This window comes from Rossellomorea aquimaris (genome assembly GCF_020171925.1).
Taxonomy (GTDB): domain Bacteria; phylum Bacillota; class Bacilli; order Bacillales; family Bacillaceae_B; genus Rossellomorea; species Rossellomorea aquimaris_F.
This window is the reverse complement of the sequence record NZ_JAIVAR010000003.1, coordinates 1-461373: the sequence shown is the minus strand read 5'-3', so window position 1 is coordinate 461373 and position 461373 is coordinate 1. Positions and strand designations below refer to the sequence as shown.

The following is a 461373-nucleotide window of genomic DNA, read 5'->3' as shown; positions in this document are numbered from 1 at the left end:
AAAATCATGTCGGTCAATCCAGAAGCCGAATCTTTATTGGAAGCTACTCAGCAAGAGCTGGAAGCCATTGAATTGGGGAGATTCCTGGACGAGGAAGATGTGAAGGGTGTTACGGATCATTTCATGCAAACCCTATCTGGAAAAGGGTCTATGTTTGAAACCAATATCCGCACCAGGGATAATAAAATCAAAATCCTGCGCTGCTCCTTCATTCCCATCATTGTAAGCGGGGAAGTGACAGGCGTATTCGTCATCGGCAGGGATATCACCCAGTTCCGGAAGAATGAAGAGATGATGATCGCATCCGAGAAGATGTCCGTGATCGGGCAACTGGCTGCAGCCGTTGCCCATGAAATAAGGAATCCGCTGACATCACTCAAAGGCTTCCTGCAATTGATGAAAACGACTGGGACCGTAAACGACGAGCATCTGGACATCATGCAATCAGAAGTGGATCGAATCGACTTGATTTCAGGTGAGATGCTTATCCTTGGTAAACAACAGGATGAGCATTATCAGACAGAAGATGTTGATCTCATCCTCCAGCAAGTGATCGTATTGATGGAGGCGCAAGCGAATATTGACAATATTTCAATCGAATATACTCCTAAAGCTATTGAACCGTTGTATGTTAAAGCGGAAGTCAATCAATTGAAGCAAGTCTTCATTAATATTATTAAAAATGCGGTCGAAGCGATACCTTTTGACCGCAAAGGAAAGATAGCCATCTCGGTTGATAAGAAAGACGGCGAGGCCCTTGTGATTGTTTCTGACAACGGGGTCGGGATGGAACCGGAAAGAATCGAGACGATCGGAGAGCCTTTTTATTCTACAAAGGAAAAAGGAACCGGATTGGGACTGGCCATATGCAAAAAAATCATTGAAAAGCATAAAGGGAAGATCGTCTTTCAAAGTGAAAAACAGATAGGTACCGTCGTGAAAATATGCCTGCCATTATGGGAGGGATAAGCCCCGAACGGTTGCCGGAAACGGAAAGGGAATAAATCAAATGAATTCAAATTCTACAATGATAAGCGCACCATTTCTACAAAAAAACTGGGAAGAATCCAATTTCGAATCATTGACTCCTGTGCAGGAGCGTGTGCTTCCGCTCATATTAGACGGAAAGGATGTTGTATGTGAATCGCCGACAGGAACGGGTAAAACACTTGCCTACCTACTGCCGATCATCCAGGCTGTGGATCCGAGTCGCAAGCAGGCACAAGCAGTCATCCTTGCACCATCCCGTGAACTGGTCATGCAAATTCATCAAGAGATCCAGAAATGGGCAAAAGGAAGCGATGTAACAAGTGCTGCCTTCATCGGTGGAGCAAATATCAAAAAGCAAGTCGAGAAGTTAAAAAAGAAGCCTCATATCGTCGTGGGCACGACTGGACGCTTGCTGGAGCTGATGAAGCTGAAAAAATTGAAGATGCATGAAGTCAAAACGATTGTCGTCGATGAGTTTGACTTGATGGTCGGACCTGAGCATATCCGTGAAGTAAAGGATATCATCAACTCGACCCTTAAAGAGCGTCAAGTATTATTCTTCTCTGCAACGCTATCCGACCGGACGGAAGAAGTTGCATCGGAACTCCTTCAGAATCATGAGGTCATCAAGATGGAGGCGAATCTCGATAATCCGAAAGTCGACCATCTGTTTATCTACACGGAGCTCCGTGATAAAATCGAGGCGTTGAGGAGCATCGCTCATTTTAATGGAGTCAAAGCGCTTGTATTCTTCAATCAGCTTGAAAAATTATCCGAGGCAGAAGAAAAGCTGAGATATAGGGGAGTGGAGCTTGAAGTCCTTGCGGGCGAGTCGGATAAGATGGAAAGGAAGCAAGCACTGGACCGTTTCCGCGCGGGCAAGGTATCGTTGCTTCTGACAACAGACGTTGCGGCACGCGGACTCGATATCACCGACGTTACCCACGTCATCCACTTTGACTTCCCGACAGATACGAAGCAATACATCCATCGTTCCGGAAGAACCGGTCGGATGGGTGCAGAGGGCACCGTCATTTCACTCGTTTCAAGACGAGAACAGAGCTTCATGGAAAAACTGAGCAAAGAACTGAACCTCCCATTCCACGAAAAAGTCATCCACGGCGGAGGCCTAAAGGATCCTAAGTAATAAATTGAAGGTACGTCCCTCATCGCTTTAAAGCGATGAGGGACGTACCTTCTTTTGATGCATGGATGAATTTAACGGTGGACGATTTCACCATCCATGATGGTCATGATGGTTTTGGCTTCCAGGATTTCCTCTGGCTCCACTGCGAATAGATTACGATCGAGCACGACGAGGTCCGCTTTTTTACCAACTTCGATCGTACCCAGTTCGTTCTCACGGAAATTGCCGTAGGCTGGACTCTTCGTATAGTGAATCAGCGCTTTACCCAATGAAATCCTCTCTTCGGGATTCCAGCCGCCTTGTGGTGAACCATCTTCGTGCTGGCGGGTGACGGCCCTGTAAATACCAAGCATCGGATTCAGATCCACGATTGGAAAATCCGTGCCGAACGCAACCGGGGCACCGTGATTTTCCAGTGTACCGATCGGCCAAGTGAAACGGGAGCGATCCTGTCCCAACCGGTCCAGGTAAGCGTGGGTGTCCATCGACCCTGCAGCCAGATGTTCAGGCTGGATGGAGGCGATGACTCCTAGCTCATGAAAACGGTGAAAGTCATTTGGATGACATACTTCGATATGCTCGATTGTATGGCGGGAGTCACGGGCACCGTTCTCACGTGCAGCATGCTCGAAGAGATCCAGTCCCAACCGGACAGCACCGTCACCGCACGCATGGAGCCTTACTCGAAAGCCTTCCTTATCGGCCGCATCGATCCACTCCCTGTACTGATCATACTCATAAATCGTCCCACCCCGTTCTTGGGGCCGGTCTGAATAAGGTTCAAGCAGCAACCCGGTATACGTAAGGGGCACTCCGTCCAGGAATTGCTTCAACCCTGAGAACTGCACCCGTCCAGATTGATACTCATCCCGTAATGAACGGCTCCGTTCCAGGTTTCCATCCATCACATCAAGAAAGTGGATCCTCGTTGTCAGCTGCCCCTTTTCTTCAAATCGACGGTATAACGACGGGGCTCCGAGTGTATAACCGGGAAGGGGGAGCATATCCGACACTGATGTGATTCCGAGGGACGCCGTTTTCTTCAGCATGTTTTCCATCAGCTTGTTCTTCACGTCATCATTGAATTGGAATGCCCTTGTCACATATGTAACCGCGGTCTCGTATAAAAAGCCTGTCGGATCGCCGTTTTCATCCTTTTCTATTTTGCCGAAAGGGGGCTCGGGTGAATAGCGGTCGATCCCCAGTTTCTCGAGTGCGGCTGTATTCAGCCAGGCGCTGTGCGCTTCCTCATTCAACAAGATCGCGGGCCGGTCCGGAAGATATCGATCCAGTGAATGTCGGGTAGGAAGCTTCTGACCGGGCCAGCGCACATGATGCCATCCGAATCCTAAAATCCATTCATCGTCGGGGTGTTGTGAGGCGTAATCCCTTATCATCCTTGCCGTTTCGTCCTCCGTCAGGCCATCTGTCAGTTTACAGAAGCTTTCAAACATCGCACCGAGGAAGAAGTGGAGATGAAAGTCATGGAAACCGGCCATGACCAATCCGTTCCCCATGTCATGAACAGTGGTGGAAGCATCCACATAACGATCCAATTCGGAGAGGGGCCCTGTCCCGATGAACAGATCCTCTTTTATGGCAACAAATCCCGGGAACGGAAGAAGGGATGTGCCTGTAAAAACCGCCTCGCTTTTGATGATTTTATCTGCTTTCATTCGTCTCATCCTTTTTTTGGTTGTTATTGATATTATACAGAATGCCACACGTTGAAAAAACACCATATTTTTCAAAAAAAGAGGTTTTATCAATCTTACTATTGAATAGTGTGGATAGACTATTCAAAGGAGTTTTATAGATGAACGAAACACGTAACTTCCCGATTTTAACAACAGATCGATATGTTCTGAGGCAAATGGAAGAGGGGGATGCACAGAATGTATTCTCCTACTTCTCTAAAGATGAAGTAACGAGATATTATGATCTGGATACATTCACTGAAAAAAGCGAAGCAGAGGATCTCATCCGGAAGTGGAATGAGAAATTTGATAGAAGTGAAGGCATCAGATGGGGGATTGCCGACAAGCAAACGGGTGGAATCATCGGAAGCTGCGGGTTCCACTGTTGGGAGAAGGAGCATTATAAAGCGGAAATCGGATTTGAAGTGCATCCAGATCATTGGAGGCAGGGGGTCATGACGGAAGTGTTGAAAGAGGTCATTCCGTATGGATTCCAGCACATGTCGCTCAATCGAATAGAAGCATTCTATGACCCTGACAATACTGCATCGAAGGAATGTCTCATGAAGGCGGGATTTGTGTTTGAGGGTGTACTGAGAAAAGCGGCATTTGAAAAAGGGGTTTTCTGCGATGCGGCGGTTTGCTCGATTTTAAAGGAAGAGTATCTGTAAACAGTTTGAGACGCTGTCTATGTAACCATCACATAAACAGCGTCTCAGTTTAAGTAAACCTTATTCAATTACACGTTCTATCCTTTCTTACTAATAGACATACTAAACATTCAATTAATTTACATTAATGGTGTTGCATGTTCGTTAGTTTATTTTTTTCTTGCTCCTGCATCCCCACATGCCCACATGGTGCGAAGATAGTTTTCACGGGCTACCTTCCGTTGCATCATGATCCTAGCATGCTTCGCTTACACTCTTCATTGGAATCATCTCCCGAAGTAAGATTTGCGCGTCCCCGCATATCCACACATCTTGAAATCAGTTTTCACCGGCCGACTTCAGTTGCCAGATGTGATGTTGACATGCTTTGCTTTCGCTACGTCATTGGAATCACGCCTTTCTTAAAGATTGTGTTAATCTTTTGTTAAATACATCGTATCAAATTTCTTTTTTTATTTAAATGTTCAGAAAAGTCCGTTTATTCCGATATTGGGCAGAAATCTTAGAGGGAAAGCCTATTATCTTTGTTTTTCGCAGTCTATCTCACTATTTTGATTTGACCGTCACATTACCGTCTGCTTACATAAGCATGTTCAAATCCAAGTTCCCGGTTCACCAGCAGCTCCATCTCTTCCAAGTGATTTGTTTCAACAACTGGATCAAGGGGTGACCAGTGAACTTGATAAACAAAATAGAAGGTTCGTATTTTCCTAAGGATCACGAGTGAATGAGGGAAGAGGTCGAATTCAGCTTTGATCGAATTGCGGCGGGTAAATCCCCATTTTTTTAGATTCACGTTTATCACCTAATGTTCCATTACCTTTTTTAGCTATTTTTTAATCGTGAAACAGAGAGTTCTAGCGAAGAAATTTTTGTTTTCATACCCCTAACCTCCGTGTGAAGAACGTAGAAAAGCGTCGCCTTCCAGGGGGATGGGCAGCGTGAACGCATCTTCGTTTTTAAACAAACGTTTGATTAACAGGAAAAAACCTTTTTACATCAAGCTTTAACGAGTTAAACAGTTGTTTAACTACAACCGCGCCATCTCAATCTTTTAAGGATTATTTTTAAACAAACGTTTGATTAACTCCCCGAACCCCTATGATACCGGGAGTTTGATGGTTTAAACAGTTGTTTAATTGAATTGGAAGAAATTGATTATTCGTAGAAACCTCCAGAATCGATTGCGGGATGAGAGAAGCACTTGTTATGATAGAAAAGTTATCTGTTACGGAAGTTTACTTTTGCACGTAAGCAAGGAGAATGTGTGTTGAAAACAGTACTGACGAATTACTCGATCTATCCATTTGAAGCAGAGAAGAAGGAAATCCCTTCTGCCTCATTACATAAAGGGCAAACCTCGAAGGATCTCGTATCTCCAGATGATGAGGATGCCTTCTTTTTTCGGAAAATAGAAGAAGCGGGCATTTTATTGAATGAAGCGCAGATTGCAGCTGTCCGACATGGGATGGGGGCTTGTCTTACCCTAGCCGGGGCAGGTACAGGGAAGACGACGGTCCTTGTATGCCGTGCCGGCTATTTGATGGACGTGAAGAATATCATGCCGCAGAACATCCTACTTGTCACTTTTACGAAAAAAGCGGCGGATGAGATGAAGCAGCGAATCAATGCCTTGCCAGGTATAGAAGGTAGGGGTCAGGGTGTACAGGCGAGTACCTTCCATGCATTATTCCTGTATTTGCTTCGATCTAGGCACTATACACAGGAGATTATCGGGAATGAGCGATACAAGCAGATCATCTTGAAGCAACTGCAGCGTGAAATGAATATCCATGACCCGTATGACGCGGAAACCCTTCTTGCCAAGCTTTCGCACTATAAATTGAACAAGCTCAACATCAGTGAAATGCCGGACTCTTCAAAGTCTGAAAAAGAAATCAAGAACATCTTGATCCGTTACGAAGAATGGAAGCGCAGGAATCATAAAATGGATTTCGACGATATTCTGACAGAGGCTTATGAGTTACTCGATCGTAACCCCAATCTGTTGAAAAGCCTCCAGCATCGCTTTCAATACGTGATGGTGGACGAGTTCCAGGATACGAATCTCATTCAATATGAATTAATTAAAATGATTGCGGCCCACGGGAACCTGTTCGTTGTAGGGGATGACGACCAGACCATCTACTCATTCAATGGGGCCCGAAATGAGTTCATCCTTGATTTCGATCAGGAATTCCCGGATGCGAGGATTGTGACACTCAATGAAAATTATCGTTCCGATGCTTACATCATAGGACTAGGCAATGAGGTCATCGATCGTAATGAGCACAGGCGGCATAAGCGGCTGATTGCAACAAAGAAAGAAGAGAAGCAGCCGTTATACGCAAGGCCAGCCACGGCAGACGAAGAAGCCGTCTGGGTCGTGAAGGAGATCGAACAATTGGTGGAAGAAGGTTACTCCTACAAGGATATGACAATCCTTCACAGGACGATGAGCAGCGGACGGGCCGTATTTGAGCAGCTGCTGATGAAGGAAATCCCTTTTCACCCTTACAGCCAGAAAGATTCACTTTTCTATGAGAACTGGACGGTGAAGCCCGTCATCGATTATTTAAGACTGTGCATCGTTCCGCGGAACTTTGATGCAATCGGGAATATCCTGCCTACCATGTTCATCCGAAGGGAAAAGGGGATGGAACATATCCTGCAGGAGGATGCAAAGGTCCGAAAGAAGTATCCGCTCATCCACCTGACAACCATGAACGGCTTGAAGCCTTTTCAGGTGAAAAACATCAAAACACGGATGAAATTCATCAAATCCCTTCAGGAGGTATCGCCCGAAACGGCAATCAAGAAAATCCGGAAAGAATTCTATCATCAATATATCGATGCCCAGGAATCCCATGTGGTGACGGAACAAAAAGAACTGATCAAAGAAATGCTGACGGAACTGGAAGGGTCGGCGAAAAGATTCGATACGATCTCAAGCTTCATCAATTTCATAGATGAAATGAAAGCGAAATATGAAGATGTGTATCAAAATAAGAGTCATGACAGCAATAGTGTTTCCCTCATGACGATCCACCGTTCAAAAGGACTCGAGTTTCCAGTCGTCTTCCTTATCGGAGCGATCGAAGGGAACCTTCCGCACAGCTCAGCTTTGAATGCAGGGAAGTTGGAGGATAAAGTCTACAAGGATGCCGCCCATAAAGAACGGGGTGCACTCGAGGAAGAACGAAGGCTTGCTTATGTAGCGATTACAAGGGCCAAAGAAAGGCTCTTCATTTCTTCTCCTTCTTATTATCAAGGGGAGACGAGAAAATGCTCGCGATTCATCAGTGACTTATTCTCAGAGGAACCTCATCAGGATCTCCCGAAAAGTGGTGGATCCAGGGAGAAGAGGACCGGAAAGCTGATTGTAGTAGAGGCCTGGTCATGTACAAGCAAGCATTGCATTGCCTGGCAAAGGCGGGAGGCCGGTGAAACGGCTTCCGATGAGAAGAAATGCCCGATGTGTTCGAGCTCGATGGAACTTGGTGAGAAAGAAGTGTATGGATGAAAAAATCCCCGCATGGCGGGGATTTTTCTCTGTTATGAAGGGCATAAAAAACGTCTTCACCGGAAAGAATCCCCTCCCAATGAAAACGCCGTCCCTTATTGCGAAAAATGGTCATGATCCTTATGCGAATCGATCCGCTTCGAATCATTCGTATCCAAAGCTTGTCTTAAGAAATAGATGAGTACCCCTAAAATCATTCCCAAAAACACAATGAACCCAATCGTTGTCAAGATTCCCATTCAACTTCCTCCTTCCACTTTACTAGTTATGGTGATTTTTTCATTGTTTTAAACCTTTATACGTTCAGTCTATGAACATTTTTTGAAATTTATATCTGTTTTGTGGGGAGTGAAGAGTGGGGGGGTGCCGATGGGTGGTGTGTGGATGGTTTTTTGGAGTGGGTGTACCAGGTACATGGAGCGGGATTTGTACCAGGTACATGGGTGGCCGAGCCAGGCTCAAAGGGATTGTTTTGAGCCAGGCTCAAAGTGATTGTTTTTGAGTCAGGCCCCGTTTCGCCAAAAGGTGCCAGGCACAAAACAGTAGAATTGTGCCTGGCACCCACCCAAAACCCAAAAAACAAAAAAGAAGCAGCCACTAGCTGCTTCCAATTAAACCAATCATGCTCTCCGGTCAATCAATACCGCTCGTACAGGGGAGCCGTCTGCGTCCTTAAGGGCGAGCGGCATGGCGAATAGTTCGTAATAGCCGGGCTCAACATCGTTCAACACGATCCCCTCCAGGATCAGGATGTCATGTTCGGTAAGGGCGTGATGAGCGTGGAGCTCCTTACTGTCCAGAGGGTCGACGGATGGGAGATCGACCCCGATGAGGTGGATTCCTTTTTCCTTTAAGAAAGGAGCAAGTTCCGGCTGGATCGGGGGGATGGATTCAGGGAATGCCTGCAGATCCTTCCATGCGTTCGTTTTGAAAAGTACTTTTTGTACCGAATCAAAGTCGATGCCTTCTAGGTGTTCGGGCCCGATGCTTTCAGCTTGTTCAACCGAAACCACGACCGCCTTACCGATGTAACGTTCCAGCGGGAGATCCAGAATTCGTTTTCCATCATTCTTAAAATGAAAAGGGGCATCCACGTGGGTTCCCGTATGGGTGCTCATGTTCAGCTGCCCGACATTGACAGAGCTTGATTCCTCCATCGACCAATTGAGTGAAAAAGAAAAGGGGGTATCCCCAGGCCAAACCGGTGTTCCGTTAGTGAGGGGCTGCGATATATCGATGATCTTCATTATATTCCTCCTTTATGCTACAACATTTCGTGTGTTTTCGAATTTCTTATACTCTTCATTTTCCATGATGCCCTTTAATATCCGAATGGTGTCCCATACGTCGACGTAGGAAGAGTATAGGGCGACAGGAGCGAGGCGGATGACGTTCGGGGCACGGAAATCCGGTGTCACCCCTTGTTCCTTCAGTGCTTTACAAATCCTTGCCGCTTCATCATGCTTCAAGCTGATATGCCCTCCTCGGCGTTCGTCTTCGAGAGGATTGCAAATCGTGAACCCAGCTTCAGGAAGCTCTTGATTCAGTAATTCCATCATGAATCGTGTCAGAGAGAGGGACTTCCTTCTCAGCTCATGGATCCCAGCTTCTTCAAACAGTTCCAGCGAACCCATCAAAGGCGCACTGCTCAGGATATGGGGGGTGCCGATCTGGAAAGCACCAGCGGATTCTGCCGCGGTGAGTACATGCTCCATATCGAATTGCTTGTCCTTTCTAGAACCGAACCATCCCGCCAACCCGGGCTTTTTCCCGAAATGTCGTTCGTGGACGTACAGTCCCCCGACTCCACCGGGGCCGCTATTTAAATATTTATAGTTGCACCATACGGCAAAATCCACCCCATGATCATGAAGTTGATGAGGCAGGGCACCGATGGAATGAGCCAAATCGAATCCGATGATGATCCCGCGTTTGTGGGCTTCTTCTGTCAGTCGTTTCATATCAAGCAGTTGCCCGCTCCGGTATAACACAGAAGGCAGGAGGATCAGTGCGATATCCTCTTTCATTGCTTCGATGATATCTTCTTCCATCAACGTATAACCGTCCCGGCTCTTCACCTGAACGAGGTGCTCTTCATGGACATACCCCTTTAGCTCCAACTGACTTTGAATCGCATAGATATCGGAAGGGAACGTCAATTCATCTGCGAGGATCTTGGTCCGTTTTCCCTCGGGCTGATAGAATGTCGAGATCAGCTGGTGCAGGTTCGTGGTGATGGACCCTGTAACGATGACTTCCTCCTTCTTCGCGCCGACTAGTGGTGCGGTCCTTGCCCCAAGTTTCTCAGAATAGTAGAACCACGGCTCAACGCCATCCATCCAGCCGTCGATTCCATGCTCCTTCCAATCTTCCAAAGATGTTTGAAGCGCTTTCTCTGCCCGCTTGGATAAAAGGCCGAGGGAATTACCGTCCATATAGTAGCGGTCTTCCTTTATGTAGAATTCATCTTTGAACTTGGCTAGCGTATCTTCATTGTCCAGCTTTATAGCATCTTTCTTGGTAATCGTCATCAAAATCCCGCCTTTGTTCGTCTATTTTCTCTCTACCAAAATGATAATTCAAATGATCTGAATAGTAAAACATTTCAAGGGAGGTGATTTGATTGTTTGATGGAAAGGGGAGATGCTGTTTTTCGGGTTGGTGGAATAACTGAGGTTTGTGACGGAATAGTTGAAGAAGTTGGTGGAATAACTGAGTTTTGTGACGGAATAGTTGAAGAAGTTGGTGGAATAATTGAGGTTTGTGACGGAATAAATGAACTAGTTGGTGGAATGACTGAGTTTTGTGATCGAATAAATGAACTAGTTGGCTGAATGAACTAGTTTAGTAACGGAATGACTGAAACTTTTGTTAAAAAAAGAGTTTTGTTCTTGAATGACTTAGTGTTTAAGCAAATTAAGGAATGTCTGTGATTGAATGAATAACTTGTTTGCTTGAATTGAAAGAGTGGTGCTTTACAACCACAGGGGTAGTGAGTCACATTCAAAAATGGTCGGCTAAACTCGAAGATTCCACACCTAAAAGCTCAATGAAAGAAATTCTCCTAAAAACCATTGAAAAAAGCGCGGACCATAATCGGCCACGCGCCATTACTAACATCCTCAAAATAAGACTACTTAAATCCGCTTCAAAGAAATTGCACTCCGAATCTTCTTCAATGCATCCTGCCCCGTTGCTTCCCGTTTCATCATGATGTTCACATACAGCGTATCGATCAGGGTCAGCTGGGCAATGCGGGAGGATAGGGCTTCCGAGCGATAGTCCGTTTCTTCCGACACCGTATACAAGGGGATGTCGACTCCCTGGCTTAATGGGGATTTTGCGAAGTTCGTTATGCAAATCGTCTTGGCCCCGGTTTCCTTTACAATCTTCAATACTTGAAGGAGGTCCTTTGTTGATCCACTATGTGAAATGAAGACAGCGCAATCTTTTTCCGTCATTTGTGAAGCGGTCATGAGCTGGATGTGGCTGTCTGACGTCGCCCGCACCCGGAGTCCCGTTCGGATCAGTTTATGATAGGCGTCAAGCGCGATCACTCCTGAACCACCGCTTCCGAAGAATTCAATTGAATCAGCCCCCACCAATGCTTCTACAGCTTCCTGCAGCTTCTTCTCATCAACGACCATCAGCGTATCTTCAATGGTCTTGATGTTGGAACGGAAGACTTTCGATGCGATGGTCTGTGGAGTATCCCCCTCGTCAACGCGCTCATGAATGTCTTTGAGTCCCGTTACGATCTCGGAGGCAAGCGCGATTTTCATCGCTTGATAGCCTTTGAATCCGATGCGTTTGCAGAATCGAAAGACCGTTGAATCGGCAACGCCAAGATCTTCAGCCAGTCCATTGATGGTGGAATGGATGATGTGAGTGGGGTTTTCCAATATATAATCGGCAATTTTCCGTTCTGTTTCACTGAATTGTGGATAGTGGGAACGGATGCTTGCCAGACAATGCTGATGTTCGTTCATAATCGGCAACACTCCTGTAAGGGGTTTCATGATTTTATTATACTAAAATAGCAGGAGAAGGTAACTGCCATTGCATCTGGTGCTCCAGTGATCTAACATGAAAATAACATTGGCTTCTTGAAGGGCACGTTAGAACCACCAACGTCCACAGAATGTGATGTTTGCGATTCACGGTCCGTATTCATCTCAGGTATTTTTATCGCCTAACAGTTTCATACTAAATGAAGGAAAAGGAAGAAAGGAGTTGATTCTTCTTTTTCGTAGTTTGCTATTATTACGGGTGCTCTTTACCAATCCCTGATTTAATTTTTCAAAGCATTGCTTGTAGGAGGTAAGAACATGTCTCACATGATAGGCGTAGATATTGGAACAACGAGCACGAAAGCAGTGCTTTTTAACGAAAAAGGGGAAGCCCTTTGCCGGCACGGAGTGGAATATCCGTTACATACACCTGAGCCAGGAACGGCGGAGCAGGATCCTGAGGAAATCTTCCGGGCAGTCGTTAAGGCGATTAAGGAAGTGACACTTCAGACAGAGGAAAAAATCTCATTTGTATCATTCAGTTCTGCCATGCACAGCTTGATCCTTGTCGATGGGAATGGTCAGCCGCTCACGGGATCGATTACTTGGGCTGACAACCGCAGTGCCGACTGGGCTGTCAAAATAAAGAAAGAACAAAATGGACTGGAGATCTACAGAAGGACCGGGACACCGATCCATCCAATGTCCCCGCTCGTGAAATTGGCGTGGCTTCATGAGGAACACGCTGAATTATGTTCAAAAGCCGAGAAGTTCATCTCGATCAAGGAATTTGTGTTCCACCGTCTATTCGGTCGATACGTGATCGATTATTCCATCGCTTCTGCAACAGGGCTGTTCAATCTTGAAAACCTGGATTGGGATGAAGAGGCGTTGAACGTGGCCGGAGTGACCTCCGATCAGTTATCGACTCCGGTCTCAACGACTGAGAGCTTGACCGGTTTGAAGGAAGAATATACAGACATGCTCGGATTGCCGGCAGATACGCCATTTGTCGTCGGCGCAAGCGATGGGGTTCTGTCAAATCTCGGCGTGAACGCAATCGAACCCGGCGTGGTGGCTGTGACAATCGGAACGAGTGGAGCGATCCGCGCCGTGACGGACCGCCCCGTTACCGATCCGAAGGGCAGGATTTTCTGCTATGCCCTCACGGATGAACATTGGATCATCGGTGGCCCGGTGAACAATGGGGGGATGATCTTCAGATGGGTCCGGGATGAACTGGCTTCTGCAGAAGCCGAAGTCGCAAAGCGATTAGGAAAGGATCCATATGAAGTACTGACCGATATTGCTTCAAAAATCGAACCAGGATCAGAAGGACTTATTTTCCATCCATACATGGCTGGGGAGAGGGCTCCACTTTGGAATGCGAAAGCACGAGGTTCATTCTTCGGACTCGGCATGCATCACAAAAAAGAGCATATGATCCGCGCCGTGCTTGAAGGGATCGTCATGAACCTCTACAGCGTCTTATTGGCACTTGAAGAGTTGATCGGATCCCCGACACGCGTCCAGGCAACGGGTGGATTCGCGAGGTCCGAGCTGTGGCGCCAGATGCTTGCCGACATTTTCGATCAGGAAGTCGAGGTGCCGGAAAGCTTCGAAAGCTCCTGTCTTGGAGCCGTCGTCCTCGGTATGTACGGACAAGGGACGTTGAGCTCACTTGAAGAAGTCAAGACGATGGTGGGTGCCGTCCACTCCCATCAGCCAAATGAAAAAGCGACCGATGCTTATCGCAAATTGATGCCGATCTTCATCCGCCTGCCAAGGCACTTGGAAAGCGAATATGATGAAATCAGTGCATATCAGGAAGGAAACCGGCCATAGGGTGGCCGGTTTTGTTTTGGGCTCCTCCCTCCGAGAACGAATTCGAACACATAGCCAAGTCACAAACTTTTCATGTATAATGGAAGGGACAAACAACATGTACCAGTGTTTAATTTTATAGACTGAAAGAGAGTGAAACAAAATGGGACGTAAGTGGAACAATATTAAAGAAAAGAAAGCGTCTAAGGATGCGAATACTAGTCGTATCTATGCAAAGTTCGGGCGTGAAATTTATGTGGCGGCGAAATCCGGGGAACCAGATCCGGACCTGAACCAGAATTTGAAATTCACGTTGGAACGTGCAAAGACTTATAACGTACCGAAACATATCATCGACCGTGCGATTGAAAAGGCAAAGGGCGGTTCGGAAGAGAATTATGATGAGCTTCGTTATGAAGGCTTCGGTCCGAATGGTTCCATGGTCATCGTCGATGCTCTTACGAATAACGTGAATCGTACAGCATCTGAAGTTCGTGCCGCTTTTGGTAAAAATGGCGGGAACATGGGCGTGAGTGGATCGGTTGCCTATATGTTCGATGCAACGGCTGTCATCGGGGTGGAAGACAAGTCGGAAGAAGAAGTGCTTGAAATCCTGATGGAAGCAGATGTTGATGCGCGCGACATCATTGAAGAAGATGGAGCGGTCATCATTTATGCCGAACCGGATCAATTCCATGCGGTACAGGAAGCGTTCAAATCCGCAGGAGTAGAAGAATTCACGGTTGCCGAATTGACGATGCTTGCACAAAATGATGTGGAGCTACCTGAAGATGCACAAGCACAATTCGAAAAAATGATTGATGCCATTGAAGACCTGGAAGATGTTCAACAGGTTTATCACAATGTTGACTTAGGTGAATAATCGATAAAGCGATCAAGCGCATCCCATACTTAATATGGGATGCGCTTGTTTTATTTGGCACCGGCAAAGACTGGAACTACCTCCTGAATGAATTACAAAAGACAAGTCATACTAAATAATGGAGGTGGTACACGTGGATCAAAAGAAAAACCCAGAACTTAACGTCAACACCGCGCTGAACCCGGATATCTCGATACAAAATGTGAAAGACAATCAGCTATATACTTCGGTTGAAATGAACGAGAATTCACAAGGAGAGTCCGTTGGTGAACTTCGGGCAGTGGAAGAAGGAAATGAATATTTTGCCGCAAAGGAAATCGGGCAGCAAATTGAAAATGGATAAGGAGAGTCAGCGTGGATACTAACGAATACGGAGTCGCCCAATTATCGGAAGAAACCCTTGGCAAGCTTAAGCATATTGAAAACGAGCTTCGTCAGGAGACGCATGAAGAGATCGTCCTGATCGCATACAAAAAAGACGAAGAAACCCAATAGAGGGGAGGATGATATCGTGAACGAAAAAGGCAAAAAGGAACTTCCGGACTTTAAACAGCTTGATGACCGGATCATTGCAGAACCGCCTCAAGGTCCTTTTTTCGAAATGAAAACGAATCTGGACACGCCGGAATCCAATGACAACCCTTATATTTCATCGGAGACGAGTAATGAGGAAATAGAGAAGATCAAGCGCTTTTTTGATGAAGAGTAGAAAGAGGCCGATTCAGCTGAGTCGGCCTTTTTACTTCTTTTCACCACCTGCCTAGCAAATGTTTCGGTATTCTCTTAGAATAAAATAAAAAGACATAGAAAGAAGGAACTAGGATGGAAAAGGAAAGGGTCGCGGTACTGGCAGGGGCGACGGGTTTGGTGGGATCCCATCTACTGCAGCTTTTATTAAAAAGTTCCCACTACAAAAGGATCATTTCCTTCGTGAGGAAAAGCTCTGGGATTCACCACGAAAAGCTGGATGAACGCGTCATCTCATTCGACGCCATGAAGCTCCTTCCCCATGAAGAGGTGGATGACGTATTCTGCTGTCTTGGAACCACGATCAAAAAAGCAGGCACTAAGGAAAAGTTTAAAAGAGTGGATTTCGATTATCCAATTGAGCTGGCCAAGCTGTGCAAGGAACATGGTGCTAAACAATATCTGGTCATATCCGCACTCGGGGCCAGTGCAGACTCGCGCATTTTTTATAGTAGAGTAAAAGGGGAATTGGAAACCGAACTAGAAAAACTTCATTATCCAAATCTGCACATCTTTCGTCCGTCGCTTCTTGTCGGTGATCGGAAAGAATTCCGTCTCGGCGAAAAAACAGGCGAAATTTTCTCAGGGCTGGTCCGTCCCGTCATGGTAGGGAAGTGGAGGAAATACCGCAGTATTTCAGCCGAACAAGTAGCTTATGGAATGCTTAAAGCAGCACTTAGTGTGCCGCCTGAGCGTGTGAACATGTACGAGTCTGATGAAATACAGCGATTATAAGGAGAGGCATGCCGGATGAAGAAAATACTACGTGGGCATCATCTGCTGTGCACACATGGTTTCAAGGGGATGGGCTATAGCCCGGACTTTGTGGATGTGATGACAGGGATTGTAGCGGATATGCGGAACGAAGAAACGGACTTTCCCATCCAGGTTGTACAAGGGTTTGATGATGCCTGTCAGGCTTGTCCTCACAAGGGGAGCACACAATGTAGTAAGAGTGAGGATTCAAATGGACATGTCCTTTCAATGGATGGAAAAGTGATCAGCCATTTAGGGTTGAGTGCAGGAGGGGTCTATATGAAATCCGAGCTGCTGCAAAGAACCGCTGAACGTGTAAGGCCGGGTGACCTGGATTACTTATGCGAGGGGTGCTCTTGGCTTGAATTTGGTGTGTGTAAGGAAGGAATCGGGAACTTGAGGGAAAAGCAACGTGTTTAATGCACCAAAAAGCGAGTATGACGGGTTCATACTCGTTTTTTGGTGCTATATGTTATAGTATTCCCGGACTTTCTCAGCCAAGGAGGTAAGAGATGGGTCTCCTTCTAAGTTGACCAGCATCCCTTTTATGACGATACTTCGTGTCTCTTCTTTTTCGATTTCCTCTTTTATGACCTCAAGTGAAATCCTGATATTTTCATCTTCCGTTTCTTGAAGATATTCCTCGATCATCGCCACCAGTGTTCCTTCGTTTAACGAAGCGGTTTCCATCGACTTCAGGAGCGGCTCCAATTTTCCAGGGGTAAGGACAGGTTCATCCCCACTCTTTAAGAGGCCGTGAACTACGTCATCAAGTCGCTTGAGGATGAACTGAGATAAATAATGAAAATCCATCTCGACTTTATCGAGCATGACCACTTCCAGATAAGATTTTAGGATCCCTTGGATGATCAATGACAGGTCCCAGAAGTATGGTTCGATCTCTTTGCCATAGATGGCAGTCAATCTGCGCCTGTAATATTGATAGGTGTGGACCTTCATCTCATGGAGGAGGGCATGGATGTCTTCATTGAATGGCATTGCGTTTTCCCTGATCTGCATAATGATGAATTCTTTATGCTTCCATACCTCAACAAGCTGGAACTCGAGTTGTTTACGGAATTTCTCATACGGAGGCAAGTCCTCCTCCTCGATGATGTCGACCTTCTCTTTGATCAACTCGAAATAATATCTCATGATGGCGAGAAGCAGTGCTTCTTTTGATTTGAAGTATAAATAAAATGCCCCTTTGGAAATGTCGCACTCGTTGACGATTTCCTGTACGGAGGTGGCATTGAATCCTTTACTGGCAAATAATTTTATCGATGTTTGGATGATTAATTTCTCTTTTTCTTTCATGATTTCTCTCCTCGGTAAACTCCTTATCTTTATTATGACCGATTGGTCAGTAAAAATAAACCTTTATTTTATAGTAAGTATTGACTAGTGACTGTACGGTCAGTTATATTAGGTTATGTTATGACTAGTCAGTCAGAGAAGGGATGAATAGAGAGTGAACAGTATCATCAATTTTGTGCTAAAGAATAAGTTTGCCGTTTGGCTGATGACGATCATCGTCATTGTGGCGGGCTTATATTCAGGCTTTAACATGAAGCTTGAAACACTTCCCAATATCAATACTCCCATCGTCAGTGTGACGACGGTTTATCCAGGAGCGACTCCTGAAGACGTGGCAGACAAGGTGTCAGAACCGATTGAAAAGCGTCTGCAGAACTTGAACGGTGTGAACGTCATTAGTTCGACTTCTTATCAAAATGCATCAGCTGTCCAGATTGAATACAAATTTTCAAAGGATATGGATGAGGCGAAGACTGAAGTTGAAGAAGCATTATCGGAAGTATCATTCCCTGAAGGGGTGAATGAGCCTGAGGTTTCGCGCCTTAGCTTCAATGCCTTCCCTGTCATTGCCTTGAGTGTGGCAAATGAAGATCAAACGCTTGCTCAATTGACGAACACAGTGGAAGAAACGATCGTCCCAGGGCTCGAAGGTCTCGATGGCGTCGCTTCTGTCCAAGTATCAGGACAGGAAATCCAAGAAGCAAAGCTTGTGTTCGATGAAGAGAAGCTTGCTCAATACGGTCTAAGCGAAGACACGGTTAAAAACATGATTAAGGGCTCCGATGTGACGGCCCCACTTGGGTTGTATACATTCGGGGATACTGAAAAGTCCGTGCTGATCGATGGGAACATCTCAAGCATCGAAGACTTGAAAGAAATGAAGATTCCGGTCACTCCAACAGGAGGGGAAGGAATGAACCCAGCTGGAGCTGGCCAAGGGGCACCTGCTTCTCAAGCTCCACAGGCAGCACAACCAGGCATGAAGATCCCGACTGTTGAATTAGGCGAGATTGCCACGGTTGAATTGACTGGTAAAGCCGAATCGATTTCCAGAACGAACGGAAACGAATCGATCGGTATCCAAATCGTGAAAGCTGCAGATGCCAATACAGTCGATGTTGTCAATGCAGTGAAAGATGAAGTGAAAAAGTTTGAACGTGATCTAGATAACATTGAAATCATTTCGACATTCGACCAGGGTGAACCGATTGAACAATCAGTCAGCACGATGCTGAATAAAGCATTGTTCGGCGCAGTATTTGCGGTCATTATCATTCTCCTGTTCTTGCGTGATATCAAATCGACCATCATTTCGGTCATTTCGATTCCGTTATCACTGCTTATCGCCATTTTATTATTGAATCAAATGGATATTACGTTGAACATCATGACACTCGGAGCCATGACGGTTGCAATCGGACGTGTCATCGATGACTCCATCGTGGTCGTTGAGAACATCTATCGAAGGATGTCCCTGAAGGACGAAGCGCTGAAAGGGAAGGAATTGATCCGTGAAGCAACGAAGGAAATGTTCGTGCCAATCATGTCCTCGACGATCGTCACGATTGCCGTTTTCCTTCCGTTAGGATTGGTAGAAGGAATGATCGGGGAATTATTCCTACCATTCGCCCTTACCATCGTATTTGCCCTCCTGGCATCACTACTCGTGGCAGTCACAATTGTACCGATGCTTGCTCACTCAATGTTCAAAAAGGGTGTCGGCAAGAAGGTGCATAGTGAAAAGCCAGGTGGACTCGCGAAATGGTATAGGGGTGTCCTGAACTGGACCTTGAATCATAAAATCATCACATCGATCCTTGCTGTGGGTATGCTCGTAGGAAGCTTGTTCCTTGTGCCGTTCATCGGTGTTAGCTTCATTCCATCCGATGAAGAGAAGATGATCATGGCGACATTCAAGCCGGCGCCCGGTCAGACAAAGGAAGAAGTACTTGGAATTGCGGAAGATGCTCAGGACTATTTCGAAGGGCGAAAAGGAGCGGACACCATTCAATACTCTGTCGGTGGTGAAAATCCGATGAGCCCGGGAAGCACGAACGATGCCATGTTCTTCGTCCAGTACAAAGATGACACCGAGAATTTCTCGAAGGAAAAAGAAACGGTCATCAATGACCTGCAAGCACGCACGGACAACGGGGAATGGGCATCCCAAGATTTCTCGGCAAGTGCAGGAAGCAATGAAATCGTCGTTTTCGTTTACGGGGAGACACTTGATGAAATCAAGCCTGTCGTAAGCGATGTTCAAGACAAAATGAAGGACATCAAGGATATCAAGAAAGTCGACTCCAGCATTTCAGAAGCGTATGATGAATATTCGCTTGTAGCCGAACAGGAAAAGCTGAGTCAATACGGCTTGACTGCTGGCCAGATTGCAATGGAACTTGGTCAGACCCGTCAGCGTCCAGTCCTGACGACGATCGAAAAAGACGGGGAAGACGTCAACGTTTATCTTGATGTTGAAAAAGAAACATACGATAGCATCGAAGACTTAACCGGTAAAACCATTCAATCACCACTCGGCATGGAAGTGCCGATCAAAGATGTCGTCAAGGTTGTAGAAGGTGAAACATCGGATACCGTCTCAAGACGTGACGGCAAGGTGTTCGCCAAGGTCAGCGGTGAATTGAAATCAAATGATGTTTCAAAAGCATCCGCTGCCATCCAAAAAGATATTGAAGAACTCGACCTGCCGTCCGGCATAGACGTGAACATGGGCGGTGTGACAGAGGACATCCAGGAATCGTTCACCCAATTGGGTCTTGCGATGCTTGCCGCGATCGCAATCGTATACCTGATCCTTGTCATTACATTCGGAGGCGGCCTTGCACCATTCGCCATCCTGTTCTCGCTTCCATTCACGATCACCGGTGCGCTCGTCGCATTATTGATCGCCGATGAAACCATCAGTATTTCCTCCATGATCGGAGCGTTGATGCTGATCGGTATCGTCGTCACGAATGCCATCGTATTGATCGACCGTGTCATCCATAAAGAGAATGAAGGATTGTCCACACGCGAAGCCCTGCTTGAAGCAGGAGCCACACGTCTCCGTCCGATCCTGATGACTGCCATCGCAACCATCGGGGCCTTGTTCCCATTGGCACTTGGGCTCGAAGGCGGCGGCCTGATCTCAAGGGGTCTCGGTGTTACCGTAATCGGTGGATTGACAAGTTCCACTTTATTGACACTCGTAGTCGTACCGATTGTGTATGAAGTATTAATGAAAATCAAACGAAAACTGACCCGTCGCAAAGATGTGACAGAAGAGGTTTGATTGAGAGGCAGCCCCTGTGGATGGGGCTGCTTTTCTTATGGGTTTTTGTGAGGGGGTAGTGGTAGTGGGGGGGGATTGTGGAATGGTTTGAGCCAGGCTCGGAGTGGAGGGTTTGAGCCAGGCTCAGAGTGGAGGGTTTGAGCCAGGCTCGGAGTGGAGGGTTTGAGCCAGGCTCGGAGTGGAGGGTTTGAGCCAGGCTCGGAGTGGAGGGTTTGAGCCAGGCTCGGAATGGAGGGTTTGAGCCAGGCTCGGAGTGGAGGGTTTGAGCCAGGCTCAATTCACTTCAAATGAGCCAGGCACCGCAACCTAAAAGTGTACCTGGTACAAATAAGCGTCTTTGTACCAGGTACAATCCTGCCCTGTTGTACCAGGTACAATCCCCTCACCAATCCCCTCACCAATCCCACCAACCACACCATCCCCGCAACGAATCCCCCCCTAAACATAATCCCGGGACAACCATCATAGAATAAAGCATCTCATTTGAAGGTGGTACGACTATTATGAGCTTGTTTTTGAGAGGGACACTGGTGCTAGTGATTACGGCATTCTTTGGTGAAATGGTCGAGTTCATGGTGAATATGATTTTGGCACGGGAGCTTGGGGAGGCGGGCCTCGGTACATATATGTCAATACTTCCTACGGTTTTTTTAGTGGTGATTCTTTCGAGCATGGAGCTGCCGATCAGTTTATCCAAGTTCATTGCGGAAAAGGAAGAATCCTATCATAAGGGGATGCTTCATTATGTGTTCAGGTTTGCGGTCCTGACGACGATCATCCTTTTGGTGGTGATGATTCTTGTTTATATGTGGACGCCCTTGTTCAGTGGGGTTCATCCGGGGATAAGGTGGCTGATTCTGGCGGTGATCCCGATTGTGGCGTTTACATCGATCACCCGTGGATATTTCATGGGGATCCAGCAGATGCGGAAGATAGCGGTGGCCAATTTCATGAGGAAAGGGGTTCAGCTGATATTGCTGGTTTCCATCTATCAGTTTCTTTCCTTCAGTAGTGATACGTCGATCTTTATCGCTCTTTGTACACTTGTAGCGAGTGAGGCAGTTGTTTTTATTTATTTGATACAGGCTTATCTTCTTAATAGAAGGGGTAATAAGAAGAAAAGGATGGATCATGTTTCGATGTCAAAGCAGGAGATGAGGAGATCGATTTTATCCGTTTCCGTGCCAACGACGGTGCTGCGTATTTTTCATGCTTTTACCCATGCCGTCCAGCCTTTCCTGATCAAGCTCGCACTCGTCCATTCGGGAATGGGGGCTTTCGAGGCGAATGAACATTTCGGCATGATGGCCGGAATCGCATTGACGATCGGTTTCTTTCCTTCGTTCATTGCTTTTTCACTGCTGATCGTACTGATTCCGACCATTTCCGAGAAGGCATCATCAAATGATACTAGTGGAATTCTCCAGCATCTTAAGCAGGTGATGGTCATTACGTTTGGTTATGGTATTCCGGCGGTGATGATTTATTATTTGCTGGGTGATTATATCACTTCGACGTTCTTTCATTCCGTCACATCGGCCTATTATCTGAAGCTTCTATGGCCCTATTTTTTCTTCCACTTCCTCCTGTTGCCCCTTCAGGCGTTTCTGATCGGCCTCGGATTCGTGAAGGACGCCCTGCTGCATACGATATGGGCGAGCGTATTCTCATTCAGCTTGATCTACATATTGGGTTCTGATCCAGGGTTCGGGATGGAAGGGGTCATCATCGGGATGAATGCAGGGGCTGTACTGAGTGCGCTGCTTCATTATTTTACGATTTGCAGGGAATTGGAAACGACTATTTGGTTAAAACCGCTGGTAAAAATGTAAACTAACACGTAAGCCGTCATATTCATATCTTTTGCAAATAGACGTGCATTCCGATTATCATGTTCCTTAAACGGAAATCAACGTCACAGCAGAAAAATGCTGTTCATCATACATCACATCAAAGGAGAACTCCCTATGATTGACTCGATTTTATTTACTTTAATGCTCATCGGCGTCCTCGGTATCGGTTCGCAATGGGCCGCTTGGAGATTCAGGATGCCTGCAATCGTGGTCATGTCGATTGCCGGATTGCTTGTAGGACCGATTTTTGGTTTGATTGATCCCAAAGCCGATTTTGGTGAAATGTTCAAGCCCATCGTTTCCCTGGCCGTTGCCATCATTTTATTCGAAGGAAGCTTGAATCTTGACTTCCGTGAAGTCAAGGGCCTTGGGAAACCTGTTTTCAGGATCGTTACGATCGGTGCCTTCCTGGCATGGATACTCGGTTCCTTGGCTGCACACTTTGTAGCCGGGCTATCGTGGGCGGTGGCCTTTGTGATCGGAGGCTTGTTCATCGTCACGGGTCCCACGGTCATCCTGCCGCTTCTGAGACAGGCGAAGCTGAAACCCCGTCCTGCCGCGATCTTGAAATGGGAGGGAATCGTGGTTGATCCATTTGGTGCCTTGCTCGCCGTCTTTGCTTTTGAAATCATCAATTTTATTATGAGCGATAGTGTCACGGCAGTTTCGTTGCTCCTGTTCTTTGCCGCTTCCCTGTTTGCGGTACTATTCGGATGGCTGTTGGGTAGATTCACCGCATTCATCTTCGAAAAAGGACATGTGCCGGAATTCTTGAAATCACCTGTCGTATTCGTGTTGGTACTTGCAAGCTTTGCGATCTCGGATCAGATCATGCACGAAACGGGTCTGCTTGCCGTCACCGTCATGGGAATGACACTAGCGAACCTGCATATCTCATCGATTGATGATATGCGTCATTTCAAAGAAAATATCTCGGTTCTTTTGATTTCAACCATCTTCGTCATGCTGACCGCCTCGTTGTCGGTAGACACATTATTCAAGATCTTTAATTGGAATATCATTGCGTTTGTCCTGCTGATGCTGTTCATCGTCAGACCGTTGTCGATCTGGTTATCGACGATCGGAACCGACCTCTCGAATAAAGAGAAGCTCTTGATTGGGTGGATTGCCCCGAGGGGGATCGTTGCGCTGACCGTCTCCAGTTATTTTGCATCCGTGCTGTTGGATAAGGGATTCGAAGACGCGGCCATTCTAACTTCACTGACATTCGCCCTTGTATTCTCTACCGTGGTGGCACACGGATTCTCGATCAAATGGCTGGCGAAAAAACTCGATCTTGCCATCGATGAGCGTCCTGGAGTTGTCATTGTGGGTGGAAGCAGCTTCAGCACAGAACTAGCGAAAACATTTCAGGAGCTGAAGGTGACTGTGTTGATCGCCGATTCATCATGGCAGCGCCTGGTGCCTGTGAGGAAAGCGGGTGTTCCTTTTTACAAAGGGGAGATCCTATCGGAGCAGACGGAGTACTACTTGGACTTGACGCCGTATGAATACATGATCGCGGCCACGGAGCTCGATTCCTACAATGCCCTTGTCTGTACGACATTCGTTCCTGAAATCGGAAGGAATAATTTATTCCAGCTGAGCCTCAGAAACCAAGGCGAAGTCGATCTTGAGGACATGGTCCACACCATTGGTGGCCGGATCCTCTTCCAGGACCATGTGACGTGGGAAGAACTGAACAAGCGTGTGGAGAGAGGGGATGTTTTCAGGAAAACGAATATCACTGAAAAATACACCTTTAAATCCTATCTGGCAGAACGGGATGAACATACGCTGTTGTTATTTGCCCTGAAGCCTACCGGAAGGATTGAGTTCTTCACGGAAGGATCTTCACCGAAAGTGGAGCAGGGAGACGTGGTCGTCAGTCTTACCCAACGCTGTAAGGAAATGAAGAAAATCAATGAAAAGCTTGCGGTACAGCGTGAAAAGAAAGAAGATGTGGACAAAGGCTGATCCTTCATAATAGATTAAAAAGCGCGGCCGTATCTTGCGGCCGCGCTTTCACGATCTTCATTTTTTACTGGAATACCGCTGTCCGAGAAGTTCTTTTACCTGATTATACGTCAACCCGGACGTTTGGTTCAGCTTCTTGACCTCAGCAATATCGGTACCAGCGATCGTCTTTTCCTTTTCGTCCATTTGTTTATTGTTCACTAAAAACACCCCCTCCTGATTAATGTCAGTCAGAGGGGGTGTTTCTATTCCAATCTGATAAGGCACCATTATCGCTTTCGGTAGAATAGGGTGACCAACAGGATCAAGAGCGCCAGCGCATATGCTGTATAAGCGTATCCGGCATGTTCACCCGCATTCTTGACCCCGATGCCGATGAATGCCCACACAAAGACAAGGGGATAGAGCCAATCTCTTTGTGTCACCCTTACCCATATGGCAAGTATGGTTGCGATCAGTAATCCTGCAAGTGACCAGTAAAGTCCTGCACTTCCTTCCCCAATCAATCCGATGTCTGTAAAGTAATACAGAATATTGACAAGCATGGCAATCGAGATCCAGCCCAGATAAACGGAAAATGGTGCACGATCCAACAAAGAGGGATCGGTCTCTTTGACGGCACGATACAAGGCTGCCAATGTTAAGAAAAGTCCGATCATCACAAATACGGAAATGAGAAAATAATTATAATGCCATACCAAGATCCAGCCGGAATTCAGAAGGCAGCTCAGTATGAATAGGCCGCTTGTATGTTGATATAGTGGGAGATCACGCCGTCTCTTCGGGAACTGTCTGATGATCCAGATACCAAGCAGCAAATAAATCAAGCTCCAGATCGAGAAGACATACCCTGCGGGAGTAAGAAGGATGTCCAGCCGATCGCTGATTTCGGAGGTTGATTGATTATTCAGTGGAAGCGTGACGGCAAGGGTGTTCATCACAATGACTAACAGATAAGCCAAGATGTTCAAAATAAGTTTCTTCAATGAAGTTCCTCCTGACATTAAGAAATGGATGAAAAGGCCGCAGGTGACAGAGACAGGTCAGCCTCTTTTATCAATGTATGCGGGCAAGCGGGCGGTAGTAGTGCTAAAAGTAGTGTCTTTTTCGATTGTTTGATCAAAGAAATGTATACCGGTTATGCATAGGAAAGGTGCAGCGGGTTCCGGGGGGCACCATCACCGGGAGGCCATGTAAATACTATTCCACGAATATCGGGAAGGTAATCTTTTTTAGAGAGTCGAAAGAACTGTTAAATTGTTGAAGGATTCCGCGGTTGAATCGAGAATTGTATTAGATGGGAATACAGATAAATACTAGGGGGCAATTATGAACACTACATATAAAGATGTTTGGGATTTGGATGTATTTTTTGAAGGCGGAAGCGAATCAGAGGAATTCCGTCAGCATCTGGAGACATTGAAACAAAAGAAAACACATTTTGAAGAGAATGCGTATGCGTTTCACCCGCCGCAGTCGGGGAGCGATGCGGAGCTTGTGTGGAAGCTGATCGAAGAAGCGACGGAAGTGATGCTGTATCTTCGTCAGGCGGGAGCATTTGTGAGCTGTCTTGAGGCGCAGAACATGCACGACCGCAAGGCAAATGAACTCAGGGGGGAGATCACGAGCATCAGCGCGGATTTCACTTCGGTGTTCACAAAGTTCCAGCAGCAGCTTTCCGATAGTTCTGAAGGAGTCTGGTCAGAACTCCTTGAACACGAGAAATTAAATGAAATCGGCTTTGTGATGGATGAGTGGAGAAACAAGGCGAAAGATAAGCTTTCCAGCACGGAAGAGGCCTTGATCGGTGCTCTTTCGGTCGATGGATACCACGGCTGGGGGCAGATGTACGACACGATCGTCGGTTCAATGGAGATTTCACATGAGGGCAAGAAGCTGTCCGTCGGGCAAGCGAACAATTTATTATCAAGCCCTGATCAGAAAACCCGAAAGGACATTTTCGATAAGCTGGAGGATGCCTGGGAGCAGAACGAAGAATTATTCGCAAAAACCCTGAACCATTTAGGTGGTTTCCGACTTTCCGTTTATAAAAAACGCGGCTGGGAAGACATCATGAAAGAGCCTCTAGAGTACAACCGGATGAAACAGGAGACGCTCGATGCCATGTGGGGGGCAATTTCAAAAAACAAAGCACCATTCGTCAAATACTTGAACCGAAAAGCGGAATTGCTGGGGAAAGAGAAGCTTGATTGGTTTGATCAGGATGCACCGGTAGCTGAATCTAACAGCACAATGAGTTACGATGAAGGAGCACAATTCATCCTGAAGCAATTCGCGCGATTCGGTGATGAGATGGCGAGTTTCGCAAAAGGGGCATTCGAGGACAGATGGATCGAAGCGGAAGACCGTGCCGGGAAACGTCCTGGTGGCTTCTGTACATCGTTCCCGATGAGTGATCAATCCCGCATCTTCATGACGTACTCTGGCAGCATGTCCAATGTATCGACGCTTGCACACGAATTGGGGCATGCATTCCATTCTTATGCACTTCGTCCGATGCATACGCTTAACCGCAATTATGCCATGAACGTCGCTGAAACGGCGTCAACGTTCGCCGAAATGATCGTAGCGGATGCAGCGGTGAAGGAAGCAAGCACGAAGGAAGAAAAAATTGCGCTTGTAGAAGACAAGCTGCAGCGCAGCGTGGCATTCTTCATGAATATCCATGCCCGATTCCTATTTGAGACGCGCTTCTATGAAGAGCGGAAAAAAGGGATCGTATCCGCAGAGAAGTTGAATGAATTGATGGCTGAAGCCCAGAAGGAAGCTTTCTCGGATTCGCTTGGTGAAGTTCACCCTCGATTCTGGGCTTCCAAACTGCATTTCTACATCACGGGTGTGCCGTTCTATAACTTCCCGTACACCTTCGGATACCTGTTCTCCTTAAGTATCTACGCAAAAGCGCTGGAATCCGGTGAGAATTATGAAGAGAAGTACATGGCCCTCCTTCGTGACACAGCCATCATGAACGTCGAAGAGCTTGCCATGAAACACCTTGGCGAAGACATCACACAAGAAGCGTTCTGGGAAAAAGGCATCAAGCTCTGCATAGCAGATGTAGACGAATTCCTCGAACTGACAAACTAAACAAAACCAAACTGAAGGTACGTCCCTCACCGCTTTAAAGCGATGAGGGACGTACCTTCTTTGTGTATAGTCCCATTCCCTATAAGCCTCAGGTCTTAGATGAAAATCAAGCTGGGGCTCGTTATGGGAAAGCGGAAATGTAGGTAGGATAAAGACATGAAGAAGAAAGGAGGCAACACCATATGAAAAAATTCGGTTTGCTCGTAGCAGGAGGGATTGCGGCGATTGTGCTGCTTGCCAATTTAGGACCAATCGTGGGGCTCGCGATTACACTGATCGTGATGTACTACAGTGTCAAGGGATTCATTAAAACAGACTCGACGTTCAAGAAGGTCATTTGGGCACTGATCGGGCTTGCGGCATTCAGCGCAACGGTTTCCAACTTCCCGGCCATCATCGGCTTAGCTGCGCTATACATCCTCTATGTCATTTATAAAAACTGGAAAAAGGAAGAAAGCATCATTGAGGAGACATCAAACGACCCATTCACTAATTTTGAAAGGGAATGGTCACAGTTGAAAAATTAAGCGATTTACCATTCTGAACAACAAGCGTGAACGGTTAGAACAGTTTCCTGAAATGAACTGCTTAGCGAGCGGAAATCAACAGCGGTGTGTTCAACAGCTTTTACCAATATAAATGAACAATCAAAAGGAGAGAACCAACATGCCAAACCTATTCCAAAGAATGAAAAACACAGTCATGTCCGACCTGCACGAAGCATTGGATAAGAAAGAAAGTAAAAACCCGATCGCAGTCCTCAACCACTACCTGAGACAATGCGAACACGAAGTGGAAAAAGTGAGGAAGCTGGTCGAAAGGCAGTACCTTCTCAAACAAGAATTCACGAAAGAATACCAGCTTGCAGAAAGCCATGCCGAAAAAAGAAAGCATCAGGCCGAAGTGGCATCACAGGCAAATGAAGCCGAACTTTATGAATTTGCCTTAACCGAACAAAAATACTATGAAGAGCGAATGGAACGCATCGCGGACCTCAAGTCGAAGGCTGAGAAAGATCTTCACGAGCTCGAGAGTAAATATGGAGAAATGAAGCATAAACTTAAGGATATGTATATCAAGCGAATGGAGCTGATGGGCCGTGAAAATATTGCCCGCGCCCACCATAAGATGAATAGTGTACTGGAATCTTCATCAGGTTTGGGCACTGCATCCTTCTCTAAATTCGACGAGATCGAAACGTATTTAGATCAGCTCGAACATGGTGTGAATTCTTCGTACTATCGCAATACAATCGACGCCAAGATCGCGAAAATGGAAAAAGAGATGAAAAAAGAGGAAACGGAAGCCATTCCTTCGTAAACATGGTATTCTATTAACAGTAAAAGGGGGAGCCCGGTCCCGGGTTCACCCTGTTTCAATCTGTCAGGGGACGAACATACATAATACAAGAAAGGAGGAATCCCCTTGCTCAATCGACTGCGCTCAGACGGAATCAGCTGGATCATCCTGATCGGTACACTACTCATCCTATTGGAAGTTTCCTTCTACGACGGGGGGGTTCTGATCTTTCTTTCCATTGCAGCTTTCGCCCTTTATTTCGGTCGAAAGAAGTTCCATAAGAAGTCAGGAAAGCTCTTGTTTTGGTTCGGTGTCATCAGTTTAGGGATCAACATTTTTAACACAGTAGCTTTTAAGTTTCTGCTTTTCGCCATCTTACTTTTCGTAATCGTACGCTTTGCCGATTCGAAGAAGCACCCTAAATATATCGCTCCTTCCATCAAAGAGACGTTCAACCAAGCACAGGAACCGATCATCATGAAGAAAGCGGCGCTCCAGAATGAATGGTTTGGGACAAAGCGGACACCGGAAGATGTATTCGAATGGAATGATATCAACATTCAAGGAATCATCGGTGACTCGGTCATCGATATTGGCAATACAGTGCTTCCGAAGGGGACCTCGGTCGTATCGATCCGGAATATTCTCGGCAATGTGGAGATCCTTGTGCCATATGAGATGGAAGTGAGCATCCACCATTCCGTGCTGGCCGGATCCATAGGAATCTTTGACAGCGTGGAACCGAAAGCGATCAACCAATCGCTTTATTATCAAACACCGGGCTATGAGACAGCCGTCCAGAAAGTGAAAATCGTGACCTCCCTCTGGATCGGGGATCTAGAGGTGAAGAGAATATGAGTACAATCGGTAAACAGCTTGCGACGTCACTGGCGTTCTCTTTCAGCATCCTGATTGTGTTGTCTCTTTCATTTTTCTATCTATATCCCCTAGAGGATTGGTCATTGTTATGGAAAGTGGAAGTAATGGACATTCCGGGATTTGCGTTTATCGTGATGGTCAGTCTATTGGTGGGTCTCGTATTCGGATTGCGGTCAGGGTGGCTTCACAAGAAGCAGCTCCATGAAATCGAGCATTCCCTCATCCAACTTGAACAGGGAAAGGCGTTCACACCCCCGGAAGCCGCGGTTACGGAACTTCGCCAAGTATGGAAGAAGGTAGATTCCTTAGGGAAGCACCTTGCAGAGCAGGCACGTTATTCCCAGAAGCTTGCCAATGAAAAAGCCGAAGAACAGGAAAAACGGATCCAGGAAATCGTTTCCCAGGAGCGGAATCGCTTAGCAAGGGAACTGCACGATTCCGTCAGTCAGCAACTATTTGCGGCTTCCATGCTCATGTCCGCCATCACCGAGACGCCATCTTCCACGCGGACTCCTCAGGAAAACAAACAGCTCCAGATGGTGGAGCAGATGATTCATCAGTCTCAGCTTGAAATGAGGGCCCTCCTCCTTCATCTGCGCCCGGTTGCCTTGAAAGGAAAGAACCTGCAGGAAGGAATGAAGGAGCTACTGGTCGAATTATCACAGAAAGTCCCTTTGGAGATTCAATGGAAAATTGAAGATATGAAGCTCGATAAAGGCATCGAAGACCACCTGTTCAGGATCCTGCAGGAATCGGTTTCCAACACACTCAGGCATTCCAAAGCCTCGTCCCTTGAAGTTCTTCTGATCAAAAGGGAGTCCATCATCATCCTGCGGGTAGTGGATGATGGTAAGGGCTTTGATGTGAATGAGTCGAAGGCAACGAGCTCATACGGACTTCAGAATATGCGTGAAAGGGCCATCGAAATCGGGGGCACCTGTAAAATTATCAGTATTCCGAATAAAGGCACCCGCCTTGAGGTGAAGGTGCCGGTTGTGGAGAATGAAGGTGAAGAAAGTTGATTAAAGTCGTATTTGTAGATGACCATGAAATGGTCAGGATCGGAGTCTCCTCTTATCTTTCCGCACAGTCCGATATCGAGGTGATCGGTGAGGCATCCGATGGGAAGGAGGGGGTCAAGCTTGCTCTTGAACTCCGTCCGGATATCATCCTGATGGACCTGGTGATGAAAGAGATGGATGGGATACAAGCAACGAAGGAAATCATCGGACAGTGGCCTGAAGCGAAGATCATCATCGTCACGAGCTTCCTGGATGATGATAAGGTGTATCCGGCACTTGAAGCCGGGGCTGTGAGCTATATGCTCAAGACTTCCAAGGCAAGCGAAATTGCCGATGCAGTCCGCAAAACCCACCATGGACAATCGATCCTCGAGCCGGAAGTGACAGGGAAGATGATGACGCGCATGAGGCAGCGGACAATATCGGAACCACATGAAGAACTGACGAACCGTGAACTGGAAATCCTCCTGCTCATGACGCAGGGGAAGACAAATCAGGAAATCGCCGATGAATTGTTTATCGCCTTGAAGACTGTTAAGACCCATGTAAGCAATATCCTTTCTAAGCTCGGTGTACAGGACCGCACGCAGGCAGTGATTTACGCGTTTAAACATGATCTGGTGAAATAGATGGCCCGGAAGCGTTTTGCTTCCGGGTTTTTTTGAGTGGAAAAAAGGAAGTGGAAGCCGGACCGAGATTCCCAACGTGCCACTAACAAAGAATCAAAAGAACAAATATTGGGGCTTTTGACCTAAAAAAGATCAAGTACCGGTGTAGGAGGCTTAAGAAAAAAGATCTATGAAAAATCAGGAAATAGTCTGATCGGATAGTCATGTGAATTTACAAACTCAATACTGTTTTTACAAAACAATTAGAATAATGACACCCTTCGCCCTATTACTCTACAAAATAAGACAAAATATACTTGTATTGTAATCTATTTATCAATCTTGTAATGACGTTTGAAAGGGGCAGGGAAATGAACATGAAAAAGATTTCGTGGACGGTAGTCAGTACAGCGGTATTACTGGCAGGCAGTCTCGTTCCACAAGCAGGCATAAAAGAAAAGGAAGTCACGGCTGCGTCCAATGAGGCAGTTATCAATGAAGTGGCATGGATGGGAACGACGACTTCATATAATGATGAGTGGGTCGAGTTATACAATGCATCTTACTCTAGTTTAAACTTTGATGGGTGGGTGCTCGAGGCGCAGGATGGTTCGCCAAGCATTCCGTTAAGCGGTACGGTTGCGGCAAATGATTATTTCCTTTTGGAACGGACGAGTGATGACAGCGTACCGGGCATTGCGGCGGATCAAGTCTATACCGGTGTACTCGGAAACTCGAATGAAGTGCTTTACTTGAAAGATGCGTCTGGTACGGTTGTGGACGAGGTCGACAGCTGGTACGCGGGTGACAATACAACAAAAGCGACGATGGAGAGAATGGACGCTTCCGCTGCGGGCACAAGTGCCAGCAGTTGGTCTACGGCTACAGCTGCTTATGTGGGCGGCTACGGAACCCCTAAAGCGGCCAATTCAGGGTCCACACCTCCTTCTGGGGGTGGCAGCGAATCACTTACGAATGTCAGTGAGGACCTTGGTGCGATCAACGTCTTTTTCAATAAAAGTGCCGATACTCAGTATGCGTCCGCAGGGAATGAAGCGAATTATAATGTGAATCTTGAAGATCAATTGATTGAGCGCTTGAACACAGCAACGACGTCAATCGATTTGGCGACTTATGAGATCAACCTTCCACGTGTGATTGACACACTGATGGAAAAGGCGGCTCAAGGGGTCGACGTGCGTATCCTTGCAGATGCAAAAGACGCGACAGATCCTCATTATACAGAACGCTACGAAACCATGAGGCTATACTTGGAGAAACTTGTACGCGGTAAAGATGCCGTTGTCGGAACAGCGGATGATGCCCATATCCTATCTGACTCCCCGATGTTCGTAGTGGAAGATGCGGCAAAGCGTTCCGGATATAATCTCCCTGCAAGCTTTACTGATTTTGAGCAGCGCACCGTGATGGTCGGAAGCACGGAGATGACAGGTCACCTCTTTGTAGAAGGGGAGGAAAAGTCAGCAGACAGTTACTACTCACCGGGCAATCAGATGCATAATAAATTTGCGGTCGTTGACGATCAGTGGGTATTCACGGGAAGCTGGAACTTTACGGTTACGGGTCTATACGGAACAGAAGAGAATATGAATCAGGGGATACTGGACGGTAATCAACAGCATGTTGTTGAAATCCATTCTCCTGAACTGGCATCGATTTATGAGACTGAATTTGAAGAGATGTGGGGAAGCTCGACCACGACACCGGATAACACCGTTTCAAACTTCAGCACACGCAAGATCGACAACACGCCTCATTCAGTAACGATTGGCGGCCGGGAAGTTGAAGTCTATTTTTCATCTGGTGATGATGCGGTAGGACGCATGACAGACCTTGTCAGAACGGAAGCGGATGAAAGTGCGTACTTCACGATTTTTGCCTGGAGCGATCAAGCATTGGTCGATGAATTGAAGAATAAATGGGAAGGAAGCTATACAGATAACCAGGGGACACTGACTGGCTTCGACGTAAAAGGACTATTCGATCCGAGCTTCTGGAATCAGTGGTGGTCGGCAAGCATCGAAATGACAGGTAGAACGGCCTCCCAGACGAGTACGAATAACCCGAATACACGTTGGGCGAATCCGGCACCTGTGTATCAGGCGAATGAAAGCAGGAAGCTTCATGCGAAGACGATGATCATCGATGCGGATACATCAAGTGATCCGACCGTCATTGTCGGTTCGACGAACTGGAGTGAAAACGGGAATAATGTGAACGATGAAAATATGCTTATCATACATGATGCGGCAGTGACGAATCAATTTTTGCAGGAATTCAATGCGCGTTATGTGAATGCCGGCGGAGTCGTTCAATAATACGATCAGCAGTCCAACCCTGAGGCGGTATGCCTCCAGGGTTGGGCTGTTTTTTGTGCAATAAAAGGAATTGTCATCGTTACGTTGAACTATATGTAGTATGTGTGGCAACTGAAAGATGACGGGGGAGTATATCATGAAAGTGGAGAGATTAACGGAGGAAACGAGAGCTGAATTTATAGCCTACTGTCGAAAGCACAGGCAGGAAGTGGATGATTCCTATTTATATGACGATCAGCTTGATGGCCTAGAAGTCGATGATGAAGTGAACCCGACTTATCTCCTGATGGACGAAGGAAGGGTTGTAGGTGCAGCTTCCTTGTACCGGAGTGACTATTTCCTAAAAGGGAGCAAGGCGCGCTTCAGGATTTTTCATAGCGCCGTCCCATCATTAAAGGCCTATCAAGTACTGTGGGAGAAGGTAAGGAGTCATGCTGGTGACTTAGCAAAAGTCTTCTTATTCATCGATGAAAGCAATGTGGTTGTACGAGGGATCTTTGAGGAGGTCGGCTTTGATGTTGAACGGATTTCCTACTTGCTGGAACGAAAGGCATCCCCAGTGCCGCTCGTGGGATTCCCACAGGGATACACGCTGGGTGACTTCGTCTTCGAACGGGACGAATCCGTTTGGTGTGAAGTCAGGAATGCTGCATTCGCTCACCTAGCGGGTTCAGAGACACCGATCACAGCCGGACAAGTCAGGGAGATGCGGGACCATCAAGGACATCTGGCTGGTGGAATGAAAGTGTTATATTGCGGTGATCAACCGGCCGGGATCCTGAATGTCGAGAAAGAATGGGACGAAGGAGAATGGAAAACGTTCATCGGTCTCTTGGCGGTCAAACCAGAGTACCAGGGAAAGGGTCTCGGTAGACGGTTGCTAAGGGAGGGCCTTCATTATGGAAGGGAAGCAGGCATGGGGAAAGCCTTGATTTCTGTAAATGGAGAGAATGAAAAAGCAGTCAAGCTCTATTTGAAAGAGGGATTCGAGAAGAAAGTGGTCATGATGTGTTATAAATACGATTCGTTGAGATAAGGGAAAAGAGTCTGGGACAAAAGTGTTTCAGGCAAAGTTAAACCCGAACTAATTTGTCTATTTGAAGGCAAATTAGTTCGGGTTTTTAACTATTTGTATACCTGGACAATTAGATTTTACCTCTGTCTAGCGGTTGATTGGAGTGCAAGGAAGACTCCTGCGGGAAGAATGGCTTATAAGAAAAGCGGAAGGGCTTTGTATTAAGGTGTGTGGCATAAGACGAATCGGCCACGAAGGCGTTCTTTGCCTTCTTGGTCGGTTTGGCTTATGACATTTGCCTCTAAGCCCTGCAGCTAGACATGTGAGGCCCCGCTGGCCTGCCGAGGAGGCTCACGGGCTACCCGCGGAAAGCGAAGTCTTGCACGGAACTCATAAGCGGTATTAAAAGCTGGAACCGATATTATTCGTCTTTACATTTAGAATTCCTAGTTATGTCCCAACCTCTTTTTTCCAGTGGTTATTCATGATGATACCAGTCTCATTCCATCCCCGGTGCCTTCTGGATTTCAAAGATAAGGACAATGGCAGTAATCGCGTGGGCAATCAGGCGGATGATCGGGAAGAAATTAAGGAATGATGCGATGATTCCAAGCGCACTCCCGAGAATCGGTTGATCTTCAGACCTTGATACAAAAAGTACACAAGCATGCCAGATTGCAACTAAACAAAGGAGAAAGGGGATTGCGTCACCCGCAATGTTTCCGAAGACAGGGACGGCAAGAAATAATTCAATTGAAAAGGACAACCATTTTATACGTGAAAGCACGGCACACACCTCCTATTTACATTCTATGCATGGAGATGAGGGCAGTGCTTGTAAGAATGAGGTGGGGGAAAAAAAAGAAAATGGACTGCACATGGTACAGTCCAGGAAATTTAGATCATGCTAGGAGTTTCTCGATCACTTTATGCTCATTTTCATTTAATAAGTTTTTCTGAATCGTTTCATGAACTTCTTTATTCATATTTTCGGAGAGTATATCCGCTTCTTCTTTATCCCCGACTAAGATGATTTTTTCCCATTTTTCATCCGCAGCTTTTTTATCCAATACACTTCCGAGACTCTTCCACCAGCGCTGCTGGTTGGCTTTGAGCCGTTCGTCATACTCATCCTGTTGATTCGCCTTGCCTCCGGAACTACCCATACTGACGTCTGCATGATGGGGACCTTCACTTTTTCGCCAATCCTCCGTATCAAGGTCGAACTCCATGAACTCGCTCGTTTGAAGCTGCCCCAAAGCGGAGGTGAGGATTTTGATCTGATTTTGCTGGAGCAGGATAAGGCCAGTGTTAGGGTACTGGGTGTGCAGTGATTTCAATTGTTCGAGGTTCGGCTTTTCTTCCCAATGGAAGCTCGTTTCCACAGGCACCTGAGGCTCGAAGGTTTCCCAAATGCCACTGTCTGCAGAGGCGAAGATGATAAAGCTTCGGGGCAGTTTCCTTTCCTGACTCAGGATATAGTCCTCCACTTTAGGACGGATCGCTTGGAGTCTTTCTTTTTCTTCAGGAGCACTCTCGAGATATTCCTCCAACCGATTGAATCCGTTCTTCAAGGCAATCTTCCATTCGCCGCCTTGCTGGTCGGGGTCGCTTCGGTCCGTATTCAAGTAGACAGTCAAAAGCTTATCCGGTTTCTGAAGGGTCAGGTTTTCAAGCTTGTTCAACGTTTTTTGGTGTAACATGCTATTCCTCCTTGGAAAGTATCTTACTTATTCTATAAACGAGTTTCCACCATGTTAAACGTGAATTTATTTTAATTGGAAAAAAAGGTAAACTGTAAGAGTGAGAGGAAAGGGAGATGAAGTGATGAAAATCAAACAGCAATGGGTCCAGGAAGACAGTGATTACATAAGACAGAAGTTGATTGAATACAATATGAGCGCGATTGATGACGATGTGAAGACGCCGCTCGAGAAGGTCAGCTTCGTCATTCGCGATGACCAGGATGAGATCGTCGGAGGGGTGGTCGGAGAGACGTTCTGGCATCACCTTCATATCGATTTTCTCTGGGTGTCCGAGGAGTACCGCAAGGAAGGTTACGGTGTACAATTGGTTGAGAGAATGGAAGAGTTCGCGAAGGAGAAGGGCTGCTACCTGGTGATCCTGGATACATTCAGCTTTCAGGCGCCAGGCTTTTATAAGAAACTGGGGTATGAGGAATTCGGTGTGCTGGAGGACTTCCCGAAAGGATCGCGTCAGCATTACATGGAAAAACGCCTGCGTTAATGAAGAAACACCCAGCCTGACCTGTAGGTCATGGCTGGGTGTTTCTTATGCGATCCTGCTACATTTCATCAGGCTTTGCGTGGGTAACATAGGTACCCGCGATGAAATCATGGATTGAGCGTTTGTCTTCACGTAATCCCACCATGAATGCACTGACAATGAGACCGATCCCCAATGTAAGGACATAGGCGAGTCCCCCTACGATGTTCCTCATCAGCATGTTCCCTATATGGACGTTCCTTCCATCTTTCCTCACAATCCTGATGCCGGCGATGCGTTTGCCGACAACATAGCCTTTCCAAAGGACTGGAGTGATGAGGACGTATATGAACGTAATGGTTGAAACAATGGAATTTTCGTCTGAAAACTCCCCTGTAATCAGTCCGATTATGAGGATCAGTGGCAGGTTGATGACGAGCCAATCCAATATGCCTGCACCTAACCTGATCCAGAATCCTGCTGGTTTTATCATGCTTGCTCCCCCTTATCTGTCTAACTTGTAAAAATTGTAACATAGTGACTACTACTATATGAATACGTTTCTGAATATAAGACCAACTCCCTAAAAAAATGTGATGAAAGACGGATTTTTCATAAATTATCAGATTAAAAATGTTTTACAAATATCATGCCGGGTATATATGTACTAAATCAAACTTGACGGGAGAGAAGTTATCGTGAGCTACATTAATCGAGGAAGAGAACGTATTCAATTTGACCGAAAAGGCAACGAACAAGATCTACATATCTTGGAATGCAGCCACTGCGAGAATGAATTCCGGACTCCGATGAATGTACAGAAAATAAAGTGTTCCCATTGCTCAGCAACCACTAATGCCAAAATTGACCTATCAGAATTTAAACTTATCGGCTTCATCGAAAATAATCAAGGGAGTGAACTGGCATGCTAAAACATGATAAACTAACCGATATGAAAATGGATTTCAGTGACATCCTGTGGATGAGTTCCGGTGTCGTCATCATCCTTCTCTTGATCGCCATGGCCAATTTCTTTATCATTTCATAAATGATTGTGAACGGGTGGAAGGTCCTGTCTGATGACAGGGCTTTTTTTCTGTAATCAAATTAAAAGGTACGTCCCTCATCGCTTTAAAGCGATGAGGGACGTACCTTAAAGTTTATTTGTAGTCTTCGTTGTATTCGAGATATACGACGTGGGTTTCGAGGTATTCGTTCAGTCCGTGCTTGCCATCGGCTCCGCCGATTCCTGATTGTCCGCGGCCGGCATGGAATCCGTTGATGCTTTCGAAGTTTTCACGGTTGACGAAGGTTTCGCCGTATCGCAATTCATTGGCTGCTCTCATGATTTCGTGCACGTTATCACTGAAGATGGAAGATGAGAGTCCGTACTCTGTATCATTGGCAAGCTCGATGACTTCATCGAAGTCGCTGTATGTCATGATCGGAAGGACAGGACCGAAGATTTCCTCTTGTATGATGTCCATATCCTGTTTGACGTCAACAAGGATCGTTGGTTCGTAGTAGAATCCTTTCTCGACTTGGAGCGGCTTGCCTCCGGTCAGCACCTTGGCGCCATTCTCAACCGCGGTGTCGACCATCTCGGTCACTGAGTCCAATCGTTCTTTATTGACGAGCGGGCCGATTTCATTGTCTTGATCGGTCGGATCGCCTACCGCGGTTTTCGCAAAGGCTTCGGTGATCTTGCCGATGAATTCATCTGCCACACTTTCATGGACGTACACTCTTTCAGCATTCGTGCATGCCTGCCCGGAATTTGTGATCCTTGACGTCTTGATCTTTTCTACTGCCAGGTCGATGTTTGCATGTTTGGTCACGATGGCAGGAGCCTTCCCACCAAGCTCCAGGTTCACCTTGGTGATGGATTTTGATGCAGCTTCCATCACTTTTGAGCCTGCCGGGTAGCTACCTGTCATGGATACCATCCGTACCTTTGGGTGACTGGATAATGGATTCCCGATATCGGAGCCCTTTCCCGTCACGAGGTTGAAAACCCCTTTTGGAAGCTCGACTTCTTCAATGATCTTTGCAAATTCACATGCTGTATTCGGCGTGTATTGACTTGGCTTCAGGACAATCGTACAGCCTGTGACGATGGCAGGTGCGAGTTTCCTTGCCAAGATGAACATCGGGAAATTCCATGGGACGATCCCCGCTACAACCCCGATGGGTTTCTTATAGACCAAAATATTTTCGTTGGAACGTTCACTTTCCAGGATTTCACCTTCATAACGGAGAGCCCAGCCCGCCATGTATCGGAAGTACTCGATGGCGAGATCGATCTCTGCTTCTGATGCGGAAAGTGTCTTCCCGTTTTCCTCGGTCAGCAACTGAATGAAGGATTCTCTCCGTTCCTCCAGCTTATCGGCAATCTTATATAAGTAAGAAGCCCTCTCTTTGGAAGGGACTTTCTCCCAAGAGATAAAGGCTGCATGAGCGGCTTCGATCGCCCTGTTCACATCTTCCTCCGATCCTTTTTGGATCTTGGAAATGACTTCTTCCGTTGCGGGATTGATCACATCCATGGTGTCACCTGTCGAACCGCTACAGAATTCCCCATTTATATATAACTGATAAGTATTCAAGTCCATTCCTCCCTGTTGGTTACTTATCTACTCCTTTCCCCGAGAGACAGGAGTAGAAACATAGGAATGCTCCATGAAAAAAGACAGCCCATTATCGGACTGTCCTGCATTCAACTTATTTTGTCGGCTCAGCTACTTTGACCAGCTGCTTACCGAGGTTTTTACCTTCGAAGAGTCCGAGGAAGGCGTCAGTGACATTGTCGATTCCTTCTGTGATCGTCTCTTCATATTGCAACTTCCCTTCTGAAAGCCACTGTCCGAGCTGAGTGGCACCTTCCTTGAAGCGGTCGTTATAATCATTCACGACGAAGCCCTTCATGAGCGAGCTTGTTTTGATCAGTTTAGACTGAACGCGGGGACCGAGGTCCATTTCGGTTTTATTGTATGAAGAGATGGCTCCGCAAACCGGTACGCGCCCGTGCTTGTTCAGCAGGCTGATCGCAGCATCACCGATCTCTCCTCCGACGTTTTCGAAGTAAACGTCGATCCCGTTTGGACAAGCTTCTTTCAGTGCTGCTTGCATATCGTTCGTTTCCTTATAATTAATGGCTTCATCGAAACCGAGTGTATCTTTCAGGTAGTGTACCTTTTCTTCGGAGCCTGCAATCCCGACGACGCGCGCGCCTTTGATTTTGGCAATTTGACCGACGATCGATCCAACAGCCCCTGCGGCACCGGATACGACAACCGTTTCACCTTCTTTGGGTTGACCGATATCCAGAAGGCCAAAGTATGCAGTCAATCCCGTCAAGCCGAGCACGCTCAGATGGGCGGACAGCAGTGAAGGGTCAGGACTGATCGAACGGATTTCCTTTTCAGAAGCAATTGAATATTCCTGCCAAGGCAGCATTCCGACGATAAAGTCGCCTTTCTTGAAATGCTCCGATTGAGATTGGGCGACTTCACCTACTACGCCTCCTGCCAAAGGCTCGTTCAAGGCGAAGGGTTCCACATACGACTTTGCATCAGACATTCTTCCGCGCATATAGGGATCGACGGAAAGGTAGAGCGTCTTGACCAAGATTTCCCCTTTGGAAGGTTGAGGTACTTCGATTTCTTTGTAAAGGAAATCATCGTCTTTGGGCATTCCGACCGGGCGTGAAACTAATTGGATTTGTTTCTGTTTGCTTGGGATCATCTTAATTCCTCCTCGAATAACAATGAAATGTTTAATTGAAAGGTATCATAAAGTGGGGCCGCTGCACAAAGGATTGAATTTGAGCCATGATGGATCCACAGAATCATCCTTATCGGGGCCTAACAGGTGTTGTTGAAATGAACACTAAAAAGGAAAAGCCGATGATGATCATCGACCCTCATCAGCTTTTCCAATTTCATATTCATTTAACATTCTTTTTGATGTATTTCACGATTTTAAGTAGTTCATCGGCATGGGGGCGTCCGAATGGGCTTGTTTGCCGCTGTTGATACATCAGTTCCCCTTTAGGGTTCACAAGGAAATAAGCAGGCTCCCCGTGTTCGCCATGATCGTCATAGGGGGCATCCTCTCCATGATAAAACACACCGTACGCTTTGATGGCATCGAGATCCTTGTCTGACAGGATAGGATACTTGATGTTCTCTTCATTTGCATACTCCTGTAAATTTTCGAGATCATCGCTCGAAATGGCGAGTGTGTGGACATCCTGTTCCTCGAACTTTTCTTGGTTGGCCTGAAGTTCCCTGAGTTCTTCCTGACAAACAGGACACCAGGATCCCCTGAAGAAGACGATGAGATGCCAGCTGTCATGTTCCTTTAGGTGCTCTTCTAAGGAAAATTTCTCACCTGCGACTGAAGGGAGTGTGAAATCGGGTACGGTATCTTTTAATTGAAAGTTTGGCATAATCAATTCCTCCTTGACAAGATGTGTGCTAATGTGGATAAACCTTCCGTGGTAGACATGCATATAATGTAGTCAAGCATTCTTATTTCTTACATTGAGTGTATTTCCCTTAATGTGAGAAATGAAACGTCATGACTTTATTACGGAAAGGGAGGAGGGGTGAGATGGGAGAAAGGGGAAGGCCGAAGTTTTGTATTTTTCCAGAATATAAATGGTGTGGTCCTGGATGCAGCGGACCGGGTGAACCAATCAATGAGGTGGACGCTGCCTGCATGAAACACGATCTTTGTTATGAAAGATATGGACCATCATGTCATTGTGATCATCAATTTCTATCAGAAATAAAACCACATGTGAACCTTGCCAATAAAGAAGGAAGAGATGCGCTCTTGTTCTATCATTATATGAAACTCCAGACCGGCATCAAATGCGGGCATGACCGAAGAAACATTCGCAAACCGAGATCATCTGGCATCAGGTGGATCTAGGAGAAGTAGAAGGTACGTCCCTCACCGCTTTAAAGCGGTGAGGGACGTACCTTCAAGTATTATGGAAGGGGCAGGGTGTAGTGGTAGACATCGTCTTCGCGTACATACCCGTTATTTTCGTAAACATGTTGAGCGTGTAGATTGTCCGCGTCGGTTTCGAGGATCACATTCTTTGCTTCTGTCAGCAAGGCATGTTCCTTTGCTGCGTCGAGGAGCTTTTGCCCGACGCCTTGGTTTCTGGCATGCTCTGCGATATATAAATCATTCAGCTTCCAGATGGGTTTCAAGTGGACGGACGAAAAGGAGGGATACAGCTGGGTGAACCCAAGGTACTCACCGTCCCGGACAGCGATGAAAATGACGGATTGGTCCTTGGATAATCGTTCTTCAAGGTACACCTTCGCACCTTCCAGATCAGAAGACTGCCGGTAAAAAATTCGGTAATCGTTGAATAGTGCAGCGACCCCATCCAGATCATGAAGTCTTGCACGAAGAATCTTCATGTCCTTTCCTCCCTTTTATGAAAAGTTTCTACATTGTTCATATTTATGGGGAATTGCAAGGTAACATTCCTGAACCGGGGAAAAGTGCTCTTCGCTTAAACTCTGTATACATACCTGAACATATATGTCGCGACGAATCAGTGTTATAATGGAGAAGTATCCGGAGGGAAACAAAATGCCTCTCGGCCAACGTGCATCGGGTGTAGGAAAGAAGCATCCATGATACAATCTATACACGAAAACTGATTCCGGGTCCACGGACACAGCTTACAATAAAGGATGTCTTATCATTGAAATTCATCAACACACTACTTTCGAAAAAAAAGAAAGTCACAGTCGAATTTTGCGAGAAGAACCTTGACCGATTCCTGCAAGAGGATGACATGTCTCATTACCAACAATTTTTTGAACAGAAGAACGTCACGTATAAAGAATATGAGTGTCAGAGCAGATGCAAGGAATGTAAGAAATCCCCTTATGCATTAGTCAATGGTGATTTCACTGACGCGGAGGATTCGCGGGCGCTATTGGAGAAAATGAAAAAGCTGGCTGATGGAAAGTAAAAAAACCGCACAACAATGTGCGGTTTTACTTTTACCAGAGTTAAAACGGTTTAATGGACATTAATATAATAAGAATGATAGCAGCACTATGGATTATGATATTGTAAGGTCTTAACTCTGAATTGATCTTACCGTAAGCAGTAGGGATATCGTCCCCTTCATGTGATTGGATGATCTCGGCCATTTGCTTGATTTTCTTTGGCATGATACCGGCAACGATGAATTGAACACCGATATAGATGGCAATCGAGGCAATATACCAGAACGTTTTAAACAGGTACGGGTTCATGAATCCCATGACGAGACCGGTGATCAGAAGTACAATACTCCCGACTTTGGCGAAGGTTTCAATCTTCTTCCCGAGGTCCAATGAAAACCTGGCCTGCTGTGCAGTTTCAGGCGTTTTCATGATGACGGGCATGGCAAAGCTTGCGCCGAGTCCGGCTACTGCCGCCACCACATGGATCATGACGATGATACCGTAGATTGACATGTAAAACACCTCCTTTAAAGGAAATTTTGTGCAGGTATCATTCTATAGTAAAATGGTCGTGTTTTCCATGGTTTTTTTAAGAAAAAATGGATGAATTCATCTTGAGGAGGAATTTGGATGAGAACAAAGGATGAGATCCGTCACAAAGTATGGAACGCTTTGACGGAAAAGAAATTGGGGCGATTCCCTTTTCCGCTGACGAACAGAATCCCCAATTTCAAGGGAGCGGAAGCCGCAGCGAAGCATGTGCAGGAGATGGACTTCTATAAAGAAGCAAGCGTTGTAAAGGTGAATCCGGACGCCCCACAGCTTCCGCTTAGAACGTCCATACTGAAGGATGGGAAGACCCTGCTCATTCCAACCCCGAGATTGAAGGACGGCTTCGTCATGATCAAGCCTGAATGGGTTCCGCAGGGAGAAGAGAGAAAAGCTGCGAGTATCAAACACATGAATACATATGGAAAGGTGATCCCGTTGGGTGAGATCCCAGAAATCGACTTGATCGTGGTTGGGTCAGTGGCCATCCATGCCGACGGGAGAAGGCTCGGAAAAGGGGAAGGGTATGCCGACAGGGAGTATGCCATCCTAAGGGAAATCGGTAATAAGCCGGTTCCGGTCATCACTACGATCAACAGTGAACAGCTGGTTGAAGATGACATTCCAAGGGATTCCTATGATCTTGCGGTGGATTGGATCTTCACGGAGAGTGGAGGTGTGGAGACGCATACTCCTTATGAGAAGCCGGAAGGTATTGAATGGCAGCATGTCAGTGAAGAGGATATGGAGAATATGCCGATCCTGAGGGAATTGAAGGAATTTTGATGGAGACAGGACGGTTGCACCAGGAAGTATATAAAAAGGACATCCCTTATATTAAAGGGATGTCCTTTACAATTACGCTTCGTAACCTTCCACAACCAAGTCGAGTTTTCCTGTTTCAGGAGAGATGACGAGGCCGTGAACCGGAATGTTCTTGTCCATAAGCGGGTGATTCTTGATCATGTTCACACTATGGGAAACACTTTCTTGGACAGAGCTGAAGCCTTTCAGCCAATCATGAAGATCGATTCCTGAATAGTTCAAGGTATCAAACGTATCTTCATCAATTCCACGGTCCTTCATTTTGCCGATGATTTGTTCACTGTTGATTGCGCTCATCCCGCAATCGTGATGGCCGATCACCAGGACTTCATCCGCTTGAAGTTCATAAACTGCGACCAATAGGCTGCGCATGATGCTTCCGTATGGATGGGCCACGACGGCTCCGGCATTCTTGACAACTTTCACGTCACCGTTTTTCATATTCATGGATTTAGGAAGAAGTTCAACCAACCGGGTATCCATGCACGTCAAGATAACGAGGCGCTTGTCCGGGAACTTGGTCGTTTTGTATTCCTCATATGCTTTTTCTTCAACAAATTTCTGATTGTACTCTAGTAAATTTCCAAGTAAAGTCATATTCGATTCTCCCCACTCTTTAATGATGTTCCCTCTTATTGTACATTTTTCATGAGAAGGATTTCAATTTCTTTCACTCTATCCATTACTTCATTCCTATTCCATTCCCTTGTATTGGAAAGTTTCATATAGAGGGAAGAAACACTTGCCAGTACTTCTCGATGATTTGTATCCTTCCTGATGATGTTCGACTCACCAAGTCGGTTGAATAATCCATTGAGCTGGGTTGAGACTTTTTCATATTCGTTGGCCTTAGAAATGACTGCCATGTAAAAACGCTGCTGGACATCTGAGAATTGGTAGAAGAGATCCACTAACTCAAAGGACGCGGCTTTCTTTACATTCACTTCCATTTTGCCTGAGCGTTCTTTATGAATCACCCGAGCGAACTTCGGAGCGCTTTCCTCTTCCAGGATGGTTAAGAAGCTATCCCCACGGTGAACTAATGCATACCCTGATTCAGAAGCATCCAATACAGTCAAGTTTCGATCGAGTATCAGATAGGGAATCGGGCAGAAATCGAGATTTTCCACAGTATCCCTCCTAGTGGAAGGTTAACGGACACGAATTGCCTTTACATCCCTAGAATGATTGAGGAGTCAGGGTAATTGTGAGAGAAACCTTAGTTTGATATTTTTTCCTCCAGAAGTGCGAGAAATTGTTCCGAATGCTCTTCTAAATAATCATGAAGCTCGATTAAGTCATGGAAGGTGTTGATGGACTCTTTCTTCAGGAATTCCAAATTGTAATGGGAAATGAGTCTGCCACCGACAAGGATCTTTACATCAGGCTGAATGTCTTCTATTTGTTCCAGACATTCCCTGAGCGATGGGATGGCGGTAGTCATTCCGATTGAGATCACGACAGCCTGGGGTTCCCAGGCTTTGACGAAGGTCACGGCATCCTTGACGGGTACGTTCGCCCCTAAGTAACGGGTGTTCCACTGAAGCTCTTTGAAGATTTCATTCGCAAATTCCAAACCGAGGGTATGCTGCTCACCCTCGATGCAGAATAACAGGCCTTTCGGTCGGCGCTCCGATACTTCGTATGGAGTGTACATGCTCGATAGTAAATATTTGAGGGTAGCAGTCGCCAAATGTTCTTCTGCCACCGTGATTTGATTTTTCTCCCAGAGATCACCAATTCGATACATGGACGGCTTCACGACTGATTCGAAAAAGGTCAATTGATTCACTTTCGACTCAATTTCATTCGTGTAGAGTTCCGTTGCAAATTGCACATCACCCTTTAATAAAGCCTTGGTAAAAGCGGGGACAAGCTGTTTCATCTGAAAACCCCCTATGAAAAATGAACAAAAAGACAATTAATCGATCTATATATTCCACATATAGGATGAAAATCCTCTTGGTTGTGAATGGAAAAACAATAGACAATACCATTCCCTCCACCTGGGGATTTTTAGGAGTATATTGACTTTCTTTTCGTTCTTATTTAAGATAACCTTTGTACAATTATATCATGCTCACATCCATTGAGAGAGGTTCATAGCATTAACCCTCTTTAAAAAACTATGTTTCCAAGAAGCGGATGGTTGCTAGCATTCTAGCAAACCATGATCCTTTAAGCGTAACAGTCCACTGCAAGAATTGCAAAATTGGAGATTGTTACCGTCCACCATAGGCTAATGCTATGTCCTCCTTTAATTTCTGTGTACTAGTAAAGGGAGGGTTTTTATATGTCAGGAAGAAAAGACGAAGAATTAACAGATATCACACTTTTGGGAAATCAGGGTACGAATTATCTGTTCGAGTATGCTCCGGAAGTTCTTGAGGCGTTCGATAACAAGCATCCGAACAGGGATTATTTCGTGAAGTTCAATTGCCCGGAATTCACAAGCTTATGCCCGAAAACAGGTCAACCCGACTTTGCAACGATCTATATCAGCTACATCCCCGATGTGAAAATGGTCGAGAGTAAATCACTTAAACTCTACCTGTTCAGCTTCCGTAATCACGGTGATTTTCATGAAGACTGCATGAATATCATCATGAATGATCTGATCGAGTTGATGGATCCCCGCTACATCGAGGTTTGGGGCAAATTCACCCCGCGTGGTGGAATCTCCATCGACCCTTATTGCAACTACGGAAAACCGGGTACCAAATACGAAACAATGGCGGACCACCGCCTCATGAACCACGACCTCTACCCTGAAAAAATCGACAACCGCTAACTCTTTTGAAGGTACGTCCCTCACTGCTTTAAAGCAGTGAGGGACGTACCTTCTTTTTTTCTAAGGCTTGGGTCTTAGAGGAATATCGTGCTTCCGTGCGTATGGGGAACCGATGTTTTCCTATAAGATTAATGGTAAACATCGAGGAAAACGTGCTCCTTGCAAGAAAGGAAGAAGCAAATTGACCATACCCTCTGAAAACAGGGGACTGCTCGTTCCCTTTCATCTACTACTTGCGGCAGCTTGTGTCTGTTCGCTCCAATTTCTCATGCCTACATTGAATCCGATTGTCAGGCAATCGATGATCGTTCTGACCGCCAGTGCCATGATTGTGAACGGCTTTTTCACCTTTACAAAGAACGAGGGCATCCGTAAAGGGTCGCGCCTGGTCTTATATACTATCCTATTGATGGGAATGACGGTCACCCTCATCTATTACATTTCCATGCTTAACGTTGCGATTGAAACGTCGGGTTTTGAAACTTTCTTGAGGAACCATGAAGCAAGTGCGAAAATCATTTATCTCCTGATCTGCTTTTTTCAGCCAATCCTGCTTCCGATCCCTGAGGCCGTCACTGTACCTGCCGGGAGCGCGGTGTTTGGGGTCCAATCAACGATTTATTTAAGTTTTCTCGGCACAACGGCAGGAATCATCGTCATGTTCCTGATCGCGAGGACAGGCGGTCAGAAGCTAGCATTGAAGCTTGTTAAAGAGAAACTCTTGATGAACTATCAAGCATACACAAAGAAAAATGAAAGCATCACCCTGTTTCTGCTCTTTATCCTGCCGATCCTTCCTGATGAGATCATTTGTGCCGGTGCAGGAATAGGCAGGGTTTCAGTAAAAAAATTCCTTCTTATCTCGTCCCTTTCTAAAATGGCGACGTCCACCTTACTGGCTTATTCAATCCCGGCTGCAGAGGCTTTATCCCTCTCCAGTAGTCAATTCGTCCTGGCCGTAAGCCTACTTCTCGCTCTGATTCTTGGAGTATCGACCATAGGAAAGAAGCGATGGATCAAAGGGAAAAGTCGTCTTGAATAGGGTCCCAATACACAATAGGGTCGAAATTCGCGCCATGGCAGAATTACGCCGAAATTTCTATTGCCGAAATAAACGCTGGGGTATTATACTTGCTTGAGGTATAGAGGATAGGAGGGGGCAGGATGAAACCAATCAACGCGTCTCTATGTGTATTGATCGGTGCCGCCAGCTACGGCATTCATGCTTCGGTTGTGAAGCTTGGTTTCGCAGAAGGTTATACAGTGACGGAGGTAACGGGGATTCAGTATTTATTTGGATTACTCATGCTCTTGGCAGCGTTTCTTTTTACTAAAAAAGTGAAAATGTCCATGGGGCAGATTCTTTCCCTGCTTGGACTGGGGGTCCTGCTATCACTGACTGGAATCTTTTACGGACTGAGTCTGAGCAACGTTTCGGCAACGATCGCCGTTGTCATGCTGTTTCAATTCACTTGGATCGGGCTTTTGATCGAAGCTCTTTATAAAAGGAAATGGCCAACCAACAAAAAGCTCGTGTCGGTTGTGTTCCTTTGGGTGGGGACACTTCTTGCTGGAGGATTGGCTTCGTCAGCTGGCTTCAGCTGGTCTGATAATGCCCTTGGGGTGATCTATGGGGTTTCAGCAGCTTTCACATTCGCTCTCTTCCTTTTCCTGAGCGGGAAAGCAGCAAAAGGGGTGCCGACCATCCAGAGAAGCCTGATGATCACGTTTGGTGGCTTGATGGTTGTGCTCCTGGCCTTTCAGCCTTCTTTTCTAAAAGAGCCTTCTCGGATGATGGAAATGAGCCAGTTTGGTCTACTCGTCGGTATCTTCGGAACGATCTTTCCGGTCGTGTTCCTGGCCATCGGTTCTCCCCACCTTGATTCTGGCATCACGACGATTCTCGGTGCAGCGGAATTGCCGGCTGCCATCGTTTCAGCCATGCTGATCCTTCATGAGCATGTCACGATCATGCAGATGACTGGGATGATCCTCATCTTGATAGGGATTGTGATTCCACAAGTACAGGTGAAAACCATCCATACAAGTAAACAATATAGTTAGGCTCTCCTTTTGAGGAGAGTCTTTTTTATTGTGGATGATCGTTGAAGGTTCAGGATGGAGGAGGCGGTTGAAAAAGTCACGCCTTATCAGAGAGGGGTTTGCAAACCCTTGCAATTGTCACAATAATTAAACCTTATTTATTTAACCGTATTCCCTTTACAAAGGGAGTTCATGGGCTTTATAATCCCGTTGTTCAATCATTTACGGAATACCCAACAATATTAAAAAATAAAGGAGGTTGCGGTGATGCGACAAAGAATTTTTTCCTTCTTAATGATGAATCTCGGTGCATTCCTCGTTTCGATCAATGTGCACTTTTTCTTATCGCCAAATAATTTAGCGACAGGGGGAGTCAGTGGATTGTCGATCATCATGAACGACTTGTTTCCAGGAATGTCACTCGGGCTGTTCATGATCATCATTAATATTCTATTGTTTATAGTCGGAATCATTTTCCTCGGATTCAGCTTCGGGGCAAAAACAATTTACGCAAGCTTTGCGCTTTCATTCTATGTATGGCTGCTTGAAATAGTGGCACCGATGAGCCAGCCGCTCAGCGATGATATCCTGATTCAATTGATCATCGGCCAATGCATCGCCGCAACCGGCATGGCGATCGTGTTCCATCAGCAGGCGTCAACAGGCGGAACCGATATCCTGGCCATGATCTTTAACAAATATTTCAATATAGAAGTAGGCAGGGGCGTCCTCTTGGCTGACTTGTCGATTGCCCTATCCTCTGCCATCCTGTTCGGACCGCAGGTAGGTATGTACGCGTTCTTCGGGGTCATCCTGAACGGACTCGTGATCGACTATACCCTGCAACAGTTCAATACAAACAAGGAAATCGTCATCATCAGCAAGTACAGCGATGAAATCAAATCCTATATCGTTCACGAACTTGGGAAAGGCGCAACCATCCACACGGCAAAAGGAGCGTTCACTTCCGATGAGAAAGAAGTCATCACGACAATTCTCGGACGAAAGGATTTCTCTAAATTAAGAGGATTTATTACGCAGATTGATAATCGTGCCTTTATTACGGTTCATACGATGAATGAAATATTAGGACAGAATTTCAAGCGCTTGGCTTGAGGTTGTGGTAACCCGCCCTGGATTGGGGCGGGTTTTTTGTGTGTTGGGGGTGTTGTGGTGTTGTGGTGTTGGTCGGGACGAGGGGGGGAGTGGGGACGGTTTTGGTTCGGACGGGGATGGTGCGGTTCGGACGGGGATGGTGCGGTTCAGACGGGTATGGTGCGGTTCGGTGCGAGCAGGGCGCGGGTATTTGAGAGTAAAGTGGTGTCGGGTTTTGTCGGTTAATCGACAGTTCGCGCATAAAATTCGGATTTCGCGCATAAAAAGAAAATTCCGCGCATATATTTCGATTTTCGCGCATAAAGTCAGCGGTTTCGCTCATAGTTGACCCGGCACACTGGTGGGGGTATATCGCTGTGCTGACTCGTGCTTTGATCGGATCTGAACCCAGCTAGTTGAGTACTGCGAGCAGGGCGCGGGTATCCGAGAGCATAGTGGTGTCGGATTTTGTCGGTTAATCGACAGTTCGCGCATAAAATTCGGATTTCGCGCATAAAAAGAAAATTCCGCGCATAAATTTCGATTTTCGCGCATAAAGTCAGCGGTTTCGCTCATAGTTGACCCGGCACACTGGTGGGGTATATCGCTGTGCAGCCTCGTGCTTTGATCGGATCTGAACCCAGCTAGTTGAGTACTGCGAGCAGGGCGCGGGTATTTGAAAGTGTAGTGGTGTCGGGTTTTGTCGGTTAATCGACAGTTCGCGCATAAAATTCGGATTTCGCGCATTAAAAGAAAATTCCGCGCATATATTTCGATTTTCGCGCATAAAGTCAGCGAATTCGCGCATAAGTCACCCAGAATACAAACGGGGGTATCCCGGCAGACCGACCGGCTCCACCCTACCAGAACCCACCAGCCCGCCCCTACCAAAAGCCCACCCATCACCAGAACCCCCAACCCCATACAACTACACCACCATAGCCCCCTCACCCCAACAAACCTCAACACTCCCTACACACTCCACCACCCCAAAAACAAACTCGAAAATTATCTAAAAAAGAAAGGAAATATCTGACGTTGTACTGTATAAATAACAGTAAGGAGGTGGGATTATGGAAAGGGAAGAGTTGGAGCGACTTGAAAGGCGGATTGATTCCTTGGAGAAGGAACTGAACTCCGTGAAGATCCAGCTGATGAAGGCGAAACATTCGTCACTAGACACACTGAACCCGAATCAGAACGACATGATTCATACGAAACAACAACAATCCGTTCCTCAAGAGGAGCCGGAAGAGGTCAAATCTCCAAAACCGGCCTTCGATTTTTCGGTGGAACGCTGGCTCCCCAAGGTGTTTTTATTTGTCCTATTGATCGGTAGTGTGTGGGGATTCATGGCCGCATCACAGAATGGCTGGCTGGCGCCGGGATTTAGGGTGCTGATTGGTGCCGTTGTCAGTATTGTCATGTATTTCCTTGGTGAACGTTATATCAGGGATCAGCGAAGGCTCGGCCTCACGCTGCTGTCGGGAAGTATTGTCCTTGCCATCATTACCCTTTTTTCAGCGAATATTTTGTACGGATTCATCCCGGGCGTGGTGACCAATGTATTATTGCTGTTGATCATCTCGGCGGGGCTATGGGTGTCCCATAAGCATGGTTCCCAGCTGATTCTTTGTTTGATCGGGGTCGGTGCGTATTTGTTCCCGTTCATTTTCGCAGGGGATGCGAGGAGTGAGTGGTTATTTTATGGGTATCAGCTGCTCATGTTCTTTGTGCTGGTGACGTTCAGTACGTGGAAAAGGTACCGGGTTGCATGGAATATCCATTATTATTTGTTGTATTTTACGCTGTTTTTCTTTGCGGCATTTGGTGTCGGACAGATCACGTTGACGATCTTGATTCCGTTTGCGATCCAGCATGCGTATATCTTGCTGCTGATTGCCCTGAATCGTGATGAGCGGGTCAGTGCAGAGATGATTCCTGCCGTCGTATCGGGTAGCTTCATCCTGCTGGGGCTGTTGAGCAGTGTGTACGTAGGGATCCCCTTATTCTATTACATCATCTTTGCAGTCGTGTATATCGGGATTTCGTTCCTGGAGCCTGCGGAGAAGAAACATACAAAAGATGTGCTTCTTGTGCTCGGATTCCTTTATGTCCTTTTATTCATTTTCTCGTGGATCGATTACGATTGGGCAGCGATCATTGTGGCGCTGCAGGCAACGGCATTACTCTGGTTGGCAGGGAGACGAAGGAGCAAGATCGGATTGGCTGGGTCTTTCATTCTCATTCTGTATTCCTTGCTAGGTGCCGGGCTCGGGCCGTCCTATGATTTTCTGACGGTGGAGTTACCTGTATTCTTGATCGCTTTCTGTTATTTGTATCTGCTCGGTCACATCAGGATAACGGGCAAAGTGTTTACCCGCATTCCCTCAATCTTAATAAAATCGGTTCTGACCGCTGTCATGTTTTCTTTTGTGATGAGGGCGACCGACTATATTGTGATTGGATGGGATTACACACCTAGTACGACGGCATTCACCGTTGCGATTGCGGTACTTTCAATTGGGTATCTCGTATACGGGGAAAGCAGGAAGGATGCTTTTTACCGCTGGGTGGGGATTGGATTCCTGGCGCTTGCGCTGGTGAAATTCTTCTTTTCGGATCTGGTCTTCCTCGATTTCACGATACGTGCGATGATCCTCATCCCGATCGGTGTCATCGGTCTGGTGCTTTCGCGGATCTTGTACAAAAAAAGGTGAAACAAGTTGCAAAAGCTTTCTGAATAATTATATAATGATCATATACGAATCTGTGAGATGTAAAGGAGGTGGAATCTGAGATGAATCGTTCTGTAGGGTTGCGTGGTAAGTATCTGGACTTTATTTATATCTGCCGTGCAATTTTTCATGCATTTGCATTCAAGGGGACACGTATGCCCTTTTTTAGCAAATGAATATGAAGACTATTGAACGGTAAGAGGTCTCAGGTTCCAGCGACTTTTATAAGAGCATCGGAAACGGAGGGCGTCAACGCTCTCTTTTTTTTATGCCTATTTTAAGCCCCGGGAGACGCTTGTCTTACTTGGGGTTTTTTTATTATATATGGCCTCTTGCCGAGAACAAAGAGATGAAAGGAAGAGGAAAATGATGATTTGCAGTGCGCAGGAATTAAGCAAAATGTACGGGGGGCATCTCATATTTGAGAAGCTGTCGTTTGAAATCACGGAAGGAGCCCGGATCGGATTGGTCGGGAGGAACGGGACGGGAAAGACTACGATCTTCAAGTTATTGTCCGGCGCGGAAACGCCCGATACTGGACTCGTCCATCTGAAAAAAGGGGCAAAAGTCGGGTATCTTGCACAAATCCCGCAGTATCCTGAAGGGACGAAAGGATACGATGTGTTAAGGGGCGCATTCGCGGATCTCGTCAAGGTCGGTGAGCGCTTAAAGGAATTGGAAGAGAAAATGGGGAGTGGGGAAAATCCTGATGGGCTGAATCGGTTGCTGGAGGAGTATGGGAAGCTTCAGGATTCATTCACCCTTTCCGGAGGGTATGAAATGGAAGCGAATATCGCGAAAATCGCCAACGGCCTGGAAATCAATGAGCTGCTTGAGAAGGATTTCACTCAGTGCAGCGGCGGCGAGCAGACGAAGCTTTGCCTCGGGTTGATTTTACTGCAGAAGCCTGATTTATTGCTCCTTGACGAACCGACGAACCATCTCGATATCGGTGCGGTCGAATGGCTGGAGGATTTTCTGAAAGAGTATGACGGGACGGTCTTGTGCATTTCCCATGACCGTTATTTCCTTGATAGTGTCATTAACAAGGTATATGACCTGGAGGATGGTGAAATGACGGTCTACCATACCAATTACTCTGGCTTTGTAAAAGAGAAAGAAGAGCGGCTGTTGCTCGAATTCCAGGCTTACCAGGAGCAGCAGAAGAAGATAAAGAAAATGAAGGAAGCGATCAAAAGGCTGAAGGAGTGGGCAAATCAGGCGAATCCTCCGAACGAGGCGCTGCATAAACGTGCCCGTAACATGGAACGGGCACTCGAACGGATGGAGAAGATCAAACGTCCGGTCCTTGACCGTAAGAAGATGGGCTTGGAGTTTGAAGAGACGGACCGGAGTGGAAAAGTCGTTTACTCGATGAAGGAGGTATCGAAGTCGTTCAGTGGGAAGATGCTCTTCAACGGAGCAAACATGCTGGTTCATTACAAGGATCGTACAGCGATCGTAGGAAAGAATGGAACGGGCAAGTCCACGATCATCAAGATGCTGCTCGGCGACCAGGATTGGGATTCCGGTGAAGTGAAGATTGGCAGCAACGTGAAGCTTGGGTATTTGTCGCAGCATTTTACAGTGGCAGACCCGTCCGTAAGACTGATCGACGCTTTCCGTGAAGAGGTGGCGGTGACGGAGGGTGACGCCAGGCATATCCTTGCCAAATTCCTATTCTATGGGCCGAATGTGTTCAGGAAGGTCGGAAGCTTGAGCGGTGGGGAGAAGATGCGTCTCCGGCTGGCGCAGCTGATGCATCAGGACATTAATTTCCTCGTGCTTGATGAGCCGACGAATCACCTTGATATCGATTCGAGAGAAGTGCTGGAAGAAGCGTTGGAGGATTTCAAGGGTACCATTCTTGCCGTTTCGCATGACCGTTATTTTTTAAATAAATTGTTTCATAAAACGTATTGGATCCATGAAGGGAAACTTCACTCGTTTGAAGGTCCTTACAGCTGGGCGAAGAAGAAGCTTGCTGAAATCATCCCTGACAAGCAGGAGAAACCGGCTGTGAAAAGGCAGGAGGTCCCCGTTCGGAGAAAGGAGTCTATTCAAGAACCGACCCTCTCTTTTGAAAAGGTGGAGAAAGAACTTGAAGAGCTTGAAGAAAAAATCGGATTGATTGATGAGAAGCTGCTATCATCAACCGACCTTGAAGTGCTTCAAGAGCTATATGGTGAAAAAGAGAAGCTCGAAAAAGAGAGAGATGAAAAATACGAGAAGTTAGAGGAATGTTTGTAAGTAAGAAAGTCGTCCTTCAATGGGGCGGCTTTCTTTTTTTACATTGGGATAATTAAAAAACTCAATAGTCAGAATTCTTCTTAAGTATTATAATAGGTAATAAATGGATTTAAAATGGGATAAAGGGTGGTTCAATGTATAAATCTCTAGAGTATCAGCCGAAAAGAAGGTCCGCGCTCCGGGTGATGGCCGGGACTTGTTATTACCGGATGAAAAGGTATATTCAGTGGATGACGACGGATGAAACGTTTGCCAAAAAGAGGGAAGAGGATCTCAAGCAGCATGTGATTCATTCGCACCGTACCCCGCTATATAGGAAGTTAAAAGATGTTGATCTATGGTATCAGGAGAATAAAGTGAAGAATCTGCGGATTGCTGTCCGGGAGCTGGACAAGATCGTCATCAAGCCTGGTGAAACCTTTTCTTATTGGAGGCTCCTTGGGAACACGACCAAGCGTAAAGGCTATGTCAATGGGATGGTCCTTTACTATGGATCCTTCAAGCCCGGGATTGGGGGAGGGCTTTGTCAGTTATCGAATCTGATTTATTGGATGACGCTCCATACGCCTTTGACGGTCACCGAGCGCCACCGCCACAGCTATGACGTATTCCCGGATAGTAACCGTCGGCTGCCATTCGGGAGCGGTGCGACATGTGCGTATAATTATCTGGATCTGAAAATCAAAAATAATACGAAAGAGACGTATCAGCTTCATTTGTATTTAACGGATGAAGCGTTGGTGGGGGAGTGGAGGTCCACTTCACCGGGGATGACCCACTATGAAGTGTATGAGAAAGAACATAGTATCTCGCATGAATATTGGGGCGGTTACTTGAGGCACAATCAAATTTTCAGAAAGGTGTTCAATAAGGCAGGCGTAGAGATCGATGATGAATTCATCACCGAGAATCACGCCCTCATGATGTATGAGCCGCTGCTTGAACAAAGGACCGGAAGCGATTCGTGATTCGCGGAATAACGGGACCTTCTTCAACAAACACTAGAAAATAAGAAAATAATCGAGAATATGGGGAAGGTCAATATGACAATGAGCGCGACTTCGCTACAATTAGGTAAAGCTGAAAGTGAGCAGTTGGATGAGATTACAGCTGTGTACCTCAGGAGCAAGAAAGATCTGGATGACAACGGATTGCTCCAATGGGATGAGAAATATCCAAGCAGGGATTATTTCAGACAGCAAATTCAGTACGGTGACTTGTACTGCTTGATCTCAGATGGAAAGATCCTTGGATCGGTCACGTTGAATACGTGGCAGTCCCCGGAATGGGGGGCGATCCCCTGGCAGTATGATGAAGAGCTTGTGGTACATGCGTTGTTCCTGGATCCTCTGCAGCAAGGGAAGGGGCTTGGCACCCGCTTCCTGGAGAAGTGTGAGGAACACGCATCGGATAGCGGTTACCGGAGCATCCGCTTGGATGCCTATGCCCGGAATGAGGCAGCTAATTCTCTGTATGAGAAGATGGGGTATATGTACAGGGGGTCGGTCCATTTTACATCAAAGCCTGAGGGTCATCAGGAATACCGCTGTTACGAAAAGGCCTTGACATAGTCGATCGGACGGATGACAGACGTCCATGCGTTCATTTTTTGTACAAATGTATGGGGTTAATAGGGAATCCGGCATGATATACTTGGGGTACAGATTATGATACAAGGAAGCGGTAGGATTGAATGATTTATATAACGAGGCAAAAGCCTTTATCGAACAGTATTATGTAGAGAACGAGAAAGACGGTGTTGAAGAGCGTCTGTCCGGAGTCAAGGAAGAAATAAATGCTCACGGCACTTATACACACACATATGACGAGCTTGTATTCGGGGCGAAATTGGCATGGAGGAACAGTAATCGCTGTATCGGACGATTGTTCTGGAACTCCCTCCATGTATTTGATGAACGGGAAGCTTCGACAGAAGAAGACGTGTTCAATGCGTTAGAACGTCACTTGGAATTTGCATCAAATGAAGGGCGGATCAGACCGACGATCACGGTGTTCAGACCATCGAAGCCAGGAGAGCCTGACATCCGGCTCTGGAATCATCAATTGCTTAGATATGCGGGATACAAGGAAGACGGTGGGTATATCGGGGATCCGCACTCGATTGATTTTACGAAAAAGTGTGAGGAGCTCGGCTGGTCGGGCAAAAAGACTGATTTCGACCTTCTCCCGTTTGTAGTCGGGATCGGGGATAATGAGCCGAAATGGAAGTCGATCAAGGAAGAGCTTGTCCTTGAAGTCGAGTTAAGACATCCTGATTTCCCATGGTTCGGTGATCTTGGTCTCAAGTGGTACGGGGTTCCGATCATTTCCGATATGGAATTGAAGATCGGGGGGATTTCCTATAAGGCTGCACCGTTCAACGGCTGGTATATGGAAACGGAAATGGGCGCAAGGAATCTGGCGGATGTGGAGAGGTACAACCTTCTCCCGAAAGTGGCAAGTTGCATGGGGCTGGATACGTCAAGAGCCAGCACGCTTTGGAAGGACAAGGCACTCATCGAGTTGAATATCGCCGTTCTTCATTCGTTTAAAGAAGATGGAGTGAGCGTCGTCGATCACCATACCGCAGCCCAGCAGTTCCGGTTATTCGAGGACAATGAAGAGCGTGCTGGTCGGGAAGTCACCGGTGATTGGACCTGGCTCATCCCACCCGTCTCTCCAGCCACGACGCATATCTTTCATAAGGCGTATGATAATACGTGGAAATCGACGAATTATTTTTACCAAGATAAACCGTATTAAGAAGAAAAGCTGTTCCCGGGACGTCTCTGGGAACAGCTTTTTAGTTATGTAACGCTTTTAACTGTAGGGGGAGTGCCCGCCCATCCCCTTCTTTGATACCTCGTAATAACGGAACCAAAAACGGAATTCATCGAATAGGATTGAACGGTCGAGTGTGAAATGATCAAAGAAATCTTCCAGATGTTCCGCCTCGCTTTCATCAAGCAAGCCGGTTACATAAAGAGGCGTCTTGAATCGTTTGTAAAGATCTTCGTGGCCATAAAAGTGGAATAGATCTTCTACTTGTTGTTCAGTCATCGTTTGCTCACTCCTTTATTCTAGGATTGTCAGTTTCAAGTGAATTATCCATGAAGAAGAAAAGGGTTCATCTGAAAAATTCAACTCTTAAACTCCTTCACGTTTGGACACCTTAAGAGAAAGGAGTGATAAGGGATGAGAAGCTTATTCATTTGTTTGACTGTATTGTTAGTGTCCCAAAGTACGGCGGCGGCCAGAAATATCATGCCGCTTCCTGCACATCATAAGGAGCTTGCGATCGTGATTGACGACTTGGGGAACCGGATGAAGGGGACGGACGAGATCCTCCATCTGCCTGTAGTGTTGACGCTTGCGATCATGCCGTTCCTGCCTACAACGAAAGAGGATGCGGAAAACGCACATGAATTGGGGCATGAAGTGATCCTGCACCTCCCGATGGAGCCGGTATCGGGAAAGGCGAGTTGGCTAGGGCCAGGAGCAATCACGACGTCACTCTCGAATGACGAAATCAGGAGTAGGGTGGAAAAAGCGATCGATGATGTCCCGTACGCAGTTGGCGTTAATCATCATATGGGATCGAAGGCGACAGCCGATGAAAGGGTCATGAGGATTGTACTGGAGGTATGTAAGGAGAGAGGGCTTTTCTACCTTGACAGTAAGACGACAGGTAAGAGTGTCATACCGAAGCTTGCCAAAGAAATCGGTGTGCCGTATCTTGAGAATGAATTATTCTTCGATGATGTATACACGATACAGCATATCGGGAAGCAGGCGAAACGATTATCCCATGAATTGGATGAAGGGGAGAGTACGATTGCCATCGGGCATGTTGGCGTGACAGGATTGAAGATTGCGACCATGCTGGATGAGTTCATCCCTCTTTATGAGAAGAAAGCGTCGATCGTCCCGCTTTCCGACTTGATACCGGAATATCATTTGATTGATGAGAGCATGCCTTGATGGGCGTGCTTTTTTTAGTGGGATAGCACCTTTAATCTCTCGAAGTATCGGTGGGACAGGGGACCTGTCCCGATGTCCCAAAGGGAGCAGTCTCCGTATCCTGCCGACTTTCCGTGAAGGATTTTCAGCCGCTTTATGGAATACCTTAGTGAAGAAAGGAGAGTTGGTATGGATATTAACAAACAGATTGTGGAGTGGTTCCGATATTTCCATGCTCATCCTGAAGTGAGCTGGAAAGAGTACGGGACGACAAATAAGATTGCTGAAATCCTAGATGAACTGGGGGTGGGGTACAGGCGCTTTCCGGATGTGACCGGTCTGATTGCCGAAATTGGGGAAGGAGAAGTGGTGACGGCTGTCAGGGCTGATATCGATGCTCTTTGGCAGGAAGTCGATGACGTGATGCAGGCGAATCATTCCTGCGGTCATGACGCCAATATTTCGATGGTGCTCGGCGCACTTCTTCACCTTCTGGAGGATCCACCGAAAGATAAAAAGATCCGATTCATCTTCCAACCAGCTGAGGAAAAGGGGAATGGATCGCTTGCCATGATCGAGAAAGGGGCCCTTGATGGTGTCGGGTTTCTGTTCGGTGTCCATCTTAGACCGAAGGAAGAACTGCGCGATGGGTATTTTGCGCCTTCGATCCATCATGGTGCGGGCATTTACATGGAAGGGAAGATAAAGGGGATGGATGCGCACGGAGCGAGGCCACACCAGGGAAAGAACAGCATCGACGTCCTGATGGCCATTCATTCGTATATTAGATCCATCTATTTGTCCCCGTTTGAATCGTATTCAGCCAAACTGACAAAGCTTATTGCCGGAGGGGAAAATTTAAACATCATCCCGGGGAATGCCGAGTTTGCGATCGATGTGCGTGCCCAGAAGAATGAGGTGCTTGAAGAAATCCAGAAGAGGCTCGGAGAAGGAATCGAGGGGATCGAGAAGGTATATGGCGTCAAGATCGATTATGCATGGACTGATCATACCCCGGGAGCGGTAGTATCGGCAGAAGCGGAAGACATCATTCGGAAAGCGATTGGTTCGATTGCGGGTGAAAGGGTATTGGCGCAACCGGTCATCACATCAGGGAGTGATGATTTCCATTTTTACACGATCAAACATCCTGAAGTGAAGGCGGCGATGATGGGGGTCGGCGCGGATTTGTCCCCGGGTCTTCATCACCCGCGGATGACGTTCAACATCTCTGCACTCAGTCAAGCCGCAAAAATTCTGGCAGAAACACTGAGAAGGGCATGAATGCAATGAAAACGGTACCAAAATCTGATTGACTACTTCGTTCCCTCCCCTTATGATACTGATATAGCGACTATATAGCGACAATTTAAAATAGTCAAAAAAAGGGGATTTATAAGGGGGAAATGAGGATGAAGAAAGAAATGCCGTTTTGGCTGGCGGTCATACCGCTTCTTGTCATGATCACGGTCATGGCCATTACCATTGTAGTATTGGAACAGGGGCCGCATATCCCGCTGATCATCGGGACGACGACGGCTGCCATTGTAGCTTGGTTCGCGGGTTTCAAATGGAAGGATATCGAGGAAGCGATGTATAAGGGCATCCGCCTCGCGCTGCCGGCGGTCGTGATCATCATGCTTGTCGGTCTCACGATTGGTGCTTGGATCGGTGGCGGGATTGTGGCGACGATGATTTATTACGGTTTGAAAATGATCACGCCGTCTCTATTCCTTTTATCCATTGCCGTGATTTGTGCGGTCGTTTCTCTTGCCATCGGAAGCTCCTGGTCGACGATGGGGACGATCGGTGTAGCCGGGATGGGAATCGGGATGAGCATGGGGATCCCTGCTCCGATGATTGCAGGTGCCATTATCTCGGGTGCTTATTTCGGGGATAAGATGTCTCCACTGTCTGATACAACGAATCTGGCATCGGGGCTCACCAATACGGACCTATTTGTACATATCCGTCACATGCTGTACACGACGATTCCCGGATTTGTGATTGCCTTGGCTGTTTATGCTTACTTAGGTAGGAATTTTGGGAAGAGTGGGGTCGACACGGCCGATATCGAGAAGACGATCGGCGTACTGCAGGACAGCTTTGTTGTTTCCCCATTCCTTCTGATCGTTCCGCTACTGGTCATCGTTCTGGTGGCAAGGAAGGTTCCTGCCATTCCTGCACTGATCGTGGGGATTGTCCTTGGATTCTGTGCACAGGTGTTCATTCAGCATGATTCGTTTGCGGATGCTGTTTCTGCGCTTCAGAGCGGGTACGTGATCGAGACCGGGAACACGATGGTCGATGATTTGTTTTCACGTGGTGGTTTGGATTCAATGATGTACACCGTGTCGATGACGATTGTAGCGATGACCTTTGGGGGGGTTTTGGAGCATACGGGCATGCTTGCAGCGATCGTCAACCAGATCCTGAAGGTGACGAAGACAGCAAAGGGCTTGGTTGCTTCGACCGTCGTCTCCTGTTTTGCCACGAATGCCTCTTGTTCGGAACAATATATTTCCGTTGTGGTGCCTTCGAGGATGTACGCAAATGCTTATAAAGAAAAGGGGCTTCATTCGAAGAACCTTTCCCGTGCACTTGAGGATGGGGGAACGCTGACATCGGTCTTCATCCCATGGAATACATGCGGGGTCTTTATTCTGGGCACGCTCGGTGTCCATGCGTTTGAGTATGCGCCTTATGCTGTTTTGAATTTCATTGTACCTGTCATCTCCATCATCTATGCCTTCACCGGATTCACCATCGAGAAACTGAGTGAGGCTGAATTGAAAGCGATGGAGCAGGAGGAAGCACGTCTTTCCTCCTGAGCCCATCAATAGATTGGGAAGGTCAGTTCATAGACGGCGCGGGGTCTTCCCTGCGCGTAGGTCATCTCTTTCCCGGTGATTTTAGCCGCACCGTTATCGACAAGTTTTTTCAACAACCTTTCCGTCGACCTCCTTGTGATCGCGAGGTAGTCGGACAGCTCGGGAGCGGTAAATTCACGGGATGGTCGGGACTTAGAGAAAGTGATGAGCTTGGAGATATTCGCCGGGCTCAGCTTCAACTGCTTTGCAAGTTTGTAAAAGTCAGGGTCCGTATTCTTCAACTGCATCTTCATGTTGATTGACGGATAGGGACCTGAAAGCTCCTTCTCTTCATTTAAAACAAAAGCAACGTTGCCTGAGCCTTCATTTTTTGCAAATGAGAGGGCCGTTTCCGCATTCTCCACTGCCTGTGCAGCCGTTTCACCATAACCGAAACCGGCGAGGAAAAGGTCGCTGTCCTGAAAGAAAGAAGCGAAATCGGGATGAGCCAAGAAGGACTCGATGCTTCCCCTGTTGCTGTAGATCGTATAAGGGTGAGTGTCTCCTGTTTCTTGCAGGGTCCCTCCGATTAAATGCGACAGCTTGTGTAGATTATGCAAGGCACCTTCATCTTTTTCATCAATGATCAATTTGGCAGCTGCAACCGTGGCTGCTTTTCTTTTATAATGGTTGGCTCGTAGTCGGGCTTCCTCGATGGTACGCAGAAGCGTCGCTACCGGATCGATCATCCTCATAGAGGGGATGTTCATGGCTGTAAGCTGATCATATACGGCATGAATGCTCGTCAAGGCGAGTTCGGTTTGACCCTCTTCGTACAAACGTGAATGAAAGACTGTAAATTCTTCAATGGTGAAATCGTGGGGAAGGCGGCCTTTATAGTCCTTCACATGGTTAGGTGGGTTCTCTAGGTGTAGGTCAGACGAGATGTGGTCGACAAAGGAAGTATCCATCAAATCGATGGAGATCCGGTGGGGCTGGATCCTGTGGTGATGCAGTATAGAAAGCAATGATGTCACGAGTGCCGCTTCATCCTGTTCAAGGTAGAGGATCGGGACTGCCATGGAACTGCATGCTTCTTTCGCAAAAAAGTAAGGGAGCGCTCCCGAGAAGAGAATCGCATCGCAAGGTAGAATGGCTGATATCAGCTGCCCTGCTTCCCTTGGTTCGGTGTAGACATAGGGAACGAGTTCAATTTCGTTCAGGTAAGGAACGATGGTATCCTGCACATGGTCTTGGAATTCTTTTGATCCGATCAGTGCTACTTTCGTTTTCATGGGTATCTCCTTTCTTAAAAAACGACTATATAACGACATTATAGCAAGTGGACATGAAATTTGTTAGTTTAAAAGGAGTGTATTTAAATGATCATCAAAAAAATCAATCTATATGCCATACGGCTTCCACTCAAGCAACCGTTTATCATCAGCTATCATACGTACCGTGACATGCCGTCCATCATTGTTGAAATGGAGACGGATGAAGGGGTTACGGGGTATGGTGAAGCAGTCGCGGATGAACATGTGACGGGCGAAACATGGGAAAGTACATTTCAAGTGCTGAAGCATACACTCGCTCCGAAATTGATCGGAATGGATCCCTTTCAAATTGAACGGATCCATGAGCGTATGGATGAAGCGATCTACCAAGCGCCGACTGCAAAGGCAGCCATTGATATCGCTTGTTACGATGCAATGGGAAAAAAGCTCGGGCAACCGGTCTATCAGCTTCTTGGGGGACGTTATCATGAAGAGTTTCAGCTGACCCATGTGTTGAGCATTGCCGAACCTGAACAGATGGCAGGGGAAGCAGCCGGAATGCTCGAATCGGGTTACCGTTCGTTCAAGATGAAGGTCGGTACGGATATCGAAATGGATATTGAAAGAATTAGAAGGGTCCGGGAGCGAGTGGGGATGGCCGTGCCGATCCGTATTGATGTGAATCAAGGGTGGAAGAGTAGCAGCCATACACTCCAGGCGGTCCGGCACCTCGAGGGGCTGAATATCGATTGGCTGGAACAGCCTGTCAAGGCAGATGATTTGAACGGGATGGCGAGGGTGAAGGCCATGACCGATATTCCGCTGATGATCGATGAAGGATTGAAAGGGATGCGCGAAATGTTTGACGTCATCCACAAGCAGGCAGCCGATAAAATCAATATCAAACTGATGAAGTGCGGCGGGATCTATCCGGCTGTTAAGCTTGCCCATATTGCTGAAATGGCAGGGCTTGATTGCCAGGTTGGATCGATGGTGGAATCATCGATCGCTTCGGCAGCGGGCTTCCATGTTGCCTTCTCTAAAAAGGGTATCACAAGCGTGGAATTGACGGGTCCGATCAAATTCTCAAGGGACATCGGTGACCTTCGATATGATGTCCCATACATCCGCCTGACGGATAAGGAAGGTCTCGGGGTGAACGTGGACAGGGGAGTCCTAGAAGAACTGACTGAGTTTAAGAGTGTCATAGAATAAGGAGAAGTGAATCATGCTATTCGAAGGAAAACTGGAGAAGAATAATAGAGACTATCTAGTACGGTTGCTGAATCTCGATGATATGGGAAAGATAACGGAGCTGCAGGCGGACGTCGTGGAAGACCTGAAGGAGAAGGGCAATCTGCAGCCGCTGACACACGGGGAATACACCTATATCCTGAAGGGGAACGGTCTGATGATCGGCGCTTTTTCAGGAACGGAACTGATCGCTTTTCGGGCATTATTGATACCGCCCCTTGATGATGAGCACCTTGGACATGATATCGGGCTTCAAGCATCGGAGCTTCCACGGGTGATCTATCAGGAAATTTCAATTGTACATCCTTATTACAGGGGGAATCGCCTCCAACAGACCCTGGCCCATCTCATCATGGAAGAGCTTAGGACTCTTGGACAGTCCTTTATGTATGTTGCGTGTACAGTCGCCCCTTTTAATATTCCCAGTTTAAAAGATAAGTTCAAGCAGGGGATGGAGGTGGCTGCGCTTAAGATGAAGTATGGGAATCAATTGCGGTACATCTTCGTCAAGCGGATGGAGAGTGAGGACGCAGGAGGTGAGATTTCCAACATTGCGAAAGTTCCCATGGGTGATATCGAAGGGCAGCAAGCGTTATTGAAATGCGGTTGGCGCGGTATTTCGCTTGAGGAAGAGGACGGAGACTACAGGATATTGTATGTGAAACGGTAAAGTGGAAAAGGAGCGTGGGGACGGGCGCTCCTTTTCTTAATATAATGTCCAAGGCGAATGAATCGCGTGATACTTAAGGTGATGATTTCCATGAACATGCAGTCGCCCACGAACCCGCTTTATTAAAGGAACACGATTGTTGACGACTTTCGTAAACTTTACAATTAAGAGGCTTTTCCAGGTTGAGTTGACAATCTTACAAGCCGAGCCTTTAACAGAAGTTTTAAGCCCGATTTATTATTTTTTTAGTGTAATTTCAAGTCCCTGCTGATCAAGTGCGTATTTAATCCCATGCTGCAGGATCGTGAAGCAGGGAATGTTGGCAATTCGCTGCCCGGACTGGGTGATCTTTATACTGAGCTCTGGTGAAATCCCCACCAGGAGGCATTTCGTTCCGAGCAGTCCTGCAGAACCGACAAACTTTTGGATAAAGTCGAGTGTGTAGTCATCATATCCGGTCAGGCTCGTCAGGTCGATGACGAGATATTCCGCTTTATAGTGCGGAAGGTTTAAAAGGGTTCGGTTCAGAAGTTCTTCCGCTCTTAATTCATCGTAAGGTCCGACTAATGGAACGACGAGAATCGAGTCGATCACTGGTATGATCGGGGATGAGATTTCCTTGATGATATCGGAAAGGACCTTCGTGCGTTGCTCGGTCAATGCCTCCAATTCGGTTCGTGCCTTATTTGTTTGCTCGTCAAGCAGAGTTTGAATATGAAGTGTAGGTGTGATGTCCGATGCGAAGAATTCATATTGACTGAAGTCATCTCCCTGTATTTGACTTTTTACGATACGGTACCATACACTTGACCCAAATAACCCTGAAAGGACACCTGCCCAATGTCCGGGAAGGAATTTCCCTTCATCCGTCTTCCCCTGGGCAATGTTGACTTTATGTTCCCATCCGTTTTTGACGGTGATCACTGCTTTCCTGTCTTCGACTGAATAGGAGAGGACCTCTGTGATTCCCCACCCTGCAGACACATATGTATTAGGTAGTTTCTTCAATATTTCATCAGTGTCGCCGATCGTGGCCATATAGAATTGACTGACAATCTCACCTGTCCTGTAACCGGCTGTCTCAAGGACGAGCTTCGATTCTTTTTCACCTGCAATTTCCTCGATGGAGTCAAACAGCGTTTTAAAAGCCGTCTTCACCCAAAATAAAACGACTTCATCATTCTCGAAATAGACGTCCCCCGTTTCAAGATTCCAATCAAATAAAGAACCATTCACACTCACATCATACGTTGTTTTCATGAACCATTTCCTCCATACACAATAATAGTTGATAGTACCCTTTACCCAAGATGAGGCGGCGATATCGCAAAATCCCTCTAAAGTTTGTAATTTTTTTAAAGTCTTCCATTTGAGGGGGAGGCATGGGGGAGTAGGAAAAGGGGGAACCAAATAAAAAAACCCGTCCGTGGCGGGTTTTGGGGGTTAAGCTTTTAGTTCAGTGTAAATGACAAGCCGTTTACTATAATTTCTGGATGTATGATCAAAATCCCCTGTACAAGTGATCAGGTTCAAAGAACTTCTGTGGGTATACCCGAAGATCGATTTCAAAGGGGCATCATCCCATGGATACTCTTTCTTCTCCTTTACAACAAAGGTTCTTGTCTCACCGTCTATGCTGGAAACGATGATTTCATCTCCCTTTGATAGTTTTTTCAAGTGATAAAAGACGGCTGGTCCGTTCCTGCTGTCGACGTGTCCGCCGATTACGGCTCTTCCTGGTTCCCCGGGTCTGTACCCTTTTTCATACCATCCGGTTGTTTCAAAGCCCTCGGTTACGGCCATTTCCCCGTTTTCCTTCAATCCGACCGATTCAACTTCCGCTTTCAAGTCAATTGCGGGGATTTCAAGGGTTGCTGGAATGATTCCTGTCCTATCATCCTTGATGATGGAATCTGCATAAGGGGATGGGGAAGTGGTTGTACTGGCCATTTGCCGTGATTCCTTTTCCTGTTTCTGTTCCACTTTACTGTCCATGCTTTTATCATCCATGCCCATTTCGACAGAACATGCAGAAATGGGCAGTAGTACAAGCATAAGGTAGATGATCTTCATAGAATGTATCATGTGAAGCCACTCCTTTCATCTTCACAATAGAGGGGGGCGGACCTTGCTGGGGTCCGTCCCTTTTTCCATTTTATTTATTATCAGCATATTTTTTGAGTGCAAGCACAGAGCCACCTGCAATCACCATCAGGGCGGCCAACAAGTATTCTAGAGGAAATTCTTCTGCATCAGCGGTTCCGCCCATACCGGTGTTCGGCATCTGTGAAGGCATAGCTTCTGCGAACTTATCCGGGAACTGATCGACGAATGCGGATGATAGTCCTTTGGCAGGATTCAGCATATGTTCATAAGCCATGCGGATGTCTTCGAAAGATTTTTCATAATCTCCAGCCACGTAGCTGTCAAACGCACCGATGAGTTGATCGACGTGCATTTGAAGTCCATCAGCAAGGGCATCGGATTTCAGGCGGCCATCTGTTGCCGTCTCAAGGAACTCCGAGAAATCTGCACGATAGTTATCCAGGTTTTGAAGGGCTTCTTTCTTGGCCGCTTCATCCTCGGCACCGGTCGCTTTTACATAGTCAACGAAGAATCCGATATGGTTTGACCACATTTCTTTAAACTGATTTCCGGCTTCTTCACCATACACGGATGTGATGGCGGCAGACAGGGCTTCCGTGTTTTCATTCAGGGCTTTGACGGAAGCATCGAAGTCCTCTGAGCCGTCGATCCCGTTTTGCATCGCCATCGTGGCAAGTGCTGCATGTTCAGTTAGCAGGTGATTCAACGTGGCTCTTAAATCTGATGCAGGGGTGACGGCCATGGTGTTTTCAAATTTATCCGGATATTGGTCGGTGATGGCACTCGATAAGCCTTTAGCCACCATATGCATATGATTGATCGCTTCCCGCTCATATTCATAAGCTTTCTCATAGTCGCCTGCTACATAACTGTCAAACGCACCGATCAACTGGTTCACGTGCATTTGAAGTCCCTCCGCAAGACTATCGGACTCAAGTCTTTTCCCTGTTGCCGTTTCGAGGAATTTGGAGAATTCAGTACGATAGCCATCCAGGTTCATAAGGGCCTCGTCTTTCGCTGCTTGATCGTTTGCACCGGTGGCCTTCACATAATCAACGAAGAACCCGATGTGCCTCGTCCACATTTCATTGAATTGATTACCTGCTTCCTCACCGTATACGGATGTGATGGCTGCAGACAAATCTTCCGTGTTTGCATTCAATGCATTTGCTGCGGCTTCGAAGTCTTCGGATCCCTCTGCGCCTCTTCTCATGGCTTCGACGGCTAAGTAGGCATGCTCACTTAAGTAATGTTGAAGGGTCGTCCGTAGATCGGATGCCGGCGTCACCGCCATCGGTGAATGATCTTCGCCATTGTGGGCTGAAACGGTACCGGCCGCAGGGATGATGAGTGACATACTTAGTGGGATTGCTAGATAACTTTTTTTGATTTTCATAAGGGAATCTCTCCTTTTAATTTATATTTCATAGAGTTAACGACACAAGTTTTCGTTTGGATCACTTTTTTTTAAAAAAACTTTTTTGACTTTGAAAATTAGTAGAGTAGGGGAGTCGATTATTTAGGATTAATAATGACGATTGATGGAGACTCCTTTCGTGTAAGTTAGATTCCCTATGACCATTTACCTGAACGAAGGTGAGCACATTCGATAAATGCACAACAAAAAGAGCCTTGGACATAACTAAAAACTCTATAACTAAAAACGAACAATATCAGTTTTTAATTCCGCTAATGATTTCCGTGCAAGACTTCGCTTTCCGCGGGTGACCCGTGAGCCTCCTCGGCTTCGCCTGCGGGAAGAGATGCGCAAGTGGTCGTTTTGTTCCCTTTGAAAAATGTTCTTCGTCTTTAGAGGCGTTTTTTGCCTCAAAAGTCGAAGGTTAATTTTCAAACGGGAGCAGACCACTGGAGCTAGACAAGTCTCACATTGGCCACTTCTCCCGCAGGAGTCTTCGTCTTGCACTCCAATCAACCGCTAGACAGTGGTAAAATCTAATCGTACTGATATAAAATAAATTAAAAACCCGAACTAATTTGCCTTCCAATAGCCAAATTAGTTCGGGTTTTACTTTGTCTGAAACACTTTTGTCTCAGGCTCTCAAATATTTCCATGATCAAATTTCAGATGCAAGTATAATGTCGCCCTGTGGAAGCTGACTGCTGGCGTCTGGCTCCAAGGTGATGGCGACCGTATCCCAATCCTGCTTCGTGAATTCATCGTTCAACTTAAATACAACGGATCCTTTTCCATCCGGGCTCGGGACGAAGGTACCCGCACGCTCCGGCTTTTCATCCTTGATCAGCCAGACCTGATAGACTTCTTCCTGTGACAAGTCTTGAAGCCGTGAAGCCTGAACGACAAGGCTTGATTGTTCACCCTGCTTGATGATGCTCGCCGTCCCTGTTGCATTTCCGTTGACGGCGGCGAGTTCGACAAATTGTGTGACCTGATCGATCGTTGCCTGCTCGACGATCTCTTCTTCCTGCTGGACCTGTGTGAACAAATAGGCATTGCCGAGCAAGGAAATAGCAAGTGCAGCTGCAACGGAAGGGAATAACCAGCGCCTGCCGCGTTTTTCTTTCCCCAGTGGAGAAACGCTGTTTCCGGATTGTTCTATTCTGGAAAATACCCGGTCTTCCATTCCTGCTGGAGGAGTGATTGGTTCAGCCGCATAGGGGAGGTATTCACTCAGCTCCATTAGTTCGGTCAGCGCTTCGCGGCATTCAGGGCAGGTCGTTAAATGCTTCTCGAATGCCGTTTTTTCATCGTCATTCAAATGGTGATTGAAATAATCCAGTATGTGTTCACAGGGTTGCTGATTCATTCCGTATTCCCTCCTTTCCCTTTAAGGCAGCCGTGAAGATGTTTTAAAGCAAGCCTGATTCTTCCCTTCACCGTGCCGAGCGGTGTGTCTGTACTCTTAGATATGGACTGCTGCGTAAGCCCTTTGAAATAGAATAGATGGACGATTCGCTGCTGATCTTCTTTCAATGAACGGATGCAGTCCTGGATTGCCTTCCCTTTTTCCTTCCATTCCACAATATCGGCCGGTGTTTCTGACGTCACCTGCATGGAATCCTTTTCGATATATTCCACCGTCTCGTGTCTTTTGCGTTTGCGAAGTGCATCGAGGCACGCATTCCGTGTCATTGTCAGAAGCCAGGAAGAAAATTTCCCTTTCGATTGATTGTAAGGGGCATGTTCTTTCCATAGCTTGAGAAATACTTCCTGAATCACTTCTTCTGCAATCTCCGTATTCCCCGTCATTTTAAAAGAAAAAGAGTAAACGAGCTTTTCATATTTTCGATAAAGCTGCCGCAAAGCAGCCGAATCTCTTTCATTAATCACTTTCAGATACAGATCGATATCCTTAACTTCCTGTGACATAATTTGCTCCTTCAATCTGACATTATAAAATTAAGGATACTAAACAACACCTTTTATCTCAATTTTAAAAAGCTAACGAAAAAAAAGTGGATTTGGATCAGTTTGAGGTTTAATTAATTTGGAGGAGGGTAAAAGACCTGTTTCGGTAGCTTGTTGAAGGAACGTCCCTCGATGCTTTAAAGTGTAAAAGAACCCCGACCTGAAATCCGGTCGGGGTTCTTTCGTATTTCATTTGGATTGTTATTTTACTTTTTGCAGTTTGTGGATGACGGATAGGGAACGTCCTGTACCAATCGCCACTGATTCTAGTGGGTTTGGCGCCAAGTGGACAGGGACGACGATTTCTTGGCTCAGCCAGTCTTGAAGTCCATTCAATAGTGCTCCTCCACCAGTCAAGATCACGCCTCGATCGACGATGTCACCACTCAGTTCCGGAGGACAGTTCTCAAGTGTCGAGCGGATTGTTTCAAGGATGTGAAGAAGTGATTCCTTGAGTGCGCTTTGGATTTCAGTGGATGTCAGCGTGATGGTCTTCGGTAACCCGGTAACCAGGTCACGGCCGCGGATTTCCATGGAACGCTCGTCATGGTCGATCAACGCATGTCCGACTTCAATCTTGATATTTTCAGCCGTTCTTTCACCAATCAACAGGTTGTAACGTTTACGAACGTGCTGGATGATATCCTCATCCATTTGGTCTCCGCCGATACGGATGGTGTTACATGAAACAACGCCTCCGTAAGAGATGATTGCGACTTCCGTTGTCCCTCCACCGATGTCAACGATCACGTTGGCAACAGGCTCGTCGACCGGAAGATCTGCCCCGATGGCTGCAGCAACAGGCTCTTCAATCAGCGTAACGGTCTTTGCACCGCTTCCACGGACAGCATCCTGGATCGCTCTGCGTTCAACGCTTGTTGCGCCGGATGGTGTACATACGACAACGTTAGGCTTACGGATGGAGAATCCGAGCTTTTTGCCTGCCTTTCTCATGACTTGCTTGAGCATCTCAGTCGTCACGTCAAAGTCAGCAATTACGCCGTCCTTTAGTGGACGCACTGCGACAATCTTACCTGGGGTCTTTCCGATCATGCTCTTGGCTTCTACACCGACTGCTAATACGTTTTTATTTTCTGTGTCGATTGCGACGACAGAAGGTTCATTTAAGATGATTCCTTTATTTTTACTATATACTAGAATATTCGCGGTTCCTAAATCGATCCCGATTTCAGAGTTTGATAACATCAAGATTCCTCCAACTATAAGAATTCTACACAATATAACCTTCTATATAGTATAGGAGATTTTTGACGGTTTTGAAGGTGGAGATATTTACCACCGACATAATGTTACAAACTATGACAACGATTGCTTTTAGCGGAATGTCATTGTTGCGGGCTTTTACGTACCCTTAAGGGTATAAAATATCCTTTGTACGATTTACGCTCGTCAAAAAAATTTAAACGTTCTGTAATAATGAAGGACGGTGCAAATTCGACTAGTAGGATTGATAGACAAGATGCACATCGGAAAATTTATGTGAAAATGGGTGGGGGGGAGTATAATAGGGGAAGTTGAAAGGAAAGGGGCGGAAAGAGTTGAAAAAGGGAGTGATGATCCTATCCTGGTTGATCATTGTAGTGCTGATCTTGGCAGGCACATACTACTTGATGAACGCGAGGGAGATTCAGCTATTTGGCGGGATCACAAGTCATGTTGATACGGATGAGAAAGTCGTGGCCTTGACGTTTGATGATGGTCCGACTGATAAAACAGGGGAAATCCTTGAATTGTTGGATACATATGATGCGACAGCGACTTTTTTTCTGATAGGGAAAGAGATGGAGGAGCATCCTGAAGAGGTTGCTCAAATAATCGAAGCTGGTCACGGAATTGGAAATCACAGCTATTCCCATAAACGGATGATTTTCAAATCACCGTCTTTTATAGAAAAAGAGATTAGGAGGACCGATGCACTGATCAGGAAGGCAGGCTATGATGGGGAAATCGATTTTCGCCCGCCAAATGGAAAGAAATTGGTTATGCTTCCTTATTATCTCTATAAGCATGACAAGGATACGATTATGTGGAATCTGGAGCCTGACAGTGAATTTACATCGGTTGAAGATAAAGTAAGGTATGTAGCGGATCATGTTGAGGGTGGTTCGATTATCTTGATGCATCCTATGTATGATGGAAGTGGGAAAGAAATGAAGGCTGTGGAAGGAATCTTGAAGGAACTCTCCAGCAAAGGGTATACATTTGTGACAGTGAAAGAGTTGAAGGAGTACGAACAAGACTGATAACGAGAAAGAGATCGGACGATGTGTCCGATCTCTTTCCGGTTTACAAGGTGAATTTCTCCAGTTCTTTTTTCATTTCAGCCGCCATGTTATTCAGCTCTGATACTTGTGCGGTCATCTGCTCGAAGTAGCGCATCTGTTCTTCTGTTGAAGAATAGATTTCTTCCGTTCCGGCAGCTGTTTCTTCCGTGATGGCAGAGATGTTTTCGACCGCAGCGATCACGTTATTTGTCCGTTCGTTTGAAGCTGTCATGCCTTGTTCGAGGTCGGACAATGTTTTATAAATGACAGATACATTCCCGGCAATTTCTTCGAATGCCTGCTCCGTCAAGTTCATGGATTCCATTTGGCGAATGGATAGTGTGCTCCCTTTTTGCGAGGCATCCACGATGGAGTGGATACCTTCTTTGATGCTTCCGACCATTTTCGCAATCTTTTCGGTTGCCACCGAGGAATCTTCTGCAAGCTTGCGGACTTCCTGTGCAACGACCGCAAAACCTTTTCCGGCATCACCTGCACGTGCTGCTTCGATGGCTGCGTTCAATGCAAGCAGGTTCGTCTGTTCCGCAATGTCCCTAACGGACTGGGCCGCCAGTTCAATCTCTCCCGTATAGCGGGCAAATGCACGGACCGACTCCTCGATCGATGTGGATGAATCGGTAATGGATTCGGCAAATTCTTTCTGGTTGTTCAACGAGGTTCTCCCATGTTCCACTGATTGCAAAGTGACCTTGCTGCTTGCCGAAGCTTCCTGGCTTCCGCGTACATTCCGCGCATATTCCTCGCCCATCACGGCCATCATTGTAGCAGTGGACTGCACATCCTCTGAGATCGATTGACTTCCTTTAGCCAACTCCTCCGTAGAGACGGCAACTTGACTGCTGCTTTCCGAGAGGCTCGCCATCTGGGCATTGACATCGCCGGTGAATCTTTCCACCTTCATGCCGATGTCATTCACGGACTGGACCGTATGCCTCAGATTCGTAACCATATGCCCGAATGCGGACTGAAGCTTATGCACTTCAAATTTACTGTCCGTATGCCCTTTGACATTGAAGGAAATCGTCAGGTCCCCGTCCGCAATCCTTTCTGCATTATCCACCATTTCATTCAACGGCCTGACGATCCGATTGGAAAGGAACCGTGATGCTGTCAGCGACAGTACGACCATTGTCGCGAAACCGATGATCGCCGCCCAGACGATAAAGGAGATTTCCTGCTCCCTTTTCTTCAATAAACTTTCATACCAGTTATTCGTCTGCAGATTCAATACGTACATATCATTCAGAACACCTGAGATCCTGATCGATTGACGTTTGATCTCCGCTTTGTTGCTGGCTTTCAAGGCGTCTTCCGATACCGACTTCAACTCTGAAAACTTCGTTTTGATGACCGACAATGTTTTCTTTTGTTCTTGATCTGATAAGATGGCGCCAAGTCCATCGATTTGTGAAGATGTGTCCATTAACATCGTATCCGCAAGCTGTTTATTCTCTGCCGTCGCGTTGGCTGAATAACTGGATAGCGCCTGTTTGGTGACGATGAGGTCACCACGGAGCCGTTCCGTTTCCAACAGGACGTTCACATCTTCATTCGCCGAGCTTTGAAGGGAAATCAGTTGAGAAACGATGTAGCCTATGATGATGGTTGATAAAATGAGGGGGATGAACCCCAGTATCAGTAAACGTTTTTTCAGTGCCATGAAACCAAACTCCTTCAATGGGATTATTGAACCCTAATCTTCACTTCACCCGAAACGATCTTGTCTTTCGCTTCCTTGATTTTTTGCTTTTCCCCGTCGGTCAATTCCGTCACCCGGATCGGGGCGAGTCCGACGCCGTCTTCTTTTAGACCTAGCTCAAAGGATGAAGCCGATATCTCGCCTTCATTGACCAACTCTTCGGTAAGGTTGAAGACGGCATTGTCAATTTTTTTCAGCATGGATGTGACGACTGAGTTCTCTGCGATGAAAAATTGGTCGGAATCGACCCCACCGGAATAGACCTCGGCCTTTTCCGCTGCCTGGATGGCTCCGACACCGGTGAATCCGGCAGCCGGATAGATGAAGTCTGCACCGGCCTTGATTTGCTTTTCGGCGATGCTTCTACCAAGAGCAGAGTCACCGAAATTGTTGGCGGTTTCTTTCAGGATCTTGATGGAGGGATTTACGTACTTAGCACCTTGTTCAAACCCTTGTTCAAAACGTTGGATGACCGGAACATCCGCACCGCCGATGAATCCGAGCGTATTGGTCTTTGTCTTCATCGCGGCAACCATCCCGACTAGGAAGCTACCCTCATGTTCCTTGAAGGTGATCGACGTGATGTTATCAAGCTCCGAAAAGCCATCAATCATTAAAAACTCCTGATCGGGATGCTTTTCTGCCACACTTTCAAGAGCATCTTGAACAGAGAAGCCAAGGCCGATCACCAGATCATGATCCTGTGCGACAAGTTCCTCGAGTGCTTCCTCGAAGTTCCCATCCGGCGCTTCTCGGTAATCAAATAGAATCCCGAGTTCATCGCGGGCCCGTTCCAGTCCGCGGAAAGCAGAATCATTGAAGGACCCGTCACCAAGTCCCGTGTCTGACAAGAGGATTCCGATTGTATGTAATTGATTGTCACTGCTGCTATTGGAAGATGAAGATGAGCAGCCAGCTGCAAGCATCATCACCAGCAATATCATGATCGTTTTTTTCAAAATAAGACCTCCAAATAGATGTGAATAGGACGGCTACTTGTCCGTACCTTTGTATTATCGGAGGAGGGTGGGGAATTGTAATAGGGTTTAAAAATGTGGGAGTATTTCGAAAATAATCTGCTGGGTGTGGGGTGGTGGAGATGAGAGGGGGGAGGGGGATGTCGGAATTTGTTGATAAATCGGTGGTTCGCGCATATATTTCGAATTTCGCGCATAAAACGAAGATTCCGCGCATATATTTCGAATTTCGCGCATAAAACGAAAATTCCGCGCATATGTCTCTGATTCCGCGCATATATGGAGTTTCGATCATAGCCATTGAATTTACTCATCTATCAGGTAAGTCGATCGGTCATAAAGGATTTCGTGCATCCCTGTGTTCATGCGGAAGCCGGCATTATTATGATGGTACATCGAAGGTTCCGAAAACAACATAAAAAGAGATGCTCAAAACGAGCATCCCCCTAAAAAACTAATAGGCATTCCTGAAAAACTCAGCCAGCTCCTGACTGTGCTTTTTACGGGCTTTCCTGTGTTCTGCCCGGTTCTTCGCCGTTTCATTCAACCATTTTTCTTCTTCTGTTTCCGGTATGACCTCCGGGATCACGACCGGTTTTCCGTTTTCAAGAGCCACAAATGTCAAAAAGGAGATGGCTGCGACGGTCGTTTCTCCTGTCAGAAGTACTTCCGACGTGACTTTGACACCGACTTCCATCGAGCTTTTTCCGGTGTATGTGACGATTGCTTCCAATGTCACGGCGTCGCCTACTTTGATGGGCTGAAGAAAGTCAACGGAATCGGTCGATGCCGTAACGACGGGTTTTCGAGCGTGACGCGTGGCCGCAATGGAAGCGACATCGTCTATATAGGCCATCAGCTTCCCACCGAACAACGTACCGTGGTGGTTGGTGTCCGGCGGAAGCACATGGGTCGTTTTGCTTGTTTTCGTTTCTTTCATGAATTTTTTCTCTCTCAATTCGTTCACCTTCCGTCCAACGTAATAACGTACACTACCTTTTACTATTCACCAAAGACCGGAAATAGAAACATGAAAGAAAATTATTACTGTTCAGTAAGATTGATCCTATAAAAAGACGCTGACGATGATGGCCGTGATGAAGCTGGCGAGAGTACCACCCGCAATGGCTTTCAAGCTTAGTTTAGATACCGTTGGACGCTGGGTGGGCTCCAAAGAACCTAGCCCGACGATCAACTGACCGATCGAAGACAGGTTCGCGAAATTACATAGCGCAACAGATAAGATCGCAACCGTCTTCGGTGAAAGTTCATCGATCATACCAGATAGCTGATCGTATGCGACGAATTCATTCACCGATAATTTAGTACCGATGATGGAGGCCGCACGGAACGCTTCGTCTGCCGGGACACCAACCAATAAGGCAATAGGATAGAAAACGTAACCGAATATCGTGGAGAGATCTGTATGGACAAGTCCCAGTACTCCATTCACAAGGGCAAGTACACCGATGAACGCAATCAGCAGACCACCGATGTTGATCGCCAGTTGCACACCGCTTAGCGCACCTTCCGAAATTGCTTCAAAGATGTTGGTGTGTCCTGTTTTTCCTAATGAAATATCACCGTTTGTCTGAGACTCTTCCGTTTCAGGCTCCATGATCTTTGACATGATAAGCGAAACGAGCGGCACGCTGAACACGGATAAAAGCAGATACTTCATATCGATCCCCATCAGTGAATACCCGATCAAAATGGCTCCGCTCGCGGAAGCAGTTCCGCCGACCATGACAGCGAAAAGCTCGGAACGAGTCAGCTTCGCCAGGTACGGCTTGACGAGTAGGGGGGCCTCGACTAAACCAAGGAATGAGTTCCCGATTGCGTTAAACGATTCAACCTTGGTCGTTCCAAGGATCTTCCCGAGTACAATCCCGATATATTTAACAAAGACCGGAATGATGCGTAAATAATAAAGGGCAGAAATCACGGCTGAAATAAAGATGATTGCGCCAAGCACGTTGATCGCGAAAACAAATGTAATATTGCTGCCTTTTTCAAAGAAACCACCGAAGACAAACATGATTCCTTCATTGCTATAGTCAATGACTTTCTGGACGCCAAGTGCCGTTTTCTTCAATAGTGTCTGGCCGAATGGCACTTTAAGGACAAAAAGGACAAGAAGCACCTCAAGGGCGATTCCGACTCCGACCGTTTTCCATTTGATGGCGGAACGATTGCTGCTCCAAAGCCAGCCGAGGAAGAGAACGCCTGCAAGTGATAATAATGCGAATAAGATATCCATACTATACCCTCCAAAGAAATTTCACGATACGAATTCTTATAAACATATGACATCGGATGTCAGACCTTTAAACAGTGGCTTTGTTAAAGAAAATTGTTAATTTAAAGCCGGTGTAGAACAGGTAAAATAAAAATGCATGTAAACTTTCTCTAATAAATAAAGAAAGTCTGCATGCATTTAAATAGATAAATGAAAAGACTTTCCTTATAGTCCAGCAATTTACGGGTGCCGGGTAGAGACTTATGGTCCATATCACCATAGTTATATAAGGAATTCGTATGAGATTATTTTGAATATGTTTTTTACTCTAACATAGCGGTAAACCCTGTAACAATGGTTTATTTTCATGTAACGGCTTCCAACATAAATGTCTTTCTTTTTGACTAATTTAGAAAATTCCCTTTTTATGTTGTGAGTCAATCGGATGAGTGGCATGAAGGGGGATGAAAAAAGGTCCCATTCCACTATGGAATAGGACCTTTGTAATCGATCTATTATTTCGTACGTTCTAAAAGATTTGCCAGAACGTGCTTTTTGTAAGATTCAACTTTGCGTTCCTCGTAGCGGCGTACGCCTGCTTTTTTCAATTCTTCCACGTACCAGCCTTTGCTTCCTCTATGCATCATAAAACATCCTTTCTGCGTAGTATTGATTGGAATCTCCGACTAACTCGGGTAGAGAGTCATACCCTTAAGATTGCTTACGGTTGTACATTGTAACATCTGAGTTTTTACGTTTAAAGGGGGGGATGGGGAATTTTTCGGATTCAGGCTTTTCTGAATTTTCAAGGGGGGATGTCACCGATTATATTCTTAGTGTCAGGCACAAAAGAGGTGAAATGTGCCAGGCACAATTAGGAAGGATTGTGCCTGACACCAATAAAAAAAGGAATGACCGATGTCATTCCTTTTGCAAAAAGTCGTTCTCTTATTGAACAGCCTTTTTAAATGCTAATTCTTCTTTTTCAAATCGCTCGAACATGACAAAATACAGAGCTGCACTGAGTAGGGCAAGGAAAGCGAGGATCATGAACGTCCAGTTATAGCCCAGATAGAGTGATAGAGTGATCGACAGTGGAGCGATCGTCCGGGCAATCGTAAACCGTAGGCTTGCCGCCGCAAAGTATTGTCCCCTCATATGTTCAGGTGCAAGCTTCGAAACAAAACTCTGTTGGATCCCTGCCGTCATGAGCTCGGCGAACGTAAACACAGCCATCGCTATGATAAAGAACCAAACCGAGCTTGACTGGCCGAACATAACGATGGAAACTGCGTAGATCAGCGATGACAAGATGAACACATTCCGCTCGCGGAACTTGGTGATCCAGCGCGTGATGACAACCGTCAATAGGGCGACAAGGAAGCCGTTTTCTGAAAGGATCAACCCGAAGATCTGCTCACTCACCAGGGTCAGTGACCAGTCGCCAAAGCTGAACAGGGTGGCCTGATCCATGACATCCTTAATATAGACAGGGATCAGCAGGTCAAGCTGCATGAAGGTCTGTCCGACCAGGACCCCAGCCAGAATGAAAAGTAGGAACGTTTTGTCTTTGAAGATGACGCCGTAATCCTTGAATTGATCGGTCAGGGCGCTGTGCCACGCCTTCTTCTCTCCCTCTGTCACCAGAAGTTTGCTCTGGTCGGCAGGAGCGGTTTCCCTCGTCATTTTATATAAAAGTAGAGCAAGTCCCATACATATGGCGGCTGCAGCGAGCAGCAGCTGGAATCTGTAATGCACGTAAAAAATCCCGCCCAGGATCGGGCCGACGACAACGGCAATATTGATGGATGTGTAAAAGACTGCGAACACGTGGCTTCGATCTTTCTCATCGACTACATCGGCTACCATCGCCTGACTTGCAGGCCAATAAAACGACCCGAATACCCCCACTAAACTGAAACAAATGAATCCGATAAGTGCTGAATCAAGCCATGGCGAGCTTGCCAATCCGAAAATCAAAAACGCAAATCCCTGACCGAATGCGGAAATGACCATCATTCTCTTCCTGCCGAATCGGTCTGCGCAATAGCCGCCCATCAAGTTGGCGATAACCGCAAATACTTGAGAAAGGACCAGCAATAATCCTGCAGTCTGTTTACCGAATGATTCCGTAAAATAAATCGTAAGGAACGGAAAGAACATCCAGAATGTGATGTTGATCGCTGCTTCCCCAAACAGCCTGACTTTCAGGTTGCGGTCCCAGTCGCGAATTCTCATTTATTTCTCCTCCCCTTTCGCAAATCATAGATGAACTAGATAATCATAGCTTGATAGTTCAGAATAAACAAGCTGATTTAACTGGAATTTACAATTGATATTAGGCTGATCCCTGAGACGCGAAGATCATGAAGGGTGAATATACTGTTCTATCTTGCTAAGAGGGGGGAATGGAGGTGACAGGTGAAGAAATTCTTCTGACGGGGGTTTGGACACAGGTGGTCGGAACAGTGATTGCGGCCATAGGAGAGACGATTGTTGTGAAAAATGACGGGGCAGGATCTCCTGGCTACAGATTGGTTTCAATCGGAAACGGCTTTGAAGGGGCTGGGAACTCTCTTCAAGGTGTGGGGGCTATCCAATTATTTGATGGGACGGAACCGGAGTTATTAAGGATCATGGGTGACTGGATTCAGGCATCTGGAAATGCAACCAATACCGTCGCCGCAGAGTTGCAATTTTCTGGTGAAGAGACAGAAGGTCTGAAGCTTGATGTCATCGGGGATTCGTTTCAGGCGATTGGACTCGGTCTTGAAGCATACGGGGCAAGTAACAGTAAAGCAAGATTCAAGGATTTGTTAGCTGCTGGCAATACCATTCAATTAGTAGGAGCTGTCATCGAGGGAGTGGGGGAGAATTTTATCTTGAGAGGGAAAAGTGAATTAGGTTTGCAAATCACGGCATTTGGAAGCTATGCACAGGTTGCGGGGGCTTCGATGGCGGCTGTTGCATTGACAATGGAGGCTAGCGTCGGGATTAATCCGGAATGATGAAGGGTGTTAAGGTTGGTGGGCTTGTTCGTTAAACATATTCCAGAGTTCCGGTAGCTGATCAGAAAGGACAACGTCCAATGATTTATAATCAAAACGAAATGATTGGATCTTGAAGCTCCGTTAATCTACATATATATAGAAGGTGTCATTAACACCGAATCGGGCAGTGTTTGACACGGTAAAACAATAAAAAAGCCGGAAAGGTCGTAAGGGCCCTTCCAGCTTTTTAATCTGAATAAACTTAGAACGCCCAACCGCCGTCACGGAATACAGGCTCACTTGTACCATCTTCCTTGATTCCATCAATGTTCATCTTATCTGAACCGATCATGAAATCAACATGCGTGATGCTGTTATTCAAGCCGTTCTTATCAAGTTCTTCCTGACTCATTTTCTTGCCGCCTTCAATACAGAATGCATAGGCATTACCGATAGCAAGGTGATTTGACGCGTTTTCATCAAATAATGTGTTATAGAAAAGAACGTTTGATTGAGAGATTGGAGACTTGTGAGGGACCAGGGCGATTTCACCAAGATAGTGGGAGCCTTCATCTGTCTCAACAAGGCGCTTCAGGATTTCTTCGCCTTCTTCAGCCTTCACGTCGACGATACGACCATTTTCAAATGTAATGGTAAAGTTATCGATCACGTTACCGCCATAGCTTAATGGCTTCGTGCTTGAAACTTTCCCGTTTACACCTGTCTTAAGTGGAACGGTGAACACTTCTTCCGTCGGCATGTTCGCCATGAATTCGACACCTTGTTCATTGACACTGCCTGCGCCGACCCACAGATGTCCTTTAGGAAGTTCGATTGTAAGGTCGGTTCCAGGTGCAGTGTAATGAAGCTTTTGATAGTTTTTGTCGTTCAGGTATTCCACTTTCTCATGCAGGTTTGCATCATGGTCCTTCCAAGCCTGGACAGGATCTGCCTGATCGGCACGTACCGCTTTGAAAATCGCATCCCATAAAAGGTCTACTTGCTCTTCTTCAGATGCATCAGGGAACACTTTTGCAGCCCAGTCCTTCGAAGGTGCTGCCAGCACACACCAGCTGACCTTGTCGGATTGGATGAACTGACGATATTTGGACATCGCTTGACCGGCTACCTTCTGGAAATTTGAAATGCGATCCGGATCGACGCCTTTCAAAAGGTCGGGACTTGAAGACACGATGCTCATGAATGCGGCGCCGCCTTCTGCAAGCTCTTCCACTTCGCGTGCTTTCCATTGCGGGAACTCCTGGAATGCTTCATCCGGTGCAAGATCGTATTTTGTGCGGTTTACAACATCATCGTTCCAATTTACGTAAACATGCTTCGCTCCTACTTCATAAGCCTTTTTTACGACTAAACGAACAAATTCAGCAGCATCGATGGATGTATTGATCACCAATGTTTGTCCTTTTTGGACATTGACGCCTACTTGAACGGCAAGGTTTGCGTACTTTTCAAGATTTTGTTGAAAGTTGTTTGACATATGTATTCTCCTTTTTGTCAGAATGTTCTATTACAATTTAATTGTATCAGTGCTACCAATGTTTGCAAGTGTTTTCAACCGACATGAATAGACGGTGCACGCAAGATTCCAAGGGGATGTTTATGAACGTTCTCTTACAATCATCGGATTTTGTCGACAGGTGCGAATGCTTCCCGATATAATATTTCATAGTTTTATAGTGAAAAAGAAGGAGGGAATCCCTTTTGGCAAGGAATGTATTACTATTGAGGATGTCGGCTGTTTATGCTTTGATCGGTGCCTTCATGGGCTCTCATATGGCAGGGGCTGGGTCTTACGCGTTCAAGCCGATCCACGCTCATATTCTCGTGGTGGGATGGCTCAGTTTGTTTGCCTTTTCATCTTATTATCGTTCATACGCGGTACCTGAATCATCTAAGCTTGCTAGTTTTCACGTCTGGACGGCGATCATCGGAACGTTCGGGTTGACCTCCGGGATGTGGCTCTATAATATGAATCCGATCGATTTACCGGGAACGTTTACGATGGTCTTTTATATCGTCGGCGGAACCACGCTGCTCGTAAGTTTCTTTTTGTTTTTGGTACTGACGTTCAAGTACAGCAAGAGCAGATCGTGATCGAAAAGCCTGTTTCCTTTTTTGGAACGGGCTTTTTTAGTTGAATGAATACAATAGAAGGGGAGTGGTGAATCGCGAGTGTTCTTCTAGTACAGTACTCAAAAAACCCCCGCTTGTCGGCTGGGGGTTAATGATCGGTGTCGGGTCGGAGCTGTTCCTGAAAGAGCATGCGGTATTCCATCGGATTTGTGACGATATCGGCTAGCGTATAGCCGTCAAGTACGGCAAGGTAGGCATTCAAGGCTTTTGCCAATGCGTTCTTGAGCCCACACACCGGTGTGATGACGCAACTGTTATGTTTACCGAAGCACTCGACCAGTTCAAAGTCTTCTTCAGTCCTGCGCACAAGTTTGCCAATATTGATTTCGGAAGGATCTTTGGCAAGTTTGATGCCACCATAACGTCCGCGGATGGTTTCAATCATCCCCATTTTCCCCAGCTCGTATGTCACTTTCATCAGATGATTTTTTGAAATCTTATAAGAATCTGCAATTTCCTTTATCGTAGAGAGTTCTTCCTTAGGTTTGGAAGCCAGGTAAATCAGCACTCTCAAAGAATAATCTGTGTATAATGTCAACTTCATATCGCTTCACCTTTTCCTTCCTCCCCTTATTATACTGTTCCGTTCATCTTGTGTCTAAATAATGTATGTATTTGTGTCAGATCTGTTAAAGCTATATTTAAAATATTGCTTTAGCAACACGCTGGGTGTAATTTAAAGATGTATTTAAAATATATCTTTAGAGGTGAATAAGTGATGCTCTCCCAAAAAACAATTGAAGTCGTGAAATCCACTGCACCCGTATTGAAAGTGAAAGGCAAGGAGATTACATCAGTATTTTATAAAAATATGTTTGCGAGTCATCCCGAATTATTGAACATCTTCAATCATGCCAACCAGGAAAAGGGGAGGCAGCAGGCGGCCTTAGCGAATACGGTCTATGCGGCGGCTGAGAACATCGATCGACTGGAAGCGTTATTACCGGCTGTAAGGCAGATCGCACATAAACATCGAAGTTTAGGGGTCAAAGCGGAGCAATATCCGGTTGTGGGGGAACACCTGCTTCAAGCAATTAAAGAAGTACTTGGCGATGCTGCAACGGATGAAATCATTGATGCATGGGCCGATGCTTACGGTGTGATTGCCGGGGTGTTCATTAGCGTCGAAGAAGAGATGTATGTGGCAGCCGAGAATAAAGAAGCCGGCTTCCGAGGTTTTAAACCATTCACAGTAGCGAAGAAGGTGAAGGAAAGTGACGTGATCACATCCTTCTACTTGAAACCTCAAGATGGCGGGAAGGTTCCTGATTATAGACCTGGCCAATATATTTCAGTAAGGGTGAGCCCACCGGGTCAGACGAATGCGCATATCCGTCAATACAGCCTATCAAGTGCCTATAAAGAAGAGTTCTTCCGCATCTCAGTGAAGAAGGAAGATGAATGTGAGCCGAACGGAATCGTTTCGACCTTCCTGCATGATGGGGTAGAGGAAGGGAGTGACGTTGAAGTGAGCTCTCCTGCTGGGGATTTCTTCTTGAGCGGAGACGGCACGGAAGGAAAGATCGCCCTTATCTCAGGTGGCGTAGGAATCACGCCGATGATGAGCATGCTTGAAACAATTTCTATAACAACACCGAATCGTCCGACCGCATTCATTCATGCGAGTAAAAATGAAACTGTGCAGGCATTCAGAGATCGTGTCGATGAACTGATGGGCGAGCTCCAAAATGGGGAGAGCTGCTACATCTTAGAGAATCCCGACAACGAGACCACATGCAACTTTTCTGGATATATAAACAGAGAAATCCTCTCGAATTATGTTGACGGAGGAACAGAATGTTACGTCTGTGGACCCGTACCGTTCATGAAGGCCGTTGTCACAATGCTGAAAGAATTGGGTCATCAGGAAGAAAAGATCAAGTATGAATTTTTTGGTCCTGCCATGGATTTATCCACTGTGGATGAAAAAGAAAAAGTAAAAGTGTGAAAATGAAAAAACAAGCATCAGGAAGGATCCTGGTGCTTGTCCTTTATTTAAAATCGATGTTCGTCGTGATCCACTCTATTTTTAAAAGCCTCCTGCGTGACAATCAATTCTTCGTCCCCAGGCGGTTTTTCGGTATGTCGCTCAGTTGTACTGTTTTGAGGGAAGTTACCAGGATGTCCTTTTTTCTTCGCTTCAAATGATTTTCCGCGTGCCATATGAAACACTCCTTTCGTTCTGTCATAAACGTAGTTTTTCCCTGAAGGATGAAATTATGTGAGGGTGGGCGGTTGGTAATGAGTGGCGGGTCACTTTGTAGACTGAGCGCTCAATCGACAGTTGTTGTCAGATCGTCAAATTTGAGCCTGATCCCTATCCATTATTTATATACACTAGTAGTAACAGGTGGCCAGCCAAACGCCAATGATATTCAGCCAGTCCCACTGAACGAATACAGGAGGGGTTACAATGGATTTTTCAATGATCATATCTGAACAAAGAATCAAAAAGGCTCAGGAAGACGGAGAGTTTGACAATCTACCGGGCTACGGTAAACCTCAGAACCTGGACGATGACTTATCGATTCCGCCTGCCCTCAGGATGGCGCACAGAATCATGAAGAATGCTGGATACTCCAATGAGGAAATGGATTTGAAAAAGGAAATGATGAGGATCGAGGATCTCATCCGAGTATGCGAAGATGATTTGGAAAAAGAAGAGCTGCAGCGGAGCCTCAATGAAAAAATGGTACGATACAATTCGATGCTGTCAAAGAGAAGGGTGAAGACGAATAGCTCGATCTTTAAGAATTATGAAGAGAAAATTGAAAAGAAGCTGCTTTAATAAGTGAACCCCCCGTTCAGTGGAACGGGGGGTTTCGTAATCATTTGATCGGTTTAGGCTTCGTTTGGAACATCGTTTCTTCCAAGCCCCAGGCGATGTCATTTCCGTTCGGATCCGTTATGCTCACGATTGGAGCAACGCGGGTAATCACTGTAACAGTATCTCCGTTATAGCTTATTTTCGTCATTCCCATCACAATGGCCAAATTTTCACCGGTAATTCCATAAATCTCCTGAAACTTCTTGGGTTGGAGTTTAGGGTTGAACATTACTTCCAATAGATAGCGTTTTGAAGGATCGTTCCTAGGAAGAGTGATGGAATAGTTCCCGTCCTTATCGACTGTTCCAGTTCCTTCTGCGGCGACTTCAGCACTTGCTTCCGCCTGCCAACGTATGATGGTGCCGTATTTGCTGGAAAGATCGCCGTATTCCTTGATGCTCGCATAAATCACGGTATCTTTAGGGAGGTTACTCGTTCCTTCTATAATAAGTTCAGTGGATTTCAGGTTTACCTTCCCGTCCAGCTTGACAACCTTCCCCGTATTCTGTTTTGATTTGAGCTCTGGCTCGGCATTCCAGTCGACCCTGCAGCCTGAGAGGAAAAGGACACTGGTTATAAAGAGTATACAGACCAGTCTAAAATGTCTCATGATGCCCATCCTTTCTCCGCCCTGTAAGAGTGAACAACTTTTCGTTTGGCACAGGTGAAGTTTTCTGCATGACCATGTTTTTTCTCGGTTTTTTAAGTGATTCACCTTCAAGGAATACTTCCTTTAATACAGTAGTGATTTCATTTACGCAAAAGATGGAAATGGCAAAGAAAACAAGTGGAGATAGAAGAAGCCATGGATAGAGATGAATCTGATAAATATTGATGCTCATGGTGGCTGCCCAATCATCAATGAATGAAAAATACTCTGGTCGATGCTCCATGATGCCGAACTCAGCTATTTTGAGACCTCCGAGACAGATATGCAGAATCCCTAGCTGTATGAGTAGATAGAGTGTCTGTGACAGTTGCTCGGAAAACATCACGATGGCATGGCGGCTGAATTGTGGGCGCAGGTGCCTTTTAATGATGAAGAACCTGTCCGCACCAATCTGCTTTGAAACCGTGATGAAATCATGTTTAAGGAACTGTCTCATTTCTTCCCCGATATACATTCCAAGTGACGGGATGACAATGATTGAAATAACGATGATTTGTATAAACAGAAACTTCATGGAGTAAAGTGATCCCGCTTCGAATGCTTTTTGCAAAGGAGTCAATAGCACAAAGGCGATGATGGCGAGCGGGATGAAATTGAATGTGTCAGAGAGCCCCTTGAATACCTGACGGACCCAACCGGGAAGATACGTGTATATCAAGCCGAAAAGGAAGCCGCCAGACATTCGGAGCAAAGCAATCGCAACGGCTGAAAGAAGGGTGAATTTGGCACCTGCAATCAGCACGTAGAAAACGTTCCTTCCTAACTTATCACTCCCCATTGGCTCCATTTCAGAAGGTGTATAAGGAGGAGCTGCAATCAATTTACCGGTCTCTTCATCCTTCAGGTAAGAAGGACCTTGTTCAAAGAGATGCGGATGAGTTGAAGGTAGGATGAAACTCCCGACAATCAGGATCAGAAGGAAACTGACTGGAATCCAGAGTCGTAAATGACGGATGATCATGCAGATTGCACCTCCTGCGGCAGCCATTTCTTCAATAAAAGTCCTCCAAGGCTGAACACAATGAAAAATGGAATATAAATCATCAGCATGCCAATGAAGAACGCACTCGGGTTACGCTGTGAGACGTCCAGGAGGACATTCATGAAACCGTTGATGTTAAATAAGATCTCAATGATCAACAGATTGGATAGCATCAAAAGGAATATGGGCTTTATGTGGAAATAGAAATGGATCCACACATTCCTGAACAAGTGAACCCAAATTGTGTATGCTCTAGAAAAACCTTTTGAAAATGAATATTCTACATAAGGCTTTTCCTCTTCTTCCCTGAGCTGAAAAAGAAATTGCTTGGTCAGAAAAGCAATCGGCATGATCGCTAAGCATATGATGGGCAGTAAATAAATCTTTTCATCCCCTAATGTGTAAATATTAAATAATAGGATATCCGTCTTCTTAAAAAACCAGATGATAAACAGCTGAATGAAGACGATGATCAGAACATCAGGCAATGAATCAAAGAGGTCCATGATCTTTACACACAGCTTGAATATCTTTCTTGGCAGGAACATGAACAGATAACTGAGAAGCGTTGAAATGGCAGCGGCAACTAGGAAAGCCAGGAATAAAAGAAGGAAAGAGTAGCCGAAAAGCTGAAAGAAAAGTGGATAGATAGGATATTTCTTTGGATCCGGATCTCTTCCCACTTCGATGATGATGGAAGCTGGGTCCATAAGTTGCTTTATTGTTTCAACTAGCGTGTGAACATACTTCCCCATCATAATGACCAATTCATTGTCATAAGAGAGGAGGACACCCGCACCGCTGAATAAAAACAATCCCGCGCATGTGAGTAAAAACTGAGCCGGTATCGATATGTGACGAAAAAGTTTCATCTTGTAGCCCCCTGGAATTATAAATCTATAGCTAGATTATAATTTTATATGTCAAAAATTACAAAATATTTATAAAATTATTACAATATGAAAACTAAAAGACCCCCGCTTTTCCAAGCGGGGGCCTTGCCATTTATTGATCCTCTTGCTCCCCTTCAGGTTTGAAAAGGAAGAAGGAGATGACTCCTGATACCAATGTGCCGCCAAGGGCAATCCATGTTCTGGTGGAGGAGGGAATCTCCTTGAAGGACTCTCCAAGATACGAATTTGCCACCAGGAACACCACGAGCATGATGGGAATCATGAAGATGATTCTCTTTTTCAAAACGCCACATCCTTTAATTCTGCTATTACTATCACCAGTTTATCATAATTATTCAATGAAAAATCTACAATCCGATGACAAAAAGAAAGGACGCCGTGTTGAAGGCGTCCTTGATTCGTTAGCTATTGATGCTTCGCTCGATTCGTTCAGCACTTTGTGCCGTGTCCTGGATGTAGGTGGCGATCATTTCGTTATCCTTGTTCAGTGTTTCGATCGTTGCGCTGATTTCTTCAAGTCCGGCACTTGACTGTTCGATTACAGCGGCAAGTTCCTTCGTGGATAGTTCGACTTCCCCTGTCTGACCTTTAACAGTCGAGGCAGTTGTAGATAATCGCTTGAATTCTTGTGAGATGGCATCCAATTTTTCACGTAGAATAGAGAAGTTTTCCGTGACTTCACTCGTTGCCGACATATTTTCATGAAGCTTCGTGGAGCTGAGGTCCATGATTTCGAGGGCAGTCGAGTTGACTTCATTAACAGCTGAAAGGTTATCGTTGATCCTTGTCGCTGTATTTCTCGTGATGTCTGCCAGCTTACGGATTTCATCGGCCACGATGGAGAATCCTCTTCCAGCTTCACCGGCACGCGCGGCTTCGATTGAAGCATTTAGTGCAAGCAGATTCGTTTGATCGGTGATATCCTGGATGCTACCGATGAACGTGTTTGTTTCTTCGATTTTCTTGGTCAGTTCCTTGAAGGTATTGCTCAACCCTTCGATGATGTTCTTCAATTCATTCATGTTGTCATGAAGGTAGGTGACACGATCGTTCCCCTTGAGGGCAAGACGATTGGCGTCTTCTGAGTGAATGGCCAGGTCATTGGAGAGATGACTGACTTCCTCCATCTGCCCCATCGTCATTTCAGCCGCAGATGCGATAGTGTTAATTTGATCGCTCTGCGTCTGACTGCCTGCCGATATTTCATTCACGGCGGTCTTCATTTCGTTTTGAGATACAAGATGTATTTGGATTTGCTCATTGATCTGGTTGATGCTCGTTGAAATCGTCGCCAGTTCGTTTGCGAAGAGGTTTCGTTGTTCATCTTTTCTTATATTTTCTTCTTCTGTTTTTTGCAGGTAAGCCTGAAGTTGGTTCCGTTGCTTTTTATTCAGGTTGATCACCACACCAAGGACAATACCCACAAGCAGATAGGTCATAAGCGCCGGCGTGAATAGCTCATTGAATAATGCATCCCCCGCAGGTGCGAAGGCTTTGTTCATGATCAGGATGATGAGCCCGGAAATATATCCGATCACAAAGATGATGGTTCTGAAATGGATGGCGGAAAGGACTGCCATAAGTGTCAGGATCACCATTGTCTTAGCGTTAGAGCCATCTGTCAGCAGCCAGATCAACATAATGATGTAAATCGTCGGTATGCTGAAATGTACATATAGTTCAGGTTTCTTCATGACTAATTGCAATACGATAAAATAAATCAAAAGAAGTAATAACTGAGAAGCAAATACAGAAATAGGTATGATGCCGGATTGATTCATGATCGAATAACCCAATCCTGCAATCAGGCTTACTGAATACGTGATCAGTAATAAAAGATTCTTCCGCTTCGTATCGGTAATCTTCATTTCCTCAGGTGTCACGGTGTTTCTCCCCTTTAATATGTAAAATAGTTTCCCTTTCCCCTATATATCGGTTTCAAATACCCAACTTTTATACTATAGATGGAAAATATTTTAAATGGAAGGTACGTCCCTCATCGCTTTAAAGCGATGAGGGACGTACCTTCCAAAAAAGTTAAAGGAATGGATGTTTTGTCCGATAGTAAAAGTAGACTACTACAAAGAGTAAGGTGGACAAAACGATGGATAAAACGTCAGTAATTGGAGTCATTTTAGGATTGGTGGCTGTTGGTGTGGGGATGTTCTTCAAGGGTGTGAGCCCAGTGGCGCTCGTAAATCCCGCAGCGATCCTGATCATCCTGCTTGGTACGGCGGCAGCCGTCACCATCGCATTCCCGACACATGAAATCAAGAAAGTACCGAAACTATTCGGCATGCTCTTTAAAGAACAAACGGTCCAGGACCCAAAAGACATCATCAGGTATTTCTCTGAAATCGCAGACATTGCACGTAAGGAAGGACTTCTTGCATTGGAATCGAAATCCCAGGAAGTAGAGGACCAGTTCCTAAAGAACGGACTTACCCTTGCCATTGATGGGCAAAGTGCTGACTACATTCGTGACGTGCTTCATGAAGAAATTGACGCGATGGAGGAACGCCACAGTGCCGGTGCCTCGATTTTTTCTCAAGCAGGCACATATGCCCCGACACTCGGCGTGCTGGGGGCTGTCATAGGATTGATCGCCGCACTCGGCAATATGGAAAATACCGAGGAAATGGGGCATGCGATCGCAGGCGCGTTCATCGCAACATTGCTCGGGATCTTTACCGGATACGTTTTATGGCATCCTTTTGCGAATAAGCTGAAGCGGAAATCGAAGCGCGAAGTACAGCTTAAGATGATGATGGTGGAAGGTATCCTCTCCATTATAGAAGGAGAGAGTCCTAGAGTCATCGAGCAAAAGCTTGCCTCTTATTTACCGGCAAGTGAGCGCCAGCTCCTGATGGAGGGTGAAGCGAATGAAACGGCGTAAAAAGAAACACGATGATGAACATATGGATGAATCCTGGCTGATTCCCTACGCCGATCTCCTTACCCTGTTACTGGCTCTGTTCATCGTCTTGTATGCATCCAGTTCGGTCGATGCCGAGAAGTTCAATGAGCTTTCAAAGGCGTTCAACCAAGTGTTTACAGGCGGAACGGGAATCATGGAATATCAAAGTCCAGTCGATCCTCCCGAACAAAGTGAGGAAGTAGCAAAGGCTGGGGCAGTGAAGAACCAGGAAGATCAAGATGGAATGAGTAAGGAAGAGATCGATCGCCAGGCATTTCTTAAGGATCAAGAAGAACTGAAAGAAATACAGAAGAAAGTCAATGAATATATAAAGACCAATCATCTCGAGCTCCAATTCGTAACCAAATTGACCGACGAAGGATTACTGCTGACCATCCGGGATAATGTGCTTTTTGATTCGGGATCTGCCGACGTGCATAGCACCGACTTGGATGTGGCACGAGAACTGTCCGACCTATTGGTCATGAATCCGCCTAGGAATATCATCATTTCCGGTCATACCGACAATGTCCCGATCAGGAATGCACAGTTTGACTCCAATTGGGAGCTAAGCGTAATGCGAGCCGTGAACTTCATGAAGCTGATCCTTGAGAATAAGGATCTGAATCCGAGGTGGTTCAGTGCAAAAGGATTCGGTGAATATGAACCGATTGGCGACAATGCAACCGCGGCAGGCCGGGCTTTGAACAGGCGCGTGGAAGTGTTGATCTTACCACGTGTGACGGAATGAAGTTGAATACGCAAAAAGGACCCCAGGCTGCTTGGAAGAGCAGCCTGGGGTCCTTTTTTGATTTAACCAAGGGTGTTGCTTTACGAGGCTGAAATTAGTCGGGATTTCCCTGCAAATGCCCCAAATTCAAAGCACCGACCTGAAACAAACATAATCAGATGTTTTGCCTAACCAATTTCAGGGAATGGAGGAAAAGAACGAGTGTCTAAATTTTCGGAATCTATGTCAATCAGGAACACTTGAGCTCATACATACGGTGAGGACATAGGAGAATGGACGATTAGACATTGAATTAAGAAGGAGGAATTACATTGGAGTCTTTTTTCGACTTGATCGGTAAGATATCGGCATGGCTTTGGGGTCCGCCTTTAATCATCGTACTCGCAGGAACAGGGTTATATTTGACGTTTTTGCTGAAATTCATACAGTTCCGGCATCCACTCTACATATTCAAACAAACAATCGGGAGTGTCTTCAGCAAGCAGACCCCAAAAGGTGAAGGGACAGTCACGCCATTGCAGGCTTTGACATCCGCTCTCTCTTCCACAATCGGTGCTGCGAATATCGTGGGGGTACCCGCCGCGATTATGTTCGGGGGACCGGGCGCCGTCTTCTGGATGTGGTTCATCGCCTTGATCGGGATGGCGCTCAAGTTTTCAGAAAGTGTACTGGCGGTCCACTATCGTGAAAAGAATGAAAAAGGAGAGTTCGTGGGCGGACCGATGTACTACATGCGCAATGGACTGAATATGAAATGGCTTGGGGTATGGTTTGCATTCGCCTTGATGATCGAGTTGATCCCAAGCGTGATGGTGCAGGGAAACTCCGTCGCTGCTACGGTTGAAGAATCATTTAACGTGAACGGTTGGATCACGGGAGTGGTCATGGCATTGATCGTCATCCTGATCGTATTCGGGGGAATCAAGCGGATCGGTAAAGTAACGGAGCTGTTTGTGCCGTTCATGGCAATCATATATGTCGGGGCAGCCGTGATCATCATGTTTATGAATCTGGATGCCCTGCCTGAGTTCTTCAGTTTGATCCTTGGGAATGCATTTCAGCCAATGTCCGCGATGGGCGGATTTGCAGGGGCTGCAATTGCCGAAACGATCAGATGGGGTTTTGCGCGTGGATTATATTCGAATGAAGCGGGACTGGGTACGGCCCCGATCGCCCACGCGGCAGCAAAGACCGATCATCCGGTACGGCAGGGATTATGGGCGATTGTCGGAATTGTCATCGACACCCTGATCGTCTGTACCGCGACAGCATTTGTCGTCCTGTCCTCTGGTGTATGGACGGCAGAAGGCGCCCTGGATGATCCATCAGCCCTTACGACTGAGGCATTCACTCAATATTTCGGGTCGTTCGGTGGGATACTCGTTACGATTTCCTTAATTTTTTTCGTCCTATCCACCATCATCGTCATCGTATTTTACGGAGCGAAGCAAGCGGAGTTCTTGTTTGGGTGGAAGGCGGCTCAGGCCATCAAGGTTGTTTACGTTGCAGCGATCGTTCTTGGAGCGGTAGGCGCTGCCAGGACGATTTGGCAATTCCTTGACCTTGCACTTGCCGCAATTCTGATCCCGAACATCATCGCCGTCCTTCTCTTGAGTAAAGAGGTAAAAAGTCTGACGAACGAATTTTTCACATCAGATCAGTATTACTTAAAGGATATCGGCAAGGCGAAGAGCGATAAGAAGATAAGTTGATGACCATCAACATCCTGTCGGGCGGCTGCCTGTCAGGATGTTTTAATTTTTCTACTTTCCGATTCAATCTTGTACTTGTCCGGAATATCACAAAAGTTTAGAATATTAACAAAAGTTATTTTTTTCATGGGAGTGGGAGACAGTGAATGAGAAGGAAAAGCTCTTGTTGTCTTTGATTGAAGGAAATCCGTTCATGAGTCAGCAGGAGCTGTCTGAGATGAGCGGGTTGTCACGCTCGGCCGTTGCCGGTTACATATCCAACCTGGTCAAGGAAGGGAAGATCCTTGGCAGGGCCTATGTACTTCCAGGAAAAAAGGGGGTCACATGTATTGGGGGGGCAAATATCGATCGTAAGCTTCAGCTTCAGGGGGAAATGCTCCTCGAAACATCCAACCCGGCACAGACGAGTCAAGCGAGCGGCGGTGTCGCCCGGAATATTGCGGAAAATCTCGGTAGGCTGGGTCTGAATTCCTGTCTGCTAACAGTAGTGGGGGATGACGTTGAAGGGAACTGGATCATGGATCAGACTAAGAATCATGTCGACGTGTCCGCCTCCATCAGTTTGTACCAAAAGACGACCGGAACATATTCCGCCGTTCTGAACAATCAAGGTGACTTGATGTTTGCGATCGCTGATATGGAATTATATGAAAGCGTTGACATTGGCTTCATCGAGAAAAAATGGGGGTCCATCGCTTCTTCTGAAATGGTGGTCCTGGACACAAATTTCTCTGAAGAAGTGTTAGCCTACATCATCAGGCGCTGTCAATCGGAAGGAATTCCGCTTACCATCGTCCCGGTGTCCGCTCCAAAAATAAAGAAACTGCCATCATCCTTGGAAGGTGTGACTTGGTTCATATGCAACAAAGGGGAGGCGGAGGCCTACCTTGATATAAAGATCGACACCGAGGGGGACTTCTTTAAAGCCGCAAAATTAATTACGCAGAAAGGTGCGGAACGAGTCGTCATCACAAGAGGGGACCAGGGATTGGTCTACTATACGATATTCAAAGAAGCCAGTGCCATCGTTCCACCGAAAGTGAAGGTGGTCGATGTGACGGGTGCAGGTGACGCGCTTGTGTCAGGCATCATTTATGGATATATAAAGGGTTCCGATACTGACGGAGCGTGCAGGATCGGTGTCACATGTTCATCTCTGACGCTGCAGTCCGCACATACCGTAAGTCCATCCCTGACAAAGTGCAGGCTGCAACAGCAATTCAGTCGTTATTATTAGTCTAAGGGAAGAAATAGCTTGAAAAGGGGGAGAAGGAATGATGGATCTTTCAAGATATATGGAGTACTCAGAAGAAGTCCGACAGGCGAAGGAGAACGGCCAAGCAATCGTTGCTCTTGAGTCAACGATCATTTCTCACGGCATGCCCTATCCGCAAAATGTGCAGACTGCACGGGAAGTGGAAGATATCATCCGTGACGGGGGAGCGGTACCCGCAACGATCGCCATCCTGAATGGGAAGATAAAGATTGGCTTATCCCAAGAAGAGCTGGAATATCTGGGGCAGACAGGCGAAGTGATCAAGGCGAGCAGGCGCGATATCCCTTACATTCTGTCTTCACGAAAGGACGGGGCGACAACTGTCGCGGCAACGATGATCCTGTCTGAGATTGCAGGGATCGAGGTGTTCGTGACAGGGGGGATCGGTGGTGTTCACAGGGGAGCGGAAAAGACGATGGATATCTCGGCCGATCTTGAAGAACTTTCTCGTACGAATGTCGCGGTCGTCTGTGCCGGTGCAAAGTCGATATTGGATATCGGCCTGACCCTTGAATACCTTGAAACGAAGGGGGTACCTGTCCTAGGCTATCAAACAGAGACTCTTCCAGCCTTTTACACTAGAAGCAGTCCATATCATGTGAATGCCCGGATTGAGTCCTGTGAAGAGTTGGCATCACTTTTAAGGGCAAAATGGGATCTTGGTCTGGACGGAGGTGTGGTCATCGCCAATCCGATTCAAGAAAAGGATGCGATGGATGAACGCGAAATGACAAGGATCATAGAGTCGGCTCTTCGTGAAGCGGAAGAAAAGAATATCACCGGTAAGGAAGTGACCCCATTTTTACTGGGAAAAGTGAAAGAATTGACAAATGGAAAGAGTCTGACAGCCAATATTGCTCTTGTAAAGAATAACGCAGTGGTAGGAGCAGCGCTGGCATCCTGTTATCAATCGCTGAAACGGACGCACGTATAGACGATGAACCTGGGCCATGGCGGCTCAGTTTTTTTTGCGTTGAGACTGGATTTGAGGCTTGCGGACCGCTATAAGTGGGGTCTTCCCATATGAAGCACGAAGACTGGCATTTATATGAAGGGGAAGGTAGGGTAAAATGGTAGTAAATCATGTTATGAAAAGGGAGATACCATGGCTGAAATAAGACCAATGAATGCAATCAGCATTCATTCTATTCCTGTGCCTGCCGCATTATGGGATGTTGAAAATAGCAGAGTATCCGAAGCGAATACCGATTGGGAGGAAATGTCCGTTAAGGACTGCTTCAATATTAAGAGGCTGCTGGATACAGATGGGGACCAGTTTGTTTTTGAGAATCGTGGATATTCGCTCAGAAGGAATATCGTTGAGGATGGCATGGAACTCTTGATGCTTCTTCCAGGTGAAGTAGGGCAGATTGAGAAGGAAACCGACCGGAAAGAAAGCTCCTTCTCTGAAATTTATCAATCACTGATCCGTAATACCCCGACATGTGTGTGCGTCATTAATAAAAATGGTGTGCTGACGGAAATGAATGATTCATTCAAGAAGCTGTTCGAGCTTACCGATGATTCCATTGGAGAATCACTTTGCCAGCAATCGACCTTTAAGAACCCCGAATTCGTTAACCTTGTCATTAAAGGGATCAAGGGGGAAAATGCCAAAAATGAAGAAGTCACATTTACAACGGGAAGTGGGATGTGCACCTGCAACATCACCATTTCGCCAGTGGATTATTCGCAACGTGGGACTGTCGACCATGTCGGTATCATCCTGCATGATATCTCGGAAAAAAAGGATTACGAGAACAGTCTGATCTCGTTGAAGGTTGAACTTGAAAATACATTGAGGCTTCAGAAGACGATCACCTATACAATCAAAAAGGAAAACAATGATTTTGTGATTGAAATGGCCGCAGGGGAACTGCTCAACAAATTGGAAATATCACCTTCAAAGGTAATCGGCAAAACGATTCAGGAAGTTTTCGACTCGTATCATCTCGGAAAGATTCAGCCAAAACTTCAACAGATATGGGAAACAGGCCAGGAACTGACGTATGAAGATGAATACAAAGGGTTGGAATACATCTCTTCAATCGTACCTGTGATGAAACAAGGAAAAGTGACCAAAATCATTTGTTCAATCGCCGATATATCAATGATCAAAGATATCCAGCGGAAATTGGAGGAGACTCAGCAAAAATATAGATCGATTGTCGAATACAGCCCGGATAATATTTATATGCTGGACACAGAAGGGATCATCCAAGAAGTGAACCCGGCTGCAGAGGGACAGTGGACGGTCCGATCACCGGAATTGATCGGGAGACACTACAGTGAGTTCATTTCTGAGGATAAGAAGGGAGAAACATCCAAGCATTTCAATACTGCCTTACAGGGGGAAGCGACCAGATATCTCTCTACACTCATAAATAAGGAAGGAAAGAAAAGCCATATAAGCGTGACGAATATCCCGATCCGGGTCAAGGATAAGGTCATCGGAATATATGGAATCGGCCAGGATATCACCGAAAGAATCAAGATGGAAGATGAATTGAAGGAAGCGAAGGAGCTTCTCGAAGCCTACTTCGAACATGCCGGGGATGGGATTGCCCTTCTCGACCCTGTCGGCAATATCCTCAAAGTCAATCAGCATTTCGAGTTGATGTTTGGATGGAAGGAAATCGAGATAGCCGGGAAAGCGATCACGATTCTTCATAAAGAAGAACAAGTATCTCAATTCAAGCAAAACCTAAAGGACGTCAAAGAGGGAAAAAGGATCAAAGACTTTGAAACCGTCCGATACCGGAAGGATGGTTCGCCGATTGAAATTGTGTTCAACCTCAATCCAATCTTGAATGATTCGGGTGAGTTGATTGGGATTTCAGCCATCATCCGCGACCTTTCCGAAAAGAAACGGAATGAAGATCTGCTGGAGAAATCTGAACAGCTTGCGATGATTGGACAGCTTGCTGCAGGAGTAGCGCATGAAATCCGGAATCCACTGACAACAATCAAAGGGTTCCTGCAGCTAATGAAGGAAAGTACGGAAGATGATTTCTACTTGAAGGTCATCCAGGGTGAACTCGATCGCATCGAAATCATCACCAATGAATTCCTTGCTCTCGCAAAACCACGTGCCGTGCAATTTTCATTAACATCCCTAACCAGCCTCCTCACGAGCTCAGTCGAGTTCATCAAGATGGAATGCTTGAAGCAGGGGGTCGATGTACGCTTTTCGGTTGAGGAAGCAGAAATTCATTGCGATTCCCATCAAATCAAACAGGTTGTGCTCAATGTAATGAAGAACGCACTGGAAGCGATGCCTGATGGGGGACTCATGAACGTGCAGCTCCAAAAGGAACAAGACTATGCAAAAATATCAATCCAGGATAACGGAGCCGGGATCCCGCCCGAACGATTGAAACACTTGGGAGAACCATTTTACAGCACAAAGGAAAGAGGGACAGGACTGGGTCTGATGATTTGCCAGAAGATCATCAAAGAACATAATGGATCGATTTCCATTCAAAGCAATGTGAATGAGGGAACAACGGTCGCTATCCTGCTACCGATTGCAGGGAATGAGGAATGATCATCAATTAGCTTCAAAGCAGTGTGTTATCACCGCTTTGAAGCTTTTTTGTGCTTATAAACTGAGTGTACGCTTCGATCTGAAACGACATGACGGGTAATGACCTTGACGATTATTGCGGAGGGGAATACCGACAAATCCTGCATGGGAAATGCCATGAGTGTTATATTTTCCGGGAAATAGAGTCTTCTACAAATTTCATCGATATGTAGTGATTTGTCTGATTTTCGCCTGTATTCCTTGCACATCAGCAAGTTTCAACATCCTTTATTGAGGATAAATAAAGGGAAAGAGGTGAATCGACATGAAGACATGCGTATTTATCAGTGGAGGGGGAATAGGGGGACTGACGCTTGGTTTGAAATTGGCTCGATGCGGAATCGATGTGACCATTGCTGAAAGGCTTACTGGCCCGAGCCCTGTATACAAGGGCGAATTGCTTCAGCCGAAAAGCCTTGAGATCCTGGATTCACTTGGGGTGATTGGCCCCGTCATGGAAGAAGGCCATAAAATCACAGACCTGGAGCTTACGGAATTAAAGAATCTGAAGGCCAAACCGGAACATTCAACCATGAGCTATTCCATCCTTCCTAGCGATTACCCTTTTTCACTGATGATCCACCACGAAACCCTTAAAGGGATCTTGTTAAATGAAGCACAAAGTTATTCTACCTTTCATTATCATTCCCAAACAATGTGCAAAGGCATAAAGGGGAAGACCGTGATCCTTCAAGACAGGAAAACGAAAGAGATGAACGAACTGCTATGCGATTTCATTATCGGTGCGGAAGGGAGGAGCTCGGTCACCCGTGACCATATGGGCGTTTCGGTCAAGGAAAAGAAGTATAACCATCACTTCCTCACTGTCACATTCCCCCGACCGGATCAACTGGTGAAGGGGAAGATCATTTCTACATATCAATCGTTCCTGGGATTGTTCCCATTGAAGAATGAAGAGGTACGATCCGTTTATCTCATTCCGGCAGGGGAATATCAATCACTCAGGAAGAAACCGATTTCCGAATTCCATCAATTGTATATCACGATGTGTCCTGAACTGGAAGGATACGTGAACCAATTGAAGGATTGGAAACAGATTCAGCTGATGGTGCCGGTTAAATACCACAGTGAAACATATGTGAAAGATCACCTCGCCCTGATCGGGGATGCTGCACATACGGTACACCCGATGGCGGGGGAAGGGATGAACATGGCCATCCAGGATGGTGATGTGCTCGGTGAACTGCTATGCGATATGTACAAATGGGATAAGCTTCATCCGTCCAACCTTGAATGGTATCCGAAGGTGCGGAGGAAGAGAGTATCCCACCAAATGCACCTAAGCCATTTATCCGCACTTGCCTATTCGTATCCATACAGGCCGATCGGGTGGCTCAGGAAGAAGAGCTTGCAGAGGATGGAGAGGGACATGGTCTCCCATTACAAGCAGATGCTGAATATATCGGGTCTCGGTTTATGGAGGGAGAACCTCCATGACCGGATGATCCAGGGAGGGCTCCTCCCGATCCGTAAGGGGACCATCACAAGTGAAGAGAAAGACGTCTCAACATTTACAAGAATGCAAGATTATCCTTGGAAGGAAACGGAGGCACTACGATGATTGCAGAAATGGCAAAGGTATGGAGGGCAAGGACCTGGATGAAGAAGAATGTCCCTTTTTTATATAGCTGGCATGCCTATGTCGGATATGAGCTTGAGCTCTTCGAAAGCTTCAAGAAACCGGCGTCAATACAGGAAGTTGCGTTGTCAAGGAACATCGAGATGGATCTACTCGAGCAGTGGGTGGAGGTCGGTATTACGCTAAAGCACTTGAAACGGGCTTCAAAGGATCGGATCAGGGTGAAAAACGGCTGGAAGCTTCCATCTTCAAAAACTGAAGCATTCTCATCTGGTGTGCTACTGAAGGAAATGATGGAGCTCCACATCCCGGCGTTGCTTTCGTATCCATCCTTATTGAGAAATCACACAAAGCAGAGCTTCAATTCCGAGCTACATGGTTCAACCGTAGCGAAAACGTCGATTTTACTTGAGCGTTTCGCCTTTCCAAAGCTTCAAAAGGTCATGAAAAAATACAAGGTCGATTCTGTCTTGGATCTCGGATGCGGTGAAGGGGGCTATCTAAGGAGGCTGGCCGATCGATATCCCAAAAAGAGGATGGTGGGAATCGAAATCCATGAAGCGGTCGCAAAGGAAGCGCAGGAAGCGTTGAAACCTTATGACAATATTGAAATCAAAAATCGTGATCTCCACGGATACGACCCTGAGTTCACATTCCATTTGATCATGGCAAACAACCTTTTCCACTATATCGATCCATCAGAACGACTGGCTTTCTTTAAAAAGGCATCACAGTGGCTGGGGGATAAAGGGGTATTCTTCGTCCTGACACCCATGCAGAAATCAAAGCACGGTAAGCAGTTTTCCAGCGCATTCAACAGTTTCTTCATGACCTTCGAGAACCTTTATCCAATCCCATCACAAAAGGAAATGGAGACATTGGCGAAGAAGACAGGCTTTAAAGTCGTATCCATCGATCCGATCGTCAAAGAAGGCGGTTGGTATGCACTTTGCTTCAAGAAGAAATAAGAAGTGGGGCTGATTCTTGTCAGTTTCATTTGAGAGTTACCTATTGCCGTCCGTTCACTGAGGCAATGGGTACTTTTAGTTGTATGGTTTATGAAAAATTTGGGACAGGTCAACGTGTTGGTTGATGTGGAAACGAAGGCTCAGCTTGGAGATGCCAAAATGTTTCTGTGAGCATTACCCATTGCCTGCGGAAAGTGGAGAATCGCACCGATTCCAGCAGCGATGTTGAACAAACCTAGCTTTTTAAAATAGTTTCCCAAAAACAAGGTAAACCTAATGACAGACATCCTGTGAATGGAGGTAAGACTGTTGAAGAATGAAGGAATGTACGACTGTATCGGAATTGGGATTGGTCCATATAATTTGAGCCTGGCTGCGCTAATGGATGAAAGGACGGACTTGAAGGTCAGGTTCTTCGATAAGACTCCTGAGTTTCAGTGGCATCCAGGCATGCTCATCGATTTGACCGACCTGCAGGTACCATTCATCGCCGACCTGGTCACGTTTGCCAATCCGCAAAGCAGGTACAGTTATTTAAATTACTTACATAATCATAATCGGCTATATAAGTTTTTCTTTTTCCACAAATTCGAAATGCCGAGGCAGGAGTACAATGATTACGCCCGATGGGTCGTGAAACAGCTTCCACACTGTCAATTCCACAGTGAAGTGGTCGGGGTGAAGGACAATGGTGATCATTATGAAGTCGAGGTCTATAACCGGAGGACTGATGAACGGGAAGTATATCAAGCGAAGCATGTGGTGATGGGGACGGGAAGCAAGCCGCTCATCCCGGATGACATGGGTGGCCATCCGTCAGAAGACGTCCATCATACGAGCCGCTATCTGTTTCATAAGGAAACGACGATGGACAGTCCATCGATTACGATTATCGGGTCTGGTCAGAGTGCCGCTGAAGTCTTCTATGATCTATTGAAAGAACAGAAGGAACATCCGTACAAGCTATCTTGGCTCACGAGGTCGGAAGGGATCCTTCAGCTCGAGTCATCAAAGCTCGGGCAGGAATTCTTCGCCCCGGATTATGTGGACTACTTTCACAGCCTTTCGTTTGAAAAGAGACTGAAGGCGTTGGATACGCTGGATCAGCTCAGGAACGGGATCGATATGGACACGCTGAATAATATTTATAACATCCTCTATAACCACTCCGTCAGCGAGAGTGCCCCTGACATTGTGATCCAGCCTTTGACAGAGGTCAATCAGATTTCCAAGCAAGGAGACCACTATGCCCTGAGCTGTCACCAGTGGCAGGAGGAGAAGGACTTCACGTATACGTCGGGTAAGATCATTTTGGCGACGGGGTATGTACCGAATATCCCCCCGTGGTTCCATGATGCGTTCGGAGACCGGATTGTGTGGGAGGACGAGAAGAGGTTCAAGGTGACACGTGATTATAAGCTTGTGTTCAAAGATGAAGAAGACCGTGACCACCATTTCTACACGGTGACGAACCTCGAACACTCCCACGGTGCAGGGGCGACGAATCTTGGGCTCGCGGTCGATCGCAATATCGCGATCATCAATGATATTTGCGGCGAGGAAGTATACAAGGTTCAGCGTCATACAATATTCTCCCAATTTTCCATGGATGAATATCCATCATGACGTTTTATTTCTTCGTGATGGGGTACATTGAATATGTGTGAAAAATCATAATCCAACGTTTAGGAGTGTTTACGTTTATGGCTAAAGTAGCATGCTTATTGACAGACATGTTTGAAGATGTTGAATTTACGGATCCAGAGAAAGCATTGAAGGAAGCCGGACACGAGGTCATCACCATTGAAAAGGAAAAAGGGAAATCAGTCAAAGGGAAGCAGGGCGACGCAACGGTTTCAATCGATGAAAGCATCGATAGCGTGAAGCCTGAAGAATTCGATGCCCTACTGCTGCCTGGAGGATTCTCCCCCGACCAACTCCGTGTGGATGACCGTTTCGTGAAGTTCACGAAACACTTCATGGATGAAAAGAAACCGGTCTTCGCCATCTGCCACGGCCCTCAGCTCCTGATCACGGCAAAGGCACTCGAAGGCAGACATGCAACAGGCTTCAAGTCCATCAAGGTGGATATGGAATATGCAGGCGCAACATATGAAGACAAGGAAGTCGTCGTATGCGGAAACCAGCTCGTAACAAGCAGGACACCCGATGACATCCCGGCGTTCAATCGTGAATCACTGGCACTGCTTTCTAAATAATGATTTGAACAAGGACATCCCTTATTGGGGTGTCTTTTTTACTGTGCTTTTCGGATAGGGGAAGTGGCTGCTTTGTGTACTGGACGGTCGGGTGGTATGGAGTCGGTTTAGTGTGTGGCTGTTAGTGAGGGGAGTTGATGAGTTTTGATCGTAAATGATTCAATTTGGGGACCATTTTTAATCGTGATAATATCAACTGGGGAAAAGATTCTGGAATATGTTCAATTGTTGTGAGGATTTTTGATACGTGATTTCTGGAGATGAGGGATATGCTCCAGTTTATGGATTTGTGCGCCGATTTTGGAAAACACGCGCCGTTTTGTGGATTAATGCGCCAATTTCGGAAAATACGCGCCGTTTTGTGGATTAATGCGCCAATTTCGGAAAATACGCGCCATTTTGTGGATTAATGCGCCAACTTCGGAAAACACGCGCCGTTTTGTGGGTTTGTGCGCCAATTTCGGAAAACACGCGCCATTTTGTGGGTTTGTGCGCCAATTTCGGAAAATACGTGCCGTTTTGTGGATTAATGCGCCAATTTCGTGAAATACGCGCCATTTTGTGGATTAATGCGCCAATTTCGGAAAACACGTGCCGTTTTGTGGATTAATGCGCCAATTTCGTGAAATACGCGCCATTTTGTGGATTAATGCGCCAACTTCGGAAAACACGCGTCGTTTTGTGGATTTGTGCGCCAATTTCGGAAAATACGTGCCGTTTTGTGGATTAATGCGCCAATTTCGTGAAATACGCGCCATTTCGTGGATTCATGTTCCATTCTCGAAAAATATGCTCCTTCAAACATGATCCTCATCAACTGCAACATACTCAACATCTAAAGCAAAACACTAAACCAAACAAGAAAACTCCCCGGGAAACGAACCCGGGGAGTCACAAACATTATTTACGTAAAGCACCCAGCTCTTCAATGATCGCCGTCATTTCACTCGGGCTGAAGCGTTCTTTTTTCTCAACCATGAGATAGAGATCGTGAAGGTCTTCGTACATTTCTTCGTTGAAATGTTCAGGTTTGATGGCGCCAGCGTTGACGACCTTCAGTTTATCCTTGATTGCGGTGATCATGTATTCAATATTTTCTACCGTGTTTTGTGTTAAGTCCATTCTTGTTCTTCCCTTCTCGCCGAGTTTGATTTGTATTCATCTTTCCATGATTCGCTTCTGCTGTCAACATGGAGGCTGATTTTCAGGGTGCCGGAAGAAGGATTTTTTCCTTATAATGTTTTACACTATAAGGAAATGGGGAATTGATAGATATCTAATAGAAAGTCAGGGGAAGCTAGAATGATTAATGTGTTATTTGTTTGTTTGGGGAACATTTGTCGGTCGCCGATGGCGGAGGCAATCTTTAAGGAAAAGGTCAGGGGTGAAGGGCTAGAGGCGAAGTTCCTCGTCGATTCAGCCGGCACAGGTGGTTGGCATGTCGGTAAGCCGCCTCATGAAGGAACTTTGGACATCCTTAGAGAAAACAATATAAAGGGCGATGGGTTGACTGCCCGTCAGTTCAGCCCGGATGACAATCGTTTCGATTACATAGTGGCAATGGACCGTTCCAATGCATCTGACATCAAGGAGGTCTTGCGGGAAGAGTTCCATGGGAATGTGTTCAGGCTCCTTGACCTTGTGGATGAAAGCACGTTATCGGATGTGCCGGATCCCTATTATACCGGTAACTTCCAGGAAGTGTATGATCTGATCGAGCAGGGATGCAGCCAATTATTATCAAAAATAAAAAAAGAACATCGACTATAGGAGGGAAATGACATGGGAAAAAGTAAATTTTTTAAAGGGGTACTGTATGGAGCCGTCGCAGGGGGATTGCTGACGCTTTTGGACAAATCGACACGTGATGAAGTGGGCACCACATTAAAGAACAGTGGGGATACGATCACGAAGTATTCAAAAAACCCGAAGCTCCTCGCTGACACGTCTAAAGACGTTTATGAGAAGCTGAGAACGACGGCGGACCAGGTCAGCAAGGATATCCAATTCATTACGGAAAAGGTAAATATAATCAAGGGCATGACGCCACAAGTCAAGGAGATGATCGAGGAGACGAAGGAGACGTTCGAAGACTCTTCTGAGGCCTATAAGGAGACATTCACCGAGCATCCGCCGAATGAACTGACGACTGGTGAGGAGGACAGCCAGCCTGTCGCTTCATCATTTAAAGGGTACTGAACACCGTATACCGCACATAAGTATGTCTAAAAAAGGGGTGAGGGGATGTCTGACGGAATGACCCGTAAAGGGTGGAAGAAAAAGTCGAAGAATCTATTTGCCAAGATCAGCACGAATGATATTACGGGTCTTGCCGCGCAAATTGCTTATTACTTCTTGTTATCATTATTTCCATTACTCATTTTTATCGTGACGCTACTTCCTTATCTTCCGGTTGAGCAAGGGGATCTCCTGGGTGTCATCAGGGATTTTGCACCCGGTGAGACGATGACCATGATTGAAGAGACGTTGAACGATGTCATGTCGGATCGTAATTCCGGGCTGTTGTCCATTTCGATCATTGCTACCATCTGGTCGGCATCTAACGGGATGAACGCAATCGTGAAAAGCTTGAACCGCGCTTATGAAGTCGAAGAAACGAGGTCGTTCATCATCACCCGTCTCATGTCGATCGTCCTGACCCTCGGGATGATTGTTGTATTCGTGGTGGCTCTCCTGTTACCCGTATTCGGAAAACAGATCGGCCTGTTCCTCTTTTCACAATTCGGTTTCTCCGAGCAATTCCTGACAGTCTGGAACGGAATACGCTGGGCGATTTCGCCACTGATCCTGTTCATCGTTTTCGTCGGTTTATATTACACGGCACCGAGTAAGAAAATTACGTGTTTGAGTGCCATTCCAGGAGCCATCTTTGCAACGGTCGGGTGGGTGCTGGTTTCGCTGGCCTTCTCATTTTATGTCGGCAATTTCGGTAATTATTCCGCTACCTATGGAAGCATCGGAGGTATTATCGTGTTGATGATCTGGTTCTATCTGACCGGCATCATCATCATGGTCGGAGGAGAAATCAATGCAATGAAGACAGAGAAGGATCATAAAGCATGCTGATAGAATTGGAAGGAAGATTCCTTATTGGGGGATCTTTCTTTTTTTGGAGTAAAGGACTGGGTTAAGTATAATAAGTAATGATTCTATTTCATGAGAGAACGGATCCATCTTATATAAGAAACAGACAAGGAGGTGTGCCTATGCTCATAGCCGCTATGGTGGAACGGCTAGGGATCATCGTGACGGTGGCGTTTGTGATGACGAGGATCGGCTTTTTCCGGAAGTTGATCGAGCAGCGTAGTCATGTGAAAAGGTCACAGACGTTATTCATCATTTTATTATTCGGCTTTTTTGGCATCATTGGTTCTTATACGGGTCTGGTTGTGAATGCGGTGGGGGATGAATATGCCAAATGGCATTTGACGCTCGAAGGCAATGAAGCGATTGCCAACTCAAGGGTAATCGGAATTGTGGCTGCTGGTTTATTGGGAGGCCCGTGGATTGGACTTGGTGCAGGTCTGGTAGCCGGGGGCCACCGGTATTTCCTTGGTGGATTCACTGCCTTTGCCTGTGGGGTATCGACCGTACTTGCAGGGATTCTTGCCGGTTATGTCGGGAAGCGTGAGAAGAAGAATCGCCTCGTTTCACCTACAAAAGCATTTTTCGTTGGTTTTCTTGCAGAAGCGATGCAAATGGGGATCATCCTACTTTTTGCAAAGCCATATCCAGTCGCCTTAGAACTGGTATCCGACATTGGATGGCCGATGATCATTGCAAATGGGATTGGTACCGGGATTTTTATCTTGATTATCAAGAGTGTGTTCCAGGAAGAGGAGAAAATGGGTGCCGTACAATCACAGAAAGCGCTCAGGCTTGCCGATCGCACGGTGAAATATATGCGAAAAGGCTTGAATTCCACTTCTGCTTTTGCCACATGCCAAATCCTGATGAAGGAAGTGGATGCCATTGCGGTTTCCATCACGAACAAGACGCATATCCTTGCTCACGTTGGGGTCGCTTCCGATCATCATCAAAAGGATAGGCCAATTCAAACCGAAGCGACAAAACGAGTGATCGAAACAGGGGAAATCCTGAAAGTGGGAAAGAAGGAGATCCATTGCGATCGTGACAACTGTCCACTGGGTGCAGCCGTCATGGCCCCGCTTGTCAAAGGGGACGAAATCGTGGGAGCATTGAAATTTTATTTTCATTCGGAGAAAAGCATTTCCCCTATCATGATGGAACTGACCAAAGGGGTCGCGACACTATTGAGCAATCAACTTGAACTGGCGGAGATCGATACCCATAAAGAACTGGCGAGGGAATCAGAGGTAAAGGCTTTGCAAGCACAGATCAGCCCACACTTTCTGTTCAATGCCATCAATGTCATCGTGTCACTGATCAGGATTCAGCCTGATAAAGCACGCACGTTGTTGATCTCCCTCTCTCAATTCATCAGGCAAAACGTAAATGGGAGTGCAAGATCTACTTCGACGTTGAGAGAAGAGTGTCAGCACGTAAAGGCTTATCTCGCCATAGAGGAAGCGAGGTTCTATGACCGACTGCAAGTGAAGTATGAAGTGGACGAAGAGGCTCTTCAAGCGGTTGTCCCCTCCATCACCCTTCAGCCCCTGGTCGAAAATGCGATCAAGCATGGAATGAAGAACCAGCTTGAGGGATTTATTTTAACCATATCGATTGTTCTTAAGGGCGGTACGGTCCATGTGAAAATAGAAGATAATGGGGAAGGAATTGAAGCAACGAGGCTTCAGTCCCTGTTGAAAGAACCGGTGAACTCAGCAACGGGCACTGGAATTGCCCTGTATAATGTGAATAAAAGACTTGTCATGATGATGGGTGACGAATCGGGTCTCTCAATCTCATCTGTACAAGGAAAAGGGACGATCGTTGCGTTTACATTGAGTGAAGAAAGGGGGAGATTGGATGAAAGTCGCAATCATTGATGATGAGCCATATAGCCGAGAGGAAATGAAGCATCTCCTTGGTCAATATGATTGGGTGGAGGTAGTCGGTGAAGCGAACTCTGCCGAAAAGGCGATGGAACTCATCTTGACGCGTGACCTGGATGTTTTATTTCTTGATATTGAGATGCCGGGAATGAGCGGGGTCGAACTTGCAGAGACCCTGCAGAAGATGAAGCGGAAGCCGGAAATCGTCTTCGCCACGGCTTACCCGGATTATGCGCTGAAAGCATTCAGGGTCGAAGCAGTGGATTATTTGCTTAAGCCATTTGACGAAGAACAGCTCGCCGGGACGATGGAAAGGTTGAAAAAGCTGATCCACCCGCAGGAAGAAACGGATGACAAACCAACAAAGACTATGGGCAAACTCTCTGTTCAAGATGAGGATAAAATCATCTTCATCGATCCCAGTGACATTCTTTACATATCAAGGGAAGAGCGGGAAACGTATATCTGCACCGAGAAAAAACGGTATACATGCAGGCTTCCGATCAAAGATCTGGAGGAGAAGCTCGCCACCTACCCATTTTTCAGGGTACATAAAAGCTATCTGGTACAGCTTCCATACGTTGAAGAACTCATTCCATGGGGGAATGGGGTGTTCCAGCTGAAAATGCGCGGTTCCCAAGAAAAGCTGCCGGTGAGCCGGAACTATGTGAAAGAGCTGAGGGAACGACTGGAGTTGTAGTTCAGCTTGAAAAGAGAACTAAATAGAAAAAGATGCGGGGAAATCCGCATCTTTTTTCTATTCGTTAGTTCATTTTCAATTCTTTCAATGCATCCTCCAACACATCCGGGTAATTCGTGAACATCCCGGTAACTCCCCATTCGAGAAGGCGTTTCATATCTTCTTTGTCGTTCACGGTATATGGGTGGATCAGAAGATCGTGCTCCCTGACTTTTTGCACATACTCTTCATCGATTTTCTTGTAGCTCATGCCGATTCCAGCAGCATATTCGTGATAGTGGTCAAGTTCTTCATCGGTGATTGTTGCCTGTGTTCTATAATCAATCAGTTGGACCAACGGGATATCGCCGTTCAGATCATGGACCTTTTGCAAGCTTTCTTCACTGAATGATTGGATGATCACTCGGCTTGATGGGCCATTTTGTCTGATCAGATTATATTCTTCAAGGATTTTAAGCAGTTCTTCTTCCATACCAGGGTATACTTCTGGTGATTTTGTTTCGATGTAATAGTTTTTATTTTTACCAAAGTGTTCGATCACTTCTTCAAGGGTCTGAACCTTCAGTCCTTTGAACCCTTCATTGGCCATTTCTGGGTGAGCTTCGTTGAACCATGAGCCCGCATCCAATTGTTTGATTTCTTCGAGGGTATGATCCTTCACAAGTCCGCTTCCATCCGTTGTACGATCAAGTGTTTCATCGTGCATGGCAATGAGCTCGCCATCTTTCGTCATTTGTAAGTCGAGTTCGATGTAATCCCCACCCATTTGATCGCCAAGCTCGTAGGAAGGCAATGTGTGTTCCGGCGCATAGCCTGAAGCCCCACGATGTGAAATATTCAAGATTTTGTTGTCGTTCAGCTCGGGACTTGTACCTGATTGAGCTGCTGCAGGACTGACAGCACCTGCCCCCATGCCGATCACGGCCGCCGATAAACAAAGATTTCTCATAAACTTATTCATATTCCCTCTCCTCTCAAATGTTGTCTTCGATTTCATGATAAGAAAGGAACATGAAGGAGGTATGACGGTTTTGAAAAGGTTGAATCAAGGTTTCTTTACGGAAATGTGACAAGTGGGAGGAAACGTATGTGAAATTAGTCGTGTTTTTATATGCGGAAGCCCTTACATGTTAATCGTCATCCTATGCATGTTAACCCGAATTTTAGACATGATAGACAGAAATGTGACGAATATGTGAAGGGTGGTGGTATGATGAAAGCGTATTCATTATGAACGGAAGGGGATCTGTATCATGATCACATTTCTTGTAGCAATTGCACTTTTAATCGTGGGTTACTTCACATATGGAAAGTTTATAGAGAAGCTTTTTGGTGTCAACGAATCCCGCACGACACCAGCTTATAGCAAAGGGGACGGAGTCGATTATGTCCCGATGAACACAAAGAAGAATTCAATGATCCAGCTTTTGAATATCGCGGGTGTTGGCCCTATCTTCGGACCGATCATGGGGGCACTTTACGGACCGGTCGCATTTTTATGGATCGTCCTTGGTGCGATTTTTGCCGGAGCGGTACATGATTATTTAACGGGTATGATATCCATCCGTAACGGGGGAGCCCATCTGCCGGCACTTGCAGGAAAGTTCTTAGGAAAAACAATGAAGCATGTTGTAAATGGATTTTCAATTTTACTCTTAGTGTTGGTTGGTACAGTATTCGTGACGGCACCTGCCGCACTGATTGCAAACCTGACACCAGGTTGGATCACATTGGGAGTCATCATCGCAGCCATCTTCGTATACTACATTGTTGCAACTCTCTTGCCGATCGATAAAATCATCGGACGCGTATATCCATTGTTCGGAGCACTGCTTTTGGTCAGTGCAGTCGGAGTGGGTGCAGGACTTGTCATCACAGGAGCGGATATCCCAGAAATCACATTAACCAATATGCATCCTGATTCTGTGGCCATCTTCCCATTATTATTCTTGACGATTTCTTGTGGGGCACTGTCAGGATTCCATGCGACACAATCACCGATCATTTCTAGAACGACACAAAATGAAAAGAACGGCCGCAAGATTTTTTACGGAATGATGATTCTAGAAGCAATCATCGCCATGATCTGGGCAGCGGCAGCGATGAGCTTGTTCGAGCCAGGTGAACTGAGCGCGATCCTTAAAGAGGGCGGACCTGCTGCCATCGTCAGCGAAGTATCCGTATTGATGCTTGGATCAATCGGCGGAACACTTGCCATCCTTGGCGTCATCGTCCTACCGATCACATCCGGTGATACGTCATTCAGAAGTGCACGTATGATCATTGCCGATTATATCAACGTGAAGCAAATCAAGATGTCAAGCCGCTTATGGATTGCCATCCCACTGTTCGCGATCTCGATTGCATTGACACAAATCGATTTCAACCTGCTATGGAGATACTTCTCCTGGGCGAATCAGTCAACGGCCATGATTGCCCTTTGGGTCGGAGCCATGTACCTTGGGCTTCAGAGAAAACCTCACTGGGTCGCATCGATTCCGGCCGTGTTCATGACAATGGTGACGTTCACGTATATCTTGAACGCGCCAATCGGCTTCGGGCTATCCGTTGGAGCATCCTATACAGGAGCAACCATCGGGACGATCGCAGTCATCATCGCCTTCATCTTCAGCCTTAGAAAACGACTGAACGCAGGCGGCGTCATCGAAGTGGACGAGGAATTGCCTCAACCAGCAGCATAAAAAAGAAAGAGCTTTCCGTTTATTACCGGGAAGCTCTTTTCTTTTTTCGTGCAAAATAAGAATGGTTCATAACCAACTGTTTTCTTCGTGATCACAGGGCGCTCAGATGCCCTACTATTGATGCGCGAATATGCCGATGAACCTGGAGCGGAAGCTGATCGGGCTTGGGTCACGGTCAGCGCTTGCATAGAAAGTAGCCGAGCGGCCAGTATAGGCACGCGGTGAGTTTCTTCGCCGACTTTGGACCGGGCGTGGACCGGGGGGACAGGTCCCTTGGTCCAAAGTCGGTTTCATCAGTGGGACGTAGGGACAGGTCCCTTGTCCCATTGTTAATCGTTTCCACTATTCAGAACAGGGAGTGATTCAGCATGACAAAGAAGACGAAAAAAGACGGCGGAACAAAGCAAAATCAAAACCACAAGCCTAAGCAGAAGACATCCGGATCTGCAAACGGGCAGAATGGGTATCACTAGGATGTTCATGAGGGCCAATCTCTTTTGGGATTGGTCCTTTTTTTGCGTGGGATGGGGTTGGTAGAGGAGAAGCGTGGCGAGAGGCGGATCGGGTAGTGATTTTTCGACTAGTTGTCGGAGATTTTGGGGAAGTGGCACGTATTTGTGGAAGGGTGGAGTGAAAATGGGGAAAGAGGTATGTATTTTTGAGAAATCGTATATAAATGGAAAAAGTGAAGTATTATTCTGGAATGTGGCACGAAAAGAACAGAATCCCCCTATCTTTTGAAGTAAAAGCCTCTCAAATGTCGAGATGACTTTGGAAAATACAAGCTGTTTATTCTGTTGAGATGGTTTATAATGAGTGAATAACACTATTTCGCCTTGAAAGGATGTCTCGTCATGACTGAAAAGAAGAAAATCAGCCTGCAAGAAGCGATGAAGCAGCAGCTGGCAAAGAAAAAGGAAGCCCAGGCAGGTGGCAAGCAATCAGTGAACGGCTTGGCGGCGAATCAACGCATGCAGAGTCAACAAACCAAGAAGCCAAGTAATACCCGCCGTAAAATGGGTAGTTAATAGGTTGGAGAAGAGCGCTTGTTTTATATGGGAGCTCTTTTTTTATTGGCTTTTTTGGGACGGGGATGGGTGAAGTCCAGGGAGAAGGACATCGTTTTTTATACAGGAGAATGGCTATTTTTGATTTGTGCGCAGAAATCCGAATTTGTGCGCCAAAATAATAATTTATGCGCGAAAATATAAAAATATGCGCGATTTTTTCATTTTATGCGCGAAAATTCGTAAATATGCGCATTTTAACATAATATGGAAACTTAGCGACCGACCAACTAACCAACCTCCAACCCATCTCCACAAATAAACCAAACCATTACATATCGTGTGTCGTCAAAGATGTAGAAAGCTGAGGTGGGGCGTGTTGAGTGCGGAATGGCTGCAAGATGATAAATCAAACAAAGATGAGCTGCTTGAAAGAGCCATGGAGGAGTATGGCAGGGCGGTCTTATATATGGCGTATTCATACGTGAAGGATCATGGACTTGCCGAGGATATTGCGCAGGAAGCATTTGTGAAATGTTACAGCAAGATGGATTCGTTCAGGGGGGAGTCAAGCCTGAAGACCTGGTTGATGAGGATCACCATCAATCAGTGCAAGGATCACCTGAAGCGCTGGGATACACGTAAGATTCTGTTTACGAATAAGGTGAGTGAAATCCTTCAGGAGCATGGTAATCCTGAATCGAAGACGATCCATGGAGAGAAGCGGAGTGAGCTTCATTCCAAGCTACTCAAGCTGCCGGTCAAGTATCGCGAGGTCTTATTTCTACATTATTATCAAGAGTTAAAGGTGAACGAGGTGGCTGAGGTTCTGGAGTTGAACCCGAGTACGGTCAAGACGAGGCTGAAGACTGGAAGGGAGAGGCTCCATCGGATGTATGGAGAAGGGAGGCGGTCTGATGGATAGGGAGTTGGAACGGAAGATAAAAAGAATGACGGATGAAGGACTGAAGGATCTTGAATTTAATACTGACCTGAAAAAGAAGGTCAGGGAAAAGGTGAAGACGGTAAAGCCATATCGCCGACGTTGGTATGCGCCGGTGATCAGCTTTCTGATTGTGCTCCTTCTTGTATTCTTTTTCGCCGTGGTGAAGGGAGAGAAGCTTGGGTTCATTGGAAGTGAGAGGCTGAGCGGTTTCTTCGAGAACAGCTCGAATTTTGATATCGAGATCATCGCTTCCCACGGGCCGGCGATCAGTACATTCGATGGGACGATCACGCGTGGGGATGAGGTGAAGCCCATCTCGTTTACAAAAGAAGAGCGGGATGAGATATACGAGAAGATTGAGAGCATCGGTTTCAAGAAGGGGCTGAACCTGCCGGACGGTGAGAACTGCAATTATCAGGCTTACGGTGGATATGAGCTGAAACTCCGGATGAATGATGATCTTTACGAGTACCATTATTCGGGCTGTTACACGACGAAGGATAGCCGTGCTGTGGATGAGCTATATGAAATGGTGATCGATATGATCAAGGAGAGGCCGGGATATGAGGAGATGGTGGAACCTTACTTGATGATGTTAGAATTTGGTTTACAAACCATATAATAGATGATAGGATTGAAAAAATTAACAAAAGCGATGATGAGAAGAGTAGCCGGTAGAATTCTTCGAAAGAGAGCCCCGGGAGCTGAAAAGGGGAAGGAAGGCTGTCGGTGAACCAAGACTCTGAGCTGCACATCGGAACTCGATAAGAGGGATGGTGTGACAGGGGCTCCTGTTACAGAGCTAGGGTATATTTAAGAAGGCCGTACCCGAAAAGGTTGATATGGCAACGTATCGACGAACTGGGGTGGCACCGCGAACGAAATCTCGCCCCCAAGACCAAAACGTCTTGGGGGTGGGATTTTTTTAGTTTGAAGGTACGTCCCTCAATGCTTTAAAGCGATGAGGGACGTACCTTGACGATTTCGCGGGGAGGAATGATTGATGAGGTGGAAGAAGCCGTTATTGTTGTTGTTGGGAATTGGTTTATCGAATGTGGGTGCATGGATTTTCTTGATTGCGCTCAACTTGATTGTTCTGGATGAAACAGGTTCGGCACTAGCGGTCGGGATCCTATATGTGTTGAAGCCGTTGGCTGCGCTCTTTACGAATGGATGGGCTGGGAGCGTGATCGACAGATTGAATAAACGGGGATTGATGGTGTTTCTGGATGTAACCAGGGCGGGGCTGGTGGCCGCACTGCCATTCTGCCCATCCATTACGCTGATGTATGCGGTCGTGTTTGTCATCAATATGGGGAGCGCTGTTTTTTATCCCACCTCGATGACATATATGACGAAGCTTATTCCGAGTGAGAACAGGCAACGGTTCAATGCGCTCCGGAGCTTGATCGGGTCGGGCGCATTTCTCATCGGGCCAGCCGTAGCAGGACTGCTTTTTATCATGGGTACTCCAACGATGGCGCTTTATCTGAACGCTATAGCTTTGTTCCTTTCTGGAATGATCACACTGCTGCTCCCTGATCTCGAGGGTGACTCAATGACAGGTTCGAAGAAGTTCTCGTTCGAAGTGATCAAGAAAGACTTGGGATTGGTCAGGGACTTTAGCCGCCGATTCACGTATGTGATGGTTGTGTATCTCTTGTTCAGCTGCATGCTGGTCATGACCGCAGCGATTGATTCACTGGAAGCCGCTTTTTCAAAAGAAGTGCTCGGGCTTTCGAACAGCACGTATGGATATCTGGTTAGCATTGCAGGTGGTGGATTCCTTGTCGGTGCTCTCGTGAACATTGCGATTGCAGACCGGGTTCGCGCTCTCCACCTGATCGCCTTCGGTTCGATCATGGTTTCGGCGGGGTATGTGGTCTATTCATTTTCAGATAGCTTCATCACTGCCGCAATAGGCTTTTCATTGCTCTCATTTTCACTTGCGTTTGCGCAGACAGGGTTTGAAACATTTATTCAGGAGCGCATTCCGGTGGAAGTGATGGGTCGTGTCAGCAGTATCTATGGGTGGCTGGAGGGACTTCTTGTCATTGTCGCAACCGTCGTGCTCGCTGTGGGTGCAGAGCTCTTATCGATCCGGACAGTGGTGACAATAGGCGCAGTTGTGATGCTGCTGGTGACCGTTTCCCTCTGTGTCTATTCATTGAGCAGGGTGAGGGTCAAGGCGCTTGCATCACGGTGAAAAATAAAATTGACACGACATGGAAAACTCTATATAATCATTTCAAATATATGAAATCATCGATGAGGATCAGTAAAGTGAACCTGTCTTTTCAGAGAGGGGGCCAGAGTGGTGTGAGGCTCCTATTGACAATCATTTGAACCTGCCTCGGAGTCTGAATATTCAGCGGTTGAATACCGTTATCATGTGAGAGTGTAAAGCTTTGCTTTGAATCAGGGTGGTACCGCCAGCAATGGTCCCTGATGATGAGCAGGGCTTTTTTTATTTATCAAAAAGGTGTGGGGACACACCTCTATTTTAAAAAAGAGGGTGCATGGCATGGCTAAGGAATTTGTGAAAGACGTAACCGGGATGGATGAGGATTTCGCCCAGTGGTATACGGATGTAGTGAAAAAGGCGGAGCTTGTCGATTATTCGAGTGTAAGGGGTTCGATGATCATCCGTCCTTACGGATATGCGATCTGGGAGAATATCAAGGAAGCGCTTGATGCGAAAATCAAGGAAACAGGTCATGAGAATGTGTATATGCCGCTATTCATTCCGGAAAGTCTCCTGCAGCGCGAGAAGGATCATATCGAGGGATTTGCACCTGAAGTCGCGTGGGTGACGCACGGCGGGGAAGAGGAACTTGCGGAAAGACTATGCGTCCGTCCGACTTCCGAGGTGTTGTTCGGTGAGCATTATAAAAACATTATCCATTCCTACCGAGACCTGCCTAAATTGTATAATCAGTGGGCGAATGTGGTTCGCTGGGAGAAGACGACGAGACCATTCCTGCGGACGCTTGAATTCTTGTGGCAGGAAGGTCATACGTGCCATGAGACCGATGAGGATGCTCATGAAGAAACGGTGAGGATGCTTGAAGTATACGCAGAGCTATGTGAAGAGCTGCTGGCGATCCCGGTGGTGAAGGGGCAGAAGACAGAGAAAGAAAAGTTTGCCGGTGCGAAGTATACGTACACGATCGAGAGCTTGATGCATGACGGGAAGGCACTGCAGTCCGGAACGTCCCACCATTTGGGTGACGGATTTGCGAAGGCGTTCGGCATCCAATTCACCGACCGCGAAGGCAAGCTTCAACATGTCCAGCAAACATCCTGGGGACTGACGACCCGTATCATCGGAGCGATGATCATGGTACACGGGGATGACCGTGGACTGGTCGTGCCTCCACGCATGGCGCCGACCCAACTGATGATTGTTCCGATCGCTCAGCATAAGGAAGGTGTGCTTGATTTTGCTTATGATTTAAAAGAGAAGCTATCGGCCGTGGCGCGTGTCGGAATCGATGCGAGCGACAAGAAGCCGGGCTGGAAGTTCAACGAGTACGAGATGAAGGGGATTCCGTTGCGCCTTGAGGTCGGGCCTCGTGATATCGAGAACGGCCAGGTGATCTTGGCACGTCGTGATACCGGGGAGAAGGTGACGGTGCCTGTTAGTGAACTGGAAGCGAAAGTACCAATCATGCTTGAAGAGATTCAGAAGAACCTTCTGGAAAAAGCAAGGGCGCATCGTGAGGAAATGACGAGTGTCGCGCCAACGTTTGATGAGTTTAAAAGCGTCATGTCCGAAAAAGGCGGTTTCGTAAAAGCGATGTGGTGCGGCGAGCTCGCCTGTGAAGATAAGATCAAGGAAGAAACCGGCGCGACTTCCCGTTGCATGCCATTCGAGCAGGAGCAACTGGCAGACACATGTGTGTGCTGCGGGAAAGCTGCAGAGAAAATGGTTTATTGGGCAAAGGCTTATTAAGAAGTAGTGGTTTTGTGTACCAGGTACAGGTTGTTGATGTTGTACCTGGTACGTTTTAAGGGAAGTGTACCAGGTACCGATCAGTAGGATTGTACCTGGTACATTTTTTTGTTTTGGAGGGGTGCCAGGCACAAACTAGGGGAGTTGAGCCTGGCACCATTTGAGTAATTTGAGCCAGGCTCAGAAGGTGGAATTTGAGCCAGGTTCAAAAGTCGGAAAACGAGCCAGGCTCAGAGGGCAGGAAATGAGTCAGGTTCAAAAAGCGCAAAACGAGCCAGGCTCAGAGGGCAGGAATTGAAAGCCAGGCTCAAAAGTCGGAAAACGAGCCAGGCTCAGCCTCCCGTCAATCCCGACATCTACACCCAAAAAGCCCACCGATACCCGCCAACCTTCCCATACCCTAAAATAATTCTTCTGTCCCTACTTTCCTTACCCTCGTCTATTTAAGGTTTTTTCCTAATATAAATAGGTAAGGAGGGGATTGAATATGTTTATGGAATTCATTGTTATTCTTATTATTTCGTTCGTGGTGATCAGTCTTTGGATGATTAATGTTAAACTCAACCGCCTCGCCAACCATTTTGATATTAGTGATGGCCACACCCTTTCTGATGAAGAAATCGAGAAAGAGCTCGAAGAAGAGTGGGAGAAGTGGTCTCAAAAATAATGTTGATCAGAAGCGTTCCCTTGATGAAGGGAGCGCTTCTTTTCTCAGGTGGTCTCCTGCGTGGGGATGTATCATTTTCTATCTTGCAGCATACCATTTTTCATTTATAGGACCCCATGCCACCAGTGGCTTAGTCGGAACTTTATCATTGAGCAGTGGATTCAGGGCAATCCCTTTTACAGACGGATTGGCATAGTATAGCTGTGAGGTGAAAATCCATGAAAGCATACATCAAGTGGATGAGTGGGGCTTTAGCCGTGCTGCTTGCGTTCTTGGTGGTTTATTTAAAGCTCAATCCACCGCTGGTAAGCGAAGGGCAGGGCTATATAGTGAAGGACCCCGGAGTGGTGACGGTGGAGCTTCAAAATGAGGGGATCCATAAGGTGAATTTGACGGGAATCGTGGTCAATGACGGGAACCGGCCAGAAATGGTGCGCATGGGGGTGAGCAGGACCAGTGCGCTGATCGGAATTTTTGCGGTGGAAGAGGAAATGGAAGGAGTCAGCTTTCATTCAATAGATGCATATGCGATTGAACCGGTGCTGAGCAGGGAAGAAGTGATTCAGCTCGAGGACGTAAATGATAGAAGCACAATCCGTCATTACGGAGTAGTGGTGAGACATGATGAGCGCATCGATTCAGTTCGTGTGAAGTATACGTATTTCGGGATTCCTTTTGTAAAAGAGATAAAGATTGAAAGATTGGAGTAACGCACGGTGAGAAACTGATATAATAAGAGAAATGGGGAAGGACGGAATCCCGGAAGAGAGGTGCCTCGGTGAAAACGAAGAGCTTGGGAATTGAAACACCGCGCTTGATTGTGCGGCCGTTCATGAAGGATGATTATCATAACTGGTTGCAGCAGAATATGAACAAGCTGCCGGCTCAGCATAAATATGACCAAGGGTTGCAGGACATGAGTGAGTGTACGGAATTTTGGTTCCATGACATGATTGAGCAGCAGGATAAAATGATGGACAATGATGAAGTGTATATATTTGGTATTTTCCTTAAACAGAATGGTGCTTATATTGGTAACATCGATTTTTCAACCCTTATGAGGCATAATTTTCACTGGGGGCGGATCGGTTACACATTGAACAATACGCATTGGAGGCAAGGTTTCGGGAAAGAAGCAGTAAGGGGTGCGCTGAAGATGGCATTTGAAAAAATTAATTATCATAGAATCGAGGCCCATATCAATCTCGATAATGCCCCTTCCATCAAACTTGCTGAAGCGGTGGGTATGAGATACGAGTGTACGAGGAAAGGGTTCATTCATGAAAATGGAAAATGGACGGATAACCTTGTATATTATTTGAATGCAGAGGATTATTATTGAGTCACTCTTCAGAAGATGAGTTATCTGTAGATTGAGGCGGAAATTAACATGTTGAATAGCCCTCTTGAAAAAACGTCCAGATCAAGGTACCGACCCCCGAAAGTTAGAGTGAAAAAACTAACTTTCGGGGGTCGGTACCCAAATCTGGGCGTTTTTCTTAGTAAGTACCTGTTGGATCTGCTGTTGGTGGTGGAGATCATGTTCCACTAGCGCATCCAGGTAGTCTGACAAGGTCAAATCCTGCCCCGCCAATTTAAATGAGTGGGTCCATTTCTCCTCGGGGATGGCCAATAGGCTCTGGAGCAATCTTTCTCGGGCGTTGATGAATGTGGTGATGACGTGCGATTGCTCTTTCGACCGGGCATCCACTGCTTGGCGATTGAGGATATCGGGGTCTGGTGCTTCGGGAAGTGGCTGAGAAGTGCCGAGATGGGGCAGTCTCTTTGTGACGACAAAATCATCCCATGGGGCAAAATGACTGATGATTTCAGCGGTACTCCACTTGTCATCAGCTATTGGGCGAAGCCAATCCTCTGCGGATAGTGCATTTAATGATCTCACCCATTGGAGCATATTTTGATGATGTTGAATGATCTTTGCTCTTCTTTCTTCCACAATCATCCCTTCTTTCAGATCAATCTATTCAATATTTTACCATAATTCCAGGGTGTAAGAGTATTTTCTCCTGTTAAAAATCGGCTCCTATTTGAAGGTACGTCCCGCATTGCATTAACGTGTTAAAGGTACGTCCCTCAGTGCTTTAAAGGAGGAACGTACCTTGTGGTTAGGAATGCATGGGCAATTCTGTTTCGGGTTTAATGGGGTGGAGCTGGCCGTCTTTGTCGCGGTAGACGATGTGCTCCCTTGATAGTTTGGTAGGGCAGTCGACACCGGCGGCGGCAGAGAGATTATAGAGTCCCTCCCGGAGTGAAAGCATGTAATTGCAGACCCGGAACGATTTTTCTTCGACAATCAATGCTTTTTGAAGCTTCTCATCCGTCGTGGCGACGCCTACCGGGCAGTTGTTCGTATGACATACCTGAGCCTGGATGCATCCGATGGAAAACATCAGTCCTCTGGCGATATTCACAAAGTCGGCGCCAAGGCCGAGCGCTAAGGCGATTTTATCAGGGGTAAGGAGCTTTCCTGATGCAAATAGTTTCACTTTATCTCTGACACCGTAGCGGACGAGTGTATCATGGACAAAGGGGAGGGCAGATTTAATCGGGATGCCTGTGGATGACGCCAGTTCATGGTAGGAGGCACCCGTACCGCCTTCACCTCCGTCAACCGTGATGAAATCAGGATGCTTTCCGGAGGAGGCCATATAAGAAGCGAGCCTTTCAACATCGTCCGTGTTCCCCACAACAAGCTTGATGCCCACAGGTTTTCCGCCGACCTCTCGAAGCTGATCGATGAAGTCCAGCATTTCCTCGTTGGTCCCAAACTCCTTGAACCGGTTCGGACTGTCGATGGACTGATAAGGCTCCACATTTCGGATATTCGCAATCTCGGGTGTCACCTTGCTTCCGTCTACGTGACCGCCGCGTGTTTTTGCCCCTTGTGCGAGTTTCAATTCAAATGCTTTCACCTGCTCGAGATCACTCTTCTTCTTGAACTCTTCCCAAGAAAATTCGCCGTCCTTTGTTCGGACACCGAAAAGGCCGGGGCCGATCTGGCAGATGATATCGACACCCCCTTTTAGATGGTGCTTCGATAATCCACCTTCACCTGTATTCATCCACGTACCCTTCGCGAGCGCGAGACCGGTTGAGAGGGCGGTAATCGCTTTTTCACCGAGAGATCCATAGCTCATCGCTGATTGGCCGATCAAGCTCCTCACTTTGAAAGGATATCTGCAAGTATCTTTCCCGATGATGGGTGAATCTTCTTCTTTTAAAAGAAAGGGATCGACTTCTTCCTGTTCACGGTGCTCTTTTCGCCTGAACAGATTATCCTTGTCGATTTTATAGATCATGGAAGTGATTTTTTCGCTTTGGTCAACGCGTAGTTCATCACGCTGTATCGGGAATAGTGTATTACGGATATAATAGCCTTCACGTTCAAAGTCACGCTCGGACCCGAATCCGAGCATACGGGATTTGTACTTTCCGGATATGACGGTCTGTTGATATTCATTTCTCGAAAAAGGCTTGCCCTCAAGGTCATTCGAGAATAAGTACTGACGCATTTCCGGTCCGATTTTCTCCAGGATGTATCTCATCTTCCCAAGGATGGGAAAGTTCCTTAATACCGCATGTTCTTCCTGTCGCTCATCAGAGATCATGAGATAGAGAATCATGCCTGCCGGGACAAGCAGGACAACCCCGATGAGGGAAATCAGGATCCATGTAATGATCGTCATGGCATCCACATGTCATTCCTCCTGTGTTCGAGAATAGTAGATAGGCAGGGGGGAGGCTGCCCCCCTGAAATGTAGTAATAGACACAGCCTCAATTAAAATAAACGTTTCAATGCTTTCCGCAATGGAGGCATTTCAACTTCATGCTCCTTAAAGAATTTTTTCATTAAATGTTTAGAGTAGCCGGTCGCCTGGTCAAATGTGATTTTTCCAGGGAGTGGTGGCTCGTCCTCGATCTGAACGTCCAGGATGACAGGTTTATTGGATTTGGAGGCCATTTCAAAAGCAGGTTGAAGGTCTTCATGTTTGATGATTCGGTAGCCTTCCCCACCACATGCTTTGGCAAACTGGGCAAAGTCGATGTCCTGGAGATCTGTTTCGTATTCCAGATGGCCGATTTCTTCCTGTTCGTATTTAATCATCCCTATTTTTCGATTGTTGAGAACAACGACGATGATCGGAAGCTTGTATTTGACCGCTGTTACAAAGTCATGCATCACCATGGTGAATCCACCGTCCCCGCAGACCGCAATTGCCTGTCGGTCCGGATAAGCGATGCTGCTTGCAATCGCCCCCGGTAGTCCGCATCCCATCGTCGCCATCCAACTGGAAATGATGAACTTTTGGTGGGTGATGCGGAAGTGGCGTGCCGTCCAGACCGTGACATTTCCAACATCGACTGAGAGCGTAGCGTCATCACGGGCGATCTTCTGGATCATGGGGATGACCTGGGGCGGTTTGATCGGTGCGGTTGCTTCAATTTCATCCTTCTGCACATGATTCCACCAGTTCCTCATATTCTTCTGGCACTCTTCTAAAAAAAGTCTGTCATCCCTTCGTGACAGGCTCTTGTTCATTTCATGCAGAACAAGCGATGAATCCCCTGCGATACCGACCGAAACGGGGTATCTCTTCCCTATTTGAGCCGAATCTGCATCGATTTGAATCGCTTTCGCATCATCCGGGAGGAATTCCCTGTACGGAAACGACGTTCCGATCATGATGAGAAGGTCCGTTTCATCCATCGCTTCATAGGCGGGCTTTGTGCCAATCTGACCGAGCTGTCCGAGATTGAATGGATGCTCATCAGGCAAAATGCCCTTCGCTGGAAGGGTAAAGATGATCGGGGCTGCCAGTTTATCAGCGAATTCCTCTAATTCTTCCCTTGCCCCTTTTGCCCCCGTACCTGCCAGGATCACCGGCCGTTTCGCGTTATTTAAATAGTGAAGGCCCGTATTGATATCATCAAGTAAGGGTGCAGGTTTGGCGGTGGAAGAGACGCTTGAGGTGTTCCGAACATGTTGCTTGATTTTTTGTCCAGGCATATCATCAGGGATGACGAGTACCGAAACACCTTTCCTTGCATAAGCGGTCCGGATGGCCTGATTTAAAAGATCCGGGAAGGAATCCGGTGACGAAACACGTGCATTGAACACCGAAACATCTTGAAACAAACGTTCCAAATGGACCTCCTGGAACGAATCCTCCCCGAGCTTGGAACTTTCCACCTGACCGGCGAGAACAAGAACCGGTGCCCCGTCCGCCTTCGCATCGTATAACCCATTCAGCAAGTGGATGGCACCCGGACCACCGATCGATAAGCAGACCCCGATCTTGCCTGTCAGCTTCGCATAAGAAGACGCTGCGAGTGCCGCGACCTCTTCATGTCGGACCTGAATGAACTCAATCTGCTCCTGTTCGCTCCTCAAATTGTCCACCAGATGATTGATGGAATCCCCCGGTAGCCCGAACAGATGCCGGATTCCCCATTCCTCCATCACCTCTGCAGCTGCATGTCCCGCTAAAACCTCTCTCATAACCTTATCCCTCCAACACTCATTTACTATTCCGTTACCACTAAAACTGGAAAACTAAACAAACCAAACTTGAAGGTACGTCCCTCGATGCGATAACGTACTAAAGGACCGGCATACGTTGCTTTAACGTGGTGAGGGACGTACCTTTGATGGAGGAGGATGGGGTGATTGGAGTGAGTGTACCAGTTACAGGGGGAGAGGTTTGTACCAGGTACACGGAACCCGGTTTGTACCAGGTACATGGAACCCGGTTTGTACCAGGTACAAGGACCACGAATTGTACCAGGTACACGGAACCCGATTTGTACCAGGTACACGGATCACGATTTGTACCAGGTACACGGACCACGGTTTGTACCAGGTACACGGATCACGATTTCTACCAGGTACACGGAACCCGATTTGTACCAGGTACACGGACCACGAATTGTACCAGGTACACGGACCACGAATTGTACCAGGTACACGGACCACGGTTTGTACCAGGTACAAGGACCACGGTTTGTACCAGGTACACGGAACCCGATTTGTACCAGGTACACGGACCACGATTTGTACCAGGTACAAGGAATCCGATTTGTACCAGGTACAAGGACCACAATTTGTACCAGGTACAAGAATCAAGGTACAAGAATCACCAACCCGGTGCCAGGCACAGAAACACGGTTTTGTGCCTGGCATCACGCCTCCACACACGAATCCAACCAAATCTCAACCACTTCCCAGCCTCTACACGTCCTCAAACTCCGCCTTCAATCACCACCGAGCTTCTACCACGCCCCCGAATCCCCCGAACCCCAAAACCCAAAAAAAGATCGAAACCCCAACCCGGGTTTCGATCTTTCGCATCATTCCAAGCCTTCGATCTTCAGTTCCTTCACCGGCAGGAAGCTTTCACCGGTGTCCATGAACGTGACTTGGACCTTATCATTTTCTTTCAAGTAAATCGCCAATGGGCTGATTTCGGATGATACTAGATAGTTCTTTCCATTATCCAGTAGGAAGGAGACGACGGTGTAGTCGCCGTTTTTCTCTTTGTAGACGCGGACGACTGAGCCGGATGTTTGTTTTTCTTCGGCTTTTGAACTGCCGTCCACTGTGCCGCCGCCTTTTTGCAGGGCGGTCTTGTATTTTTTTAGTGCCTGGTTCGGCGTATCGGCGTAGGCAGAGATTTCAGGGTTCGCTGCGGATACGATGAAATAGTTCTGCAGGAAGCCGTTGGCGTCGAGAACAGGTGTGAGCCAGCTTGCTTCACCGAAGAAGTTGTAGAGGACTGGCATTTCTCCGTCCCATTTCTTTTCGATGAATTTCTTTTGGATGATTTGCAGGGCACCCTGGGAGTCCATGTATGATTCTTCCAGATTTCCTGTGTAGAATGTCGCTTCACCTGTGCGTGAATTTGTCAGGGAGTAGCCGAGCATGGAGTCGACTCCCTCTTTTGGCGATGTGAAATCCGTGAAATAGTACATGTCGCCGTCTTTATTGAAAATTGGGCTGACGTTCGCTTCGGTTCCTTCATCGGAAGGCAGTTTTACGTCCGATTTACCGAAGATGCTGTTCCAGAAGCCTTGCACATAATTACCGAAGTAGCTGTTTTGCAGGCTGACGGTTTCAGGTGAGACGGCACCGTCGATGAAAGAAGGGACGTCCTTCAGTTTATATGACTTCGTTTCTCCGTTCTGAGGGTCGACCATGACGATCCCTTTTACATCGAAGCCGTTACGGGCGGAAATGAATTCTCCGTACGTGCGGATATAGAACGGCTTGCCTTCGTCATTGATTTCAAGCTGCGGATCTCCGTTGAAAATGTATTTCGGGTAGTTCATGCGGATGTGGCGCTCGATATTTTTGTTAAAGAAAGAAGAAGGGGTGTAGACCATTTCTTCTTTGATGAATTTCGGGTTCGCTGTGGAATCCGTTGCACTCAAGGTGAAGTAACCGGGCGTTTCATCTCCTTTGATCCATTTGAACAGTCCCGAGAATTCGACGGGTGCGATGTACACATACTTACCATCCACCTTTTGGATCTGGAGGTTGCCAAGCTCATAATAACTCGTATTCGGGACCTGGCCGAATGCTTTTTTCATTTTGTTGCGTGCGAACTGCGGTGGGACGCTTGCAGGTGTTTTTTCCTCATCGAACGCTTGAATTTCAGTTTCGACGCTCATTTTCGCTGACTCATATTTTTCGTCGGCATTGAAGACGAAAGCGGTGAGGAAGTAGACTCCCATACCTAGGCCGGCAAGGAACAGCATGCCTTTGATGATCCGTTCCTTCCCGGTTGAGAAAACTGCACCGGCACCAGCCGCCACGATGAACAGGATCCACATAGAAGTGAAGTTGCGGTCAAGGTTCGTCATGTAATAGAAGAGAAATGAACCGATGACAGTGATGAACATCGTCGCAGCAATCATTCCGACAACGGATGGGTTTGCCTTTCCTTCTTTCTTTTTTGAAAAAGTGACCGGGACCAGGAGCAGTGCCATGATCAGACCGACAATCACTGAAAATAATAAAATGTTACTCAATTGAAGTTCCCCTTTCCAGGATCTATTTCTGTATATGGTACATATACGGATGAAGAGGGTAGAAGGTTTCACCATCTTTTCTTGAAGAAAAAGGGACTTTATCCCCTGTTTTTCAAGAAAATGGATGTATTTCCTCCTATATATGTCCAAGCCATGGGATCTTGTTTTCATATAATGAAGTATTCCGAGAAAAAAGGAGGTGAGATGAATGGGTCTTACTTGTCCTTGTAAGTACCGGTTGGGGATTGAAGCGACCGAAGCCACTGCAACTGTAGTCGTTGATGGAGAAGAATCAATGTTGACTGAATCGATTAATTTTTCAGCGGTGCAATGTTTCACCGGAGGGCCAAACTGTAACCCTGCCGTGAATAACTTCACAATCAACTTTGGAGGCAGACCAGGAAGCACAATCAACTTCACGATGGGGAGACGCGGTATGATTTCGTGTACAGGCAATACGGTTGCCACGATGACGAATGGTACTGCTCGAGCTGCTGGGAATGTATTGCCAATGGGGGATTATACGGTCAACTTCAGCTACACCATCTCAGGTGATACAGCAACCGTTGTTATTTCAGCTTTCAATGAAGACGGAGATTCTTTTGATACAACATTTGAAGCAGATGTAACGCCACAGACGTTTATTGGAGCTTGTGACGAAACGGTTGGTGGATAAGCCACTGGTCAGTGACCATAAGAAAAAGCCGGAGAAAGTTTCCGGCTTTTTTCTTTCTATTATCTGGCTCCAATAGGTAAAGGATCTACATATTAAAATCAGAAGTTAATAAAAAAACCCGTCTATCAAATAGACGAGTCTTCAACCGTAACCTCAACCCCATAATGATCCGACACGACAGGTTTATTCTTTCCATTAAAAATAACCTTGGAAGAAAGCACGTCAAATCGTTCATTGGCCAAAATGAGGTCGATGCGGAGGTCCACCTTATTCTCATCCCAGCCGGCGATCTTGCCTTCGACCGTGACGCCTTCATCACAATCACGGGCAAGGTCGTACGTATCAACAATTCCCTTGGATAGAAGGTAATCATAGCCTTCACCGCGGATGTGGGCGTTGTTGTTGAAGTCCCCCATGAGAAAATAGGGTGATTCCGATGTGACCTGTTCGAGCAGAGAATCTGCCTGAAAGCTGAACGGTTCTTCTTCGTCCTGCCACCAGCCGAGGTGACAGGAGTAGAAGGTGAGGGGGCGGCCATTGTAGGAAATGGTGGCCCCTACGATTTTACGGGTCTTCCAGTAAGATTGATCATGACTCTTTGAAATGAAGAATGAGTGTTCTTCCACAACATCATGCCTGGTCAGGAGGGCAACGCCTTCTTCGTAGACATCGTAACCGATGTGGGCGAAATCCCATACGAGCCGGTAGTCTGTCACGCCAAGCCCCTCAAGCTCTGCAAGCAGGGCAAGGGCGAAGTTGTCCTGTTTCACAATGCCTGAAACAGTTTCACTCTCGATGAGCTGACTGACTTCCTGAAGCGCGATGACATCGTATGATTTTTCCGCGATGCTATGAGCAAGTATTGAGAGCTTCTCTCGTTGATTGTCTTCCTGCCAGGAGTGGCAGTTCAATGTCAATAATTTCATGGATTACGCTCCAAGCAGGTCCTGGATATCGGATTTGATGACGTCTGCTTTTGGACCATAAATCGCTTGGACGCCTTTGTCTTTCAGAATCAATCCGAGTGCGCCGTTTTGTTTCCATTCTGCTTCTGTGCCGACGAGGCTTGTATCTTTGACGGTTACACGAAGTCGCGTCATGCACGCATCGACATCCACGATGTTTTCTTTTCCACCAAGTAGGGCAACCACTTTAGGTGCGAGGGAATCTTTTTTCACAGAAGATGAGCCGCCTGTAGCCGCATCGTCTTCGATATAGTTCCCGTTACGTCCCGGAGTCGGGAAGTTGAACTTCTTGATCAAGAAGTTTGCAACCGTAAAGTTCAGGAAGAAGAAGACAAGACATGCCATCACAAAGTTCACCAGGTCCATCCACAGACCGGCTTTGACAATCATCGGCACACGGGTCAATAGCTCGATCGATCCGAATGAGTGGACGCGGATGTTGATGATATCAACGATGGCAAATGCCAACCCTGTCATGATGGCGTACACGACATATAGAAGTGGCGCAGCGAACATGAACATGAATTCAATCGGCTCTGTTACACCTGTTAGGAAGACAGCCAGACCAGCTGATAAGAACATGGACTTATACTTTTTCTTTTTGTCTTGATCGACGTTTCTATACATTGCAAAAGCGATCCCGATCAGTGCAGCAGATGAAAGAATCATCTGACCTACTTTGAAGCGGGCAGGTGTGACATCATTCAATAATTGTTTGTAGCTTTCGGTATCCCCAGCCTGAAGGAAGTTGTTCAAGTCGGCGATCCATGCAAGCCAAAGTGGGTCTTGACCGGCTACCGTCGAACCAGCTCCTGAACCAGTAAGGATTTTGTAAGTTCCGCCTAGCTCTGTGTAGTTGATCGGAACCGTCAGCATATGGTGCAGTCCGAATGGCAGTAACAGACGCTCCATGGCACCGAAGACAAACGGTGCGATGATTGGTGCAGAGTTGCGTGATGTAGCGATCCATTGACCGAAATCATTCAGTGCACCCTGGATGAAAGGCCAGACGATACTCATGACGACAGCGGTTACAACCGAGCCGACAATGACGACGAATGGGACGAAGCGCTTTCCGTTAAAGAAGGAAAGGGCGTCCGGTAATTTATCATAGTTATAATATTTGTTGAAAAGGTTCGCTCCGAGGAACCCTGAGATGATTCCGACGAATACACCCATGTTCAGTGCAGGTGCACCAAGAACGGATGTGAAGTAATCAGATACAATCAATGTTTGTCCGAATAGGGACGAGACGGTTGCTTCGGGGTCTGCAAGCATATCGCCGTTCACTCCGAAAATCGCTCCGGTGATGCGGTTGATCAAGATGAAAGCGATAAGTGCAGCGAATGCACCGCCTGCACGTTCCTTCGCCCACGATCCCCCGATGGCGACAGCGAAGAGGATATGTAGATTAGTGATGATCCCCCATCCGATATCTTCCATCACTCTTGCAATCGTTTGCACTAAAGCGATGTCCCCACCGGTCATTCCGATCAATTTACCGATCGAAATCATGATCCCGGCAGCAGGCATGACTGCGACAACGACCAAGAGTGCCTTTCCGAACTTCTGCCAGAAATCAAATGACAATAAATTCTTCATAAACCTGTTTCCTCCTTTAATATCAATATCTTACGTGTATTCGTTTTCATAAAATTTTGTGTGCGTTTTCATTTTTCATGATAAAAATGAAGAGATGGTCAGCGTCTTATCGGGTGGCTATTCCTGTTAAAAAGAACCGTGAAAAGAGATGCAACCGTTTGCACGTTTCATTCGATAAATCTCATTATAAAAAAACCCTTCCCATAAATCAATAGAAAATTATTATTTCAAGAAAATATCGATTCACCGCGGTGCCGCACCGAGGGACGTACCTTCGAGAAGGGGGAAGTTCATCGATAAGGGTATATTTGTAAAATGCTTGCTTGATACTAAAAGAAAATTTATAGACTAAGGAATTTCTTATGATTGGACTATTAATTGCCGTTATATTTTTCAATGTAGCCGCTTATTTCTTCAGTGACCGGTTGACAACGAATCAGAAACTTCATATTTGGACATTCACGATCGCCTTCCAACAGACGCATGATCTGATTGTTGAATTCAAATATTCAGCTTATTGGTACTTCGGGAAAGGGGTCAATTGGTCGGGGCTCATTGGACACACAGTCCTTCTGCCGCCAGTCAACCTGCTCTTCCTTCAATTTTTCCCTTTTGGAAGAGGGTTTACGAAGCAGTTTCTTTATCTAGCAGGGTGGACTGGGGCTTTACTTATGTATGAAGCACTGACAAGGCTTCCTGCTCCATGGGGTTACTTTCATTACGGATGGTGGAAGTGGGAGTATTCAGCGATCGAAGACCCCATCCTCCTCCTGTTATTGGTCGCATTTTATAAGATAATCCTGCGTCTGGAGAAAGAGCGGGGAGCGTTGAAAGGGGAGGGTTGAGCGTGCAGGATGTTGATTTCTTAGAGATGATTTCGCGGTCAACCGCCAGCTTCTTGGTGCTATTAATTCTTGCTCGTTTGTTGGGGAGGAAACAGCTGAGTCAATTGACGTTCTTTAAAAAAATCGCCCCGTTCTCCAAGGACGGGGCGATTTTCTTAGATGAAACTATCTTTCAACCTTTTCACCGGCAAAGACTTGGACATCGATCGGTGCAGCCATATATTCTGGAGCTTTTTTACCAAAATCGATGAAGTGTTCGCTCGTATTGTGTGCTTCGACGGCTGCGCCGTCTTTCCACGTTTCCACCATTGTATAGGTTTGTTCCTTCTCCGTGTCCTTCATCAAGTCGTAAGAAATGTTTCCTTCTTCAGCCCTTGATGCTGATACAAGTGAACGGACTTCTTCAAGAAATGCTTGTTCTTTATCAGCTTTGATTTGAAAATGTGCGTGGATGATAATCATGTCGTTTCCTCTTTTCATTGTAATGTTATGGTCGTGGAATGGGGGAGAAAAGCCCCCTTCCCATTATTTCCATTCAGTGATCTTTTCAACTGGCAGACGAACCGATTGATATCCTGCGTCGGCTGCTTTACCGATGGAGATGAGCATGACTGGATAGTAACGGTCTTTATCCATGCCGTACGCTTCAGCGATCTGATCTTTTTCATAACCGCCGATCGGGTTCGTGTCGTATCCGTGCGCACGGGCTGCCAGCATGAGCTGCATGGATACCAATCCTCCATCAATGAGGTTCATTTCTTTGTATTGCTCTTCTGTCATGATATCAAGAAGTCCTTTGATGGAAGGCAGTTGTCTGTCCCTTACCTCCGCTGGCATAAACCCTCTTTCAACGGCTTCATCGTAGATTTCATCTGCGTAGTCCAGACTGTTCATATCTACGAATACTGCGATGACGGCGGCCGATGTCTTCACTTGTGTCTGGTTGAATTTCGCAAGTGGGGCCAATGTCTCTTTCCCTTCCTGGCTATCGATGACAAGGAAACGCCATGGCTGCAAGTTCACGGAAGATGGTGCCAATGTTGCTTCTTGCAGGATTTCCGTCATTTCCTCTTTGCTGATCTTGACCGATGGATCATAATTCCTGATGGAGCGGCGTCCAGTGATGATTTCTTTGAAGTCGTTATTTCTAGTTGCATTCATGTTGAAAAACTCCTTTATGATTAATAGTTTATATCTTTGACATTCTGCTGGATCCGCATAAGCAAATCCGAAAGTATTGATTGGTCCTCGGAACTGAACCCGTTGAGCACCTGGCCGATGAACTGCTTCTTCTCCTGACACAGGGCATCGATCCTGTCCCTTCCTTGATCGGTCAGTCTGACGAACGTCACCCGGTTATCCTCAGGGTTCTTCCGGCGGGAAATCATCCCGCTTGCTTCGAGCTGCTTCAAATGCCTTGTCACAGCTGCATGATCAATATTCACTTCACGCTGAAGGGCCCTCTGGCTGATTTCATCTACTTCCATCAGTTTGTGCAAGAGCTCGAGGCGAGACTGGCTGATACCGGTACAACGCTCAAACTTGGGGCTCACTTGCTTATAAATATCATTTAATTGAATTAAAATCTTCTCATCCTTGGACAAAGCATCCTCCTCCTTCAATTGATTGAGGGGTCAATCATTGATGCATCAACTAATATAAAACATCCGCAAAAAGAAGTCAACAAAACCGGCTCAACATGCTTTTATACTTTAAAGCACCGCGGGACGTACCTTCCAGAATCATAAGGCAAAACCCTGCTCCACAGGGGGAGCAGGGTTTTGTGTAATGGGTTATTTTTCATTTTCGCCAGAAATGACGAGTACGTCCTCGCCTTCTGAGACTGTTTTTTCGATATGCTGTTCCCCCCAGGAGCAGAGCATCTGCAGGGCAGGTGTAAGGGAGTTACCGTAGTCGGTCAATTTGTATTCCACTTTGGGTGGCACCTGATTGTAGATGATCCGGTCAACGACACCATCCGTTTCAAGCTCCCTCAGCTGCTGGGTGAGCATTTTTTGGGTGATGTTCGGCATGAGCCGTTTCAATTCACTCGTCCTGAGCGTCCCGTTGTCGATGAGGTGACAAAGGATGACGACCTTCCATTTGCCTCCGATGACTTCCAGGGCCGCTTCAACAGGGATATTGTATTTTTTCATGGGAAGTCCTCCTTGCATGAATCTATAAGCAATGTAGCCATTTTATTTTCCATCATGTTTACAAAGAATATATCACACCTGTCCCTCCATTTCCTAATGGATGGTTTTGGAGGGTTTACAGACTTCAGGATAAAAGCACGAGTACGTTTCAATAGATAATAAATGCACGTATGGTAAAATAAGGTTAATGAATGAAGCGGTTTCCATCTGAAAGGGGGAGAGTGAATGAAACGTTGGGTGATCATCCTTGCAGCAATTTCAATCCTTATTTTTGGTACCTATGTTTTTCTATCTAACGGGATTCCTGAGATCAAAGAAATAAAGATCCAATCTTATAATCATAAAAACAAGACCTATGAAAAAGAAAGATTAGTATCAGACCGGGACACAATTAACAAATTCACCCGCATCCTCAACAGAGCCGGCCATGAAGCCAAAACGATGTATGAAATGGCCAATCATGAAGACCATTTAGTCACTGCCACCTATGAAGGTGGAAGGACCGATGAATTCAGGGTGTGGGAGAGCTCCGGCAGGTACACGCATATCATCAGGGCTGGGGAAGGTGATTCTTTTAAAATCGGCGGTAAGGGGGACCGGAAAAAGTTACTAGAGTTAATCGGCGGCTAGGGGAGGTGGATGACTTGATTTCTCAGAAGAAAATGATGGTTTTATATCTGGCTTTTCTATTGTTTTTAACGGCTTTATATGTAAGGGCAGATATTTATCCGACAGGCTGGACGTACCAACGCAATGAAGAAACGAACTCAACGGTCATCTCTCACGGCATGTTTTATAAAGAAACGATCGAATTCGACAACAATCATACCTCCGAGCATGCTGAAATCACACTCGCTCTCATTGGAATGAAAATTAATAAACTTCGTATGGTCTGGCAGTTGAACCTTTTTGTGATCCCCTTCCTTTTAGTGGGGATTATCTGGATGCTGAGCAAAGGTGTGAAGCAAACAGGAGGGTATGGGGTTTGCTTGCTCCTCTTGCTACTAGTCATCATCCTATTTGATCTATCCTTTTTCACTGAAACCTCAGGGGAAGTGCATAACGAACTATCTAACCTTATTAAATAGAAAGAGAGGCTACAAGATGAAACGATTCATCATCATGACTGTCGGCAAAACCCACAGCGGAAAGACCACTTTTGCAAACAGGCTGGAAGAACGGCTGGAGAATGCAGTCGTGGTCGATCAAGACCGTCATGCAGCATTCATCAATACATATTATCGCAAGTTATTGGCAAAGGAAGGGCCGAACACATTCAAGACTGCGCTCACCAAAACGATTGTTCAACATGCGGTGGAGGAGACCGATTGTCACCTGATTGTCTGCAATTCCAATCGAAGCCGTAGTGGACGTTTGCGGTTGTTGGACTATTATCATCAAAAGGGATTCAAGAGCATCGTTGTGGATTTTAACATCCCTCATCATATTCTGGAGGAACGAATCGCAGGGAGTCGGCGCAGCACGGCGATCTTCAGGAATCCGACGACATTTCAGGCCCTTCTTGAAAGGCAGGGGGCAGAGTCGTCGGACGATGATGTCAAACGTCCTGTCGAGGGGGAAGCAGACTATCTATTCGTCATACATGATCAAGGGGATGTTGAGGGTGTGATTGAAAACATTATCGGAATCTCTCAGTCTGAAATACTTAAATAAAGGGAGTGGTTTTGATGGTCAGCAATAATAGAAGGAACACGGTGGATAAGTGGTTTGGTGAATACTTCACAAAAGGGAATCTTGACATACTTGATGAACTGACAACGGACGGATTCATTTACCATTCAAGGAACGGTGACAATACAAAGGAACAGATGAAGGAATTTATGACCTGGTACCGTTCGGTTTTCCATGATGATGAATGGGCACTGCATGACATCATCGAACAGGATCATAAGGTCGTTGTCCGCTATACCGGCTGGATGACCTATAAGGGAGGCTGGTTCAACATCCCTTCCGAAAATCAGCGCGTGAAGGAAACGGGGATCATGATCTTTTATTTTGAAGGGTCCAAGGTGAAGGAGCTCTGGTGTGAGAATAGTGATGCCGGCATCTTGTACGATCTGGGGGCATTGCCAAAGGATACGCATGAAGTGTATTAGTTGAATTCAAATCTAAGGGAGGGGGAGAGGAATGGATATCGGGAATGAATATTTAAAAGTGGTCATCCAGCGTTTTAAGAGCGTAAAGCAGCTTGGGGATAAGACATTCGAACAGCTGGATGAAGATGATTTCTTCTGGACGTATCACGGGGAATCGAATAGTGCGGCCGTCATCGTCAAGCACATGAGCGGGAATATGGTTTCGAGATGGACGGATTTCTTGACGGCGGATGGTGAAAAGGACAGCAGGAACCGCGACGAAGAATTCACGGACGACCTTGAATCGAAGTCGGATGTCATCATGATGTGGGAAAAAGGCTGGGATACCATGTTCGATACGCTGTCGGCATTGTCGGGTGAGGATCTTTTGAAACATGTGACCATCCGTGGAGAGAAGCACTCGGTGATGGACGCCATTGAACGGCAGATGGCACACTACGCCTATCATGTCGGCCAAATTGTTTATATCGGCAAGCTCTTGAAACGGGATGATTGGGAAAGTCTCAGCATACCGAGGGGGAAATCCGAGGAATTTTTAAAAGACATGCTGAAGAAGCATAATGGAAGGTAAAAGTTATCTCAAATAAAAACTCGCCTGAATGGATCAGGCGAGTTTTTATTTGAGATTTATGACTTCAACAATCGTAAACCATTCAGTATGACGAGGATCGTGCTTCCTTCATGACCGATGACTCCATATGGAAGGTCAAGTACCTGCAGGAAGTTGGACGCGATCAATAGCATGATGACACTGATCGAGAAGATGACGTTCTGCTGGACGATCCTCTTCATCTTCTTCGATAGCTTGATGGCTTCTGCGATCCGAGTGAGGTCGTTCTTCATCAGGACGACGTCGGCTGTTTCGAGTGCGACATCGGTTCCTTCCCCCATTGCGATACCGACATTTGCGGTTGCAAGTGCCGGTGCGTCGTTGATGCCGTCTCCTACCATGGCGACCGTGCCGAAGTGATTCTTCAGTTTTTTCAGTTCTTCCACTTTCGTTTCGGGCAGGCACTCGGCGATGAAGGAAGCGACGCCTGCTTCACCGGCAATGGCACGGGCGGTCTTCTCGTTGTCACCGGTGAGCATGATCGTGTGGATCCCTTCTTCTCTCAACAGATCCAACGCTTCGATGGTTTCTTTGCGCACAACATCTTTAAGGGCGATCAACGCCACGATATACCCGTCCCTTGAGGCGAAGACCGTTGTCTTCCCTTGGGAGGCCAAATCAAGATAAGCACCGTCCATAAATTCTCCGGCAGCTTCCTTGCCGACGAACTCGGCTTTTCCGATCTTCCATTCGGCTCCGTTCACCAGCGCTTTCACACCCCAGCCCGATATATCCTCCAATGAATCCGGCTGGAAGAGGTTTGCACGATGTTCTTTTCTCACATGACCGACGATCGCCTGCGCCAGTGGATGATTGGATTGATTTTCGATGGAGGCGATGATGGTCATGACTTCATCGGAATCCACATCCTCAGTGATCAGGGCATCCGTCACGACAGGCTTCCCTTTCGTCAGTGTCCCGGTCTTATCAAACGCGATGGCTTTCAGGTTGCTTAAGTTCTCGAGGTGAGCGCCTCCTTTAAAAAGAATGCCGTGGCGGGCGCCATTTGAGATGGCGGATAAGCTTGCCGGCATGATGGAAGCGACGAGCGCACAAGGAGATGCGACGACAAGTAGTACCATGGCGCGATAGAAGGTTTCCGTCCAGCTCCATCCGAGCAGGAAGTGGGGGATGAACATCATCAGGAAGACGACGGCCAGCACCACTTTGACATACGTCCCTTCAAAGCGTTCGATGAACAGCTGTGAAGGGGATTTTTCACTTTGGGCGGATTGCACAAGGTCGATGATTTTCTGGAATAATGTCTCGCTGCTCGGCTTCGTCATTTCGACGGTGATGGCACCGTTGATATTGACGGTACCGGCGAAGACTTCATCGGAACTGGCTTTCGTGACCGGGACCGCTTCTCCGGAAATCGCCGCTTCATCGATGGTACTTGTTCCTTTCACGACAACCCCATCGGTCGGGACGCGTTCACCTGGCTTGATCAGGATATGGTCCCCGATTTCAAGGGATGAGACGTGTACTTTCTTTTCCCCGGACGATGTAACGAGCCACGCTTCCTCCGGCTGCATTTCCATCAGGGCGGAAATCTCCTTCTGGCTTTTATTCATTGTATAGGTTTCAAGCGCTCCGCTGACCGCGAAGATGAAGATCAGGATAGCACCTTCCGTCCAATAACCGATGATCGCGGAGCCGACTGCGGCGAAGATCATCAGCATTTCTACATTAAGTTCCTTGTTTTCAATGGTTTCTTCGATTCCTTCTTTCGCCTTTGCGAATCCTCCGATCCCGAATGCAAGCAGATAGGAAATGATGCTCAATGAGGACGAGTCCCCTTTTGAAAAAAGCCATCCAAGTAAAATGAATACACCACTGATGAGGGCTGCGATCAGTTCGGCGTGCGGCTTTATTTTTTCCAGGAAGTTGATTTGGTCTTTCGGGTTTCCAAGTGAAAGGGCTTTGGATTGTGAGCTCATATGGTACTCCTCCTTTTTTAAATGAAAATACAGGAATCTAATTGATAATAATAATCAACGTCATTCCCCTTATAAAACAACGAAAGCTGCCACCGGTAAAGGATGACAGCAAATCAATACGTGTTTGTACGCCACTTTATGAAAAACTATTAATTTATAATTATTATAATCTGATAGTACCATATTTATATGAGAAAGAAAAGCTTTATGTGCTTAAGAATGATCCGCGATTTCCCTGCGTCTGTTCTGAATGGAGAATCCGAGCAGGCAGACGAAGATCAAAAGCATCATGAAACTGATCATATAGAAGAAGCTCGGGCCGCTGAACCATTCAATCACGATGCCGCCGATGAACGGTCCCAGCATACTTCCGAAACTGAAGAAGATTCCGCACATGATATTCCCTGCAGGAAGCAATTCTTTCGAAAGGAGATCGGTCATATAGCTGATGCCGAGTGAGAACGTCGAACCGACGGCCATCCCTGCAAGCGTGAAACAAATGAATAGGCCCAATGTGGATTCCGACACGAAACCTGAAGCAGTGAAACATAGGAATCCTATCATCATCACGGTGAGAAGGACGTTCTGTCGCCCATATTTATCGCTCATCACGCCGAGCGGCACTTGTGAAATGATGCTTCCGACTGCGAATGCGGGAAGCAGGATCGAAACGGCTTCCACCGAGATGCCATTCCTCAGTGCGAATACAGGGAAGTTCCCATTGAGGGACGCTTCCAGGAATCCGTATCCGAGTGGTGGAAGAAGGGCGACCCAAGCATATTTCAGCACTTTTCCGAAACGCTGGAACGAACCAAGGAACGAGGCACTGCCCAAATTTTGCTGTTCGGGGAATTCGTTCTTAAGTTTGAACACAAGGCTCCAAACAAGAAGGCTCAGGATTGACGAAATCATGAATGGAAGCGCCTGGCTGATCGAGATTAGTTGGGTCATGAGCGGCCCGACAGCGAAACCGACCCCGAAGGACACTCCGTAAATCGAAATATTCCGGCCACGGTGTTCTTTGGGTGAGAAGGATGTAATCCATGTTTGTGTGGCAAAATGAAGCATATGGTCGCCGATCCCGATGAATAGTCTAAGGGCAAACCAGAACCAGAAAGACTTCCATAATGGGAATAGGAAGAGCGACAGTGCAACGATGATCCCGCCGATGATGATCATCGGTTTGTACCCTATTCTCTGAAGTGGCCTTTCCATGAGTGGCGAAGCAAGTAAGATCCCTATATACAAGGCGGTGGCGTTCAACCCGTTCAAGGAGGAGGAGAGTCCATCCTGCTCGAAGATGATGGCGATCAGGGGAAGGAGCATGCCTTGGGAAAACCCTGAAATCGCGACGATGGCCACTAATACCCAGAAGCGGAACGATAATGATTGATTCATATGAAAATCTCCCAGTCTAGTGAATTTCCTTATTAGATGGTACCCCGGAATCGATTGTTTGGCAATGGCCTCAGAATGGAGTAAAATTCAATTCATCACATTTAGGAAAAGAAAGGTTGATGTTAAATGGAATTCAATATGCAGGAAGGCGGCTTCTATACGGATCTTGGATTCGGGAAGCTTGAAGTATCGGGGAATGAAGAATACGGATTCCGTCCATTCCAGCTGCTTGTTTCTTCTGTTGCAGTCTGCAGCGGTGGTGTCCTTCGCAAGGTACTGGAAAAGATGCGCATCGAATTTGATGATATCCATATTAAAGCCGACGTTGTCCGAAATGAAGAGGAAGCCAATCGTGTAGAGGAGATTTCGCTCCACTTCACAATCAAGGGAGAAAACCTGGATGAGAAGAAAATCGAAAAAGCCATGAAGCTTACTCGCAAAAATTGCTCGATGGTTCAATCCGTACAGGACTCCATCAAAATTGAAGAAACGTTTGAACTCGTCACAGCGTAACGGGAAAAGGAAAGAAGGACGCACCTCAGAGGGATGGAAATCCTCCTGAAGGTGCGTCCTTTTCATGTTTTAAATCCCAAGCGGTGAGGGAATATGAAGGGAGTACCGGCATACAGTGGAAGGGAGAGGTACTGATCCGGAGTCCCAAGGTCCGATTATGGACCGTCCCGCTTGAAGTACTGTTGATTGTTGCCGACCATTCAGTTGAAGGTACGTCCCTCGATGCGTTAATTCGTTAAACTACTGAAAGGTAGAGGGAAGTCCTGTCCCTTTATCGGGAGAAGCGTCCCTCATCGAGCTAAAGTGTCAGTTCTTGTGGTTCTTTACCCGGTTTTTCGTAGTAGAGGATGGTGACCGGTGTCAGTTTCAACAGACGATATTCAGGGTCATCCGGGCTTGCGATCCAGTGCTTGAGCTGTTCGGACCAGAATTTCTTCTTGAGCTCCGGTGACTCCTCGACCGATGCCTTTGCTTCTATTTCTACATAATGCTCATGATCGGAGTCGCGGTCGTAGCCAAGCAAGATGTGGACATTCGGGTTCTGATTGATATCCTCCGCTTTATGCGCGTGTTCGTTTGTCGCTGTATAAAGAGTAAGATCTTCGTTATTGAACATCATAAATCGGGAATACGGTTTTTGATCCCGAATCGTTGCGAGCGTCCCTACCTTGTGATGGGAGAAAAGCTCGATCACTTTATCTTTTAATGTGTTTGTCATTTGGCACCTCCTGAAAAGATCTATTATTAATGTGTCTTTTCTCCTTGGTTTCATGAGTTCATCGTAAAAAAAATCCTCCAAAGATGTGGAGGCCTTACAAATATTGAAGAAAAGAGGACTTTATCGTGAATAAAATCTTTTTCATTTTTGTGTTGGCAGGGGTACCCATCTCGGTGATCGGAAGTTTGTTGCACTGGCCGACAGTGTTGATGTTTGCCATATATTGCGTCACGATCATTGCACTTGCAGGCTTCATGGGGAGGGCTACAGAGAGCCTTGCCGTCATTTCGGGACCACGGATCGGGGGTTTGTTGAATGCCACATTCGGAAACGCAGTAGAACTGATCATTTCCATTTTTGCTTTAAAAGCCGGATTGATCGGTGTCGTCCTGGCATCCTTGACGGGTTCCGTTCTAGGTAACCTCTTACTTGTGGCGGGACTTTCATTCTTCGTAGGGGGCATCAAATATAAGCGCCAGAAATTCAACGTGTTCGACGCGCGCCACAATTCAGGTCTACTGATGTTTGCGGTCATCGTAGCCTTTGTCATCCCGGAAGTATTTGCCCAGAAGATGGGTGATTCAGAGACAATGGCGATGAGTCTCGGCGTTTCGGGCATTCTGATCGCTTTATATCTATTCGCCCTTTTCTTCAAGCTCGTCACGCACCGTGGCGTCTATCAGCACGGTGAGGAAAGCGGAGGGCACTCCCATGAGGAGCCGGAATGGAGCAAAGGGAAAGCACTCTTGGTCTTGGCTGCTTCCACAGTCGCAGTGGCATATGTTTCTGAGAATCTCGTCCATACGTTTGAAGAAGTAGGCGAAGCATTCGGCTGGACCGAGTTGTTCATCGGTGTCATCATCGTTGCGATTGTCGGAAATGCTGCTGAGCACGCGTCCGCTGTGATCATGGCGTATAAGAATAAGCTCGATGTCGCCGTTGAAATCGCAGTCGGTTCGACCTTGCAGGTAGCGATGTTCGTGGCACCCGTGCTTGTTTTTGTTTCCCTGTTCTTCGAAACCAACATGCCGCTCGTATTCACGCTTCCTGAACTGGTCGCGATGGTGTCGGCTGTACTTGTCACCATCATCATTTCAAACGACGGGGAGACGAACTGGTTTGAAGGATTGACGCTCTTGGCTGCATACTTCATCATGGGGATTGGATTTTATCTATTATAGTGGTGAAAAAGGGGGCGCTAAATGTGGCGTCTTTTTTTTATGAAGCTCCCCAGGACAAAAGAAAGCAGCGGACCGCATAAGCGAATCCGCTGCTTTCTTGGGAAATTAGGAATTTCTTATGAAAAACTGTCAGCATTCCAAGATGTCTGACAACCCTCCAGGTATATTCATTATAAAATATTTATCGAATTTTGTAAATATTCTTTCAGTAGTGAGATTTAATTATTTTTTGGATAAGCATCTGCATCTAGGAAAAAACTAAGGGCAAACCCTAAAGTCAAAGTTGAAAGGAGTTTATTCAATGAAATTAATGCGTACCGTTCTTATGTTCATACTCGCATTCTTCGTTGCCACAACAGGCTCACATGCTGAAAAAAGTCCCGCTCCGAAGAAAGAAGCGGATTCTAAAAACGTAACCGTACCCAATTCCGTCCTGGACATTGCAAAGGAAAACACCTATCCAAACTCAACACAGGATCAGCCTTATCTGCAGCCAAGTGAATTTACACAGGAGCTTCTCGACACTTCCAATGTGAATATCGAGAATCCGAACCTGATCCGCATCCTGAATGAATCTTCCATTAATAAGGCACCGACCATCGGCTTGCGTGCAACCATCTATCTGGGGGAATGGCCGCTCAATTATGAGTCGACCGAAACATCCCCTAACTGGGAATACCAGAAAATCAACACGAATTACTATGACAACCGCGGTGGAAAAGGTAACTACCAAATCCACTATGTACAAGAAGCACAAAAAGTCGTTAAAGGCGGTCTCACAGCGAAAGTGCCTCATGCAGACGATGTCGAGAAGATGATGATGATCAAAGCGATGGACAACTCGCAGCTTCCTCTCGCTTTCCAGACGATTGTAGGCGCTGGTACAAAAAAGAATCAAGTATACAACATATCACCAAAACGCCTGGGCTATCTCTATGCCTACGCACCAGCCATCAACGAAAAGGGGAAAGTGACATACGGAGAAGTCTACCTCCAAATGAAAGGAACAAAGCGTTCCGTTATCGTCAAAAACGTCACATCACAAGGAGTAGGCGCCTGGATCCCAATCCAAGATCACGTCCACTTCGGCTTCATGGCAAGCGAAACCCCAAGATAGTCAGAAGGTACGTCCCTCATTGCTTTAAAGCGATGAGGGACGTACCTTTTTAAATTGATGTGTTACGAATGTTTAAAAGGTGTCGAATCGTGGAATATGATTATCTCGGGCAATCCCTTTTCAGAAGCTCCATGATGTGTTATAATATTCAGAATAATCTAAATAAAAGGTGGTTTTTCATATGGAATATTTATTGATCTTCGGTGGTGTATTGATTCTTGCCACAGCGATGAGATTATGGTTCGGTTCACGACGGGCAAAGTACTATGCGGAAAGAATCAAGCGTTACGGCTTGAAGGAACAGCCGTTTGAGAAAGCCGCAAGAGAAGCAGCCATAGTAAACGAAAAGTCCAATCACTAAACACTTCGGGGTTTCCATTCCGGGGTGTTTTTTTCTTGTTTCGACATGTACAGTGATTGCGCATATCGCCCCCCCGATATGAAGCCATGGCCTTTTCGATCCACCCCCATAAAAATGCCCGGCTTAAGCTAAGCCGGGCATAGGTTGTTACCGTTCAATCAGTGCTTTACGTTTTGTGAAATCAACATCCCCATAGTACATCGACTTCACCAGAACATTCGGGCCAAGGCAGCGGGCGGCAGGACAATGACAGTTCAATTCCTTCGCAAGCTCCTGCTCCTGCCATTTATCAAAAATATCAGGAAGCGAGTCACTCGTAATGTTCCCTAGCGCTGGCGTATCCCCGAAGTCCGTGACGATGACATCCCCGGTAAAGATATTGACATTGAGGCGGGAACGGCCATCCGGATCGTTGCGGACACTCACATTTTTCGCTGAATATAGCTGCTTCAATAACTCCCGATCCTCTTCGGATGAACTGCAAGGATAAAACGGAAGCGTCCCAAATAGCATCCATACGTCTTCATCGCGGAACTCTAGGATGCTCTTAATGGCATCTCTAGTCTCATCAAGCGACAATGTTTCGAGGCTTGAGGCGAAATCAGACGGGTACATTGGATGAATCTCGTGGCGGCCGCATTTCATTTCATCTACGACTTGGCGGTGGATTTTTTCAAGATACGGCAGCGTATTCTTATTCAGCATCGTTTCTGCCGAAACAAGTACACCAGCTTCAGACAGAGCGCGGCTGTTTTCAATCATACGGTCGAAAAGCTTCTGACGCTGCTCGCGTGTCGGCTTTCGCTCCATATTGGCAAAACCGACATCGATGAACTCATCGGTCGTCCCCCAGTTGTGGGAAATATGCAGCACATCCAGATAAGGGGCAATCATCATGTATCGCTCAAGGTCCAGCGTCAAGTTCGAATTAATTTGAGTATGTACGCCCCTCGCATGTGCATACTTCAGTAACGGAAGCACAACATGTTCCACAGATTTCTTTGAAAGCATCGGCTCGCCTCCGGTAATACTAAGGGAACGAAGAGTCGAAATCTCATCAAGCCTTGCAAATACAGTATCCATCGGGAGTGTATCAGGATCTTTGGGAGTCAGCGTATAACCGACCGCACAGTGCTCACAGCGCATATTGCATAAACTCGTCGTTGTAAATTCGATGTTGGACAGCGTGATGCCGCCATGCTCCTCCACATCCAGATAAGCCTCCCAAGGATCATGGTCAATCGACATTTTCTTGGAAGCAGTAGTTGATTTCATATAATAAAAAAACTCCTTTGTTAGTAAGTCACTTACCCATTATTGAAAACCCAGTACCCCTTGTCAATCCGAAAGTTATTGGTTACCATAAGATAGGTATGAAAGGAGAGATTCTCTTGGGCAAAGCAGTAAACGATTCTAATTCACAGGTGGATTACCTGAAAAAACGGTTGAACCTGTTTGTCGATGTACTAGATTCCATCGACCCTGAACAAGCTGACGTAGAAGATATCGATCGCCTCATCTCCATGATCGATGATATAGAGTTGAAGTGTGAACAATTCAAGAAGAGTGAGTAAGAGTCCTGGTGTAGGGCTCTTTTTTTATTGGATTGGCGATTGGGTTGGTTGGTGGTTGAGTAGTGTGTGTGGGTGTTGGTGTGTTTGTATGTGTGCGCGTGTACGAGGCGAAATTTGTCGTTTTATGAAGAATGGTCGATAAATCTGGAAAACGGCAGATAAAAATGTTTTTTGGCAGATAAATCGGGAAAACGGCAGATAAAATTCAATTTTGGCAGATAAATCCGGAAAATGGCAGATAAAACTTTTTCCCATCAGATATGCTTGTTTAAGTCGGACTGAGCCTGGCTCAAATCCCCGTTTTTGAGCCAGGCACCGTCGTAATTGGACACCTATTTTAGTGAATTGTGCCAGAAACCACTCCAATCACGGCCAATCGTGCCTGGCACCACCCCAAACATCCCCATTCCCATCACATCTCCCCCAACAACACCTCCGCAATATTTCCCGGAAAATGATGAACCCTGTCAAAATAAAAAGTTCCATGAAGGAAATTCTCAATTTTAGTCAAATACATATCAGTGGCTCACATATAAAAGGAGAGATCCATATGCAAATCCAGGCAATCAAAGAAGAACAGTGCCACGAAGCGAAAGAAGTCATCCTCGCAGGTTTCCTCGAACGGTTTGGTTTCATTGATCACAGTCTGAATCCAGACATCCAGGATATCTGGAAGGAGTACATGCAGGCTGATGATTTATTTTATGTAGGGATGGACAGAGATAGAATGCTCTGCACGGGGGCGGTCAGGAAAGAGTCCGAAGACATCTTTCAAGTGGTTAGGATGTCGGTGCTGAAGCCGTACAGGAAGCATGGCCTCGGTAAACGGATGCTCACCCATCTGGAAAAGAGGGCGGTCTCGCTTGGTGCGAAAAGGACCATTCTTGAGACAAACAAGCTGTGGGGGGATGCCATCCGATTTTATGAAAAGAATGGGTATGTGGTCACTCATGAGGATGAAGTGTCCTGTTATTTCCAAAAGGAATTTCATGTATGAAATCCCTTTCAATCATATTCTTATAGGAGTATAATGATGGGTGAAAAATAAGAATCGTTTAATCAATTTGATTGGTAAGGGGAAGGGGAAGAATGATGAATAAAGAGACATTGCAGCAGAGTATGTATGACTTGATTGTGGAAACGTCCACGAATTTGCCGAAGGATGTGCGCCGTGCGATCCGTTCTGCAAAGGAGCGCGAGAATGCGGGGACGAGGGCGGCGATGAGCCTTGATACGATTTCGAATAACGTAAAGATGGCGGATGACAATGTATCTCCGATTTGTCAGGATACGGGTCTCCCTACATTTAAAATAAAAACTCCGGTCGGCGTGAACCAGCTCGAGATCAAGGAAGCGATCTACGCGGCAATGGTTCAGGCGACGAAGGATGGAAAGCTTCGTCCGAACTCAGTGGACTCGCTTACGGGTGCTAACTCAGGGGACAACCTTGGCCTTGGTACACCTGTCATCAAGTTCGAGCAGTGGGAAAAGGATTATGTGGATGCTCGCCTGATCCTGAAAGGCGGCGGCTGTGAAAATAAAAATATCCAGTACAGCTTGCCATGTGAGCTTGAAGGTCTTGGAAGGGCTGGCCGTGACCTCGACGGAATCCGTAAATGCGTGATGCACTCGGTCTATCAGGCACAGGGTCAAGGGTGCAGTGCCGGCTTTATCGGCGTCGGAATCGGGGGAGACCGTTCGTCCGGTTATGACCTTGCGAAGGAACAGCTTTTCCGTTCCGTGGATGATGTGAATCAGAACGAAGATCTTCGCAAGCTTGAAGAATATGTGATGGACAATGCGAATGAGCTTGGAATCGGGACAATGGGCTTCGGTGGCGAAACGACGCTTCTTGGATGCAAGGTCGGTGTGATGAACCGCATCCCGGCAAGTTTCTTCGTTTCGGTTGCGTATAACTGCTGGGCATTCCGCCGTCTTGGCGTGAAGCTTGATGCGGATGGAGGTATCGCTGAGTGGTTCTATCAGGAAGGCGAAAAGATCGATCTGACTCAAGGTTCCGAGGCAGAACTGGAAACGGCAGCCGCTGATTCGGGTGACGCACCTAATATGGTGACGCTTCAGGCTCCTATCACGGAAGAACAGATCCGCGAATTGAAAGTGGGCGATGTTGTTCAAATCAACGGTCGCATGTACACGGGCCGCGACGCGATCCACAAACACTTGAGTGATAACGATGCGCCGGTTGACCTGGACGGTCAGATCATCTATCACTGTGGACCTGTCATGCTGAAGGACGACGAAGGCAACTGGCACGTGAAAGCGGCAGGCCCAACGACGTCTATCCGCGAGGAGCCTTATCAAGGTGATATCATGAAACGATTCGGCATCCGTGCGGTCATCGGAAAAGGTGGCATGGGTCCTAAGACGCTTGCTGCACTCAAGGATCATGGAGGTGTTTACCTCAATGCAATCGGAGGAGCGGCGCAGTACTATGCTGATTGCATTAAAGGGGTAGACGGAGTGGACCTGATGCAATTCGGTATCCCTGAAGCGATGTGGCATTTGAATGTCGAAGGATTCACCGCGGTCGTGACGATGGATTCCCACGGCAATTCCCTTCATGAAGAAGTAGATAAATCATCATTGGAAAAATTGGCGCAGTTCAAGGAGCCGGTTTTTAAATAATATACAAGTCAAGAAACGTCTCGTGCGAAGAACACGAGGCGTTTTTTTGATTGATTTGGAGATCGGAACCAACCACAAAGTATTTTATGGTAAAATAAGGGTAAAACGTTGTTTGGAGGAGAGTCCAATGAGTTCAAATCAAGGCATGTATACACCGCCCAAACACATCGTGTCCGCAGCCACCATCGTCCTTAATGACAAAGGGGAGCTTCTTTTGATCAAAGGTCCTAGAATGGGCTGGGAAATGCCCGGTGGACAAGTGGAGGAAGGCGAATCCTTGAAGGAAGCCGCCATCCGTGAGACGCGGGAAGAATCGGGGATTGAAGTCGAAATCACCAAATTCTTCGGGATCTTTCAAAACGTGGAGCAATCCATTTGCAATACACTATTTTTGGCTAAGCCTGTGGGAGGCACACCGACAACATCCGAGGAAAGCCTCGAGGTCGGATATTTTCCGATCGAAAAAGCGTTTGAAATGGTCACGTTCCCAAATTTCCGTGAGCGCATCAGGTATTGTCTGGATGATGAGATGCATCCGTTTTGTGTAGAGTTTTAAGCAAGATCTGAAAAAGGGGGACGACTGCCATGTGGTGGTTTTGGATTATGATAGCAGGGATTTTAATCTTGGCTTTTCTAATCGATGTGTGCAGGAAGAGAAGAAATGACGATAACCACCTGCCTGGCATTGATTCCGGTGCCAAGCCTGGAGAGGACTCCAATTACACAATGGGGAGCCACCGGGATTCCGGCGGTGGTTAAGGTCAGTAAATAGATAATGTAAAAGGGGGGGCAAAATGAATTTTTTTATCCTTAGCCTTCTAATCGGGTTCATCCTGATTGTGGGCGGAAGCATCTGGCTGGACCGTTGGCTCAGAAAGAAACTCCACATCCCGAAGAAGGATGGTTGGGTTTATAAGCCTGTCCACCCGATACAAGGTTGGATTGAAGGCTTGATCATTGTTTCAGGTTTGATTTTTACTTTTAACAGAGAGTATTACGGTGTTGATTCTCAAGCGTTCTTTCCGCTTGTTTTCTTCATACTGTTCACTTTCAGGGCATTCATGGAATGGAAGTTTGAACGGGAAAGAAGGGAATACGTGCTTACGCTTATATCATTATTCCCATTTATCTTATGGATTGGTTTTGTTTTTTTCTATTACTAAGAAAACGAAACTTTACTCAAAATCAAACGTACATTTATTAAACTATCTAAGAAATGGAGGGTTGGCGTTGAAAACCATTCAAGCCATCTTACTATCACTTATCACAATTGCCTTGGTGCTTACAGGCTGTTCCCAACCAGCCAATCAGCAAAAAATCAAAACAATCGACAACGTTGATGTCGATTCGCTAAAAGAAAAAGTCGGTACATATGTAGGTGATAATTCCAAAGTGAATGAAATCGTACAGGGCCTTGCAGGGGGTGAAACAGTGAAAGAGATTGATCTCTCGGGCGAGCGGATCAAGGTTTCCTATGGGTACGAAGAGAATTCCCAAATCTCCGAGGAGCAGGTGAACGAATTCTGGTTCAATGGAAAGAACATCGATAAACAGAATTTTTACTACAATGCCATTTATCTCACGCTTTTAGTGCCGAATGCAAAAGGGTATGAGTTCGACATTGACGAATCTTCAGTGAAAGTCGATCGTGAGCAAATCGAAAAGAAACTGAAAGATGAATTCAAGGACTACCCAGACCTCAAGGATGGGGAAGCGGTGCAGCAATTCATTGAAAAGAACGAATCAAAATTCAAGGAATTGGCGTCGGAAGAATATCAGGCATTTCAATAAAAGTGAGGAAGGCTGGCGATGAAGTCAGCCTTTTTTATTTGGATACTTTTAGTAAGCATGAAAATGCCGACTTCTCAAAAACTAAACGAAACGGATGAGAAGGAAGGTTATTATGAACAAATTATTGAAAATCCTGTTGATTGCGGCCGTGGTCTTATTGCTTCTGCCGGCAGAGGCAGAGGCCGTTTCCAATAATCCGATCGGCTGGGGCTTCAAGAAAAGCCGGGATGAAGTCCCTGCTGAAGCCGGTGCGGCCCATGACGCGCTGCTTGAAAAATACGGTGCTTTCTACAAAGGTTCCCCGGATAAAAAAGACATATACCTGACTTTCGATAACGGCTACGAAAACGGTCATACCGAGAAAGTGCTCGATGTGCTGAAAAAAGAAAAAGTCCCGGCAACGTTCTTCGTTACTGGACATTATCTTCTCAGCGCCGAGGACCTTGTCAAACGGATGGTGAAAGAGGGGCATATCGTCGGGAATCACTCCTGGCATCATCCCGACTTCACCACAACGAGCGACCAGCGCATCCGTGAAGAACTCGAGAAAGTGAAAGTGAAAACCGCTGAGCTAACGGGCCAAAAGGAAATGAAATACCTTCGTCCCCCGCGCGGTGTGTTCAGTGAGCGCACCTTGAAGGTCGCACAGGAAGAAGGCTATAAGCATGTGTTCTGGTCACTCGCATTCGTCGACTGGAAAACCAATGAACAGCGCGGATGGCAATACTCCTACGATAACATCATGGCACAGATCCATCCCGGAGCGATCATCCTGCTCCACAGCGTGTCAAAGGATAATGCCGATGCCTTGGAAAAAGCAATCCACGACCTCAAAAAGCGAGGCTACACATTCAAAAGCCTCGACCAGCACCCAGCAATGAAATAAGAGGGACGGTCCTTTAGTTGACTAAAGGACCGTCCCTCAGTGCGTTAATCAGTACCAGAGAATGATGGCTTCATCATCACTGCCGCAGTCCACAAGTCTGTACACGTTGTCAGCCATTTCTCCGTTCGTGTACTTGATGTTGCTGCAAGTAAAGTCTTTTATTTCCCCTTGTCCGAATTTATCTCTTCTTGTATCCATGACCGATTTGAATTCTTTACCGTCGAAACGGATGTCGTGCAGGATAGGGTCCCCTTCATCTGTGTAGAAGACAACGCGGACACGATCCTTCTTTCCGTTACTCACATGTTCATAAAACTCCTTGAATCGTTCCAGGTTTTCCACCTTGCCATGAGTGTTCACAACATCCGTCTCTTTCGGCTCATAGTCGCCTATTTTCTGGCTTACTTCATGATCTAATCCGCCCCCCGACTCATCACAGCCACCGATGAGCAACGCCAGAAGCAACCCAGTTGTCATCCACTTTTTCATTCCCATCATCCCTTCTTACCTGATTCTACCAGATTAGACTCACACAACGTTTAAGGGTTACACCTGCCATATGCTATAATACACATACGAGTTTTGACGCGGAGGGATGAGGATGATGGCTACGAGGAATGTTAGGATTGAAGGGCCGTATAATTTCGATCGGGTGCTGGACAGGCTGTCGCTTGATCCGCTGAATGCAGTCGACAAGGAAGATCGCAGCGTGAAGGTTCCTTATTATTTGCCGGACGGAGACGGAGAAGTCATCAAGGTGCAGGCAGTCGGGACGACCGAAGAGCCCGAGTTCACCATTACATTTGAAAATGAAGAAGATCTTGAGAAGAAACACAACCGGATCGCAGAGATCTTTCAATGGCATAAAGGCCTTCACGACGTGCACGAACACTTCCTGAAAACGGAGCTCAAGCCGATTTTCGAAGAGCATGCCGGAACGCCGATCGTCCTTGAATTCGACCCGTTTGCAAGCATCGTGAAGAGCATCATCCATCAGCAGCTCAACCTGAAGTTTGCCTTCACGCTGACGCATCGATTTGTCACGACATACGGCTGGCAGAAGGACAATGTCTGGTTTTATCCATCACCCAAAAAAACGGCAGCACTGACCGTTGAGGAGTTACGCGAGCTTCAATTTTCACAACGAAAAGCGGAGTACGTCATAGGACTCGGTGAGAAAGTCGCCAGTGGAGAGCTGAACCTGGATTCCCTTGCTCTTGAATCAGACGAAGCCGTCATCAAGGAACTCACGAAAATCCGCGGCATCGGACCATGGACCGCACAGAGCTATCTGTTATTTGGTCTCGGACGCCCGAACCTGTTCCCGACTGCCGACATCGGCATCCAGAACGCCATCAAAATCTTATTTGGAATGGACCGGAAGCCGACCCAGGAAGAGCTTGAACAATTCAGCTCGCCGTGGCATCCTTATTTAAGCTATGCATCACTGTATTTATGGAGAAGTATCGAATAGAACGGACGTGAACCAATGAAAAAGCAATATACAAACAAGCGCAACACCAATAAAAATGAAGTGAGAATCGAGTTGAAACAGCAGTTTCCTCTTACGATAAAAAAGATCGGCATCAACGGTGAAGGCATCGGTTTCTTTAAACGGAAAATTGTCTTCGTACCAGGTGCCCTGACCGGCGAGGAAGTCGTCGTCGAAGTCACCAAGGTGCACCCGAAATTCACTGAAGCACGCATCAAGAAAATCCGCAAGAAATCACCGCAGCGTACAAAGGCACCTTGTCTCGTCTACGAAGAATGCGGAGGCTGCCAGCTTCAGCATCTGACATATGAAGGCCAGCTCGAAGCGAAGCGTGACATCGTCCTGCAATCGATGGAACGACATACGAAATTGAACCTGGAAGAACTCGATGTCCGCCAAACAATCGGCATGGAGAATCCGTGGCATTACCGCAACAAGAGCCAATTCCAAGTGGAATCCCATAAAGGAAAAGCGTTCGCCGGTCTCTACAGCATGAACTCCAACAAGCTGATCAACATCGACGAATGCATCGTCCAGCACTCTGCAACCAATAAAGTCACCACCGAAATCAAACGCATCATCAACGACTTCAACATCCCGGTCTTCGATGAGAAAAAGAAGAAGCCGATCCTGCGAACGATCGTAACGCGTGTCGGCTTTGAAACGGGGCAGGTACAGGTCGTACTTGTCACTTCTGAAAAGAAGATTCCACGTAAGGAATTATTAATTTCTGAAATCCAGAAACGCCTACCTGAAGTCGTTTCGATCGCACAGAACATCAACCCGAAGAAAACGGGGATCATCTTTGGGGACGAAACGATCCATCTTTCCGGAAAAGAGAGCATCGAAGAACGCCTCGAAGAGTTCACGTACGAGCTCTCAGCGCGTGCCTTCTTCCAACTGAATCCGATCCAGACTTCGAAGCTGTATAACGAAGCTAAGAAAGCAGCGGGGCTCACAGGTGAAGAGAAAGTTGTCGATGCGTATTGCGGTGTCGGTACCATCGGACTTTGGCTTGCTGATGGAGCGAAAGAAATCCGAGGGATGGACGTCATCAAAGAAGGAATCGACGACGCCAAGAAAAACGCCGAGCGATTTGGAGTCACCCATGCCCAATACTTCGTGGGCAGTGCAGAAGAACTCATGCCGAAGTGGAAGAAGGAAGGCTGGAGACCTGATGTAGTTGTCGTCGATCCACCGCGCACCGGCTGCGATCAGAAGTTCCTTGATACAATCAAGGAAGTGAAGCCGAAGAAGTTTGTGTATGTGAGCTGTAACCCTTCAACACTTGCGAAGGATATTGAGTATTTGAAGAAGCAGTATACGGTTGAGTATTTGCAGCCGGTGGATATGTTTCCGCAGACGGCGCATGTGGAGTGTGTGGCGAAGTTGGTTTTGAAATAAGTTGTGAATACAGGTGTCTGATTTCAGTACATTAATGTACCGGGATCAGGCACTTTTTTGTTTGAGGGGATAGGCACAATAAGATTTTCTAATTGAATTCTAATCTTCCTATAACCTTTATGATAGTTTAATTGGGCATAATGATAGGTGTTAATGAACGCAAAGTTTACTTAAATGTGAAAGGCAGGAATGTATTTTATTTGCCCCAACATTTGTTATTTAAAGGAGGATCCTCCATGAAGACAAGTGAAATAAAGAGGGAAAGACAACTATGGATCCCAAAAAAGGAACGAATTTGGGTATTCACGGTCATGATCCTCTCTACCTTGATCGTACTTTGGGAACTCAAGGGGTTTTTAGCGTTACCGCTAAGTACCCTTCACAGCAAGCAGTTTGAACATACATTAAAAAGCTTTGGTTCAATAGCGAGGGTTCTCTTGTTTTTTGTACTATCGTATTATGTGATCCTTCGTGTGATCAAGCTTCCTGTATTGAAAGGACAAGCTAAGGTGAAAAAGTGGTTGTCCACTTTGCTCCGCTATACTCGAAAATGGCATACGCCAGTAGCCATTTTTTCAATTTCATTGATCATCTTGCATACGGTAGCAGCATTTCTTCATGGATTTAAATTTGATTTTAACTATGTAAGTGGATTAATTGCTTTGTTGGTCCTGCTTCCAGTACCGATATCGGGATTATTCAGATATCAGAGACGGGACCGAAAGTGGCATTTATGGTCAGGTATCACGTTCGCCATTCTATTTTTACTTCATTCTTTTTTATAAAAATGCTGCAATCTCTTTTTAAAAAAAAAAAAGATGAAGTAGAGCCTCTTTATTATTTATAGAGCCCTTGTGCGCTGAAAGAAAAAACAGGGGTTCGCAGATGTTCCCGGCTTATAAGGAAGGGCCAGCCCAAATGTGGGCTGGCCCTTTTGATGGATAATGAAAGATAATTGCGATCTGGAAGAATGGAAGAACTTGAAGTCAGACAAAGAGTGTGTACTACAAATTCGACCGCTTCGGCGTCACCAAAATCTTGCACTGAGTACGATCATTCAGGATTGCTTCAAATCCTTCTTCTGTGATGTCGTCCAAGTGAATCTTTTTCGTGATGACGATGTCTTCATTGATCATGCCGTTATTGATCAATTCAATGACGCTTGGGAAGATGAACCGGTATCCAAGGGATGTCGAGATTTTCTTCTCTTGCATCACAGCGACAGTTGGATTATAGGATACTGGCTTTTCCCATAAGCTGACGATCATTAATTCGCCTTTGGTTTTTGTGCTGTTAAGTCCTGCTTCAAAGGTTGGCTGTACGCCGGCCGCTTCAAAGGAAACATCGACCCCTTTGTTGGCTGTTAGGGACATGATTTTTTGTACGGGATTTTCCTCGATTGGATTGATGAGATCCGTAGCCCCTAGTTTCAGTGCCGTTTCCCTTCTTGTATCTGACACTTCCACAACGATGATTTTCGATGCACCGGCAGCTTTTAGGGTTTGGACAAGAAGCAACCCGATTGGGCCTGCCCCAAATACGGCAACCGTGTCACCGATACGGAATTGACTATTTCGTACGGCATGGGTTACGACTGCCGTTGGTTCTACCAATGCGCCTTGTTCAAAGCTCATGGTATCGGGAAGTTTATATACTCGATCCTCAGGTGCGACGACGAATTCAGCAAATCCACCCTGGTGACCCGCTAAACCAAAGCATTGCAGGTTTTCACATACGTTATAGTTTCCTGTTCTGCATGCTTCGCATTTCCAGCATGCAACGAATGGTTCGACGACTACACGATCTCCGACTTTAATAGTTGTCACATGTTCCCCGATTTCCGTAACGGTTCCAGAAAACTCGTGACCCATCGTCACGGTGGGTTCATTGATGACCATTGGACCAGCGACGTATTCGTGCATATCGCTGCCGCAAAGGCCACACCATTCTATTTCAATTTTGACAGAGTCATCCTTCATTTCTGGAATTGACACTTCTTCCACTCTGATATCTTTAGCAGCATGAAATCTAGCAGCTTTCATCTAATCTCTCTCCCTCTCAGTAAATGTTCCCCTTGTAAATACAAACCTCGAAGTCGTTCAGAGGCATTTTGTAAGCGTTATTACAATGTGTATAATAAGGGAAATAGAAGAAGGGCTACAACCAACAGTTTAGGCTGAATCATTTGATTTCCGATAGATCCGGGCGAAATGTTTAATAAAGTGGTTAAGTTGAAGTTAGCAAAGAGTAAAGGATTGGGGAATGATGGACAGGCGCATTAAAAAAACAAAAAAGTCGATTAAGGAAGCGTTGTTTAAATTTGCTGTCATCAAAGGGATGGAGAATGTGACCGTACAGGATATCATCGACGAAGCAGATATCAATCGTGCGACTTTTTATTATCATTATAAGGATAAATACAACTTGTTTCAGGAGATTGTCGATGAAACGCTGGAAGGGTTAATGAATGATGTCGTGCTGCCTCATAAAGCAGAGTCCGTCGAAGATATTCTTCATCCCCCGGCATTGGCCTTTTTTAAACATGTAGAGAAGCATATAGAGATATATAAAATCATAATCGGCAAGAAGGGACTGCCAGGAATAAGATGGGAAATGTTAGATACCCTCAAAACGTCGATTGAAAAGAATATTATGCAATTAGAAGAAGGAGAGTTTGGTGTATTGGTGGAGAAGGACTTCTTGGTAAACTTCATCGCCGGGGCACTCCTTGCACTGATTATGGATTGGATCGAAGGTGAAATGCCGGGAGGAGCAAGTGAGTTGGCAGATCAGTTTGTGAGTGTCATTACAAAAGGGGTGTTCAGGGAGTAAAGTCCGTTCGTTGAATAAAAAGAGTAAGATGCGACAATAGCGAAAAGCACATAATGTCCTCGATGGAGGATGTTATGTGCTTTTTTTTGCACGCTCATTCCTGGTCAGACTCCATTCTATCATTTCAAATTAATAGAGTATCTTCTTTTACGGCATATACCCCATTTTCACTAGACATTTGTCCATACAGGCGAATGGCTTTATGTGATAGATGTCCTAAATAGGTAGTAGACTATTTTCATATAAATGGTAATTATACCCAAACAAATCTAGTATTTTTGCATAAAAATATAGAAACGGAAAAGATTCATTACTTTGTTAAATGAGAGGTGAGTTTGATTGAATTTCGAAATGATCATGAGTGCGACCGTTTTCCTTTTGACAATGGCAGTCATTTTTTGGAGGCCAAAGGGATTGAACGAAGCATGGCCGGCTGGCGTTGGAGCAGTCATCATCCTGGCAACAGGCATTGTGACGAAAAGTAACTTGATTGATATTGTGGATAAAATAGGGGAAGCTTCCATTACGATCATCGCGACGATTGTAATGGCAATCATTTTAGAAAGTTTTGGATTCTTTCACTGGTCTGCTGCCAGACTCGCAAGATTAGCTAGAGGATCTGGTCGAAGATTGTATTGGTTAATTCAGCTTCTTTGCTTTCTGATGACACTGCTATTCAATAATGACGGCAGTATCTTGATTACGACTCCTATCTTGATTCTACTTTTAAGAAATTTACGTTTGAAGCCCCATCAACAAATTCCTTATCTACTGAGTGGTGCGTTAATTGCCACTGCCTCAAGTGCGCCTATCGGTGTGAGCAATATCGTGAACTTGATTGCTCTGAAGATCGTTCATATGTCGCTGTACATGCACACAGCCATGATGTTTGTCCCTGCAAGTGCAGGACTACTGTTTATGTCTTGGCTAATGTACATGGTATTAAGGAATAAATTACCGGACAAGCTACCCGTTTCGACTGATGATATTGAAGAATCGTTCTTTTCGAGGAATTTCCATCCGTTAAAAGGAAAGATTTCAGTGGAGACGAAACGAAAGCGTACACAATTCATGTTTAAAGTATTGGGATTTGTGTTTCTCATGAGATGTTTACTATTTGTTGCTTCATTTATGGGAATACCGATTCAGTTTGTAGCCGTATCAGGATCGCTCGTTTTATTGGTATGGAGATGGTATCACTTGCGTACGAACCCGGTCGATATCCTTAAAAAGACGCCTTGGCATATCCTGATTTTTGCCTTTTCCATGTATGTGATCATCTATGGACTGCATAATGCCGGATTAACCGAAATGTTAGTGAAGTTCTGCGAACCCATTGTGAATCAAGGGTTGTTTCAAGCAAGTTTCATTATGGGAGGTTTGGTTTCGGTTCTTTCAAACCTGTTCAATAATCACCCCGCGTTAATGATCGGGACCATTACGTTGACGGAAATGGGGCTAGACCCTATTACGCTAAAAACGATCTATCTGGCGAATATCATCGGCAGTGATATCGGTTCTTTACTTCTTCCGATCGGTACACTGGCATCGCTTATCTGGATGCATATCTTAAGGCAAAATAAAATAAAAGTAAGATGGAAGGACTATCTCAGTGTTTCATTGATCGTCATACCCATCACAACCATCTTTACACTTTTCCTACTCTATTATTGGGTACAATTGATTTTCGCCTGATGCGAACGTACCATAGGGACAGGTCCACCGGTTCAAGTAAGACTGGTGGACCTGTCCCTATGTTTTTTTATCTATAAAAATATTTATACCAAGACCTATATTTCCTAATTTGTATTATCGATAGAGTCGTTTTAAAATAAAACACGTAAGCGATAAACGAAAACATTTTAGGAGGAATGACAATGTCTAAACATATATTAATGGTTGTAACAACGGCAGATGAGATGAAGGAGGGCCATCCGACAGGTCTTTGGCTTTCTGAATTTGGTGAAGCGTATGTGGAGTTTGAGAAGGCTGGTTATGAAGTAACCGTTGCAAGCCCGAAAGGTGGAAAAGCACCTGTTGATGCGCGCAGCTTAGAAGGCGGGGAAACACCACAGGAAATCCTTGATACGGCCAAGTATCTTGAGGATACAATAAAGCTTGATACGATCACTGATTTCTCAGGATTCGATGCGATCTTCATGCCAGGTGGACACGGGACAATGTTCGACCTGCCTGAAAACGGTAAGCTTCAAGAAGCGATCCGTAAAATTTATGAAGGCGGAAATCTTGTAGCGGCGGTATGTCACGGCCCTGCAGGCCTAGTTGGCGCAACGCTTTCTGACGGGACATATCTTGTGTCCGGCAAGACGATCGCTGCGTTCACCGATGAGGAAGAGCGTGCTACGGGATTGGATATTTATATGCCGTTCCTATTGGAAACCCGTTTACGTGAACTAGGGGCGAACGTTGTGACAACAGACAACTTCACGGAAAATACGAAAGTGGATGGCCGTTTGATCACGGGTCAGAATCCACAATCAACGATTGGTGTAGCGAAAGCGGTTGTCGATCAACTAAACTAAGGATACGTTTGAGATAGCCCGTCAATGTGACGGGCTATCTTACTGGGAAAAGGAGTGCTGACCATGGATGAAATCACGATCACTGCAGTATTGAAGGCAAAAGCGGGGAAAGAGGAGGAGCTTCGTCAAGCGCTGCTCGATGTGGTCCCTCCTTCACGTGCCGAAAAGGGCTGTATCCTCTATGTGCTTCACGAGTCCCGTGAAGAAGAGGGTACGTTTGTTTTTTATGAAAAATGGATGAGTCAAGAGGCTCTGGAATCTCATATCGGTTCAGAGCATTACGGGGCTTACCGGGAAAGAGCTGCCGAACTGGTCGACTCCCGTGAAGTGTACAAGCTGAAAACCATCGATTGACCAAAATAAGCAGTGCCGGCTCCGATTGGGCCGGCACTGCTTATTTAATCTTCTTTTTTCAAGTCCTCGAGGATTCGCTGGATCATCGGGTCATTCTTGCTTTCCAGTCTGTACGCAAGATAAATGACATTGGTGGCGATTCGATCAGGCTCGATGATCTGTACTTTACCTGAATCGAGCGACTCTTTGATGAAATAGGCCGGCATGACACTGATGCCGTGACCTGCCTCGATTCCGGCAAGGACGGCCCCCATATTCGGGAGAACAAAGTCAGGACGGATATCTGGACGTGTCGCGAATTGCGTCAGATAGTAGCGACGGATGATCGGTAATTCCAATCCGAAGGTGAGCCATGATTGAGCGTCGAGCCAGGCCTGGAAATCTTCATACTCGGGTAATGGAAGGGAAGCGGGGGCCGTGACCACAAATTCCTCCGTTTCGAGCGGAACGTATTGAACGCCGGCCTCGTTGATGCGCTTCGTGGAAATCATGAAGTCGAGTGTTCCTGCGAGGAGCTGTTCAAACAGACGGTCCGTCAATCCGAACGTGGCGATGTACTGTGCGTGTTCCTTCGAGAGTCGCGGCACCACCCGCTTCGTCACATATTCCATCGGTCCACCCATCTTTAATACAGGCTTCGCTTTCTCCTTGGAAGATTCATATTTCACCTCGAGGGAGACCTGTTCAAGGGATTCAATCAGGGAAACAACCTTTGTGTAGAGCGCTTTTCCCGCATCGGTCGGAATCATTGAACGCGGCGCCCTTGTGAACAAGGATTCGCCAACTTCTGCTTCGAGGGCGGCAATATGCTGGCTGACTGCGGGCTGCGTCATGAATCGTGTCCTGGCAGCCGCAGAAACCGAGCGTTGTTGATACACATTGACAAAACTTCGATACCATTCAAAATCAATCATCTTTTTACTTCCTTTTATCGTTGATTAAGATTAGTGTACCCGGTTGGGAGAGATAAGACAAATAACGATATTGGTAGTGTCCGATAAAAATTTTTATCGATACAGTGAAAAAAAGGAGATGCCCGGCGGACATCTCATCATGGAATTCAACGGGTCGACACGATCTGTGCCACCAGCGCTTCCGCACTTTCTTTCACCTTTTCCTCACTTAACGCCCTCACGCCCTGGAGAACGAATGAAGGGAGGAAACGCATGCCGGTCAAATTGGCCATCGCCTGGAACGGCTTTGTCAATTCGCTCATGCTGTAGTGGTTATATCCTCCTGCCCGATAAGCATCCTCAGGCCCACCGGTGGAGATGGCCAGCATAAAATCCTTTCCGTGCAATTTCGTTCCTTGTGCCCCGTATGCCCAGCCATATGTTAATACGACGTCTTGCCATTCTTTTAACAAGGAAGGACTGCTGTACCAATAGAATGGGAACTGAAAGACAATTCTTTCATGAGAGAGGAGCAGCTGCTGTTCCCTGTCCACATCGATCTGTTTATCAGGATACGTCTCGTATAAATCGTGTATCGTGATCCCGGGTTCTTCTGATAATCGTTCTTTCCATGCTTTATTTACCGTGGAGTTTGGTAGATCCGGGTGTGCTGTGATGACGAGTGTTTTCATTGTGATTTCTCCTTTTGAGTGATTTTTAGGCCTGTTCATAAACGATTTCTGCATGTTTACGGTCGATATGCATGCGATATAGGGCTTCCGAGATTTTTTCTGCCGAGAAGTGGGTGTCTTCCTGTACAAAGCCGTTGATTGTAAGTGTTCCGACATAGATCCCTCTAGGAGACAACTCCTGATGAAGGCTGAGTGCCAGGCTGCGCAGTGCCGCTTTCCCGACGGATAGGGAGGCGTATTCGGCATAGGGGTTAAGGGCGAGCCCACCACCGGTCAGAAGTATGGATGCACCTTCATCATGTAAAAACGGAAGAGCTTCCTGAACCGCAGCCAATGCGCCGGCAGCATTCACTTGAAAGTCGTACAGGAAATCTTCCCTACGAATCGTGGACGGATTCCCCGGTCTGATAGAAGCGGCGTTGTATAACAGCACATCGATGGTGTCCCCAAACTCAGCCCTGACCGAGCTTAGCGCTTGTTGCAAGGAAGCTTGTGATGAGACATCCCCTTGAAATCCTTTCACATTGACCCCAAACTCAGCTAACTCTTTCTCAAGCTCTTTCAGGGATTGAGATGTCCTTGAAATCAAGGCTACGTTGAATCCTTTCTGTCCGTATCGTTTAGCGGCTTGATAGCTGATCCCTTTACCAGCTCCGATGATGACAATGGTTTTATTCATAATGGTATTCCTCCTGTTAGTTATTTGTATATGCAAATGTTTAGGTAAAAAATATTTGTATATGCAAATGAATGGGTAAAAAAAGAGGACACGAAAAGCTCACTCTTCTTTTTCCAGTTTGTTGCTTGCTTCATGAAGCATCCTGCTTAGATCAAGGCTGAATTCCTTGCCCAACGTTTGTGAGTAGTCATCAAATAGGTCCTTGATTGAAACACGGAACTGCCGATACACTTCTTCGCCTTCTTCCGTCAGGGAGATGAACGTTTGCTTTCCGGACATCCTTTTTGAAACCAGCTGTTTCTTTTCCAACTTGTCGATGAATCGCGTACTGGTTGAAGGAGCAATGGATAGCTTATGGCACAGCTCTTTCTGTGTGATCTCCGGGTTGAAGTGGATGACCATCAGCATATAGAAATAGGATGGGGCAAGGTCGCCGGCATCAAGATATTGTTCAGCCAGTTTGGTAATGTTGCGGGCAAAACGACTTGCCGTGAAATATAAGCAGTGAATCAAGACTTCTTCCTCTTCATTTCTCAAGACCGTCACCTCTTTCATTTGCATATACAAATTAACACGGGAGTTGATTGGTTGTCAAACGCGGTCGTCCGACGGGATGCTTTTTTTGTATAAAGGGTGAAAATCTGCTACTCTGCTTTCATAACATAAGTCAGTTCAGGAGTGGTATAAAAATGAATGATCCAATCATCATAGTGGGAGCGGGATTGAGTGGTCTGCACGCAGCCTCGCTTCTGACATCGGAGGGAGTCCGGTGCAGGGTCTTGGAAGCACGCAGTCGAATAGGGGGCAGGGTGTTGAGTGAAGCGGCTGGGGACGGCCACTTAAAGGGGATGTTTGATCTTGGACCTACATGGTTCTGGCCGGAGCATGAGCCCATGATTAAAAAGCTTGTCAGTGACCTGGGCTTGCCGACATTGGAACAGCACACAGAAGGGGCCATGCTTCTCGAACAGTCAGCACATGAACCAATAAAGCGTCACGTACTGCCGGAAGGTGCTGTCGAGAGGTCGGTACGGTTCGTTGGAGGAGTGCGGTCACTCATTGAAGCTGTAGCGGGTACCCTCCCGAAAGGAACGATTGAGCTTGATACGACCGTAACCGCAATTACAATGGACGAAAACGGAAAGATGCTAGTGGAGGCGGAGAATGATGGAGGGAAGGAGTCGATCCGTGCAAACACGGTGATCCTTGCCCTACCACCACGCCTCGCTGCGAGCGGGATTGAATTTTCACCTCCTTTGCCCGGATCACTTATCGGAAGTCTAATGGATAAGCCGACATGGATGGCGGGCCAAGCCAAGGTCGTGGCGGTCTATGACCGGCCATTCTGGAGGGATGAGGGATTATCTGGTGGCGCCATGAGCTGGCGAGGTCCCCTGCAGGAGATTCATGATGCCTCTCCCCAAGCAGGCTATGGTGCACTCTTCGGTTTCTTCGGGATTCCCGCGAAGATGCGTCATGAGCTTGGCAGGGAACGCACGCTCAAACTTGTCATCGAGCAGCTCACAAGACTGTTTGGACCCGCAGCGGAACAACCACTGACCCTCCTTTATAAAGACTGGTCAAGCGATCCACACACGGCGGTGGAGAAAGATAGAGAACCACTATCCAGCTTTCCTACGTACGGACCAGTGGCGACGGCAGGGCTATGGGAGAAGAACATTGTATTTGCTGGTACCGAAACCTCTCCGGAACAAGGAGGGCATCTTGAAGGAGCACTGCGATCGGCTGAACGTGCAGCATTCGAAGTTTTGAAATCCCGATGACCACTTTTAAAATAACCTGACCCTGGACGTTGATCCAGGGTCAGGTTATTTTTCATGAAGACGCTGTTGAAAGAGCCTATTTGCTTCAGCAAGTTCTTGTAGCCGATGCAGTTTCCGGTTTAAATTATGAACCGTACGATCCATTTCATGAATCTTTTTTTCCAATAACTCTAAACGATAGGAGCAAGCCTTGGCAGAATATTGTCTTGTTGCTCTTTTCCTGCCGAGAAAACTTCCACGATGAATGTCCATGTTTCACCTCACCAGGATTGTATGGGAAGAGGGCCCGATGTAGAACGTCCGGATCCGCCGAAACGTCAGTGCATATTATTAAATCGTATTCAGTTAAAGAAAAGGGTGTATGGGCGTTTGAGTGGAGTAAGTTTGCTGAAGGGTAGAATAATCCTATTAAAGGCACGAAAAAAAATTTTAAAGGCACAATAAATTAATTGAAGGGAGTAATTAATTGAATAAAGGGTGTAATTCCTTGAATAAAGAGTGTAATACGATAACAACGCCGTCTGATCCTGACGATATATAACTAGTAGTAGGGGATGGAGGGGGCAATAGGGCAAAAAACACCCTCGATTATTGAAATGTTCCTGTTAGGAGTGAGAATTCATCTAAATAAATGAGGAATGATATAAAAAAAGCGATTTCCAATAATTGAAACCTAACCGCGATGACCTAAACAGCCTTGGCAAGAGGCCCAAAAAAGTCCATTTTAAACGGCTGAGCCCCATTTCCACCGTGATACTACATGAGAGGTGAACACAATGATGAAAAAGGTTGCGATTCCGTTCATGCTGATCTTCTCTTTTCTGATTTTGCAAAGGGAAGCGTATGCTGCTACGATCAATGAAGCCGATTCAGAATTATGCGACACGCTCAAGTATGCGTTGATCAACAGTCTTCGAAAGCCCATCGATGAAGCCATCCAGAAGATTTATGAGCATGATGAGCTTGCACCTGAAGGCCTTACGTGGGCGTCTTATGAAACGGACATCTTAAAGATCCAACAGGCAAATGGAATCGGTGGTGCCTACACGATCACGTTACTGGTCAAACCCTATTATCGTGCCCATTTGACGTATGGGGAAGATCTTGTTGTTATAAGGGAAGACGGGAAATTAATAAGTTATAAACATTTGAAGACGTATCCTAACATTGATTTTTAGGGACGTGTCCATCCGAAGGGCTTTCCTCAGCGAGAGCTCTTTTTTTGCGAAAAAATTTCCTTGAAGCTGTTGGTTTATTTTGGAATAATTAAAGTTAAACAATGGTGTAATTTTAGGAGGAACGGAATGGGACCTGGAAAAATCATTTTGACTGCTATATTGGCAGGTATCTATTCTGGGATTTTAGATGGGATACAACAAAAGTCAGATCTGAATGCGTCGGGAAGTGCACTGATTCTCGTGTTGTTAACCTCCCTGTCAGGATATTTATTGTATAGAACGGGAAGGGAGAAGAGTTCGAGTGGCAACTGATCAAAGGAGTGGGGACGTTGGAGCTTAGACTGACGCAAGAAATTAAGGAGCGTTTTTGGTATCTATTCCCTTTTATCATGATCCTTTTCAGCCTGTTCAATGTTTTTTACGGATGGGAGCTCCGTACCATGACATTCCGAGAACTTGAAGACTATGGGGAGCTCGTATACGTGGGTTTGGTGGTGGCGCTTGAGAGCGCTTTGGTGACTGTGTTTGTGCTGTGGGTGTTGGGGAAAATCGTGAAGAATTAGGGGAATATCGAGACCTTTATTTGGAGGCGGAAATCTTGACGGTAGCAGAGTATATGGAGTTAAACGGTGGCCACTTATCATTTCAAAGGATTTCTGAACCCAGGACAAAACATACGAAACTTCGAATCGTCGTGAATAAGAGCGATAACCCAACAGACCTGCTCATTTTTCCACATCCGGATAGTAAGGTTGAAACCTACCAAATCGACTTTGAAAATTATGCGTCTTATTCTGTAACATATGAAGTTTTCACGAGGTGTGAATATGGGGAATGGGTGGGGGATGCGGCTCGGATCCATGATCAGTCCGACTATCTGAAAACAATAAAGGAAACCTCACTTCTACCATCTGAAGGGCTGACTCATTACTCGCTGATTTGTTTTGAACATGTCGTTGATATCATTTCAGCATTTGAGCCGGTCATTACAAGGATTGATTCCAATTCTATTAAGTAATATGTAGCGGGATGTCCAATAAAGGACGTCCCTTTTTTGAAAAAAATGTAATCAATATCGAACCCTTTTAAAAGTTTAAGAGTAATATAGGCGAAAAACATCAAACGAAGAAGGGGAATTGATTACGTGTATAAAATCTATTCGGTGAAAAGTCTATATAAAATTCTAATCATACTGTTGATGATGATTGTAATGGGTGGCTGTGAGGAAGCTAAAAAGGTAATAGAGATTTCCGGTAACGTTAAGTCCATTGGTAACCATATCTCTGTTAATGGAACTACTAATCTAAAGAAAGGTTCAAAACTCAAGGTTGAGTTAAGAGATATAGAAATTAATCATGTGATAGAGAAACATAACGTAAACGTAAAAGAGGACGGGGTTTTTAATGTGAATTTTTCGAGGGATGACAGAGGAGAGGATCATAAACTGGTCGTCAACTTCTATCCCCATGAACAAACAGAACAGATCCAAAAGATTTACGGTGCCGCAGGTGGATTGATCAGTGAGCACTCACAAGGTTATGTTCAATATAGCAAAGAAGGAAATGACGTTAGCGGTATTCAGATGTTTGATTTTATCTATAAAGTTGAAAAAGGTAGTGTTGGGCAACGAACATTTCTCCTGGATCACTTTGAAAACCCTAATGCGGTGAGTGGTGAGGAATAGATTCTTAAGCAGATGTTAAAACACCATGGCACTTTGAGAGGAGTGAAATCGTTCGTTGTTTATGGATGAGGGAAAAGCAGAAATGATATTTATGGAATATAAGGATTACGTCTTCAGGACCGCATTACTCTTAACCAAGTCCCGTAGTTTGGCAGATGACATCACCCAGGAGACGTTCATCATCCTATTAAGGAAATACGATACATATGATACTTCAAGACCTTTCAAACCATGGATTTATACAATCACGATAAATGTTGCCAAAACGGTCATGAAGAAACAAAAAGTCCTGAAATGTTTCTCTTTTTTTTCAGATGTAGTCCCTGATCAAGTCAATTCGGTTGAAGGGAATTTCCTAAAGGAAAATGAAATACAGGAGTTGTGGAAAATCGTTAACTCTCTTTCTTGGAAAAGTAAAGAAATCATCATATTACATTTCTACTCAGAATTGACGTTGAAAGAGTGTTCAGATGTTTTAGGGATCCCTCTAGGCACTGCGAAATCAAGACTGAACACAGCTCTTAAGCAATTGAGGAAATTAGAGTTAAAGGGGAAATTTGACTTCACCAAGGCGGGATTATATGAAGAAAGATGACTTAGATAGATTATTTAAGTATGTTGATGAACACGAAAAGTCGTCGATTGAATTTCAATCAGTTTGGAGAAAAGCCCATCGGAACGATTGGAAGAGAAATCTATTTCAATCGGCAAGTCACAATTTAGCCATTTTGATGATAATCGTTATTCTCACTCCACTTTTGGGGCATTATTTAGTAGCTTCCAATCCATCATCTGATGCAGCCAGGTCGATTTCCGGAACGGCCTATGATATTTCCGGAAAAGTATATAACTTTCCAAACCAAATTGTCATCAAAGGTCAGAGTAACCTCCCAGAGGGGACAATGATTAGTGTGGAAAAATTCGAACACGATGGTGGCCCTCTATTATCACATCGCGAAGCTAGGACAAATTCAGATGGGTCCTTTCAATCCACGTTTGACCGATTGGATCGTAATAAAAACTACATCGTCAAAGTTACGGTATATTCCCATAATCAAAGTAAACCTGTAAAGAAGGTGTTGGGGGACCGGGGTGATCAACTTAGGAATGCAGACAGTGGATTTCTTTATAAGGAAGAAGGTAAAGAGTTTAATGGCTTAAGGGTGATGGGACTTGTGAACAAGATAGATGATGACGGCCAACATGTTCTTTCAGAATTTCTGATGGATACCCAGGAATTTAAGGCCAGTCACTAAGTTGCCGCCGATCACAAGACGGGGCAAACGTCAAAGGAGGATGAGCTACTTGAAACTATTAAAGAAGGTGAACGTTATCCTTGCCATCATGGGCATCGTGTTGTGCTTCACTTATTTTTTGGGGGAAAGGATGTTAATTCCTACTAATCTTTTCATACCCTATTTATTGATTATGTTCTTCCTTATGGGCATTGAGCAAGTGAAGGGACGGCGTGACAGGGGTGGCTATATTTATCTCTTCGCAGCGATCGCGATGACTTTGGCAGCGATGATTGGCTATTTGTTGGATTCAATCTGAGTATTTCTATGAAAAATTGTCCGGTCATAAGGAAATTTGATCATCACCCTTCAAAATAACCTAATATACGTTATTCCCTGAATCTAGTAAAATGGTATTTGGAATAAAATGTCATATCTATTTACTTATTAAAGGAAGTGTAGACCATGAAGGCTGTCGTTCAGAATGAATTCGGTAGTGCGGAGGTCCTTCGCTATACTGATATCGATGTTCCTGAGATTGGCGAAGGTGAAGTGCTGATCAAAACGGCATTTACAAGCGTGAATTTCGCGGATATCAAGTCGCGGAGAGGAGCAAAGAAGTCCGGCGCATTCCCACTCATACTCGGATTGGATGTTGCGGGAACGATTGAAAAGGCGCAGAGCGGGTCGTCTTTTTCCGTTGGAGATCGGGTCATCGCCTTTCCAGCCGGTGGTTCTTACGCAGAATTTGTGAGGGCTGACGAAAAGTTGGTATTCCATATCCCTGAGAGCCTTTCATTTGAACAGGCTGCCGCCATGCCGACCGTATCCATCCTTTCGTATATTTTGCTGCATGAGATCGGACAGGTGAAAAAGAGTGATGCAATCGTCATCCATAGTGCCGCGGGTGGGGTAGGGTCGATGCTCGTCCAATTGGCCAAACTGGCTGGTGTGGAAACAGTCATCGCCACAGTCGGCAATCTACAGAAAGAAACATACGTGAAAGACTTAGGGGCGGACCTTGTCTATACCTATGATACATTTCCAGAGGATGTTTTAAGTCAAACGGGTGGCCTTGGTGCGAACGTGATCTTTGATTCAGTCGCAGGTGATATCACTTCCAAAAGCCTTGACTGTTTAGCGCTGTACGGCACGCTCGTTCAGTTCGGTAACAGCGGCGGCATGGCGGGCAGTTTTAAAACAAGTGATATCCACGCTTCCTGCAGGAATGTCAAAGGCTTCAGCCTCGGCACAACGCGGAAGCATCGGCCGGAATGGTTAAAGCCTGTTGCGGAAAAGGTGATAGGATTATTTGCATCCGGGGAAGTGAGCCTGCCGATTGCTCAGGTTTTTGATTTGCGTGATGCAGCAAAAGCACATCGGTTGATGGAAAGTCGGAAGCATGAAGGGAAAGTGTTGTTGAAGGTTTGAACCAGAAGAAGTAAGGGGTTATTTTTATGCTCATCAAGTACATAACATGTAAGGTGAAAGAGGGGTGCCGGAAAGCTTTTGATGAAGAGCAAAAAAGGTGGAGGGCACTGAGTCCTGTCAATGGATTCCTGGGTCAAATCGGTGGGTGGAGCGTAAAGGATCCGTTTACTGCCGTACTAATGGGTTTTTGGAGTAATGAAGAAGATTATCACTATTTTATGGATCATATCCATGATGAAATATTGCTACATTCAGATCAATCAAATACGTATACATCCATCGATGTCTATATATACAATGAGTGTTTCCATATATCTGCTGCTGATCAGACGCTCATCCAAGTGATAGAACAGGGTGAATATGTTCGAATCGATTCGTTTGAAGCGGAACATGGACGGATGGACCGATGCATTCAAAAGTACGAGCAAACATTGCAGCAAATCGAAGGGATGCTGAGTGCCACATTTGCATGTTCTGAAAAAAGGGTAGGGGAGTGTTTGTTCTTTTCATGCTGGAAAGAAGAAAGGCCTCCTCAAGATGACTACGTGCCTATTGCTACTCTATTACCATGCGATGCGGAAGGATTTGATGGTGAAGGTTGTAAAGTTGAAGAGAATTGGAGAGTACTCCCGGAGTGGAATCGATAAAGAATAGGTTTTGGGAAAGTTGGTAAAAGAGCTGTCCGACAATCATGTAGAAATGAAAAACAAGCAGGAATCCATCTCCTGCTTGTTTTCTTTCTTTGTTAAAGTGTATCGCTGATGGTATTTTCAGGTTCCTACTGCTGGAAGGGGTGCAAGGTGAAGGAATCCTGCAGCGAAAGTAGTAACGTGTCCAACTCGAAGGCTTAGGGCACATGTCATAAATCAACTTGTCCAAGCAGGCGAAGATCATCCTTGTGACCGATGTACCTAATGCCACCCGCCCCTGAGTAAAGTCTTGCACGGAATCGGGCGGCGTTGTTAAAAAGAACGTTCTTAAAAGACGATGAAGTGAGCGATCAGAACAATGATCGGAAGCGTGATGATTGTTCTTTGAATGAAGATGACAAATAGATCCAGAAAGCTCAATGGGATATTGGAACGTAGGATCAGGATTCCGATTTCCGACATATACACTAATTGTGTTAAGGATAGTGCAGCGACTACGAATCGAGTGATTTCGCTTTCGATTCCACTTCCGATTACAGGAGGTAAGAACATGTCGGCGAAGCCGATGAGCATCGTTTTGGCGGCAGCCGCAGCTTCGGGAAGTTGCATCCATTCAAGTACCGGTATGAACGGATAGGAAATGATCTGAAACAACGACGTGTATTCTGCGACGATCAAGGCAGCGGCACCCAGGCTCATGACGAGCGGGATCAAGCCAAGCCAGATATCAAGGACGGTTTGGACACCATTTACAAGCAACTGTTTTGGAGCAGGAGCTTTTTGTGCTTTCTCTACAGCTTTTTCCAGCCCCCATTTCCATTTTGAGACACCCTCTGGGATTGTCTCATCAATCTGCTGGCCGACGGGTTCGTAATACGTGTCAGGCTTTCTTGAAAGAGGCGGGATTCTCGGCATGATCACAGCGGCAGCAACACAGGCAATGGCGACTGTTAAGTAAAAAGGGATAAAGAGGTGGCCAAGTCCAACGATATTTGCCACTACCAAGCTGAACGCAATGGAAGCAATCGAGAACGTCGTAGCGATAACTGAAGCTTCCCTTTTTGTATAATAGCCTTCATCATATTGTTTCGTCGTGACGAGCACGCCCACGGTCCCAGCTCCCATCCAAGATGCCATACAGTCGATGGATGAACGTCCGGGCAGGGTAAAAAGAGGTCGCATGAATTTATGGACGAGTGCACCGATGAATTCCATCAGGCCAAACTCGACTAATAGTGGGAGAAGGATCCCGGCAAATAGGAACCAGGTAAGCAGTACAGGAGCTAAATCATAAAGGACGACTCCTCCTGTATTTCGGGACCAGATAAATTCTGGTCCGATCTCAAGAATGGTCATCAGTCCGACGGAGAACCCCAGCAGTCTGGCAGCGATCCCGATCACACCGATATCGAATAAGCCTTTCAAAAACTTGTTCGAGAGAATGAAATTTGGCTTCAGTACTTTTGTGAAAATGGAGATACTTGCGGACAAACCTAAAATCATGATGATCAACACAGGAATGAATTCACTGATAAGGCCGTTTAAAAGTGAAGCGAAGATGCCGACACCTATGGTGACTTGTCCGTCGAATTTGATTGGTACAAGAAATAATAATGCCCCTATTAAGGAAGGAAGAATGAACTTCCAATAAGCATTCATCACGACTTGATCTTTAACTCTCACTTCCGTCTTCATGTATATTCCCCCTTTTATATGAGTTGCTCCGTTTCTTTCGGTAAAATCTCTTGTTCATATTCTGTCAGTGCTTCATCAAGCAAGGCGATGCCGATGTCGAGGTGTTCCTTGTCGATCGTGAGCGGCGGCATCATGCGGATGACTTCCCCTTGGTTCCCACTCAAATAGAAGATGACGCCTTTCTCCAAGCAATTCTCGAGAATCTTCATCAAACCCTCACCATTCGGTTTTCCGGTAAAGGGGTGGATAATTTCAATCCCGAGCATCAACCCTATACCACGGACTTGTCCGAGGGATGGATGTTTCTCTTTCAGTGCAAGCAGCCGGCTTAAGGCATAGTCTCCTAAACGTCTTGCATTTTCAATCAGCCCCTCATCCTTCATCACATCGATCGTGGCACACGCTGCTGCACAGGCGACTGGATTTCCACCGAATGTCGTACTGTGGCTGCCGACGGTCCACTGCTCCATTAGCTCTTTGGAGGAGACAGTGGCGCTGAGAGGTAAACCACTCGCAATCCCCTTGGCGATCGCCATGATATCCGGCGTTACGCCAAAGCGGTTGGCAGCAAACCAATCACCCGTCCGGCCAAAGCCCGTCTGGACTTCATCAAAGATGAGCAGGATCCCATGATGGTCACAGATCTCACGGATTTTTTGCAGCCAAGCCCGAGGTGGGATGACATATCCGCCTTCACCAAGCACTGGCTCAAGAATGACGGCTGCCACTTCATCCGGTGCGACCTGATGATTGAATAATCGTTCGAAATCTTTCTCGACTTGCTCCGACCAATACTCATCATGGTCCAGTCCAGGAGGTGTTTCCGTTAGTTGAGCATAGGGTAATTGATAGGTCATGTTGGCTCCGACCGGTAAATGTCTCCGGTACTTACTCTTTGAAGTGGTCAGGCTGAGCGCGCCCATCGTCCTTCCGTGGAATCCACCAAGAAATGAAACGACATAATGCCTCTTGGTCACATGCCTTGCTAATTTAACGGCCCCTTCAATAGCTTCTGCACCACTGTTCCCAAAGAAAAAACAATCCAAAGGGTCTGGTAAAAGCGCTTTCAATTTTTTAGCCAACTGGATGATCGATTCGTAATTGATGATTCCAATTGGGCCATGAACCAGCTGGTCTACTTGATCTTTGATGGCGGCAATCACTTTCGGATGTCTGTGGCCAGTGTTTTCCGTCGCGATGCCGGAAGTGAAATCGAGGTATTTTCGGCCATCGGCACCTATATAGTAGTAACCTTCTGATTTCACAACAGGAAGGTTCGGGAAATCTTTTGCCATTGTAGGAGCGAGCAGTCCTTCCTCATTAATGGTTTTCCAATCTATCATACCATCATCCCCATTCAAAAATAATTAATGATTGAATTTTCCTATAATTCTTAAAAATGGTCAAACGCCGACTATTAATCTTTTTAATAGTTAAAAAAAGGAATATGTCACAGAGAGGGGATGTTTAGAGGGAGAATCTGGCCGAATACCTCCGTCATTTGACAGAATCAACCGCTCAAAAGATCCATCCTGTTGTATAGTAAGGTGAAGGGGTTAATAGAATCATTTAATAACTTTATGGATTCTTAACATTTTTTGAATACTTAATAGATAGAGCGGTGATGGGGATGGAATTACGAAAGTTAAAGACATTTCAAGTCGTAGCGGAAGAGTTGAACCTGACTAAAGCAGCGAAGAAACTAACCTACTCGCAGCCCACGATAACGCTGCAGATACAATCTCTTGAAAAAGAACTGAACCATACTCTTTTCACCAGGGTAGGAAAGAAGACGATGCTGACAACGGCAGGGATTAAATTAAAGAGCCATGTCGATGAGTTATTTAGGTTGATTGACAAGATGGAAAAAGAGATGGAAGAGCTGCGCGATCCGTCTGGTGTCCTTACCATTGCGGCATCAGAGTACTATTGTCAAATGCATCTGGCGACATTGATCAAGGAATATGCGGATGAATACCCTGAAGTGAAGGTCAGCCTTTTGCCGCTGAATAGCATCCATGCCATCCAAAGTGTGAGAGATGAAGTGGCCGACATCGCGGTCATAGCGAGTGAATGCGATGATGTTCATTTGGAGAAAACCTTTCTGGAAGAGGAACAGGCGTATGTAGTCGTTTCAACCAAGATCGGTCAGAGCCTTAGCTTCCAAGACATCATAAGCGAACATGCGTTTATCTCATATAATGAGGATTGTAGTTTCAGTAAAATCATAGCCCACTATTTCCAGGTTAGCGGCCATCGCCCCCAGTCGAAGATTACCGTAGGGGGGAGCGATGAAATGATTAAGCGTGCCGTGCTGAACGGAACAGGATATGCCATATTGGGGGAGAATGTCATCAAACAAGAGATTGCGGACGGCACCATCACCATTCTCGACCGAGTGCCTAATGCAATCATCACGTCAGCCATCAACGTAAAAACTCGTTCAGAAGAACCGAACATCATGACATTCTGTAAGTTTTTGAAGAATAGGTGGGACGCAGGGACTGGTTTGGTATCCCATCAGTCTTAAGGCTGTCTACCCCACGATATAGATACTGATTATCTATTAGATACGCAGACTGCTAAACGTGAATTGAGCCAAGGGGCATACTCCTTGGTTTTATTTGAATAGTCCTTTGCTCATTCATTGCAGGAAAGGACTACATCCCTTTGAACAAGTGGGGAATGTTCTGCCATACATAGCCCCAAAATTAAAGGGTTAATCTTCGAATTTCCATCCCGAACCTGTTATCGTAACCCCGACAATCCCTGATTGATAAACTGATGCAAAATCACTGCCATCTCACCAGGCGTCTTCTTCATCCCGTTCTCCAGCCAATTCTTGATCACATGAATACTCCCGCTCACCAGGAATATATTGATATATTCATACGTGTCCGGATCGACATTGCTGTTTGTGATCCAATTCTTGAAGATGAATTCATTGGTGATGCCCATCCCTTTTTTCAAAAAGTACATATCGGTATTCTCGCTCAGGAGGGTGTGGCAGATGCTGCTTTTTTCTGAGAGATATTCGAATAGCTTTTCAGTCATCTGAAGGGCTTCTTCTTGTTTGGAAAAATTGTATTGCCCCAGTGTTCCGACGAGGTCTTCGATGAATTCGTCCTCGATTGCTTCGAGTAGCTCGTATTGGTTGGAGTAGTGGGCATAATAGGTGGAGCGGTTGATGTCTGCACGTTCGCAGATTTCTTTAATGGTGATGCCGGAAATCGATTTTTCCTTAAGGAGTTCCAGTAGGCTTTCTTTTAAAACCATGCGGGTGTATTTTTTGCGTCTGTCCATTTTAGATGTCACGGCAGATGTTCCTTTCATCTATGATTTATGAGATATCCAACACACGCGCATGGACTGTTGAGTATCGAACACTCACTACACAACTGTCCGTTGAATATCCAACACGGTGTTTATTATAATGATAAGGTGAAAATGTGAGAGAGACAAGAGAGGATGAATGATGATAACTATTGCATCGTGGATCATAAAGCATAAGAAGGCTGTTCTCATTGCGTTTATGTTGGTGACGATCCTGTCAACGGTGGCGCAGTTCTTTGTTTCGGTCAATTATAATATGGTCGATTATCTACCTGATGATGCCCAGGCGACTCGCGCAATGGACATTATGGAAAAAGAGTTTACCGGGGCTGTTCCCGATACGAGGGTGATGGTACCTGATGTGTCGATACAGGAGGCTCTCGTCTATAAGGAAAAGCTCGAGGCGATCGATGGGGTATCGGATGTTATGTGGCTCGATGATATGGTCGATTTGAAGACGCCGCTTGAAGTCGCGGATAAAGAGACGGTCGAGAATTACTATAGAGATCACAATGCGTTATTTTCCATCAGTGTCCGTACCGGGGATGAGGTCCGGATCACGGATGAGATCTATGAGCTGATCGGGGAAGACGGGGCGATTGCCGGGGAAGCGGCCAATACGGCGAATTCCCAGAAGATGGCCGGAAATGAATCTATGTACGCGGGAATGCTCCTCGTTCCACTGATCATTTTGATCTTGGTTGTTTCGACTACTTCGTGGGTCGAGCCTCTGTTTTTCCTGACAGCGATCGGGGTATCGGTGTTGATCAACCTTGGAACGAATATCTTCCTTGGGGAAGTATCGTTCGTCACACAGTCGGTGGCGCCGATCCTGCAGCTTGCAGTGTCGCTTGATTATGCAGTGTTCCTGCTGCACAGCTTCCAGGATTACCGGAAGGAAACCGATGATCCGGAAGAAGCGATGAAGCTCGCGATGAAAAAGTCGTTTCCTGCCATCACGGCAAGTGCGGCGACGACGTTCTTTGGATTCATCGCACTGACGTTCATGAAGTTCCAGATCGGGTCTGATCTCGGGGTGAACCTGGTGAAGGGGATCGTCCTGAGTTTCATCAGCGTAATGGTGTTCCTGCCGGCGCTGACACTTGTTTTCTATAAATGGATGGATAAGACGAAGCATAGAAGCTTTGTGCCGGACTTCAGGGGAATCGGGAATAAGGTGTTAAAACTGAAGGTGCCGAGTCTGATCTTAGTCTTCGCCATCCTTGTTCCTGCGTTTCTCGGGCAGACGAACACGAAATTCATATACGGCTCGGGTGAAGTACCGGAGGACACGCGTGTAGGAAGTGATTTTAAGAAGGTCGAAAAGGCATTCGGTGAAATAACGCCAATCGTCCTGCTGGTCCCCAAGGGTGATATGGCAAAAGAGAAAGAGCTTGTGGAGGAGATCGAAAATCTCGACTATGTAACGGGTGTCATGGCGTATGTGAACCAGGTCGGGACCGAAATCCCGCCTGACTACCTTGATCCGTCCATAACGGATGAATTTTATTCTGAGAATTACAGCCGGATTGTGATCAATACGAATCAGGGGACGGAAGGCAAGGTCCCTTTTTCCATCGTAAAAAAGGTGAAGCAGGACGCTTCCGAGTATTATGGGGATGAAGCACTGTTGCTCGGGGAAAGCGTGACGCTTTACGATATCAAGAATACGGTCACAAAGGATAATGTGGTCGTGAATGTGCTGACGGTCGTGACGATTGCGCTCGTGCTGCTGCTCAGCTTCAAGTCGATTTCGATTCCTGTGGTGCTGCTCATCACAATCGAAGCAGCCGTCTGGATCAACCTGTCGATCCCATACTTCACGAATACGTCACTCGTGTTCGTCGGCTATTTGATCATCAGTACGGTGCAGCTGGCCGCAACGGTCGATTATGGGATCCTATTTACGGAGGCCTATACCCATTATCGCAAGGAAATGCCTGCAAAAGAGGCCATGGTCAGGACGCTTGATGAAAAAACGTTCTCGATTTCAATTTCGGCGGCGATCCTATCCAGTGTCGGTTTTATTCTTTGGATCACCTCCTCCAATCCGATCGTCGGATCGATCGGTCTGCTGATGGGCAGGGGGGCACTGCTTGCCTTTATCATGGTGCTCTTCGTCTTACCGGCGATGCTGTTGGCATTCGATAAAATCATTAAGAAAACAACGTATAAATCAAATTACTATGAGGAGAAATGATGATGAGAAAAAAACAATTGACGACTAGTGCGCTTGCATTGATGATCATCTTGCCCTCATTTCTGAGTGTGCCTGCCGAGGCGGCGACTGAAGGGAAGGTGTCATCGAAGGATGAAGTGGTCTATGCGACGCTTGATGCGGATGGCAACCTGGATCATATCTATGTCGTGAATACCTTTGAGGTGGAGCGTGCGGGAAAGATCCTCGACTACGGACAGTACAAGAACGTCAAGAACCTGACCGATCTGAGTGAAGTCGAACAGGAGGGGCAGGAAGTCAAGGCTGATGCCCCTGAAGGAAAGTTCACGTATCAAGGGAATATGGAAGAAGGAACCGAACTGCCGTGGGATGTTTCAGTGTCATATACATTGGATGGAAAAGAAGTGGACCCGACCTTACTTGCAGGGAAAAGCGGACATCTTGAAATCATGATCGATACGGCTAAAAATACTGGTGGCAACCCGGTATTCTATGAGAACTATTTAATGCAGGTGTCATTGAGCCTGCCGAATACGTATGAAAACATCGAAGCGGCTGACGGGATGGTGGCAAACGCAGGAAAAAATAAACAGATCACATTCACCGTCTTGCCTGGAAAAGAAAAGAAATTGTCGGTTGAAGCGGATGTTAAGGACTTTGAGTTCAAAGGAGTCGAGCTTGCCGCAGTCCCGTCCACGCTTCCGATTGATGCAACGGGGACAGAGGGGATGACCGGGGATCTGTCGGAGCTCTCGGATGCCATTGGAAAGTTGAATGACGGTGTGGCAGAGCTTGAAAATGGCGTATCCCAGCTGAACAACGGTGCTGCAAGCCTTCGGGATGGATCATCCCAATATCGCAGTGGCATCGGTGAACTGAATGGGTCATCCTCCCAGCTTGTCGGTGCATCAGGCTCCATTAAGGAAGCATTGGCGGCAATCAATCAGTCGCTCTCAAGTCAATCAGCGGGAGCGGACTTATCAAGCTTGAATGAATTGCCGGCAGGGCTTGAGAAATTAGCGAATGGTCTAAAAGAAACGGCCAACGGCATGAGAACTTTGCGCGATAATTATTCACAAGCATTTGCGGCATTGGACGGGGCAATCAAAGAGATCCCGGCAAGTCAAGTGACGGAAGAAGAGATCGCTGCGCTGCGTAATAGTGCAGCGAATAAGGAAGTCGTGGATAAACTGGCAGCGTCCCACCTAGCTGCGCAAAAGGTGAAAGGAACGTATGCCAGCGTGAACGGGGCGTTCGCAGCTGTGGAACCTTCCCTGAACCAAATGAGCGGGGCGGTCACTGAAATCAGTGGACAGTTGACGGCCATCTCCACTGACCTGTCTGCTTCGTTAAAAGATACAAATTTGAACGGCCTTGCAGAGCTCCAAAAAGGGCTGGGTCAATTGTCGGCTAAATATGGAGATTTTCATTCTGGACTGGTGGGCTACACTAATGGAGTCGATCAGCTCGCCTCTTCGTATGGAAAGCTGCACTCGGGTATCACTGAACTTGCAGGCGGAACAAGCCAGCTCAAAAATGGGGTAAGCGAACTTCATGATGGCACGACTGAACTCTACCAAGAAACAAAAGACCTGCCGGAGAAGATGCAGGCGGAAATCAATAAAATGATGGATGAATACGACAAATCCGACTTCAAACCCGTATCGTTCGTTTCTGAAAAAAATGAAAAAGTATCTTCCGTCCAATTTGTGATCAAGACAGAAAGCATCGAGAAGGAAGAGAAGAAGGTGAAGAAGGCGGAACCTGAAAAAGAGAAAGGATTCTGGGAGTTGTTTTTGGATTTGTTTAAGCAAGGGTAGGTTGTGGGAATGGTGGTTGGTTGATTTGGTTGAGCCAGGCTCGATAAGAGTGGTTTGAGCCAGGCACGATAAGAGTGGTTTGAGCCAGGCAGGATAAGAGTGGTTTGAGCCAGGCACGATAAGAGTGGTTTGAGCCAGGCAGGATAAGAGTGATTTGAGCCAGGCTCAATGAGAGTGATTTGAGCCAGGCTCAATGAGAGTGATTTGAGCCAGGCTCAATGAGAGTGATTTGAGCCAGGCACGATAAGAGTGGTTTGAGCCAGGCACGATGAGAGTGGTTTGAGCCAGGCACGATGAGAGTGGTTTGAGCCAGGCAGGATAAGAGTGGTTTGAGCCAGGCAGGATAAGAGTGGTTTGAGCCAGGCTCGATGAAAGTGATTTGAGCCAGGCTCAATGAGAGTGATTTGAGCCAGGCTCAATGAGAGTGATTTGAGCCAGGCTCAATGAGAGTGATTTGAGCCAGGCTCGATAAGAGTGATTTGAGCCAGGCTCAATGAGAGTGATTTGAGCCAGGCTCGATAAGAGTGATTTGAGCCAGGCACTGATCGTTATGGTTGTACCTAGTCCAAATGACTCTAAACATCCCCCGGTTACAAACAGGTACCCCTGTTCTTGAACAGAAATAAACGGTGGCAGGCACAAAAAACCTAGTTTGTGCCTGCCACCCGAAGAAGGGAACCAACGAAAAGTCAGCTGTTCGGGATCACCTCCGAATGGCTGTCTTTTTGTTTGGAAAAAAATAATTAAATAGCCCATTGACGAAAGAAGAGAGATGTTATATTATTATCTCATATTCAAGATATTTAATTTCGAGATAAATGATTGGGGGCAATAATCGAAACGTATCGAGCAAGAATGGCCATATGAGAGTGGAGTATGTAATTAGTTAAAGCACAAAATTTTTTTAGTGTAATATCTCGAATTCGAGATAAAAAGCGATCAGGAGGAATAAAACATGATAAATGCAGGTTTGCTACTTATTCGTTTAGTCATTGGGGTATTGTTCATCGGACATGGTGCGCAGAAGTTGTTCGGTTGGTTCGGGGGACATGGATTGAAGGGAACTGGTGGATGGTTCGATTCAATGGGGATGAAGCCTGGAGTGACGCTGGCGCTTCTTGCAGGATTGTCTGAGTTGATCGGAGGATTTTTGTTTGCGGTCGGTCTGTTGACTCCACTTGCTGGGGTTTTGATTGCGGCGACAATGTTGATGGCGATTGTGAAGGTACACGGTCAGAATGGATTATGGGTGACATCGAATGGATATGAATATAATCTGACGCTGCTTGCAGTGGCCATCGGGGTTGCGTTGATCGGTCCTGGTCAATATGCGCTGGATGCAGTCTTGTTTTAAACGTTCACTAAAGGAGTGATGGTCATGGATAAGAAAACGATGGGGATTCATCATATTACGGCGATTGTCGGTCATCCTCAGGAAAATGTGGATTTTTACGCGGGGGTTCTCGGACTGAGGCTCGTAAAGAAAACAGTGAACTTTGATGATCCGGGTACGTACCATCTTTATTTTGGAGATGATGGAGGGAAGCCGGGCACAATCATCACGTTCTTCCCTTGGGCAGGTGCACGGCAAGGTGTCATTGGAGACGGACAGGTAGGTGTGACTTCTTATGTCGTTCCGAAGGGGGCTGCTGCTTTCTGGGAGAAAAGGTTGAAGTCATTCCATATTCCGTTTACGAAAGTGGAGCGCTTTGGTGAAACATATGTGGAATTTGATGATCCACATGGCCTGCACCTGGAAATCGTTGAAAGGGAGGAAGGTGAACTTAACGGCTGGAGCTTTGCAGGTGTAACGCCCGATGTGGCAATCAAAGGATTCGGTGGAGCGACGTTACTTTCTTCAGAGCCTGACAAGACGGCTGGACTCCTTGAAGAGGTGATGGGTCTTGAGTTCGTCGGAAGGGAAGGGGATATTGCGCGTTATCGTTCTTCATCTGATATCGGGAACGTCATTGATTTGAAGATGACACCGATCGGCCGCGGTCAAATGGGGGCGGGGACCGTCCATCATATTGCCTGGAGGGCGCATGATGACAGCGACCAGCTCGAGTGGCGGAAGGTCGTAGCAGATCATGGATACGGTGTGACTCCTGTCATCGATCGGAATTATTTTAATGCGATCTATTTCAGGGAAGAAGGCGGCATCTTGTTTGAGATCGCGACTGATCCGCCAGGGTTCGCTCATGATGAATCACAAGAGACGATGGGAGAGGGGCTTATGCTTCCTGAGCAGTATGAAAAGCATCGTAAGGAGCTTGAGAATGCGCTCATCCCAATTGAGGTAAGGGAACTGGATTGATGGCAGGACGCTATGGAGCACGAATCTAGAAAAACAAGATGTGTAAGAACCCAAATGCTTGAACAATGAGCAATTGGGTTCCTTTCTATTTAACTAACCCAAGTTATAATAACTTCCTTTGTTTTCCATTCGTTATCTTCATGATGAACGGTTACCTGTACCCCTATAGCCCCCTAAGCCGGAACGGTACTTTGACCCTTCAAGCACTACCTCGTTAGTAAAGGTTACATCAACTTTTTCGATTTTGAGAAGGACACCGTCCAAAGCCATTGTTTCTTCATTATACAATCCTTGTTCTTTCAGCTCTTCGAAAGTCGCTTCCATTATATCCACTTTGTATCTTTCCTTAAAATTGCTTAGCACTTGTTCTCTATCGCGTTCTTTGAAATGCTCGATCTGACTCATATCGATGGCGATAAAGTCTATATGATCATTCAATGCTACATCCTCCTCCATTAAGGAGTTTAATGCTACAGAATAGATTTCTCCCATATGGTCCTTGGGTTCCACCCCGGCGTTACAACCAGACAGCCAAATGGATACTACCAGCACGATACTAAAACAAATCCGGTTCAAGTCACCGCCTCCTTTTGTACAATAGACGAAAGTGTATCAGGTTCCGTTGCAGCTATTTTATAAAAAAGCAGACTTTGTGGTTTTTCAGGGAAAGCTTAGATATTTATTGCCCCCACTGAGAGTTGACCTAGGATCCGATTCTTTTCCTCTTCCAACCGCATGTTTCCCTACAAGAAAAGCCACCATATAGAAAGGTTCGGCACATCCGTTAAGCAGATGAATAGTCAAATGATCCTCGATCTACTATGATATCCCTGAACAACTAAAAGGAGGCACACCCATGAACGAAAACTATAAAGAATTATTAACACCATATACATTTAAAAATGGAGTACAGCTGAAAAATCGCATCATCATGGCTCCGATGACGAACTTTTCTTCGGATGATGAAGGCAATGTGACGGATGCGGAGCTTGACTATTATGCACGCCGTTCGAAGGATGTGAGCATGGTCATCACAGCGTGTACGTATGTGACGCCAAACGGGAAGGGATTTCCTGGAGAGTTCGGAGGGGATTCCGATGAAATGATCCCGAGCCTTGAGCGTCTGGCGAAAACGATCAAGGAGCAAGGGGCGAAGGCAGTTCTTCAAATTTTCCATGGTGGAGTACAGTGTCCCCCGGATCTCGTTCCGGATGGTGACGTGGTAAGTGCAAGTGACGTAGCAGGAGAAAACGGTCAGAAAAAGGCAAGAGGTCTTTCCGAGAAAGAAGTGGAGGAAATCATTGAAGCGTTCGGTGAGACGACGCGCCGTGCAATTGAAGCGGGATATGACGGTGTGGAGATTCACGGAGCGAATGGTTACTTGATTCATCAATTCTTCTCCCCGATGACGAATCAGCGTGAAGACCGTTTCGGCGGCAGCCTTGAGAAGCGGATGGCGTTCCCGCTTGCCATCGTCGATAAAGTGAAAAGTGTAGTGGCTGAGCACGCCGACCCATCATTCCTTGTCGGTTATCGTTTCTCCCCTGAAGAGCCGGAAGACGAAGGGTTCTCAATGGGGGATACGCTGTCACTGGTTGATGCGCTGGCTGACAAGGAGCTTGATTATCTGCATGTGTCGCTATTTGAATTCTTCTCGAAACCAAGAAGGGACGTTGAGGATCTCGAGAAGCCCCGCATGGAGTATCTTCTGGAAACAATCGACGACCGCACGCCCCTAATCGGTGTAGGCTCGATTTATACGGCAGAAGATGCCCGTAAAGCATTCGAGACGGACGTGCCGTTACTTGCACTCGGCCGCGAGCTCATCATCGATCCCGACTGGGTCGAGAAGATTGCAGAAGGCAGGGAAGACGAGATTGTGACGGAAATTGATAAAAGCAAACAGAAGGAATTGGTGGTGCCAGATCCACTGTGGAATGCGATCATCAATACACCTGGCTGGTTCCCTGGTGTGTAAGAATGGAAGTGAAATGCCCTGCGAAAGCAGGGCATTTTTTTTATGGGATCGATCGTCACCCATGGTGGGGCCTGTCGAAACCAATGTCCTTGTCTGCCACAATCTGTTATACTATACCCATCAAATAGCAAGGTTGTGTGAAGCAGTGGAACTTACAAGGGAAAATGCAAGGTTTTGGAACAGATTGACGTCTGTCCAGGTCATTGTTTTATTTTATACAGCAGCCGTGGTCATCTCCACGACATTACTTAGCATGCCGATTGCCCACAGGCCCGGGATGAAATGGTCTTTCATCGATGCACTGTTTACATCTGTGAGCGCGATCAGTGTCACGGGGTTGACGGTGGTATCGACCTCGGATATGTTCAGCACGACTGGATATTTCATTCTTGCCTTCATCCTTCAGTTTGGCGGGATCGGCATCATGACGCTCGGTACGTTCATCTGGATTTTGTTCGGGAAGAAGATCGGGCTCAAGGACCGTCAGTTGATTATGACCGATCAGAATCGTTCGACGTTTTCTGGCCTGGTGAAACTGATGAGGCAGATCCTCATCATTGTGCTGGCGATCGAGGCAATCGGCGCCTTCATTTTAGGGGTCTATTTTCTGGATTTCTTTCCGACATGGGAAGAGGCGTTCATCCAAGGCTTCTTCGCATCGGTCAGTGCCACCACGAATGCAGGATTCGATATTACAGGGAACTCATTGATCCCTTTCGCGAATGACTACTTCGTTCAATCAATCAACATCATTCTACTCATATTGGGTGCCATCGGATTTCCTGTCCTGATTGAGTTGAAGGAATGGTTCACTCACCGGGGATCGACCCCATACCGCTTCACTTTATTTACAAAATTGACGACGTTGACGTTCTTCATCCTGGTTTTACTAGGGACGCTATTCATCCTTGTGTTTGAAAGCCATCATTTCTTCATTGGAAAGTCATGGCATGAATCGTTCTTCTACGCATTGTTTCAGTCCGTTTCGACGAGGAACGGCGGACTCGCGACCATGGACGTGAGTGAGTTCTCAGCACCAACGCTCTTATTCATGAGCGGACTCATGTTCATCGGGGCATCCCCGAGCAGTGTGGGCGGGGGGATCCGGACGACGACCTTCGCCATCATGATGCTGAGTATCTTCTTCTTCGCCAAAGGGAAGAACTCCATCAAGGTATTCGGCCGTGAAGTGGACCCGGAGGACATCCACCGGTCTTTCATCGTCATCACAACGGCCGTCTTCATCTGCTGTTCAGCCGTCCTAGCAATGACGTTCTTCCATCCGGAATTCAGCATTCTTGAAATCATCTTTGAAGTCACGTCTGCATTCGGTACGACAGGGCTTTCGATGGGAATCACATCAGAACTCGGCACGGCCGGAAAAATCATCATCATCGCCCTTATGTTCATCGGGAGGATCGGGATCTTCTCCTTCTTATTCTTGATTCGCGGTAAGACGGTGAATGAGAAGTATCACTATCCGAGGGAAAAAGTGATCATCGGATAATGTTTTTGTAATGTGGCGTGGAGCCCGGGATAGGATTCCGGGTTCCACGCTTTTTTATTTTAGTATCACGATTCCTACGATCACAAACCCGATATAAATGAACTTGGCCGGGTTTGCTTTTTCATTGAAAAAAAGAAGCCCAAACAGTGCCGTAATGGCAATCGATGATCCCGACCAAATAGCATACGCGATCCCGATTTCCATTGTTCGGACACTTAAGGAGAGAAAATAAAGGCAAAGTCCGATCAGCACAAAGGATGCTACACTGTACAAACGTTTTCGAAATCCTTCAGACAGTTTAACAGAAAGATTTCCTGCTGCCGCAAGCACCAGGGAAAGAAACAAATATCCCACGGTTTATGCACTCCTTTCTTTATCCGGTTGTAGAGTCAATCCAATGATCCCTGTGAAAATCAAGGCAAGTCCGATTCCTTTTTGAATAGACCATGATTCCTCGAACAGCATGAGTCCCAATAATGTGACGAGCACGGTACCACCGCCTGACCAAAGCGCATTAATAATTCCGATTTCATGATCTTTTGTAATCAAAATATAAAGAGCGACCGCGAGTGAATATGAAAGGATGACGATGACAGTCGCACTGAAATCAGTGAAGCCATCGGAATACTTTATGAACGTTGCTCCTGTGACCTCTGACACGATTGATATACCTAGAAGTAAATAGGTCTTCATTCATTAGTCCCTCCTGTATTTTTCGTATATTCACAGGATAAGTGAAAGGATGGGGGCGTAGGTACTTCTCATTTGTTATGAGGGTATAACGTGGGGTTATACTATAGTCAACAACATGCAGAATGGGAGTGACAGTAGTGCTACCGAGATTGAATGCTTTTATCAAAGTGGCAAGGAAAGGGAGTTTTACAAAAGCAGCAAAGGAATTATATATATCCCAACCTGCACTCAGTAAGCAAATGAAGCGTCTGGAAGAAGAATTGGGGTTTGCCCTTTTTGACAGAACTTCTTCAGGGGTGGAGTTGACCGAAAAAGGGGCAGGACTATACAAAGAACTGTCGCCACTATTTGAGAGGATCCATCACACCGTGAAACATTTTCAAAGCTCGGAAGAAATCCGTTTTGGATCGACGCCCATGATCACAACTTACTTCCTTCATGAGCATTATGAACGACTGCAGCACGCAAACTTTCGTGTAACGGAGGTTAAGGATGACAGTCAGGAGCTGTCACCTCTACTTGAAAAACGGCAAATTGATGCGGCGATCATCCAGGACATTCCCACTTACAAAACAGTTCCTTCCAGTCATCTCTTCACCGACGAGTTTTATGCTGCCATCCCGATTCAATCACCGTTCTCCTTGAAAAAAGAAGTGACAATAGAAGAATGCTTCACGTATCCGCAAATCATCCCTTCGCAGGGGGCACTCTCTGATAAAATCAGGGCGGTGATGAATGAACGGAACTTTGCGGGAGAGGTTGTTACGGCACAATACCATGCCATGGCAGGGCTTGTCTCATTGGGCGTCGGGATTGCCTATCTTCCTCACGTGATGGTACGCCAAATCGAATTCCGCGGTGTTGCTTTTTTACCGATCCAAGATTCTCCTTTTAAAAGGGAGATGTACCTGTGTGCACGCAATGAGAACTTATTGGCGTATGTGAAAGGCTTGTTGACAGGAGATAATTGATCGTTAGAAATGAGCTTACATGGGGGCTTGTGGTTGTGAGGTGAATTGGGAATCATGGATGGGTAGGGAGCGGAACAATCCCGATTTCCGTTGTTCCGATTGCTGTCGACGTTGCTAATTAGAATTGGTCGATCGTACACGTTTAGGAATAGATAATAAATTCTGTACCGTATTTCCTGAAAGTGAATCGTCAGTTCTATTGTTTGGAGCATATTCTGGTGTCTGGCAAGATGAACCGATAAAGATAGCAGTACTCCCTTTTAGAATATAAAAGTGTACAGATGCTGCTCATTTTTACCATAAAAAAAAGCTGCCGATTAGATCGACAACCTCATGCGTTACCTGCGACGACTCTCTTATGAACATTACCCGTTACTTTCTTCCGCTTTCTTGTTCCCCGGTGCAAACCAGCCCAACAAGGCAATCCCGATCAGAACTCCGTAGAAGATCAATGTCCAAACCGTGCTGTGTGGGAAATCATGATCTAAAATGTGGATGTCCTCATGAGCGAGCGTAATGACGGCCAGCTTCACCCCTACCCAGGCGACAATGGCGTAGGCCGTTGTTTCCAGCGCGGGACGGGTTTCCAGGAGCTGAACGAACCAGGTTGCTGCATACTTGATAAGGATCAATCCTGCAATCCCGCCGAGAATGACCACGAGGAATTTACCGCCGTCCATGCCTCCGAAATTACCGAGCGGTGAATCCGGAAGTCCTAGCGCCAGGGCAACGGCAGCGAGGATGGAGTCAATCGCAAACGCCAGGTCAGCGAGGGCAATCTTTCCGACAGTTGGCCAAAAGCCTTTACCGGCAGCCTCTTCTTCCGTTTCTTCCTGATTTTTTTCATTATCTTTCCCGAACTTCGCCTTGATGACATGCTTCAGTCCGAGATAAAGCAGATAAGCTGCACCGACCGCCTGGATCTGCCACACATTTGCGATGAACGAAATCGCAAAAAGAGCTCCGAAACGGAAAGCGAAAGCCAGGAAAATCCCGTATTTGATGGCTTTCTTTTTCTCATCTTCAGGAAGGTGTTTGGCAATGACGGCAAGAACCAGTGCATTATCCGCGGATAATAGTCCCTCCAGGCCGATCAAGATCAAGAGGGCCCATGCGTATTCCAACCAAATAGATTCCAATAGTAACTCTCCTTTATGTATCCAAAGTCATTCATCTACGATCATTTCTTGTGTTTATCTTGCCACGTATCCTATATCTGATACTTCTCAATTCTCGCGGTGAAATCGAATATGAATGAATGTTTATTATATTTCAAAATCGGGAGGAAATCCATCGGGAAGATGGGTATAATTTTACAAAGTTATTTATGGAAATATATGGTACAATCGTTAACTAAAGGAGGGACTTTTCGTGAAGGATCAATTGAAAATTAAAGAATATGAAGAAACGTACCAGAAACAGAACACGGATCTTATCCTACATATTCAGCAAGATGAGTTTAACATTCAGATCACTAAGGAAGATCAACCGGACTTGTTTCAAATCCCTTCGTTTTATCAGGCTGGAAAGGGGAACTTCTGGATCGCAGAGTTGAATGATAAAGTGGTCGGGACCATCAGCTTATTGGACATAGGTAATCATGGTTTGGCATTAAGGAAAATGTTTGTTGATAAAAATTACAGGGGATCTGAAATGCAACCGGCAAAATTATTATTGGACAAAGCAATCGATTGGGCACGAAATCATGCCATTAACACAATCTATCTTGGCACGACTCCACAGTTTTTGGCGGCACATCGTTTTTACGAGAAGAACGGCTTTGTGGAAATTGGACGAAGCGAGCTGCCTGCTGATTTTCCGATTGTGAAGGTGGATCGGGTATTCTATAAATTTGAGCTGGAGTATGCTCAAGTTCCAGTTTTGCCTGAATACTGAAAACCTTTGCATGTGGAATGAATATCATGGTATAGTGAATTTACTAATATATGACAGGAGTGATGGGTGGACGATGAAGAATTAATCTTATTTTCGAGGACATTTGAAATCAAATTTTCAAATCAACCAAAATAGGATTAGTCTGCCCATTTTTATACCATTGCCTTAGCTATTCTTTTGTATGGCTTTGTTTGTGCACGTGACGGTACGGCTGATCCTTCCAGAGATTCTGGGAGGATTTTTTTTGTCCTCCTTTTGATGAGAGGGGAAGAATTGTATGAGAGAAGTTATGAAATTATTGAATTTACGGTATGAGATCGGAAACCAGACTTTGTTTGAAGAAGTCAATGGAAGTGTACAGGAAGGGGATGTGATCGGGATCATCGGCCGGAATGGATCGGGGAAATCCACCCTCCTTCATATGATTTATGGAGATATTGAGCCGGTTGACGGTACGATTCAGTGGCTGCAGAGCGGAGTGAGCATGGAGTTGGTCGTGCAGGAAACTACGTCTCATTCTCCAGGAGCCATGTCGCCAGCTGAACGCAAGCTGTTGGAAAAGTGGCAAGTGCCCACGCATGAATATTCGCTGCTGAGTGGCGGTGAAAAGCTGAAGGCGAGACTCGCCAGGGGATTTGCTTCAAACACCGATCTCCTTTTACTGGATGAACCGACGAATCATCTGGATCAGGCCAGCTTGGAGCAGTTGAAAGAACAAATAAATGAATATAGGGGGACGGTCATTCTCATCTCCCATGATCGGTATTTTCTAGATGAAGTAGCGAAGAAAATCTGGTCACTTGAAACCGGGAAACTGATTGAACATAGCGGGAATTACTCGAGTTACATGGAAGCCCGCAAGCAGAAAAGACTGACGCAGCAGCGTGAATATGAAAAACAGCAGAAGATGGTGAAGCGGGTCGAGGACCAGATGAGGGAACTGACATCCTGGTCACAGAAGGCGCATGCCCAATCGACGAAGCAAGAAGGATACAAGGAACATTACCGGGTAAAGGCGAAACGGACCGACAGTCAGGTGAAATCGAAACAGAAAAGGCTTGAAAGGGAGCTAGAGAAGGCGAAGGTGGAAGAGGTCGAGGAAGAGCAAACCGTGAAGTTCTCACTGCATGCATCCCATAAAAAAGGGAAACGGTTCCTTGAAGTGAAGGACCTTGCCAAGGGCTTTGAAGGCCGAATGCTATTCAGTAAAGGTGCCTTTACGATCCAGCATGGTGAAAAGGTGGCAGTCACCGGCCCGAACGGAAGCGGAAAAACGACACTGTTGAAGGTGATCATGAATGTTGAAGATGCGGATGGAGACGTATGGGTTTCACCATCCGCTCACATCGGCTACCTGACGCAGGAAGTGTTCGATCTCCCGCTCGATGAATCACCCCATCAGCTTTTCGATAAAGAAACCTTTGAAGAAAGAGGAAAAGTCCAAACGCTGATGAAACACCTGGGATTCATGGCCACGCAGTGGAACGAGCCGATACGGCAAATGAGCATGGGCGAGCGGGTGAAGCTGAAACTGATGAAGTATATGCTCGAAGAAAGGGATGTATTGATCCTTGATGAGCCGACGAATCACCTGGACCTTCCGTCACGCGAGCAGCTCGAGGAGACGCTATCCCAGTATCACGGAACACTGATCATCGTCTCACATGACAGATATTTCCTTGAAAAAACAACGAATGTCAGCCTCGTGATCGAGAATGGCCGCATTCATAAGAAGTTGCAGGATGAGGCTCCCGTCCGGAATGACCAGGAAGAGTTGAAGCTGAAGCTTGAGACCGAACGGCAGGAAGTGCTTGGTCGCCTAAGTTTCATGGTGCCGGGGAATGCGTCCTATGCAGAGTTGGATCGGAAGTTTATGGAGTTGACGAAGGAAATCAATGCATTGACGTGGGATGGGGGTCGGGATCGGTAAAGGAAATTCGACATGAACGGCACGATTATCTGAGGGAAGGGTGGAATTATTGGATTAAAGGGCGTAATTATTTTTTTATAGGGTGTAATTAATTTAACGAAGGGTGCAATCCACGTTATAAAGGGCACAATCCATGAAACTAGCTATTGGAATCGGCTCGATATGGAAGTGATTCTCTAGGATAGGCAAAAATGAAAATTGAATAGAGGAACAATTAACGTAATTCCGGTGCAATCTATAAGAAAAGCGGTGCAATTAACCTAACTCCAGAACAATCTATGAAGAAAGCCCAAACATTAATAGAAATACAGGTTTAATTCCACCTCACACTACATTCCATTCCAAAAAAAATATTGCCAAACTTGATATCAACAATAGAACTGTATAATAGTACTATCATACAAAAAGAAGGGACTGGATTACATGAGATCTTTAGAAGGAAAAGTTGCCCTGGTCACTGGAGCGAGCAGGGGAGCGGGACGCGGGATTGCGATTGAGTTGGGAAAAGCGGGGGCCACTGTGTATGTAACCGGAAGGAGCACGAAGGGAAACTCGACCAAAGGATGGCGGGGTACGGTCGATGATACGGCAGCCGAGATCACCGCTGCAGGCGGGAAAGGGGTCGGCGTTCGATGTGACCACACCAAGGATGAGGAAACAGAGGCTCTCATTAATAGAATCCGTGAAGAACAAGGAAAGCTGGATATCCTGGTCAATAATGTGTGGGGAGCACATGACATCGGAGTCGAACCGGGTGCGTTCTGGGAACAGTCCCTTGCGAATTGGGATACGATGTTCACGGCTGGCGTGCGTGCGCAACTTGCGACAAATCATTATGCGATCCCCCTCCTTAGGGAGAATGAGAACGGACTGATCATTCATACGACGTTTTGGGACAAAGGGAAGTATACCGGACAGTTCTATTATGATCTCGCAAAAAATGCGCTTGTCCGCATGGCATATGGGCTTTCAAAGGAGTTGATGGAAGACGGCATAGCTGTGATGGCGGTTTCGCCTGGATTCATGAGAACGGAGCTTGTACTGGATCATTTTGGAGCAACCGAGGAGAACTGGCAGCAATTCGAAGACTTGGCTATGACCGAATCCCCTTTTTACATCGGACGTGCAATCGCGGCACTGGCACAAGATTCCGACGCGATGGATAAGAGCGGCTTGGTACTGAAAGCAGGTGACTTGGCGAAAGAATATGGATTCACCGACATTGACGGCCGTACGATCCCTCCATTTTCACTCTAATGATTCATACCCACACACACTTAGGAATACATTTCTTAAGTGTGTTTTTTTGTCTCTTTTGTCAGCCGGCTAGTAAACTGGTATATAATGAATCTATACTCTATGAGGAGGTACATATGAAACAGCAAAATGTAGAAAATCACGGTAAAATCGATCCGGTCTATCATTATGGGATTGCTTTATTATCGCTCGCGACGCTGATCTTGGCGATTGTGTACTTTGTGAAAAACATCGGCACTGAGACCTTGCTCAGCTTCATTGTCTTGATCGCTGCGTTTATCTTCCTGTTGATGATGGCAAAACTGAGATTATATGCGCTCAAGCTTCAGGACCGGATCATCCGGAATGAGGAGAATTTCCGTCATTATCGACTGACGGGCGAAGTGCTCGATCCAGATTTGACCTTGAAGCAGATCATCGCTCTACGATTTGCGCCAGATGAAGAGTTTCCTGGTTTGGTGAAACGGGCCATCTCGGAGAATCTGTCAGCGAAAGACATCAAGGGAGCAATCCGTAACTGGCGTGCAGATCATCATCGCGTATAGACCCTTGTGAACAGACCGCTCACGGATAGCGGTCATTTTTTTCTAGAAGGAGGCTTGTCATGACAAATGAAGTAATGGTTGATGTAAGAGGTCTAGTGAAAAGATATGGATCATTCACAGCCGTGAATGGAGTCACATACAGCGTACATAAAGGGGAAATATTCGGTTTGCTCGGTCCGAACGGTGCCGGGAAGACGACGACGATCGAGATGCTCGTCGGTCTCCGGAAGCCTGACGAAGGGACGGCGGTGCTCGCGGGGTATGATGTCCGGAAAGAAGTGAACGGTGTCAAGGAAGTGATCGGCGTCCAGCTTCAGTCGACGTCATTGTTCGAATTGTTGAAGGTCGAGGAAATCCTTCATTTATATGCAAGCTTCTATCCGCGTCATGTGAACATTGATGAATTGATAGAGGAGATGCTCCTGACTGAAAAGCGCAGGGATCGCATCAAGGGGTTGTCAGGCGGACAGAAGCAGAGGCTCGCGATTGCGCTTGCCCTCATTCATGATCCGGAGATTGTATTCCTTGATGAACCGACGACGGGACTTGATCCACAGGCAAGGAGGACCTTGTGGGATATCGTGCTCCGGCTGAAGGAGCGTGGGAAGACGGTGATTCTGTCCACGCATTATATGGATGAAGCCCATGTGCTCTGTGACCGCATCGGGATCATGGATCAGGGGGAGTTGATTGCCCTCGATACACCGGGTAACCTCGTGAAGATGCTGCAGTCGACGAGTACGATCGAATTTTATCTGAACGATCCTCCTGAAGAGGGATGGTTCATGAAGATGGATGGGGTCAAGGAAGCAGCCCTGAAGGATACGTTCGTTCAGCTGTATACAGATGATCTGCAGCAGGCGCTGACCTCGCTGATCGAGGTATCGTCTCAGCATGGTCTCGAAATCCGGGATCTTCAGACGCGACAAGCGACACTCGAGGATGTGTTCATCCATATGACAGGAAGGAGGCTGCGCGAATCATGAGGGCTTATTGGCAGTTGACGCTTGCACAATTACGCATATTTGCACGGAATAAACAGGTGATCTTCTTTACGCTCTTGTTCCCGGTCATCCTGATGGTGGCACTCGGATCCTTTGTCGGAGGAGGGAACTCCCTCTCTTTGACAGCCGGCGTCGTCGATAACGATGACACTTCCTCATCAAAGGAGTTAAAGGACTTATTTTATAAAAATGAAGGAGTCGAAACAGTCGACTTTGATGATGTAAAAAAAGGGAAAAAATCCGTTGAAGAAGGGGATATCCAGCTTCTCATTGAAATTCCCGAAGGATATGGGGAAAGCCTTAAAGCTGGTGACGGACCGTTCTCGGTACCGGTTTATTACAATGAGAAGAACCTGACTACAGCAGAGCTCGGTCTGACCGTGGTGAACGGGATCATCGACCAATACAGTAAGGAACTCGCCGATTACAAGCCACTGGTTACCGTTGAAAAAGTGGGCATCGAGGCGCTCAACATCCGCTATATCGATTTCCTTGTCCCCGGCATCGTGGCGATGATGATCATGAGTAACAACATGAACGGGGTTGCCGGTCAAATCTCAGCCTGGCGCGAACGGGGAATCCTTCGCAGAATGCAGGGGACGAGATTGAAGGCATCCACTTTCATCGCAGCCCAGATCACCGCGAGATTGTTGTTGAATGGGACGCAGGCGTTGCTTGTCGTATTGATTGCGAACCTCATTTTTAACATCAATGTTGTCGGTTCCTGGCTCGCACTGATCTTCTTTATCGTGCTCGGTACCCTCGCTTTCATGTCGATCGGCTTCATCATCGCAGGGATGGCGAAGAATCCGGAAAGTGCCGGACCGATCGCAGGGTTTGTTTCATTTCCATTATTGTTCCTCGGGGGTGTGTTCTTCCCGATCAACAATATGCCTGACTTTATCCAGCCGATCGTCAAGGTGTTACCAATCGCCCATTTAAGTTCGGCACTTCGTGAGACGATGAATCTTGGAACGCCGTTTTTTGAACTTGGAATGGAGACATTGGTCCTTGGTGCCTGGCTTGTCGGAGGGTTTGCGATTGCAAGTTGGGTGTTTAAGTGGGAGTAGATGAGGACCCGGAAGAATCTTGCGACGCCTAAGACAACGAACGACTATTTCAACATACGTGGTTCCCGGTGCGAGATGCTCCGGGAACTTTTTTTGAACCTGAAAAGACTTACCTTGCTCTCAATTGGCGTTCTATCCTAACAGTTATACGTCCCTTACCCGTTGCATAGTAGTGATAAAGGAGATAGCGGACTACCGGCAACTTCTCCAATTTCGAGGTTATTGGAGGTCGTGTGATGAAAAAATCACAAGGGGAGCACAAGGACAGCGGTCCGTTTCATAAAAAGCCCAATTTCTTGATCCTCATGGTGGACCAGGAACGTTACCCCGTTTCCTATGAGGGTGAAGAATTGAAGAAATGGCGCAGAAAGAACTTGGTTGCTCAGGAGCTATTAAAGCGGAATGGATTCGAATTCACCATGCATTATGCTGGAAGTACAGCGTGTTCACCGAGCAGGACCACATTTTATACCGGTCAATATCCTTCCCTTCATGGCGTCACGCAGACGAGTGGGGCAGCTAAAACGGCCTTTGACCCTGACATGTTCTGGCTTGACCAGAATACCGTTCCGACTTTCGGGGATTACTTCCGGACAGCCGGATACCGAACGTATTGGAAGGGGAAGTGGCATGCCTCCAATGAAGATATCATCATCCCCGGTACGAAGAATGCTTTTCCGAGCTACACGTCAACGGGAGTTCCTGATCCTGAAAGCGTAAAGAAGTATCGAGATGCCGACCGTTTGAATCCGTACGGTTTTTCCGGTTGGGTGGGACCTGAACCACATGGCTCTTCGCCTCGGAATTCGGGTTCGTCGGCAGCGATTGGGTTGAACGGGAGAGATGCGATTTACGCGGAGGAAACGATCGATCTTCTTCATTCTCTTGAAAAAGAAGAGGAAACGTCAACTTCATCACCGTGGCTGATTATGTGTTCATTCGTTAATCCCCATGATATTGCATTATTCGGAACTTTCTCAGAGCTTAGCCCGCTCTATGATTTCAATGTGGATCCATCTGTTCCAGACGTCCCACCGGCACCGACAGCCAAAGAATCCCTCCACACCAAACCAACTGCCCAGGAAAGCTACCGGATCACCTACCAAGAGGCGCTTCAGCCATTGAGGGACAGCTTGTTCTACAGGAGATTGTATTATTCGCTCCAAAAGCAGGCAGATCAGGATATGTTGAAGGTGTTCCAAGCACTCCAGGAGTCATGCTTCTATGACGATACCATCGTGATCTTCTTGTCGGACCATGGTGAGCTACTGGGGGCTCATGGGGGCTTATTCCAGAAGTGGTACAACACCTATGAGGAATCGATCCATGTACCGCTTATTATCCATAATCCAAAATTATTCCCAGAACGCAGTCAGACAGATATGATCACGAGTCACATCGACCTTCTTCCGACAATGCTTGGGTTGGCGGGGATCGATCCCTATAAAGCACAAAGGAAACTGAGGAAAGATCACACGGAAGTTCATCCACTTGTCGGAAGGGATCTCACCCCTTTATTGCAAGGTGATGAAACGTTCTTCCGTTCGAATGAACCGATTTATTTCATGAGTGATGACGATTTTACGCGTGGACCGAATCAAGTGACTGCAGCGGGCAGACCGTATACTTCGGTCGTCCAGCCGAATCATACCGAGGCGATCATCACGAGACTTTCAACAGGGAAACATGATACGTCCGAGGTGTGGAAGCTTACCCGCTACTTTGACAATCCACAGTTTTGGAGTAACCCGGACTGTGAAGATGTAACAACGACCCAGGTTTCCGAAAAAAGTACGTCCGCTGATACAGAATGCTCCTTATGCATCACGAAAACAAAGAAAATACCAGTGCCGGAACAATATGAACTCTACAACTTAACGGCTGATCCGCTGGAAGAGAAGAACCTTGCATATCCGGAATATGAAACACCTGAATCCATAGCCGTAAAAAACTTATTGATTTCTGCACTTGAAGAACAGTGCCGACAAAAAAGGTTATACCCTACGAGCGGGGATGTTCCCGGAAAGCCCTCCTGTAATTGTAAATAGTGCAGAAATCCGACTCAGCTTGAACGTTTGAAATATCATGGTTGAATCGTTTGACAACTTTTCCGATTCAATGCTATAGTAACGATACAAAAATTATAATTCACTCTCTGATAATAGAGGCGCGAGAATGAGGAGTAGCTTTCCTGAGGATGATGGATCCCGGGATGGAAAGTGAAAGGCAGATCGCCGAAACGGGAAGCAGCCTATCGGTTTCCTGTTGGGCTGGCATTGAATAAGTGTCAGACTGTCACAATGGTCACGTTGTGGAGAACTATTGAAGAGATGTTAATACAGAATTCTTCAGAACGTTCTTCGTTTTGATCAGGAAACCGTATGAGCATCGCTTCATACGGTTTTTTTTGTGTGTTTTTTTCGGAGGGATTTCAGGAGGAGAATGTAGGATGACAGCAATTCAAACGAGTGTACAGGGACATTTGGAAATCGGAGGCGTGAGCACGGCAGATCTTGTTGCCGAATACGGTACACCGCTTATGGTGTATGACGAAAATATGATCCGTCAGAAGGCACAGGCATTCCGCCAGGCCTTCAATGAAAGCGGGCTGGATTATCAGGTTGCATATGCAAGCAAGGCTTTCCTTTGTAAAGAAATGGTGCGCTTGGCGGAAGAGGAGCTTCTTTCACTGGATGTGGTTTCTGGAGGCGAGTTATATACGGCGCTCCAAGCTGGATTCCCGGCTGAGAGGATCCATTTTCACGGGAATAACAAGTCAGAGGAAGAGCTTGTCATGGCGCTCGAAGCTGAAATCGGATGCTTCGTCGTGGACAGCTTCCTTGAACTCGAGCTTCTGCATGATCTGGCCAAAGAGAGAGGACAGCACGTGAACATCCTACTAAGGGTGACACCTGGTGTGGAAGCCCACACGCATGATTACATCATGACCGGTCAGGATGATTCCAAGTTCGGTTTCGGAATCTCGAATGGCCAGGCCGACCGTGCCATGCAAATCGCCCTCTGCAAACCGAACTACACGGTGCTTGGAATCCATTCCCATATCGGATCACAAATCTTTGAATTGGATGGCTTCCAACAGGCAATCACGGTCCTGTCCGATTTCCTTCAAGGTCTGAGGAACGAATGCGACGTCACGCTTCCCGTATTGAACATCGGAGGGGGCTTCGGGGTCCGTTATACGGAAGACGACAAGCCGCTGCCAATCCAGACGTATGTCAAAGCCATCACGGACAGCGTAAAAGAAAGCTTCGGAGAAAACGGCTATCCATTGCCTCAAGTGTGGATCGAGCCCGGCAGAAGCATCGTTGCCGAAGCGGGAACGACGCTATACAAAGTCGGTTCCAAGAAAATCATCCCCGACCTACGTACGTATGTAGCGGTCGATGGTGGGATGACGGATAACCTCCGTCCTGCCTTATACGGAGCAAAGTACCACGCCGTCCTCGCGAACCGTCCTAATGAAGAATGCACGGAGCTCGTGAGTGTAGCAGGGAAATGCTGTGAATCAGGGGACATGCTCATCTGGGATTTGATGCTGCCCCCTACGAACTTCGGTGATACACTTGCCGTGTTCAGTACAGGTGCTTACGGATACTCCATGGCGAATAACTACAACCGCATCCCGCGTCCGGCCGTCGTGTTCGTAAAAGACGGGGAATCGCGTGTGGTCATTGAGCGAGAGACCTATGCGGATTTGGTGAGATTGGATCGGTAGATCGGACCGGGGGAGCGTGCCATGGGGGACAGGCTCCTTGGTCCGCTGATCGGCTGGCCGGGTTGACCCTGCCGTTGCAAATGGTTGCGCCAATGGTGGCCAAGGGGACAGGTCCCTTGGTCCGGTTCAGTCAATAACCCGGGGGACGTGTTCTTTCTTTTGCTCGCTGTATAACCGAGGTGACAGTAATCCGGGCGTGATGCAGGAAGTGAATTTAATAGAGTCCAAGAAAAAAGCCGCATCCATTTCAGGATTGCGGCTTTTTCTTAATTTCGGATGAGATAATCGAACGCCCCTAATGCGGCAGTCGCTCCGGACCCCATTGAAATGATGATTTGGTTGTATGCACTGTCAGTACAGTCACCAGCGGCGAATACGCCAGGAAGACTGGTTGCTCCATGTTTATCAACGACGATTTCACCGAAGCGCGTGCGTTCAATCGTTTCATCGAGCCATTCAGTATTCGGTACAAGACCGATTTGGACGAATACACCTTGAAGTTCAATATGGTGTTCTTCGTTCGTTTCACGATCCTTGTAGGTAATACCGTTCACTTTGTCTGTTCCGGTGATTTCCTGTGTTTGTGCATTCTTGATGACGGTCACATTCGGAAGGCTGTAGAGACGTTTCTGCAGGACTTCGTCCGCTTTCAATTCTGGATTGAACTCAAGCACGGTTACATGCTTGACGATTCCCGCGAGGTCGATTGCAGCCTCGATACCTGAGTTTCCTCCACCGATGACCGCTACGTCTTTTCCTTCGAATAAAGGTCCGTCGCAGTGTGGGCAATAGGCCACACCTTTATTTTTGAATTCCTGTTCTCCAGGGACACCGATGTTTCTCCAGCGTGCACCAGTCGAGATGATCAGGCTCTTACTCTTAAGGACTGCACCGTTTTCAAGCTCAAGCTCGATCAGGTCTTTCTTTTCCAAGCGCTTGGCACGCTGAAGGTTCATGACATCGATGCCATAGTCCTTCACGTGTTCTTCAAGGCTTGCGACAAGTTTCGGACCTTCTGTCTGCTTGACGCTGATGAAGTTCTCGATGCTCATCGTATCAAGCACCTGCCCGCCGAAGCGCTCGGCTACGATACCAGTGCGGATTCCTTTACGTGCTGCATAGATTGCCGCACTGGATCCCGCAGGTCCGCCACCGACAACAAGCACATCGTATGGATCCTTGTCGGAAAGCTCGCTGGCATCAGGGCCTTCAACGATTTTTGAAAGGATCTCTTCAATGGTCGTACGTCCGCCGCTGAAGAATTCAGCGTTCAGGTAAACGGATGGAACGGCCATGATGTTCTTGTATTCCACCTCTTCTTTGTAGGCGGCACCGTCAATCATCGTATGAGTGATGTTCGGGTTGAGAACACTCATGATGTTGAGGGCTTGTACGACATCAGGGCAGTTGTGGCAACTCAGGCTGACATACGTTTCGAAGTGATGCTCGCCTTTGATGCTCTTGATTTGATCGATGACACTCTGATCAACTTTTGGAGGTCTGCCGCTGACTTGAAGAAGGGCAAGCACCAGTGAAGTGAACTCGTGTCCGAGCGGGATACCGGCGAAATGGACCCCGGTATCCTCCTCTCCGGCACGATTCACGCTGAAGCTTGGTGTTCTTGGAAGATCAGCTTTTTCGACAGAAATCTTAGGGGACATGGAAGCAAGCTCTTCGACGAGAGCCACTGTGTCCTTAGATGTGTCGTCATCACCTGCGGATACTTTCAGGACGATATCGCCCTCAAGCATCTGCAGGTACTGTTCCAATTGTGCTTTAATATCTGCTTCGAGCATGATTTACTGCACTCCTTATAATTTACCAACTAGGTCAAGGCTTGGCTTAAGTGTTTCAGAACCTTCTTGCCATTTAGCAGGGCAAACTTCGCCTGGGTTGTTGCGTACATATTGAGCAGCCTTGATTTTGCTGATTAGGATATCTGCGTCACGGCCGATGCCGCCAGCGTTGATTTCAACTGTTTGGATGACACCATCTGGATCGATGATGAATGTTCCACGGTCAGCAAGACCGTCTTCTTCGTTAAGTACTTCGAAGTTGCGGGAAATCGTTTGAGATGGATCCCCGATCATCGCGTATTTGATTTTACCGATTTTTTCTGAGCTGTCATGCCAGCCTTTGTGTGTGAAATGTGTATCTGTAGAAACGGAATATACTTCTACGCCAAGGGCTTTAAGAGCCTCGTAGTTATTTTGAAGGTCTTCAAGTTCTGTCGGGCATACAAATGTGAAGTCTGCAGGGTAGAAGCAGAAAATGCTCCATTGACCTTTCAGGCTTTCGTCAGTGACAGTGATGAATTCACCATCTTTGAATGCTTCTGCTTTGAATGGTTTTACTTCTGATCCGATTAAAGACATAGTGTAAATTCCTCCTAGTGATTAGTTATTGAGAATTATTAATAGTTTATAATAATTCTAATTCGATATTAATTATTATATATGCTGCGGATTTTGTCAAGGAAGAAAGATGCTCTTTTTTTGGTTTTTATCTACCGCGCGTATTTTTGATTTGCCAGTTCGATTGGAGAATCCGGCTTACCTTTAACCTACCGAACCCGATGCAGTCGTTAAGGCAATCAAAAACAATCTTAGTGTTTACTTTTGATGGGGCTTTTAAACCTTTATGACGGTTCATCTTCTATTTTACTGGGGGGAGTGAATCGTTCCAACTTTAATGCTTGGGTAATTGTGGATTGTCCATGGGGTGGGGCTTTTTAATTTGTTGGGGATGGTGATCTGGATTGGGGCGAGATGAGGAAGGGAGATGTGCGGTTAATTATGGGCCGGTGCATTAATCGGGAAGAGGTGGAGTTAGATATGAAGAGGTGCAATTAATGGAAAAGAGGTGGAATTAGATCAGAAGCGGTGGCATTAATGGAAAAGCGGTGCAATTAATTAATAATCGGAACAATCATCCGTAAACCGGTTCAATTATGAAAAATTACCACTATGACTTTTTAGCGAGTACCCACTTTTTTCGGAAAATGACTAGTCCACTGTGGTGAATTTCGTTAGTATTGAACATTTTGTATAGAAAAAAAAGCTGCCCGCATCGCAGAATCGAGGAAGGCAGCTTGCTTTTCACAAAAAAATTGTCAGTCCTACGTGCTTGGTAATCATGTCACTCCCTGGTGCAGGTATGATGATCCAAAAAGTAATGATTAAATATCCTTTTCCATCACCACGTTCGTCGTTGTGTATCCAATCTTTTCATAGAGGCTTCTTGCAATCTTATTATGGCCAAAGACGTGGAGTCCGATTTTGTTAAAGCCGATTTCTTTTGCCTGATCTTCGATTGCTTTCATTGCTTGTTTTCCGTACCCTTTTCCTTGAAAATCTTCATCGACCTTAATGTCATAGATGAATGCTTTTTCTTCGGACTGCTTGGCGAGCCATAAAATACCGGCACGTTCCCCGTCACCGGTCACGATAGTAAATAAATAATTATTCTCGGACTTCTCTCCATCAGGAAGGAGTCTGCTGAATTCTTCCTTAGCTTTTTGTAAGGATTCATTTTCTTCCCAATTCCCCGCCAATGCTTTTTCCTTTGCATATTCAGCCACCGCAACTTCAAGATACTGCTGAAACTCTTGTGCGTTCATTTTTTGCAAGGTAACCATATTTACGTTTCCTCCTTCACCCTTCTACTCAATTGCATATACGGTGAAGAATGCTATTTTGTTTCAATGAACCTAACTTTTTGATGAAGAAATTTCGACACGAAGTAAGTCGGGGTAGCTTTTGGGAGTCTGTTATTATGAGGGGGGCGGCACGATTATTTATTTGAAGGGCGTAATGATCCCAGAGATGGCACGATTATTTATTTGAAGGGCGTAATGATCCCAGAGATGGCACGATTATTTATTTGAAGGGCGTAATGATCCCAGAGATGGCACGATTATTTATTTGAAGGGTGTAATTATTCCAGTGACGGCACGATTATCTATTTGAAGCGTGTAATTATTCCAGTGACGGCACGATTATTTATTTAAAGGGCGTAATGGTTCCAGTGACGGCACGATTATTTATTTGAAGGGCGTAATGGTTCCAGTTAAGGTTCGATTATCTTCAAAGAGGGCGAAGATTATTATAAAAGAAGAGCAGTCCGATCTTTTCTAAGGGGGAATGACCCTAAATAAGGAAAGAAGAGCACGATAGATTGAAAAAAGATACGATTTTTAAAGAAAAGCCAAAACAAACCGCAAGCAACGGCACATGCAGCGTTCAAAAACCAATACGAATCCCAAACAACGCCATCCCCAGCTTTGCAAAAACCACAAAGCCCCCAAACAACGCCACCCCCGCTTTGCAAAAGCCACAAAGACCCCAAACAACGCCTCCCTCCCTCATCAAAACGCCCCCATCCTGCCAAAGAGCTATCCCACACAATATCCCCAAAATTCATAAAACCACTAAAAACCTTCAATTCACCGTTGAACTCGCACACAAAAATCATTTAAGATTAAAAAGCATACAAGAATAGTCATAATAGTCAGATTACATAGTTTATGGAGGGATGAAAGATGGGAAGGATTGTGCATTTTGAGATTCATGTAGATGATATGGAGCGGGCGAAGGCGTTTTATGGAGGGGTATTCAACTGGACGTTTGAGGATTGGAGCGAGTATGCGGGGATGCCTTATTTCGGGGCGGTGACCGGGGGGGAGGATCAGCCTGGTATCAATGGGGCACTGATGCAGCGTCAGTCTCCTCCACCAGAAGCGAACCAGCCGATGAACGGGTACACTTGCACAATCGGGATTGGTGATTATGACGAAGCGGAGAAGAAGATCCTTGAGCTTGGCGGAAAAGTGGCGATGCCTAAATATGCTCTACCGGGCATGGCGTGGCAAGGATACTACGTGGATACAGAAGGAAATGTGTTCGGGATCCATCAGCCGGATGAAAATGCGAAGTAGAAAAAAGGTAAGAAGCTGCCTGTCCCCATCCAGGGGCCAGGCAGCTTCTTTCTGCTTTACCAGGAAACAGCTCCATGAACAGATCGGACAAAGAAAAAATTCCCTTTTATAGGTTTCGGATGGTAAAATAGTACTATCTTATCAAAGGGGTAAACGTTATGTTCAAGCGAGGGATCAAACTCCGATTGGCCATCGGGATGCTCATCATTACGGCCGTCATCAGCAGTACGGTAGTCAGTTGGTTTGCTGCAACCAGTGCGTTGAGGAGTTCGATTGAGCAAAAGTATTTAGAGAGTAATTACAATTATTCTATGAAACTGGCTCAATCGACGGATGATTTAATGAGTCATATGAGAGAAGAGATTGTTGCGATGGCGGATATCGTGAATCATCATCAATTTGATCAACAGGATCTGGATACATGGCATTCGGCGCATGCTGATCAATTTAATTCTACATTCGTGACCGATGAAGAAGGCTATATTCAATTGCTTAGCCCTTCCATCGTTCAATTCAAAGATGGGGCGAAAGTGAAGGTAGGGACGAAAATCACATCTGAAACGGTCAAAAAAGCATTGGCGATCAAGGAGCCTTTCATCTCAAAACCGTATCAGGCGACCTCGGGACAGATGATCATGTTGATTTCAGCACCGATTTTCAATGATGAGGGAGTATACCGCGGATTGATTGGCGGAACGGTTTACTTGGAAAGTGACAATGCGTTGAAAAATATCCTGTACAAACATGAATTGGGGGAAGGTTCATATGTTTATGTGGTGGATTCCGATGGACACCTGATTTATCATCCTGACACAGCACGCTTGGATGAATCGGTGTCACGTAACCAGGTTGTAAAGGAATTAATGGAAGGAAATAGTGGTTCATCAAGTGTAATCAATTCAAAGGGGAATGAGTACTACGCAGGTTTTACCCATGTAGAAAGTACGGGATGGGGAATCGTCAGCCAGACTCCTACTTCGGTTGTAGAGGGACCTTTGAGGGAGCTGTTTGCCAAGATGGCAATCCAGTCGGTTCCTCTCTTGATCATCATTTTAGTGATTGCCGCGATCCTTGCGAGTAGTATTTCGAGGCCATTGAATGTGCTGGCGGAATATTCCCAGGCCGGATCCAGCCATAAAAAATTTTCGTCCAGCTTTAAAGAAGTGGAGATGAAGTCGACCATCTATGAGGTCAAGCAGCTTTACTACCAGATCAATAAATATTTTACGATGTTGAATAAGGAGATCCAAATCGATGGGTTGACGGGTATTGCCAATCGGAAGACCTTCGATTCCATCATAAAAGAATGGATCGACAAGAACGAATCCTTTTCGTTGATCATGCTGGATATTGATCACTTTAAACAGGTGAATGATACGTATGGGCATCTGACAGGTGATGAGGTATTGAAATTTCTATCTGCCATCCTAAACGGTTACGCAGGAGAGAATCATCTGGGATTTCGGTACGGAGGGGAAGAGTTCGGGCTATTGCTGAAGGGAGTGGACGAGCGGGAGGCTTATTTTGCTGCAGAGGCCCTTCGCAAGGAAATAGCGGCAACCCCGAGCCCTGCCGGAAAACCGATTACAATCTCGCTTGGTGTCACCGAGTATCTTCAAATGGATGACCATCCAGAAACCATCATTCAACGAGCCGATGCTGCTCTTTATCAGTCAAAGGCTGCAGGGCGGAATCAGACCACCATTTTTCGTGAAGAACGGACCTCGGCGAGTAGCTGAGGTTCTTTTTTATGAACTTTGTTGCTTTGAAGACGATGCAGCTAGCCTCTGAAAGCGGCAGCCGTGTTTTAGACACACCAAATTTTGCGAGAGGAACCGATACACAACGTTTCCCAATTGAATCTCATTGCCATAAAGAAAGAGGATTTAAACGAGAATTGTCGAAGGAATAAGGAAACATGAACTTGGGGGGGAGCAAGATGAACGTCATTCTGCCTTTGAAGAAGAGGGAAGAAATCAGGAACCGCTGGCTGTTCCATCGCTTGAATACACTGCTGCCGGCGCTCATGGAGAAGCATGGGCTTGATATGTGGATTGTGATGGGGCGGGAGTATCATGAAGATCCGGTATTGAAGACGCTCTATTCGTCTGCGATCGACAGCTCGAGGAGATTGACGATCTTGGTTTTCTGGCTGGATGAGGGCCAACAGCTGAAACGGTTTGTGATTCATCGGAATCCAAGCTTCGAACCTTTTTATGAGAGGATCTGGAATAAGGAGGGAGAAGATCAATGGGAATGCCTCAAAGGTATCGTGGAAAAATGCGACCCGGACAGGATTGGCTTGAATTTCTCCCATACATTTGCCGTCAGTGACGGATTGAGTCACTCGTATTTCGAGCATATCCAAATGGTACTGAGTGAGTATAGCGACAGGTTCGTCAGTGCACAGCATCTGGTGGTGGATTGGCTTTCGAATCGGAGTGATAAAGAAATGATGGCGTATCCGGCGATTGCCGAGTTGGCCCGGCAGATTTGCGAAGAGGCATTATCGGGGAAGGTCATCCACCCAGGGATCACGACGACTGAAGATGTAGTCGATTGGATCAGGCAGCGTGTACTCGATTTGGGGCTGAAAACGTCTTTTTATCCTACGGTGGACCTGCAGCGGAAAGGATCGGATATGGACAGACTCGAGGGGGAGATCATCCGGCACGGGGATATTGTCCACCTGGACTTCGGGATTGAGTATCTTGGGCTCTGCACCGATACGCAGCAGCTTGCCTACGTACTGAAACCGGAAGAAACGGAAGCTCCTGAAGGGCTGCAATCCGCCTTTTTCACCGCCTTGCGCCTTGAAGATTTACTGAGCTTCCACATGAAAGAAGGGAAAACCGGGAATGAGGTGTTCCGCTCGGCGATGCTCTCTGCGAAAAAGGAGCAGATCGATGCCATGATTTATTGTCATCCGGTCGGCTCCCATTGTCACGAAGCCGGTGCGTTGATCGGGTTGTATGATCAACAGGGGGATGTGCCGATCAGAGGTGATTTACCGCTGACGGCCAACACATGCTATGCAATGGAGTTCAACATCCGCCAATTTGCTCCTGAGTGGGGCCAGGAAGTCCCGATCTATCTGGAAGAACCGGTTGCATTGGTCAACGGCAAGGTAGAATACATGGCGAAAAGGCAAATGGGATTTTATTTGATCTAGCCATACAAGCTTCAATTTGTTATTTAAAGCATTACGGCTGACTTTTCTCATAAAATAGGTGTGAGGTGAAAAAAATGCCAAGAGTGAAATATACGGATGCAGACGTTGCCTTGATGGCAAGGATGATGAGAGCGGAAGCCGAAGGTGAAGGGAAACAAGGGATGTTATACGTCGGGAATGTCATCGTCAATCGTGCGAAAGCGGAATGTTTGGATTTTAAAAAGGTAAGGACCATCCGTCAGGTCATTTTTCAAGTGCAAGGTGGGAATTACTCGTTCGAGGCAGTTCAAAAAGGAAACCTCTTCTACAACCGGGCAAGGTCGGTTGAGAAAAAGTTAGCCAAGAAAAATTTGGATTACTGGAGCCAACATCCAGCAAAGTATGCACTCTGGTATTTCAATCCATACGCGCCGTGTCCTCCGACATGGTACAATCAACCGTTTTCCGGTCAATTTAAAAATCACTGTTATTATGAGCCGGCAGCTGGTACGTGTGCAAGTGTTTATACTGGATAAGTTTTTTCGATTTAAGAGGGGACTTCAATTTGGGGTTCTCTTTTTACATGATATTGCTTAAACGATGAAGGGGGACTGGCCCCCTTCTGAAAGGGATCGTCACGCCGCAGGATGCGTTACGCCAATCCCTTCCTCCTTTATCCTACAGTATGAAACGCGTTTCATGGCAAGACGATTTTTTCGGAATCGTAAGCTTGCCTTCTCATTAGGAGTAGGGGCATATTTTTATGACTGGTTATGGTAAAATAAGGGTGGGGATTTAGCGTTCATAGGGGGGGCATACCTTTGCTGAAAATCTTGAGAAAAATAATAAGTTTGATCGCCTTGGCCTTTGCCGGTCACGGGCTTATCACGGATAACGTCGATTCTTTGCCAATCGTCATCTTTTTGATGGGCGTGATGATGGTTGTGATGGGAATGGAAGAATTTCAGAAAAAAAGAAAAGTCGGTTATGTTTTTTGGGCAACATCGATCCTATGTTTTTCGGTTTTAATTTAGGGGTGGCGTCTGGTTTGTAGATAGCTTAGTAAGGAGGAGTGCAAGTGGCTAAAAAATGGAGGATTGTGTTTAACCTCTTTCTTATTCTGTGTCTGGTCACCATAGGGATTGTTACGTTCCCTGATCCTCCTTCACAATACGCATTTTTCATTGCAGGGATCGGGTCCTTTATGACGTTCCCGCTACTTATGCCGACTACGAGTAAAAGGATGCGCATTGGGTTGTTGGCCTGTTTTGTCATTGCCTTTGCACTTTTATTTTCTGTAACCTATTGGGGATAAGGATGAAGCCTTGATGAAGATCATCTTACATACGGAAGGACGATTAACATGATAGAACACAATTCGAATAAAAAGAGTGCCGTCTCGTTCCTTGAACTGGTGGCTTCGGGACAAGTACGGGAAGCTTATGATCGTTATGCAGATTCTGGATTTCTCCACCACAATCCTTATTTTCCAGGTGATGCAGCATCATTGATGCGGGCGATGGAAGAGAATGCCGCTGTGAATCCAGATAAGGTTTTCGAAGTGAAAATGGCGATCGAAGAAGGTGAAACCGTTGCGGTGCATTCACATGTGAAACAGCATCGTGATGACGTCGGTGCGGTCGTGGTCCATATCTTCCGCTTCCGTAATGGCAGGATCGTTGAATTATGGGATGTGGGACAACCCATACCGGAAGAGTCGCCGAATGAGAATGGTGTTTTTTGATCTTTAGAACCATAGAATGGCAGATTCGTTGAAGAGGACAGAGAGTTTGGACACAACGGAAATTTTCATGAACATAAATGGGGGAAAAGCATGAAGTTGGTATTATTGTTCGGCCCTCAAGCAGTGGGGAAGATGACGGTAGGGCAGGAGTTAGAAAAGAAGACGGGTTTGAAGCTGTTTCATAATCATATGACAATTGAATTGCTTCAGCCGTTTTTTGGATTTACGGATGAAATGTGGAGATTATCTTCGATGATGCGGGAAGAAATCTTTGAATCCTTTTCTAAAACTGATCAGGACGGGATGATTTTCACATTTATGTGGGCATTTAATGAGAAGGAAGATTGGGAATGGGTCGATAAGGTGACGGATATCTTCAAATCCAACGGAGGAGAGGTCTATTTCGTGGAATTGGAGTCCGATCTCGACGTGAGATTGGAGCGGAATAAGACACCGAACCGATTGGCCCATAAGCCTTCTAAACGAGATGTGGAAGATTCGGAGCGGAGATTATTGGCTTCGCTGGATAGACTCCGCCTGAATTCCAATGAAGGTGAAATAGATAAAGAGAATTATATGAAGATCAATAATTCACGATTGAGTCCGCATGAGGTCGCTGAAAAGATTATACAAAGGTTTGGGTTGTTGTAAATGAATGCCTGAAATCATACGAAGACGCTTGGAGAAACTTCTCCAAGCGTCTATTGTTCATTCTATGAAATGAAAGACGATCAAAAATCCTTATCCTTCTTTGCTTTCACTTTAAAAAACCTGATCGTCACCCCGATCAGGATCAAGATGAGGATCAGCGGCAAAATCAAATAGAGTGTAAATCCTGTTGTTCCAAGCATTGAAGTTCCTCCTACTTTATCATGGATTGATAGCAACTATATTCCCCGTGCCCTACCAAGCTAAAACGTTCCAATGTGCTACGGTTTGAAGGTACCTCCCGCGATGCGTTAATACGTTAATGCGACGCGGGACGTACCTTCAAAAAGGAAATTCTATGTTTCTGTTCGATTTCCGTTATAATGGTGATAGATTGTTTTTGCTTATATTTTAGAGTTAATTAGACTTTAAATAACGGAGGCTTTCCTGATGGTCCATACTGAGTTATTTAACGGTTTGCTAATTAACCTCCTTGTCATTCTCATCGTGATTCTATTAGTGAACTTCTATCATCTTTCCAATCAAAAAGTATTCATCAATATCCGTTTAAGTTCCTTTCTCATTTATATCCTTAGTACATTCTTGATCATACTGAGCATGCTCTTATCTGTAGAATTGGAAGACGGGCTTTTCTATGACCTCCGCTTCATCCCTTTTTTATTGGGAGGAATATATGGAGGAAGGAAGGTCTTGCCTCCTCTGGCGGTGACAATGATCGCGACCCGCTTTGTATTCATGGGCTCCGGAGTGGCATCCGCGATAGTGCTCACCCTTCTTTCAGCCATTGCGGTCTACTATTTGCTCCCCACCCTGTCTGAGAAGTCTTGGGTCAAGAGAGTGTATTGGTTTACTTGTTTCTCATTTTGTTATTCGCTGCTCGCCTTCCTGTTGCCTTTGCTTATGATGGATTACCGTGACTTTTCGGCGTTCAGCATCTATTCTTTTACGCTCGCGGCTTCCACTTTCTTTGTGTTTTATCTATGTGAAATGATCAGAACAACCTACATGCTCCAGCTCGAAGCGATCAAATATGAAAAGATGCAAGTGGTCAGCCATCTGGCTGCAAGCATGAGTCATGAGGTCAGGAATCCGCTCACGACGGTTAAGGGGTTTCTGCAATTAATCAATGAAAACCCATCCGATGCCCCGACAAATACCGAACTTTCAAAGATAGCGGTCAGTGAGATCGACAGGGCGACGGAGGTGATCAATCAGTATTTGAACTTTGCCAAGCCACATCCCGAAGTGAAAGTCGAGGTGGACGTCACTAGGGAAATTGGGAGATCCAATGAGATCATCATGCCCCTTGCGGTTAAAAAGGGCGTCATTGTGGAAATGGACATCTTACATCATCGCTCGATCCTCGGGGATCCGAATAAGTTGCAGCAAGTACTGATCAACGTTATGAAAAACGGCATCGAAGCGATGGATTCAGGAGGCGTGCTGAAGATCCTAAGCTATGAGAAAGCAGGGCGACTCGTAGTAGAAATCGCGGACAACGGAATCGGTATGACGAGGGAACAAGTCATGCGCCTCGGTGAACCGTATTTTTCACTGAAAGGGAAGAATGGCACGGGCCTTGGAATGATGACCGTCTTTCAACTGGCGGCAGCAATGGAAGGAACCGTGAAAGTACACAGCAAGAAGAACAAAGGAACATCCATCATCTTGTCATTCCCGGTATCAGGAGAAGACATGGAAAAGGAAATCATCTGATTATAAGGTACGTCCCTCGATGCGGTAATGCGTTAACTCGGTGAGGGACGTACCTTTGTTTGTATGGGCGAACGCACATGAGTGGGATTGCTGCATAGTATATGGTGGTATTAATCTGAAGGGAATGAGTGAGGATGTACGGTCCGTATCATACTTATGCAGCTTTTCATCACCCTGGGGATTTCAGCAGGGGACATGAACAACATCAGCAGGTAGTGGAAGTGTTATTGAATGGGATTATCGGCAAAGCGACAGCGACGGATTTTTATAGAAGATTGGCGGATGTGGCGCCGCACGAAGACCATAGGAGTCAGTTATTGCAAATTGCGGAAGAGGAAAGAGGGCAATGGTTTCAGCTGACCAACCTTTACACCTCAATGATGGGAGTACAGCCGATGTATAGCATCGAGCCTCTTACTTTTAGTCATTATGAGGAAGGTCTCGAGAGGGGCTATGAGGCGGAAATCGAAAGCTATGAGCACTATCGCCTTGGTACGATGCTCACAGGGGATCCCACGATCTATGAAGCGTTCGTCGACGCTTGCAAGGGAGAATGGCACCATGCGGACTTATTGAGGAATTTGGGGGCATCTGCATGGAATCGGACGGATTACGGGCCAGATCCATATACCGTGAATATCGATGAGGCGACGCTTCAAAATGAGGCGTTCCGAACAGCGTTATGGACGGGGGATCATCTGCAATTGACGCTGATGAGCATCGATGTCGGAGATGACATCGGTTTTGAAATTCATCCGAAGCTTGACCAGTTCCTTCGCATCGAGCAGGGGCAGGGTATCGTGGAGATGGGGAATGATCCTAATAATCTTACCTATAAACGGAATGTCGAAGCGGATTATGCCATTATCATTCCAGCCGGCACTTGGCATAACCTGACCAACACCGGAAGCGAGCCACTTAAGCTTTATTCAATTTATGCACCGCCTCAGCACCCAAAGGGTACCGTTCATCAGACAAAAGCCGATGCCATGGCTGCAGAGGAAGCGGGACATGGGCGAACGTATTGGTGATATAGACAGGAAAGGGTCCTTCCCCACTGCATGGGAGCAATGGGGAAGGACCCTTTTATCGTTGGACACCATGTTCAGGTGAAGGGGAAACCGGCCGAGTCCCTTTCCTCCCTTTCAGTCCGAATAAGAATCTGAGAACGGCTACCCTTCGAACGATTAGATCATATAAAATCCATATCGTCAGAAAGGACATACACACAAGGAAAAAACCTTTGACAGGGATCGACCAGCTTAGATCCTTGATCCAAAAGCCGATGATCACAATCACAGGCTGATGTAGGATATAAAAAGGAAGAGATGCCTCACTGCAATAGGTAAGCAATCGATTGCCGAAGGACAATTGAATATGGGCCAGGTGAAAGAAGGATAGGACCAAATTCAAGCTGCCAATAACTAATGAAATCATGAATAGAGCAGATTGCACTGTCCCCTGTGAGGGCATCCCTGAGTGAAACCATACGGCATATATCAAGATCCCCAATACCCCAAGAGTGATGTGAATGGGAAAAGCCTTCTTCAAAAATGGTTGCAAGCCTTCGGAGCCGAATAGGTAATACCCCGATATGAAAAAGAGGAGATACACGACTAAATCCCAACCTCCAAGCTTTACCGAGCTGATGAAAAGAGTCGCTATGATGATGGCGAGATGGAGAGCCGCGATATGCTTCCAGTTCACGATTTTTAAAGGCCCCATCCTCTTAAAAATGGGCAGGGTGATCAGGGAAAATAAGATCAGTGCGAGCAAATACCATAAATGCAGGCCGAAAAATGCAAAATTCCCAGATCCCCCGATTTCGAGATACAACCCATCAAAGGTGTGGGGAAGGAACGCCCAGAAGGTGCCTGAAAATTGATGGTTTGAAACCCGCTCTATATACACTTGTGGCGGTGAAAGGATCAATGCCCCGAACAATAGCGGGATGCCAAGGCGTACCGCTCTCTCCTTCATATAAATCAACGAGCTCCTCTTACGTAATGAGTAATGCGAACTGATTCCAGAGATGATGAAGAAGACCGGCATGATCCATCCGCCGACCAGCAGGGAGAAAGTCAGTACGAGAGTGCTGTCAAGTTCATTGTTCTTCACATGCCAATCAAACGGATTCAAGAACATCGAACAATGGTATAAAAACACAAGCAGTGTGGCAATCACCTTCATCCAGTCCAAATCATCTCTTCGCAAAACGTGCCTATTGTCCATAGCGCTTCTCCTTAGTGACATTTTTATTTGAGATTCAAAGGGGATTATTCGCCGAGTGAAGGGTCTTTTCCTTCATGGTGGTTGTTATTTTATGGTTAGGTCTTTTTTGAATTTTGGGGCATGTTTTTTTTGGGGGGATACTTGGCTGATATAAATCTTATTTAATAATTGGGTCTTTTGAAGAGGAGATCGGCCCTTGATCGGGGTTCGATTAGAAGATTTGTCACCTTATTGAATCATGACACCCATTGAAGACTCCGTTTTGCCCTTCTTTGAGGTCTATAATAGTGAAGGTTTTGGGTCATTCCTCCTTTCAACAAAATCATTCTACCCTTCTTTGGAAGGATTGCGCCCTTCAAAAAGATAATTATGCCCTTCCTGTAAATTATTCCACCCTTAAATAAAATAATCATGCCGTTTTGTCAAAATTTCATCGTAAGGAACAGGGGTCGGGAACAAGTGAGCCTCAATTGCGGACCAGCTAAGCAACCTCCTGTAAGAGCCTTCATCCAAGATATATACAGAAAAATCTTATCAATCCAGGTTTTGAACAAAAAAGGACAGCGAACCAATCCGCTGTCCCGAACCATCATCTTCTTTTTACCAAATAATACGCTGTAATCCATGAGGTGACAGGAATGGCTAACGCGACCCCGATTCCGGCAGATCCGATGAAGATCATTTCCGAACTGAATACTTTCGAATTGATGATTTCCCCTAAGGAATAGGAGAGATCCTTGAACCAGATCAATAATGCCATGTATCCTCCGAAAAAAGCGAAGAACAGTGTGTTGGTGCTGGTCCCGAGAATATCCCTCCCGATCGATATCCCGGAAGCGAATAGTTCTTTCCGGCTGATGGATGGATTATGGTATGCAATTTCACGCATGGGGGATGAGATTGAAATGGTTAAATCAATGATGGCCCCGATTGTGCTCATGATGATCATCGACGCCCCGATTTTTACAAAATCAACCCCCACATAGAGAGAGAACGCCCCGATTTCCTCTATTTCTTCTTCGCTGAATCCTTGGATCATCGCCTTTTCAGTCAACATCAGGATGAAGAAGAGCAGAAAGCCTGTGGTGATGATCGTCGAAAGGAATGCAGTGACCGTCTTGATGTTGAACTCGCTTATGAAGAACAGGGAAATGCAGCTGATGAAGATGCAAGCGAACAGTGTCAGGATAATCGGATTCATACTGGCATCATTCATCATGATGATAGTCAGAAGCAGGACCCCGAAATTGAGAAATAGAGCCACAAAGGAGCGTGCACCCTTTCTGCCGCCGATTCCCACCATCAGAACAAGAAGGATGATGGCAAGCCAAAGTTGTACCGTCATTGTGCCGCCCTCTTTCTATTCACAAAGAATATTGAAACATAGATGGCGATCGGAATGGTCAATACAATGCCGATTCCGCCTGTCAAAGCCCTGGCTGTTTCCAGTGAAAGGTTCATGGTAACCGTGAATCCAAGTGGTGAAGCATTTTTAAAATAAAGAATAAGCATAGGGATGGCACCGCTTATGTAGACGAAAAATAAAATATTGGTCATGGTCCCCATGATATCCTTTCCGATATCGAATCCTGATTTTGTAAGAGCCTTGATTGATATGGAAGGGTCTTTCTCATATAAACTGAACATCGAGGATGATAAGGTGATTGCGACGTCCATCACCGCCCCAAGGCATCCGATAAGGATCCCTGCCATGAACACCATTTCGTATGGACGTGTCAAGAATTGCATTTCTTCGTACCGGAGACCATTTCCTGCTGTGTTCGAAACAACGAAGATGCTGATCAAGAGCGTCGTGAATGTCGCAATCAATGTTGCAACAACGGCTGCGTAAGTTTTTTCATTAAGTCCATTCACCATTAATAGGGATATCACAGTGAATAAGATCACTCCGATACTGCAAACGGCTAAGAGACTTACATCGTTCGATTCCAGGTAAACGTCCAGTGCATATGAAAGGATGCCTGCATTGACGACCAATGTGATAAGGGAGTAAAGTCCTTGCTTCTTACCGACAATCAATAATAGAAGGATGAACACCCACGCCATGATCATCAAGTATTTATCCCGTTTGACTTCTTCTATGTGGCCGGATAATGGTTCGCTTCCTGAGTGATTCTTATCGATTGTAACGAACAATTCATCCCCGGAATGATAGGGTTGATCATACGCCCCGGAATTGGAGTATTCATTGTCCAGCTGGATTTCCTCCCCCTTCCTGTCACCGTTTTTCAAGCGGGCAACAATTTGCTGGGCATAAAGCGTATCCTTATTTCCGTTCATGTCTTCCATCTCTGTCGTTTCATCGACTTCTGCTTCGATCACCTCCGCAATCGATCTGTCATAAAAATCGTGATTGTGATACACGAAGTAGAGGGAGGATCCCATGCACAGTAAAAGAAAAAAGGATAAAACTAGATTCTTCTTGGTCAATTTTTTAAAGTATGTAAACAAACGAACACCTCCAAGTCAATCAAAATCCGTGTCTATAATATAGTAGATAATCGGTCCGACCAATCATAATAAGTCATAATTATTCCACATGAGAAGCAATAAATCAAAAGGATTTCGTTCATCTAGGTACATCTGAATACTGGGGTAGAAATAATTGGAAGATAATGTTTTACATTGATGAACAATAGTGCGATAATTAAGAAAATAACGGGAGGGGGAAAGTAAGTTTATGAGACCAACTACTTGCTAATTTATTAATTTGTTCAAATTAATAAGGATTCTTAAAAGAACGTTCATTTACCTACAATGTATAGGTTTATTTAGTTATGTTCTTTATGGAATAGGCAATGTAGAAGGTACTTACTTACTTTATCCAACCTCATCATGGATTGGCGCCCGCTCGCACGGCGCTTGGTTTGCATGTCTGGGAATAAATGTGTTCATAAACCATGTTTCCTGGAGTAAACCTCTTTTCTTGGTCATCGAGGGACGGGTCCATCAGGCGGTAAGAAGCATGATCTTCTTATGGTCTTTTTTTATTGGCTCGTTTTGGATTTGAATGAATGGGGAGTTTATTGTTCCCTTGTGATCATGTTGAATAGGTAGCAGTTCTTCTTTTGCCGTCCATAAAAGGCGTAGCGCTCACTATGGATGAAAGAAGGAATAAAGATGCTGGAATTATCGTTGAACGGTGTAAGAAAATATATGGACGCAACCCTGGTACTTGAAAATATCACGTTTGAGGTGTTCACGGGAGAGAAAGTGGGGATCGTCGGCGCGAACGGAAGCGGCAAAAGCACGATCCTGAAGTTGATAGCAGGGGTCGAACCGATGAATTATTATCCCGGTTATCCTCAAACATCAAGCTTTGGATATGACGAAGGATTTGTGAATACCCCTAAAGAGGCGACGATCGCGTACCTTGAACAAGCACCTCGGTTTCCGGGAGGATTGAAAGTGATAGACGTGTTGAACCTGGCTTTTGAGGAGGTTCAAAGTATTGAGGATAAAATGAGGGAATTAGAAGGGAACATGAAGTCGCTGAAGGGAGAGGCTCTTGAACGATGCTTGGATGAGTATAGTAAGCACACCCAGCTTTACGAAACGAAGGGTGGCTATGAAACCTCTGAGAAATTGGCGCGTGTCTGTACCGGATTGAAATTTCATGACGGATTTCTCAATAGGCAGTTCGATTTTCTAAGTGGGGGTGAGAAGACGACGGTCATGCTCGGGAAACTATTGATAGATGCGCCAGATATCCTCCTTTTGGATGAGCCGACCAATCATCTTGATATGGAGTCGATCGAATGGCTCCAGGATTTTCTGAAAACCTATAAAGGGATTGTGCTGGTTGTGTCACATGACCGTTATTTCCTCGATCATGTCGTCATGAAGATCGTTGAAATAGAAGATATGCAGTCAAAGACGTACAAAGGGAATTATTCTTCGTTCGTTAGTCAGAAAGATGAAAATTTACGGATTCAATTTGAACAATTCAGGGAGCAGCAGAAAAAGATCGGACATATGCAAAAGCAAGTTTCAAACTTGAGGGAATGGGCGCTCCGTGCGGATAATAATAAATTCTTCAGAAGGGCAGCGAGCATCCAGAAGAAGCTGGATAAACTGGATCGTATTGATAGACCGGTATTCGAGAAAACAAACATGAGGCTGAATTTCAATGCAACGGATCGTTCTGGAACCGAGACAATCAAGGCCATGGGACTTTCAAAACGTTATGGAGATCGAGTGATATTCGAAGATGCTGATATGATGGTCCACTTTGGTGAAAGGGTCGGACTGATTGGTGCGAATGGAAGCGGAAAAACGACGTTTCTAAAGATGTTGCTGGAAGAAGAACGTGGTGATGCTGGTGTTGTGACATTGGGGGCTAATGTGAGATGCGCCTATTTACCTCAGAAAATCGACTTTCATGATGAAGAGTTGACAGTCCTTGAAACGTTCAGGGAGGATATCTCCATCTTTGAGGGGAAGGCGCGTGAATACCTGGCGAAGTTCATGTTTTGGAAAGGCACTGTATTTAAGAAGGTAAAACAGCTTTCTGGAGGGGAGCGAATCCGTCTCAAGCTCGCGATACTGCTTCACCAGGATATCAATTTATTGATCCTCGATGAGCCGACCAACCATCTGGACATCGATTCCATCGAAACTCTTGAAGAAGCACTGGAGGATTTCAAAGGGACCATTTTCTTCATCTCCCATGATCGTTACTTTATGAATAAAATGAGTGACAGGGTGATTGCGGTTGAAAACCATGGATTCAAGAATTATGCTGGGGGATACGATGAATATAGAAGAGTAATGGCGAAGAGGGCGCTCCAAGAGAAGGAGGTTCCGATAAAGCTTAAAAAACAGCGGGAGCAACGTAAGGATGGAAAGGGTGAAGAAACAGTGTTGCTCGCTCAAATCGAGGCTCTTGAAAGCGAATTGAAAAGGTTGGATGCTGGGCTAGCAGCCGGGACCGAGTATGAGAAGCTTTCCCTCCTTTATGGAAAAAAGCAGGTGGTAAGTAAGGAGCTCGACGCAGTCATTGAAAAATGGATGGGCATGAGTGAATAAATCTTGCGGAAGGGGGGGACAGGGTTCCTGTCCCCCTGTCCCAGGGGAAATGAAGGAGGTGTTGGAGGTTGATAGTCAGGGATTTTCTCCGTCAGGATGCATTGCCGGCTTTGCGTCTGTTCAAGGAAACGATCCGTCAGGTCAATCTGGGGGACTACTCTGAAGGACAGGTTGAAGTTTGGTCGAACAGTTTTGGAAGGTTTGAAGAGTGGGAAGGACGGCTCGAAAGGCATAGAACAATTGTGGCGGAAGACGAGGGCGGACTTACAGGATTTGTGAGTCTGGATCGAGAGGGCGTAGTGGATCTCCTCTATGTTCATAAAGATTATCAAAGGCGAGGGATCGCTTCAAGGTTACTGGATCGAGCCGAGCGATATGCTGCTTCAATCAACATTCATGAATTGTATACAGAAGCAAGCTTAACGGCCAGACCTTTTTTTGAAAAACACGGCTATAAAATCGTCAGGAAGCAGACCAAACAAGTAAAAGGTGTGGATTTCATCAATTTTATCATGTGTAAAAAACTCAAGTGAATCATCCCTGGTTTTCGTAAATGATTTGGGGGAATTTAAAAACTTAGGCTAGAATCGTCCATTCTTCTTTCACATGCGTTATGATAGTGATATAGGAAAAAAAAGGATGTTTAAGCAGTATTCTTTATATGGTTCTCGGGAAGGGATCATATTCTGTAGATTACCTGTGAAAAAAGCAAGTATTCTGACTGCTGATGACCAATCGATAATAAAGGGGATCGGAAAATGAATACTACATACTTGGAGTTATATGACTATATTCTAACTAGTGCTGATGAACTCACGAACGAATGGATCCAAACCAAGGAAGCGTCAGCCGGCAGTATCTATTCACACGATGTACCTGCCCCCATCGAAGAGAAGCTTCGTGCCCAGAACAGGAAGTTCATCATGTCGATCGCTCAAAGCTTTAAACATCATGATGAGAAAAAATACGAAGCAATCAAATTGTGGTCCACTGAAGTTGCCAAGGACCGGGTAATGACGAACACCTCATTGAACGAAATCATTAGTCAATTTAAGCTGTTCAGGCGTATTTATTGGAACAAGATCAATGACTTCATCCAGATGAATTCGGACAGCATCTCCCCTGCTCTCATGTTAGAATGGTCGAATCAATATAACTACGCTTTTGATACGGTAATTGAGGAGTTTGTCAAAACGTATTCGGATTTTCATCAAGCTACACTTAACGCACAACAAGAAGTAATCATGGAACTGAGCTCTCCAGTCATCAAATTGGATAAATCAATCGCTGTATTGCCTCTGATCGGCAATATCGATACATACCGAGCAAGAAGCTTGATGGAATCAAGTCTTGGACAATGCCAGGAAAAAGGTGTGGAGTATTTGGTCATCGATATGTCCGGGGTGGCCATCGTTGACACCATGGTAGCTAACCAATTGTTTTTATCCATTTCTGCTCTTGATCTAATTGGAGTAAGGAGCATCATAACGGGCATGAGGCCGGAAGTGGCTCAGACAGCTATTCAACTTGGGATTGATTTTTCGAACATTGATGTTTATTCCAATTTGGAAAGTGCGTTGGAAGGAATTAAAGTAGTAAACTAGTTGTAAAGATGAAGAGTTTGGGACATAACTAAGAACTTTACAAATAAAGACGAACAATAGCAGTTCCAGTTTTTAATACCGCTAATGATTTCCGTGCAAGACTTCGCTTTCCGCGGGCGATTGGTGAGCCTCCTCGTCGCATTTCGCTCCTGCGGGTTAGAAAAGCGGAAGCGGTTTGCTCAGAGGCGATAAACATAAGACAGGACAGCCAAAAAGGTGCTTTTTGCCTTTTCGGATGGCATGGCTTATGTCTCGAGCCTCTAGCCGCTGGAGCTGGACACGTCTCACCTAACTCGCTTTTCCCGCAGGAGTCTTCGTCTTGCACTCCGATCAACCGCTAGACAGAGGGAAAATCTAATCGTACAGTTATACAAATAGTTAAAAACCCGAACTAATTTGCCTTACAACAGACAAATTAGCTCGGGTTTTACTTTGCCTGAAACACTTTTGTCCCAGAATCTTATCATTTCATAAATAAAGTTCAGTAGTAAAAAGAGTGCGTGGAATTTTAAGAGTTTACTCGGGTTCTTCGAATTATAGAATCAATTCCATATCAATATCATTCTCTTGCTCATCCACTTTCCTGAAGCCCGTTTTTTCATACACTCGAAGTGCTGCCTTATTGTGAGCGTCCACTGATAAGGTGATTTTGCTGATTTTTTCATGATAATGCTGAACTCCGAATGCGATACCTTGCTGGACATATTCCACTCCCAATCCTTTTCCAATTAAATCTGGCCTTAAAGCGAGTCCGATTTCAAGAGTGCTGCCGTGTTGATTGAACTCAAATAAGCCGACAGTCTCATGGTCCACTGCTGCTGCAAACCCATCACATCCGCCGGGACCGATGAATTTCCCTGTTTTGCTGAAAGAATCAAAATAAGGATTCATCAAGACTTCTTCAACGAAGCCCCCATAGTTCCATGAATCAATTTCTTTAAGGGTCTCTTGATTTAACGGTCTAAATGTAAACTTCATTCGATCTTCTCCTTTGCCGGTTGGTTGATTGTCTCCACAGTATGCGATATTCTTTTGCGGTGTTAAAAATTCGTTGCTGATTTAGTATACAATCGTTTAAGTATCAATTAACTGGTTTCGCCGTCACATGATTGGTCTTCTTGAAATCGGCCAATTTAAGGACAATAAAAAGAAATATCCGCAACTTATATTTTATATGATTCCTATTCTTTTTCCATTGGTTCTTTCCTACGTCATTGTGTTGCCCATGCTTATTCCTTCTATGTCGTCTACTATTTGCCGTTTGTTGTGCACTCGATTGCCGTGCATGCGTTGATTATGGGGATTCGGCGGGTGATTGGCTTGACGATTTTTTAATAGTAGGTGCCGGGTCTGATTGTACAGTCAGGTAGGAAAACAAGGTGAGAATTGCCAAGGAATTTTGATTACGGTACATTTAGTAGTGTAGGTAATATATGTAAAAAGGGGAGATCTACATGGACAGTATCATATTCGATTTAGACGGAACATTATGGGACCCAATTGAATCCGTCTTGGACTCATGGAATACAGTGATCCGCGGTCATGATAAAGCGATTGATGAAGTCACGAGAGGTCAAATGGAGAAGACGATGGGTCTTCAAATGGACGAAATAGGCAGGATGCTTTTTCCTGAATTAGAAAGTGAAGAGCGTAAAGGGCTGCTGAAGGACTTATCCCGTCATGAAATCGGATACCTTAGTAAGAAAGGTGGCCAGCTCTATCCGGACGTCGATGAAGTTCTAACTGAACTTGCAAAAAAATATAAGCTCTTTATCGTCAGCAATTGCCAGCACGGTTACATTGAAGCTTTCTATGAGTTTCATGGTCTCGAAGCGCACTTCATTGATTATGAGAATCCAGGAAGGACCGGCTTGTCAAAGGGTGAGAATATCAAATTGATCATCGAACGCAATCACTTGAAGGATCCAGTATATGTAGGTGATACGAGTGGGGATCAACAAGCTGCAAAAGAAGCGGGAGTTCCATTTGTGTATGCCCGATACGGATTCGGAGAAGCGACCGACCATGAGGTAGCAATCGATTCTTTCAAGGAACTGCTTCACCATTATTAGAAACAGGCACATGCCCATCCTTAAAAGTGATAGGCTCCGGACGACTTAAGTAGAGCCGGTTCATAACTTTTTTAGGACGTGGAAGGAAATGTGGGAAGGAATATAGAATAACAGTTTGAAAGCTACGTAAATTCCTAGGAGGGCAAAGTATGATTACCCAGGTCGGTCAAATCATGGTATACGTTCAAAATCAAGATGAATCAGTCAAGTTCTGGAAAGAGAAAATGGGCTTTACCGTCAAATCCGAAGAAGATAACGGGCAGGGGATGAGATGGATTGAAATCGCACCGAATCAGGACGCTGAAACAAGCATCATCCTCCATGACAAAGAGGTTGTCGCGAAGATGAGTCCAGGCTTACATCTTGGTACACCTTCATTGATGCTCTTTACGGAAGATCTCGATGCCTTGTATAGTGATCTAACAAGCAAGAACGTCACGGTAGGGGAAATTGTCGATATGCCTTCAGGCAGGGCATTCAATTTTGCCGATGATGAAGAGAATTATTTTGCGGTGATGGAGAAGAGCGAGCGGTAGTATGGAAAGACCATGGGGGATCTCATGGTCTTTTATTATGTAAATGTAGTTTCTGTATTGAAGCACAGCTGTTTTCTTATGGAAAATGAAACCGGTTATTCCTATCATCCGTATACAAACTAAACAAAGGGAACGATCAGGCTGGATCACTAGTAGAAGAGAATGAATGATAGGTGAAGAGAGGTGTAGAATAACATGAGTACCAAAAAGGAATTCCATTCAAAAAGAGATTTACCCTTTAGTTTAGTTATTTTCGCAATCGTCATCATCCTGTTTTCTGTATTTTTCATCCCACTTTTGATGGATGAAACGAAGACCGCTCTGGATGTGTCGATTGTTATGTTACTGGCATCGATGTCTACTGGTATCATCCTATGGTGCTTTTTTGATATTTCATATGAACTTCGCGAGGGTTATCTATTTGTAAAAGGAGGCTTCTTCCGGAGTAAAATTCCTTATAAGGAAATTACGAAGGTAGCAGAAACTTCCGATTTCTATACAGGGTACAAAATTTTATCTTCTACACAAGCAATTGAAATCTCTTACAAGTCAGCAACGCTTGGGAGTGTGAAGATTTCGCCAGAGGATAAGGAAGGGTTTATTGAAGAACTTGAGAAGAGATGTCCTCATTTATCCAATCATAAAAGTATAATAAAGTAGAATTAAAAGAGATTGCCCCTATATATAGTAAGGTGCAATGAATGATAATATTGTAGTCACTAAAAGATTAAGCCAATAATGCAAACAGGAGATAAAACCGATGAAAGACATGATTCATACATTTGCAGGGGACACGCTGCATTTTCAGCTAAGATATAAAAATCGTACATCCATCGGGATCTATTTCGATCGCTTCGGGACGATAGAAGTGCAAGCTCCGAGAGGGACCAGTGATGAGACTGTTCTGAGATTGCTGGAAGAAAAGTGGGATGTGATACAGGAAAGATTGCAAGAAGTGAAAAGGCGGATGGACGGGCCGGAGGAAAAGGTGTATGAGGAAGGGGAGCCATTTCTTTATCTTGGCGGCTCTTTCCCGATAAGAATCGATGAAGATGCCACGGTAACGCAAGATCGCGTGGTTTTTGACGGCAAAACGCTGCGAATCAAGGTGAAAACGCTCGATGATGACAAGGTCCAACAGGCTCTGAAACGCTTTTATTATCAGAAATGCAAGGCTCTGGTGGAGAAGAGTGTGGCCGCTCATCAGAAGAACTTCAAGATGAAGCCCCGTTCAATTCGGATCTCGGATAGTCAAACGACTTGGGGAACGTGTGACTCAAATCGGCAGCTGACCTTTAATTGGAAGCTTGCGATGGCCCCGCAAGAAGTCATCGATTATGTCGTCATCCATGAGATGTGTCACATGGTCCACCTGAACCATGACCGTTCCTTTTGGCGGCTCGTCGGCAAACTCATGCCTGACTATAAGGAAAAAGAAAAGTGGCTGGCATCCTCCAGTTGGAAGATGACAATCTAAATTAAGGTACGTCCCCGACTGCGTTAACGCGTTAACGTGGTCGGGGACGTACCTTTTATATGTGGGGACGGACCCACAGTTTGCTGAAGTCGACGAAGCCGAAGTGCTTGATTTTGATGTTCATGATGTCTGATGCGAATGGGATTTTGCGTTTTTCGTAATAGAGCGGGATCATGATGGATTCTTCAATCAGCATTCTTTCGATTTTCAGATTCAGGGACTTCCACTCGTGAAAAGGCGTGTGCAGATATTCTTCCAGCCTATCATTCCATTTTTCGTCCTTAAGAAACAGGCGATAAAGCGGTGAAAAACCATTTTTCAAAAAGTGATAGAATGAAAAGTCCTGATTCGATTCGAAGATCTCCCCGTGGACGAAGAGATCGACATCCAGTGTTTTGGGGTGCTTCGTCAGTGTATCGGCAAATGAAAACCACTGCACGTCAACAGGGATCTGTTCACGCTCGAAGATACCCGCAAGCCATTCGGTCGTCCCCGCTGTATGGTTCGCTCCCCGTATAATGATCGGTTCAGTGAATGAAGGCCGGTCCACTTCTTCCATCCTCATTCCGTGATCCCTGCCTGCGAGGACGCTTTTATCATTTGGAGTCAGTCGCGGATCGCAGTTCCTAAGAGTATGCCGGTTCTTTGCAATGATCCAGTGGAGATAGTCACGGACTTTTTTATTCCTGATGGAGGAGTGTCGATTCGTATTCATGATTACAACCCCGAACCCGGAATCAGCTTCCACTTCCACCGATGACGCCTGTCCCAGTTGATTCTGGGAATGATAGATCCCTTTAAAGTCCGCAGGCACCTGTACGAATTCGACCGCGTCCAGCATAGGCCGCTCCCCGAAATGATCCTTAAAGGCAGCGAGGGTTGTCTTCTCGTCCGTATTCTCTTCCAATGAAAATGATCCTGTCCCGTATATTCTCCCTTTGTTCTCTTTATAGATGCTCGCGCTCATCATCGAGAGGAGAGGGAGGATATAGCTGCATCCTCCGGGGTGGTGCAGGTCAAGGACGAGCGGAGCTTTTGCTTCTATTCTTTCAACCGGTGCCCATAAATCCTTGTGATGGCCATGCTTACTCAGTTTTTCGAGGCACTCGGCCACATCCTTTGCAGTCAAAATCGAGCCGTCATGCAGGGTGATATCTTTCTTCAAATAGATTCGTATTTTCTCAGTGGAGACATCCCAACTGTGAGCAAGCTCCGGCTCGATTTCCCCATCTTCCGTGATCGAGACAAGCCGGTTGAATACGTTGGCGGCAAGGTGGGCACTGAGGACATCCGCTGCTTCCAGGGGGTGGACGGAGAAAAATGGGTACCGTTTCGGCACGATCAGCTTATCTTCCGACTCTTGAATGTATCCGAGCTTGGAATGAAACTTGTTCATCAGCCTCATCTTGCTATCATTGGACCAATCATACATAAGGAGCTTGCTGCTTCGTTCCACTGGATCTTCGTCCATCTGTTTCATCGCTTCTTCTTCAAAAATTTCCTCGACGTCTTTTTTCCATATCAACATCGAGGCATTCCCGCGTCCACGGCCGGGTGTAAAGTTGATCCACCCTTCCTCGTCCCACCGTCTTAAATAGCGTGAGCTCTGTTTAAGGCTCAGCCGAAGAACCTCGGAGATTTCCTCGATCCGGATTGTTCCGGAGGGGAAGGTATTCCATATCGTAAGCAATCTGTTGTCCATCCTTGAACCTCCTCATGAAAAGGGGACATCGTTTAGAAAAGTGTCTATTTTTAAAATAATCCGTCTAGTTTACTATACAGTATACAAGGGAGGGGAAACAACATGAAGTGGAAGGAATTACCTCAAAATATCAAAGTCAGGATGATCACATCATTCTTTAACCGTGCTGTTTCATCGGCCGTCATGCCGTTCATGGCGCTGTTTTTTGCACAGGAAATGAATAAGATTTGGGCGGGGGCATTCCTGATCATGACAGTGGTGATCGGTTTCGTCATCAACCTGGTAGGAGGATACATATCCGATCGTTTTCCAAGGAAGAAAGTCCTGTTGACGACGTCTTGGCTAAATGCGTTCTTTTTCCTCATCATGACGATCAGCTTGTTCCCTCAGGATAAACGGATCTGGCTGTTCGCCGGCGCCTATATCGGGTTCATCATCACGAGCAGTCTCGGACGCCCGGCGATGCATGCGATCATCATCGACTCGACGACCCCGGAGAACAGGAAAGCCGTATACGCGCTCGACTACTGGCTCGTCAATCTATCGATGGCGATCGGGGCAGCTTTAGGAGGGCTATTGTACCTCAATCATCAGAAAGAATTGTTCATGATGCTCACCTTTACATCGGCGACGATCCCGATTGCCTACGGGATCTGGCTACAGGACCAATTCAAGGATCAGCTTAAGAAGAAGCATCAAAATGTGTTTGTTGATCTTATTCAGAATTATCGAATCGCGTTCCAGGATACCGCCTTCGTTAAAGTCGTTGCGGGATCTACATTTATTTTTGCAGCTGAATTCTCATTGAACAGCTACATCGGGATCAGGCTGGCGGAAACGTTCAAATCAGTCAACATCGGTGGATTCGAACTGGCAGGAGTAAGGATGCTCAGTGTCTTGAACATCGAGAATATGCTCCTTGTTGTTTGCTTTACGTTCTTGATCAATCGGTATACAGATCGTTTAAACAAAAAGAATGCCTTATTGATCGGACTCATCCTGTATGGAATCGGCTATGCGACGGTCACATCGGCGAATACCTGGTATCTCTTGATTGCATTTAATTTGATTGCAACGATGGGTGAGCTCATCTATTCGCCGATCAGGAATGCCGAACAAGCGAATATGATTCCGAGCGACAAACGTGGTTCATATTCTGCCTTCTCGAACTTATCGTTCAGTGGAGCGGACCTCATTGCAAGGTCGACGATCATCATCGGTGCCTTCCTGATGCCAACGATGATGTCAGTATACATTGGTGCCATCGTGATGATCGGTACATTCCTCGTTTACACTGGACTCTTTGCCCGTAGTTGGTCCAGTGGTAAAGTGATGGGAGGAAGCGTCAGTGCGAGTGGAGGAAAGTAAGGGAAAGGATTTCCGTTAGGTAACGGAGATCCTTTTTTTAGTTGGATTTCATGTCGAGATTGCTCTTTTTGCAATTTGTTCATGTATGGTAAAACTACACTACATTTAATGTTATCGATTACTGTGAAAAAGAAGGAATTGCATGCATTAGAAACGAAAGGAACTATGAGGATCCTACGAGTACTGAGTATCAGAATGAATTTATAGGAGGTTGAACAATGAATCTAGGTGCATTCTCAATAAGCCTTAACGTCAAGGACATACATAAGTCTAAGGAATTCTATGAAAAGCTTGGTTTTGAAGCGACGGGCGGAGACCTTTCCCATAACTGGCTGATTATGAAGAATGATCAGCACATCATCGGATTATTTCAGGGGATGTTTGAAAAAAATATCCTGACTTTCAATCCCGGTTGGAATCAAGATGCCGAACAACTGGATTCCTTCACTGATGTCAGGGACATTCAAAAAGAGCTAAAGGACAAGGGAGTCAAACTTTTATCACAAGCAGATGAATCCAGCGAGGGTCCGGCCAGCTTGATGATCGAGGACCCGGACGGGAATCCGATCTTGATAGACCAGCATAGATAATCCGGTGGACTAAAAAAGAGCTTATTTAAGCTCTTTTTTTAGTGGAGTTATTGGAGAGTCCTGGCTTATTAGACTATAGTAGAGCCTTTGGAAAGGGTATATGCACTGTTTTGAGCGGTTTTTACACTTTTTTTGGGAGCTCACGCCTTTTTTGGCGTGCCTAAGCCCGATCAATAGCAGGTTTCGATGGATGACTAGCCATTTCATGTGTGGTGATTGGCCTTTTTAATGGAGAGATTAGTCATTTCATGTGGTGATTAGTCCTTTTTAAAGGAGAGACTAGCCATTTCATGTGTGGTGATTGGCCTTTTTAATGGAGAGATTAGCCATTTCATGTGGAGATTAGTCCTTTTTAAAGGAGAGACTAGCCTGTTCCTGAAGTGATTACACCCTTCCATGAAAAGATTCCCCCCTTTACTGAAAAGATTCCGCCCTTAAATGAATTAATTACACCCTTAAATGAATTAATTCCCCCCTTCACAACAATAATTCCCCCCTTCATGTCGAATTTCTTTAAAACCATCCATCGGGTCTACTCTCCGGGAGCGTATCCAATTTTCTAGACGCTTTAGCTGAGGAAAAAATTCATTGAGTAATCGGAATATTTTTGAAATAATTGGTAGGTAACGGCTTGGGGGACAAGCATATTTCAGGTTCATGAGGGAGGGGGATATCAATGATGCATACATTGAGAACATCAGCGCTCTTCATTGGTTACTGCATTGCAGCGCTTTTTATTTTTGAGATGATCGGTGAGTTTTCTCCCGCGGTTGAGGGAGTTTTTCATACATTTAATATCCAGTGGAGGTATCCAATTCTTGTTAGCATCCTTTCGTTTGGTTTGGTGTATTGGATTGATGGACATTTGTCAAAACCTTTGCTGATCGGAATGCTTTCATTCGTTTTGGGGATAGGGGCATTTGTGGTGATTTATTTTATCGCTCTTGTCACAATGACGTTTAGTTGATTACCAAAAAGATGAAATGATTCACCCTACCCTCAGGGATGATTTTTTTATAGGATAGGAGGATAATGGAATGGACAGATTATTTGGATTATTGATTGTTTCGATGGCATTGAGTGCCTTGGCTGTCGTAACCGCGATTCTTTCGGAAGGAATGGGTGTCTTATCGTTCATATGCATTGGGATTGTGTTTTTAATCGGGGTCCTTCTATTATTTAATGACAACTCCGATGAAGAGAAGGAAAGCGGTGCGTGATGTGATTTTCATAGAGTCTTGGTTTTGTAGGCATAGACAGCTATGAAATTCGGGTGACGCCTTCCCGATTTAATCCTGCACCACCCGAAGAATGGCTGCTGCTTTTAAGGTGATTTTTTTGCGGTTAAGAAAATCAACGGTTTGATTGTTTACTATTTTTCAAGAGAGGAAGATAAATATGTCTGAAAATAAAAAAGAGAAATGGGAGTGGATGAAGGCGGTTGTCATCGCGTTCGTGCTTGTTTTCGTAATCAGGACATTCTTGGTCACCCCGATCATTGTTGATGGTGCCTCCATGAATACCACGTTATTGGATAAGGACCGGATGATCGTCAATAAGATCGATAAGCCTGAACGATTTGATATCGTCGTTTTCCATGCGAATGAAAATGAAGATTACATCAAGAGGGTAATCGGTTTGCCCGGGGACAGGATTGAGTATAAGGATGATACGTTGTATGTAAACGGCAAGGCTTTTGATGAGCCGTACCTTGAGAAACAAAAGCAGGAAATCCTGGACGGCAAGCCATTGACGCCTTCATTTTCCTTGGAAGATACCGCTGTCGGACAACAGACCGTGCCAGAAGGGCATATTTTCGTCATGGGGGATAATCGACGGTACAGCAAGGATAGCCGGCTGATCGGGGCGGTTCCGCTTGAGGAAGTGGTGGGGACTACGAATATTGTATATTGGCCGATCAAGGAAGCGAAGGTCATTCATCAATAGAGCTGTTCTCAACAATGCCAACTCTACAAAAAGGAGAATGCCTATGAATTTGCAATTGAATCAAGAAACGGTGAACGAAAGTGAACTGAAGTTGGTATTAACGGATTTTGTGGCTGGTGACAAGAAGTGGGAAGAGCTGAATACGTCAACGACTTTATCGTCGATGGTCACCCATATTGGTTCGGTTGATCCCGAATTGAGGGACAAGTTGATCTATACTTCCTTCTTCCGCTTGATCATAGAGGAAAATAAATTGGGAGCTGACCTGTTGATTGAACTTCTTGATCGCTGCCAGCATGACCTCTTATTCAAGGGAATCGGTGAAAACGGGACGGACACCGTTTTTACAAGAGCATTCACTACGCTTGTGATCGCCCTTATTTTATATAGGGATCATCATGATAGCTTTCTTGGAGAGGTCCGCGTCGCGAAAGTGAAGGATCACTTGCTGCGGTATTTACGTGAAGAGCGGGATCTAAGGGGGTACGTACCGGGTAAAGGATGGGCCCATAGCATCGCGCATGTGTCCGATGCTGTCGATGAGCTGGTGAAGAATCCAAAGGTCGGTCAACGTGAATATGAGGAAATCCTTCTGGCCCTATGGAATAAGATGTTAGTATCTGACAGTGTTTATATTCAGCAAGAGGATGAAAGGGTGATCACGCCCATCATCGAAATGTTAAACAGTGGACTGGATGTGCAGAAAGTGGAAAGCTTGATTGCGGGCTTGCCTTCTGTGTTCGGAGCGAGGAAGCAACGATTGGATGACGAAAACTACAGATTCCTCGTGTGCAATGGAAAAATCTTTTTGAAGAGCTTGTATGTGAGGTTGAGTGAAATTTCTTCCTATCAAACTTTATTACCCAAGATCGAAACTTGTTTGAACGAAATCAGATAAGATTACATCTTATTGGATAAACATGTAAAATCAAGACATACTACCTCTTGAGTAAACATAGAGATGTGAAGCCCATGGCGGATCTTCTCCTGTCGTTTACATAATTTCATTTCAGGAGGTAGGATGATGAACAAGAAGTATGTAGCATTGGTGCTTGCGGTATTCATGATGTTCTTCACGCTTTCAAGCGGTGCATTTGCAGCCGAAGGACAGAAGCCTGCAGCGGACAAGGATATTGTCGATACTGCAGTAGAGGCGGGACAATTCAAAACCCTGGCTGCCGCTTTGGAGAAAGCGGGTCTGGTCGAGACATTAAAGGGAGAAGGGCCGTACACGGTCTTCGCTCCTACGGATGCAGCGTTTGAAAAGCTCTTGAAGAAATTGGGCATCACGGCTGAAGAATTATTGGCGAGAGAAGATTTGAAAGACATCCTTCTTTACCATGTGCTGTCAGGAAAAGTGATGTCAACGGACCTGAAGGATGGAATGAAGGCAGACACGCTTGCGAAGAAGCCTGTCACGATTTCCCTTGATCCTGTCCGTGTCAATGATGCGAAAGTGGTGCAGGCGGATATCGAGGCTTCCAATGGTGTCATTCACGTCATTGACGAAGTGTTGATTCCGTAATATGCAGGAAAAGACTGAATCCAAGTGGATTCAGTCTTTTTTTTATAGCTTTTTAAGTTCTGCAACCACATCGGATGGCTCTGCGCGGTCTTTATAATCGGCCTTTGTATACTCGTATGCGATTGTTCCATCTTGTTTGATCACATATGTGGCTGAAACCGGAAGTGTCCATTCGTCACTGTCATTTGCTTTCTCCAGGTCCAGTCCCCGTTCTTGATAAATATCCACTAAATAAGGTGGCAATTTATAAACCAGGTTGAATGCATCGGCTGTTTTGTTTCCTTCATCGCTTAGCACAGTGAACTGAAGTTCGTTCTTTTCTTTGGTAGATAAGGTTGCGTCCGGTGTTTGCGGACTGATGGCAACAAGCTCTGCTCCGGCATCATGAATGTCATCGAGAAGCTCCTGATATGCCCTCAATTCCATATTGCAGTATGGGCACCATCCACCTCGGTAAAATGTCAAGATGACGGGACCTTTTTGTAGTAGATTTTGTATGCTTACTTCATTTCCTGTGGCATCAGGAAGTGTGAAGAAAGGAATCTTCTCTCCGATGGACAATCCTTTTCCTTGATCAGAGCTCTCTAATTCCTCGATTGCCCTGCTCATTTTATCTTGGACGTCAGTGGAAGCTTTCTGTTTGAATGCAGAAATGTACTCATCGAATTGCTGTCTCATATTACTCATTTTCACTCATTCCTTTCATTTTTGATATCACTAGTATAAGTAATTTTTTATTCATATAAAAATAATATGTTTAGTCAGTTTAGGGTAAGGGGAGATGCGTATGCGCAGCCTGAGGAGGGAAGTGGGCTTATATAGGAGATGGGTTTTTACCATGTATATCCAATTTGTGTGGTATAATTGTTTTCGGAATATTCATCATAATCCAAAGGTGTTAGGAAGTTTTTATAGGGAAAGAGATGGTGTAATTGGATTATCAGTTTAAGAAAATGAGTCAACAGGAAGCAGAAGAGATCGCGTTCAACTGGCATTACGAAGGGGAGTATTCCTTTTACGATATGGAGGCGGATGAGGAAGACCTCCAAGAATTCCTCGATCCGGAATTGCGCGGTGACACGATGTTTGCTGTCCATTTGGATGAAGAGCTGACAGGTTTTTTTAGTATGACTAAAACGCACGAAGGTGTATATGACATCGGGCTCGGGATGCGGCCGGACCTGACCGGGAGCGGGATGGGTGCCGGTTTCTTGAATTCCGGGGTGGAGTTTGTGAAGACCGTGTTTCAGCCTAAGATCATTACTTTGTCCGTTGCCACGTTCAACCAAAGGGCGATCACCGTTTACAGGAAAGCGGGGTTTGTCGGCTGTGGTACGTTCATGCAGGCGACGAATGGCGGGGAGTATGAGTTTCTTAGGATGGAATATGTGTGTCAGGCTTGTTGAAGAAGGATAACCCTTTATAGAAATAGGTGTAGGTAACGTAGTCAGGGGGAGAATGTTATGAAATTGGGCAATCCTATCGCTTCGGGCAATACAGCATCCATTTATCTTCACGATCAAAAGGTTATCAAAGTATTTAATGAACACTTTCCTGAGGGGGAAGCGCAGTACGAAGCAAATAAGCAGAAGCTAGCCCGTTCGTGTGGACTCCCGGTACCGAATATCTTTGAAGTCACATTCATAGACGGCAAGCAGGCCATCATCATGGAATATGTTGAAGGGAAAACGTTCGGAGATATTGTTGAGGATGAAAAGGAGAAAGCAGCGTCCTATATGAATCGATCCATCGACATTCAAATCGGGATTCACACTAAAAAAGCAAGTGAGCTCGAACCCATGAACGTAAAGTTACGCAGGCAGCTTGAATCAGCTAAAGGGTTGACGAAACGTCAAAAACATTCACTGCTTGAAAAACTGGACGGCATGATCTATGAAGATAGACTGTGCCACGGGGATTTCCATCTTTACAATCTGATTGAGAGCGCTAACGGGAGCGTGATCATCGACTGGACGGACTCAAGTAGAGGGGACATCCGTGCCGATGTATATCGTACTTATCTCCTCTACTCAGGGGTATCGATGGAAATGGCGGAACTGTATATGCGACTCTACTGTGAGAAAAGTGGTCTAAGCAGGGAAGAAGTGCTTGAATGGGCACCGATCATTGCCGGGGCGAGAATGTCGGAAAACGTCCCGACCGAAAATCAAGACCGGCTGCTAGAAATCGTCCACCACTACTGTCCCACCTAAAAAGAAGGTACGTCCCTCGATGCGTTAACGCGTTAACGAGCAGAGGGACGTACCTTCTTTTTATGTTGACCACCCTGGTCAAAGGGTGTATGATGAAATTGACCAGAGTGGTCAATAGTTTGTCCCATTAGAGGAGGGATCGATTTATTTTGTTCAGATCGTTGAATATGGATCCTGAGAAGGAAGACAGAATCATCAAGGCTGCAACGAAAGTGTTTGCAGAAAATGGCTATCAGCGTGCTTCGACGAATGCGATTGTGAAAGAGGCGGGAGTTTCGAAAGGGATCTTGTTTCATTATTTCAATAGTAAGAAAGAGTTGTATCTAACACTGTATGAAGATTTATCAGAGCTGTTTGCAGAGAAGATTTATAACCAGCTTGACTCGGAAGAACGTGATATTTTTGAAATCATCCGCGGAGTCTCGATCATAAAATTTGAGATGTTTTCAATGTATCCCGACTTAATCAATTTCCTCAACAGTGCCTTCCAAGAAGAGGCACCTGAAGTGAAAGAAGGCATAGATCAAATAAAAGGGGCGCTGACCGATAGCAGCTTCACGAAATTATTCAGTAACATCGATGCCACAAAGTTTCGGGAAGGCATTGATGTGGGGAAGGCAATCCAGATCATCTACTGGACGTTCGAAGGGTTTGCCAATCAGCAACAGGCGAAGGCGAGGACGATATCGGTCAATGAACTGAATAAAGAAGAAATCCTGGCAGAAATCAATTCCTACACAGAGTTGCTCAAAAAGTCGTTTTATAAATAGAAGGGGGAGGCGGCAGTTAATGACAAACGTGATTGAAATCAATGGACTGACAAAGATGTATGGTTCATCAAGGGGAATCAACGAGATCAGCTTCAACGTTATAGAAGGGGAAATCTTCGGATTCATCGGGCCGAATGGAGCCGGAAAGTCGACGACGATCCGGACGCTTCTATCATTGATTCATCCGACGAGCGGTAGCGCAAAGATTTTCGGGTTGGACTGTGTCGAACATGCACCTGAAATCGCAAAGGATGTAGGGTACCTTCCTTCAGAAGTTTTTTATTACGACAACATGAAAGTCATGGAGCTTTTGAAGTATTCCGCAAGCTTTTATAAAAAAGACTGCACTCCCCGGATCAAAGAATTGGCAGCCAAGCTTGATCTTGACCTGACGAAGAAGATCGACGACTTGTCGCTCGGGAATAAAAAGAAGGTTGGCATCATCCAAGGCTTGCTTCACGAACCGAAGCTCATCATCCTCGATGAGCCGACTTCCGGACTCGATCCACTCATGCAGCAGACGTTCTTTGAGCTATTAAAGGAAGAAAATCGCAAAGGGGCGACCGTGCTTTTTTCTTCCCATATCCTCAGTGAAGTCCAGCGCATGTGCGACCGGGTTGCAATCATCAAAGAGGGCGAGATCGTCCAGGTTGAGAAAATCAGTACACTGAAGGAAAACAATCATAAAAAGTTCAAAGTGGAAGTGAAGGGCGGCATCGAACCAGGTTATTTTGACATGCCGGGCGTGAATAATCTCGAGGTGGATGCTCATCATGTCAGCTTCATGTTCAGAGGGGATATCAATGAAGTCATGAAGAAGATTGCGAACATCAGCATCGCCAATCTGTGGATCGAGGAGCCGGATCTCGAAGAAATCTTCATGCATTATTACGAGAAGGAGGCCTGATCCTTCATGAACATCTTTTTATATGAACTGAAAGCCTATCGTAAGCAGACGATCATGTGGACGGCTGCCCTTGTGGGACTCGCGGCCTTGTTCATGCTGATGTTTCCAGCAATCACAAAGGAAATCGATGAATTCAAGAAGGCACTCGAAGGATTTCCGCAAGGAGTTCGCGATGCCCTGGGGTTACAGGTCGACACGATTGGTTCGGTGAATGGATTTTATTCTTATACCTTTATGTATATCACGCTATGCGGGGCGATCCAGGCGATGGCACTCGGGATTTCGATCAGTTCAAAGGAAGTGCGCGAAAAGACGGCAGATTTCCTTTTTACAAAACCCGTGACGAGGATGAAGGTCCTGACTTCGAAAGTGCTTGCTGCGCTAACGAGCCTTCTCGTGACCAACATCGTTTATGTTTCAGTCACTTTGTTCCTCGTGAATGCGATTGTAGAAGAGGATTTCAGTATGACCGCATTTCTGTTGATTTCACTCAACCTATTGATCATCGGTTTAATCATGTTCGCAATCGGCACAATCCTTGCCGTCCTTTTTCCTAAAATAAAATCGGTCATCAGTGTCACGCTGGGTGTCGTCTTTTCCTTTTTTGCCTTGGGTATGGTGGCTGCAACGGAGGAAGCAGGCAGGTATCTCACTCCGTTCAAATATGTCGACTACACCTATGTGATGAAGGAAGAGAGCTACGAGTGGTCATATCTCCTGATCGGGGGCGGGATCATCTTCATTTCGTTACTTGTCAGTTTCATTGTTTATAAGAAAAAAGACATTCATACGGCATAAAAGGAGGTCGTTAGCTTGAATATGTATTGGAGAGAGTTGAAATCTCATCGCAAGTCACTGATCTTCTGGTGCATCGGGATGATTGCGCTGATCGGGTCCGGCATGGGGAAGTATGCGGGCTTTACATCATCAGGGCAGTCTCTGAATGACCTGATGGCAAGTATGCCAAAGGTGATGCAGACCTTCATGGGGGTAGGGAGTCTCGACATGACGACGGCAATTGGATACTACGGGTTATTGTTTATGTATATCGTCTTGCTGGCGACGATTCATTCCGTGCTGCTCGGGGCGACCATCCTTTCAAAGGAAGAGAGGGATAAAACGGTCGAGTTTTTATTTGTTAAGCCGGTGACAAGGGTAAAAGTCGTTGCCGTCAAACTCTTGGCCGCGCTGACGAATGCAGGGGTCCTGCTGTGCGTGACCTGGATCTCTTCTGTTCTGATTGTCGGTCATTATGCTGAGGGGGAAGACGTATCGGGGGACATCGGTATGTTCATGGTGGGTCTGATCCTGCTTCAAATCCTGTTCATTGTCGTTGGGATGGCTGTTGCTGCCATCTCGAAAAGACCGGGAAAATCATCCGTCATGGCGGCGGCTATCTTGCTCGTAACGTTCGTCCTTTCTTTCGCCATCGATTTGAGTGAGAAAATCGAAGGAATGAAATACCTCACTCCATTCAAATATTTCGAGGCCAAAACCATGCTGGGAGGCGGCGGATTCGAACCAGTATTTCTTGTACTTTCCATCGTGCTGATCGTGTTGTTCGGAACCATGGCATTCTGGTTTTATCGAAAGCGGGATCTGAAAGTCTAGAGGACCGTTGGGCACAGCTGTTTTAAAATCAAGGACCAGTCACATGAAGGTACGTCCCGCCTTGCGTTAACGCGTTAATGCAAGGCGGGACGTACCTTCAAAAAAGGCAGGAGGATGCATGCATCCTCCTGCCTTTTTTTGAAACGATCTATTGAATAAGAATTGGTTTTATGGTAAATTAGAACAGAAACGCGTTTATAATTTCATTAGGGTTTATTATCCCTTAATTATAATTATAAAGCAAAATGATAGTTAAGTCAACCAATGGATTTTATTAAAAAGGAGTGCTGGGATGAGCCTTGATATGGGGAAGGAACAAGAGCGGGTACTTGATGTGATCGAAACGATCAAAGAGCAAATGGCGAGTCTTGAAAAAGAAACCGGACGGCGACACGAAGAAGTAGTGGAAATCCGTAAGAATTTTTGGGATGAAGTGAAAGTGAACACGGATACGTTCGATGATTTTCTTGAAACGGTCATGAGCTTAAGGCAGCAGGCCCAGGTGCTGACCGTCAGCCAGAGCACCCACGAGCAGGCAGTGAAGAAATTATATTCGCTGAGAAGGATGAAAGACAGGCCGTATTTCGGTCGGATCGATTTTCGTGAAGTCGGTGAACCTTCTACAGAGGAAGTATATATCGGCATCGCCACCCTGACGGACGAATCCGGTGACAATTTCCTCGTTTATGACTGGCGCGCCCCGATTTCAAGTGTGTACTATGATTATGCACCGGGGCCTGCACAGTATGAAACACCGGGAGGGCTCGTCGAAGGGGACTTGAAGAAAAAGTTTCAGTTCATCATCAAGGATGGTGTCCTCGATTCCATGTTCGATACGAGTATCACGATTGGCGATGAAATTTTGCAGCAGGTGCTTGGCAACAGAACCGACAATTACATGCACAGCATCGTTGCGACCATCCAGAAAAAACAAAACCAGATCATCAGGCATGACCAGGGACGCCTTCTCATCGTACAGGGCGCAGCAGGAAGCGGAAAGACGTTGGCCGCCATGCAGCGGATTGCGTACTTGCTTTATCGATATAGGGGGAGTTTGCACGCCAACCAAATCATCTTGTTCTCCCCGAATGCGATGTTCAACAGTTACGTCTCCAATGTGCTTCCTGAACTTGGGGAGGAAAACATGGAGCAGGTGACCTTTCAGGAGTACTTGAATCATCGGCTTAGTGATGAGTTTAAGCTTGAGGATCCTTATGAGCAGTTGGAGTATGTGCTGACCGGAAGTGAATCCTCCTCTTACAGCATGAGAATGGCATGCATCGGGTTTAAGGCATCGGGTCTCTTCTTTGAGGCGATCAAGTCGTATAGACAGTCCCTCGAAACCTCCGGAATGAAGTTCAAAGGCATCAAATTCAGGGGTGAACAGATTGTCAGCTCCAAGGAAATCAACGAAAAATTTTATTCGTACGATCCTTCTTTAAAATTTCATAATAGGATTGAAAAGTTGACAGAATGGCTCCATGCCAAACTGGAAGAAGCAGAGAAGCGTGAAAGGATGAAACCGTGGGTCGAGGAGAAAATCGAGCTTCTGAGTAAAGAGGATTATCAAAAGGCATATAAGTATGTGAAGGCAAAGAGTGCCTCCGAAGACGGTGAATTCGCTAGCTATGACATGGAGCATGAGGCACTTACGAGGATCGTCGTCCGCAAACGGTTCAAGAGGCTCCGTAGACAGATTGATCAACTGAAATATGTTGATATTAAAGGAATCTACCACCAACTCTTCGCCGATCCTTCAACAATCGGGTCCATCGTCGAAGGCACTCCACCAGAGGATTGGGAGGATATATGTGCTTCGACCATGAACATGCTGGCAGAAGGAAAACTGTTCTATGAGGATGCCACGCCTTATTTGCTCTTGAAGGAGTTGATACTCGGGTTTCAAACAAATACGTCAATCAAGCATGTAATCATTGATGAAGCGCAGGACTACTCACCGTTTCAATTCGAGTTCCTTAAACGTTTATTTCCGGCAGCTAAAATGACCGTCCTTGGAGACTTTAATCAGGCGATTTTCGCGCATGCGAGGGATCGTGTGGATTTCAGTACGTTAAAGAATTTGTACGGACCTGATCAAACCGATTCCATCAAATTGACGCAGAGTTACAGATCGACGCGCCCGATCATTGAATTTACAAGAAAGCTCGTTCCGGAAGGATTCCAAATCACCGCTTTTGATCGCGGGGGTACCAAACCTGTGTTGACCGAAGTCGGTGATCACCATATCCTTCATGAACGCCTACAATCCAAAGTAGACGAACTGAGGGAAAAGGGGTATCACTCAATTGCGATCATCTGTAAATCCTTGGCTGAAAGTGAAGAAGCGTTTTCTTCACTGCAGGAAATAGAAAATCTGAAATTAATGAAGAGCGATTCCCTCCAGTACGAGCAAGGTATCATCGTCATCCCTTCGTATTTAGCGAAAGGGATCGAGTTTGATGCTGTCATTATTTATGATGCGTCATCGCGCCAATACGGAGACGAAAGCCTGCGAAGACTCTTCTATACAGCCTGCACAAGAGCGATGCATGAACTCCATTTATTCAGTGTTGGGGAAGCGACTTCTTTTCTGAAAAACAATGAAGCATATACAATCGATCATTGATGGGGTCTTTGTCCCCTGTGTTAGTGGCGGTCCTGTTGGAAGGGATCGCCTTTTTTGAAAAAGGCTTGCAGGGAACTGTAAGATTTTGTTATTATAGAACTACATTGTATTGCAATATAGATTGTGATGCATTTATTTTTGGTTAACTATATTGTATTGCAAGATAGAAATCTTTTTGGTTTTGGAAGGAGGGGCCATTGTGTCATCAAGCCAGTTGTTAAAGGGGATCCTCGAAGGCTGCCTGCTGTCGATTATCTCGAAGGGCGAAACCTACGGCTACGAAATGATTGAGAAACTTGCCGCGAACGGGTTTCATATGGTCAAGGAAGGGAGCATATACCCATTATTGCTTCGCATGAAAAAAGAAGGGCTCGTGACGGCAAGAGGGAAAGAGACACCCTCGGGCGGACCGAAAAGAAAGTACTACTACATTACGGAGAAAGGAATCGAAGAGCTTGACCTTTTCAAGGTGAGATGGAATGAAGTGTCCTCAGGCGTAAATCAATTATTGGAGGAGGAAAAGAGATGAATGTAAGCAGGGAGAGTGAAGAATTTCTGGGGAACCTCAGGATTTATTTGATATCAAGTGGTAAGAATGAGTGCGAAGTCGATGATATCGTAGGAGAGCTTGAGGATCATTTGGCGGAAGCAGAAAAAAGGGGTAAAAGTGTGGAGGATGTCACCGGCTTGTCCCCGAAGGAATATATGAATCAGATCTCAGAGGAAATGCCATTGGATTATAAAGGCATCTTTAAACTAATATCCATCGTCTTATTAGGTGGTCTTTCTTTTGTCGTGATGGGGGACACCTTGCGTGATACGATGCGATATTCAGTGTTAGAGCTACTTGGTTACCCTCTTATCATGGCGGGATTCCTCTTCCTTACATCGGTGATTTTTAAATATGTATCTAGCCGTCCCGTTTCAAAAGGAAAGGAAATGTCCCTTTATGTATTACTTGCGAGCGTTCCAATCGTGTCATTCGTCGGGATGACCTTTCTTGACCGAGTGATGGATACGCCCATTGTCGATCTGGGCGGTACTGCAAGGCTCTTCGCGTTCATTCTGACGATCGCCGTATTCGTGGGTCTGTCATTATATTCAAAAACGTGGATTCTCATAATCCTGCCTATATTAGTCTTTGTGCCGGAATTTTTTATCCAACAAAGTGATGTTCCTGAAGAAACGAAGCTGATTTTGTCGTCCATTTCCCTGCCTGTTTTTGTTGGGGGGTACTTCCTTTTGTGGCTGGTTGCAGGGAAGAATAAGAAGGAAGGTCGAGTGTTTTAAGTAGCGGTTAGCTTGAGGGGTTGAACTGATGCTGTGTGCGAAATCAGGATGCGGAACCTGGCGGAGCTTTGACAAATAGTAAAAAAACCAGATCCAAAATGGTTCTGGTTTTTTACTATTTAGGAACTTTTGTTACACTATAGTCACTTTCAATTGAATGACACTTTTACAAAGAGTCTATTCGTTCTCTTTTACCTTGAACTGCTTTATGATTTCTTGCAGAGCTTCACTTAATTCGTTGAGATTCTCTGCAGAGTAAGCGATGGTTCCCATAACACCCACCTGTTCTTCTACAGATGCCAAGACCTCCTCAGAAGAAGCGGCGGTTTCCTCGGAAACGGCTGAAACATTTTGAATTGAAGCAAGGATACCTTCACTTTGAGCCGTCACTGTGGAAATTTCGATGCCGAGCTTTTGAACAGCTTCCAATATCTGCGTCATCGAATCCGATATTTGATTAAATTGACTTTCTGTATCCGTGACTGCTCCATTCAACTTTACTGTTATCTCATTAGATTCAGCCATGGCCATCACCGTTGTTTCCGTTTCAGTCTCAATGGTATTGATCATCTTTTGAATTTCAGCAGTGGCATTGTTCGTTCCTTCAGCAAGTTTTCGGACCTCTTCAGCCACTACTGCAAACCCTTTGCCTGACTCTCCTGCCCTGGCTGCTTCAATACTAGCGTTCAATGCCAACAAATTCGTTTGTTGAGAGATGGCATCAATGGTTGTAACGATATTGGAAATATCTTTAATGCTGTTATAGAGCTTGGTGATGCCAAAACTGATTTTTTCAGATGCTTCCGCGGTTGCTTCATTCGATTCCTGCAGAAATAGAACCTTTTCTTTTCCGAGATTAATGGCTTCTGTTGATTGTCCTGTCAGTGTATGGATGATTTGGTTCTGGCTGTTCATTTTTTCTATCGCATTGTTAAGTTCTTCGGTCTTTTGGTTGGTGGACTCAATATCGGCAGCCTGTGTAACCGATCCTTGTGTAATCTCGTTCATCGCCCTGCCCATTTCTTCACTTGTCGCATTTGTTTCCTCGGTCAGAGCCGAAAGCTCCATTGCAGATTGAGATACCTTCGTACTGGTATTTTGTATGTTCGTTAATATACTTCTCAATTGCCCTGCCATCTTATTGAAAGCTTTACCTAATTGGCCGATTTCATCCTCTGATTCGGGCAGTTCGGGGACGTCCAAATTCCCCTCGGCAATCAGTTGGGAAGATATTGTGATTTGCCCCATCTGTTTTAGTTTTTTTCTGCTTGCAAGGTAAAACATCAACAAGCCAGAAATGGTGATAATGACGGATACTCCCAGTATTAAATACAATAATGTATTCAAAGAGTCATAGAATTCCTGTTCATATGCCCCTACTCCAATATTCCAATCCCATGGTTCATAGTAAGACATATAGACGATTTTGTTTCTTTCAGTCGTCTCACCGGCATTTTTCCAAGCATACTCATAGAAACGGTTTTCAACTTTTTCTTCTTTTGCAGCCTTTACGATATCCTGGACAACATATTGGCCGTTAGAGTTCTTTACGTCTTTTTTACTTTCGCCGATCGGGATGCTTGGATGAAGCTGAGCAATATGATTAGAATCATAGGCCATCAAATAGCCTTCGTTCTTATACACGAAAGAAGATTGAGAGAAGTCGTGAGTCGTTTGGCCATCTTTGTTTACACTAGGCCCGACCAGTATCTCCCTGGCTTCCTCCTGAGCTTCTGTCAGCGTCATGTTTCCTGCTTTCACCTGCTCATTTAAAAGGTCTAGGGTTGAAATCGAATTATTTACAATGTGCTGCAAATCTAGCTTACCGCTTTTAATGAGTTCATCCTTGGCAAAGTTATAGCTTAATAATCCAAGAGTGGTGGTGGCGATAAGTACTAGCGTCGTGATACTGAATAATAATTTTGTGGAAATCTTGTGGAATTTCATAAAGCTTCTCCTTATTTAAAAATTTTTTATGAGTGCATTTAATATATCGGCGGTAAAAGCGCTTTCTGAAGGGATGATTATAATTTGTGCAGAGTGTCGAATTTCTCTAGGGGACCAGGAGGCAAGCGGAGAATTGGGGAGTTCACTCTTTATTGTCTACTCCAATTGAAGTGATCGTGTATCACGATGTAGAGTGTACGCATTGGTATAACAACAAAAACAGCAGGTGTAATCCAATTGTGGATCGGCCTGCTGTTTCAATGTTGAATGTGATTTTTTCTTTTCTTAAGTGAAAAATTTATCAATCTACTTTAGGAATGCTCTCCCACCACTTCTGTTGGGGATGGGGTCCTTCATGAAGAAACACTGTTTCCCCGATCATCGGTGTGATGACTTTAATGCCTTCTCCTTTTCCGGCTTTCGTCACGCGTGCGATGGGATCGTTCCACTCATGAAAAGACAGGGTGAAAGCGCCCCAATGAATGGGGATTAAGAGATTGCCTCTAACATCCTGATGTGCTTGTACGGTTTCCTCGGGAAGCATATGGATGGAAGCCCACCTCGGATCGTATTGGCCACATTCCATCAACGTAAGGTGGAAGGGGCCGAAGCGTTCACCGATTTCTTTGAAGTGGGGGCCATATCCGCTGTCCCCGCTGAAGAAGATCGTGGCGTCTGTCCCCTTTATGACCCATGAGCACCATAGTGTACTGTTCCGGTCGTTCAAACTTCTACCCGAGAAATGCCTGGCGGGTGTGCAAGCAAAGGTAATGCCTTGGAAATCTGCGTCTTCCCACCAATCGAGTTCTGTGATCACATCGGGCTCAATTCCCCAGCGTTCAAGGTGACCTCCCACGCCTAGAGGAACAAAGAAGCGTTCGACCTTCCCTTTCAGTCTTTTGATGGTACCGTAATCAAGGTGGTCGTAATGATCGTGGGAGAAAAGTACAGCATCGATTACTGGCAGTTCCTCGAGCCTAAAGGGCAACTTCTTACTGTATCTCCTGTTTCCGAACCACGGGAAAGGAGAAGGGGCGTCGCCGAACATCGGATCAAGGAGCAGATGCTTCCCATCAATCTCAATCATTGAGGCAGAGTGACCAAACCATGTTATATTCGTTTTTTGTTGTGGCTGATGGGATACAGGAAATTCATTTATAGGCAGTGCGCTTTCCGGCTTGCGGTTTGCATCTTTCTTCAGCATATCCCGGAACATGGTACCGGCGGTTTTGAGATCAGTGCCCATAGGCGAAGGGATCTGATTCCTAAATGAACCGTCCACATGCTGGGGAGAACGGCTTACCCTATCACGTGAGGGCTTCTGCCCGAAAACTGGATAAAATCGCAATACCAAAAAAGCGACAAGAATCAATGCAGAAATAATGAATAGAACAGACATCATGATGGATGGCTCCTTTAAAAAAATCGATTACCTTAACTATCTCAAATAAACGACCCGGAGTCCAAATTTAAGAAGAAATGAAGGTACGTCCCTCAATGCGTTAACGCATCGAGGGACGTACCTTCGTCATTTCGAGAGTTCCTTATACCAGTTAAGTGTTTCTTCAGGGGAACTTCCGTTGAGGAATATGTGCTGGTCGTCTGTCTTGATATAAATATAGGGAGGTTCTTTCTTGATGAACAATAAGCTTCTTCCGTAACCTTCTACTTTGAACACGCCTTTTGCCTGTGTGGACAGCCCGAAACCATTTACTTTCCAGGTCACTTCCGGCATGCGATCCATCAGTTCCACCGACTCGATATCTTCTTTGTTCCATTCATCACCATACATACCCGTGATTTCAAAGGAGTCTTGTTTCACAACTAGTTCATTCTCTTGATAACCAAGAATGGTGAGCGTTGTAATAAGTACCATGACGACAGCGGTGGAGATTGACGTAATCCAGTAACTTCGTTTGCGCTTGCTTTCCACTTCATATCGGGACAAATAAATCATTCCGCCCATCAGAAAGACGAGCATGAATCCGAATTGCACTTCCATGGCGTATGTGAAGGAAGTGAAGACGAGTGGAAGGAGCAGGAGCATTCCCGCAGCAGTGAAGATGAGTAGCCAGCCCATTTTCCGGGGATAGCCATTCTTGATTAATTCTTCTTTCTCGTCCTCAGAGCGCGCGATATAACCTGAAATCAATCCGTATGCCTTTTTAGCCGTGATTGCCCAACCGAGCAGAAAGAATAATGCGATCACGGATAGTTGGATGATGATAAGGATGGTCATATGATTCCCTCCTGACAAAATGTCTATTGTAAGTATACGGAAGAGGTTGATGAAAGGTTTCAACGGATGGGGCATGTCTTGGATAACTCATATCAGGTTAAAGGTACGTCCCTCGTTACATTAGCGTGATGAAGTATAAAGGGTACTGAAAAATGTGGTAATTAATTCCTTTTGGTGTATAATTACACTAAAAGGGGTGTGGTGAGTTTGCGTAGGTTTTTAACTTTTATCGGATCCATGACGGTTATCTTCAGTACTCTGTGGTTTCAACCTTTCTTAAGTCAAGTGATTCAATGGAATTCCATCATTCTTTCAGCTGCAGTATCGTTAATCGTAAATTTCATGATTATCAACTTTCTTGAGAGGAGAGGAGATTTTTATCGCTTTTCACTATATTCAATATCACTTGAAAACTTTCTGTTTGCCTTCATTCTTGGTACCTGCATCATCATGATTAGTGGAAAAGAATATGTTGTTGATTCCTTCGATGTAGTCTCTCCCTACATCACGCTCCTTGTCATGTCTCTCGTGCATGGGATCATGATGTTTCTCATGATAAAGGGAAATCGCAAGCTTGTGTAGAATTGTACATTCACAATCAATCAGTTGGCAATGAAGGGGACGTAGGTGTGGAAATCAAACAAGATGACTTATCAGGAAAAGAAATAAAAGAGTTGATCCTAGATCATCTCGGCAACATGGCGATCCACTCTCCACCAGAGAGTAGGCACGCCCTTAACCTTGACGGATTGAAACAGCCTGGCATCACGGTTTGGAGTGCTTGGGAAAATGGAGGACTGGTCGGGTGTGGGGCACTTAAGGAGCTTGATTCAAAGCACGGGGAAATCAAATCGATGAAAACAGCTCCTCATCATCTAAGGAAAGGGGTATCGAAGGCCATCCTGCTCCATATCATAGAAGCGGCGAAACAGCGCGGATATGAAAGATTGAGCCTCGAGACAGGATCGATGACGGCATTCGTACCAGCCAGGAAATTGTATGAAAGCTTCGGATTTTCCTATTGTGCCCCGTTTGCAGGATACAAAGAAGATCCCAACAGCATGTTCATGACGAAACGATTATAGAAAGAACAGGAGGCGAAGGTACGTCCCTCGATGCAGTAACTCATTACCGTACCGAGGGACGTACCTTCAATCAGGAAGGAGGAGGGATTTAGGTGGAGAATAAATACCAGCTGGAGCCGGCGTTGTTATCTGATTTGCAAGGGAGAAGGGAGACGCTTTGGACGAATGACAGGCTGCAATCTTTTCGTTCATCCGCATATACGGATAGCAAGGATATCGAGGATGCAGAACAACGTCTATTGCGTTTTGCCCCTTTTCTACAAAAAGTGTTCCCTGAAACGCGTGCGACGTATGGGATCATTGAATCACCGCTGAAACCACTGCCTGCCATGCAAAGCGCCCTCCAAGATCATTTTGGAGGAACCATCCCGGGCAGGTTGATGCTCAAATGCGACAACGAACTTCCAATTGCGGGATCGATTAAAGCGCGCGGCGGGATTTACGAAGTGCTGAAGCTTGCAGAGACACTGGCGTTGAAGCATGGATCGATCAAGACAACAGATGACTATTCCGTCTTCGCGACCCATTCATTCACGCACTTTTTCTCTCAGTTCTCCATATCGGTCGGCTCAACCGGGAACCTGGCTTTGAGTATCGGTACGATGGGGGCGGCACTTGGATTCAGAGTGACGGTGCATATGTCACGTGACGCTAAACAATGGAAGAAGGATCTACTAAAAGAAAAGGGTGTACGTGTCGTCGAACACGAGAATGACTTCTCGCACGCAGTTGAGGAGGGAAGAAAGCAATGCAAGTCAGATCCCAACTGCTTCTTCATCGATGATGAAAATTCCAAGGATTTATTCATGGGCTATGCTGTGGCAGCATTTAGGCTCAAGGAACAATTGAACGAAGAGGGAATACGCGTCGATCGTGACCACCCCCTGATTGTGTATCTACCGTGTGGTGTGGGCGGAGGTCCGGGCGGTGTGACATATGGATTGAAACATGTATTCGGAAAAGATGTCCACTGCTATTTTGCAGAGCCCGTAGAGTCCCCGTGCATGCTTCTCGGTCTTTCAACAGGAAAACATGAAAAGGTTTCCGTCAAAGACATCGGACTACGTAACATGACGGAAGCGGATGGGCTTGCGGTCGGCAGGCCGTCGGCACTTGCTGGGAGGATGGTAGAAGGTCTGGTGAACGGAGTGTACACGGTCAGTGATGATCATCTATATAGGATGCTGACCCTGTTATATGATTCCGAAACCATCTCACTGGAACCATCGGCACTTGCAGGTATGATCGGTCCGGCCATGCCCGGGATACGTCGGCACCTTGCTCCCCTTGTGGGCGGAGCGGATCAATTGGATCATGCCACCCACCTGGTATGGGCGACGGGCGGGAGCCTGGTACCCCGTTCCATCATGACCGGTTACATTGCAAAGGGCAGGAGCATCCTCTAGTCCCTTGAAGGTACGTCCCTCATTGCGGTAACACGTTAACGCATCGAGGGACGTACCTTCAAGTTGTTGACATTTCCTTTTTCACCGCATAGAATGAACGTGTGAATAAAATTTTTTGTATAGTAAAGGGAGTATGTTATATGTTAGGTGTCGTTCTTAACTAACCGTGAAATGAATACGGACATTTTGCCGGTCGTTCCTCTTTTTTGAAAAGGGCGGATGGTATGCTTATTTAGCTGTGCCTGCAAAATGTAGTTAAGAACAATGGTCATAGCCTATACATCCCCTTATTGAGGAGAGCTGTGTCTTTTGTGCACAGCTCTTTTTGTGTACAAAAAAAGCTCCTGCACTCATGCTGCAGCTAGCCCTGAGGGACCCTTGTATACAATTCGTGAAGACCACAATGGACATTGTTCTGTTGTGGTCTATTTTTTATTTATTGGAGGAGAACACATTGAACGAAAAAACATTTCTAACATTGGAATTTCACAAGGTGAAAGAAGAAGTGATGAACTATGCACTCACTGAAGAAGGAAAAACGGAGCTATTGAACATGAAGCCATCCATCAACAAACGTCAAATTGAAATGCGCCTGGACGAAGTGACGGAAGCCGTCCAAATTCTTGAAAAGAGTGCGAGTGTACCGATCCATGGGATGGACGGTGTCGAAAAAATCGTGTCGGGCATGAACAAAGGGGTTCCTTTGAGACCGAATCAGCTGAGCAGCCTGTATTATTTTCTCGATGCCTGCAAGAAGCTTAAGAAATATATGGCTGACAAGCAATACTTAGCACCAAGGGTCTCTGCTTATGTCCATTCGATCGAAGAGATCCCGGAAGTGGCAGACGAGATCAACCGCTGCATTCGTAATGGCCAAGTGGACGATTACGCGAGCAAAGAACTTCTTCGGATCCGGAAGCAAGTGAGCATCCAGGAAGATCGGTTGAAGGATAAAATCCAATCAATTGTCAAATCGGCTAAATATAAATCATTTCTGCAGGAAGCCATCGTCAGTCAACGAAATGGCCGTTATGTACTCCCGTTTAAAAAAGAATACCGTGGGAAAGTAAAAGGCGCGGTGCTCGATTCTTCCGCATCCGGTTCCACGCTATATATCGAACCGGACGAACTGAGTGTTCAGCAGGATCAACTCCTGATGGTCAAAATGCAGGAGGAGCAGGAGATCGAAAACATTTTGTGGGCACTGACAGGTATGGTGCAAACCTATGAGCCTCAGCTGAAACTGGCCATCGAAACGATGGTCCACTACGACGTCTTGTTCGCAAAAGCAAAATACAGCCGTGCGATTGATGGAGTGAGTGCAAAGGTGAATGAGAGCCACATCATCCACCTGAAAAATGCAGTCCACCCGCTTTTAGGCAAGAATGCCGTACCGCTGACAATTAGCATGGGGGATACGTTCCACGCATTGGTCATCACCGGTCCCAACACGGGCGGGAAGACCGTTACGATCAAGACCGTTGGGCTCTTGACCGTCATGACTCAGTGTGGGCTTCATATCCCGGCTGAAGCTGGAAGCGAAATCAGCATCTTCGATCAAATCTTATTGGATATCGGGGACGGGCAGAGCCTGGAGCAGAACCTGAGCACGTTCAGTTCCCATATTAAAAACATCATTGATATTTTGAAAGAGACCAATGATCGGACCCTGGTGCTTCTCGATGAGCTCGGTTCAGGGACAGATCCCATGGAAGGGATGGGGCTAGCAACAGCCATCCTCGATCAACTTTATGAAAAAGGTGCGACTCTGCTTGCCACGACCCACTATAGTGAAATAAAGCACTTTGCAGAAAAGCATGAGGGGTTCATGAACGGGAGCATGGAATTCAATATTGAAACGCTTCAGCCTACCTACCGCCTGATCGTCGGTGAGGGCGGGGAAAGTCAGGCATTCTCGATCGCATTGAAGCTCGGAATGCATCCGGCCTTGATTGAAAAAGCGCATGAAATTACGTATCGGGAATCAAAAACGTATCAATCCGATGAACAAGACTACCATGCAAAAAAAGAAATGGAAAAGCAAATCATCGTCAACAAATACAAAAGAAGGGATCATTCCAAAAAAGTGAAACCTAACAACTCAGCACCTGCATTCATAAAAGGGGATAACGTCAAAGTCTCCCCTTCAGGTGAATTCGGTATCGTCTATAAAGGTCCTGATGAGATGGGACGTTACACCGTGCAAATCAAAGAAGAAAAACAGCTGATTCCACATAAACGCATGTCCCTCTATATTTCAGCGGCAGAATTATACCCGGATGACTATGACTTTGACATCATCTTTGAAACGAAAGAAAACAGAAAGAAAGATAAGGTGATGGGGAAACACCACATCGAAGGATTATCAATCGACCGGGAATCATAAAACAATTTTGAAGGTACGTCCCTCACCGAGTTAACGCGTTGTCGTGGTGAGGGACGTACCTTCTTTAGAATCTTTCTGCTGTTCTTTCTTACTCTTTGAGGTCCTTGGTTACTTTATAAAATATTTCTACCTCGAGTGAAAACGTTTCATTTACAGGTTCTCAGTGTTCGGCGATCAATTGAAATAAAACATATCGATCATCATTTGTTTTCGCAACGAGATAATCAGTTTCACCTTTCACGCTGTAGATGGTGGAACCTGATTCCAAGGTGTTGGAAGAGTGATTTTCGACAGGGTGATACTTACTGTCAATGCGTTTCTTTATTTGTCCAAGTTCTGTCCCAAGAGTCACTTTCTTACTTACATTCATTTGTAGATATCCCTTTCCGTCTACTACCATCATCGGGCCATCACCGCACAGTTCATACCCGGTTTCTTTCCCGTTTTGACAGGCACTTAATAATAGTATGAGAGTAATCAATAATACTAACTTTTTCATTCATAACCTCCTAAGAAAGTGTATAGTACAAGGATATTCACGCTTGTCTGCTTACATGCACTAATTGTGGGATCTGAATTGAAGGTACGTCCCTCTGTGGTTTAACGCGTTAAACCACAGAGGGACGTACCTTCGAAAAGTATTGATGAAATTTACTATTATTGTAATAATTGGAATATGCATCAACGGCGTTAGCCAAAGTAATCATTCTCGTGACTATATTAGCAAATCGTCACGATTTGTATTAATAATGGCAATCATCTAATGAGAATCAGGGAGAGTGAAGACTTGTATACTCCTAAAGAAAGAGAACATTATTTTAAAAGAGTGGTTGATCAATTGGCCACTTCGGATCTTGTTGAAGGCATCGTCCAATTAGGTTCCGGTGTGGCTGGATATAAGGATCGGCATTCCGATATCGACTTAATGGTGGCCGCTCCGACCATCGAAGCCGTGGAAGATGCACGGGAGTTTGTTCGGTCATGTTTTTCGGAACTAGATCCTGTTTATATCAAACTCTTAAAGCTGAGTGAGCATGTCTATCTTTTGATCGCGTTTATGCAAAATGGACTGGAGTTCAATGTATCCATCGTTCCTTGTGAAGCGCTGAAAGTAAAGTCGCCCCTATGGAAAGTGATCTTTGATCGAACAGCCAGAGTGACTGAGGTGATGATGGAGAAGCAGGAACAATTCGAGCGGGACAGCTATGAAGTCAGTGAAGACATCCCTTTTGAATTTCTCTACAGCATGAGGAAGTTCCAGACGGAAGTGAAGCGAGGGAATTTCATTTATGCCCTGAAAATGCTTGAAGCGATGAGGGACTGCACCCTTCAACTGCAGGCTCATTCTGAAAATAAGAAGCTTCATCAGTTCAAAGCGTATGAAACATTGAAACCAGAGTTCATAAAAGAATATCTTTCCACCTATCCGGATGAAATCACAGGTCAGAAACTAACAGAAGCAGCCTACCGGCTCAAAGGACTATTCTTTAAGACGGTAAGTCGCAGCGAAAGCTGTCATGTGGATGAGAAGCTTCATGGCATCTGCATCACCGAATAGGAACTAAATAGTAGAAGGTACGTCCCTCATTGGTTTAACGCGTTAAACCGATGAGGGACGTACCTTCGTTAAGAGTGAGGTTAAGAAAAAGGTACAGCTTACAGCTTTATGTGCGTTTGCTGGAGGAGCTGTTGGCTGGACGGCGAATACTTCGATGGTGATGCTTACTGCCTTTGGCACTGATACGTACAGTTTTTATGCAATATCAATTATGGTAGGGGATATTATGGGATATTTCCCATAAGTTAAACGGTGAATGAACCGTCATTTTTCTATGAAAAGTAGGTGGGAAACCTGAAATCCAAATTCCTATCCGTTACCGGGGTAATCATGGGGATCGCTGCGTTGATCAGCCTGGTGTCTGAAGATGAGAAGATTGCTTCGATATCGTTCGCGATTGCGTTTTTCACCATGTCTGCCTATGCCATTGGATGTTGGATCGAAGAAGAATAGAAGACGTGCAATGATTTCAAGCGTCCCTAAGTATAAGCTGTTCATTCTTACACGGTCACTCGTTTGTGGCAGCATAGAAAAACGACTCACCCTTATACTGGAGCAAGTCGTTTTTTAAAAGATCAATAAAAATTAAAATGGATTCGTTGCCCACTGAAGTGATTGTTTGATGAAGATGCGCGGGTGCAATTTCAGCTGGGAAACGATATGCTCGGCTATGTCCTCCGGCTGCATGTATTTTTCTTTGTCGGCTTCTTCAAGCTGATCACCGAAAGTCAAATCGGTCGCGACCAGACTTGGATTCAGGGTCATCACCCTGATATTATGCTTTCTGACTTCCTGCATCAACGCCTCCGTCATCCCCTGCACGGCAAATTTGGATCCACTATATGCAGTGCTCTTCGCTGTACCCTTCAATCCGCTGCTTGAGGAGATATTGATGATGTCACCCCGGTTTTTCTCTATGAGCTGGGGCAGGACTGCTCGGGTGACGTGATACGTCCCGAATACATTCACTTCGAACGTCTTCTTCCAGTCAGCCGGATCGATTTCGAGGAAATTTCCGTACATACCGATTCCGGCGTTATTGATTAAAATATCTGCAGGGCCAAGCTCGTCCTGAAGCGTCTCCACAGCCTTGTCCACTTGTGCCATATCTGCTATGTCCGCTGTAGCGGCTACGGCTTTCACACCGAGGGTCCGTGCTTCTTCTGCCACCTCTTCCAACGCGCTTTCAGTCCGGGCAATCAATCCGACGTGAACTCCTTCACGTGCTAGCTCCAGTGCCGTCGCTTTCCCGATTCCGCGCCAGGCTCCCGTGATATAAGCAATCTTTCCACTAATGTTCTGCGCCATGTTTCAACACCCTTTCCAATTTATTTTCCTAACGCAAGTGTAAAGGGACCGGGAAAGAGAGGCAAATGATAAGGGTTTAGAGCGTACCGCCAAGGACTCTTTACTGCTTTCGCGTTCCTCCCAGAAGGAGGGGGATCCAATCTTTTCCTGAAAAATTGAATATTGTCCCTTCACCGTACATACGTATTAGAGAATACATCAAGGAGGGGATTGCTATCTCAGATCAAAAGAAAAGGGAAAACGTCATCAAGAACACGAGCAGCCAAGCGAATGACCTTGTTCACAAAGCTGTCGACAGTACCAATGACATTGTGAAAACCGTCTCGGGAAAGGGCGGTTTGGTAGGGAAAGCGACGGATGCGGCATCCGATGTCATCAAGAATGTCTCGAGCACCGGAAATGACGTTGTAGGTAAAACGGTCGACACTTCATCGAAAGTATTGAAGAACACAGCCAAGGCGGTGTTTAAACATAAAAAATAGATCTAGGCCCTCACTGCAGCTCGAATGTGGTGAGGTTTTTTTGTTGAAAGGACAAAGGACTCTGTTAAACACCGATGCCCGATTCCGTGAAAGACTACTTCCTCGGGGATTCTTCATGTCGGAAGAGAGATTTCGAAACAATTACTATTCTATTCGATTCACCTTGTTCATTCTATAAACGAAAATAACAGATTTATAAACTGCCTAGTTGGAGGAATTTCATGGTTTATGGAGAAAGTGATGATAGAAGAATCAATTATAAAGGAGGGGCATAATTGAACGAGAATATCCATTTTAATAAAACGATCCCTATCTTGAGAATATTCGATGTTGAAAAGGCAAAAGAATTTTACATAAAAATCATGGAATTCGATTTGGATTGGGAGCATGCATTTGAAGAATCACTTCCTCTTTACATGCAGGTGTCTAAAGGAAACTGTATGCTGCACCTGTCAGAACACCATGGGGATTCCAGCCCAGGTGCTGCCGTCCGAATCGAGGTGGATGGGATCGACCGCTTTCTTACCAGCATCACAAATAAGAATTACCGGTTTGCAAAACCGCACATAGAACATACCCCTTGGCAAACAAAAGAGTTTCAAATGATCGACCCGTTCGGGAATAAGATTATATTCTATCAAGGATGCTGACATTACGAAAGAAAAGCCCCTGTCTCTAAACGTAAGAGTGGGGGCTTATCGGGTTTCATTAATATTGTGGATAAGGTGAGTAAGGTGGTGAATAAGGATAAGGGTACGGGTAGGGATATGGAGCTGGTACAGGGTAGGGGCCAGGTGATGCAGCAGCACCGAGGGCAAGACCCGTCACAGTCCCTGCAGCGAAACCAGGGTATCCCCAACCGTGATATCCCCAGTTTCCTCCTTGATTCCAGTTCCCGCCGTGTCCCCAAGAGGCGTGCCCATGCCCATTTCCCCAACTTGCATGGCCTCCACCGCCATGTGGCCTGTAATTATTGTATGGTTGATTCATCATGATCACCTTTCTTTAAAAAGAAGAGTTGCTACATCATATGTGGCTTTTTTTGAAAAGGAATCAAAACCTTATCGATAACAATGCAACCCATGAACTCTTTGGGGTTTTATATTGCGAGAAAGAGTTACAAAAAATAAAAGGTCATGTCTGATCGAGAAGGTATCATCATTCTTATTTTATCAGTTTGATTAGTCGTCACCACTGTTTGGGAACGAGAGGATTCTGCCAATAATGAAGGTGAATGGGCTTTGCTGAAGATGAGGTAAGCAGATGCATATGTTCATTTGTCACAGTGATACTTTCCGTCCAGCACGCCCAACACCATCTAGGTCGGATTACTTATATAGAATCTGATATGTAACGAGTACCCGTGCTCAAATAACCCCCACATTTCCCTTTCCGTTAGACCCGCCCATGGATGTAGGACTATGCCCTTTGTTCCATTTTAAGCCAAACGGCAGGACTCTACCCTACTTCTATAGAACCTAACAAGACAAAGGAAGGAGAGTTCAGTCTTTTATTTTCCGAATATTCATTCTTTTTTACATCATGTAAGGGTTGCTCACGCATTTATAGACAAAGTGTCTAATGAATCATACGCTGTTTCAACATACACTTATCTATAAGTCTATAAAAATAGGGCGGTAAGCCGAAGCGCATGCTGTCCAGTTCGATTAAGGAGGTTGCATAATCGATGTTAATCAATGGAGATCGTTTGAAGCGCCATTTGGAGGAACTCGCAGAAATAGGGAAAATCGGGGAAACCGGTGTATGCCGCCTTGCTCATTCCAAAGAAGATCGTCAGGCAGTAGAAGTGGTAAAAGGGTGGATGGAAGAAGCAGGTTTGACAGCTAAGATAGATGGATTCGGTAACTTGATTGGAAGGGTGGAAGGGACAGAACCGGATAAGCCGATCCTCGTACTCGGTTCCCATATTGATTCCCAGCCATACGGGGGACGGTTCGACGGGACCGCAGGGGCACTGGGGGCAATCGAAGTTGTCCACAGCATGAGGGAAAATGGAATCACCCCAGCACGTTCAATCGAAGTAATCTGCTTTTCTGACGAAGAGGGAAGCCGTTTCAATAAAGGGATTTTCGGAGTCCGCGGCTTGGCAGGCATGCTTGAGGAAGGCGAACTTGAACGGAAGGACAAACAAGGGATCACGAGACGGGAAGCGCTGAAGGAATTCGGTGTCGAGCCTGATCTTTCAGGAAGTCCGGCCTATCAAAAAGGGGATATTGAAGCATTCCTCGAACTTCACATCGAACAAGGTCCGGTACTTGAACAGAAGAACAGACCTGTCGGGATCGTATCTGGGATTTCAGGTCCGATCTGGTTGACCGTCACACTTGAAGGATTTGCCGGTCATGCAGGATCGGTTCCGATGCCGATGAGACAGGATGCCCTTGTGGGTGCTTCTGAAATCATCAGGAAATTCGATGAACTTGTCAAAACGGAAGGATCGGAAACAACGGTGGGGACCGTGGGCAGCATGCAGGTATTCCCTAACTCCAGGAATATCATTGCGGAGAAGGTGGAGTTCACCGTCGATCTTCGCGATATCGATCTTGAGGCCCGCACGAAGCTTGAGGAAAAACTATATAAGATCATTGAAGAAACATCCGCGAGCTTCGATCTTAAATCCGAGATTAAAGAAGATACCCGGAGTGAACCGAGATATTGTGCCGATTGGATCAAGGATATCATGAAAGAGGAAGAAGAAAAGCTTGGTCTCGATGCCCCAACTTTGATGAGCGGTCCGTTCCATGATGCTTTGATCATGTCCTATATTTGTGATTACGGGATGATTTTTGTTCGTTGTGAAAAAGGGATCAGTCATAATCCGCTCGAATTCGCAGAGATGGAAGACATTGAAAAGGGAGTAGGGCTGCTGTATGCGACAGCTGTCCGGATCAGTCAGTCTTAGACGAGGAGGTGTTGATGTGAGGGCGACGATGCTCTTCATGAATGGAGAAGTAGTCACGGTTGATTCTGAATTTTCCGTAAGTGAAGCGGTGGCCATTGATGGGAACAAGATCATCGCGGTGGGAACAAATGAAGAAATCCTGCCCCTTGCAAATGAGCGGACGCAGATCGTGAACTTGGAAGGAAGGAGCATGCTGCCAGGCTTCATTGATGCCCATGCACATCTAGAATTGTATGGTACCAATAAGCTCGGGGTGAATGGGAAAGAAGTGTCGAGCATCATGGAACTTATATCAAAACTGAAAGAAAAGGCGGATGTTACACCCGAGGGACACTGGATCAGAGGCTGGGGTTATAACCAGAACCACTACGAGGAAGGCAGGCATCCGACTCGGTGGGACCTCGATCAGGTATCCACCGAGCACCCGATCATCGTTGTCAGGACATGCGGGCACATTTCCTGTGTCAACAGCAAAGCGTTGGAGCTAGCCGGGATCGACTCCCATTCGGAAGACCCGGCAGGAGGTAAATATGATCGGGAGGGAGGAGAACTCACCGGCCTCTTATTGGAAGCGGCCCATATGAACATGTTCCTCTTTGCGAACTATTCAGAAGAAGAGGTACAGCATGGACTGGAGCTTGCTTCCCGAGATTTTCTCGCAAAAGGGATCACGAGTGTCCACGATGCCGGCGGGTATGGCCCCGATCATATCCGTTTCCTTCATAAAGCCGTTAAGGAAAAGCGGGTCAAGCAAAGGGTCTACGCCCTTTATGGGTCACTTCATGATTCTCCCGGGATGGTGCGTAACGGCCTTTCAAGCGGAATTGGGACGGGCCTCGGAGATGAATGGATGAAAATCGGACCGGCCAAGGTATTCATCGACGGCAGCAGCAGCGGTCCGACCGCCAAGACAAGGGAACCTTACTCGAGTAATCCGGATGAATCCGGGATTTTATATTTGAATGAGGAAGAATTAAATGAAACGCTCGGACAAGCTCATGAGTCAGGATGGCAGATTACAGCCCATGCCATCGGTGATGAAGCGGTGGAAATGATGATCGAGGCAATCCGGAGGGCAACGGATAACAGCAAGCGTGAGGATCACCGCCACCGGATCGAACATGCGGGGATGGTGCCAAAAGATCTGCTCCAACTAATGAAAGAGTTGAAAATCATCCCGGTCCCGAATCCCGCCTTCATCCACGAGTTCGGGGACGGCTATGTCAGGGACTATGGTGAGAGGGTGAACGTGATGTTCCCGTTAAGGAGCTACGCGGATGAGGGCATCCCTTTTGCCATCGGCTCTGACAGTCCGATTACCTCTGAAGATCCGATTCATGGAATCTACACGGCAGTCACTCGTGAAAGTAAATGGGGGGATGTCATCGGGGCGGAACAGCGGATCACCGTTCAGGAGGCGATCAAGGCTTATACATGGAACGGGGCTTATGCGAGTTTTGAAGAACATCTCAAAGGCAGTATCGAACCAGGTAAGCTTGCAGACCTCGTTGTATTGAATGGGTCAATCTTAACGTGTGATCCAGGAAGATTAAGAGAGTTGAAGGTTGAATGGACCATTTTGGATGGGAACATCGAATATACAGCGAATAAGGAGGCCGTCAAATGAGTAAACGTACATTTACAAACTTGTATTGCATATCACTTGGGATTCCGTTCCTACTATTGATATTCCCTCTTTTTGCAATCGGGAATCGGGCGACACCTGTCGTGATGGGGATGCCGTTCTCGGTGTTCTGGGTGATTCTGTGGATCATCGTCACCTTCCTGATCGTACTCGCGCTCTATCGAATCGATCCCGACAAAGACGAAGAGGGGGTAAACTGATGGCAGATTGGCAGATTGCAATGATCATGATGATCGGTTACCTGGTGATCGCACTCATTGTCGGTGTGATGGCCGGGAGGGGTCATGATAAAAATTCACTGGATGAGTTTACGGTGGCAGGTGGAGGACTCGGACTGATTGTGATGTGGTTCTTGATGGGTGGGGCCGTGTTCAGTGCCTTTTCATTCTTGGGAGCTCCCGGGTGGGCCTATTCAAAGGGGGCACCCGCACTTTATATCTTAACGTATACCGCATTTGCGATCCTTCCTTGGTACATCATCGGTCCGAAGATCGGGAAGATTGGCCGCAAATTCAATATCTATACGGTTGCAGGCTTCATGAAGAAACGCTACGGAGGCAGGACCCTGCCAATCCTGATAGGGATCATCGCCCTGCTTGCTTCCATTCAATACTTGGCTACCCAAATGAAAGGTATGGCGTACATATTCAATATCATGACGGAGGGGCGGATCCCACTTTGGCTGGGGGCTTTGCTCGCCTATGGGATCGTTGTTGTATATGTAGCGACCGGTGGACTCCGGGCAGCAGCCTGGTCTGATGTCTTTCAGGGGCTCTTGATGATTATCATCTCCTGGGTGGTCGGATTATCGATCGTGAACCAGCTGCATGGGAGCGTCGGGGAGATGTTCACGAATCTGGTACAGGATTCTCCGCAACTCTTTGAAATTGGAAGTGAAGGGTCGTCCATGTCCAGTACAGCCTACACGACAACCATCCTGGTATCCCTTATCGGATTCCTGATGTGGCCGCATCTTTTCTCCAAATCGTATGCGTCAAACGCACGCACCATCAAGAAAACGGTGTTGGTGTATCCGGTATTCGCACTATTCTTGATCCCGCTCCTATTTGTCGGTTTTTCAGCCGTAAACGTGGTCAATCCAGCCGATATCGGGGCTCCGGATGAAATCCTTCCGTACCTGATCACCACCGTCCTCAGTCTTCCCGGCTGGGTGTATGGTCTCGTCGGTGCGGGGGCACTCGCCGCTGCGATGTCGACTGCCGATGCCATCACGCACAGTGCATCCCTTGAATTCACCGATGGCGTCATCAAAAACATCAAGCGGGATCTTCCCGATCAAACCACTCTATTCGTCATGCGAGCGGGTGTATTCGTGGTAGGGGGTCTTGCCTATGCGATCACGGTGTTCGGCGGGCAGGGACTCATCGCACTTCTGCTCGGGGCATATGGTTCAATTGTGCAATTCGCACCTGGTGTCTATGGTGCCCTTTATTCAAAAAAGGTGACCGGTCCGGCTGTCATAACTGGGCTCGTCGTGGGTACATTCGTCAACTACTATTATCAACTTGTCGCAGAATCCACTCCATATGATATTCACGCTGGCATTCTCGGATTGATCTGCAATGTGGTCATCGTGATCGTCATTAGTTCCCTATCCAGGCAGAAAAGTATGGAAATCGCGGAGGAATACCGTAATATCGGCTAATCAAGTTCGGGTGTGGAACCTTTATGGTTCCCACCCGTTTTTTCTTTCTTCAATCAGGACATCAGGAAATTTATGTTAAAATGGGGTGGAGAGCTAGAAAGGGGCGTCCGAACGTGAATAAAGTCAACTATATTACCATTCCTCGGGATGCAAGAATCATTGTGATTTCCGACATTCATGGAGAATTGGATCTATTTAAGAAGTTATTGGATAAGGTATCGTTCAGCAGGGAGGATTATCTGATCCTGAACGGAGATCTTTGTGAGAAGGGAAATAATAGTACGGGTGTCGTCCGCTTTGTTATGGAATTGACTGAAAGCCATCCCCATGTCCTAGTGACGGAGGGCAATTGTGACACGCTCGTTGAAGATGTGCTGGAAGAAAACCCTAAATTAATGAACTATCTTCATTCTAGAAAGCATTCCATCATCCATGAATGGCTACAGGAGATTGGTTTCACCTTAACGGAAGAAACGGAGGTAATAGAAATCAAAGAACAGCTTAACCTGCATTTCGCAAACGAAATGGAATGGCTGATGAAACTGCCGACTGCCATTGAAGCAGACGACTATATCTTCGTCCATGGGGGACTTGAAGATCGTGAAGACTGGATGGAAACCGACCGGATCACGGCCATTACGATGAGGGCATTTCTTGAAAAATCACACAGAGCAGACAAATATGTCATTGTCGGACACTGGCCGGTCGTAAACTACGCCACAGATATCCCGTCCAATAATCCCATCATCGATGAAACCAAGAAAATCATCGCGATCGATGGGGGGAACATCATCAAAAGGACCGGACAGCTGAATGCGTTTATCATCGATCGGACAGCCGAAGGTGACGCATTCTCTCATACATACCTTGATCACTTCCCTGTTTTCGAAGTAAAGGAAGATTTCCAGCCCCAGATGGTGTCGGCAGGTTCTATTTCCTTTCCGGTGTATGAACTTCAGCCCGTGCAAGCATCCCATCACTTCACTGCCTGCAAGCAAGATGGAAGAGAAGACATCCTCTTTGTGAAGAATGAGTATATCCGAGAGCTTGAACCGGGTAATTTTACAGCCATATCAGATGTTTCGTGTGCACATATTAGCGTGAAAAAAGGTGACATCGTCTCCCTGATCGACGATTGCTGCACCGGATATGATTTGATAAAGAAGGACGGGGGGGTAGGTTGGATCAAGAAAGGCATTCTTGTGGAATATCAGGAGAAGAGTGTATCAGAACGTCTTATGCTGAATATGTGACCTCTGTGGGAACAGTAGGCTCGCATGCAACGGGGGGCCTATCCAAGATTAAGTAGAATCTATGAATCTGCCATTACCGTGTGTGGATGAATATGGTAACATAGATGTATTCATACTATTTTCTTATTATTTTGACATTTATCAACCAGTAAAGAGGGGAGACAGAAATGATTCCAGCCAAGGTACATTCAGATCCGTTCCTGATCAGCAGGATCAGGGAAAGGGATATGGAATCCATCATCGGGTGGTTTGAGGAACATCAGCATTCATTTTATGCACTGGCGAGGGTGTATCTTACTAGGGAGCAGACGGAGGAATTATTTTTCCAAGCCATCCAGAACATCCATGAAGGATTGCCGCGCTTTAATAAAGAGACATCATTCGAGAGATGGGCTACATCGATCTTCTGGAATGAATGCCGTGAGCTTTCAGTCGTGAAGCAAACAGGGGATCTAGAAGAGCATGGAACCGGACCGGATATTTACGCTGCTTTGAATGGGCTGAACGCTGAAGACAAATCCGCGATTGCACTAACATACATAAAGGGGCTATCGATTGAGGAAGCTGCCCGCACTCTCCAAGTCGAGGAGGAAAAGGTAAAGGAACGACTATTCTCCGGTGTTCGGACTTTGAGGAACGAATTGGGATATGGGCAGGATTTTAAAGGATGCAAGGAATATCATCCTAAATATATCGATTATTTAGGAAGGAATCTTGGGCGTCCTGAGAAGGTAGAGTTTGAGATGCATATCTATCATTGCGCCGATTGCCAGGATGATCTTGCAACCTATCAAGATGTCATGCTGACCCTTACCGGCATCCAAGGGGATATAAAGGCTCCGGCTGATTTGATGGAGAATGTGAAGAGTAGGCTGCATGAAAAAGAGGAAAAGAGAAGGCTGAAGAAAAAGAAGCGTAAGCGCGTGGGTCTCGCATTTGCAGGAATTTTCGCCTTATTCCTGTGCACCGGGTTTGCAACTGGAAGCTTCAGCAACATCTACTATTCCTGGACAGAAGAACAGGAGGACCTGGGTACCTATCTCCAGCAAGGACTCGGTGAAAGGTTGAACTTGGAAGCGGAAAGCGAAGGCGTGAAAATCACGATTAAAAGTGTAATCGCAGATGACGTTCAAACGCTCGTCTTCTACGAAATCGAAGATACCAAGAAAGACAATCAGTATGTACTCAATGTCCATGAAGGTGTGTTCGTCCAGAATGAGAGGGAACTCATGAACCGGGACGCATACTCGGGCTATAAACCGCCGATCACCCCCACGGACGTACATGATGAAAAGAATATCTATCAGGGGCAGATGAGCCTTTTGCCATTGAGTAAAGAGAGCGGGACCGTCCAATTGAATATCAAGAAGCTTCAAAAATTAAAGAAGGATCCCGAACACCCCGATGAATTTCTTCCTTGGGGGTATGAAGAAATGGAATTCGCGAGTGGTGAGTGGAATTTCGAGATACCTGTCACGAAGCATGATTCCACCGAATACGAGCTGAAGCAAGAAACCGAAGTGGAAGGGATTCCGGTACGTCTGGAGAAATTGATCATCGCGCCGACGGCAACTATCCTTCAATACAGCTATAAGCATGAGCTGCCCGACAAACGAATTGACATTCTCAGCTTTGACCGCATTCATGCAGGCGACCGGACATTGAAATCGGACATTTATAACATTTCTTTCGTCGACGCGCCGGGACAGAGGGAATGGAATCGTCTTCAGACCCAGTTTGAATCCCTGTACGGGGAAGACATTGATGAAGTGACCGCACAGTTCGGATCCATTCATATGTCGGTTCAGGATCAAACATCGATTGACCTTGATGTGACGAAGGAGTATCCACAGACATTTGAGTATCTTGGAAGTACGATATCGATCGATAAGCTGGAAGTCGGTTTTCCTACGGAAATCATCATCAGCAACCACGAACTCAAAGACCGGGAGTTCGAATCCCTCCAGTTTCATGTGAAGGGGAAAGATGATTACGATAGCATGGCGATGGGCATGAATTCTGAAGGGGTCCTCGTCGATAAGCATGGGAAAGAATACGACATCCGTAACACGCCTTTTCGCTACCAGGAAATCGAGCAGCCGCGTTATTTCCAGACCGTGGAAAGCTTTCAGTTGTTAAATAATGAGACCGGAGAGAAAGTGGTCCCTGTCTCCCTGGAAATTGAAGGGTATTCAACCACGAAGTACGTGGATGACAAAATTAAGCTTGATTTGAACTAAGAGCAGGCAATTGTCATATGTAGCTCCTTTTAAATCGGGCTAGGTTTTTACAGGGGGCTTCCCATTTGGGGATGAGCCCCTGTTTGTTTGGGAAGGAGGGGGAAAGAATGAAAAGATGGGTTTCAGTGATGATGGTTGGAATGCTGCTCTCAATTATATTCTTTCTTTCGGGATATCGTTTCACAGCACTCGGTGCAGCGAAGGGCAAGCCTTTCATATCCGGGGATGATGCCCTCATCGAAACGCAGGAGGTAGGCGGAGACGTTCTCCTATTATTTAAGAGCGACAAGGAGAATGAATATCGGACCGTTTTATCCGAAAAGGAAGGACCCTTCTATGTCAGCCGTACATCCACCTATATCCCCATTCGGGAAGATGAGCTTCAAACCATCGGTGGGATGAGCTATGCGGACGAAGATGAAGCCTTTTGCTACTTAAGCATAGAGTCGAATGATGAGGAAGTGGCATACATCGAAGCAGGGGAAAGCGACAATCGTGAGAGAAAGCAAGTGGGGAAGGGGGAGCGTGTTTCCTTCGTATTCCCATTCAGCCAGCAGATCGACTTTATGGATGCAGCCGCCTATAATGCAAAAGGGGAAAAACTTTATTATTATGGATATCCTCAGGGTACCCATATTTTTGATGATAAGGATTTGAAGTGGCATCGTGTCGGGGAAGAGTGACGATAGCAATTGCAACCTAAAAGAGTATTGATAATAAAAGAGAGCAGCCAAAAGCTTGGCCGTTCTCTTTTTATCCTCCCAAACACATTTGTACCAATTTCGTCAAAAATAAGCCTTCAGGAGGGTGAATTAGCACTTCTCTTTCCTCCTCAACCGGTGTAAAATTAAAACAAAAATTTACTCCTAGTCATGTTCCGGAGATCACTGTGGACATGACAACCATCGTTCCTGCCTGCTGTTATAGCTGCGTTCAGTTTTAGGATTGTTTAACCTGCCGGATGCGTCGTTTTCCTGGAGTATTCGGAATATTATAAAAAGTGAAGAGGTTGAGGAAAGTTGACAATGGAAACACATGAAACGGTTGTTAAGGAACAAAGTATTTTTCATCACACAGGAAATAAGATCAGAACGGAAGATCGCGAGGTTCAGATCATCGCCAAAATGGAAGAGCCATGCATCGTCGTTTTGGGGAATGTGTTAAGTGATGAAGAATGTGACGCACTCATTCAGCTGTCAAAGGACAGGATGAACCGCTCGAAAATCGGAAACACAAGGAACGTAGATGACATCAGGACAAGCAGCAGCATGTTTTTCGAGGAAGCAGAAAATGATGTCGTTGCAAAAATAGAAAAAAGAGTTTCCCAGATTATGAATATCCCAGTTGCACATGGGGAAGGCCTTCAAGTCCTGAACTATCAAATCGGCCAGGAATACAAGGCACACTTTGATTTCTTCCGGTCGGCATCGCACCAACCCGTGAAAAATCCGAGAATCAGTACGCTCGTTATGTACTTGAATGACGTTGAAGAGGGCGGAGAAACCTACTTCCCGAAACTGAATTTCTCTGTTTCACCTCAAAAAGGGATGGCTGTGTACTTCGAATATTTCTATGATAATGAAGAATTGAACGAACTCACCCTGCACGGCGGAGGTCCAGTCATCATTGGTGATAAATGGGCAGCGACACAATGGATGAGAAGAAAAGAATATAGATAAATAGGGTAATACATGAAGGACTGTCGACCGTGTCGGCAGTCTTTTTTTGGCAGAAAAATGGTTGGGTTTTCAAAATAAACTGTAAATATATGTTACTATTTTCATAGAACCTTTGGAAAAGGCGGGATCACATGAAGATCAATCATATGACGATCAAAGGTGATGGATGGTTGAATGAAGATGCGTTGATCATCAATGAACATCAGTCCATATTCGGTGTCGCTGATGGTGTATCATCCCTTGTAGACTTCCGGTCAAAAGAGAATCTGACAGGAGGCTTCCTCGCGTCCCACACAGCGAAGGATTATTTTGAGTCAGGTTTAAGAGACGAAGAAAACCTCTATGATGCAGCCCGAACGATCAATCATACGTTGAACATGAAGATGCAAGAGTCTGGAATTGATCTAGGCAAGAAAGAACAGCTATGGGGTACCGCGCTAGCCGTCGTAAAGATATCACGACATGGGATAGAGTACATCCAGACAGGCGATTGCATGATAGTCGCTGTTTATCGGACAGGGGAAGTAAGACCATTAACGAGGTTGCAGGTCGAGCACCTGGAAGTGAAGGCCGTGAATAAATGGAAAGCGTGCATCAATGAAGGAATGCAGACAAGAGCTGAGATCATGCCTGAAGTGAAACCGATCATACTTGAAAATAGGCAACAGAGCAACACGGAAGGAGGATACGGTGTCCTCAACGGTGAACCGGAAGCAAGTCATTATTTTGAATGGGGGAAAATCAACCGGACCGGATTGACCCACCTCATCCTGTTCACGGATGGTTTGTTGTTGCCTTCTGGGGATGTTCCTCCAAATACGTCTTATTGGAATTGGGTTGCCAAAGAGATTGTTGAAAAAGGGATTCGGCAGTATGCAATGGACTTGCTTGTCCTCGAAGATTCAGATAGTGAATGCATCAGCTATCCGAGGTTCAAGAAAAGTGATGATAAGGCTGGAATCGTGATTGAATTCTAAGGAGGATGCTACATGTATAACTTTGAAACGCTACCTCAATGGTTTTGGGTCATTTATTATTCATTCATCTTATTGACGATTGGAGGAGCCATTTACTCAATTAAGCTAAAGAGGCATGTATGGGTGCCGCTTTTCACTATTTTAGTCGCTTTGTCCATACCGGTGGTGGGCATCATAAATGGGATTGAAACGAGGATGGAGAATCAGGACGAGCTTGAACAGTGGATATTTCACTTGAAGCACGGTTCGTCATGGGCTTATTACTTATTGTTTGGTTATCTCTATTTGTGTGGTTGGTGGGTTTCCATGGTCAGATCGAATAGGAGAAAGGTTACGGGTTCGATATGAAGCAAGGAGGTAATGGGATGGACGGGAAATCAAACCTTGAATATGTTAAGACGGGGGTAGGAGATGAAGTTCTGGTAATCGAGACCGGAATCGGGAACTCCTTTTACGAGTGGATCCCGTTTATTGAAGAGCTGAAAGACGACTTTACAATGATCCTTTACCATAGGGCGGGTTATGGAAGAAGTCGTGCTCCTCGTGAAGGAAGGACCGCTTCGGCTATTGCAATGGAGCTCCATACCCTCATCGAAGAGCTGAATATTGCAGAATTCATTTTAGCCGGGCATTCGTTTGGAGGTTTATGCGCCCAGCAATATGCCAGGATGTTTCCGGAGAAATTGAAAGGCATTCTCTTGATCGATGCCACCTCTCACCACTTCCAACGAATATATGATCTTGATCTCCCGGTCATGAATTCTTTGATCTCTCTGGAAAAAATGGTTGATGGAAACCTGCACTACTCGAAAAAATCAAAAGCAGAATTACGGATGGAGTTTAATAAAAAAATAGAAGATTTCAAAGGCTTACATAGAAGCGTAGACAATGAGTTTGAAGCGTTCATCACTAGACCAAATTTTTTCAGTACCGTAGCCGATGAGTTCCGGTGCTGGGGTGAAAGCAGCCGTGAAATCATGTCCGGAGGGGATTTCCCTGATATCCCCCTTCTCGTCATTGCCAGGGATCAAGAACTGTCAGCCAAGCCATTCATCGAATTTGGTATCCCCGAAGAAGAAGCCGTCCTTCATGAACGGGTCTGGAGGGAGTTGCAGATCAAGTTAGCCGAATTATCCAGTAAAGGCGAACTCATCATAGCAGAGGGCAGTGACCATGAAATACATAAAGATCAACCAGAACTACTTGTTGAATGTATAAAGAGGTTTGCTGGATTCTGTCTAAAGGCAGAATCCCTAACAAAGGAGGATCAGGATGGAGTACAAAATCGTTTTCTTCGATATTGATGGTACCCTTACGCATCACGAGGATGGGAGTATTCCACAGAATACAAAAGATGCCATCAAATTATTAAAGGATAAAGGATTGGTCGTGGTGGCTGCTACGGGAAGGCCGTTATCAATGTGCAGTGAAATAAGGGAGCTTGGAATCGATACGGTCATATCCGCAAACGGAGCATACGTGAAGCACCATGAAGAAGTGCTCCATAAAGTTGCGATGGACTCCACCGTCGTCAAGGAAGTGGTTGAGTTTTCCGAAGAAGAAAAACATGGGCTGTCATTCTATACGGAAGGGTTCAGTATGAATGGGATACAGAATGCAGACGTAATGAATGCCTTGAAAGAGACTCTGTCTCTGGAAGAGTATCCGATGATTGAAAACGAGATTTTTAATAAAGAAGTATATTTGATGTGTTTGTTCGCAGATGATGAACAGGTAGATAAATATATTCGAAGATTTCCACACCTGACCTTTAAAAGGTGGCATCCATTTGTGTTGAATGTGTTGAAAGAGGATGTTTCGAAATCGCTCGCGATTAAAAAAGTTCTGGACTATTTTCAATTGGAATCTTCACAGGCGATTGCATTCGGTGATGGCGAAAATGACATCGACATGCTGGAACTTGCCGGACTCGGGATTGCCATGGGAAATGGTCATGAACGGTTAAAGGAAGTCGCAGATTTTGTAACGGAAAAATCGGGTGAAGACGGGATTGTGTATGCGTTGAAGGAGTTTTGTATTATTTAAAATCATTCAATACGGAGTGGCTTATGCAGAAATCAAATGAGATCATACTGGTTGGAACGTTTCATTTTTTACAAGGTGGGGATCTTATTGCTGAAAAGCAAAGGGAACTGGAGGACCTTGTGGAACGGATAGCTGTTTATCAGCCAACAAAAGTAGCCCTGGAATGGAATCACGATGATCACGGTACATTGAATAAGCAATATATGGCTAAGGGCAACGGGGCGGATCATCTGCATGAAATTCATCAAATAGGATTCCGGCTTGGACATAGGATGCAACATGACAGGGTATATGCAGTGAATTGGGAAGGTCAACTGACCGGGGAACATGTCGAGTCTCTCTATGGGGCTATGCAGGAATTCCCTGATGTAGTGCGTAGGATGGAATCCATTCAGAATCATCAACCTGAAGTTCGAGAGGGCATACATATCTTGGAATCATATACTAAACTCAATGATGAAAAGTTCATAGAGAAATTGGAAGCATTGTATCTTTCCTTTGTGAGAGTCACACAGGAAGATCAGGAGCCCGGGATGGATTTCTTGAAAAGATGGATGGAAAGGGAACTGAGGATTTTCAAAAATGTCCTGGACATTGCGGACGGTGAAGGGGAAAGGATCTTCCTTCTCATCGGGAATGATCATGTATGGATGCTCAGGAATCTCTTTAAGGGAGCAGGTTGGAACGTGATAAACCCTTTTGGTGAATACACATAACAGTTTCAGAAAGAGAGCTGTACTTTATGGCTCTTTTTTCGTTCAGTCGTATCCTTTTTTTCCTTCTACGGATATTTATCAAGTAGAAGGAGGGATATGTATGACAAAAGCGAGTGATTATTTAATTGCGTTGGATGATGGCCATGGGATGAGGACAGCCGGGAAGGGAACCCCTTTTATTAAATCCATCGGCAGGAGGATCAGGGAGAATGAATTCAATGAGAGGGTGACCTTCTTTTTACGGGAAGAACTTGAGAATTGTGGATTCAGGACAATTCTGACCGCACCGACCGATGAAGATATTTCTCTGAAAGAGCGGACGCGACTCGCCAATTCGGTGGGAGCAGATGCATTGATTTCAAATCATTACAACGCATATGATGGGAAATTTGATGGGGATGGGAGAGACCCCGAAGGACATTCGCTTCATGTGTATTTCAATGATTCGAATGACAGAAGGCTTGCCGAGAGTATCGCGAACTATTTGAAACGGGGAACAAAACAACTGTTTCGGGGTATCATTGAACAGAATCTACATATGACGAGGGAATTCAACAAAGCGGCAGTGGTTGTGGAAAATGGTTTCATGGACAATGAAAGGGAAGCGCTATTGATGATCAACGAGGATTTTCAACGTGAAGTGGCATCTGAACAGGCTCGTGGGATTTGCGATTACTTTGGTGTCCCTTATGTGGATGGTCGAAAGGGACGGCGTGTGGCCATGTACCCAGTCGCTTCAGAGGGGTATGGTGGCAAGCGGCTCGTAAGTCGTTACAAAGGAATCGAGGGGCTGGATTTTTATAGCAGGCCGACCTTCGATGATGCGTATAAGGCAGGGACTGTGAAGGATCAGTACGGATTTCCGGTCATCTTGCGTAAACTGTCGGTCGAAGGAGCCTACATGTATGAAGTCGAGAACTCGCGCGGGCACAAATATTATATAACGGCCTCGCCCCGATTCGTGGAAATCAGGGCTTGAAGCAACAAAAAGGTACGTCCCTCAATGCGGTAATGCGGTAGTGCATCGAGGGACGTACCTTAACCATGAATTTTTTCCAAAAAATTGAAACTTTGTTGGGGTTGTTTACGTATAGGGTAAGGACCATGAGTTGATGGTTAGTTTGGATTTGGAGGGAGTGGGGTCTTCATGCTGCTGTGGGCATTTGCCAATATATTCATCGGAATCTCATGCATTGTACTAGTTTCAAAGCTTTGGGAAAGAGCGGAAGTATGGATTAGCGGCAAGTATGGAGGTCGTTATCATCCTGCTATCCTAGTGCTTTTTCTCTCTTTCATCCTTCTTGTGGCAATCATCTTTTGTGATTTGCTCATTGCTTACACGTTTCATTACACCATCCTTAATACGCTATTTGTGACTAGTTTCTTCTTAATGATCATCAATATTTTCGGACCTTATTACTCCAGTCATATGATCAATGAGGAACGGATTTTTATGAGGTATGCGTTTAAGTTCTCGAAGGATGAAACGATCAAGGTATTTCAATTGCCTATCACGCCATTTTTTCTGGCATCGGTGGTGGTCATAATGATAACGGCAATTTTGACGATGGAGGCGATGTGAGCATGGGTTGGTTATCAATCCTGGAATCAGCAATCCCAGCTGCAACTATCGGCTGTCTATACTCCATTTGAAGGTACGTCCCTCGCTGTGGTAACGCGCTACCATCGTGAGGGACGTACCTTCTTTTTGAATTTTTATTAAATTCTAAATATTTATTGTAATTTCTATTTTTTGGTGGTTTAATAGAGTCATACTTAACTTATCAGATATGTGACAACGGGGTGGAATCTCAGAGAATGGAGAGGTGGTGAATGTCTTGATGGTCGGAAAGATTTCGACAAAGAAGGTTTCGGAGCAGGTCGAGGACAGGATTGAGGAAATGATCAGGTCTGGGATGTTCAAAGCTGGTGAGAAGCTTCCTTCTGTCCGGGAGCTCTGCGACATGTTCGAGGTGGGAAGGTCAGCGGTCCGTGATGCGATGACGACGTTAAAGGGAAGAGGGATCCTGCAGGTCAAACAGGGGGAAGGTGCTTATGTATGTTCATTCGATTCCAGCAGTCTATTTGCTTCGCGATTGATGCTGCCCAATACGAAAGATATAAGGGAACTGTATCAAGTAAGGAAGATGCTCGAGCCTGGACTTGCAGAAATCGCTGCAACCGTCCGATCAGATGAGGATGTCGAAGTGCTTCAACATCTCTTGAGTGAAGATGGAAACAAAGGGGAAGCGGATTATGCCTTTCACATGAAGATTGCCGGCATAGCCGGGAACCAAATTCTCACCGGATTGATGGACTTCATTTCAGCCGCAACGAGGAAAGCGATGAGCGACGTTCATCAGCAAATTCAAAGCAACGAAGAGATTTCGGTCCGGATCCTGGAACAGCATGAGAGGATCCTGAATTCGATCGAGTCCAAACAGCCAGATACAGCCAGGGAAAACATGATTCTTCATCTGGATTATGTTGAAACGGTATTAGTGAATAACGTACTTATCCAACTATAAGGCGTTCTTTTTTACGCAATTTAGTGAAACGGTGTTTCTTATTACAAAACAAGGGGTGTAAGCTATGCTATCTGAGCTTGTGATGGAGCTGAAACATGCCATTCCAGAAGAGAGGATCGGGGAAGGTACAATCGACTCCTATGGGAATGGTGGAAGGTTGGTCGTGTATCCAACTTCTGAAGAAGAGGTTGCTTCCGTTTTAAAGTATGCAAATGAACATGGGAAGAAGGTAATCATCGAAGGTGCTGGATCCAAGAAAGGATTTGGTGGTGTAATCGAAGAAGCAGATCTCGTCTTATCGATGTCACATTATACAGGTGTAGTCGAGCATGCCACGGGTGACCTTACGATGACGGTTAAAGCGGGAACCACCTTCAAAGAACTGCAAACATATCTCGCAAAACACGGACAAAAAATCGCACTCGATCCTGCCTTGCCAGAAAAGGCCACAATAGGGGGGATCATCGCCGCGAATGAAAGCGGTCCCAAAAGACTTGGCTACGGTTCAGCCAGGGATAATGTCATTGGTCTCCGGATTGTTTATCCGGATGGTACGATCATTCGGTCCGGGGGGAAAGTCGTAAAGAATGTCGCTGGTTATGACATGAACAAATTGTTCATCGGTTCGATGGGAACACTCGGTGTCATGACCGAAGTGACGCTCAAGCTCCGTCCGATCGCTGCATGCGAAAGCTTGGTGCTCATTACGTTTCCGGAAGATGTACTGGGGGACCGGCTGAGGGCTTTTGCCACTGAAGTCCTTGATTCCGTGCTGGAACCGACGTCACTCCAACTGATCAATCCGGAGCTTTCAGAAAAGCTGGCGGGTGTGGGGAAGTATACAGTGGCGATGAGCTTTGAGGATGTGGAAAGCTCTGTTCGATATCAAGAGGATATGGTGGCTAAAATGTTGCCTGAAGGCAGTGGGATTTCCATCTACAGGGAGGATGAGACGAGAAGGTTTTGGAATGCCATTTATGCGATGGGAGCAGAGGGGGCCACGGATTCTGAACAGAATGCCCTCCTTAAGGTTGGAGTTGTCAATCTTGATGTGCTCCACGTGTTTGAGCAAGGTGAGGCGCTTATGGGAAGCCGCCAAGTGAAAATTCAAGCCCATGGTGGACTTGGCCATGGATTATGCACCGTGCATATCGCCGGGGCAGGGGAAGATGTACTTTCTGCCATCAGAGAACTTCGAACATCCGTCGAAAAAGTGGGAGGATATGTTGTCGTCAAAAGCCTTCCGTTCAGAGAGCGTCAAAAAATCAATGTGTGGGGAGAGCCACCGTCTTACTTCTTTTTACTCCAAGGAATCAAATCAAAAGTGGACCCAAATTCAGTATTGAATCATAAACGATTTGTAGGAGGGATCTAGGTGAGTGTAAAAGAGCTGAAGAAAGCACCGCCCTGTACCGAGACGAGCCTCGGCAACTATTTATGGAGTGATAAGCCGGACGAAAATAAGTGGGCAGACTGTGTCCACTGCGGGATGTGTCTGGAATCATGTCCAACCTATGAACTGACTGGACAGGAACAGCATTCCCCGCGGGGCCGTGTTCATTTGATCAAGTCGGTCGCCGAAGGGAAGCTTGAGGTGAATGAACAATTCATGGACCCTGTTTATGCATGTCTCGACTGCCGTGCCTGTACGACGGCTTGCCCTGCGGATGTCGATGTAGGCGGACTGATTGAGGAGGCGAGGGGGCAGATCAGACAGGCAATGCCCCTTAAAGGATGGAAAGGGATGGTCAGCAAGACATTCCTTGAGGGACTCTTCCCTCATCCGAACAGGCTGAACGCGCTGGGTGGGATGCTCAAATTTTATCAAAAGAGCGGTGCCCAGACACTAGTTCGCAAGACGGGGTTGATCAATGTGATGCCGAAGCACCTGGTCGAGATGGAGGCGATCATGCCAGAAATCAAGCAATCCGTGCGGCAAAAATATAAAAATGAAACCATCATTAAAGCGAAAGGGAAGACGAAGCGTGAGGTTTCCGTCCTGACGGGATGTGTGATGGATGTGATGTTCGGTGAAATCAATGACGCGACCATCAACGTGCTGACGAGGAACGGAAATGATGTGGTCATTCCGAAAAACCAGACGTGTTGCGGTGCCCTGCATGTCCACTCGGGAGACAGGGAGATGGGCCGTAAGCTTGCGAAGCAGAATATGGAAGCATTTAAAGATAGTGAAAAGGTTGTGGTGAATGCTGCCGGGTGCGGTTGCATGATGAAAGACTATCCTGAGTTGTTCCATGAAGATCCTGAATGGAAGGAGAAGGCAGAGGAATTTGCCGACAAAGTCGAGGATATTTCAAAATATCTTCATGACACAGGCTATGATAAACCGAAGGCAGAAATGAATACGCGCATCACCTATCACGATGCATGCCACTTGGCGCATGGCCAGGGTGTACGCCAGGAGCCCCGTGATCTGTTATTGACGATACCGGGAGTCGAAATGGTGCATATGCCGAATTCCGACCGTTGCTGTGGAAGTGCCGGGATTTACAATATTACGAACCCGGAAATGGCTGGAGCCGTCCTCGAAAGCAAGATGCAGAATGTGCCTGAGGATGTTGACATGATCTCAATGGGCAATCCTGGTTGCATGCTGCAGATGGCGATGGGTGTCAAGAAATACGGCAAGGATCAGCGGGTCGTCCATACCGTCCAGCTACTTGATTGGGCATATCAGAAAGAAGATCGTGAAAGGGAGGGAGAATGATGATGCTGAAGAAGTTGAAAACGAAGGATCCCCATATTAAAGGTCTGGCAGCACTGGTCAGCGGTCCGAACGGAATTCTTTATCAAAAGGAGGATCTGATCGCCTATGACTGCGACGGCTTCACCCTTCATAAGCATCTTCCCAAGGCAGTGGTATTCCCGAAAGATACAGATGAGGTAGCGGCACTTGTAAAATATTGTTCAGAGAATGGTCTGCCTTTTTTGGCAAGGGGTGCCGGGACCGGTCTTTCAGGAGGTGCCATCCCGATCAACGGCGAAGTCATCATCAGCCTCGTGCGGATGAAACGACTGTTAAGCGTCGATCTCGAGAATCGACGGGCAGTCGTGGAACCTGGCTTTGTGAATCTGAAGCTCACTCATTCCATCTCGGATCGAGGCTATTACTATGCACCCGATCCTTCCAGTCAATACTGTTGTACGATTGGGGGTAACGTCGCCGAAAATGCCGGAGGCGCTCACTGCCTGAAATACGGCGTCACCACCAATCACATCCTCGGACTCGAAGTTGTCCTTCCGGATGGAAACATCATTAACATTGGCGGAAATGGGATCCCGGATACTCCTGGCTATGATTTACTCGGCCTCTTGACAGGTTCCGAGGGGACGCTTGGGATTGTCACGAAAATCACGGTCCGTATCCTGAAAAATCCCGAATCGAAGCAGACGGTGCTTGCCTATTTCGATCGGGTCGAAGATGGAAGTCAGGCGGTTTCAGACATCATATCCAAGGGGATTGTCCCGGCAGCTCTTGAAATGATGGATAAAATCGCGATTGAAGGAGTCGAGGCTGCGGCTTTTCCGGTCGGTCATCCCAAGGATATTGAAGCCCTGCTATTGATCGAAGTAGATGGAATTTCAGCCGGGATCGATGAGCAGATTCATCAGATTTTAGAAGTTTGCAGAACGAGGAACGTCAGGGAAGTGAAAGTGGCACAGAATGAAGAGGAGCGCGGAAGATGGTGGGCGAACCGGAAGACCGGATTCGGAGCAATGGGTGCCATCTCGCCGGACTACCTTGTACAGGACGGGGTCATCCCTAGGAGCAGACTGCCGGAAGTGTTGAAAAAAATCAATGGGATAAGCGATAAGTATGGCTTGAGGATCGCCAATATCTTTCATGCAGGTGATGGGAATCTGCACCCGCTTGTCCTATTCGATGCACGGGTACCGGGTGAAACCGATAAAGCGTTGAAAGCAGGAAGTGAATGTCTGAAGGCCTGCGCCGATGCTGGAGGATCCATTACCGGTGAGCATGGTGTCGGGATCGAAAAGAAAGAAGAAATGAGATTTGTCTTCAACGATGATGAAATCATTGCTCAAAGTGACATCCGGGAAGTTTTCAATCCGCATAATCTACTGAATGCCGGTAAACTTTTCCCGAGCCCGGGACGCTGTGTGGAAGTGAAAAAAGAGTTGAAGGAAAGGCAGGAAGCGGTCCGTTCGTAATTGATAGTTGAATTGATGACGGGGAGATTTCGGGAACCGAATAGACCCGATCTTCCATCTGCGCCGAACGTGCAAGAGGTTCTTTTTCATGAAACATTATTACGTGACTTCGACCCTCTGGTGAAAATGCGGAATTATTTGAAAATTAATTGATAAGCAATCAGGAACATGATATGATCGTGGTAAATAAAATGTGAAACAGTGTTTCTTAATAAGAAACACTTCTGTCGACCAAATAGGAGGAATGGATGATGAGTAACTATGTAAGTGCAGGATCACTAAAGGTAGACGAACAGCTATTTGAATTTGTTAATTCCGAAGTGCTTCCAGGCACCGGCCTGGATAAGGATGCGTTCTGGTCGGATTTCGGTGCGCTGGTCGGGGAACTCACACCTAAGAACAAAGAGCTTCTTGCACGCCGTGATGAATTTCAGGAAAAGCTCAACAAGTGGCATAAAGAGAACAAGGATGCTGAATTCACTCAGTATAAGGCGTTTTTACATGAAATCGGCTACTTAGAACCGGAAGTGGAAGATTTCAGTGTCACAACGGAAAATGTAGACGACGAAGTGGCTCTGCAGGCCGGGCCGCAGCTGGTCGTTCCCGTGAACAATGCCCGCTATGCCATCAACGCAGCGAATGCAAGGTGGGGAAGCCTGTACGACGCCCTTTATGGAACGGATGCCATCAGTGAAGAGAATGGTGCAGAACGAAAAGGGCCGTATAATCCGGTACGTGGTGAGAAGGTCATCGATTTTGGCCGTAACTTCCTTGACCAGGCCGTCCCGCTACAAGGCGCCTCCCATAAAGAAGCATTGAAATACGAAGTCATCGACGGAAAATTATCGGTTACATTAGCAAATGGAAAACAGGCTGTTTTGGCGGATGAAACCAAGTTTGCAGGGTACCAGGGAGAAGCATCCGATCCATCTTCCATTCTATTAAAAAACAACCGTCTACACATCGAAATCCAGTTTGATGAAAAGCATCCAATCGGTGCATCGGATGACGCCAAGATCAAGGATATTGTCCTTGAATCTGCCGTTACGACAATCATGGACTGTGAAGACTCGGTAGCAGCGGTAGACGCAGAGGATAAAGTACTTGTCTATCGGAACTGGCTGGGCCTGATGAAGGGTGACTTGTCTTCGGTTTTTGAAAAAGGAGGAAAAAAGCTGACGCGTACGTTGAACTCCGATCGCGTTTACAAGACTCCTGCTGGGGATGAAACGACCCTTTCCGGACGCTCGCTTATGTTTGTCAGGAACGTGGGGCATCTCATGACGAACAGTGCCGTCCTCGATCAAGACGGGAACGAGGTACAGGAAGGAATCCTGGATACGGTGATGACGAGTTTAATAGCCAAGCATACGCTGCGTGGAACGGGAAGCTATCAAAATACTCGAAAAGGCTCCGTTTACATCGTGAAGCCGAAAATGCATGGATCTAAAGAAGTGGCATTCGCCAATGAGCTTTTCAACCGCGTAGAGGATCTTCTTGATTTGGATAGGCATACGCTAAAGATCGGGGTCATGGATGAGGAAAGACGCACGACCTTGAACTTAAAGAACTGTATCAATGAAGTGAGGGAACGGATCGTCTTCATCAACACCGGGTTCCTTGATCGCACGGGTGATGAAATGCACACGTCGATGGAAGCGGGGCCGATGATCAGAAAGAATGATATGAAAGCGACCAAATGGCTGCAAGGATATGAAAAATCGAATGTGCAGGTAGGATTGTCTGCAGGATTCGAGGGACATGCGCAAATCGGTAAAGGGATGTGGGCGATGCCTGACAGGATGGCTGATATGATGCAGCAGAAGATCGGTCACTTGCAGGCTGGAGCCAATACGGCTTGGGTGCCATCACCGACAGCCGCTACATTGCACGCCTTGCATTACCATGAAGTGTTTGTACCGAGTGTACAGGAAGCGCTTGCTGAAAAGAGGGAAGATCTGATTGATGATATTCTTACAATCCCGACGGCAGAGAATCCATCATGGTCGGCTGAAGAAATCCAGCAGGAGCTTGATAATAACGCACAAGGGATCCTTGGCTATGTCGTCCGCTGGGTCGAACAGGGAGTGGGCTGCTCCAAAGTACCTGACATCAACAATGTCGGGTTGATGGAAGACCGTGCGACGCTCAGGATTTCCAGTCAGCATATGGCAAACTGGCTTCACCATGGCATCTGCACAGAAGAGCAGGTGATGGAAACCCTCAAGCGCATGGCGAAAGTCGTTGACGGCCAGAATGCAGGGGACCCTGAGTACCGTCCGATGGCGCCGGATTTTGATAACTCGGTCGCGTTCCAGGCTACATGCGACTTAGTCTTCAAAGGATATGATCAACCGAACGGATACACTGAGCCGATCCTTCACAAGAGACGGATCGAAGCGAAGGCGAAGTATCCGGTTAAGAGATAATAGTTTGATGGAAAGGGAGGGCATTCTGCTGTAGAGGAATGCCCTGCTTTTTCATAGTGGGGCTCTCTTGTGGCGGTTAGTAGAGAGTCGATGAATGGGGGCAATCTGGTTTTTGGTAATAAGGACCAGTATTTGATAATAAATTTAGTTTTTTGATAATAAAATCCGATATTTGATAATGAATTTTGTTTTTTGATAATAAAATTCGATATTTGATAATAAATTTAGTTTTTTGATAATAAAATCCATATTTTGATAATATATTTCATATTTTGATAATAAACCCCCCACTTTTGATAATATATAACATTTCCAAGGCAAAACTATGTGGAAAATAAGTGGAGTAAAAGGCAATACTCCAGTTTCAACATTTTTTTAAGCAAAAAAGAACTGCTTTCTGCAAGTTTTTAACCAACAAAAACTAGAAACATCTTAAAATACGAAGCATTTTTGAAAGGAGATCATCACTAATGAAATTCACTCGATTCGAGGCAGATAATTACGTTTATACCGGGGTGCTTGAAGAAAGCATCATCAAAGAAATCTCAGGGGATATGTACGGAGACTGGGAATATACGGGACGAGTTTATAATGCGGACGAGGTAAAAATGCTCGCACCGCTCAAGCCCAATCAGGTTATTGGCATCGGAGCAAATTTCGTAGCCCATCAGGGTGACCTCCCTGACACACTGCCGGAGATCCCTGTCTTTTTCTTTAAGCCGACTTCATCTGTCATTGGGCCGGAGGAAAACATCGTGATACCAGAAAACATAGAATCGGTCAAATTCGAATCGGAGCTTGCCGTCGTGATCGGAAAGGAAGCGAAGGATGTTTCCCCCGAGGACATTCTAGACTATGTATTCGGTTATACAATCGGGAACGATGTCACGGCACCCCAATATTTTCATGAAGCAGGCCACTGGACGATCGGCAAGTCATTTGACACTTTTACCCCGCTAGGACCGGTGATTGAAACCAAGTTGGATCCTTCCTCCATCCATGTGGAAGCACGACTGAATGATGAAGAGAAGCAGAATAGCCCGACATCGCTCATGATTGTACCGATCAAGGAGATGATTTCCTATCTAACTAAGGTCATGACATTGAAACCGGGTGATGTCATCCTGACAGGGAGTCCTGTAGGGGCTGAAATGGTAGGGGACGGCGGCGTGATCGAATGTGAAATCAAAGAGATCGGTACGCTTAAGAATACGTTCAAAGCAGTCGGTAAGAAGGCAGGGGTCTCATAAGTTGCGTAGTCTCTTGTGATATAATGGAAGATATGAAGTTTGTCAGAGGTGAAAGTTGTGGAACGAGAGAATATGGTCAAATCCGTCAGCAGGGCACTGGATATCATCCAGCTCATCAGCTTGAAAAAAGGCGGGATGGGTGTGACAGAGATTGCGAATCAAATCGATATCAATAAAAGCTCGGTGTATAGGATCCTTTCGACACTTGTCCAATATGGTTTCATTGAACAAGACGAATCCACCGGTCGCTATAAGCTTGGTTATAAATTCCTCGAGATTGGCTCGAAGCTTCTTGAATCAATCGATCTACGGGAGGAAGCGAAGCCGTTTCTATTGGAACTTGAAGAAGAGACAAATGAAGTTATTCATCTTGTCGTGTTTGATCAGGGTGAAGTGGTGTATATCGAGAAGCTTGAAGGAAATGAAGTGCTCCGGATGCATTCCAAGGTAGGAAAGAGGGCACCGATGCATTGTACGTCGGTCGGAAAAGCGATCCTTGCCCATCTTCCTGCCAATGATGTCATCGAGATTTTGGATCGAAAGGGCATGCCGATGCATACCGACCAAACGATCACCGACAAAGATCAATTTCTCAAAGAGCTCATCGGCGTGAAGCAAAATGGCTATGCCCTTGACTTGGAAGAGAATGAGTACGGGATCACCTGTATAGCAGCCCCTATTTTCGACCATCTTGACAAGGTCGTGGCAGCGGTGAGCATATCGGGGCCGACCATGAGGATGTCCGGTCGGCGCATGGAAGAATTGAAGGAAAGGGTCCCTCAGATTGCAAATCGGATATCTGCCCGTCTTGGGCATGTCCAGCCTGATTAATCGTAGGAATTGAAGAGAAGGCACTGTTTTTTTAGCGGAAAAGCAGTGCTTTTTTTCATTGCTTGAGATGGTTTGATTAAAATTACATAAGCCATTTTATTAAAAATTATAAATTTTCTAAAAAGTAATTGAAACAAGCTGGGATGTATGTATAATTTTAGATAGGATTCCGTAATGTTATATAACAACAAACGGGATGGTTGTATAACAGTGTTGCTTAGTTTGCAGTTTTTGAGAAACGTTGTTTGGTATTACAAAACAGAAAGGGGAAGTGTTTCATGAGTACAGGTGTGTTGGCAATCTTATCTCTTTTACCCATCTTGGCTGTCGGTATTTTTCTGGTTGGTCTCAGGTGGCCGGCAAGTAAAGCAATGCCCATTTCCTACATAGTTGCAGTCGGGCTAGCCTTGTTTGTCTGGAAAGTGCCGGGAGCGAACGTTGCGGCAGCCTCCGTCAATGGTGTAGTCGTCGCTGCAACTCTTTTGTACATCATCTTCGGGGCGATCTTGTTATTGAATACCTTGCAGGAAAGCGGAGGCATCAAGACGATCCGCCAGGGCTTCACGGATATTTCGGCAGACAGGAGGATCCAAGTCATCATCATCGCATGGCTGTTCGGTTCATTCATTGAAGGTTCCGCAGGGTTCGGGACACCAGCTGCGGTGGCTGTCCCTCTATTGGTAGGGCTCGGATTCCCGGCGATGGCGGCCGTCATTGCAGGGATGGTGATCCAGAGTACCCCGGTATCATTCGGTGCGGTTGGTACGCCAATCCTTGTCGGGGTGCAGACAGGTTTATCAGCAGATAACGGCATCACAACCAATATGCTGGCTTTCGTCACCGACATCGGTACAAAGGTCGCCCTGCTGCATATGATCACGGGTACACTCATCCCGCTGTTCGTTGTCGCGTTGATGACAAGGTTCTTCGGGAAGAATAAATCATTCTCTGAAGGAATCAAAGTGTGGAAGTTCGCACTTTTTGCTGCTTTTTCCATGACGGTTCCATATTTGATTGTGGCGAATGTGCTCGGGCCTGAATTCCCGTCCATGATCGGTGGTCTTGTCGGTTTGGTCATCGTCATCACAGCTGCGAAGAAAGGGTTCCTCATGCCGCCTAAGGAAGAGGCTTGGGATTTCGAGGAAAAGTCCAAGTGGGACCCTGAATGGAGCGGAAAGCTTGAGATCAAGGATATTGCCCACAAGAGCGGTAGCATGAGCATGGCACGCGCTTGGACTCCTTATGTTCTAGTCGGGCTATTCTTAGTATTGACAAGATTGAAATCGCTTCCATTTCTGGGGTGGATGCAATCCTGGAAGGTCACAATCCCGAATATTTTCGGTACGGACATCAGTTCAAGCTTTCAGCCCTTGTATTTGCCGGGCACGATTTTCATTGCTGTCTCCATCATTACATTCTTCCTTCATGGAATGAGCGGGGGAGCGTATAAGAGGGCATGGGCACAGTCGGGCAAGACGATGATTGCTGCATCGACGGCACTCATCTTCACGGTTCCGATGGTGCAGGTATTCCTGAATTCGGGAGGCGGTGCAGCCGGTTTCGAAAAAATGCCGATTGAGTTAGCGAATGGCGTTGCGGCCATCGCAGGAGATTACTGGCCGTTCTTCTCTACCTTCATCGGAGGGATCGGGGCCTTTATCGCAGGTAGTAACACAGTCAGTAATATGATGTTCTCGCTATTCCAATTCGATGTCGGCTCCCAGATGGGCGTCGATGCCACCTGGATCGTTGCACTCCAGGCAGTAGGCGGTGCAGCAGGGAATATGATCTGTGTGCATAATGTCGTTGCCGCATCTGCGGTGGTGGGGCTTGTAGGGAAGGAAGGCGCAGTCATCCGTAAAACGCTTCTTCCGTTTACTTACTATGCGCTGTTCGCAGGTTCACTTGGATACTCAATCGTTTGGTACTCACAGAAGGGGATCTTCAACCTTGGATCATTGATTGTCGCAGTCATTGCGATTGCGGCCATGTATGTGATTGCGTCCAATAATAAACGCACGACGTTGATGCTTCCAAAGGATATCGGCGGCCCTAAGGTTAAACAGGGGTAACACTGTCATTCCGTCAAACTACTTGAAATGCTAAGAAGACCACTAGGCCAGTGGTCTTCTTTTTTTTGAATGTGACGAATAACCTACTACCTCCAACGGGTGGCGATTGAAAACTATTCGCCTCTCTAGTGAACATTATTCACCATTCTTTTAAAGCGACCGAGCTCCTGAATTTACATCCTCCACTAGATAAGAAACTCTAAAGCCGTTCCCTGTTTTAAGTCGATAATCTAGAAAAAATAGCATATAAACCTGGTCATGGTAAGGAGTAACAGACTCTGTTATCGATTAATAGTCTTACATTCTCTTTTTTACTTATCTACAATACAAGATAGAATACATATTGTAAGCAAAGGATGATGCTGAGTATGTTGCAGCATATAAAAATCGAAAACCCTAAATTACCAACTGACTTGAAAAGAGCCCAGTTTGAGGATCTTTACTATGAGGAAGATCCATCCTTGATGGATTGTGAGGTCAAAAATGCATTTGTCGAAGGTGAAAATATCGAGAAGTTGGAACTGTCGAGAGTATCGTTTAAAGGAATTAGGCTTTTATCTTCTACCTTTAGCCGTGCGGATGTAGCGGATGTAATCTTTGAAGGCTGCGATCTGTCGAATACCCGGTTTGATGAAGGGATTCTCCATAGGGTGGCGTTCAAGGACTGCAAGTTGCTCGGTCTTGACCTTTCGAAAGCCCATCTAAAGGATGTCACATTTGATAATTGCATCATGGATGTGAGTAGTTTTATCGAGACGATGACAAATAAGGTGCGATTTGAAAGATCGCGTATGCATAGTGCTAATTTCTATGAATGCGACATGAAGAGGACGGCCTTCGAACAATGTGATTTGAATGATATTGATTTCACTGTGACGAATCTGAACGGAGTGGACATAAGCTCCAGCTTCTTCGAAAGGATCAATGTCGAAGCTGCCAATGTAAAAGGGTGCATCGTCTCTCCACAACAGGCCGTTTCCTTTGCCTCGCTTCTTGGGCTGAAAGTGAAAGAGTAATACGACCTCTTGATCTGATTGGGAACACGCCTATGAAGGTACGTCCCAGCTTGCGTTAACGCGTTAACGCAGGCTGGGACGTACCTTCAAAATGGGAGAAGTGTTACTATAGAGATGAAAAAAGTTTCGGGAGGGAATGGCTTTGTTTGAGTTGGTGTCGAAGCTAAGAGAAGAAAATCCACTTGTACATAATATCACGAATGTTGTGGTCACTAATTTTACAGCGAATGGTCTCCTGGCTATAGGAGCGTCGCCTGTCATGGCTTATGCCAAGGAAGAAGTAGCGGAGATGGCTTCGATTGCAGGGGCCTTGGTTCTGAACATCGGGACATTGTCGCATGGTGAGGTGGAATCGATGATCATTGCCGGTAAAGCGGCCAATGAAAAAGGTGTGCCAGTGGTGCTGGATCCAGTCGGAGCAGGAGCAACCACGTTCCGTACGGACATGTCTCGAAAAATCTTGAAAGAAGTCAAGGTTTCCATCATTAGGGGGAATGCAGCCGAAGTGGCAAATGTAGCCGGAGAGACGTGGACGATAAAAGGCGTCGATGCAGGTTCAGGCAGCGGCAGCAAGGTTGGACTCGCCCGGAAAGTGGCAAATCAGTTTGGAATCACAGTCGTCATCACAGGTGAACAAGATGTCATTTCAGACGGGAAGACGACGTACAGAGTGGCGAATGGTCATCCGATTTTAACGAAAGTGACTGGTACCGGCTGCCTGTTATCATCGGTGATCGGTGCGTTTGCAGCGATTGAACGAGATCATGTGAAGGCTGCGGTCACAGCTGTTTCCATTTATGGAATCGCTGCGGAGAAAGCGGCAAGGCTTACGGTGGATAAAGGGCCAGGAAGCTTCCAGGTGGAATTTCTGAATCAGCTGTCAAAGATCAAAGAAGAAGACGAGTCATTTGCTAAATTAGAAACCATCAACGAATAAAGGCGGGATTCAACATGACGGTATTTAAAGCACTAACGATTGCAGGTTCGGACAGCGGCGGCGGTGCCGGCATCCAGGCGGATCTTAAAACATTTCAGGAATTGGGTGCCTATGGAATGTCTGCCATCACGGCCGTTACAGCTCAGAATACATTGGGTGTGCACGGTGTATACCCTGTAACGACTGAAGGCATCGTCAAGCAAATCGATGCGATAGGAGAGGACCTTGGGACGGATGCACTGAAGACAGGCATGCTATTTTCATCCGAAGTGATTGAAGCGGTCAGTGAACGCATTCGTCATTATGGGTGGAAGAATGTAGTCGTCGATCCAGTCATGATTGCAAAGGGCGGGGCAAAGCTTTTGCAGGACGAAGCAGTCCGCGCACTAATCGAAAAGCTCGTCCCATTGACAGCCGTAATCACCCCTAATATCCCCGAAGCCGAAGTGTTGACAGGGAAAAAGATCGAAACGTTGGATGAACGCAAGGAAGCTGCAGAAAGATTGGTGGACATGGGCGCGGATTCCGTCGTCATCAAAGGCGGACATGCCGAAGATAGTGAAGTGGTCGACTTGTTTTACGATGGAAAAGCGTTCGAGGAACTGATTTCCCCACGTATCGACACGCGTCATACACATGGAACCGGGTGCACGTTCTCCGCCGCTGTCACGGCACAGCTCGCAAAGGGCTATTCAATGAAGGAAGCGGTTGTAACAGGGAAGGCGTTCATCCGGGCGGCGATCGAAGACGAACTCGGGATCGGCGGCGGTCACGGACCGACGAATCATTGGGCATATCAGAAGCGTGGTGAAGTGAAATGACAGCCTATCCTCAGCATCAAATCGAAAAACTCCTCGAGCTATATTTCATCATGGGAAGCACGAATTGCGTGAAGGACCCGGTGTACGTCCTCCAGCAGGCAATCGAGGGGGGCATCACCTTGTTTCAATTCAGGGAAAAGGGCTCAAGGGCTCTTGAGGGAATGGAAAAAATAAAGCTTGCCGAGAAACTATTCAAGGTATGCAAGGATGCAGGCATTCCGTTCATTGTCAATGATGATGTGGATCTGGCGCTTTCGCTTGACGCAGACGGTATCCACGTCGGACAGGAGGACCTTGCAGCGGGATTTGTACGTGAGAGGGCAGGAGATAAAATCTTGGGCGTCTCGACCCATACGATCCAGGAAGCAGAGAAAGCAATCGAGGATGGAGCCGATTATCTCGGGCTCGGTCCGATCTATCCAACTACTTCAAAAGATGATGCCCGTGCTGTCAGTGGACTTGCAATCGTCGAAGATTTTCGGAAGAACGGGATCATGATCCCAATCGTAGGAATCGGCGGCATCAACGCAGTCAATGCACGTGACGTCGTTCAGGCAGGTGCAAATGGTGTCTCCTTGATCTCGGCCATTGCAGCCGCGGAAAACGTCAAGAAAGCAACTGAAGAATTAAAAAGAGCACTAAAATAACATTGAAGGTACGTCCCTCGATGCGTTAATCCGTTAACGCGATGAGGGACGTACCTTTTCTTTGGTTGGAAAAAAATACAACATTCGGATGAGTTTTTTTACATACATTGATGGAAGGGGGCAGGAGAGTAATGAACGAATATGGAATAAAATGTATACCATCTTTCGGGAAATCAGGTGATTGGGAATGAGCGAAAGTAGGAAAGTCCCACTTTATGATCAAAACGGGTTAGATGAATTTTATGAACGTTTTTTTGATGAGATGCGGCCGAAGGTGATGAAGTTGGCATTTTCTTATGTGAAGGACCATAGAACGTCTGAAGACATCACCCAAGAGGTATTTCTTAAGTGTTATAAGAACATCGGAACCTTCAGGGGAGATGCTTCGATAAGTACTTGGATCTATTCAATCACCGCAAATGTATGTAAGGATCACTTGCGCAGTTATACGGTCCGGAATATTATTTGTGATGATACTTTGATGGAGCGTACGTCCCACCCAGAGAGTGTACTAAATCAATTACTGGAGGAAGATGAAAGACAGTGGTTGAAAAGGGTGGTCACAACGCTGCCTGCAAAATACAGTGAGATCATCCAATTATATTATTTCGAAGAACTGACCATCCATCAAATCGCAACCTCTCTCCAAATCAATGAAAATACCACTCGGACCAGGTTGAGGAGAGCCAGGGAAGCATTACGATGTGAACTGGAAGCTGATCTGAACCGATATTGAGCCTTCGCTACATAATACTACTCGAAAAGTACAGCCAAGATGGCAGGGTGAATTCAATGAAACTGTTGCAAATTTTTTTGTTCCTATTGTTACAAAAGTTTGTCTATTGTAACAATAATATTAAAAATATTAATTATCTTTGAACAATTCCGACTCACTCCTTCGTCAAAAGAGTACAGAAGAAAAATAGAAGGCTGTTTTCTAATGGATTGTTGCACCTGAGAACCTGCACACAGGAACTTGAGAAGTTCTTTGATCAACCATGCATGAGAAAAGAGCCATAAAGAGAAATCTTCTGTATTAACTGAAAAGGGGTGTCTTTATGAAGGCAAAAGCAACATTTCTTGCTTTGCTGCTTGTGCTCGCTTCATTTCTTGGAGCATGCAGCGACAAAACGGATAATGGGGAGAATCCCGGTCAATCCGAAGAAAGGGCCCAGGTCCTTAACTTAATCGAGACGTCTGAAATCCCTTCATTGGATTCGTCTCTTGCTACGGATTCTGTTTCATTCGATGTGATGAATAATATTTATGAAGGGTTGTACCGCTTGAGTGAAAATGATGAACCCGTGCTTGGGATGGCGGCAGAGGAACCTGCCATTTCAGAAGATGGTACAACGTATACGTTCAAACTACGCGATGCGAAATGGTCGAATGGAGATCCGGTGACAGCGGGGGATTTCGAGTATGCATGGAAGCGGGCGCTGAATCCGGATACCGGTGCCGAATATGCTTACATCATGTATGATATCAAGAATGCAGCCAAAGTGAATGCTGGTGAATTGCCACCGGATCAATTGGGCGTAAAAGCGCTGGATGACAAGACGCTAGAAGTACAACTTGAAAAGACAGTCCCGTATTTTAAAGGACTCCTCACTTTCGCAACGTTTTATCCTCAGAAAGAGTCCTATATCACTTCACAGGGTGATCAGTTTGGCCTAGAAGCTGATACAACGATTTACAACGGCCCATTCGTCCTGTCGGAATGGAAGCATGAAGAAAGTTTTCAGTTGAAAAAGAATGATTCGTATTGGGATGAATCGGCAGTGAAATTGGATGAAATCAATTTCAATATTGTGAAGGATGCGGCGACGCGGGTGAACCTCTATGAAACAGGGGCCGCTGATGTGACGGGCCTCACTGCTGAGTTCGTTGACAAATACAAGGATGATAAAAACTTTCAAACGAGAGGACGCACTTCGGTCTATTTTCTCCGCCTGAATCAGAAGAATGAAGTGCTCGCCAATAAAAATGCCCGAAAAGCAATCGATATGGCGTGGGATAAGCAATCGCATGTCGACATTCTGTTGAATGACGGTTCGATTCCGGCGTGGTTCCTTGTTCCAGGAGATTTCGTTACAAGTCCCGATGGTCAGGATTATCGTGAACAGAATGGGCAGCTAGGGGAATACAACCCAGAAAAAGCAGCGGAACTATGGGAGACAGCGTTGAAAGAGCTAGGGAAAGAATCAGTGGAGTTAGAGCTATTAAACTATGATGGCGATAATTCAAGAAAAACAGGTGAATTCCTCAAGGAAGAGCTAGAGAAAAACCTGAAAGGACTGACCATCTCCATTTCGCAACAACCGTTCAAGCAAAAGCTTGCGCTCGAATCTGCAGGGGATTACGACTTTGCTTATGCAGGGTGGGGGCCGGATTATCCAGATCCAATGACGTTTGTCGACATGTTTGTGACGGATGGTCCTCATAATCAGATGGCTTATTCCAACCCGGAACTCGATCGATTGATTGAAGCAGGGAAGTCCAGCCTGCTGACGGATCCTGAAGCAAGGTGGGATGCGCTGTTGGAAGCTGAAAAGATCATCCTTGAAGATCAGGCGATCAGTCCGATGTTCCAGGATGGAAGGGCATTTTTACAAAAAGAGTATGTAAATGGGATTCTGAGACATAATTTCGGAGCGGAGCATTCCTATAAGTGGGCAGAAATAAAATAGTAGAATCATAGGATAAGGACTGTTCCCGGGTATGAAGGGGGAACAGTCCTTATTTTTATTTCACTAAACTGTCCAAGAAGGCCTTGATCCTCTTATTTGCCTCCATCTCGTTCTTTTTCTTTGAAAAGCCGTGCCCTTCATCGTCAAAGAGGAGATATTCGACACGGACGCCTTTTCCCTTCAAACTGTTCACGATTCTTTCTGATTCTTCCGTTTTTACCCGTGGGTCATTTTGTCCGTGAATGATGAACATTGGCTTATCCATCCCATCCAGATACGTAATCGGAGATTCACTGACAAGTTTTTCGCGGTCTTTCTCAGGATCACCGACCATTTGATTCATCAGCGTCCTCCAACTTGGAGGGACATTTTCGATAAATGTTAATAGATTTGAAATGCCGAAAATATCGACAATCCCGGAAAAATATTCGGAGTGACGCCCGGCGAGCAGGAGACTCATATATCCGCCATAGCTTCCTCCCATTGAAAATAGTTTGCCTTTCTCTGCATGCCCTTCACTGATGAGCCAGTCCATCCCGGCCACACAATCAAGTCGTGGGCCTTCTCCCCAGTTCTGTTCGACCATCTTTTGAAAAGATGAACCGTACCCGGTGCTTCCCCTGAAATTGGGGGCGAAGATCACATATCCGCTTTGAGCCAGATATTGAAGGATTGGCCTGTACTTCAAACGTTCGGCACTCTGAGGTCCACCATGCGGCCATAGGATACTGTATCCATTCGCATTTCTAGCTTGGGGTTTGAATAGAAGGGCTTCTATGGATAAACCATCAAAGGAGTTATAATGTACGACTTCGGGTTTGATCATCATGTCGTCACTGATGCCGAGCACTTTGTGATTGGTAAGTTTGCTCCATTCACCGAGAGGGTCCCGTTTGAAAATGGTATCGATTTGGTGTGCAGATACGCCCAAAATGTAAAGGGTCCCCTTGTTTGTGACCTGGATCTTTTTGATGATATCGCATGGTGCGTCCAAGTTGTTCAATGCTTTGGTAGAAAGGTCATAGTGATAAAGGTGATCTCTCACGCCTTTCTGGGAGGGGAAGAAGATCGTTCCATTATGTAGTTTGATTGCATTGATCTCTTCATCTTCCAATTGTATGAGTGGTTGAAATTCATAGGTTGATAGGGAAAAAGACGCGATGTATGAGAATTCGGATTGATAGTTTGTTACAAGATAGAGAGTGTCGTTACCTGCAAATGTGATGTCTTTGACGACATGGGGGATGGAAGGGTCAGGAACCAATGACACTTTATCTCCCTTTTCATGATAATACGCCGCAGCATGAGTGTTGGAATATGTTTCAGTGAACGTGTAGGCGGAACCATCCGGTGAGACGGCGGCAACGACGATGGGGGCCTTGTCCCCTTGTTGCATCAGGTGCGTTTCATTTGTTTCAAGATTTGTTTTATATATGTTCAGTAGCGGATTTTCATGATTGGAAGCATAGTACATTTCTTGATGATCGGCAGTGAAAACGGCGTGATAGCAGGTGGATTCGTTCTCCTTTTCATTGAAGGGAACTGGGTGCCCCCCTGAAAGCGGGAGATGATAGAGTTGGTATTGTTCATCGCCATCATGTTCAAATGTTGCAATAATGCTTTCGGTCGCTTCATGGATGTGGATCATGCTGCTGTTTTGATTAATGCTTGTCAGCGGGTATGGATAGGTATGTGGCAGGTCCATGACCCAAAGATTGTATTGCTCATTCAAATTCGTACTATAAACCAGCTTTTCTTCATTCTCACTTACACAGAATGTACTGATTTCAAATGTATGAAAATACTGTTCAACTTCCGGGTGCTTCTTGCGGATAAGGCATTCCTCCTCGTGTTAGATCACATCATAACCATATTATTACATTGTTGGATATTTCATTCAATCATTGATTGGTGACTTGTCACCGCACGCATGGACGTACCTTAAAGGTTGAGGGCTGAGAGGGGAGTCCGAAAAAGGTTGCAATCGCCCCTTAATTTTAATAAAGTATTATGTTAGACAGTAAGTATCAAGGAGGACCACGAATTGCCTAATACCAATGAAGAAATGGTTGTTACTATACACGGATTGGATAAGAAAGGTTCGGGACGTGCCAATGTTTGGCGCGAGAATGAACTGGGGAATCCGAAGAAATTGAAGCTGACCGTCCCGCAGACCCTTCCTGGTGAAAAAGTGCGCGTGATGGTGGATCAGCCAGAAAAAAGAAGACGGAAAGTCATGCCTGAGGAGATCCTCGAAGCGCATCCGGAACGCACAGATGCACCATGCCCCCATTTTGAAAGATGCGGAGGATGTGTATGGCAGCACTGGACATATGAAGGCCAGCTGAAAGAGAAGACGAATCATGTGAAGCAAGCGATTGAAGCTGAAGGCTTCGATCCTGCACTTGTCCGCGACACGATCGGTATGGACGAGCCTTGGCAGTACCGGAACAAGATGGAATTCACGTTTGCGCCCGATGGTTCCATGGGCCTTCATGAGCAAGGGAACTTCAGAAAGGTCATCAACCTTGAAACGTGCTTGATCGCGAGTGAGCAGATGGTGGAAGCGGCGATGGAAGTGTCCCGATGGGTGAAGGAGCATGAACTTGCAGGATACAATAAGGATACTCATGAAGGACTGCTGCGCCACTTGATGGTCAGACAATCGTTCGCAACTGGTGAAATGATGCTGGCGTTATTTGCAACACAGTCTCCACAAGGCGAATTAGGGTCTGCAGTGGATGATTTAAAGAGCCGCGTGGAAGCGAAATTCCCGCACGTGAAGAGTCTGTTATGGATGGAAAACACTGCATGGGCGGATCGTACCCAGGCAGAGGAGATCCATCTGCTTGCAGGTCGTGACTATATCAATGACGAGATGGATGGATACCGCTTCCGTCTGTGGTTCGATACCTTCTTCCAGACGAATCCGGTCCAGGCACAGAAACTAGTGGATCTTGCCGTCGAGATGAGTCAGCCTAAGAAGACGGAGAAGATGATCGATCTATTCTGCGGAGTCGGTACGTTCTCCCTGCCTTTCGCAAGTAGAGTAGGGGAGCTTGCAGGGATAGAAATCGTTGAAAGCTCAATCGAATCAGCTAAGAGAAACGCAGAAGATAATGGCATCACCAATACGTACTTCCTGGCGAAGGATGCCCGGAAAGGAATCGACCAAGTGCATGAAAGTTTCGGCCATCCTGAACTTCTTATGCTTGATCCGCCACGTTCTGGTGCCGGCGGTAAAGTGATGAGAAGAATCGGTCGTTCGCAGCCGGAACGAATCGTCTATGTATCATGTAATCCGGATACGTTCGCGACGGATATCAAGGAGCTTGAACCATTCGGATACACGCTCGATGCTGTTCAACCAGTCGATTTATTCCCTCACACCGTGCACGTGGAATGTGTCGCTACACTGACATTGAATAAATAAGTTGAAGACAAATTGAAGGTACGTCCCTCACTGCGTTAATGCGTTAACGCGGTCCGGGACGTACCTTTTCACTTGCCGTTATTTAACTAGACAAGGAATTTTGCAGAGGGTACGGACAATTGGAGAGATTGAAAACGGTTTGCATTGGACTCTTCTTAGAACTTTCATACACATCTAGCGACATAATGTTGTTCCATATTCTTGATGCCTTCTAGTATAATCTTTGGAGAGATTGGTTGATCTTCAAATGTGGTTTGTGGTCAACGTACATACAACAAGACTTTGAAAGGAGAAAGTGGAATGAAAAAGACCATGCTCATTATGTTGGTAGCAGTCATCACGATTGTCACTGCTTGTGCACAAAAAGATGGACAGACCGAAACAGTAACGAATGAATTGAACGCTACGATGACTGTGCCTGAAGAGGTATCCAAAGGTCAGGATATCAAATTGAAAGTAAAGGTGACCCATGGTGAAGAAGATGTGAAAGATGCTGATGAGGTCACGTTTGAACTATGGAAAGGCAGCAATAAGGACGAGAGTGAAAAGATCCAGGCAAAGCATGTAAAGGACGGGGTGTATCAAGTGGAAACGTCTTTTGAAGAAGATGGGATCTACTTTGTACAATCCCATGTTTCTGCAAAGGGTCTCTACGCCATGCCGATTCAGCACGTTTTCTCCGGGTACGTTTCTGAAGAAGAAAGGGAGGCGGAAGAAGAGAAATCGAATCATCATCATTCAGAAGACGGCCACGAGCATTAAAGGTAGATCTTTAGTAGATACTTAATCCCTTACATAGGGAAATGAGCGCCGCACTAGCCGGGGCTTTTTTTATTCACAATCATTTACATAATGATAATCTCCAGTTAACCATGGTGTGCTACCTTGAAAGTGACAAATTGCACAGGGAGGTTTTCCATGTCTGTAAAGAGATTGATATTGACAGCGATCGTCATCGGGGTATACTTCATCGGATCATCATTTGTGTCTTCGTCTACTGATCCCGGGGAGTATGTTTCGGTACAGCTTTTGGGAGTCAATGATTTTCACGGGCAATTGGAGACATATCGGACTAGAGATGGAAAGAAAGTGGGAGGGGCGGACTATTTAGCCGCTTATTTAACGAAGCAGCGGGAGGGGAAAGAACATACCCTGTTGGTCCATGCCGGGGACATGGTCGGTGCCAGCTCCCCCGTTTCTTCCTTGATGCAGGATGAGCCGGCTGTGGAGTGGATGAATGAAGTCGGTTTCGATATCGGGGCATTGGGCAATCATGAGTTTGATGAAGGCACCGATGAAATGTTCCGTCTTTTGAATGGTGGCCAGCATCCTGAAACAGGTGAATTTAAAGGTGCCGACTTTCCGTATACGGCTGCCAACGTGATTGATAAAAAGACGGGGAAATCCATTCTGCCTCCTTATATCATTAAGGAAGTAGAAGGAGTTCCGATCGGATTCATCGGGGTGGTGACAACGGAAACGAAGGATATTGTGCTTCCAAGCGGGATTGAAGGTGTGGAGTTCACGGATGAGGTGGCCGCCATCAATAAAAGTGTGAATGAACTAAAATCCAAAGGAGTTCAATCGATCGTCGTCTTAGGTCATATTTCAGCCTCCTCAAAAGAGGATGGATCCAATCCTTCTGGTGACTTCGCGGGGTTTGCCCCCCTAATCGATGATGAAGTAGACATCATCTTCGGGGGACATAGCCACGGTTATGCGAACACAATCGTAGACGGGAAAATGATTGTTCAATCATATTCTTATGGAACAGCTTTCTCAGTTGTTGATCTTTTTATCGATCCGGAAACGAAGGAGATCGTAAATAAACAAGCCAAGATCATTTCCACCTATCATGATGGAATTGAGCCGGATCGCGATGTTAAGAAAATGGTCGAAGTCTATTCAAAAGACAAACAATTGATGCTGCAACAAGTGATGGGAAAGGCTGACCCTCCAATAACGAAAGATGTTAGTGAAAGCGGGGAGCGCTCAATCGGGAATATCGTAGCTGATTCCCACAGAATGAATATGGGGACAGATATTGCTTTCATGAATCCAGGAGCGATCCGGTCGAATCTTGATGAAGGGGAAATCACGTGGGGTGAGCTTTACACGATGCTTCCATTCCGTACTCATCTTGTAAAGGCCACATTCACAGGATCTCAATTGAAAAAAGTGCTGGAGCAGCAGTGGACAGGAAACTTCCAGACAATCCTTCAAACATCCGGTCTCCGCTACACGTGGGATGAGGATGCCCCTCCTGGTGAGAAGGTCATCGAGATGACGGATGAAGATGGACATCATATTGAAGATGATGCAACCTATACCGTTGCCATGACCAATTATCTTGCAACAGGCGGAGATGGGTTTTCGTCTTTCAAAGAAGGAAAAGACATCGTAGAAGGACCGCCAACCTTGGACTCATTCATCACCTATATCATTCAATCAGGTGGTAGGATCGAACCTCCTGAAACCAATCGGATCTTGGTTAAGTGAAAAGCAGTTCATGCAGCTGCTTTTTTTTATGATTAGCTTTCATAGGGAAGGGGAGAAAACGATATTTTTTAAACTAACGATACTTAAAAGAAAGAGAGTTTCCATTCATACCCCTATGTGGATTAACGCACGTATGGTTGCATCCATACTGGACATATATAGTGAGAGGACTATAATAATAAGGTAAATGACAGATATTACATAAGAATAGGGTGAGAAAATGGTTGCAAAGGAAAGTAATATGAACCTTGCACTCACTGGCTTGCTACTCGGAATCCTGATGTCAGCGATGGATAATACCATTGTTGCTACAGCTCTCGGATCGATTGTTTCAGATCTTGGAGGCCTCGACAAATTTGTCTGGGTGACATCGGCATACATGGTGGCCGTGATGGCAGGGATGCCTATTTTCGGTAAATTGTCCGATATGTACGGACGTAAACGGTTTTATATTTTTGGTCTTACAATCTTTCTTTTAGGTTCGGCATTGTGCGGGATCGCACAGGATATCGTCCAGCTCAGTATCTTCAGGGCGATTCAAGGCATTGGCGGTGGTGCATTGCTACCGATCGCCTTCACCATCGTGTTCGATCTCTTCCCGCCTGAGAAAAGGGGGAAGATGACGGGTCTGCTTGGTGCGGTATTCGGTTCTGCTTCCGTCTTCGGCCCTCTGATCGGTGCATTTCTGACGGATAACCTCAGCTGGCACTGGGTGTTCTATGTGAACGTGCCGATTGGGCTTCTTTCCCTCTTCTTTATCATGACGGCGTATAAGGAGTCCCCGCAGCGATCCGATCAGCGAATTGATTGGGGAGGGGCAATCACCCTCGTCATTGCGGTCGTCAGCTTGATGTTTGCACTGGAACTAGGAGGAAAGGAATTTGCGTGGTCTTCCTGGCAAATCATTGCGTTATTCCTATCCTTCTTCGTTTTCGCTTTGAGTTTCATCTTCATTGAACGTAAAGCCGCGGAACCAATCATCTCGTTCTGGATGTTTAAAAGTCCATTATTTGCTTCCGCTCAAGCGCTAGCGTTCCTATACGGTGCTGCGTTCATCATCTTAACGATCCTGATCCCGATCTTCGTACAGGCTGTATATGGTGGTTCTGCAACAAATGCTGGACTGATCCTGACACCATTGATGCTTGGATCGGTTGTCGGAAGTGCAATCGCCGGTATAAGGATGACAAAGAGCAGCTACAGGAATATCATGTGGATTTCCATCCTTTCGTTCATTGCAGGGATGACCCTCCTTGCGACGATGGGGCCGGATACGAGCAGACTGCTGCTCACCCTGTATATGATCCTGAGCGGATTTGGCGTAGGATTCTCCTTTTCACTACTGCCGAATGCAACGATCCACAAGCTTGACCCGCGGTTCAGGGGATCGGCCAACTCGACGAATGCATTCTTCCGTTCCCTTGGGATGACAATCGGAATCACCGTATATGGGACGATTCAGACAAAGCTATTCACATCACAGCTGGAAGAAGCGTTCAAGGGGCAGGGAGGTGGACAAGGCTTTCCTGGAGGCGGGGATCCGCGAAGCATCTTCGAACCGGAAATGCGTGCCAAGATTCCTGATTTTGTCCTCGGGAAAATTACGACGGCAATGTCTGATTCGATCACGACGACATTTGCTTACGCTCTGATTCCACTCGTCATTGCCTTGTTCTTTGTCTATTTCATGGGCAACAGCAGGCTGGAGGTCGAAGGGAAAGACGTGTCGAAAGCTACGAAATAAAGCTATGTTCACTATCAGAAGGAGAGCAGTGGCAATCGCCCTTGCTCTCTTTCTTTTTTTTTGCCATCACGGTTTACAATTAGCCACACTTAAATTTACACTTTTTTACCATTCGTTATCAGTCACGAAACATTCCGGAATTATAATGGAGGTGACTATACTAAGGGGTGATTTCCATGGATAGAATGTTCACGGGTTTTCACAAGATGGACCAGCAATTATTTTATAAAATTAACGGCAGCAGCCAATTGTACCGGACCTTCTTCGGCAGTATCACTCATCTGGGTGGTGCGAGGATATCCATTCTGTCTGTTCTTCTGCTATCTATTCTGAGTAGTATCTATCCTTCAATCAGAAACACTGTATTCCAGGTATTTCTTACATTATGTATCAGCCACCTCATCATGCATATGATCAAGCGCTCAGTGAAAAGGATCAGGCCGTACCTTTCGCTTCCGGATGTATTGCTCCACGGTCATCCATTTAAAGATCACTCGTTTCCATCAGGACATTCAACGGCGATCTTTTCTATAACCATTCCTTTTATGCTGCAATTCCCAATGACTATTTTCATTTTGTTCCCAATCAGTTGTCTTGTTGCTTACTCAAGAGTCGTATTAGGTGTTCACTATCCCTCCGATGTGATGGCAGGGGCGTTTCTCGCATTGGCGACGGCTGTATTGATTTCCTTTCTGTGAAAAAAATGGGTGGAAAGCTTATGAAAATCACAAAACGAGATGAAATGTAGAAAAGGGAGGATGTAAGATGAGGATCGCATTGTTTTCCGATACGTACCATCCGCAAGTGAATGGAGTGGCAAGGACGCTTAAAAGGTTGACCGACTTCTTTGAAAAAGTGGGTATTGAATACAAGGTATTCGTGCCTGAAACCCAAGATAAGAAAGAGCAGTATCCGAATGTCCATTCATTCACCAGTGTCCCGTTTTTCTTATATCCAGAGTGCCGTACGGCGATTGCAAACCCCGCTGCGATCGAGAGGCAGTTGAAAGAATTCGCTCCAACGATGATCCACGTTACAACGCCACTGACAATGGGGTTGATCGGTATCCGATGTGCAAAGAAACTGAACATCCCCCTCGTTGCTTCCTATCATACACATTTCGACTACTATCTGACTTATTATAAGATGGCTTGGTTGTCGCCGCTGCTCTGGAAATACATGAGATGGTTCCATGCGAGTGCAGAGAGGATCTTTGTGCCTTCAATGGATACCAAATTACATCTCGAGTCTAAGGGATTCAAGCAGCTGTCCATTTGGAGCAGGGGGGTGGACTGTGAGGCATACTGCCCGGGAAAGCGGTCCGATGAACGAAGGGAAGCCTACAAGCTAGGAGATAAGTTCACCATGTTATACGTAGGGAGGATTGCACCTGAGAAGGACCTTGACACCTTGATCAAAACGATCAAATTCCTGCCAGCATCCGTAAAGAGGAAAGTGCGTTGGGTCATAGTAGGGGATGGGCCCATGATGAAAGACGTGCAAAAGGAGCTGAAGGGGGAAAATGTGACGTTTACAGGTTACCTCAACGGCGAAGAACTGGCAGAAGTGTATGCCTCTTCCGACCTGTTCGTCTTTCCTTCCGCTTCGGAAACCTTCGGTAATGTCGTTCTTGAAGCCTTCGCGTCCGGATTGCCTGCTGTGGTCGCGAATAAAGGGGGCGTCACCACGATTGTCGAAGATGGGAAGGACGGGAAGATTGCCGCTGCGCACGACAGTCAATCCTTCATCGACTCAATCACCGAGATTGTTGAAAATGAAGCATTGCACCGGAATATGAGTCAACAAGCACGATTGAAGGCAGAACATCTTTCTTGGGAACGCATCTTCCACCGACTCTTGTCAGAATACCGTGAAGTGCAATCCCAATATGCAGAAGAACTTACAAATCAAAACCAGAAAGTCTCATCCTTATAGTTCGGGACACGGGGACAGGACCCCTGTCCCATATAAAAAGGAAAGTGTCACCAGCTGCGACACTTTCCTTTTAAACATGGAATGGTACTTTGTTGCTTTAAAGCGATGAGGGACGTACCTTTCAATGCAGTGAAGGGGCAAGATCAGCCGTCAAAGCGATATTCATATTCAATCGTTGACTGCCCATCTTCAGCGATGGTCTCGACTGCAATATGGGTGACGGTTGTCTCGAATGAAGATTGGAAGTGCTTCGTCCGTTCCAAAGCCTTTCTGAATGCCTCCTCATTGTCCATCCTGCCGACTGTCAGGTGGGGGATGTAAGGTATATCCCTGGCCTGGAACTCCTTCAAAATCCCCTTGTACATCCGGTCTCTTAGTTCAATGATGGAGTCATTCCCTTTCTTGACTTTCAAGAATAAATATTCCCCTTGAGAACCTGATAAATCACGAAGGCGAATATCAAATGCATTCATTCCATCTAAGCAATTATTAATATGATCGATCAATTCAGATGTAGGTAAGTTGCTTTTGAAAGGGTGGACCAATGTGATATGAGGCGGTACGAAAGAATACAAGGGATCATAAATCTCTCTAACCCGATCAATTTCGCCTTGATTTTGGAATTCCGGGAATATGCAAATCGAACGATTAATCACGATCATCACCACCGGTTTTGGAGTTGTAGGAAAATGCAAAGGAAAATGCAAAGGAAAATGCAAAGGTACGTCCCTCACTGCGTTGATACGTTAATGCGATGAGGGACGTACCTTTCACATGAAATCAGTCCGCACTGCTCATCATTTCATAATATTGATAGAGTGCATGGGTACCTTTGTTTTCGCCGCCCTCTTTGCTGAACTGCTCATACAACTCTTTCGCAAGCTTCAGTCCGGGTACAGCCACTTTCATATTTTCTGCAGATTCAATGGCGATTTTCATATCTTTAATAAAGTGCTTTACATAGAAGCCAGGGTCGAAGTTTCCGTCAATCATCCTTGGTGCCAGGTTTGATAATGACCAGCTGCCGGCTGCCCCCGCTTCGATGCTCTTTAGCACCGTCTTTGGATCCAGACCCGCTTTTTCAGCATAGAGGATCGCTTCACAAACACCGAGCATTCCGGATGCGATCGCAATCTGGTTGCACATTTTGGTGTGCTGGCCGGCTCCTGCCCCGCCTTGGAGCACGATGTTTTTTCCCATCGCTTCAAGGGCAGGACGGATACCCTCGAAATATTCTTTTTCGCCTCCGACCATGATGGTGAGTGCCGCATTGCGGGCCCCGACATCACCGCCGGATACAGGAGCATCATATGCGTGGATACCGTTTTCCCTCGACTTTTCATCAATCTTCTTTGCAAGTTCCGGTGACGATGTCGTCATATCGATGACATAAGAACCCCTTTGGGCGTTCGCCAACAGACCACCTTCACCCAAATAGACTTCTTCCACATCGCTTGGATACCCTACGATCGTAATGATGATATCCGACTCTCTAGCAAGTGTTGCGACATCATCCTTCCAATGTGCTCCTTCTTCAAGAAGATCAGCGGCTTTTTCCTTTGTTCTTGTGAACACATTCAAGGGGTACCCCGCTTTCATTAAATGACGTGCCATGCTTTTTCCCATGACTCCAGTACCGATGAATCCGATTGTCTTATCCTGCATTCTATCGCTCACCTTCCCAATGAATATACAAATCTATTAGTAAAAGTATACCAGTCCAAATTTGAAAGGAACAGTAGAAGAGAGTAAACCCTTGGAAGGTACGTCCCTCAACCATTCACCGCGGCAGTGCAGCGAGGGACGTACCTTAGAATTTGGACTGTTAATGCAACCGGTTTCATAGTATACTAACTTTATTGAAAAATGGTTGGTGTTCAACTAGGGTCAACAACATAAAGGAGTGATTGTAATGACAAAACAGTGGTGGAAAGAGGCAGTTGTCTATCAAATATATCCCCGCAGCTTCAAGGATTCGAACGGCGACGGGATTGGCGATATTAATGGGATCATTTCAAAACTAGATTACTTGAAGGAGCTTGGGATCGATGTAATCTGGCTGTCACCGGTCTATCAATCACCCAACGATGACAACGGATATGATATCAGTGATTACCGTGGCATCATGGACGAGTTCGGGACGATGGCGGATTGGGACCGTCTTCTTGATGAAATGCACAAGCGCGGCTTGAAGTTGATCATGGATCTCGTCGTGAATCACAGCTCGGATGAGCATGCGTGGTTCGTCGAGTCCAGGAAATCAAAGGACAATCCGTACCGGGATTACTATATATGGCGAGACGGAAAGGACGGGCGCGAGCCGAATAACTGGGAATCATGCTTCAGCGGATCTGCCTGGAAATACGATGACGCAACGGACCAATACTTTCTTCACTTATTCAGTCAGAAGCAGCCAGACCTGAACTGGGAGAATCCGAAGCTTCGCGAAGAAGTGTACAGCATGATGAAATTTTGGCTCGACAAGGGAATCGACGGCTTCCGTATGGATGTCATCAATTTCATATCCAAAGTGGACGGACTTCCTGATGCTGAAGCTCCTGAAGGACGCAAGTATGCGCCGGGTGGGGACTACTACATGAATGGGCCGAAAATCCATGACTATCTACAGGAGATGCATGAAAAGGCATTATCGGGCTACAACGTCATGACGGTCGGGGAAATGCCAGGGGTGAATGTGGAAGAAGCGAAGCTTTATACGGCGGAGGACCGCAATGAAGTGAATATGGTCTTCCAATTCGAACATGTGGATCTTGATTCAGGGCCGGGGGGCAAATGGGATCTCCGTCCGATGAAAATGAGCGCACTCCGCGATAGCTTCACCAAATGGCAAAAGGGGCTTGAGCATGAAGGGTGGAACAGCCTTTACCTGAACAATCATGATCAGCCGCGCATGGTGTCCCGTTTCGGCAACGACAAAGAATATCGGGTCGAATCCGCGAAAATGCTCGCGACATTCCTTCATACGCTGAAAGGGACGCCATACATCTATCAGGGTGAAGAACTTGGGATGACCAACGTCCAATTCGATTCCATCAACGACTATGAGGACATCGAGACACTGAACATGTACCGTGAAAAAGTGATTGAAAACGGTGAGGATCATGAGAAAGTGATGAATTCCATTCATGTGAAAGGCCGTGACAATGCGCGTACGCCGATCCAATGGGATGAGACGGAACACGGTGGTTTCACAACCGGCGAACCTTGGCTGAAAGTGAATCCGAACTATAAAGAAATCAATGCAAAACAAGCGATGGCCGATCCCCATTCCGTTTTCCATTATTACCGGAAGCTAATTGCCTTACGGAAAGAAAATCCGATCATGGTTTACGGATCCTATGAACTCATCATGCCGGACCATGACAAAATCTATGCTTACAGCAGGCACTTTGAAGGAGAGACTATGATCGTCATGTTGAACTTCTCTGAAGGTACACCAGTTTTTGAACTGCCTTCTGAATACGAAAGCATGGCTGATTTATTGATCGGCAACTATGATACAGAAGCTGAAGGGGACATACGCGAAGTGAAATTGCGTCCGTATGAGGCTAGGGTTTATGTATTGAAGTAATAAGGCTGGTTACGTGAACATGAGTCTAAAGAGGAACTTGCACTGCAAGTTCCTCTTCCATGATTATTTTTGCTTCTGTTGACTTCCGCCTGGCTGTACGGACAATATCTCCACTTGGTCACTCATTTGCTTCTCGGCAAGCTTTTTGGCTGCCTCATGCTGTTCTTTCTGAGTAGGCTTTGACATCCAACATTCCTCCCGTCCTAAAAGATGATTTCACCCTTAGTTTCCTTTTACCGTGTGAAATTATTCTCTAAAATCTTCAGGGAAAAAAGACCCCGTGTCACGACCGATACTCCGTTATTCTGATATAAAATCAGGACTATCGTGGGGTTTTGTCGAATTAAATCGAATTTCTCTGGATATCAAGGTATAATTTAGTACGGATAATGGATTTAAAAAATATGATTTACACATAAAGGAGGAACACGTGATGGGATGGGTAATCACCATGTTGTTTGGTACAGCCGTCGTGCTGCTCATTTTATCGTTTATCAAAACGACACACTCCAAGTCTCAGCTTGAACAGCAAATGGAGCTTGTTTCAATATCAGTACGAAATGAGGTCCATGAATTAGAGAAGCAGATCCGCAATATGCAGCTGGACGCAGAAATCACGGCACAGCAGTCAGGTGCAATGGAAATGTCTTCGGATGAGCGCATCATGCTTCGTGACATGCTTGATATGCATAAAAGAGGATACTCAATCGAAAGCATTGCGGGCAAAAAGAAAATCTCTCCGCTTGAAGCGGAACGCATGCTTACTCCATTCATGGAAAGAAAGGCTGAAAGGAGTATGGTGGCACAATGACATCGAATCCCCTGCGCAGTTTTGCATCAGGCCTCTTAGTTGCAGCAACGATCATCGGAGCATTCTATTTATTCGGGCCATCCCAAGCAGAGAGTTCAGAGAAGGCTACAAAGACTGTTAAAACTGAAAAGCTTTCAGAAGACCAAATGATTGAGCAGCTTACATCTAAAGGATTTGTCGTACATACTGAAGACGAATGGAATAAACAGATGGCTAAGGCGAACGAGCAGAAAGAAAAAAAGCCTGAAAAGAAGAACGATGACGGCGTCGTCTACCGCACCATCTTGAATGTTTCAATGGGGATGACGAGCATTGATATCGGAAACGCCCTGGAAGAAGCCAAGATCATCGATGACGGCATGAAGTTTTATAAAGAAGTGGAAAACCGCGGTCTTGAGAATGAATTGAGACCAGGCACATTCCAAATCGAAAGCGGAATGAGTATGGATGAAATCATTTCGATCATATTCAAATAAGTTCACGAGAGAAGCTCCTTTTTAGGGGCTTTTTATTTTACAAAAAATTGAAACTTTTCCTGTTACTATCCGTAAATAGTAGTAAGAGGTGATTAGGATGAATGGGATTTTCTTATTGATATTAGTACCATTTTTTATCATATTCATTTCCATTCTTATGACGAATCCATCTAAGAGAACAAATAGGGATGGTGGCCACACGGTACTTTACGGCGACGGTTATGACGGAACCGACCACTGTGGAGGTTTTGACGGTGGATCCAGCGGTGGCGACGGAGGCTGTGGAGGGGGAGAATGATCCCCCTTTTGGATAGGACAAACTTAATGAATGGGGTGTAATCGAAATTGGAACTTTTTGAACTGAGAGTGACTGAAGAAAAAGGGGATTTACAAATCAAATGGCAATTAAGCACATTTAACATTCCGCTGGATGACATGATCAGTGTGGAAAATGACGATACATATGCCGGAAAAGAAAAATCCGCGATCCGCATCGGGCATCCTTATGGTCATACCGACCGTGTCGTCATCCGGACAGAAAAGGAAACCTATATCCTCTATACAAGCATCGGCGGGTTAAAGGAGAAGATTCTCTCCTATCAGCAGGATGCCGTTAACTAATAGGGATGGTGGTCCTGATCAAAAACGGAGGTGCTAACATGAAACAAGCGTTGCTATTTTTCGGCATCGCCCTGACCGTCATTTTCGGCGGAGGTTTCCTGATCCGCCTTGTAAGGGACGGGGATTTCTACCTTGCTGAATGTTCCGTTGGCATGCTCGGAGTTCTGTTATTGATCAAGGCGATCATCTTGAAGAATAGAGAAAAGACACGTGTCGAATAGGTAAAAGACAATTTTCGCTGGAGGAAATTGTCTTTTTTAGTGACAAAAAGAAATTTTTGTATATAATGGTACTATATAGTGCGTTACATGAGTAATGTACTAATGTGGTAAGTGGAGGTGGTGATATCCTAGTGTTGAACCATGACAGTATGAAGCCGATCTATGTACAAATCAGTGAGTGGCTGGAAACAGAAATATTGAATGGCACCATCGGACGCGATGAGAAGGTTTATTCACAGTATCAATTGGCAGAGATGTTTACAATCAATCCAGCAACGGCTGCAAAGGGGATCAATTTGCTCGCAGATGAAGGGATTTTATATAAGAAGCGGGGACTAGGGATGTTTGTTGCTCCGAAAGCCAGGGAGATCATCCTCGAAAATAGAAAGAATTCGAAGCTCGGCAGCATGGTAACCGACCTTGCAAAAGAGGCGGTCCAGCTGATGGTGGGGGAAGATGAACTGATCGCCATGATCAGGGGAGTGTACCGGAAGGAAAAGGGGGAAGGTTCATGAACGTAGTGGAATGCACGGGGTTAACAAAGCAATATGGCCTTCATAAGGCACTAGATGAATTGACGTTTACATTAACGGAAAATAAAATCACCGGATTGATCGGGAGGAATGGAGCGGGTAAGACGACGCTCTTGAAGATCATTGCAGGCTTTCTACGCAACAGTTCAGGTGAAGTACGGGTGTTTAGTGAAGTTCCTTTCAATCATCTAAAAGTATCTGCAAACACGATTTTTATCGATAATGAAATGAGTTTTTCCAATGGGCTGACATTGTGGGAGCTGCTTGAAACAGCAGGGAGATTCTACCCGAACTGGAATGGGGAGCTTGCGGAGCGTCTCTTTTCATATTTTTCATTTAAGAAAGATCAGTACCATGGGAATCTGTCTAAGGGGATGAGGAGCACATTCAACATGATCATCGGCCTATCTGCCCGCTGTCCTCTTACCATTTTCGATGAACCGACGAGCGGGATGGACGCAGCGACACGGAAAGACTTCTACCGGGCGTTGTTGAAAGAATATATCGCCTATCCGAGGACCATCATCCTGTCCAGTCATCTTCTGACAGAAGTAGAAGATTTGCTGGAGGAAGTATTGCTGATTAAATCAGGTAAGAAATGCCTTCATTTAGGCATTGAAGAGTTGAAGGAATATGCGATCGGTGTCCGTGGAAAGACCGATGCTGTCCACAATTGGATGGGAGATATCGAACCGATTCACACACAGGATTTCGGTTCGGGGCTGACCTATGCAGTGCTAAAAAATGATTATGGGGTAACTGGACTGCAAGAGGGGAAAGAACATGGACTTGAATTTTCGCCCGTCTCTGCTGAAGATCTATGCACTTATTTGACAAGACCATCAAAAGGGGGGATTGATGATGTATTTATCAGAGGTTAACGAATGGGATATCGTCAAAAAACAGTACCGTTATAAATTGAAATCCTATTTTGGGATGTTCACATCATTGATGATGATCCAGCTGCTTGCCATCCTGTTTTCATTTAACGGGACAGGGATGAGCGGCGGATCATCAAGCTCCCTTGATTTTGAAGTCCATTATTTTACGAGTGATATCCTCCAGGTATTCATGATGATCTGGGCGTTCATCTCGGCAATCATCATTACGACAAAGGCTTACCGCAATGACGATTATGCATTTGTGACGAACCGCCGGATCAGCCACTTCTCGAATGTGCTTTTTCTTTTCTCTGCAAGTGTAATTGCAGGTCTCACAGGATATTTGGCAATACACCTGTTTAAAGTCATCACCTTCATGTTGAAGGATTCATCTTCGATCATGGTTGAGTCCTTGACTGCTACGGGGCTGTTGAAAGGGATTCCCGCATCGATCCTGTACATTTTTCTCTTTGCGTGCGCAGGTTACTTTGTCGGTATGTTGGTCCAATTCAACAAAATCTTTGCGGTACTAGTGCCGATTTTATGTGTGGGAGCTTTGATCCTTGATGGCATGACAGGGGACCCGACCCTGCTTGTGAGTGCATTGACATTCTTTGGTTCGGAAATGTCCTTTCTTCTATTCCTTGTGAAAATTCTTGGGGTATCATTTCTCTTCCTGCTTGGAAGCATCGGGATTTCCAATCGATTGGAGGTAAGAAAATGAATGTGATATGGATGTTTTTTCCGATTCTGATCATCCTGCTTCTCGTGATCGGAGTGTCGGTATTGATGGTCAGGATGAGCAGAAGAAGAAGAATGGGACCTAAGAAGGCCAGGTGGATCATTGGAGCTTATTTGATCGTGTTACTGGTGGGTACTGTGTTTTCTTTCTTTATAGTAGAGGATCAAGGGCATACGTTTGAAACGGTGACGACGAAAGAGATGGAACGAATCGAACGTACTCAAATGAAAGTGATGGATGCAGCACATTCGGGGAGATTATCAGATTTTAAAGATGTTTATACGGAAAAGAAAAGCTGGTCATTCCCGTACACAGACCAAAAGCTGGACATCACAAACGTAGATGAACAATCCGTCGGGGTCATGGTTTTTGTCCAAAAGAAGGAAAAGGAAGATGGGATCGTTGAAGCCGTGCACTATACAGGTGATGTCTATCTTGACGGAATTGATGTGACTGAAGAGAAATCAACCGCCGAGTTAGAATTGAAGGGGGAGGCCCTTGTTGTTAAAGCTCCTCCGATGGTTCATCTGAATATCACTACGTTTTCATCAGGTTTTCCTTTTCAGCAATTCTCTAAAGGAAAAGGAGGGCTTTTTTCGGATCACAGGAGCATGGGGTTCGGTCAGGACTTCATTCTTCTTAAAGTACCTCCAAGCGTGAAGGTGAATGGACAGACGAATTATGTCAGGAGTGAGTAGTACGGAAGTATTGGGTGAAGAGTGATTTTGACTCCATCCAACCAGTCATCGATTTAAGAGAGTGCCCGTCCAATCCTCTTTATCTAAGAGGGAAGGGACGGGCGTTTTTAGATCTACAAGTTCATCGCATACTTTTTTAGCTCTTCTGTATCATTGGGTAATGTGACATAGCCTTCTAGCTTCATTCCGAGTTTTTCAAGGAGCTTGGATGAAGAGTGATTATCTTTTGTCGTTATCGCGACGAGCCTTTTGATACCATGTTTCCTGGCAATCTCCAATGTACCTCTTGCCGCCTCATATGCATATCCTCTTGAATGATAATCGGAAAGAAAGGCAAATCCGATATCCACAGCATTGAGTCCTTCCCGCTTGATCAATCCGCATAATCCGATCGGTATGTGGGTGTCCTTCAATTCGGTGAGGAACAGCCCGAACCCTTCCCGTTCATACATCGCGCGGGGACCCGTCCTGATATAGTCCACGGCATCTTCGAGTGTTTTGATCCCTTTGTCACCTATGTAGTCTATCCAACCGGGCTCATTTAGGAGCTTATAAATGAAATCGGCATCACTTGTTTGGACCTCCCGGAGAATGAGTCGGTCAGTTTCAATCATTTTCATGAGGGCACCTCGCATCTAATGTGTCATCTACTCTCATAGTAATGTATTTCCTGGATACGTGCCAATCCCATTATCATTTTAACCGGAAGTTCCAGGGCGCATTTACTCCCAGGCAGTGGATGCTAATTGTGGGCTTTAGATATGGTAGTATTGGACATAGTTAATAATGGACAAAAAGTCAGATTAAAGAAGGGGATAAGATGAAAGAGGGAAACTTCAAGAACGAAGCAGGGTGGAATTTTCACAATCGTTATGGGGAACTTCCACCAGTATTTTATAAGAGACAAATGCCCGAGCCAGTTCGTGAGCCAAGGTTGGTGATTCTGAATGGTGGACTGGCTGAATCGTTGGGCTTGGACAATCGAGTGCTTCAAAGTAAAAGCGGGGCAGAGGCCTTTGCCGGTAACGAACCTCCAGAGGGAGCTGAACCATTGGCTCAAGCATATGCAGGGCATCAATTCGGACATTTTACGATGCTTGGTGACGGCCGGGCGATCCTGCTTGGTGAACAGATCACTCCATCAGGTGAAAGGGTCGATATTCAACTGAAGGGGGCGGGGCGCACTCCTTATTCCCGTGGAGGTGACGGTCGTGCGGGACTTGGGCCGATGCTTCGTGAATACATGATCAGTGAAGCGATGCATGCCCTTGGAATTCCTACGACGAGGAGCCTGGCGGTGGTCACGACAGGAGAATCCATCATACGTGAAACCGAGCAGACTGGTGCGATTCTTACGCGCGTGGCTGCAAGCCATTTGCGTGTCGGTACATTCCAATATGCTTCAAGATTCGGATCTGAGGGTGACCTCCGTGCCCTTGCGGATTATGCGATCGAACGCCACTACCCGGAAGCGGCCGAAGCAGAGAACCCCTATCTCGCGTTGTTACAGGGAGTCATCAAACGACAGGCATCACTTGTCGCCAAGTGGCAGCTCGCAGGTTTCATCCACGGCGTGATGAATACCGATAATATGACCATCAGCGGTGAAACGATTGATTACGGACCATGTGCGTTCATGGACACCTTTGATCCGTCAACGGTATTCAGCTCCATCGATCGACAGGGACGCTATGCATATGCTAACCAGCCGCCGATTGCAGGCTGGAACCTTGCACGTTTTGCAGAAACGTTGCTGCCTTTGCTCCATGAAGAGGAAGAGAAATCACTTCAGCTTGCCCAGGAAGCCATTTCAGCGTTTCCGAAGCAGTATCACTCCAATTGGCTCAAGGGAATGAGGGCGAAACTCGGCTTGTTTGGCGAAGAGGAAGAGGATAAAGTCCTCATTGAAGAGCTCCTCGGGATGATGCATGAACAAAAGGCTGACTATACCAACACATTCCGTGACTTGACGTTTGATCGCCGAGAGGGATCATCCCTGTATGATTTGGAACAATTCGATGGTTGGGAAAAGCGCTGGCAGGAAAGGAAGGATCGTCAGAAAGAGTCGAGAGAAGAAGTCCTTAAATCCATGAAAAACAGCAATCCGGCAGTCATCCCCCGGAATCATCGGGTGGAAGAAGCACTGGAAGCTGCGGTCGAGAGAGGGGATTTGAGTGTGATGATGAACCTGCTCGAAGTACTCTCCAAACCATATGCACATTCTTCGGAGCAGGAAGAATACAGTGCACCACCACCGCCAACCGATCCACCTTACCGGACATTCTGCGGAACATAATAACCTTGAAGGACCGTCCCTCGATGCGTTAACGCGTTACAGAATCGAGGGACGGTCCTTCTCTGTAATCAGAAGGAGATCGGATGTACATGAAAGCATATTCAATTTTGAGTGGATGGATAGTCATGGTATATGATTTTGAAGTAATGGTTATTTTGGTCTAGTAAATTAGTAATAATTCGCAAGCCTAAAGGGTATATGTTAGGAAATGAACGTCTAATCAGCGAGCGGAGAAGAGGGAGAAACCATGATACCGTTTCAGGAGTATACGATCAATCTAGGTTTGATGATTTCATTCATTTATCTGACTTCTTTATTCTACAAGAATTTCCTCATGAACACAGATCAGGAATTGAAGGAAGTTACCCTTGTCTTCATCGCATCCTTGACCGCTTGGGTATCAATGTATTTCGGGATCCATTTGAATGAATCGGTCATCTTTGATTTGCGTTTTGTCCCCTTGATCATCGCAACCTTATACGCGACGAGAAGAAGGTATATCATATGGGTCGGGATCGGCACCGGACTCATGCGGCTTACATTCGGCCTCACTTCAGCAGCGATGGTCGGGTTCATCAATATGATACTCTTGACCCTCTTAGCATTAATTATAGCCCATTTAGCAAGGGCGTGGCCATATCGAAGGAAAATGTGGACCGTGGTCTTGACGATCAATAGCTTGAACACCCTCATCATCGCTTTGTTAGGTGTAATCCCGTTAATGGAAGTACTACCTTTATTGATGTTTACAATCTTCCCGGTAAACATCCTGTTGAGTTTACTCCTTGTCTGGATTGTGAAGGATATGATCGATGAGCATGTGAATAAACTGGATTTGATGGACAAAGCAGGGAAAGATCCACTAACACAGCTTTTCAATCGAAGGGTTTTTTTGCGCTATTTTAAAAAATATAGTAGTCATCGAGATCGATTTCCTCTCTCACTTGTTTTTATTGATATTGACCACTTTAAAAAAGTGAATGATGAGCATGGTCATATCGTGGGGGATATGGTACTTCAGCATATCAGCAGGTTGATTGCCGGAAACTTAAGGAATGTTGATATCGTTTCCAGATATGGAGGGGAAGAATTTGTTGTACTTCTCCCACACTGCAGTGAAAAGGATGCAAGACACATCATGGAACGTCTTAGGAAGATTATAGAAGAAAATGGGTTTCAGAAGCATGACATTACCATCCCCATTACACTTTCCATTGGAATAGCCACTTCACCGGGGGTGGAACCCAAAAAACTGCTTGAAGCCGCTGATCAAGCCGTATATTTAGCAAAAGAAAACGGTAGGAATCGGGTGGAGTGCGCTGGAGCATAGACCTGAAGTGAAAAGGTGATTTATAGGATGTGGGGCATGCACAGATAGATTTTTCTTCATGGGAAAATCATTCCTGCCATGGTTTACAGAGCGTAATGGACATGGGGTATGCTGGTTTCGTTGCTCCTTTTTTGATTGAACTGGTGGAGAGAAGCACATTCTTCATTCTATTTCAGTTTAGGAAATGGAGAGAATAGGGAAAGATACACTTATGTAATGATCCGTGCTTCGAAAGAAAGGTAACGGACTGAACCTATTTTCAAGGAGGATATGCTAATGAGAGCAATTGTGATCGATCAATATGGGGGAAAGGAAGTCCTCTCCGAACGAGAAGTAGAGCAGCCTGAAGTAGGTGACAATCAAGTCCTATTATCCAATCACGCTACTTCCATCAATCCGATTGATTGGAAATTGCGTGAAGGTTATCTGAAGGACATGCTTCCATTCGAGTTCCCGATCATTCTGGGATGGGATGTTGCCGGTGTAGTTGCCAGGAAAGGAAAGAATGTAGAAGGATTCGAAATCGGAGATAGGGTATTCGCAAGGCCCGATACGACGAACCGTGGAACGTATGCAGAATATGTAGCCGTCGATGATCATCTGCTTGCCCATATGCCTGACGCAATGAGTTTTGAAGAGGCAGCGGCCATCCCTCTTGCAGGATTGACGGCGTGGCAGTGCCTCGTTGATTTTTCATCCATAAAGGAAGGGGATAAAGTCTTGATCCATGCAGGCTCCGGTGGTGTCGGGAACTTTGCGATTCAGATTGCCAAAAGCTTTGGTGCCCATGTCGCCACAACGGCAAGCGGAAAGAATGAGGAACTGGTGAAATCACTCGGTGCAGATCAGTTCATCAACTACAAAGAAGAAGATTTCAGCGAAGTTCTAAAGGATTTTGACATCGTACTTGATTCCATGGGTGGAGACATCCAATCCAAGAGTTATAAAGTGTTGAAAAAAGGCGGGAAGCTTGTTTCGATTGCACAGCCTCCGTCAGAAGAAGAGGCGAAGGAATACGGAGTGGAAGCAGGCTTCTTGTGGCTCGAACCAAACGGTCTGCAGTTGAAGAAGCTTGCCGATCTTTATGAAAAAGGTGAGCTAAAACCGATTATAGGGGAAACCTTCCCTCTTAATGAAAAAGGATTAAAAGATGCTCATGCTCTGAGTGAAACTCATCATGCAAAAGGGAAAATTGTCATTAAAGTGAAGGAAGACTAGAGGGACATATATTAAGCTTCGTGGTTCTTATTACGGACCCGGAGCTTTTTTTGTTGTGGAGAGGGAGATATCAGTATCGGATAAGGTGCCGACATGCCTCGTTTTCCCTCCTAAGCTGCACATTAGGGTACGATCGTTCCTCCAGTAATTGGAATAATTCCTTTTGTTTTGGCATAAACATTATTAGCTTTCAGGTATAAAGACTCATATTTATTGAGATGGGAGAGTGGTTCGTATGGTTTATAAGGTATTATTAACTATTCACATTCTTTCTGCCATTGTTGGAATTGGTTCCACATTCTTGTTCCCTTTAATTCTCGCAATCCCGAAAAAAGTGAAAGAGTTGCAGCTTGCATTACGTGTGTTGAATAAAGGGGCGGACTATCCTAAATTTGGAGCAATCCTATTACTATTGTCTGGTCTCGGAATGGGTGCACTGAACACGGAGCTGTTTCAAAAAGGTTGGTATATCACAGCCATCATCTTGTTGCTGACCGCCGTTCTGATCTATATCCTGCGTATATTACCCCGCCTCAAGACGGCAATCGATCATGTTGCCGATATAGAGGGGGAGGAGATTCCCCAAACCTACTATGACCTGAAAAATGGCATCAAACCATTTATGATTACTGCCTCTGCAATCGATGTCATCATCATCTTATTAATGATCTGGAAACCATTCTAAAACCCAAAATCCAAGGTCCGTCCCTCGGTACGTTAACGCGTTACCAAATCGAGGGACGGACCTTTTTTGAATTACCAGGGTGTGATATGGGATGGGAAGTGGAAAGGTTTGTGTGGAGGGATAAATATCTTGCTCGCCATCAGGTCCCGATGATAAAAGAATACGAGTTCTTCTGAGTTTTAAAGCGATAAGGTTGGTTTTCATTTGCGCCCCTTTTACTATTCGAATTATGGGTATATGAAGTTGTTCAGCATACTTTAAGCGAACATTGTACATATGGTTAAACGACGCGGTTAAGAATTTCAATACCAATTAGCTTTACATTCTTGTCTAGGCTGCCAAAGAAACTTAAATTATCTATGGCTAGTATGAACTTTTCTCCCTTATGAACCGTATTTAAAACAAGTGGTTCTTGAAACCAGGCTGACGATTCGAAATTTCCATCGTGGGTCCGTTTTATTACAAGGTCGGAATTGCTAAAGAATAATAGTTTGTTGATGGCTAACATAAACCATCCCTCCTCTTATCGTTAGTGTTTAGAACAATCGATTTTTAAATTCGGCGCGGCGATCGAGGATCTCCTCACTGATACGCTTAACTTCTGGATCTGTACGACTGAAGAATACCAATTTGATGATGGCTAACATGAACCATTCCCCCTTATATCGTTAGTGTTTAGAACAATCGATTTTTGAATTCGGCGCGGCGATCCAGGATCTCCTCACTGATACGCTTAACTTCTGGATCTGTACGACTGAAGAATAACAATTTGATGATGGCTAACATGAACCATTCCTCCTTTTATCGTTAGTGTTTAGAACAATCGGTTTTTGAACTCGGCGCGGCGATCCAGGATCTTATCTTGAATCCTTTTCACCTCACTGCTTTTTGAAACGAAAAAGCTGATCAGGATGGGAATCATGGGAATCCTCCTTTTTTTAATGTGTTTTATAAATGATATGCAGCCGCTTCAATAAAAGTGACACGTTTGTCGTTATTATAAACGACAAACGTGTCTTTTAGAACCTTTTTTGTTATTCCTAAAAAATGTTAAAGATTCTCACTAAGTATTGGGTGGATTTATCCTTAATTGCTTAAACCCCTAACGTTGTTTGAAGTGAATGGCATAGCTTATTAGGAGTGCTTTTTCTGGTGAGGTAGTTCAGGTGATACTGATAGAATTTTTTGAAAATGCCTTGAAAAGTGACACTTGTGTCGATATAATTGAAGTATGAAAACGACATTGTTGTCTATTTTGATGAAGGGGGCAATAACAATATGGCTGGCACATCATTAAGCAAGAATAAACATTTCATCACACTGATGACGGCGCAAGCGATCTCGAGTTTGGGAGACTGGTTGAGTATAGTGGCAATCATTACAATGGTCGGGTTAAAATGGGAAGCAACACCGATGCAGATGTCATTTATCATTCTCAGTTTGGCACTACCCATGGCTCTATTGGGCCCAATTTCAGGGACCATTGCAGACAGGATGGAACGAAAAACGCTAATGATTCTTTCTGATGTAATCAGAGGGGGGCTCATTCTTCTATTGGTCTTAGCCTCGAATGTATGGATGGTATACATTTGTTTGTTCCTCATCGGGATCTTTTCTTCCGTCTTTGTACCAGCGAAGAATGGGAAGCTAAAGGAAATTGTTGCGGATGAACAGATCAAGGGAGCGATGTCACTGACCTCCATGATCGATTCAAGTACGGAGGTCATCGGTCCACTCGTGAGCGGCATCCTTGTGACAACGGTAGGAGCTCATAATGTCTTTTATATCGATTCGGCCACCTTTTTTTTATCAGCCCTTTTGATTTTCTTTTTACCTAAGGCAGTGAATAGGATTGAAACCTCTGTCGAACATGAAAATAGCGAAGTAGGGTCTTCTTTTAAAAAAGAATTAAAGGTCGGGTTTCAGTTCCTTAAGAAAAGCACCTTTTTTATGTACGGATTGTTCTTACTGGGGATTAGCCTGCTGATCCTACAGTTATCGGATTCTCAGATTATCGTCCTGATCCGGCAATTGACGGACGCATCACCGGATTTATTCGGTTACACCGTGACGGGATCTGGTGTAGGAATGCTGGTAACAGGGTTTTATCTTGCGAAGAAAACGGATTATAATGCGTTTATCTATATGTGCATAGGAGTATTGGGGATCGGACTCGGGTTTGGTGGAATGGGGATCCTGACTTACTATGATGTGACTCTTTCAGTGGTATGGTTCCCTGCAATCGGGCTCTTTGCGGGTGGCACTGCAGCACTTGTGTTCATTCCCTTTCAGGCAGCAGTTCAGGAAAAAACGCCTGTGCACATGACCGGTCGGGTGTTTGGCGTCATCAACAGCACCACGACGACAGCCACGATCATCGGACCATTGGCCGGGGGAGCACTTGCCACCCTGATTGGGATCATCCCTTCCTTTATCGTCACAGGTTCGTTGTTGATCGTGCTTTTCATTGTATCAATCGTCATCCGAAAAAGAGTAGCAGAGGAGGAAAACAACCATGTCACCGAAAGTCAGTCAGGAACACAAGGAGCAGCGACGTAAGCAATTATTGCAGGCAGCAGAGGAAGTCTTCATTGAACATGGATATGAAAATACCACGATGAAACACGTGATGGATAAAGCAGGGGTCAGCAGGGGAGGATTGTACCAGTATTTCGATAATAAGGAAGATCTCTTTGAAGCGTTGATCGGGGAACAGCAGAGGGAAATCATCGATGAGTCCCTGCAAGCGATGATCGAGGAGCAAGGTTCCTGTTGGGATGCATTGTTGATGACCTTTTTGGGAGAAGAAAAAACAGCCAGCGATACAATGGACCCGTTAGCCCCTTCTAAGCTAGAATATTTCATTACAGGAAGGAACGAAAAAAGAAGGCGGGAACATGCGAAAGAAAGGTATTTTCATGGTTTTAGGGTCACTGCGAAAATCATTGAAAAAGGGGTGGAGGCAGGAGAATTCCAGCCCCGTTTCGATCCCGAGGTCATTGCAAGGTTCATCATTTCTTACGTTGACGGCCTAGCGGTGGATCATGCCATCCTTGATTCAGAAAGCATCAAATTGAAGGAACAAACACAATTATTGATCGAATACCTCAAGTGGGGCTTGAATGTGAAAGAATAGATGCCAAAAAGGCCCCCACCATTAAGGACCGTCCCTCACCACGCTGACGCTTCACTGTGGTGAGGGACGGTCCTTTAGTGAGTTAAAGCTTTTGGCACGATGGACAATAATAGAGCCTACGGGATGCGGCAACGGTTTTCTCTATTTCAGTACCGCACACAAAGCAAGAAGCCCCGGCCCGATTGAATACCCAGTGGCGGTATCGCGACCGTGTCACCCCTTCGGCCTTCAACTTTTCAACGAGCTGAAGGTCATTGGTAATGCCGCCAGTTTGATACGATTGTTCCATGAGGAAAATGATCGCATCGGCAGCGTCCTGCAATTGTCCTTCACTGCAGTCGACAGGTCGAAGGGAAGGATGGATATGGGCAACATAAAGGATTTCAGACCTGAGGTAGTTCCCGATGCCAGCGACAAAGCCTTGATCGAGCAGGAAATTTGTCCATTTTCGTCTGAAGAACTTCTTGCTTTTTATCCGTTCTAACAGTGTTTCAGCCGTCACCTTTTCACTTAATATGTCCGGCCCGACTTTCGAGATGAAAGGGTGGCCATCCACTTCTTCATCCCTTAGTACCTCAATATCGGAAGCACTATATAGCAGTGCCGATTTCTTCTCATTATGCAAAGCCAATCTTAGCTGGCGGTTCGTATTGGGATAATTGTATAAAGACCGGACGTACCATTTCCCATAAAGCTGATTGTGCGAATAGATGGTGTATCCATTGTCAAAGCGGATCAGCATGGCTTTCCCCTTAGTATCCACTTTCTTCACGACCGCCCCCAAGAGGATGTCTTCGTAGCCCTGAAGTTGAGGAAAGGCAAAATGGATATCCAACACTGGCTTATGTTGAAGGGCACGTTCAATCCGATCGGCTGCCCTTCTGATCTCTGGGCCTTCAGGCATCGATTTCCCCCTCCTTTTATCATTAGATGTTCCCCTTTTGAAAGAAATATAACCAACGGGCACCATATTGGAAGTCGATTGGTGAAACCATACTCGAAGGTACGTCCCTCGATGCGGTGACGCGTTAATGAAGGTTGGGACGTACCTTCAAGCTTGTATCGACGCGAAGGGCCGTATACATGGTACAATGGACAAATACTGCTTTAAGAAATTGTACTTCATACGGAGATGAATCTAAATCTATGAAAACATTACTAAATGATATTGGAACTTATGTATATACGTTTAACTGGGAACCGAACGAAGAGGCCCTTTCTGCTCTGGAGCGGAGGACCTTGTTCGGAATCGACACCAACGATGGTACCGTGGAAAGCACGACTAAAATCGATCCGAGCAGAAGCCCGTTCATCAAGGAAAGAATCGGCATCATCTGCGAGGGTGAGAGTATAGAAGAGTTAATCCAAGAAGTGAAGGGGTTGGAAGCGTTCGATGGCTTCAAGATCGTATTCGTCCAGAATCCGGATCTTGAAAAGGTGGGCTTTAAGAAACTCCGCAAGATCGAGAAAGAAGTGGGGCTACATTTAAAAGGCGAAGCGGACCTTGATAATCCTTCGATTTGGCTGGGTATCCTGAACACTGGTGATCGCTGGATACTAGGGGAGTATAGCAAAAATGAAGCCGTGTGGCTGCGGCATCAATGGAAACCGAATAGCTATTCCACTGCACTGGGGACGCGCGTTGCTAGAGCCGTCGTCAACATTGCAGCTCCTGAAACAGAAGGTGTGAAGCTGATCGACCCCTGCTGTGGAATCGGGACGGTGCTCGTTGAGGCACGATCGATGGGGATCGATATCATCGGGAGCGACCGTAATCCCCTTATCCTGTCTGGTGTAAGAGAGAACCTTGCATATTTCGGCCTTGATGCTGAAGTATCCTTGAAGGATATCCGCGAGGTTACGGGTCAGTATGATGCAGCCATCATCGACCTTCCCTACAATTTATGTTCGGTGATTACAGTGGAGGAACAGCTTGAGATGCTTCAGAGTGCAAGGCGGTTCGCCTCCAAGGTCGTCATTGTATCGGTCGAGGATGTGGATGATGTCATCGGGAAAGCTGGATTCGAGATTACAGATCGGTGCGAGGTATCGAAGGGCCGGTTTGTTCGTCAAGTCATCGTCTGCGAGTGACGCTTAATGATGATTTTCGTTTAACGCAAGGTGAAGAAATGGGTGTACGACTATTTAGCAGTCTCTATCCTTACTATAGGAAAGCCTCTTTCACGGGGGAGGATGCGCTTCACTAATTTACAGTGAAGCATCTTTTTTTTAGGCCATTTTTCCCTGCTACTTTCTCATAAAAAAGACTGATGCAACATAAAGTTTACAACAGGAGGTGGTAGCAACATGAAATGGACAAAAATCTTATTGGGTGTGGCTTTATCAATTTCTTTTTTTATGCCTTGGTTTGATGCTGTGGTGGACACTGTTTCGGGTGCGAGATTCCCTACTCTCATAGGGGAACTTGGGGGAATCGGAGGGAACTTAGCAGGCTTCGGGTTGTTAAAAGGACTGTATTTCCTTCCAGTACTGGGCGTGCTGACAGCGATATTGGCATTCAGGAACCAAGGGTTTTACAGTCGGATTGCAGCTTTTGTATCTGGTTCCGCAAGTCTGCTTTATATGGTTGTCTTACTGACTTTCAGTACAGGGGATATGGTGGATGCCATGATGTACGGAGTCTTATATACATTCATTGCAGGACTGTCGTTGCTGCTTGTGAGTGCCATGGAGGGATCTTCAACAGAAGCAGGAGTAAAACAAATTCAGCAAAGCGCTTAGAGGACTCTTTAATTAGGGTCTTTTTTTTGTGGTACGAAGAAAGCAATATAAATTAGTGATCATACCACCTTTATTTCTGATAAACTAATAATGTATTTTTTGGAAAAATAGTAGTCAGGAGAGATGATGGTGGCGTCAATATTTGAATTTGTAAAAGATTTTTCGGTGGAGTTGGCCGACCTAGCCGCACGTATTGAGGAGAAGATCTTTGAAGAACCTCAGGCTGCGCTGATGCAAGCCCGATTATATAATGAAGAGATTGTCAAATTAATCAGTGAAGCAGAAGAGCTTGAAACGCTTTACGGACTGAAGCACGCAGAGCGCATACATAGATTGTTCCGGGATAATGCAATTGATGAAGATCTTTATATGAAATTCGAGTGGATCCGGAAAAAAGGGAATAAAGCGGTCCATGAAGTAACGGATGCAAACGTAACGGACATGCTCCAGGCCCATCGCTTTTTATTTGATATAAGTGTTTGGTATATGCAGGTCTATGTGTCTCACACGTTCAAGTCACCACTCTATAAAGTTCCGGTCCCTATGCGTTCGAACACACTGAATGTTGCAGAGTTGGAGGAGTTCATCAAGCCATATGTTGATCGGAAATTGGACAACATGTGGGCTGATATTCAACGCCAGCTTGAAGGCGTTAAAGCAGAAAAGAAAGCAGATTCAACGATCCCTGTCACCAAAGCGAAAAGACCTCTGAAATTGCGGTTTATGAATGATGTACTTTTAATTCCACTGGAGATTGCAGATAAGCCAATGAACGAACTTCCAGTGACAGGGAGCAACTACCTGCTCTCTGAATTGTCTAGGATTGGAATCGATTCTTTAAAGGAACTGCCGGATTCCCTCGACACCTTGCACATGAATCTGATCGGCATTGGTACTCATTCAATGGAAAAGTTCTGGGAGCAGCTCATTCAGATGACTGGCACGGAACTTATCACCGAGCAGGAACAGACTGGCCATACAATCCAAATAAATGATGACGTGTACAGTGCGTTTAACGATGCGGATTTTGTAGTAGTTAATAAAACGAAAAAGGCAGCGGAGTTCGAGCATAAGTTGAATAAACAAATCGTTTATCTACTTCCAAACAAACAGACGACTGTCGTTGTTCATCCCGAAACGGCTGCAAGTCATTTTGATCTTCCTGAAAAACCAAGTTACAGTACAGCACTGAGACGTTTTCCTAAGAGCGGGGATAACAGGAAAACCCCAATCAGCTATGGATATTCATTTAAGTTTGACGACACTGAAGGGTTGCGTCAATTTTTGATGAATTTCAGTATTCTTTCACAAATGACATAAAAAACAAATGGTTCCGCCTGATTCCGGGTACGCTAAAGCAAGACATACCGGATTCAGGCGTTTTTTTGTGTCCTTTCCTATAAAAATATGACACTTGTCATATCCAAGCCATGACACCTACTACTAAAAATATGTTTCTTATTCCTATATAGTTGTTCTTACAACCCAACGAAAAGGGGATCTGAATAAATGACAAACCTTAAAACATTGAAAAAACAAGTAGCACCCTATGAAAAAGGGACAACAAAAGAAAGTATATGGCAGCTGATTAACACGGTGATACCGTTTATGATCTTGTGGGTTCTTGCCTATCAAGCTCTTTCCGTTTCATATTGGTTAGCGCTGCTGCCAATGATGGTTGCGGCTGGATTCTTGACAAGGATCTTCATCATCTTCCATGATTGCACGCACTATAACTTCTTCAAGAGCCGACGCACAAACCGAATTGTGGGGACTGCACTGGGTGTCATCACCGTGTTCCCGTTCGACCAATGGGGCCATGACCATACCGTTCACCATGCAACAAGCGGTAACTTAGACAAACGCGGTACCGGGGATATCTGGACGCTGACGGTGGATGAATATAAAGCTGCGCCTCTTAAATTGCGCCTCGCTTATCGTCTTTACCGTAATCCGATCGTCATGTTTGCATTGGGACCTATCTGGGTATTCCTTATAAAGAACAGATTTAATCGCAAAGGTGCAAGAAAGAAAGAACGTATGAATACGTATCTTGTGAATATTCTGATCGCTGCTGTCACGGTTATTCTCTGTGTGACAGTCGGATGGCAGCAGTTCCTGATCGTGCAGGGGTCCATCTTCATGATCTCAGGTGCAGCGGGCATTTGGCTGTTCTACGTTCAGCACACATTTGAAGACTCGTATTTTGAAGAAGACAAAGAGTGGGAATATGTATTAGCGGCAGTGGAAGGAAGCTCTTATTATAAGCTTCCGAAAGTGCTTCAATTCCTGACCGGGAATATCGGCTATCACCATATTCATCATTTAAGTCCGAGAGTGCCGAACTACAGACTTGAAGAGACTCACAACAGCATTCCAGAACTGCAGCACGTACCGACAATCACGCTCGCTACAAGTTTGACATCCCTCCGTTTCCGCCTGTGGGACGAAGATCGAAAGAACTTTGTAAGTTTTAAAGAGGTCAGGTCTTTACCGAAAACAAAGATCTCCACTGCAGCGAAGCCTGAATTATAAGATTAACATGACTCTCCTTCTCATAAGGGGGGTCATATTTGTAAAGCCGGGAATGAAGGAGAGACTTACATGATTCGAATTGTCATTGCAGAGGATCAAGCGTTGCTGTTGGGAGCGATTGCATCCCTTCTCGATTTAGAAGAGGATATGGACGTGGTGGGTCTTGCGAAGAATGGGGAAGAGGCTGTCAGGCTTGTGAATCTAGTGAAACCCGATGTTTGTATCATGGATATGGAAATGCCTAGGAAGACTGGTATTGAAGCAGCGGAAGAATTGAAGCACCTCCAATGCAAAGTGATCATCTTGACCACCTTCGCAAGGAACGGATACTATAAGCGTGTCATCGAAGCCGATATCAGCGGGTACCTGCTAAAGGACAGTCCAGGTGAAGAGCTTGCCGGTTCGATCCGCAGCATCATGAGCGGAAGCCGCATCTATACCCCTGAACTGATGGATCAAGAGGATATTCCGGAAGCGCCGCCTCCACTGACAGCAATGAAATCAGTCAAAACCTACTTCTCAACCCTGAAAGATAAAATCAAAATGCCAGCTGGATAAACAAAAGGCCCGTTCTGCACTGCTTTAACGCACTGCGGGACGGGCCTTTGTTCATGTCTTCCTCCTTGCAAGTCCTCTTTCAAATGCAGCAAGATGATTCACTGATGCATTGCGCAGGTTTGTAAACACGGATCTGGCATCAGACGGAAGATCATAGCTTAAAAATCTGTCATACATGGCGATATTTTCGATTTCTCCCTGAACTCCTTGGGCAAAAGCTGCTTTTACCGAAACCGGTGTTTGAACGAAAGTCTGTGAAACGTCCGGAGGCAAAGGGATTCCGTACATGTTAAATAGCTGTGCCAGTGCGGAAATATGTCTTAGCTCTGCTTCTCTAATTTGTTGAAAAGTACGGTTTGAACCGAATGTTCCAAGAATCGCATTGTATCTTGATTGAGCCAGATATTCATCTTGCATGGCGTAGGTGAGCATTTCCTGAAAGGTGAGGTCAGGTGCGTTCAGTGCTCCCTTTGCCCCGTAACTTTCTGCTCCTTGCCGAATCCAATAAGAATAGGGACGTTCGGAATGAGCTCCGAACCTATAAGGGAATCGATCCATAAACAAACATCCTCCTGCTATTTCTCATGTCACCTTATCGTATGTAAGTGGTAGTCTGTAAAGTTCCTACTATCATCCGATTCCATTCCGGAAAAAGAGACCCGAAGGATGTTGTATGCATAATAGGATAAGCATTATACTGTCATTTAGGAAAAGCCGTGAGCGATAAGCCTGCAAAACTCGGCAAGAACTGTCGGGTACAGCTATAAAATCCCTGCTATTCTATGAGTGTAAAGGAGGTCATTCACTTGGATTCACTTCAAAAAATGAATGAGGCTTTAAGCTATATCGAAGAGAGTTTGTCGGAAGAAATTGACTTGAAGGAAGTAGCGAGGCGTGCGGTTTGTTCCCAATACCACTTTCAACGGATGTTTTCTTACCTTGCCGGCATCAGCCTGTCGGAATACATCCGGAGAAGAAGATTGACTCTGGCCGCTCATGAATTGAGAAATCAGCATGTGAAAGTGATCGATGCAGCGGTTAAATTCGGATACCGGTCCCCTGACTCATTTACAAGAGCCTTCAGGGAATTTCATGGGTGCACGCCGACAGAAGCGAGGGGAAATGGCAGTGCCCTTAAAGCCTTTCCAAAAATGACCTTCCAATTAACCATAGATGGAGTGGAAGAAATGAATTATCGTATTGTAGAGAAGGAAGCCTTTTGCATTGCTGGCATAATGAAAAGGGTGCCGATCATATTCAACGGGGTCAACCCGGATATTGCTTCCATGTGGAGCAGCTTGACTGAAGGAATGATCAGTGAGATGAAGAGTCTTTCCAATATCGAACCTTCCGGGTTGATCAGTGCCTCGGTCAACTTCTCTGAAGGCAGGATGGAGGAAAAAGGGGAACTCGATCATTACATCGGGGCAGCCACCACAAAAGAATGCCCCGATCACTTTGAAAAGCTCGAGGTACCTGCATTGACGTGGGCGGTATTTGAAGCCGTCGGCCCATTCCCTGATACACTTCAAAACGTGTGGGGCCGCATCTACTCGGAATGGTTCCCGTCTTCGAATCATGAACAGGCAGAGGGCCCTGAGATCCTTTGGAATGAACATAAGGATATCAGTTCCCCGGATTTTAAAAGTGAGATCTGGATACCGATCCGGATAAAGTGACGGATGAAAAGAGAGCAGGATTTGACCCTGCTCTCTTTTTCTATGCATTCAACGGTTTCAATTCATAATAGTGGAGGATCTCGTTTACAATGTGGAGGTCGTATATCTTTTTGTTCAGGCAGAACTGGATGATCAAATCAAATGTCTCACTCTCCGACAGGGAATACCCTGCCGTGTTTAATAGATCTTCTGCGTCGTCTCTGTCGAGCTCTAGCGCGAGGGCAAGTGAGATCAGGGTGGGTTTCTTAGGGTGATAATCAGGGTTTGAGCGAATCTTAGAAAAATGCCTGCGGTCCAATCCCGCCTTCTTGTAAACCGCCGAATCGTTGACCCCTTTTTCATCGATGAATTGAAATAGTATTTGATTAAGAGTCGGCTTACGATTGATGGTGATAAAATCCTCTAATTCATTGGGAACAAGCTCTTCATTGTAGATGTTTTGAGGTGCTTCGAGGCATAAATCAATGGTGTTATGAAGATGAAGGGAAATGTATGCTTCGATTTCGCTTAACAATTCTTTTTGGAGCAAAGGAAAAGACCTCCTGTTAAAAATGATAAAAAAGCAATTCTATAAATTGAGAGATGGCCATCGACAGCCCACAGCACCTTGAGATGTATCGGGGCTGAACAAGACGCATGCAACTTTCTTAAATGTCGCTTTCCAGGCGACCAAATAATGGTTGAAGTTCTTTATGATTATATCATGAACCAATAAGGAGGAAGCTGAAGATGAACAAGAACTTGACTGAAATTATTTTCTTGCTGGACAGAAGTGGGTCCATGGGGGGACTGGAAGGCGACACGATCGGCGGATTCAATGCATTTATTGATAGGCAGTGTACAAAAGGTGATACAAGACTTACAGCCGTCCTGTTTGATGACCAGACAGAAATCCTGTGGAACGGAATCGATGCCAATCATGCAAGATTGACAGACGAAGAGTACTATGTGAGAGGATGTACGGCATTACTCGATGCAGTCGGAAGAACGATTGCGGAAACAGGAAGAAGGCTTTCCGGAACGGAAGAAACAAAGAAGCCTGGCAAGGTGATCTTTGTCATAACGACTGACGGAATGGAAAATGCCAGCATGGAGTATACCTATGAGAAAGTGAAAGGGATGATCCAACACCAGAAGGAGAAGTACAGCTGGGAATTCATCTTCATGGGTGCTAACATAGACGCAGCAGAAGAAGCGGAGTCCCTCGGTATCCATAAGGAGGATGCATTCTCATTTGAAGCATCAAGTGAAGGTGTCGTGAAGATGTATGACATGGTTTGCAATTCGGTGTCGGAGAAAAGGTTAGACTAAGTTTGGGAACAAGCTGGGATTCCAATGTCCATTAAGGAATTGATGATTTTTTTGGAATTCCCCTTTACCTTCACGCGGCGTCATGGTGTAACGTTAAATTGTCAGGAGGTGAGATCAATGGAATATACCGTGAATAAGCTCGCGGGTTTAGCGGGTGTGAGTACCAGAACCCTCCGGTATTACGATGAAATCGGGATCCTGAAGCCGGCCAGGATCAATTCATCAGGATACCGGATCTATGGGGAGAATGAAGTCGATAAGCTACAGCAAATTCTCTTTTACAAGGAACTTGGCGTAGAACTTCAACAAATAAAGGATATTCTTGAGGATCCCACATATGACGTATCAAGCGCATTGGCTGAACACCGCAATCAATTACTATCAAAGAGAAAGCAGCTTGATCTTCTGATAGCCAATGTCGATAAAACCATTGCCGTGAAGGAAGGGAGAACGAAGATGTCTGATAAAGAAAAGTTTGAAGGGTTCAAGAAAGAGATGATCGATGAAAATGAACGGAAATATGGAAAAGAAATAAGAAAGAAGTATGGCGAGGAGTCCGTCGACCAATCGAATGCAAAACTTCAAAATATGTCTCAGGTAGAATATGAGCAAGCAGATAGACTCGCCAAAGAGATCCATGAAACGCTTGCGGAAGCCATTAAATCCGGTAATCCATCAAGTGATGCCGCCCAGAAGGCAGCAGACCTCCACAAACAATGGATTAGCTTGTACTGGCCGCAATACAGCAAGGAAGCACACGCCGGACTTGCAGATATGTATGTAGCAGACGAACGCTTCAAAGCCTTCTATGATAAAGATCAAGATGGAGTGGCGGCATTTCTGAGAGACGCGATCTATATTTACACTGGAATGAAGTTATAGAGAAAGAAGGGGGCTGTGCAAGGACTCCTTGTATTGTCCCTTTACCTAAGATGCTATATTGAAGGAAACACACAAGCCGGAGGGGATGATCACTTTTGGAAGAGACCTTGCCGCAAATTTTGACCGAACTGAAAGGTTTGAAAAATGTCAGTCAAGTCTCGGAACCAGGTTTGGGAAAATGGAAGAAAGCCAAGAGGAATTCCAGAAAGGTCCTGTCGACAGCCTTGGCACCTTAACAGACAAAATAATGGATCATATTGATAACAGAACCGAAGCTTTAAACAAAAGTGTGTATAAATTCGAGGCAGATATCGAACGGTTAAGCAGACAGTAAAGAATGCACATAATCTCCTTACTGCCTGCTTCTTTTTTTGAAAAAACTCGGCTGCAGCAGGGACGTAAGCTGCCATCCACTATTCATTCAGTGAATGGCAGGGAACTTGATCTTCACCATGAACTTCTCGTCCTTATGGATGAAATCCAAATAGCCTCCATGTTTCTTCACGACATCATCAATCAATTTAGTCCCAAGACCTTCATGATGCCCCGCTTTGGTCGTATGACCATAGCTCTCATAAAGTTTATCGAGAATGTGAGCCGGAATCGCTGTTGTGTCATTCTCGCAAAACAACAGGTACAATCCACTTCTTTTATAGAATTGTAAAGTCATTGTTGCTTGGTTGCCTTTCTTCTGCTGGAATTCTTCACAGGCATCCAGACTGTTCGATAAGAGATTCCCAAGAAGAGTGACAAGATCTTTGTCTGAAAACGGGAGAGTGGAAAGAGGCATATCAAGATCATAGATTACATCGATTCCCAGCTTCCTCCCTTTTTTGTACATCGTATGAAGAATGCCGGCGACGCTGCCTCTCTCTCCTCTTATAGAAAGGTTCGTTTCTTCATATCCGTCCACCAGATCATCCAGATATGCTTTTGCTTCCTTCACCTGGGTATGTTCCAACATAAAATGAAGGGCGGAGATATGTTTGAGGAAATCATGCCGTTCACTGCGGACCGTCCTGAAGGTTTCGTTCAGCTGTTCTTGTTCTTCTTCAAATTGCTTGATGGACTGAGTCAGGCCTGAAATCTTTCTGGACCCTACTATTCTTACACATTCAATTCCTATAAAGATCGTGAAAAGGCCACCATAAATAGGTGCGGGTTCCGTTCCAAGATAGATAGCGAGGATCACACATTGCCAAATGAAAATACCATAGTTCCACCGAGCACCGAGTCCCAAGAGTGATATGTGGATGTTTCGATAAAGAATAAATGTGACGGACAAAGTAATGAGAGTACTAATCAAGTAGTGGTGCTCGACCTGAAATCCCTTAAAGAAAAAATGCAAATGAATAAAGCTGAATACCGCGATATACGCCCAATACCAAAAAATCTGATGTTTCAACGCTCTGCCACCTTTTAGAAGTAATGTTCCTGCAGGAAATCCACTTTATCTTTCGTGATCATTGCCTGTGCCTCCAGCCCTTCAAACCTGATGATGTACGAGTTCTTGGCATAGAGGGAGAAGTTCTTTACGTAGTGGATATTGATGATGAATGAGCGATGGGAGCGGATGAAATCCCGTTCCCGCAGCTCGCCTTCGAGTTCATTAAGTGTTAAGTATGTCTTGATTTCCTCATCTTTTGTATGTATGGTTGTCGACCTTCCAGACCGTTCGATAAAGACGATATCTTTTTTCTGTATAATGTGGATGTCGTTTTTCTGTTTAAGATATAGTCTTCCTTTCATTTCGGCTGATTTCGTTTTCTCTTTCAGCCGTTCTATTGAACTGATCAGCCGATCCTTCCCATAAGGCTTCATTATATAATCGTGAACATTCAGTTCGAATGCATGGACTGCGTATCCACTGTTGGCGGTCACGAAGATAACGGAAATATTCAAGGCGTGGGAATGAATGACATCAGCGAGTTCATATCCGGAAAGGTTTGGCATCTCAATATCTGCAATCAGAACATCTACTGTTTCCTTTTTGATTTGTTCATAGGCTTCTTCCGCCGAAGTCGTCGAAAATACGATTTCAACTCCTGGCATCCCTGCCACGATTCCATTTAATTTATCCAAATCAATCAGCCGGTCATCAACCAATCCAATTTTCATTTCATTCAGCCTTTCATATACATAAAGATAAAATCTTCCAAATTAGGATACGTTTATCTTACCACGTTTTCATCGGGATTTGACCTTTTCGCGACATGAAATGGAATATTCACGACAAAAGTGCAGATTCTTCCATGTAATGTTTGTAAGATAATAACAAGATTACAAAAACTCGAGGTGGATGAGATGATTGAAATTCAAGAAGTGACAAAGCAATTTAAAGATAAAAAGAGTTACGTGACTGCACTGAAACACGTAACGTTTTCAGTGAAGGAAGGGGAGGTTGTCGGTTTGCTCGGGGAAAATGGCGCAGGAAAAACGACGCTGCTCCGGACGATTGCCACTCTCCTGACGCCGACTGAAGGAACGGTGACGGTTTCTGGATATGACACCGTTAAGAGCCCGAACGAGATAAAGAGAAAGATTGGTGTTTTATTCGGTGGTGAAACCGGACTGTATGAACGTTTGACAGCCCGCGAGAATCTTGAGTACTTCGCAGGTCTATACGGTCTAGGTAAACACGAGACGAAGGTGAGAATAGATGAACTCGCCAGGATGTTTGGGATGAGGGATTATTTGGACCGGAAAGTGGGAGGATTCTCAAAAGGGATGAGACAGAAGGTGGCAATTTCGAGGACCCTGATCCACAATCCGGACATCATCCTGTTCGATGAACCGACCACGGGTCTTGATATCACCTCTTCAAATGTTTTCAGGCAGCTTGTTCATCAGCTTAAGAGGGAAGGAAAGACAATCATCTTTTCCAGTCACATTATGGAAGAGGTCACAATGCTCTGCAGTAAGGTGGCCATGATCCATAAAGGGGAGCTCGTCTATGAAGGGGATATCGAAGAGCTTTATAAAAATGAGAAAAGTCGGGATTTGAATTATATCTTTATGAGTAAGTTGGTCAGGGGGAATGAGCACTATGCTTCGTAGGATCTATATGAAGGAAATGAAAGACAGCTTCCGCGATAGACGTACATTGTTCCTGATTGTGCTTCTGCCGATCTTGATGATGAGTGGATTAACGTTTTTCTATGAAAATATGCTTTCGGATGATAAGGGAGAGACCTATCAGTTGGCAGTCAATCAAGGCGCGGATGAAGAAATTCTAACACGGCTTTCTTCTTATGAAAATGTTACGATCAGCAAGACCTCCGACCCTGCACAGATGGTCAGTGATGGCGATGCCCTGGCTGGGCTGATTATTGGTGAGAATTTCATGGAATCGGTGGAGAACGGGGGGCATGAAGAGGTTACCGTCATTGGAGACTCTTTCAGCCAGAAATCGTCGAGTCTGATTGCCATTGTCACGACTGAATTCACTTCGCTCGAAAAGGAGATTACGGCACAGCGCTTGGAAGCCCAAGGTACGGATCTTTCCGTCATCCAGCCGTTTACCATGAACCAACAAGAACTTTCCGAAGACCTCAGCGTCAACATGCTCGCTTTATTGGTACCACTCATCCTTGCCATTGCAATCGGCATCGGTGCCAGTCCGTCGGCTGTCGAACTATTCGCCGGTGAAAAAGAAAAGAAAACGATGGAAGCCTTGCTTATGACTCCAGTCAACCGCTCGACACTTGTCCTCGCCAAGTGGTTAGCCATCTCAACATTGAGTACGCTCATGGGTTTCATTACCCTATCTGTCATGTTGGTTGAAATCTCATTCTTCACTGAAAAATTAAAGGAAGCGATATCGTTTGGTGAAAATCTTTATCCGATTGCAGGATTGTCGTTAATGGTTATTTTAGTTTATGCGGTCTTCAATTCATCCATCATGATGATTACGAGCATCATGGGGAAAACGGTGAAGGAGGCGCAAAGCTATTATACTCCGGTTTCCATGCTGGCGATGTTTCCAGGGATGATCATCAGCAGCCTTGGGGTAAATGAGCTCGAAGTCCATCACTTTGCCATCCCGATTTTGAATTTATTCAGCCAGATGAAAGAGCTTTTATTTGGAATCGTCGATTATCAGCACCTTGCCATCACGATTTCAAGCAATCTGATCGTGATGCTTGTTGTCTTCATCATCGGCCGCATTCTGTTTTTGAAGGATAAGTGGGTTCTAAACTAAGGTTCGTTTAGCATCGGTATTTTGGTTAGCTTCGACGAAAAGAAAGGGTGGTCAGCATGAAAAGAGGGACAAAAATAGCGTTATTCACGGCATTGATGGTCTTGATAGGCTTTCCGATAATTTTCACGGTTATTTCTCTGGCAACAAGCAACTGGAAATTTTTATTGTACAGTCTGCCTGGTTCGTTTACAGCTGGATTTACAGGCCTTATCGTGACATTGAAGCAGATTAACAATGAGCGAAGAGGCCGAGGAGAAGTGAATTAAGGAGTAGATAGTAATTTTTTCTAGAATATCCGTGAAATAAAATTTGCTATTCCACTCAATTCCTGTTAGTCTTAGTATGAATTATTTTTGTTCGGTCAGTAAGGAATGGAAGTTTTACACTTTTAGCCTTTGATTTCTCATTGAGCATGAATAGTAATAAATCGTGGAATGTTCCACACAGGAGGAAACAATTATGCAACAAGGTACAGTTAAATGGTTTAATGCAGAAAAAGGTTTCGGTTTCATCGAAATCGAAGGCGGAGAAGATGTATTCGTACATTTCTCAGCTATCCAAGGCGAAGGTTTCAAAACTTTAGACGAAGGTCAAAAAGTATCTTTTGACACTGAGCAAGGTCAACGCGGACTTCAAGCAACTAACGTTGTTAAAGCATAATAGCATTTTTGCTGAAAAAGGACCCTCTTATTGAGGGTCCTTTTTTTGTTTGTTTGGCTCTGTTCTTAAAGTATAGGGTTGATTTTGACAGCTCCTTTGTATAGGGCTTGCCCTCATACGCATAGTAGTTTATATAATTCGGTCAGAGGTACAGAATATAGAAAGATTGAATAGAGACAAGTCACTTCCTGAAATTACACGGACGAAGAGCGAACTGATTGACTAAAATCGATTACAATTGTAAACTATGAATATAAATTGATTACATTTGTAAACGATAAGAGAGGTGATAGTCCTTGCCCAATGAAGAAAAGCCTGAGATCACGGATTCGGAATGGGAAGTGATGCGGGTCGTATGGGCACTTGGTGAAGTGACCAGCAAAGAGATTAATCAAGTACTTCAAGATAAAAAAGAGTGGAAGCCGGCAACGACAAAGACGTTTATCGGACGATTGGTCAAAAAGGGCATGCTTCAAACAGAAAAGTCCGGCAACCGTTTCATCTACACCGCCGCGGTCAGTGAGGAAGAAAGTCTTAAAACATTGAAGGCGGGTTTATTCCATCACATCTGCAGCCGCGCAGTAGGTAAGACGATTGCCGATTTGATTCAAGAGGCGACCCTCAGTCACGCTGACATCGCGCTGCTCGAGGACGCTTTACAAACAAAGAAAAAGGACGCTGTAGACGAGGTCGCATGCAACTGCGTCCCTGGTCAGTGCACATGCAGGAAAGATCACGGAAAGAACTGCAAGCATTAAATAAAATGAAAATTTAAGGAGTGTTCAAACATGGAAAAAACATTATTGAAAGTATCAGGAATGACGTGCGGAAACTGCGTGAAGAAAGTGGAAACAACTTTAAATGGTCTTGACGGGGTGGAAAAAGCGAAAGTCGATCTTGAGAATGCATCAGCCAAAGTGAAGTACGATGAAACGAAGCAATCTCCGGAAAGCTTAAGCAAAGCGGTCACTGAAGCGGGATACGAATCAGAACCAATCAAATAAGTAAAGGTGGTCTCACACGATGACGGAAAAAACGTTGAGCATCGAAGGAATGACATGTGCGTCGTGTTCGCAGACGGTCGAAAAAGCGACTGGGAAATTACCGGGCGTACAGGAATCCAGTGTAAACCTGGCCACTGAGAAACTGAGGATCACATATGATGAAAGTGAAATTACGTTGGATGAGATAAAAAAAGCGGTCGATGATGCAGGCTATAAAGCCGTCACGGAAATGGAGAGGAAAACGTTCAATGTCACAGGCATGACTTGTGCCTCATGTGTACAGTCCGTTGAAAAAGCGACAGGAAAGCTCCAAGGAGTAAAAGAATCAAGTGTCAACATGGCAACGGAAAAAATGGTCATTGAATATGACCCGTCGATGGTTAGTGTGACCGATATCAAACGAGCGGTGGCTGATGCCGGTTATCAAGCCGAAGAAGATACCGATGCCGGCGATCAGGTTGATGAGGATAAAGAAAAGAAAGAGCAGCATATCAAACATATGTGGAAGCGTTTCTGGGTTTCGGCTGTCTTTACGATCCCACTGCTCCTTGTCTCCATGGGCCATATGCTTGGAATGCCGCTTCCAGAAGCGATTGATCCAATGATGAACCCGACAGGCTTTGCGCTCATTCAGCTCGCTTTGACGATTCCCGTCATGATGATGGGGAAGCCGTTTTTTACCGTCGGATTCAATACGTTGATAAAACGGCATCCAAACATGGATTCCTTAGTGGCTCTTGGTACGAGTGCGGCCTTTGTGTACAGTGTAATTGCCTCAATATTCATCGTCCTGGGGAATGAAAGCTATGCGCGGGATCTATATTATGAATCAGCGGCGGTCATCCTCACGTTGATTACATTAGGTAAGTATTTCGAGGCTCTGTCAAAAGGTAAAACGTCAGAAGCCATTAAGAAGCTAATGGGGCTTGCCCCTAAAACAGCGATCGTCATCAGGGACGGGAAGGAATCTGAAATTTCGATAGAAGAAGTCGAAGTCGGAGACATCATTGTCGTGAAGCCCGGTGAAAAGCTGCCGGTCGATGGTGTGGTAGTCGAAGGTAAGACTTCTGTAGACGAATCGATGCTGACGGGTGAAAGTATCCCGGTTGAAAAAGAAGCAGGAGATTCTGTTATCGGAGCCAGCATCAATAAAAACGGAACGATCCGTTATGAGGCGACAAAGGTTGGTAAAGATACTGCCCTGTCCCAAATCATCAAGCTTGTCGAGGATGCCCAAGGTTCGAAAGCCCCGATTGCCAAAATGGCTGACGTTATTTCAGGCTATTTTGTGCCGATCGTCATCGTGCTTGCCATCCTGACGGGCGTCGCCTGGTACTTTGGTGGTGAGTCTGGTCTATTCGCTTTCACCATCGCCATTTCAATCCTTGTCATCGCTTGTCCATGCGCACTTGGACTCGCGACTCCGACAGCCATCATGGTCGGTACAGGAAAGGGTGCTGAAAATGGTGTATTGATCAAGAGCGGAGGCGCACTTGAAACGACACACAAGATTGACACCATCGTGTTTGATAAAACCGGGACGATTACGGAGGGAAAACCCGTTGTAACAGATATTGTGACCGTACATGATGTTTCAGAAGACGAACTTCTGACGCTTGCCGCTTCAGCTGAAAAAGGTTCAGAGCATCCACTGGGAGAAGCGATTGTGAGGGCTGCGGAGGAGAAAGAGCTACCCCTCTTAAAAACAGATTTCTTTGATGCGATTACCGGTCAAGGACTTGAAGTGACGGTCGATGGGAAAGATCTGTTACTCGGAAATCGCAAGCTCATGGAAGAAAACGATGTTGAGTTGGGTGAATGGAAGGATACTTCCGATCGCCTTGCTTCTGAAGGTAAAACACCAATGTACATCGCGGTCGAAGAAGAACTCGCAGGGATCATCGCGGTCGCAGACACCGTGAAGGAAACAAGCTTTAAAGCGATTGAAAAGCTTCACAAAATGGGGATAGAAGTCGCCATGATCACCGGTGACAACAAGCGGACCGCACAATCGATCGCTGAGCAAGTTGGAATTGACCGCGTACTCAGTGAAGTGCTTCCTGAAGATAAAGCGAACGAAGTCAAGAAGCTTCAGGATGAGGGAAGAAAGGTTGCCATGGTCGGTGATGGAATCAACGACGCCCCCGCCCTTGCGCAGGCAGATATCGGAATCGCAATCGGGTCAGGAACGGACGTTGCAATGGAATCAGCGGATATCGTGCTCATGAGAAGCGACCTGATGGATGTCCCTACGGCGGTCCAACTGAGCAAAGCCACGATCCGGAACATTAAACAGAATCTTTTCTGGGCATTTGCCTATAATATCCTGGGCATACCGATCGCAATGGGGGTACTTCACTTATTCGGAGGCCCCCTGCTGAATCCAATGATTGCCGGGGCTGCCATGAGTTTCAGTTCCGTTTCGGTCCTGTTGAATGCCCTTCGCTTGAAAGGCTTTAAACCATCAAGTGTGTAAGGAGTGATAGAAGATGAACGAGGATCTACTTTTAGAACTCTATACACGGCCGAGTTGCTCCGATTGTCAAGCTGCGAAAGAATACTTGGCCGAGGAAAACATCGATTACATCGACAAAAACGTCGGTGAAGACCAATCATTCGAAGAAGAAATGAAAGAACTTTCTGGTTCCCGTATCGTCCCTTTTTTTGCTTTTTATAAAAAAGGACTGCTTGGTAGGAAGAGACCGGTAAAGAATTTAATCGGATTTGAAGTGAACCGGAAAGAGATTGAACAATTAGTGGGTAAAATCAAATGATGAAGTTTGGCCTCCAGTAGAATTGGAGGCCATTTTTTATGGGGAATGTAAGGAAAGTTGGATTCTTAGAAATGGTTTACGATTCAAAGAATGTCCGACAAGTGGCACGTATCTTTTGAAAAACGGCATGAATATAAGGGATAATGGCACGCAAGTTTTAAAAGTGGCTTGAATATACAGGGGATGGCACGAATAGCGCGAATTTCGGCATGGAAAAAGAGAACCCACTTGTATGAACTTCAAAAGCTCTCCTTATGGCACACTGAAAGGGTGAAAGATCAGTTGAACTACACATATGAAATCGACAAGAAGACCTATCATCCGTTGACGTTTACAATAGAGATGGATTTTACGATGGAAATCGAGCGCAAAAAGGTGCAAACCCATCAAAAGATGAAGGGGAGCTACTCGAAAATCAATGAGATTGATAAAATTACGATTCCAGCAGACGTGAAAGAGAGTGTAGTAGAATTCGATGAATCAGCCTTGCAGGACGAATAATGACGAGAAAGCGTGTGGATGATTCACACGTTTTTTTATTATGAAAAATATTTCGAAATCGAGAGTTCTAATTTGTGGAACAACCTTAAAACTAGTACGATAGTCTTATGAATGGTATATGTTAGAAAATATATAACGGCTGAATCTGTGAAAAAGGAAGAGGATGAATACGATGTTTAGTACTGAACTACCAGGAAGTACTGAGGGATTTAACCCCCAGCAAGTAGTGGGTGCAATAGGAAGGTCACTGGCGATGATTCAATTTGATCCAAACGGAAATGTGTTATGGGTGAATGAGAATTTTGCCAATACGGTTGGATATAGAGTCGATGAGATGCCAGGAATGATGCATAGGCAATTCTGCACACCCGGATTTGCGGAAAGTAGTGAGTATCAGCAGCTTTGGAGAGACCTTCGGAACGGAAAAAGCTTTCAGGAAAAGATTCAGCGCGTGACAAAACGTGGGCAACTCATATGGCTGGAAGCTACATACACCCCGGTTTATGATGACGGGCGGAAAGTCATCGGCGTGGTGAAAGTTGCAACGGACATAACAGAGCGTGAGAATGCTACCTTCAAGGTTGCTTTTGAATTGCAGCAGATGTCTGCGGAGCTCAGTGAGAAAGCGGAAGCTGGGATAGCGGGAAGTGAAGAGGCGAGCTTCGCTATAGAAAGGCTCGTGAAAGAGTCGGAAGAAAATCTTGTGATCATGGAATCTCTTAAATCCCAGGCGAAATCGATAGAAAGCATAGTGAAAACAATCAGGGAAATCGCGATGCAAACCAACCTGCTGGCACTGAATGCAGCCATCGAAGCCGCCCGTGCAGGGGAGCATGGAAGAGGGTTTAATGTTGTTGCCGGAGAAGTAAGGAAGCTTGCCACCCGAGTGCAGGATTCCATCGGTGAAGTCAATGCACGTATCGAGGGGATATCTGGCGAAATCAACAAAATAAGCGAAGGAACAATCCGCTCACAATCAGGGATTTCAAACAACCAGGCCATCAATGAACAAACCGTGGCGGCTTTTAAAGAGATCGGAAGTGCTGCCCGCCAGCTCGATCAGCAGGCAAAGAATTTTCAACATATCCTATAAGCGTACAAAGGCCCGACTTCCATCGTGTAAAGTATTGAGGGACGGGCCTTCAGTATGTTCATGCGGTATGGGAAGGAGATTCCGATTAATATCAGTCCAGGATTTGTGTACATGAAAGAAGAAATGAACGAGATCGATACCTACATCTAGACGTTTCATCCACTCACAACCTGTCCCTTCTTTCAGGGGGCAGGCTTTTTGGATTTCACTAGCCCTTTCGATAAAATAGGAGATAACACTACTTAATGAAAGAAGGTGAGCAGTTGAATTCTATACCTGATCATTTGAAAAGAGGGCTCCACATCGTTTTTATCGGGTTCAATCCGAGCATCATGTCAAGTGAAACCGGTCATCATTACGCAAATCCAACCAACCGGTTCTGGAAAATCCTCCATCAATCGGGTATAACACCCCGATTATACAAGGCGGAGGAAGATGGTGACCTGATCGAGCTCGGATACGGAATGACGAATATCGTAGCACGTCCAACGAAGGATGCCTCTGAAATTTCAAAAGAGGAGTATGAAAAGGGTAGGGTGATTTTAAAAGATAAACTGGACACTTACATGCCGCGTACAGCCTGTTATGTCGGAAAGGGAGTCTATCAACAGTTTGCGAGGAAGAAGAAGGTTCCCTGGGGATGGCAGGAGGAATCCGTCGTGGAAGGAGTCCGTGACTTTGTTGCGCCGTCTTCAAGCGGCCTGGTGAGGATGAAGGTGGATGAGATTGCAGGTATCTATAAAGAGTTGTTGAATGAAGGACGTCCTGTTTAAGGGCGTCCTTTCATTTGTGGATTAAAGTAGATTCATCCTAGGTTTTCGGATGTATGGTTGACGTGACGGGGAGAGTTGGAGCAAAACCATATCTTTAAGGTACTTTGGGCGGAATTTGGATGGAAATTTGATGGAGTGATTACGTTTAACAGGATTTTACTGAGGGAAGAGAAGGGGAAAGTTGAACTTTTCAGCTGATATACCATTGATATAGGTTGTGATAACTGATGCAAGGCATACTGAAGCGAATGTCGTCTGAAGCCATACGATATTCCAGGATGACAAAAAGGGAGAAGTGGGACAAGCTATACTCTAATTTGTGGATGACACCGATGATTTACGCGGTATCTTCCATTCTGCTGGTTTCCATGACGCTTTGGGCGGATCTGGAGATGAATGTCTATGAGGGGATGCCGTCATATCTGACGGTCGACTACGGGTTGACCAAAACCATCCTGAGCACTCTGACCGCCGGGATCCTCTCATTGACCACCTTTACGTTCTACGGCGTGCTCGCAGCTTTGTCCACGTTCTCAAGTCAGTTTTCCCCAAGGATCTTGAAGAATTTCATGATGAATAAAATGACTCAACGAACGCTCGGTATATTCAGTGCCAGCTTTCTCTACGTACTTCTTTGCTTATTCTTCATTAATGAAGATACCACTCAAGCATACAGTCTGATCCCGATGGCTGCAATCGTCACGGCCATCCTGACGATAAGCACGTTCGCCGTTTTCATCAATCATATCGTTACTTGGCTTCAAGTGACCAACTTGACCGAACAGCTCAAGCTTGAATCAGTCGATATTATTGAAAGCTCGCTTGTAAAAGAATTAAAGCCGCATAAAGCTGAAGATTGTGCCGCGATCCAGATGCAGGTCCCGGTATGGGATGGTACGTCGATTGTGGCAGAGCAGTCGGGTTATTTACAGAAAGTCAATTTTGAAGAACTTATACAGGAAGCAGTCAGGGATGATTTAATCATTCGCTTGGATCAACGCATCGGAAGCTTTGTTTTCCGGTCCAATTCCGTTTTCACCTATTGGGATTCATTATCCGGAGTATCCCAAGCTGGAATCGATGAAAGTAAGTATATGGATATGTTTCAAGTCGGGAAGAACCAGACGGAGCTTCAGGATATCGAGTTCAGCATTAACAAGTTCGTGGAAATTGCCATACGTGCGCTCGGAAATCATGATCCTAAGACGGCAACCAACATCATCTATCAAATCGGGGACCTGTTGATCCGAATTTCCGAGATGGAAGTGTTTTCGCCATATCTGGCGGACGGGGATGGGAACTTGAGAATCATTTTAAACGACTTGAATTATGATGATTATCTTTACAGGGGATTCGCATCCATCAGGCATTATGCAAGGGAGGATGCAGTCATCACAGGTGAACTCCTCCATGTACTCAGTGCGATTGCACGAGCAACCGGAGGGAAGGAGCATCCATACATATGGAGTTTTACCGAGTATACAGCGAACGGCTTTAATCGAGACCTTCTCTTTGACCTGGACGTGAAACAGTTTCATGAAGTGATAAGGGAAGTAGCGAAGATCACCGGAAATGAAAAGGCATGCGAAGAACTATTGGATCATTTTAAGATAAGGGTGGACTGATGGATCTTTTATCATAGATGGTGGAGTGTTTTGATTTAGGTAAGCTACTGGTCTGATTATTAGATAATAACGAATTTATGATTGCTTCTTTTGATTGTGGAATGGGTTTTCGAACAGGTAATCGTCCTTTTACATCATATACTGATAGGGGAGTTTTCGAATAGAAGGAGTTTGACACCATGAAAAATCCAAGAGGGAAATTTACAATGTATAACATCATGAAAGAAGATCCCTATCTCGTACCACATTTACCCAACACCGATCAATTGACCGAAAAGGCTTTGTCCCGGTACCTGGACAAGTACGGCATTGTCATTGTAAAGCCTTGCAGAGGAGCAAAAGGGAAGGGTGTCGTTCAGGTTAGGTGTGTGGATGATGGAAGGGTGGAAATACAATCCGGTCGATCTAAACTGGAGTTGGAAAGTAGAGAAGCAGCGTATGCCCATTTGAAAGAACACCACATCATCGAGAGGAAAAAATATATCGTCCAAGAAAGAATAGATCTTTCAACTGTTGAAGGAAATCCGGTGGATGTCAGGGTGGTAGTTCAAAGGAGGATGCGCTTTTTTAGGTGGGAAGTGACAGGCATCCTTGTGAAAGTGAGTGCTGATGGGTATTTCGTGACCAATCATGCGACAGCGGTCATGCACCTTGAAGATGCATTGAGAGCATCATCTGCAGCCTTCCTTGATCCCGTGGTGGTCCAAAAGGGGTTATCGGCGATTGCACGGCGTACGGCCAGGAAACTACAGGCACCATATCCTCAGTTAAGGTGTATCGGCCTTGATATCGGATTTACGAATAAGGGAGAGTTGTTCATCATCGAAGCGAACCTGGATCCCGACCTTGAAATGTTCAAGCCCCTACAAGACAAATCGATGTACAATAAAATTATGAAATTTAAAAAAGGATGGCGATGTAGCTTACTTCATAAGCTGACCGTATTCCTGAAAAAAATCATTAAAAGATGATATGCCTTGAATCCAAATGGAAGGTACGCCCCTCATCACGGTGAAGCGATGAGGGACGTACCTTCCATTTTGTGTTATACTTCAATTGTTGGAATATTTAGTTTTTTATAGGGCAGGGGTACACATATGAGACGATTTTTACATAGATCAGGCCCTATCAGTCATGTGCATGCTTATCGGGAAAAGTGCAGTGAAATCACGTAAAGGGGTGCAAGTCTGTGGAGGAGTTTGCAAGTTTCCGCGTTCCGCAAACGGTTTTATACGGTCGGGATGCCTTTGTCAATGTCGGGAAGGAAGCAGCGTCAAGGGGGAAGAAAGTACTTATTGTCAGTGATAAAGTGATGGATAGGCTTGGTTATGTAAAGAAATGCCGTCGTTATCTGCTAGAACAGGGCGTCGGGAGTGCCGTTTACCTGGGGGTGGATTCCGAACCGACAGATCGATATGTGGAGGAATCGCTTCAACTGTTGAAGGATGAGGGCTGCGAGGCAGTCATATCCCTTGGGGGTGGAAGCTGCATCGATACTGCAAAAGCGATTGTGGTTCTGGCTGCGAACGGAGGATCCATAGGGGAATATATGGGTGGTATAAGTGTAGTGGAGAAAAAGCCGCTTCCTCATATTGCGATTCCCACAACGGCCGGGACCGGTTCAGAAGCTACCGATGTTACGGTCATAACAGACACGGCCAAAGATGTGAAGATGATGATCAAACATCCTGCTTTCATGCCGGTTGTTGCCATCGTCGATCCTTTCCTTTCCGTTTCATCACCGGGGACCGTGACGGCGGCAACAGGGGTGGATGCCTTAAGTCATGCGGTGGAGGCCTATTTATCAAAAAAGTCCCACCCGATGACGGATACACTGGCGCTATCGGCCATACAATTAATTGCAGATAACCTGCTTGATGCTTATCGGGACGGTGAAGACCTTGATGCTCGCGAAGCGATGAGTCTCGCTGCCATGCAAGCGGGGATGGCCTTCTCGAATGCTTCGGTGTGCTTGGTCCACGGGATGTCGAGGCCGATAGGGGCACTGTTTCATGTACCTCATGGATTTTCGAACGCAATGCTTTTGCCGGCAGTACTTGAATTCAGTAAGGATCATTGCACCGATCGACTCGCAGAGGTGGGGCGCATTTTTCAAAAGGAAAATAGTCATCTTTCTGAAAAGGAATGCGCCGAAGTCGCGGTGGAGGCTGTTAAAAAGCTTTGTTCGGACCTCAATATCCCGAATCTGAAGGGATGGGGCATCGATGAAGAAGCGTTCTCGCATGCGGTGAGCAAGATGACGGACGATGCCTTCATCAGCGGGAGTCCAGCGAATAATCCACGGGTGCCGACGAGGTCTGAGCTTGAGGAACTGTACCACATTTGCTACGATTACCAGTTTTCAACCAGTGAAATAGTAAAATGAAAAAGGATGGCAGTGAACTGAACACTGGCAAACCAATAAAACCGTTTGAAAGGGATTGATTTCATGGCGACTGCAACGACAAATACATTGAAGAACTTTATTAACGGCAAATGGGTGGATGCGAAAACAGAGCATTACCAATCCGTACCCAATCCTGCAACGGGTGAAGAACTGGCCAAGGTTCCGATTTCAAGCAAGCAGGACGTGGATGACGCGGTTGCTACCGCAAATGATGCATTTAAAACGTGGAGCAGGACGCCTGTCCCTAAAAGGGCGAGAATTCTATTTAAATATCAGCAGCTACTAGTCGAGAATTGGGACGAGCTTGCTAAACTGATTACGGAAGAAAACGGGAAGAGCTTTAAGGAAGCATACGGTGAAGTGCAGCGAGGGATTGAATGTGTGGAATTCGCTGCAGGTGCACCGACCTTGATGATGGGGAAGCAGCTTCCGGACATCGCGACAAATATTGAATCGGGTATGTATCGCTATCCAGTCGGCGTCGTCGGGGGAATCACCCCATTCAATTTCCCGATGATGGTCCCGTGCTGGATGTTCCCACTGGCAATCGCTTGCGGAAATACTTTTGTCCTTAAGCCTTCGGAACGTACACCTCTCCTGGCCAACCGCCTGGCGGAGCTGTTTCAGGAAGCGGGGCTTCCTGATGGGGTACTGAATGTGGTACACGGGGCACATGACGTGGTGAATGGCCTGCTTGAGCATCGGGGCGTCCCGGCGATTTCCTTCGTGGGGTCGCAGCCTGTGGCGGAGTATGTTTATAAGACCGCCTCAGGGCATGGTAAACGCGTGCAGGCGCTAGCCGGAGCGAAGAATCATTCCATCGTGATGCCGAATGCCGATCTTGACGCTGCCGTGAAAGAAATCATCGCAGCCGCTTACGGGTCAGCCGGGGAACGCTGCATGGCATGTTCGGTGGTCGTAGCCGTAGGGGACGTGGCGGAACCCCTGATCAAGAAGCTGAACGAACAGGCCGATCGCATCAAAATCGGGAACGGTCTTGATGAGGATGTATTCCTTGGCCCGGTCATTCGTGATGAGCATAAAAAGAAGACGGAAAGCTACATTGTGAGCGGTGTGGAAGAAGGGGCGACGCTCGTCCGTGACGGTCGTAACGATGAGGCATACAAGCACAACGGTTATTTCATCGGTCCGACCATCTTTGACAACGTCACCACCTCCATGAAAATCTGGAAGGATGAAATCTTCGCTCCCGTTCTGTCGATTGTGCGGGTGGATACCTTGGAGGACGCCATCAGCTTGACGAATGAATCAGATTTTGGGAATGGTGCATGTTTGTTTACAAAAGACGGAAGCGATGTCCGTTACTTCCGTGAATTCATCGAAGTCGGCATGCTGGGTGTCAACATCGGTGTACCGGCCCCAATGGCGTTTTTCCCTTTCTCAGGCTGGAAGAACTCCTTTTATGGAGACCTACATGCCAACGGCCCGGACGGAGTCGAATTCTACACTAGACGCAAAATGCTCACCGCACGATGGTGAAATGAAGGTACGTCCCTCATCGCGTTAATGCGATGAGGGACGTACCTTGAAAATGAACTTCTCAACGGGGAGTTTCTATGATATGATAATCATAACTTACAAGAAATGGAGGTTTTCCTTTTGATCTTAATCAGACTTCGATTCCGCGATTTGAACAGCTAATTGAATATGTTCAGAGGCTCTGTCTGTGTACAGGGTAAATGGAATTGGTCTGCCTATTTTTAAGGGAAACTTCATTTGACGGTGAAGAAGAGGGGACGAAGGACTCTTCTTTTTTTATGTCTTAAAAATAGAATTGAATAGTGGACTTTTAGAAAGGATCCGTCCCCGGTGTTGCATCAATCCCGTGGAAGGTCCTCCGGAAGCCAGCCGACCCATGAATGAAAGGACCGCGGACCATGATCTTCATATGAAGGTCGTTCTTCACGTGATCGGCTGCGGGTACCATTTACACTAAAAACACAGGCAGCGGCCTGTGTTTTTTTCGATATTACTAGAATGGGAAGTGAAGAGATATGATGGAAGAACGTTTAAAAGCGATCGCCCTGGGCGTCAATACGAAAGAAAAGGGAGAAGACTTTGATCATAGCATGCTTGAATTAAAGGGACTGGCGGAAGCCCGTCACATTGATGTGTTGGCAGAAATGACGCAGAACCTTCCGAAGAGGAATCATGTGCATTATATCGGAAAGGGAAAGATTGATGAACTCCTCCCATTGATTGAAGAAATGGAAGCGGATGTCCTCATCGCCAATGATGAGTTATCTCCGTCCCAAATAAGAGTGCTTGAAGAAAAGCTCGATATCAGGGTCATGGACAGGACGATGCTCATTCTTGATATTTTTGCAGAGCGCGCTAAGACAAAGGAAGCACAGTTGCAGGTAGAAGTGGCACAGCTTCAGTATATGCTCCCAAGGCTTATCGGAAGACGCGAATCACTTGGCAGGCAAGGAGGGGGATCAGGCCTTGCAAACAGGGGGGCTGGTGAAACAAAGCTTGAACTTGACCGCCGCCGGATTGAAGACAATATCACTGCCCTCAACAAAGAGCTCGAGTCCCTTGTCGAACTCCGTAAGACACAGCGTAAACAAAGGAAAAAAAGCGGTCTTCCGATTGTATCACTGGTCGGTTACACCAATGCTGGTAAATCAACAACGATGAATGCATTGGTTGAAACATTCAACCCTGGGGAAAACAAGCAGGTGTTCGAGAAGGATATGCTGTTTGCCACATTGGATACATCCGTAAGGAATATTACACTTCCTGACAATAAGGCTTTCCTTTTGACTGATACAGTCGGCTTCGTCAATAAGCTGCCTCACCATCTTGTCAAAGCATTCAGATCCACCCTTGAGGAAGTGGCAGAAGCAGACCTCATCATCCACGTTGTTGATTATTCAGACCCCCATCATGAAACATTGATGAAGGTGACGAACGAAACTCTCGATAGCATAGGAGTGGGAGATATCCCGATGGTCTATGCCTTCAATAAAGCGGAATTGGTCAACGAAGAGATGGTAGGGAATGTTGTGAACGACAGAATCTACCTATCCGCTAAGAAAAGGATCGGTATGGACGAATTGGTCTCAGTGATCAAAAGTCATGTGTTCAAGGACTATAAAAAATGTGACATGCTCATCCCGTTCAGTGAAGGGCAGCTGATTTCCTATTTCAATGAACATGCGAATGTGCTTCATACCGAATATGAAGAGAACGGAACGAAATTGACAGTTGAATGCAGGATTGCAGATTATGAGAAATATAGATCTTTTGTGGTGGAATAAAAAACCTAGAGAAAAGGGTTTTATATCGAGCCCTTTTCTGTAACCAATCCATCTTGATCGGTCGAATATATAGTATGGGGGACTATCTGCATGAAACCATTGCAAGGCAAAACAGCCATCGTCACCGGAGCAAGCCGCTCAAATGGAATTGGTACAGCCATCTGTCTTGCACTTGCTGAGGCAGGGGCGGATATCTTCTTCACTCACTGGACACCGTTCGATGAAACGGTGGGGAGCGGAGTGGAGAAAGACTGGCCAGGGATTTTAAATGATAAATTGATTGGGATTGGGGTACGTGCTGCCCATATGGAAGCAGACCTTGAAGAGGAAGAGACGCCACGGAGGATCATGGATGCCGTGGTGGAATCTCTCGGATCTTCCCATATCCTGATTCATAATGCAACCTATTGTGCACCCTCCAGTTTCCGCACATTGGATGCGTCCATCCTCGACAAGCACTACAATGTGAACAATCGCGGAACCATTCTGTTGTCGATGGAATTTGCGAAAGCATTTGAGAAACAGAACCCCGGCGGAGGCGAAGGGCGGATCATCCATATGGTCTCCGGCGGTCCAGATCCGGAAAATCTAGCGTATATCGCCACTAAAGGGGCTTTAAAGGCGATTACTTCGCCACTTGCTACCGGCCTTGCCCCTTTAGGGATCACCGTGAACGCTGTCGATCCAGGACCGACTGATTCAGGCTGGATTGATGAGGAGCTTGCACAGGCATTCCTGCCGATGTTTCCACAAGGGCGCATCGGACTTCCTGAGGATGCGGCGAAGTTGATCTGTTTCCTTGCGAGTGGTGAATCTCAATGGGTGACGGGGCAAATCATTGAATCCAACGGTGGATTCTTAGGGAAATAAAAAATTTCCTGCTGAATATAAAGTAATAAAAATAGTGGTCCAATTCACATCTGAATTGGACCACTTGTTTTTGTTGATATTAAGTTCCTATATTTTACAATGTGATTCGTACCCTAATTCAAAACAGTCGGATGGCTAACATACTCATGCGAATTGGTATTAAACCGTAAGCAAATACTTGCGTTGGAAAGGGTTCAAAAACGCTCGTTCAGCGGCGGTATTGCTAAAAGTCTATATGTGATAAACGACAAAATGGAATTCATATGTAGTAGAAAACAAGAAAAGACCGACTGCTTAATAGGTCTTTCATTTCTTTAGGGCTTATTCAATAAAAGCCATCATTAGCACAATAAAGATATCCTAATAGGTCTATATTGCCATCCTCCCATATAATGTTCCCCACTTGTTTTATCGTGAGTTCATTTATTCTTTCATCCCCAATACCATATGTTGTTTGACTTTCATCGTCTATTTCTTGTGGAGAAACATCGTAAACAGCACATAAATGATCATGCCTTTTAGCACAGTAAATAGCAGAACTGTTTTCAATGATCTATCAACGTTTTATAAGAAATGAACGACAAATAATAAATGGCACCCATACTAACAACTTGACGATGGCTACTGTCATTCTGCGAATTAGGGTGCTATTTTACTTGTGAATTGCGATGTGATGATCAGTCTACTGCGAGAATAATCAAGGGTTTATAACAATATGTGGTAAAATAAACTTAAAGATTATGAAAAATGCTGCTCTTCAACTAATGGGCACTATAGTTGAACAAATGATAGTTATTAAATCCGATGTGCACTCGATACAAACATGATCTGTCGATTGATAGAGAGAATGTCAGAGGAGATATGTTAAATGATAGGCTTGTATATTTTATGCTTCATTTTTATGTGCTTTATGGTGGGGGTTATATTTATTCGCAAGCATTTTAACAAAGCGGGTTATAATCATGGGCAAAAAAGAGATGCTATGATTGTACTTGGTTATCCCGCAAAAGAGGATGGAAGCATGACGCCCATTTTACGAGAACGAATCAATAAAGCAACAGACCTCTATCACACTGGAATTGCTGAAGTAATTATTTGTTCGGGTGCATCTGTCTCAAATAACCATGTTGAAGCAGAAGTCATGGCAAGAGCGTTAGTGGAATTAGGCGTGGATGATAGCCAAATCATACGAGAAACAAAAGCGAGGGGCACTTATGAAAATTTGGTGAGATCGCGAGAAATCATGCACGAGAGAGGGCTGGAAAAAGCGGTTATTGTCACCTCACCTTGGCATTTGCGAAAAGCTAGTTCATATGCGTTTCGGTTAGGAATTGATCATACCTTGGAAAAGTCTAAAGTGCCAAAAGAATTTGTCATAGGATTAGGTATCATTTACGTTTACATATACATACAGATGTTCATGATTTATTTGCGTTTTTATAAGGGAAGACAATGAAACTTACTATTAAGAAGTGTTAAAATGTCTCTGTTTCAGTATGAAACGATCTAGTCAGCATTGGTGATTATTCAACTAGCGGAGGCTTTAATTGAATGACAAAAAGCTTGGGATATCCCAAGCTTTTTTTGTTACGTTAAGTGTATTGTTAATTCACTTGCTATTTACGTTGCGAAAACGTATGATTTTGGGCTGTGATTTTAGGTTTTCTCCATATTATCTGAGCTACTCATAACCAAATTCTGTGCTCTTTTTAGTGTGAATTCAGTATATAACTAATCAGGCAGCGTTTTTCGGGTTTTGTACTACAAAACAGAACCCGTTACTGAATATCAGCTGGCATTTCTATTTGATCTGGTTCCGTTATGTCGATTATAGCCCGGGAAATATGGTGGAAATGAATGGGATTTGTCGATGTTCGGTGTTGTGCCGTACGAAATGGATCGGTGAGCGCAAAACCGATGACCATATCGCCCCTAAGACTAGAAAAAGGATTTTATCAAGTTTTGATCATTGGATGAAGATTCGTGGGTCAGAATTAATCAATATTGCAAATCTCGATCGGGCAGTTTTCACAACCGATTTCTTCCCTCAGGAAATCAAGGTCCAATAGGATGATTCTTCCGCTTGAAGCATACTCTATGACGTTCTTTTTCCTTAAGTCACTCAGCATCCGATTAACGCTTTCCCTTGTTGCTGCGCAGTATTTGGCAAGTTCTCCGTTCGATAGGTGGATATCAAGGAGGATACCTTTCTCCATTTCGACGCCATAAGAGTTTGAAATCCGAATCAACGTGGAATATAGCGCACCTTTCTTACCGTGCATGACGAGATCCCTGATCTTGGATTGATTTTTTCTCAATTGGGTGGAAATCCACTTCATGAACTCAAATGTCAATGGGGCATTGCTGATCAGGGCATGTTCGAGACGATCTCTTTGAATGGTCAGGACTTCTGAATCTTGGATGGCAATCGCACTTAACATGTAGGTGGCTTCTTCTGAGAAGAGAGTCAGTTCACCGATGAAATCGTCTTTTTTACATAGCTGCATATTCAATTCCTTACCTTCAAGACTAAGCTTGCTGATTTGAAAAATACCTTTTTCGATCAAGTACAATTCATCCGCTCTTTCACCTTCCTGGAATAAGAAGGTCCCTTTTTTTACCCCACGGTGAGTGCCGATTGATTTTAACAGCGAAGATAATTCCTCTGATAGAGAAGAAAGATCCCCTTTTTTAGTGTGTATATCCATGATTCGATCCTCCTTTCATGATCAATCTGATCAGAAAACATGTATCTGTCATCTTTCTTTCATACATAAAAACTACCACTTTGACTAAAGGTTTACAACAAGTATTTGGATATGGCCCTGTACTACTTTACATGCATGAGATGTTACTAACCGCCACTTATTGAACATATACATACCAAGACACTGAACAACCGGGGGGCTGAATCATGAATGGGAAATTACCAAAAACAGTCACAAAGATGGTAGAAGAGCTTCGAGCCAGGCAGCAACCTGACGGAACCTGGTCTTTTTGCTTTGAAAATAGTTTGATGACGGATGCATTCATGATCATCCTGATCAGATCATTGGGTTTGAAGGAAGATCATCTCGTCACTCATTTGGTCCAAAGGCTTTTGAACATGCAGACGGAAGCAGGAACCTGGAAAGTATTTGAAGATGAAGTGGAAGGGAATTTGTCTTCAACGATCGAGGCTTATTTTGCCTTGAAGTTCAGTGGCCTTCTCGATGAAAGGGATATAAGACTTAAAAAAGCCGAGCGATTCATCCTGGATAAGGGAGGATTGGGGAAAGCTCACACACTCACCAAGCTTATGCTCGCCATTCATGGACAGGTTGAATGGCGGTATCTGATGCCCGTTCCAATTGAAGTGCTGCTGATCCCTGAACGTTTTCCAATCAGCTTTTGGGATTTCAGTAGCTATGCAAGGGGACATATGGTTCCATTCTTACTACTGAGGGATGGTCGTTATCAATTGAAAACATCCCGAACACCGAACATCAGGCATCTTTTCCTTCCTGAACGAGAAACGAATGAGGATGAAAATCGCTTATATCTCTTGGAAGGACTGAAGGAAGGTGTGAAGGCACTTGCTGGGCTCCCGGAATCCCTTCGCCTTCAGGCAAGGCAGTTTGCGCACGATTATATGCTGAAGCGGATTGAATCGGATGGGACGTACCTTAGTTACTTCAGCACTACATTTTTTATGATCTATGCGTTGAAATCGGCCGGTTATAAAGAGAATTCCGGAGTCATGGCGGGTGCATTCAAAGGGTTAAAAGCAATGATCTGTCAGACAACCAATGGCCCTCATGTCCAGAATTCCCCTTCCCTCATCTGGGATACAGCCCTGATCAGTGATGCCCTTCAAGAATCGGGTATTTCCTTTGACGATGAGGCGATCGCAAGGGCAGTCGACTATTTAGTCAAACATCAGCACTATAAATTCGGTGATTGGGCAATGGAGGTCCGGAGCGTTCCACCAGGTGGCTGGGGATTTTCAGAAAGTAATTCCATACACCCTGATGTAGACGATACGACAGCTGCTTTACGTGCCATCACGTATTCTGCAAGTGAACATCCTTCCATCCGGCAAGCGTGGGATCGTGGGATCCAATGGGTGCTCGAAATGCAAAACCGCGATGGGGGATGGCCAGCATTTGAAAAGAATAAAACAAAAGGGATCCTAGCATCCTTTCCGCTGGATGGCTCTGAATCGGCAGCCATCGATCCCTCAACTGCAGACCTGACAGGTAGGACGATTGAATTTTTAGGTGGAAGGGCAGGTTTGACGAAGGATCATCCAAAAATAAAGAGGGGGATAAAATGGCTGAAGCTTAGTCAGGAAGAAAACGGTTCTTGGCCAGGCAGGTGGGGGATTCACTATATTTATGGGACGTGGGCAGCTGTAACGGGAATGAGGGCTGCGGGTGTCCCGTCAACGGACCATAGTGTAGAGAAAGCGAAGAGATGGCTAGAAGGCATACAAAGAGAAGACGGGGGATGGGGAGAGTCGTGCTACAGCGACCAAAAAAATACGTATGTGCCGTTACCTTTCAGTACACCATCGCAAACGGCGTGGGCACTTGATGCTCTCATTTCCATCTCCGGCCAACCAACGGAGGCCATCGAACGAGGCATGGAACGGCTCTTGACACTCATCAATGACCGTAGACCTTCTAAGGCTGATGTTTATCCAACGGGTGCGGCGCTATCAGGGAAATTCTATATACATTACCACAGCTATAAATGGATCTGGCCGTTAAAAGCACTGAGCCATTACGTGAATAAATACCATTAAAGGGGCGCTCCGATTTAAGGTACGTCCCTCGATGCATCACCGTGCTAAAGGTACGTCCCTCGTTACGGTAGTGCGGTAAAGAGTTGGAATATTCTTTACTTATTGGGCGTAACATTTTAAACTGTGGGTGGGAAGTAATTTTTTCCAATATTGAAAAGGAGGAGATCAAAGATGATTACGATTGTGAATGGAGTTACAAAAGAAGGAAAAAAGGATGAGGTTCGACACATTAAAACGTAGTGTAGGAGGAAGTTATGAAAACAACGTTGGAGAAAGTAAGAATCGTAGAATACCATGAAGGTCTCGCAAATGGGATCGCAAAGATGTGGAATGAAAGCCGTGACAATTGGGGTGGTGACGCCAGTGTCATGACAGAGCAGGACGTGATAGAGAAAGAGGGGAACTCTACGAATCTTCATTTGTATCTGGCCATGATCGGCGAAGAGGTGGTCGGATACTGCGGGTTATCACGCTACAGTGAAGATCAGGGAGCACTCTATATCCCGCTCTTGAATGTTCACCCGGACTATCATGGTTTAAAGATCGGCAAGCAGCTAGTCCTTAAAGCGCTTGATAGGACGATTGAATTGAAATGGCCACGTCTCGACTTATTTACTTGGCCGGGCAATACCAAAGCCGTTCCGCTTTATAAGAAGTGTGGGTTCTTTTGGGAGGACCGGGATGATACGACACATTTGATGAACTTCATTCCATCGGTGCTGCAGATCGACTGCCTCAAGCCATTCTTTGACAAGCATGACTGGTATCGTACAAGTCAGCGTGTCATCGAAGTGAAACCGGACGGAAACAAGGATGGGGACCATACGTATTATGAATACAGGTGGGAAGCAGGCGATGAGTATGTCCGCGTTCAATTTGAACGGACAGGAAGAGGGATACGCCTGATTGAGACACAAGATCTTCTCGTGGAAATGAAGCTGCCTGAATTTAAGCTCCTTGAGAGGGAAGAACACGCTGTTAGTTACCGGATCGTCAATAAGACGATGGAACCCGCTCATGTTTCCATCAAAGGGCTGTCGACAGAGAACGTCAAGCACACCTTCACGGCTGAGACAACCGTGAGTAAAGAGTGGATTGGTGAATATCATGCTGTCCTAACGCTTCCTACGAGAGAGCCAAGCCCATGGAAAACGCATCCCGTCGTAACGGCAGATGTAGAAGTTGATGGGAAGTTATTTCCTTTGAAAATGGGGGTTTATCCAAAACAGGCAGGAAAACTGCATTTACGCACTGCTAAAAAAGATTGGCGCCCCAATCAAAAAGCGCTCCTCTATTTAGATATCGAGAGCCAACTCGAGGATGATGCAACTTGGACGATCAAGCTTCCTCCAAGTGATGTGGTGAAGTGGGGCCAAACAGAAGTAAAAGCTGAACTAGCAGGGAAAAGCAGGTTTTCCGTTCCAGTGAAGGCTGAGCTTCTAAAAAATGGTTTTTACTCAGAAGACGTATTGATCAGCGTGAAGAAAAAGAACGGAGTATGCTTTGAATTCGAATCTAAACTGTCGCTTGCTTTCCCGGGACTCGGTGCGCGGTTCGGAGGGGAAAATGAGGCGTCCTGGAAAGCGTATAATGGACCATATTTTGTCGAGATTGAAAAAAGGAACCATATTGTCAAGATTGGTTCAGTCCATTCCAAGCAGGATCCGATGACTCTTTTCCCGCCACAACTCGGTAAGCCGTTCAGCGAAGAGTTTTCTAAGAAAGAAGCGTCTTTCGTTGAGTATATTGAAACACCAGAGGCATTTGTCGTGAAAACCACATTGGAGTCTGATTCATTTGAATCGGTAATCTTGAATACGTACTTGAAGATATACGGTTCCGGAATCGTGGAGATCAAGCATGAAATCGTGAATAAGTCACATGAGATGAAAGAGCAGCTTTATTTGATTCAGCCGCTGCCGATTCAATTGAAGCAAATGGCGATCCCTCAAAAAGAAGGTGTCGTCGTGGGTGATGAGGCGATCGTTCCGTTCATGGATTATATCCGTGATAAAGAAATTTCCGAACGCTGGCTGTTCACCTCTGCTGCAAATGGGGAAACAAGGGGGCTCGCGTGGCCGGAACATGCGCTGGGGCGTAAAAATAGTTGGCATTTTGCGATTGAGTATAAGACTGATTGTGTTCCTTCCGAGGGGGAAATATGCCTTGGACCGATTCAGATCGGGCTCAATGCATCGCCGACCTGGAAAGAGTGGCGAGCTTTTGTATTGGGGGATGACGCATCCCCAATGGATGAATGTCCTTTATACTCTTTTGAAGCATCAGAAGGTGGCCTTACTTCTCAGGCAAGCGAAAAAGTGCATTATTCATTCCGTTCGATGCTGACCCCTCATCTTGAAGGGAAGCTCACAGTCGAAGGTGAAGATGGAAGTGTGGAACAAGAGGTAACGAAAAAGGATGAATTGACAGAAGTACATGTAGATGTTGTTCACAACACCCCTGGCGTGCAACGGCTACATGGAAAGTTCCGGTCAAGAGGGCAACTGGCTTCATACGAAACGGTCGCTTTGGTTACGGGAGATAAAGAAATAGAAATCACTGAACACGATGGGAACTGGACGGTCGACAATGGTGTGCTCTCCTTTAAAGCGTCGGCTGGCTATTACCCTGGATTCTATTCATTGATTTATAAAGATAAAGAATTCCTCCACCATCAATATCCGGAACCTGGACCAAAAGCCTGGTGGAATCCTTGGGGTGGAGGGATACGATACACATTCATGAGTGTAAGTCCATACTCCATGCTGAAGGAGCCGACCTCGGTGGAGGGGGTCACGAAGCAGGATGAACACGGAAATAGCTGGAGAGGCCTCATGGTGACCACGGTGTTCAAAGAGCATGAAACGATGAAGGGTATCACTCTCCGTCAATATGCCTTGACGCTACCAGAAGTCCCTGTCATGCTCTTCTATTGTGAAATCGAACAGGATTCGGGACGCGCGTTCATGAACGAAACGGTCGATCTGGAGGCATTTTTCAAGCCCGGAGAGGAATTATCTTCTAGCTATCTGAACTTGCCGACCGAAGGCAAATTTGATACGTATTATGGCGGCGTCGAAGAATTCATGCTTTCAGACAGTCCTTTCCTTCATGTCGGTTCAGATGATCGGAAGGAAAAGGCACTTCTTGTACATCCTGATGATGTGAAGATGACAGAAGCTTACATCAATCAGGAAGTGCTCGTAGCGGCTTCTTCAACAAAATGGACTGCGGCTTCAGGAGAACGCATCAAGCTAAAACCGACCGTGATGGTTTTAGGCGAGGAAGACGTCTCCGCTTGTTATAAGCAGTTAAGGAAAGTTTCATTTATGTAATAAGGTGTGCCCGCTTCGGAGGATCGGAGCGGGCATTTTTCCTTTAAGGGCAAAGTCTATTTTAATCTTTTCGGGGTACACGCATTGGTCCGTTCCTCACTTTTTTAATGCGTGAAGGGACGGACCTCTAAAAAGGGGTGGGAAAATGGGATTTGTGGAGCAGAATGTAACAATTGATGCGAAGTACGCGTTAGGTGGGACACTCACTTTTCTGGAGGAACAATCAAGTAAGCATCCAGTGATCATCATGGTCCATGGGAGTGGCCCTGTTGATCGGGACTCTAATGCAAAGCGGATGCCGATGAATATTTTTAAAGAACTTAGTGCATTGGCGGTGGATGAGGGCTTTGCTACTCTGAGGTATGACAAGCGGGGATTGGGGGCGAGCGGAGGAGACTATCATGCAACGGGTGTCTATGATTTGGTTGATGATGTGCAGGCAGTTGTTAATTTTGCAAAGGAACATGAAGAAATCGACAACAAGCGGATTATCCTCCTCGGTCATAGTGAAGGCACAATCCTTACCCCGCTCATGAATGACCGTGACCCTGTCGCCGGCTTGATCCTGCTGGCTCCTTGTGCAGAGAAGCTTGCTGAGACGACCAAATGGCAGCGGGAAGAGATGGTGAACGAAATACGTTCTATGAAAGGATTTCAAGGATGGCTTCTCAAAGTGTTGAAAGTGGATCAGAAAATCTTGAAGATGAACGATCAGCTCACAGAAAAAATCCTCGGTACAGACGAAGCTGTAATTACCTATAAAGGGAAAAAAGTGAACGCAAAATGGAACAGGGAGCATGCTGATGTGGATGTATCCGAATCATTGATCAATGTCACCTGTCCCGTCCTGGCTATTTCGGGAACGAAAGACGTAAACGTAAAAATGGATGATGCTAAAAAAGTGTGCACGCTTGTAAAAGGTGAGTGTGAATCGCACTTGCTGAAAGATCTCACCCATATCCTCAGAAAGACAGAAACAGAATACTTGTTGAGTAAAATCCTTAACGGCAACAAGAAATTGATGAAGAAGCCCCTTGATGGGGAAGTAAAGGATATCATCAGGCAGTGGCTAGGGAAGTTTCAGTAATAACCAACCTTCAGTCTTTTTACTGACTTTGTAAAATAAAAGGGTAGCCGTGATGGAATAAATGAATAAAAAGTTTACAATGAAGAGTTCAAATGTGGAATCAAACATGGGTATTCTCACTTTTAACAAAAATAACTTAAACATTAAAAAAACGGCGTGAGACCAACACGCCGTTTTTTTTATCAACTTGCTTTTCTATTAGAATAAGAACGCATCTGCCCAGGCAAATACTCATTAAAATAATGATTCGTTTCCTTCACGATCACCTTATAGAGAAGTAAAAGGGCAATCAGGTTCGGGATCATCATCAGTGCATTTGACATGTCTGCGAAAGCCCATACCAGTTCAAGGTTCGCAACGGCACCCATTCCTGTCGCAATGACATAGATCAGGCGATAGGAAAGGATGTAGCGGTAGCCAGTGAGATATTCAAAGCATTTCTCACCATACATATACCAGCCGACAATGGTGGAGAAGCCGAAGAAAATGACGGAGAATGAGACGATGTATTCCCCGGCAATTCCTAGGGCATGTCCGAATGCCGCACTCGTCAATGCCCCTCCATCTAGGTCAGCGGCATGTTGAACTCCGGATATCGCTCCTCCTGTCGGATCCCAGAATCCAGTGATGATCAGTACAAGCCCGGTCATCGTACATACGATGATCGTGACGATGAAGGTACCTGTCATTGCGACGAGAGCCTGTTTGACAGGATGGTCGGTCTTGGCATTCCCCGCAATCAGCGCGGCAGTACCGAGGCCAGCCTCATTAGAGAAAATCCCACGTGAAACACCGCTTCGGATGGCTTCACTGATGACAATCCCCGCAAATCCACCAGCAGCGGCTACAGGGTTGAATGCATAATGGAATATTAGCTTGAATGCAGGGATGATCAAGTCATAGTTCAAGCCGATGATCAAAAGTGAACCGCCTATATATAAGAACGCCATGATTGGAACAAAGAATGACGCGACGGTACTGATCCGTTGGATTCCCCCGAAGATAATTAATCCAGTCAAAACAGCGAGAACAACCCCAGTCACCCAGTTATTAATATGGAAGCTTGTCGTCATGACGTCCGCAATCGTGTTTGATTGAACACTGTTCCCGATGCCGAGGGCAGCAAAAGCCCCGAAAAACGCAAATGCCACTGCAAGCCATTTCCACTTGCTCCCGAGCCCTTTTTCAACGTAGTACATCGGTCCGCCTGAGTACTCACCGTTTTTATTCTTAACCCGGTATTTCATTGCAAGCAGTGCTTCTGCATATTTCGTCGCCATGCCAAGGAGACCGACGATCCACATCCAGAAGATCGCGCCCGGTCCCCCGATTGTCAGAGCGGTTGCGACACCGGCGATATTACCGTTTCCGATTGTCGCGGATAGAGCGGTCATCAACGTCTTGAAGTTGCTGATATCTCCTTCTGATTCCGATGAAGATTCCGATTTCGGTTCTTTTGTGAATGCAAGCTTAAAGGCGTAAAACAGCTTTTTGAATTGCAGTCCTTTAAGCATGATGGTCAAAAATAAGCCTGTTCCGAATAACAGTACTAAACTTGGTGTCCCCCAAAGAAATGAATTGATCTTGTTTAGCACATCTAGCATAATATCCTCCTCGTGTTGTAAGCGTTTTCTAGTTGTGACGTCTACTATTATATATAGTACCACCCCCAGGCTGTCCAGTAATATGTGAAAGTTTGCCAGAGAATGAGTTTATTGAACTACCGGATTTGCTGGGTTTCAAACAAGATTCCTTCTTGACTATCTGGGAAAAATAGGACAAATGGTTTAGTCGGTTTCAAAGGATGGGTATGGTATACTATGAAATTGTAAAATACATATAAAAAGGAGAAACAGAATGAGCTGGTATATAAAAGTTATCAAAAATTATGTGAATTTCGGCGGCCGTGCCAGACGTAAAGAATACTGGATGTTCGCCCTTATTAATTTTCTAATCGCAATGGGAATCTTGTTGATTCAATCGCTAGTGGGGATAGACGGATGGTTGTCCGGACTGTATTCACTGTTTGTTTTCCTTCCATCCCTTGCAGTGGCGGTACGTCGTCTGCACGATACGGGTAGAAGTGGATGGTGGATCCTGATCTCCCTCATTCCAATCATCGGGGCGATCGTCATCCTCGTATTCATGTGCCTAGAAGGGGAAAGTCAATCCAACAAATGGGGACAAAACCCGAAATCAGGTGGAGGCTACCTATAATAAGACAGAAACCCGGCGAGACTTCCATCAAAGCGCGCCGGGTTTTCTTTTACGCTTTAACGCATTGAGGGACGTACCTTAGAATGGTATAAACCCAGCATTTCCCACGCATACTAGATGTGGGTGATAAGATGCGAGCGAAAAGCGATGAAAACGAGAAATACAGTGAAGCCATCGATCGGATGCAAGAAGGATTAGAAGCGATGATTGAGTTGTATAATGACATGGAAGAAGAAACTCCATTTGTTGACCTGGAAGAGGGAGTGCTCAAGGATTTGGAGAAAGCGAAGCAGATCTACGGAGAGGAATATGTAAGTCAAAAGGTTAATGGCATCCTAAAAGAGGTCTTGTCCTGGCTCGACCTTGAGGGAGATAAGAAACAGTAGGCTGCATGGATGAAAAAATCCCCGGACACGATGAATGTGTCCGGGGATTGCTCTTTTCAAACGTAACGCGATCCTCATAGCCCAACTGAAATATACTTTACCTCGAGATACTCCTCGATACCGTGATGGCCACCTTCACGTCCAAGGCCGCTTTGCTTGAATCCTCCGAATGGAGCCTGCGGTGTCGAAGGGACCCCGTCGTTAAGGCCGACGATTCCGTACTCAAGCTGTTCACAGATCTCGATACCCCTTGTGATATTCTCTGTAAATACATAAGCGGCAAGGCCATAGATGGAGTCATTTGCACGTTGGATCGCTTCTTCCTGTGTCTTGAACGTCGAGATGGGTGCCAGAGGGCCGAACGTTTCATCCGTCATGCACAGCATGTCTTCACTCACATCGGTCAGGACGGTAGGTTCGAAGAATAGTCCATTGCCTGCTTTGCCTCCAGTAGCAACTTTTGCCCCTTTATTTACCGCGTCGTCGATATGCTTCTGTACCTTTTCGACTGCATCTTCATCGATGAGCGGTCCGATGTCGACCCCTTCTTCAAGGCCGTTTCCGACTTTCAGTTCTTTTACCTTCGCTATAAGCCTCTTGGTAAACTCTTCCGCTATGTCTTCTTGGACATACACTCGGTTCGAACATACACATGTTTGTCCTGCGTTGCGGAACTTAGACGCGACAACGCCTTCAACCGCTTTATCGATATCACAGTCGTCCATGACGATGGATGGGGCGTGGCCTCCCAGTTCCAATGATACTTTCTTGATGGTATCAGCGGACCCTTTCATCAACTGTCGGCCCACTTCGGTAGACCCTGTGAAAGTAAGCTTGCGCACGCGTGTATCCTCAAGCCAAGCTTCACCGATTGCTTTTGAATCCCCAGTGACGACATTGATGACACCTTTCGGGATACCGGCCTTTTCTGCAAGGGCCGCCATCTTGAGTGCTGTCAACGGTGTAAGGTTGGCAGGCTTGATGACCACCGTACATCCGGTTGCGAGGGCAGGGGCGACTTTTCTCGTGATCATCGCGGCAGGGAAGTTCCAAGGTGTGATGACGGCAACGACACCGACAGGCTGCTTGGACACAAATAACCTCTTATTCCGTTGAGTCGCAGGAATCTGTTCCCCGTATACCCGTTTGCCTTCTTCTGCGTACCAGGATATGAAGCCGTTGGCATATTGGATTTCTCCAAGTGCTTCCTTCAAAGGTTTGCCCTGTTCAATCGTCATCGTCCGCGCAAGATCTTCACTATGTTCATTGATCAGGTCGTACCATTTTCGGATGAGTTCGCTTCTTTCATAGACTGAATGCTGAGACCAGTCGCGAAATGCATGGTGGGCTGCATCGACGGCACTCTCCGCTTCGCTTTTTCCACCCTTTGGAATGGTAGCCACGACCTCTGAAGTCGCTGGATTGGTCACTTCCACTTTAGGTAAGTCGCTTCCGATTTCTTCACCGTTAATGAGCATATTGTAGTGTTGCATGTTTGTCCTCCTTTTCCATTGCATGTATGTGGTCCTTCATCTACCAATATTTTATCAGGTTGAGCTATAAAGCTCTCATTATAAGGTTTGCTTCAATGGATGATCCATCACCATAATTTACGGTCGATCCCTAACATATATACCCTATTTCTCAGCTTTTAACACTTCAACGCAATGAGGGACGGTCCTTTAGCGGGATAAAGGACCGTCCCTTTTCCGTTAACTCCCGCTGTTGGATGCGGCGGTTGCACCGGCGATGGCTGCAACGGAGGCTGATTGTTGAGCTTGGATGAGCGTTTCAATGGTTGTCGACAGATTGGTTTGCAGGAGAGAGGAATTTTCGATTTGATCACTGAGGTGCAGGGTGACGGCCATCATAAAGTTCATATCCTTCTGCCAACGGATCTCATGATTCAAAGATTCCTGAATTTCTTTCACATGTGTGATATGCTCTTTCCCATTCGTCAAAAACGCAAGCATGGCAATCTGAGGATAATACATCGCTTTCGTCTTCATGCCTTCGTCTTTTAACCGGTCGAAAATTTCCGTGCAGCGCGTCACTAATACTTCCGGATCGACTTCTTCGATAAGCGATAAAATATGGCTCATCGTCTGCAAATCATTCCCTATGTGGAATCCGGACTGATTCAATTTGCCGTAAAAGAATTCGATTCGTTCGATCAGCGTATCAATTTCCTTCGTACCTTGAGCAAGGAGCATCGCAAGTGGATAATCGCTTTGCCCTGTCAGGAAGAAGTGCTTTTTCCGCATCTTCTTGTAAACGTCCATTGCCCTTGGAGCAATGTCAAGATGACTCTTATCGTCATTTAAAAGGACCATCGCAGAAACATACGTATAAGCCCCCATGGAAAATCCTCCATCCACCAGTGCTTTATACATTTGAATGAATTCGCTGAACTTTTCCTGGGGATGTTGAAAACGTGTGAGAAGCATGGCGGCGAATGTATAGCGCTGATGTGATTGCATCGTAGTGAAGAATCCGACTTCCTTTTTTATATAGTCTGCCATTTCTTCAAGACTGTCGCCATCATAGACTTGATTGTCTGTTACATAAAGGGAGGCAATCAACATCAATGAACGGGTATCGGCCACCTTCCAACGAAGCCTCTTTTTTAAGTCCCCATAAACATCTTTGTACACATCAACCTTATTCAACCCAATCACGTCCCTTTTTAAGTAAGTTAGTTACTATACGTCTGGTAAATTGGAAAAGTTTCACTGAATATGAGATTGTTTATCTATGGAAATGTAGAGGGGAGGCAGCGAGATGATTCATCTCTTATTCAGTCAGTCGACAGCCGGGTGCTTGAAAATTACCCTTAGCCAAATGGGGCTAGGAAATACCCATAATGTTTATTCCCTATGGGACCAATTTTCCGTAGGTCCGATTAAGGATCTGCATGTGGAAAAGGGCTTGAATGAACGATTCCGGTGGAAACATACCCATTTGACCAACGAGTGGAATGAGCTTGAAGAATGTGAACGAAATTATAAAAAGATGTGGGTGGGTCTGGACAAAATTCCGAAGGGAGAACCCATCACAATGTGGGTGGGAGAGAATGCTCACGAGCAAACGGGATTGCGGTATGGTGTTTTTCTTCTAAAAGAAAGAAAGGATATTGATCTCTTCGTCATCAATACCACAGAGAAATACATAAAGTTGTTCAAACAGCCTAAGCGGTTCTATATACCTTATAATTCGGCTGAAATCCCTCCAGAAAAGATGGCTGTGATCTACGATTACTCCAAATATGATCCACCACTCACCGACCATGAACGGGATGACCTGATCAGCGATTGGAAAAATGCTTCAACTGAAAACGAGTTACTCCGATTGTGGCGGGTGGGCAGGCTGGAAGGGGCTTCAGAGGATACTTTCGATTCCTTTATTCTCGATACCGTCAAAAAGCTAATGAGCGATAAAAATCATGAGTACATGAAAGCTGGAAGAGTGGTTGGTGATGTAATCGGGCATATCGATCAGACTGTCGGTGACACTTTCATTGAATACCGACTGCGGAATCTGATTGAAATAGGGGCGCTGGAAGCTGAAGGGGATCTTGGTTCCATGCGTCATTATGCTGTTCGCTTACCCCGCTGATCACAGAAAAAAGCCTGCTTTAACAACGGGAAAGCAGAGTTATATTACTAGTATGCAGCTCATGCTTACTCGCATGAAAGCACCCGCATACTAGTAAGCAGGCTATTCATCTTCACTATCTTCAACGAAGTGTTTAAGCATCGATAATTTATTGTTCCAGAACCGCTCATAATAGGACAACCATTCCTTCAATTCCGTTAGGGGCTCGGGGTGGAGAGTGTAGATTTTTTCCCGGCCGACTTTTTTTCCACGGATCAGTTCCGCTTCAGACAGGATTCCGAGATGCTTGGTGACGGCTGTCCTGCTAATTGGGAAGTGGGAGGCGATGTCCGAAATCGGACGTTCCTTTTCAGCGAGCAATCGAAGCATTTCCCGTCGAGTCGGATCGGCGATGGCCTGAAAGACATCGTGTTTAACGGCGGCCACTTATTCCTCAACGACCTTTCTGAGACGGTCATTCACCAGTCCGGCCCAACCGTTGTTCATGCGGTCGCGGATGATTGCGGCCTTCTCATTGGCTTTGGTGATTGTTTCCTCTGATTCCTTCCAGCCTGCATGTACAACCGTGAATTCCGTTTTTTCACCCAAATCTTTTAAAAAGAAAGACACGATCCAGCCATCGGTATCCCATGAGAACGAAAGCTTATTCGGCTCATCAATTTCAAGTACTTTGCACGGTGAAGGTCCGAAAGGCGATTGAATATGAAATTCGTGACCGACCTCCGGCTTAAAATCATTCGGCATGAACCATGCAGCAATTCCTTCAGAGGATGAAACAGCTTCCCATACCTTGCCGATCGGTGCGTTGAAAATGGCAGTTTGTTCAATATCTTTTACGTGATTTGTCATATAATCTCCCGCTTTCTAAAAAAACTAACACCAAATGGTTTTGTTTTAAATATAACACCTTTTGGTTGTATGTCAAGCTGGATAGAAGGGTTCTTGGGGGGCTATGGAGAATAGTTGAAACTAGCGAGCTTTAAACAGTGAACGCGCTCTGTCATCACAGAGCACAAACGGACCGGACACAAAAGCGGTGCCGTTCTATACTTATCTTGTAAGGAGATGAGGGAAGTGGAGATCCTCCAGAGAATGAATGATTGTATGGAATATATTGAAGGGAATCTTCAGGAGAAGATCGAACTGGATCAGTTAGCACTCATATCCTTGAGCTCGAAGTTTCACTTTCAGCGCATGTTTCACATGGTGACCGGATTCACCGTCGCTGATTATATACGCAGAAGAAGGCTTACTCTTGCTGCTCAGGACTTGATGAATGCAGACACTAAAGTGATTGATGTGGCTCTACGATATCAATACGAAACGCCAGAATCCTTTTCTAAAGCTTTTCGGAAGGTTCACGGGGTATCTCCATCTGCAGTCAGGGAATCAGGTGCATCGCTTAAAGCATTCCCTCGCATGTCATTTCAAATTCAATTAAAAGGGGAGAAAGAGATGGAATATAAAGTAGTCGAAAGGGAATCATTTAAGGTCATTGGGAAAGGAACCAAAATCAGAACATCAAACGAAGAAAACAATAAAGAAATCCCGATGTTCTGGAATGAAGTGACTGCCAGCGGCGAAGGGCATGAGATCTGTCGCTACGCAGGAAATGAAGAATTAATGGGTGTGTGCATGGCGTTTGATCATGGAGGCGATACATTCTCTTATTTGATCGGTGCAGAAACAACTGAAGAAAGCGGAAAGTTTGATTCGATTGTCATCCCGGCATCAACCTGGGCGGTCTTCACATCCGTCGGTCCGATGCCCCACGCCATTCAGGAAGTCTGGCAGAGGATTTATTCCGAGTGGTTTCCTTCAACGGGATACGAGCATGGCGGGGGACCTGAATTCGAATTATATCCTCCAGGAAACGTGAATGAGGAAGACTATAGGTGCGAAGTATGGATCCCGATTAAGAAGAAATAACGAACTCTGAAAAGAAGCTGGTGGAACATCGTTAGCTTCTTTTCAGTTTTTTAGAATAAATAAGGGGTGCCTCCATCGTATCACCGTCCTGGCGGATGAGTTCAATCAGTCCCACTTCCTCGATCCTTCCTGTTGTATGGCCGATCCTGTCTACACAGTAATGAAAGGCTTTCGATAATTGATCCGGCTCGAGCTTGTTGGCCAGTGTGCTGTGGGGAATCCACTGTCCAGGTTCATATAACTTATTGGCTTCCGTGTTGAATGTTTTGAAATGTTCATGATGGTGTGTATGAAAGTCCAGCAGTTCCTTCGTCGCCGTGGGAGATAGAAAAAGAGTGTTGTAATTCAAGAACGATCCTATATGATTGAACGTGATATCAAGGCTTTCTTTCTCTTCATAAAAAATCTCCATCTGCTTCATATAGTTTTCCTTATCAAGCTCCTTATAACTCGCCAGTGTCAGATGGGGTCTTCCGTCCTGAACTTCATCGATGTAATAGGAGATTGATTCGTCACGTAATTCTTTCCACACATCTGTTATCAACTTTTCTGTTTGTTTGTCGAATAGGGCAATAACCCAGTACATATCGCAACCACCTTAAAGAATAGTATGTATCATTATAGGCTACTTTTCTTTCTACCCTAGAATCGGGATTAGCAACCATACTTTCACCGAATTTCGGATTTTTGTAAGAGAAAGTTTCAAAAGGGCAATCTTCGCAATATATTGTCCATGACACCACAATACTATAAAATCAGACATAGGAACATTGATGGGGTGAGAATTGTTGAATTATAAACGTATTAAACCGCGTAAGATTTATGAGGAAGTGGCCGAGGCGCTGATCGATATGATCAAGTCGGGTCAATTGAAGAGTGGGGATAAGCTTGAATCGGTTCAGCAACTGGCTGAAAATTTTCAAGTGGGCAGGTCTGCGGTCCGCGAAGCGCTGAGTGCGCTACGTGCCATGGGATTAGTGGAAATGCACCAGGGCGAAGGGACGTATGTTCGCGAATTTGACAGCAAAATGCTGTCGCTTCCCGTTTATATAGCTGTACTGATGAAGAAGGATGACGTAAAGAATCTACTTGAAGTGAGGCGGATCCTGGAAGTGGGAGCCGTTCAGGCGGCTGCCGAGAGACGGACGGCCGAGCAGCTTGCTGAAATAAAAGAAGCCCTTGATCAAATGGAAGCAGCCAATGACCAGGAGTTGGGGGAAGAGGCTGATTTCCGTTTTCATATGAGCATCGCCAAGGCTTCCCAGAATGAACTGTTGATCGGGTTGATGAACAATGTTTCCGAGATGATGGTCACGACGATGCGCGAAACTAGAAGATTGTGGCTCTATTCGGAAAAATCCACCCTCGACCGTCTATGGAAAGACCATCAGGAAATCTATCAGGCCATTGAGGCACAGGATGGACCCCAAGCACAGAAAGTCATGCTCCGCCACCTCCAAAGCGTGGAAGAAGTCCTGATGAATTACTTTGATGAAATGAACTAAAGAAGGTACGTCCCTCATCGCTTTAACGCGACGAGGGACGTACCTTCTTTATTTTTATAAAATTACAAAAATACCATTGTGATATGAAAGCGTTTTAATTATACTGTTAGTTATGGGACAGGTCATCTGATGACCTGTTAATGTGATGGGTTGAATGGAATGAAGGGAGATGGAGGAAGTGAGTGTTGGTACGTTGGCTTGGATTGCTACTTTACCGATTGTTTCTGTATTCTTGTTTTTGGTTATTTTAAGATGGCCGGCGAAAAAGGCGATGCCGGTATCATTGTTGATCACGATTATCATGGCTATATTTGTATGGGAAGTGCCTGGAAACCAGGTAGCTGCAGCAAGTGTGAAAGGGATGGTGACCGCCCTCGAGGTAGGCGTGATCGTGTTTGGGGCGATCCTCTTATTGAACACGCTGAAAGAAAGCGGAGCCATCTTTACGATTCGAAAAGGGTTCACCACCATTTCACCCGATCGACGAGTCCAGACGATCATCGTGTGCTGGCTATTCGGATCATTCCTCGAAGGTGCCGCTGGCTGGGGTGCGCCTGCGACCATTGTAGGTCCGCTGTTAGTGGCGATCGGCTTTCCTGCGATGGGGGCCGTCATGGTCGCTCTCATCCTGCAATCGACACCTGTTTCCTATGGAGCGGTGGGAACGCCGATCCTGATCGGGGTGAATTCAGGATTGAAGGACTCGCCGCTTGTCCAGAAATACGTTGCTGAGCAGGGGACGACGTTTGACGCTTACATAAACGGGATTGGTGGTCAGGTCGCTCTCATCCATGGAGTCATAGGAATCTTCATCCCACTATTCATGGTCACGATGCTCACGTATTTCTTTGGTAAAAATAAATCCATTTCAGAAGGGCTTGCGATGTGGAAGTTTGCCATTTTTGCCGGATTGTCGTTCACCGTGCCGTATGCGTTGGTGGCGAATCTTCTCGGACCGGAGTTTCCGTCCCTCCTTGGCGGACTGATCGGACTTGCCATCGTCGTTCCCGCCGCGAAAAAAGGGTTGTTCATTCCTAAGAAGTCCTGGGATTTCGATAAAGAATCAAACTGGGATCCGGCTTGGACAGGAACGCTGCAAGTGGATCATTCCGAAAAGCCGAAGCAGGAAGTTTCTTTTGTGAAAGCATGGATGCCATATTTATTGGTTGCTGTATTGTTGGTTGCCACACGTGTCAGCTATCTGCCATTTTCAGCTTGGCTACAATCATTTGTCATCAATCTGGAGACGTTGTTCGGTACTGAAATTTCGGTAGCTTCAAAGCCGTTGAACCTGCCAGGTACCATCTTTATCCTAGTTTCACTGTTATCCATCTTCATTTACAAAATGAATATGAAAGAATATTCACGTGCAGTGAAGGATTCATTCAAAACGATTGTAAGTGCGATGGCCGCATTGATCTTTGCCGTACCGATGGTTCAGGTGTTTATCAACTCGGGTATCAATGCAGCGGATTACACGAGTATGCCACTTGCGCTGGCAGAGGGAATTTCCAACATATTCGGAAGCTACTGGCCGCTTGCCGCTCCGACCATCGGAGCGATCGGGGCGTTTGCCGCGGGAAGCAACACGGTCAGTAACATGATGTTCTCCCTTTTCCAATTCGGGGTTGCGGACAATATCCTGGCAGCACCGGCCACGATCGTTGCCCTGCAGGCAGTCGGCGGTGCAGCAGGGAATATGATCTGTGTCCATAATGTAGTCGCGGCTTCTTCTTCTGCAGGTCTGATCGGACGGGAAGGGAATCTGATCAGGAAAACCCTGATTCCAATGACGTTCTACGTGATTTTTGCAGGGGCGATCGGGTATGTGGTGATTAACGGGATTGGATTGAATATTGGAACCATGCTTCTGGCAGCGATAGCCGTTTTCATCATTTCTCTCATCATTAATGGAGAAAGAAAAAATAAACGAGATAGTAAGATGTTAAGAAAAACCGCATAAATTATGGGTGGGCAGGTCATGTGCGAAGTGGACCTGCCCCTAATTTATTCTTTTTGAATTAAGTCATCTGATGACCTGTTGACTAACGGCGGCGTTGGCCTTACACTATTACTTAATAGAATATACAGAAAAATTCCAACTATAGCAGTCTATTATAAAAGAAGAACCCGATGTGGATCTAAAACGGGGGTTCTTCCGAAAGAAATGGGGAACAACCATGAAAGTTTCATTATTTGTTACATGTTTAATCGACATTTTCCAGACAGATGTGGGCAGGGATACGGTGGAATTATTGGAGCGGCTCGGTTGCGAGGTGGATTTTCCCGAAAAACAGACGTGCTGCGGACAGCCTGCTTATAACAGTGGACATGTCGGGAAGGCAAAGGAATCGATGAAGCATATGATCAGTGTTTTTGAAGAATGTGATTATGTTGTCACACCTTCCGGCTCATGCGCTACGATGTTCAAGGAATACCCACATTTATTCAAAGGAGATCCACAGTGGGAACAACGGGCGGAATCACTAGCTGAAAAAACCTATGAATTGACCCAGTTCATCGTTGAAGTCCTTGGAGTCGAAGACGTCGGCGCAAAGCTTGATGCCAAAGCAACCTATCACACTTCCTGCCATATGACCAGACTTCTGGGTGTGACGGAAGCTCCTATGAAACTATTGGGTCATGTTGAAGGGTTAGAAATGAATCCGCTTCCACATAACTATAATTGCTGCGGATTCGGCGGTACGTTTTCAGTGAAAATGTCGCCAATTTCAGAACAAATGGTAGATGAAAAGGTTGCGAGTGTGGAAGAGACGGGAGCGGATCTCTTAATCGGAGCGGATTGCGGATGCCTGATGAACATCGGCGGGCGGATCGATAGGAAAGGCAAGCCGATCAAAGTGATGCACATCGCATCGGTATTGAACAGTCAATAGGAGAATGAAGGGGGAAGAAAGATGGCGATGAAGATAGGGAATCAACCCTTCAATGATCGAGTATCGAGCGGGATAGCCGATACATTCATGCGGGGTGCTGTCTCTTCCGCACAGTCCCGGTTAAGGAACGGGCGCCTGAATGCGGCAGAGGAGCTAGGTAACTGGGAAGAATGGCGGGAGCTGGGTGAGGAAATCAGATCACATACAATCGAGAACCTTGATTATTACCTGGAACTTTTAAGTGAGAATGTGGCAAAACGAGGCGGTCATGTATTTTTCGCGGAGACGGCAGAAGAAGCGAACGAATACATCACCGAAGTCGTCAAGAAAAAGGAAGGGAAGAAAGTCGTCAAGTCGAAATCGATGGTCACGGAAGAAATAAATATGAATGAAGCACTCGAGAAAGCAGGCTGCGAGGTGATCGAATCCGACCTGGGCGAATGGATCCTGCAAGTCGATGACCATGATCCTCCTTCCCATATCGTCGCCCCTGCCCTTCACAAAAATAAAGAACAAATCCGGGATGTATTCAGGAACAAACTCGGATATGACAAAACGGAAAAGCCTGAAGAGCTTGCCCTTTTTGCCCGTGAAAAATTGCGGGAAGAATTCCTGCAGGCAGATATCGGCATCACAGGCTGTAACTTCGCGATTGCTGAATCGGGAACGGTTACACTCGTTACAAATGAAGGAAACGCACGGATGGTGACCACTGTCCCGAAGACGCAGATCACCGTCATGGGGATGGAACGGATCGTCCCTACATGGGAGGAGATGGAGGTTCTCGTCAGTCTTTTGACAAGGGCTGCAGTCGGCCAGAAGCTGACGAGCTACATCACTGCATTGACTGGACCGAAACAAGAAGGGGAAGTGGACGGACCTGAAGAATTTCATCTGGTGATCGTCGATAATGGACGTTCCAAGATCCTCGGGACTGCCTTTCAGTCGATCCTTCATTGCATCCGCTGTGCGGCCTGTATCAATGTATGTCCGGTCTACCGCCATGTCGGGGGTCATTCGTATGGTTCAATCTATCCGGGGCCGGTGGGGGCGGTATTGTCTCCGCTGCTTGGAGGGTATGAAGAATATAAAGAGCTTCCTTATGCATCCACTCTTTGCGCAGCATGCACAGAAGCATGTCCGGTGAAGATCCCTCTGCATGAGCATCTGGTGCGTCACCGCCAGGAGATTGTCGAGCGCGAAGGCAAGGCACCCGTTTTTGAAAACCTATCGATGAAGGCCTTCAGTATGGGGACCGCTTCCCCTGCGATGTACAATATCGGTTCGAAACTTGCGCCATCTTCACTGGCCGCCTTTACAAAGGACGGAAGCATTTCAAAAGGACCGGGTCCACTTAAGAACTGGACGGACATCCGTGAATTCCCGGCTCCAAAAAAAGAGCGATTCAGGGATTGGTACAAAAAGAGAAGCAAAGAAGGTGGACAGTCATGACGATTGGGCAGATCCAGAACCGGGGATCTTTTTTGGATAAGCTTGCGAGAAATCTCGGACGGGAGCGCCGTTCGGAAATTGTAAAGCCTGATTGGCAGCATAACCCTCAGTGGGAAGTGTATAAAGGCTATTCCCAGGATGACCTGGTCGAGGTTTTAAAGAAGCAGTGCGGCTTGATTCACACCGAAGTCCATGAGACCGTGAAGAGCGAGCTTTCCACATTGATTCCTTATCTTATCAAGCAATACGGCGGAAAGTCAGTCGTCACATGGGATGATCCACGCTTTGAAGAGACGGGTCTTAGTGAAATGGGAGATGCAGACATCACCCATCATGTGTGGGACGCTGAGGGCGGGGAGGAAAACCTTTCATTCTCGGCAACCGCTGATGTCGGGATTACGTTCAGTGATATGACGCTTGCGGAATCCGGTACCGTGGTCCTTTTCAGCGATCAAGGAAAAGGGAGGGCCGTCAGCCTGCTTCCCGTTGTTTACATTAGCATCATCCCGAAAAGCACGATCGTCCCAAGGATGACGCAGGCAGCGAAGCATATCCATGATAAGATCGAAAACGGAGAACTAGTGGCTTCCTGTGTCAATTTCATTTCTGGTCCCAGCAACTCAGCCGACATTGAGATGAACCTGATTGTCGGTGTGCACGGTCCGGTGAAGGCGACGTATGTGATTGTGGATGATTTGTAATAGCGTAGACACCTGAGCTCTTGATGAGTCAGGTGTTTTTTTGAGGTGGAGTTCGGTCTGTTTTTGTCGAAAAGTCGGCAGTTCGCACCTATTTTGCAGATTTCGCACATAAACTGACTTTTTCGCACATAGATCGGAAAACTCGCACTTAAATCCGAAATTCCGCACTTAAAACGTTTTCCATAGGAGATTGCGGTTAAATCAGGGGAACCATCACATCAAAGACATGTATAAAGAAATGAACGGGTGCTTTTTCGCATACAGAGCTTATCCCTCCATAGAACACCAAAAATTTGTTACACTAACCTAGTTGCATAAATCATCTCATTTATTTAAATACACTTGAGAATACTAAACGAAATTGAATATGGAGGAAGCTATGTCGAATCGTAACAAAGGAATCATACTCTTACTATTATCCGCATTCGGATTTTCGATGATGGCAGCACTTGTGAAGCTTTCCGGCGACGTGCCGACGGTCCAGAAGACGTTCTTCAGGAACTTTGTTTCGGCGATCATTGCGTTTGGATTTGTTAAATATCATGGTGAGCGTTTGTTTGGTAAAAAGGAAAATCAGAAATTGCTTTTGCTCAGGTCAAGTCTGGGGGCTGCCGGGATTGTGCTGTTCTTCTATGCGATTGATCATCTCGTGCTGTCAGACGCAGATATGCTGAATAAACTCAGCCCGTTTTTAACAATCATTTTTGCATCGATCTTCCTGAAAGAGAGAGCGCGGATGTTTCAGATTACAGCCATCATCATCGCGTTCATCGGAACATTGTTCATCATCAAACCATCGTTTTCGTATGAAACGATCCCTTACCTCGCAGGACTGTTGTCAGCTGTCTTTGCCGCAGGGGCCTATACCGTGCTGAGGGTGTTGGGAACGAAAGAGAAATTTTACACGGTCGTGTTTTATTTTTCCTTCTTCACCACGATGATCCTGCTGCCATTCGTGTTCGCTTTCTACGAGCCGATGACCTTGAAGCAGTGGGTTTATCTTCTTGGGGCCGGTTTCTTCGCAACAATCGGTCAGTTCGGGATCACGATTGCCTACAAGTTCGCCCCGGCGAAGGAAATCTCGATCTTCTTTTACTCGACCGTCGTCTACTCCGCGTTGATCAGCATCTTCCTGTTCGGACAGATTCCTGACATGTGGAGTATCATCGGCTACATCACCATCTTCGGAGCATCACTCTACATGTTCCTGAAAAACAACCGCGAATCAAAATGAAAGGTACGTCCCGCACTGCTTTAACGCAGTGCGGGACGTACCTTGTTTACTATTTTTGACATGTTTGACGGATAACTTTTGTGGTGGGATGGCTTATAATAGAAGTAAGAAAACTTTTCCAGTGGAGGTTGAGGAAGTATGATTCTTCGCGAAACGGTTCTTTCCAAATGGGCTTTGCTTCTGCTCGCTCTAGTACTATTGAGTAATGTGCTGTTATATCAGACTGCCGTTCAAGACGTTTTGAGGATCGACATGGAAAGCGGAATCATCCTCGGCTCCCTGCTGGATATGGTCGTGGTTGCGCCAATATTGGCTTATGCAGCTTTCAGGGTGTCAAAAAAACAAGTGATTGGTTTCATGATTGCGGGTCTTGTCTTGGCACGATTTATGATCCCAGAAGAATTTTTCGCTCCGTACACGATACTGCTGTACGCAGGTGTAGGGTTTGAAGCTCTGCTGTTTCTCGCTGAACTGAGCCTGATTGGCTACCTGGTGTGGAAAATCCCAGTGGTCCGTGCAGAAATGAGAAGAACAGGGGAAGGAGCCATCTTTTCGATGCTTCCTGCAGCAGAAAGAACAGTCGGAAGTCATCCGCTCATCAAAGCGGTTGTCTCAGAAGTCCTCATGTTTTATTATTCACTGTTTTCGTGGCGGCATAAAGCGCCGATTCATGAAGGCTGTGTCACGATGCACAAGAAGACGAGCGCATTGGCGATGAATATCATGGTCATCCATGCCGTCGTCATTGAGTCGATCGGACTTCATTGGTGGCTACATTCTAAGTGGCCGATCCTCTCGATCATATTACTATTCCTGAATGTTTATGGAGTGTTTTTATTCCTAGCTGAAATTGCCGTGATGCGGCTTCACCCCCTTGAAGTGAAGAACGGAAGGTTATATGTCACACAAGGATTGGTGCAGCGAATTGTCGTCCCTCTTGATGACATCGAAAAAACGGAATGGGGCGTCACACCCGGAGACAAGACGATGACGTTTATGTATAGGGACCTCGAACAATCAGCGCCACAAGTGGTCCTTCATTTCAAGGAACCTGTCGAGAGCACCCTCTTCATGGGCAGGAAGCGCATGGTTTCGAGCATCGCCCTCAAAGTCGATCATCCGGAAAAACTTAAGCAGCTTCTGCTTTCATGATGTAAGGTGCGTCATCGCGTTAAAGCGATGAGGGACGTACCTTAAAATAAAAAACTTCGTCAGGTGGTATCTTTTTTTGTTCTTGATCCGTTAGTAGTATGAGAGGATTTAAAGGAGTGAGGAATATGGTTCGTGAGTCTGTGAAGAACGAACGTGTTATGGAAGCGCAAGAATTGGGTGAGTTGGTTGAGAGGCTTCAGCATTACTGCCTGTTCCTGACCAAGAATAAATGGGATGGGGAAGACTTATGCCAGGAATCAATTTGCAAGGCACTGAAACATTACCCGGATCAGTCAAAGTGGAGTTCCCCTCTGTTGAAGAAAATGGCTTATCACGCCTGGGTCGATAAAATCCGTAAACAGAGTAAAGAAATGCTTGTGGATGCTCCAGAGAAAAGCATGGAAATAGGGAGCAACATTGATTTAGAACCACTTGAAAGATTGATATCCACCCTGACGCCAAAGCAGCTGGTCACACTCGTATTGAAAGAAGCCTTTCAATTTAAAATTTCTGAAATTGCATGCCTACTCGATACATCCGATACAGCCGTGAAGGCACTCCTTAGACGAACGCGATCCGGGGTAGACACGCTACACGAATGGGAAGATCCACATGATAATCGGGGATACTTCGAGAAAGCCCTTCAGGAAGAGATGTTGATCATTCTGCAGAAAAGTATCAGAGCAGAAGATCCAACGCCGCTCATTGAACAGTTCCCTGAATGGTTCCGAACACAATCCGAGCCGAAAATGGTTTCTTTCCCGTGTATTATACGAAGATCTTCTTCTCCTTCAAATGTCCTCTCAATGGCAGCATAAACGAGGAGGAGGAATGAAAATGAGTACCATCCCTTATGTAATCGAGCAATCTTCTAAAGGTGAACGGTCATATGATATCTACTCAAGACTATTGAAGGATCGGATCATAATGGTGAGTGATGAAATCAATGATCATATGGCAAACAGCATTGTCGCCCAGCTGTTATTCCTGGCAGCGGATGATCCAGAAAAAGATATTTCCCTCTATATCAACAGCCCCGGAGGCTCCACTTCGGCAGGTTTCGCCATCTTTGACACGATGGAATATATCAATCCCGATGTCAGAACGATTTGCACAGGCATGGCAGCATCCTTTGGTGCGATGCTCTTGCTCGCCGGCACAAAAGGGAAACGGTTCGCGCTTCCTAACAGTGAAATCATGATCCATCAGCCACTTGGCGGTGCGAGGGGGCAGGCGACCGATCTCGAAATATCGGCTAAGAGAATCTTGAAGCTGCGAGAACATATCAATGAAATCATTTCTGAGAAAACGGGGCAGTCTTTGGAGAAAGTTGCCCTCGATACCGATCGGGATTATTTCATGAGTGCCCAAGAAGCAAAAGTATACGGGATCATCGATGAAATCATTGAAAAGAAAAAATAGCGTGTTTTGATTTAGGGACAGGAGACTGTTCCTTTTTTTATGGGAAAATTTCGTCTTGTACCAAATACAGTGTGGTAATATTAGGTAAAAGAAAGGGGGATTTCAATGACTTTGAGCTTGTTATTCTTACTGCTAGTCGCCATTTTTATTGCGATGATAAGGAAAAATGGTCGACTTTATCAAATAAAATGGATCCACTCCATGAGTAACCATTCATGGTACTCTAGTCCATGGCTTGTTGGTTTGTTTTTATTTGCCGTAAATGTCGTGTTGTTCGGGGTGACAGGATTAGTGTTATTCGGGCTCTCCTTGCTGATGATTCCGTTTCTTCATTTGTTCATCATGCTCGGAGCGGTCATCATCAGCATCCTGGTGTGGATGTCCATTGCAACATCTCGAAGTTGGAAGAAATGGGATCGTTTGAAGATAGGATTCGTCGGCAGCAGCTTTTATTTGATACTGACCATCTTTTTCTTCTATCAATGGGCATCTGTGGAACCGCGGTTTCCCGGAGATGATACGTTCATGACTGCGCTTGGTTTTATGGTAGTGGCAGTCGTCACTGCGGTCGCATTCGTTACATGCTTCAGCATGCTTTTCTTTACAAAAAGAGAATAACCTACCTATTGTTGGTGCCCCGCTCAAAATAGATGATTTGAGCGGGGCACCATGTGCATTTCTTTCATTCTTTTCCTCAATCCAGTATCCTTAAGGAAAAGCTACTAAAAGAGGGACAAGAATGAGGACAATACATAGCGACATTATACAATTCAGAGGAAGTCATTATGATTTTGGATATATGCAGGGAGAAGCGATCAGGGATTCCATCACCGTCAGGAACAGGGACAATCAATGGAAAGTGAGGAAACCCCGTTTTTCCATTGATGTAAATGAAACAAAGGAAGTCATCACCCGTTTTGCACCGGGCATCTGGGATGAACTGCTGGGCCTCCAGGAAGCGCTCGAATGGCCGATGGAGAAGGTTTTACAGGAATTCGGGGGATACCGTGTGGATTATGAACGATCGGGATGTTCAATCCTGACTGGAGATAATTATTTGATCAGGAACTATGATTATCATCCCAAAACGTACGAAGGGCGCTATGTTTTTTACCAGCCGACAGATACCGGTTATGCGATGATCGGACCGAGTCAGCGGGTGACGGGACGGATGGATGGAATGAACGAAAAGGGCCTCGCGATAGGCTATAATTTCATGCATCGAAAGAATCCGGGTGACGGCTTCATCTGCTGCATGATTGGAAGGCTTGTCCTGGAGTCCGCAGCTTCAGTGGAAGAAGCGGTGGACCTTTTAAAAGAAATTCCCCACCGGCATTCGTTCAGTTATATTGTGCATGATAAGAGCAGTCAAACCTTCATCATTGAGACTTCGCCGCGCGGGGTCCGTGTGAGGCAGTCGAATGCGTGTACGAACCATTTCGAAATGATGGTAGAAGAAAATCGGAATCACCTCGTCGATTCCAAGCGAAGGTTAGCCATCATGGAAAAGGAAAGAGAAAATCACAACGACGTGATGGATGCATTCAGGCTTTTGAACGATCGTGACCGTGGCGTCTTTTCGGACTTATATGGAAGCTGGGCAGGCACGATTCATACGTCAGCTTATTTACCCTCGGAAATGAAGGCTTGGTTTGCCCTGGGGGGAGATCGTGAGCCGATTGTGTTTGATTTTGCTGAGTGGATGAAGGGAGAAGATGTTGCCCTTGATCGAATCACTGGTGAAGTGGATACGGATATCCCGTTCGTTCATATGGATGAGGGCGCGGATTGGTTTAAAAGATGATGCTAGGCTATATAAAAAAGGAATCTTGGCTAACAAGCCAGATTCCTTTTCTTGCTTATATAAACTTTACGATATCATCAAACGGTCTGCGAGTTTTAGGGGCAGGATCGTTTACTCGGTAACCAAACGCACACATGACTGAAATGCTGAAATGACCGTCATCAAGCAAGCCTTCTTCTGCTAACAGATCATTCATCTTCTTGATGTCGAACCCTTCGATCGGACAGGAGTCAACACCGATCTGAGCGGCTGCCGTCATCATATTCCCAAGGGCGATATACGTTTGCTTCCCGGCCCAGTCCAAGAGCGGGCGTTCGCCGTCAAGAAGGTCAAAGTCCTCTTTCTGGAACTGTTCGATTCTTTCAAGGTATTTCTTTAAGTGCTCGTCCGGCATGTTTTTATTTTGTTTGAAGTGATCGACTAAATACGCTGAATCATATTTAGTATCCAGTTTCGTCCGTGACAGGATGATGATAAAGTGGCTCGCCTCAGGTAGTTTTCCATAGGCTCCCCAAGCTGTATTCTTAATCTTCTCACGAAGCGTGGAATCTTCGATGACAAGAAATCTCCACGGCTCAAACCCGAAGGAGCTCGGAGACAAACGTCCGGTCTCCATGATGAAACGGAAATCTTCATCGGACACTTTCTTATCAGGGTCGAATTGTTTCGTAGCATGCCTGAATTCATATGCCTCAAGAATTTCTTGTTTTACTGCTTCTTTATCACGCATTTGGATATTCACTCCTATTTCTTATTGATTAAATACACTCATTAAACGTATCATAAGTAGTTCAGGTGTTCACATGATTTGCTTCCGAAATACACATGTGAAACCATACTACTAGGTATGTCCATCCATCTACTAAGTATAAACCTAATGGGAGAGAAATAAGGTACGTCCCGCTGCGCTTTAAAGTGGTAAAGGATACGGAAGGGGGATGAATATGAAAGAACGTCATTTTGATGAGTTGTTGAATATAAAGACTGAGCAGGATCAGATGGGGATGCCGAGGTCGATACACTATAATCGGTATGAACCCACTCCGTATGGTGCCCTGCAGGAATTGTTCCAGGTTTACGAGTTGAAGGAAAGCGACCGGGTCGTGGATTTTGGCAGCGGGAAAGGACGCCTCAATTTCTTTATCCATTATTTGTTTGGATCGACCGTGATCGGGGTCGAGATGACTGAACAATTCCATCAGGAAGCGGTCGAGAACCGGAAGAATTATTTGAAAAAGAATAACGGAGGGAGAGGCGGAATCGAATTCCACTGCTGCCTCGCCGAGGAGTATGAAATCCAACCCGGTGACAATGTCTTCTATTTCTTTAATCCATTTTCTGTCCAAATCTTTATGAAAGTCATCAATCATATCCTGTTCTCTATAGAAAGTTCCCCCCGGGATATCGAAATTGTCTTGTATTACAGTTCGGATGATTACGTTCATTATCTTGAGAATCATCCGCTATTCGAATTGAAGAAAGAGATCAAGTTATCAGGAGAATATGAGCATAACGTGTACGAGCGGTTTTTGGTTTATGGGATGGCGTATTGATACAGGTATGTTGGGTGCCAGGCACTGATTGTCGGTTTTGTGCCAGGCACAAATACCCTCGATTGTGTCAGGCACCGAAAGCCGGTTTTGTACCAGGCACCGAGGCGCATCGGCCACCCCTACCGCATCCCTAACACTACATCCCAAATAGTCGATCATCCACTCTCAAAAAAAAGAACCACCCATAAGGGCAGTCCTCGTCATTTCTCAACAGCTTCCAGTAAAAAGTCCACAATATGAACCGCACGCATCTCTCTAGAAAGTCCTTCGCGCTCGATCCCAAGCTTCATTTGCAGCAGGCATCCCGGGTTTGCGGTGACAATCGTCACCGCATGGGTGGCAGTGGCGTTTTCCATCTTGTGATCAAGGATCTTCATGGACATTTCGGACTCCACAATATTGTAAATGCCTGCGGAACCGCAGCAGTGATCGGCTTGTTTCATTTCCTGATATTCGGCTCCCTCAACGGATTGAAGAAGAAGGCGTGGTTCGATAAAGGTACGCTGGACGTTGCGCAGGTGACAGGAATCCTGATACGTAATTCTCTGTGATTCCACACGCATCGGTACTTTTTTATGAAATTCCAATTCTACTAGGACCGAAGAGATATCTTTGATTTTCTCTTTGAAACTTGTTGCACGTTCCTTCCACTCAGGATCGTCCTTCAATAGGTGGTCGTAGTCTACAAGGAAGGCGCCGCATCCGCCGGCGTTGGTGATGATATAATCGGCGCCGGCGTCTTCAAATGCTTTTATATTCCTTTTTGCCAGGTCTTTGGCGCCGGCCTTCTCCCCGCTGTGACCGTGAAGCGCGCCGCAACAGGTTTGACTTCTTGGGATGACGATATCGCAGCCTGCCAGCTGCAGGAGTTTCGTTGTGGCATTATTCGTTTCCAGGAACATAGTATCCATCAGGCAACCGGAGAAGAAAGCGACTTTTTTCTTCCTTTCACCAATAGAAGGGAGGGATGATGGACGGTTTTTCATTTCTTTCAGTTTTGGAACCTGGGGGAGTACTCTTTCCATGACGGCCATACTCTCAGGGAACAGTTTCATGACCCCTGTGGCATGGGCGGCCTTCTGGATACCAGAACGCTGATAGATTCCGAGAAGGTGGGTCACCATCCTCATCCGACCCGGATGGGGGAATAATCCTTGGAACACTGTCTTCCTCAGAGCGCGTACAGGCAAGGAATGCCTTTTATTCTGATTGATGATGTCCCGGGCTTCTTCCAATAGATGACCATAATTCACGCCAGAAGGGCAGACGGGTTCACATGCCCGGCATCCCAGGCAAAGGTCAAGCGTCCTTTCCACATCTTCATCCGGCTCGATCACCCCGTCGACCACCGCCTTCATAAGGGCGATCCTGCCACGCGGGGAGTGTGATTCCTTGAAGCCCGACTCGATATAGGTGGGGCAGGAGGGAAGGCAGAACCCGCATCTCATACAATTCAGGAGCTCGTCTTGGTCCATACGCTCCTTGAACCCTTCTTGGATCTGTTGTCTTTCCTTGGTTGTCGTCATCGTGATATCACCACTCGTTTTCTTGATTCTTTTGCAAACACTTTATTCGGGTTCATAATATTATTCGGGTCGAACGACTGCTTGATCAGTTTCATAGCGCCAATTCCTTCAGGACCGAGCTTCCATTCCAGGTAGGGTGCCTTCATCATCCCGACCCCGTGTTCACCGGTAATCGTGCCGCCAAGTTCGATTGCGTGAGCAAAGATCTCCTCAAAAGCAGCCTCCACACGTTCCATTTCATCTTGGTCCCTTGCGTCGGTTGCGACGGTAGGGTGAAGATTACCGTCTCCCGCATGGCCGAACGTACAGATCTTCAAGTCATGTCGTTCTCCGATTTCATTGATGGCTTTGACCATTTTGGCGATTTCAGAACGAGGGACCGTCGCGTCTTCCAGAATGGTCGTCGGTTTCAGGCGTGCCAGTGCTGAAAGGGCGGATCGGCGGGCTGTACGAAGAGCTTCGGCTTCCACGTCGGTTGCTGCCAACTGGACGGATACGGCCCCATTTTCAAGACAGATCTCTTCCATCCGTTGCATATCGCGTGCCACCACTTCACTTGGACCGTCCTGTTCGATCAATAGCACAGCCTTTACATCAGTGGGCAGCCCGATCTTGGCGAAATCCTCGACGACCTCCAATGTCGGCTGATCGAGGAATTCCAGGGTGGCCGGGATGATCCGGTTTGATATGATGCTTGATACGCTTCCCGCGGCTTCTTCGATATCCTGATAAAGGGCGAGCATCGTCTGTTTCGTTTCCGGCATGGGCACGAGCTTCAATGTCGCTTCCGTAATGACGCATAGTGTCCCTTCAGATCCCACGAATAAGCGCGTAAGGTCATATCCAGCAACGTCCTTTGCAAGTTTTCCGCCGGTCCGGACCACATCGCCATTAGGCAGGACGGCTTCCAAAGCCAGGACGTAATCGCGTGTGACCCCATACTTCAAGCCCCTTAAACCACCGGAATTCTCATTGATATTACCGCCGATTGTTGATATTTTCATAGAGCTCGGGTCAGGCGGGTAAAACAGACCTCTAGACTCCACTTCATGAATCAGGTCGAGCGTCACGACTCCGGGTTGGACGGTTACCGTCAAGTTCTCTTCGTCAACTTCCAAAATCTTATTCATATTGGTGAAAAGCAGCACGATGCCGCCTTCCGTCGGACACGTGCCAGCACATAAATTGGTGCCGGATCCCCTTGGGACGATGGGAATGCCGTGTTCATTGCACCTTTTTACAATATCCGCTACTTCCCCTGTGGAACGGGGGACGATGACGGCATCGGGCATCGATTGGAAGTTCGGGGTCGCGTCATAGGAATAGACTAGCCTTTCGGCAGGGCTGTCCCGGTAATTATCTTCGCCGACCAGTTCAATGAATTGTTTCTTTAAAGAGGTAGAGATCATTTGAATAACCGCCTTTTTTAAAAATGATTGAAGAAAGACAGACCTTTAGAAAGGTCCGTCCCCCTGGATTGGATTAGTTTGAAGTGTGGAAAGCTGCCACTGCATCACGTAAATGCCCTGCATGTGTTTCGAGCAAATTCAAAGCGTCATTGCCTTTCAGGCCTGTCATGATCTGAAGGATGGCCGCTTTGGTGTTGTACTGCTGTTCGGCCAATGCTGAGCTTGCTTCTTCTTCTGAAACCCCGGTTGCAGTTTTCACAATGTTTACAGCTCGTTTGCGCAGTTTTTCATTTGTCATCTGGACATCAACCATAAGATTGCCGTATACCTTACCGATCTTGATCATGCTTGCAGTTGTGAGCATATTCAGTACCAGTTTCTGTGCAGTGCCTGCCTTCATCCGGGTGGAACCGGTCACGACTTCCGGACCGACAATCGGAGCGATTGTATATGCTGAAATCTTCTCCATTTCGGAGTCCTTACTGCAGACGACGGATACCGAAGCAGCACCGATTTCGTTCGCATATTCCAAGGCACCGATTGTATAAGGGGTCCTACCGCTGGCCGCAATCCCGACTACGACATCTTTTTCAGTCAGCTTAAGATCGACAAGGTCTTGTTTACCTTGTGCGTTGTCATCTTCAGCCCCTTCAATTGCTTCAGTGGTTGCTTCCTTGCCTCCGGCGATGATGCCCACGACCATTTCAGGGTCCGTTCCATAGGTAGGGGGACACTCTGATGCATCCAATATGCCGAGGCGACCGGAAGTACCCGCACCTGTGTAAATCAGGCGGCCACCTTCATTGAAAGCTTGTACAATCCGGTCAACGACAGCGCTGATAGCAGGGATTTCCTTCGCAATCGCGTTCGGTACGAGAAGGTCTTCCTGATTGATGACCGTTATGATGTCCTCTGTTTCCATCAAGTCGATGTTGAGTGTTTTCGGATTCTGCTGTTCTGTGTTCAATTTCGTCAGATTCATCTTTTTTCCCTCACTAGTAATTTGAATTTTCCTCCCGCTTTGATTTCCTGGATGAGAGGAAGGTCTTCGGTGGCGACTTCAGCGATGACATTCACCTTATCATCTTTTGGTAAATCATTTTTCACAATCTGCAACTCGCCTGAATATCGACCATAAAGCTCGTTATCGACCGTCACGACACCAACACTCCGCTGGACTTGGTTACAGGGGGGGATGGGCGTGCCAGCCTCGGCGTAAGAACGGGATTCCACTGATCGGATCACGTCCCGAGCCGGGTCCATCCGATTAGTATGGACTGTGTCAAGGAGCTTGGAGTAATCATGGTCAGTCACTAATTCAACCGTTAGGGGAATGACCCCTTCCGTGATCATGCTTAGCTCCTTCATTGTGTCCCCCTTTGCAGAAATGTCCCCGATAACGATTTTGTCTGTGAATCCTGCGTACTTTAATTGGGCTGCTGCAAGGGAAGGGGAGGCGTGACGATGCTGTTCAAGTGTAGGCAATCCTTCAAAGATTGGAGGACGTAACGCATCATCGCCCGGCACAAATGCCATGGTGGTGAGACCTTTTGATTTCAGCATCTTATTACGTTCAATTAGAAAATCAAGGCCGAGCCCTGTTTCAGGACGCGGATAGAAATTATGCCACGCTTCGACGTTGTTCACATTCAACCCTTTTTCAATCAAGCTGTCAAGCTCTGTTTCAGAGACCGTGCTCGCGTTGATTGCAGTCTTCATCGAATATGAAAGGGCCACGATTTGATCTGAAGAGAATCCATAATCCACCCTGATCCCCGCTAGTCCCCAGTCGAGAAGTTCTGGAAGTGAATCCCAATCAAGACCCAAATGTCCGAGTGACGTTGGCGAAACGTCCGCCATCAACTCCATGCTATATGTACGGGCCAAGCTTCCCAGCTCCTGAAGAAGTTCTTTGTAGGTGCCTGGGTCGTCTTCTGGGATATGAAGGGACGTGAAGATGGACCTGAATCCGTATGTGGATGCTTTCCTGACCCATTCAGCATTCTTTTCCCTGTTTTCTTCTTTTAGATAGATTGAAATTCCAAGCATGTTCATGATTCACTCCCTATATGAAAAAACGTAAAGAAGGAGGGGAATCCTCCTTCTTTACTATTATATGAAACTACTTAAATATCCTTTGCCATTTCGTCTTTGAAACCGAACATCCATGTAAAGAGGAAACCGAACACGTAAGCAATCAGGACGCCGGCAAGATACAAGAGGATCTGACCGTCTTCCATAAGGAAGGCAAGCGGGATTCCGGATACACCGATCGCGATGGTGGCTGTTTTAAAGACTGCTTGGAAAGCACCCCCAACGGCTGCACCGAGACATGCCGTGATGAACGGACGTCCAAGTGGAAGTGTGACACCAAAGATCAGCGGTTCACCGATTCCTAAGATCCCGACAGGAAGTCCCCCTTTGATCACTTTTCTCAATCTCTGATTCTTTGTTTTAAAATAGATGGCGAATGCGGCCCCTACTTGACCGGCACCCCCCATGGCGAGGATCGGGAGCAACGGATCATTTCCGATTGTGTTGATCAGTTCCATATGCACCGGAGTCAAGCCTTGGTGAAGCCCAGTGACAACAAGCGGAAGGAACGTTCCTGCAAGAATCAATCCTGCGAAGAAACCGCCCATATCGATCAATCCAAGCAAACCTTCGGTGATTAAATCTGAAATGAATCCTCCGACAGGCTGAAGGACAACGAGTGTCGCGAATCCTGTTATCAATAATGATAGAGTCGGAGTGATGATGATATCCAAGGCAGAAGGGACGACTTTACGGATTCTCTTCTCAAGGAATGCAATGAATACGGCAGCTAGCATGACGCCGATCAAACCGCCTCGTCCGGGGACAAGGTCTTCACCGAATAACGTGATATTGGCAAGTCCGGGATTGATGATCAAGATACCCGCGGCCCCTCCAAGAGCAGGGGAACCTCCAAATTCCTTCGCGGTATTGATACCGACGAACACACCCAAGTAACCAAACAGCCCCCAACCGATCAGGTTGAGTATTTCGATCAAGGTCGATTCAGGGTTCACACCAGAACGGACAATGACGTTCGTGATTCCTGCAATCAAGCCTGAAGCAACGATGGCAGGAATCAACGGAATGAAGATACTAGCAATCTTTCTCAAAAATAATTTGAAAGGCGTGGCGTTCTTTTTCTTTAAATCTGCTTTCGTTCGTTCGGCGAGACCTTCAAAAGAGAAGTCCTCTTCCTCATCGACGGACGAAACCGACTTTCCGGTTAATTCAGATACTTCGGTGGCCACTTTCGTGACAATGCCAGGTCCGAGGATGATCTGGATGGTCTCAGCTTCGACGACACCTAATACCCCGTCTATCTTTTTGATGCCGGCTAAATCGACCTTGCTCTCATCGAGCGGTTTCACACGCAGGCGGGTCATGCACGATTCGAGTGCACCGATATTGCTTGGACCGCCGAGAAGCTCGGTTATTTCTTTGGCCAATCTTTCTTCCTTCCGCATAAAATTCTCCCCTTTTTAATAAAAATGTAGTAAAAATATGAATTCGCTTACAATGTATCATATCAGCTGTTAGTATAGATGTCTATACCATTTTATTAAAGAAAAGAACAAGTATTACAAGCATTTTTAAAAAAACTCACCCTGGGGGAATGGTTTCCCCAGGGTGAGTTTTTATCTTAATCGTTCGATATTCATCTTGTATTTGTATTTATCCCCTCGATACGTCGACTTCACAAGCTCAAACGGTGCCCCGTCTTCAAGGAACGTCTCGCGTTGGATGAACAGGACAGGATCACCGGCATCGAGCTGCAAATGTTTAGCATCTTCTTCTGTCGCGGCCGATGCTTCAAGAGATTGTGTGGCGTGCCCGAGCTTTATCCCATTTTCCTCTTCGGCATACCGGTACAATGAGCTCGATAATACCTTCTGGCTGAGACCTGGAAGCAGCTTTACAGGTATATAGCTTGTTTCAATCGCCATGGGCTCCCCATTTGCGAGCCGGATCCGTTTGATTTTATATACTAGGTCATCCTCCTCCAAGGTGAAATGATCGATCAATTCCTCTGTAGGGCTGGATAGTTCAAAATGGATCAGTTTGTTCCCGGGATCGAGTCCGCGGCTCCTCATGTCCTCACTGAAAGAGGTGAGTCCATGGAGGGATTGTTCGAATTTTTTGTGAGAGACATATGTACCGCTCCCCTTTTTTCTGTAAAGGAGATTTTTGTTGACAAGGTTTGTGATGGCCTGTCTTACCGTCATCCGGCTGATGGTGAACGACTCTGCCAGCTCCCTTTCGGAAGGAAGCACATCGCCTGGCTTCAATTCCCCGGATTCGATCAGTGCTTTTATATGTTCTTCTATTTGGTAATACAAGGGTAAAGGAGACTTTTTGTTGACCAATTCTGCTGTCACCGTCCTAAAGTATTGTTTTATCGTTTTGCTTGCATCCATGAAATCGTTATAACTATCTTACCATCCGTTTCCGTTTTATGTCTATACCAGTTCGGGTTGGGCTATAAGGACTAGGTATCGACATTGGAGTAATGATCAGTGATTCCTTGTAATTTGAAGATCGAAGAAGCCCCAAGTCACTGGGCGTATGTCCCGGAATTGAAAATCATCGACTAATCCAGTTACCCCTGGATAAAGGTATTTCGTTCACTTTCACGGAATTTTTCATTTTCAATCGTGTAATTGGTATAGACAACTGTTGTGTTCAAATGATAAAGTCACATTAGATAAAGTTATTACGGAAGGGGAATATGAGGATGAGCATCCCTAATGCTTTGATCATACGAAATCAAAGAATCCATGCAGGTCATGGAGTCATAGAAAAAGGGTTTATTAAAATTGTGGATGGGGTCATTTCTGAAGTCGGTGATATGAATGACCTCCAACATGATGAAGATTTCCGGGACATCACTCTGCCCCAAAATGCCATCGTGATTCCCGGCATGATTGACGTTCATATCCATGGGGTGAACGGGGCCGATACGATGGATGCGACGAAAGAGGCACTCGATACGATTGTTTCGACACTGCCGAGAGAAGGGACGACAAGCTTCCTGGCGACGACGATTACGGAGTCCACCGAGAAAATTGAAGCGGCGCTTGCTAGTACGGGAACGTATATCGAGGAGAACCAAAAGGCAGGAAAGGCAGAAATACTCGGGATTCACCTGGAAGGTCCCTTCATCAACAGCGGAAAGGCAGGGGCCCAGCCGATTAACCATATTGCAAGACCAAGTGTGGAACTCTTCGGGCAATGGCAAAAGACTTCCAGGAATCATATCAAACTCGTAACGCTGGCTCCTGAAATGGACAAAGGTCATGAATTGATCGGGCATCTTCAGCGGGACGGAATCGTTGCGTCAGCAGGCCATTCCAATGCCACATATGACGAAATGTGTAACGCGATTCATCACGGGCTTACGCATGTGACACATGTATTCAACCAAATGTCGGGTTTTCACCATCGTGAACCGGGAGTCGTGGGTGCTGCTTTCAACCGTGATGAACTGATGGTGGAATTAATCTCCGATGGCATTCATGTCAGGCCGGAAGTAGTGAAGATCGCATTTCAACAGATAACGGATGAGCGGATGATTCTCATTACGGATTCCATGAGGGCCAAATGCTTGAAAAACGGCCAGTACGACCTTGGTGGTCAGACGGTGACTGTCAAGGATGGTAAGGCGCTACTGGATGAGGACACTCTTGCCGGAAGTGTCCTGAAGATGGACGCAGCCTTCAGGAATATACAAGAATACAGTGGCTGTTCGTTTCAAGAAGCGGTCAAGATCACATCTGAAAACCCTGCCAGACAGCTTGGTGTTTTTGATCGGAAAGGAAGCATCGATCGCAATAAAGATGCCGATCTTGTGATCCTCGATGATAAATTGGAGGTATATATGACAATCTGTAAAGGACAGATCGCTTATGTGAGAGAGGAGGGTGACAAGTGAGAATCATCGAAGCAGCCAATTACAAAGAAATGAGTGTTAAAGCTGCACAGCTTGTCATTGAAAAAGTAAGAAGCTCCGACTGTATGACGCTCGGCCTTGCGACAGGTGGAACACCGAAGGGACTTTATGAAGAACTGATCCTGGATCACAGGATGAACGGCACATCTTATCAATGTGTGACAACTTTTAATTTAGATGAATATATCGGATTATCAAAAGATGATCCCAATAGTTATTATCAATATATGTACACTAATTTCTTCTCGCACATAGATATCCCACTCAAGAATACGCATATTCCGTCGGGACAGGCAGTGGATGTCCAAGCGGAATGCAAGCGTTATGACTCTCAGGTCAAAGACTCTGGCGGGATCGATCTGCAAATCCTCGGTATCGGTGAGAATGGCCATATCGGGTTTAACGAACCTGGAACGTCTTTCAGTTCAGGGACGCATCTGGTGGAACTGACTTCTTCTACAAGGGAAGCGAATGCCCGTTATTTCTCCTCATTCGATGAAGTGCCACGGCAGGCAATCACAATGGGGATTTCAGGCATCATGAAGAGCAAGGAGATTCTCCTGCTCGTTTCAGGAGTCTCGAAGCAAGATGCGATGAAGAAGCTGTTCGAGGGACAAGTGACCGAGAAATTCCCGGCTTCCATCCTTAACGAACATGGGAACGTCACGGTCATAGCTGACACGGATGCACTAAAATTGGTCAAACCTTCGCGATGACTCGTGAAGGTTTTTTTCTATTGTGCTAGAAATAGTAAGAAGGGTGAATTCGCATACATATGGTCCCTGCTACATCGACAGCCTGGATCCATTATCATTTTATAGGAGTATAGAATGTTAGCGTTCTCCTATTTTGACCATAATAGAATCATGATTAGAAGAGGTGAAGTACTGATGTACAAAGATGTATCAATTGATGAATTATTGATGGCAGACCATGGGGACTTTGTATTTGTGGATGTCCGTTCCCCTTCGGAATACAACGAAATGACAATACCGGGAAGTTACAATATACCGGTCTTCGATGACGAAGAAAGGGCGGAAGTGGGGACGCTTTATAAACAAGTAAGTAAAGAAGTGGCAACAGACAGGGGATTGGAACTATTCTCTGCGAAGCTACCCCGGTTTGTGAAGCAATTCAGGGAACTCGATGGAAAGCCGGTCGTTTTCTGCTGGCGCGGGGGCATGAGGAGTAAAGCGGCAGCAACCTTCCTGGACTTGATGGGAATCAGTACCATCAGAATCAAGGGGGGAGTGCGGGCATATCGGAAGTGGGTCATGAGTCAGATTGAGACCCTGGAAATGAAGCCTAAGGCTTTTGTACTCAATGGGGGGACCGGTACGGGAAAGACCGCTATCCTTCATGAGTTGAAGAAACAGGGGTTCCCGGTCCTCGATATCGAGGGGATGGCGAATCACCGAGGCTCCGTGTTCGGTGCAATCGGTCAACACCCCATCAACCAAAAGACGTTCGATTCACTACTCGTAAATGAAGTCAATCAGCTTAATTCATCGCCATACGTATTGTTTGAGGCTGAAAGTAAGCGTATCGGGAAGGTCCTGCTCCCATCTTTTCTGATGAATAAAAAAGAGCAGGCCATTCACATCTTCATCGAATTACCGATTGCGGAGAGGGTCTCTCACATCATGGAAGAATATCGGCTGCATGAGCATCATGAGGAGTTTGTGGAAGGGTTCAGGCAGATCAAGCGTCGCATTCATAGCCCGATTGCCAACAAGATCGAAGAAGAGTTAAAAGTGAAGAATTATCATATGGTCCTCGAATATCTTCTCCAATACTATTACGATCCGAGGTACATACACACGGCAGAAAAGTACGGGGAAGACCAGAAAATCATACTCAAAGCGAATACGATCGAAGAAGCTGCCAAAGCGGTGAGGAATTTCATGACTAGCCAACAAACCCAGGTGGGGAATAGCTGACATCGGGGAAGGAAGCTGTTGTCGAACTCATTCACTATTTCCCGGAAAATGTCGAGTGAGATGGCTAACAAAAAGAGATGTCACCTTTGACTTCCCTCATGTAATAGTTTTCTTCGGAAAAATAGTTGACCTTGTAGTGCGCTACATCGTTTATCATAAGTACGTGAGAGGTGGCTCAGTATGTATAAGATAAGTGAGTTTTCCAAAATGACGGGACTCAGCAAGGAAACACTCCGTTATTATGCCGACATTGGCTTGTTGGAGCCGGTCCATATCAATCCCGATAATAACTATCGCTATTATGACAATGGTTCTTATCTTGTGGCAAGATTACTGGTTCACTTGAGGCGATTTAACTTCAGTATTCAAGAAATGCTCGAAGTAGTAAGGGATGAGTCCTTTGATAACCTTGAAGCCTTGATCAGGCAGAAAAAGAGAGCACTGCAAAAAGAGGTGCAGAGGATTCAAGGGATCATAGATGAGATGGATGACTTTTTCGAATTCGAATCAAGGGGGGAGCACGATGATTGAATGGCACGAAGAACGCGTCATTCCAGTGAATATTGAAGTGATCTGGAACTTGTTTGCACTTGAAAACATTCAGCGCATCATGCCGAACGTCATTGAAAATAAGGTATTGGAAAGAAAAGAAGGCGTGGTGGGTTCGAAGTACCAACAAAAATATAAAGAGGGTAAGCGGATCGAAACCTATGTGGTGGAAGACCTGGAATATGAAAATACGCCTGAAAGGAAACATAATAAGATCGGGTTCACCCTGGCAAAGGCTTTCGAGGTTGAAGCAAGCTTCACTTTGGTGAAGTTGAACGAGGAAGAAACAAATCTCATTTACAGCGGACAGAACCGAGGCCTGAACTTCCTGGGGAGAGTCCTCTTGAAATTAGGTGGGGAAAAGAACAACAAGAAGGTCGTCACGGATTTCATGGACAGAGTCGAAAATGAAGCATTAAAAGAAAAAGGCAACCAATAACCCTATGCTATGTAGGGTTTTTTATTTTGTCTTCAAAGATGGTTTCATCCCTGCGGAAAAAGGGAAATCCATCCACACATAGAAGAAGGAATACCTTTACATTAATACGTAAAGAACAAGCGGTATTTCATGGGTGAAAAAAATTTTTTTAAAACAGAAAAAATCACATAAAAATTCAAAAAAATTAATAACTATGTAAGTCGGCGAACACATTTTTGAAAACGATTTCTTTATTGAAATAACAAGCTTTTAAAGTTTTTGAAAATTTAGTAAAATAGGCAATTCCCTTTCCTCATCTCTTTTCAATATTCCCCATCTTAAGGTGCTAAAAGGCTCAAAACCGTTAACTAAATTTTTCGTTTTTTCTAAATTTCATGATATACTAACGAAAATTAAGAAAATTCGATAAAAGGATTTTATTATCTTTCAATAATAGTAGTTTAGAAGAGGGGGACGTTATGAATGAAAAATAATCTTCCTGTGGCGCAAGGGCTTTACGACCCGGCGCATGAACATGAAGCATGCGGTATTGGGATGATTGCCAATATAGACGGCAGAAAGTCACACAATATCGTCCAAAACGCCATCAATATCCTATGTAACCTCGAACACCGAGGCGGGCAATCCGCGGATACAAGCACTGGTGACGGTGCCGGGATCCTCACTCAGATTCCTCACAGATTCTTCAAAAAGCAATGTGAGAAAGAAGACATCCATCTGCCTGGTGAAGGCGAATACGGGGTCGGAATGGTATTCCTTCCCGAACATTATGAATCAAGGATCCAAAGTAAGGAACTATTCGAACGCATCATCGAAGAAGAAGGGCAGAAGACGCTGGGATGGAGACCAGTACCGATCAATGATTCATTTGTCGGGAAAGTCGCATCGAAATCGAAGCCATTCATACGTCAAGTGTTCATCGGTGCCTCGGAAGACATGAAGACCCGGATGGACTTTGAGAGAAAGCTATACGTAATCAGAAAACGAATCGAGAAAGAAACATCACAGATTGAGGAACTGAAGGATGTATACTTGTGCAGCCTATCTTCCACGACCATCGTCTACAAAGGGATGCTCATCCCAGAACAGCTGGATTCCTTTTACATCGACCTCAATCACCCTGAGTTCCAATCCGCACTAGCCTTGGTGCATTCACGCTTCAGTACGAATACATTTCCTAGCTGGCAGCGATCACACCCTAACCGATATACCATCCATAATGGAGAATTTAATACTTTGCGTGGAAACGTCAATTGGATGAGAGCACGCGAACAGCTATGTCATTCGTCTGCGTTCAGCGAGGAAGACCTTGAGAAGATCCTTCCGGTCATTGATGAGACGGGCAGCGACTCTTCCATGTTCGATAACGCATTCGAATTCCTGCACCTTTCCGGAAGATCCCTCGCACATACTGCGATGATGATGGTACCGGAGCCATGGGAGAACGATGAGACGATCCATCCGAAGAAAAAGGATTTTTATGAATATCACAGCTGCCTGATGGAGCCGTGGGACGGCCCAGCGGCACTTGTATTTACAGATGGAAAACAAATCGGGGCATGCCTTGACCGGAACGGACTCAGGCCTGCAAGATATTATGTCACGAAGAACGGCATGATTGTGCTCGGCTCTGAAGTCGGTGCCCTGGATATTTTCGCGGACGACATCGTCTATAAAGATCGCCTTCAGCCAGGGAAGATGCTCCTTGTCGACCTGGAAAAGGGGAGGATGATCCCCGATGAAGAAATCAAGCTTAGGGTCGCAAATGAACAGCCTTACAGGCACTGGCTGAACAATCATAAAAAAGAGTTAAAAGATCTTCCGGAATCACCATATGGTTCACGCAGCTTCACTTCGGATGAAGTCCTCATCCAACAGCAGGCTTTCGGTTATACAACAGAGGAAATCAATAAACTCATCAAACCGATGGTGACGGACGGGAAAGACCCGGTCGGCTCGATGGGGTATGATTCGCCTCTTGCAGTACTTTCTAAAAAACCACAGCTTCTTTATAACTATTTCAAACAGTTATTTGCCCAGGTGACGAACCCGCCGATCGATGCCATCCGCGAACAGATCGTGACCTCTGTCGGGACGACGATCGGTGCAGAAGGTAACCTTGTCGATCCCGGTCCGGAAAGCTGCAGGCACATCCGACTGGATACGCCGATCCTCACGACCGAGGAGCTGGAAAGGCTGCGCTTCCAAAATGAAGAAGGATTCAAGGCCGTCACGCTATCCACCTTGTTCAACGTCACGGATGAAGAGGATCAGCTTGAAGGCGCGTTGGACAGATTATTTGAAAGAGCCGATCACGCTATCGAAGAAGGAGCCACGCTTCTGATCCTATCAGATAGAGGGGTGACGAAAGAACGGGCGGCCATCCCTTCCCTTCTTGCCGTTTCCGGTCTCCATCAGCATTTGATCCGTCAACGTTCACGAACCAAGGTCAGCCTGCTGCTTGAATCCGGGGAACCGCGTGAGGTCCATCACTTCGCTACACTTCTCGGATATGGCGCAGAGGCCATCACGCCATATTTGGCCTACGAATCGTTGCGTGACCTGATCAATAAGGGTGAGCTTCAGCAAACGACTCATAGAGAGGCCGTCAAGATGTATGTGAAAGCAGCAACCGACGGCGTCATGAAGGTTCTATCCAAGATGGGGATCTCGACCATCCAAAGTTACAGAGGTGCGCAGATCTTTGAAGCCATCGGGATTCATAAGGAAGTCATTGATAAATACTTTACGCGCACAGCCTCAAGGCTTGGGGGAATCAAGCTCGACATCATCGAGAAAGAAGTGCTGATGAGACATCGCAAGGCTTATAGCGGACGGAAAGATCCGAATCGCACACTCGAGTCGGGTGATGAGTTCCAATATCGCAAGAATGGGGAAGACCACCAATACAATCCAAATACAATCCATACACTTCAACATGCGTGCAGGACGAACAACTATGAAACGTTTAAGAAATATTCGAAGATGCTGACGGACGAGAAGCAGAATCTCCAATCCCTCCGTGGCCTGCTTTCATTTAAGGAAAGACAGCCTGTCCCGATCGAAGAAGTCGAATCGGTCGAAGAGATTTGCAAAAGATTCAAGACAGGTGCGATGTCGTTTGGGTCGATCAGTCAGGAAGCCCACGAAGCGCTGGCGATCGCCATGAACCGGATTGGAGGCAGAAGCAACTCCGGTGAAGGCGGAGAGCATCCAAACCGTTTTACCCGGGATGAGAATGGCGATCTGCGACGCAGTTCAATCAAACAGGTTGCTTCCGGTCGATTCGGGGTGACGAGTCACTATCTTGTCAACGCCGATGAAATCCAAATCAAAGTGGCACAGGGCGCGAAGCCTGGCGAAGGTGGACACCTGCCTGGTAAAAAGGTTTATCCGTGGGTTGCCGAGGTGCGCGGGTCCACTCCTGGGGTGGAACTCATTTCACCTCCCCCTCATCATGATATTTATTCGATCGAGGATCTTGCAGAGTTGATCCATAACTTGAAAAACGCGAATCCTCAAGCAAGGATCAGTGTGAAACTGGTATCGGCTGTCGGAGTCGGTACGATTGCCGCGGGTGTTGCAAAAGGCCGTGCCGATGTTGTTCTGATTTCAGGATATGATGGCGGGACAGGGGCTGCACCAAGAACGAGCTTGAAGCATACCGGCCTGCCATGGGAAATCGGTCTCGCAGAAGCACATCAGACCCTACTATTGAACCGTCTCAGGGATCGAATCGTCGTCGAGACTGACGGGAAAATGATGACCGGGCGTGATGTGGTTGTGGCCTCCCTTCTCGGAGCAGAGGAATTCGGCTTTTCAACGGCACCTCTCGTGGTGCTTGGCTGTGTCATGATGCGTGTCTGTCATATGAATACATGTCCAGTCGGGATTGCGACACAGGACCCAGAGCTTCGTAAAAAATACATGGGGGACCCTGAGCACGTCGCGAACTTCATGCGTTTTGTTGCACAGGAAGCCCGTGAGTTGATGGCACAACTCGGTTTCAGGACGATCAACGAAATGATCGGACGGACGGATGTCCTTAAAACGAACGAAGCCATTAATCATTGGAAAGCAAAGGGCCTTGATCTTTCCGCGCTTCTTTATCAGCCGGATGTACCTGAGAAAGTAAGCAGGTACGCCGTCAGGAAACAAGATCATGAACTCGAGAAAACGTTCGATTACCAAGAGCTGATCCCGAGATGCCGTAAAGCGATTGAAAACAAGGAACCGATCGAAGTATCGACAGCCATCCGGAATATCAACCGAGTGACGGGTACGATGCTCGGAAGTGAAATTACAAAGCGTTACGGTGCGGAAGGTCTGCCTGAAGATACGATCCGTTTGAAGTTTACCGGTTCTGCAGGACAGAGCTTTGGTGCTTATATCCCTAAAGGTCTGACTTTGAGGCTAGTGGGGGATGCGAATGATTTCGTCGGTAAAGGGTTATCAGGCGGTAAAATCATCGTCCATCCAGATCCGACTTCCACGTTCGTCCCTGAACGGAATACCATCATCGGAAACGTCTCCTTCTACGGAGCCTCAGCTGGGGAAGCGTATATCTACGGGATTGCCGGAGAACGCTTCTGTGTAAGAAACAGCGGTGCGAATGTCGTGGTGGAAGGTGTCGGAGATCATGGCTGTGAATACATGACCGGCGGGAAGGTCGTCATCCTCGGCCGGACTGGTCGCAACTTTGCAGCTGGTATGTCTGGCGGGACCGCATATGTATTGGATGAGGACGGTTCATTCAGTTCCCGCTGCAACAGGGAGCTTGTCCTCCTACAGCCATTATTCGACCCGGAAGAAACGAAGGAAGTGTACGACCTGATCCAAAATTACGTGAACTATACGAATAGTGCCAACGGTAAGAAAATACTCTCCAATTGGGACGCCTATGTATCAAGATTCGTACGGGTAATCCCTAAATCTTATCTGAAAATGAAACAAAGGATTTCAGAACTGGAAAGCAACGGATTGGAGAAGTTCGAGGCTGAGATGACGGCATTTGAAGAAAGCACGAAAGTATTGGAGACATCTAAATAAAATCAGCAAAGCCCCCGCGGTCGTTTTAAATTCAATCCTAAGAGTGTTCAGCGGGTGGAATGAACGAACCTCGAGGGGCTGGAGGCTGACAATTCACAAGGTTGAAAAGAATCTTTTTCATCAAGAAGAAGGGGGATATGAATGGGAAAACCAACTGGTTTCATGGAATACAAAAGAAGACCTCTGGATGAAAGGAGCCCATCCGATCGGACGAAGGATTGGAATGACTATACCATTCCGCTTTCAGAGGAAGAAGTGAGGAAACAGGGGGCGCGCTGCATGGACTGCGGCGTCCCTACCTGTCAATCGGGAATGGAGCTTGCAGGGGTGACAACAGGTTGCCCGGTTTATCATCTGATTCCTGAATGGAATGACCTGGTGTATCAAGGACAGTGGAAGGAAGCATTGAAGCGGGAACATGAAATGAATAACTTCCCTGAATTCACTGGCTTTGCCTGCCCTGCACCTTGTGAAGGTGCTTGTGTCCTCGGGATCAATGAACCGCCTGTCGCCATCCGGACGGTTGAAAGGTCCATCATCGAGAAGGGATTCGAAGAAGGCTGGGTCGTCCCTCAGCCACCTGAGATCCGTACAGGTAAGAGGGTAGCGGTGGTCGGTTCCGGTCCAGCCGGATTGGCAGCGGCAGATCAGCTTAACAAAGCGGGGCACCTGGTGACGGTATTTGAACGGAATGACCGTGTCGGAGGCCTGCTGACCTATGGGATCCCTGAAATGAAGCTTCCATACTCTGTCGTAAAAAGGCGTGTGGATATTCTTGAAAAAGAGGGCATCCAATTCGTTGTGAATACCGAAGTTGGAAAAGACATTTCCGCAGCAGAATTAAAGAGTGAGTTCGATGCCGTCATCCTTTGCGGAGGAGCCACGGTCCACCGCAATCTGGAAGTGGAAGGTAGAAACCTGAAAGGTGTCCATTACGCCATGGACTTCCTGCATGCCAATACGAAAAGTCTTTTGGATTCCAATTTCGAAGACGGCAACTACCTATCAGCCGCTGGTAAAAACGTGATCGTCATCGGAGGCGGGGATACGGGTACCGATTGCCTGGCGACTTCCATCAGACATAACTGCAAGAGCCTTACGCAATTCGATATCTATGCGAAAAAAGGGGCGATCCGCGATGAAGTGGGGAACCCTTGGCCGCAATACCCGATCATCCATCGCGTGGAATACGGGCAGAAGGAAGCGGAAGAAGTATTCGGCCATGACCCTCGTGCTTACGCGGTCATGACGAAAAAATTCGTTGGTGATGAAGAAGGGCATATCAAAGAAGTTCATACGGTGAACGTTTCGTTGAAGATCGATGAAAACGGCAACCGCATCCGTGAAGAGCTTCCTGGTACAGAGAAGGTATGGCCTGCTGACCTCGTTCTTCTTGCGATCGGCTTCAGCGGTCCTGAGCAAGGCTTGTTGAAGGAGCTTGAAATCGAAACGAAAAGCAACTCCACTGTCGATGCCGAGTACGATAAGTACACGACAAATGTTGAAGGCGTATTTGCAGCCGGAGACATGCGCCGCGGTCAAAGTTTGATTGTATGGGCGATTAACGAAGGACGCGGGGCGGCACGCGAATGCGACCGTTTCTTGATGGGAACGACTGAACTGCCATAATGTATGATTGACTGACCTCCACGGGACATGTTTCCGGGAGGTTTTTTGTGTTCAGAAATGGTCGGGGGAAAGTTAAGTGATATTTTTATTGACAGCAACCCCCTAATTCTGTAAATTATTCTTAATTTACAGAATTATTAAATTTGATTAGGTAGTTACCTAATCAGTTTTGGAGGCTGTTGATGAAAATCGAAATTGCTTTTTCACCTTTCAATGAAATGATGGCGAGTATGCATGTGCTTAGTAATCCGGTTCACCATCCTTACAGAAAGAAATGGGCTGAAGAGACCGCATCGATGCTGCCGGGATGGATGCTTGAAGAGATCCGCACTGTAGGAGCCTTTTCATATGACTGGTTCTACTTGATCAATATACGGAATGAATATGATTTGAATGAAAAAACACCAGAAGAAGCGATTGAATTTATTTGTAGCATGAAGGACGATGCATTTGTATTCTATCTGTTAGGAGAGCAGTATTCCATGGAGGACATCAGGACATGGAAAAAGGATCATCGGATGTCGCCGTTGACGATTGAACAGAAGGATTTAGTTTCACACCCAGCCAAATGGAAAGAAAGACTTCATCATTTGTTCTATGAATATAACGAGAAACTGTTTGCACGTGAGCTATTTCGGATTCAGCCATGGGTGGCAAAAGCATCCTCTTTGTTTCAGCAAAAGCTAGATCATCACCTGCTGACAGCGTTAAATGAAGTGCATCCGGATGTTTCAATTGATTCAGAGTATCTCAGGGTACAAAAAGGTGAAACATATGAATTTCGTTTGAAGGAATTTAGCTCAATCACCCTTCAGCCATCTACATTCATCACGCCTCACGTCATGCTTGGAGTATATCCTGGCAGGATCTGTTTGGGGTTACATGTCGCAGTGCCCGAAATGAAGGCAGGAGGAGATGAGCCTCCTGCTGATTTGATAGACTTGTTCAAAGCGTTGGGAGAAGCCAGCCGATTAAAGATTTTACGTGATGTATTGACCCACCCATACAGTACAAAGCAGCTGGCAGAAAAGCATGAACTTGCGGAAGCCACTATTTCAAATCATATCAAGATTCTTCAAAGAGCTGGGCTGGTGAAGAGTGAGAGAAGGGGCTACTATATTTTTTATAGTGGAAATAGGGATAGGATGGAGTCTCTAAGAGCCGATCTCAGCCAATTTATCTCCCTTCCTTTATTAGAACAATTCATTTATGAGCCGGATCTGACATGAAGAGTATTTATATGGGTGCAAAGAAGGGTTTTTTGGAGTATGTGATGACTTGTTTAGGAATCATTTTCTTACTTGCTTCACCGTCGCTTGTTGAAGGGATGAACAGCTTTGCCGGCTCTGTTTACACCATTCTAGAAGGAATATCCAGGCCGGGAGAACTTTCTTATTATTCTCATTCTGAAACCAGATCTTTTCCTAAGATGCCGGAAGCACGCTCCGTAGTGTTTCACCAGCAAATGACTGAAAAGCCGTTATTTCCGTATATGAGCGACCTTTATTCTTACAGCTTCCTCCTGTTGGCAGGCAGTCTGTTGATTGCAGGGATCGCGGCTTACTCTGCAAGTGTGTTGGTAGCATGCTGCAGTTCTCCGTTAAGGAAATTTACCGTGAAGATGGCTCAGGTCCTGGAGGCTCTGCCTGACGTGTTTTTCATTTTCTGTATACAGTTAGTGGTGGTATGGATCTATAAACAAACCGGCTGGGAAATTGCAGCAGCCTATTCCACGCCGCAGCATCGACTTTTTTTCCTTCCTCTAATTACATTGAGCATCGTCCCGGCCATTTATTTATTCAGGCTGCAGATGTTATTGATCGATGATGAGAAAGAAAGGGACTATGTCTTATTTGCAAAGTCAAAAGGGCTCGGAAAAGGGTATATCTCGTTACACCATCTATTCAGGAATACAATGATGGAAGCGATGGCACATGTGCCTGCACTGATCCTTCTCGTATACACGAACCTGATCGTATTAGAATTATTGTTTCATAGTGAAGGAGTCATGAGCTTCATCATAGGAGATCAGCCTGCCTCTTCTCGTGCTTTCCTGATCATTATGCTTATGACGCCTTTTTTTGCAGTCATAAAAGGAATGAAACATTTTCGTGAAAAATTCTACGAGAAAACGATAGGGGGGACGGGGGAATGAAGAAAGGAATGATAAAACCATTTCATCTGGGTTTGACCGTAGTCATCGTTATGCTGATTCTCAGCATTGGCTGGACGTTCTTTTGGGAAGCGCCGGAAGCGGAGAGGTTTATGTATGATGAAAATGGTGCATTGATTGATACACCACCCTATCCGATTTCCAGGACTCACTGGCTGGGAGCGGATCGAGAAGGAAATGATCTGTTTTATTTGATCATTTCCGGTGCAAAATGGACCATTATGTTTGCATTTTCGGTAACAGCTCTAAGGGTATTTACTGCCGGTTTCCTTGGATTGATGGGGAGGAGGATGGTCGCATCCAGGTGGATGAACTCTTTTTTTCAAGCTTTTCACTATATCCCTCAGTCTCTTTTAGCCATCATTTGGCTTGCTCCCTATATTTTATATGAATTGAGAGGTACGTCTCCTTTGTCATTCGTGGAGACAATCGTTTTGCAACTCGCTGTACTTACGATTGTCGGTGTTCCAACCCTGACAAAAGTGGTCGCGGAAACGGCCAATCATATTCATACATTTGATTTTATGGAAAGTGCCCGCGTTCTCGGGGGAAATGGATGGCATCTATCAAGAGTGCACGTCTTCCCTCATTTGTTCCCACGGCTCTTAATCCTATTCGGAAGACAGTTTGTACAAGTGCTCACCCTCATGCTGCATCTCGCCATTTTTCATATTTTTATAGGAGGAACGAATATCGGTTCGGGGCAGGAGCACGATCAGTTTGTTGTATACTATACCCCTGTTTTTGAATGGGCGGGCATCATCGGCACCCGCTATAAAGAGTTATTGCTAGAACCTACAATCATTGCCTTTCCTGTCCTTGCCTACTCTTTGCTGATTATGACGGTGGATATGATGGTGAATGGGATGGAAGAGAACTTCAGGACTGACGGGACAACAGTGCATAAATAACGGAAAAACAGGCTTCCTCGGCATTCTGCTGAGGTTTTTTTTTCGCGTTCACTGAACGACCTATCAAAAAGGGATCAGTCGGTTAAACTTTCAAGTATTTACCACTACCATTCTACTACGCCATTAGTCTCTTTCCTCCTGAACCAAATAAAGGGAAAATAAATGAAAAGGCTTTCATTGGTCTATACAAATGATTCTAAACCGGTCCACATCTGAATAGTTTCTACTAGAGGTATTCTGTCCACATTCCGGACAAAGCTTCGAGTCCCAGTAGAGACAGGAAGTGATGTCAGGCGATCATGAGAAGATTGGTTGGGATCAACACAGAACTTACAGTGAGGAGGAAAAGAAAATGATGAACTATTTACAAAGAATCGGGCGGTCATTGATGCTACCGGTTGCCGTCCTGCCTGCAGCGGCGATCCTGATGGGGATCGGGTATTGGATCGACCCGACAGGCTGGGGTGCAGATAGCCCCGTAGCGGCTTTCTTGATCAAAGCAGGTGCATCGATCATTGATAATATGTCAGTACTATTTGCCGTAGGTGTCGCATTGGGGATGGCGAAGAAGAAGGATGGATCCGCAGCACTCAGCGGATTGGTCGCTTTTCTGGTCATCACCACGCTGCTTTCCACCGATTCAGTCGCGCTGCTTCAAGGAGTGGCTCCTGAAAATGTAAATCCGGCATTTATTAAAATTAAAAATCAGTTCGTCGGGATCATTTCCGGACTTGTAGCGGCAAGCATGTACAACCGTTTCAGTCATGTGAAACTGCCGGATGCGCTGGCGTTCTTCAGCGGTAAGCGCTTAGTGCCGATCATGTCGGCAGTCGCAATGCTCGTTGTGTCGGGTGTCATGCTGTTTATTTGGCCGGTCATTTACACTGCACTTGTATCATTCGGAAAAGAAATCAGTGCATTAAGCTTCACGGGAGCAGGTCTATATGGTTTCTTCAACCGCTTGCTGATCCCGACCGGTCTTCACCATGCATTGAATTCCGTCTTCTGGTTCGATGTGGCGGGAATCAATGATATCGGGAACTTCTGGTCCGGCAATGGGGAGAAGGGTGTCACTGGAATGTATCAGGCAGGATTCTTCCCGGTCATGATGTTCGGGCTTCCTGCTGCGGGGCTCGCAATGTATCATGCGGCGAAGCCTGCCAAGAAGAAGCAGGTGGCTTCACTCATGCTTGCCGCTGGATTTGCTTCATTTTTCACAGGGGTGACAGAGCCTCTTGAATTCGCATTCATGTTCGTTGCTCCTGCGTTATATGTAGCGCATGCAGCATTGACGGGTTTATCCCTGGCCATTGCATCGTTCTTCCAATGGACTGCCGGGTTCGGTTTCAGTGCCGGCTTCGTCGACTTTTTACTGAGCTCACGGCTTCCGCTTGCCAATATGCCTTATATGCTGCTCCTGCAAGGCATCGTGTTTGCATTCATTTATTACTTCCTGTTCCGCTTCCTGATTGCGAAATTCAACCTGATGACACCTGGACGCGAAGAAGATGCAGAAGAAGGGGCGATCGCCGACCCGGTTGCCGACGGAGACAAATTTGTCTCCATGGCTGCTGAAATTTATGCAGGCCTTGGCGGAGATGAGAATGTCACATCGGTCGACAACTGCATCACCCGCCTTCGTGTGGAAGTGAAGAATATGGATGCCGTCGACCAACGGCGGATCAAAGCCACCGGAGTGCCTGGCATCAATATCGTAGGCCCGAACTCGATCCAAGTCGTGGTCGGAACCTCCGTCCAGTTCGTGGCGGATGAGGTTGAAAGGCTTCGGAATAAGAGTGCTTGATGAGTAGTTTGTGGTGATTGATGGGTGGTGGGGGTTGGTTGATGGATCGTGGTTGCTGTTGTTGCTGTTGATGAGGTCAACGATGTTGTTAGTGTTGTCGAAATTTGTAGAATGGCAGATAAATCGTGATTTTGGCAGATAAAATGAAATAATGGCAGATAAAATGAAAAAACGGCAGATAAAAAATATTTTTGGCAGATAAATCCCAAAAACGGCAGAGATCCATGAACCACCACGACTATACCACAAAAAAGAGAGGGAGGGACCATGCATTCAGGGTCCGTCCCTCTCTCAATCTATAAAAACCCACTCAAATAGTCTATACTTTTACATAATAGATTAACTATAGAAGAAGGTTTTACATATGACTGAGAAAAAAAGAAAAGAAGCCGACCTCTATCAGCCCATCCAAAAACATTTCACAAATCTCGGATATAAAGTCAACGGAGAAGTGAACGATTGTGACCTGACGGCAGTGAAAGGGGACGAACTGATCATCGTGGAATTAAAGCTTTCATTGACGATCGATTTACTGATCCAGGCCGCAAAGCGCCAAAGGCTGACCGATCTCGTCTACATCGCGATCCCTAAACCGAAGCGGACCCGTTCAAGAAGATGGAACGACATCTGCCACCTTGTCAAAAGACTGGAGCTGGGACTGATCACCGTCTCGTTGACCAAACGGCCAAAAATTGAATTCGTCGCGCACCCGCAGCCGTTTGACCGCAAGAAAGTCATGACATACAGCAAACGGAAGAGGGCTAATTTGATAAAAGAAATTGAAGGACGTAGTGCGGATTACAACACCGGTGGCAGCAATAAGACGAAAATCATGACCGCCTATAAAGAGAGCTGCATCCAGATTGCTTGCTGCCTGGAGAAACATGGACCGCTGTCCCCGAAAGCATTAAAAGAACTCGGGACAGGTGACAAAACCCCGTCCATTCTGCAGAAGAATTATTATAAATGGTTCGACCGGGTCAAGCGAGGCGTATACCAGTTGAATGAGACTGGGAAAAGAGAGTTGGAGAAGTATCCTGAATTGGTGTCCTATTATGAAGGGAAGATGAAAGATCAATAACAATCGGTTGTTGTTCTTGAACCGTCTGGGCTTCCATCTCATGACATGTGAGGTGGGAGTCCTTTTTTAAAGCACTGTTAATAACGCTGCCCGATTCTGTAAAAGGCTTGACTTTCCTCGGATAGCCCATTGGCCTCTCTGGCTTCGTCTGAGCGAAGGAAAGCGGAAGGGCTTTCTTTAGAGGCATGTGACATAAGGCGAATCGGTCACAAACGCTTCTTTGCCTTCTTGGCCGGTTTGACTTATGTCATGTGCACCTAAGCCCTGTAGCTGGACAGGTCCCACATTAGCTACTCTTCCCAGAGAAGTTTGCGTCTTTACGTCCATTCAACTGCTGGAAATGGGTAGAAATCAACAATTTTTATTTAACAGCGCGTTTTTTTAAAAAAAGTTTAAATTTACCAAAACTTTTTCGGCACTGTGATGTCTAATCAGTGGAGGGAAGGGGGAATTCCTGATGAGTGAGCTGGATCTCACGATGGTCAAGAGAGCGAAAAAAGGTGATGAGGATGCGCTGTATCAACTGATCACTTCACATAAAGAACAACTCTATCGAATGGCCATTTCGTATTTGAAAAATGAAGACGACGCCATCGAGGCGATTCAGGAAACAACATATCGTGCTTATAAAGGAATCAAGAAGCTGAGGAAAAATGAATACTTTACAACTTGGCTGATTCGGATCCTATTGAATTATTGTCATGATGAAATCAAGAAAAAGAAGCGCGTCATCTATAGCGATCGGCTCCTTCACTCAATGGAGGCTCCCGAGAAGAATTCGTCCATTGAAACCGAGGACGCCATCCATTCATTGAATGAGCCATACAGGAATGTAATCATGCTCAAGTATCTCCACGATTTGAAAATCAGTGAAATAGCGGAAATTCTTGAATGTCCAGAGGGTACCGTCAAAACATGGCTGCATAAGGGACTTGGTTTACTTCGCAGTCAGTTGAAAGAAAAGGAGGGTGACTTCCATGTATGAACACGAAGAAAAGAAGCTGAGCGAAACGAAGCAGGAGCTACAAGAGGCCTCAATACCTCATCACAGACTGGATGATGCCATTCTTGCTGGAATCCGAAAAGGAAAACGTGCCTCGAAAAAAAACCAGGCTGCCAGGGCTTGGGTTGCTTCAGCAGCCGTTGTCCTAATATTGGTTGTATTTGCCGGATCTTTGCGCATGTCAACTGACTTTGCCCGATTGGTGAGCGGCATGCCCGGTATGGAGAAGATTGTAGAACTGGTCAGAATGGATAAAGGATTACTTTCGTCAATCGAGAATGATTATGTTCAGAAGGCGGGGGCATCGGATGAACATCATGGTATAACCATCACGCTGGACTCGTTTATCGTGGATGAGGAACAACTTGTATTGTTTTATTCCTTTGAGTCTGCCGACCGTGCATTGGAGGAAGTCCACTCTTCCAGGATCGATCTTCAAACCGAAGAAGGAGATAAAGTTCCAGTCACATCTTTATCTTATGGTGGTGAAGACTTAGAAAACAAAAAAGGGTTGTATTCAGCAACCATCGGGCTCAAACAACCCCTGAAAGAACAAGACTATCAGTTTGTCCTTCACTTGGAGGAAGGGGAGAAGGAACTGAGTGGGGAATGGAAGATCCCTTTCAAGGTTGACCGTGATAAAATTGGGAAGACAAGAACCGTTCGGATAGACGAGACGTTTACAATCGAGGGCCAGGAGATTCATGTAGGAGAAGTAAGGGTGGCTCCGACCCGCACAGCGGTTTCGTTTGAATTTCCACAGTCGAATTCAATGAGGATTTTCAATATCGAGGACCTGAGACTTGTGGATGAGCATGGGGAAACATGGTCGAAGATTTCGAATGGCGTTGTGGCAAGCGGTGATTCAGACAAAATCACGTATTATCTACAGAGCAATTATTTTGAGAATCCGGAAGAATTATATCTTGCTTTCGATTCCATCAGGGCTCTTGATAAAGACCATTTAGAAGTAGTCGTCGATCCTGCAGAAGAGAAAGTCCTTAAAGCTCCAGATGGTCGATTGGCATCAGTGAAGGTAGAAGATGATGTACTCCTGTTTGCTTGGGACAAATATTACAGGCAAGCCGATGAACTAAATCCTTTTAATTCCTATGTGGACGCAGATGGAAAGAAACATGATTTAAGTAGCTTCATCATGACTGGAGATCATCAATTTGGGTTTCCATACTCAAAGAATGACGGCCCATCCCCAATCACATTCGAACTGAAGGACTACCCATCCTGGATCAAAGGAAACATCAAAATCCCACTACAATAAAGAAGGTACGTCCCTCACCGCTTTAAAGCGGTGAGGGACGTACCTTTGATAAGAGTAGTTTGGAGTATTTTGGTTATCCTATTGGGTGCATACTTCTTTTAAAAGGGTAGGTGGATGTTCTTTGCCTAATTCATTGGAAGCATTACTTGATTACTTGAGGACACGGTTCGATGATGAACCGAAACCCCGTCCCCATATCGGAGAGGCAATGGGTTGCTGGTTGTATTATACTGCGATTGCGGAGGAAGTGCCGATTCTTGAAGCTTCATTAAACACAACGAAGGACAAAGACCTGGTGCATCTTTTGAAGGAAACCAAAAGGCTTGCCCTTCACCAAATGCAGACACTTGAAGAATTCATGCTGAGAGAAGGGATTCCCCTATCGGACACGTCAGAGAAGAAACCGGTATCGGATCCTGATAGCATCCCTCTCGGCGTAAAAGCAACGGACACCGAAATCGCCAATTTGATCTCAGCAAAGATTGCAACAAACATCGTGATGTGCGCGACGAATAATAGTCAAAGCGTAAGGAATGACATCGGATTGATGTGGATCCGTTTTCAATCCGAAAAGTCCGTACTCGGATTGGAATTGAAAACGAAAATGAAAGAACGCGGATGGCTGAAGATCCCCCCTGCCTATATCCCGCCGGGGGCTCCGGTCAAGTAGAAAAAGCCTTTCTCTTATGGTAGAGAAAGGCTTTTTATCATCCATGATTCAAAACTTTGACGTTTCCACTAAAAACGGTTTGCCTCCCCCATTATTTGACCAACGCCCGATTCTTCCTATACTCTTTCCGCAAAACCGCCGTCGTGTATAGCCTCTTTTCCTCTTCTGTTTCCGGTATCACTCCAGGCACCGGCTTAGGCTTTCCATTTTCATCAACAGCGACCATCGTTAGGAATGATTCTGTCGTCAATGTTTTCACTCCGGTCAGTAAATTGGTAGAGTGCACCTTCACATACACCTCCATCGAAGTCCTTCCCGTGGAAGTGACAATCGCCTCAAGGCTGAGTGCGTCCCCGACCGTTGCGGATGACAGGAAATCAACCGAATCGATTGAAGCCGTGACCACCACCGAGCTTGAATGCTTCATGGCTGAAAGTGCAGCGATTTCATCGATAAATGCCAATACCTTTCCCCCGAAGATTGTCTGCATATGATTCGTATCAGGCGGCAATACCAATTTTGTTTGGATCGTACGTGAACGATCAACTGGATAAGCTTGTTCCAACATGTTCATCTCCCCGTCCTTCTTGGAATAAAAAAAACATCTTCCATTACCAGAAGATGCAGTTATTCCAATCGGACGATCATGATCCAATGCGATCTTGTGTGTCGTTCCATCTGGCGTAACACCCTCCTATCTCCCGTAGGAACTCTGTGTTCTTCCCGATTGGCAGGTCTCCTGGCTCAGCTTCGGCGATGTCTTATCCCTTCCCATTTCACAATTGAAACAGTGGGTGTTCATAAGAAATCTCGGCTATACAGTGGCGGGACCGCGCTGGATTTTCACCAGCTTCCCTATTAAGGAGAGTGCAGCGTCGTACTCTCCACCAACGGGCAATAATGAAATTGTGAACGCTCTTATTCTACCACATTCGACATCCAGGGAGCATGGATATGTCAGATAAAAGAGAATTTCTATTATTTTTCCAATCTTATGAAACTTTTGGTGGGCTAGAGCCGTAAATAGTCATATAACCAATTACAAACCAGCAGAGATTTATTTGCTGAAAAATTATAGGGGGTAGGTAAGCATGGGTTCACTAACAATCATTGGGATTATGATGATCCTTGTTCCAGTATTGATCTTGGCGGCCATTGTAGGAATCGCATATTATTTCTGGATGAGATTCCGCTACCGCACGGCAAAGTCCAATCAGGCTTTGATCATCACTGGTCCGAAACTAGGAGATCCGGAAAAAGAAACAAATATATTCACCGATCAGGAAGGACGTTCAATGAAGATCATCAGGGGTGGGGGATATCGCCTTAGACGATTTCAAACAAGTACACCGGTTAATCTGACATCTTTCCAATTGAAGCTGTCAACGCCGCGTGTGTACACGAACGGCGGGGTGCCGATCGTGGCGGATGCGGTTGCGATGGTGAAGGTGGCGGACACATTGAACGGGATCGCCAATTATGCAGAGCAATTCCTTGGGAAAAATCAGAAAGAAATCGAAGATGAAATCATCGAGGTATTGGGAAGTAACCTTCGGGCCATTTTATCCAAAATGACCGTAGAGGATATCAACAGCAACCGTGAGAAGTTCAATGCGGATGTATCTGAAATCGCCCAGAAACAGCTCGATCTGATGGGCTTTAAGATCACATCACTTGGCTTGACCGACATACGTGATGCCGATGAAGAAAATGGATACTTAAAGAATCTGGGACGTCCACGGATCGCGGAAGTCAGGAAGCAAGCTGAAATTGCCGAAGCCAATACGGAACGAGAAACACGGATTCACCGCGCACAGACGGATCAGGAAGCAAAAGAAGAAGAATACAAGCGCCAAATTTCAATTGCAGAGTCGAAAAAGGAAAAGGACATCAAAGATGCTGCCTTCAAGGAAGAAACAGAACGGGCCAGAGCCAAATCCGAGCAATCGTATGAATTGGAGAAAGCAAAGCTTGCCAAGGAAGTGAAAGAGGAAGAATTGACACTTCAATTCCTTGAGAGGGAACGAGCGGTCAAGCTTGAGGCGGAAGAATCGAAAGTCCGTCAGACAAAAGCAGACGCTGAATATTATGAAACGACCCGTAAAGCGGAAGCCGAAGCACGTAAAGCGGAAATCGATGGTGAAGCAAAAGCGAAAATCCGCCGTGAAGAGGGGTCTGCAGAGGCAGATGTCATCAGGGAACGAGGGAAAGCAGAAGCGGAAGCAAGAAAACTATTGGCTGAAGCGATGGAAAAACATGGCGATGTCATCATCACCGAGAAGTTGATCGAGATGCTACCGGTCTTTGCAGAAAAGATTGCACAGCCGTTAAACAATATCGACTCAGTCAAGATCATTGATTCCGGAAATGGACAGGGCGTTCCATCGTTCGGGAAGAGCATCACCAGGACGATGCTTGATATGCAGGAACCTTTGAAGGAAATGACGGGTATCGATGTCGGACAATTGCTGAGGTCATATGCGGATCGGAAACCGGAGCGCCCTTATCAGCCTGTGATCAACCAAACAGGCGAAAGGGAAATCGCAGCCGCGAAAGATCAAGAAGACACAAAAGAGGAAGAACAAGCACAAGGGGAAGACAAACACTAAATTAAAGGGGCACTCTTCAAGAAGTTGAAGAGTGCCCCTTTCTATATGGAATTGAATGCCCCTATCATACGAGGAATTGGCACACTGAATCGGAGGGTCAATGGAGTGGTTATTCTTCAATGTGCTGAGTTGGCAGTTTAAGAGTTGAATATTTTGTACAATGATTGTACATTATATTTACAAGTTTAATACAAAACTTGAACAAAACAAAAGGAGTGGAAAAGATGAAAAAGATTTTCTCGATTTTTGTTGCTGCCATAATGATGGCAACACTTGCCGGCGGTGCGATGGCTGCCGAAAATGACGCGATGGTGCGCATCGTGCATGCTTCACCCGATGCACCAGCAGTGGATGTATATGTAGATGATAAGGCAGTCGTTGAAGGTGCTGAATTCAAAGCAGCGACCGATTATATGAATCTCCCTGCAGGAGAACATAAGGTAGAAATCTATGCGGCGGGCACAATGGGAACTGAAGAACCTGTCATTTCCCAAATGCTTACAGTCGAAGAAGGCATGGCTTATACAGTAGCAGCCGCTAATACATTGGATAACTTGGAACTGGTTGTTGCACAGGATTCAATGGAAGTAACTGAAGGAATGACGAAAGTGCGTGTGGGACACCTTTCACCTGATGCCCCTACTGTCGATGTGGGACCGATCGGGGGAGACGCCTTATTCAGCGGTGCAGAGTTCAAAGCAATCACGGACTACAAAGAGCTTGATCCAGGTACCTATGACCTTGAAATCAGAACGCCCGAAGGTGACCAAGTATTGGACCTTTCCGGGACGATGCTAGAAGAAAATACAGTATACAGCGTATTTGCGATCAATACAGCGGATCAATTGGAAGTACTTGTCCTGAAGGATTACACATTAATGCCAGGCAGCATGCCTGAAACAGGCATGGGGGGAGCTGCTGAAGAAGACGCTTCTTCACTTCCGATCGCCCTTGCATCTGTTGTACTTGGCGGTGCGGCAATCGCATTTGTGGCTCGCAAGAAGCTTGTGAAGTAATGAGATTGCTTTTAACGATTAGTTTGATGGCTCTTCTTGCAGGTTGTTCTGCAGAAGAGCCTCAATCATTTGAGAAAATCAAAGAAGCATCCGTTATACAGCCTGTTCAACCTGTGAAAAATTCTGACCGTCAAGCTTCTTCAAGTGAAGGCATCATCCCTACGGCTTTGTCGATTCCTGCTCTTGACCTCGAAGCATCCGTCAAAGAATTCGGCCTCGATGAAGAGGGGAATATGGAACTGCCTAAAAACGGAGAAGATGTAGCGTGGTTCGGTCCCGGTACAGAACCAGGTGAGTCAGGGAATGCAGTCCTGGCAGCGCATGTAGACAATGAAAAAGCACCAGCGGTTTTTTTTCGGTTGAAGGAACTGAACAAAGGTGATGAAATCCATGTTCGTGACGAAGAGGGGACTGAGCTCACATTTGTTGTGAAAGAGAAGGTCGCTTATCAAAAAGATGATGCACCGATGAGGGAAATCTTCGGTCCTACCGATAAACGACGGCTGAATCTCATTACATGCACCGGATACTTTGATCGTGAGATGCACAATTATGTAGAAAGACTCGTCGTATATACCGAGTTAAAAGATCAGCAACATGAAACGTAAAAGCTTTTGTTCCAAGGTACCTTGGGATGAAAGCTTTTTTGTATGGAAAGGTTGCGGCTAGGGGACATAAAAAATCCGATTCCTCTGATTGGAAAGGAATCGGATCTGCCTATTCATTGAAATCATTCTGCTTCCACCGAAATATGCTGAAAGCTCTCTACATCAAACAACCCAAGATCCGTGATCTTTATGGAGGGGATGACGGGTAATGTCAGGAAGGACAAGGTAAGAAAAGGATTGAAATTCCCTTCGAATCCGACTTCAGTGAGCGCGGATTTTATCATGTGAAGACCGTTGTAAACAGTATCTGAGTCCCCGTCTGATAGCAGTCCTGCAATCGGAAGGGCCAGTGAAGCAATCACGTTCCCCTCTTTGACCACTACGAGCCCTCCGTTTAACTCTTCCAACGCATGCACTGCACTTAAGAGATCGGAATCGTTGGTCCCGGCGGCGACAATATTATGAGAATCGTGTGCTACCGTCGTGGCAATCGCTCCTTGTTTGATACCCAGTCCCTTAAGGATCCCCCTCCCTATGTTTCCGGTATGATGGTGCCTCTCGATTACGCAAATCTTGAGCTGGTCCATTGTAATCGAAGGCGTAAAGCTACCATCCTCGACCGTTACGGTTTCTGTCACTTTCGATGTGCGAAGTGAATTCGGAATGATTTCGATGATGTTGGCTTTATTGCTTTCATGAAGGGGGATGCGGAGATCTTTTTCAGAAAGCGGCTGAATCTTGACGGTGTTCGTCAGTGACTCTGAAGGTGCAGACTCAGGGATCCCATCTCCAATCACCTTTCCTGACTTTGCCACGAGCTGCCCTTTTTTATAAACTTCCGCTATTTTGATGGAATCAAGATCATCGAGTAAAAGGAAGTCCGCTTCATACCCCGGCGCGATTGCTCCTTTAGTTGACAAACCATAGCATTCGGCAGCGTTGATGGTCGCCATGCTGATTGCGAGTAGCGGGTCGACGCCTTCCTTGATGGCAAGGCGTACGTTGTGATCGATGCTGCCATCCTTGATCAGGTCATCAATATGTTTATCATCGGTACAGAATAGGCAGCGACGTGCATTTTTTTCTGTCACGACTCCAATGAGTGAAGACAAATCCTTGGCAACGGAACCTTCGCGGATCAGCAGATACATTCCCCGTTTCAACCGTTCCTTCGCCTCCGAAGCAGTATGACATTCGTGATCGGTTGTAATGCCCGCTGATCGGTAAATGTTGATGGCATCCGAATTCAACCCTGCCAAATGTCCGTCAATCTTTCCTTCCTCCATAGAGACATCGATGATTTTATCAATGATGGAATTCTGTGTGCGTTGAAGGGAAGGGTAGTCCATGACCTCGGCTAATCCCAATACACGATCATGCGAATAAAAAGGTTTCAGGTCAGGAGCCAATAGCTCTGCCCCCGAATTTTCAAAAGGAGTGGCCGGGACGGAGGATGGCAGCATGCAGAAAACATCCAACGGAATATTTTCAGAGTTATCGAGCATGAACTGAATTCCTTCCGTTCCAGCTACATTCCCTATTTCATGCGGGTCCGTAATGACCGTGGTGACGCCATGGGGGATGACGACCTTGCTGAACTCTGCCGGTGTTACCATTGAGGATTCGATATGGACATGTCCGTCAATGAAGGAGGGGCAGATATATCTGTTGTCCGCATCGATCACTTGCTTTCCTTCGAATGGTCCGATGCCGACGATCATCCCATCGGATATGGCAATATCCCCTTCCGTGATTTCCAGATTGAATACATCCACGAGCTGCCCGTTTTTAATGACGAGATCTGCCGGTCTTTCATGATTGGCAACGGCTATTTGCTTTTTTAACGTTTGCTTCGAGAGCTTCATATAAATCCTCCTTATCCCCATTACCCTTCGAATATGGCCATTGGAAGCGATTGTCCTATTGTTCCCTGATAATCAAGAAAAATAAAAAACCCTTGTTACCAAGGGTTTGACATCATAGAGGACAGCTGTGGACGATTACACGGCTGAAGATCCCTCTCGTAGTCAAACCATTTACGGTAGTTTGGTAGAAACTTATGGACCATATTTCCAAGATTATACGAGTGATACGATATGTGTTTTAAGTTGAATAGTAGATAACATTCTAAACGTTTTGATTCATGGCTGTCAATCTTAAATCCGTTGTAAATAAAGAGATCACCGCGTTGTACAGTCGGATCTTCCAAAAAAATCCTTTACTCCATGATGATTTCATATACTATTAATATATAGAGTTTTCTGAATAAAAGAAGAGTCACGGAGGTAAATTATGAAACTGAACATCATTCACACGAACGATCTGCATAGTCACTTTGACGCATTCTCCCGCGCGGTATCCATCATCAAGGAATATGGGGATGAGGACACGTTGATCTTGGATGGAGGGGATTTTGCAGACTTTAAAAGTATTGAATTGCAGGGAACCAGGGGGATGGCGGCCATCGAACTGCTGGAGTATGCTGGTTATGCTGCCTTGACCATTGGAAACAATGAAATGTTCAATGGGGTCGATACACTTGAATATATGGCATCGAATAGTGGGGTGCCTTTCATCAGTAATAATCTACTGAAAAGGGACAGAACCAGAATTGATGGCGTATGTTCAAGTACCATCCTAGAGAAGAAGGGTCTCCGAATCCTCATTACGGGTGCTTCTCCCGATATGCAGGATTTCAGTGACGGTTTGGGCGTACATATGACAGATTACAAATCCGCGATCATGAAAGAGCTTGAAATCCAGCAAGGGAACTATGATCTTTGCATTCTCCTCAATCATCTGGGCACGTTTGTAGACGATGAGCTTGTGGGGGAACTGAAAGGGGTCGACATCATCCTTTCTGCACATGACCACAAGCTTTATCCTCATAGCAAAGTGGTGAACAACACGATCATGAACAGTGCCGGCTGTTACGGGGAATATGTGGGCGTCATTGAAATAGACGTGAACGAAGACGGCATTGAATTACTTCATTCACAAAATATCGGTACGAAAGATGCTCAACGGGATGAGGGAGTCCTATCCATTTTAGCTAAAAATAAAGAAAAAGCGATCGAAGTGCTAAGTGAACCTCTCTATTCAATTGAGGAACCGCTATGGCATGATGTCGTCGAGGAAAATCCCCTTACGAACTTAATCGCAGACGGCGTGAAGGATATGCTGGGTTGTGAGATTGGCCTGATGAACGGTGGGATTGCGAATGCAGGAGTGTTCGGGTACATCTCGAATAAGAAGCTGATTGAAGTTTGTCCTTCTCCGTTGAATCCAACTTCATTTGAAATCCAAGGTAAGTATATTAGGGAAGCATTCGAGCAATCGCTGGATGCCGGAGTATGTCTCAATGAAGGGAGGGGTCCGGGGTTCAGGGGGAGATTCGTAGGAAGTCTTCATGTATCCGGGGCGGAGGTCGTCCATGATGGTAAAAGGGTCCTCGAGGTATTAATCGGAGGGGAACTTCTCGATGAAGATCGGTGGTATAAAGCCGCATCATCCGATTATCTCCAAAGAGGATCGGGATATCCGTCCCTGGCCAACAACCGAAATGAGAACTATCTTGCTGAAGAAATCAAGGACGTCATCAGGATTTATGCCAGGAGAAGCGATTCCGTCAAACAGGCTGCTGTCAACCGGTGGAAAGTACGTGCTGATGTGATTATTTAACGTGACAATGTTCATATAAAGAAACGTCACAGAAAGGATGAGCACACTTGGATACTGGAGTGATTTTTGCATTTTCGATTGCAGTCGGTTCACTCGGGGTCCGAGATCAGTGCCTTATCGATTGCAGGAAAGCTTGAAAAACGGTTAAAAGAATTAGAGGAAAAATAATAGGTTCACGAAAAAGCGCTCAGGTTTCCTGAGTGCTTTTCTTTTCATTCAGCCTTTTCCTCAAACTGACAGGTTTCCAGTATGTGAACCCGGGGTATCCATTTAGAGAACTACAAGAACAATAGTAGAGGAGATACCTATATGATCAAACGCATCGGTGTTACACTATGCTGGCTACTCATAATAACAGTGGTGATCCTGATCGGAGCCGGAAATTATATATATAACGTTGCTCTAAATAGAAGTGATGAAGGCATCAAGCTGTATGGCACAGAGGAAGCGGTCAAAGCGGTCAGTGCACTTGAAGAGGAGCAGAAACGATTGCAGGAACTCACAAGCTGGACTGGGCAACAGGATTTCGAAGAAGTGGAAATCCACAGTGATGACGGCTTGAAACTGAGTGCCCTTTACCTCAAAAATGATGCGTCGAATGGAAAGACCGTCATATTGACTCACGGCTATAAAGGGAATAACGAACAATTGCCCGAAGTGACAAAATTTTATTATGAAAAAGGATATGACATATTAAAGCCGGATGCACGGGGACATGGTAAAAGTGAAGGGGACTATATCGGCATGGGTTGGGATGATCGACAGGATATAAGGAAATGGATCGACTATCTTATCAGAGAGAAAAAGGAAAAGACCATCTTCCTGCACGGTTTCTCAATGGGTGCCTCGACTGTCCTGATGGCAAGCGGCGACGAGCTTCCCCATGAAGTAAAAGGGATCATTGCTGACAGTGGGTACACGTCAGTGAAGGAGGAGCTCGCTCATCAGCTTAAGCATCTATACAACCTGCCATCTTTCCCATTGATCGATATCACAAGCCTGGTCACTGAAAAGAGGGCAGGATTTTCATTCGAGGAAGCTTCGGCACTGAACCAAGTAAAGAAGAAGGATCATGACCTGCCACTTTTCATCATCCATGGTGACAAGGATGAACTCGTCCCACCTGAAATGGCCCAGCGTCTGTATGAAAACGCATCGGGAATGAAAGAGCTATGGATCATCCCAGATGTCGGGCACACACAAGGTTTCCTTGAGGATGATGAGGAGTATAAGCGGAGGTTGATGGGGTTCATCCAGGAAGCGATGACAGCGAATTGAAAGGTCTAACTCGTTAACTACACTGAGAAAATGAAGATGTAATCACCTTGTGTTAATTGAACAACTGAAATCAAAATAATCGTAAAACCCTCTCCACATGTGGGGAGGGTTTTATTTGTATAAGTACACTTTTATCTTTTCCTGCTTATCGATGGTAGCCAGCAACACGTCATGAACCGAAGTGTCATAGGAAAGCTTAAGTTGTTGATTCAACCAGGTTTCGTCTTTATTTATATGCTGCAGTTCTCGATTATTGATTTTTCCTTCTTCAATGATTGGAACTGGCAGGTCGAAGGGGGTGTGAGAAGGAGCGTAATCCTTCATTGTGACCGGCTGATGCTCCGGCTTGTGAAAAATGGAGATTTCTCCACCGGGTTCCCATAGGGCTAGGGCTACCTGATCGACTTCCTCCGTCTGCTGCTTTCTTAATTCTGATAAAAGACTGTCCAGTGGTATTCTTGCTTTCTTCAAGTTATGAAAATTGATAGTCCCATCCTGTATAAGTGGAATGGGGGAGGGGTCCAGAAATTTCTTGATGGAGGTAAACTTCAAGCTGATGTATACTCCAATAAGGTATAAGCTGACCAAGGTACTCATCGTAATCATGGATCCCTTTAACCCCAACTCTTCATCGGACAATGGGTGAGCCATGATATTCCCCAAGAGCAGTGCCATAACAAAATCAAGGAATCGTAATTGAGAGATAGATCGTTGTCCCATCACTTTAGCTACGATCACTAAAAAGAAAAAGCCAACGACAGCCCTCAAAATCCATTGGATAGCTGTCAATGATTCTTGGCTATTGAAAAAATCCAAATCATCCCCACCTTAAATATCGAGACTACGAATTAGTCTTTCCAATGAAATAGATTTCATGATTTTAATTAGTACGTTCTGTTAAACACCACGGTTGATCCCCCCTGAAGATTTCGCTTTCTGCTGGCGGTTGGTAAGCCCCGCAGCCAGACAAGTCACACCTGATTCGCTACTCCCGCATCAGTCTCGTCTTGCACTCCAAATAACAGATGGGAAACGGATAAAGACAACACTATCCTTCAACAGCGACACCTGTTAAGTGGGAATTGATAGATGTTGGTCTCGAACTAGTCAAGTGGTCGAGTTTCAGATTACCCTTCTTTTAGATAAGTGACAGGAAAAAGATGAGGGTGGGGGACAAAACTAAAAAACTACTACATAAAGCCGAACAAGTTGAGTGTAGTCTCTTAATACCGCTAATGATTTCCGTGCAAGACTTCGCTTTCCGCGGGTAGCCTGTGAGCCTCCTGCGGGGTCTCACATGTCTAGCTGCAGGCCTCTCTTCAAAGCCCTTCCGCTTTTCTCATAAGCTACTCTTCCCGCAGGAGTCTTCGTCTTGCACTCCAATCAACCGCTAGATAGATGTGAAATCTAATCGTACAGTTATAGAAATAGTTAAAAACCCGAACTAATTTGTCCTTCGACAGACAAATTAGTTCGGGTTTTACTTAAGCTGAAACACTTTTGCCCCAGCCTCATCTCATAATATCAATAGTTTGCTTGACGCACTCTTTCTTCTTCTTTGTTGCCAGACTTCCGATTTGCCATGTATCCGATCAACAAGATGGCGACGGTGAGTCCAATCGTAATAGCGTAGGTGACAGGCCCGTGCTCGATATTCAATAATTCAAGGAATCGATGGTCGCCAACAATCATTTCCCCTGCTGTGTAGGCGAGGATCCCTGCACCGAGATAAGCGATCCAGCGATACTTTTCGAGGGCCTTTACGATCGCTTTTGATCCGAATATCATGATGGGGATGGAAATGAAGACCCCAAGCGCAATCATGCCGATGTGTCCATGAGCGGCCCCTGCAACAGCCACGACATTATCAAGGCTCATGGCTGCATCTGCAATGATGATTGTCGTGATGGCTTTACCCAATCCTGTATGGGCTTTGATATTCGCGTCGTCTCCTTCTTCTACCAGAACGTTATAAGCGATCCACAGAAGAAGTAAGCCTCCTATTAAATGGACATATGGAATCTGCAACAGATAGACGATGATTGCAGCGAATAAAACTCGTAAAATGACGGCACCTGCCGTTCCCCAGAAAATCGCCTTATTTTGAAGCTCTTTTGGCAAACTTCTTGTAGCCATGGCGATGACGATTGCGTTATCCCCCGACAGTATGATATCAATCGCAATGATCTTTAACAGAGCAATGACAGCACCTGAAGATATGGCAAGTCCCAGTGGAAAAAATAAATCCATCTTGGTTCCTCCTTCTATCTAGTAATCATTAAGTAATCATTGATATAAAAACATAACTTACTCATTTTAACACAAAAGCTGAACGAAAAAAGGAAGTTTGCAAGAAATGGCAGGAACCTCCTGAAAGTGATTCTTTAATCATGTGAAAGCGATAGATGATGGGAGGCGATTGTTTTAGTCCTATTCGGAGCGGTTATAGTAAAAGAAATCATGATAAAGGAAGGGGGATCATTCTAGGTTGGGAAATCTACTCATATTTGGAGCCGTCTTGTTCATCCTTGTCAATTTGATCTACTTCTTTAGGAATAAAGAATTCAAATACAGCTATTTCAGCACGGGGATGTTCTATAAATTATTCTTTGTCCTGATGGCCGTGACCATTGCATTTGCTGTCCTTTATTATGGGTTGGGGACCAATGGGGTCGTCTTGAGATACAGCTTGCCGGATGGGCAGGAGGTCCCGCACAGTTTCTCAAATTATTTATACTTCAGTGGGGTGACCATCCTATCGGTTGGATATGGAGACTATCTTCCGGTCGGCAACCTCCGATTCTTCGCCCTCGTCGAAGCATCGATCGGTCTCCTTCTCCCATCAGCCTATTTCATGAGAGTACTGAATTCAAAAAATGAAAAATAGACAAGAAGGCGAAGGTACGTCCCTCACTGCTTTAAAGCAGTGAGGGACGTACCTTCATCATGAATTGACCGTAGTAAAGAAGGTAGAGGGGTGTTATGATGAGATGAATAAAAGCAGGTAGCTGCTGAATTTACTGGAAAAGGTCTTGAGAGAATTGAAAAAATGGCAAACTTATATTGTATTGGTGTTCGTGATGATGATATGGGGGTTCAATGTCCCTGCTTTGAAAACCCTGGTCACGGCGTTCACCCCGGTGACCATCACATCCCTGCGTATATTCACTGCCGGGGTGACGGTCTTCATCATTTTGGGATTTATGAGGATTGTGAGGAAGCCTACCAGAAGGGAGGGCATCTACATCATTGGTGGCGGGCTGCTCAATGTGGTGAGCCATCACTACTTCCTATCTGTTGGACTGACACATACATCTTCTACAAATGGGGGGCTCATACTGGGAACCGGGCCTTTGCTGACGGCAATGCTCGCTTCCATCCTCCTAAGGAACCGGCCGACCGTCATCAAGGTGATCGGCTTCTTGCTCGGAGGGGCCGGTGTCTCCATCATTGTTTTATCGGGAGGAAATGGCCTGGCGACACTGAACATGGGGGATGCCATGGTCTTCATCTCCATCTTCTCCCAGGCGCTGAGCTTCATCATTATCAGCAAGGCCGCTAAAACCCTGGATCCACGCTTATTGACGGGATATATGCTCGTATTCGGTTCAGTGATCTTGTTCTTCATTGGTCTTGTTAAAGAACCCGGGGGGCTTGACCATCTTGGCAATGCTTCTCCAGGAATCTGGATTCTTTTCTTTGCTTCAGCCATGCTTGCGACGGCACTGGGGCATATGCTATACAATCAATCAATCGGAAAATTGGGTGCAGCCGAGACGTCCATCTTCCTGAACTTGAATACATTTTTCTCTTTGATTGGTGCTTCTGTATTTTTAGGCGAAAGCATCACCCCTTATCACTTAGTGGGTCTTGTGTTCATCGTCCTAGGGGTTGTATGCGGATCTGGTACGTTAGAAGAAATGGTGATCAGAAGAAAACAGGAGCGCTTCCTTAACAAGCACAGAAATCATCATCTTTAACGTGGGAACATCACAGAAGGAATAATTTCCCGCTCTGTTAAATAGGTTAGAAGGTAGTAACTAACAGTGGGGGGGAGCACCATGCTGAATGATCAACTTCAGAAGCTAGTCAATAATTTAATCCAAATTGAGCATGTATCCACTACGTTGTATTTGGCGATGTCCGCCTATATGGCCAATCAGAATTATACCGGGATGGCTAAATGGCTCAGACTTCAATCGGATGAAGAACGCACTCATATGCTTAAGCTGATCGACTATGTAACGGATAAGGGAGGCACCGTGGCAATACAGGAACTTCCCGCCCAGCCGAACCAATTCGGTACGCCTCTTGAAACGTTCAAGAAAGTGTTGAAGCATGAACAATTCGTTACGGATTCATACCGTCAGGCGTACAATTATGCCCTTCAGGAGGATCCTCAGACAGCCTTGATCATCCAGGACTTTCTAAGGGAACAAATTGATGAAGAAGCCCAGGCTCAAACGATTGTCGATCGATTGACGATTGCAGGTGATAACCAGGCTGCCATCCTCGTCCTCGATCAAGAGCTTGGTCAACGGAATGTTGCCCCTGCAGCGGGGGGATGAACACCAACAGTAGCACCTGTCTCATTCATGGGCGGGTGTTTTTTTGTGAGAAATGTCCATGATTGAATCTGATAGTAAAAAAAGAGAAGGGATTTCCCGTAGGTGTAAAGAATTATATAAGTGACTGTGTTATAGTGGAAAAGTCATCTTTTTTTGCCAATCACCTCCCTTTATCCGAAGTGTACTGAAAATGATTTGGGTCTTTGGAAATGGTGAAGCGGGTGACAACGTCCTCTGTACATAACCATGATACTGCCGTTGTAGTCTTTAGAATATAATTTGGGGACGGGGAACACATTATACGTATATGACAATGGAGGTGTTCAGTGATGGAAGGAAAACCATTTCACTTTGATGGGAGCCAACATAACGCAAGTGGATCAACAAGCGGAATAGAGCCATTTGAATTAACTGAAGAGATGAGAAAGAGTATATCGGGAAATCCTTTTCAAGCGGTTGCCGCGGAAGAATCGGAGGAGTGATGCTGTCAATATTGACAGCATTTTTTTTATGAAAATCTTTAGCTGAGGGATGGAAGGTTGCTTGTTTCGGGTATAGAATGTGCTTTTTTTCGCAAAATGAATAAGACGGAAAAAATGATAAAAGGCAGGGGTCTATATGACAAAAGTATTATACATCACCGCACATCCACATGACGAAACGATGTCGTACAGCATGGCTGTGGCAAAAGCATTCATGGACACATATAAAGATGTGAATCCTGACCACGAAATCGTCCATATCGATTTATACAATGAACATATCCCACATATTGACGCAGATGTGTTCAGTGGCTGGGGGAAACTGCAATCCGGGAAAGGGTTTGAAGACCTCTCGCAAGAAGAACAACAGAAGGTCCAGCGCTTAAATGAACTGTCCGATCAATTCATTGCCGGCGACAAATATGTGTTTGTCACTCCATTCTGGAACTTCTCATTCCCTCCACTGATGAAGGCTTATATCGATGCAGTGGCGGTCGCAGGGAAAAGCTTTAAATATACGGCTGAAGGACCGGTGGGATTGCTGACGGATAAAAAGGCACTACATATTCAAGCGAGGGGTGGGGTATATTCAGAAGGACCTGCAGCCAGCATGGAAATGGGGCACCGTTATCTTGAAATCATCATGCAATTCTTCGGCGTGCCGTCATTTCAAGGGTTATTTGTCGAAGGGCATGCCGCCATGCCGGACAAGGCAGATGAAATTAAGAAAGATGCGATTAATAGGGCAAAGGACCTCGCCCATACTTTTTAATGAAAGAAAACCTGGTTTCAGTAATATGAAACCAGGTTTTTTCTTTATAATATGGCTGTTTTCGACGTTTCTTCGGCTTTTGGTTCCGGTACGAAAGCGAGGATGACAATCCCGATGATGAACAGGATAACCAAACTGAATACCCCGCTTGATGAATCTCCAGTGACCTGGGCAGTCACACCGACTAGAAGGGGACCCAGTATGGAAGCGAATTTACCAAAGATATTATAAAAACCAAAGAATTCATTCGCGTTTTTCTTCGGGATCAATTTTGCGAAGTATGCTCGGCTGAGGGCCTGGATGCCTCCTTGAGAGGAAGCGACCAACATTGCGAGAATCCAGAAATCCATTGTCGTCTCAAGGAAATAGGCATAGATGCAGACAATGATATAGACCACGATCCCTACATAAAGCATTTTCTTTCCTGTAAATCGTTCAGAAAGCCTTCCGTATAAAATGGCGAAAGGTCCCGCGACCACTTGAGTCACAAACAGAATGATTAAGAGATTGGTAGCCGTGATTCCAAGGTCCGTTCCGTAAGCGGTGGACATGGTGATGATCGTGCCAACTCCATCAATATAGAAAAAGTACGCAAGAAGAAATAAGAAAAGTGCACGGTAACGCCTGATTTCTTTCATGGTTTTGCCCAATCGCTTAAAGCTGTTTGCAATGGGGCTCTGATCCCTTTCGATGAAATATCGCTGATGAACATTCTTGATGAGTGGGATTGAAAAGACCCCCCACCAGATAGCGGTGATCAAGAAGGCGATCTTACTGGCTATAGTGGTCGAAAACGGAAGTGTGCCACTTTGTGCGAGCATGATAATCGCGATACTGATGATAAAAGGAATCGTACTTCCGATATAACCGAATCCGAATCCTCTGGCAGACACCTTGTTCATTCGCTCTTCCGTGGTGACATCCGTAAGAAAGGCATCATAGAAAACATTGGAGCCTGCTGAACCGATGGCTGCGACCGTGTAGAAAACAAGTAATAAAAGCCATTGATCACTAGGTACGAATGCAAGAAAGGCCGTAAAAGTGACACCGAGCGCAAAGAAGAAAGTGAAAAACTTTTTCTTATATCCTTGGTAATCGGCAATGGTGCCTAATATGGGACTCAACATGGCAAGGATAAAGGTAGCGATGGCAACCGTATATCCAAGATAGGCGGTGGAGTCAGAGGGACTGATTCCGGCATTCGTGGCAGCAGCCTTATAAAATAGCGGGAAGACCGCCGTAGAAATGATGATCGAATACGCTGAATTGGCCCAGTCATAAAAAATCCAGCTGCTTTCTTCCTTCGTGAATCGCTTCATTTAGAATTCCCCCTCAGGGTCAGTATTTCATTACTGTGTTGATTCAAAAAACAAAAGCGTAAAGCCGCGGGTGTATGAGAAAAAAACAATTCTTGCAACATCATATCCGAGCATCAATAAGTCCCTCAGGAACACTACCGTCCGTAGCCCCTAAGTCCAGACCGAGTAGTTTAGCGAAAAGGGGGCCTTCATCTACAAGGTGCATCGCTTCTACTTCCTTATTGCCGACAATCCCTTTACCCTTTGCCATGAAGATGGTTGTGTAACCTTCTTTTCTTGGTGAATAGCCATGGGATCCCCATGTATAACGCTTATTCCTGACGTCTTCTTCCGTGATCGTATGGATGAGATCACCTGAAAGGGAATCCTTGAAATAGTAGCCCCGTTTCGCTTCTAGCATAAAGGCACACGTAGGATCGGCACCTGATTCGCCCGCTTCCTCACCGGTGAGTATTCTTTCGATTCCATATGATGGATTTTCTTGTACTTGGCGAAGCAGGTGTTCGACTTCCCTTGCAGCCACTTGATCTTTTACATAAACATAAGCGGAGCCGTCACATCCTTTACAATAGGCTTTCCAATCTTTAATCCTTCCCCTTTGATCAAGGCTGATGAACCCTTCATCTTTTAACAAGACATTGAGTTGGATGGCCTTCGTTTCATCAAGTGCGCTGTGGTCACCGAGTGCAACGACCGTGGATCGTTCATGAATCCCGGCTTCCTTCAGCGCAGCGATGATCTTTCCGAGCCTCTCATCATGACGGCGGATTGAGTCCTTTGCCTCTTCTGAAGAGAAGCCGTGATAGTGTCTTTGCGTATCAAGGTCTGTAAAATGAACGAGCAGCAGGTGGGGCCTCTTCTCCTTGATTGTCGCAACCGTTGATTGAAGGACAAAGTCATCAAGTGCTGGTTGCTCTAAGCCCTTCCGGATATGACCGAAGCGTTTGTTCATCTTCAATTGATAGAGTGGTGTCCCGTTGAACAAGGAAACCATGACCTGGTGATGCCACCAGCGGTTCGCGAAGATTTCAGGCATATTATAATCAATGCCTGCCTTCGCGGTGACGGGCCATAATAGCGCAGCTGTCTTTAAACCAGCCTTTCGTGCTTCATCATATAAAGTGGTCCCCTTCACATGCCGGCGGTGCCAGTACCAGTCGGGGGACTCCCTTCCCGGCTGCAGGAATGTGTTGTTGATGATGCCATGGCGGTTCGGGTAATTTCCGGTCACGATCGTGGCATGGCAAGGGTAAGTGACGGATGGATAGATGGTTTCGACATTTGTGCAGAAAGATCCGTTGGACAGAAGTTCCTTGAAGTGGGGCAGTTCCTTTAGCAGTGGGTAGTCAAGTGACGATAAGCAGTCAAAAGATATGACGATGAGGTGATCGGTAAGACGCGTCATATGGTCCTCCATCAAACATAATGAGTTTGTACTATATACCTATTAATATAACAAAACATTCAGAATTAAAATATCCTTTCTTTAAACAGGACACAAAAGAAAGGTACGTCCCTCATCGCTTTAAAGCGATGAGGGACGTACCTTGGCCTTTACTGATGCGTGATCAATGATACGATTCTTAGTTTTTTACTTTTCTTTCGACCTTGCCTCCGTCTTTGACATCACAGATGCCTGAGTACTCGACGGTTTCAATCTCACAGTTCTCCCCGATGATGACATTCTTCCCTCTAACAAGCTTAGCTTTTGTGTTTTCCAAAAGAATTTCGTCCCCCTCGATCAATTCTGTCTTCAAATGATCACTACGCTGCATGAAAAAGTTCATCACCTGCTTGAGCAGTTTCGTGGAATGTTCGTTCCTCACTTCGATTGTTTCACCACCAATTTCCTTGATGAAAGAATCGTGGCCGATATGAATTTCCACTTTATCCGCGCTTAACAGCCCGTTGATTTTGACGGATCCCTTCGAGGTGAAGGTTTCGACTTCACAATCATTTTCTACCTGGAGGGAGCCGCTCGATTTAATCAGCCCACCTTGAAGCTTGCCTCCGATTTTCGTGGACCCACTTGATTTGAACTTCTTGCATGTGAGATCCTTGCCGACTTTGCTTGCTCCGCTTACGGTCATTTCCAAGGCAGTGATCGAACCATCGATGGTTGTGCTTCCGCTGATGCCAATCTCCTTTGTATGAATATTCCCTTTGATCTTTGATGATCCACTCGTTTTGAACTCATCGGAAGTGACATCTCCTTCAATTTTTCCAGAACCGGATATTTTAAGGTCCTTGCAAGAAACGTTCCCTTGGATCGTACCGGAGCCGCTGATTTTCACCGTATTGAATTCACCACCGCCGAACGTGCCAGATCCACTGATTTTCAGGTCATGCAACTTTTTTTCTGTTGTATTCATGATACATTCCTCCTTGGTTAAAAGTTTGTTTCACTTGTCAGAGTGATTTTTAGTTCTTCAAACATTTGGAGCAGATCAAGCCTTACAATCGTTTCTGCTGTCCGTTCAATGATGGTAGGGGACTCCAAGGGACATAAAAGCCATATGATCGTCCCTTTTTTCTTCAGACCCCTTAGTTCGTAAGAAGCGCTTTCAAAGGGATTGAAATCTTCCTGTAAAAAGAGGAAAAGTCCCTTGCGTTCTTTCTCACACGTCACTGTGGTCCACACTTTTTCAAGAATGAACATATTCAAAATGTCCGGAAAATCAACCGCTTCTGTATCACTCAGAAGAGGGGAGCAGAATGAAATGGTATCGGATTGCAAGAACCCCTTCACAGGCAATGATTCCAGCGTGATTTCGATCTTGGACGGATTCGGTGAGAAGAAGTCGGATAATTCGTCCAATGAGTGAGTATCCTTGAGTTCTTTCACTTTTTCAATTCTCGCAAGCATTTTCTCTCTTGGAAAAAAGGTTTCCTGGCCAGTGAAGCTGGACTTCTTGATGAACCATTCTTCCGGAATGATGTTCTTACGCTTCCAGCGATAGAGCTGACCGTAAGAGATGCCCGTCAGTTCCAACACTTCCTTTTTGGATATCAAATCATGTTCCAACGTCAGTTCACCTCGATTTCACCATAACAAAACATTGTTACGTTACTATAGTAGTACTATAGCAGAACAATGTTACGCTTGTAAATGAATTCTTCCATTTTTTTCAGAAAACGTGTCGTTCCACTTCTTAAATGGATATCCAAAATATGTTTATCGACAAAGCGCAAGGGTATAGAACCACCAGAGCATTTTACATAGCAAAAGAAAGGGTTGAAAAGATGGGTAATGAGAAGAAAATCGGCATGAACGTGAACGGCAAGACGAAGGATGAGCAGCTTGAAGAATACCGTGTGGATGATAGCGGAAAACACCTGACGACCAATCAGGGACTGAAGGTATCCGAGGATGAGTTTTCATTGAAAGCAGGCGAACGTGGGCCGACTTTGATGGAAGATTTTCATTTCCGTGAGAAGATGACCCATTTCGATCATGAGCGGATTCCGGAGCGCATTGTCCATGCCAGGGGATTCGCGGCCCATGGTGAATTCGAAGTGTATGAGTCTATGGAGCCTTATACAAAAGCAGCGTTTTTACAAGATCCCGCTAAGAAGACACCGGTGTTCGTCCGATTCTCGACAGTGGCTGGAAGCAGGGGGTCGGCAGAAACCGTCCGTGACGCACGAGGATTCGCGACGAAATTCTACACGGAAGAAGGGAATTACGATTTGGTAGGAAATAATATTCCGGTTTTCTTCATTCAGGATGCCATTAAATTCCCTGATCTCATCCACGCAGTGAAGCCCGAGCCTCATAATGAGATGCCCCAGGCAGCCACTGCGCATGATACGTTCTGGGACTTCGTCGCGAACAACCAGGAATCCGCCCATATGGTCATGTGGGCAATGTCTGACCGGGCCATACCGAGAAGCTTGCGCATGATGGAAGGATTCGGTGTCCATACGTTCAAATTTGTAAACGGTGATGGACAAGCACACTTCGTCAAATTCCACTGGAAACCGGTCCTAGGTACGCACTCACTTGTCTGGGATGAAGCACAAAAAATCAATGGTAAAGATCCGGATTTTCATCGCCGCGACTTATACGAATCGATTGAGAATGGCGATTTCCCGGAATACGAACTTGGCGTTCAAATGATCAAGGAAGAAGATGAATTTAACTTTGATTTTGATCTTCTCGATCCAACGAAGCTTTGGCCGGAAGAAGAAGTAACGGTGAAGATCATTGGTAAAATGACATTGAACCGGAATGTGGATAACGTGTTTGCGGAGACGGAACAGGCGGCTTTCCATCCTGGATCCGTCGTACCCGGCATTGATTTTTCGAATGACCCATTATTACAGGGAAGATTATTCTCTTATACCGATACTCAACTGATCCGCTTGGGTGGCCCCAACTTCCATGAACTGCCGATCAACCGCCCCGTCTGTCCTTTCCATAACAATCAGCGGGATGGTTATGGACGCCATACAATCAATAAGGGACAGGTTAGTTACCATCGTAATTCACTTGCGGATGACACCCCTTCTCCTGCAAGAATCGAAGAAGGCGGTTATACCCACTATCAGGAGAAGATGGAAGGTCGTAAAGTCCGGGCTAGAAGTGAAAGCTTCAAGGATCATTTCTCTCAAGCGACTTTGTTCTGGAACAGCATGAGTCAGCCGGAGAGAGAGCATATCATCAATGCTTTCAGCTTTGAACTCGGCAAGGTCAAGAGTAAATCGGTTCAACAGCAGGTGGTTGATATGTTCGCCCATGTGAACCTGGAGCTTGCACAAGGATTTGCAGAAGCCATCGGAGCCCGTGTTCCCGAAGGACCTGGATCGAAAGTGACCAAGTCATCCCCGGCGCTAAGTCAGCAACACACAGTCAAGACACCCCGTACTCGCAAGGTAGGGGTCATCATGAGCAGCGGATTCAATGGTAAACAAGTGTCAGCAGTCCTAGATGATCTAACAGTAGAAGGTCTTCAACCTGAAATCATAAGCAGTAAATTAGGGGAGCTATCAGGAACGGAAGGTGTGAAACTTGAAGTGGATCATACCTTCCTGACTTGCGATTCCGTCCTGTTCGACAGCCTCTATATTGTGGGGGGAGAAGAGATGGATAAGAAATTCATACAAGATGCATCCTTCTTTGTTCAAGAATCCTTCTCGCACTACAAGCCGATTGGGTTTACCCATGAAGGGACTTCGATCCTTGAAAAGGTAGGCAGGAAAGAGAGTCCAGGTGTGGTGATTGGTACGAACATGGAATCGTTCACGAGTGAATTCATCGAAGCAATCGCAGCACACCGTCATTGGGAACGTGATTTGGTATAAAGCCTTCTGAAAAAACAGGCGCTGTTTTTACGGAAATCTGAAAGTTGAAGTGGTTCAAACATTAACGAACGGAAAAGTCATACGATTATGATGAATGTGATCTTTGGTACTAAATAGAGGGAAGCTGGCCATTTAATTAGCCAGCTTTTTTTATGTAATACATAACGCAACTACTGGATACCATTTCCATAAGCAAAAGCCTTGAAAGTCAAAGAAGGTCAAATTATACTATGTGTATAAGGTCAAAGAAAGTCAAAGTCAAACTGACCTTTAAATCCTATCATATTCTCACTAACTTTTAACGATAAAAAATGATAACCATATAGGAGGTAATACTGCATGAAATGTCAAGTATGCCAGCAAAATCAGGCAACGGTTGAAGTGTACAAAAGAGTGAATCAACATCAAAGCAAAATGCATATGTGTACTGATTGTTTCCAAAAGCAGCAATCTAAAATGCCTTCTGGAATAAACGGAGGTTTTCCTTTTGATGAATTGTTCAAAGGGATGAATATGGGTGCCACCCAGCCGGATGCCTTCCGAGCCAAGCAAGGGGCGCCAGAAACTGAAACGGCAGGTGATGGTGGTAACGGAATCCTTGACCAATTTGGAAGAAACGTCACTTCTGCTGCAAAAGCAGGACTGATCGATCCCGTCATCGGAAGAGACAAGGAAGTCGAACGTGTCATCGAAATCCTGAACCGCCGCAATAAAAATAATCCGGTCCTCATCGGTGAACCTGGTGTCGGGAAAACGGCAATAGCAGAAGGCCTAGCCCTAAAAATCGTGGCAGGCGAAGTGCCTTCCAAACTGGTGAATAAAGAAGTATACGTGATGGACGTCGCGTCATTGACAGCAGGTACTGGAGTCAGGGGTTCGTTCGAAGAGCGCCTGAAAGCGATCATCAGCGAGCTACAGAAGCGCAAGAATGTCATGTTATTCATTGATGAAATCCATCAATTGGTCGGAGCGGGATCAGCAGAAGGATCAATGGATGCAGGGAATATTTTAAAGCCAGCATTGGCACGCGGCGAACTTCAGGTGATTGGTGCCACTACATTGAAGGAGTATCGCCAAATCGAGAAGGATGCTGCCCTTGAACGTCGCTTCCAGCCGGTAATGGTGAATGAGCCGACGTTACAACAAACAATTGAAATCCTTAAAGGGCTTCGTGACAAATACGAGAATTATCATGGCGTGACCTTCTCTGATGAGACGATTGAGGCGTGTGTGAAGTTGTCTCATCGTTATATTCAGGATCGTTTCCTCCCAGATAAAGCCATCGACTTGATGGATGAAGCAGGGTCAAAAGTGAACTTGCAATCGGAGGGTGAAGATGCATCAGCTCTTCAAAAGAAATTGAATGAGTTGAAGGCAATGAAAGAAAAAGCAACAAGGGATGAGCGCTACGAGGAAGCTGCGAAGCTCCGCGATCAAGAAGCGAGAATTGAAAAGCAACTGCAAGATGGTACATCCAAAAAGTCAGCAGTCGAACCGGAGCTGATCCAATCAATCATCGAAACTAAGACGGGCATACCGGTCGGGAAGCTTCAACGTGATGACAAGAAGCGAATGAAAGAGCTGGAAATGAACCTGGCCAACAAAGTGATCGGTCAATCAGAAGCGGTTAAGAAAGTCGCCAAAGCCATCCGCCGTAGTCGGGCTGGCCTAAAGGCGAAACACCGTCCGATCGGTACATTCTTATTCGTCGGACCGACAGGTGTCGGTAAAACAGAGTTAACGAAGACACTTGCTGAAGAATTATTCGGATCAAAAGAGAGCATGCTGCGATTGGACATGAGTGAATACATGGAAAAACACTCTGTATCCAAACTCATTGGTTCACCGCCGGGCTATGTAGGGCATGAAGAGTCTGGTCAATTGACGGAGAAAGTAAGGAGAAATCCATACTCCATCATTCTCTTGGACGAGATTGAAAAAGCCCATCCCGATGTACAGCACATGTTCCTGCAAATCCTTGAAGATGGACGCTTAACGGATAGTCAGGGCAGGACCGTGAGTTTTAAGGACACCGTCATCATCATGACGAGCAATGCAGGCGTAACGGATAAAAAAGAGGCGGTGGTCGGATTCGATACAGGCGGCACCGATGCAGTAAAGGAAACAAACATCCTGCAATCATTGGGTGCATATTTCAAGCCTGAATTCCTGAATCGCTTCGACAGCATCATTGAATTCCAATCGCTTGAAAAAGAAGAACTTCTTCAAATTCTGGACCTTATGCTATCAGAGCTGCAATCTGATTTGATTGAACAAAGAATCTCCGTGACAATCGAACAAGCAGCGAAAGAAAAGCTCGTTGAATTGGGTTATCACCCTGAATTCGGGGCCCGTCCGCTGCGCCGCGTCATCCAGGAGAGAGTGGAGGATGGAATTGCAGATCTGTTGCTTGAGGAAGATCACATTGAGGAAGTGACGGTCAAACTAGTCAATGATGAGATTGTGGTAGAATCATAAGGCTCAGGTTGAGGCCATTTTGTGGACGATTGTGAAAGCACCATAGAAAAAATCTCGTTAAATAAGGACTCCCCCGGAATGGTTCCGGGGGAGTCCTTTGCTTTGTTCATAAGCACTACCCTTTAATGATCATCAGAAGAAAGTACACGCTCTATCGCTTGAGCGACTCCGTGGTCCGTATGCAGGCCGGTCACCCAATCCGCAGCCTCTTTCACTACTTCCTGGGCATTCCCCATGGCGACCCCGAAACCTGATTCCCTGATCATGGCGATGTCGTTCATACTGTCGCCGACAGCCATCACTTCTTCCATTGAAAGATCGAGCCAATCGCATACTTTTATCAGTGCGGCAGCCTTGTTGACCCCCGCAGGATTGATTTCGATATTTGTCGGACTGGAATTAGTGATTTCAAGTGCTTCATTTTTTATCAATTCATCCATGATCACTTTCCGGACATCGTCATCTTTAATATCAAAGCCGAACTTCAACCAATCATACTCATCAATTTCCTTATCAAAAGGGTTGCGGGAATTGAAAAGTCCTTGAGTGGTGGAAGACCAGAAGTAGACATCATGTTCTTCTTTTATCGTCCATAGCATCTTCACCAGGTCACGATCCAAAGGGGTGCTGTCTACAAGGTTATATTCATGATCATAGATTTCACCGCCATTGACGGTGATCAAATAGGAGGATCGTCCGAGCTGATCGGATATATCACGGCATGTCCGTAAAGAACGGCCGGTGCTCAATACGACATGTATCCCTCTTTCCTTCGCACGATGTATGGCTCTTTCATTTTCTGGTGAAACTTCGCCTTCATGATTGACAAGGGTCCCATCCATGTCAAGCGCAATCAATTTGATCGTCATTCAATCACGTCCTTTCGTTATCTCATCAACAGTTTAATATAAAAGTGTAAAATAGAGTAGGAAAGAGGCTTTGTGAAAATCTTCAAGCCTTCTATTACTATCTCTTATATTCAGGAAGACTAAACCTATCGAATCATAAAGGAGCCGATCATGAAGAGTTTTACGGAAAAATCGATCCATATCATACAATCTATCCCTACTGGTACAGTCATGACTTATGGTCAAATAGCGAAGTACGCGGGAAGTCCGAGGGGGGCGAGGCAAGTTGTGAGGATCCTGCACTCGATGAGCAGCAAATACGAACTTCCATGGCACCGGGTGATCAACGGCAAGGGAGAGATCGGATTTAAAAATGATGAGCAATTCAAGCTTCAAAAAGAGATGTTGGAAGCTGAAGGAGTGACATTTACAAAAGGGAATACAATCGAATTGGAGAAGTTTCGATATACACCGGAAATCCCTTCAGAAGAATAGTTGGGGATGATTGATCGTAGACGGTGAAATCATATGGGGTATTAAGGTATAATTTACCTATTAAAACAATTGCGAGGAAGAATACAGTATGATTAGTGATTTAGTCGTAAATATATCGCTCTTAATGTCGTTCACTTTCGTCTGGCATCAACTGTTCAGAAAGAATAGGCTGACCATGTCATCCCCCGTTCAAATCAAGATCATCGATGGGCTATTGGCAGGTTTTCTAGGGATTATCCTCATGCATTACAGCATTGGTGTCAATGAAATGACAATCCTAGATCTAAGGCATATCCCGGTCGTGCTTGTCGCGTTTTATGGGGGATTCCTGCCTGCGTTCATATCCGCAGTTGTCATCATCGTTGGACGATTCCTCATCGCTGTGAATTTTTCATCATTTATTGCCCTTTTCATGATGCTTGTCATCGCGCTAGGTGCTGGTTTGATTGTTACGTTCATGAAGGGTGGAGCCTGGAAGCGGTGGACCGCCCTGCTCTTTTACAGTCAACTGATTTTCTCGATTGCGCTTTATATTGTCGTTGACAACTATTGGGATGTACTACAGTACGCATTGTTCCATGTGTTGAGTACGATCATAGGAGGTTACTTGACCTTCTACTTTGTCGACTATATCAGAAAGAACACTGAAAGATATTACCGATATAAAGAAAATGCACTTAGGGACGCTCTTACTGGACTCAACAATGTCCGCTCGTTTGATACGCATTATAATCGGATGATCAAAGAATCGATGGATGAAAAAGTGGAATGTGCCATCTGTCTGATTGATGTCGATCATTTCAAACAAATCAATGATACGTACGGGCATACAGCAGGCGATGAAGTGTTGAAGCAACTTGCGGGCTTGTTAAAGGGCTTGACGAGGTCAGGGGACATCCTATCCCGGAATGGTGGGGAGGAATTCTCACTCTTGCTCCCGAAATGTACGGTCGGACAAGCCAAGGATATTGCAACGAGGGTGAGGGAAGCTGTATCCGAATTCAACTTTACATTGCCTGATCAAAGGAAAATACAACTGACTGTGTCAGTAGGCGTATCAGCCTTCAATCCTGATGAGGGAAAAGAGGAAGCCTTGTTTCAAGATGCAGACGAGGCTTTATACAAAGCCAAGCAAAGCGGAAGGAATATTGTATGTACAAGTTGGGAGTGCTCTTATTGAAGGTCAGATGTTCAGCGTCCCAGGTCGTTCAATAGACGTTGCATTTTGTAGTCAAGGGTCGCTGTGAGTGGTACGAAAGTGAAAAACGAGGCATCTCTGTTAGAGGCCTCGTTTTTTTTCATTTCGTTGACCTAACGATGGTTCACCTTATTCATCCAACGTTTCTGTTTCATGCCGGTGATGAAGTAGCCTGCAAGCCCTAAGATCGAAACGGCGGCACTCCCTTTCCAAATCATATCGGAACTAACATGATAGCCGAACATGGTGGCAAGCAATCCGACGATAAATAGGATAAATGCGTATCGTTTCTGGCTTTCATACAGATTGAAATGAAACTGATTCTTCTGATGTTCATCATTTTGCTCGATCATTTTCTCTGGGAGATCGATCAACTGACGGAGTTTTTGAACACCTTGAAACACAGGCTGAGAGCCGATCCATTTTAGAAGCAGCTGCCATTTGCTGTGTTCCGTCGTTTTTACCCAATCGAGGAATGCCGGCTTCATCATACCCACCATCTCTTCCTCTGGGCATAATGTATAAACGAGGCCCTCTATGGTTGCAAAAGACCTTCCGAGAAAGATAAAACGAGTAGGGACCTGAATGGGTAACGATTTGATGAGATCATTCATCTCTTTTTTGACGGTGATCAAATCCATTTGTTTGAATTGCTCAACGTCGATGGACACCATTTCCTTCAAGAGCTTCTCGATTAATTTGAGATTTGCATCCGGCAGGAGGAAACCTAATCCAGCTAGTGCTTCTGCTGCTTTTCGATAGTCTTTCAACAGAACGCCTTCAAGCAGCTGTTGAAAATACATCGAATCCCGTTTGGAAATATCCCCGACCATCCCGAAATCCAATAACACGAACCCACCATGGGGCTGGATGAGGATGTTGCCGGCATGAGGATCCGCATGGAAGGTTCCGGCTTCAAGCCACTGTGGCAAAAATAAGCGGAATAGTCTTCTCCCAAGTTCCTTCCTATCCAACCCAAAGCGGGAAATCTCCGAGATGTCATTCAGGCGAACCCCTTCAACCCACTCCATGACGAGTACTTTATCCGTACATAATTCAGGATAAACGTCCGGTATTTTGACACCAGGGTGATCAGTGAATCTTTCTTTGAACGAGATGGCCGTCTTCATTTCTTGATGAAAGTCTAGTTCCTGTTCAATGACGTGTTTCAGTTCCTGATAAAGCATTTTGAAATTGATGAATCCTTTCGGGACCGGTGCGAAATATCGGACAAACCATAAAATGATCCCAAGTGACCGGAAATCGGTCTTTACCAGGTCCGGTATTTCCGGGCGCTGTACTTTAACGGCAACCGTAGTCCCATCGGGAAGCATCCCTTTATATACTTCCCCGATTGAAGCGGATGCGACAGCCTCGCGTTCCAATGTTTGAAGCTTCCCATCTACCGGGGAACGCCATTCTGTTTCGAGCACCTTCTCGATCTCCTCCCATGGAGAAGGGGGGACATGGTCAACCAAATCTTTGATCTGTTCCACAAAACTCTTCGGCATCACATCTTCACGGATGCTCATCAATTGTCCAACTTTGATCAACACGCCGTTTAGTTCAAATAACGTCTTCTTGAATTCCTTCCCGATTCTCTCCCACAGCAAATCCTTTTCGGATTCGGTTTTTCCCCTTAATTTATACCAATAGGTCATAAACACAATCCAAACGGCAAGTGAAATGACCTTCCACATTCGCCAAAGCTTTTTCTGCGATTGCATACATTCTGCCCCCCAGTGGACGATGACTTCTCATTCTTCTTTAGATTATCTGAAATTGCGTAAAAGAGAAAGGGAATTTGTGGTAAGGTTAAATTAAATTTTGCTTATAAACATTGTTGCTTTAGAAGGAGCAAGTAGTGGTTGATTTGCGCCCCGGATGCTCGCTTTCCGCGTAAGCGAAGTCGGGTTTTGTAATCACCAGGATCATATGAAAAACAACAACAAAAGCTAAATAGAAAAAGTGGTGCACAATCAAAATAAGGATAGGGTGAGAGAACATGAGATTCACGGCAAAGCATGAAGAAAGGGATCATCAATTAATCAGTGAACGGCAGAAATTAAAGGAAGCCATCAAGAAAGATTTGAGGAGTGACGAAAACATACTGGCATTTTATTATGGTGGTTCGTTGGCCAAGGGGGACCACGACCGTTATTCGGATCTGGATTTACGAATCGTCGTAAGGGATGATGCTTATGACGTGTATAGGAAGAATAAGAAAGAGAGGGCAAAGAAATGGGGAGACGTCCTTTACTTTGAGGATTTCCCATGGGCGAAACATACAGTGGCCCATTATAAAAGCTTTGTGAAGGTGGATGCTTTCTACTATATGAAGGAAGATTTACAGCCCTCTCATTATATGAAGGACGGGGCATGTATTGAATATGATCCTTATGGCATCGTCAAGGATGTGAAAGAGCGATCAAAGGATCTTCATTACAAAGTCAGCTTAGGTGAATTCGAACATTGGAGAAGCAAATTTTTCGCTCATTTGCATGAGGTATATAGACGTTCAGAAAGAGGGGAACTTTATTATGCGCTCCACTCACTGGATATGTTGAGGTGGAGCATAGCTGCAGGCTGGGATATGGAGAATGACCGGCAGCCGAATGCCCCCGAGGAGTGGTCGAAATATGAGGGGGAAAGGACTTTGTTTAGTGGTGAAGAGCAGCGGCTTTTGGCGGATTGGTGTGCTGGTCGTGACCATAGGGAGATATAAGGCGTGATGAAACGCATTGTGCCGGAATTTAAGAGAGTGCATGCCCGTCTGTGTAGGAAAATTGATGTGGAAGAGCGTGGGGAATGGGTGGATGAAATTGTCGGGATGGTGTTGTAGCAGGTACTGAAATAGCTTCGTTGGAAGGCTTCTTGGAGGTGGGAATTAGAAGCCTTCTTTTGATTTAGGAACGATGCAGGACCAATATTGACAGCTTTATGAACTGTGCCAATGTCTATTGCGTAAACAATAGGGGAGGAGTATAGTAAGAGTGTAAAGTAAATGTGAAATATTTCACAAAAGAGATCATCGATTAGGAAGATGGATCACGTTGTCTTCATCTATATTTGTGAAATGTATCACAATATACGATAAGGAGATGAACCCTCATGAAATGGTGGGAGAATGAAAAGATCAGTGTAGCTTGGACAGTGGTTAGAATATGGCTCGGTATGAAGTGGCTTGAGGCTGGATGGCATAAAGTGAATGATGGATTTGATGCAAGCGGTTTTTTACAAGGGGCCATTGCGAAAGCAACTGGTGAACATCCAGCGGTACAGAACTGGTACGCTGCATTTCTAAAAGGATTTGCTTTACCAAACGTCGAATTATTCAACCTCATGATTCCGTGGGGAGAGATGCTTGTTGGGATCGGCTTGATCGCAGGATTAATGACAATCCCGGCTTTGATTGCAGGGGCGTTCATGAACCTTAACTTCTTGATGGCGGGAACAGTGAGCACAAATCCGATCTTGCTTACAGTAGCCTTCGTCCTTCTCTTCTTAGGCAGAGGTGCTTACTATTGGGGGGCAGATCATTGGATTATCCCTATTTTAAGACGGAATCTTTACAGGAAAAAAGATGATCATCATAAAAAAGCGTTGATTGTTTAATACGGATATTCTCCATAATGTAAAGCCACCCGAACTGAAATCCCGGGTGGCTCTTTTTGAATTCCTCATGACCATTTCCTTAACCGTGAGGGATGCTATTGGTTCTTTTTCACACGTGCACGCTGGTTCGCGGCGTTTGCGCGAGCCTGTGCTTCCATATCAGCCTGGTCGGCAAGTTCCCTTGAGAACTCCTCATCAACACCGTCTGACTTTAAAGCGGCCGGTGTTTGAGGAAGGCTGTTCTGGTTTTTATCATGTTTTTTATGACCTCGTGATCTGCCCAATACGAACATCCCCTTTTCATGTGGTTAAAAATAGTAAAGGTACAAGCACCACTCATCCGGTGAGCTTGTACCTTTATTCTTTGTCAATCGGGGGATTCCTACTAAGGTAATTTTTGTTTATGTGTGACGCTTCGGACTGAACCCAGCAGCCCTGTCAGCTCTTTTGAACTCTTTTGAATAAGTCATTTCCTGCATGCTTGAAAGATTCGATTTGTCTTTGTCCTTTTTACGCTTATTATCCATTATATGTACATCCCTTCTTTTCAAGATACTATCATTTTTACCTTTTAAAGAAGGGGTCATACCTATTCTGAATGATAAATATTCTCCAGGGCACCTTGAAGTTCCGGGTACGTAAATTGGAATCCGTGTTCCAATAGAACGCTCGGCAGGACTTTTTGACCTTCCAACACGAGCTGGCTCATTTCGCCCATTGCGATCTTTAAAGCAAAAGGAGGCACCGGCATCCAATGCGGCCTTCCCAATACTTTCCCGAGAACAATCCCGAAATCCTTCATCCTCAGCGGGGAAGGGGCAGTGATATTGACTGGGCCGGAGATCGAATCGTGCTCGGCAGAGAATCGCACCGACTTTGCCACATCCGTAATGTGGATCCACGACATCCATTGATCACCAGGCAAAACGGTTCCGCCTACGAACATTTTATAGGGGAGGGCCATGCGGGGAAGCGCACCGCCTTCTTCCCCCAGGATGATGCCAAACCTGGTGTACACAACCCGGAAGCCCGCATCATCAGCTTTCGAAGCTTCTTTCTCCCAAATCTGTACGGTTTCCCCAAGGAAGTCGCTGGCCTTTTCTTCAGAAGCCTCCGTGTACGTATTGGAAGTTGAAGAAGGGTAATAGCCGATGGCACTTGCGTTAACAAGGCAAGAAGGTTTATCAGGTAGATTATTCATAAGGTGGATGACTTCGCGTGTTGATGTGATCCTGCTGTTGATGATGCGCTTCTTCCGTTCATCCGTCCATCTGCCGCTGTTGATCGATTCACCAGCAAGATTGATGAATACCTCGGTGCCTTGGAGTTCCCCAAGTGGATCAGCATCATCGGTCAACCATTTCACGTAACTGATGCCTGACTGATCATCGTATTTATCCGGATTTCTAGTAAGAATTATAACCTCGTGGCCATGTGCAAGCAGTTCAGCCGTTACCGCCTGCCCGACAAATCCAGTTCCTCCAGTGATGGCTATCTTCATGGTCATCCCTCCAGTATTACTTATTATTTTACCTATTTACCGAATTAAAAACCTTTTTGGATATGTTACATTAGAGTGGAGGTGGATAATATGGGTGTCATAACGAAAATAACAAAGCAAGTGAAAAATGATGAACGCTATAATTTATTTATCGATGGAACATATGCCTTCAGTGTTGATGAAGGAGTACTTGCCAAGTTCGGTTTGAGGAAAGGACTTGAAGTGGACGAACTGGCCATCTCCGAGATGCAATACGAAGATGATGTCAAGAAAGCGCTGAACAAGGCCATTCATTTTCTTTCATTCAGGATGAGGACAGAAGATGAGGTACGTGATCATCTCAAACGATCTGAATGGGAAGAAGGCATTGTAGGTGAAGTGATCCATAAGCTAAAAGATATGAAATACCTGAATGATTTAGAATTCGCCCAAGCTTTTACGGGCACCCAAATCAATACGTCGGATAAAGGACCCATTTGGATTCGCGGTGAGCTTCAAAGGAAAGGGGTCGATGAACGCTATATTGAAGAGGCTCTCCAGGCGTTTACATTTGAAGAGCAAGTGGATAAAGCCGTTAGCATCTCTGAAAAGCTGATGAGGAAGTACCGTAAAGATTCCGTTGTGATTGCCAAGCAAAAAATTGAGCAAAACTTACAGCGGAAAGGATATCCGAATGCAGTGATGAAAGTTGTATGGGAAACAACCGATGCAGAGCGTGATGCGGATGAGCAGTGGGATGCCATCTATCATCAGGGTCAAAAGGCACATAGGAGATTAGCGGCTAAATTCGAAGGCTTTGAGTATGAGCAGAAGATGAAACAAGCATTATACCGCAAAGGATTCTCAATGGATAAAATTGAGCGTCTCCTGGAAGTCCTCAAGGAAGAAGGAGGGGGATGAATGGTTTAGAAAACCGTTATTCCCCCGGGCTTCAGTTACTTTTTTGATTCGACGATGATTTCTTGTTTTGACTTATATTGGTTTACGATGATTTCCGCTACTTCCAGTGGTGATCGCAGCCTGGATGGATCACTGATATGATCGCTCTCATCCCAGAATGGGGTATCCATCCCACCCATATAAGCATTTACCACTCGTATACCCGAAGCTTCATATTCCTTCTGTAAGCTCTCACCGAATCCCCTGAGGGCAAATTTACTGGCCACATAAAGCGACTCATTTTTCTTTCCCCTTAAGCCTGCCGTTGAAATAATATTCAGGATTGTCGAGTCCGACTGTTCCAATTGGGGCAGTAGTGCCTTTGTCAATCGGATAGGTCCGAGAACATTCGTCTCGAACATGGTTTGAAGCTCTACATCCTTTGATTCCTGAAAGGGTCCGAAGAAGCCGATACCTGCGTTATGGATCAGCAGTCCGATTTCATCCTGAAGCAGTTCCGTTGAACAAACCTGTTCAATTTCGAGGGGGGAGCGGACATCCACTATAGCATAAGAAGCCTGGCCGCCCTCCTTGATGATGTCAGATGAAGCGCTCTCAAGTTTTTCTTTTGTACGGCCAAGCAGGATGATGTGGAATTCCTTTGAAAGCAGTTTGCCCAGCTCTCTTCCAAGCCCGGAGCCTCCGCCTGTGATGATTGCCTTTTTCATAATGGTCCGTCCTTTCGGTTAATCTTTTTTACGATTTTATCATGATGTAAAGGTTTATTCACTTTTCTTATTGCACGATTTTATCTATACTATCCTTAGTAGAGGTGATGAGGTTATGGAACAACAAGAGAGAAGATACAGTGAAATGTCACAGCATGAATTACAGCAGGAAATCGCTGCGCTCAAAGAGAAAGCAAGAAAAGCGGAACAGCTCGGCATCGTCAACGAATTTGCTGTTTTGGAGCGTAAAGCACTGATGGCTCAAGCGTACCTGATGGACCCTTCGGAATTCAAGTCAGGTGGCATCTATCCGATTGAAGGGGATCCCGGTGTATACTTCAAAGTGGACTACTTGAATGGAGTATTTGCATGGGGCTACCGCCTCGGCGGAGATGGTAAGGAAGAGGCACTGCCGATTTCACTGCTTAAATCTGATAAAAAATAATAAAACCAAGGTACGTCCCTCACTGCTTTAACGCGATGAGGGACGTACCTTGATCATTTAGGATCGCTTACGGGTTTCAGCTTCGAGAATGATCAGATCCTGTGTTTGTTGCGTCTGACCATTCGCCTGTGCGTGTGCATGCTTAGGATTGTAGAATCCTTTGTTGAATGGACTGCTATACTTGTTTCTGTGGAAGTTGTTTTTCATGTTTGCCATCGTGACTACCCCCTAAAAAGTGAAAGTTCTCTAATTAAATTGAGTCTTGTTTTCTTTTGCCAGAAGATGCCATGCGCTCTCCTGGATGGGTATTGATGGTGCCATTTGCCCTTTTAGATGCATATTCAGCTTTTGCTCTTGGTTCTCCCTCAAATTTATTATTGTTCATATTGGGAAAGCCGGTTGTTTTATTACGCATAATCTGCCTCCTAAAAGGTACTTGTATTGGATGTCCACACCGTGAAAAAGCAAAGCCTGCACTAAGCTCAACCACGTACTAATAGTATGGATGTACCCGAGGGACTTTATCATAAAAATGAATGGAAAAGGAGGAGACAAAATGGATTCCATCTTTCATGAACTTACAGAATTATTAATGGAGAAGAACACCAAGCTTTCTTACGAAAAGGCGAGAACCTGGGTAGAGCTTGTTTGGGAAGACTTCGAAACGACCTACGCCAAGGCGGGTTATGAATATCAGGGGAAGGAAATGACAGAAAAAGTCGTCCGTCAATGGATCACAAACTACGGTTCCCGCATCCATGAATTCGCAGCCCGCAACCCAAAATATAAACACCTGCTTGACCATCAGGAAAGTAATGAAGATGACGGTTTCGTGCACTAAAGCAATGAGGGACGGTCCTTTAGTAAGCTAAAGGACCGTCCCTCGATGCGTTAATCGATTAAAATGTCGATGTCGACTTTTTTGCGCAGTTTTTCTTCACTGAAGACCCAGCCTGTATAAGAGCTGACCACTGAAAGGTCCTTGTCGAGCTGGACGAGCGCAACGAAGGGGTAATGGCCGTTATTTCGATAACGGAGATCAATGAAGCGCACCTCGAAATGGTCGTCGTATTCGTCTACTTCCCACCGGTAAACGGGGGAAAAAGACAGGAATGCTGAAAGGTTCTTATCTCTTTTGGCAGCTACGATCACCGGAAGGTCAGGCACGGGGACACGTTTGAACTCTTCAAAGATCGTGATTGACCTCCTATATGCTCGGGCCACATAATACTTATCGTTCGTAACCACGGCAAGCCTCCACTGGAAAAACCTCAGTGTCGGAGAAACAATGATTTTCTCTGCCTCCGGTATCCTTCTTTTCACGGCGTTCTTAACGGCAATCTGGACCTGGAACCTAAGCACGTAGTATGCGAATATGATGATATACATCACCAGGAACGTCCTGCCGGGAGGGAAACCGAGCCCCCATAGGATCAAACCGACTACATGGATCCCGAAGATATAGGGGTCAAACGTGTTAATGACCCCCAATGCGACCCATTTCGACGAAATCGGCCTCAGTGCCTGTGTTCCATATGCGTTGAATATGTCGACAAATACATGCAGGAAAACAGCGGTAAATGTCCAAATCCATAAATGAAGCAGATTGGCGTCGGGAAAGAAAGGGAAGATGCATCCGACAATAAGGAGCGGCCACAGCAGTACGGCAGGAATGCTATGTGTGATCCCCCTATGGTGGCGGATATAAACGGCGTTATTCCGAAGCTTCAGAACAGTATCGATGTCAGGGATCTGCGAACCAATGACTGCGGCTATCAGTACACTTGTGGATGTTGCGCTGCTTTGGGCGACGGCGGGATCGAGAGTGGCCAAGCCCCCCAGTGCAAAGCCCATGACAATATGAGTACCTGTATCCATGTTAAGTCCCCCCCTTGACTGAATTCGTTTGTTTTCGTTGCACTTCATGATATGGTTAAAAGGAGTTTATTTCAAATGAAAAATTCATTACAAATTTACCTTGAATATGAAATTAAACAAAGCCTGCAACATCAGTATCGTCAAATCATGAACAGCATCATCCAGTCCATGCCCCTCTATGATGCGGTGAACATCCGTTGGGAAAAGTCTGAAGCGGATGAGAATCGCTACATTGAAACGTTCGTGGTCCCGACGGAATCACATTATCATGCAATCAAGCGACTGCGTACTTCGCGCGGACACTTATTGTTCGGTCGATTGGACGACTGCATTTGCGGTGGATTAAAAGAAATGAAATGCATAGGATTGAAAAAAAGTTCATAATAGATTATTCCCTATTTACCGTAACATCTAACATCTTGGAGGTACTAAATTGAAAGACGAACCGTTGAAACATATTCAGACCATTGACCGAGAGGGTTTTCAAGAAGATTTAATCTCCTGGTTTTCACGGGAACAGCGTGATCTCCCTTGGAGAAAGGACCGTGACCCTTATAAAGTATGGGTATCGGAAATCATGCTCCAACAGACGAGGGTCGATACTGTCATCCCTTATTTTAACCGATTCATTGAAAAATTCCCTACCATCGAAGCTCTGGCGAGTGCTGATGAAGATGCCGTGTTAAAAGCGTGGGAAGGTCTCGGTTATTATTCAAGGGTAAGGAACCTTCAATCAGCTGCAAGGGAGGTCCATGAAACATACGGTGGTATAGTCCCTGATACACCAAAAGGGATTTCTGCGCTCAAAGGTGTTGGTCCATATACAGCCGGGGCCATCCTCAGCATAGCTTATGGGAAACCCGAACCTGCCGTGGACGGGAACGTCATGAGGGTATTCTCAAGGATTCTATCCATCTGGCTTGATATCGCAAAGCCAGCGTCCAGAAAAGTGTTTGAAGAAGCTGTCAGGGAGCTTATTTCTAAAGAAAACCCATCTTACTTCAATCAAGCATTGATGGAACTTGGGGCGTTGATATGTACGCCGACCTCACCTTCCTGCCTGTTATGTCCTGTGCGGGAACACTGTCAGGCCTTCCATGAAGGAGTTCAAACGGAACTACCCGTAAAGTCCAAGAAGAAAGCTCCTCGTAAATTGAATATGGCGGCCGCTGTCCTATTCACTGAGGATGACCGGATTGTGATTCATAAGCGTCCTAGCACCGGTCTGCTCGCAAACCTGTGGGAATTTCCGAACTTCGAAGTGGGCCCATCAAGGAGTGGCAGAAAACAGCTTGGAGAAGCATTGGAAACCGATTATGGGGTAGAAGCCTCATTGAAAGCGGGTATCGTCTCAAGGATCCAGCATGTTTTCTCCCATATCATCTGGGATATAGAAGTGTATATCGGCAGCGTGAAAAGCTCTTCATTACATGATACTGAATTGATTGCAGTAACAGAAGAAGAATTAGAACAATATGCCTTCCCGGTTTCCCATCAGAATATCTGGAAGGAAACGCGACAAGTGACGACTGGCTGATCATAAGGGCCCGTTCCCAGCTGAATTTGAGCATTGGGGGCGGGCCTTATTGATTGTCAATCAAACACCGGCTTCGTACCGTGCGTGTAATCGGCTTCGCCGCGGTTCAATCCGCCACGGTTTTCGATTTCCTCGACGATTTCACGATGAATGGATTGTCCTTCTGTGTTTAAATAAGGTACTATTTGTTGTAGTGAATGATGGAAGTAAGCGAGTTCGCTTTTCTTCCATTCACTTTTAGGGAGCATGGAAAGCTCCGTCATATCCCGACCTACATACATACGGTCAGACCTCCCTTATATTCTTTAGTGAATGGGTATTGTTAATGGAGCTTGCATCAATCTGCAGCCGCAATAAATCGATACTCTCCTATAGTTTTCAATATCAGGCGTCTGATTATGCTTTGAAAATCTTTTGACTATAATGGAAAAAAGAAAATGGAAGGATGAAGAAAAATGAGTGGGAAAGTAGCATTGGTGACAGGAAGCAGCCGGGGTCTCGGCAGGGAAATTGCCATTCGACTGGCACAACAAGGATACGATATTGTCGTAAACTATGCCCGAAGCAAGAAAGGGGCACTTGAAACGGCAGAAGCAGTAGAGAAATTGGGACGTAAAGCATTGGTTGTCCGTGCCAATGTAGGCGATGTGGACAAGATCAAAGCGATGTTCCAACAAATCAAGGAAGAATTCGGCCGACTTGATGTGCTGATCAGCAATGCAGCTTCAGGTGTACTCAGACCTGTAATGGAGCTTGAAGAATCACATTGGGACTGGACAATGAACATCAATAGTAAAGCATTGTTGTTCTGTGCCCAGGAAGCAGCAAAGTTGATGGACAATGGTGGAAAGATCGTGAGCATCAGCTCGCTCGGATCGATCCGTTATCTTGATAACTACACGACAGTCGGGGTATCCAAGGCGGCTATCGAAGCGTTGACCCGCTACTTGGCAGTTGAGCTTGCGCCAAGGAATATCGTTGTAAATGCCGTTTCCGGAGGGGCGATCGATACTGACGCATTGAAGCATTTCCCTAACCGTGAAGAATTATTGGAGGATGCAAGACAAAATACCCCTGCCGGCCGGATGGTTGAAATTGAAGACCTGGCCAAGTCGGTTTTATTCCTTGTGTCTGATGATTCGTCCATGATCAGGGGGCAAACCATCATAGTGGATGGTGGGCGTTCACTGCTCGTTTAAGGACGATTTGTGGGATGTTTTTCCTTTTTTAATCTGGATAGTCTTTTCTCCGCCTGGTTATCTTAATTAGCGTGGAGGTGATTACAATGGCAAAACAACCAAACAAAACTCAATCTGGTACTAGCGTTCAACACGTGAAACAACAAAACGCTCAAGCTGGAGCTGCTCAGCAACAATACGGTACTGAGTTCGCTTCTGAAACAAACGCTCAAGAGGTGCGTCAACAAAACGCTCAATCTCAAGCGAAAAAAGGTCAAAACTCTGGTCAACAACGCTAATCGCCTTTGATCAGAACGAAGCACCCGCATATCCTGCGGGTGCTTTTTTGCGTTAAAGCAGTGAGGGACGTACCTTTAGCACACTAAAGGTACGTCCCTCACTGCTTTAAAGTGGTAAAGAGTTGGGTGAATCGACAAAAGAGGTGGGTTTGTGACAGATGTTGTCAAAGGATTAGGGAGTTACGGAGAGAATGTTCTTTAAGTAGAGTTTGTTTAGAAAGGATGGTTGGTTCCATGCAGCAAAGATTTAATGAATTGGTGTCGGATCAGATGGCTACGATGGATAAGCTGTTGTTTCTTCAGGCCGAGATTGAACGATGTCAGAAGCTTGAGGAAGAACTGATAGAATTGCAGGAGATGACAAAGGTTGAATCGCTGAAAGCTGAGATCATCCAGAAGAAGAGGGAATTAAGGGAGATTCATCGGATATTCCAGGAACAGACAGAGGACGTCATACGCTCATATCAGAAGGAATTAGTGTAATGTGAAGGGGTGTCTTTTAAGGTTATTTTCCTTAAAGACAGCCCTTTTGTTTTAAATTTACTGCGGAAACGTTATAATAATAGAATAAATACTTATATACATGGAATTTGTTAGGAAAGAAGGGGATACAATGGCTGTTCCCACTGAAGGGCGATCGGTACAAATACATAGTTATAAGCATGATGGCAATATCCACCGCATATGGAATGAAACGACGGTTCTCAAAGGCACGAATAATATCATCATTGGTGGAAACGATCGGACACTCGTCACTGAATCAGACGGCAGAACATGGATGACGCGTGAACCGGCGATCTGTTATTTTCATTCCGAGCTTTGGTTTAACATTATTTGTATGATCCGTGAGGACGGGATTTATTATTATTGTAATTTAAGTTCACCATTTGTATACGATCATGAAGCGATCAAGTACATTGATTATGATCTGGATATCAAAGTGTTCCCAGACATGACGTATACGCTTCTCGATGAGGATGAATATGAAGCCCATCGGAAATTGTACGGTTACCCTGATGTGATTGATCACATCCTTAAGCGTAACGTTGATAAGCTTGTGCGATGGATTCGTCAAAGGAAAGGTCCTTTTGCACCTGACTTCATTGACATCTGGTATGAGCGTTATTTGACACATAGGGGGTAACAGACCTGAATAAGTGCATAGTCGAAGCAGGGCTGACCCGGTAAGGAGCCTCCTTTTCTCTCTCGGAATGCAAGTGATGGAGAGAAGGGACGAAGTGTTCCTTGCGGGTCATCCCTTTTTATTGGGATTATCGGATGGATTTCACCCATGGACAACCACTTATATTCAACATCCCGCGTTTACTCAGGGGATATTGAGCGTCACCGGGCTTTATCGTAATGAATCACGATAATCAATAAACGTTTTTTAGAAGGAAGGAGCAATATCTTGGATAGTATTAAAAGGTACCTGTCATTTGTCAAGCCATACCGCTGGCAGATCATTGGTACTCTCATCATAGGAATCATCAAGTTTGCCATTCCCCTGTTGATCCCGATACTCATCAAGTATGTCATCGATGATATTGTAAGTGGGGACTTAACAACAGATGAAAAGACAAGTCATTTACTGACGGTAATGGGCATCATGCTCGTGCTGTTCCTCGTCATCAGACCACCTGTCGAGTATTACAGGCAGTATTTTGCGCAGTGGACAGGGAATAAGATCCTCTTCGATTTAAGGGATACGCTATTCTCCCATATCCAGAAGCTCAGCTTTAAGTATTATTCCAATACGCGTGCTGGTGAAGTGATCTCAAGGGTGATCAATGATGTTGAGCAGACTAAGAATTTTGTCATTACGGGCCTCATGAATCTATGGCTTGATGCAGCGACCATCGTCATCGCCCTTTCCATCATGTTTACAATGGATGTGAAGCTGACACTCGTATCACTCATCGCATTTCCTTTCTATGCTTTTTCTGTCCGGTACTTTTTCGGAAGGCTGAGGGGGTTGACGAGGGAGAGGTCGCAGGCACTTGCCGAAGTCCAAAGTCATCTGCATGAAAGGGTCCAGGGGATGAGTGTCATCAAAAGCTTCGCAGTCGAAGACTATGAACAGAAGCAATTTGAAGGACAGAACAGCAATTTCCTTTCAAAAGCACTGAAACAAACGAGTTGGAATGCCAAAGCGTTTGCGGTCGTGAATACCATCACCGACATCTCTCCCTTGATCATCATCGGCTATGCGGGACTCCAGGTCATCCAGGAAGATCTTACAATCGGAACGATGGCTGCTTTCATCGCCTACATCGACAGGTTGTATAATCCACTGAGAAGGCTGGTCAACTCATCCACGACATTGACACAATCGATCGCTTCCATGGATCGGGTATTTGAATTCATGGATGAGAAGTATGATATCGATGATGAGCCAGGGGCAGTGCCGTGTAACAACGTAAAAGGGGATATCCGGTTCAAGGATGTGTCATTCCAATACGATCCCAAGGAAGAGGAAGTATTGAAAGGCCTGAATCTGGATATTCGGTCCGGAGAGACTGTGGCCTTGGTCGGAATGAGCGGGGGAGGGAAATCCTCCCTGGTCAGTCTGATCCCAAGATTCTACGATGTGACCAAGGGCGAAATACAACTGGATGGCACCGATATCAGGAGATTCCAGGTCAGGTCACTAAGGGATAAAATCGGTATGGTCCTTCAGGACAACATCCTTTTCAGTGAATCGGTGAAGATGAATATTAAATTCGGGAACCCTGAAGCAAGTGACGAAGAGGTCATAAAAGCCGCCAAAGCGGCGAATGCCCATGATTTCATCATGAAACTTCCACAAGGCTATGATACGCGGGTAGGGGAAAGAGGCGTGAAACTCTCCGGGGGCCAAAAACAGCGTGTCGCGATAGCGAGGGTCTTCCTGAAGAATCCACCGATCCTCATTCTCGATGAAGCCACCTCTGCACTTGATTTAGAGAGTGAGCACCTCATTCAGGAATCGCTTGAAGAACTGGCTAAGGACAGGACAACGTTTATCGTGGCGCACCGGTTATCGACCATCACCCATGCAGATAGGATCATCCATATGGAATATGGTGAAATTGTCGAAATGGGAACCCATCAAGAGTTGATGGAAAAACAAGGACACTATCATAAACTCTTCCAGGTTCAACAATTAGATCAATAAATCGAAGGTCCGTCCCTCGTCGCTTTAAAGCGATGAGGGACGGACCTTTGTTGTTTGGTTCGAAAGTAATGATTTCGATCAGAGGATTTCCAATCATCCTCTATTTTGATTAATCCGCTTCTCTCGACTCTCAGAAATCATAGGAGGAATGAAATGGGGTTTTGGACATATATTGAAATGGATTAGGTCACTTAGGGTAAATGTCTGTTTAGAATAAAAATTCTGAAAATAGATTGCAACATTTGTAACATCTTGTATAATAATAAACATATTAAATTTTAGAAAAGTAACACAATTATGAAAAGAGAGAATTGTTCTAAGGGGAGGATTTGAATGAGTCAAGCACGTCCTTTACTAACATTAGAAGATTTAAGGACCTCCTTTTTTACAGATGACGGAGAAGTTCCTGCAGTCGATGGCGTTAGTTTTCATGTGAACGAAGGAGAAATACTCGGAGTGGTCGGAGAAAGCGGATGTGGGAAAAGTGTAACGTCCCTATCGATCATGGGACTCGTGCCCAGCCCACCGGGGAAGATCACAGGGGGCAAAATCCTTTATAAAGATGAAGACCTGACGAAAGCCAGTGAGAAACGAATGAGGGATATCCGTGGAAATGATATCGCAATGATCTTCCAGGAGCCGATGACATCGCTGAACCCTGTTTTTACCATAGGAGATCAATTGACTGAAGCAATCAGAATACATACGAAAGCGACAAAGAAAGAAGCAAGGGACAAAGCAGTCGAAATCATGAAAATGGTCGGTCTTCCCCGCGCGGATGAACTGATCAAAGAATACCCGCATCAACTTTCCGGAGGGATGAGGCAGAGGGTCATGATCGCCATGGCCATGGTATGCGATCCGCAGGTGCTGATTGCGGATGAGCCGACGACGGCGCTTGATGTGACGATCCAGGCTCAAATCTTAAAGCTCATGAAGAAGCTGAACAAAGAGTTGAATACGGCAGTCCTCCTGATTACCCACGACCTTGGAGTGGTGGCTGAAACATGCGAAAGGATCGTTGTCATGTATTCGGGGAAAGTGGTGGAGGAAGGGACAGTCGAAGAAATCTTCAAAAATCCGCAGCACCCATATACAAAAGGACTCATCCAGTCCGTTCCCGACATGCGTGTGAAGCAACAAAGGCTCCACTCCATCCAGGGGAACGTCCCGAAACCAGGGTCGATCAAAAGGGGATGCAGGTTTGCGGCGCGCTGCGAATCTGCGTTTGACCGCTGCTTGGTAGAAACGCCGGAACTATATGAAACGACACCAGGACATTGCACAAGGTGCTTCCTGTTCGATGAAACAGAGGAGGGAGTTTATGACGGAACCATTGCTAAAGGTTGAAAATCTAAAAAAACATTTCCCGATCACAGGCGGGATCCTTGGACGGCCTGTCAGTTCGGTAAAGGCGGTTGATGGTATTTCCTTCACCGTCAATAAAGGGGAAACCCTGGGGATTGTCGGCGAAAGCGGCTGTGGTAAATCCACGACCGGAAGGATGCTGATGAGACTGATTGATCCGTCAGAGGGAAGCGTCACGTTTGAGGACGTTGAACTTACGAGTCTATCAAACTCTGAAATGCGAAAAATCCGCAAAGAAATCCAAATGGTCTTCCAGGATCCCTACGCTTCCTTGAATCCGAGGCACACAGTCGAGAAAATCCTCGAGGAGCCGCTCAAGGTCCATGGGATGGGTTCTGCCAAGGAACGCAAGGAAAGAGTGCATGAACTTCTGAATATCGTCGGGTTGAGCAGTTATCACGCGAAACGCTACCCGCACCAATTCAGCGGCGGACAGCGGCAGCGGATCGGGATTGCCCGCGCACTCATGACGAAACCGAAACTGATCATTGCAGATGAACCCGTCTCTGCATTAGACGTATCGATCCAGTCACAGGTTTTAAATTTAATGCAGGATCTTCAAAAAGAGTTCGAACTCACCTATATTTTCATTGCTCATGATCTGGGTGTAGTCAGACATATAAGTGATAGAGTCGGAGTCATGTATTTAGGGAAAATGGTAGAACTCAGTGATAGTGAAAGTTTATATGAAAAACCGATGCATCCATACACTCAGGCGCTTCTATCGGCGGTTCCGATACCGGATCCGGACTTTAAGAGGGAAACGCAGTTATTGCAAGGCGACATTCCGAGTCCGTCCAACCCGCCTAGCGGATGCACATTCCATACCCGATGTCCTCATGCGACCGAGGTATGCAAGCAGAAGGTTCCAGAATTCAAGGAACACCAACCAGGGCATTATGTAGCTTGTCATCTCTATTAGGCGGCAAGTCTCATAAGTATAAAACATTTATCAGGAGGGGATTTCATTGAGAAAAAAAGGCTGGTCAATTTTAATGCTGTTGATCTTGGTCCTGTCATCCGTATTATACGGATGCGGAGGATCTGAGGGATCTTCAGGTGAAGGCAGTGACGGAAAAGATAAGGGAGATCCAAAGGTATTGATCTTTGGACGCGGTGGAGACTCGGTTGCCCTTGACCCGGGAGTTGTAACCGACGGAGAGTCATTTAAAGTAACAAAGAATATCTTCGAAACATTACTTAAATTCGGAGAGCAGGATACGGAACCAAATCCAGGACTTGCAGAAGACTGGAAGGTTTCCGATGATGGATTAACTTACACGTTCATGCTTCGTGAAGGTGTTAAATTCCAAGACGGCACTGACTTTAATGCAGATGCTGTTGTAAAGAACTTCGAACGCTGGATGAATGGGAATGCAGATCAATTCCCTTACTACGGCTCTATGTTCGGAGGATTCAAAGCTGATGAAGGCCATGTAATCAAAGAAGTGAAGGCAGTGGACGAAAAGACGGTTGAATTCGTTCTGAAACGCCCACAAGCTCCATTCTTGAAGAATATCGCGATGAGCCCATTCGCCATCGTCAGCCCGAAAGCAATCGATGAATTGGGAGACAAGCTTGGCGAAGCACCGACCGATGCAGGTACTGGTCCTTTCAAATTCGTTGAGTGGAAACGTAATGACAAAATCGTTCTTGAAAAGAATGAAGACTACTGGAACAAAGATCTACCTAAATTGGATCAAGTCGTATTCAAATCGATCCCTGAAAACTCTGCTCGTCTGAATGCACTGATCTCAGGCGAAATCGACCTTGCAGATGGTGTTAACCCAAGTGATGCAGGTCAAGTGGAAAGCAACGACCAATTACAATTATTCGAGCGTCCTTCAATGAACGTTGGATACTTAGGATTAACGTCAACTCGTAAGCCATTCGATGATCCAAAAGTACGTCAAGCTATCAACTATGCAATCAACAAGCAAGAGATCGTTGATGCCTTCTTCGAAGGAAAAGCAAATGTTGCGAAAAACCCTATGCCTCCAGTAATCGCTGGCTACAACGATGACATCGAAGGTTATGAGTACAACCCTGAAAAAGCAAAAGAACTTCTTAAAGAAGCAGGTCACGAAAAAGGATTCGAAATGGAACTATGGGCAATGCCTGTACCTCGTCCTTACATGCCGGATGGCCAGAAGGTTGCAGAAGCAATCCAGGCTGATCTTGCAGAAGTCGGAATCAAAGCCAACATCGTATCTTACGAGTGGGCGACTTACCTTGATAAAGCAAGCAAAGGTGAAGCTGATGCATTCTTGCTAGGATGGACAGGTGATAACGGAGACGCTGATAACTTCCTTTATGTGTTACTTGATAAGGATAATATCGGAAGCAACAACTACACTTACTACAGCAACGACGAGCTTCACAAAATCTTGATCGATGCCCAGACAGAAGTCGACCAAGCGAAGCGTGAAGAGCTTTACAAGCAAGCACAAGAGATCATTCATGAAGATGCTCCATGGGTACCTTTAGCGCACTCTACACCACTACTTGCAGGTAGTGCGGCAATCAAGAACTTCATGCCGCATCCGACAGGTTCCGACTGGTTAGGCGCAGTGGATATCGAACAATAATAAGTATCAGGCGGGGGAGAGATCTTAGTATCCTCCCCCGTTTATACATAGGACCATGGTTCATGGACATGATTAAGACTTCACAGAATACTAGAATCTCCATTCAGAGAGGTGAACAAAATGTTTCAATACACCATTAGAAGATTGCTCCAATTAATCCCTGTTTTACTTGGGATGACCTTGATCGTGTTTTTCATCATCCGGGCGATTCCTGGGGATCCTGCACAGGTCATACTGGGACAGCAGGCAACCAAAGAAGCCGTGGAAGCACTGAGGCTGCAACTTGGACTTGATAATCCATGGTATGTACAATACTTTAACTACCTTGGAGGACTGTTTACCGGTGATCTAGGGGAGTCCCTAAGAACTAAGGTGGAGGTTTCATCAGAGATTTGGCCATATCTTGCTGCAACGTTCGAGCTTGCCATCGTGGCGATCATCATTGCTGTCGTCATAGGCGTGAATGCGGGGATCATCAGTGCCTGGTTCCAAAACTCTTGGTTTGATTACACGGCAATGATCCTGGCATTGATCGGGGTATCGATGCCGATCTTCTGGCTTGGGTTGATGGAACAATGGGTGTTCGGGCTCCAACTGGACTGGCTGCCGACAACCGGAAGGGAAAATATCCGGAATCCGGTTGAATCGATCACGAATCTTTACCTCATCGATACCCTCATGCAAGGCGATTTCAAACAATTTGTGGAAGTGGTCAAACATCTGATCCTGCCAGGGATTGCATTAGCAACGATCCCTATGGCAATCATTGCCCGGATGACACGCTCGAGCATGCTTGAGGTCATGAGAGCGGACTACATCCGCACAGCAAGGGCAAAGGGATTGAAGATGTTTTGGGTTGTGTACAAGCACTCATTGAAAAATGCCATCATTCCTGTGTTGACTGTTATTGGTTTGCAGATGGGTCTGCTTCTTGGTGGTGCCATCCTGACCGAAACGATATTCGGATGGCCGGGGATCGGTCGTTACATCTACGAAGCGATCGGCTATCGTGATTATCCCGTCATCCAATCCGGGATCCTGGTCGTTGCCACCATCTTCGTGACGATTAACTTAATCGTTGACTTATTGTATGCGGCAGTAGACCCACGAATCAAATACAACTAACATCGACAGAAGAAAGAGGTGATCTCTCATGGCAGAAATAGCAGAACCGCAAAAAGAGTTGAGTCCGTCCATCCAGGAGGAAACGGTTTCTCCCTGGAAAGAGGCGTGGAAAAGTTTCGTTAAAAATAAAATTGCCCTCGTAGGCTTTTGTATCGTCTTATTCTTCGTGATTCTCGCAATAGCCGCTCCTGCCATTGCCCCACAAGGGATCAATGAACAGGATTTATCAAAAAGGCTGCAGGCACCTTCTTCGGAGCATTGGCTTGGTACCGATGATTTCGGCCGTGATATCTTGTCAAGGATCATACATGGTGCGAGGATTTCCTTATGGGTTGGATTCTTTGCCGTAATCGGATCAGCCGTTGCAGGGAGTCTTTTAGGCATCGTCGCCGGTTATTATGGAAGATGGGTCGATACCCTGATTTCACGCATTTTCGATATCATGCTTGCGTTCCCAAGTATCCTGCTTGCGATCGCAGTGGTAGCAGCACTCGGGCCATCGTTAAGAAACGCATTGATTGCCATTGCCATCATCAACATTCCGAACTTTGGACGCCTCATCCGTTCGAGGGTGTTAAGCGTCAAGCAGGAGGAATACGTCATGGCGGCAAAAGCAATCGGGATGAAGGACAGCCGGATTCTATTCAGCCATGTTCTTCCGAATAGTATGGCACCGATCATCGTTCAAGGAACACTGGCAATCGCAACAGCCATCATTGAAGCGGCTGCCCTCGGATTTCTTGGTCTTGGTGCACAGGCACCTACCCCGGAATGGGGCAAAATGCTTGCCGATGCCCGCATGTTCATGCTCCAGGCTCCATGGACCATGATCTTCCCCGGACTCGCCATCATGCTGACTGTTCTCGGCTTCAACTTGATGGGGGATGGACTGCGTGATGCACTCGATCCGAAGATGAAAAATTGATAGCATCAATGAGCAGAATTTTTCTACAGTACAGATCGATGTGCTGAAGGGACATTCTGCTTTTCTTTTCTACCATTCTCAGTTTCATCTTCGGAGAATTTCCCGGAAAAATGAGTTCCCATAAAAAAAGCTATTGAGATTCCTTCTCAACTACACTATACTTTTATTATGAAAACAATGAGAATCATTCTCGTTTGGTTGTAGAGAGGGGTTATACATAGTGAATAAACCATGGAAAGTCATTTCTGCTTCAGTACTTGCCTCCACGTTAGTACTCGCAGGGTGCATGAATGATAAGGAAGATGCTTCAAAAACCAATGGAACAGTCACCGATCAAAACAAAGAGGATGCGAGCTCCAGTAAAGTAAATGTATCCGATTACACGTTTGATACAGCGGGCAATATGTTTGCTTATGCAGAATTCGAATTGTCAGGTGAACCTCTTGCGGAAAGTCTGGGACTGGACTTGGATCTCCTTGATGTGAATAAATTGGACCAGCCTACACCGTTTGACTATACGGCAGGTGTTGAATCTTACGAATACTCAGAGGAAGCGATGTATGAAGTAGTTGAGAAGTCGGGCATGGGGCTTCATTTGATCAATGGCCCGGCAGTAGACTTGCTTGAAGATGGGGGCTCCCCTGAAGAGAAGCTAGGAAACCGATTCTATGAATTGGCTGATGCTGTCGGTTACCAGAGAGAGGAAATATTCAAGAATATGTTCCCTACCTTCATTGAGTATTCCTCTGGCGATCCACATTATAAAGAAGAAGTCGATACGAGCGAATATGCTTCAAACGGGGACGACAGCTATGTTCCTGTCTATCAAGTAAACTTCGAATCTCTTCGTTGGGATCGAGATAAAATGGAGAAAACACTTGTGCCATCAGCATACGGTGCAACGTTCTTAAAGCAGGCGCTGTGGGCAGGCGATTTTATGGGAGGTTTCCATACGGTCGATGGTGACGAAGAACTGGCAGGAGAAACATCCAAGGATGACGATGATGAAAATATCGCTCTCGGCGTAAGCTCGGCAGATGGTTTTCAGGGGGCTGTCCTGACAGAAGAGATGTGGAATAAAGTGAACTTCATTTCAGACGAGCTGTTTGTGAATGCTTCTGATGGGCAATTGACGTCCGCAGGCATCGGCAGCCAATATGATCCGGCAAATGGTTTCGTTTATCTTCCACACAGTGTCGGAGTGACCGAAGGTGGAATGGCACAGGCGCCAGGAGCTGAATCACTCTCTGTGAATGATTCACGCAGCGTCCTTCAGGATCAATGGCTCATGCTATGGCCAAGTTCCGAGTTTTTCGGCATGACGGATCAGCGCGATGCCAACACGAATAAAACTCCTTCATTCCAGGCACTGTTCGATGGTGCACCGTATCCTTCCGCTCCTAAAGAAAATAAGGATACCAGTGCATCGAATGATGTAAAAGGGACGGATCCATTCTCTGCGAATGCCAATGTGATGCTCCATGTTTTCAAAAACATCGATGCGATGCATTTTAACAATGATAAAGGTGTCTTCGTGACTGAGAATGATGGTAAGGAACAAGGAACATATATGGATACGTTCCAAGCAGGGTACACGATGGAATCATTAAGAATCTTCCAGAGGGCGATTGATGGCCTTCCGGTCGGGTATGCGTCTGGAGAAGCTGCAGAAGGTTTAAAAACAGAAGAAGGCAAACGCGCCCTAGAGATGATCAGGAAACAGGCAGACTTCATCAAAGATCAACTGATCATGGAATCCGGTCTCGTTGCTAAAGGGTTCGAGCTCGGTAAAGGCGTCGATGAAGAAGTGACATTGGATGCACAATTGGGTGCAATCAGAGGACTGACGGCTGCCTACTTGGCAACCGATGATAAAGGTTATAGGGATGCCGCACGTTCCATTTACACGGCAATGGATGAACAATTATGGAATGAAGATCTGAAAGCATATGAAACTTCAGATGGAAAAATGGAATACACTCCATATACAGCTGGTGCAGTTTCCGCGGCGTTCCGAACAGCACTATTGAATTTAAGCAATGACGGCTCTGACCAGGATTCCCCGGAGAGCCTTGAGATTGAGACGATCACATCCCGCTACACAGAATTCTATGATACAGTCATCGATGGTCCATCAGTCCATGAAGGGATGCAGGCAAGTGAATTCTGGGATACGGGCGATTATTATAACGGGAAGGATACGTCCGGAAATACCGATGGCGACAATGTACCACAGGTGCAAGCAGGACACGGGAAATACGGAATTTCCCCGATTTTACTGCCTGTTACAGTAGAAAAAAGATAAAGTAGGGATTCCATGAAAAAAATAATAGGGTATATAGCAGCGTTTCTCATTGCAGGAACGCTTGTTGCCTGTTCAATAGACGTGATGGGAAATAGTCCGAGTTTTGATACTGTCAGGGACAACGCCGTAAACAGTGACAATATCCTCGAAAATAAAGAGGGGACCAAACTATTCGTTGCCAATCTTGATGCCAATACGGTATCCATTGTGAATGAGAAAACGAAAAAGGTAGAAAAAGAGATTTCCGTCGGGAAAGAGCCTGTGCAGCTTGCATTGTCCCCGGATGAAGACAGGCTGTATGTGTCATGCCGATATGATAATCGAGTGGATGTCATCTCCACCGATAAAGGAGAGGTAGTCGATTCCTATCAAGTCGGCTCGGAACCATTTGGCCTTCTAACGAGCGAAGACGGCAAAACACTTTATGTAACCAATTACCGGGAAAGTACGCTGATGATCGTGGACGTCAAAGAGGGGGAAGTGAAGGAAACGATCCCTGTTCACGACCGGCCGAGGACCCTTGCCATGCCAGCAGGTGGGGAAAAGCTTTATATCCCGCACTACCTGACCGGAGAAATATCCGTATTTGATACATCGAAGGAAAAAATCGTCAAAACGTTCAAATTGGCCGACTCGCCTGACGTGTCCGACCATAAAGCAAGCCAGGGGATCCCGAATACCCTTGAGCAATTTGTTATTGCACCTGATGGCAAAACGGCGTGGATTCCACATCTCGTCACAAATGTGGACACAAAAATCCACTTTGAAGAAACGATCTTTCCTGCCATATCGGTGATTGACTTAACAAAGGATGAAGAAATAGTAGAGGATCGTAAAGAACTTTTCCAAGAAATCAATGTAAAAGATTCAAAGAATGAAACAATCATCGTATCAAACCCTTATGATGTTGCGTTTCAGCAAGATGGATCCAAAGCATACGTTGCGATGGCAGGCAGTGAGGATTTAGTCGTGTTCGACTTAAAGCGTGGAGGGAATGCGACACAGGTTTTAAGAAGAATAAAGGGGGATAATCCTAGGGGATTGGCCCTCAGTAAGGACGGGGAGACGTTATTCGTCCACAATGCGATGACACATGATTTAGCCACCATACGTTCAGGGGGGACATCGACCCATTCAAGGGCGAAGATGCAGGGTGAAAACATCCTCTTGATCAGTGACGATCCCCTTGATCCCCAGGTCCGCCGTGGGAAGACGATTTTTAACAGTGCCAATAGTGATGAATTTGCAGCTGACATCTCGGGCAACAATTGGATGAGCTGTGTGTCCTGTCACAGTGACGGGGAAATCAACGGTTTGACCCTCATGGCCGGGAAAGGTCCGAGGAATGTGCCAACCAATACGAGGGCAGCCGAAACAGGGGTCTTCCTCTGGGATGGAAGCAGGGATGATTTCACCGATTATCTGCTGACCGTACAGGATGAAATGGGAGGCATGATGGAGTATGAGCCTGGTGAAGAGCTTCCTTCGGATGTCGAGGCGATGTATGATGATTTATTCGCATACCTTAAGGATCCCGCTTCCCTGCCGGTACCACAAAGTCCATATAAAGTGAATGGAGAACTGACAACCTCAGCCAAGGAAGGAAAACAACTGTTCGAAGGAAAGGCATCCTGCATTTCCTGTCACAGCGGCAATCAATTCACGGATAGTGTAAAAGCGGTTGATGCTAACGGGAAACTTACCACCGATAATACAGATTTCCTTCATGATATCGGCACGGCAAACAAGCTTGATGTCCCTTCAGAGGGAGACGCGAGGGCAAACTTCACCAATCCCCGCGATGGTATCAGTTTTGATACACCAAGCCTGGTTGGCGTATGGGCCACGGCCCCTTACCTCCATGACGGCAGTGCCAAGACGATCGAGGAATCAATCCAGCGCCATAAGTATGAAGGAAATGAAGGACTGAGTGAGATAGAGATTAGTAAAATCGCTGACTATGTGAGGTCCCTGGACTGAACGGTAAAAAAGCATGCAGAGTCGAACTCTAACGGGGTTTACTTTAGAGGGTTAAGCAAGTAAATATCAAAGCAAAGCGCACTGTATTTCATAATGAAATTTACAGTGCGTTTTTTTATTGTGATGACAGGTGTTATAGGAGGCTATATCTTTTGGGAACTCACATCCTTATTTACATGGGGGGGATAATTATTGTAGGATACGAGATTTTGGCGGGATGTCGTAAAAGTGGCAACTAAGATTAATCAGGAACGATGGATAATATAAGAGATAATATTCAATTAACGGGCCATATAATGGATTAAATAATTTAAGGGTGTGCTAAAATTAAGTGGAAATCGTGAAGTAATATACCCAGACTCATGATGAATCTAACCCAGATTAGACATTAAGCCACTAAAATAAGCCTGGGAGGTAATAACATTTGAAACCAGAGGGGACGCTATACTTTTTCTGTGGGAAGATGGGAGCGGGAAAGTCAACTAAATCAAACCAATTGGCGAAAGATAAACATGCGGTTTTGTTGTCTGAGGATGAATGGCTTTCATCTCTTTATCCGGATCAAATCGAATCCTTTGAGGACTATCTTACATTCTCAGCTCAACTCAAGCCGTTGGTGAAAAAGCATGTCCAACATCTATTAAGTGTAGGTACAAATGTAGTGATGGATTTTCCAGCTAACACCAAAAAACTTCGAAAGTGGTTTTTGGATATAGCCTCAGAGGCTAATGCAAACCATCAACTAATTTACCTGAATCTAACGAACGAGCAATGCTTACGTCAAATTGATCAAAGACGTAAAGAACAACCGGAAAGAACAGCTTTTGATACTGAAGCAGTCTTTAATCATGTTACGAGATTTTTTGAAGCACCAGATGCATCAGAAGGTTTAAATATATTGGAATTCAGAGGACAGGATTAACAAGGAGATCAACACAGTGTTATAAAACGAAAGAAAATTTCGTTTGCAACACCTGATCTTCAGTTTTATCTATATACAACTAATTGTAGTGTAGAAGGGAAATGTTATGAATAGAAAAATGAGGGTTGTTTTACTTGTATTCTTCTGTTTTTTACTATGGCTATACTTTGCAATATATGAATCTTCAATTGATAACTGGTGGACAGTCAATGAGATAAAGCAGGCAACGGAAGATACTGTGCAAATTGGTGTCTCGTTAGTCAAGGTGTTAGTTGGGGCAATGATCTTTATTATTACTGGCTTTTTAATCTATTTATTGTTGAGAAAGAGAAATTAGTTCATATAGCATTAAGCGAGGCTTTGAGGGAAGAAAGCATAAAAAAGATACAGGATTAAAAAGTTTTAAACAAACTAAAACCCGAACTAATTTGCAGTTCGGGTTTAAACTTGTTCCAACAAACAACTAGATTTAGCTCTAACTAGCGGTTGATTGGAGTGCAAGACGAAGACTCCTGCGGGAGAAGCGAGTTAGGTGAGACGTGTCCAGCTCCAGTGGTCTGCTCCCGTTTGAAAATTAACCTTCGACTTTTGAGGCAAATAGCGCCTCTAAAGTCGAAGAACATTTTTCAAAGGGAGCAAAACACCCACTTCCGCTTTTCGACCCCGCAGGAACGGAGTGAAGAGGAGGCACACGGGCTACCCGCGGAAGCCGAAGTCTTGCACGGAAATCATTAGCGGGTATAAAGCCCACGTATTTAAATTGTTCGTATCTAACCCCGTCAGTCGATCACTACAACCTTTTCATTCATTCCTCTTCTTCTCCGATCTCTACCTCATTCTCATCTGTATGATAGGATTGAAAACTCGTAATCAGCTTTTCAAGGTGCTCGAGATGTTCGTCGTAAAGGAAGATGGCTGAAAAGATATGAAGCATATGATAGTTTTGGATATTTCCATTTTCGGTGTTGCTTTGGATTTCAGTCAGCATCCGCTTCATAAGGTCCTTCCGGTGAAGGCATACATCCTGATATGCTTCTGAATCGGTATGGGGATGCATTTTCCCTATGAACTTCAGTAAGAGCTGTTCGTGATAGGTCAGAAGGCAGTCAAGCTGTCCCTTCATGCTGTTCTTCAATTCTTCAGGCAATTGAAGGATCTCATTTTCATATCGATTGATCCGCTTCAGGATATCGAAACTCCTGTTTGCAGATGAAATCATTTGTCTGTAAATGACAAGCTTCCTGCTCTTGGAGATGGAATTCTTCTTGAAATAGTCTCGTTCTTCCTTATATAAAAGGTAAAGCTGATCGACTTTGATCAATTTTTCTTTCATGCGTTCAAGGTCTTTTTTCAGTAAATGGAATTCAGTTGCATGCCTCATGCTCAACCTGATCCATTTAAGGATTTCTTCGCTTGAATCAGAAATGCGATGGTACAATTTCGTTTCGTATTTCGGCGGCAGAAAGATCAGGTTCACAAGAAACGATGAAAACACCCCGATCATGATCGTTGAGAAACGGATTAGGGCAAACTGGATGAATGCCTGATCCGTAACCTCCATGATGGCGATCATCGTCACCAGTGCAAGGCCGATCGTGTTCTCAAGCTTCAATTTCAATATGATGGCAATGGCGATGATGGCTGCAAGCCCTACGACAAGCGGGCTGCTTCCGAATAAAAGCACAAATAAAACTGCTGTCCCGGCACCGATCAAGTTTGCCTGTATTTGTTCAATAATGGATAAATAAGAGCGGTAAATGGTCGGCTGCACAGCAAATATCGCTGCGATCCCGGCAAATACAGGTGATGGTAAATCCAGCAACTGTGAAACAAGCAATGCAATGACAATCGCGATTCCCGTTTTAAATATGCGGGCACCAAGTTTCATGAAAACAGGTCCTTTCTTGAGTAACTTTTAGATAAACAATACTGTACTATACAGGTAGTTTCAGGCAATATCAATAGGCAATTGCAAATAGTTTCATACAAATTTATTACCTTTTTCGACAGGGGTTAAACGGGGGAGGTATCTGTAAGGGATGGGAGGGTTTTCATTTTTTTTGTAGTAAAACAATCCCCCGCCAAAATTGGGGCGGGGGATTCATTCAATTGTATCTTATAGTTGTGCAAAAGCCTTATCGACTGCTTCTAGTGTTACCTTGATATCTTCTTCAGTGTGCTCGGTCGTTAAGAACCATGCTTCATATTTAGAAGGAGCAAGGTTGATTCCTTGGTTCAGCATAAGTTTGAAGAACCTGGCGAACATTTCTCCATCCGTCGCTTCTGCCTGCTCGTAATTTTCAACTTTCTCCTCAGTAAAGTAAAGTGTGAGGGCGCCTTTCAAGCGGTTGATCGAGATCGGTGTGTTGTGTTTCTTCGCTGCCGAGAGGATTCCTTCTTCAAGCATTTGTCCCAGTTTATCCATTTTCTCATAAACACCATCTTGTTTGAGGACTTCAAGGCAGGCGATCCCTGAAAGAATGGATGCAGGATTTCCGGCCATCGTCCCTGCTTGATAGGCAGGTCCGAGCGGTGCGACCTGTTCCATGATTTCCAATTTACCACCGTACGCACCGATCGGAAGTCCTCCACCGATGATCTTCCCGAGCGCAGTCAGGTCCGGTTCTACCTTCAACATGTCCTGTGCTCCGCCGTACATGAAGCGGAATGCGGTGATTACTTCATCATAGATGACAAGACTTCCAGCGTTGTGGGCAATCTCATTCACTTGTTCGAGGAAGCCTTCTTTCGGTTCGACAATTCCGAAATTCCCAACGATCGGTTCGACCAGGATACCGGCAATTTGATCTCCCCATTTTTCCATCGCTTCCTTGAATGGCTCGATATCATTGAATGGGACCGTGATCACTTCCTGTGCGATGCTTTTAGGTACCCCGGCAGAATCTGGTGTTCCAAGTGTGGATGGACCAGAACCTGCCGCAACAAGAACTAAATCGGAGTGTCCGTGATAGCAACCGGCAAACTTGATGATTTTATCGCGGCCAGTGTATGCACGTGCGACACGGATCGTTGTCATGACGGCTTCCGTCCCGGAGTTGACGAATCGTACCTTATCCATATAAGGCATCGCTTCTTTGATCATCTTGGCAAATTTCACTTCATGTTTCGTAGGTGTACCGTATAGCACCCCATTTTCCGCTGCTTTTTTTATGGCTTCAGTAATATGGGGATGGGCATGACCCGTGATGATCGGACCGTATGCTGCCAGGTAGTCGATGTATTTGTTTCCGTCAACGTCCCAGAAATACGCACCTTGACCCCTTTCCATCGCGACGGGGGAACCACCACCGACGGCTTTATAAGAGCGGGAAGGGCTGTTAACACCTCCGACGATATGCTGTAACGCTTCTTTATGTAAGTTCTCTGATTGAGTGAATTTCATATTATACCCTCCTGGTTAATCCTATAAGTCTACTTACCTTCACTATTGTAGTATGCATGAAAGTAAATTAGCAACTTGAACCCTCGTGCTTCATATTTAGTTGGGCAGGCGGAATGATTCTTGATAAGAAAGCGTACATATACGATAGACAGGCTCGAAACGGGGGATGGATATGCTGTATGTACTTGCTGTCATGATCCTGTTGTGTATGATCATGAGTTTAAGGTCGCTTTTTTACCCTTCAAAGTGGAAGGGACATTATGTATCTTTTCAGCATTTCTTCTTTTTAGGAATGTGTTATGTAACCATTATGCTGGGGTTCGGTCTACTGTTTACCCTGCTTGAAATCGAAGGGATACAGATCCTTGTGGAAAACGGGCAGCCGGTATCTGGGGACTTCTATGACCATCTTTTTACCACGATGTACTTCAGCGGCATCACCCTTTTCTCTGTAGGATATGGAGATGTGACTCCGGTCGGGATCGGCAGGGGCATTGCTCTTATCGAATCTTGGCTTGGCTACACGATACCCGCTGCCTTTGTTGTAAAGTCATTTTTGAATCAAGATAAGTAGCCGTATTATTTGAGTTTTCCCTCTCTTTTGGGTACGCTAAAAGTAGAAATAAACTTAATGGAGGGATTAGGAAATGACGGTTGAAACTGGACAAAAGGCACCCCAATTCGAATTGATGGCAAGCAACGGAGAGAACGTGAAGCTATCTGATTACAAAGGGAAGCATGTCGTTCTCTACTTTTACCCGAAAGATATGACACCTGGGTGTACAACGGAAGCGTGCGATTTCAGGGATCAGCATGAGAACTTTGAACAACTAGATGCAGTGATCCTCGGAGTAAGCCCGGACCCGGTCGAGAAACACGAAAAATTTGTGGACAAGCACGGCCTCCCTTTTTTACTGCTGGTTGATGAAGATCATAAAGTTGCAGAAGAATACGGTGTTTGGAAACTTAAAAAGAATTTCGGAAAAGAATATATGGGCATCGAGCGTTCAACCTTCATCATCGATAAGGAAGGAAACCTCGTTAAAGAATGGAGAAAAGTGAGAGTCAAAGGCCATGTCGAGGAAGCACTCCATTACATAGAGGAAAACCTCTCTTAAGCCTATTTTTTAGCCTAATTTACCCGTGATGAGGCGGATGTCCATTCACATCCGTTGTATGGACATATAGTAAGAGTAGGGCAACCTCCTCAAATAAGTCAGTCTCATCCGTGTATAGGATCGATGTTCATCGGTCCTTTTTTTTATTCCTGCTTGCACACTGTGAAAGCCTGCGGTATCCGAATACGGGATAAAATATGGTAAACTATCTTCAATGGGGATGGGAGGGTACATGATGAAGATTGTCTTTACATTTCAGCCGAAGGAAGAGTTTGTCGACGATTTGACTCAGCAATTTCCGGAAGTTGATTTTTTGTTTTATAAAAAAATCGAGGAAGCCGAATCTGCATTACCTCATGCAGATATCTTAGTCACGATGGGCGAGGACTTGTCGGAGCGGCATATAGAGCTCTCGGGGAAACTTAAATGGATCATGGTGACGTCTGCCGGCCTTGAGAAAATGCCATTTGAATCAATCAGGGAGAAGGGGATCCTGGTCACCAATGCAAGGGGCATACATAAAATCCCGATGGCGGAGTTTACGTTCGGATTGATCCTTCAACATGCAAAGCAACTGCAGCTTGTGCGTAAGCAGGAGGAAGAAGCTGTCTGGAGCAGGAGGGTCCCAACCTCTGAACTTCACGGTGCAACCTTGATGGTCTTGGGAGCGGGGGCAATTGGAAGTGAGATCGCAAGGATCGGTAAGGCGTTCAATATGGAGACATCCGGAGTGAATACGACAGGTAACCAATCTGGGCACTTCGACCGCATGTTTACGCTACAGAACTTCGAAGAATATCTTCCACATGCAGATTATATCGTCTCTGTCCTGCCGAGCACCGGAGAAACCACATACATTCTTCAATCAAACCATTTCGAAGCTATGAAGGACACCTCTGTTTTCATTAATGTCGGTCGAGGTGACCTTGTGGAGGAATCCGTCCTGCTACATGCAGTGAGGAATAAGATGATCGGGCATTTCTACCTTGACGTCTTCGAGCAAGAGCCTCTGGCTTCTGATCACCCTTTCTGGCGGGAGGAAGGAATTACGGTGACGCCGCATTTATCGAGCATCACCAAGATGTATATGCCGAGAGCGTTTGATATTTTTAAAAAGAATTTGGAATCATATCTTAATAAGAGCGAAGAACTGATTAATGTGATCGACACAGAGAGGGGATATTAATATGAAGATTTATACGAAATCAGGCGATAAAGGGACTACCTCACTTGTATATGGATCACGTGTATCCAAAAAGGATCAGCGTGTGGAAGCATACGGAACTTGCGATGAGGCGAATTCAATGATTGGTCTCGGGTTAAGCTATCTGAAAGTCGAATACTTTGACGGAAAAGAACAGTTTGAGGGTTTCTTTCATAAAATCCAGACGATCCTATTCCATGTCGGAGCGGAACTCGCAACCCCTCCCGGTAAAGAAGTGAAGTGGAAGCTTGAAAGTTCAAATATCGAGGAGTTAGAGAAACAAATCGATTCTTTGGATGGAACCTTGACGCCATTGAATAATTTCATCCTTCCTGGCGGACACCCGGCAGGAGCAGCGATGCACACGGCGAGAACGATTGTGAGAAGGGCGGAAAGGGAGGCAGTGGGAATTGGGGAAGACGTCAATCCTTTAGTGCTGTCTTACCTGAATCGATTATCTGACTTCCTATTTGTGGCTGCGAGATATATCAATCAACAATTGGGGGAAGAAGAGAGGAATCTGCATCAGTGACTCTTACTTCTTAACCAATTGAAGCTTCTCCGCCAGTAGTTCATCCTTTTGTGGAAATATTCAGTGGGGACAATGGAGAAAGATTGACAAAAGCCACTCTCGATTAGTACACTATTTATAAAGATTATAAATTAATAATTCTTATGAAAAGAGGTGCATGACGATGTCAGAAGATGGACAATTGAAAGAAGCCATTTCAACATTGAAAGAAACAGGAGTCCGTATCACGCCTCAACGTCATGCGATTTTAGAGTATCTTATCGATTCAATGGCTCATCCTACAGCTGATGACATATATAAAGCACTTGAGGGAAAGTTTCCCAACATGAGTGTGGCTACGGTCTATAATAACCTACGGGTCTTCCGTGAAGTTGGGCTTGTAAAGGAATTGACTTACGGAGATGCTTCTAGTCGCTTTGATTTTGTCACGACAGATCATTACCATGTCATTTGCGATGGATGCGGCAAGATCGTTGACTTTCATTATCCCGGACTTGATGAAGTCGAACATCTCGCCTCTCACGTAACGGGATTTAAAGTAAACAATCACCGAATGGAGATTTACGGAACTTGCCCGGATTGTTCTGTCAAAGAAACTCACTAGAAAGAATGGTTCCCAGTTGAACCATTCTTTTTTTGTTGCGGATATGTAAAAACAAAAAGACCTCCTTCAATGGGCGGTCTTTCTTGTCATAAGTTAGTTCTTTTTATTATAATCTTCATTGAATTCTTCGCCCTCAAGTTCAGGGTCGAGAGTGAGCGGTTCATTACAGTACATACACATATCTACACGGCCCAGCACCTTTGTGACCTTGCCGCAATTTGGACATTGGACCTGCACTGCCTTGGTCGATAACATCCCGATCCAGAAATAAACAACCGTACTGCCGATGATTGCAAGAAAACCGAGCAACATAAAGATCGTCATCACCCAGGGATGTGATTTGAAATAGATTCCTACATACATAATGATAAAACCGATAAATACCAAGCTTAAAGCAAACGTACGAATTTTATTGATCTTACTCGAATAGTTCTTTGCCATGATTGTCCCTCCTAGAGAAATACTATACCATATTTGTGGGTATGAGTGGATAAGAAAACCATCTGTCGAAAAATGACTATTATGAGAGAAGGAAATCGTGAATCGATGTCGAAATAGTTACCAACCAATGATTGATGTGGAGGAGTTTGTAATGGAAGACATTTTACGCCCTATTTATCAGGAACGTACCAGCCACCCAAATACATTAGGTGTCTTATTAATAGAACAAAGCAAGAAATCAAGCCCGGTCACGGATACATTTGATATCGTATTGTTCCTTATTGTAAAAGAGGCGGATGAACCTGTATTTGTTAAGCATTATACTTACAAAGATCACAAGGCCGCCTTGCATATCGTGACAGAAGAAAAACTGAAAGAGTGGATCTTACTCGGTTCCAATAGGAAAGTAATCGACTGGCTATTCAATGGAAAGATACTATTTGACCGTAATGAATATGTTCAGGGCCTTAGAACCGAATTAAGGGACTTCCCGTTCTATGGGAGGAAAATCAAGATGGGAATGGAATTCGGGAAGCTGATCCGCCGTTATATGGATGGAAAGGTGTTCTTTGAATCCAAACATTATCTGGATGCCTACAATCATATCGTTCACTCGCTGCATCATCTGGCGAGACTCGCTGTCATTGAAAACGGGTTCCACCCTGAAGTGACCGTCTGGAACCAAGTGAAGCAAATCGAACCTGAAATCTATAAATTATATGAAGAGCTTGTCACCAGTGAAGAACCGATTGATAAAAGGCTAGAGCTGTTATTCCTGGCCAGTGAGTTCCTGATCCACTCAAGAACCAAGGTGGCATCAGAACACTTGGTTAGCATTTTGGAACAGAAGGATAGCTGGAGTTTCCAAGAGCTCCTCAACCATGAGGAAGCGAGACATTATTCCGTTGACCTCGGGATGCTGATCGAATATTTAACGGATAAAGGCTTTGTTGAAATTGTCGATGTGGAGACGAAGGGTAAAGGCGTTTATCATCGGTATTATCAAGCGCCGAAAAAATTATAGTAAAATATTAATTTGTTGTTGACTTAAAGTCTGAAGCTTGATATATTATTACTTGTCGCTGCTGAACGACAAATGAGTACGGTCAGTGGCGACATTGAAAAAATAAAAAAAGTTGTTGACATCGAGTTGATAACTTGATATGATGTAAAGGTCGCTTCAAACGAAGCACTTAACAAATTGAACCTTGAAAACTGAACAAAACAAGACAATACGTCAACGTTAATTCTTGATTTACCGTAACGATTATCGTTACAAAAAAAGAGCTATTCAAACTTTTATCGGAGAGTTTGATCCTGGCTCAGGACGAACGCTGGCGGCGTGCCTAATACATGCAAGTCGAGCGGATCGATGGGAGCTTGCTCCCTGAGATCAG

Annotated in this window: 454 protein-coding genes, 1 rRNA gene, 4 riboswitches and 1 other annotated feature (1 of these 460 only partly in view); of the genes, 320 read left to right on the top strand and 135 right to left on the bottom strand. The window is 45.8% G+C overall.

Features of this window, described 5'->3' with window-relative positions:
• Both LCM10_RS13640 and LCM10_RS13635 read left to right on the top strand, forming a co-directional pair.
• Positions 1-969, top strand: partial view of an ATP-binding protein gene (locus tag LCM10_RS13640; RefSeq protein WP_224876817.1) — the 3' portion only. It extends 330 nt beyond the left edge of the window; only the last 969 of its 1299 coding nucleotides appear in the window; the start codon falls outside the window, past its left edge; the stop codon is at positions 967-969.
• A gap of 40 nt (positions 970-1009) precedes the next feature.
• The gene (locus LCM10_RS13635) at positions 1010-2137 is read left to right on the top strand and encodes a DEAD/DEAH box helicase (protein ID WP_224876816.1); all 1128 of its coding nucleotides are present in this window, start codon (positions 1010-1012) and stop codon (positions 2135-2137) included.
• Positions 2138-2208: 71 nt separating this feature from the next.
• Here the strand turns inward: LCM10_RS13635 and LCM10_RS13630 are convergent, their stop codons facing one another.
• Complete coding sequence (locus LCM10_RS13630; protein ID WP_224876815.1) at positions 2209-3813, bottom strand: amidohydrolase; 1605 nt, start codon at positions 3811-3813, stop codon at positions 2209-2211.
• Between the two features lie 140 nt (positions 3814-3953).
• On the opposite strand from LCM10_RS13630, the gene LCM10_RS13625 reads away from it, so the two are divergent.
• On the top strand, positions 3954-4505 hold the full coding sequence (locus LCM10_RS13625; RefSeq protein ID WP_224876814.1) for a GNAT family N-acetyltransferase: 552 nt from the start codon (positions 3954-3956) through the stop codon (positions 4503-4505).
• A gap of 568 nt (positions 4506-5073) precedes the next feature.
• Here LCM10_RS13625 and LCM10_RS13620 read toward each other — a convergent pair.
• Positions 5074-5301, bottom strand: coding sequence for a hypothetical protein (locus LCM10_RS13620; RefSeq protein ID WP_224876813.1), 228 nt, complete (start codon positions 5299-5301; stop codon positions 5074-5076).
• Positions 5302-5775: 474 nt separating this feature from the next.
• On the opposite strand from LCM10_RS13620, the gene LCM10_RS13615 reads away from it, so the two are divergent.
• Positions 5776-8028, top strand: coding sequence for a UvrD-helicase domain-containing protein (locus tag LCM10_RS13615; RefSeq protein ID WP_224876812.1), 2253 nt, complete (start codon positions 5776-5778; stop codon positions 8026-8028).
• Between the two features lie 95 nt (positions 8029-8123).
• On the opposite strand, the gene LCM10_RS13610 is transcribed toward LCM10_RS13615, so the two are convergent.
• The 3 genes from LCM10_RS13610 to kynU all read right to left on the bottom strand — a co-directional run bounded on the left by LCM10_RS13610 (position 8124) and on the right by kynU (position 10559).
• The gene (locus LCM10_RS13610) at positions 8124-8267 is read right to left on the bottom strand and encodes a hypothetical protein (RefSeq protein WP_224876811.1); all 144 of its coding nucleotides are present in this window, start codon (positions 8265-8267) and stop codon (positions 8124-8126) included.
• Between the two features lie 381 nt (positions 8268-8648).
• Positions 8649-9275 (bottom strand): arylformamidase, encoded by a 627-nt coding sequence (gene kynB, locus LCM10_RS13605; RefSeq protein ID WP_224876810.1) that lies wholly within the window; start codon positions 9273-9275, stop codon positions 8649-8651.
• Between the two features lie 12 nt (positions 9276-9287).
• Complete coding sequence (gene kynU, locus LCM10_RS13600; protein ID WP_224876809.1) at positions 9288-10559, bottom strand: kynureninase; 1272 nt, start codon at positions 10557-10559, stop codon at positions 9288-9290.
• Between the two features lie 96 nt (positions 10560-10655).
• Between kynU and LCM10_RS13595 the strand changes: the two genes are divergently transcribed.
• Complete coding sequence (locus LCM10_RS13595) at positions 10656-10862, top strand: hypothetical protein (RefSeq protein ID WP_224876808.1); 207 nt, start codon at positions 10656-10658, stop codon at positions 10860-10862.
• Positions 10863-11165: 303 nt separating this feature from the next.
• On the opposite strand, the gene LCM10_RS13590 is transcribed toward LCM10_RS13595, so the two are convergent.
• Positions 11166-12017 (bottom strand): MurR/RpiR family transcriptional regulator, encoded by an 852-nt coding sequence (locus LCM10_RS13590; RefSeq protein WP_224876807.1) that lies wholly within the window; start codon positions 12015-12017, stop codon positions 11166-11168.
• A gap of 348 nt (positions 12018-12365) precedes the next feature.
• Between LCM10_RS13590 and gntK the strand changes: the two genes are divergently transcribed.
• The 7 genes from gntK to LCM10_RS13555 all read left to right on the top strand — a co-directional run bounded on the left by gntK (position 12366) and on the right by LCM10_RS13555 (position 16668).
• Positions 12366-13883, top strand: a complete 1518-nt coding sequence (gene gntK, locus LCM10_RS13585; RefSeq protein ID WP_224876979.1) for a gluconokinase — start codon at positions 12366-12368, stop codon at positions 13881-13883.
• A gap of 142 nt (positions 13884-14025) precedes the next feature.
• A complete protein-coding gene (locus LCM10_RS13580) occupies positions 14026-14745 on the top strand; it encodes a YebC/PmpR family DNA-binding transcriptional regulator (RefSeq protein ID WP_224876806.1) in 720 nt (239 codons plus the stop codon).
• Positions 14746-14878: 133 nt separating this feature from the next.
• On the top strand, positions 14879-15088 hold the full coding sequence (locus LCM10_RS13575) for a hypothetical protein (protein ID WP_224876990.1): 210 nt from the start codon (positions 14879-14881) through the stop codon (positions 15086-15088).
• A gap of 11 nt (positions 15089-15099) precedes the next feature.
• A complete protein-coding gene (locus tag LCM10_RS13570; protein WP_224876805.1) occupies positions 15100-15240 on the top strand; it encodes a hypothetical protein in 141 nt (46 codons plus the stop codon).
• A gap of 16 nt (positions 15241-15256) precedes the next feature.
• A complete protein-coding gene (locus tag LCM10_RS13565) occupies positions 15257-15454 on the top strand; it encodes a hypothetical protein (protein ID WP_224876804.1) in 198 nt (65 codons plus the stop codon).
• Between the two features lie 113 nt (positions 15455-15567).
• Positions 15568-16227 (top strand): oxidoreductase, encoded by a 660-nt coding sequence (locus LCM10_RS13560; RefSeq protein ID WP_224876803.1) that lies wholly within the window; start codon positions 15568-15570, stop codon positions 16225-16227.
• Between the two features lie 15 nt (positions 16228-16242).
• Positions 16243-16668: a DUF1284 domain-containing protein gene (locus LCM10_RS13555; RefSeq protein ID WP_224876802.1), complete on the top strand. Its 426-nt coding sequence runs from the start codon at positions 16243-16245 to the stop codon at positions 16666-16668.
• A gap of 45 nt (positions 16669-16713) precedes the next feature.
• Here the strand turns inward: LCM10_RS13555 and LCM10_RS13550 are convergent, their stop codons facing one another.
• On the bottom strand, positions 16714-17565 hold the full coding sequence (locus LCM10_RS13550) for a TetR/AcrR family transcriptional regulator (protein ID WP_224876801.1): 852 nt from the start codon (positions 17563-17565) through the stop codon (positions 16714-16716).
• A 154-nt stretch (positions 17566-17719) separates the two neighbouring features.
• Between LCM10_RS13550 and LCM10_RS13545 the strand changes: the two genes are divergently transcribed.
• The 3 genes from LCM10_RS13545 to LCM10_RS13535 all read left to right on the top strand — a co-directional run bounded on the left by LCM10_RS13545 (position 17720) and on the right by LCM10_RS13535 (position 24687).
• Positions 17720-20857, top strand: coding sequence for an efflux RND transporter permease subunit (locus tag LCM10_RS13545; RefSeq protein ID WP_224876800.1), 3138 nt, complete (start codon positions 17720-17722; stop codon positions 20855-20857).
• Positions 20858-21360: 503 nt separating this feature from the next.
• Entirely contained in the window at positions 21361-22689 is a 1329-nt protein-coding gene (locus LCM10_RS13540) for an oligosaccharide flippase family protein (protein ID WP_224876799.1), read from the top strand.
• A gap of 135 nt (positions 22690-22824) precedes the next feature.
• Entirely contained in the window at positions 22825-24687 is a 1863-nt protein-coding gene (locus tag LCM10_RS13535; protein ID WP_224876798.1) for a cation:proton antiporter, read from the top strand.
• A 57-nt stretch (positions 24688-24744) separates the two neighbouring features.
• On the opposite strand, the gene LCM10_RS13530 is transcribed toward LCM10_RS13535, so the two are convergent.
• Together LCM10_RS13530 and LCM10_RS13525 are read right to left on the bottom strand one after the other, a co-directional pair.
• Positions 24745-24888 carry a hypothetical protein gene (locus tag LCM10_RS13530; protein ID WP_224876989.1) on the bottom strand — a complete coding sequence of 48 codons (144 nt, stop codon included), beginning with the start codon at positions 24886-24888 and terminating at the stop codon, positions 24745-24747.
• A 68-nt stretch (positions 24889-24956) separates the two neighbouring features.
• A complete protein-coding gene (locus LCM10_RS13525; RefSeq protein ID WP_224876797.1) occupies positions 24957-25673 on the bottom strand; it encodes a TspO/MBR family protein in 717 nt (238 codons plus the stop codon).
• A gap of 340 nt (positions 25674-26013) precedes the next feature.
• On the opposite strand from LCM10_RS13525, the gene LCM10_RS13520 reads away from it, so the two are divergent.
• The 8 genes from LCM10_RS13520 to LCM10_RS13485 all read left to right on the top strand — a co-directional run bounded on the left by LCM10_RS13520 (position 26014) and on the right by LCM10_RS13485 (position 34978).
• Entirely contained in the window at positions 26014-27795 is a 1782-nt protein-coding gene (locus LCM10_RS13520; RefSeq protein WP_412103404.1) for a M3 family oligoendopeptidase, read from the top strand.
• A gap of 182 nt (positions 27796-27977) precedes the next feature.
• Positions 27978-28322, top strand: a complete 345-nt coding sequence (locus tag LCM10_RS13515; RefSeq protein ID WP_224876795.1) for a flagellar basal body rod protein — start codon at positions 27978-27980, stop codon at positions 28320-28322.
• A 139-nt stretch (positions 28323-28461) separates the two neighbouring features.
• Positions 28462-29115 carry a PspA/IM30 family protein gene (locus LCM10_RS13510; protein ID WP_224876794.1) on the top strand — a complete coding sequence of 218 codons (654 nt, stop codon included), beginning with the start codon at positions 28462-28464 and terminating at the stop codon, positions 29113-29115.
• Between the two features lie 105 nt (positions 29116-29220).
• The gene (gene liaF / locus LCM10_RS13505; protein ID WP_224876793.1) at positions 29221-29952 is read left to right on the top strand and encodes a cell wall-active antibiotics response protein LiaF; all 732 of its coding nucleotides are present in this window, start codon (positions 29221-29223) and stop codon (positions 29950-29952) included.
• Entirely contained in the window at positions 29949-30995 is a 1047-nt protein-coding gene (locus LCM10_RS13500; protein WP_224876792.1) for a sensor histidine kinase, read from the top strand. The genes liaF and LCM10_RS13500 overlap by 4 nt, the downstream gene beginning before the upstream one ends.
• Positions 30992-31624 (top strand): response regulator transcription factor, encoded by a 633-nt coding sequence (locus tag LCM10_RS13495; RefSeq protein ID WP_224876791.1) that lies wholly within the window; start codon positions 30992-30994, stop codon positions 31622-31624. The genes LCM10_RS13500 and LCM10_RS13495 overlap by 4 nt, the downstream gene beginning before the upstream one ends.
• Positions 31625-31974: 350 nt before the next feature.
• The gene (locus tag LCM10_RS13490; RefSeq protein ID WP_224876790.1) at positions 31975-33942 is read left to right on the top strand and encodes a phospholipase D-like domain-containing protein; all 1968 of its coding nucleotides are present in this window, start codon (positions 31975-31977) and stop codon (positions 33940-33942) included.
• Between the two features lie 136 nt (positions 33943-34078).
• Positions 34079-34978, top strand: a complete 900-nt coding sequence (locus LCM10_RS13485; protein WP_224876789.1) for a GNAT family N-acetyltransferase — start codon at positions 34079-34081, stop codon at positions 34976-34978.
• Between the two features lie 478 nt (positions 34979-35456).
• On the opposite strand, the gene LCM10_RS13480 is transcribed toward LCM10_RS13485, so the two are convergent.
• Both LCM10_RS13480 and LCM10_RS13475 read right to left on the bottom strand, forming a co-directional pair.
• A complete protein-coding gene (locus LCM10_RS13480; protein WP_224876788.1) occupies positions 35457-35744 on the bottom strand; it encodes a hypothetical protein in 288 nt (95 codons plus the stop codon).
• A gap of 115 nt (positions 35745-35859) precedes the next feature.
• Positions 35860-36660, bottom strand: coding sequence for a VLRF1 family aeRF1-type release factor (locus LCM10_RS13475; protein ID WP_224876787.1), 801 nt, complete (start codon positions 36658-36660; stop codon positions 35860-35862).
• 124 nt (positions 36661-36784) lie between these two features.
• Here LCM10_RS13475 and LCM10_RS13470 point away from each other — a divergent pair, with 124 nt between their 5' ends.
• Complete coding sequence (locus tag LCM10_RS13470; protein ID WP_224876786.1) at positions 36785-37204, top strand: GNAT family N-acetyltransferase; 420 nt, start codon at positions 36785-36787, stop codon at positions 37202-37204.
• A 58-nt stretch (positions 37205-37262) separates the two neighbouring features.
• Here LCM10_RS13470 and LCM10_RS13465 read toward each other — a convergent pair whose 3' ends face one another.
• The gene (locus tag LCM10_RS13465) at positions 37263-37676 is read right to left on the bottom strand and encodes an RDD family protein (RefSeq protein WP_224876785.1); all 414 of its coding nucleotides are present in this window, start codon (positions 37674-37676) and stop codon (positions 37263-37265) included.
• A gap of 432 nt (positions 37677-38108) precedes the next feature.
• Here LCM10_RS13465 and LCM10_RS20685 point away from each other — a divergent pair, with 432 nt between their 5' ends.
• The gene (locus tag LCM10_RS20685; RefSeq protein WP_263621494.1) at positions 38109-38231 is read left to right on the top strand and encodes a hypothetical protein; all 123 of its coding nucleotides are present in this window, start codon (positions 38109-38111) and stop codon (positions 38229-38231) included.
• Positions 38232-38343: 112 nt separating this feature from the next.
• Here the strand turns inward: LCM10_RS20685 and aldA are convergent, their stop codons facing one another.
• The 3 genes from aldA to LCM10_RS13450 form a co-directional block, all read right to left on the bottom strand.
• Entirely contained in the window at positions 38344-39795 is a 1452-nt protein-coding gene (gene aldA, locus LCM10_RS13460) for an aldehyde dehydrogenase (protein WP_318247498.1), read from the bottom strand.
• 109 nt (positions 39796-39904) lie between these two features.
• Positions 39905-40924 (bottom strand): NADP-dependent oxidoreductase, encoded by a 1020-nt coding sequence (locus LCM10_RS13455; RefSeq protein ID WP_224876978.1) that lies wholly within the window; start codon positions 40922-40924, stop codon positions 39905-39907.
• A 205-nt stretch (positions 40925-41129) separates the two neighbouring features.
• A complete protein-coding gene (locus LCM10_RS13450; protein WP_224876783.1) occupies positions 41130-41633 on the bottom strand; it encodes a peroxiredoxin family protein in 504 nt (167 codons plus the stop codon).
• Positions 41634-41797: 164 nt separating this feature from the next.
• Here LCM10_RS13450 and LCM10_RS13445 point away from each other — a divergent pair, with 164 nt between their 5' ends.
• Positions 41798-42121: a phospholipase gene (locus LCM10_RS13445; RefSeq protein WP_224876782.1), complete on the top strand. Its 324-nt coding sequence runs from the start codon at positions 41798-41800 to the stop codon at positions 42119-42121.
• 59 nt (positions 42122-42180) lie between these two features.
• Here LCM10_RS13445 and LCM10_RS13440 read toward each other — a convergent pair whose 3' ends face one another.
• A complete protein-coding gene (locus LCM10_RS13440; RefSeq protein ID WP_224876781.1) occupies positions 42181-42624 on the bottom strand; it encodes a GNAT family N-acetyltransferase in 444 nt (147 codons plus the stop codon).
• Positions 42625-42914: 290 nt separating this feature from the next.
• Here LCM10_RS13440 and LCM10_RS13435 point away from each other — a divergent pair, with 290 nt between their 5' ends.
• Positions 42915-43187, top strand: a complete 273-nt coding sequence (locus tag LCM10_RS13435; protein WP_224876780.1) for a DUF1450 domain-containing protein — start codon at positions 42915-42917, stop codon at positions 43185-43187.
• 40 nt (positions 43188-43227) lie between these two features.
• Here the strand turns inward: LCM10_RS13435 and LCM10_RS13430 are convergent, their stop codons facing one another.
• Complete coding sequence (locus LCM10_RS13430; RefSeq protein ID WP_224876779.1) at positions 43228-43680, bottom strand: DUF2269 family protein; 453 nt, start codon at positions 43678-43680, stop codon at positions 43228-43230.
• Between the two features lie 117 nt (positions 43681-43797).
• On the opposite strand from LCM10_RS13430, the gene LCM10_RS13425 reads away from it, so the two are divergent.
• Positions 43798-44502 (top strand): 5-formyltetrahydrofolate cyclo-ligase, encoded by a 705-nt coding sequence (locus LCM10_RS13425; RefSeq protein WP_224876778.1) that lies wholly within the window; start codon positions 43798-43800, stop codon positions 44500-44502.
• A 72-nt stretch (positions 44503-44574) separates the two neighbouring features.
• On the opposite strand, the gene LCM10_RS13420 is transcribed toward LCM10_RS13425, so the two are convergent.
• From LCM10_RS13420 to LCM10_RS13410, 3 genes are all read right to left on the bottom strand, one after another.
• Positions 44575-45138: a beta-class carbonic anhydrase gene (locus LCM10_RS13420; RefSeq protein WP_224876777.1), complete on the bottom strand. Its 564-nt coding sequence runs from the start codon at positions 45136-45138 to the stop codon at positions 44575-44577.
• Positions 45139-45173: 35 nt separating this feature from the next.
• The gene (locus LCM10_RS13415) at positions 45174-45671 is read right to left on the bottom strand and encodes a hypothetical protein (RefSeq protein ID WP_224876776.1); all 498 of its coding nucleotides are present in this window, start codon (positions 45669-45671) and stop codon (positions 45174-45176) included.
• A gap of 89 nt (positions 45672-45760) precedes the next feature.
• Complete coding sequence (locus LCM10_RS13410) at positions 45761-46426, bottom strand: B12-binding domain-containing protein (RefSeq protein WP_224876775.1); 666 nt, start codon at positions 46424-46426, stop codon at positions 45761-45763.
• Positions 46427-46834: 408 nt separating this feature from the next.
• On the opposite strand from LCM10_RS13410, the gene queF reads away from it, so the two are divergent.
• The 11 genes from queF (at position 46835) to LCM10_RS13360 (ending at position 58221) form a co-directional block, all read left to right on the top strand.
• A complete protein-coding gene (gene queF, locus LCM10_RS13405; RefSeq protein ID WP_224876774.1) occupies positions 46835-47332 on the top strand; it encodes a preQ(1) synthase in 498 nt (165 codons plus the stop codon).
• A 181-nt stretch (positions 47333-47513) separates the two neighbouring features.
• Positions 47514-48374: a VTT domain-containing protein gene (locus LCM10_RS13400; protein WP_224876773.1), complete on the top strand. Its 861-nt coding sequence runs from the start codon at positions 47514-47516 to the stop codon at positions 48372-48374.
• 122 nt (positions 48375-48496) lie between these two features.
• On the top strand, positions 48497-49396 hold the full coding sequence (locus LCM10_RS13395; RefSeq protein ID WP_224876772.1) for an EamA family transporter: 900 nt from the start codon (positions 48497-48499) through the stop codon (positions 49394-49396).
• 246 nt (positions 49397-49642) lie between these two features.
• Complete coding sequence (locus tag LCM10_RS13390) at positions 49643-50491, top strand: YitT family protein (RefSeq protein ID WP_224876771.1); 849 nt, start codon at positions 49643-49645, stop codon at positions 50489-50491.
• A 57-nt stretch (positions 50492-50548) separates the two neighbouring features.
• Complete coding sequence (locus LCM10_RS13385; protein ID WP_224876770.1) at positions 50549-50716, top strand: hypothetical protein; 168 nt, start codon at positions 50549-50551, stop codon at positions 50714-50716.
• 827 nt (positions 50717-51543) lie between these two features.
• Positions 51544-53190 carry a DUF2339 domain-containing protein gene (locus LCM10_RS13380; protein ID WP_224876769.1) on the top strand — a complete coding sequence of 549 codons (1647 nt, stop codon included), beginning with the start codon at positions 51544-51546 and terminating at the stop codon, positions 53188-53190.
• A gap of 80 nt (positions 53191-53270) precedes the next feature.
• The gene (locus LCM10_RS20785; protein WP_098151160.1) at positions 53271-53384 is read left to right on the top strand and encodes an RAxF-45 family protein; all 114 of its coding nucleotides are present in this window, start codon (positions 53271-53273) and stop codon (positions 53382-53384) included.
• Between the two features lie 190 nt (positions 53385-53574).
• Entirely contained in the window at positions 53575-55458 is a 1884-nt protein-coding gene (gene abc-f, locus LCM10_RS13375) for a ribosomal protection-like ABC-F family protein (protein ID WP_224876768.1), read from the top strand.
• A gap of 134 nt (positions 55459-55592) precedes the next feature.
• Positions 55593-56426, top strand: coding sequence for a VanW family protein (locus LCM10_RS13370; RefSeq protein WP_224876767.1), 834 nt, complete (start codon positions 55593-55595; stop codon positions 56424-56426).
• Between the two features lie 75 nt (positions 56427-56501).
• Positions 56502-57029, top strand: coding sequence for a GNAT family N-acetyltransferase (locus tag LCM10_RS13365; protein ID WP_224876766.1), 528 nt, complete (start codon positions 56502-56504; stop codon positions 57027-57029).
• Between the two features lie 118 nt (positions 57030-57147).
• Positions 57148-58221 (top strand): nitric oxide synthase oxygenase, encoded by a 1074-nt coding sequence (locus tag LCM10_RS13360; RefSeq protein ID WP_224876765.1) that lies wholly within the window; start codon positions 57148-57150, stop codon positions 58219-58221.
• A gap of 57 nt (positions 58222-58278) precedes the next feature.
• Here the strand turns inward: LCM10_RS13360 and LCM10_RS13355 are convergent, their stop codons facing one another.
• On the bottom strand, positions 58279-58518 hold the full coding sequence (locus tag LCM10_RS13355) for a hypothetical protein (protein ID WP_224876764.1): 240 nt from the start codon (positions 58516-58518) through the stop codon (positions 58279-58281).
• Between the two features lie 135 nt (positions 58519-58653).
• Between LCM10_RS13355 and LCM10_RS13350 the strand changes: the two genes are divergently transcribed.
• From LCM10_RS13350 to nhaC, 3 genes are all read left to right on the top strand, one after another.
• Complete coding sequence (locus tag LCM10_RS13350; RefSeq protein ID WP_412103399.1) at positions 58654-59439, top strand: divergent polysaccharide deacetylase family protein; 786 nt, start codon at positions 58654-58656, stop codon at positions 59437-59439.
• A 168-nt stretch (positions 59440-59607) separates the two neighbouring features.
• A complete protein-coding gene (locus tag LCM10_RS13345; RefSeq protein ID WP_224876763.1) occupies positions 59608-60702 on the top strand; it encodes an amidohydrolase in 1095 nt (364 codons plus the stop codon).
• A gap of 128 nt (positions 60703-60830) precedes the next feature.
• Positions 60831-62249 (top strand): Na+/H+ antiporter NhaC, encoded by a 1419-nt coding sequence (gene nhaC, locus LCM10_RS13340; protein ID WP_224876762.1) that lies wholly within the window; start codon positions 60831-60833, stop codon positions 62247-62249.
• A gap of 5 nt (positions 62250-62254) precedes the next feature.
• Here nhaC and LCM10_RS13335 read toward each other — a convergent pair whose 3' ends face one another.
• Positions 62255-63523 (bottom strand): transcriptional regulator, encoded by a 1269-nt coding sequence (locus LCM10_RS13335; protein ID WP_224876761.1) that lies wholly within the window; start codon positions 63521-63523, stop codon positions 62255-62257.
• A gap of 87 nt (positions 63524-63610) precedes the next feature.
• Here LCM10_RS13335 and LCM10_RS13330 point away from each other — a divergent pair, with 87 nt between their 5' ends.
• Complete coding sequence (locus LCM10_RS13330) at positions 63611-64720, top strand: mandelate racemase/muconate lactonizing enzyme family protein (RefSeq protein ID WP_224876760.1); 1110 nt, start codon at positions 63611-63613, stop codon at positions 64718-64720.
• A 13-nt stretch (positions 64721-64733) separates the two neighbouring features.
• Entirely contained in the window at positions 64734-65429 is a 696-nt protein-coding gene (locus LCM10_RS13325) for a GNAT family N-acetyltransferase (RefSeq protein ID WP_224876759.1), read from the top strand.
• Between the two features lie 237 nt (positions 65430-65666).
• Here LCM10_RS13325 and LCM10_RS13320 read toward each other — a convergent pair whose 3' ends face one another.
• From LCM10_RS13320 to mreBH, 6 genes are all read right to left on the bottom strand, one after another.
• A complete protein-coding gene (locus tag LCM10_RS13320) occupies positions 65667-66689 on the bottom strand; it encodes an STAS domain-containing protein (protein ID WP_224876758.1) in 1023 nt (340 codons plus the stop codon).
• Between the two features lie 183 nt (positions 66690-66872).
• The gene (locus tag LCM10_RS13315; protein ID WP_224876757.1) at positions 66873-67514 is read right to left on the bottom strand and encodes a class F sortase; all 642 of its coding nucleotides are present in this window, start codon (positions 67512-67514) and stop codon (positions 66873-66875) included.
• Between the two features lie 70 nt (positions 67515-67584).
• Positions 67585-68931, bottom strand: coding sequence for a copper amine oxidase (locus LCM10_RS13310; RefSeq protein ID WP_224876756.1), 1347 nt, complete (start codon positions 68929-68931; stop codon positions 67585-67587).
• A gap of 679 nt (positions 68932-69610) precedes the next feature.
• Positions 69611-70321, bottom strand: a complete 711-nt coding sequence (locus LCM10_RS13305) for an anti-sigma factor domain-containing protein (protein WP_224876755.1) — start codon at positions 70319-70321, stop codon at positions 69611-69613.
• Positions 70318-70884, bottom strand: a complete 567-nt coding sequence (locus tag LCM10_RS13300; protein WP_224876754.1) for an RNA polymerase sigma factor — start codon at positions 70882-70884, stop codon at positions 70318-70320. Before LCM10_RS13300 ends, LCM10_RS13305 begins: the two co-directional genes overlap by 4 nt.
• A gap of 240 nt (positions 70885-71124) precedes the next feature.
• On the bottom strand, positions 71125-72129 hold the full coding sequence (mreBH, locus tag LCM10_RS13295) for a rod-share determining protein MreBH (RefSeq protein WP_224876753.1): 1005 nt from the start codon (positions 72127-72129) through the stop codon (positions 71125-71127).
• Positions 72130-72482: 353 nt separating this feature from the next.
• On the opposite strand from mreBH, the gene LCM10_RS13290 reads away from it, so the two are divergent.
• A complete protein-coding gene (locus LCM10_RS13290) occupies positions 72483-73187 on the top strand; it encodes a polysaccharide deacetylase family protein (RefSeq protein ID WP_224876752.1) in 705 nt (234 codons plus the stop codon).
• A 43-nt stretch (positions 73188-73230) separates the two neighbouring features.
• Here LCM10_RS13290 and LCM10_RS13285 read toward each other — a convergent pair whose 3' ends face one another.
• The 6 genes from LCM10_RS13285 to LCM10_RS13260 form a co-directional block, all read right to left on the bottom strand.
• The gene (locus LCM10_RS13285) at positions 73231-74889 is read right to left on the bottom strand and encodes a methyl-accepting chemotaxis protein (protein ID WP_224876751.1); all 1659 of its coding nucleotides are present in this window, start codon (positions 74887-74889) and stop codon (positions 73231-73233) included.
• A gap of 23 nt (positions 74890-74912) precedes the next feature.
• On the bottom strand, positions 74913-75887 hold the full coding sequence (locus tag LCM10_RS13280) for a BMP family lipoprotein (protein WP_224876750.1): 975 nt from the start codon (positions 75885-75887) through the stop codon (positions 74913-74915).
• A gap of 472 nt (positions 75888-76359) precedes the next feature.
• Positions 76360-76845, bottom strand: coding sequence for an acyl-CoA thioesterase (locus LCM10_RS13275; protein WP_224876749.1), 486 nt, complete (start codon positions 76843-76845; stop codon positions 76360-76362).
• 126 nt (positions 76846-76971) lie between these two features.
• Positions 76972-78165 (bottom strand): NupC/NupG family nucleoside CNT transporter, encoded by a 1194-nt coding sequence (locus LCM10_RS13270; protein WP_224876748.1) that lies wholly within the window; start codon positions 78163-78165, stop codon positions 76972-76974.
• A gap of 187 nt (positions 78166-78352) precedes the next feature.
• A riboswitch (purine riboswitch) is annotated at positions 78353-78454 on the bottom strand.
• Positions 78455-78659: 205 nt separating this feature from the next.
• On the bottom strand, positions 78660-78788 hold the full coding sequence (locus LCM10_RS13265) for a YflJ family protein (protein ID WP_071619527.1): 129 nt from the start codon (positions 78786-78788) through the stop codon (positions 78660-78662).
• A gap of 304 nt (positions 78789-79092) precedes the next feature.
• On the bottom strand, positions 79093-80382 hold the full coding sequence (locus LCM10_RS13260; RefSeq protein WP_224876747.1) for an MDR family MFS transporter: 1290 nt from the start codon (positions 80380-80382) through the stop codon (positions 79093-79095).
• Between the two features lie 176 nt (positions 80383-80558).
• On the opposite strand from LCM10_RS13260, the gene LCM10_RS13255 reads away from it, so the two are divergent.
• Positions 80559-81152, top strand: coding sequence for a DUF6944 family repetitive protein (locus LCM10_RS13255; RefSeq protein WP_224876746.1), 594 nt, complete (start codon positions 80559-80561; stop codon positions 81150-81152).
• A 244-nt stretch (positions 81153-81396) separates the two neighbouring features.
• Here the strand turns inward: LCM10_RS13255 and LCM10_RS13250 are convergent, their stop codons facing one another.
• Positions 81397-82632 carry an aminopeptidase gene (locus tag LCM10_RS13250; protein WP_224876745.1) on the bottom strand — a complete coding sequence of 412 codons (1236 nt, stop codon included), beginning with the start codon at positions 82630-82632 and terminating at the stop codon, positions 81397-81399.
• A gap of 224 nt (positions 82633-82856) precedes the next feature.
• On the opposite strand from LCM10_RS13250, the gene LCM10_RS13245 reads away from it, so the two are divergent.
• The gene (locus LCM10_RS13245) at positions 82857-83249 is read left to right on the top strand and encodes a hypothetical protein (RefSeq protein ID WP_224876744.1); all 393 of its coding nucleotides are present in this window, start codon (positions 82857-82859) and stop codon (positions 83247-83249) included.
• A gap of 127 nt (positions 83250-83376) precedes the next feature.
• On the opposite strand, the gene LCM10_RS13240 is transcribed toward LCM10_RS13245, so the two are convergent.
• Positions 83377-83832 (bottom strand): RrF2 family transcriptional regulator, encoded by a 456-nt coding sequence (locus LCM10_RS13240; protein WP_224876743.1) that lies wholly within the window; start codon positions 83830-83832, stop codon positions 83377-83379.
• Between the two features lie 174 nt (positions 83833-84006).
• On the opposite strand from LCM10_RS13240, the gene hmpA reads away from it, so the two are divergent.
• Complete coding sequence (hmpA, locus tag LCM10_RS13235; RefSeq protein ID WP_224876742.1) at positions 84007-85236, top strand: NO-inducible flavohemoprotein; 1230 nt, start codon at positions 84007-84009, stop codon at positions 85234-85236.
• A 47-nt stretch (positions 85237-85283) separates the two neighbouring features.
• Here hmpA and LCM10_RS13230 read toward each other — a convergent pair whose 3' ends face one another.
• Positions 85284-85451: a hypothetical protein gene (locus LCM10_RS13230; protein ID WP_224876741.1), complete on the bottom strand. Its 168-nt coding sequence runs from the start codon at positions 85449-85451 to the stop codon at positions 85284-85286.
• A gap of 250 nt (positions 85452-85701) precedes the next feature.
• Between LCM10_RS13230 and LCM10_RS13225 the strand changes: the two genes are divergently transcribed.
• Positions 85702-86076 carry a DnaJ family domain-containing protein gene (locus LCM10_RS13225; RefSeq protein ID WP_224876740.1) on the top strand — a complete coding sequence of 125 codons (375 nt, stop codon included), beginning with the start codon at positions 85702-85704 and terminating at the stop codon, positions 86074-86076.
• Positions 86077-86116: 40 nt separating this feature from the next.
• Here the strand turns inward: LCM10_RS13225 and LCM10_RS13220 are convergent, their stop codons facing one another.
• From LCM10_RS13220 to LCM10_RS20780, 5 genes are all read right to left on the bottom strand, one after another.
• On the bottom strand, positions 86117-86725 hold the full coding sequence (locus LCM10_RS13220; RefSeq protein ID WP_224876739.1) for a hypothetical protein: 609 nt from the start codon (positions 86723-86725) through the stop codon (positions 86117-86119).
• Complete coding sequence (locus LCM10_RS13215) at positions 86712-87746, bottom strand: ABC transporter permease subunit (protein ID WP_224876738.1); 1035 nt, start codon at positions 87744-87746, stop codon at positions 86712-86714. Before LCM10_RS13215 ends, LCM10_RS13220 begins: the two co-directional genes overlap by 14 nt.
• Positions 87743-88639, bottom strand: a complete 897-nt coding sequence (locus LCM10_RS13210) for an ABC transporter permease subunit (protein ID WP_224876737.1) — start codon at positions 88637-88639, stop codon at positions 87743-87745. The genes LCM10_RS13215 and LCM10_RS13210 overlap by 4 nt, the downstream gene beginning before the upstream one ends.
• A gap of 133 nt (positions 88640-88772) precedes the next feature.
• Positions 88773-88964: a histidine kinase gene (locus LCM10_RS13205; RefSeq protein WP_224876736.1), complete on the bottom strand. Its 192-nt coding sequence runs from the start codon at positions 88962-88964 to the stop codon at positions 88773-88775.
• A 118-nt stretch (positions 88965-89082) separates the two neighbouring features.
• Positions 89083-90564: a methyl-accepting chemotaxis protein gene (locus tag LCM10_RS20780; protein WP_224876735.1), complete on the bottom strand. Its 1482-nt coding sequence runs from the start codon at positions 90562-90564 to the stop codon at positions 89083-89085.
• A 221-nt stretch (positions 90565-90785) separates the two neighbouring features.
• Here LCM10_RS20780 and motA point away from each other — a divergent pair, with 221 nt between their 5' ends.
• The 10 genes from motA to LCM10_RS13150 all read left to right on the top strand — a co-directional run bounded on the left by motA (position 90786) and on the right by LCM10_RS13150 (position 103710).
• Positions 90786-91577: a flagellar motor stator protein MotA gene (gene motA / locus LCM10_RS13195; protein WP_224876734.1), complete on the top strand. Its 792-nt coding sequence runs from the start codon at positions 90786-90788 to the stop codon at positions 91575-91577.
• Positions 91564-92349 carry a flagellar motor protein MotB gene (gene motB / locus LCM10_RS13190; protein ID WP_224876733.1) on the top strand — a complete coding sequence of 262 codons (786 nt, stop codon included), beginning with the start codon at positions 91564-91566 and terminating at the stop codon, positions 92347-92349. The genes motA and motB overlap by 14 nt, the downstream gene beginning before the upstream one ends.
• 311 nt (positions 92350-92660) lie before the next feature.
• Positions 92661-94061 carry an alanine/glycine:cation symporter family protein gene (locus LCM10_RS13185; protein ID WP_224876732.1) on the top strand — a complete coding sequence of 467 codons (1401 nt, stop codon included), beginning with the start codon at positions 92661-92663 and terminating at the stop codon, positions 94059-94061.
• Between the two features lie 142 nt (positions 94062-94203).
• Positions 94204-95298, top strand: a complete 1095-nt coding sequence (locus LCM10_RS13180; protein WP_224876731.1) for a carbohydrate kinase — start codon at positions 94204-94206, stop codon at positions 95296-95298.
• Positions 95299-95335: 37 nt separating this feature from the next.
• Positions 95336-96271, top strand: a complete 936-nt coding sequence (locus LCM10_RS13175; protein ID WP_224876730.1) for a pseudouridine-5'-phosphate glycosidase — start codon at positions 95336-95338, stop codon at positions 96269-96271.
• A gap of 171 nt (positions 96272-96442) precedes the next feature.
• Complete coding sequence (locus LCM10_RS13170) at positions 96443-98884, top strand: PAS domain S-box protein (RefSeq protein WP_224876729.1); 2442 nt, start codon at positions 96443-96445, stop codon at positions 98882-98884.
• 304 nt (positions 98885-99188) lie between these two features.
• Positions 99189-100505: an FAD-dependent oxidoreductase gene (locus LCM10_RS13165; protein WP_224876728.1), complete on the top strand. Its 1317-nt coding sequence runs from the start codon at positions 99189-99191 to the stop codon at positions 100503-100505.
• Positions 100502-101491 (top strand): class I SAM-dependent methyltransferase, encoded by a 990-nt coding sequence (locus tag LCM10_RS13160; protein WP_224876727.1) that lies wholly within the window; start codon positions 100502-100504, stop codon positions 101489-101491. Before LCM10_RS13165 ends, LCM10_RS13160 begins: the two co-directional genes overlap by 4 nt.
• 324 nt (positions 101492-101815) lie before the next feature.
• Complete coding sequence (locus LCM10_RS13155) at positions 101816-103117, top strand: lysine N(6)-hydroxylase/L-ornithine N(5)-oxygenase family protein (protein ID WP_224876976.1); 1302 nt, start codon at positions 101816-101818, stop codon at positions 103115-103117.
• Between the two features lie 77 nt (positions 103118-103194).
• A complete protein-coding gene (locus tag LCM10_RS13150; RefSeq protein WP_224876726.1) occupies positions 103195-103710 on the top strand; it encodes a type 1 glutamine amidotransferase domain-containing protein in 516 nt (171 codons plus the stop codon).
• Between the two features lie 900 nt (positions 103711-104610).
• Here the strand turns inward: LCM10_RS13150 and LCM10_RS13145 are convergent.
• A complete protein-coding gene (locus LCM10_RS13145; RefSeq protein ID WP_224876725.1) occupies positions 104611-104832 on the bottom strand; it encodes a DUF1128 domain-containing protein in 222 nt (73 codons plus the stop codon).
• Between the two features lie 180 nt (positions 104833-105012).
• On the opposite strand from LCM10_RS13145, the gene LCM10_RS13140 reads away from it, so the two are divergent.
• From LCM10_RS13140 to LCM10_RS13120, 5 genes are all read left to right on the top strand, one after another.
• Entirely contained in the window at positions 105013-105480 is a 468-nt protein-coding gene (locus tag LCM10_RS13140; protein ID WP_224876724.1) for a low molecular weight protein-tyrosine-phosphatase, read from the top strand.
• 12 nt (positions 105481-105492) lie between these two features.
• A complete protein-coding gene (locus tag LCM10_RS13135; protein ID WP_224876723.1) occupies positions 105493-105909 on the top strand; it encodes a YtxH domain-containing protein in 417 nt (138 codons plus the stop codon).
• Between the two features lie 45 nt (positions 105910-105954).
• Positions 105955-106797, top strand: a complete 843-nt coding sequence (locus LCM10_RS13130; protein ID WP_224876722.1) for a YihY/virulence factor BrkB family protein — start codon at positions 105955-105957, stop codon at positions 106795-106797.
• Positions 106798-106937: 140 nt separating this feature from the next.
• Positions 106938-108701 carry a sensor histidine kinase gene (locus LCM10_RS13125; protein WP_263621492.1) on the top strand — a complete coding sequence of 588 codons (1764 nt, stop codon included), beginning with the start codon at positions 106938-106940 and terminating at the stop codon, positions 108699-108701.
• Positions 108682-109407 carry a LytR/AlgR family response regulator transcription factor gene (locus LCM10_RS13120; RefSeq protein WP_224876720.1) on the top strand — a complete coding sequence of 242 codons (726 nt, stop codon included), beginning with the start codon at positions 108682-108684 and terminating at the stop codon, positions 109405-109407. The genes LCM10_RS13125 and LCM10_RS13120 overlap by 20 nt, the downstream gene beginning before the upstream one ends.
• Positions 109408-109471: 64 nt before the next feature.
• Here LCM10_RS13120 and LCM10_RS13115 read toward each other — a convergent pair whose 3' ends face one another.
• Complete coding sequence (locus LCM10_RS13115) at positions 109472-110368, bottom strand: glycerophosphodiester phosphodiesterase (RefSeq protein WP_224876719.1); 897 nt, start codon at positions 110366-110368, stop codon at positions 109472-109474.
• A gap of 292 nt (positions 110369-110660) precedes the next feature.
• Here LCM10_RS13115 and LCM10_RS13110 point away from each other — a divergent pair, with 292 nt between their 5' ends.
• The 9 genes from LCM10_RS13110 to LCM10_RS13070 all read left to right on the top strand — a co-directional run bounded on the left by LCM10_RS13110 (position 110661) and on the right by LCM10_RS13070 (position 120026).
• Positions 110661-112109 carry a carbon starvation protein A gene (locus LCM10_RS13110; protein ID WP_224876718.1) on the top strand — a complete coding sequence of 483 codons (1449 nt, stop codon included), beginning with the start codon at positions 110661-110663 and terminating at the stop codon, positions 112107-112109.
• 854 nt (positions 112110-112963) lie between these two features.
• A complete protein-coding gene (locus tag LCM10_RS13105; RefSeq protein ID WP_224876717.1) occupies positions 112964-113137 on the top strand; it encodes a hypothetical protein in 174 nt (57 codons plus the stop codon).
• Positions 113138-113495: 358 nt separating this feature from the next.
• Positions 113496-114041 (top strand): sigma-70 family RNA polymerase sigma factor, encoded by a 546-nt coding sequence (locus tag LCM10_RS13100; RefSeq protein WP_224876716.1) that lies wholly within the window; start codon positions 113496-113498, stop codon positions 114039-114041.
• A complete protein-coding gene (locus LCM10_RS13095) occupies positions 114034-114684 on the top strand; it encodes a hypothetical protein (protein ID WP_224876715.1) in 651 nt (216 codons plus the stop codon). Before LCM10_RS13100 ends, LCM10_RS13095 begins: the two co-directional genes overlap by 8 nt.
• A 24-nt stretch (positions 114685-114708) precedes the next feature.
• Positions 114709-114959: a binding site (T-box leader), on the top strand.
• 106 nt (positions 114960-115065) lie between these two features.
• On the top strand, positions 115066-116268 hold the full coding sequence (locus LCM10_RS13090) for an MFS transporter (protein ID WP_224876714.1): 1203 nt from the start codon (positions 115066-115068) through the stop codon (positions 116266-116268).
• Positions 116269-116586: 318 nt separating this feature from the next.
• Positions 116587-118017 (top strand): proline--tRNA ligase, encoded by a 1431-nt coding sequence (gene proS, locus LCM10_RS13085; protein WP_224876713.1) that lies wholly within the window; start codon positions 116587-116589, stop codon positions 118015-118017.
• A gap of 487 nt (positions 118018-118504) precedes the next feature.
• A complete protein-coding gene (locus tag LCM10_RS13080) occupies positions 118505-118684 on the top strand; it encodes a hypothetical protein (protein WP_224876712.1) in 180 nt (59 codons plus the stop codon).
• 218 nt (positions 118685-118902) lie between these two features.
• A complete protein-coding gene (locus LCM10_RS13075; protein WP_224876711.1) occupies positions 118903-119394 on the top strand; it encodes a hypothetical protein in 492 nt (163 codons plus the stop codon).
• A gap of 68 nt (positions 119395-119462) precedes the next feature.
• The gene (locus LCM10_RS13070) at positions 119463-120026 is read left to right on the top strand and encodes a GNAT family N-acetyltransferase (RefSeq protein WP_224876710.1); all 564 of its coding nucleotides are present in this window, start codon (positions 119463-119465) and stop codon (positions 120024-120026) included.
• A 117-nt stretch (positions 120027-120143) separates the two neighbouring features.
• Here the strand turns inward: LCM10_RS13070 and LCM10_RS13065 are convergent, their stop codons facing one another.
• From LCM10_RS13065 to LCM10_RS13050, 4 genes are all read right to left on the bottom strand, one after another.
• Complete coding sequence (locus tag LCM10_RS13065) at positions 120144-120641, bottom strand: DinB family protein (RefSeq protein WP_224876709.1); 498 nt, start codon at positions 120639-120641, stop codon at positions 120144-120146.
• 169 nt (positions 120642-120810) lie between these two features.
• Positions 120811-122391, bottom strand: coding sequence for an FMN-binding glutamate synthase family protein (locus LCM10_RS13060; protein WP_224876975.1), 1581 nt, complete (start codon positions 122389-122391; stop codon positions 120811-120813).
• Positions 122392-122484: 93 nt separating this feature from the next.
• Positions 122485-124206, bottom strand: a complete 1722-nt coding sequence (locus tag LCM10_RS13055; protein ID WP_224876708.1) for a pyruvate oxidase — start codon at positions 124204-124206, stop codon at positions 122485-122487.
• 848 nt (positions 124207-125054) lie between these two features.
• Positions 125055-126734, bottom strand: coding sequence for an AbrB family transcriptional regulator (locus LCM10_RS13050; RefSeq protein WP_224876707.1), 1680 nt, complete (start codon positions 126732-126734; stop codon positions 125055-125057).
• A 208-nt stretch (positions 126735-126942) separates the two neighbouring features.
• Here LCM10_RS13050 and LCM10_RS13045 point away from each other — a divergent pair, with 208 nt between their 5' ends.
• Complete coding sequence (locus LCM10_RS13045; RefSeq protein ID WP_224876706.1) at positions 126943-127410, top strand: hypothetical protein; 468 nt, start codon at positions 126943-126945, stop codon at positions 127408-127410.
• A gap of 125 nt (positions 127411-127535) precedes the next feature.
• Here LCM10_RS13045 and LCM10_RS13040 read toward each other — a convergent pair whose 3' ends face one another.
• Together LCM10_RS13040 and LCM10_RS13035 are read right to left on the bottom strand one after the other, a co-directional pair.
• Positions 127536-128336 carry an endonuclease/exonuclease/phosphatase family protein gene (locus LCM10_RS13040; RefSeq protein ID WP_224876705.1) on the bottom strand — a complete coding sequence of 267 codons (801 nt, stop codon included), beginning with the start codon at positions 128334-128336 and terminating at the stop codon, positions 127536-127538.
• Positions 128337-128339: 3 nt separating this feature from the next.
• A complete protein-coding gene (locus LCM10_RS13035) occupies positions 128340-129977 on the bottom strand; it encodes a PTS transporter subunit IIBC (RefSeq protein ID WP_224876704.1) in 1638 nt (545 codons plus the stop codon).
• 362 nt (positions 129978-130339) lie between these two features.
• On the opposite strand from LCM10_RS13035, the gene LCM10_RS13030 reads away from it, so the two are divergent.
• Entirely contained in the window at positions 130340-130822 is a 483-nt protein-coding gene (locus LCM10_RS13030; RefSeq protein ID WP_224876703.1) for a hypothetical protein, read from the top strand.
• Between the two features lie 165 nt (positions 130823-130987).
• Here the strand turns inward: LCM10_RS13030 and LCM10_RS13020 are convergent, their stop codons facing one another.
• The 4 genes from LCM10_RS13020 to LCM10_RS13005 all read right to left on the bottom strand — a co-directional run bounded on the left by LCM10_RS13020 (position 130988) and on the right by LCM10_RS13005 (position 132978).
• Positions 130988-131284 (bottom strand): putative quinol monooxygenase, encoded by a 297-nt coding sequence (locus tag LCM10_RS13020; RefSeq protein ID WP_224876702.1) that lies wholly within the window; start codon positions 131282-131284, stop codon positions 130988-130990.
• Positions 131285-131347: 63 nt separating this feature from the next.
• Positions 131348-131983: a nitroreductase family protein gene (locus tag LCM10_RS13015; RefSeq protein ID WP_224876701.1), complete on the bottom strand. Its 636-nt coding sequence runs from the start codon at positions 131981-131983 to the stop codon at positions 131348-131350.
• A gap of 20 nt (positions 131984-132003) precedes the next feature.
• Entirely contained in the window at positions 132004-132426 is a 423-nt protein-coding gene (locus LCM10_RS13010) for a MarR family winged helix-turn-helix transcriptional regulator (protein WP_224876700.1), read from the bottom strand.
• 189 nt (positions 132427-132615) lie between these two features.
• The gene (locus LCM10_RS13005; protein ID WP_224876699.1) at positions 132616-132978 is read right to left on the bottom strand and encodes a winged helix-turn-helix transcriptional regulator; all 363 of its coding nucleotides are present in this window, start codon (positions 132976-132978) and stop codon (positions 132616-132618) included.
• Positions 132979-133203: 225 nt separating this feature from the next.
• Between LCM10_RS13005 and LCM10_RS13000 the strand changes: the two genes are divergently transcribed.
• Genes LCM10_RS13000 through LCM10_RS12980 form a run of 5 tightly spaced genes read left to right on the top strand, consistent with a single transcriptional unit; the run spans position 133204 to position 135666 of the window.
• Positions 133204-133608 carry a hypothetical protein gene (locus tag LCM10_RS13000; RefSeq protein ID WP_224876698.1) on the top strand — a complete coding sequence of 135 codons (405 nt, stop codon included), beginning with the start codon at positions 133204-133206 and terminating at the stop codon, positions 133606-133608.
• 14 nt (positions 133609-133622) lie between these two features.
• Positions 133623-134066, top strand: a complete 444-nt coding sequence (locus tag LCM10_RS12995) for a hypothetical protein (RefSeq protein WP_224876697.1) — start codon at positions 133623-133625, stop codon at positions 134064-134066.
• 16 nt (positions 134067-134082) lie between these two features.
• Entirely contained in the window at positions 134083-134652 is a 570-nt protein-coding gene (locus tag LCM10_RS12990; protein WP_224876696.1) for an AAA family ATPase, read from the top strand.
• A 14-nt stretch (positions 134653-134666) separates the two neighbouring features.
• The gene (locus tag LCM10_RS12985) at positions 134667-135095 is read left to right on the top strand and encodes an ester cyclase (RefSeq protein ID WP_224876695.1); all 429 of its coding nucleotides are present in this window, start codon (positions 134667-134669) and stop codon (positions 135093-135095) included.
• A gap of 31 nt (positions 135096-135126) precedes the next feature.
• Entirely contained in the window at positions 135127-135666 is a 540-nt protein-coding gene (locus tag LCM10_RS12980; protein ID WP_224876694.1) for a DUF1572 family protein, read from the top strand.
• 56 nt (positions 135667-135722) lie between these two features.
• On the opposite strand, the gene LCM10_RS12975 is transcribed toward LCM10_RS12980, so the two are convergent.
• Entirely contained in the window at positions 135723-137645 is a 1923-nt protein-coding gene (locus LCM10_RS12975) for a heavy metal translocating P-type ATPase (protein ID WP_224876693.1), read from the bottom strand.
• 213 nt (positions 137646-137858) lie between these two features.
• On the bottom strand, positions 137859-139043 hold the full coding sequence (locus LCM10_RS12970; RefSeq protein ID WP_224876692.1) for an MFS transporter: 1185 nt from the start codon (positions 139041-139043) through the stop codon (positions 137859-137861).
• A 126-nt stretch (positions 139044-139169) separates the two neighbouring features.
• On the opposite strand from LCM10_RS12970, the gene LCM10_RS12965 reads away from it, so the two are divergent.
• Entirely contained in the window at positions 139170-139556 is a 387-nt protein-coding gene (locus LCM10_RS12965) for an OsmC family protein (protein WP_224876691.1), read from the top strand.
• A gap of 298 nt (positions 139557-139854) precedes the next feature.
• On the opposite strand, the gene LCM10_RS12960 is transcribed toward LCM10_RS12965, so the two are convergent.
• The gene (locus LCM10_RS12960) at positions 139855-140274 is read right to left on the bottom strand and encodes a pyridoxamine 5'-phosphate oxidase family protein (RefSeq protein WP_224876690.1); all 420 of its coding nucleotides are present in this window, start codon (positions 140272-140274) and stop codon (positions 139855-139857) included.
• Between the two features lie 125 nt (positions 140275-140399).
• Between LCM10_RS12960 and cax the strand changes: the two genes are divergently transcribed.
• The 3 genes from cax (at position 140400) to LCM10_RS12945 (ending at position 142933) form a co-directional block, all read left to right on the top strand.
• The gene (gene cax, locus LCM10_RS12955) at positions 140400-141455 is read left to right on the top strand and encodes a calcium/proton exchanger (RefSeq protein ID WP_412103398.1); all 1056 of its coding nucleotides are present in this window, start codon (positions 140400-140402) and stop codon (positions 141453-141455) included.
• Between the two features lie 301 nt (positions 141456-141756).
• On the top strand, positions 141757-142572 hold the full coding sequence (locus LCM10_RS12950) for a YfkD famly protein (protein WP_224876689.1): 816 nt from the start codon (positions 141757-141759) through the stop codon (positions 142570-142572).
• 181 nt (positions 142573-142753) lie between these two features.
• Entirely contained in the window at positions 142754-142933 is a 180-nt protein-coding gene (locus LCM10_RS12945; RefSeq protein ID WP_224876688.1) for a hypothetical protein, read from the top strand.
• A gap of 147 nt (positions 142934-143080) precedes the next feature.
• Here LCM10_RS12945 and yfkAB read toward each other — a convergent pair whose 3' ends face one another.
• Entirely contained in the window at positions 143081-144208 is a 1128-nt protein-coding gene (yfkAB, locus tag LCM10_RS12940) for a radical SAM/CxCxxxxC motif protein YfkAB (RefSeq protein ID WP_224876687.1), read from the bottom strand.
• Positions 144209-144324: 116 nt separating this feature from the next.
• On the opposite strand from yfkAB, the gene LCM10_RS12935 reads away from it, so the two are divergent.
• The 8 genes from LCM10_RS12935 to pdaA all read left to right on the top strand — a co-directional run bounded on the left by LCM10_RS12935 (position 144325) and on the right by pdaA (position 149830).
• Positions 144325-144507, top strand: a complete 183-nt coding sequence (locus LCM10_RS12935; protein ID WP_224876686.1) for an SE1561 family protein — start codon at positions 144325-144327, stop codon at positions 144505-144507.
• 550 nt (positions 144508-145057) lie between these two features.
• Positions 145058-145504 carry a GNAT family N-acetyltransferase gene (locus LCM10_RS12930; RefSeq protein ID WP_224876685.1) on the top strand — a complete coding sequence of 149 codons (447 nt, stop codon included), beginning with the start codon at positions 145058-145060 and terminating at the stop codon, positions 145502-145504.
• Positions 145505-145599: 95 nt separating this feature from the next.
• Entirely contained in the window at positions 145600-147153 is a 1554-nt protein-coding gene (locus tag LCM10_RS12925; protein WP_224876973.1) for a fumarate hydratase, read from the top strand.
• A gap of 127 nt (positions 147154-147280) precedes the next feature.
• Positions 147281-147709: an NUDIX hydrolase gene (locus tag LCM10_RS12920; protein WP_224876684.1), complete on the top strand. Its 429-nt coding sequence runs from the start codon at positions 147281-147283 to the stop codon at positions 147707-147709.
• 29 nt (positions 147710-147738) lie between these two features.
• Entirely contained in the window at positions 147739-147912 is a 174-nt protein-coding gene (locus LCM10_RS12915) for a hypothetical protein (RefSeq protein ID WP_224876683.1), read from the top strand.
• A 35-nt stretch (positions 147913-147947) separates the two neighbouring features.
• Positions 147948-148316: a DUF4181 domain-containing protein gene (locus LCM10_RS12910; RefSeq protein ID WP_224876682.1), complete on the top strand. Its 369-nt coding sequence runs from the start codon at positions 147948-147950 to the stop codon at positions 148314-148316.
• Positions 148317-148383: 67 nt separating this feature from the next.
• The gene (locus LCM10_RS12905) at positions 148384-148944 is read left to right on the top strand and encodes a DUF4825 domain-containing protein (RefSeq protein WP_224876681.1); all 561 of its coding nucleotides are present in this window, start codon (positions 148384-148386) and stop codon (positions 148942-148944) included.
• Between the two features lie 112 nt (positions 148945-149056).
• Entirely contained in the window at positions 149057-149830 is a 774-nt protein-coding gene (gene pdaA / locus LCM10_RS12900; protein WP_224876680.1) for a delta-lactam-biosynthetic de-N-acetylase, read from the top strand.
• A gap of 48 nt (positions 149831-149878) precedes the next feature.
• Here the strand turns inward: pdaA and LCM10_RS12895 are convergent, their stop codons facing one another.
• A complete protein-coding gene (locus LCM10_RS12895) occupies positions 149879-150319 on the bottom strand; it encodes a DUF4362 domain-containing protein (protein ID WP_224876679.1) in 441 nt (146 codons plus the stop codon).
• Between the two features lie 115 nt (positions 150320-150434).
• Here LCM10_RS12895 and LCM10_RS12890 point away from each other — a divergent pair, with 115 nt between their 5' ends.
• The 3 genes from LCM10_RS12890 to LCM10_RS12880 all read left to right on the top strand — a co-directional run bounded on the left by LCM10_RS12890 (position 150435) and on the right by LCM10_RS12880 (position 153511).
• The gene (locus tag LCM10_RS12890; protein WP_224876972.1) at positions 150435-151304 is read left to right on the top strand and encodes a DNA-3-methyladenine glycosylase family protein; all 870 of its coding nucleotides are present in this window, start codon (positions 150435-150437) and stop codon (positions 151302-151304) included.
• Between the two features lie 15 nt (positions 151305-151319).
• Positions 151320-152726, top strand: coding sequence for a 23S rRNA (uracil(1939)-C(5))-methyltransferase RlmD (gene rlmD, locus LCM10_RS12885; protein WP_224876678.1), 1407 nt, complete (start codon positions 151320-151322; stop codon positions 152724-152726).
• A 236-nt stretch (positions 152727-152962) separates the two neighbouring features.
• Positions 152963-153511, top strand: coding sequence for a hypothetical protein (locus LCM10_RS12880; RefSeq protein ID WP_224876677.1), 549 nt, complete (start codon positions 152963-152965; stop codon positions 153509-153511).
• Positions 153512-153730: 219 nt separating this feature from the next.
• Here LCM10_RS12880 and LCM10_RS12875 read toward each other — a convergent pair whose 3' ends face one another.
• Positions 153731-154768 carry a 2,3-butanediol dehydrogenase gene (locus LCM10_RS12875; protein WP_224876676.1) on the bottom strand — a complete coding sequence of 346 codons (1038 nt, stop codon included), beginning with the start codon at positions 154766-154768 and terminating at the stop codon, positions 153731-153733.
• 220 nt (positions 154769-154988) lie between these two features.
• On the opposite strand from LCM10_RS12875, the gene LCM10_RS12870 reads away from it, so the two are divergent.
• The 4 genes from LCM10_RS12870 (at position 154989) to LCM10_RS12855 (ending at position 158455) form a co-directional block, all read left to right on the top strand.
• A complete protein-coding gene (locus LCM10_RS12870; RefSeq protein ID WP_224876675.1) occupies positions 154989-155558 on the top strand; it encodes a TetR/AcrR family transcriptional regulator in 570 nt (189 codons plus the stop codon).
• Between the two features lie 351 nt (positions 155559-155909).
• Positions 155910-157253 carry an arsenic transporter gene (locus LCM10_RS12865; protein WP_412103403.1) on the top strand — a complete coding sequence of 448 codons (1344 nt, stop codon included), beginning with the start codon at positions 155910-155912 and terminating at the stop codon, positions 157251-157253.
• Positions 157254-157435: 182 nt separating this feature from the next.
• The gene (locus LCM10_RS12860) at positions 157436-158101 is read left to right on the top strand and encodes a type 1 glutamine amidotransferase domain-containing protein (protein WP_224876673.1); all 666 of its coding nucleotides are present in this window, start codon (positions 157436-157438) and stop codon (positions 158099-158101) included.
• A 63-nt stretch (positions 158102-158164) separates the two neighbouring features.
• On the top strand, positions 158165-158455 hold the full coding sequence (locus LCM10_RS12855) for a putative quinol monooxygenase (RefSeq protein ID WP_224876672.1): 291 nt from the start codon (positions 158165-158167) through the stop codon (positions 158453-158455).
• 44 nt (positions 158456-158499) lie between these two features.
• Here LCM10_RS12855 and LCM10_RS12850 read toward each other — a convergent pair whose 3' ends face one another.
• From LCM10_RS12850 to LCM10_RS12835, 4 genes are all read right to left on the bottom strand, one after another.
• Entirely contained in the window at positions 158500-159369 is an 870-nt protein-coding gene (locus tag LCM10_RS12850; protein ID WP_224876671.1) for a LysR family transcriptional regulator, read from the bottom strand.
• A gap of 146 nt (positions 159370-159515) precedes the next feature.
• Positions 159516-160040, bottom strand: a complete 525-nt coding sequence (locus LCM10_RS12845; protein ID WP_224876670.1) for an NAD(P)H-dependent oxidoreductase — start codon at positions 160038-160040, stop codon at positions 159516-159518.
• 25 nt (positions 160041-160065) lie between these two features.
• The gene (locus LCM10_RS12840) at positions 160066-160719 is read right to left on the bottom strand and encodes an SDR family NAD(P)-dependent oxidoreductase (protein ID WP_224876669.1); all 654 of its coding nucleotides are present in this window, start codon (positions 160717-160719) and stop codon (positions 160066-160068) included.
• Positions 160720-160818: 99 nt separating this feature from the next.
• Positions 160819-161256, bottom strand: coding sequence for a MarR family winged helix-turn-helix transcriptional regulator (locus tag LCM10_RS12835; RefSeq protein ID WP_224876668.1), 438 nt, complete (start codon positions 161254-161256; stop codon positions 160819-160821).
• Positions 161257-161408: 152 nt separating this feature from the next.
• Between LCM10_RS12835 and LCM10_RS12830 the strand changes: the two genes are divergently transcribed.
• Positions 161409-162503 carry a flavin monoamine oxidase family protein gene (locus LCM10_RS12830; RefSeq protein WP_224876667.1) on the top strand — a complete coding sequence of 365 codons (1095 nt, stop codon included), beginning with the start codon at positions 161409-161411 and terminating at the stop codon, positions 162501-162503.
• A 45-nt stretch (positions 162504-162548) separates the two neighbouring features.
• Here the strand turns inward: LCM10_RS12830 and LCM10_RS12825 are convergent, their stop codons facing one another.
• Positions 162549-162755 (bottom strand): hypothetical protein, encoded by a 207-nt coding sequence (locus tag LCM10_RS12825; RefSeq protein ID WP_224876666.1) that lies wholly within the window; start codon positions 162753-162755, stop codon positions 162549-162551.
• A 524-nt stretch (positions 162756-163279) separates the two neighbouring features.
• Between LCM10_RS12825 and LCM10_RS12820 the strand changes: the two genes are divergently transcribed.
• The 10 genes from LCM10_RS12820 (at position 163280) to LCM10_RS12775 (ending at position 168678) form a co-directional block, all read left to right on the top strand.
• Positions 163280-163681 (top strand): DUF3888 domain-containing protein, encoded by a 402-nt coding sequence (locus LCM10_RS12820; RefSeq protein ID WP_224876665.1) that lies wholly within the window; start codon positions 163280-163282, stop codon positions 163679-163681.
• 126 nt (positions 163682-163807) lie between these two features.
• Positions 163808-163993 carry a hypothetical protein gene (locus LCM10_RS12815; RefSeq protein WP_224876664.1) on the top strand — a complete coding sequence of 62 codons (186 nt, stop codon included), beginning with the start codon at positions 163808-163810 and terminating at the stop codon, positions 163991-163993.
• 17 nt (positions 163994-164010) lie between these two features.
• On the top strand, positions 164011-164244 hold the full coding sequence (locus tag LCM10_RS12810) for a hypothetical protein (protein ID WP_224876663.1): 234 nt from the start codon (positions 164011-164013) through the stop codon (positions 164242-164244).
• Positions 164245-164279: 35 nt separating this feature from the next.
• The gene (locus LCM10_RS12805; protein WP_224876662.1) at positions 164280-164699 is read left to right on the top strand and encodes a hypothetical protein; all 420 of its coding nucleotides are present in this window, start codon (positions 164280-164282) and stop codon (positions 164697-164699) included.
• 126 nt (positions 164700-164825) lie between these two features.
• Entirely contained in the window at positions 164826-165365 is a 540-nt protein-coding gene (locus LCM10_RS12800; RefSeq protein WP_224876661.1) for a hypothetical protein, read from the top strand.
• An 82-nt stretch (positions 165366-165447) separates the two neighbouring features.
• Positions 165448-165960, top strand: a complete 513-nt coding sequence (locus LCM10_RS12795; protein ID WP_263621491.1) for an RNA polymerase sigma factor — start codon at positions 165448-165450, stop codon at positions 165958-165960.
• Complete coding sequence (locus tag LCM10_RS12790) at positions 165947-166621, top strand: hypothetical protein (protein ID WP_224876660.1); 675 nt, start codon at positions 165947-165949, stop codon at positions 166619-166621. The genes LCM10_RS12795 and LCM10_RS12790 overlap by 14 nt, the downstream gene beginning before the upstream one ends.
• A gap of 49 nt (positions 166622-166670) precedes the next feature.
• Positions 166671-166919 carry a DUF3953 domain-containing protein gene (locus LCM10_RS12785; protein WP_224876659.1) on the top strand — a complete coding sequence of 83 codons (249 nt, stop codon included), beginning with the start codon at positions 166671-166673 and terminating at the stop codon, positions 166917-166919.
• A gap of 146 nt (positions 166920-167065) precedes the next feature.
• Positions 167066-168031, top strand: a complete 966-nt coding sequence (locus tag LCM10_RS12780; protein ID WP_224876658.1) for a quinone oxidoreductase family protein — start codon at positions 167066-167068, stop codon at positions 168029-168031.
• Positions 168032-168057: 26 nt separating this feature from the next.
• Entirely contained in the window at positions 168058-168678 is a 621-nt protein-coding gene (locus LCM10_RS12775; protein WP_224876657.1) for a YdbC family protein, read from the top strand.
• A gap of 330 nt (positions 168679-169008) precedes the next feature.
• On the opposite strand, the gene LCM10_RS12770 is transcribed toward LCM10_RS12775, so the two are convergent.
• Both LCM10_RS12770 and LCM10_RS12765 read right to left on the bottom strand, forming a co-directional pair.
• On the bottom strand, positions 169009-170376 hold the full coding sequence (locus tag LCM10_RS12770) for a YjiH family protein (protein ID WP_224876656.1): 1368 nt from the start codon (positions 170374-170376) through the stop codon (positions 169009-169011).
• 14 nt (positions 170377-170390) lie between these two features.
• Complete coding sequence (locus LCM10_RS12765) at positions 170391-171719, bottom strand: aspartate aminotransferase family protein (RefSeq protein ID WP_224876655.1); 1329 nt, start codon at positions 171717-171719, stop codon at positions 170391-170393.
• 287 nt (positions 171720-172006) lie between these two features.
• On the opposite strand from LCM10_RS12765, the gene LCM10_RS12760 reads away from it, so the two are divergent.
• A complete protein-coding gene (locus tag LCM10_RS12760) occupies positions 172007-172906 on the top strand; it encodes a LysR family transcriptional regulator (protein WP_224876654.1) in 900 nt (299 codons plus the stop codon).
• 218 nt (positions 172907-173124) lie between these two features.
• Here the strand turns inward: LCM10_RS12760 and LCM10_RS12755 are convergent, their stop codons facing one another.
• Entirely contained in the window at positions 173125-173691 is a 567-nt protein-coding gene (locus tag LCM10_RS12755) for a TetR/AcrR family transcriptional regulator (protein WP_224876653.1), read from the bottom strand.
• 160 nt (positions 173692-173851) lie between these two features.
• Here LCM10_RS12755 and LCM10_RS12750 point away from each other — a divergent pair, with 160 nt between their 5' ends.
• The 4 genes from LCM10_RS12750 to LCM10_RS12735 all read left to right on the top strand — a co-directional run bounded on the left by LCM10_RS12750 (position 173852) and on the right by LCM10_RS12735 (position 180025).
• Positions 173852-175909, top strand: coding sequence for an efflux RND transporter permease subunit (locus LCM10_RS12750; RefSeq protein WP_224876970.1), 2058 nt, complete (start codon positions 173852-173854; stop codon positions 175907-175909).
• 2 nt (positions 175910-175911) lie between these two features.
• On the top strand, positions 175912-177708 hold the full coding sequence (locus tag LCM10_RS12745) for a YhgE/Pip domain-containing protein (RefSeq protein ID WP_224876652.1): 1797 nt from the start codon (positions 175912-175914) through the stop codon (positions 177706-177708).
• Positions 177709-178663: 955 nt separating this feature from the next.
• A complete protein-coding gene (locus LCM10_RS12740; RefSeq protein WP_224876651.1) occupies positions 178664-179062 on the top strand; it encodes a DoxX family protein in 399 nt (132 codons plus the stop codon).
• Positions 179063-179086: 24 nt separating this feature from the next.
• Positions 179087-180025 carry a ring-cleaving dioxygenase gene (locus LCM10_RS12735; RefSeq protein WP_224876650.1) on the top strand — a complete coding sequence of 313 codons (939 nt, stop codon included), beginning with the start codon at positions 179087-179089 and terminating at the stop codon, positions 180023-180025.
• Between the two features lie 138 nt (positions 180026-180163).
• Here LCM10_RS12735 and LCM10_RS12730 read toward each other — a convergent pair whose 3' ends face one another.
• Positions 180164-180601 carry a peptide ABC transporter substrate-binding protein gene (locus LCM10_RS12730; RefSeq protein ID WP_224876649.1) on the bottom strand — a complete coding sequence of 146 codons (438 nt, stop codon included), beginning with the start codon at positions 180599-180601 and terminating at the stop codon, positions 180164-180166.
• Positions 180602-180881: 280 nt separating this feature from the next.
• Between LCM10_RS12730 and LCM10_RS12725 the strand changes: the two genes are divergently transcribed.
• Positions 180882-182003: an NADH-dependent flavin oxidoreductase gene (locus tag LCM10_RS12725; protein ID WP_224876648.1), complete on the top strand. Its 1122-nt coding sequence runs from the start codon at positions 180882-180884 to the stop codon at positions 182001-182003.
• A gap of 145 nt (positions 182004-182148) precedes the next feature.
• A complete protein-coding gene (locus tag LCM10_RS12720; protein ID WP_224876647.1) occupies positions 182149-183510 on the top strand; it encodes a TrkH family potassium uptake protein in 1362 nt (453 codons plus the stop codon).
• A 54-nt stretch (positions 183511-183564) separates the two neighbouring features.
• Here LCM10_RS12720 and LCM10_RS12715 read toward each other — a convergent pair whose 3' ends face one another.
• A complete protein-coding gene (locus LCM10_RS12715; RefSeq protein WP_224876646.1) occupies positions 183565-183864 on the bottom strand; it encodes a DMT family transporter in 300 nt (99 codons plus the stop codon).
• 3 nt (positions 183865-183867) lie between these two features.
• A complete protein-coding gene (locus LCM10_RS12710) occupies positions 183868-184203 on the bottom strand; it encodes a DMT family transporter (protein ID WP_224876645.1) in 336 nt (111 codons plus the stop codon).
• 137 nt (positions 184204-184340) lie between these two features.
• Between LCM10_RS12710 and LCM10_RS12705 the strand changes: the two genes are divergently transcribed.
• The gene (locus tag LCM10_RS12705) at positions 184341-185174 is read left to right on the top strand and encodes a LysR family transcriptional regulator (protein ID WP_224876644.1); all 834 of its coding nucleotides are present in this window, start codon (positions 184341-184343) and stop codon (positions 185172-185174) included.
• 365 nt (positions 185175-185539) lie between these two features.
• On the opposite strand, the gene LCM10_RS12700 is transcribed toward LCM10_RS12705, so the two are convergent.
• Positions 185540-186313, bottom strand: a complete 774-nt coding sequence (locus LCM10_RS12700; RefSeq protein ID WP_224876643.1) for a TerC family protein — start codon at positions 186311-186313, stop codon at positions 185540-185542.
• 232 nt (positions 186314-186545) lie between these two features.
• On the opposite strand from LCM10_RS12700, the gene LCM10_RS12695 reads away from it, so the two are divergent.
• The 8 genes from LCM10_RS12695 (at position 186546) to lysA (ending at position 196612) form a co-directional block, all read left to right on the top strand.
• On the top strand, positions 186546-187070 hold the full coding sequence (locus LCM10_RS12695; RefSeq protein WP_224876642.1) for a GNAT family N-acetyltransferase: 525 nt from the start codon (positions 186546-186548) through the stop codon (positions 187068-187070).
• A gap of 277 nt (positions 187071-187347) precedes the next feature.
• Positions 187348-189000, top strand: a complete 1653-nt coding sequence (gene abc-f / locus LCM10_RS12690; RefSeq protein WP_224876641.1) for a ribosomal protection-like ABC-F family protein — start codon at positions 187348-187350, stop codon at positions 188998-189000.
• Positions 189001-189423: 423 nt separating this feature from the next.
• On the top strand, positions 189424-190257 hold the full coding sequence (locus LCM10_RS12685) for an SDR family NAD(P)-dependent oxidoreductase (RefSeq protein WP_224876640.1): 834 nt from the start codon (positions 189424-189426) through the stop codon (positions 190255-190257).
• Positions 190258-190373: 116 nt separating this feature from the next.
• Positions 190374-190802 carry a DUF6526 family protein gene (locus LCM10_RS12680; RefSeq protein ID WP_224876639.1) on the top strand — a complete coding sequence of 143 codons (429 nt, stop codon included), beginning with the start codon at positions 190374-190376 and terminating at the stop codon, positions 190800-190802.
• 59 nt (positions 190803-190861) lie between these two features.
• A complete protein-coding gene (locus LCM10_RS12675; RefSeq protein WP_224876638.1) occupies positions 190862-191788 on the top strand; it encodes an ABC transporter ATP-binding protein in 927 nt (308 codons plus the stop codon).
• On the top strand, positions 191785-192876 hold the full coding sequence (locus LCM10_RS12670) for an ABC transporter permease (RefSeq protein WP_224876637.1): 1092 nt from the start codon (positions 191785-191787) through the stop codon (positions 192874-192876). The genes LCM10_RS12675 and LCM10_RS12670 overlap by 4 nt, the downstream gene beginning before the upstream one ends.
• 236 nt (positions 192877-193112) lie before the next feature.
• Entirely contained in the window at positions 193113-194924 is a 1812-nt protein-coding gene (locus LCM10_RS12665) for a sulfatase-like hydrolase/transferase (RefSeq protein ID WP_224876636.1), read from the top strand.
• A gap of 106 nt (positions 194925-195030) precedes the next feature.
• Positions 195031-195206: riboswitch (Lysine riboswitch) on the top strand.
• A 119-nt stretch (positions 195207-195325) separates the two neighbouring features.
• Positions 195326-196612 carry a diaminopimelate decarboxylase gene (lysA, locus tag LCM10_RS12660; protein ID WP_224876635.1) on the top strand — a complete coding sequence of 429 codons (1287 nt, stop codon included), beginning with the start codon at positions 195326-195328 and terminating at the stop codon, positions 196610-196612.
• Positions 196613-196878: 266 nt separating this feature from the next.
• Here the strand turns inward: lysA and ahpF are convergent, their stop codons facing one another.
• The 3 genes from ahpF to LCM10_RS12645 all read right to left on the bottom strand — a co-directional run bounded on the left by ahpF (position 196879) and on the right by LCM10_RS12645 (position 200249).
• The gene (gene ahpF, locus LCM10_RS12655) at positions 196879-198411 is read right to left on the bottom strand and encodes an alkyl hydroperoxide reductase subunit F (RefSeq protein ID WP_224876969.1); all 1533 of its coding nucleotides are present in this window, start codon (positions 198409-198411) and stop codon (positions 196879-196881) included.
• Positions 198412-198423: 12 nt separating this feature from the next.
• Positions 198424-198987 carry an alkyl hydroperoxide reductase subunit C gene (gene ahpC / locus LCM10_RS12650; protein ID WP_224876634.1) on the bottom strand — a complete coding sequence of 188 codons (564 nt, stop codon included), beginning with the start codon at positions 198985-198987 and terminating at the stop codon, positions 198424-198426.
• Between the two features lie 803 nt (positions 198988-199790).
• Positions 199791-200249 carry a GNAT family N-acetyltransferase gene (locus LCM10_RS12645; protein WP_224876633.1) on the bottom strand — a complete coding sequence of 153 codons (459 nt, stop codon included), beginning with the start codon at positions 200247-200249 and terminating at the stop codon, positions 199791-199793.
• 539 nt (positions 200250-200788) lie between these two features.
• On the opposite strand from LCM10_RS12645, the gene LCM10_RS12640 reads away from it, so the two are divergent.
• The 11 genes from LCM10_RS12640 to LCM10_RS12590 all read left to right on the top strand — a co-directional run bounded on the left by LCM10_RS12640 (position 200789) and on the right by LCM10_RS12590 (position 209859).
• Positions 200789-201112, top strand: a complete 324-nt coding sequence (locus LCM10_RS12640) for a hypothetical protein (protein ID WP_224876632.1) — start codon at positions 200789-200791, stop codon at positions 201110-201112.
• Between the two features lie 40 nt (positions 201113-201152).
• Positions 201153-201548 (top strand): VOC family protein, encoded by a 396-nt coding sequence (locus LCM10_RS12635; protein WP_224876631.1) that lies wholly within the window; start codon positions 201153-201155, stop codon positions 201546-201548.
• A 158-nt stretch (positions 201549-201706) separates the two neighbouring features.
• A complete protein-coding gene (locus LCM10_RS12630) occupies positions 201707-203287 on the top strand; it encodes a sensor domain-containing diguanylate cyclase (RefSeq protein ID WP_224876630.1) in 1581 nt (526 codons plus the stop codon).
• Between the two features lie 200 nt (positions 203288-203487).
• On the top strand, positions 203488-204720 hold the full coding sequence (locus tag LCM10_RS12625; RefSeq protein ID WP_224876629.1) for a M24 family metallopeptidase: 1233 nt from the start codon (positions 203488-203490) through the stop codon (positions 204718-204720).
• 74 nt (positions 204721-204794) lie between these two features.
• Positions 204795-205235, top strand: a complete 441-nt coding sequence (locus tag LCM10_RS12620; protein ID WP_224876628.1) for a cell wall hydrolase — start codon at positions 204795-204797, stop codon at positions 205233-205235.
• A 285-nt stretch (positions 205236-205520) separates the two neighbouring features.
• Complete coding sequence (locus LCM10_RS12615) at positions 205521-205733, top strand: DUF3953 domain-containing protein (RefSeq protein WP_224876627.1); 213 nt, start codon at positions 205521-205523, stop codon at positions 205731-205733.
• Between the two features lie 44 nt (positions 205734-205777).
• Entirely contained in the window at positions 205778-206014 is a 237-nt protein-coding gene (locus tag LCM10_RS12610) for a hypothetical protein (protein ID WP_224876626.1), read from the top strand.
• Between the two features lie 48 nt (positions 206015-206062).
• A complete protein-coding gene (locus LCM10_RS12605; RefSeq protein ID WP_224876625.1) occupies positions 206063-206443 on the top strand; it encodes a nuclear transport factor 2 family protein in 381 nt (126 codons plus the stop codon).
• Between the two features lie 90 nt (positions 206444-206533).
• Positions 206534-207094 carry an AAA family ATPase gene (locus LCM10_RS12600; RefSeq protein WP_224876624.1) on the top strand — a complete coding sequence of 187 codons (561 nt, stop codon included), beginning with the start codon at positions 206534-206536 and terminating at the stop codon, positions 207092-207094.
• Between the two features lie 447 nt (positions 207095-207541).
• Positions 207542-208828: a sensor histidine kinase gene (locus LCM10_RS12595; RefSeq protein ID WP_224876623.1), complete on the top strand. Its 1287-nt coding sequence runs from the start codon at positions 207542-207544 to the stop codon at positions 208826-208828.
• Between the two features lie 134 nt (positions 208829-208962).
• On the top strand, positions 208963-209859 hold the full coding sequence (locus LCM10_RS12590) for a cupin domain-containing protein (protein ID WP_224876622.1): 897 nt from the start codon (positions 208963-208965) through the stop codon (positions 209857-209859).
• A 55-nt stretch (positions 209860-209914) separates the two neighbouring features.
• Here the strand turns inward: LCM10_RS12590 and LCM10_RS12585 are convergent, their stop codons facing one another.
• From LCM10_RS12585 to LCM10_RS12575, 3 genes are all read right to left on the bottom strand, one after another.
• Entirely contained in the window at positions 209915-211060 is a 1146-nt protein-coding gene (locus LCM10_RS12585; protein ID WP_224876621.1) for an acyltransferase family protein, read from the bottom strand.
• Positions 211061-211649: 589 nt separating this feature from the next.
• The gene (locus LCM10_RS12580) at positions 211650-212405 is read right to left on the bottom strand and encodes a YibE/F family protein (RefSeq protein ID WP_224876620.1); all 756 of its coding nucleotides are present in this window, start codon (positions 212403-212405) and stop codon (positions 211650-211652) included.
• Complete coding sequence (locus LCM10_RS12575; protein WP_412103402.1) at positions 212402-213466, bottom strand: YibE/F family protein; 1065 nt, start codon at positions 213464-213466, stop codon at positions 212402-212404. Before LCM10_RS12575 ends, LCM10_RS12580 begins: the two co-directional genes overlap by 4 nt.
• Before the next feature lie 735 nt (positions 213467-214201).
• On the opposite strand from LCM10_RS12575, the gene abc-f (LCM10_RS12570) reads away from it, so the two are divergent.
• The 3 genes from abc-f (LCM10_RS12570) to LCM10_RS12560 all read left to right on the top strand — a co-directional run bounded on the left by abc-f (LCM10_RS12570) (position 214202) and on the right by LCM10_RS12560 (position 217713).
• Entirely contained in the window at positions 214202-216109 is a 1908-nt protein-coding gene (gene abc-f / locus LCM10_RS12570; RefSeq protein ID WP_224876618.1) for a ribosomal protection-like ABC-F family protein, read from the top strand.
• 68 nt (positions 216110-216177) lie between these two features.
• Positions 216178-216642, top strand: coding sequence for a GNAT family N-acetyltransferase (locus tag LCM10_RS12565; RefSeq protein ID WP_224876617.1), 465 nt, complete (start codon positions 216178-216180; stop codon positions 216640-216642).
• Positions 216643-216867: 225 nt separating this feature from the next.
• Positions 216868-217713, top strand: a complete 846-nt coding sequence (locus LCM10_RS12560; protein ID WP_224876616.1) for an STAS domain-containing protein — start codon at positions 216868-216870, stop codon at positions 217711-217713.
• A gap of 37 nt (positions 217714-217750) precedes the next feature.
• On the opposite strand, the gene LCM10_RS20875 is transcribed toward LCM10_RS12560, so the two are convergent.
• Together LCM10_RS20875 and LCM10_RS12555 are read right to left on the bottom strand one after the other, a co-directional pair.
• The gene (locus LCM10_RS20875) at positions 217751-218047 is read right to left on the bottom strand and encodes a hypothetical protein (protein WP_412103397.1); all 297 of its coding nucleotides are present in this window, start codon (positions 218045-218047) and stop codon (positions 217751-217753) included.
• Between the two features lie 200 nt (positions 218048-218247).
• Positions 218248-218691, bottom strand: a complete 444-nt coding sequence (locus tag LCM10_RS12555; RefSeq protein WP_224876615.1) for a GNAT family N-acetyltransferase — start codon at positions 218689-218691, stop codon at positions 218248-218250.
• Positions 218692-219167: 476 nt separating this feature from the next.
• On the opposite strand from LCM10_RS12555, the gene LCM10_RS12550 reads away from it, so the two are divergent.
• From LCM10_RS12550 to LCM10_RS12535, 4 genes are all read left to right on the top strand, one after another.
• Positions 219168-219785: an HAD family hydrolase gene (locus tag LCM10_RS12550; protein ID WP_224876614.1), complete on the top strand. Its 618-nt coding sequence runs from the start codon at positions 219168-219170 to the stop codon at positions 219783-219785.
• Between the two features lie 149 nt (positions 219786-219934).
• Positions 219935-220321, top strand: a complete 387-nt coding sequence (locus tag LCM10_RS12545) for a VOC family protein (protein ID WP_224876613.1) — start codon at positions 219935-219937, stop codon at positions 220319-220321.
• 195 nt (positions 220322-220516) lie between these two features.
• Complete coding sequence (locus LCM10_RS12540) at positions 220517-220981, top strand: PH domain-containing protein (protein ID WP_224876612.1); 465 nt, start codon at positions 220517-220519, stop codon at positions 220979-220981.
• Between the two features lie 109 nt (positions 220982-221090).
• Positions 221091-221798 carry a M48 family metallopeptidase gene (locus tag LCM10_RS12535; protein WP_224876968.1) on the top strand — a complete coding sequence of 236 codons (708 nt, stop codon included), beginning with the start codon at positions 221091-221093 and terminating at the stop codon, positions 221796-221798.
• A 55-nt stretch (positions 221799-221853) separates the two neighbouring features.
• On the opposite strand, the gene LCM10_RS12530 is transcribed toward LCM10_RS12535, so the two are convergent.
• Complete coding sequence (locus LCM10_RS12530; protein ID WP_224876611.1) at positions 221854-223500, bottom strand: ABC transporter substrate-binding protein; 1647 nt, start codon at positions 223498-223500, stop codon at positions 221854-221856.
• 102 nt (positions 223501-223602) lie between these two features.
• Between LCM10_RS12530 and LCM10_RS12525 the strand changes: the two genes are divergently transcribed.
• Together LCM10_RS12525 and LCM10_RS12520 are read left to right on the top strand one after the other, a co-directional pair.
• Positions 223603-224868: an MDR family MFS transporter gene (locus LCM10_RS12525; protein WP_224876610.1), complete on the top strand. Its 1266-nt coding sequence runs from the start codon at positions 223603-223605 to the stop codon at positions 224866-224868.
• A gap of 218 nt (positions 224869-225086) precedes the next feature.
• Entirely contained in the window at positions 225087-225458 is a 372-nt protein-coding gene (locus tag LCM10_RS12520; RefSeq protein ID WP_224876609.1) for a VOC family protein, read from the top strand.
• Positions 225459-225822: 364 nt separating this feature from the next.
• Here LCM10_RS12520 and LCM10_RS12515 read toward each other — a convergent pair whose 3' ends face one another.
• Positions 225823-225981, bottom strand: a complete 159-nt coding sequence (locus tag LCM10_RS12515; protein ID WP_224876608.1) for a hypothetical protein — start codon at positions 225979-225981, stop codon at positions 225823-225825.
• A 153-nt stretch (positions 225982-226134) separates the two neighbouring features.
• On the opposite strand from LCM10_RS12515, the gene LCM10_RS12510 reads away from it, so the two are divergent.
• The 5 genes from LCM10_RS12510 to LCM10_RS12490 all read left to right on the top strand — a co-directional run bounded on the left by LCM10_RS12510 (position 226135) and on the right by LCM10_RS12490 (position 228930).
• Positions 226135-226425, top strand: a complete 291-nt coding sequence (locus LCM10_RS12510) for a hypothetical protein (protein ID WP_224876607.1) — start codon at positions 226135-226137, stop codon at positions 226423-226425.
• A 70-nt stretch (positions 226426-226495) separates the two neighbouring features.
• Entirely contained in the window at positions 226496-226678 is a 183-nt protein-coding gene (locus LCM10_RS12505; RefSeq protein WP_224876606.1) for a hypothetical protein, read from the top strand.
• 178 nt (positions 226679-226856) lie between these two features.
• Positions 226857-227405: a signal peptidase I gene (gene lepB, locus LCM10_RS12500; protein ID WP_224876605.1), complete on the top strand. Its 549-nt coding sequence runs from the start codon at positions 226857-226859 to the stop codon at positions 227403-227405.
• A gap of 43 nt (positions 227406-227448) precedes the next feature.
• On the top strand, positions 227449-228303 hold the full coding sequence (locus tag LCM10_RS12495; RefSeq protein WP_224876604.1) for a DUF2785 domain-containing protein: 855 nt from the start codon (positions 227449-227451) through the stop codon (positions 228301-228303).
• A 123-nt stretch (positions 228304-228426) separates the two neighbouring features.
• The gene (locus LCM10_RS12490; protein ID WP_224876603.1) at positions 228427-228930 is read left to right on the top strand and encodes a fasciclin domain-containing protein; all 504 of its coding nucleotides are present in this window, start codon (positions 228427-228429) and stop codon (positions 228928-228930) included.
• 42 nt (positions 228931-228972) lie between these two features.
• Here the strand turns inward: LCM10_RS12490 and LCM10_RS12485 are convergent, their stop codons facing one another.
• The gene (locus LCM10_RS12485) at positions 228973-229617 is read right to left on the bottom strand and encodes a peroxiredoxin-like family protein (RefSeq protein ID WP_224876602.1); all 645 of its coding nucleotides are present in this window, start codon (positions 229615-229617) and stop codon (positions 228973-228975) included.
• A gap of 245 nt (positions 229618-229862) precedes the next feature.
• On the opposite strand from LCM10_RS12485, the gene LCM10_RS12480 reads away from it, so the two are divergent.
• From LCM10_RS12480 to LCM10_RS12440, 9 genes are all read left to right on the top strand, one after another.
• Positions 229863-230336 (top strand): GNAT family N-acetyltransferase, encoded by a 474-nt coding sequence (locus LCM10_RS12480; RefSeq protein ID WP_224876601.1) that lies wholly within the window; start codon positions 229863-229865, stop codon positions 230334-230336.
• Between the two features lie 57 nt (positions 230337-230393).
• Entirely contained in the window at positions 230394-231143 is a 750-nt protein-coding gene (locus LCM10_RS12475; protein WP_224876600.1) for a phosphotransferase family protein, read from the top strand.
• 149 nt (positions 231144-231292) lie between these two features.
• On the top strand, positions 231293-231913 hold the full coding sequence (locus LCM10_RS12470) for a TetR/AcrR family transcriptional regulator (RefSeq protein WP_224876599.1): 621 nt from the start codon (positions 231293-231295) through the stop codon (positions 231911-231913).
• Positions 231914-231932: 19 nt separating this feature from the next.
• A complete protein-coding gene (locus LCM10_RS12465) occupies positions 231933-232820 on the top strand; it encodes an ATP-binding cassette domain-containing protein (RefSeq protein WP_224876598.1) in 888 nt (295 codons plus the stop codon).
• A gap of 6 nt (positions 232821-232826) precedes the next feature.
• The gene (locus tag LCM10_RS12460) at positions 232827-233618 is read left to right on the top strand and encodes an ABC transporter permease subunit (protein ID WP_224876597.1); all 792 of its coding nucleotides are present in this window, start codon (positions 232827-232829) and stop codon (positions 233616-233618) included.
• A gap of 21 nt (positions 233619-233639) precedes the next feature.
• Positions 233640-234431, top strand: coding sequence for an ABC transporter permease subunit (locus LCM10_RS12455; RefSeq protein ID WP_224876967.1), 792 nt, complete (start codon positions 233640-233642; stop codon positions 234429-234431).
• Between the two features lie 292 nt (positions 234432-234723).
• Positions 234724-237057, top strand: a complete 2334-nt coding sequence (gene helD / locus LCM10_RS12450) for an RNA polymerase recycling motor HelD (RefSeq protein ID WP_224876596.1) — start codon at positions 234724-234726, stop codon at positions 237055-237057.
• Positions 237058-237256: 199 nt separating this feature from the next.
• Positions 237257-237586, top strand: a complete 330-nt coding sequence (locus LCM10_RS12445) for a PadR family transcriptional regulator (protein ID WP_224876595.1) — start codon at positions 237257-237259, stop codon at positions 237584-237586.
• Entirely contained in the window at positions 237583-238347 is a 765-nt protein-coding gene (locus LCM10_RS12440; RefSeq protein WP_224876594.1) for an HAAS domain-containing protein, read from the top strand. The genes LCM10_RS12445 and LCM10_RS12440 overlap by 4 nt, the downstream gene beginning before the upstream one ends.
• A gap of 177 nt (positions 238348-238524) precedes the next feature.
• Here LCM10_RS12440 and LCM10_RS12435 read toward each other — a convergent pair whose 3' ends face one another.
• The 3 genes from LCM10_RS12435 to LCM10_RS12425 form a co-directional block, all read right to left on the bottom strand.
• Positions 238525-240294: a methyl-accepting chemotaxis protein gene (locus LCM10_RS12435; protein WP_224876593.1), complete on the bottom strand. Its 1770-nt coding sequence runs from the start codon at positions 240292-240294 to the stop codon at positions 238525-238527.
• Positions 240295-240595: 301 nt separating this feature from the next.
• The gene (locus LCM10_RS12430) at positions 240596-241696 is read right to left on the bottom strand and encodes an MBL fold metallo-hydrolase (RefSeq protein ID WP_318247497.1); all 1101 of its coding nucleotides are present in this window, start codon (positions 241694-241696) and stop codon (positions 240596-240598) included.
• A gap of 126 nt (positions 241697-241822) precedes the next feature.
• Positions 241823-242533: a DUF3784 domain-containing protein gene (locus LCM10_RS12425; RefSeq protein ID WP_224876592.1), complete on the bottom strand. Its 711-nt coding sequence runs from the start codon at positions 242531-242533 to the stop codon at positions 241823-241825.
• Positions 242534-243162: 629 nt separating this feature from the next.
• On the opposite strand from LCM10_RS12425, the gene LCM10_RS12420 reads away from it, so the two are divergent.
• The 3 genes from LCM10_RS12420 to LCM10_RS12410 all read left to right on the top strand — a co-directional run bounded on the left by LCM10_RS12420 (position 243163) and on the right by LCM10_RS12410 (position 247410).
• Entirely contained in the window at positions 243163-243618 is a 456-nt protein-coding gene (locus LCM10_RS12420; protein ID WP_224876591.1) for a GNAT family N-acetyltransferase, read from the top strand.
• Between the two features lie 92 nt (positions 243619-243710).
• Positions 243711-245024: a D-serine ammonia-lyase gene (locus LCM10_RS12415; protein WP_224876590.1), complete on the top strand. Its 1314-nt coding sequence runs from the start codon at positions 243711-243713 to the stop codon at positions 245022-245024.
• A 454-nt stretch (positions 245025-245478) separates the two neighbouring features.
• Positions 245479-247410: an endonuclease MutS2 gene (locus LCM10_RS12410; protein ID WP_224876589.1), complete on the top strand. Its 1932-nt coding sequence runs from the start codon at positions 245479-245481 to the stop codon at positions 247408-247410.
• Positions 247411-247570: 160 nt separating this feature from the next.
• Here LCM10_RS12410 and LCM10_RS12405 read toward each other — a convergent pair whose 3' ends face one another.
• Entirely contained in the window at positions 247571-247909 is a 339-nt protein-coding gene (locus tag LCM10_RS12405) for a lipoprotein (protein ID WP_224876588.1), read from the bottom strand.
• 288 nt (positions 247910-248197) lie between these two features.
• Between LCM10_RS12405 and LCM10_RS12400 the strand changes: the two genes are divergently transcribed.
• Positions 248198-248968 carry a hypothetical protein gene (locus LCM10_RS12400; protein WP_224876587.1) on the top strand — a complete coding sequence of 257 codons (771 nt, stop codon included), beginning with the start codon at positions 248198-248200 and terminating at the stop codon, positions 248966-248968.
• 285 nt (positions 248969-249253) lie between these two features.
• Positions 249254-249421 carry a hypothetical protein gene (locus tag LCM10_RS12395; protein WP_224876586.1) on the top strand — a complete coding sequence of 56 codons (168 nt, stop codon included), beginning with the start codon at positions 249254-249256 and terminating at the stop codon, positions 249419-249421.
• A 132-nt stretch (positions 249422-249553) separates the two neighbouring features.
• Here LCM10_RS12395 and LCM10_RS12390 read toward each other — a convergent pair whose 3' ends face one another.
• Positions 249554-250276, bottom strand: a complete 723-nt coding sequence (locus LCM10_RS12390) for a 3-ketoacyl-ACP reductase (RefSeq protein ID WP_224876585.1) — start codon at positions 250274-250276, stop codon at positions 249554-249556.
• A 155-nt stretch (positions 250277-250431) separates the two neighbouring features.
• Here LCM10_RS12390 and LCM10_RS12385 point away from each other — a divergent pair, with 155 nt between their 5' ends.
• Positions 250432-250758 carry a hypothetical protein gene (locus LCM10_RS12385; RefSeq protein ID WP_224876584.1) on the top strand — a complete coding sequence of 109 codons (327 nt, stop codon included), beginning with the start codon at positions 250432-250434 and terminating at the stop codon, positions 250756-250758.
• A gap of 275 nt (positions 250759-251033) precedes the next feature.
• Positions 251034-251408, top strand: coding sequence for a glyoxalase superfamily protein (locus LCM10_RS12380; RefSeq protein WP_224876583.1), 375 nt, complete (start codon positions 251034-251036; stop codon positions 251406-251408).
• Between the two features lie 58 nt (positions 251409-251466).
• Here LCM10_RS12380 and LCM10_RS12375 read toward each other — a convergent pair whose 3' ends face one another.
• A complete protein-coding gene (locus LCM10_RS12375; protein WP_318247496.1) occupies positions 251467-251751 on the bottom strand; it encodes a hypothetical protein in 285 nt (94 codons plus the stop codon).
• A gap of 694 nt (positions 251752-252445) precedes the next feature.
• Here LCM10_RS12375 and LCM10_RS12370 point away from each other — a divergent pair.
• From LCM10_RS12370 to LCM10_RS12230, 29 genes are all read left to right on the top strand, one after another.
• Positions 252446-253681: a Zn-dependent hydrolase gene (locus LCM10_RS12370; protein WP_224876582.1), complete on the top strand. Its 1236-nt coding sequence runs from the start codon at positions 252446-252448 to the stop codon at positions 253679-253681.
• Between the two features lie 16 nt (positions 253682-253697).
• Positions 253698-255308 (top strand): amidohydrolase, encoded by a 1611-nt coding sequence (locus tag LCM10_RS12365; protein WP_224876581.1) that lies wholly within the window; start codon positions 253698-253700, stop codon positions 255306-255308.
• On the top strand, positions 255305-255526 hold the full coding sequence (locus tag LCM10_RS12360) for a DUF3311 domain-containing protein (RefSeq protein WP_224876580.1): 222 nt from the start codon (positions 255305-255307) through the stop codon (positions 255524-255526). The genes LCM10_RS12365 and LCM10_RS12360 overlap by 4 nt, the downstream gene beginning before the upstream one ends.
• On the top strand, positions 255526-256992 hold the full coding sequence (locus LCM10_RS12355) for a sodium:solute symporter family protein (RefSeq protein ID WP_224876579.1): 1467 nt from the start codon (positions 255526-255528) through the stop codon (positions 256990-256992). The genes LCM10_RS12360 and LCM10_RS12355 overlap by 1 nt, the downstream gene beginning before the upstream one ends.
• Before the next feature lie 113 nt (positions 256993-257105).
• Complete coding sequence (locus LCM10_RS12350; RefSeq protein WP_224876578.1) at positions 257106-258245, top strand: metallophosphoesterase; 1140 nt, start codon at positions 257106-257108, stop codon at positions 258243-258245.
• Positions 258246-258412: 167 nt separating this feature from the next.
• Entirely contained in the window at positions 258413-260485 is a 2073-nt protein-coding gene (locus LCM10_RS12345) for a DUF4179 domain-containing protein (RefSeq protein WP_224876577.1), read from the top strand.
• A 107-nt stretch (positions 260486-260592) separates the two neighbouring features.
• Positions 260593-261168, top strand: coding sequence for a hypothetical protein (locus LCM10_RS12340; RefSeq protein WP_224876576.1), 576 nt, complete (start codon positions 260593-260595; stop codon positions 261166-261168).
• A 342-nt stretch (positions 261169-261510) separates the two neighbouring features.
• Complete coding sequence (locus tag LCM10_RS12335; RefSeq protein WP_224876575.1) at positions 261511-262164, top strand: 2OG-Fe(II) oxygenase; 654 nt, start codon at positions 261511-261513, stop codon at positions 262162-262164.
• 131 nt (positions 262165-262295) lie between these two features.
• Positions 262296-263141: a protein phosphatase 2C domain-containing protein gene (locus LCM10_RS12330; protein WP_224876574.1), complete on the top strand. Its 846-nt coding sequence runs from the start codon at positions 262296-262298 to the stop codon at positions 263139-263141.
• Between the two features lie 12 nt (positions 263142-263153).
• Positions 263154-263489 carry a hypothetical protein gene (locus LCM10_RS12325; RefSeq protein WP_224876573.1) on the top strand — a complete coding sequence of 112 codons (336 nt, stop codon included), beginning with the start codon at positions 263154-263156 and terminating at the stop codon, positions 263487-263489.
• A 17-nt stretch (positions 263490-263506) separates the two neighbouring features.
• Positions 263507-264445, top strand: a complete 939-nt coding sequence (locus LCM10_RS12320) for an alpha/beta hydrolase (protein ID WP_224876572.1) — start codon at positions 263507-263509, stop codon at positions 264443-264445.
• Positions 264414-265187 carry a Cof-type HAD-IIB family hydrolase gene (locus tag LCM10_RS12315; protein WP_224876571.1) on the top strand — a complete coding sequence of 258 codons (774 nt, stop codon included), beginning with the start codon at positions 264414-264416 and terminating at the stop codon, positions 265185-265187. The genes LCM10_RS12320 and LCM10_RS12315 overlap by 32 nt, the downstream gene beginning before the upstream one ends.
• A 23-nt stretch (positions 265188-265210) precedes the next feature.
• Positions 265211-265903 (top strand): DUF5694 domain-containing protein, encoded by a 693-nt coding sequence (locus LCM10_RS12310; protein ID WP_224876570.1) that lies wholly within the window; start codon positions 265211-265213, stop codon positions 265901-265903.
• A gap of 100 nt (positions 265904-266003) precedes the next feature.
• Positions 266004-266882 (top strand): N-acetylmuramoyl-L-alanine amidase family protein, encoded by an 879-nt coding sequence (locus LCM10_RS12305; protein ID WP_224876569.1) that lies wholly within the window; start codon positions 266004-266006, stop codon positions 266880-266882.
• Positions 266883-267050: 168 nt separating this feature from the next.
• Complete coding sequence (locus tag LCM10_RS12300; protein WP_224876568.1) at positions 267051-267485, top strand: hypothetical protein; 435 nt, start codon at positions 267051-267053, stop codon at positions 267483-267485.
• Between the two features lie 259 nt (positions 267486-267744).
• Entirely contained in the window at positions 267745-268431 is a 687-nt protein-coding gene (locus tag LCM10_RS12295; RefSeq protein WP_224876964.1) for a FadR/GntR family transcriptional regulator, read from the top strand.
• A gap of 64 nt (positions 268432-268495) precedes the next feature.
• Positions 268496-269806, top strand: coding sequence for an FAD-binding oxidoreductase (locus LCM10_RS12290; RefSeq protein WP_224876567.1), 1311 nt, complete (start codon positions 268496-268498; stop codon positions 269804-269806).
• A complete protein-coding gene (locus LCM10_RS12285) occupies positions 269807-271159 on the top strand; it encodes a (Fe-S)-binding protein (RefSeq protein ID WP_224876566.1) in 1353 nt (450 codons plus the stop codon).
• Positions 271160-271161: 2 nt separating this feature from the next.
• Positions 271162-272625, top strand: a complete 1464-nt coding sequence (locus LCM10_RS12280; RefSeq protein WP_412103401.1) for an FAD-linked oxidase C-terminal domain-containing protein — start codon at positions 271162-271164, stop codon at positions 272623-272625.
• 251 nt (positions 272626-272876) lie between these two features.
• Positions 272877-275054, top strand: coding sequence for a malate synthase G (locus LCM10_RS12275; protein WP_224876962.1), 2178 nt, complete (start codon positions 272877-272879; stop codon positions 275052-275054).
• Between the two features lie 470 nt (positions 275055-275524).
• Positions 275525-276304, top strand: coding sequence for a fumarylacetoacetate hydrolase family protein (locus LCM10_RS12270; RefSeq protein WP_224876565.1), 780 nt, complete (start codon positions 275525-275527; stop codon positions 276302-276304).
• A 57-nt stretch (positions 276305-276361) separates the two neighbouring features.
• Entirely contained in the window at positions 276362-277135 is a 774-nt protein-coding gene (locus LCM10_RS12265) for an IclR family transcriptional regulator (protein WP_224876961.1), read from the top strand.
• A gap of 278 nt (positions 277136-277413) precedes the next feature.
• The gene (locus tag LCM10_RS12260; protein WP_224876564.1) at positions 277414-279207 is read left to right on the top strand and encodes an L-lactate permease; all 1794 of its coding nucleotides are present in this window, start codon (positions 277414-277416) and stop codon (positions 279205-279207) included.
• 368 nt (positions 279208-279575) lie between these two features.
• Positions 279576-280223 (top strand): pentapeptide repeat-containing protein, encoded by a 648-nt coding sequence (locus tag LCM10_RS12255; RefSeq protein WP_224876563.1) that lies wholly within the window; start codon positions 279576-279578, stop codon positions 280221-280223.
• 142 nt (positions 280224-280365) lie between these two features.
• Positions 280366-281160, top strand: a complete 795-nt coding sequence (gene thiM / locus LCM10_RS12250; RefSeq protein ID WP_412103396.1) for a hydroxyethylthiazole kinase — start codon at positions 280366-280368, stop codon at positions 281158-281160.
• Positions 281161-281174: 14 nt separating this feature from the next.
• Positions 281175-281981: a bifunctional hydroxymethylpyrimidine kinase/phosphomethylpyrimidine kinase gene (thiD, locus tag LCM10_RS12245; protein ID WP_224876561.1), complete on the top strand. Its 807-nt coding sequence runs from the start codon at positions 281175-281177 to the stop codon at positions 281979-281981.
• Positions 281978-282628, top strand: coding sequence for a thiamine phosphate synthase (gene thiE / locus LCM10_RS12240; RefSeq protein ID WP_224876560.1), 651 nt, complete (start codon positions 281978-281980; stop codon positions 282626-282628). Before thiD ends, thiE begins: the two co-directional genes overlap by 4 nt.
• Before the next feature lie 187 nt (positions 282629-282815).
• On the top strand, positions 282816-283364 hold the full coding sequence (locus LCM10_RS12235; RefSeq protein ID WP_224876559.1) for a sigma-70 family RNA polymerase sigma factor: 549 nt from the start codon (positions 282816-282818) through the stop codon (positions 283362-283364).
• Between the two features lie 322 nt (positions 283365-283686).
• Positions 283687-285318 carry a peptide ABC transporter substrate-binding protein gene (locus LCM10_RS12230; RefSeq protein ID WP_224876558.1) on the top strand — a complete coding sequence of 544 codons (1632 nt, stop codon included), beginning with the start codon at positions 283687-283689 and terminating at the stop codon, positions 285316-285318.
• A gap of 55 nt (positions 285319-285373) precedes the next feature.
• Here LCM10_RS12230 and LCM10_RS12225 read toward each other — a convergent pair whose 3' ends face one another.
• Complete coding sequence (locus LCM10_RS12225; RefSeq protein ID WP_224876557.1) at positions 285374-287050, bottom strand: S9 family peptidase; 1677 nt, start codon at positions 287048-287050, stop codon at positions 285374-285376.
• Between the two features lie 333 nt (positions 287051-287383).
• Here LCM10_RS12225 and rlmD (LCM10_RS12220) point away from each other — a divergent pair, with 333 nt between their 5' ends.
• From rlmD (LCM10_RS12220) to LCM10_RS12195, 6 genes are all read left to right on the top strand, one after another.
• Positions 287384-288751, top strand: coding sequence for a 23S rRNA (uracil(1939)-C(5))-methyltransferase RlmD (gene rlmD / locus LCM10_RS12220; protein ID WP_224876960.1), 1368 nt, complete (start codon positions 287384-287386; stop codon positions 288749-288751).
• A gap of 300 nt (positions 288752-289051) precedes the next feature.
• The gene (locus tag LCM10_RS12215; RefSeq protein WP_224876556.1) at positions 289052-289513 is read left to right on the top strand and encodes a FixH family protein; all 462 of its coding nucleotides are present in this window, start codon (positions 289052-289054) and stop codon (positions 289511-289513) included.
• Between the two features lie 156 nt (positions 289514-289669).
• On the top strand, positions 289670-291250 hold the full coding sequence (locus LCM10_RS12210) for a bifunctional metallophosphatase/5'-nucleotidase (RefSeq protein WP_224876555.1): 1581 nt from the start codon (positions 289670-289672) through the stop codon (positions 291248-291250).
• Positions 291251-291470: 220 nt separating this feature from the next.
• Positions 291471-292994 (top strand): MDR family MFS transporter, encoded by a 1524-nt coding sequence (locus LCM10_RS12205; RefSeq protein ID WP_224876554.1) that lies wholly within the window; start codon positions 291471-291473, stop codon positions 292992-292994.
• A 176-nt stretch (positions 292995-293170) separates the two neighbouring features.
• Complete coding sequence (locus LCM10_RS12200) at positions 293171-293692, top strand: phosphatase PAP2 family protein (protein WP_224876553.1); 522 nt, start codon at positions 293171-293173, stop codon at positions 293690-293692.
• A 67-nt stretch (positions 293693-293759) separates the two neighbouring features.
• Positions 293760-294929 (top strand): glycosyltransferase family 4 protein, encoded by a 1170-nt coding sequence (locus tag LCM10_RS12195; RefSeq protein WP_224876552.1) that lies wholly within the window; start codon positions 293760-293762, stop codon positions 294927-294929.
• A gap of 143 nt (positions 294930-295072) precedes the next feature.
• Here LCM10_RS12195 and LCM10_RS12190 read toward each other — a convergent pair whose 3' ends face one another.
• Together LCM10_RS12190 and LCM10_RS12185 are read right to left on the bottom strand one after the other, a co-directional pair.
• Positions 295073-295585 (bottom strand): 2'-5' RNA ligase family protein, encoded by a 513-nt coding sequence (locus tag LCM10_RS12190; protein ID WP_224876551.1) that lies wholly within the window; start codon positions 295583-295585, stop codon positions 295073-295075.
• A gap of 124 nt (positions 295586-295709) precedes the next feature.
• A complete protein-coding gene (locus LCM10_RS12185) occupies positions 295710-296594 on the bottom strand; it encodes an NAD(P)-dependent oxidoreductase (RefSeq protein ID WP_224876550.1) in 885 nt (294 codons plus the stop codon).
• 247 nt (positions 296595-296841) lie between these two features.
• Between LCM10_RS12185 and LCM10_RS12180 the strand changes: the two genes are divergently transcribed.
• Positions 296842-298521, top strand: coding sequence for a glycoside hydrolase family 13 protein (locus tag LCM10_RS12180; protein WP_224876549.1), 1680 nt, complete (start codon positions 296842-296844; stop codon positions 298519-298521).
• A gap of 63 nt (positions 298522-298584) precedes the next feature.
• Here LCM10_RS12180 and LCM10_RS20670 read toward each other — a convergent pair whose 3' ends face one another.
• On the bottom strand, positions 298585-298707 hold the full coding sequence (locus tag LCM10_RS20670; protein ID WP_263621483.1) for a hypothetical protein: 123 nt from the start codon (positions 298705-298707) through the stop codon (positions 298585-298587).
• A gap of 247 nt (positions 298708-298954) precedes the next feature.
• On the opposite strand from LCM10_RS20670, the gene LCM10_RS12175 reads away from it, so the two are divergent.
• The 9 genes from LCM10_RS12175 to LCM10_RS12135 all read left to right on the top strand — a co-directional run bounded on the left by LCM10_RS12175 (position 298955) and on the right by LCM10_RS12135 (position 303504).
• Complete coding sequence (locus tag LCM10_RS12175) at positions 298955-299332, top strand: hypothetical protein (protein WP_224876548.1); 378 nt, start codon at positions 298955-298957, stop codon at positions 299330-299332.
• Positions 299329-299808, top strand: coding sequence for an endolytic transglycosylase MltG (locus LCM10_RS12170; protein ID WP_224876547.1), 480 nt, complete (start codon positions 299329-299331; stop codon positions 299806-299808). The genes LCM10_RS12175 and LCM10_RS12170 overlap by 4 nt, the downstream gene beginning before the upstream one ends.
• A gap of 97 nt (positions 299809-299905) precedes the next feature.
• Complete coding sequence (locus LCM10_RS12165) at positions 299906-300106, top strand: hypothetical protein (RefSeq protein WP_224876546.1); 201 nt, start codon at positions 299906-299908, stop codon at positions 300104-300106.
• A 47-nt stretch (positions 300107-300153) separates the two neighbouring features.
• Positions 300154-300429, top strand: a complete 276-nt coding sequence (locus LCM10_RS12160) for a hypothetical protein (protein WP_224876545.1) — start codon at positions 300154-300156, stop codon at positions 300427-300429.
• A 38-nt stretch (positions 300430-300467) separates the two neighbouring features.
• Complete coding sequence (locus tag LCM10_RS12155) at positions 300468-300650, top strand: hypothetical protein (RefSeq protein WP_224876544.1); 183 nt, start codon at positions 300468-300470, stop codon at positions 300648-300650.
• Positions 300651-300799: 149 nt separating this feature from the next.
• Positions 300800-301165, top strand: coding sequence for a GntR family transcriptional regulator (locus LCM10_RS12150; RefSeq protein WP_224876959.1), 366 nt, complete (start codon positions 300800-300802; stop codon positions 301163-301165).
• Positions 301162-302064 carry an ABC transporter ATP-binding protein gene (locus LCM10_RS12145; RefSeq protein WP_224876543.1) on the top strand — a complete coding sequence of 301 codons (903 nt, stop codon included), beginning with the start codon at positions 301162-301164 and terminating at the stop codon, positions 302062-302064. The genes LCM10_RS12150 and LCM10_RS12145 overlap by 4 nt, the downstream gene beginning before the upstream one ends.
• Entirely contained in the window at positions 302042-302788 is a 747-nt protein-coding gene (locus LCM10_RS12140; RefSeq protein ID WP_224876542.1) for a hypothetical protein, read from the top strand. The genes LCM10_RS12145 and LCM10_RS12140 overlap by 23 nt, the downstream gene beginning before the upstream one ends.
• A complete protein-coding gene (locus LCM10_RS12135) occupies positions 302785-303504 on the top strand; it encodes a hypothetical protein (RefSeq protein WP_224876541.1) in 720 nt (239 codons plus the stop codon). Before LCM10_RS12140 ends, LCM10_RS12135 begins: the two co-directional genes overlap by 4 nt.
• A gap of 113 nt (positions 303505-303617) precedes the next feature.
• On the opposite strand, the gene LCM10_RS12130 is transcribed toward LCM10_RS12135, so the two are convergent.
• Positions 303618-304124, bottom strand: coding sequence for a GNAT family N-acetyltransferase (locus LCM10_RS12130; protein WP_224876540.1), 507 nt, complete (start codon positions 304122-304124; stop codon positions 303618-303620).
• Between the two features lie 200 nt (positions 304125-304324).
• Between LCM10_RS12130 and LCM10_RS12125 the strand changes: the two genes are divergently transcribed.
• From LCM10_RS12125 to LCM10_RS12110, 4 genes are all read left to right on the top strand, one after another.
• Complete coding sequence (locus LCM10_RS12125) at positions 304325-305800, top strand: protein adenylyltransferase SelO (RefSeq protein WP_224876539.1); 1476 nt, start codon at positions 304325-304327, stop codon at positions 305798-305800.
• A gap of 247 nt (positions 305801-306047) precedes the next feature.
• Positions 306048-307130, top strand: coding sequence for a GGDEF domain-containing protein (locus LCM10_RS12120; RefSeq protein WP_224876538.1), 1083 nt, complete (start codon positions 306048-306050; stop codon positions 307128-307130).
• Positions 307131-307406: 276 nt separating this feature from the next.
• On the top strand, positions 307407-308348 hold the full coding sequence (locus LCM10_RS12115) for an NADP-dependent oxidoreductase (protein WP_224876537.1): 942 nt from the start codon (positions 307407-307409) through the stop codon (positions 308346-308348).
• 235 nt (positions 308349-308583) lie between these two features.
• Complete coding sequence (locus LCM10_RS12110) at positions 308584-309033, top strand: DUF2269 family protein (protein WP_224876536.1); 450 nt, start codon at positions 308584-308586, stop codon at positions 309031-309033.
• A 280-nt stretch (positions 309034-309313) separates the two neighbouring features.
• Here the strand turns inward: LCM10_RS12110 and LCM10_RS12105 are convergent, their stop codons facing one another.
• On the bottom strand, positions 309314-309541 hold the full coding sequence (locus tag LCM10_RS12105; RefSeq protein WP_224876535.1) for a hypothetical protein: 228 nt from the start codon (positions 309539-309541) through the stop codon (positions 309314-309316).
• 770 nt (positions 309542-310311) lie between these two features.
• Between LCM10_RS12105 and LCM10_RS12100 the strand changes: the two genes are divergently transcribed.
• Positions 310312-311592 carry an MFS transporter gene (locus LCM10_RS12100; RefSeq protein WP_224876534.1) on the top strand — a complete coding sequence of 427 codons (1281 nt, stop codon included), beginning with the start codon at positions 310312-310314 and terminating at the stop codon, positions 311590-311592.
• Positions 311549-312169, top strand: a complete 621-nt coding sequence (locus LCM10_RS12095) for a TetR/AcrR family transcriptional regulator (RefSeq protein WP_224876533.1) — start codon at positions 311549-311551, stop codon at positions 312167-312169. The genes LCM10_RS12100 and LCM10_RS12095 overlap by 44 nt, the downstream gene beginning before the upstream one ends.
• Positions 312170-312251: 82 nt before the next feature.
• On the opposite strand, the gene nei is transcribed toward LCM10_RS12095, so the two are convergent.
• A complete protein-coding gene (gene nei / locus LCM10_RS12090) occupies positions 312252-313073 on the bottom strand; it encodes an endonuclease VIII (protein ID WP_224876532.1) in 822 nt (273 codons plus the stop codon).
• Between the two features lie 242 nt (positions 313074-313315).
• Here nei and LCM10_RS12085 point away from each other — a divergent pair, with 242 nt between their 5' ends.
• From LCM10_RS12085 to LCM10_RS12065, 5 genes are all read left to right on the top strand, one after another.
• Positions 313316-314260: a TRM11 family SAM-dependent methyltransferase gene (locus LCM10_RS12085; RefSeq protein WP_224876531.1), complete on the top strand. Its 945-nt coding sequence runs from the start codon at positions 313316-313318 to the stop codon at positions 314258-314260.
• 216 nt (positions 314261-314476) lie between these two features.
• Positions 314477-314911, top strand: coding sequence for a hypothetical protein (locus LCM10_RS12080; protein ID WP_224876530.1), 435 nt, complete (start codon positions 314477-314479; stop codon positions 314909-314911).
• Positions 314912-315040: 129 nt separating this feature from the next.
• A complete protein-coding gene (locus LCM10_RS12075; protein WP_224876529.1) occupies positions 315041-316231 on the top strand; it encodes a DUF4145 domain-containing protein in 1191 nt (396 codons plus the stop codon).
• Between the two features lie 189 nt (positions 316232-316420).
• Positions 316421-317446, top strand: a complete 1026-nt coding sequence (locus LCM10_RS12070; protein WP_224876528.1) for a fatty acid desaturase — start codon at positions 316421-316423, stop codon at positions 317444-317446.
• A gap of 69 nt (positions 317447-317515) precedes the next feature.
• Complete coding sequence (locus LCM10_RS12065) at positions 317516-318004, top strand: response regulator transcription factor (protein ID WP_224876527.1); 489 nt, start codon at positions 317516-317518, stop codon at positions 318002-318004.
• A gap of 51 nt (positions 318005-318055) precedes the next feature.
• Here the strand turns inward: LCM10_RS12065 and LCM10_RS12060 are convergent, their stop codons facing one another.
• The gene (locus LCM10_RS12060) at positions 318056-318562 is read right to left on the bottom strand and encodes a DUF2202 domain-containing protein (RefSeq protein ID WP_318247495.1); all 507 of its coding nucleotides are present in this window, start codon (positions 318560-318562) and stop codon (positions 318056-318058) included.
• A 248-nt stretch (positions 318563-318810) separates the two neighbouring features.
• Here LCM10_RS12060 and LCM10_RS12055 point away from each other — a divergent pair, with 248 nt between their 5' ends.
• The gene (locus LCM10_RS12055; RefSeq protein ID WP_224876526.1) at positions 318811-319683 is read left to right on the top strand and encodes an AraC family transcriptional regulator; all 873 of its coding nucleotides are present in this window, start codon (positions 318811-318813) and stop codon (positions 319681-319683) included.
• A 40-nt stretch (positions 319684-319723) separates the two neighbouring features.
• Here the strand turns inward: LCM10_RS12055 and LCM10_RS12050 are convergent, their stop codons facing one another.
• Complete coding sequence (locus tag LCM10_RS12050) at positions 319724-320212, bottom strand: hypothetical protein (RefSeq protein WP_224876525.1); 489 nt, start codon at positions 320210-320212, stop codon at positions 319724-319726.
• Positions 320213-320412: 200 nt separating this feature from the next.
• Here LCM10_RS12050 and LCM10_RS12045 point away from each other — a divergent pair, with 200 nt between their 5' ends.
• From LCM10_RS12045 to LCM10_RS12035, 3 genes are all read left to right on the top strand, one after another.
• Complete coding sequence (locus LCM10_RS12045) at positions 320413-320994, top strand: vWA domain-containing protein (RefSeq protein WP_224876524.1); 582 nt, start codon at positions 320413-320415, stop codon at positions 320992-320994.
• A gap of 117 nt (positions 320995-321111) precedes the next feature.
• A complete protein-coding gene (locus LCM10_RS12040; protein WP_224876523.1) occupies positions 321112-321876 on the top strand; it encodes a MerR family transcriptional regulator in 765 nt (254 codons plus the stop codon).
• A 178-nt stretch (positions 321877-322054) separates the two neighbouring features.
• Positions 322055-322210 carry a hypothetical protein gene (locus LCM10_RS12035; protein WP_224876522.1) on the top strand — a complete coding sequence of 52 codons (156 nt, stop codon included), beginning with the start codon at positions 322055-322057 and terminating at the stop codon, positions 322208-322210.
• Positions 322211-322297: 87 nt separating this feature from the next.
• Here LCM10_RS12035 and LCM10_RS12030 read toward each other — a convergent pair whose 3' ends face one another.
• Together LCM10_RS12030 and LCM10_RS12025 are read right to left on the bottom strand one after the other, a co-directional pair.
• On the bottom strand, positions 322298-323281 hold the full coding sequence (locus LCM10_RS12030; RefSeq protein WP_224876521.1) for a sensor histidine kinase: 984 nt from the start codon (positions 323279-323281) through the stop codon (positions 322298-322300).
• Between the two features lie 14 nt (positions 323282-323295).
• Complete coding sequence (locus LCM10_RS12025) at positions 323296-323994, bottom strand: LytR/AlgR family response regulator transcription factor (protein ID WP_224876520.1); 699 nt, start codon at positions 323992-323994, stop codon at positions 323296-323298.
• 186 nt (positions 323995-324180) lie between these two features.
• Here LCM10_RS12025 and LCM10_RS12020 point away from each other — a divergent pair, with 186 nt between their 5' ends.
• The 17 genes from LCM10_RS12020 (at position 324181) to LCM10_RS11940 (ending at position 342524) form a co-directional block, all read left to right on the top strand.
• The gene (locus LCM10_RS12020; protein WP_224876519.1) at positions 324181-324933 is read left to right on the top strand and encodes an ATP-binding cassette domain-containing protein; all 753 of its coding nucleotides are present in this window, start codon (positions 324181-324183) and stop codon (positions 324931-324933) included.
• The gene (locus LCM10_RS12015; RefSeq protein WP_224876518.1) at positions 324923-326077 is read left to right on the top strand and encodes an ABC transporter permease; all 1155 of its coding nucleotides are present in this window, start codon (positions 324923-324925) and stop codon (positions 326075-326077) included. Before LCM10_RS12020 ends, LCM10_RS12015 begins: the two co-directional genes overlap by 11 nt.
• A 459-nt stretch (positions 326078-326536) precedes the next feature.
• On the top strand, positions 326537-326737 hold the full coding sequence (locus LCM10_RS12010) for a cold-shock protein (protein ID WP_224876517.1): 201 nt from the start codon (positions 326537-326539) through the stop codon (positions 326735-326737).
• A gap of 296 nt (positions 326738-327033) precedes the next feature.
• Positions 327034-327495, top strand: coding sequence for a CopY/TcrY family copper transport repressor (locus tag LCM10_RS12005; protein WP_224876516.1), 462 nt, complete (start codon positions 327034-327036; stop codon positions 327493-327495).
• Positions 327496-327525: 30 nt separating this feature from the next.
• Positions 327526-327741 carry a heavy-metal-associated domain-containing protein gene (locus LCM10_RS12000; protein WP_224876515.1) on the top strand — a complete coding sequence of 72 codons (216 nt, stop codon included), beginning with the start codon at positions 327526-327528 and terminating at the stop codon, positions 327739-327741.
• Between the two features lie 19 nt (positions 327742-327760).
• Positions 327761-330217: a heavy metal translocating P-type ATPase gene (locus LCM10_RS11995; RefSeq protein ID WP_224876514.1), complete on the top strand. Its 2457-nt coding sequence runs from the start codon at positions 327761-327763 to the stop codon at positions 330215-330217.
• Between the two features lie 13 nt (positions 330218-330230).
• A complete protein-coding gene (locus LCM10_RS11990) occupies positions 330231-330515 on the top strand; it encodes a glutaredoxin family protein (RefSeq protein ID WP_224876513.1) in 285 nt (94 codons plus the stop codon).
• Positions 330516-330743: 228 nt separating this feature from the next.
• A complete protein-coding gene (locus tag LCM10_RS11985; RefSeq protein ID WP_224876512.1) occupies positions 330744-331016 on the top strand; it encodes a DUF6612 family protein in 273 nt (90 codons plus the stop codon).
• A gap of 172 nt (positions 331017-331188) precedes the next feature.
• Positions 331189-332109: a methyl-accepting chemotaxis protein gene (locus tag LCM10_RS20775; protein ID WP_318247494.1), complete on the top strand. Its 921-nt coding sequence runs from the start codon at positions 331189-331191 to the stop codon at positions 332107-332109.
• A gap of 263 nt (positions 332110-332372) precedes the next feature.
• Positions 332373-332882 (top strand): mismatch-specific DNA-glycosylase, encoded by a 510-nt coding sequence (locus LCM10_RS11975; protein ID WP_224876958.1) that lies wholly within the window; start codon positions 332373-332375, stop codon positions 332880-332882.
• A gap of 227 nt (positions 332883-333109) precedes the next feature.
• Entirely contained in the window at positions 333110-334507 is a 1398-nt protein-coding gene (locus tag LCM10_RS11970; RefSeq protein ID WP_318247493.1) for a DUF2254 domain-containing protein, read from the top strand.
• A 179-nt stretch (positions 334508-334686) separates the two neighbouring features.
• A complete protein-coding gene (locus LCM10_RS11965; protein WP_224876510.1) occupies positions 334687-335478 on the top strand; it encodes a YheC/YheD family protein in 792 nt (263 codons plus the stop codon).
• A gap of 218 nt (positions 335479-335696) precedes the next feature.
• Positions 335697-336893 (top strand): iron-containing alcohol dehydrogenase, encoded by a 1197-nt coding sequence (locus tag LCM10_RS11960; protein ID WP_224876509.1) that lies wholly within the window; start codon positions 335697-335699, stop codon positions 336891-336893.
• Between the two features lie 63 nt (positions 336894-336956).
• Positions 336957-338414 (top strand): CoA-acylating methylmalonate-semialdehyde dehydrogenase, encoded by a 1458-nt coding sequence (locus LCM10_RS11955; RefSeq protein ID WP_224876508.1) that lies wholly within the window; start codon positions 336957-336959, stop codon positions 338412-338414.
• 518 nt (positions 338415-338932) lie between these two features.
• Positions 338933-340198: a GTPase HflX gene (gene hflX / locus LCM10_RS11950; protein WP_224876956.1), complete on the top strand. Its 1266-nt coding sequence runs from the start codon at positions 338933-338935 to the stop codon at positions 340196-340198.
• Positions 340199-340288: 90 nt separating this feature from the next.
• Positions 340289-341068 carry an SDR family oxidoreductase gene (locus tag LCM10_RS11945; protein ID WP_224876507.1) on the top strand — a complete coding sequence of 260 codons (780 nt, stop codon included), beginning with the start codon at positions 340289-340291 and terminating at the stop codon, positions 341066-341068.
• Between the two features lie 868 nt (positions 341069-341936).
• Positions 341937-342524 (top strand): YdcF family protein, encoded by a 588-nt coding sequence (locus LCM10_RS11940; RefSeq protein ID WP_224876506.1) that lies wholly within the window; start codon positions 341937-341939, stop codon positions 342522-342524.
• A 538-nt stretch (positions 342525-343062) separates the two neighbouring features.
• Here LCM10_RS11940 and LCM10_RS11935 read toward each other — a convergent pair.
• Positions 343063-343776, bottom strand: coding sequence for a Crp/Fnr family transcriptional regulator (locus LCM10_RS11935; protein WP_224876505.1), 714 nt, complete (start codon positions 343774-343776; stop codon positions 343063-343065).
• 206 nt (positions 343777-343982) lie between these two features.
• Between LCM10_RS11935 and shc the strand changes: the two genes are divergently transcribed.
• The 3 genes from shc (at position 343983) to LCM10_RS11920 (ending at position 350276) form a co-directional block, all read left to right on the top strand.
• The gene (gene shc / locus LCM10_RS11930) at positions 343983-345854 is read left to right on the top strand and encodes a squalene--hopene cyclase (RefSeq protein WP_224876504.1); all 1872 of its coding nucleotides are present in this window, start codon (positions 343983-343985) and stop codon (positions 345852-345854) included.
• Between the two features lie 254 nt (positions 345855-346108).
• Positions 346109-349189: a GNAT family N-acetyltransferase gene (locus tag LCM10_RS11925; RefSeq protein ID WP_224876503.1), complete on the top strand. Its 3081-nt coding sequence runs from the start codon at positions 346109-346111 to the stop codon at positions 349187-349189.
• A 145-nt stretch (positions 349190-349334) separates the two neighbouring features.
• Positions 349335-350276, top strand: coding sequence for an alpha/beta hydrolase family protein (locus tag LCM10_RS11920; RefSeq protein WP_224876502.1), 942 nt, complete (start codon positions 349335-349337; stop codon positions 350274-350276).
• Positions 350277-350458: 182 nt separating this feature from the next.
• On the opposite strand, the gene LCM10_RS11915 is transcribed toward LCM10_RS11920, so the two are convergent.
• Positions 350459-351880, bottom strand: coding sequence for an alanine/glycine:cation symporter family protein (locus LCM10_RS11915; RefSeq protein ID WP_224876501.1), 1422 nt, complete (start codon positions 351878-351880; stop codon positions 350459-350461).
• A gap of 253 nt (positions 351881-352133) precedes the next feature.
• Between LCM10_RS11915 and LCM10_RS11910 the strand changes: the two genes are divergently transcribed.
• Together LCM10_RS11910 and LCM10_RS11905 are read left to right on the top strand one after the other, a co-directional pair.
• Entirely contained in the window at positions 352134-352493 is a 360-nt protein-coding gene (locus tag LCM10_RS11910; protein WP_224876500.1) for a DUF805 domain-containing protein, read from the top strand.
• A 131-nt stretch (positions 352494-352624) separates the two neighbouring features.
• The gene (locus LCM10_RS11905; protein WP_224876499.1) at positions 352625-352879 is read left to right on the top strand and encodes an atypical membrane-integrating protein (Mistic protein); all 255 of its coding nucleotides are present in this window, start codon (positions 352625-352627) and stop codon (positions 352877-352879) included.
• Positions 352880-352953: 74 nt separating this feature from the next.
• Here the strand turns inward: LCM10_RS11905 and LCM10_RS11900 are convergent, their stop codons facing one another.
• A complete protein-coding gene (locus LCM10_RS11900; protein ID WP_224876498.1) occupies positions 352954-354372 on the bottom strand; it encodes an NAD-dependent succinate-semialdehyde dehydrogenase in 1419 nt (472 codons plus the stop codon).
• 219 nt (positions 354373-354591) lie between these two features.
• Positions 354592-355548, bottom strand: a complete 957-nt coding sequence (locus LCM10_RS11895) for a DUF4003 family protein (protein ID WP_224876497.1) — start codon at positions 355546-355548, stop codon at positions 354592-354594.
• Positions 355549-355660: 112 nt separating this feature from the next.
• Here LCM10_RS11895 and LCM10_RS11890 point away from each other — a divergent pair, with 112 nt between their 5' ends.
• Positions 355661-356494 (top strand): DUF1835 domain-containing protein, encoded by an 834-nt coding sequence (locus LCM10_RS11890; protein WP_224876496.1) that lies wholly within the window; start codon positions 355661-355663, stop codon positions 356492-356494.
• A gap of 102 nt (positions 356495-356596) precedes the next feature.
• On the opposite strand, the gene LCM10_RS11885 is transcribed toward LCM10_RS11890, so the two are convergent.
• Both LCM10_RS11885 and LCM10_RS11880 read right to left on the bottom strand, forming a co-directional pair.
• Positions 356597-356920 carry an ArsR/SmtB family transcription factor gene (locus tag LCM10_RS11885; RefSeq protein WP_224876495.1) on the bottom strand — a complete coding sequence of 108 codons (324 nt, stop codon included), beginning with the start codon at positions 356918-356920 and terminating at the stop codon, positions 356597-356599.
• A complete protein-coding gene (locus LCM10_RS11880; protein ID WP_224876494.1) occupies positions 356921-357343 on the bottom strand; it encodes an SRPBCC family protein in 423 nt (140 codons plus the stop codon).
• A 225-nt stretch (positions 357344-357568) separates the two neighbouring features.
• On the opposite strand from LCM10_RS11880, the gene LCM10_RS11875 reads away from it, so the two are divergent.
• Entirely contained in the window at positions 357569-358423 is an 855-nt protein-coding gene (locus LCM10_RS11875; RefSeq protein WP_224876493.1) for an AraC family transcriptional regulator, read from the top strand.
• A gap of 31 nt (positions 358424-358454) precedes the next feature.
• Here the strand turns inward: LCM10_RS11875 and LCM10_RS11870 are convergent, their stop codons facing one another.
• On the bottom strand, positions 358455-359009 hold the full coding sequence (locus LCM10_RS11870; RefSeq protein ID WP_224876492.1) for a 2'-5' RNA ligase family protein: 555 nt from the start codon (positions 359007-359009) through the stop codon (positions 358455-358457).
• Positions 359010-359211: 202 nt separating this feature from the next.
• Between LCM10_RS11870 and LCM10_RS11865 the strand changes: the two genes are divergently transcribed.
• The 11 genes from LCM10_RS11865 to LCM10_RS11815 all read left to right on the top strand — a co-directional run bounded on the left by LCM10_RS11865 (position 359212) and on the right by LCM10_RS11815 (position 370590).
• On the top strand, positions 359212-359928 hold the full coding sequence (locus LCM10_RS11865; RefSeq protein WP_224876491.1) for a FadR/GntR family transcriptional regulator: 717 nt from the start codon (positions 359212-359214) through the stop codon (positions 359926-359928).
• A 178-nt stretch (positions 359929-360106) separates the two neighbouring features.
• Complete coding sequence (locus LCM10_RS11860; protein WP_224876490.1) at positions 360107-361891, top strand: L-lactate permease; 1785 nt, start codon at positions 360107-360109, stop codon at positions 361889-361891.
• Positions 361892-362108: 217 nt separating this feature from the next.
• Positions 362109-362825 carry a (Fe-S)-binding protein gene (locus LCM10_RS11855; protein ID WP_224876489.1) on the top strand — a complete coding sequence of 239 codons (717 nt, stop codon included), beginning with the start codon at positions 362109-362111 and terminating at the stop codon, positions 362823-362825.
• Between the two features lie 21 nt (positions 362826-362846).
• Positions 362847-364277: a LutB/LldF family L-lactate oxidation iron-sulfur protein gene (locus LCM10_RS11850; protein ID WP_224876488.1), complete on the top strand. Its 1431-nt coding sequence runs from the start codon at positions 362847-362849 to the stop codon at positions 364275-364277.
• Entirely contained in the window at positions 364274-364978 is a 705-nt protein-coding gene (locus LCM10_RS11845; protein ID WP_224876487.1) for a LutC/YkgG family protein, read from the top strand. The genes LCM10_RS11850 and LCM10_RS11845 overlap by 4 nt, the downstream gene beginning before the upstream one ends.
• A gap of 379 nt (positions 364979-365357) precedes the next feature.
• Complete coding sequence (locus tag LCM10_RS11840; protein WP_224876486.1) at positions 365358-366212, top strand: DMT family transporter; 855 nt, start codon at positions 365358-365360, stop codon at positions 366210-366212.
• Positions 366213-366350: 138 nt separating this feature from the next.
• Positions 366351-367364, top strand: a complete 1014-nt coding sequence (locus LCM10_RS11835) for a hypothetical protein (RefSeq protein ID WP_224876485.1) — start codon at positions 366351-366353, stop codon at positions 367362-367364.
• Positions 367365-367489: 125 nt separating this feature from the next.
• Positions 367490-368182 carry a sigma factor-like helix-turn-helix DNA-binding protein gene (locus tag LCM10_RS11830; RefSeq protein ID WP_224876484.1) on the top strand — a complete coding sequence of 231 codons (693 nt, stop codon included), beginning with the start codon at positions 367490-367492 and terminating at the stop codon, positions 368180-368182.
• Positions 368183-368201: 19 nt separating this feature from the next.
• A complete protein-coding gene (gene clpP, locus LCM10_RS11825; RefSeq protein WP_224876483.1) occupies positions 368202-368786 on the top strand; it encodes an ATP-dependent Clp endopeptidase proteolytic subunit ClpP in 585 nt (194 codons plus the stop codon).
• 105 nt (positions 368787-368891) lie between these two features.
• Positions 368892-369404: a hypothetical protein gene (locus LCM10_RS11820; RefSeq protein WP_224876482.1), complete on the top strand. Its 513-nt coding sequence runs from the start codon at positions 368892-368894 to the stop codon at positions 369402-369404.
• 121 nt (positions 369405-369525) lie between these two features.
• Positions 369526-370590, top strand: coding sequence for a C45 family autoproteolytic acyltransferase/hydolase (locus LCM10_RS11815; RefSeq protein WP_224876481.1), 1065 nt, complete (start codon positions 369526-369528; stop codon positions 370588-370590).
• 55 nt (positions 370591-370645) lie between these two features.
• Here LCM10_RS11815 and LCM10_RS11810 read toward each other — a convergent pair whose 3' ends face one another.
• Positions 370646-371320 (bottom strand): NAD(P)H-dependent oxidoreductase, encoded by a 675-nt coding sequence (locus LCM10_RS11810; protein WP_224876480.1) that lies wholly within the window; start codon positions 371318-371320, stop codon positions 370646-370648.
• Positions 371321-371534: 214 nt separating this feature from the next.
• Here LCM10_RS11810 and LCM10_RS11805 point away from each other — a divergent pair, with 214 nt between their 5' ends.
• A complete protein-coding gene (locus LCM10_RS11805) occupies positions 371535-372143 on the top strand; it encodes a methyltransferase (protein WP_224876479.1) in 609 nt (202 codons plus the stop codon).
• Positions 372144-372343: 200 nt separating this feature from the next.
• On the opposite strand, the gene LCM10_RS11800 is transcribed toward LCM10_RS11805, so the two are convergent.
• The 6 genes from LCM10_RS11800 to LCM10_RS11775 form a co-directional block, all read right to left on the bottom strand.
• Entirely contained in the window at positions 372344-373669 is a 1326-nt protein-coding gene (locus tag LCM10_RS11800) for a (Fe-S)-binding protein (protein ID WP_224876478.1), read from the bottom strand.
• Positions 373666-375078, bottom strand: a complete 1413-nt coding sequence (gene glcD / locus LCM10_RS11795; protein ID WP_224876477.1) for a glycolate oxidase subunit GlcD — start codon at positions 375076-375078, stop codon at positions 373666-373668. Before glcD ends, LCM10_RS11800 begins: the two co-directional genes overlap by 4 nt.
• A 73-nt stretch (positions 375079-375151) precedes the next feature.
• Complete coding sequence (gene murQ / locus LCM10_RS11790) at positions 375152-376060, bottom strand: N-acetylmuramic acid 6-phosphate etherase (protein ID WP_224876476.1); 909 nt, start codon at positions 376058-376060, stop codon at positions 375152-375154.
• Positions 376057-377127, bottom strand: coding sequence for a DUF871 domain-containing protein (locus LCM10_RS11785; protein ID WP_224876955.1), 1071 nt, complete (start codon positions 377125-377127; stop codon positions 376057-376059). The genes murQ and LCM10_RS11785 overlap by 4 nt, the downstream gene beginning before the upstream one ends.
• Before the next feature lie 77 nt (positions 377128-377204).
• Positions 377205-378578: a PTS transporter subunit EIIC gene (locus LCM10_RS11780; RefSeq protein ID WP_224876475.1), complete on the bottom strand. Its 1374-nt coding sequence runs from the start codon at positions 378576-378578 to the stop codon at positions 377205-377207.
• A gap of 171 nt (positions 378579-378749) precedes the next feature.
• Positions 378750-379478, bottom strand: a complete 729-nt coding sequence (locus tag LCM10_RS11775; protein WP_224876954.1) for a GntR family transcriptional regulator — start codon at positions 379476-379478, stop codon at positions 378750-378752.
• 368 nt (positions 379479-379846) lie between these two features.
• Here LCM10_RS11775 and nagA point away from each other — a divergent pair, with 368 nt between their 5' ends.
• The 15 genes from nagA to LCM10_RS11700 all read left to right on the top strand — a co-directional run bounded on the left by nagA (position 379847) and on the right by LCM10_RS11700 (position 399588).
• Complete coding sequence (nagA, locus tag LCM10_RS11770; RefSeq protein ID WP_224876474.1) at positions 379847-381043, top strand: N-acetylglucosamine-6-phosphate deacetylase; 1197 nt, start codon at positions 379847-379849, stop codon at positions 381041-381043.
• Complete coding sequence (nagB, locus tag LCM10_RS11765) at positions 381040-381777, top strand: glucosamine-6-phosphate deaminase (RefSeq protein ID WP_224876473.1); 738 nt, start codon at positions 381040-381042, stop codon at positions 381775-381777. Before nagA ends, nagB begins: the two co-directional genes overlap by 4 nt.
• A gap of 114 nt (positions 381778-381891) precedes the next feature.
• Positions 381892-383001: a tRNA 2-selenouridine(34) synthase MnmH gene (gene mnmH / locus LCM10_RS11760; protein ID WP_318247492.1), complete on the top strand. Its 1110-nt coding sequence runs from the start codon at positions 381892-381894 to the stop codon at positions 382999-383001.
• Between the two features lie 180 nt (positions 383002-383181).
• Complete coding sequence (locus LCM10_RS11755; protein ID WP_224876472.1) at positions 383182-383532, top strand: MerR family transcriptional regulator; 351 nt, start codon at positions 383182-383184, stop codon at positions 383530-383532.
• Entirely contained in the window at positions 383525-383989 is a 465-nt protein-coding gene (locus tag LCM10_RS11750; RefSeq protein ID WP_224876471.1) for an SRPBCC family protein, read from the top strand. The genes LCM10_RS11755 and LCM10_RS11750 overlap by 8 nt, the downstream gene beginning before the upstream one ends.
• A gap of 462 nt (positions 383990-384451) precedes the next feature.
• Positions 384452-389038: a glutamate synthase large subunit gene (gltB, locus tag LCM10_RS11745; protein WP_224876470.1), complete on the top strand. Its 4587-nt coding sequence runs from the start codon at positions 384452-384454 to the stop codon at positions 389036-389038.
• Between the two features lie 141 nt (positions 389039-389179).
• Entirely contained in the window at positions 389180-390667 is a 1488-nt protein-coding gene (locus LCM10_RS11740) for a glutamate synthase subunit beta (protein WP_224876469.1), read from the top strand.
• Positions 390668-390849: 182 nt separating this feature from the next.
• Entirely contained in the window at positions 390850-391896 is a 1047-nt protein-coding gene (locus LCM10_RS11735) for an ArsR/SmtB family transcription factor (RefSeq protein WP_224876468.1), read from the top strand.
• Positions 391897-391907: 11 nt separating this feature from the next.
• The gene (locus LCM10_RS11730) at positions 391908-392822 is read left to right on the top strand and encodes an ABC transporter permease subunit (protein WP_224876467.1); all 915 of its coding nucleotides are present in this window, start codon (positions 391908-391910) and stop codon (positions 392820-392822) included.
• Positions 392819-393751, top strand: coding sequence for an ABC transporter permease subunit (locus LCM10_RS11725; RefSeq protein WP_224876466.1), 933 nt, complete (start codon positions 392819-392821; stop codon positions 393749-393751). Before LCM10_RS11730 ends, LCM10_RS11725 begins: the two co-directional genes overlap by 4 nt.
• Before the next feature lie 352 nt (positions 393752-394103).
• Entirely contained in the window at positions 394104-395555 is a 1452-nt protein-coding gene (gene nagE, locus LCM10_RS11720; protein WP_224876465.1) for an N-acetylglucosamine-specific PTS transporter subunit IIBC, read from the top strand.
• Positions 395556-395919: 364 nt separating this feature from the next.
• Positions 395920-396636 (top strand): DUF2161 domain-containing phosphodiesterase, encoded by a 717-nt coding sequence (locus tag LCM10_RS11715; RefSeq protein WP_224876464.1) that lies wholly within the window; start codon positions 395920-395922, stop codon positions 396634-396636.
• 457 nt (positions 396637-397093) lie between these two features.
• Positions 397094-397621 (top strand): sigma-70 family RNA polymerase sigma factor, encoded by a 528-nt coding sequence (locus tag LCM10_RS11710; protein ID WP_224876463.1) that lies wholly within the window; start codon positions 397094-397096, stop codon positions 397619-397621.
• Entirely contained in the window at positions 397614-398918 is a 1305-nt protein-coding gene (locus LCM10_RS11705; RefSeq protein WP_224876462.1) for a DUF4179 domain-containing protein, read from the top strand. The genes LCM10_RS11710 and LCM10_RS11705 overlap by 8 nt, the downstream gene beginning before the upstream one ends.
• 121 nt (positions 398919-399039) lie before the next feature.
• Complete coding sequence (locus LCM10_RS11700) at positions 399040-399588, top strand: DUF3231 family protein (protein WP_224876461.1); 549 nt, start codon at positions 399040-399042, stop codon at positions 399586-399588.
• A 91-nt stretch (positions 399589-399679) separates the two neighbouring features.
• Here the strand turns inward: LCM10_RS11700 and LCM10_RS11695 are convergent, their stop codons facing one another.
• Positions 399680-400162, bottom strand: coding sequence for an acyl-CoA thioesterase (locus LCM10_RS11695; RefSeq protein ID WP_224876460.1), 483 nt, complete (start codon positions 400160-400162; stop codon positions 399680-399682).
• Positions 400163-400299: 137 nt separating this feature from the next.
• A riboswitch (cobalamin riboswitch) is annotated at positions 400300-400495 on the bottom strand.
• Between the two features lie 184 nt (positions 400496-400679).
• On the opposite strand from LCM10_RS11695, the gene LCM10_RS11690 reads away from it, so the two are divergent.
• From LCM10_RS11690 to LCM10_RS11680, 3 genes are all read left to right on the top strand, one after another.
• Positions 400680-402197 (top strand): flotillin family protein, encoded by a 1518-nt coding sequence (locus LCM10_RS11690; protein ID WP_224876459.1) that lies wholly within the window; start codon positions 400680-400682, stop codon positions 402195-402197.
• Positions 402198-402421: 224 nt separating this feature from the next.
• Positions 402422-403213, top strand: coding sequence for a DUF4397 domain-containing protein (locus tag LCM10_RS11685; protein ID WP_224876458.1), 792 nt, complete (start codon positions 402422-402424; stop codon positions 403211-403213).
• Positions 403213-403821, top strand: a complete 609-nt coding sequence (locus tag LCM10_RS11680; protein WP_224876457.1) for a class F sortase — start codon at positions 403213-403215, stop codon at positions 403819-403821. The genes LCM10_RS11685 and LCM10_RS11680 overlap by 1 nt, the downstream gene beginning before the upstream one ends.
• A gap of 122 nt (positions 403822-403943) precedes the next feature.
• Here the strand turns inward: LCM10_RS11680 and ade are convergent, their stop codons facing one another.
• Positions 403944-405686 carry an adenine deaminase gene (gene ade, locus LCM10_RS11675; protein WP_224876456.1) on the bottom strand — a complete coding sequence of 581 codons (1743 nt, stop codon included), beginning with the start codon at positions 405684-405686 and terminating at the stop codon, positions 403944-403946.
• Positions 405687-405825: 139 nt separating this feature from the next.
• Positions 405826-405927: riboswitch (purine riboswitch) on the bottom strand.
• Between the two features lie 186 nt (positions 405928-406113).
• On the opposite strand from ade, the gene LCM10_RS11670 reads away from it, so the two are divergent.
• Positions 406114-407502 carry a bifunctional metallophosphatase/5'-nucleotidase gene (locus tag LCM10_RS11670; RefSeq protein WP_224876455.1) on the top strand — a complete coding sequence of 463 codons (1389 nt, stop codon included), beginning with the start codon at positions 406114-406116 and terminating at the stop codon, positions 407500-407502.
• Between the two features lie 309 nt (positions 407503-407811).
• Positions 407812-408780 carry an alpha/beta hydrolase gene (locus LCM10_RS11665; protein ID WP_224876454.1) on the top strand — a complete coding sequence of 323 codons (969 nt, stop codon included), beginning with the start codon at positions 407812-407814 and terminating at the stop codon, positions 408778-408780.
• Positions 408781-408891: 111 nt separating this feature from the next.
• Here LCM10_RS11665 and LCM10_RS11660 read toward each other — a convergent pair whose 3' ends face one another.
• Together LCM10_RS11660 and LCM10_RS11655 are read right to left on the bottom strand one after the other, a co-directional pair.
• The gene (locus tag LCM10_RS11660) at positions 408892-409596 is read right to left on the bottom strand and encodes a DUF421 domain-containing protein (RefSeq protein WP_224876453.1); all 705 of its coding nucleotides are present in this window, start codon (positions 409594-409596) and stop codon (positions 408892-408894) included.
• Positions 409597-410304: 708 nt separating this feature from the next.
• Positions 410305-411030, bottom strand: coding sequence for a TerC family protein (locus LCM10_RS11655; protein ID WP_224876452.1), 726 nt, complete (start codon positions 411028-411030; stop codon positions 410305-410307).
• 238 nt (positions 411031-411268) lie between these two features.
• On the opposite strand from LCM10_RS11655, the gene LCM10_RS11650 reads away from it, so the two are divergent.
• The 5 genes from LCM10_RS11650 (at position 411269) to LCM10_RS11630 (ending at position 414602) form a co-directional block, all read left to right on the top strand.
• Positions 411269-411667 (top strand): ion channel, encoded by a 399-nt coding sequence (locus LCM10_RS11650; RefSeq protein ID WP_224876451.1) that lies wholly within the window; start codon positions 411269-411271, stop codon positions 411665-411667.
• Between the two features lie 154 nt (positions 411668-411821).
• Positions 411822-412760: a DMT family transporter gene (locus LCM10_RS11645; protein ID WP_224876450.1), complete on the top strand. Its 939-nt coding sequence runs from the start codon at positions 411822-411824 to the stop codon at positions 412758-412760.
• Between the two features lie 84 nt (positions 412761-412844).
• On the top strand, positions 412845-413348 hold the full coding sequence (locus LCM10_RS11640) for a ferritin (RefSeq protein WP_224876952.1): 504 nt from the start codon (positions 412845-412847) through the stop codon (positions 413346-413348).
• A 329-nt stretch (positions 413349-413677) separates the two neighbouring features.
• The gene (locus tag LCM10_RS11635) at positions 413678-413830 is read left to right on the top strand and encodes a hypothetical protein (RefSeq protein WP_224876449.1); all 153 of its coding nucleotides are present in this window, start codon (positions 413678-413680) and stop codon (positions 413828-413830) included.
• Between the two features lie 136 nt (positions 413831-413966).
• Positions 413967-414602 (top strand): FMN-dependent NADH-azoreductase, encoded by a 636-nt coding sequence (locus LCM10_RS11630; protein ID WP_224876448.1) that lies wholly within the window; start codon positions 413967-413969, stop codon positions 414600-414602.
• A gap of 44 nt (positions 414603-414646) precedes the next feature.
• Here LCM10_RS11630 and LCM10_RS11625 read toward each other — a convergent pair whose 3' ends face one another.
• The 4 genes from LCM10_RS11625 to LCM10_RS11610 all read right to left on the bottom strand — a co-directional run bounded on the left by LCM10_RS11625 (position 414647) and on the right by LCM10_RS11610 (position 418946).
• A complete protein-coding gene (locus LCM10_RS11625; protein WP_224876447.1) occupies positions 414647-415921 on the bottom strand; it encodes an MFS transporter in 1275 nt (424 codons plus the stop codon).
• 100 nt (positions 415922-416021) lie between these two features.
• Positions 416022-417326 carry an ectonucleotide pyrophosphatase/phosphodiesterase gene (locus tag LCM10_RS11620; RefSeq protein ID WP_224876446.1) on the bottom strand — a complete coding sequence of 435 codons (1305 nt, stop codon included), beginning with the start codon at positions 417324-417326 and terminating at the stop codon, positions 416022-416024.
• Positions 417327-417504: 178 nt separating this feature from the next.
• Positions 417505-418293 (bottom strand): polymer-forming cytoskeletal protein, encoded by a 789-nt coding sequence (locus tag LCM10_RS11615; protein ID WP_224876445.1) that lies wholly within the window; start codon positions 418291-418293, stop codon positions 417505-417507.
• Between the two features lie 17 nt (positions 418294-418310).
• Positions 418311-418946 carry a DUF4004 family protein gene (locus tag LCM10_RS11610; RefSeq protein ID WP_224876444.1) on the bottom strand — a complete coding sequence of 212 codons (636 nt, stop codon included), beginning with the start codon at positions 418944-418946 and terminating at the stop codon, positions 418311-418313.
• A gap of 218 nt (positions 418947-419164) precedes the next feature.
• Here LCM10_RS11610 and LCM10_RS11605 point away from each other — a divergent pair, with 218 nt between their 5' ends.
• Together LCM10_RS11605 and LCM10_RS11600 are read left to right on the top strand one after the other, a co-directional pair.
• Positions 419165-421225, top strand: coding sequence for a catalase (locus LCM10_RS11605; RefSeq protein ID WP_224876443.1), 2061 nt, complete (start codon positions 419165-419167; stop codon positions 421223-421225).
• Between the two features lie 339 nt (positions 421226-421564).
• Positions 421565-423703, top strand: a complete 2139-nt coding sequence (locus tag LCM10_RS11600) for an ATP-dependent Clp protease ATP-binding subunit (RefSeq protein ID WP_224876442.1) — start codon at positions 421565-421567, stop codon at positions 423701-423703.
• A 122-nt stretch (positions 423704-423825) separates the two neighbouring features.
• Here LCM10_RS11600 and LCM10_RS11595 read toward each other — a convergent pair whose 3' ends face one another.
• Positions 423826-424572, bottom strand: coding sequence for a Cof-type HAD-IIB family hydrolase (locus tag LCM10_RS11595; RefSeq protein WP_224876441.1), 747 nt, complete (start codon positions 424570-424572; stop codon positions 423826-423828).
• Between the two features lie 150 nt (positions 424573-424722).
• Between LCM10_RS11595 and LCM10_RS11590 the strand changes: the two genes are divergently transcribed.
• Together LCM10_RS11590 and LCM10_RS11585 are read left to right on the top strand one after the other, a co-directional pair.
• Positions 424723-425046, top strand: a complete 324-nt coding sequence (locus LCM10_RS11590; RefSeq protein WP_224876440.1) for an MGMT family protein — start codon at positions 424723-424725, stop codon at positions 425044-425046.
• Positions 425047-425134: 88 nt separating this feature from the next.
• Positions 425135-426226, top strand: coding sequence for a diguanylate cyclase (locus LCM10_RS11585; protein WP_224876439.1), 1092 nt, complete (start codon positions 425135-425137; stop codon positions 426224-426226).
• Positions 426227-426357: 131 nt separating this feature from the next.
• On the opposite strand, the gene LCM10_RS11580 is transcribed toward LCM10_RS11585, so the two are convergent.
• Entirely contained in the window at positions 426358-427971 is a 1614-nt protein-coding gene (locus LCM10_RS11580) for an ABC1 kinase family protein (RefSeq protein ID WP_224876438.1), read from the bottom strand.
• A gap of 278 nt (positions 427972-428249) precedes the next feature.
• Here LCM10_RS11580 and LCM10_RS11575 point away from each other — a divergent pair, with 278 nt between their 5' ends.
• Both LCM10_RS11575 and LCM10_RS11570 read left to right on the top strand, forming a co-directional pair.
• On the top strand, positions 428250-428969 hold the full coding sequence (locus LCM10_RS11575; protein ID WP_224876437.1) for a nucleotidyltransferase domain-containing protein: 720 nt from the start codon (positions 428250-428252) through the stop codon (positions 428967-428969).
• A 386-nt stretch (positions 428970-429355) separates the two neighbouring features.
• Positions 429356-429859 carry a DoxX family protein gene (locus LCM10_RS11570; protein WP_224876436.1) on the top strand — a complete coding sequence of 168 codons (504 nt, stop codon included), beginning with the start codon at positions 429356-429358 and terminating at the stop codon, positions 429857-429859.
• A 95-nt stretch (positions 429860-429954) separates the two neighbouring features.
• Here LCM10_RS11570 and LCM10_RS11565 read toward each other — a convergent pair whose 3' ends face one another.
• The 3 genes from LCM10_RS11565 to LCM10_RS11555 form a co-directional block, all read right to left on the bottom strand.
• Positions 429955-430143, bottom strand: a complete 189-nt coding sequence (locus LCM10_RS11565; RefSeq protein WP_032086296.1) for a YfhD family protein — start codon at positions 430141-430143, stop codon at positions 429955-429957.
• Positions 430144-430260: 117 nt separating this feature from the next.
• Positions 430261-430386, bottom strand: coding sequence for a YfhE family protein (locus LCM10_RS11560; protein WP_224876435.1), 126 nt, complete (start codon positions 430384-430386; stop codon positions 430261-430263).
• A 62-nt stretch (positions 430387-430448) separates the two neighbouring features.
• Complete coding sequence (locus LCM10_RS11555; RefSeq protein ID WP_224876434.1) at positions 430449-431360, bottom strand: TIGR01777 family oxidoreductase; 912 nt, start codon at positions 431358-431360, stop codon at positions 430449-430451.
• Between the two features lie 90 nt (positions 431361-431450).
• Between LCM10_RS11555 and recX the strand changes: the two genes are divergently transcribed.
• A complete protein-coding gene (gene recX / locus LCM10_RS11550; RefSeq protein WP_224876433.1) occupies positions 431451-432260 on the top strand; it encodes a recombination regulator RecX in 810 nt (269 codons plus the stop codon).
• A gap of 35 nt (positions 432261-432295) precedes the next feature.
• On the opposite strand, the gene LCM10_RS11545 is transcribed toward recX, so the two are convergent.
• Entirely contained in the window at positions 432296-432967 is a 672-nt protein-coding gene (locus tag LCM10_RS11545) for an SDR family NAD(P)-dependent oxidoreductase (RefSeq protein WP_224876432.1), read from the bottom strand.
• A gap of 115 nt (positions 432968-433082) precedes the next feature.
• Between LCM10_RS11545 and LCM10_RS11540 the strand changes: the two genes are divergently transcribed.
• Positions 433083-433412: a YfhH family protein gene (locus LCM10_RS11540; RefSeq protein WP_224876431.1), complete on the top strand. Its 330-nt coding sequence runs from the start codon at positions 433083-433085 to the stop codon at positions 433410-433412.
• A 57-nt stretch (positions 433413-433469) separates the two neighbouring features.
• Here LCM10_RS11540 and LCM10_RS11535 read toward each other — a convergent pair whose 3' ends face one another.
• Both LCM10_RS11535 and LCM10_RS11530 read right to left on the bottom strand, forming a co-directional pair.
• Entirely contained in the window at positions 433470-433628 is a 159-nt protein-coding gene (locus LCM10_RS11535; RefSeq protein WP_224876430.1) for a YpzG family protein, read from the bottom strand.
• Positions 433629-433662: 34 nt separating this feature from the next.
• Positions 433663-433827: a small, acid-soluble spore protein K gene (locus tag LCM10_RS11530; protein WP_224876429.1), complete on the bottom strand. Its 165-nt coding sequence runs from the start codon at positions 433825-433827 to the stop codon at positions 433663-433665.
• A 141-nt stretch (positions 433828-433968) separates the two neighbouring features.
• On the opposite strand from LCM10_RS11530, the gene LCM10_RS11525 reads away from it, so the two are divergent.
• The gene (locus LCM10_RS11525; protein WP_224876428.1) at positions 433969-434253 is read left to right on the top strand and encodes a YfhJ family protein; all 285 of its coding nucleotides are present in this window, start codon (positions 433969-433971) and stop codon (positions 434251-434253) included.
• Between the two features lie 50 nt (positions 434254-434303).
• On the opposite strand, the gene LCM10_RS11520 is transcribed toward LCM10_RS11525, so the two are convergent.
• A complete protein-coding gene (locus LCM10_RS11520; protein ID WP_224876427.1) occupies positions 434304-435290 on the bottom strand; it encodes a metal-dependent hydrolase in 987 nt (328 codons plus the stop codon).
• A gap of 75 nt (positions 435291-435365) precedes the next feature.
• Here LCM10_RS11520 and LCM10_RS11515 point away from each other — a divergent pair, with 75 nt between their 5' ends.
• Entirely contained in the window at positions 435366-435674 is a 309-nt protein-coding gene (locus tag LCM10_RS11515; protein WP_224876426.1) for a hypothetical protein, read from the top strand.
• Between the two features lie 49 nt (positions 435675-435723).
• Positions 435724-436827 (top strand): A/G-specific adenine glycosylase, encoded by a 1104-nt coding sequence (gene mutY / locus LCM10_RS11510; RefSeq protein WP_224876425.1) that lies wholly within the window; start codon positions 435724-435726, stop codon positions 436825-436827.
• 56 nt (positions 436828-436883) lie between these two features.
• Here the strand turns inward: mutY and LCM10_RS11505 are convergent, their stop codons facing one another.
• A complete protein-coding gene (locus tag LCM10_RS11505; RefSeq protein WP_224876424.1) occupies positions 436884-437108 on the bottom strand; it encodes a hypothetical protein in 225 nt (74 codons plus the stop codon).
• 174 nt (positions 437109-437282) lie between these two features.
• Between LCM10_RS11505 and fabL the strand changes: the two genes are divergently transcribed.
• The 14 genes from fabL (at position 437283) to LCM10_RS11435 (ending at position 453011) form a co-directional block, all read left to right on the top strand.
• Positions 437283-438026 (top strand): enoyl-[acyl-carrier-protein] reductase FabL, encoded by a 744-nt coding sequence (fabL, locus tag LCM10_RS11500; RefSeq protein ID WP_224876423.1) that lies wholly within the window; start codon positions 437283-437285, stop codon positions 438024-438026.
• Between the two features lie 86 nt (positions 438027-438112).
• On the top strand, positions 438113-438304 hold the full coding sequence (locus LCM10_RS11495) for a gamma-type small acid-soluble spore protein (RefSeq protein ID WP_032086307.1): 192 nt from the start codon (positions 438113-438115) through the stop codon (positions 438302-438304).
• Between the two features lie 234 nt (positions 438305-438538).
• Positions 438539-438787 carry a YgaB family protein gene (locus LCM10_RS11490; RefSeq protein ID WP_224876422.1) on the top strand — a complete coding sequence of 83 codons (249 nt, stop codon included), beginning with the start codon at positions 438539-438541 and terminating at the stop codon, positions 438785-438787.
• Positions 438788-438917: 130 nt separating this feature from the next.
• A complete protein-coding gene (locus LCM10_RS11485) occupies positions 438918-439448 on the top strand; it encodes a DUF402 domain-containing protein (protein ID WP_032086309.1) in 531 nt (176 codons plus the stop codon).
• 267 nt (positions 439449-439715) lie between these two features.
• A complete protein-coding gene (locus LCM10_RS11480; RefSeq protein WP_224876421.1) occupies positions 439716-441461 on the top strand; it encodes an ABC transporter ATP-binding protein in 1746 nt (581 codons plus the stop codon).
• Between the two features lie 333 nt (positions 441462-441794).
• The gene (locus LCM10_RS11475) at positions 441795-442811 is read left to right on the top strand and encodes an ABC transporter ATP-binding protein (protein ID WP_224876420.1); all 1017 of its coding nucleotides are present in this window, start codon (positions 441795-441797) and stop codon (positions 442809-442811) included.
• Positions 442786-443751, top strand: a complete 966-nt coding sequence (locus LCM10_RS11470; RefSeq protein ID WP_224876419.1) for an ABC transporter ATP-binding protein — start codon at positions 442786-442788, stop codon at positions 443749-443751. Before LCM10_RS11475 ends, LCM10_RS11470 begins: the two co-directional genes overlap by 26 nt.
• 73 nt (positions 443752-443824) lie before the next feature.
• Entirely contained in the window at positions 443825-445417 is a 1593-nt protein-coding gene (locus LCM10_RS11465; protein ID WP_224876951.1) for an ABC transporter substrate-binding protein, read from the top strand.
• A gap of 120 nt (positions 445418-445537) precedes the next feature.
• On the top strand, positions 445538-446542 hold the full coding sequence (locus tag LCM10_RS11460; RefSeq protein WP_224876418.1) for an ABC transporter permease: 1005 nt from the start codon (positions 445538-445540) through the stop codon (positions 446540-446542).
• 28 nt (positions 446543-446570) lie between these two features.
• Positions 446571-447467, top strand: coding sequence for an ABC transporter permease (locus LCM10_RS11455; RefSeq protein WP_224876417.1), 897 nt, complete (start codon positions 446571-446573; stop codon positions 447465-447467).
• A gap of 217 nt (positions 447468-447684) precedes the next feature.
• Positions 447685-449772: a hypothetical protein gene (locus tag LCM10_RS11450; protein WP_224876950.1), complete on the top strand. Its 2088-nt coding sequence runs from the start codon at positions 447685-447687 to the stop codon at positions 449770-449772.
• 12 nt (positions 449773-449784) lie between these two features.
• Positions 449785-451752, top strand: a complete 1968-nt coding sequence (locus tag LCM10_RS11445) for a cytochrome c peroxidase (protein WP_412103395.1) — start codon at positions 449785-449787, stop codon at positions 451750-451752.
• A gap of 424 nt (positions 451753-452176) precedes the next feature.
• Positions 452177-452674: an AAA family ATPase gene (locus LCM10_RS11440; protein WP_224876416.1), complete on the top strand. Its 498-nt coding sequence runs from the start codon at positions 452177-452179 to the stop codon at positions 452672-452674.
• Between the two features lie 106 nt (positions 452675-452780).
• Positions 452781-453011, top strand: a complete 231-nt coding sequence (locus LCM10_RS11435) for a hypothetical protein (protein WP_224876415.1) — start codon at positions 452781-452783, stop codon at positions 453009-453011.
• 468 nt (positions 453012-453479) lie between these two features.
• Here the strand turns inward: LCM10_RS11435 and LCM10_RS11430 are convergent, their stop codons facing one another.
• Complete coding sequence (locus LCM10_RS11430) at positions 453480-454562, bottom strand: FUSC family protein (RefSeq protein WP_224876414.1); 1083 nt, start codon at positions 454560-454562, stop codon at positions 453480-453482.
• Between the two features lie 228 nt (positions 454563-454790).
• On the bottom strand, positions 454791-456077 hold the full coding sequence (locus LCM10_RS11425) for a glutamate-1-semialdehyde 2,1-aminomutase (protein WP_224876413.1): 1287 nt from the start codon (positions 456075-456077) through the stop codon (positions 454791-454793).
• A 172-nt stretch (positions 456078-456249) separates the two neighbouring features.
• Between LCM10_RS11425 and LCM10_RS11420 the strand changes: the two genes are divergently transcribed.
• The 5 genes from LCM10_RS11420 to perR all read left to right on the top strand — a co-directional run bounded on the left by LCM10_RS11420 (position 456250) and on the right by perR (position 459535).
• Positions 456250-456651, top strand: coding sequence for an ion channel (locus LCM10_RS11420; protein WP_224876412.1), 402 nt, complete (start codon positions 456250-456252; stop codon positions 456649-456651).
• A gap of 73 nt (positions 456652-456724) precedes the next feature.
• Positions 456725-457195 (top strand): thioredoxin-dependent thiol peroxidase, encoded by a 471-nt coding sequence (bcp, locus tag LCM10_RS11415; RefSeq protein ID WP_224876411.1) that lies wholly within the window; start codon positions 456725-456727, stop codon positions 457193-457195.
• Between the two features lie 232 nt (positions 457196-457427).
• Positions 457428-458381, top strand: a complete 954-nt coding sequence (locus LCM10_RS11410; RefSeq protein WP_318247491.1) for a D-2-hydroxyacid dehydrogenase — start codon at positions 457428-457430, stop codon at positions 458379-458381.
• 1 nt (position 458382) lies between these two features.
• On the top strand, positions 458383-458931 hold the full coding sequence (locus LCM10_RS11405) for a cob(I)yrinic acid a,c-diamide adenosyltransferase (protein WP_224876410.1): 549 nt from the start codon (positions 458383-458385) through the stop codon (positions 458929-458931).
• Positions 458932-459088: 157 nt separating this feature from the next.
• On the top strand, positions 459089-459535 hold the full coding sequence (gene perR / locus LCM10_RS11400; protein WP_224876409.1) for a peroxide-responsive transcriptional repressor PerR: 447 nt from the start codon (positions 459089-459091) through the stop codon (positions 459533-459535).
• Between the two features lie 93 nt (positions 459536-459628).
• Here the strand turns inward: perR and LCM10_RS11395 are convergent, their stop codons facing one another.
• Positions 459629-459976, bottom strand: coding sequence for a YgzB family protein (locus LCM10_RS11395; protein WP_224876408.1), 348 nt, complete (start codon positions 459974-459976; stop codon positions 459629-459631).
• Between the two features lie 151 nt (positions 459977-460127).
• Here LCM10_RS11395 and LCM10_RS11390 point away from each other — a divergent pair, with 151 nt between their 5' ends.
• The gene (locus tag LCM10_RS11390; RefSeq protein ID WP_224876407.1) at positions 460128-461000 is read left to right on the top strand and encodes a nucleotidyltransferase-like protein; all 873 of its coding nucleotides are present in this window, start codon (positions 460128-460130) and stop codon (positions 460998-461000) included.
• 275 nt (positions 461001-461275) lie between these two features.
• Positions 461276-461373: ribosomal RNA gene (locus LCM10_RS11385) — 16S ribosomal RNA — on the top strand; the annotation flags it as partial.

Bases quoted from the DNA above. Each gene is read 5' to 3' on its own strand.
- LCM10_RS12280 (WP_412103401.1), top strand. From the start codon at position 271,162: ATGCTGAAGAAGTTGAAAACGAAGGATCCCCATATTAAAGGTCTGGCA.
- LCM10_RS11900 (WP_224876498.1), bottom strand. From the start codon at position 354,372: ATGCAACACTACAATATGCTCATTAACGGTGAAGAAATCGGAAGCGAC.
- LCM10_RS11915 (WP_224876501.1), bottom strand. From the start codon at position 351,880: ATGCTAGATGTGCTAAACAAGATCAATTCATTTCTTTGGGGGACACCA.
- LCM10_RS12345 (WP_224876577.1), top strand. From the start codon at position 258,413: ATGATTCCAGCCAAGGTACATTCAGATCCGTTCCTGATCAGCAGGATC.
- LCM10_RS13450 (WP_224876783.1), bottom strand. From the start codon at position 41,633: ATGCCAAACTTTCAATTAAAAGATACCGTACCCGATTTCACACTCCCT.
- LCM10_RS11970 (WP_318247493.1), top strand. From the start codon at position 333,110: ATGCAAGGCATACTGAAGCGAATGTCGTCTGAAGCCATACGATATTCC.
- LCM10_RS11715 (WP_224876464.1), top strand. From the start codon at position 395,920: ATGACTGAGAAAAAAAGAAAAGAAGCCGACCTCTATCAGCCCATCCAA.
- rlmD (WP_224876960.1), top strand. From the start codon at position 287,384: ATGGTTGTTACTATACACGGATTGGATAAGAAAGGTTCGGGACGTGCC.
- LCM10_RS12540 (WP_224876612.1), top strand. From the start codon at position 220,517: ATGAGTACCAAAAAGGAATTCCATTCAAAAAGAGATTTACCCTTTAGT.
- LCM10_RS11420 (WP_224876412.1), top strand. From the start codon at position 456,250: ATGCTGTATGTACTTGCTGTCATGATCCTGTTGTGTATGATCATGAGT.
- hflX (WP_224876956.1), top strand. From the start codon at position 338,933: ATGGAAGAACGTTTAAAAGCGATCGCCCTGGGCGTCAATACGAAAGAA.
- nagA (WP_224876474.1), top strand. From the start codon at position 379,847: ATGAGCATCCCTAATGCTTTGATCATACGAAATCAAAGAATCCATGCA.
- LCM10_RS12845 (WP_224876670.1), bottom strand. From the start codon at position 160,040: ATGAAAACACTCGTCATCACAGCACACCCGGATCTACCAAACTCCACG.
- LCM10_RS11935 (WP_224876505.1), bottom strand. From the start codon at position 343,776: ATGGATATACACACTAAAAAAGGGGATCTTTCTTCTCTATCAGAGGAA.
- LCM10_RS12580 (WP_224876620.1), bottom strand. From the start codon at position 212,405: ATGACGGTACAACTTTGGCTTGCCATCATCCTTCTTGTTCTGATGGTG.
- fabL (WP_224876423.1), top strand. From the start codon at position 437,283: ATGAGTGGGAAAGTAGCATTGGTGACAGGAAGCAGCCGGGGTCTCGGC.
- LCM10_RS12165 (WP_224876546.1), top strand. From the start codon at position 299,906: ATGAATGGGATTTTCTTATTGATATTAGTACCATTTTTTATCATATTC.
- LCM10_RS12975 (WP_224876693.1), bottom strand. From the start codon at position 137,645: ATGAGCTCACAATCCAAAGCCCTTTCACTTGGAAACCCGAAAGACCAA.
- LCM10_RS12210 (WP_224876555.1), top strand. From the start codon at position 289,670: ATGTCTGTAAAGAGATTGATATTGACAGCGATCGTCATCGGGGTATAC.
- LCM10_RS12230 (WP_224876558.1), top strand. From the start codon at position 283,687: ATGAAGGCAAAAGCAACATTTCTTGCTTTGCTGCTTGTGCTCGCTTCA.
- LCM10_RS12915 (WP_224876683.1), top strand. From the start codon at position 147,739: ATGTGGTGGTTTTGGATTATGATAGCAGGGATTTTAATCTTGGCTTTT.
- LCM10_RS12080 (WP_224876530.1), top strand. From the start codon at position 314,477: ATGAAATGGACAAAAATCTTATTGGGTGTGGCTTTATCAATTTCTTTT.
- LCM10_RS13260 (WP_224876747.1), bottom strand. From the start codon at position 80,382: ATGAGAATTCGCGACTGGGACCGCAACCTGAAAGTCAGGCTGTTTGGG.
- thiD (WP_224876561.1), top strand. From the start codon at position 281,175: ATGACGGTATTTAAAGCACTAACGATTGCAGGTTCGGACAGCGGCGGC.
- LCM10_RS12270 (WP_224876565.1), top strand. From the start codon at position 275,525: ATGAAATTCACTCGATTCGAGGCAGATAATTACGTTTATACCGGGGTG.
- lepB (WP_224876605.1), top strand. From the start codon at position 226,857: ATGTCTGAAAATAAAAAAGAGAAATGGGAGTGGATGAAGGCGGTTGTC.
- yfkAB (WP_224876687.1), bottom strand. From the start codon at position 144,208: ATGAAATCAACTACTGCTTCCAAGAAAATGTCGATTGACCATGATCCT.
- LCM10_RS12950 (WP_224876689.1), top strand. From the start codon at position 141,757: ATGAAATTAATGCGTACCGTTCTTATGTTCATACTCGCATTCTTCGTT.
- LCM10_RS11880 (WP_224876494.1), bottom strand. From the start codon at position 357,343: ATGACAAATCACGTAAAAGATATTGAACAAACTGCCATTTTCAACGCA.
- glcD (WP_224876477.1), bottom strand. From the start codon at position 375,078: ATGATCTCTACCTCTTTAAAGAAACAATTCATTGAACTGGTCGGCGAA.
- LCM10_RS12205 (WP_224876554.1), top strand. From the start codon at position 291,471: ATGGTTGCAAAGGAAAGTAATATGAACCTTGCACTCACTGGCTTGCTA.
- LCM10_RS12390 (WP_224876585.1), bottom strand. From the start codon at position 250,276: ATGGCGCAGAACATTAGTGGAAAGATTGCTTATATCACGGGAGCCTGG.
- LCM10_RS12145 (WP_224876543.1), top strand. From the start codon at position 301,162: ATGAACGTAGTGGAATGCACGGGGTTAACAAAGCAATATGGCCTTCAT.
- gltB (WP_224876470.1), top strand. From the start codon at position 384,452: ATGAAAAATAATCTTCCTGTGGCGCAAGGGCTTTACGACCCGGCGCAT.
- LCM10_RS11525 (WP_224876428.1), top strand. From the start codon at position 433,969: ATGGATTCCATCTTTCATGAACTTACAGAATTATTAATGGAGAAGAAC.
- LCM10_RS13240 (WP_224876743.1), bottom strand. From the start codon at position 83,832: ATGAAGTTGACATTATACACAGATTATTCTTTGAGAGTGCTGATTTAC.
- LCM10_RS13315 (WP_224876757.1), bottom strand. From the start codon at position 67,514: ATGATACATTCTATGAAGATCATCTACCTTATGCTTGTACTACTGCCC.
- proS (WP_224876713.1), top strand. From the start codon at position 116,587: ATGGCTAAGGAATTTGTGAAAGACGTAACCGGGATGGATGAGGATTTC.
- LCM10_RS11545 (WP_224876432.1), bottom strand. From the start codon at position 432,967: ATGAAAAAGGCAATCATCACAGGCGGAGGCTCCGGGCTTGGAAGAGAG.
- LCM10_RS12680 (WP_224876639.1), top strand. From the start codon at position 190,374: ATGAAACAGCAAAATGTAGAAAATCACGGTAAAATCGATCCGGTCTAT.
- LCM10_RS11740 (WP_224876469.1), top strand. From the start codon at position 389,180: ATGGGAAAACCAACTGGTTTCATGGAATACAAAAGAAGACCTCTGGAT.
- nagE (WP_224876465.1), top strand. From the start codon at position 394,104: ATGATGAACTATTTACAAAGAATCGGGCGGTCATTGATGCTACCGGTT.
- LCM10_RS20775 (WP_318247494.1), top strand. From the start codon at position 331,189: ATGTTTAGTACTGAACTACCAGGAAGTACTGAGGGATTTAACCCCCAG.
- LCM10_RS12375 (WP_318247496.1), bottom strand. From the start codon at position 251,751: ATGATGAATCAACCATACAATAATTACAGGCCACATGGCGGTGGAGGC.
- LCM10_RS12740 (WP_224876651.1), top strand. From the start codon at position 178,664: ATGATAAATGCAGGTTTGCTACTTATTCGTTTAGTCATTGGGGTATTG.
- LCM10_RS12620 (WP_224876628.1), top strand. From the start codon at position 204,795: ATGCCAAGAGTGAAATATACGGATGCAGACGTTGCCTTGATGGCAAGG.
- LCM10_RS12010 (WP_224876517.1), top strand. From the start codon at position 326,537: ATGCAACAAGGTACAGTTAAATGGTTTAATGCAGAAAAAGGTTTCGGT.
- LCM10_RS12275 (WP_224876962.1), top strand. From the start codon at position 272,877: ATGAGTAACTATGTAAGTGCAGGATCACTAAAGGTAGACGAACAGCTA.
- LCM10_RS12645 (WP_224876633.1), bottom strand. From the start codon at position 200,249: ATGGTTACCTTGCAAAAAATGAACGCACAAGAGTTTCAGCAGTATCTT.
- LCM10_RS13285 (WP_224876751.1), bottom strand. From the start codon at position 74,889: ATGGCACTGAAAAAACGTTTACTGATACTGGGGTTCATCCCCCTCATT.
- LCM10_RS11690 (WP_224876459.1), top strand. From the start codon at position 400,680: ATGGGTTCACTAACAATCATTGGGATTATGATGATCCTTGTTCCAGTA.
- LCM10_RS20670 (WP_263621483.1), bottom strand. From the start codon at position 298,707: ATGTCAAAGCCTACTCAGAAAGAACAGCATGAGGCAGCCAAAAAGCTT.
- LCM10_RS12255 (WP_224876563.1), top strand. From the start codon at position 279,576: ATGTTGCAGCATATAAAAATCGAAAACCCTAAATTACCAACTGACTTG.
- LCM10_RS12765 (WP_224876655.1), bottom strand. From the start codon at position 171,719: ATGATAGATTGGAAAACCATTAATGAGGAAGGACTGCTCGCTCCTACA.
- LCM10_RS11505 (WP_224876424.1), bottom strand. From the start codon at position 437,108: ATGTATGTAGGTCGGGATATGACGGAGCTTTCCATGCTCCCTAAAAGT.
- LCM10_RS12430 (WP_318247497.1), bottom strand. From the start codon at position 241,696: ATGATGTCTGTTCTATTCATTATTTCTGCATTGATTCTTGTCGCTTTT.
- LCM10_RS13560 (WP_224876803.1), top strand. From the start codon at position 15,568: ATGGAAAAGGAAAGGGTCGCGGTACTGGCAGGGGCGACGGGTTTGGTG.
- LCM10_RS11490 (WP_224876422.1), top strand. From the start codon at position 438,539: ATGCAGCAAAGATTTAATGAATTGGTGTCGGATCAGATGGCTACGATG.
- LCM10_RS11530 (WP_224876429.1), bottom strand. From the start codon at position 433,827: ATGCGTAATAAAACAACCGGCTTTCCCAATATGAACAATAATAAATTT.
- LCM10_RS11890 (WP_224876496.1), top strand. From the start codon at position 355,661: ATGATTCATCTCTTATTCAGTCAGTCGACAGCCGGGTGCTTGAAAATT.
- LCM10_RS11485 (WP_032086309.1), top strand. From the start codon at position 438,918: ATGGCTGTTCCCACTGAAGGGCGATCGGTACAAATACATAGTTATAAG.
- LCM10_RS12875 (WP_224876676.1), bottom strand. From the start codon at position 154,768: ATGAAAGCTGCTAGATTTCATGCTGCTAAAGATATCAGAGTGGAAGAA.
- LCM10_RS13390 (WP_224876771.1), top strand. From the start codon at position 49,643: ATGCGACAAAGAATTTTTTCCTTCTTAATGATGAATCTCGGTGCATTC.
- LCM10_RS12180 (WP_224876549.1), top strand. From the start codon at position 296,842: ATGACAAAACAGTGGTGGAAAGAGGCAGTTGTCTATCAAATATATCCC.
- LCM10_RS12490 (WP_224876603.1), top strand. From the start codon at position 228,427: ATGATGAACAAGAAGTATGTAGCATTGGTGCTTGCGGTATTCATGATG.
- LCM10_RS13105 (WP_224876717.1), top strand. From the start codon at position 112,964: ATGACTGAAAAGAAGAAAATCAGCCTGCAAGAAGCGATGAAGCAGCAG.
- LCM10_RS12925 (WP_224876973.1), top strand. From the start codon at position 145,600: ATGAATAAAGAGACATTGCAGCAGAGTATGTATGACTTGATTGTGGAA.
- LCM10_RS12035 (WP_224876522.1), top strand. From the start codon at position 322,055: ATGGAAGAAAGCCAAGAGGAATTCCAGAAAGGTCCTGTCGACAGCCTT.
- LCM10_RS13140 (WP_224876724.1), top strand. From the start codon at position 105,013: ATGATTAATGTGTTATTTGTTTGTTTGGGGAACATTTGTCGGTCGCCG.
- LCM10_RS12235 (WP_224876559.1), top strand. From the start codon at position 282,816: ATGAGCGAAAGTAGGAAAGTCCCACTTTATGATCAAAACGGGTTAGAT.
- LCM10_RS12045 (WP_224876524.1), top strand. From the start codon at position 320,413: ATGAACAAGAACTTGACTGAAATTATTTTCTTGCTGGACAGAAGTGGG.
- LCM10_RS12725 (WP_224876648.1), top strand. From the start codon at position 180,882: ATGAACGAAAACTATAAAGAATTATTAACACCATATACATTTAAAAAT.
- recX (WP_224876433.1), top strand. From the start codon at position 431,451: ATGGGTGTCATAACGAAAATAACAAAGCAAGTGAAAAATGATGAACGC.
- LCM10_RS13045 (WP_224876706.1), top strand. From the start codon at position 126,943: ATGGGTCTTACTTGTCCTTGTAAGTACCGGTTGGGGATTGAAGCGACC.
- LCM10_RS11830 (WP_224876484.1), top strand. From the start codon at position 367,490: ATGGTTCGTGAGTCTGTGAAGAACGAACGTGTTATGGAAGCGCAAGAA.
- LCM10_RS12710 (WP_224876645.1), bottom strand. From the start codon at position 184,203: ATGAAGACCTATTTACTTCTAGGTATATCAATCGTGTCAGAGGTCACA.
- LCM10_RS12200 (WP_224876553.1), top strand. From the start codon at position 293,171: ATGGATAGAATGTTCACGGGTTTTCACAAGATGGACCAGCAATTATTT.
- LCM10_RS12945 (WP_224876688.1), top strand. From the start codon at position 142,754: ATGGAATATTTATTGATCTTCGGTGGTGTATTGATTCTTGCCACAGCG.
- LCM10_RS11495 (WP_032086307.1), top strand. From the start codon at position 438,113: ATGGCAAAACAACCAAACAAAACTCAATCTGGTACTAGCGTTCAACAC.
- LCM10_RS11990 (WP_224876513.1), top strand. From the start codon at position 330,231: ATGAACGAGGATCTACTTTTAGAACTCTATACACGGCCGAGTTGCTCC.
- LCM10_RS12130 (WP_224876540.1), bottom strand. From the start codon at position 304,124: ATGAAAATGATTGAAACTGACCGACTCATTCTCCGGGAGGTCCAAACA.
- motA (WP_224876734.1), top strand. From the start codon at position 90,786: ATGGATAAAACGTCAGTAATTGGAGTCATTTTAGGATTGGTGGCTGTT.
- LCM10_RS11925 (WP_224876503.1), top strand. From the start codon at position 346,109: ATGAAAACAACGTTGGAGAAAGTAAGAATCGTAGAATACCATGAAGGT.
- LCM10_RS13320 (WP_224876758.1), bottom strand. From the start codon at position 66,689: ATGAAAACAACGTATGATGTGAGTGTGAATGGTTCTTTATTTGATTGG.
- LCM10_RS12440 (WP_224876594.1), top strand. From the start codon at position 237,583: ATGAATGTAAGCAGGGAGAGTGAAGAATTTCTGGGGAACCTCAGGATT.
- LCM10_RS12750 (WP_224876970.1), top strand. From the start codon at position 173,852: ATGATAACTATTGCATCGTGGATCATAAAGCATAAGAAGGCTGTTCTC.
- LCM10_RS13040 (WP_224876705.1), bottom strand. From the start codon at position 128,336: ATGAAATTATTGACATTGAACTGCCACTCCTGGCAGGAAGACAATCAA.
- LCM10_RS12070 (WP_224876528.1), top strand. From the start codon at position 316,421: ATGACAAACCTTAAAACATTGAAAAAACAAGTAGCACCCTATGAAAAA.
- LCM10_RS11575 (WP_224876437.1), top strand. From the start codon at position 428,250: ATGAGATTCACGGCAAAGCATGAAGAAAGGGATCATCAATTAATCAGT.
- abc-f (WP_224876618.1), top strand. From the start codon at position 214,202: ATGCTGGAATTATCGTTGAACGGTGTAAGAAAATATATGGACGCAACC.
- LCM10_RS13540 (WP_224876799.1), top strand. From the start codon at position 21,361: ATGAGCTTGTTTTTGAGAGGGACACTGGTGCTAGTGATTACGGCATTC.
- LCM10_RS12170 (WP_224876547.1), top strand. From the start codon at position 299,329: ATGACATCGAATCCCCTGCGCAGTTTTGCATCAGGCCTCTTAGTTGCA.
- LCM10_RS13155 (WP_224876976.1), top strand. From the start codon at position 101,816: ATGTACGACTGTATCGGAATTGGGATTGGTCCATATAATTTGAGCCTG.
- LCM10_RS12685 (WP_224876640.1), top strand. From the start codon at position 189,424: ATGAGATCTTTAGAAGGAAAAGTTGCCCTGGTCACTGGAGCGAGCAGG.
- LCM10_RS13250 (WP_224876745.1), bottom strand. From the start codon at position 82,632: ATGTCAAACAACTTTCAACAAAATCTTGAAAAGTACGCAAACCTTGCC.
- LCM10_RS12520 (WP_224876609.1), top strand. From the start codon at position 225,087: ATGAATCTAGGTGCATTCTCAATAAGCCTTAACGTCAAGGACATACAT.
- bcp (WP_224876411.1), top strand. From the start codon at position 456,725: ATGACGGTTGAAACTGGACAAAAGGCACCCCAATTCGAATTGATGGCA.
- LCM10_RS13300 (WP_224876754.1), bottom strand. From the start codon at position 70,884: ATGTCACAGGAAGTTAAGGATATCGATCTGTATCTGAAAGTGATTAAT.
- LCM10_RS11595 (WP_224876441.1), bottom strand. From the start codon at position 424,572: ATGACGATCAAATTGATTGCGCTTGACATGGATGGGACCCTTGTCAAT.
- LCM10_RS12100 (WP_224876534.1), top strand. From the start codon at position 310,312: ATGGCTGGCACATCATTAAGCAAGAATAAACATTTCATCACACTGATG.
- LCM10_RS12000 (WP_224876515.1), top strand. From the start codon at position 327,526: ATGGAAAAAACATTATTGAAAGTATCAGGAATGACGTGCGGAAACTGC.
- LCM10_RS13030 (WP_224876703.1), top strand. From the start codon at position 130,340: ATGATTGGACTATTAATTGCCGTTATATTTTTCAATGTAGCCGCTTAT.
- mreBH (WP_224876753.1), bottom strand. From the start codon at position 72,129: ATGTTATCAAACTCTGAAATCGGGATCGATTTAGGAACCGCGAATATT.
- LCM10_RS12290 (WP_224876567.1), top strand. From the start codon at position 268,496: ATGCTATCTGAGCTTGTGATGGAGCTGAAACATGCCATTCCAGAAGAG.
- LCM10_RS13225 (WP_224876740.1), top strand. From the start codon at position 85,702: ATGGATTTTTCAATGATCATATCTGAACAAAGAATCAAAAAGGCTCAG.
- LCM10_RS12860 (WP_224876673.1), top strand. From the start codon at position 157,436: ATGTCTAAACATATATTAATGGTTGTAACAACGGCAGATGAGATGAAG.
- LCM10_RS12405 (WP_224876588.1), bottom strand. From the start codon at position 247,909: ATGAAAAAGTTAGTATTATTGATTACTCTCATACTATTATTAAGTGCC.
- LCM10_RS12120 (WP_224876538.1), top strand. From the start codon at position 306,048: ATGATACCGTTTCAGGAGTATACGATCAATCTAGGTTTGATGATTTCA.
- LCM10_RS11695 (WP_224876460.1), bottom strand. From the start codon at position 400,162: ATGAACATGTTGGAACAAGCTTATCCAGTTGATCGTTCACGTACGATC.
- LCM10_RS12185 (WP_224876550.1), bottom strand. From the start codon at position 296,594: ATGCAGGATAAGACAATCGGATTCATCGGTACTGGAGTCATGGGAAAA.
- LCM10_RS11460 (WP_224876418.1), top strand. From the start codon at position 445,538: ATGTTTCAATACACCATTAGAAGATTGCTCCAATTAATCCCTGTTTTA.
- LCM10_RS11945 (WP_224876507.1), top strand. From the start codon at position 340,289: ATGAAACCATTGCAAGGCAAAACAGCCATCGTCACCGGAGCAAGCCGC.
- LCM10_RS11815 (WP_224876481.1), top strand. From the start codon at position 369,526: ATGAGGACAATACATAGCGACATTATACAATTCAGAGGAAGTCATTAT.
- LCM10_RS12590 (WP_224876622.1), top strand. From the start codon at position 208,963: ATGTACGGTCCGTATCATACTTATGCAGCTTTTCATCACCCTGGGGAT.
- LCM10_RS12910 (WP_224876682.1), top strand. From the start codon at position 147,948: ATGAATTTTTTTATCCTTAGCCTTCTAATCGGGTTCATCCTGATTGTG.
- LCM10_RS13465 (WP_224876785.1), bottom strand. From the start codon at position 37,676: ATGATAAAACCAGCAGGATTCTGGATCAGGTTAGGTGCAGGCATATTG.
- LCM10_RS12475 (WP_224876600.1), top strand. From the start codon at position 230,394: ATGAAATTGGGCAATCCTATCGCTTCGGGCAATACAGCATCCATTTAT.
- LCM10_RS13470 (WP_224876786.1), top strand. From the start codon at position 36,785: ATGAAAATCAAACAGCAATGGGTCCAGGAAGACAGTGATTACATAAGA.
- LCM10_RS12510 (WP_224876607.1), top strand. From the start codon at position 226,135: ATGATGCATACATTGAGAACATCAGCGCTCTTCATTGGTTACTGCATT.
- LCM10_RS13090 (WP_224876714.1), top strand. From the start codon at position 115,066: ATGAGGTGGAAGAAGCCGTTATTGTTGTTGTTGGGAATTGGTTTATCG.
- LCM10_RS13210 (WP_224876737.1), bottom strand. From the start codon at position 88,639: ATGAAACTTTTTCGTCACATATCGATACCGGCTCAGTTTTTACTCACA.
- LCM10_RS20785 (WP_098151160.1), top strand. From the start codon at position 53,271: ATGAATCGTTCTGTAGGGTTGCGTGGTAAGTATCTGGACTTTATTTAT.
- LCM10_RS13425 (WP_224876778.1), top strand. From the start codon at position 43,798: ATGAGAACAAAGGATGAGATCCGTCACAAAGTATGGAACGCTTTGACG.
- LCM10_RS11965 (WP_224876510.1), top strand. From the start codon at position 334,687: ATGAAAAATCCAAGAGGGAAATTTACAATGTATAACATCATGAAAGAA.
- LCM10_RS12370 (WP_224876582.1), top strand. From the start codon at position 252,446: ATGTTAATCAATGGAGATCGTTTGAAGCGCCATTTGGAGGAACTCGCA.
- LCM10_RS11780 (WP_224876475.1), bottom strand. From the start codon at position 378,578: ATGCGGAAGGAAGAAAGATTGGCCAAAGAAATAACCGAGCTTCTCGGC.
- LCM10_RS11955 (WP_224876508.1), top strand. From the start codon at position 336,957: ATGGCGACTGCAACGACAAATACATTGAAGAACTTTATTAACGGCAAA.
- LCM10_RS12535 (WP_224876968.1), top strand. From the start codon at position 221,091: ATGATTCATACATTTGCAGGGGACACGCTGCATTTTCAGCTAAGATAT.
- nei (WP_224876532.1), bottom strand. From the start codon at position 313,073: ATGCCTGAAGGCCCAGAGATCAGAAGGGCAGCCGATCGGATTGAACGT.
- LCM10_RS13125 (WP_263621492.1), top strand. From the start codon at position 106,938: ATGCTCATAGCCGCTATGGTGGAACGGCTAGGGATCATCGTGACGGTG.
- LCM10_RS12665 (WP_224876636.1), top strand. From the start codon at position 193,113: ATGAAAAAATCACAAGGGGAGCACAAGGACAGCGGTCCGTTTCATAAA.
- LCM10_RS13220 (WP_224876739.1), bottom strand. From the start codon at position 86,725: ATGAGACATTTTAGACTGGTCTGTATACTCTTTATAACCAGTGTCCTT.
- LCM10_RS12600 (WP_224876624.1), top strand. From the start codon at position 206,534: ATGAAGTTGGTATTATTGTTCGGCCCTCAAGCAGTGGGGAAGATGACG.
- LCM10_RS13015 (WP_224876701.1), bottom strand. From the start codon at position 131,983: ATGAATGCAACTAGAAATAACGACTTCAAAGAAATCATCACTGGACGC.
- motB (WP_224876733.1), top strand. From the start codon at position 91,564: ATGAAACGGCGTAAAAAGAAACACGATGATGAACATATGGATGAATCC.
- LCM10_RS12095 (WP_224876533.1), top strand. From the start codon at position 311,549: ATGTCACCGAAAGTCAGTCAGGAACACAAGGAGCAGCGACGTAAGCAA.
- LCM10_RS13330 (WP_224876760.1), top strand. From the start codon at position 63,611: ATGATCATCAAAAAAATCAATCTATATGCCATACGGCTTCCACTCAAG.
- LCM10_RS11730 (WP_224876467.1), top strand. From the start codon at position 391,908: ATGGGTGCAAAGAAGGGTTTTTTGGAGTATGTGATGACTTGTTTAGGA.
- ahpC (WP_224876634.1), bottom strand. From the start codon at position 198,987: ATGTCTTTAATCGGATCAGAAGTAAAACCATTCAAAGCAGAAGCATTC.
- LCM10_RS11855 (WP_224876489.1), top strand. From the start codon at position 362,109: ATGAAAGTTTCATTATTTGTTACATGTTTAATCGACATTTTCCAGACA.
- LCM10_RS12780 (WP_224876658.1), top strand. From the start codon at position 167,066: ATGAAGGCTGTCGTTCAGAATGAATTCGGTAGTGCGGAGGTCCTTCGC.
- LCM10_RS12850 (WP_224876671.1), bottom strand. From the start codon at position 159,369: ATGATTGATTTTGAATGGTATCGAAGTTTTGTCAATGTGTATCAACAA.
- hmpA (WP_224876742.1), top strand. From the start codon at position 84,007: ATGCTCTCCCAAAAAACAATTGAAGTCGTGAAATCCACTGCACCCGTA.
- LCM10_RS11570 (WP_224876436.1), top strand. From the start codon at position 429,356: ATGAAATGGTGGGAGAATGAAAAGATCAGTGTAGCTTGGACAGTGGTT.
- LCM10_RS12530 (WP_224876611.1), bottom strand. From the start codon at position 223,500: ATGGACAACAGATTGCTTACGATATGGAATACCTTCCCCTCCGGAACA.
- rlmD (WP_224876678.1), top strand. From the start codon at position 151,320: ATGAAAAAGCAATATACAAACAAGCGCAACACCAATAAAAATGAAGTG.
- LCM10_RS12150 (WP_224876959.1), top strand. From the start codon at position 300,800: ATGAAGCCGATCTATGTACAAATCAGTGAGTGGCTGGAAACAGAAATA.
- LCM10_RS12880 (WP_224876677.1), top strand. From the start codon at position 152,963: ATGAAGACAAGTGAAATAAAGAGGGAAAGACAACTATGGATCCCAAAA.
- LCM10_RS12775 (WP_224876657.1), top strand. From the start codon at position 168,058: ATGCTCATCAAGTACATAACATGTAAGGTGAAAGAGGGGTGCCGGAAA.
- murQ (WP_224876476.1), bottom strand. From the start codon at position 376,060: ATGAATCTGACGAAATTGAACACAGAACAGCAGAATCCGAAAACACTC.
- LCM10_RS12315 (WP_224876571.1), top strand. From the start codon at position 264,414: ATGGAGTACAAAATCGTTTTCTTCGATATTGATGGTACCCTTACGCAT.
- abc-f (WP_224876641.1), top strand. From the start codon at position 187,348: ATGAGAGAAGTTATGAAATTATTGAATTTACGGTATGAGATCGGAAAC.
- LCM10_RS13410 (WP_224876775.1), bottom strand. From the start codon at position 46,426: ATGAAACAGCTTGTCCCCGCTTTTACCAAGGCTTTATTAAAGGGTGAT.
- LCM10_RS11940 (WP_224876506.1), top strand. From the start codon at position 341,937: ATGATAGGCTTGTATATTTTATGCTTCATTTTTATGTGCTTTATGGTG.
- LCM10_RS11435 (WP_224876415.1), top strand. From the start codon at position 452,781: ATGAATAGAAAAATGAGGGTTGTTTTACTTGTATTCTTCTGTTTTTTA.
- LCM10_RS12325 (WP_224876573.1), top strand. From the start codon at position 263,154: ATGTATAACTTTGAAACGCTACCTCAATGGTTTTGGGTCATTTATTAT.
- queF (WP_224876774.1), top strand. From the start codon at position 46,835: ATGTCAGGAAGAAAAGACGAAGAATTAACAGATATCACACTTTTGGGA.
- LCM10_RS13055 (WP_224876708.1), bottom strand. From the start codon at position 124,206: ATGAGAGAGGTTTTAGCGGGACATGCAGCTGCAGAGGTGATGGAGGAA.
- LCM10_RS12115 (WP_224876537.1), top strand. From the start codon at position 307,407: ATGAGAGCAATTGTGATCGATCAATATGGGGGAAAGGAAGTCCTCTCC.
- LCM10_RS12980 (WP_224876694.1), top strand. From the start codon at position 135,127: ATGGATATCGGGAATGAATATTTAAAAGTGGTCATCCAGCGTTTTAAG.
- LCM10_RS11810 (WP_224876480.1), bottom strand. From the start codon at position 371,320: ATGCGTGATAAAGAAGCAGTAAAACAAGAAATTCTTGAGGCATATGAA.
- LCM10_RS11685 (WP_224876458.1), top strand. From the start codon at position 402,422: ATGAAAAAGATTTTCTCGATTTTTGTTGCTGCCATAATGATGGCAACA.
- LCM10_RS11455 (WP_224876417.1), top strand. From the start codon at position 446,571: ATGGCAGAAATAGCAGAACCGCAAAAAGAGTTGAGTCCGTCCATCCAG.
- LCM10_RS11520 (WP_224876427.1), bottom strand. From the start codon at position 435,290: ATGGATACAGGTACTCATATTGTCATGGGCTTTGCACTGGGGGGCTTG.
- LCM10_RS12550 (WP_224876614.1), top strand. From the start codon at position 219,168: ATGGACAGTATCATATTCGATTTAGACGGAACATTATGGGACCCAATT.
- LCM10_RS12920 (WP_224876684.1), top strand. From the start codon at position 147,281: ATGAGTTCAAATCAAGGCATGTATACACCGCCCAAACACATCGTGTCC.
- LCM10_RS13490 (WP_224876790.1), top strand. From the start codon at position 31,975: ATGAACATGAAAAAGATTTCGTGGACGGTAGTCAGTACAGCGGTATTA.
- LCM10_RS11600 (WP_224876442.1), top strand. From the start codon at position 421,565: ATGAAATGTCAAGTATGCCAGCAAAATCAGGCAACGGTTGAAGTGTAC.
- LCM10_RS11430 (WP_224876414.1), bottom strand. From the start codon at position 454,562: ATGAAACTTGGTGCCCGCATATTTAAAACGGGAATCGCGATTGTCATT.
- LCM10_RS12585 (WP_224876621.1), bottom strand. From the start codon at position 211,060: ATGGACAATAGGCACGTTTTGCGAAGAGATGATTTGGACTGGATGAAG.
- LCM10_RS11705 (WP_224876462.1), top strand. From the start codon at position 397,614: ATGTATGAACACGAAGAAAAGAAGCTGAGCGAAACGAAGCAGGAGCTA.
- LCM10_RS12025 (WP_224876520.1), bottom strand. From the start codon at position 323,994: ATGAAAATTGGATTGGTTGATGACCGGCTGATTGATTTGGATAAATTA.
- LCM10_RS12060 (WP_318247495.1), bottom strand. From the start codon at position 318,562: ATGGATCGATTCCCTTATAGGTTCGGAGCTCATTCCGAACGTCCCTAT.
- LCM10_RS13135 (WP_224876723.1), top strand. From the start codon at position 105,493: ATGGGAAAAAGTAAATTTTTTAAAGGGGTACTGTATGGAGCCGTCGCA.
- LCM10_RS12560 (WP_224876616.1), top strand. From the start codon at position 216,868: ATGAATACTACATACTTGGAGTTATATGACTATATTCTAACTAGTGCT.
- LCM10_RS12855 (WP_224876672.1), top strand. From the start codon at position 158,165: ATGGATGAAATCACGATCACTGCAGTATTGAAGGCAAAAGCGGGGAAA.
- LCM10_RS13550 (WP_224876801.1), bottom strand. From the start codon at position 17,565: ATGAAAGAAAAAGAGAAATTAATCATCCAAACATCGATAAAATTATTT.
- LCM10_RS11395 (WP_224876408.1), bottom strand. From the start codon at position 459,976: ATGGCAAAGAACTATTCGAGTAAGATCAATAAAATTCGTACGTTTGCT.
- LCM10_RS11605 (WP_224876443.1), top strand. From the start codon at position 419,165: ATGGGTAATGAGAAGAAAATCGGCATGAACGTGAACGGCAAGACGAAG.
- LCM10_RS11710 (WP_224876463.1), top strand. From the start codon at position 397,094: ATGAGTGAGCTGGATCTCACGATGGTCAAGAGAGCGAAAAAAGGTGAT.
- LCM10_RS12595 (WP_224876623.1), top strand. From the start codon at position 207,542: ATGGTCCATACTGAGTTATTTAACGGTTTGCTAATTAACCTCCTTGTC.
- LCM10_RS12895 (WP_224876679.1), bottom strand. From the start codon at position 150,319: ATGAAAAAGTGGATGACAACTGGGTTGCTTCTGGCGTTGCTCATCGGT.
- LCM10_RS11845 (WP_224876487.1), top strand. From the start codon at position 364,274: ATGACGATTGGGCAGATCCAGAACCGGGGATCTTTTTTGGATAAGCTT.
- LCM10_RS12020 (WP_224876519.1), top strand. From the start codon at position 324,181: ATGATTGAAATTCAAGAAGTGACAAAGCAATTTAAAGATAAAAAGAGT.
- LCM10_RS12465 (WP_224876598.1), top strand. From the start codon at position 231,933: ATGACAAACGTGATTGAAATCAATGGACTGACAAAGATGTATGGTTCA.
- LCM10_RS12545 (WP_224876613.1), top strand. From the start codon at position 219,935: ATGATTACCCAGGTCGGTCAAATCATGGTATACGTTCAAAATCAAGAT.
- LCM10_RS13165 (WP_224876728.1), top strand. From the start codon at position 99,189: ATGAAGACATGCGTATTTATCAGTGGAGGGGGAATAGGGGGACTGACG.
- LCM10_RS13080 (WP_224876712.1), top strand. From the start codon at position 118,505: ATGTTTATGGAATTCATTGTTATTCTTATTATTTCGTTCGTGGTGATC.
- LCM10_RS11905 (WP_224876499.1), top strand. From the start codon at position 352,625: ATGCGAGCGAAAAGCGATGAAAACGAGAAATACAGTGAAGCCATCGAT.
- LCM10_RS13160 (WP_224876727.1), top strand. From the start codon at position 100,502: ATGATTGCAGAAATGGCAAAGGTATGGAGGGCAAGGACCTGGATGAAG.
- LCM10_RS12300 (WP_224876568.1), top strand. From the start codon at position 267,051: ATGCTGCTGTGGGCATTTGCCAATATATTCATCGGAATCTCATGCATT.
- LCM10_RS12735 (WP_224876650.1), top strand. From the start codon at position 179,087: ATGGATAAGAAAACGATGGGGATTCATCATATTACGGCGATTGTCGGT.
- LCM10_RS11425 (WP_224876413.1), bottom strand. From the start codon at position 456,077: ATGAAATTCACTCAATCAGAGAACTTACATAAAGAAGCGTTACAGCAT.
- LCM10_RS12460 (WP_224876597.1), top strand. From the start codon at position 232,827: ATGAACATCTTTTTATATGAACTGAAAGCCTATCGTAAGCAGACGATC.
- LCM10_RS12295 (WP_224876964.1), top strand. From the start codon at position 267,745: ATGGTCGGAAAGATTTCGACAAAGAAGGTTTCGGAGCAGGTCGAGGAC.
- LCM10_RS13020 (WP_224876702.1), bottom strand. From the start codon at position 131,284: ATGATTATCATCCACGCACATTTTCAAATCAAAGCTGATAAAGAACAA.
- LCM10_RS11625 (WP_224876447.1), bottom strand. From the start codon at position 415,921: ATGAAGCGATTCACGAAGGAAGAAAGCAGCTGGATTTTTTATGACTGG.
- LCM10_RS11680 (WP_224876457.1), top strand. From the start codon at position 403,213: ATGAGATTGCTTTTAACGATTAGTTTGATGGCTCTTCTTGCAGGTTGT.
- LCM10_RS13310 (WP_224876756.1), bottom strand. From the start codon at position 68,931: ATGAAAATCAAAAAAAGTTATCTAGCAATCCCACTAAGTATGTCACTC.
- LCM10_RS13005 (WP_224876699.1), bottom strand. From the start codon at position 132,978: ATGAAAAAATACAATATCCCTGTTGAAGCGGCCCTGGAAGTCATCGGA.
- LCM10_RS13170 (WP_224876729.1), top strand. From the start codon at position 96,443: ATGGCTGAAATAAGACCAATGAATGCAATCAGCATTCATTCTATTCCT.
- LCM10_RS13630 (WP_224876815.1), bottom strand. From the start codon at position 3,813: ATGAAAGCAGATAAAATCATCAAAAGCGAGGCGGTTTTTACAGGCACA.
- LCM10_RS12125 (WP_224876539.1), top strand. From the start codon at position 304,325: ATGAAAGAGGGAAACTTCAAGAACGAAGCAGGGTGGAATTTTCACAAT.
- LCM10_RS12515 (WP_224876608.1), bottom strand. From the start codon at position 225,981: ATGGTTTTAAAGAAATTCGACATGAAGGGGGGAATTATTGTTGTGAAG.
- nhaC (WP_224876762.1), top strand. From the start codon at position 60,831: ATGAAGAAAGAAATGCCGTTTTGGCTGGCGGTCATACCGCTTCTTGTC.
- LCM10_RS13145 (WP_224876725.1), bottom strand. From the start codon at position 104,832: ATGGACTTAACACAAAACACGGTAGAAAATATTGAATACATGATCACC.
- LCM10_RS13555 (WP_224876802.1), top strand. From the start codon at position 16,243: ATGAAGAAAATACTACGTGGGCATCATCTGCTGTGCACACATGGTTTC.
- LCM10_RS12675 (WP_224876638.1), top strand. From the start codon at position 190,862: ATGACAAATGAAGTAATGGTTGATGTAAGAGGTCTAGTGAAAAGATAT.
- LCM10_RS13265 (WP_071619527.1), bottom strand. From the start codon at position 78,788: ATGCATAGAGGAAGCAAAGGCTGGTACGTGGAAGAATTGAAAAAAGCA.
- LCM10_RS11840 (WP_224876486.1), top strand. From the start codon at position 365,358: ATGTCGAATCGTAACAAAGGAATCATACTCTTACTATTATCCGCATTC.
- LCM10_RS13365 (WP_224876766.1), top strand. From the start codon at position 56,502: ATGACAATGAGCGCGACTTCGCTACAATTAGGTAAAGCTGAAAGTGAG.
- LCM10_RS13475 (WP_224876787.1), bottom strand. From the start codon at position 36,660: ATGTTACACCAAAAAACGTTGAACAAGCTTGAAAACCTGACCCTTCAG.
- LCM10_RS12455 (WP_224876967.1), top strand. From the start codon at position 233,640: ATGTATTGGAGAGAGTTGAAATCTCATCGCAAGTCACTGATCTTCTGG.
- LCM10_RS12870 (WP_224876675.1), top strand. From the start codon at position 154,989: ATGATGGACAGGCGCATTAAAAAAACAAAAAAGTCGATTAAGGAAGCG.
- LCM10_RS11475 (WP_224876420.1), top strand. From the start codon at position 441,795: ATGAGTCAAGCACGTCCTTTACTAACATTAGAAGATTTAAGGACCTCC.
- LCM10_RS13500 (WP_224876792.1), top strand. From the start codon at position 29,949: ATGAGTACAATCGGTAAACAGCTTGCGACGTCACTGGCGTTCTCTTTC.
- LCM10_RS13115 (WP_224876719.1), bottom strand. From the start codon at position 110,368: ATGAATAAGTTTATGAGAAATCTTTGTTTATCGGCGGCCGTGATCGGC.
- LCM10_RS11560 (WP_224876435.1), bottom strand. From the start codon at position 430,386: ATGGATAATAAGCGTAAAAAGGACAAAGACAAATCGAATCTTTCAAGC.
- LCM10_RS12435 (WP_224876593.1), bottom strand. From the start codon at position 240,294: ATGAAATTCCACAAGATTTCCACAAAATTATTATTCAGTATCACGACG.
- LCM10_RS13305 (WP_224876755.1), bottom strand. From the start codon at position 70,321: ATGAATCAGCAACCCTGTGAACACATACTGGATTATTTCAATCACCAT.
- LCM10_RS13635 (WP_224876816.1), top strand. From the start codon at position 1,010: ATGAATTCAAATTCTACAATGATAAGCGCACCATTTCTACAAAAAAAC.
- LCM10_RS12525 (WP_224876610.1), top strand. From the start codon at position 223,603: ATGAAGTGGAAGGAATTACCTCAAAATATCAAAGTCAGGATGATCACA.
- LCM10_RS12625 (WP_224876629.1), top strand. From the start codon at position 203,488: ATGAACGTCATTCTGCCTTTGAAGAAGAGGGAAGAAATCAGGAACCGC.
- clpP (WP_224876483.1), top strand. From the start codon at position 368,202: ATGAGTACCATCCCTTATGTAATCGAGCAATCTTCTAAAGGTGAACGG.
- LCM10_RS12960 (WP_224876690.1), bottom strand. From the start codon at position 140,274: ATGACAAACACATTAAAAGATAAAGTGATCGAGCTTTTCTCCCATCAC.
- LCM10_RS12110 (WP_224876536.1), top strand. From the start codon at position 308,584: ATGGTTTATAAGGTATTATTAACTATTCACATTCTTTCTGCCATTGTT.
- LCM10_RS11655 (WP_224876452.1), bottom strand. From the start codon at position 411,030: ATGGATTTATTTTTTCCACTGGGACTTGCCATATCTTCAGGTGCTGTC.
- LCM10_RS12830 (WP_224876667.1), top strand. From the start codon at position 161,409: ATGAATGATCCAATCATCATAGTGGGAGCGGGATTGAGTGGTCTGCAC.
- LCM10_RS11735 (WP_224876468.1), top strand. From the start codon at position 390,850: ATGAAAATCGAAATTGCTTTTTCACCTTTCAATGAAATGATGGCGAGT.
- LCM10_RS13325 (WP_224876759.1), top strand. From the start codon at position 64,734: ATGCTATTCGAAGGAAAACTGGAGAAGAATAATAGAGACTATCTAGTA.
- LCM10_RS12310 (WP_224876570.1), top strand. From the start codon at position 265,211: ATGCAGAAATCAAATGAGATCATACTGGTTGGAACGTTTCATTTTTTA.
- LCM10_RS11750 (WP_224876471.1), top strand. From the start codon at position 383,525: ATGATTGAATGGCACGAAGAACGCGTCATTCCAGTGAATATTGAAGTG.
- LCM10_RS11920 (WP_224876502.1), top strand. From the start codon at position 349,335: ATGGGATTTGTGGAGCAGAATGTAACAATTGATGCGAAGTACGCGTTA.
- LCM10_RS13175 (WP_224876730.1), top strand. From the start codon at position 95,336: ATGATGGATCTTTCAAGATATATGGAGTACTCAGAAGAAGTCCGACAG.
- LCM10_RS12635 (WP_224876631.1), top strand. From the start codon at position 201,153: ATGGGAAGGATTGTGCATTTTGAGATTCATGTAGATGATATGGAGCGG.
- LCM10_RS11665 (WP_224876454.1), top strand. From the start codon at position 407,812: ATGATCAAACGCATCGGTGTTACACTATGCTGGCTACTCATAATAACA.
- LCM10_RS13485 (WP_224876789.1), top strand. From the start codon at position 34,079: ATGAAAGTGGAGAGATTAACGGAGGAAACGAGAGCTGAATTTATAGCC.
- LCM10_RS13445 (WP_224876782.1), top strand. From the start codon at position 41,798: ATGGGAGAAAGGGGAAGGCCGAAGTTTTGTATTTTTCCAGAATATAAA.
- LCM10_RS11910 (WP_224876500.1), top strand. From the start codon at position 352,134: ATGAGCTGGTATATAAAAGTTATCAAAAATTATGTGAATTTCGGCGGC.
- LCM10_RS13440 (WP_224876781.1), bottom strand. From the start codon at position 42,624: ATGAAGATTCTTCGTGCAAGACTTCATGATCTGGATGGGGTCGCTGCA.
- LCM10_RS12760 (WP_224876654.1), top strand. From the start codon at position 172,007: ATGGAATTACGAAAGTTAAAGACATTTCAAGTCGTAGCGGAAGAGTTG.
- LCM10_RS13130 (WP_224876722.1), top strand. From the start codon at position 105,955: ATGTCTGACGGAATGACCCGTAAAGGGTGGAAGAAAAAGTCGAAGAAT.
- LCM10_RS13625 (WP_224876814.1), top strand. From the start codon at position 3,954: ATGAACGAAACACGTAACTTCCCGATTTTAACAACAGATCGATATGTT.
- LCM10_RS13095 (WP_224876715.1), top strand. From the start codon at position 114,034: ATGGATAGGGAGTTGGAACGGAAGATAAAAAGAATGACGGATGAAGGA.
- pdaA (WP_224876680.1), top strand. From the start codon at position 149,057: ATGAACAAATTATTGAAAATCCTGTTGATTGCGGCCGTGGTCTTATTG.
- LCM10_RS11635 (WP_224876449.1), top strand. From the start codon at position 413,678: ATGGAAGGAAAACCATTTCACTTTGATGGGAGCCAACATAACGCAAGT.
- LCM10_RS12495 (WP_224876604.1), top strand. From the start codon at position 227,449: ATGAATTTGCAATTGAATCAAGAAACGGTGAACGAAAGTGAACTGAAG.
- LCM10_RS13120 (WP_224876720.1), top strand. From the start codon at position 108,682: ATGAAAGTCGCAATCATTGATGATGAGCCATATAGCCGAGAGGAAATG.
- LCM10_RS12795 (WP_263621491.1), top strand. From the start codon at position 165,448: ATGATATTTATGGAATATAAGGATTACGTCTTCAGGACCGCATTACTC.
- LCM10_RS11835 (WP_224876485.1), top strand. From the start codon at position 366,351: ATGATTCTTCGCGAAACGGTTCTTTCCAAATGGGCTTTGCTTCTGCTC.
- mnmH (WP_318247492.1), top strand. From the start codon at position 381,892: ATGTTAGCGTTCTCCTATTTTGACCATAATAGAATCATGATTAGAAGA.
- abc-f (WP_224876768.1), top strand. From the start codon at position 53,575: ATGATGATTTGCAGTGCGCAGGAATTAAGCAAAATGTACGGGGGGCAT.
- LCM10_RS12985 (WP_224876695.1), top strand. From the start codon at position 134,667: ATGGTCAGCAATAATAGAAGGAACACGGTGGATAAGTGGTTTGGTGAA.
- LCM10_RS12790 (WP_224876660.1), top strand. From the start codon at position 165,947: ATGAAGAAAGATGACTTAGATAGATTATTTAAGTATGTTGATGAACAC.
- LCM10_RS11535 (WP_224876430.1), bottom strand. From the start codon at position 433,628: ATGGCAAACATGAAAAACAACTTCCACAGAAACAAGTATAGCAGTCCA.
- thiE (WP_224876560.1), top strand. From the start codon at position 281,978: ATGACAGCCTATCCTCAGCATCAAATCGAAAAACTCCTCGAGCTATAT.
- LCM10_RS11445 (WP_412103395.1), top strand. From the start codon at position 449,785: ATGAAAAAAATAATAGGGTATATAGCAGCGTTTCTCATTGCAGGAACG.
- LCM10_RS12355 (WP_224876579.1), top strand. From the start codon at position 255,526: ATGGCAGATTGGCAGATTGCAATGATCATGATGATCGGTTACCTGGTG.
- LCM10_RS13510 (WP_224876794.1), top strand. From the start codon at position 28,462: ATGCCAAACCTATTCCAAAGAATGAAAAACACAGTCATGTCCGACCTG.
- LCM10_RS11555 (WP_224876434.1), bottom strand. From the start codon at position 431,360: ATGAAGATAGCCATCACTGGAGGAACTGGATTTGTCGGGCAGGCGGTA.
- LCM10_RS12965 (WP_224876691.1), top strand. From the start codon at position 139,170: ATGGAATTCAATATGCAGGAAGGCGGCTTCTATACGGATCTTGGATTC.
- LCM10_RS12825 (WP_224876666.1), bottom strand. From the start codon at position 162,755: ATGGACATTCATCGTGGAAGTTTTCTCGGCAGGAAAAGAGCAACAAGA.
- LCM10_RS12890 (WP_224876972.1), top strand. From the start codon at position 150,435: ATGGCTACGAGGAATGTTAGGATTGAAGGGCCGTATAATTTCGATCGG.
- LCM10_RS11405 (WP_224876410.1), top strand. From the start codon at position 458,383: ATGAAGATTTATACGAAATCAGGCGATAAAGGGACTACCTCACTTGTA.
- LCM10_RS11465 (WP_224876951.1), top strand. From the start codon at position 443,825: ATGCTGTTGATCTTGGTCCTGTCATCCGTATTATACGGATGCGGAGGA.
- LCM10_RS11670 (WP_224876455.1), top strand. From the start codon at position 406,114: ATGAAACTGAACATCATTCACACGAACGATCTGCATAGTCACTTTGAC.
- LCM10_RS13270 (WP_224876748.1), bottom strand. From the start codon at position 78,165: ATGGATATCTTATTCGCATTATTATCACTTGCAGGCGTTCTCTTCCTC.
- LCM10_RS12815 (WP_224876664.1), top strand. From the start codon at position 163,808: ATGGGACCTGGAAAAATCATTTTGACTGCTATATTGGCAGGTATCTAT.
- LCM10_RS11585 (WP_224876439.1), top strand. From the start codon at position 425,135: ATGATTAGTGATTTAGTCGTAAATATATCGCTCTTAATGTCGTTCACT.
- LCM10_RS12330 (WP_224876574.1), top strand. From the start codon at position 262,296: ATGAAGATCAATCATATGACGATCAAAGGTGATGGATGGTTGAATGAA.
- LCM10_RS13370 (WP_224876767.1), top strand. From the start codon at position 55,593: ATGTATAAATCTCTAGAGTATCAGCCGAAAAGAAGGTCCGCGCTCCGG.
- LCM10_RS11870 (WP_224876492.1), bottom strand. From the start codon at position 359,009: ATGTACTGGGTTATTGCCCTATTCGACAAACAAACAGAAAAGTTGATA.
- LCM10_RS13420 (WP_224876777.1), bottom strand. From the start codon at position 45,138: ATGACTTTACTTGGAAATTTACTAGAGTACAATCAGAAATTTGTTGAA.
- LCM10_RS13335 (WP_224876761.1), bottom strand. From the start codon at position 63,523: ATGAAAACGAAAGTAGCACTGATCGGATCAAAAGAATTCCAAGACCAT.
- lysA (WP_224876635.1), top strand. From the start codon at position 195,326: ATGACAGCAATTCAAACGAGTGTACAGGGACATTTGGAAATCGGAGGC.
- LCM10_RS12340 (WP_224876576.1), top strand. From the start codon at position 260,593: ATGAAAAGATGGGTTTCAGTGATGATGGTTGGAATGCTGCTCTCAATT.
- LCM10_RS13515 (WP_224876795.1), top strand. From the start codon at position 27,978: ATGAAAAAATTCGGTTTGCTCGTAGCAGGAGGGATTGCGGCGATTGTG.
- LCM10_RS12865 (WP_412103403.1), top strand. From the start codon at position 155,910: ATGATCATGAGTGCGACCGTTTTCCTTTTGACAATGGCAGTCATTTTT.
- LCM10_RS12155 (WP_224876544.1), top strand. From the start codon at position 300,468: ATGAAACAAGCGTTGCTATTTTTCGGCATCGCCCTGACCGTCATTTTC.
- LCM10_RS12630 (WP_224876630.1), top strand. From the start codon at position 201,707: ATGTTCAAGCGAGGGATCAAACTCCGATTGGCCATCGGGATGCTCATC.
- LCM10_RS12335 (WP_224876575.1), top strand. From the start codon at position 261,511: ATGGAAACACATGAAACGGTTGTTAAGGAACAAAGTATTTTTCATCAC.
- LCM10_RS12085 (WP_224876531.1), top strand. From the start codon at position 313,316: ATGAAAACATTACTAAATGATATTGGAACTTATGTATATACGTTTAAC.
- LCM10_RS12670 (WP_224876637.1), top strand. From the start codon at position 191,785: ATGAGGGCTTATTGGCAGTTGACGCTTGCACAATTACGCATATTTGCA.
- kynU (WP_224876809.1), bottom strand. From the start codon at position 10,559: ATGACGATTACCAAGAAAGATGCTATAAAGCTGGACAATGAAGATACG.
- LCM10_RS12485 (WP_224876602.1), bottom strand. From the start codon at position 229,617: ATGAGTAATATGAGACAGCAATTCGATGAGTACATTTCTGCATTCAAA.
- LCM10_RS12195 (WP_224876552.1), top strand. From the start codon at position 293,760: ATGAGGATCGCATTGTTTTCCGATACGTACCATCCGCAAGTGAATGGA.
- LCM10_RS12555 (WP_224876615.1), bottom strand. From the start codon at position 218,691: ATGAAGTTTACATTTAGACCGTTAAATCAAGAGACCCTTAAAGAAATT.
- LCM10_RS12015 (WP_224876518.1), top strand. From the start codon at position 324,923: ATGCTTCGTAGGATCTATATGAAGGAAATGAAAGACAGCTTCCGCGAT.
- LCM10_RS11820 (WP_224876482.1), top strand. From the start codon at position 368,892: ATGACTTTGAGCTTGTTATTCTTACTGCTAGTCGCCATTTTTATTGCG.
- LCM10_RS11755 (WP_224876472.1), top strand. From the start codon at position 383,182: ATGTATAAGATAAGTGAGTTTTCCAAAATGACGGGACTCAGCAAGGAA.
- LCM10_RS12140 (WP_224876542.1), top strand. From the start codon at position 302,042: ATGATGTATTTATCAGAGGTTAACGAATGGGATATCGTCAAAAAACAG.
- aldA (WP_318247498.1), bottom strand. From the start codon at position 39,795: ATGGACTTGAATACTTATCAGTTATATATAAATGGGGAATTCTGTAGC.
- LCM10_RS12820 (WP_224876665.1), top strand. From the start codon at position 163,280: ATGATGAAAAAGGTTGCGATTCCGTTCATGCTGATCTTCTCTTTTCTG.
- LCM10_RS12040 (WP_224876523.1), top strand. From the start codon at position 321,112: ATGGAATATACCGTGAATAAGCTCGCGGGTTTAGCGGGTGTGAGTACC.
- LCM10_RS13150 (WP_224876726.1), top strand. From the start codon at position 103,195: ATGGCTAAAGTAGCATGCTTATTGACAGACATGTTTGAAGATGTTGAA.
- LCM10_RS11620 (WP_224876446.1), bottom strand. From the start codon at position 417,326: ATGACGCGTCTTACCGATCACCTCATCGTCATATCTTTTGACTGCTTA.
- shc (WP_224876504.1), top strand. From the start codon at position 343,983: ATGAATGGGAAATTACCAAAAACAGTCACAAAGATGGTAGAAGAGCTT.
- LCM10_RS12930 (WP_224876685.1), top strand. From the start codon at position 145,058: ATGCAAATCCAGGCAATCAAAGAAGAACAGTGCCACGAAGCGAAAGAA.
- LCM10_RS11850 (WP_224876488.1), top strand. From the start codon at position 362,847: ATGGCGATGAAGATAGGGAATCAACCCTTCAATGATCGAGTATCGAGC.
- LCM10_RS12770 (WP_224876656.1), bottom strand. From the start codon at position 170,376: ATGAAGACGGAAGTGAGAGTTAAAGATCAAGTCGTGATGAATGCTTAT.
- LCM10_RS12605 (WP_224876625.1), top strand. From the start codon at position 206,063: ATGATAGAACACAATTCGAATAAAAAGAGTGCCGTCTCGTTCCTTGAA.
- LCM10_RS12425 (WP_224876592.1), bottom strand. From the start codon at position 242,533: ATGACCATCCTTATCATCATCCAACTATCCGTGATCGCATTATTCTTT.
- LCM10_RS12215 (WP_224876556.1), top strand. From the start codon at position 289,052: ATGAAAAAGACCATGCTCATTATGTTGGTAGCAGTCATCACGATTGTC.
- helD (WP_224876596.1), top strand. From the start codon at position 234,724: ATGAGCCTTGATATGGGGAAGGAACAAGAGCGGGTACTTGATGTGATC.
- LCM10_RS12745 (WP_224876652.1), top strand. From the start codon at position 175,912: ATGAGAAAAAAACAATTGACGACTAGTGCGCTTGCATTGATGATCATC.
- LCM10_RS13430 (WP_224876779.1), bottom strand. From the start codon at position 43,680: ATGTCAATCTACGGTATCATCGTCATGATCCATGTGGTGGCGGCAGTA.
- LCM10_RS11785 (WP_224876955.1), bottom strand. From the start codon at position 377,127: ATGCTTGGAATTTCAATCTATCTAAAAGAAGAAAACAGGGAAAAGAAT.
- LCM10_RS11800 (WP_224876478.1), bottom strand. From the start codon at position 373,669: ATGACGACAACCAAGGAAAGACAACAGATCCAAGAAGGGTTCAAGGAG.
- LCM10_RS12320 (WP_224876572.1), top strand. From the start codon at position 263,507: ATGGACGGGAAATCAAACCTTGAATATGTTAAGACGGGGGTAGGAGAT.
- LCM10_RS11515 (WP_224876426.1), top strand. From the start codon at position 435,366: ATGAAAAATTCATTACAAATTTACCTTGAATATGAAATTAAACAAAGC.
- LCM10_RS12840 (WP_224876669.1), bottom strand. From the start codon at position 160,719: ATGAATAAAACCATTGTCATCATCGGAGCTGGTAAAGGGATCAGCTAT.
- LCM10_RS13380 (WP_224876769.1), top strand. From the start codon at position 51,544: ATGGAAAGGGAAGAGTTGGAGCGACTTGAAAGGCGGATTGATTCCTTG.
- LCM10_RS12360 (WP_224876580.1), top strand. From the start codon at position 255,305: ATGAGTAAACGTACATTTACAAACTTGTATTGCATATCACTTGGGATT.
- LCM10_RS13000 (WP_224876698.1), top strand. From the start codon at position 133,204: ATGAAACGTTGGGTGATCATCCTTGCAGCAATTTCAATCCTTATTTTT.
- LCM10_RS12135 (WP_224876541.1), top strand. From the start codon at position 302,785: ATGAATGTGATATGGATGTTTTTTCCGATTCTGATCATCCTGCTTCTC.
- LCM10_RS12305 (WP_224876569.1), top strand. From the start codon at position 266,004: ATGACAAAAGCGAGTGATTATTTAATTGCGTTGGATGATGGCCATGGG.
- LCM10_RS12175 (WP_224876548.1), top strand. From the start codon at position 298,955: ATGGGATGGGTAATCACCATGTTGTTTGGTACAGCCGTCGTGCTGCTC.
- LCM10_RS13535 (WP_224876798.1), top strand. From the start codon at position 22,825: ATGATTGACTCGATTTTATTTACTTTAATGCTCATCGGCGTCCTCGGT.
- LCM10_RS13580 (WP_224876806.1), top strand. From the start codon at position 14,026: ATGGGACGTAAGTGGAACAATATTAAAGAAAAGAAAGCGTCTAAGGAT.
- LCM10_RS13110 (WP_224876718.1), top strand. From the start codon at position 110,661: ATGATCACATTTCTTGTAGCAATTGCACTTTTAATCGTGGGTTACTTC.
- LCM10_RS11615 (WP_224876445.1), bottom strand. From the start codon at position 418,293: ATGAATACAACAGAAAAAAAGTTGCATGACCTGAAAATCAGTGGATCT.
- kynB (WP_224876810.1), bottom strand. From the start codon at position 9,275: ATGAAGATCATCGATATATCGCAGCCCCTCACTAACGGAACACCGGTT.
- LCM10_RS13230 (WP_224876741.1), bottom strand. From the start codon at position 85,451: ATGGCACGCGGAAAATCATTTGAAGCGAAGAAAAAAGGACATCCTGGT.
- LCM10_RS12990 (WP_224876696.1), top strand. From the start codon at position 134,083: ATGAAACGATTCATCATCATGACTGTCGGCAAAACCCACAGCGGAAAG.
- LCM10_RS12105 (WP_224876535.1), bottom strand. From the start codon at position 309,541: ATGTTAGCCATCAACAAACTATTATTCTTTAGCAATTCCGACCTTGTA.
- LCM10_RS13350 (WP_412103399.1), top strand. From the start codon at position 58,654: ATGAGAAGCTTATTCATTTGTTTGACTGTATTGTTAGTGTCCCAAAGT.
- LCM10_RS13355 (WP_224876764.1), bottom strand. From the start codon at position 58,518: ATGACTGAACAACAAGTAGAAGATCTATTCCACTTTTATGGCCACGAA.
- LCM10_RS11470 (WP_224876419.1), top strand. From the start codon at position 442,786: ATGACGGAACCATTGCTAAAGGTTGAAAATCTAAAAAAACATTTCCCG.
- LCM10_RS13395 (WP_224876772.1), top strand. From the start codon at position 48,497: ATGAAACCAATCAACGCGTCTCTATGTGTATTGATCGGTGCCGCCAGC.
- LCM10_RS13060 (WP_224876975.1), bottom strand. From the start codon at position 122,391: ATGACGATCATTACATGGATCCTGATTTCCCTCATCGGGGTTGTCCTG.
- LCM10_RS13275 (WP_224876749.1), bottom strand. From the start codon at position 76,845: ATGAAAGAAACGAAAACAAGCAAAACGACCCATGTGCTTCCGCCGGAC.
- LCM10_RS12575 (WP_412103402.1), bottom strand. From the start codon at position 213,466: ATGGGATCCTCCCTCTACTTCGTGTATCACAATCACGATTTTTATGAC.
- LCM10_RS13075 (WP_224876711.1), top strand. From the start codon at position 118,903: ATGAAAGCATACATCAAGTGGATGAGTGGGGCTTTAGCCGTGCTGCTT.
- LCM10_RS12065 (WP_224876527.1), top strand. From the start codon at position 317,516: ATGATTCGAATTGTCATTGCAGAGGATCAAGCGTTGCTGTTGGGAGCG.
- perR (WP_224876409.1), top strand. From the start codon at position 459,089: ATGACGATGTCAGAAGATGGACAATTGAAAGAAGCCATTTCAACATTG.
- gntK (WP_224876979.1), top strand. From the start codon at position 12,366: ATGATAGGCGTAGATATTGGAACAACGAGCACGAAAGCAGTGCTTTTT.
- LCM10_RS13345 (WP_224876763.1), top strand. From the start codon at position 59,608: ATGGATATTAACAAACAGATTGTGGAGTGGTTCCGATATTTCCATGCT.
- LCM10_RS13610 (WP_224876811.1), bottom strand. From the start codon at position 8,267: ATGGGAATCTTGACAACGATTGGGTTCATTGTGTTTTTGGGAATGATT.
- LCM10_RS13035 (WP_224876704.1), bottom strand. From the start codon at position 129,977: ATGAAGAATTTATTGTCATTTGATTTCTGGCAGAAGTTCGGAAAGGCA.
- LCM10_RS11590 (WP_224876440.1), top strand. From the start codon at position 424,723: ATGAAGAGTTTTACGGAAAAATCGATCCATATCATACAATCTATCCCT.
- LCM10_RS12505 (WP_224876606.1), top strand. From the start codon at position 226,496: ATGGACAGATTATTTGGATTATTGATTGTTTCGATGGCATTGAGTGCC.
- LCM10_RS12970 (WP_224876692.1), bottom strand. From the start codon at position 139,043: ATGAATCAATCATTATCGTTCCGCTTCTGGGTATTAGTGGCCATCGTC.
- LCM10_RS13215 (WP_224876738.1), bottom strand. From the start codon at position 87,746: ATGATCATCCGTCATTTACGACTCTGGATTCCAGTCAGTTTCCTTCTG.
- LCM10_RS11540 (WP_224876431.1), top strand. From the start codon at position 433,083: ATGGAACAACAAGAGAGAAGATACAGTGAAATGTCACAGCATGAATTA.
- LCM10_RS11390 (WP_224876407.1), top strand. From the start codon at position 460,128: ATGGAAGACATTTTACGCCCTATTTATCAGGAACGTACCAGCCACCCA.
- LCM10_RS11630 (WP_224876448.1), top strand. From the start codon at position 413,967: ATGACAAAAGTATTATACATCACCGCACATCCACATGACGAAACGATG.
- LCM10_RS11725 (WP_224876466.1), top strand. From the start codon at position 392,819: ATGAAGAAAGGAATGATAAAACCATTTCATCTGGGTTTGACCGTAGTC.
- LCM10_RS11410 (WP_318247491.1), top strand. From the start codon at position 457,428: ATGATGAAGATTGTCTTTACATTTCAGCCGAAGGAAGAGTTTGTCGAC.
- LCM10_RS11805 (WP_224876479.1), top strand. From the start codon at position 371,535: ATGAAAGAACGTCATTTTGATGAGTTGTTGAATATAAAGACTGAGCAG.
- LCM10_RS11580 (WP_224876438.1), bottom strand. From the start codon at position 427,971: ATGCAATCGCAGAAAAAGCTTTGGCGAATGTGGAAGGTCATTTCACTT.
- LCM10_RS11995 (WP_224876514.1), top strand. From the start codon at position 327,761: ATGACGGAAAAAACGTTGAGCATCGAAGGAATGACATGTGCGTCGTGT.
- LCM10_RS20685 (WP_263621494.1), top strand. From the start codon at position 38,109: ATGCTAAAACATGATAAACTAACCGATATGAAAATGGATTTCAGTGAC.
- ade (WP_224876456.1), bottom strand. From the start codon at position 405,686: ATGAAGCTCTCGAAGCAAACGTTAAAAAAGCAAATAGCCGTTGCCAAT.
- LCM10_RS13590 (WP_224876807.1), bottom strand. From the start codon at position 12,017: ATGAACGAACATCAGCATTGTCTGGCAAGCATCCGTTCCCACTATCCA.
- LCM10_RS12260 (WP_224876564.1), top strand. From the start codon at position 277,414: ATGAGTACAGGTGTGTTGGCAATCTTATCTCTTTTACCCATCTTGGCT.